This is a genomic window from Shewanella sp. NFH-SH190041, assembly GCF_024363255.1.
Classification (GTDB): domain Bacteria; phylum Pseudomonadota; class Gammaproteobacteria; order Enterobacterales; family Shewanellaceae; genus Shewanella.
In genome coordinates, this window is the sequence record NZ_AP026070.1 from 1,843,533 (window position 1) to 2,304,905 (window position 461,373).

The following is a 461,373-nucleotide window of genomic DNA, read 5'->3' on the forward strand; positions in this document are numbered from 1 at the left end:
TTGCAGGCTTCTTCTTGGCTGATTAAAACGCCATTATCTGATGAGTCACACTTACCTGATTTTTCAGCCATTAAAGATGTGAAGCAAAAAAAACAGGCATTCTTCGATTATCTTCGTCCTGCGGTTCAGGCCCAAAATGCCATTATTGCCAAAGAGCGAGATTTTTTGGAATCGGTTTACCATAACTTGCAGGCTGAGCATGTATTAACTGCAGCTGAGAAATATCGGGTCATGCAGTTGGCTGAAAAATATGAGTTAACGATACCTGAGGTTAATGAACAGACCTTGCGGCAATTATTAACTAGGGTGGACTTGGTACCCGAAAATATGGTGCTGATCCAAGCGGCGAATGAAACCGGGTGGGGTAGTTCTAGGTTTGCTCAGGAAGGGCTGAACTTTTTTGGCCAATGGTGTTTTAAATCCGGCTGTGGGTTAGTGCCATTATCTCGTAATGATGGTATGCATCACGAAGTCGCTAAGTTTGATTCTGTCGATGATTCTGTCGCATCTTATCTGCGTAACCTTAACTCTAATAATGCTTATCGACTATTTCGCCAATTGCGGGCAAAAGCTCGTGAGCAGGGGCATTTACCTTCGGCTGAGGAGTTAATCCCAGGGCTAAAACATTATTCCGAGCGCAAAGGGGATTATGTAACAGAGTTGCTGCAGATGCTGAAACATAATCAGGTTTATTTAACCGATGATAGCGGGCAAAAAGCGCGGCCGCTGGAAACCTTGATTGCACCTCTGCCATCAGAGACATCTCTGACTAACACGCCGAATAAAATAGCATCGCCTGAACTTGATATCATCGAGTCTGAGTCGACCCCTGATAAGGCATCACCTAGCTCAGCACTGCCAGAGGTCAAGTCGCCGCAAGCTAAGATGAAAGAGACAGATGGTATCGGCATTACTGAGGCGGGTGAGATAGATAATCCTGTTAACACTCGTCAAGGTAACACTGGATTGCAGGAGAATAAACTAAGTACAAAACCGGCACCGGTAACATCAAACATTGAGTCTCAGCGTCAATCTAAGCCTCAACCTCAATTTGAACAGCAAAGTGGCACGCCACCGGCCTCTTATGCCGTGCCAGCATCCCCCCCATCTAGCCTTAAACATGGTGAGCGTTCTGGGAAAACTGAGCGGCCATCAAAGCCTCAAAGTCAGCCAGTAACAGATATTGCCCCAGCTGCGAGTTTAGCTAACACCAGCCAGTTTAAGGTTGGTTGAATATCTGTGCCGTGGTTGACATCACTCCGGTATGCTAGGCATTTAACTCCTGCTTAGCATTTTAGTTTGCTGCTATGTCGTTTAATGAAAACAAAAGGATAAATTATGGCCCGGATACTAGGTCGTCGCAGTATTAGCCTGTTGTTATTGTGTGGTACCAGTATGTCAGTGATGGGCACAGAAATATCTCTGCGGTATGAAGATTTTTATGCTCGGCTAAAAGTATTTCATCAGGCAGACAGCCAATTACTGGCGTTGACATTCTCTGTGCCAGATAGAGCGGGTTGCCAGTTGCAGCGTGCTGAAATTGTCACAGAGCAGGCGAGTTTTCCTTTGAATTACACGGTCAAGCAGCGATTATTTCTACCTTATGATGAAAATCTTAAACAACAGCGGGCACAGGTGAGGTTAAGGGTTGACGGTAATGCTGAGCAATGCGGCTTAGCGGTGCAGCTCAGAGCCAAAGAGGTTAAGTCGAGCTATCAACAAGGAGAGTTACAGCAGTTATACCGGGAGATGAATCAGGTTCAGGCCGATTTGAAAGGATTTCCGATGAAATATTTTCACCATGATATCGGCGGTATACAATTTTATTTTCCTCAGCAGGTGACGGTGACTGAAACCGGCGCGCAATTCCAACGTCATTTTGATATTAGTGGTTATTGGCCCTTGGGCTATAAAGAGCTTAATCAATTGCAACAGCTGGATTTTTCCCAGCGTCCAGAAGTGCTCAGTCCCTGGATGGCACCTTAATTAAGCTAATAACAAAAAAAGCCTGCAATCTGCAGGCTTTTTTTGTTGTTAAGAGGAGCTTTAGCAATAAGAAGGTTATGGCTGGTAGGTATTAACGACATCAATGCGGGTCGCCGCATCCAAATCGATATGGCCTGAGTTGGCGACATCCATAAAATCAAATGCTGGCAATTCCGCTTCTGCCACTTCACCGGATGGCTTGGCATTGGGGTCGCGTTGCAGATTGATAAAATCGTACTGGCTGCGATCAACGCCCTGAGATGGCGCGGTATTTTGCATTGCTGTAAAAATGGTTTCAATCCGGCCTGGGAATTGTTTATCCCAGCTAACCAGCATCTCTTTTACCGCTTTACGCTTAAGGTTTTCCTGAGAGCCACACAGGTTACACGGGATAATCGGGAACTGCTTCAATGCGGCGTATTCAGCAATATCTTTTTCCCGACTATAAGCCAGCGGGCGGATCACCAAGTTAGCACCGTCATCGGACAGCAGTTTAGGTGGCATGGCTTTCATCTTGCCGCCAAAGAACATATTCAGGAACAGGGTTTCGATAATATCGTCTCTGTGATGTCCTAAAGCGATTTTAGTTGCCCCGATTTTTTGAGCAAAGCCATACAGGGTGCCCCGACGCAGACGAGAGCACAGTGAGCAGGTGGTTTTGCCTTCCGGAATTTTATCCTTCACGATGGAATAGGTATCTTTTTCCAGAATATGATAAGCCACCCCGAGAGAGTCCAGGTAAGCTGGCAAAATATCAGCCGGAAAACCAGGCTGTTTCTGATCCAGATTGACAGCAACCAGCTCAAAGTTTACCGGTGCCCGCTGCTGAAGATTCAGCAGAATATCCAGCATGGCATAACTGTCTTTACCGCCAGACAGACAGCACATCACTCGATCGCCTTCTTCGATCATATTGTAGTCGGCGATAGCACTGCCCACTTCACGACGTAGCCGCTTTTGCAGCTTGTTCATGCGGGTGATTTGTTTTTTGGTGAGGCCGTTTTCTAACGGCTCCTGAGTAGCTTGTTGCAGCTGTTCAACTGACATAAATAAACGCGCCCGGTCACACTAAGTTACAGGGCGCGTATTATTCCAGCTAAAGCCGGTGGGGTAAAGGGCAAGCGATGGGAATCTAGCTGTTTTGCAGCGGAGAAACATAACCTGTCGGTTTGACCGCCAGCAAATCACAGTTCAGTCGGTCAATCACATGCTCTGCTGTATTACCGATGAGTGCAGCTGATAGCGCAGTACGACCAATTGTGCCTAAAATAACCAACTCAGCATCAATTTGTTCTGCCAACTCTGGAATAACATCTTCCGGCAACCCTTCTTTGACATGACAATGCTCTGGATCGATGCCATAGGTCTCTGCCAAATAATCAACCCGCTGCTCATGCTGCATTCGTACAGATGCGGTAAAGTTATTGGCGTCAAAGTCTGGCAGTTCAATGGCTAAATTTACCGGTGTGCCGGGATAGCCATTGACTAGATGGATTTCTGCATTGAACTTTTTCGCCAGATCGAGCCCATGTTTGATGATTTTTTCATTTAGGGAATCATGCTCAGGATCTTCGGTGGCGACATTGACAGCACAAAGAATTTTGCCTTGGCGAGACCAGTCATGCTCTTTGACCAGTAGCACTGGCATAGGGGCTTTACGCAATAAATGCCAGTCGGTCGGGGTAAAAATCACCGCTTTAAGTTTGTCATGCTCATGGGTTGCTTTCACGATCAAATGGTAATCGCCGGCAATAGCAGCATTGATAATGCTTTCAAAAGGCCGGTTATGCCATATCACCTGGGTATCCATGGTCAGCCCTCGACTACGGTATGGTGCAATCATATCGTTGAGCCAAGCTGTCCGTTGATCGATCACGCCTTGACGCATTGCTTCTCGTTCATGGCTGGAGAGAATGGAGGTCATTTCATAGGAGAGATCAAAAATGGAGAGAAAAACCGTGATGGCGGCATTACTGTGGCTGGCCAATTCGACTGCCCGTGCCAGCGCGGCCTGATTTTCTGAGGTTGGATCGACAACAACGAGAAGCTTTTGGTATTCCCTCATAGTGTTTTCCTTCTTTCAAAGTACTCATGTCTATCATGGACGCACAATAGACACGAGCATATTGCTTTGGATCAAGTATGGCGCCGATTTTCAGCGGGCGATACGGGTATTTCCGGCCAGTTGATTTAATTGATCAAAATCCAGAATGGTAATGTACTTGCCTTTAACCTCGATCAGTTCGGCTTTTTGGAAGCGGCCCAGCAAACGGCTAATGGTTTCTACCGTCAGGCCGAGATAATTGCCAATATCGCCCCGGGTCATGGTCAGACGGAATTCCTTTGCTGAAAAACCGCGATTAGCATAACGATTAGCCAAGTTACTGATAAAAGCCGCCAGTCGCTCCTCAGCATTTTTCTTGCTTAGCAGCAGGATCATTTCCTGATCACTGATAATCTCAGTACTCATCAATCGCATAATCTGCTGGCGCAGTTTTGGCATAGTACCGGATAATTCATCCAAGGTATGGAAGGGGATCTCACAGATCATTGCTGTTTCCAAGGCTTGAGCAAAACTTTGGTGTGCTTGATTGTGAATGCCGTCAAAGCCAATCACATCGCCGGCTAAATGGAAACCGGTTATCTGTTCATCACCTTGCTCAGTAATGGTATAGCTTTTGATTGTCCCTGAGCGGATAGCAAACAGGGATTTGAGGGGATCACCGGATTTGAAAATCTGTTCACCTTTTTGAATGGGTTTTTTACGCTCGATAATATCATCAAGCAAATCTAACTCACTGTTATTTAGCGTAAACGGGATACACAAAGCCCCCATGCTGCAGTCATGGCAATGAATGGCACAGCCACCGGTTGCGAGGCGGCGATTCTTGCTTTGTTCTACTGTCATACTGTGTCTCAAACTAATCCGGTCGGCATATGTTAAACCAAATAGCAAAAGTGGACTAGATAAGCTGATGCAGACCCACATATAAAGTCTGGCCACCTAGGGCAATCAGCACTAATCCACTGATAATTCTTACGGCTTTTTTCTGCAGCCATAGTGCCAAATTCTTTGCGGCAACGCCAGCAATCAGCAGCGCTGGCAGCGTGCCTGCGCCAAAAAACAGCATGATCAGCGCGCCATTGAGCGCACTGCCGCTAGCCATGGCCCAACTGAGCATACTGTAAACCAATCCGCAGGGCAGCCAACCCCAGAGAAAACCAGCAGTAATTGCTTGTCGGCGACGGGTGACAGGTAAGACGCGTTTGGCCAGCGGAGCAATAGGTCGCCAAATAATATTACCTAGCTGTTCAAGCCGGGCGAGTAAGCCCCAAATCTGGGCGATATACAGCCCGGTGAGGATCATCAGTGTGCCAGCTAACAGGCGCAGAACAATCAGATAACTGTCGAGGGAGAATAACAGTCCCAGTCCACCACTGATGCCACCGCACAGTGCGCCAGCTAAGGTGTAACCGCCAATGCGCCCGGCACTGTAACATAGTTGAAATTGTAAAATTTGCCCCAGTGCATGTTGATCTGGCTTCAGGGGAATTTGACCGGATAATGCGCCAACTAATGCGCCGCACATGGCAAAGCAGTGTCCGGCGCCTAATAGCCCCACTAATGCTGCGCCAGCCAATGAATAATCCAATCTGGGCTCCTTGGTTAATATTGCTGCTGTGAGTGATGAGGCGCTTGTCTGGGTCTGTTTATCGATATTTGCACAGGCCAAAAGAGCATTAAGTCAATACAGACATAACGAATTAGCGCGATTTATCTAGCTGTGTCTGTGTCTGTGTCTGTATCTGAGAGTCTCTATCTGGTGACACACTTAAGGCTAGGTCCGGGTTGGATATTGACTCCGGGCGTGATGTTAGGCTTGAGTCTGACTCATCCGTCACATCCCTGTGATGAGTGCCCGTCTCCCGGTTCGTCACTGGCGTGACAGGCTGCTCATCAAAGAGAATCGACATGCCATGGCGCTCCAGATCATCGAACTGATCATGTTTCACCGCCCAGAAAAAAATGCCAAAAGCAATCAGTACAAATAGCATGGCGATAGGGATAAGCACATAGATAATACTCATGGCTGTTGCCTCAATAATCGTAAACTGTTGCACACCACAATCAGGGAACTGGCAGACATGCCCAGCGCGGCAATATAGGGATACACATGGCCGGTGACCGCTAAGGGTAAAATAAGCAGGTTATAGGCAACTGCCCAGTAAAAGTTCTGTTTGATGATGCTTTGAGTGCGCTTGGCAATACGGATTGCCCGGGTAAAGCGGCTGAGATGATCCCCCAGTAAAATGGCATCGGCGCTGCTGTGTGCCAAAGAGGTGCCACTGCCCATGGCAATGGAAATATCCGCGCCGGCCAGTACTGGACTATCGTTGATGCCATCGCCAAACATGGCAACCCGTTTGCCCTCGTGTTGTAGCTGGCGTACCAGTGCTAATTTATCTTCTGGCAGCAGGGCACTGTAATATTGCTGCACCCCTAACTCTTCAGCTAATGCTGACACTTGCTCAGAGTGATCCCCACTGGCAATTAATACGTTGATGCCCATCTGTTGCAAACGGGTGACCGTCTGTGCTGCATCCGGGCGCAGAGTATCACTCAAGCACAGTTGGCACAGCGCTTCACCATCGCGGGACAGCCAAATATCTTGCTGCATGGCTGTCAGTGGCTGACGCCATGCGGGTAGCTGCTGGGTCGGACAAGCAAAGCTGAAATGCCCCACCCGGTAGTGATGCTGATCCAAGCTTGCTGCTAAGCCTTGGCCGATATACTGAGTGAGCCCCTCAAAGGGCACATGATGGGTGAAATAGCCTTCACAGGCTTTAGCGATCGGGTGCAGTGAGCCGGCCTCTAAATTGGCAATCAGGTTTAGCAGGGCAATATGCGCTTTATGCTGCGGGTTCAGTTGTCCGGCACTGCGAATATGGCTATCGGGCGTGGCCAGTGAATCTATCTCCAATTGGCCGCAGGTCAAGGTCCCGGTTTTATCCAATACCACGTGGGTCAGCTTCGGCAGTTGTTCAAATACACTGGCATTGCGGATCAGCAGTCCCATTCGGGTGAACTGGGCAGTGGCGCAGGTAATGGCCGTCGGTGTGGCCAAGGCCAATGCGCAGGGACAGGTGGCGACCAGTACTGACAGGCTGATCCAAAAGGCATCGCTTGGTGAGAGAAAAAACCAGATAAGATAAGTTAGCCCTGCCAACAGGATAATCGCACCTGACAGTAGTCCTGACAAACGATTTGCCCTGTCTGCCAGTTTGGGACGGGTATGAGAAGCACTTTCCTGCAAGCGGATAATCCCGGCGACTAACTGGGCTTGTCCCAGTGCCGTGACTTCAACCTCTAGGCGCTGATCCAGATTGATGGTACCAGCATACACAGTATCACCGGTTTGCTTGGTTACCGGTTGCTGCTCACCGGTCAACATGGCTTCATTGACACTGGAATGGCCACGAATAATCACCCCGTCTGCCGCTAATGCTTCACCTGGCCGGGTATGAATAATATCGCCCAGTTGCAGTTGGCCGGCAGGAATTTCACTGAGTTTGCCTTTACGCATCACTCTGGCTGTGAGGGGCACCAGTTTGTGCAAATTACTGGCACTGACTGATGCGGTTTGCAGGGCTTGTTGTTCAAAATAACGTCCCAGCAGCAAAAAGAAGGTAAACATGGTGACGGATTCAAAATAGACCTCTCCTGTGCCTTGTATTGTGGCAAACACACTGGCCAGATAGGCACCACAGATAGCCAGTGATACGGCCAGATCCATATTCACCCGCCCCAGCAGCAAAGCCCGCAACGCACTGAAATAAAAAGGCACTGCGGAGTAAAACACCACAGGAGCGGCGAAGATCAGACTGACCCAGCGAAAGTAGTCCCGGTACTCCTGCTCCAAATCGCTGAAGTAACCCGAATAGAGCGCCAAAGCAAACATCATCACTTGCATGGTGGCAAAACCGGCCAGAGCTAACCGGATCAGAAAACGGCGACTTTGCCGTTTGCTGAGTAGCTCTTCTTGGTTGGCTTGGTAAGGCGCGGCTTGATAGCCAATTTGGCTCAGTTGCTGGAGTATGGCGCTTAAAGGGAGGGTTTCTGCGTGATAATGCACTAGCGCCCGGCGGGTGGCGGTGTTAACGGAAATACGTTCAATTCCGGCAAGGCCACTGAGATGATGTTCAATCAGCCAAGCACAGGCGGCGCAGGTAATCCCCTCAATGGTCAGGGAGACACTGCTAAAGGCCTGCTCTTGGTGGACAAAATCCTGCTGAATTTCGCTAAGATCATAGGCGCTGAAGCGGTTAAGCTCCGCGGGGATCAGCGCCGCTTGTTTCTGACCCGGTTGGGTGCGAAAACGGTAATAATGGCTTAGCCCTGCTGCAATAATCGCTGCTGATACCGCCTGACAGCCGGGACAGCACATGACTTCATCTCGGCCATCTATTTTGGTGGTGAATCTGTCTTGACATAACACGGGCTCATTGCAGTGATAACAGACCTGACCCATAACTTCTCACTCTACATGTGTCTCATGGTGCCACTGTAACGGCAAGGACGATAAGGAATTAATTAACCCAGCGTAGGGTGGACTGACTAAAATCAATCCGTTGCTGCAGACGCCAACTATCATCAAAGCTTTGCAGCCGAAGTTCCCACTCGCCAGTTAACGGTTGCTCAAGGTGAATGCTAAAGCGACCGGATGGATCACTGGTGGCCATAAACTCTTGGTCCTGTTGTGCCAGCGTTGGGTGATAAAGCTCAACACTGAGCCCGGCGCGATATGCAGGACCGCCGTGCTGGGTGAGGATCAACTGGTAGGGCATTTGGGTTGTTTGCGAGACGGAAAATTGCATACCCAATTGACGGGCATAAGTGATTTTACTTAAGTCCATATTGATGGCTTTACCCCGTTTGTAATAATCCTCTGCGACGAGGGCATCGGCATTATCCAGGGCAATTTTCATGGTGATCAGACTGGCAATGACCACGCAGGTAGGCAGGATAATCAAAAACCAGGGCCAGAACTGTTTGTACCAAGGCAGAGTAGGGGTCATGGTAGTAAACCTTGTATATTCAGCGTGTTAATATTTTTCTTTAAATTTAACCAGAGTTTATCACTGAAAGAAAAGGCCCCGGTAGTGAACGGGGCCTGTTTATGGCGAGTTGTGATTATTTGTTACTTTTTTCCTGTGACAAGCTGTACACGTAGGCCGTGATCACATGCACCTTATCTTCGCCGAGAATATCCTTCCAGGCCGGCATCATGCCGGTGCGGCCCTGTTGAATACTTTCTGCAATGGCTCCGCGGCTTCCACCGTACAGCCAAGCGGTATCGGTCAGATTAGGCGCACCCATTAGCTTGTTACCTGTGCCATCCATACCATGACAGGCAAAGCAGCCTTTCATAAAGGACGCCTGTCCCTGAGCTGCGAGTGCTTCATCATGCTTACGGCCGGACAGCTTAACCACATATTCGGTTAAGCCCGGAATTTCAGCATCGTCAATGGGCAGGCCGCCTTTGGGCATCATCATGCCATTCCTACCGTTGAGCAGGGTGGTTTTGATGGTGGCTAAATCGCCGCCATACAGCCAAGCATTGTCGGCCAGATTGGGAAAGCCGGTACTACCACGGGCATCAGAGCCATGACACTGGGCGCAGTTTTGTAAAAACAGTCTGCCACCCACTTTTAGGGCTTCTTCATTATGTACCAGCTGCTCCAGCGGGGTGTCAGCAAAGGCTTTAAAGATGGGCCCGTACTGTTTTTCCGCTTGCGCCATTTCCCGGTCATATTGCACCCGAACATGGTTGTTGGCCGCATCAGCGACGGCCTGCTTGCTTTGCTCAAGACTGGTAATGCCTTGGTGCGAGCTGGTCCAGCTCATTAGCCCCTTGAAATTACCAAGCCCTGGGTAGAGCAGCAGATACACGACACCAAAGACAATGGTGATATAGAACATATAACTCCACCATTTGGGCAATGGGTTATTTAGCTCTTCAATTCCATCAAAGCTGTGGCCCATGGACTCGCCTTCGCTGACATCTGTGTTGTTCTTATTGCAAGCCCACAACAGGTAGATACAGCCCAGAATCACCGCGATAGTGAGCACGGTGATCCAGATACTCCAGAAACTACTCATGACGTCTGTTCCCCCGCGCGCTTGAGTGCCTGTTTTTCCTCTTCAGTGAAAATAAGGTGGGCAGCTTCATCAAATTGCTTGTGGCGCCGGGCACTGTATGCCCAGGCAAAGATGCCGACAAAGCTGACCATTACCAGCAGGGTCATTACGCCCTGAAATGTGCCATAGTCCATTATTCTGCCTCCTTATTTCAATGCATGACCCAGTGACTGCAGATAGGCAATCATGGCCTGCATTTCGGTCTTGCCCGCGACAGCTTGCTGAGCGCCATCTATGTCTTCTTGGGTGTAGGGAACACCGAAATCACGGAAAATTTCCATTTTTGCAGCGGTCTCTTTGCCATCCAGAACATTGTCCATCAACCAGGGGAACCCAGGCATATTGGACTGGGGCACCACGGCGCGAGGATCGATCAGATGCACCTCATGCCATTTATCACTGTAACGGCCTCCGACGCGGGCTAAATCCGGCCCGGTACGCTTGGAGCCCCACTGGAAGGGATGATCCCACACAGACTCACCGGCGACAGAATAGTGGCCGTAGCGCTCAGTTTCCGCTCTGAGTGGCCGGATCATCTGGCTATGACAGTTGTAACAACCTTCACGGATATAAATATCCCGGCCTTCCAGCTCTAACGCGGTATAGGGTCTGAGTCCTGCTACCGGCTCAGTGGTTTCTTTTTGAAACAGCAGCGGGGTGATTTGCACTAATCCGCCGATACTGATCACCAATACGATTAAAATCCCCAGTAGGCCGATGTTTTTTTCGACGATTTCATGATTGAACTTCATCGTAACTCTCCTTAGGCCGGGGTGGCGTCGTTAATGGCGGCTAACGAGGCTTTCGGTGCCCGCACAGTGCGCAGCACGTTGTAAGCCATCACCAGCATGCCTGTGACAAAGAAACAGCCGCCGATAAAGCGCACAAAGTAGAAGGGGTAAGAGGCTTCTAAGCTTTCAACAAAGCTGTAGGTCAAGGTGCCATCAGCATTGACTGCGCGCCACATCATTCCCTGCATCACGCCGGATATCCACATGGAGACGATATAGAGTACGGTGCCAACCGTTGCCAGCCAGAAATGGACGTTAACCAGGGCGGTGGAGTACATCCGGCCTTGATTGAACAGTACTGGGATCAAATGGTAGAGCGAGCCAATAGAAACCATGGCGACCCAGCCCAGTGCGCCGGAGTGAACATGGCCCACGGTCCAGTCGGTGTAGTGTGATAAGGCGTTAACTGTCTTAATCGCCATCATGGGGCCTTCAAAGGTGGACATGCCGTAGAAAGACAGTGAGACCACCAAAAAGCGCAATACAGGATCGGTTCTCAGCTTATGCCAAGCACCTGACAGGGTCATAATACCGTTGATCATTCCCCCCCAAGATGGGGCGAATAAAATCAGTGACATCACCATTCCCAGCGACTGGGTCCAGTCAGGCAGGGCGGTATAGTGCAAATGGTGTGGGCCAGCCCAGATATACAGCGCGATAAGTGCCCAGAAATGCACAATGGAGAGTCGGTAGGAATAGACAGGTCTGCCCGCTTGTTTGGGCACAAAGTAGTACATCATGCCAAGGAAGCCTGCCGTCAACAAAAAGCCCACCGCATTATGGCCATACCACCACTGCACCATGGCATCAACGGCACCGGCATAGACGGAGTAAGATTTCCACATGCTAACCGGCATCGCCAGTGAGTTCACGATATGCAGTACCGCAACCGTGATAATAAAAGCGCCGAAGAACCAGTTAGCAACATAAATATGCGAGGTGCGCCGTTTGACGATAGTGCCAAAGAACACCACGGCGTAGGCAACCCACACAAGGGTAATGGCGATATCTATCGGCCATTCTAACTCGGCATATTCTTTACCACTGGTGATGCCTAACGGCAGGGTAATCGCGGCTGAGAGGATAATGGCTTGCCAGCCCCAAAAGGTAAATGCAGCCAATTTGGGGGCAAATAACCGGGTTTGACAGGTACGCTGTACCACATAATAGGAGGTGGCAAACAGCGCCGACGTGCCGAACGCAAAAATGACCGCATTAGTATGCAGGGGGCGTAAACGGCTATAGGTTAACCAAGGGGTATCGAAGTTCAGCTGGGGCCAGATTAACTGGGCTGCAATCAATACACCGACACTCATACCAACAATACCCCAAAGCACAGTAGTCAGGGCAAATTGGCGAACGACAGTGTAATTGTAATCAGCGCCGACTGGCTGGGAATGGTTCATCATAATGCTTCCACTGCTTATTACTTTTACTTATTGATGGCAAAGGCGGACCTTTACATGTGTAGGGACAAAATCCACATCTCCGGCAGAAGATGTTGCTTTACTGTCAATACGCCTGTCTAAAAAATACTGATTAATCAACAGGCAGCGCAATGATACTTGAGCTATGTCAAAAAAGATACTCAATATAATCTGGTATGTTTGATCTCGATCAATATTGAATGGAAAATGTTAATAAAATGATTTTGCGGGTTAATGTTGTGGGTTGGTTTAAATCTATCTATATGATTTATATTGTGTTGTTTTTAGTAGGGTGGGGAGTGGTTTCTGGCTGTGATAATAACAGCATACCCCAAACGGGGCATGACAATGCCAGCCAAACTTTGTGTCAATTTGCTACGGGGCAATGTCAGGCTCAAAGGGCTGAATTTACCGCTTTACTTGGTGTATCACCTGTATCTGCCCCTAGTGGTGAACCACTCACCTTTACACTGACCCTGCCTGCTATGGCAAAAGAGGTAAAGCTACAACTACAGGGGCGGGATATGTTTATGGGGCGCATTCCTGTGCCGCTTACATTATCAGGAACGGGGCAGTACCAGGGGCAAGCTATCTATGGTGCCTGTGCTTCTGGTTATATGGTCTGGCGCGCGATGGTGACCTTTTCCCTTGATGGTAAACCCCGTACCGTTTGGTTCGATTTTCTGGCTGATGCGCCTTTGTCTGATAAGTCAGTATCATAAGGCAAGTGTTGATGTTTTATGGGCGACTCGTCGCGAGTATAAAAGCCCTATCTTGCAATAGGGCTTTAATCTCGGCAGCCAATAAGTACACTGGCTGCCAGATGCTCAATAACCGGCGTGCGTTACCAGCCGCACTGGCGTCCGGCTTGGCTATTTTGCTTATCCAGCCAGACCTTGAGTGGGGCAAAGTAATCAAGTACTGCTGAGGCATCCATGGTGCGGGTGCCGGTCACTTCCTCTAGCGCATCCGGCCAAGGGCGACTCATGCCCATTTCTAATAGGCGGTTAAGCTTGTCTCCGGCCGCTTTACTGTTGTAAATACTGCATCTGTGCACCGGGCCGGTATTCCCGGCCAGTTCACATAGCGCTTGATGGAACTGGAATTGCAAAATATGCGCGAGGAAATAACGGGTATAGGGCACATTACCGGGCACATGATATTTGGCACCGGGGTCAAAGTCCGTTTCATCCCGGGCTACAGGGGCTTTTACCCCCTGATATTGCTCCCGCAGTTGCCACCAAGCTTGGTTATAGTGTTCCGGTGAGATTTCCCCGGAGAAAACCTGCCAGCGCCATTGATCTATCATCAGACCAAAGGGCAGAAATGCCACTTTATCCAGCGCTTGTTTTAGCAGTAAGCCAATATCTTTACTTTCATCTGGAATGGTATCAAGCAGACCAATCTGCTGAAGATAAGCCGGGGTAATGGAGAGGGCAACAGTATCTCCGATAGCTTCGTGGAAGCCGTCATTGGCACTGTTTTTAAATAGATGGGGCTGGTGGCGATATGCGCGCTGATAAATGTTGTGGCCTAATTCATGGTGGATCACCACAAACTCTTCGCCAGTTTTCTGGATACACATTTTGATACGGATATCATCTTCATTATCCAGATCCCAGGCTGAAGCGTGGCAGACGACATCGCGATCTTCTGGTTGGGTGAATAAAGAGCGTTGCCAGAAGGTGTCCGGCAGCGGGGCAAATCCCAGAGAGGTAAAAAACTGCTCAGCCTGTTTGACCATTTGTTTTTCATCATACTTGGCGTTATGTAGCAGCTCTGTCACATCATAACCCGGATCAGCATTATCCGGCGCGACAAGATCGTAAATATTGCCCCATTGCTGGGCCCACATATTACCGAGTAAATGGGCCGGAATTGGCCCGTGTTGCGACACGACATCATCACCATAAGTTTGATTTAACTCACCGCGTACATAGCAATGTAATGATTCATACAGGGGTTTTACCTGCAGCCACAGTCGGTCCAGTTCCTGACTGAATGCTTGGGGGGACATATCGTACTGACTGCGCCACAGCTGCGACAGATCGTTAAAGCCCAGATCCCGCGCCCCTTCATTGGTCAGGGCGACTTCTTGTGCAAACAGCGGTCGCATTGGTTTAGCAATCTCCCGCCAGCCCGTCCAGATGGCTTCTAGCTGTTTTGGGTCCCGTGAACTGGCCATGGTGGCAGACAGTTCAGGCAATGTCTGGCACGGCTGCCCCTCTGGACAGTATTTCCCTTTGCCATAAAGGCCATTGAGCTCGGCGGCGATGTCGGCTAAGGCTTTATTTTTTGCCGGATCCAACGGGGCAGGTAAGACTAACATGCTACGGAGTAAATGCAGTTTACGGTGGTTTTCTGCATCCAGTTTTACCTGGCTGTATTGCGCCGCTTCGGTGGCAAATTTTACTTGGGCGGCAGTGACTTTTTCCGCCACTGATGCTGCTAAAGCCGCGGTATCTTCAGTGATAAAGTTGCTGTAAATCCACTCAGCGCGGTTTTGCTCCAGCGACAGGTGTGCCAGTTCAGCTTCCGCCCGGGCGATAAATGCCTTGGCCTGTGCCGCTGTGGCCTGAACTTGAGGTGTTTGGACTGTGTTTGCTTGCGCTGATAACTGTGTCGGTTGCTGCGTTTGGCTGCAGCTGGGCAGCAGTAATGCCGCCGTAATAGCTATTGTCAAAGGTAAGCGGGTAGGGGAGGCCTGTGTCATAGTATCTTCCATGTTGTTTTTATGTTTCGCAGTTTATCCAACTCATTTGCATCTGTGTAGCATCTCGGTTGACTTTGTTTGCAACTTAGTTGGGTTTATACGTAATTACCGCAAGTTAGCGAATGGTTGTGCGTTGCACTTGTTTGACATTTCATTAACCAATGTTTAATTTAAACAGGCGTTTAAAATGTACGGGGGAGCAGTTATGGCCAATCGAAGCGATACCAAAATCCGGATTTTGGATGCAGCAGAGAAGCTGTTTGCCGAGCGGGGATTTTCAGATACCTCACTGCGCTTGATCACCGGGCGGGCGGAGGTGAATCTGGCCTCGGTCAATTACCATTTCGGCTCAAAAAAGGAACTTATCCGCGCCGTACTGGCCCGCTATCTGGATGTGTTTATGCCCGCTGCAGCAGGACAAATTCAGCAATTGCAGCAACGCCAACAGCAGGTACCACTGGAGCAGGTATTTGCCGCGCTGGTGGAACCATTACTGCAACTTAATCAGGTGCGCCATGGTGGTACTACGGTATTTTTGCAGTTATTGGGGCGGGGTTATATCGAAAGTCAGGGACACTTGCGCTGGTTTATCACCACCCATTACCGTGATGCATTGCAACAGTTTGTCTCGGCGGTATCAGATAGTGCGCCACAGGTGCCTGCTGCTGAAATGTTTTGGCGATTGCACTTTACCTTAGGCACCATTGTTTTCACCATGGCCAGTGCTGATGCACTGATGGAAATCGCTGCCGCCGATTTTGACGAACATAATGATATTGAAGCGGTGATCCGCAAAGTGATCCCCTATATGGCCGCAGGGGTGACTGCACCCTGGCATACTGCTGAAATCAGTGCCGCGGGCTAATATGAACCCTTGTGTTTAGCCAGTTAAAGCTAATTAGCTGGTCGTTGAACAAGAGTATTGAGGCATAAAAAACCGCCGGTAAATCGGCGGTTTTGGCTTTTTGCTAATGTGGGTTCCAGTTATAGCCTGCTCCCCATTGCGATATTGGCTATCGCGGTGTGAGAGAGTAATAAAGTTTCATGCTAACAATCTAACCACCCGTGAATTTAAGCCCCATAAACCATCCTGCCTATTTATCAATATCAGCACGCGGCTAAATAAACTAGTGACTTCTTCAGCAGTTGAACTTCCAGTTGATCGCACTAAGATGTTTCGGACAAAAAGCAGTTAGATTTTTTGCTCTATTTGAGTCTTTAGTCATTAGAAAAAATAATGGTAACGCCGCGCTCAGTCGCAGACAAAATGGCACTTGTTTTGCTGGGGTTATGGCAAAAAAGTGACAGTTTTAGCTGTCGGTTGCAGTGCCTTGTTATGAGTTTTACCATTCACTTTTGATATCTGCCGACAATTTATCAAAATTTTCTATATTTAAATCTGCTAACAACAACTTTACAGCGGAAATTGTTTCTTCTAAATATAAGAGACTTAATTAACTAGTTCCATGTATATCGGCTTGATGCATCACCAAAAGAATAAATAAAAAGAAGGTCTCATTTATAGTGGATGCTTCACTTCCCGATTTGGAAAGTACAGACTTAGCCGCAAGGTCGCGATTTAATTTTTCTTATCTAAACGAGTTACAAGATGGAGCTCAATCCATAGCCGAATGGAATCAAGATGGCAAAAAAGATGCATCCTTGGAAAAGTTGCTATTAAATCTTAAGGTTTATAGTACTTATCCTCTTTCTCATTGGATTAATGAGAGACGCTTAACTATTTATGGTCGATTTCCTAAAGAAAAATCAGAATTTAAGCATCCTGTGAACGTTCCTCACGAAGTTTTTTGGGGGAGATTTCGGTTGGCTGGTAAAGTACACCTAGCGGGATTTGTAATCCCGTCAGAATTTGAAGATACGGAATTTACTACTAAAGAGTTGCACACCCAAAGTAAATGCTTAAGGGAAAATCAAGCTTTCCATCTATTATATCGATAAAAAATTTAGAACCTCCAATCTCTCGGTAGTCCTCCCTTTTTTAACCGCAGTTTAAAGTAGAGGCTAAGCAGCCATCAGTGGTGGCCTGCCATTGTTTGCTTTGTGTGGTCGTTCATGATTGTAAAACCAAAGCCACTTTGTTGCGTAGTCTTGTACCTCGTCTATTGAGTCGAAAAGATGCTTGCTGACCCAACTGTATCGAATTGTTTTGTTGTGCCTTTCTATGTAAGCGTTCTGCTGGGGCTTACCTGGCTGAATATATTCAATCCGAATGTTGTGTCGCTTAGCCCAATTGACAAACTCACCGCTAATGAACTCAGGCCCATTATCACAACGGATAATTGAAGGCTTTGGCCGCTGCTCCAAGAGTTGATTTAGCGTCCTAATAACTCGTAATGCTGGCAATGACAATCCCGCTTCAATCGCCAAACCTTCACGATGATAATCATCGATAACGTTGAATAAGCGGTAGCGTCGGCCATCGGCTAATTGATCATGCATGAAATCTACAGACCAAACTTGATTCGGCCGCACGGGTTCTTTTAGAGGCTCTGGGGCATGGCGTTTTAGCCGTCGTTTGGGGCGAATACGCAGGTTTAACGCCAACTCGCAATAAATACGATATACGCGTTTGTGGTTCCAGAGTTTGCCTTTCACATTGCGCAGGTAATCAAAGCACAGACCAAAGCCCCAGTCATTTTCATCTGTCGTCAGCTGGATAAGCCAATCGGCAATATCCGCATTTTCATCTCGAAGGACTGATTGGTAGCGGTAGCAACTTTCACTGACACTGAAAATGCGACACGCCATTCGAATACTGATGTCTGAAGCCGCCACAGACTGCTGAGCAAGCACTCGCCGCTCACTGGGCTTCACCACTTTTTTGCCATGGCTTCCTGAATGATTTCGGCTTTGAGGCGTTCTTCTGCATACATTTTCTTGAGCCGCCGGTTTTCGTCCTCAAGCTCTTTCATGCGTGCCATGAGTGACGCATCCATGCCACCATATTTTGCACGCCATTTGTAAAAGGTCGCACTGCTCATGCCATGCTCACGACAAAGCTCTGGAACGGGCGTTCCTGCTTCAGCTTGCTTGAGGATGTTAATTATCTGACTGTCTGTGTATCGCGATGTTTTCATGTCGAATCTCCTACGTTTTACCTTACGAGAAAATTCTACTTTTGGCTGCTGTTATTTTTCGGGGGGACTACCGCCTGTCGTTGGAAGCAACACTGGTACATCGAATTTGATTCTGGTCACAGAGCTGTTTTGCGAGTTATTAGTTGAATCCGGTGATACAGAAATTGAGCCAACTTGGCCACCACCATCAGATGATGTTTGCTCTTGAGTGACTGTTACAGCGACATCGAAAGAAACATGTTGAAGGGGAACTCCTGTCTCTTGGCAAAAGGCTTGACCCTCAGTTGAGCTATGAAACCTTGCTGATATGGGGTTCACCTTGGCATTTTTTGTAGCTCCGTATTCTTGAGCAACAGATACACCGTTGATTATTTGCTTTAGAGTTTCAGAAACAAAATCGTCTAGTTTCATTGTCTATACCAAAAGAGATAGAATAAAAGAACCTATAGAGGCAATACTGCCCGCATATGGCAAGCTATTCAGAAGTGTTTTTACAACAACTTTGCTTGGTGACTCTGAAAGAACTTGTGATTCTATTGCATCAATAACTTCAAATGATTCTTTCTCTTGCTCTGGGCTTAAATCAAGCTTTGTAATTTCAGCTTTCAAGGCTTCTAGATGTTCCTGAAGGTCTTGATTCTGAACATTTATATTGACTGAATTGTCTGTGGAGTTTTGATTTACTCTATTGTTTGTTCCAGAAATATTATATGTAATGCTCTGTACCGCTTTCTCAGCCTCAGGAAGACCTAAATTTTTAACATTCATTTGGTATCCAGCTGGAATGCCATGAAATTGCTCGTGAAAACCGGGATCAATTACCTCATAGGTTTCAGTCGCACCATTAGACATGGTCCGCCTTATTAGGTCGCCACTCTCAATAAGAATGTCTGAACGCTGAATGAAGATTTTCCCTTTTTGAACGCTGGCCTTTATAGACTCAATATTCTCGCCAGTTTTCTTCAAGACACTAATAGTGTCAGTTAATAAACTATCGAATGACACGATTCTCTCCTTGGTGATTTAATAGTGTATTACCCGGACTTCTCGTTAAACCCTGAACAAAATCAAGGCGTACAATCATAGAGTGGGTGAGTTAATTCAATTGATACAGTAACTTACTAACAAGCATTACCACAAGTTATGGGAATATCTTCAAAACAAAGCAAAACTTGTATTACCTGAGCCACCCAATGACGCGGTACGTAAATCAGTGAATCTTGGATATGCCATTTATTCAATAAGTTATAGAAATGATAAATAACAAACTGAGAATGAATTCACAATTTTAGCGCTCGTTTTTTGACTTTTTTCAAACACCTTATAATTACTGTGTATAAGTACAGTATTTGATCTTTCTTATGCAACCATCCCCATTTATCGATTCAATCCGAACAGAATTAAGGGGTTGGCGTTGTAACTTACAAATGGAACAGGTTTACCTTTATTGGAGCTGACAATTTATTTCCATCACAAAAGCATCTCGCAGACATGGGTAATCAAGACATTGAGCAATTTCTTTCCAGTCTTTCCAACATCAGACGCGTGAGTAGTGTCACTCAAAACTAAGCTTTATGTGCTTTGGTTTCTCACATTAGTTCGTGTATGGCAAATATAAATTGAAGAGTAAGCATGACGCTCAGTTTGTAACTGGCTCAGGAACATGTGACATAAACGGTTTAGAAAAGGCAGCGTCAAGATGAGAACACTGCCTTTAAGTTTGATACTTTAATACTCAGTATGAAGCTTTATTACTATCTCACATGCACTAGGTTTGATGACCATTTAGCCAAAGTTACCGCTAGGGTTACTCATCTTGATATGGCTTGCCGTAGAAGCTTGCCAGTAGCAGAGTTTTTAGCTCACTGATCAGTGGGTAGCGAGGGTTTGCCCCTGTGCACTGATCATCAAAGGCATCTTCTGCCAGTTCATCCAGTTTGGCGATAAAGTCAGCTTCATTGACCCCAGCTTCCTGAATAGAGGCTGGAATGCCCAGTGAAGCTTTCAGCGCTTCAATTTTAGCAATTAGCGCTTCGACTTTATCGGTATCGGTTTTACCTGGCAGGCGCAAGAAGTCAGCAATTTCAGCATAGCGGCATTTTGCTTTCGGTCTGTCGTATTGGCTAAATGCGGTTTGCTTAGTGGGCAAGTCAGTGGCATTAAAGCGGATCACATTACTGATCAGCAGGGCATTGGCCAGACCGTGAGCGAGGTGGAACTCGGCCCCCAGTTTATGGGCCAGAGAGTGACAGACCCCTAAGAAGGCATTAGCAAAGGCAATACCGGCAATGGTGGCACCATTGTGCACTTTTTCCCGCGCAACCGGCGCTGCCGCGCCTTTGTGATAAGCATCTTCTAGGTTATCAAACAGCAGTTTAAGTGACTGCAGTGCTTGACCATCACTGTACTCATTAGCCATTACACTGACATAGGCTTCCAAGGCGTGAGTGACCGCATCCACGCCGCCAAAGGCAGTGAGGGATTTAGGCAAATTCATCACCAGATTAGGGTCAACAATGGCCATATCTGGGGTGAGCTCATAATCGGCGATAGGATATTTCATGCCGCTGGTTTCATCTGTGACCACTGCAAATGGTGTCACTTCTGAGCCGGTACCTGAGGTGGTTGGAATGGCCACCATCATGGCTTTTTGCCCCATTTTCGGGAAAGTGTAAATCCGTTTGCGGATATCCATAAAACGCAGAGCTAAATCGGCAAAATCGACCTGAGGGTGTTCATACATTACCCAGATAATTTTCGCCGCATCCATCGGGCTACCACCACCAAGTGCCAGGATCACATCCGGCTGGAATACCTGCGCCAGTTTTGCCCCTTCGCGTACCACACTCAGGGTTGGGTCGGCTTCTACTTGATAAAAGACTTCGGTTTCCAGTCCCTGAGCCTTGAGGATGCGCAGTGTTTCATCACAGTAGCCATTGTTGAACAGGAATCTGTCGGTCACAATCAGTGCCCGTTTTTTATCTTTCAATTCTTCCAGTGCCACCGGCAGACTGCCACGGCGGAAATAGATGGAGTTTGGCAGTTTATGCCACAGCATATTTTCAGCCCTCTTGGCCACGGTTTTCTTGTTTAGCAGATGGCTGGGGCCGACGTTTTCAGAAATAGAGTTACCGCCCCAAGAGCCGCAGCCTAGAGTGAGGGATGGCGCCAGTTTGAAGTTATACAAATCACCGATACCACCTTGAGAGGCTGGGGTGTTGATCAGAATTCGAGCGGTTTTCATTCGCTGTCCAAACAACTTGATGCGCGCTTCTTGGGAGTCTTGATCAGTATAAAGGGCTGAGGTGTGCCCAATGCCACCCAGAGCCACTAGGGCTTCAGCTTTATCAATTGCCTGCTCAAAATTGTCCGCCCGGTACATGCCCAGTAACGGTGACAGTTTTTCATGGGCAAAGGCTTCGGCATCATTGATATCTTTGGCTTCGCCGATTAACACTTTGGTGCCCTTAGGTACCTTAATATCAGCCATGGCGGCGATGGTTGCCGCACTTTGTCCCACGATATCAGCATTCAGCGCGCCATTTTTCAGGATCACTTTCTGCATGGCTTTGTTTTCTTTCGCTGACAGCACATAGGCGCCATAGCTGGCAAACCGCTCTTTTACCTGTTTGTAGATGCTGTCAACCACCACCACGGCTTGCTCAGAGGCGCAGACTACGCCGTTATCGAAGGTTTTTGACATCAAAATAGAGCTGACCGCCCGCTTGATATCAGCCGTTTCATCAATCACAACCGGGGTATTACCTGCACCCACCCCAATGGCTGGTTTTCCAGATGAATAGGCTGCTTTCACCATGCCAGGGCCACCGGTAGCAAGGATAAGGTTGATATTATTGTGGGTCATTAACTGGTTGGACAGCGCCACGCTGGGCTCATCAATCCAGCCGATAATATGCTCTGGCGCGCCCGCGGCAACTGCGGCATCCAATACCAGTTTGGCTGCAAAGGTGGTTGATGCTTTAGCACGAGGGTGGGGCGAGAAAATAATGCCGTTACGGGTTTTAAGGCTGATTAAGGCTTTAAAAATCGCGGTGGATGTTGGGTTGGTTGTGGGCACGATGCCACAGATGATGCCAACCGGCTCAGCAATAGTGATAGTGCCGAAAGTGGCGTCTTCACTTAAAATGCCGCAAGTTTTTTCATCCTTGTATTTGTTGTAGATGTACTCAGAGGCAAAGTGGTTTTTAATCACTTTATCTTCAATTACACCCATGCCTGTTTCAGCCGCCGCCATTTTGGCCAGCGAAATACGGGCATCGGCAGCGGCTAAGGCGGCTGCTCGGAAAATCCGGTCTACCTGTTGCTGGGAAAAAGTTGCAAACTGCGCTTGTGCGGCAGCGACTTTTTCGACCAGCAGATCCAGTTCCTGTTGGTTGGTGACTTTCATATTAATTCTCCAAAAAAAGACTTGGCCAAGTTAACCTTGGCGAAACCTTTTCCTGAATTATGTCATCAAATTACATGGAAACCGCGGGGGCTTCCGTGAGCTTAGCCACAATCTGCGCTGCAAACTGTAATTTTGTTACACTTGCCCAGTACAATAGGTAACAGGTGTTTGTTTTCACTCGACACTATTACCAAAACTTGTGAGTGGCGGTAAAAAAACTCATGCTGCCATTATTGCGCAGTTGCGGTAGAGTTGCTTTCCGGCCGCCTTGTGTGCGTTTTTGTCTGCGGCCCTGTTATGGTTTTTACAAGGATACCCATCTTGGATTTCACCCTGTATATAAAGTTTTTCCTTGGTCTGATGGCCATTATTAACCCGGTGGGGTTGTTGCCAGTATTTGTCAGCCTGACCAGTCATCAGACGGAAGAGGAACGTAATCAAACCGCTAAGGTTGCCAACTTTGCTGTGATTATTATTTTGCTGGTGACGATTTTTGCCGGTCAATATATTCTGGATATGTTCAGTATCAGTATTTCGGCATTTAGGATCGCCGGGGGTAGCCTGATTGCGATTATTGCCATGTCGATGCTCCAGGGTAAACTGGGTGAGGTGAAGCGCAATAAGGAAGAAGGATTAGAAGCCTCGGCCATGGAGTCTGTTGCTGTTGTTCCTTTGGCGTTGCCATTGATGGCGGGGCCCGGCGCAATCAGCTCGGTGATCGTCACCGCCGCAGAGCACCATACCTTGGTGAATTTGCTTGGGATGTCTGTTGCTGTGGTGCTGTTTGGCCTGATCAGCTTTTTACTCCTCCGGATGGCGTCGGTAATTTATCGCTTGCTGGGGAAAACCGGTATTAACGTTATCACCCGTTTGATGGGCTTGATCATGATGTCTATCGGGATTGAAATTGTGGCTGCCGGCATTAAAGGTATGTTCCCGTCATTGATGGGATAACTGCCTGATTAGCTTTTATTGTTATGCAGTTATGCAGTTATGCAGTAAAGCGAACAGATAATATAAAACGCGCCAACTGGCGCGTTTTTTTGTCTAATGATGATACTTAAAAGGGCAACAGACCCTAGCCTTAATCGTGGGCGCGTAGATCCATCACTGTGCCAATTGCTGGGGTAAAGAGCTGCTGATAGGTTCGGGTGGCAAAATCATCTGTCATCCCCGCCAGATAATCAGCAATCACTCGTTGGGCATTGCGGCCATTGGCTAATGCCTCTTGGTAGCGAGTTTGGGTATTGCGTGGCAACAGGCGCAATGGATCGGAGGCAAACGCTTCAAATAGCTGCATCAGCATTTGTTGCCCCTTATATTCCAGCATTTGCACTTCTGGTTTACGGATCACTTGGCGAAAGACAAATGCTTTTAAAATCGCGAGCGCCTGGGCAAACGCAGGTTGCAAGCGAGCTTGATAAGCCAACAATGCTGAGTCAAATTCCGCTTGTTTCTCTACCCCGATGGCGGTGACAAACCCATTGACCATGGTGCCAATGGCATCTTTGCGTAAATAATGCGCCGGTGAAAACAGGGCTGAGCCGATATTACACAGTTCAAGCTGGATCCATGGGTCATCAATATCCGCGAGGGGGGCAGCGACTTCTTCCTGCCACTGAGCTTGAGTCACAATGCCCATAACGATGGCATCCTCCAGATCGTGTACCGCATAGGCGATATCATCCGCCAGCTCCATAATGGTAGCGTCAAATGATTTACAGCAGCTACGACCGGGCAGCTTACCCTTGGCCGGTGTAAATGCACAGAATCGAGTTTTGTCATTATCACTCAGGGGCGATAGCACCCATTGCAGAATGTCGCTGTCATCCGGGTAAATGGCTTTAACGGGGGGCCAGTCTGCGGGACGAATACTGTGTTGCGTCGCGTGATCATCATCCGTGGGATAAGTGGGTGAGATCATCGAGTTTAACAGTGGATATTTCAGTACCCCTAACAGGGTGCGACGGCACAGATTCATGCCATGCTGTTCGGTATAGGGTTCCAGCCGGGTAAGAATGCGGAAGGTTTGGCCATTGCCTTCGAAACCACAGTGGTGGCGCATCATATAGTTCAGGGCGATTTCCCCGCCGTGGCCAAAGGGGGGATGGCCAATATCATGGGCAAGGCAGAGGGATTCAATCAAACTTGAGGGGCCGATAATATCAGCCACCTGTGGGCATTTTGCTTTTAATTGGGCGCGGATCCCAGTGCCAATTTGGGCTGTTTCCAGTGAGTGGGTCAGTCGGGTGCGGTAAAAATCATTCAGTCCAACACCTAATACTTGGGTTTTTGCTTGCAGTCGGCGAAAAGCGGCACTGTGGAGAATACGGGCCCGGTCGCGCTGAAAGGGACTGCGCTGATCATCCCGCCGATGCTTATCTTCGAGCAGTCGCCGGGCAGCCCAAGGGGAATTTTGCATATAAAACACCTGACTGGGTTAAATTCATTCGGTTTATGAGCATAACCCAAGCCGGTGATCGCTTCATGGTAAATTTACTGCTCAACTCGCAAGGACAATCTCTGCTGCGATGTTGAGGGGCTCTATAGGCATATTCCTGACGGTTAACCTAACCCGCGCTGAGTTTATCCACAGAGACAAAACAGTGCTCGCTAAAGGTGTCGAGAAAGTAATTTACCTCTGGCATAGTGGCGCGGTAGTGTTCCAGCATCTCCCCGAGCCGTTCTTTGACATTATCAAATTCATTATTACCGAAACGGATTTCATCCATGGCTTTAAAGTAGGCGGAGATTAAGTCTGCCGCTTTGACGAGATCTTTATATTCCGGATCCACCTGGGATTGAATAATCAAATTTTCAAAGGTGGCTTGCAGGGGTTCGGGCAGGCTGCGGACACAGTCAATTTCTGCCAGTTTTTCCAGTTTTTTGAATTCTTTGGTTAGCTCAGGGTTATGGTATTTGGTGACATGGTTAATGTCTTGCAGCTTGGTTTCTGAGCATTCGTGGTATAGCGCCAGCGTTGCCGCTTTTTCCGGGTTCAGCTGCCCTTGAAAGAAGGTGTTGCGGATCACCGCCAGCATATGGGCAATTACGGCCACCTGATGAGAATGCTCTGCAATATTTTCTTTTTTAACGCAATGCATCAATGCCCAACGCTTGATTAGCGGCATGCGTAGTATCCAGGCCAGAAAGGTACTTTTCATAATAATTCCTGCTGTACGGGAGATAATGGCTTACACCACAGATTTGCTCAGGTTAGCGCGTCTGCCAATCTGATACCAGCGCAATGCTATACAGCCGGGCAAGCCCAACCTGTGTCAGCTAAAGCGCGCGGTTGAATAAGCGCGTGATGCATTAATGCTGCGAGAATTTTTGGGGAAAAGTAGATTTCGGCAAGGTGATAATCAGGTGGCGATTGAGGGTATTACGAATTACCGGATACCGCTGAGTGACAGCGTGGGTATCCGGTAATGTATCCGGTAATGTAAGGAGCGGTGGCTTACTGGTGATAAGTGTCCAAGAAGGAACCAAATTCTGTCAGTGCCTTTTGCAAATCTTCTTTCCACGGCAGGAATACAACCCGTAGGTGATCCGGCTCTGGCCAGTTAAATGCAGTACCCTGTACCAGCAAAATTTTGCGATCGCGTAATAAATCCAAAACCAGCTTTTCATCATCGCGGAGGTTGAATTTCTTCGCATCCAGTTTGGGGAAGGCATACATAGCGCCTTTCGGCTTTTTACAGCTGACACCGGGAATGCTGTTGAGCAGTTCATAACAGGTATCGCGCTGTTGAGCGAGGCGGCCTGTTGGCAGGATCAGCTCATTAATGCTCTGGTATCCCCCCAATGCGGTCTGAATTGCATGTTGGTTGGGCACATTGGCACATAGACGCATTGAGGCCAGCATATCCAAGCCTTCGATATAGCTTTTGGCCCCTTTTAGGTTGCCGGTTAGCATCATCCACCCCACCCGGAATCCAGCTGCGCGGTAGGCTTTTGACAGGCCATTAAAGGTAACGGTGAGAATATCATCAGACAGCCCGGCCGCTGGCACGTGTTTGGCATCGTCGTAAAGGATTTTGTCATAGATCTCATCGGCAAACAGGATCAGATCATGCTGGCGACAGATTTCAATTAATTCCAGTATTAATGCTTCACTGTATACCGCACCTGTGGGGTTATTGGGGTTGATCATCACCAATGCCCGGGTGCGAGGGGTGATTTTACTGCGGATATCATCCAGATCAGGGAACCAATCAGACTCCTCATCACAGCGATAATGGATAGCTTTACCGCCAGCTAAATGTGCCGCAGCGGTCCACAGCGGATAATCCGGCGAGGGGATCAGCACTTCATCGTCGGCATTGAGCAGTCCTTGCAGCGCCATCACAATCAGCTCAGAAACACCATTGCCGATATAAATATCATCAATGTCCGCCCCCATAATGCCTTGGGACTGGTAGTGTTGCACAATGGCTTTGCGGGCAGAAAACAGCCCTTTGGATTCACAATATCCCTGAGCGCTAGGCAGGTTAAGGATAACATCGCGCACGATTTCTTCAGGCGCTTCAAAACCGAACGGCGCAGGGTTGCCGATATTCAGCTTCATGATCCTGTGGCCTTCGTCTTCTAAACGGCGGGCTTCCTTATGTACTGGACCGCGGATATCGTAACAAACACTGTCCAGCTTATGGGATTTTATAATAGGGCGCATCAATACCTCTAAAGACGCAAAAAAACCGGATAACACAGCGCAAGATATCTGAAAAACCGGCACTTAGAAAGAGGGGAAATCAAGCAAATTTCAACTTAGCTGATTTTATTTGTGCAGCATAATGTTTTGCCGCAACGTGATATTTATACCTATGTCAGTATGCTGTTTTTGTTGAAAGGGGAATGTCAGCATAATGTCATGGTAATGATATTTATGGCCGCAGATATCAATGGTGGCTTAGTTCGTTTTGCTGAGCATGAGGAAAAATCGATGTCATTAATATGTGGTTTAAGTAACTTTTTGTGATTATTTATAATGATGATTTACTGGTTTTTAATGATTTTTTGTTGACTCATTATTGCTGGCGTTTTACTTTCTGCGCGATGTTTGACTGCGACATTGTTGGTTAGCAGTAAAGGTAGAATTGCCCATTGCTGGCCGACGAGTTAAATGCCGTTATTTTTTAATGCAGATAATTATCCGGTTGGAGTCAAACAGCTGTATTAGTGCAGTGATGTATCTATGTAACTGTGCTGTGTTGTTTTTGTCATTGATGACCTGAAACTAGAAGGACCTAAGTGCATGTCAGAGCCGACAGCGTTAAGTCTTATTCCTCCTGCAGTGGTATTGACGTTAGCCATCTGGTTACGTCGTCCTATTTTATCCCTGATTATTGGTGCTTTGGTGGGCCTGTTACTGTATCGGCCTGGCGAGGTGTTACCACAATTTGCCGCTATTTCTCTTAATGTGATGGCTGATGACACGATTGGCTGGCTGATTTTAGTGTGTGGCAGTTTCGGTGCGCTGATCGCTTTATTAGTCCGCACCGGTGGGGCGATGGCCTTTGGGCGCAATGCCTTGAAATTGGCTAAGGGCCCCAGATCCTCTCTGTTAATGACTTTTTTGCTGGGGATTGTCATTTTTGTAGATGACTACTTAAATGCCTTGACCGTTGGCTCGACCATGAAACGGGTGACGGATAAGTTCAATGTATCCAGAGAAATGCTTGCCTATGTTGTGGATTCCACCGCAGCACCCGTGTGTGTGTTGGTGCCGTTATCGACGTGGGCGGTCTTTTTTGGTGGTTTGCTGGTGGATAATGGTGTCGCGCCCCCTGGCCAAGCCATTGCTGTTTATATGCAGGCGATTCCTTATATGTTGTATGCCTGGTTGGCAATTGTGGTGGTGGTTCTGGTGATTGCTGGGGTGATCCCCACAGTCGGGCCGATGAAAAAAGCTCAGCAAATGGCCGCGAAAGGGGCGCCGGCACTGAAACAGGTTGATTTGGATGAGGTGCAGACATCGGATGAATATGCGGTAAAGGCGATGGAAGAAGAGTTTGCCAATGCTGATAGACAGGGAAAATTGCATAATTTTCTGGTTCCTATCATTTTGCTGGTGGCCTTTACTGTTTATTTTGATATTGATGTCTGGCTGGGATTATTGGCCACTCTTGCTGTCACCCTGCCTTACTACGCAGTGCAACGTTTGATGCCATTAGCGGAAATGATGGAGCAGATGATTGATGGTTTTAAAAGTATGCTGCCAGCCATCGGCACTGTTATTGCCGCATTTGTCTTTAAAGATGTGTGCGATAAATTGATGTTGCCGCAGTATGTGATTGAAAGCTTGAGTCCGTTTATGACAGCTAATTTACTGCCGGCAGTTGTTTTTATCGCGATGGCATTACTGGCATTTGCCACTGGCTCCAGTTGGGGCATTTTTGCGGTATCTATTCCGATTGTCATGCCATTGGCACAATCTGTTGGCGCGGATATCCCCTTGGTTATCGGTGCGTTATTGTCAGCATCCTCCTTTGGCAGTCAAGCCTGCTTTTATTCTGACTCCACCGTTTTAGCGGCACAGGGTTCAGGTTGTAATTTGGTGAGCCATGGTTTAACTCAGTTACCTTATGCTCTGTTTGCTGCGGTATTGGCTGTGATTGGCTTTCTATTATTGGCATAGGTATGAGATGGATATCGGCATGAAAAAGCGTGTGTTCTATTGAGTATCAATTACCAACATTCATCATGCTGATCTTTTTCAATTGTGATCAATGTCAATAAAAAAGCTGCCGTTAGGCGGCTTTTTACTTTATCGGTAAATGGTTTTTACATTATTTCCATATTGTTGTGGCCGGTTTAACCTTATATTCCAGGGTGGGATGGTCAATATGGTTATCATTTTGCCAGACAACACAGGCGCTGAAGTGCTGGAATACGGTTTTCGCATTGGGAATATGCGCTAAAGTCCGTTATTGAATTGAATAATGTGATCCAGGTCTCAATAGGATCTTTGTGGATTCATTTTTGATATTTTTTATTTACATTAAATTGATGTTTACATATGATTTAACGCGTTAGCATCTATATTAACTTTTTGTATTTAATAAAAGAAAATCCAATTAATTCAGTAGCATAAACTCTATTTTCTCATTTTATTGCAATAATCTGATACTTTAATTTCATTTTTGTGGTGAGTGTTGCTAGAATCGCCAGCCTAATTTAGAGCCGCCTTATCAATGTTGTCGTTAACCTGACTGTAATAATTATAATCCATACAGCGGTGGCACATTTCCCGGGGTGGACCACTTAAATGAGACGCAATGAAACTATTTGACCGAGCAAAGCAAATCCTTATCGCAGGATTCTGCATCAACCTGTGTATTGGTATTCTGTTTACCTGGAGCGTATTTAAAAAAGCGCTGGTAACGGATCTGGGCTGGAGTAACGCTGAAGCCTCCATGCCATACACTATCGCCATTATTACTTTTTCTATCTCCCTGTTACTTGCCGGAATTATCCAAGATAAATTTGGTCCTCGCCGGGTGTTAATCACGGGCACTATCATTTCTGGATTGGGCCTGATCGCTTCAGGTTATGCAACGACCCCAACCCAATTGCTGATTAGCTTTGGTGTGTTAGCTGGTGCGGGTATCGGTTTTGCCTATGCTTGTTTGGCTCCAGCGGCAATGAAATGGTTCCACCCATCTCACCGTGGTGTGGTAAATGGACTGATTGCAGCCGGTTTTGGCTTAGCCGGTGTGTATCTGGCACCGCTGATCACCCGCTTGATTTCTGCTTACGGTATTGGTTACTCATTTGTACTGCTGGGCGCAGCATTATTAGCGATTGCCGTCCCACTGGCATTCACCATTAATAACCCTCCGGTAGATTATCAGCCGGAAGGTGATGACAGTAAAACCGTGAAGCAGGTTACGGTTGCTAACGAAATTAACTGGCGCGGAATGCTGCGTACCCCACAGTTTTATGCCATTTGGTTTATGTACCTGTGTGCATCTTCAACAGGTTTGATGATCATCGGTAATATCACCTCGATCGCCTCTGTGCAGACAGATATGAACGGTGCGGCACATTTGGTGGTGATTCTGGCATTGTTTAACACCTTTGGTCGTGTTGGTGCCGGTATGCTGAATGATAAAATCGGTGGTATGCGCACATTGGCACTGTCCTTTGTTTTGCAAATTGCCAATATGGTGATGTTCCCGCACTATCATGGTGAAATGGGGATGATGGTAGGTGCGGCATTAGCCGGGGTAAGTTACGGTACCCTCCCTGCGGTATTCCCATCACTGACCGCTAATTTCTATGGCCTGAAAAACTACGGCACTAACTATGGTGTGGTTTATACCTCTTGGGGTGTGAGTGGCTTTATCGGCCCTGTGATTGCTGCTTTTGCAGTTGACTCCACCGGAACTTATGAGCTGGCTTATATTGCATCTGTCGTGATCATGTCTGCGGCATTAATCGTCTCTTTCCTGACGAAGCCGATTTCAGGTGTTGAAGACAAAGATGAAGATAAGGATGACGATATTGACACTGATATGCAGTGGCAAGCGGCTAACTGATTAAGTTAATCGTGCTGGCATAATATTACACGGCAGGTGACAACGGACTTGCAATGAATCAATACCGGCAAGATAACTAACCGGCGCTTAAAGCGCCGGTTTTTTTATGCCTGAAATAAGGTCGAACATATGCAAGATACTGATTGCGCCTTGTTGATAATGTTCTTATCAGAGTGACTCACAATCTTGTAGGGATAAAGCTGAGGATATTGGCCATTTAGGTTAGGGCTTCCAACAAATATATCTATTAGGCGGGTAAGGATTTTATTCGGTACTACAGATAGACTTGGGGCAAGGCATGATGTTTGTCATCACCTTCATTAGGGCTTGCAGTAACGATTTTTAAAGCCGCCGCATAAGAGGGTGAGGGTGAGTGTTACCGAGGGCTTAGCTTTCCACACCATAACACATGGAGCTAAATTTGGCGTTATGATGAGAGCCTATTCAGAGATTGAATGGGTGGATTGAATAGTACTGAAGGTTAGAAAGTATTCATCGCCAAAGATGCGATCTCTCAGCAGAAAAGATTTAGCCGAGACATATTCAGATGAGTGTGATTAATGTTAATACAGAAGGCAATTATAGGCCTATTCGCGCTCATATGATTTTTACCCATGGGGTTAATTGTCGATATATTACTTATAACAATTTAATGGGATTCAATTGACTGTTGCTATGGGCTTTAAAATAAACTGTCAGAAATTAGACACTCAAATTGAGTTAACCATTAATGATATAGCGCGAGTTGATAAAGACGTTTTAGTAAATAATAGCTACAAAAAAACCAGCCCGTAGGCTGGCTTTGTATCGGATACCGAAATTACACGCGCTTTTTGAATTCGCCGGTACGGGTATCGATTTCGATTTTGTCGCCTTCTTTAACGAAGTCAGCAACCATAACTTCCAGATCAGAACCTACGATCTTAGCAGGCTTCATCACTTTACCAGAAGTATCGCCACGGGCAGCAGGTTCAGTGTAACCTACTTCACGAACGATAGTGGTTGGCAGTTCAACAGAGATAGCTTTGCCTTCGTAGAAGGTAACCTGGCACTGCTCTTCCATGCCATCAACGATGTACTTGGCAGCATCGCCCATATTGTCAGCTTCAACGTCATACTGGTTGTATTCTGCATCCATGAATACATACATAGGATCAGCAAAATAAGAATAGGTACAATCCAGACGCTCTAATACGATAACGTCCATCTTGTCTTCACCTTTGAAGGTGGTTTCAGTACTGGAATCGATCAGTACGTGCTTCAGCTTCATCTTAACGATAGCTGCGTTACGGCCAGAACGGGTAGTTTCAGTCTTCTGTACAACCCATGGGCTGCCATTGAACATGATCATGTTACCTGGACGGATTTCATGAGCAGTTTTCATTGCTAAATTTCCTATATTTTTGACTTTGCACTTCAGCGCAGTATTTTAGCTATTTTCTGACGAATTGCACTAGGCGACTTGCCAGATCTGCGGGATTAATTGCATCGATTGGCCATTGTTTGGCATGTTGCTGCAGTGCAGTTGTTGTTTTTTCCAACTGTTGCCAGTTTAAGGCCACTTCAACCGGATGCCCCTGGTTAAATGCCATATTCAATGCTTGCCAGTAACGACCAATCTCTGGAGCGAGATTATGGCAGTAAAGTGCCATAAAAGCTTGTAATTTTATCAGGTGGTAATCTTCATCCTGCGGATAAATATGCCAGATAAACGGCTTTGCTGCCCATTGTGCTCGAAGGAATGAATCCTCTCCGCGCACAATATTCATATCACAGCTCCACAGTAATCTGTCATACCCCTCTTGGTCTGTCATTGGCAGAATATGCAAACTGACATTGCCTTGGGTAAAGGTTTGGCCGGGTTTAACCGTTTCAGGTGGGCAGGGTAGCCAATCGGTAAGCGAGTTTAAACTGCGGCCTTTGGGCAATAATACATGGACTGGCCGGTCAGTTTGCTGCCATTGTTGGCACAGTGCCGGTAAAGCCGGGGTTTCATAACTGAATACGCTAATCACGCGATCATCGTCTGCGATGCCGGTTAAGCCCAATTGTTGAAACAACGCGCGGCGATTGCTGATATCCGCCTGCCAGCGGTCACGCTCGGCAAACAGGTTTTTCTCACAAATAAGGCCACCGGTTTTGGGGGTAAAGCCAGGGAAAAAGAAATACTTGTCTATGCCGCTGGCCTGCATTGATGGCAGACCGTGACAGCCATCAACCCAAGTTTCCGCGCAGAGATATTCAAGATTAAGCCAGCAGGGAAGGGCACCATTTTGTTGTTTTCGCTGCTGCAGAGTGTGCTTAACACTATTTGGCAGTTCACAGGCAAATGCTTCAATCAGCACTGCACCGGGTTGCCAGGCCTGAGGCAGCGGCTCTCGCCAAGGCAAAATGGTAACACCGGAAAAGCATTGCTCTGTCAGTGCTGGATTGAGTTGCGGCAAAATATGGGCAAAGCTGTGCAGATCATCAACCCAGAGACGAATATCTAATTGATACTCTTTGGCTAATTGGCGCGCCAGACGCCAGGTGACACCAATATCGCCATAGTTATCAACCACAGCGCAGAAAATATCCCAATGGGGAGAAACAGTATGGGTAGACATGGGATCCCTCGGTCATATTAAGACCATCTGTCAGTAAGGCTCGGGTCTGTTGACGTTTCATGGTTAAATTTTGTTCGAGATAAAAGCGTGTTTATCGTGGCGAGGGGTTTGCTGCCTAGTTATTCTAAGCAAGAACCGCTCAACAAAGAGTAAAACGCTTTTAGCCGAACCATTCGGGTAGCGTTTGAGGTTCCTTTCTACTGCGTTATCGGCTTATTATCAGGTAGCGCAACTACATATCAAAGCCTCTGCCTTGTATAAAAGGTCAACAGACACGCACTTTTGAAACATTAATAAAAAAAGCGGCCATCGGCCGCTTTTTGCTGTCAGAAGGAAGATTAGTCTTCCAGCTCTGCCAGACACATTTCTTCATAAATCTGCTTAACCCAAGCATCAACACGCTGATCGGTCAATTCTGGTTGACGGTCTTCGTCAATGCCCAGACCGATAAAGTGCTTATCATCAATTTGTGCTTTAGATGCTTCGAATTCATAGCCTTCAGTTGGCCAATTACCGATAATGATGCCACCGCGGGACTGAACAATATCACCCACCATACCCATGGCATCGAGGAAGTACTCTGCGTAATCTTCCTGATCGCCACAACCGAAGATGGCGACTAATTTATCGTTAAAGTCAATTTGTTCCAGCTCTGGGAAAAAGTCATCCCAGTCGCACTGGGCTTCACCGTAATACCAGGTTGGAATACCGAAAATCAGCAGATCAAAATCAGCGATTTCTTCTTTGGTGCTCTTGGCGATGTCTTTAACGTCAACCATTTGCTTACCCAGTTTTTTCTGGATCATTTTGGCTACAGCTTCGGTGTTACCTGTGTCACTACCGAAAAAAAGACCTACAGTTGCCATTGTCTTTCCTTTATGTTGAGTTCGCGATGTCACTTATCGTGGTACAAAAACTGTCAGCAGTCGATTTGCTTGAGCAGGATTAATTCGATTAATTGGCTGCGGCTGATGTTACTGGCCAGAGCTTCGCGGTTCAAGGCGTCATATAACTCTTGTGACACTTTTAATTCAATCCGCTTTAATCCTTTCGCTTTATCCCGCTGGATCTGATTGCGCTTATTGACCTTGAGTTGCTGCTCGCGTGACAGTGGATTGGTTCTCGGCCGTCCGCGACGTTTCTCGTTGGCAAACAGGTCAATAGTGGTTCTGTCTGTTGTTTCTTTAGCCATCTTGCTGTCGTTTAACCAATACCTGAGGATTCCCAGGAAAACTGGATAATACCTTTTGCCACAAACCCGGCGCAGCCGAGAAAGAGCACTAACCAAACAATATATTGACCGAATTTCGGGACCTTACCCTGTCTGAGCACATCCCTGATCGCCATGCCGATAAAAAAAAATATCGCGGCAAAAAACAGGTTGAGGCCAAGGGTTTCAATCTGCTCCATATATTGATCCAGCATTGTCTTGTTATCCTTTTCATGCTGCCCGGGTCAAAAGAGGCGGGAATATACCATATCAACCCGCCTGCGGCTATACACAGTGATAACAGAAGCCAGTTAAAGGGCATTGTCATCAATAAAGCGGCCAACAATCCGGTTAAATTGTGCAGGCTTTTCCGCATGTAACCAGTGGCCTGTTCCCACGATGGTTTTCACTCTGGCGTGGGGAAATTGCTTTAATACCGCTTCTCTACTGTCAGCGGTGAGATAATCAGATCGATCACCACGGACAAACAGCACAGCTCCGGTAAAGGGCGTTTGCTGTTGACCAGCATAAGGCCAATCAATTAAGCGAGCATAATTGCGCTTTAACGCCGCCAGATCCATTTTCCAGCGAAAGCCCTGCTCAGACTTGGTTAAATTTTTTAACAAAAATTGTACTGTTGCACTGTCAATACCGGCGCTGAGCAATTGTGTCAGGGCTGACTGGCGGGTGTCCAGCATTGTTAGGTTAATCTTCTCTAATGCGGCAAAAACAGCGAGGTGACGTGGTGGATAACTGACGGGCGCAATATCGGCCACCGTAAGGCTCAAAACGCGATCTGGGTATGATAGTGCAAATGCCATCGCCAGTTTGCCACCCAGCGAGTGGCCGACCAAATGGGTTTTAGGAATTTGTAACGTATCCAGTAGCTTGGCCAACTGGGCTGCCATACTCGGATAATCCATTTCTTCAGTGTGTGAGCTTTGCCCGTGGCTGGGTAAATCGATCCTGATTGTACGGTAACGATCGCAAAGGGTTTTACTTAGCCCTTTGAGGTTATCCAAACTGCCAAAAAGGCCATGGATAAAGACAATAGCCTGTCCTTCTCCGGTGGATTCAAAATGCATGGTCGGCTCCTTAATTCTGCTGGAATTTTGCCGCGTTTTGATCGCAAATAATAGTCAAGGCCGGATTAACGTTATTTATTGATGATTAATTAAACGATTTAATCCCGCCTGTAATTAATAAGAATGATCCTGGTAAGAGTATTGTGATGCTTAGGCGATGGAATATTGCTCGAAGGATCGCAAATAGGATATTTTTCATGGCACTGATGCTTATCAATCATCTTAATCTGGCATAAACTGGGATTTTTTGTGGCACGGGATCTTTAGGGATCTGAGATTGTCATTGCAATTTAACGTAACAAAGGAAAACTGCTCATGAAATATATCGAGGTTGATGAAGAGCTTTATCGCTATATTGCCGGTAAGACGGAACGGATTGGTGAAAGTGCCTCGGATATTCTGCGTCGTTTATTAGGGCTGAGTGTTGAGGAAGTGTCCCATGAGACACCAGAGGCTATCAGTCAGCCTAGCATGGAAGTCAGCAATGCCCCTAAAGCCGAGCCGGTGGCGGTAGATGCACCACTGTGTTTTGATACTTTGATCAATGAAGAGGAACTGGAGCAGCAAAAAGGTGCTGTTGGCCGTTTTCTGTTGATTTTGGAAAGTCTTTATCGCGCCTGTGGCCGTGATTTTGATCAAGTGCTGCAGATCCAGGGGCGCGATCGCCTCTATTTTGCGACCTCTAAAGATGCACTGCTTAACGCCAGTCAGTCTGCCAACCCAAAAGAAATTGGTAACAGCGGTTTTTGGGTAACCACCAATAATAACACTGCGAAAAAGCGCACTATTTTGTCTGAAGTGCTGGTGCAGTTTGGTTGTGACAGCCATCAGGCAGCTCTTATCGCTGAACGTGTTTAATTTGTTGTTTTAGGAGTTACAGGTGGCATTGCACCCTCGCGCCGGTAAACCGGCCACACAAGATGATCTGGTTAATATTCCCAAACTGATGAGCCATTATTACCGGCGAGTACCGGATCAGAATAATCCGGCACAAAAAGTCACGTTTGGCACATCTGGGCACCGTGGCTGTGCCTTTGATGCCAGTTTCAATGAACAGCATATTCTGGCGATTACACAAGCGGTAGTTGATTACCGTAAGCAGCAAGGCATTGGCGGTGCGCTGGTGCTGGGCATGGATACCCATGCTTTATCACAAGCGGCATATATTACAGCCATTGAAGTGCTGGTCGCCAATGGCGTAGAGGTTATCGCTCAGCTTGATGATGCTTTTACACCGACGCCTGTGGTTAGTCAGTATTTGGTGGCGGCGAACCGGAATAAGGCCAAAGGCGATCCTATGATGATCGATGGCCTGATTATTACCCCATCCCATAATCCACCAAAAGATGGTGGCATTAAATATAATCCGCCCCATGGTGGGCCGGCTGAAGCTGAGATCACCGCTTGGATTGAACAGCGGGCGAATGATTATCTGGCGGCCCAATTAGAGGGTATTCGCCGGGTTAATATTGAGATTGCCTTAACGACTGGCCGGGTGAAATATACCGATCTGTATCTGCCTTATATTGCAGCATTAGACCAAGTAGTGGATATGCAGGCTATCCGTGAGGCTAATATCCGTATCGGTGTGGATCCTTTAGGTGGCTCCGGCATTTATTACTGGCAACGTATTGCGGCACATTATGGGCTGGATATTACTGTGGTTAATAACACAGTCGATCCAGCTTTTGCTTTTATGCCGCTTGATAAAGACGGCAAGATCCGCATGGATTGCTCCTCTCCTTATGCGATGGCAGGCTTGCTGACCCGTCAGCAGGAATTTGATCTGTGCCTAGGGAATGATCCTGACTATGACCGTCATGGTATTGTTTGTCCTGAGCGTGGTCAGGGTGGTGGCGGGTTGATGAATCCCAACCACTATCTGGCGGTCGCCATTGATTATCTGCTTACCCATCGGCCTCAGTGGCAAGAGAGCTTAGCGGTTGGTAAGACGCTAGTGTCCAGTGCCATGATTGATCGTATCTGTCAGCATCGGGCGCGGCAGTTATTAGAAGTGCCAGTCGGGTTTAAATGGTTTGTTGATGGTTTAGCTAATCAGACGATTGCCTTTGGTGGTGAAGAGAGTGCTGGCGCGGCATTTTTGCAGCGAGATGGTCAAACCTGGTGTACAGATAAAGATGGTTTTATCTTAGGTTTGCTCGCGGCAGAGATCCTGGCCGTTACCGGCATGACCCCCGGAGAATATTATCAGCAACTGACAGCTCAGTTTGGTACCAGTTATTATGGCCGAATTGATAGCCCTATCAGCGCCAAGAAAAAAGCCAAGTTTGCAGCCTTAAGCGCAGAGAGCTTAGGTGCCGATCTGCTGGCTGGCGATAAAGTGACAGCTGTGCTGACGAAGGCGCCGGGTAATGGCGCGGCAATTGGTGGGATTAAAGTGTGCACCGATAATGGTTGGTTTGCTGCTCGCCCGTCCGGTACCGAGGCGCTGTTTAAGTTGTACGCTGAAAGCTTTGTCAGTGAACAACATCTGAAACAGATTTTTGCTGATGCGCGCATATTGATCGATACGGCACTAAAAGCCCTGTAATCGGGTTTAGATTGGGTTAATGTATCCTGCGAATCGCAACTTTGTTATTGAGCGCCTGTAAGGCCAGTTAAGCTCAATCAAAACAAGTTAGATCAAACCAGATTGTAATTAAAAAGCCGCTGTTATCAGCGGCTTTTTCTGTTTTTGGGCTAAACGGAACTAGACGGACGGTGCTTGCCAAATATTGTCCAGTAAATGGTTGGGAAAATCTGCCGGCGTTTCGCAGCAGCATTGCTCCATCACTTGTTGCAGCTCTTTTTTCAGCATATTGATAGTGTGATAGCCACCGTGATGACCTAACGCGCCAACCCCGTACATAAAGGTGCGGCCAAGGAAGGTAAAGTCCACGCCAACTGACAGGGTGCGGGCAATGTCAGGGCCATTACGGATACCGCTATCCATCATAATGGTTATATTTTGCTTATGTTTAGCAATAATTTCCGGCGCGACACTGATGGTGGAGGGGCCGGCATCCAATTGTCGGCCACCGTGGTTGGAAATAATAATGCCATCCAGTCCTAAGGCCACTGCTTTGTCACTGTCTTCCACGGTAGACAGTCCTTTCATCACTAAGTTGCCATCCCACTTATCCCGTAATCGCTGCACTTTCTCCATACTCAGACGACCATTAAAGGTTTTGTCCATAAACAGCGCTAAATGGTGCATGTTCATATTACCGGACATGTATTTCTTCAAGGTCGCAAATTGTGGTTTGCCTTTGAGTAAGGTTGTCAGCGCCCATTGTGGCGATTTAAAGATTTCATAAATATTGTGGGCTGTCATTTTCGGTGGCATTGCCAGCCCGTTTTTGATTTCTTTTGGACGGTAGGCAAATGTGGGAACATCGGATAACAATACCAAGGTTTTGATGCCTGCACGCTTGCAGCGCGCCAGCAAATCATCTGTGATGTTGTCGTCCACTGGATGATATAACTGGAACCAAGCTTTGCCTTCAGTAATTTCCGCAATTTTTTCAATTGGGGAGGTGGTTACCGTACTCAATACAAAAGGAATATTATGATCAAATGCCGCCTTAGCGAGAATTTCCGGCGCTTCAGGCCAGATTAATCCTTGCAGTCCTACCGGACTGATACCAAAAGGGGCGTCGTAGGTTTCACCAAATAGCGTCGTTTTCATCGAAATATGATCATATTGACGCAGGTAGTAGGGCAGTAATTCCAGCTTGCGGATATCGTCAGTATTTTTGTGTAACCCCTGCTCGACGTTACAGCCACCATCGACATATTCAAAGGCAAATTGGGGTAGGCGCTGCTGGGCGCGTAACCGCAGTAAATCCACTGAAGGATAATTGGTATTGAAGTAATCAATCATAATAAGCGACCCCTAAAGTATTTGTTTCCAACATACTCACTTTAGATGAAGCCAATACTCGTCGTTACATGAAACAAAATTAACCAAATGACTTGTTTATGTCAGCGTAATATTTTTATGTAATTAAAGGGAAAATTACCCAATATAACCTACTAATTTACTTGGTTATTAGCAATTATTGTAGCAAAAGATTAACCCGTATAAATATTGTGGGTTAGCGGTTCGTCGCAGCAAAATTATTTTTATGCATTTCTCCTAAAGAGCGTAGATGGTCATTAGCTAGGGGTTAGCTTTGCCATTTGATTGGCAAAACTGTTATGACAAAGGCATGTCGATTTGTCAGTTGATTGGGTGTTGGTTGGGGCTAGCGTTATATGTGATTTTCGCGGTTGGTTGTTGTGCAAGTTGTGCCAATAGCATACTTAGTGGGGAGCGCTTAGGAGAGTGAGTTAAGCAGGCTGTATGCGACATACGGATTGCGACCAGTACATCGCATAGGCTGCATAACGCATATCTGAAAAAGAACACAGAGCACCAATACCAGATTGATATCGGTGCTCTCCAGCGGTTGATAGTCGTTATTTAGCTTCGTTATATGTCTGTTATATGCAAGATTAAGCCTGCATAGGGACCAGCAATACAGTCCCGATAATCACGGTCACCAGACCACATAATACGGGAACGAGCGCACGTTTAACCACATCAAAAGGACTGATCCCCGCCATACCTGAGGTTGCCACAATCACGCCGGAAACCGGTGAAATCGTGCGCCCAAGGTTGGATGCCTGCAGCATAGGGATAATTAAGAATGCTGGATTGAGCCCCAGCTTAATGGCCAGTTTGGGCGCTAACTCGACAAAAGCATAAAATGGCGCATTGCCTGAGCCCGTTGCAATCGCAGCAGCGACAGTTAATACAGTGAGCAGCAGCATTAATGCCATACCACCGGCTCCGGCTTCATCAGCCAGATGCAGCAGGTTATCAATGGCGCCGATAGACATCAGGCCTTGGGCAAATACCCCAGCTGCGACCAATAACATCACGACGCCTTTAAACGCATCGCCCATACCCGCGAAACAGGCTTCTAAATTATCCAAGGTCAATTTACCGTTAAAGCGGTTAGTGAATAAATCGACCACAGCGCTCAGAGCAATAGAGAGAACCACTATGGTATAGATGTCGAGCTGCATACCGGGAATGGCTTCTCCATTGAACAGAAATACGCCAATGATAGGTAGAAAAGGCAAAATTGAATAATAAGCCGGGGACTTTACTTCAATATGAGCAATATCCAATTTCTCCATCGGCGCATTATCTTTTTTATCGAGATAGCGGTTCCAGAAAAAGGTTGCAATGGCCATGACGACAATGGCGCTGATAGAGACGGGTAGCACGGTTTCTACGGAAAACACATGCAGGGGTAAGCCAGATTTTTCTGCCGCGATAATCACATCCCCTGAAGTGGGTGACAGAATAATCGCCGCAGGTGACGCACACACAGCCGCCGCCGCAGGACGGGAAATGCCCATAGCAGTCATCATGGGGAATAAGGTGGCCATCAGCAGTACGCCCAATCCGGTGGCCGAGCTCACCGCCAGTGACATTAGGCAACTGACAATATAGGCTGCGACTAATAACACGTAAGGGGATTTAATGAATGACAGTGGTTTAGAAAATTGTTTAACCACCACATTATTCGCACCAATATGGGTCATATAAGTTGCAAATCCGCACAGCAGCATAATTTGTAAGCCGAGCCCTGCATTGCGGTTTTGTAGCATATATTTAATATACTCAAATGCATCGGTGAGAATATTACCAGTAGAGGTGACATTAGCAGGCAGAACTTTATGGCCTAATATACCTGCCAGCAGTAATAGAATAACGCCGGCTGTCAGTAATATTCCGGCAGCTTTATAACCTTTGATAATATAATAACCAACGGCAATAGTGACGACTAAGCCGATCAACAACTCTGTCATTTAAGACCTCTTATTTTAATGACATGGATAGGGATGAGTTATTACTGTACATAGAAAAATGTAAATAAACGATAATTCACTCTAAAAATGACTATCTCATTATTGAAATCATAAAATATTGTCATATTTGCGAGTTAAATATCATTTTTATCAATTATTGGCGTAGCGCTGTAGAATTAATGCTGCGAAGTTTTTACTGAAATAAAATATAAAAATTGCAAGTTTGTGTATACAACATTGGTTGTTGATAAAGTGAATGCTGTATATTCTGCTAATTCATTATGGATGCATGCTGATAAATTAATCCCTATGCTATGCTATTTTGTGGGAATGATTACTATTCACAACTCTCTATTTAGTTGTTACATGATAGGCAATGACAACATCAAACACTCTCTTACTTATCTATTCTATGCTTGCGATTAAAATATTGTGATAAAGCAGCTTATCTTTCATAAAACAAATAGGGAATTTTGTCAGAGGATAATATTGTTATTTAGTGTTTAGGGCGTAAATATTTAGCTATTGATAGCTCGGGCTTAAGTACAGCTAAAATATTTTTATCTTGATGGTGGAACTATATCACTGTTACGGTCACTTCAAAACTACTTAAATCCATGTTGGCGCTATTTGCTCTGCTTACTCGCCCTCTCTTTGCGACTGCACGAAATGATACATTTCAGCGATATTTTTTTGAGATAAGGTATTGAGTTAATGTAAAAAATACTGTGCTATGATGGCGCAATCCGTTTTACCACCAGATTGAGCACCGCGGGCATTGGTCAGCATTTATGTGTGTAACAAGTTGGTGTAACAAGGAGTTTTACATGCTCAAGACCTTGATGGCGTCAAAAGACTTTCTGGCCCTGACGCTGGCCTGTCCCGATGGCTTTGAACAGCCAGAATCGATGATCTTAGCGGGACATACCCGCATCAGTATTGAGGCAACCGGTATCTTACGTATCGAACCATTAGCTGAGGATAATGGTAAAGATATTATTTTATCATCCGGGGTTCACGGGAATGAAACCGCTCCCATCGAATTATGCAATAGTCTTATCCGCCGCATTCTTAATGAAGACATCCGGGTCAAACACCGGGTACTGTTTTTATTTGGCAACCCGCCCGCCATATTTAATGGCACCCGGATTGTGGATGAAAACCTCAATCGGCTATTTAGTGGCGAACACTCTCAGGCACCGGGGCTGATAAATCCAGAGCGTCATCGGGCTAAATTATTAGAGCAGCATGTCGAGGCATTTTATCTCTCCGCGCCCGGTGGGGATGCTACCGATAGTCCAATAGCGCGCCAGCGGTTGCATTATGACTTGCATACAGCCATTCGCGGCGCAACCTATGATAAGTTTGCGATTTACCCTTTCCGTCACGGTCGCCCTTACCGTCGTGACCAGTTGTGCTTCTTACATTCTGCCGGTGTGAATTGTGTGCTGTTCCATCACGAGCCGACCACCACCTTCAGTTACTTCTCGGCCAATGAATTTGGAGCTGATGCTTTTACCATTGAATTAGGCAAGGTTTTCCCGATGGGGCAGAATGATATGAGTCGTTTTGCTGCAATGGACAGGCAGTTAACCCGGTTGATCACGGATGACGCTCTGCATCTGCCTGAGTATGACCCCTCTCAATTTCATCTGTTCCGTGTCAGCCGCTCGGTGGTGAAACAACATGATGAATTCAGCTTTACTTTTGCCAATGATGTGAAGAACTTTACCGCCTTTGCTCGAGGCAGTGTGCTGGGGTATGACGGTGAGAATCCGATTGTGGTGGAAGCGGAACAGGAGGCGATTGTATTCCCCAACGCTAAAGTGCCGATAGGTCAGCGCACCTTGTTATGTCTGGTACCTGAGCCAGCCCCTGAGGTGATGTAAAGCAATATATACATTCAGAAAAGCGCCAACATTTGTGACGTGAAAGTAGAATTGTTGCCAGTAAGTTTACGTTAACGTAATGTTCCCGGTGCGGAGTAAACCGACCATAGCAGTGAATGGCATAGCGCATAGTGTGTGCCTGCCGCTGCAAGATAAAAAGAGCATAATATGACTGACGCAACACGGAGTAAGCAGAGTCAACGGGTTGAGCATCGAGTCAATTTTATTGATGGCAATGCATTAGATATCCCGATTCTTAAGATATTGCAGGCAGATGGAACCACGTATGATGGCGCAGTAGAGCCGATTATCGATAAAACGCTTGCTTTGAAAATTTATGATACCTGTGTATTTACTCGGGTATTGGATGACAGGATGCTGGGTGCCCAGCGCCAAGGCCGGATCAGCTTTTATATGACCTGTACCGGCGAAGAAGCCTCGGTGATCGGCAGTGCTGCGGCGCTGGACGATGGCGATGTGATTCTGGCGCAATACCGAGAACATGCTGCACTGCGTTATCGTGGTTTTACCACAGAGCAGTTTATGAACCAGATGTTCAGCAATGAGCTGGACTTGGGTAAAGGGCGGCAGATGCCGATCCACTATGGCTGCAACGCCCTTAATTACCAGACAATATCCTCCCCACTGGCAACCCAGATCCCCCAGGCAACCGGTGTCGGTTACGCGCTAAAAATGCAAGGTAAACGCAATCTGGCCATCTGTTATTTCGGTGAAGGTGCCGCGTCGGAAGGGGACTTTCACGCCGGGTTGAATATGGCTGCTGTCAGCGGCGCGCCGGTGATCTTTTTCTGTCGTAACAATGGTTATGCCATTTCAACCCCAACAGAAGAGCAATATGCCGGTGATGGTATTGCCAGTCGAGGGGTCGGGTATGGCATGCATACCATACGGATTGATGGCAACGATATGCTGGCGGTGCTGGCCGCAACACAGCAGGCTCGTGCTTATGCCATTGAACATCATGCGCCGGTACTGATTGAGGCCATGACCTATCGACTGGGGGCGCATTCATCTTCCGATGATCCATCCGGTTATCGTTCCCGTGAGGAAGAAGGCCAATGGCGTGAACATGATCCTGTGCAGCGCTTTAAGCTTTGGCTAGTGAATAAAGGCTGGCTGACTGAAGCGGAAGATACGCAATTGTATCAAGACTATCGAGAAGAGATCCTGGCACAGGTGAAGGTGGCGGAAAAAATTCCTGCCCCGGCTCTGGAGCAATTGATTGAAGATGTGTTGGATACACCAACCCCGGCGCTCAAGCAGCAACTGGCGCAATTGAAACAGCATATCAGCCAGTATCCCAAGTCGTATCCAAAGCTGTCAGGGAGGGGATAAGCGATGGCAAAAATGAATATGTTGCAGGCCATTAATGATGCACTGCGAATTGCCATGCAGGCCGATCCGAATATGCTGGTGTTTGGTGAAGATGTTGGCCATTTTGGCGGGGTATTTCGGGCAACCTCTGGGCTGCAGGAAACCTTTGGCCGGGAACGCTGCTTTAATACGCCTTTGACAGAGCAGGGTATTGCTGGCTTTGCCAATGGTTTAGCATCTGCGGGGATGACGCCGGTCGCGGAAATCCAGTTTGCCGATTACATCTTTCCCGCGTTTGATCAGATAGTGAATGAGTCGGCCAAATTTCGTTATCGCAGTGGTAACGAGTTTAATGTCGGCGGGCTGACATTCCGTACCCCTTATGGTGGCGGCATTGCCGGTGGCCATTACCATTCTCAGTCGCCGGAAGCCTATTTTACCGGTACGCCTGGGCTGAAAGTGGTTGTTCCCCGCAATCCTGAGCAAGCCAAAGGATTGCTGCTAGCGGCTATTCGCGATCCTAACCCGGTGATTTTCTTTGAGCCGAAAAAGCTCTATCGCGCCTCTGTTGGTGAGGTTCCAGAAGGGGATTATCAAACCCCCTTAAGCCGTGCTGAAATCGTTAAGTCTGGTGAGCACATTACGGTGCTGGCGTGGGGCGCTCAGGTCGATGTGCTGATGGATGCTGCCAAAATGGCGGAAAAAGAGGGTATTAGCTGCGAAGTGATTGATTTGCGTACCCTAGCACCTTGGGATGTGGAAACTGTGGCTGAGTCAGTGCGTAAAACCGGTCGGTTGCTTATCAACCATGAAGCACCGCTCACCGGTGGTTTTGCCGGGGAGGTCGCAGCCACCATTCAGCAAGAGTGTTTCCTTTATCTGGAGTCACCCATTAGCCGGGTTTGTGGACTGGATACGCCGTACCCTCTGTGCCATGAGAAGGAATATATGCCAGATGCGCTGAAAACCTTCGAAGCCATTAAAGCCAGTATCAATTATTAGGAGAGCCTTCCATGATAAAGGATTTTATTCTGCCGGATATCGGTGAAGGTGTAGTGGAATGCGAGCTGGTTGAGTGGCTGGTGGCCGAAGGCGACAGTGTCAGTGAAGATCAGCCTATTGCTGATGTGATGACTGATAAAGCCTTGGTGCAGATCCCGGCGCCTTATAATGGCGTGATCACCAAATTGCACTATGCCAAGGGGGATATTGCCAAAGTGCATGCGCCGCTCTATTCCATTGAAATTGAAGAAGCTGCTGAGGCTGGACATGATACTCCCTCTGCGCCTGAGGACGATTCAGCGTCAGTTACCCAACAGCATAAACCGGGCTCCGCGCCTGCGACGGGTGGATTTGTGGTAGAAGATTTTCTGCTGCCCGATATCGGCGAGGGCATTGTTGAATGCGAGCTGGTGGAGTGGCTGGTGGAAGAAGGCGAGTTTGTGGTTGAAGATCAGCCGATTGCCGATGTCATGACAGATAAGGCGCTAGTGCAAATTCCGGCCATCAAACCGGGGAAAATTGCCAAACTGCATTACCGTAAAGGGCAGTTAGCGATTGTGCATCAGCCGCTGTATGCCATTGAGGTTGCGGCCTCTGGTGCAACGGCGGATAACAGCGTGGCCACGCCATCGGTCAGCTCTGACAATCAAAAGATCGGCAACCAAGGCAGCCATAGTTATGGGGCCGATAACCACAATATTACATTGGGGGCAGGGCAGACGGTGGCTTCGCCATTGGCGCCCAGTCGCCAGCCGGGTAAGGCGTTGGCCAGCCCCGCAGTGCGGCGTATGGCTCGCAGCCATGATGTGGACTTGAGTCAGGTCCCGGGCTCAGGCAAAAATGGTCGGGTCTATAAAGACGATCTTCGTCGTTATCTGTCCCAGTCTAGTGCCACCCCGGAGTCGGGTGCTGATCTAAATCACGCCAGCACTCAGCCCCCAATGCCGGCAATTGCCGCCTTGTCAGCCGAAACGGGCGATCGCACCGAGCCGATTCGTGGCATAAAAGCGGTGATGGCAAAAGCGATGCAGGAGTCCGTCTCAACTATTCCTCACTTTACCTATTGTGAAGAACTGGATGTGACCGAGCTGATGGTGCTGCGCGCTGAGATGAAAGCCAAATATGCCAGCGATGAGCTGAGTATTTCATTGATGCCTTTTATGATGAAGGCGATGTCCTTGGCACTGAAGGAATTCCCGGTACTAAATAGCCAGGTAAACGCCGATTGTACCGAATTGACCTATAAGGCCGATCATAATATTGGCATGGCGGTGGATGCCAAAGTCGGCTTGCTGGTACCCAATATTAAACAGGTGCAGCATAAGTCGATTTTAGATATTGCCGCTGAGATCACCCGCTTAACTCGTGATGCCCGGGCCGGACGCGTTGCCCCGGCAGATTTAAAGGGGGGGACAATCTCCATCTCTAATATTGGTGCACTGGGTGGTACTGTCGCCACGCCGATTATCAATAAGCCCGAAGTGGCGATTGTCGCGCTGGGTAAAGTTCAGTTACTGCCACGTTTTGATGACAATGGTGAGGTTACCGCCCGGCGCTTGATGCAGATCAGTTGGTCCGGCGATCATCGGGTGATTGACGGCGGCACCATTGCCCGTTTCTGTAATCTGTGGAAGCAGTATATTGAAGCGCCAGAGCAGATGCTGATGCAATTGCGCTGATAGTGATTTTAAGTTTATTGATATGCTGTCCAGCTATCGCCAGTTAGTGCTGTGGCATTAACTGGCGGCGGTTGCTGTATTGCTATCTGATATTAGATATCTGTTATTTGATCTGGATGACAGTATTAGCGACTTGGAATTAGCGACTTGGAGCAGGCTTTAATCACGGGTTTTATTTATGCCACAGGCTTAATTGCGCATGGCTGGGATAATATCGGCAGGGGCACTAGTTATTTACTCAAGCCATATACCTAAGTCGTGTACTGCGCAATGTGATGAGGCGCAAGAGACAGAGATGTTTTAATACTTCGCGCAGAATGTAACAGTCTTCACAGATGTAGCGGAATTTACCCGGTGACGCATTGCAGCAATTGTTCCTGTTAGGACTATTTCGTATAATTCGCAAACATTTTGATCCATTTGACATAATCATGGAAACTCAGGTTCCGGGCTATATCCCCGTAGAATACCCTTTTCCACCAAAGCCAGCGGTGCTGAGCGAGGTGGAAAAGGCAGAATATAAGTCCCGCATCAAGGCGTTGCTCAAGCAACGTGATGCTGTGTTGGTGGCCCACTATTACACTGATCCAGAAATTCAGGCGCTGGCAGAAGAAACCGGCGGTTGTGTGGCTGACTCTTTGGAAATGGCCCGTTTTGGCCGTGATCATCCAGCCAAAACCCTGATTGTGGCTGGTGTGCGCTTTATGGGTGAAACTGCAAAAATTCTCAGCCCAGAAAAGACAGTATTGATGCCGACACTGGATGCGACCTGTTCATTAGATGTGGGCTGCCCGGTTGACACCTTCAGCCAGTTCTGTGATGCCCATCCGGATCATACTGTTGTGGTATATGCCAATACCTCCGCAGCGGTCAAAGCCCGTGCCGATTGGGTAGTGACCTCCAGTATTGCGTTGGAAATTGTTGAGCATCTGGACAGCGAAGGTAAAAAAATCATCTGGGGGCCGGATCGTCATTTGGGCAGCTATATTGCTAAACAAACTGGCGCTGAAATGCTGTTGTGGCAAGGTGAGTGCATTGTTCACGATGAATTTAAAGCCAAGGCGCTGCGTGAGCTGAAAGCTCAATACCCTGATGCGGCGATTTTGGTGCATCCTGAATCGCCTGCCAGCGTGGTGGAAATGGCCGATGCAGTAGGGTCAACCTCGCAACTGATTAAAGCGGCGCAGACCATGGACAATCAGACTTTTATCGTGGCTACCGATCGCGGCATTTTCTATAAAATGCAGCAAGCGGCACCGGGTAAAACCTTGATTGAAGCCCCTACCGGCGGTAATGGTGCGACTTGTCGTAGTTGTGCGCACTGTCCTTGGATGGCGATGAATGGATTAAAGGCCATTGAATCTGCATTGTCTGATAGTGATGGCGAGCAGCATGAGATTTTTGTCGATGAATCATTACGCCAAGGCGCGCTAATCCCATTGGATCGCATGCTAAGCTTTGCTGCCAACCTCAATATGCAGGTAAAAGGTAACGCTTAAGCTGTTTTCCGCTTTAAAGCAGAAGCAGTTTGCAAATATAAAGTCCGCAGTTCGCTGCGGACTTTTTGGTTTTATCTGGTTATTGTTTTCTGGGCATTATTTATGGCGTAGAACGAAGGTTGGTTGGCCTTTGGTGGTTGAATTTTAGTCGAGGTGAAAGCGTTTTAATCGCGGCGAATGGTTTGCCGCCCAGTCCTAGTTATGCTTAGCAAGAACCGATCAACAAAGCGTAAAATGCTTTTAACCCTTCGGGCATCGTGTGAGACTCTGCGTTATCGGCTTATCAGGTAGCATAACTATCTATCAACGCCTCTGCCTTGTATAAAGCCCCCTCAAATTGCTGTAGAAACAAGCTTGAAAGGCCAACACGCCCTAGAATTGTTCGGTTTTTATTAGCCGATTAGCTACTTTTTTTGCATTTTGTTCAAACTCCGCGCATACGCATCAGGTTGTTGTTTTTTCCCTTGATTACCCTGACGCTTTTGCGTAAAGTAGCGCTCCGTTGACGGGCAGCAGACGCTGACTGTACAGCAAAAAATTGGTGAGGTGTCCGAGTGGCCGAAGGAGCACGCCTGGAAAGTGTGTATACGGAAACGTATCGAGGGTTCGACTCCCTCCCTCACCGCCAATTTCTACCAGTGGTACTGATAACATTGATTAATAATGATATTAGGTACGATTGGCAATCTGATTGCATTGCTTAGGTAATTAGTCAGCGACTGAAAACAATAGGCGTTATACACGCTGCGTTTGGGTCGTAAAACACAATTTGGTGAGGTGTCCGAGTGGCCGAAGGAGCACGCCTGGAAAGTGTGTATACGGAAACGTATCGAGGGTTCGACTCCCTCCCTCACCGCCAATTTCTACCAGTGGTACTGATAGCATTGATTAATAATGGTATTAGGTACGATTGGCAATCTGATTGCATTGCTTAAGCAGTGAGTCAGCGACTGAAAACAATAGGCGTTATACACGCTGCGTTTGGGTCGTAAAACACAATTTGGTGAGGTGTCCGAGTGGCCGAAGGAGCACGCCTGGAAAGTGTGTATACGGAAACGTATCGAGGGTTCGACTCCCTCCCTCACCGCCAATTTCTACCAGTGGTACTGATAGCATTGATTAATAATGGTATTAGGTACGATTGGCAATCTGATTGCATTGCTTAAGCAGTGAGTCAGCGACTGAAAACAATAGGCGTTATACACGCTGCGTTTGGGTCGTAAAACACAATTTGGTGAGGTGTCCGAGTGGCCGAAGGAGCACGCCTGGAAAGTGTGTATACGGAAACGTATCGAGGGTTCGACTCCCTCCCTCACCGCCATATTGCAAAGCCCGCTCAACAGAGCGGGCTTTTTGCTGTCTACGAATCGGTAGTTTATATCGTGATGCTAAATAAGAAAAAAGATTAAGCGGCCTGTTTAAGTTTGAACCAGTATAACTTGCTGAATTTTACTCATCTGCTACTGAGAATGAGTGATGACTGTGTTGCTATTCTGAGTTTTCAATAGAATAAATTCAATCTACATCTCATTAAGCTTGTGACTAATCGCTAAGTAATCTCTGTCTTCGGTTTCAAATAACAAATGGACTCGATAGTTCTTCGAATTATTATTGACACCTGAAAGGATAATCCCTAAGACGGAGAATATTTTCTCATGTTTTAGAGCTGAGTTATAAATTTAGTGCAGGAGAGATTAGATTACTGGGAGGGCTTACGAATGGAATTATAATCGTACCAAAGGTTGATATTTGCGCAATTATATTGGCTATTTATGAATAAGCTTAACTCCGGATATATCGTAGTTTTATCGTGTTCAATGGGAAATTATATATAGCTAAAAGCTCGAAATAGAAAGCCGTACCGGATCTCATCAAATAGGCGTACAAGCCTTAATTTACCGCGCTAAACCAACAATTTCTTGGTGCATTATTATTGTCGATAAACAATAAATAACTTTGAAAACAAGTGAAAAAATGCGGTACAGCTTGTGGCATTAATGAGAGCCTTGAAAGCTCTTTATAAGTGAATTTTAAGTAATAGTTTGATAGAAACATTACTTGATTATTATTTTCCCCCCTGTTACTCCTTATTTGTTGTTGCAAAAATGTTAAATTAAATAATGGCTTCAGGTAGAGATCTGTTTTGGATGAATAACAGATGAAGTACTGCCTCATAAGGAGAACAATATGCAGTTTAGTGTTAAACCTGTTGCATTGGCTATCGCATTGGGGACGTGTTTTGGAGCTTATGCAGGCGACTCAGAACGCTATATTATTAAATTCAAGGATGGCAAAGAAAAGGCTGTTAAAGCACAAATGATATCAAGCGGAGCAAAGCTTGAGTTGGATCTTCGACGACATGGCGCTGCGGCATTCAGCGTGCCTGTTCAAGCTTTAACTGGGCTGGCGAACAATCCAAATATTGAATACATTGAACCAGATGTAAAACGATTTCCGTTATCACAAACTGTTCCATATGGTATTTCAATGGTACAGGCCAATCTGGTTAGTGATGCGACAACTTCCAATATGACCGTTTGTATTATTGATTCTGGTTACGAGTTGAACCATGAAGATTTATCTGGAAATATAGTTTCTGGTACTAATGATGAGGGGACGGGGGATTGGCACACTGATGAAAATGGTCATGGAACGCATGTTGCTGGCACTATTGCGGCATTAAATAATGATGTAGGGGTCGTAGGTGTTAATCCTAATGGTAATTTGAATCTACATATTATTAAGGTATTTAATGCCGATGGCTGGGGGTATTCCTCATCTTTGGTCTCAGCACTGGATCGTTGTGAAGATGCCGGAGCAAAGGTTATTAATATGAGTTTGGGCGGTAGTGTGAAGAGTCGCACTGAAGATCGCGCGTTTGCGGCGGCCGAAGACCGAGGGATATTAAGCATTGCTGCTGCTGGAAATGACGGTAATACCCGTCACTCTTATCCTGCATCGTACAACTCAGTTGTCTCTGTTGCCGCGATAGACAACAATAAACTTCATGCTGACTTTTCTCAGCAAACCAATCAGGTTGAATTAGCCGCCCCAGGAGTGGGTGTGTTGTCTTCAGTTCCAATGGAGACGGCGCTGGTTGCTAATGCAACAGTTGCTAATATGGAATACCAAGCGATAGGGATGGATGGTTCTCCTACAGGAGATACATCGGGTATTTTGATGGACTGTGGTATGGGTGAAAATCCGTGTGATGCGAATGGCAAGGTATGCCTTATTCAGCGAGGAAATATTGCTTTCTCTGATAAAGTTCTAGCCTGTGAAACTGGCGGTGGTGTTGCAGCAATTATTTATAATAATGAAGCTGGCGCATTGAATGGAACCTTAGGAGATATTGTCACTACGATACCTTCTGTAGGAGTCACTGACCAAGATGGGGTTGCCATGCTTGCTGCCGTAGGCGCCAATGCGAATGTTAGTATTGCTACTGGAAATTATGCTTATTTTGATGGTACATCAATGGCTTCTCCTCATGTAGCCGGGGTCGCTGCTTTGGTATGGAGTCATCATCCCCAATGCAGCAATACTGAAATCCGTAATATTCTGAGAGTAACGGCAGAAGATCTAGGCGCTGTTGGGCGGGATGATCTGTACGGTTATGGATTAGTAAAGGCCAAAGACGCTGTTGATTATATTGCGGCCAATGGTTGTACCGGTGGCGATGGAGGGGGGGGCAATAGTGACAAACCCTGTAAAGGCCGCAATTGTCGCTAAATTACTGGTATTAGTTCCGACTAGAGCTGACACTGTTTCTTGAAAAGTAGAGAGTTACCCGTTTTGATAAAGGTGCTGAATCTTTGTTCAAAACCAAAGGTAACTCTCTATGTTCGATACTAACAATCCAATCATCAAACACAAAACTGGATTACTCAATCTTGCGCAAGCGTTTGGTAATATGTCTAAAGCCTATAAGGTCATGGGCGTATCCCGAGATACGTTTTATCGTTATCAGGAACTCGTTGAACAAGGGGGGACTACCCCCGACCAGTACTGTGTCATGGCTATGTTGCGCGATATGTTGTCACTGTTTGTTAATTGATTCTCTGCGCTCTGATTATATATCTTTATCCATTTTGTCCCGCTAGGTGTAATTAACACTAAGCTGGACCCAATTGGTTAGACAGATTTTTCATCTTTTAAGAGAAATAATCTGTTTGGTTAAGCGGCAAACTTCTTTTTAGCGAAATAGACTTGATCAGGTGTGTGATTATTCAGTCCCTGATGAAATCTCTGTTCGTTATAGAACACGAAATATTCACCAATAGCAAGTTCTGCCTCTGTAATAGTGCCATAAGCTTTGATATACACCTCCTCATATTTCAAGCTCCGCCAGAGTCGCTCAATAAACACATTATCTACCCAACGCCCCTTGCCATCCATGCTAATCCTGATATCCATTTCTTTCAGCCTGCCGGTAAACGCATCACTGGTAAACTGACTACCCTGATCGGTATTGAAAATCTCAGGCTTACCGTATTTGGCCAATGCCTCATCGAGTGCATCAAGACAAAACTGTGTATCCATGGTATTGGACATGCGCCATGCCAGCACTTTTCGGCTATGCCAGTCGATGATGGCGATCAGATAAGCAAACCCTTTTTCCATCGGAATATAGGTGATATCCGTGGCCCAGACCTGATCTGCCCGCTCAATACTCAGCTCACGCAGTAAGTACGGATAAATGGTATGAGCCTGATTGGGCCGAGATGTTTGCTTCTTTGGGTACAGAGGCACAATGTCCATTAAACGCATCAGTCTCTGCACCCGTTTACGGTTGACATGAAAGCCACTGGCACAAAGTTCCAGCGTGATTTTACGGCTGCCATAAAACGGGTGTTTCAGATGAATTTGATCTATCCGGCGCATGATTTCAAGCTGCTCTGCTGAAAACGGAGCAGGCTCGTAATAGGCGCTAGAGCGGCTAATACCCAACAAACGACACTGGTGTAAAACGGGCAATTTATCCTTACGGTCGACTTTATTTTTCCGTTGTGCTCTCGTTAACGACCGAGCACTTTGGCTAAAAAATCATTTTCCATGGTCAGTTGACCGATTTTTGCATGGAGTTTTTCACAGTCGACTTCGTTCTTTTTAGCCTTGTCAGCCTTGCTTTCAAACAGGGTCGAGGCATTATCTAGAAGCTCCTGCTTCCATTTGCCAATCTGGGATTGATGGATACCAAATTCAGAAGAAAGTTGAGCCAGCGTCTTGTTTCCCTTGGCCGCAGCGAGTGCAACTTTAGCCTTGAATGTCGGCGAGTGATTTTTCCTTTTTTTGCTCATGCTCTGCTCCTTTTGTTGTTTACAATTAAAGCAGATTATTTGCTCTTAATCACTGTCTTAAAAATTGGAGCCATTTCTCACCGAGTTCTCTGCATTCAAAATTAGCATCTTCGTTGATATGGCTCTTTAACGCAGGGTTACTTCTGTTGATAAAATGACGCTCCTCACTGGCTAAATACTTTACATATATATATGCTAGGCAGGTACGATAAAATTGAAATATCTAACATCCTGCAACCGTCAGGTGCCCGTGCTACTAGTTAGCAAATGTTGCCTAGCAGCGCCATAGGGCTGGTGCAGTCATAAGGTAAAATACAACACAAAAATAAGGCTAGGTTGTGGTAGAGATACGAAATGCCACACGTTATTAGGAGCTGTTGACTTGTTGTGGTTAAATTTTGTTTGAGACAAAAGCGTTTTAATCACGGCGAGAAGTTTGCCATTTAGCATGCTAAACAAGATGCTAGGGGTGAAGCGTAACATGCTTTTAGCCGAGCTCTTAGGGCTGTGTTTGAGACGCCTTCCTACAGCGTTATTGACGTATCAGCTAGCCTAACGACATGTTAAACCCTCTAGCTTGTATAACCTCCCCAAGTCGCCACAAAAACAATCTTGAAAGGTTAACAGACCCTAAGGTTCGATAATAAAAATACCGGTTATGGCCATAACCGGTATCAATAAAGTCAGTTAACCGTTAGCACGGAGGGGGAATGATTAAAGCAGTGGGCTGAACCAATAAAAAAATTGCTCGATAAAGCGTTGATGGAATTTTCGCTTCATCCAGACATTCACATCAATTGCGCTGGAGTCAGCCAGATACTGTTGCTGCAGTTGGTTGAGCTGTTGGGTAAATTGTTGATCATCTACTGCGAGTGTGACTTCAAAATTCAGCCATAGGCTGCGCATATCCAGATTCACGGTACCGATAAGACAATGTCGCTCATCAATGACCACGGATTTAGTATGCAATAACCCGCCTTTAAAACGGTGAATATTGACACCGGCTCGCAGCAGCTCACCAAAAAATGAGCGACTGGCCCATTCCACCATCATGGAATCATTTTTATCCGGAATAATAATGTCCACTTCAACCCCGCGCTGCGCTGCGGACACCAAGGCAAACATCAGATTTTCACTGGGAACAAAATAAGGCGTGGTAATAACAATGCGCTGTCTGGCTTGGTAAATACTTTGTAGTAATACTTGCTGGATCATTGCTTCCGGCATTCCCGGGCCGGATGGAATAACCTGAACAATATCCTTAATATCAATTTGGGTATGGGGATCAAGCACAGGCGGCGAGGGTAGTTGCCGTTCACTGGTTTCAGCTTCCCAATCCCACGCATGGATACAGTTTAATACCGGTACATTAGCGCCAGTGAGCCGGATCATCACATCAATCCATTGCCCCACTCCGGCATCTTGTTTGAAATAGCTTGGGTCTACCAAATTCATTGAGCCGGTATAGGCGACTTCATTATCAACGACAACAATTTTGCGATGCAAGCGTAAATCAATCCGTTGGAACAGGATCCGAAAAGGAGAAACTGGCAGGGCTTTAGCAACTTGAATACCACTATGGCGTAAGGTTTCCGGCCAGTGACTATTAAAGAACGTCCGGCTACCAGCAGTGTCTAATAAAATCCGTACTGTAACCCCACGCTTGGCCGCTTGAATCAAGGCATTGGCAACATCATCAGCCATGCCGCCCGGATACCAGATATAAAACTCCATATGAATTTGATGCTGTGCTGCATGAATATCACGGATAAGGGCATCCATAATGCTTTGAGGAGTATCGAGCAGTTGCAGCATATTGTCTGCGAGTGCCGGGATCCCCATGCGCTGCTCACATAATGAGGTAATGGTTTCACTGTAGCGACTTAGTAATTGTGGATGGTATTGACGCCAATGATGAAGGCGTTTAAACCATTGTGAATAGGGTTCAAACATCTGTCTGGCTCTGGCTGCACGTTGGCGACCTAAGTTCAGTTCCCCGAACATCAGATAGGCGACCACACCGACAAAGGGCAGGACAAATATCAACATCATCCAAGCAAGAGAGACACCGATAGCCCGGCGTTTAGTAATAATCCGGATGGTAATGGCAGCTGTTGTCGTCCAGTAAATGATCAGCGTCAGCAGCGTCAGAAATTGATATATTTTTTCCATTATTGAAACAGCTAGAACAATTCAGCCTTAAATTCTGCGCTTTTTTAGCGGTAAAAAATAGATATGTGAGCTAATACAGTATAAATGTAACATCAAGCGGATACCCTCTGGGCAGTTTATTGTATACTGAAAGCCATTTTGTATCGCTGGTCCGTTATCCGTGTTACGCAAATCCCGCATTTTTATTCTGGCAGCAATGGCTTCGGTAGCATCTGCTGTTTCATTAAGTGTTATTTTTGACCGTTATCCCGCTGGCGTCACCGACAATGTCATTACCCCTGATTTCAACCATCAATGTTCCCGGCACACATCCCGACAGTTTCTCGATCATGATGGTCAGCTAAATCTGGCGGTATGGAATATTTACAAGCAGCAAAAGACGCAATGGGATGCCCAATTGCAGCAATTGCTGGACAACAATCAGCTGGTGTTATTGCAAGAGGCAAGCCTGACCAAGGGGCTGCAACATTTTTTGCATGATCAGCAGCGGCATATCAGTATGGCCAGAGCTTTCAGTGGCTTTGATACTGTGAATGGGGTGATGAACTTGGCTGGGGTGCCGTCTATTGAAGTGTGCGCCGAATTAGCGATGGAGCCTATCATCCGTTTGGCAAAATCTGCTTTGGTTGCCACTTATCCATTATCTAATGGCCAGGAGTTGATGGTCGTCAATGTGCACAGCATCAATTTTTCTTGGGAGTTGACCGCCTACCACCAGCAATTACATGTGTTGGCTAAAGCCATTGCTGCCCACAAGGGCCCAGTGATCTTAGCGGGTGATTTCAATACCTGGCGTAAGCGGCGGTTGGACTTACTGACGGCGGTGACGCAAAAATTAGGGTTGCGTGAAGCTGCCATTACTCCCGACGATCGCACCCGTTTCTTTGGTCATCCACTGGATCATATCTATTACCGTGGGCTTACCTTGGAATGGGCTAAATCTCCAGCGACTAAGGCATCAGATCACAGCCCTATGTTGGCACAATTCAGTCTTAAGACTCAGCACTGATCTCCCCTGCATGGATATTTATTTGGTAGTTTCATTGGGTAATGAAACTACCAATTTAGCCATTGCCAATGCATTCGCGCTATGTTCACAGTGTGGCGATCATTAAGGCTTAAGCCGCCTCTTGCTATTATTTAGTGCCATTATTTAGCGCCTTCCTTGCTGTTTTTATGACAGCGATATTTCGGCATTCCAGTCTTTTTATAACAGCACACTGCAACGGTTATCACGGCTTCCTTATTAAGCAACTTTTCGCTAGTTCAGTAAACTCATTAGCAAATCAGTATTACAGGCATTATCACAGACATTAATACAGACAGAGTTTTCGTATCCCTGATGCGTTGTACATTGCGCAGATGTTGAATAAACCGGAGATTTTATAAATACACTGTTGTTTTTCCAGCCTTTTCGGTATCTTCAGCAATGATAAATCTTCTCGTAGCATGGGAAGATGAGGATATCAGAATAATAATAAGGATGGATGACATGCTGAAAAAAGCGCCGTTGGCTGGATTACTGTCGCTGATGATGGGGTCGCTTGCATTAAGCGGCTGTCACAGCTCGAATACGTCAATTGAGAAAACTACTGGTCACGGGCAAAACTCGCAGGCGCAGGGCGGGGAGGCCGTTGGAATGCTATCGGTCAATCAGCATAACCGAAGTATTCATGCCGACACCCGCGCAACCGCAGATATTGCCGAGCAATTTGCAGCTTTCAGTGACAGTTTTGTACTTGCCCTGTGGCAGGTTGCTCCTACGTGGGCCTTGTATTCCGGTTTTCATCAGTATGATGGCGTATTACAAATTCCCGATGCCATCAGTCGCCAGCAGACGTTAGATTTTGTCCACCAGCAGCGCCAGCTGTTGGCTGATTTTGCACCTGAAAGTTTATCAGCATCTGCGCAGACAGATCAGCGCCTGATAACTAATCTGCTGGATAAACTGGAGTGGCAGATCAAGGTATTTAAATCCTGGCAGTGGGACCCATCGCAATACAATGTGGCCGGGGGTTTTGCTCGGATTATTAATGAAGATTTTGCGCCGCTTGATACCCGGCTGCGCAGTGTATTGGCAAGGCTTGCCCATGTTCCAGCTTATTATCAGGCTGCCCGCATGAATATTACCGATCCCACCTTGCCCCATACCCAGTTAGCCATTGCTCAAAATCAGGGGGCATTTAGCGTCTTGTCTGATGAACTGGCCGACAAAGTGCAGGCATCTGGGCTCAGTGATGATGAAAAAGCACTGTTTCAGCGCCGTTTAACGGCGGCCCGTGAGGCAATTACCACCCATATTGACTGGTTATCAGCACGCTACCAAGCATTACAACTCACCGGTGCGCGGGATTTTCGTATTGGTGCAGCGCTGTATGAGCAAAAGTTTGCCTTAGATATTCAGGCGGGTATGACTGCCGAGCAGTTATATCAGCGGGCGATGGCTGAAAAAACACAAGTACAGCAGTCAATGGCTGAGCTGACAGCCAAGCTGTGGCCGAAATATTTTACCGAGCCGATGCCCAAGGATAGCAAGCTTGCTATTCGGCAGATGATTGATCACCTGTCTGAACGGCATGTTGCCCCGCAAAATTTTGTGAGCGAAGTGCGCGCCCAAATTCCGCAGCTAGAGCAATTTGTGCAGCAACATCAGCTACTGACACTGGATAAAGACAAGCCGTTAGTGGTGCGGGAAACGCCGGCCTATATGCGCGGCTTTGCAGGCGCTTCCATCAGTGCTCCCGGCCCCTACGAAGCTGGGGGCAATACCTATTACAATGTCACCCCCTTGGATAATATGACCCCGGCTCAAGCTGAAAGCTATTTGCGGGAATATAACCATTGGGTGCTGCAAATTCTCAATATCCATGAAGCCATCCCCGGCCATTATGCCCAACTTGTTTACTCCAATCAGGCGCCTAGCCGGATAAAAAGCCTGTTTGGTAATGGCGCTATGGTGGAGGGCTGGGCGGTGTATACCGAGCGCATGATGCTGGAGCAGGGCTATGGTGATTTTGAGCCTGAACTTTGGCTGATGTATTACAAATGGAATTTGCGGGTGATTTGTAACACCATTTTAGATTATTCAGTGCAGGTACTGGGTATGGAGGAGGCGGAAGCCATGGCATTGCTGACTCAAGAAGCCTTTCAGCAACAGGCCGAAGCCAGCGGAAAGTGGCGCCGGGCTAAGCTTAGCCAAGTTCAGTTGACCAGTTATTATGCCGGATACCGAGCTATTTATGATTTCCGCGAAGAGTACCGTCACCTGATCGGCGCTGCGTTTCAGCTGAAGGATTTCCACGAAACCTTCTTAAGTTTCGGCAGTGCGCCGGTCAATGCCGTGCGCGGACTAATGCTGGAGAAACTGCCTGCTAATGCGACGAGCCAGAGCATCACTCAGGGGATAAGTGCTAAATAGAGTAGGGACAATGGGGACTGGGCGTTAAGCGGTAGCGCCCAAGTGAAGAAAAGATTGCCAGACAGCGCAAACCGTTGCCACTTGGTGAATATAACCAAGAGTTAATATACCCCGTGGTTTTCTGGGGCAGATATTTTGGTTTATGCTAGGCCAACTTATCGCGATTTTATTTATACAAGAATCACATAACGATTTTTCACGCCAAGGATTTTATTTATGCGTATCAGTGCTAATTTTGATGCCGGTAATATTCAGGTCATCAGCCTGGATGATAAAGACAATATTCAGCTGGCCATCCGTCCTGATGAGGGCGGTGAGTTCTTCCAGTGGTTTAATTTCCGCTTTGAAGGTCAAGCCGGTTCAATCTATCGGTTAAATATCACCAACGCCGGAGAGTCCTCCTACACCAAAGGCTGGGAAAATTATCAAGCCGTTGCCAGTTATGACCGCCAAAGCTGGTTCCGCCTGCCAACCCGTTATGAAAATGGCCAACTCTTGATTGAAGTGGCGCTGGATTGTGAAGCGATTCAAATCGCCTATTTTGCCCCATACAGTTATGAGCGGCATTTGGACCTGCTCAGTGCCGTACAGTTACACCCAGAAGTGAGCTTAGAGCATCTGGGGTTGACACTGGATGGCCGTGATATGACCTTGGTTAAGGTGGGAGATGGTAATCCGGATAAGAAAAATATCTGGATCACGGCGCGTCAACACCCAGGGGAAACCATGGCTGAGTGGCTGATAGAAGGGCTACTGAACCGCCTGCTGGACAGTGAATGTGCTACCGCTAAGGCGCTGTTGGATAAAGCAAACTTCTATATCGTCCCGAATATGAACCCAGATGGCAGCGCCCGTGGTCATCTGCGTACCAACGCAATCGGGGTTAACCTGAACCGTGAGTGGCAAACCCCAAGCTTAGAAAAAAGCCCCGAGGTGTATTACGTTACCCAAAAAATGCAGCAAACCGGCGTGGATCTTTTTTATGACGTGCACGGTGATGAAGGGCTGCCTTATGTCTTTTTGGCCGGTTGTGAAGGCATTCCAGCATGGGGTGAGCGTTTGGCCTCACTGCAGCAGGACTTTATCAGTGCATTAACCTTGGCCAGCGCTGACTTCCAGTCCCAATATGGTTATGACAAAGATGCACCGGGACAAGCCAATATGACAGTGGCGTCCCACTGGGTCGGTGAGACCTTTAACTGTCTGTCCAACACGCTGGAAATGCCATTTAAGGATAATGACAATCTGCCTGATCCATTTGTTGGTTGGTCACCTGAGCGCTGCGTTTACCTTGGCGAAGCGTCCCTGATCGCCATGTTGGCGGTAGTGGATAAACTGAGATAAGGCGAGATTATGGCGTTGATAACCTGCCCGGTTTGCGGGAAACGGATTTCCAGTCTGGCGACCAGTTGTAGTCACTGCCAGGCTAGGCTGGATGGCGATTTAACGTCTACACGGCGTATTAACCATATCAAGCAGTCCAATCGTTTGATGAACCAGAGCTTTGTCGCCATGACCTTGTTTATTGCCGGCATGGTACTCTGGTTCTGGGGTGGCGAACCCGCCACCGGTAATCGGGCGCTGCTGGCACTGATTTGCTTTGTTACCGGCTTTGTTGGCTACCTGTTCTGCCGCGTCAGAATGGTATTACATAAAAGGAAAGATGTATGAAGGATATCGAGCAGGCGATTGCCCAGATGACCGAGGAGGTTTACCTCCGCTTGGTTTCGGCAGTGGAGTTAGGCCGTTGGCAAGATGGTCAGCCACTGACGCAAGAGCAAAAAGCATCAACCTTGCAGTTGGTTATGCTGTATCAGGCCAAACGGCAAAATTTGGATGAGCATCTCACCGTCGGGGCCGATGGCCGCATCAATGAGTGGTCGAAAGCCAAATTTAAGCAGGCATTTAAAGGTGACACCATCGCCAGTTTTGATGAAAAATCCCTTTAACGAGGGCGCTTTTTCGTGCGATATCGCTCTTATCTATAGCCGCAGCGGTAATTAAAACAATCGTAGCAGGCCGGTAATATGCTTTTGCGTATTACCGGCCTGTTTTTTATTTGCGAGAAGAGATTGGAGAAGAGAGTGATTAGCGTGTGATTTTTACGACATAAAGCAGGGAAATCACCCTCTGTACAAGCGCAGATAACAAGAACTACATAGATACACAGTATGACAATGTCATCGGTCGCTTCGGGTACGCGCTTATGGCTTTGCTGTCGTGACATACTTAGCTGGCTATTGCGCCATCTACTGCTGAACTCACACTAAAACTCGCACTAAGCGCGACACCACTTATCTTCGGTGGATTTGCTATTGGCTGAAGCCCACTTATTGGCTGAAGCCCGCTTATTCGCTAAGTTCCCCGGCTAAATCCACTTGCATTAGGCGCTTAATTTCCACAGGTGGCAATTCTTTCCCCAGCAAATAATGCAGTTTGGCCAGCGCCGCTTCAATGGTCATATCACCGCCGCTGATCACACCATTGCGGGCTAAACCACAGCCGGTGGCGTAGCCAGACATATTCACTTTACCCTGAAAACACTGGGTTAAATTAACCAGTACAATTCCCCGTTCATTGGCGGCGCGTAAGGTATTGAGTAAATCCGGTGACTCAGGGGCATTACCGACGCCAAAGGTAAGAATAATCAGTGCCTTGACCGGTTGCTGCAGCAGGTTTTTAAAAATATCGGTCGAAATACCTGGGTAAAGGGTCACGACACCAATGGGTTGAGGTTTAACACTAGCAACCACTAATGGCGCATTGGTTGGTGTGGCGATTTTGCCTTTTTTCAGTGAGATTTTAATTCCAGCCTCAGCCAGTAACGGAAAATTTGGCGAAGCAAAAGCATTAAAACCATCGGCATGGGCTTTGGTCGAGCGGTTACCGCGGAACAACTTATTATTGAAATACAGTCCTACCTCGGCAATAGGGTAGTTGGCAGCCAGATACAGGGAATTGAGTAGATTGGTCTGGCCATCGGAGCGTAATTCACTTAATGGGATTTGCGAGCCAGTCACAATCACAGGCTTGGAAAGCCCTTGCAACATAAAGGACAGGGCTGAAGCAGTATAGGCCATGGTATCTGTGCCGTGCAGGATCACAAAGCCATCGTATTTGTCATAGTTGGCGTGAATATCATCGGCAATCATCTGCCAGTCTGTGGGCGCCATATTGGACGAGTCAATCAGCGGGCAGTACTCATGTATAACGAAATCCGGCATCTCCTCATGAAAAAATTCCGGCATGGCCTGGATACAATCAGTCAGAAACCCGGCCGCAGGGGCAAAGCCGTCCGCCGTTTTTTTCATCCCGATGGTGCCGCCGGTATAGGCAATATAAATGGAGCGTTTTGTCATGGAACTTCCGGTTTTTCTAGTTGCAGCAACATGATGCCACTGCATGTAAGGTTTTGGAGTGCAAGTATAGCGAATTCGACCGACAGGATAAATGTGTCAATCTGTTGAAGTGGCAAAACAAAAGTGGGTCAAGCACAGCGGTGCTGTATTGAAAAGTAGATTACAGCGTATGCGCGATATCCATGTTCGATACGAATAGGTAATGGCGTGAGTTGTACCGGCTCATACCCGCGCTTACACATTAACTTGCTAAGTTACGATTAGAACGTACTAACAAATTGCTGGTTATGGAAATCTCAATTGGACAGGAGTAAATTAGATTATTTGCTCTAATGTTATCGTTTGACATTAGAGAAATGAACGCCCAATTAAGGTGTGAAGCACGTGACCACGAAACTTAATTGACCACTGTAAACACTGACCCCAAATTAACTCCCGAATGCCAAGCGTGCTGAATCACTCTTAAATTGTTTGTTATAAAGCTATTTATTAAGGTTATATTTTGGTTTGATAGCTTCTATGACAAAAGCTTCTATTAAATTTATCGATACATCCCAATTATCAGAATGCAACACCCTTAACCTATAACTTGATAAATACCTAAACCACTCTTCTTTACTATTGAAAAAAATCCTATCAATACTCTGAATATTTTTACAAATAGTTCCACCATTATCGCCTTTTTCCGTTTTTTTATACAGTCGCAGTTCTTGGAGTATTCTGGCGTTTAACGACGTAGATTTTTTCTACCTCCTTGTCCGACATAAACAAGCTCTCCTAAAGGGGACTCTAGAACATATATACCTGTTGAACACAAAGATATTCCTAAAGACAACGTCCCAGTTTTGGGACTACTATCTTCTTTGAGAAGAACCAATGACAAATCAATAATACTGATACGACTACCTATTTGTAATAATACTTCCTCTAAAGCTAGACCACATGAATTATTTAACTTTTTTGCAATTTCCACTAAATCTCCTTTGCTTTATAACGCCCTGTTAAGGTGTGAGTAACGCAATACAAAAGTCATCTCACACCACCTTAATCACTAAAATCAACGCATAGCAAAAAAGCCACGTGTTGCTAATTCCTCTTAAAAAGTTTGTTATAGACCGGAGCCGAGATTGTCGATGGTATCATCAATTTCGTTTGCTAGGTCTGTGACGTTTCCCAAAAGCTCTAAAATTGATTCAACAGAGATATCTATCATTTGCCCATCTTTGTCATACCCCGCTCGATGTACACAATGGTGACGCAGCTCTACGGCTTTGAACAACCAAGACAGGTTTTCAAACTTGTGACCTAGAACATCCTTATACATTGGCTTGATCTTTTTGATATCATGAAATATTAAATCTTTCAAGTAAGTTGCTACTGTCACTTTAAGCGCATCTTGTTCTTGATAGATCTCTTTGAGAGTAAACTTACGTTTAGCAAATTCAGGATCTGTTTCTACCAACTTTCGAGTCAGTTCATCTGAATTACAAACATGATGAATGAACACCCCCGCTAAATACCCTTCAAAGGAAGAAACAACATGGGCATGAACCATAACTAAGAAGCTAAATTTTGCTTTTTCTGGTACTTCCAAATCGAGCATAATATCGACACTTTCGAGTTGATCCATTAACAATTGATAGTGTGGCTTATTTTCATTTTCTAAGTACCATTCACGCTCTTCATATTCATCATATGGATAGACATTCTCTTCTAACCATCTATCCATAAACTCTGGATCACCAGCACTTCCACCATAACTTTCGCAAAAATCTGCGTAATCACCCATTAATTTGTTTCTCTAATCTAATTGTTATGCGTAGCTTATAACGCCTTGTTAAGACGCTAAAATGTGTAGCGAAGCGGAACTGAGCCAAACTTTAGCTGTCTCGCTTGAACAGCTAGTTATGTGACTAACGCTCAAATAATTGCTGGGGACTTATTGTTGACCAGTTTATGGATTTTAATGATTTTAACGGCTTTAACGATTTTAGTCTTTTGAGTGGTTTTAAAGACTTTAACCCTTTTAAAGGTTTTAATGCTTGTAAAGGTTTTAATGCTTGTAAAGGTTTCACTGGGCCTGCGGAAGAGCTTGGAGTAAATAATATGACATTACCATGATGATCCCAAATATTACCATCTTCGAAAAAACCAAGGTGCGCTCCAGAAAAAGAATAAATAGAATCGCCGTCGATATAGGCTATAGGGGAACCACTAAAAGTAAATATTGTATCTCCATCATCACAATACGCATATGGCTGACCTGATGAATCAAAGAAATCTAATGACATGACTTAACTCCATGTTGAATTGGCACATAACAACTTATTACTCGGACTTCTCGTTAAACTCCAAGCAAGAACAGGGTGCAAAACCATAGGTTTAGTAAATTAAATCAATAAATATATAATCTGACAAGTAACTATTACCACAATCTATGGGGGTATCTTTAAAACAAAGCGAGACTTGTATTACCTGCAGGGCGAGAGCATACTTCGATGACTTTTTATCCAAAGAAGACCTTTGAACGATAATCATCATTCCAGCCCGCCTTTTTTATCTTATTTCGTTGGCTTGGTGCATCACAATGGCACTGCTGCAACAGGTTCATCACAAACCGGCGAAATAGCGCCATATTTTCAACGGCATCACCCATTGCAATGCGCGAAGCATCCTCTTTAAAAACAACATCAAGGATGTAATGTTGACTATTTTCAATACGCCAGTGTTGACGAATATAGTGTCCTAAAAGCTTATGTTTTGGTGATAAAGAGCTGACGTAGAAGCTGGTATCGATTGAGGTTTTACCATCTTGAGTACGATGGCGCTCCACCGCAATGAAACTGCGGATGGTCGGCCATTTCTCTATTAACTCCGGGGTGAGCTTAGCCTTTAACTGAAAGACGTAACGTGCTTCTGTACGCCCATGAGCTTGCTGAATAACTTCAGTAATGACCTTTTCCTTATTGGCATCACACAGAGTTTGGAATTGAGAACGAATAAATTTATGCAGTAGAGGTTGATTTTTCTTAACTTGAACAACGACATGAGCTTTCTTACTGCTGATTAACTCAAGCGTTTCACGCTGGCAATGGAGTGCATCCATAGTGATGACGGCACCTTTGATATCAAGGACTTTGAGCATCTGTCGTACAACTTTGATTTCACCGTTTTTATTGGCTGTCGGCCGCTGGCTGAGAACGAGTCCGTTCTCACAGTCGTATGCAGTAACAAGCTGCAATGCTTGCTTGGGGTTATTACGATAAGCCCCTCGAAGTACCTTGCCATCCAGTGCAATCAGTGGCTTACCAGAATGGTAACGATGCTCATTGGCCCAGCTTAATAGGGCTAACAGCAGTGATTCGACTTCAATAGCGCGCAAGATGCGCGCAATCGTGTGCCGGCGGGGAACACCTGATTCATACAAACGGTACTGCTTTAACCAATCAATTTTATTGTCCCCAAACTCTTGAATATCGCGCCAACCCTCAGCTCCTGAGGCAATGGCACTAATAACAAGAAAGATGACATCAATAAGATCGTGCCGACGATTAATGTCAGAGCGTGTTTCGGTAACGACGGAGAGGTGTTCAAACAAGTCCATAGCAATGACCAATAATAAAAGACGCCGCTATTTGATCATATTTTTTAATAAAGTGCGATCCCGCCCTGGTATTACCTGAGCCATGAGATAGCACCGTAAGTAAATCAGTAAATTTTTAATATATATGTTATTCAACATGTTATAGGGTTTTTAAAAACAAACCGAGAATGAGTTCACAATTTTGTGGTTCGCTTTTTGGCATTTATACGTACACTCAATTATGGCTGCATATTAATACAGTGTTTAATTGTTTTTATGCACTATCTCCATTTATATGGTCAATCCGAACATAATTAAAGGATTGGCGTTATAGCTTACAAGCGGGAAGATTTCACCTTTAATGAAACCGATAATTTAGTGATTAAAATCATAAAAAATTAATTTTTATGTACTTTGGTTTTTCCATGAGTTTATCTACGGTGAATATTAGTTAAAAATCAAAAGAGGGATTTGACTGTAACTGATAATAGGGCAGATGTGTTTTAGTAAGCTGTCAGTTCAGATGAACCCTTGAATTGACAATATGACAGAAGGCTTCTAGACGAATTCACGTTAGTGTTAGTGACTATCCCTGATAGAGCTTCTTTCTTTGCAGGCACTAAAGTTAAAAATTTTACTGGTGAACAACATTTCAATGTTTGTTTTTCTCACTAGATTTACTCAGCGGCTAGCAATAATAAAGCACCAAGATAATCATATTATCGGGACGCTTTATTATTGGGGGCGTGCGCTTATTGTATCGAGCTTCGCAAAGCGGCCGGTAATGCTGCTCAATATGAATTTTAACCATTTGCCAGACTGCTTTAGTAATTAAAAGCAGTCTGACTTTTTATGATAAATAACAGGTGGCAGGTTAGAACTGGCAGCTGTCGCAGTAGAGGTAGACGCCGTTTGGATCGTTAAAGCTAGCTAGGGTTTGTGCTTCGCTGCGCACTTTGCCCAGTAGCTGATCCAGTTGGGTTGCTGTTACTGCTGATGGCGGCAGATAGCTGACCATGGTGGAGAACATCTGTTGGATAATCTCCTGCTCCGGGGATAACTGCTGCTCAATCACCCGGGTGTCATACTGTTTCAGTTTTGCCAGCGCTGCGGCTTTAGCAACCGCTTGCGGCATATCTCCTAGGGCATCAACCAAGCCTAGCTCTAATGCCTTTTTCCCTGTCCAGATCCGCCCTTGGGCAATACTGTCGACTTTGGCTGTTGTCATATGGCGGGCATTGGCCACCAGCGAGATAAATTGTTGATAACCACGGTCAATATACCGCTGAATGACTTGACCTACCTCGGGTGACAGGGGACGGGTAACAGACAGCCCCGCCCAGTCTGTAGTGGCGACACCGTCGGTATGAATCCCCAGTTTGGCCAAGGTTTTCTCAAAGGTGGTGAACATGCCAAAGATCCCGATAGAGCCGGTGATGGTGGTCGGGGTGGCATAAATATAATCGGCGCTGGCAGAAATCCAGTAGCCGCCAGAGGCCGCTAAACTGCCCATGCTGACAACAACCGGTTTACCCGCAGCTTTCAGTGCCAGTACTTCTTGGCGGATCTGTTCCGAGGCAAATGCACTGCCACCAGGACTGTCAACCCGCAAGACGACGGCTTTAATGTCATCATCAAATCTGGCTTTGCGCAGCAGGGCAGAGGTGCTTTCTCCCCCAATTTCACCGGCAGGCTGTTTACCATTTAAAATTTTGCCTTTCGCAACAACAATGGCGATGTTTTCTTTCGCCAGTGGCAAGTCAGTGCTGGGCAACTGGGACAGATATTGCTCAAAGTTAACCTGATTAAATACCGGCTTACCTTTTGCTTTGCCAACTTTATCTTGCATCAGGGTATTGAAGGCATCCTCTGTCAGCAGGCCGTCGACCCATTTCATCTGCATTGCCAGCTCAGCTGGGCTGCCGTTGGCTTTATCCAAGGCGGTTAAGTAATGGCTGGCACTCAGGGCTAAATTGGTGGGGGCAATATTACGATTGGCCGCCACTTGCTCGGAGTAGGATTGCCATAACCCCTGCATCAGTTCTCTGTTTGCCTGTTTAGCGGCTTCAGACATAGAGTCGCGCATATAAGGCTCAACGGCTGATTTAAATGTGCCGACCCGGAAGATATGGGTGCTGACATCTAACTTATCCAGCGCACTTTTGAAGTACAGCCGGTAGCGCGCCAGTCCATCTATGACCACAGCGCCTTCTGGGTTGAGGTAAATCTGATTTGCAAAGCTGGCAAGATAATATTGCTGCTGGGTGAAAAAGTTACCGTCGGCAATGACCTGCTTACCGGCCAGTTTAAAGCGGTTGAGGGCATCACCCACAGCCTGCAGCTTACTGATCCCGGCTTGTCCCATATTGCCGACATCCAGCACGATCAGTTTAATGCGGCTGTCATCGGCAGCATTGTCGATAACCCGGATCACGTCACTGAGCAGAATTTCCTGCCCCTGTTTTTCCGGGCCACTTTGTGACAACGCGGCGGAGAGGGGATCAACATAACGTTTTTGATCGACGATATTGCCGTTTAAATTCAGCACCAGAGCAGAGTGATCGGCAATCTGCACCGGCTCTTCATCGCTCAGCGCTACCACGATACCAACCAGTAGCGCTAAGAACAGCAGGTTGAGAAAGAGTTTTCGGGTGCCATTAATGGTGTGCCACAGCACCTGCAAGATACGCTTGAAAAAAGAAAGCGTTTTCGACATAAAAGTCGCTCCTTTACAAAAGTTTACCCTTAATGCTAACCCAGAATGTGCCATGAGTACGCCACAATGTTACCTAGATTTGTAACTGAGGGTGTTTCGCCACGTTTTATGCCCGCTTACGTTAGCCCTGTGTTGGCGCTTTGCTGCGGTTAAAGGGGCTGGATGAACGGGACAGATGAAATGTGTTACGGATATAACTCTTGGTTATCAATGTGATCAGTTGCTTGGTTGAGCTAAGCGATAGCACAGGGTATGCTCAATTCAATTACTTGTTTAAAAAGGATGTTTACATGTCGGCATTTCCCCATTTACTTGCGCCATTGGATTTGGGCTTTACCCGGCTGAAAAATCGGGTGTTGATGGGTTCCATGCATACTGGGCTGGAGGAGGAAAAAGGCGGGTTTGAGAAATTGGCAGCATTTTACCGCGAGCGGGCAGCAGGCGGGGTTGGCCTGATTGTGACGGGCGGTATCGCGCCCAATTTTCGCGGGCGTTTGGCTCCCCATGCAGCTCAGCTGAGCTTTCCTTGGCAGGTTAAACGCCACCGTATCGTGACAGATGCAGTGCATCAGGCTGACGGGAAAATCTGTATGCAGATCCTGCATGCCGGCCGCTATGGTTATCATCCTTTCAGTCAGGCACCCAGTGCCATTAAAGCGCCGATCAGTCCTTTTAAACCCAGTGCCATGTCCGATGGTCAGGTGCGCCGGACTATCTCTGCTTATTGCCGCAGTGCCCGCTTAGCGCGGCGAGCCGGTTATGACGGGGTAGAGATTATGGGCTCAGAAGGCTATCTGATTAATCAGTTTATTTGCCGCCGGACCAATGAACGCACCGACAGTTGGGGCGGCAGCTTTGAAAACCGCTGCCGTTTTGCCTTAGACATAGTGAAAGGGATCCGTGAAACGGTCGGTGAAGACTTTATTATTATTTTCCGCTTGTCGATGCTGGATCTGGTGGATAACGGTTCTAGCTGGGATGAAGTGGTGACGTTAGCCAAATGGTTGGAGCAGGCTGGCGTTACGATTATCAATACCGGCATTGGCTGGCATGAAGCCAGAATTCCCACCATTGTCACTTCTGTACCACGGGGCGCTTTTACCTGGGTGACGCAAAAGCTGAAACAACAGGTTTCTGTGCCGCTGGTGGCCACCAACCGCATTAATACCCCGGAGCTTGCTGAGCAGATCTTGGCATCCGGGCAGGCCGATATGGTGTCGATGGCGCGGCCGTTTCTGGCTGATCCTGAACTCGTCAATAAAGCTGCGGCCGGGCAGAGTGACCTTATCAATACCTGTATCGGCTGTAATCAGGCCTGTTTAGACCATACCTTTGCTATGAAGCGCGCCAGTTGCCTGGTCAACCCCCGCGCTTGTTATGAAACTGAAATGCCGATTACCGCGACGGAGCAACCAAAACGGATAGCGGTGATGGGCGCAGGCCCGGCCGGAATGTCATTTGCCCTGTATGCCGCCCAGCGTGGTCACAAAGTGGTACTGTTTGAAGCCAGTAGCGAAGTGGGGGGGCAGTTTAATCTGGCCCGTAAAATTCCCGGCAAAGAAGAGTTTAATGAAACTATTCGTTACTTTATCAATCAGCTAGCGCGCCATGGGGTGACAATGCGGCTTAAGACCCGGTTAACGCCAGCGCTATTACAGCAAGAAACCTTTGATGAGCTGGTGGTCGCCAGTGGGGTGGTGCCGCGCCATCTGGCGTTGCCGGGCTTTGATCATCCCGCAGTGGTGACTTACCAGCAGGTATTGCGTGGAGAAGTGAGTGTCGGGGATAAGGTTGCCCTGATTGGCGCTGGCGGGATCGGGTTTGATATGGCTCATTATCTGTGTGAGCGGCAATCCAGTACTCTTAATCCGGAAATTTGGTACCAGCAATGGGGCATTGATACTCAATATCGTCAGGCGGGTGGGTTAGCGGTCGCCGGAGAAGTGCACCAAAATCCGGCGCGGCAAGTGTATTTGCTACAACGTAAAACCACTAAAGCCGGTAAAGGATTGGGGAAAACCAGTGGCTGGGTACACCGCAGTGTGATTAAACAACATGGGGTGAAGGTACTCACAGGTGTCCGATATGACAAATTTGATGAGCAGGGGCTGCATATTATTATTGATGACCGGGAAGAAGTGTTGCCGGTAGATAACGTAGTGCTGTGTGCCGGGCAGGAGTCAAATCTAGCGATGGTTGATGAGTTGCAAGCCCTTGGCTTGCCGGTGCATGTGATTGGCGGCGCTGATGTGGCAGCAGAAGTGGATGCCAAGCGGGCTATTCGTCAGGGCGTCGAATTGGCACTGCAGTTGTAAGCCGTAATAAGCGCGGTACGTTTTTTTCTCTACTCACTATCAACAATATCACGCCCGGCAGCATTGCTGTTCGGGCGTGATATGTTAATGCTATCGCTGTGATGAAATATGCTGGGCGGGCGCAAAATGGTGGCAAACAACATTTGGTTAAACATGTAGAGGAATGCGGTTAAACAGGTAGTGGGATGCGTTTGCGTGGGTTCAGCTGGTTTCCAGTGCCTGTTTAACCGGATTGTAAGCTTGGCGTTTGGCGATTTCGGCGCCTTCACAGCTAAGATCTAAGCTGATATCAGTGACAGGAACGCAGCAGCAGGGCAGACATTCATTCTCCCCCAACGCAGCCAGCGGCGGCGTAAGATAACGCACTTCTCCTTGCAGTAGCCGGGTTTTGCAAGCGCCGCAAAATCCACTGCGGCATTCAGAAAAGATACGGACTTTTTTGGCTTCTAGAGCACTGAGTAGTGTGCGGTGCGGCTCTTGGAACAGTAACACAGGTTGGTTACCGCAACTGACGATAGGCGCTTTTTTAAATACCATCTTACTTACCCAAAATAACGCAAAATTATCTTAAAACTCTTGCCTTAAAGCGATGACGTTAACCTTGTATCCCAGCCCCAAGGGTTCGCCATATTTTGCTCTTTATGTGTGTTGGCTTTCTGTGCTTGCTTGAGCAGCCGGATTGTGACTGACAATACCGGGGGAAATTACGCCCCAGCTGAGTTGAAGTCAGTGGGGCGAATATCAGCGAATTGCGCGCTGGCGTCAAGCTTAGAGATCGAAATCCAAAAATTCGTTTTCATCAATGGCCGAATCAATCTGGCCTACTAAATAAGAGGAGACTTCCACTTCCTGTGGTGCCACCTGTACTGAATCACTCTCCAGCCAGTTTTTCATCCAAGGCAGTGGATTGTTGATTTCGGCATAGGGCAGTGGCAGATGAACCGCCTTCATGCGCTGGTTAGTAATGTATTCCACATACTGACACAGGATCTGCTCATTAAGACCGATCATGGAGCCATCTTTAAACAGGTAGTGAGCCCAAGCTTTTTCCTGCTCGGCTGCCCGCACAAACAGCTCATAGGCTTCTTGGTGACATTCCCGGGCAATTTCAGCCATTTCAGGATCATCTTTACCCGCTTGCATCAGGTTGATCATATGCTGGGTGCCATTAAGGTGCAGTGCTTCATCCCGAGCGATCAGACGGATAATTTTGGCGTTACCTTCCATGACTTTGCGCTCAGCAAAGGCAAAAGAGCAGGCAAAGCTGACATAAAAGCGAATGGCTTCCAAGGCATTCACAGACATCATGCACAGGTAAAGCCGCTTTTTCAGCTCACGCAGTGAAACAGTGACTTCACCTGTGGTTGTGGTGTGGGTGCCTTCGCCGTGCAGTTCATATACCTGGGTGAGGCGGATCAGCTCGTCATAGTAAACGGAAATATCTTCTGCCCGCTTCAGGATCTCTTTGTTAACCACGATATCGTCGAACACTTTACCCGGGTCATTGACGATATTACGGATGATATGGGTATAAGAGCGGGAGTGAATGGTTTCTGAAAATGACCAGGTCTCAATCCAGGTTTCTAATTCCGGCAACGAGACCAGTGGCAAAAATGCTACATTGGGGCTGCGGCCCTGAATGGAGTCCAGCAGAGTCTGGTACTTCAGGTTGGAGATAAAGATATGCTGTTCGTGATCCGGCAGTTTGCCGTAATCAATTTTGTCACGGCTGACATCCACCTCTTCTGGCCGCCAGAAAAAAGACAGCTGCTTTTCAATCAGCTTTTCAAAAACTTCGTATTTTTGTTGATCATAGCGGGCAACGTTGACCGGCTGACCGAAAAACATCGGCTCTTTAGTCGGGTCATTAGGGGTGTGACAAAAGGTTGAATAAGCCATATTGCTCTGTTCCTGACAAAGGGGCCTGTTCGGCCCCAGGGTATAACACTAAAACGGTTTAGATCTTACAGGCCCCGCCTGCGCAGCCATCGTCTTCCTGCTCTATGGCCGTCAGTTCATCATAGTGATCTGATGCGCCATCCCGGGTGTTATGGTAGTAAAGGGTCTTAACCCCTAATTTATACGCCGTCAGCAGATCTTTAAGCAACTGCTGCATAGGCACTTTATGTCCGGGGAAGCGGGCTGGATCATAATTGGTATTTGCTGAAATCGCCTGATCGATAAATTTCTGCATAATTCCCACCAGCTGCAGATAGCCTTCATTATTCGGCATCTGCCACAGCAGCTCATAATTGTGTTTCAGCTCGTCAAAATCCGGTACCACCTGTTTCAGTTGGCCATCTTTACTGGCTTTCACACTGATAAGCCCGCGTGGTGGCTCAATACCATTGGTGGCATTGGAGATCTGCGATGAGGTCTCTGATGGCATCAGTGCTGACAGAGTTGAATTACGCAGGCCGTGACGCACGATATCCTGGCGTAGCCCTTCCCAATCCAGATGCAGCGGCTCATTGGTGATCTTGTCCAGTTCACGCTTATAGGTATCAATGGGCAAGATCCCTTTGGCATAGTTGGTATCAGCAAAGGATGGGCAGGCACCTTGCTCCCGGGCCAGCTTCATTGACGCTTGCAGCAGGTAATACTGCATGGCTTCAAAGGTTTTATGGGTCAGGTTGTTAGCGCTGCCATCTGAGTACTTCACGCCGTGTTTGGCCAGATAATTGGCAAAGTTGATCACGCCAATACCTAAGGTGCGACGATTCATCGATGCATTTTGCGCCGCTTTAATCGGGTAGTCCTGATAATCCAGCAGGCTATCTAATGCCCGTACGGCGAGGTCGGCTAAATGCTCAAGCTCAGCTAAGTTATCAATTGCGCCCAGGTTCAGCGCCGACAGTGTACAAAGGGCAATTTCCCCTTCAGCGTCATCCACGGCATTGAGTGGTTTGGTTGGCAATGCAATTTCCAAGCACAGGTTAGACTGGCGGATTGGCGCAACCTTGGCATCAAACGGGCTATGGGTATTACAGTGATCCACATTCTGGATATAAATACGACCGGTGGAGGCGCGCTCCTGCATCAGCAGTGAAAAGAGCTCTGATGCTCTCACTGCCTTTTTACGGATACTGTCATCTTGCTCGTACTGTAGGTACAGGCGTTCAAATTCATCCTGATCTTCAAAGAAGGCATCATAGAGACCGGGTACATCCGATGGGCTGAACAGGGTAATATTGCCACCTTTGATCAGTCGGGTGTACATCAGCTTGTTGAGCTGTACGCCGTAATCCAAATGGCGGATACGGTTATCTTCCACCCCGCGGTTATTTTTCAGTACCAGCAGGGATTCCACTTCTAAATGCCAAATAGGGTAGAACAGTGTAGCGGCCCCACCGCGCACGCCACCTTGGGAGCATGACTTCACTGCGGTCTGGAAATATTTATAAAACGGCAAGCAACCAGTATGGAAGGCTTCACCGCCACGGATTGGGCTGCCCAGCGCGCGAATACGGCCAGCATTGATACCAATGCCTGCACGCTGGCTGACATATTTAACGATGGAGGAGGCGGTCGCATTGATGGAGTCTAAGCTGTCACCGCACTCGATCAGCACGCAGGAGCTGAACTGACGGGTAGGCGTCCGCACACCCGACATAATGGGAGTGGGCAGCGAAATCTTAAAGGTAGACACCGCATCATAGAAATCTTTGATGTATTGCAGCCGGGTTTCACGTGGGTAACGGGCAAATAGGCAAGCTGCAACCAGAATGTAGAGGAACTGCGCGCTCTCATACACTTCTCCGCTCACCCGGTTCTGCACCAAGTATTTGCCTTCCAGCTGTTTTACCGCCGCATATGAGAACGTCATATCGCGCCAGTGATCCACATAGCTGTCGAGAATATCTAACTCTTCTTTGCTGTAATCTTCCAGCAGGTGGCGGTCATATTTGCCCAGATCCACCAGGCGAGTGATATGGTCATACAGTGCTGGTGGCTCAAAACGGCCATAGGCTTTTTTACGCAGGTGGAATACTGCCAGTCGGGCGGCCAAGAACTGATAGTCCGGTGACTCTGGCGAGATCAGATCTGCGGCGGCTTTGATAATGGTTTCATGAATCGCTTCAGTGGGAATGCCATCATAGAATTGCAGGTGAGAGCGCAGCTCCACTTCCGAGACGGAAACCTTGTCCAACCCCTCGGCTGCCCAAGTAATGACACGGTGGATTTTGTCCAGGTCAATGTTTTCCCGTTCACCACTACGTTTGGTCACTGTCATATTGCTATTCATTGAAGATTGGCCTTGAAAATATCTGTAAAAATGGCGGTTTACCCTATATTTTTCTGTTTTAGCCCGGCGCTGTTGTAAAATCTGCTGCAACAGGGGTATTTCAGATCACTTTTAGCTGATTTTTATCTGTTGTCCGTGAGGCTGAAATTTGTGCTTATTTAGGCTGAAACACAATATATGGTGTGTTTTTGGATTTCAGATACAAGATAGTGAGGTATTGGCTGATTTGCAAGATGCGTTTGTGGGGATAATCTGTGAGTATCATGAGGATAATCAGCGCAGTTAGCGGCAGCTAACCCCCAGAGCTGAATTTGCAAAGCACTTCAGCCATTAGGCTGATTTTTCAGCTGCCGCATTTTGTCAGTTCGATTGCAAAAATAACAACCAACCGGATTAATCGGACGATTTACTGCTTTACATTTGCTTTAAAGCAGTAAAGTCAGTTGCGCTGGATTAGCCAACATGATGGTTGATGGCCAGTTTTCGGGGTGATCCTGCGGGCCGATATAGCCCCAGTGTGCCACGCCGCCTTGCATGCCCACCGCCTGAGCGGCCAGCAGATCACGCTCGGCATCCCCCAGATACAGCACTGACTGCGGGGCCATATTACACTGCTGCGCCGCCAATAACATCGGGGCGCGGTCCGGTTTATTGCGGGTGCAGCTATCACCACTTATTACGCACTGCATCAATGGCAATAGCCCCATCCGTTGTAAGAGGGGGCGGGTAAAGCGGGCCGGCTTATTGGTAATCACCCCAATAGGGATCTGACGAGAGCGCAAAAACGTCAGTAATGTCTCCATGCCTGCAAACAACTGCGCATGTTGGCCATTGACCGTGTTATACCAGTGCAGCATCCGTTGTTGTAACGCCTGTTGAGTCGCCGCTGGCATATCCGGGCAGGCAGCTTGCACCATGGCCAAGCTGCCATGGGAGGCTGCTGGTCGCATGAGCTTGGCATTACAGCAAGGGAGTCCCGCTTCTTGCAGGGCACAATCAAGCGCGGCAATTAAATCCGGCGCGGTGTCTACTAAAGTGCCGTCTAAATCAAAGAGGACGGCCTGAATCGGCAGCGTTAAGGATGACGGTGAGGGCTGGGGCGCTGACGCTGTTTTAGATGTCTGGTGTTGGGTCACTGATTTATCCCGCTTGGTATATGACAGATATGCCTGTAGTCACAGTATTAGCAACAATCACTTTGTGCCTCGATGCTCTTACACATGCACTGCATGAATGACGCGCAATGAATGGTGAGCATTCGTGTGTCAACAGGCATATCCAATTCCAATATCTAGGCTTTGTTAAGCTTACTCGGCTCTTTGGGTGGCAATCATATAATTGACATCCACGCAGGCGGTATATTTAAACAAACCCGTGAGGGGGTTGTAGGTGATCCCCGCCGCATCTCGATTTAACAGTTCAGTATTGTCCACCATCGCCATCAGCTCAGAGGGCCTGATAAATTTACCGTGATCATGGGTCCCGATCGGGAGCATCTTTAATAGATATTCAGCTCCGATAATGGTTTCCACATAAGAGCGCAGATTACGGTTGATGGTAGAGAAAAATACCCAACCGCCGGGCTTGACCATCTCACAGCAGGCTTGGATGACTGATTGAGGATCTGGGACATGCTCAAGCATTTCCATACAGGTGACAACGTCATAGTGCGCCTGATGGTCATGGCTATGCTGCTCTGCGGTATCGCGGCAGTAATCAATCAATACGCCGGTTTCCAGTGCATGGAGCTTGGCCACTTCCAAGGGCTCTTGTCCCATATCTAAACCGGTTACCCTGGCCCCAAGACGCGCCATACTCTCAGATAAAATACCGCCGCCGCAGCCGACATCCAACACGGCTTTACCGAAGATGCCACCGGCATGATCGTCAATATAATTGAGCCGCAGCGGGTTGAGTTGATGCAGGGGCTTGAATTCACCGTTGGGATCCCACCAGCTGGCAGCCATTTTTTCAAATTTGGCGATTTCACTGGGGTCGACATTTTGATGCTGTTCCATGGATTAACCTGTTATTGATTTTAATTTAGCTAAACCCGGACATTATGCGGCAGAGGCGAAATATAAAACAATAAAGGGATCACTGGAAAACAGATTGGCATCAGATTTTTATTTATCGATAACGCTTAAATAGTAAACAGGGAAAATAGCCATTATCCGGTTTTGTGTTTATTTCAGTGATCTATTCCGGACTTTTTACACACTAATGCTGGCTTTTTATGCTGGTATGCCGAGCTTGCTTATTTGATTCAGGGTAAGGTCTGGCGACAATAAATAACTGTGTTAGAATGCCAAATCACGTTTGTTAGCTGAGTATTGATCGCCTTTACAGGTCGTCAGCTAAATTTTCAGGGGATCGAGCAGTTTATGACTGATCTGGCTTCATCAATTTCGCCAATTAATATTGAAGACGAACTCAAGAATTCGTACCTCGATTACGCCATGAGTGTGATTGTAGGGCGGGCATTGCCTGACGTGCGGGACGGTTTGAAACCGGTTCACCGTCGTGTGCTGTTCGCAATGAATGAACTAAAAAATGACTGGAATAAGCCCTACAAAAAATCAGCCCGTGTTGTCGGTGATGTAATCGGTAAATATCACCCTCACGGTGACAGTGCAGTTTATGACACGATTGTGCGTATGGCACAGCCTTTCTCCCTGCGCTACACACTGGTAGACGGTCAGGGTAACTTTGGTTCCATCGACGGTGACGCTGCTGCGGCAATGCGTTATACCGAGATCCGGATGCAAAAGCTGGCGCATCAGCTGCTGGCTGATCTGGATAAGGAAACTGTTGATTTCGTACCAAACTATGACGGTACCGAGCAGATCCCCGCTGTTCTGCCAACTAAGATCCCGAACCTGCTGGTAAACGGTGCATCCGGTATCGCCGTTGGTATGGCAACTAATATTCCGCCACACAACCTCAATGAAGTGATTCAGGGCTGTCTGGCATTGATTGATGCTCCTGAGCTGTCCATTGAACAGCTGATGGATTACATTCCTGGCCCAGATTTCCCAACGGCTGCCTTTATTAATGGTCGCAAAGGGATTATCGACGCCTACCATACCGGTCGGGGTAAAGCCATTATGCGCGCCCGAGCCGAAGTGGAAACGGAACACAATGGCCGCGAGCGTATTATCGTCACCGAAATTCCTTATCAGGTTAACAAGGCTCGTTTGATCGAAAAGATTGCTGAGCTGGTTAAAGATAAGAAGATTGAAGGTATCAGTGGCCTGCGCGACGAGTCTGATAAAGACGGTATGCGTATCGTGATTGAGATCAAGCGCGGTGAAGTGGGTGAGGTGGTACTGAATAACCTGTACTCCCAGACTCAGATGCAGACCTCGTTTGGTATCAACATGGTGGCTCTGGCTAATGGTCAGCCTAAACTGTTCAACCTTAAGGAGATGCTGGAAGCCTTTATTCTGCACCGCCGTGAGGTTGTGACCCGCCGTACCGTATTTGAACTGCGTAAAGCCCGTGACCGTGCCCATATTCTGGAAGCATTGGCGGTGGCGCTGGCCAATATTGACCCGATTATTGCACTGATCAAAGCCTCGCCAAGTCCTAGCGACGCCAAAGTTAAGCTGGTGGAACAAGGCTGGGCACTGGGCAATGTTCAGGGCATGCTGGAAAAAGCCGGTGATGATGCTGCCCGCCCTGAATGGCTGGAGCCTCAATTCGGTATCCGCGATGGTCTGTATTTCCTCACTGAGCAACAAGCTCAGGCGATTTTGGACCTGCGTCTGCACAAGCTGACCGGTCTGGAACATGAAAAGATCCTGGCTGAGTATGAAGAGCTGCTGGAAGTTATCGCCGCGCTGCTGTTTATTCTGCGCAGTCCAGAGCGTCTGATGGAAGTGATCAAAGAAGAGCTGGAAGAAGTGTTGGCGCAATTCGGTGATGCCCGCCGCACTGAAATCAATGCCAATGAAATTGATATCAGCTTGGAAGATCTGATCAATGAAGAAGACGTGGTAGTTACCCTGTCTCATACCGGTTATGCCAAATATCAGCCGCTGACTGATTATCAGGCACAACGCCGTGGTGGTAAGGGTAAAGCTGCAACCAAGGTGAAAGACGAAGATTTCGTTGAAAAACTGCTGGTAGCCAATACCCACGATACCATTTTGTGTTTCTCTGACTTCGGTAAGATGTACTGGCTGAAGGTTTACCAGCTGCCGCTGGCCAGCCGTCAAGCAAGAGGTAAGCCGATTGTTAACCTGCTGCCATTGTCTGACGGTGAGCGTATCACCGCGATTCTGCCAGTACGGGAATACGAAGCGGATAAGTATATTGTGATGGCAACCTCTCACGGTACCGTGAAGAAGACTGCACTGACAGAATACAGCCGTCCACGTGCTAACGGCATTATTGCTGTGAACCTGAAAGATGGCGATCAGCTGATCGGTGTAGATATCACCAATGGTGATGATGACATCATGCTGTTCTCCAACGAAGGTAAAGTGGTTCGCTTTAAAGAAGGTGAAGAAATTGCCCAGTTGGATGACAACGGCAATCCTGTACTGGATGAAAATGGCCAGCCAGTAATCCAGTTTAAAGGGGTACGCCCAATGGGCCGTACAGCCACAGGTGTTCGTGGTATCAAACTGGAAGACGGTCAGGAAGTCGTTTCTTTGATTGTACCTAAAGGTGATGGCGCTATTTTGACTGTGACTGAAAACGGTTACGGTAAGCGTACTGAATTGCATGAATACCCAGCGAAGAGCCGTGGCACTAAAGGTGTGGTATCCATCAAGGTCAGTGAGCGTAATGGCGCGGTTGTGGGTGCAGTCCAAGTCGGTGAAAATGATGAAATGATGCTGATCAGCAATAAGGGTACCTTGGTGCGTACTCCGGCTGACGGCGTGTCCATTATTGGCCGTAACACTCAGGGTGTTCGTATTATCCGGGTGGCAGACGATGAAACTGTCGTAGGTCTGCAGCGTATCGATGAAATCGAAGCCGACGAGTTGCCAGAGGCACTGGAAGGTGAGGTTGCCGCAGCTCAGGATGATACCCGTCCAGCAGATGATCCGGTGCAACCGGCTGACGAGTAATTGTGACATTAACGGGCATCTTTTGATGCCCGTTTTTTATATCGCCAACATGCAGTGAAGGAGTAAGGAGTTGAGCGCGATTTATAATTTTTGTGCCGGACCGGCCATGTTGCCAACGGCAGTGATGCATAAAGCGCAAAAGGAATTTGTAGATTGGCAAGGACATGGCGTGTCCGTAATGGAAATCAGCCACCGCAGTAAAGACTATATGGCTGTGGCGGCAAAAGCGGAACAGCGACTGCGTGAGTTAATGGCTATTCCGGATAATTACCATGTGCTGTTTATGCATGGTGGCGGTCGCGGACAGTTTTCTGCGGTCGCAAGCAACCTGCTTGGTAGCCATGGTCGGGCCTTGTATCTGGTGAGTGGCCAATGGTCGAAAGCCGCGGCAGAAGAAGCCCAAAAAATTGCCGGGCATGCGCAAATTGATGTGGTCGATATTTGTGTTGAAGATGACGGTATCCGTCATGTTGAACTTTCACCACTGTCCGGGGCGGCCGAGGATTACCGTTATCTGCATTATTGCCCTAATGAAACAGTTGATGGCATTGAGATTTTTGAAAATATCGACTGCCCATGGCCGGTTGTGGCCGATATGTCCTCTAATATTCTTTCCCGTGAAATCGATGTGAGTCGCTTTGGTTTGATTTATGCTGGCGCACAGAAAAATATCGGGCCAAGTGGGCTGGCTATTGTGATTGTGCGGCAGGACTTGCTATCACTTCCTAGTCTGACTCAAGCATCTATTTTAGATTACCGCCTGGCGCGGGATAATGACTCCATGTTTAACACGCCGCCAACTTTTGCCTGGTATCTGGCCGGGGAAGTGTTTGCTTGGTTGCAGGAACATGGCGGCGTCAGTGCCATGGATTTGAATAATATCCATAAGGCTAAACTCCTTTATCATTGTATCGACTCTCATCCTTTCTATCGCAATAATGTGGCCAAAGAAAATCGCTCCCGGATGAATGTGACCTTCCATCTGGCTGATGAATCCTTAAATGGCGAATTTCTGGCTCAGGCGGAAGCTCGAGGTCTGTTAGCATTGAAGGGGCACCGTATTGTCGGTGGCATGCGCGCCAGTATTTATAATGCTATGCCCTATGAAGGGGTGCAGGCGCTGGTTAACTTTATGACCGAATTTGCCGAGCAGCATGCCTAAGTGGAGTAACCATTTGGTTAGTCACTCAGTTCATGGTTTAGGTGATAGCAGCATTAAGCGCTAATTGGGTTATTGGAGCCAGTCTTTCCACCAGTACTTTTCCCTACAGTGAGGTGGCATAGGCAGTTGTATTTGTTATCTTAGGGCAATAACCAGATTGTTGAAAAGTGCTCGCAGTGTGAACAAATATTGCGTTATAAAAAAGCGGATGCCATAACATCCGCTTTTTATTTATATCGTTGTTTATTTTTATGAAAGGCTACAATATGGCAGCAATAGCACGTGCCAGATAATCCACATTCTGATGGCTGATCCCCGCGATACTGATCCGGCTGGAGTCAACCATATAGATGCCATATTGCTGTTTTAACTGTTGCACTTGTTGCTCGTTAATCCCCAAAAAGCTAAACATGCCTTTTTCTTTAGCAATAAAACTAAAATCCTTGGCAACCTTTTGCTCATGTAAATGCGTAACCAACATAGTACGGTTGTGGTTTATCCGCTCACGCATCAGGGCTAATTCCTCTAGCCACAGATTTTTCAGTTCAGCGTTGGCAAGAATCGTGGCAACAATAGCGGCACCATGGGCCGGTGGCATTGAATAATTACAGCGGATGGCATACAGCATAACGGATAATGCCGTGTCAGCTTGTTGTGGATCACTGGCCACTAGGCTGCAAGCCCCAATACGTTCACGATAAAGCCCGAAATTTTTTGAGCAGGAACTGCACAGCAGCATATTGTTGACGCTGGCTGCCATCACCCTGACTCCATAGGCATCTTCATCAACACCATGGCCAAATCCCTGATAGGCCATATCAATCAATGGCAGACTGCCGGTTTGACTAATAAGCGTGGCTAATTTGTCCCATTGCGTTGGGGATAAATCCGCGCCACAGGGGTTATGACAGCAAGCATGCAGTAAAATTACATCCTTCTCTGTCGCCTGCGCCAGCGTTTGGCACATGGCATCAAACTTGATGCACTGGTTGTCATAGTCGTAATAAGGGTAGGTTTTGACCGTGAGGCCAGCTGTTTTAAATAAGCCGCTGTGGTTGGCCCAAGTCGGATCGCTGACCCAGATAACAGCGCCAGGCTGACAGCGCTGAATAAAATCGGCTGCAACTTTGAGTGCCCCGGTTCCCCCCGGAGTGGAGACAGTTCTGATCCTATCGGCCAGTAATGCGGGATGATTATGGCCAAATGCGAGCTCAGTCATCAATTTATTAAATGGCATCGCGCCGGCCGGGCCGATATAAACCTTGGACGTTTCTTCTGTTAATCGTTGCTGCTCGGCTTGCTTGACGCAAGATAGGATTGGGGTATGTCCGGTTTCATCCTTATAGACGCCTACGCCTAAATCCACTTTCGCGGGGTTGGTGTCATCTCGGTATTGGTTCAGTAGGCCCAGAATGGGGTCCGTGGGTAGTCGGGTCAGGATTTCAAACATGGTGCTGTTTACCTTTATTATTTTTGCGGCCACATACTGTCAGACAGCTTAACGGTAAATCTTCTGTTGCGGCAAAAAATTACCGGCCGGGTAGAGCGATCTCATGTTTGTATTGCTGTTATGTCTGATTGCCACTTTGCGCTTAATAAGCAATTGGGCTCAGGTATGATGGTATGGGGATGGAAACAGAGCGTGTCAATAAAGGTGGCAAGTCAGTGCTTAGACTGAAAAAAAGCTTGTATCCCGCGTGATGTTCAGTAACGTAGGGCGCAAATAAATATAACTCTGTGTCCATCTTTGTCAGTTGCACTCGTCAGTGAAAAGTGTCAGTACAGATGGCTGCGATGATTTTTTGACTGAGGATAGGCTTTTTAATGAAGCAGTTAACTCTTAACCATATTGAACATGTTAATGGTACGGTCAATATTCCCGGCTCTAAAAGTATTTCTAACCGGGCACTGTTGTTGGCGGCGATGGCCAGTGGCACCACAAGGCTGACTAACTTATTGGACTCAGATGATATCAGGCATATGCTTGATGCCCTGAAACAGCTCGGAGTGAACTATCAACTGTCAGCGGATAAATCTATCTGTACTGTCACCGGGCTCGGTGGTCCATTGTGTAGTATGCAGCCCCTTAGTCTGTTTCTTGGCAATGCTGGTACGGCGATGCGGCCGTTATGTGCAGCACTGACATTGGGGCAGGGGGAGTTTACTCTGACCGGTGAACCGCGAATGGAGCAGCGCCCCATTGGTGATCTGGTCGATGCTTTACATCAACTAGGCGCGCAAATTGATTATCTTAAGCAAGCTGGTTTCCCACCGGTTAAGGTCAATGCTACAGGTCTGCAGGGTGGCGATGTCTCAATTGCAGGCAGTTTATCCAGTCAATATTTAACGGCATTACTGATGGTGGCACCATTAGCCCAAGGCGCTGTGACGATCCACATTGATGGCGAGCTGGTGTCTAAACCTTATATTGAATTGACGCTGCAGATGATGGCGCGTTTTGGCGTTACCGTAACCCATGATAATTACCGCCTCTTTGAGATTGCTGCTGGGCAGCATTACCGCTCTCCAGGACAATTTTTAGTTGAAGGGGATGCCTCATCGGCATCGTACTTTTTGGCTGCAGGGGCAATTGCTGGCGGACAGGTCACCGTAACCGGGGTCGGACGGCAATCAATTCAAGGAGATATCCGTTTTGCTGATGCCTTAGCGCAAATGGGGGCAAAAATTGATTGGCAAGATGATGCGATAACTGTGTCACCCGGTGCGTTATCCGGCATTGATATGGATATGAACCATATTCCGGATGCCGCCATGACATTGGCAGTCGTTGCGTTATTTGCTAAAGGAGAAACCTGTTTACGCAATATTTATAACTGGCGCATCAAAGAGACTGATCGCTTAGCCGCCATGGCCACTGAATTGCGCAAAGTCGGGGCTCAGGTTGAGGAAGGTCAGGATTATATTCGCATTGTGCCACCACAGATACCGCATCACGCCGATATCGATACTTACAATGATCACCGCATGGCGATGTGTTTTTCACTGCTGGCATTAGCCGATTGCGGTGTGACCATCAATGATCCCGATTGTACCTCAAAAACTTTCCCCGGATATTTTGCGGCATTTACGCAATTGGCGGAGAAAAGTCGCTGATGTAATTATCAGCAAAATCGGATATTTATCGTCCAGACCGGAAAAATCCACGGATCTTTCCGGTTTCTTGTTATATAATGCCGCGCGCTCAATCCGGTGATATCACGGACGGGAGTTATTTTTTGCGGAGGAATTTATGTCAGAACTGGCTCCAGTAGTCACGATTGATGGCCCAAGTGGCGCCGGTAAAGGCACCATCAGCCAATTACTGGCTCAGCGTTTTGGCTGGCAATTACTGGACAGCGGCGCAATTTATCGGGTGTTAGCCTTGGCGGCGATTCACCACAATGTGGCGTTGGACAATGAAGAAGCTATCACCCTGTTGGCGGCGCACCTTGATGTGCAGTTCACCACAGAAGCAGGACGTGATGGTGTTAAAGTGGTATTGGAAGGGGAAGATGTCTCTTCTGCTATCCGAACCCAAGAATGCTCAAATGCAGCCTCTAAGATCGCTGCATTTCCCCGGGTGCGTGAAGCCTTGCTGCGCCGTCAGCGTGCATTTCGCGCCGCGCCCGGATTGATTGCCGATGGTCGTGATATGGGTACCGTGGTGTTCCCTGAAGCGCCGGCCAAACTGTTTTTAACGGCCAGTGCCGAAGAAAGAGCGCAACGGCGTTATAATCAGTTGCAGGACAAGGGCTTCGATGTTAATATCGAGCGCCTTTTAGCCGAGATCAAAGAGCGAGATGACCGGGATATGAACCGGGCAGTAGCGCCATTGGTACCGGCAAGTGATGCCAAAGTGATCGACACAACCGGCATCGGCATTGAACAAGTGCTTGATCAAGCGATTAAGTACATCATTGACAAATTATCCGACACTGGCCTGTAAGGGCGGGTGCGATAGGTATCTGTATCAAGGATGATGCGGATAAGTTGACTGACTCCACGTTCAGGAACGACGCGTGGTTTAATTAAATAAGTTAATTAACATGACTGAATCTTTTGCTGATCTGTTTGAACAATCCCTTCAACAACTGGAATTCCGTCCAGGTTCTATCGTTCGCGGTACTGTAGTAGCTATCGAAAACGGTGTAGTACTGGTTGACGCCGGTCTGAAATCTGAGAGCCCAATCCCAGCTGACCAATTCAAAAACGCTCAAGGTGAACTGGAAATCGCTGTAGGCGACGAAGTTGACGTAGCTCTGGACAGCGTTGAAGACGGTTTCGGTGAGACTCAACTGTCTCGCGAAAAAGCTAAGCGCCACGAAGCTTGGATCGTTCTGGAAAAAGCTTACGAAGACGCTGAAACTGTTATCGGTGTTATCAACGGTAAAGTTAAAGGCGGTTTCACTGTTGAGCTGAATGGTATCCGCGCATTCCTGCCAGGTTCTCTGGTTGACGTTCGTCCAGTACGTGACACTGCTCACCTGGAAAACAAAGAACTGGAATTCAAAGTTATCAAGCTGGACCAGAAGCGCAACAACGTTGTTGTTTCACGTCGTGCTGTTATTGAATCTGAAAGCAGCGCTGAGCGTGATGCTCTGCTGGAAAACCTGCAAGAAGGTCAAGCAGTTAAGGGTATCGTTAAGAACCTGACCGACTACGGTGCATTCGTAGATCTGGGCGGTGTTGACGGTCTGCTGCACATCACCGATATGGCTTGGAAGCGTGTTAAGCACCCATCTGAGATCGTAAACGTTGGTGATGAAATCACTGTTAAAGTATTGAAGTACGATCGTGAGCGTACTCGTGTATCTCTGGGTCTGAAGCAACTGGGTGAAGACCCATGGCTGGAAATCAGCAAGCGCTACCCAGAAAACACTCGTCTGACTGGCCGCGTAACTAACCTGACTGACTACGGTTGCTTCGTTGAAATCGAAGAAGGCGTTGAAGGTCTGGTACACGTTTCTGAAATGGATTGGACCAACAAGAACATCCACCCATCTAAGGTTGTTAACCTGGGTGACGAAGTAGAAGTTCTGGTTCTGGACATCGATGAAGAGCGTCGTCGTATTTCTCTGGGTCTGAAGCAATGTAAGACCAACCCATGGGATGATTTCGCTACTCGTTACGCTAAAGGCGACAAAGTTTCCGGTAAGATCAAGTCTATCACTGACTTCGGTATCTTCATCGGTCTGGACGGCGGCATCGACGGTCTGGTTCACCTGTCTGACATCTCTTGGAACGGTACCGGCGAAGAAGCTGTATCTGAGTACAAGAAAGGCGACGAAATCAGTGCAGTTGTTCTGTCTGTAGATCCTGAGCGTGAGCGTATCAGCCTGGGCGTTAAGCAGACTGAAGACGATCCATTCAGCGCATACCTGGCTGACAAGAAGAAAGGTGCTATTGTTGTAGGTACTGTTTCTGCTGTTGATGCTAAAGGTGTTACCGTTGAACTGGCTGACACTGTTGAAGGTTACATCCGTGTAGCTGACATCAGCCGTGACCGCGTTGAAGATGCATCTACTGTATTCGCAGTAGGTGAAAGCGTTGAAGCTAAGTTCATGGGCGTGGATCGTAAGAACCGCACCATCAGCCTGTCTATCCGTGCGAAAGACGAAGCTGAAGAGAAAGAAGTAATGGCTAACCTGAACAAGCAAGAAGACGCTGTGATCAGTAACGCTATGGCTGAAGCATTCAAAGCAGCTCGCAAGTAATCGCCTTGTAGTATAGGAGCATGGCAACATGCACCTGTTTAGGCGACTGTTATTGGCTTGATAATAGGGGATAAGTAGGATGACAAAATCCGAACTGATCGAAAAACTCGCCACCAGGCAGTCGCAACTGTCGGCGAAAGAGGTGGAAAGCGCTATCAAGGAAATGTTGGAGCAAATGGCAACAACCCTTGAAACTGGAGACCGTATTGAGATACGTGGCTTTGGTAGCTTCTCCCTGCACTATCGTGCGCCTCGCACGGGTCGTAACCCGAAAACAGGCTCCTCTGTTGAGCTGGACGGCAAGTACGTTCCGCACTTTAAGCCTGGCAAGGAACTTCGCGAACGCGTTGATATGCTAAACCATTAAAGAATTAATGGTTAAAAAGCCTCCGAAAGGAGGCTTTTTTGTATCTGAATGCAGCCAATACTGGTCAGTCAGTAGGAATTCTTGGATAATCAGCTTATTGAATCGCGTTTATGGAGCATAACGTGAAGTCGTTTATTGCAACCTTAGTGGTGGCAGCTCTCTTTTTTCTGGCATTGTTATTCGGTGCCCGTAATGATCAGATGGTGACCATCAGTTATTTCATTGCCCAAGGTGAGTTCCGTTTGCCTGTGGTTTTGGCCATCGTATTTTTGGCCGGCTTTATCATCAGTTGGCTGATGGCGTTTTATCATTTAACCCGGATGCGGATACAACTGCGGCGTAAGACTCGTCAGTTGGAGCAATTGCAGGGACAGTTAAAACAGCAGTCAGCACCACAACCGGAAGTTAACGCCTGATATGCTTGAACTGCTTTTTCTGTTGTTACCGATAGCGGCAGGCTATGGCTGGTATATGGGACGTCGCAGTGTCAGACAGAACCAGTCCAACCAACGCAAAAAAATGAGCCGGGATTATTTCACCGGTCTGAATTTCTTACTGTCCAATGAATCTGATAAAGCAGTGGATCTGTTTATCAGTTTGTTGGATGTCGATGATGAAACCATAGACACTCACTTATCTCTGGGGTCATTATTTCGTAAACGTGGTGAAGTCGACCGCGCCATCCGTATCCATCAGAATTTAATCGCCCGGCCAAGTCTGCCTGATGAGCAGCGGGATATGGCGATGATGGAATTAGGAAAAGATTATCTTGCCGCCGGCTTTTATGATCGCGCGGAAGAGATTTTTGTCACCCTAGTCCGCCAAGATGATCACAGTGAAGAAGCCGAAACCCTGCTGATCGATATTTACCAAGTGACCAAAGAGTGGCAAAAAGCACTGGATATTATCCGCAAAATCAGCCGTAAACGGCAACAGACCCTGAAGCCTGTGAGCGCTCATTTTTACTGCCAGCTTGCTGATGAAGCGACAGAGAATAGCGATAAGATTAAATTATTACTCCAAGCACTTAAGCAAGACCCTCTCTGTGGCCGAGCATTGTTGACCTTGGCACAAATTTACCTGTTAACCGGCGAATTACGTCAGTGTTTGAAACAACTCAGTGCGCTACTGGATGCTGATATTCAATTGGTGCCAGATGCATTAGCCACAGCGCGTCAGGCATACCTGACATTACCAGATGAAGCAGGCTACCAAAGCTATTTAAGTCGCGCCATTGAAAAAGGGGCCGGGGCCTCAGTGATTAATGCACTGGCTGAGCGTCTAGAGCAACAAGGGGAGCAGCAGCAGGCTGAAACCATGGTGCTTGATGCGTTGTACCGACATCCAACCATGAAGGGATTCCAGCACCTGATGCAGTTACATATCGCACAGGCTGAAGATGGTCAGGCAAAAAAGAGTCTGTCTATGCTGGAGCATTTGGTTGAACAGCAGATTAAATATCGTCCCGCCTTTCGCTGTAATGAGTGTGGTTTTCCGTCCCATGCGCTTTACTGGCACTGTCCATCATGTAAAAACTGGGGCAGTATCAAGCGGATTCGGGGCTTAGACGGAGAATAATAATTCGATACCCTGGAGAAGTAATGACAGATAAACTCATAGTTGTAGCCCTGGATTTTGACAGCCGGAATGCGGCTTTGAATCTAATTGATAAGCTTGATCCGACCATGTGTCGACTCAAAGTGGGTAAAGAGATGTTTACCCTGTTTGGTCCTCAGTTGGTTCGGGAAATTCATGCCCGGGGATTTGATCTGTTTTTGGACTTAAAATTTCATGATATCCCTAATACGGTTGCGAAAGCAGTAGCTGCAGCTGCTGAGCTTGGGGTGTGGATGACCAATGTGCATGCATCTGGTGGCCTGGCCATGATGCAGGCTGCTCGTAAGGCATTATTGCCGTATGGGGAAAATGCGCCAATATTGATCGCTGTGACTGTACTGACATCCATGAGTGATGAAGAATTGCGACTGATTGGCATTGAGGCGACCGCAGAGCAGCAGGTGAAACGTCTCGCCGCATTAACTCAACAAGCGGGTTTGGATGGTGTGGTGTGTTCAGCGCGTGAAGCTCAGATGCTGAAAGCTGAATTTGGCCGAGATTTTAACTTGGTTACCCCGGGGATCCGTCCGCTAGGCAGTGAACAGGGTGATCAGCACCGGGTGATGACGCCAGCAATGGCTATCGAGGCAGGCTCAGACTATCTGGTTATTGGTCGGCCAATCACTCAAGCGGCCGATCCATTAGCAGCCTTGCAGGCGATTCATCAGTCACTATTGTCGTGAGATTATGTTGTAAATAAAAGGGGCGCTCAGCGCTCCTTTTTGCTATCAGGGGCAAGAGTATAATATCTTGGTTTATGAGCACTAAGTTATCGCTACGATAGCTTTATCTTTTTAGATAGCGGCATAGTTTTGCCGGAGAGATAGCAACCTAGACTGTGATCAGAGCGGAGCGCTGTAATATTGTGCACACGCAGCCACAGGATTGCGATGTTAACGTTTCTCCCTTGATGCACTGGGCAAGACTTCTTATTATGCCAGCTATAGATAATGGGTCGTTAAATGACGACTGAGGGTGATTGTCATCGGATGATTACCTAAAATAGTGATAACACCGCCGCCGGCATGGGTCGGGGAGAAAAGGTAGGGAAAAGCATGGCTAATGCATTACAGGAGCAGTTGCTCAAAGCGGGTTTAACCAGTAAGCAGAAAGTACGGGATGTTAAAACCCAAAAACGTCGCAACCGTAAAGCCAATGTTGATGACGGTAGCAGCGATTTTATACAGCAGATTGCTGAGCAGAAAAAAGCCCAAGCAGAAAAAGATAAGGCGCTAAATGAAGAGCGTTTTGCTCAGGCGCAAGAGAAAGGTCAGGTGCGCTCGCTGATCACCGAAGTGAAAAAGCTGGCCGTGAGCCTGCCAACTGACGCTGATGTGAAGTTTAACTACACACTGGAGAATAAAATCTTCTCTGTATACCTGAATGATCGCTTACAACAGCAACTCCTTAAGGGGCAGTTGGGTATTGTTCGTTTAGATGATAGTAGTTACCTGGTACCCCATAAGCTTGCTGAGCGGGTGAATCTGCTGGTGCCACAATGGTGTGGTTATCTCTGGTCTCAGGAAGATAACGCGCCGGCAGTGGAAGAAGATGATCCGTATGCAGATTATGTTATCCCTGATGATTTGATGTGGTAATCAGAGACTATATCGCTCAGCATTTATTGCTGTGATTGCATATGACGAAAGTGCCTGATATTTATCAGGCACTTTTTGTTTTTTATCGCGCTTGTTGTATTTGAACCTGTGCTTTTCACAGGTACTGTCTATTGCATTATCGGCTTATCAGATAGCGCAAGGACATGGTAACTACTGTCTTGCTTAATCTTTATATAAAGTAAAGCCCCCCTAAGTCGCTTTAAAATAAGCTTGAAAGGGTTAAGCATTCCTAATGCAAAGCTGCTAATGGTTTTGTCTCAAGCCTATGAAATTTCCGCTAAACGATAAAATGCACTGAGTATGACGGCGTGATGGTTAGCGCGTATTAATCGACTAATCGGCCTTGTTCAAAATGAAAATGCAGATCGGCCAGTTTTTTACTTTGCGCCACACTGTGGGACACCATCACTATGGTATAGCGGCGGCGCAGGGACAGGAGTAAATCTTCAATGATCGCTGTGGTGTCAGGATCAAGTGACGCAGTTGGTTCATCCAGTAGCAAAATTTCGGGGGATAGTGCTAACGCCCGAGCCAGGCATAAGCGCTGTTGCTGCCCACCAGAAAGCATTTGAGCCGGTTTATCCAGCCGCTGGCACACTTCCTGCCACAGTGCAGCTTGCTCTAAGGCCGATTGTAGCTGTATTAGCGCTTGGGCTTTACCCATACCCGCCACCACTTTTAACGGCAGCATAATATTATCAGCGATACTGCCAGGTAGTAGCTGTGGATGTTGAAATACCATCCCGACTTTTTGTCTCAGATAGGCTAGCTGATGATGACTGAGCTGATTGACCGCCACATTTTCCCCGGCCAATGTTAGCTGAATATCTCCCCGGGTTTGGCAATAAGGGTAACAATCATTGAGTCGGTTAAGACAGCGCAACAGACTGGTTTTGCCTGAGCCAGAGCTGCCACTTAACACATGGATTTGATGGCGTTGCAAACTGAGATTGATGTCCGTTAATGCAGCTTCCCCGTGGTAGCTTAGATGTAGGTGTGAAATTTGGCCTATTTCGCCAGCAATCATAGTGTGTTTCCTGTTGTGCGGTGTAGCAGGGCACTGGCAAGACTAAAGAGCCCGGCGGTGATAAATAGCAGTGTCAGAGCCGCGCCAAATGCCAATTGCAGCTCATCTTCGCTTTGATATTGGGCACTGTAATAAAAAATAGTGAATGGCAACGCTTCATAGCGCTCAAATAACCCGCCAGGTAACCCCGCGTTGGCGACGGCTCCGGTCAGCATAATCACTGCAGTGTCTTCTGCCGCGCGGCCAAAAGCCAGCATAATACCCCCGCTGATACCCCGTATAGCTTGAGGCAGTAGGACATAACCTAATGTTTGACTACGGCTCATCCCTAATGCTTGTGCGGTGATCATCAGTGATGGGGGCAGTGCCAGTAGTGCGGTGCGAGTGGTTACTGCCAGATAAGGCAAGATCAGCAATGCAAGGCAGGTGGCAGATAACAACAGGCTGGTGTTGGCATTGGGGAGGAGATATTGGCGCAGCAGCAGGATCAGGGTAAATCCGAACAGCCCCATTAATATTGAGGGAAATCCGGCAAGAATATCGACAGCTAGCGTTAACAATTCGCGGCATCTGGAAGGGGCGCTTTGAGCCAGCCAGATCCCACAGCCGATACCGGGAAATAGCGCCAGCAATAATGCCAGACTGACAACACTGAGTGTACCGACACAAGCAGGCCAGATCCCGTCCCAGATTGGCGCTAAACCCAATAAGCCATCAAGTGGCGCTGTTTGGCCAAAATAGAGTGTGACCCCCATGGCTGGATAGCCTTTAACCACAATAAAGCCAAGCAGTAGGCCTACAACACTGAGCAGTAATAACGCGCTAAACAGGCACCAGAGATGGAATAGCCGGGAACTTATCACGATTGCGGGCTCCTGGCACCTGACCTTGTGGTAATGGTTCGGATCAGAATTGTAGTGACAGTACTGACACTTAATAACAATAAACCGGCCGCAAATAGTGAGTTATATTCGGCGCTATGGCTGTCGGTGGCCAGTACCAGGGCAATATGTGCTGTGAGCGTCCGCATACTGTCCAATAGATTGGCACTCAGCTGTGGGGCATTACCTGCCAACATCAGAGGCAGCAAGGTATCGCCAATTGCTCGGCTTAGCCCCAGTAGAGTACTGGCAGCCAACACAGGTCGACTGCTGGGCAGGATCAGGTGCAAAATAATCTGACTTGAGGTCATTCCTAGCGCAGAGGCTGTTGGATAGAGCTGCTGCATCAATACACGGCAGTGGCTATCGAGTAACATGATCATCACCGGCAAGATAAGGATCACCACCATCAGGATGGCAGCGAGCAGACAAAAACCGCTGCCGTAATGCAAAGTATCGCGTAACCATGGCACTAATAAAAATACGGCAGCGATACCGTATACCACGGTGGGAACCCCGGCCATTAACCGCATTAGCGCCCGAAGTAAGGCTGCGATGCGGCGGTATTGGGGAAAGAGGCATAAACCACAGATCCCCACAGCCAGCGGCAGCGCAATCAAACTGGCAAGGATGGCCAGCATAACGGAGGCCATAACCATTGCCATAATGCCGTATTGGCCCTGTTCGGGTCGCCAAATAGGGCTAAAAAGCGTGATATTGCCATCAAATAGCACTGGCAGGGCGAAATAACCGAGTAGCAGAAATACGGCGACAATAGTGCCAAATACGCCGCCAGCGAGCCAAGGCAGCAGGGCGGCAAGCCTGTCTGAACCGGTTACATTGCCTCTGTTAAGGGGGGGCCGTTTATCAGCAATCACATTAATGCCGATTTATTGCTGAGCGAGGGGAATATAGCCACTGCTGCGGATATACCCAGCGCCTTGTGGACTGTAGATAAAGTCGATAAAAGCGCGAGTTAGCCCCTGTGGCTCACCTTTGGTATTCATATAGAGTTTACGGACCACAGGGTAGTGCCCATTGGCACAAGCTTCATTACTGGGGTGAATACCGTCAAGTGTCGGCGCGACGACGGTATTGTCAATATATCCCACACTGCTATAGCCGATAGCTGCCGGATCCCGCGCCACCGCTGTTTTCATTGCACCATTGGAGGGAACCACATTGGCTTTTGTCACCACACTGCCATTGTGTAGCAGCTTTTTCACAAATACTGCCCGGGTGCCACTGGCCTCATCCCGTGTAAAGAGATTGATTGTTTTATCTGCCCCGCCCAGTGTTTGCCAGTTAGTGATTTTCCCGGCATAAATATCCGCTACCTGTTGGCTGCTCAGTGCTTTTACTGGGTTTGTCGGATTAAGGATCACCGCGACACCATCAATGGCAAATGGAAAACTCACCAACCCCTGCGCCGCTTCGGCAGGCTTCAATGCTCGGCCGGTATTGCCGATCTCTGCCAATCCCTTTGCTGCTTGCTGGGCACCAACGCCAGAGCCGCCTCCAGCAATAGTAATTCGAATGTCTGGGTTAGCTGTCATAATGGCTCTAGCCGCTTGTTTCATCACCGGAATATGCGCAGTGCCTCCGGCGATATTCAATTGTCCATGTAGATGGGCAAAGCGGTCAGTATCCGTGGCCGATGCAGAGATACTCAATAATGCGGCCGGGATAAATAACATTGAGCACAGTAAGTTGCGCAAAAAAGTAGGGGACAGCATGGTATTTCCTTTGTTATAGGGTGTTGTTGTGAGGCGATAAGCAGAATAAAAAAAGCCAACTAACTGAGTATTATATCCAGTGTTCGTTACATAACTGATTGATGATGTTCACATTTAATGCTTTTTCTGCGGTGTTTGTTGTAAGAGTACTATCGTGAATAGTCCGCCGGTCTTGGGATCGGTGAGTTTTTGCATCAGGGCGGCGTGTTACAGCAGGCGATTGTCAGCGTGCTGTTAGTTTTTATTATGGAAACAGGTCAATTTCCGACACAAAATAATCCATAACGAATAGTAAAACGGCAGTACAGAGGGAAGTAGGGCAATAAGGATATAAGGAGAAAACGCGATAGGGTTATTGGTTGATGGTAAATGGCATGAGACTTGGTATGAAACCGGCAAAAATCATAGCCACTTCCAACGTGAGGCGGCAAAATTGCGCCATTTTATCACCCAAGATGGTCGTGCCGGTCCAAGCGGCGAGAGTGGCTTTTGACCATATCAAAACCCATTACTATGTTAGCCACCCCATGATCAATCCTACCCAGATAGTGCCAATCGGGCCGGATATTGACTATCAGCAACCGCATAATCGTCCTAACGTGGAGCTACCCGCTAAATAGCTTAAATTACAGATTCACAGGTTAGGGGAGTGTGGTTGAAAATAAAAAAGTGCACTATATCAATATGGCAAGCTGTGCTCAGCATAAAAAACGGACAAGGTGATGATGCCTGTCCGTTTGAAAGCCGTTATGTTACTTACAGTTTATTTCTGTATGGTGTATTTAAAGCTGGTTTATTTAAGCGCTATTTATTCAATATTGGCTCATTTTAGTACACATGTAAGAGTGCAGTCTGAGGTTCCATTCAGTGACGCTAGACCAGTGTGATGCCTGATAAGTGTTACGTTAGCTCAGCATTATTCCAAATCAGCGTTGTTACTGCGCACTGTAGTAAGTTTTGAGATTACAAAATAAATACCAGAAAACGTAGCTTGATTAATTTTGTATCTATTTGAGGATTTAAAGCCGCATTATCTAATTAGGCTGATACCCTGTGTCTTCTGCTTCTGGGTGAGCTTCTGCCGCAGTTCTGGCTAATTCATCACAACGCTCATTTTCGGGATGACCGGCATGGCCTTTAACCCATTGCCAATCCATTTGGTGCATTTCTCTGGCTTTATCCAATCGTTGCCATAAATCGACGTTTTTCACCGGCGTTTTACTGGCGGTTTTCCAGCCTTTTGCTTTCCAGCCATGTATCCATTGGGTAATGCCTTGCCGCATATATTGGCTGTCCGAAGTGAGCGTCACCCGACAAGGCTCTTTTAAGGCTTCCAACGCTAGGATTGGTGCCAGCAACTCCATACGGTTATTTGTGGTCAGGGCAAACCCGCCGGATAGTTCTTTGACATGGGACTTGTATTTCATCACCACGCCATAGCCGCCAGGGCCGGGATTACCTAGGCAGGAGCCATCAGTAAAAATAGAGATGTGTTTCAGTTCGGTCATCCGCTTGCTACTATTAGCTTTTGATTGACCACGAGTATAACCAAATCCTTGGGCAGAGGCTGCAAGTTATTATGAACATCATTTCCAGTGCCAGCCGGCAGATTATTCTAGATACCGAAACCACGGGTATGAATCAGGGTGCAGGCCCGGTCTATCAGGGACATAGGATCATTGAAATTGGCTGTGTTGAAGTTATCAACCGTAAGCTGACAGGCCGGCATTACCATGAGTACATCAATCCAGACCAACTGATTGATGAAGAAGCCATCCAAGTACACGGCATCACCAATGAATATGTGGCCGATAAGCCCAGATTCCATCAGATAGCCCAAAGTTTTTTAGAGTTTGTCGACGGCGCAGAAATTGTCGCACACAACGCATCGTTTGACGTTAGCTTCCTTGATTATGAGTTGTCACGGCTACAGCCTAAAGGGCCTAAACTGGCAGATATCTGTCAGCTGCTTGACTCCTTAGCGATTGCTAAGTTTTTGCATCCAGGTCAGAAAAATAATCTGGATGCGTTATGTAAGCGTTATCACATCGATAACTCCCGACGAGAGCTGCACGGCGCATTGCTCGATGCCGAGATCTTAGCGGATGTGTATTTAATTATGACCGGGGGGCAGACCAAATTTAATTTGAGTCTTGGTGCCCAAGGGGGTCAGGAGGCAGGCGGTATTATCCGTTTGCCTGCGGATCGTCCTGCCCTTAAAGTTATTACCGCTTCAGCCGATGAACTTTCTACACATGAACAGCGGTTGGATTTGGTTGCCAAATCCGGGAAATGTCTCTGGCGAGGATAAGTTATCAGTATGAGCCCACAGCATCAGGCCGGCAGATTTTATTTACTTCTGATAATGATGCTGCTGATACCGCTGCAATTGGGTGCTGTTGGGCACAGCACCACCCCTTCTATGACTGCCGACCGGGCAGAGATACTGCAAAACCGTTTCCGTATTGACCATTTTACCGAGCAAGTTACCTTGCTGATCGCGCGGGAGTATGGCTCAGCGCCTGTGATTGTGATTACCCCGGATGGCAGTAAATGGTATTCCGACCGCTACCCTGACAATGTGAAATGGGAAGATGGCATGCCGGGGGATATGATCACCATCGTCAAGCCGACTCCCGGCCCTTATCAACTGATTGGCACAGTTGCACCTGGTTCTAAGGTCCAGAAAGTCTCAAAGTTGCAGTTACAAATGGCGGCATTGCCTCAGCCTTTGTATCAGGGTGAACGCTTAAAAGTAACGGCTGGGTTCGAGGATGAAGGCCAATTGGTGCGGATGCCGGGACTGAATTTTATGGTCAAATGGCGGGCTAAATTAGAGCCAGTCATTACCGCTGAAGATGAAATTTCCGTGTCAGCCGTGCTGCCGGTGGGTAAATTTGCCGATAATGGCCAAATGCAGGATGAACGGCCCGATGACGGTATTTTTACGGCAACATTGAATTTTCGTCATAAGTTAGGGCCTTACACTTTTACCGTTACTGCCAGTAATAAAATTTTTACTCGAGAACTGACATTACCCCTCACGTTATCAGCATCTCCTATCCAGATCAGCCTGATTGAGCCGGATAACCATGAAATTGGCCGGTGGAAACTATTGATTGATGTAGACGGCAGTAAGATCACCCCGGCGGATACCATATTGGATATTGAGATGTTTGGGCCGGGCAGTTTAGGGGCGCCGATACAGATTAAGGAGCTGACCAGTGGCAGTAATGAATATATTTTGCCGGAAATGACAGAATATGGTGGTTACCGTTTAACCGGGCTAATTGTGTCCACGACGGTCTCTGGTCGGGAAATTCTATTAGATATGCCGGAGCAGTTTTTCCAGCGTGTCGAGCCACCACCACCACCGCCTGATCCTCGTATCCTTGCCGCAGAGCAGGCCAGACAAGAAGCCCTACGGGAACAGGCCCGTCGTAAAGGGATTATCACCAATATTATTGTTGCGAATGTGACTTTGTTCTTGCTGGGTATCGGCGGCATGTTTTTCTGGCGCTGGCGGCAAAAGGCGAAACAGCAGGCAGAAAATAATGAGGATGTCGATGCCTTGCTGACGGAAGGGCCAACGGCTGATGAGCCAACAGATGAAGGCGATACAGCGGCTTTGGATGAGATTGATTTAAATGAGCCGGATGATGCAAGCGCGCAAGAAGCTAAAAGTTAACTTATCTGCGAAAGGGTGAGGGCTATGTGCCATTTAGGTCTGATTTTGTTGATTAATTGCGCAGGTAATCATTTTTTGTCATAAAGCACTTGACCACATAAATGGCTGACAGTATTATGCGCCCATCTCAACGGAGCGGTAGTTCAGTTGGTTAGAATACCGGCCTGTCACGCCGGGGGTCGCGGGTTCGAGTCCCGTCCGCTCCGCCAATGAGATATCACTTTAAAAGTCAGCTTATGCTGGCTTTTTTTGTATCTCCTGTCCGCACTTTTCTTTTACTTTATTACCTATCCACTTACCTATCTATATTATTTAGGCGAATTTAACGCATGGTTTTATTTGTCGCTCACGATCTGAGCTTTTGATTTTAGCCAAGTGCGCTGGCCGAGCGATTGATACTGTGAAAATCACACCTATTGCTATTTACTCCTTTAACCATATTTTCTAAGACCTGCTGACCTTTCAAGTTTATTTTTGCGGTAATTTGGGGGGGCTTTATACAAAGCAGAGGCTTTGATATGTCGTTGCGCTATCTGATAAGCCGATAACGTGGAGCAAGGTGCCGCAAATGCCGCCTAAAGGTTTAACTAAAAGGGCTTTATACGTTGTTGCGCAATTCTTGCTTAGCATGACGAAACCACAAACTGCTCATCGCGCTCAAAACAGTTTTGTCTTGAACGAAATTTAATCATTAAAAGTTAATAGCCTTAGAGCCTTGTTATGGCAATGGCAAAACTATCAGATTGATAGGGTATGTTTTTGGCTTGTTAGGCATTTTTTGCTCATTTGCGCATAAAATCTATCTGTATGAATTTAAACAAGATTTATCTGTTAAATAGGGGGCGTAAAAAATTTTTTGGATTTTACGTTTTTTATTACTTGTCAAGGGGATAGTGTGGGTGCACAATTCGCCGCCGCTGCAATGAATAGAAAGGTTTTGCGGCAAAACTTTCACCAAAACAAGAGGCCGGATTACCCCCGGAAATGATAGCGAGATTGGCAGCAATCTCATGACAACCAGTTTAATGAGGAACACAATGAAGCATGTTCGTGCTTTAGTGCCGGCTCTATCCGGCGTGCGCCAGCTAGGCGTAATTTGTTCACAGGGTGTTCACCCAATTTTCCCTATTGCCATGGTATCTCCGGCGTTACTACAGGAGATCGCTTAATGTCTGCGCAACCTGTTGGTTTGAAACGTAGCCTGAAATTATGGCAAGTGGTGGTAATGGGTCTGGCATATCTTACGCCCATGGCGGTATTTGATACGTTCGGCATTGTCACGGACATTACTGATGGACATGTTCCCACGGCCTATTTGTTTGCCCTGCTGGGGATGCTATTTACGGCATTCAGCTATGGTCATTTAGTCCGTAAGTTTCCGGTAGCCGGTTCGGCATATACCTATGCGCAGAAGGTTTTTCATCCCTATATCGGTTTTATGGTCGGCTGGACATCGCTGCTCGACTATATGTTTATGCCGATGATTAACCTGTTGCTGGCAAAAATTTATTTAAGTGCCATGTTCCCGGAGCTGGCACCATGGACTTATATCCTTGGCCTTGCTGTGGTGATGACGGTGCTGAATTTGAAAGGCATTAATCTGGTCGCGAACTTTAATGGCCTGATTGTGGGTATTCAGTTCAGTATTATCCTAGTGTTTATCGCGCTGATCGCATGGGGCGTATACCATGGTGAAGGTCTGGGGACCGTCGCTAGCAGCCGGCCGTTGTTCTCCGAGCATATGCATATGGGGGCACTATTTACCGGGGCTTCGATTTTATGTCTGTCGTTCCTTGGTTTTGATGCCATCAGTACGCTGAGCGAAGAAACCAAGGACGCCCAGCGAGTGATCCCTCGCGCCATTGTGCTGACAGCATTAATCGGTGGTATTTTGTTTATCACCGTATCTTATTTCCTGCAGCTGTATTTCCCTGATGCATCACGGTTCCAGCATCCTGATGCGGTACTACCGGAAATAGCCCTGTATGTGGGAGGTAAATTCTTCCAAGCTGTTGTACTGGTATGTACTACTGTGGCGGTATTAGCGTCAGGTCTGGCATCCCATGCAGGGGTATCACGTTTGTTGTATGTGATGGGACGGGATAAGGCTCTGCCAAAGCGCTTTTTCTCCTATGTACATCCTAAGTGGCAGACGCCAGCACTGAATGTGCTGCTGATTGGCCTGTTGGCATTGTCGGCGATTTTCTTTGATTTGGAGATGGCATTGGCACTGATTAACTTTGGTGCGCTGGTGGCCTTTACTTTCGTCAACTTGGCTGTGATTGCACATTTCTACCTGAAATTAGGACATCATAAGACACTGAAGGATCACCTAGTGTATTTGATCCTGCCAATGTGTGGTGCTGCTTGTATCGGGGTGCTATGGATTAATCTGGAGCCATCGTCTTTTGAATTGGGTCTGATTTGGATGGCGCTGGGTGGCTTGTATTTACTACTGCGTAAGACCGTCTTTAAGACTTCATTCGGTAATAAAGAAGAAACAGTGATTGCTTCTTAATCTTGGATCTTAATGATAAAAAATCCGGCCTAGCGCCGGATTTTTTATGTCTGTGATTTGTCGCTGATGGCAACGGCCAAGGCCATATTAAGCTGTTACAGCACATGCCATAGCATTGCTAGCCGGTATGTACACTGTTGCAATTTAGCCACGGAATTTTGCTTGTCTATCTGCTAATGGTTTAACTTGTTAAAAAAGCAATAAGCTTGCGGTTTTTCTTAATTTATTTTCATGGGTGTTTACTTTGTTTAATGTTTAAGATCAATGGATTAAAAACATTTGTCGGTTATTTTTCACGCGTTGATTAAAAATAACTCAGATCGTAAACAAGGATTTATTTCATGGTAGAGCAGTTAACTGCGATGCTGGCCCTGGTGGGGGTGTTGTCAATATTCTGTCAATGGTTGGGGTGGAAAACGCACCTACCAGCCATTTTGCCCTTATTAGTCTGCGGCTTGGCTGTAGGGCCTGGACTTGGGTTATTAAACCCGGATGCGTTGTTTGGGGAATTATTATTTCCCATTATTTCGCTTGGGGTTGCCATCATCTTATTTGAAGGGGCTTTAACCCTGAATTTCAAAGAGATCCGCGATCATGGCCAGATGGTGGTGCACCTAGTCACCATCGGAATGTTGGTCACTTGGGTCACCATATCATTGGCATGTTATCTGTTAATGGGGTTTGCGCCGGGGCTCGCAATGCTATTTGGTGCCTTGGTCGTGGTCACCGGTCCGACGGTTATTGTGCCCATGGTGCGCAGTATCCGCCCTGCGGCCAATCTTGGCAGTATTTTACGTTGGGAAGGGATAGTGATTGATCCCATTGGGGCGCTGCTGGCGGTACTGGTATATGAGTATTGGGTGGCAGTGAATGATCCCGCTACCCATGTGTTGCAAGCATTGGGGTTAACCCTATTAGTTGGATTAGGGCTGGGATGTTTAGCCGGGTGGCTGATGGGGCAGGTATTGCATCGCCGGCTGATCCCCCATTATTTGCGCAATACCGCAGTGCTGACATTGATGCTGGGCGTATTTGTCTTTTCTAATGCCGTAGAGGAAGAGTCAGGTTTGCTGACTGTGACAGTGATGGGTATTTGGTTGGCGAATATGCGCGGACTGGATATTTCCGACATTATTGAATTTAAAGAAACGCTGACAGTGCTGATGATTTCGGCTCTGTTTATTTTGCTGGCGGCCCGTCTGGATTCCCATGCCTTGCTAAGTTTGGGGTGGGGCGGTATCGGGGTACTGCTGGTGGTACTATTTATTGCCCGGCCTCTGAGTGTTTGGATAAGCGGTATTGGTACCCGGTTAAGTTGTAAAGAAAAATGGTTTCTCAGTTGGATGTCACCAAGGGGGATTGTTGCCGCCGCCGTGTCATCACTGTTTGCCATTAAATTGCAGGATAAAGGCGTGCCGGGTGCCGATCTTATTGTACCTTTGGTGTTTGCCGTGATTATCGGCACAGTGGTTATTCAGAGCTTAACGGCATCACGCTGGGCTAAATTTTTGGGGGTGCAGATGAACTCACCCCAAGGGTTATTAATTTTTGGCGCATCAGCTTTTCCCCGGGCGTTAGCAAAATTGCTTAATCAGCGTGGTATTCGGGTGCTATTGGCCGATACTAACTGGAATAATATCCGTTTAGCACGCATGGAAAATATTCCTGTCTATTTCGGTAATCCGGCTTCCGAGCATGCGGAAAACCATTTGGATTTAACTGATATTGGTCGAGTATTGGTGATGTCTCCTTACCGTAAACTTAACCCACTGGTAAATTTCTATTATCAGGAAGTGTTTGGTGATGACAAAGTTTATGGTTTAAATAATATTGATGTACGTAGTGCAAGATTACAGCTGTCAGAGGCGTATTTGCGGAGTTTGTGCCTATTTGCGCCGGGTATTTCTTATGCAAAACTGGCCAGTTTAATGGCTAAGGGCGCCGCGGTAAAAAGTACCCAGATCACCACAAGCTTTAGCATGCAAGACTTTAGACAACGCTATGGTGATGATGCCTTAATACTGGCGGTGATACAGGAAGGCAAGTTAAGCGTGATGACGTCTGGAGCTTCATTACCTGCAGGTGAATATGACTTGATTAGCTTGATCCCGGCCACAGATGCCGACAGGGAAGCGAGTGTATCAGACGAACCCTTAGGTTCAGTAATATCCGATGACATAGCTAATTAATAGCACAGTTAATCGATAGCATAGTTAATGAATAACCAGCCTCTGGCCTGTGACAGCGCTCGCGTTGATACTATTTCAAGCTGAGTATCTCGATGTTATCCGTTAGCTTTAAAACCGGGGAATTTAATGTCTCCGGTTTTTTGTTGCTGCGACGACACTATTTCTATGTGGTGGTGATTTCCTCGTCTTTTGATAGACTGCCCTTGAGCATGATGGTGATAGCTCAAGGGCTGCGACATTCAGTGCTTAAATACTGCCTTACCTGATGGGAGAGAAATTAATTTGCGCTTTTAGCGAGTTATTCGTTAACACATGTAAAAAGGATTTTTATGAAAATAATCCATCACGGTGCTGTCCAAGGGGTTACGGGCTCCTGTCATCAGTTATTTATCAATGCCAATAACAGTATTTTGGTTGATTGCGGGCTGTTTCAAGGCGATGAAGCGGGTAATAACGACAATAATCCACTGCCAATAAAATTTGAAATTGACACGGTTCAGGCGCTCATTATTACTCACTGCTATATTGATCATGTTGGTCGCCTCCCTTATCTACTTGCCGCGGGATTTAACAAGCCAATTTATGCGACAACGGCTACAGTCGCGCTGTTGCCAATGGTGATCGAAGATGCACTTAAAGTTGGTGTTACTCGCAATAAAAGCCTTATTGCTGGCGTGATGACCAAGTTAAAACAGCTTTTGATACCGATAGCATATGGGCAATGGTTTTCGTTATCTTTAGTCAACGAGAGAAATGGAGAATATCCTGAATTGTCTGCAGATGAATATGCTCAAGCGCGGGTAAAATTCAAACCTGCAGGGCATATTCTAGGTTCAGCTTATGTTGAAATAGATTTAGGTAAACGCCCCAATAACCATAGGGTTGTATTTTCAGGAGATCTTGGAGCCAGTTATACTCCCTTGCTGGCATCTCCTAAGAGTCCCTATAGCGCAGATACGTTAGTTATTGAGTCCACTTATGGGGATAAAATTCATCAAGGGCGTCGGCAAAGAAGTAAACAGCTTCAACAGGTAATTGAAAAGGCTGTCAGTGATAATGGGGTTGTATTGATCCCAGCATTTAGCATTGGGCGAACACAGGAATTACTCTATGAGCTAGAAAATATTATCTATAAAAATCAGTATGATAATATATGGAAACAGATTGAAATTATTGTTGACTCTCCGATGGCCGCTAACTTTACTAAGTACTATCAACAGTTTAAAAAACTGTGGGATAGTGAGGCACGCCAAAAGATAACCCAACAACGTCATCCTCTGGATTTTGATCAGCTTTTTACCATAGACACCCATCAACAGCACTTGTCTGTGGTTAATTATTTGTCTAATAGAAATAAACCCGCCATAGTGATAGCAGCCAGTGGAATGTGTGCCGGTGGTCGCATTGTTAATTATTTAAAACAATTTTTATCTGATAAATCAGCTGATGTTATTTTTGTTGGTTATCAGGCACAAGGGACACTTGGCCGTGACATACAATTTTATGGCCCTCAAGGTGGGTATGTGTATCTGGATGATAAAAGAATTGATATTAAAGCTGGGATACATAGTATTAGTGGATATTCAGCCCATGCTGATCAGAAGGATTTATTAAGTTTTGTTAAAGGGATACGTCATAAGCCAAGTAGTATTATTATTGTTCATGGCGATAGTGAGGCGAAACAAGCACTCAAAAATAAATTTCGCCAATTATTACCCGAGACAAATGTGACAATAGGTAATAATGAGTAATGTTTGAACTGACTTATTTAAAATATACATCTTAGAATAGATTGTTATGATTAAAATAAGAATTAATAATGAATTTAAAATTTAGGGTTTTTATTGTTAAAGATAGAGCGCATGAAAGAAGTATTTAAGTTATTTGGTAGAGTAAAAGTAATAATAAGATGGGTAATCATATATTGAAAAAATATACTTGTGTCTAAAATGGTATACAACCCAATCGATTTTTTAAGGTATGTTCCTTAGCACGACATAAAAATCATGGGAGAGCGCATGACAACAAAAGTAAAGTATTTTACGAATACTATTATTTTTCTACTCTATTTAGCCGGAATGTCTTCTTCAAATGTGATGGCCGTTGAATTACCTTTGCTTGCGGATGAAGCCAGAGAGCAAGGTTATATTGTCCCTAAACCTTTTGGTATCAGTATTGGCAGTATGCGGATTGAGCAAGATATCATAATAGATAAAGTGGGTTTTTCTAATTTGGCACTGGGGCCGCAACCACTTGAAAATGATGCCTTTAAAATACATGCCGCACCGGGTAGCCAGAAAAATTGGCTCAATACGTTTCGGGCTGATGTGTGGTTACTGCCTTTTTTAAATTTGTATGCCTTAGGGGGCAAAGTGACCGGAGATTCTGACACGCTAGTTACTATCCAAAAGATTCATATTCCTCCTATGCCACCAATTGAATCACCTATGGCACCGTTTGATTTCAAACTTGATTTGGATGGTTATCTCTATGGTGGTGGATTGGTATTGGTTGGCAGTCGAGGTAATTGGTTTGCCATGATTGATGCCAGTATTACCCGTACCAATTTGACCGTGCTCGACGGTAATATTGATGCGTTTGTAGTGTCTCCTAAGTTAGGGTATGACTTTGCTGATCAAGGTTTACCTCTTAAGATTTGGCTAGGGGGAATGTACCAACACGTGGATCAGAATTTAACTGGCTATATCCATAAATTAGCTTTACCGCCGCAATTGGATGCGATATTAAAAATGGTTGATGGTGAAGGAGAGGGACGTTTTAATGTTGAGCAGCAACTATCTAGCCCCTGGAATACACTTGTCGGGCTCCAATATCAAATGTTTGATAGTTTTTCTATCATTGGCGAGATGGGGTTTAGCGGGCGGAAAAACGCCATGTTGTCATTAGAATACCGTTTTTGAGGGATTTATTTAGCTTGTTGTATATAGGGAGAGTGTGAAGCTGAGTAATTTGATACTGACCGTTGAGTTTCAGATGATGAAAGCTAATCTCCTAGATAAGAGCTAATCAATTGAAATACAGCAAATAATTTTTAAGTATCAAGGGAAAGCTGTTTTCTTGTTGCGAAAAGTGATTATTTGTTTTACCTTTGTCGTTATTAAGTGTAAATATGGTGTTATTTATGAGAATAGCATATAGCTGCAGCTGATCATAACAGCTGCTTTTCTATTCTCAATAGAGCAAGTGTGAATAATGATAAAGTTTACCCATCTATTGAGTATTGCCATTTTAGCTGGGAATATGCATCTTGCTCTGGCAATTGAACCCCCTACTGGGATAAGACCTTGTTGCGCATTCGGGGTCGATCTGACAGTTGCAATCGGGCGGTTGCCGGTTCCTTTCTTCTCTTTGAATAATGTGTTGTCTATCGATGAGCTCGGGCATCATCGATATAATAACGGCGACTTAGGTGTGATTGGCCATTTATTGGGTATGTCAGATGAAAATAATGGTTTGCTCTATACCCGACTCGGTGGCTTTATTGATTCAGCCCATGTTAGAGATACCGCGGATTATACCTATTACCTTTATCAGAAACTTTGGCCTTATATTGGAGAAGATCACAGCCTGATGCTGTCAGATGAATTGAGGCAGCGCCAAGTCGTCCTGTATGGCACTAACAAAGTTTTAGATGACGTTAGCAAACAACAGCAAGGTATTAAAATTGCTGGATTGATAGCGTTTAAACTGGCGCAGTGGCATGAAATTGCACAGTGGTTTGGTTTGATATCCGTAGCCGGTTGGTCTGAATTTTCCTCAGCTTTTTCACCAGAAGATCTTTACTCCAATATGTTAGGCGCTAGATTAGCGATGCAGGTGTTGGCATTGGAACCATCTTTGGATGTACAGGCGTTTAGCCAAGTTTTTGAGCAGCATTTTGCTCAAACCTTGATATTGTTGGAAGTACAAAGTAAAGCGATAACAAGACAGTACATTAAATCTCTAGATGGACACTGGTGGGACAGTAAAAAACGCCTGCCGGATAAATGGATATTACATAAGCGAGATTATGATTTATCTTTGAGCTTGTCTCCCCATAGTGCAGCGATCCCTTTACAGATGCGGTTAGATAACAGTCAACAGGCTGAATTACGATTATTACCTGCTGATAATGAAAAGGCATTTAACCTGTTACCTGATAGTTTGAAAAAACGTCCCTATTGGCGCGATAAAGATTTTCAGGACTTGGCTGATTTTGCTCGTGATCAAGATACTTTTCAGCGAGTTAATATAGACAGTAAGTGATAATAATTGATCCTGTAAGGTTTAATTAAGATGCGATGGACACTGACGAATTAGACCATGAGTGTTTCACTTTTTATCTGAATTATCGCTTAGGTAATTATCTATATTTTCTAATAAATTATTAGGACTAATGCGATCCCATAAAAGCATGATATTCAATTTTATCAACGGGCAGTCATGCAGTGATACTCGCTAGTATGAGAAATCTAGATAAAATATAGCAATATTTTGTGACGTTTGCGCAATGTTTTGTCTAGTGTCTTATTGAATATATAAAAGTCAATATCCTTGTAATTTATTGTAAATTATCAATAAAATAGATTCTATTGCTGTGTTAATTTGACTCAATAAATGTTTTTTAGCTTTATCTTTGCAAAATATGCAAAAGTAATGTGATAAATAACGTCTTCTCATTAAATCATCAGTGATTAAACTTCTAGTACTGTTTTTAACTAGGACAATAGAATGGAAGTTGCATTTTTAGGTTATATTGCTTCTGGGCTAATTATAATTTCATTAATAATGAAAGATATAAAAACTCTTAGATACGTTAATTTACTTGGTTGTTCGTTATATGCAATCTATGGTTTGATTATTATTTCATGGCCAGTATTTGTAATGAATTTTATCTGTATAGGTATCAATATCTATAGAATTATCACGTTAAATAAATCAATTAAATTATAAATTTAGGAATTAATATGATTTTTGTTACTGGTGCAAGTGGAGATGTTGGGCAAAAGATTATCAAAATTTTATCAAATGAAAATAAACTATTTGCTGCGGGTGTTCGTTATCCTGATAAGTATCAAGGGATACCTTGTGAGAATATAAAATACTTTGATTATAATAATATTCAAGTTATGGTCAAAGCACTTGTAGATGTGGATACATTGATTTTTATTTCAGGGAACTGTGATACAACAGAACGTATTCTGCAACATCGAAATATCATTGATGCTGCCAACATTGCCGGTGTATCTCATATCATTTATTTAAGTTTTGTCACTGTCCTTGCACTCGAATCTCGTTTTTCCTTTACAAGACAACACATTGATACTGAATCATATTTGCTGCAATCAGGTATCAGTCATACGATTGCTAGATGTAATTGGTATTTAGATAATTTATCAAGTGCTTTAATCAATAGTCTACAGACAGGGATTTATATTGATGCGGCAAAGAAAGGGAAGATCAGTTTCATTACTAAAGATGATGTTGCCGCTGGCCTTGCCAAGATTGCACTTAACCCTCAATGGCAGCAGAGGTCTTATTTGTTTTCATCTGATAAGAGTTATTCATTGCAAGATATTGTAAATTGTATTTCTCATAAATCAGGAAAAGTTATCATTTATAGACCAATTACTGAACAAGATTATGAGGTGGCACTATCTCAATCTGGAATGCCAAATTACTTATCTAATGCCATAGCCGCGAATACCTTTGATATCGAAAATGATAATTATGACATTAATAGCAATGATTTAAAAAATATACTCGGAAGAGACTTGAACACGATTGAGAATTATATAGAAAATTTGTGCAACAGTAACTTAGTATATTAAGGATGTTTTATGGAAACATTAGATTTATACACATTTGGCTCGCCAAATGGTATTAAAATAACAGTGGCATTAGCAGAAATGGATGTTGCATATAATCTTAATACAGTGGATATTACTATTGGAGAACAATATGATGATAAGTTTTCTAAGTTAAATGAGAGACATAAAATACCGCTATTAGCGGATTATTCAGTTAAACCAGAAATTGTATTAAGTGAGTCTTGCGCTATCTTATTATATCTTGCCGATAAATATCACAGCCTAATCTCCAGTGATTATCATCTAAGGCAAAAAACAATTGAATGGTTATTTTATCAAGCCGCTACCATCGGTCCTATGTTTGGTGCTTATGGTCATTTTTCCACATATGCGAAACATAAAGTGCAGGACCCATATCCTGTAAATCGGTATCTTAATGAAATAACAACAATATTAAATTATATAGAGCAGCAATTGAACGGGAAAACATTCCTTATTGATGAACAATATTCTATTGCGGATATTGCAATCTTTCCCTGGGTCATTTGGATAATTAACTTTTATCATGTAGATAAAGTGATTGATATGAATAATTATCCAGCTATTAATGGTTGGGTTGACCGTTGTTGTAATAGACCTAAGACCCGTGTTGGACTAGATGTATATAATTATCTTAATATAAAAAATCATAGTTAAGGCGTTTATGTCGAGTGCTGGAGAGGCAAGATGAAAATATCATTATGTTTACATACAGAAAAAAATCAGCATAACACGTCTTATGAACAGGCTTATCATCAATTTATTGAGTTATGTGTTATGGCTGATCGAGCCGGATTTCATCAAATATGGACTGGTGAGCATCATGCTATGAACTTTGCAATCACCCCCAATCCGCTGTTGAGTTTGATGGATATTGCCCATCGAACGACATCGATACGGTTGGGCACTGCAACGTTGATAGCACCTCTGTGGCATCCGCTCAGATTAGCGGAAGAAATTGCTTATGTTGATTTAGCCTGTAATGGTAGGTTGGATATCGGATTATCGAAAGGTGCTTTTACCTATGAATACCAGAGGCTAATGTCTGGATTAACGAGTGATATTGCTGGCGAAATGTTGCGTGAGAGTGTGGAGGTGATAAAAGGTTTATGGCGAGGGAACTATGCTCATCAAGGCAAGTATTGGCAATTTCCTGAAACCTCGGCGATTCCTCACCGTCAATTAAATCATCCGCCGCTATGGATAGCTGCACAGAGTCCTGCAACAGTAGATTTTGCCATTGCAAATGATTGTCATGTGCAAATGACTCCTTTGTGGTTTGGAGAAGAAAAGGTAAATGAGTGTATTGATATATTTCATAAAGCAAAGCATCAATATAGAAAACCAGCTAAATTATTACTCTTACGACATGTATTTATCACTCGGGATAGACGACATAAAGAAACCGTTTTAAAGCAATTTAGTCAATTTTATCATGAGTTTTTCGCATGGTTTAATCAAAGTAATCCGGTTTCTTATGGTAATTTGCAAGGGGAAATTATAAAAAATGAAATGTTTTCACCTGAGCAATTAGAAAAAAACTTATTGATAGGCAGTGCTACTGAAGTTGTTGAACAGTTACAACAATATAATGATCAAGGTGTTAGTGAGTTTGCTTTATGGTTAGCCAATGGTATGTCATATCAAGATAATTATCAGTGTTTAAAACAATTTAGCGAAGAGGTATTACCTCATTTTAAATGACGATTATGATAAGTTAGCTACTCATGAAATAATGAATTAAGAGCAGATAAGAAAATAAATTTGGCTGATGCAAGATTGTATAAAAATGATCTGACAGAAACCATGCTAAAGTGATAACTGTCAGATCAGATTTTAACTATTGAATTTATTTATTATGATCTAGCCAAGTGTGATAAAAAGCTTGCGCCTGATCTTGGTTTTTCAATAATAATGATGGCAAGTTTTCAGTTACGCTTTTAATAACGTAGAATTCAGGGGTAGATTGCATAATTTGATAATCAATACCGCCTATGTTAATCATACCTGTATTTTCATTAACAACAGTGACAGCCACATTCTGTAATTTTGGTGTACTTTTCCATTTCGAAACCTGATCTTTTCGATTAGTATCCACTAGCTGATAAAAGGGTTTTCCAGCAAACACATTTGTCTTTAGCTGAATGACTGGGAACCATTTAGATTAGCATCTATTTTATATTTGGAATATGGATGAATATCGCCATCAACTGACTATGCAAACCCTAAACCTTCTGACATATAAAATAAATCATCATGCGGTATACCACCATTTTTTAATCGTGATTAAAAGCAACTTAGTAGCGCCAAACTGAGTATATATGACATGACGTCACCGGCGCACTAACTGACGTAAAAGTATTAAATAAAGTCATCAAACTTGGTGTGACTGTTTGCGAGATAATCTTATAAAGTAGCTGAAGTCCTTGTTACAACTAAGTTTCATAGCGTGATTTGTTCTACAACGCAATATAGAAATAAAAACACAATTGTAGTATTTTTAATTGATAAATATGCAGCAGTAAAATGGCAAGATAAAGATGAGATTATTAAAAAAAATAATGTTTTTTCAAAAAATTTTCATACTGGCATTAATCTCAAGCTACGCTAATGCGGGTAATGTTGATAATAATGAAGGGCTTATTAACTCCTATGCCATCAGTGCGCAACAAGGCGATGTTAAGGCGCAAAGTAAATTAGCATTTTTATATTATAAAAACTCTAATTATGAAAAGGCAAAAAAATGGGCTTTGATTGCATCCAACAATAATGACTCTCATAGTCAATTTCTTTTAGGCATGATGTACAATCATGCACAAGGGGTAACATTAAATCACGAAAAGGGAGTTGAGTTATATCAAAAAGCAGCTGATAACGGTAGTGATGATGCTCAGAATATTATAGCGAACTTTTATTTATATGGATCTGAAGAATATGGCTACCATAAAAATTTTACTAAAGGTATTTCTTATCTAAAGAAATCAGCAAAACAAGACAATAGTGATTCTCAGTATTTACTTTACAAAATATATATAACAGGGGATTATGGTCAAAAAATCAATGAAAAAAAAGCATTGAAATGGCAAATTTTAGCTGCTAAAAACGGCAATTCTGATGCTCAAAATAATATGGGAGATATGTATTTTTCTGGAATAAATGTACCTGTAAATTATAGTTTAGCCGCAAAATGGTACTACAAATCAGCTATACAAGAAAATAATTACGCCATTAGAAAACTTGCTTACTTATATCGAGAAGGTAAAGGAGTAAAACAAAGTTATATATACTCATATATGTGGTATAAAATTGGTGGTTATATTGTAGAGGATATCAAGAATAAATTATCATCTGAACAGATAAAGAGAGCGGATAATTTAGTTCAACAGTGTTATGACACTGATTACAAAAATTGTTGTGAAAATCTTCTTAATGATGAAAAATAAATTACAGTAGTTCAGATCTGACAGTTACCCGATTTTTAATCGTGACTGTAAGATTGCTTTTTGGGTAAAATTTTAGTCTAAATCAATCTTCCATTATGCATACTTTCACCAACGTTATTATTAATACTACTGCACTAAACGATTTCAAAAGGCTGATGTTCATACTATAACGGTGAAAACAAAACATTGGGACATTGGCGTGATGCTATTATTTTGGGGTGTAAACATCGAAATATAATTGAATGCAGCTATTTTCGTCATTTGGTAGTGAATTTCAATTTTATTAATTACCCTATATTTAGTGAATGATTTTATCCATAAAGTAGATAGCCAATTTTATCATGAGTTTTTCGCATGGTTTAATCAAAGTAATCCGGTTTCTTATGGCAATTTGCAAGGGGAAATTATAAAAAATGAAATGTTTTCACCTGAGCAATTAGAAAAAAACTTATTGATAGGCAGCGCCACTGAAGTTATTGAACAGTTACAACAATATAATGATCAAGGTGTTAGTGAGTTTGCTTTATGGTTAGCCAATGGTATGTCATATCAAGATAATTATCAGTGTTTAAAAAAATTAGCGAAGAAGTATTACCTCATTTTAAATGACGATTATGATAAGTTAGCTATTTATGCAATAATGAATTAAGAGCGGATAAGAAAATAAATTTGACTGATGCAAGATTGTATAAAAATGATCTGACAGAAACCACGTTAAAGTGATAACTGTCAGATCAGATTTTAACTATTGAATTTATTTATTATGATCTAGCCAAGTGTGATAAAAATCTTGCGCCTGATCTTGGTTTTTCAATAATAATGATGGCAAGTTTTCAGTTACGCTTTTAATAACGTAGAGTTCAGGGGTAGATTGCATAATTTGATAATCAATACCGCCTATGTTGATCATACCTATATGTTCATTAACTACAGTGACAGCCACATTTTGTAGTTTAGGGGCACTTTGGGGAATAATCGCTATCGAGGTAAAATCAGTTTAACCCCGTCCTCCCCTGCCGTTTAACCGGCAGGGGAGGGTAAATACCCAATCAAAATTGATGTTAATGTCCCGCTTGGCCTGAGGTATTCGCCGTTGATATAGTCGGTGCTGTTGACTCAGCGGCATTTGTTGCCGGTGGGCTGAGTTTGACTGCGCCTGCGCCTAGTAAGCAGGCTAATGCAGGTAGCAAGAAGATGGCACCAAGCACATTGACCAAGAACATAAAGGCCAACAAAATGCCCATATCGGCCTGAAACTTCAGCGCAGAAAAGGCCCAGGTCCCGACACCAATGGACATAGTCACTGCCGTAAATACCGCAGCAGTGCCCCGGCTACGCATGGCATCATAGAAGGCTTCACGTAGGGGCGTGTGTCGGTTAAGCGCATGCTGCATCCGTTCATAGATATAAATACCATAATCCACCCCGACGCCAACTCCCAGAGCGATAACCGGCAGGGTAGCTACTTTCAAGCCAATGCCGAGCAATGCCATTAAGGCATTACATAAAATACAAACTAACATCAGAGGTAAAATCACGCACAGCACTGCTTTCATCGAGCGGAAAGTAAGCCAGCATAATAAACTGATGGCGCCAAAAATAGAGATCAACATCTGGGCTTCGGCTTTTTCTACGGCCTGATTTGTGGCCGCGGCGACGCCAGCATTGCCACCCAGCAAACGGAACTGGGCATCAGGCAGAGATTCATTATCGATAAAGCGGCGGATTTGCTGCTCCACATGCTTGAGGGTGGCATCTTGATGATCCTCTAAGTACACCATCATATTAATGGTCTGGCAGCCATTGTCATTCAGCCCCAATGATGGCTGCGCCGCATGGGAACCCGCCAGCAGGGCACTTTCACTGCGCTGCAGGGTGCGCCAGTTAGGGTTGCCTTCATTATTGCCAGAGACATACAGCTTGGCGGTGCCCGCTGTGGTAGTGATGGAACGCACACCGTCCACGCCGCGCATATAAAAATCAAACCTATCCACAGCGTTCATTATTTGCCAATCAAGGCAGGCTTCCTCCCGGTTACGGGTTTCCAGATAGACCGCCAGCACATCCATACCGATGGAGTAATTAGCCACAATCGTGTCATTATCGCGGTTATAACGCGAATCATCCCTGAGCTCAGGCACCCCGGTTCCCACATCTCCGGTCAGCAATGAACGGGACTGCCAAGTGCCCAGTCCCAGTAGCACTATCATCACCAGTACACTGATCTTGGCCGGTTTGGGTGTTGCCAGCGCCGACACGGCCCACCAGAGTGAATGACGTTTCTCACGGCCGCCGCCTTCATCCTCGCTATGCTCATCCCGCCGCAGCGCCATTTTTTCCAGCTTCAGGTGAGAGAGAATAATGGGCATAAACATCTTATTGGTGATGATCATCAAAGCGACCCCAAGACAGGCCGTCACCCCCAATTCATGCACAATGGGAATATCGATCACCATAATCACCATAAAGCCCAGCGCATTGGCCAGCAGGGCGACTGTACCGGGGATCGCCAGGCGACGAAAGGCGTTGGCCGCAGCCAGCTCAGGGCCGTTACCTGCCAGGACATCAAGCTTCCAAGCATTGGTCATCTGCACCGCATGGGATACGCCAATGGAGAAAATCAAAAAGGGTACCAGCACCGACATAGGGTCAATGCCATAGCCTATCAGGGGCAATATACCCAGCAGCCAAATAACGGGCAGCAACGCAACCGTAATGGCTAACAATGTCAGTTTAATCGACAGGCTGTAATGCCACAGCAGTAGCAGAGTGATGACAAATGCCACCACAAAAAACAGCAGCACTGTCATCAGGCCATCCATCACATCGCCCATTACTTTGGCAAAGCCGATAATCTGGATCTCAATCCCGGCGCCAGATAGCTCTGCGCGGATTTTTTCTAGGTGGGCTGCAACCTTGGCATAATCCGTTTTTTCGCCGGTGCGAGGGTCAGTATCAAGCAGCTCTGCCTGCACCATGGCGGATTTCAGATCATTGGCCACCAGATTTCCCACCTGACCAGATTTGGCCACATTACTGCGGACTTTATCCAGCCCAGCTTTATCGGCGGTAAAGCGTGATGGGATCACCACATCACCCATAAAGCCAAATTCGGTCACTTCCAGATAGCGCACTTCAGGGGAGAATAGGGAGCGCACTGTGGTGCGGTTAACTCCGGGGGTAAAAAACACTTCATCGGTGGCACTGCGCAGTCTGGCGAGAAATTCCGGATTATAAATATCGCCTTCGCCGTTCCATTGCAGGCTGACCATAATGCGGTTTGCACCGGTAAATTTGGCACTGTGCTCCATAAATGCCTGCATATATTCATGCTTCATGGGGATAAGCTTGGTAAACCCCGGATCAAAGCGGGTTTGCAATGCGGTATAGCTAAATAACAGTGTCAGTAGAAAAAACAGGGCGCCAAGGGGGCGACGCCATTGGATCAATAGCCGGGCAATATGGTCAACCAAGACTTGGGTACGGCTGGGATGAAATTGTGACATAAGAACTCCGGGCGCGTTATTCAGTGGTGGCATTGGCCATTGAGGTTGCTGGTGTTGTTGTTATCTTTGTGGCGGTTTGCGCCCTGGTTGCTGAGCTTGGCAGTGTGGCCTGTAATAGGCCGCGATCACTGGCTAGCAGCAAGGTGCCATCCGGGTTCACCAGCATATCTGTCACTGCCAGTCGTCCCCCGCGGCGTACTATGGTAAAACTGTCGCCATTGTCATGACTTTGCAGCACAAATCCCCCTTGTCCGGCCAGCAGCAAACTGCCATCAGCCAGTTGCTGGTGGGTAAAGAGCGATACCGGAATATGAAAATCCAGTTTCTGCCAGCTCAATCCATCATCCTGGCTGCGGAAAATATTGCCGCGCATCCCATAGATCAACCATTGGCTGCCGCCTAGATGCAGCCCGCCATAAAATGAGCCGTCATAAAAAGGGGCGATTTCCAGCCAGCTGGTGGCACTGTCATCGGAGCGAAACAGGGTGCCGGCTTCACCGGCAATCAGCCAACGCTGCCGATCAGCTGAGGGGATCACCGCATTAAGGTGCCAGTCAGTTTGGCCCGGTGGGGTGAGATCTTGCCATTGTTGGCCATTGTCATTGGAGTGTTTCGTCATCCCAAATGCGCCGGTCGCCAGCCAGTGACCGGGAGAGATTTGTGCCAACGCCAGCAGAGGGGTACTGCCTTGACTGCCAAAACTGACCTCTTGCCAGTGCCGGCCGCCATCTTGAGTGGTTAGGAGCCAACCTTCATGGCCGATAGCCAGTCCGCGCTCGGCATCGCTAAAGTGAATATCCGTGATTAAGGCATAGCGCTGTTTATCTATTTTCGCCGGTTGCCAACTTTGCCCTTGATCTTGCGATAGCAGAATATGGCCCAGCTCTCCGCCGGCAACCAGCCCTTGGCTACTTTCTGCCAAGCTGGTGATATTCATGTTATCGACAGGAATTCGGTTAGGTGCCAGCGGCGCGCTGTGGCGGGGCGAAAAAGCATATATGCCGGCCAATGCCACAAGCAGTGAAATTCCGACAGCCAGTATAGTGCGCATAACACCTCCCCTGTGTTGTCCGGCAGTACCGGAGCGTGGCAGTCAATGACAAATAGGCCGAGCAATCAGCTGAAGCGGTTACGTGCTTGAGCCCATTACCCTGCGTAATCGATCTGGTTGTTAGCCACGGAAATGGTGTTTGTCCATGGCAGCCTTGTTGCTGATAATCGCCGAGGATATCGGCAATTTATTGTTATTTTTTATCCGCATAGCGGACTTTCGCCATTATTCCGCCCTCACTTTGACTCACATCGTCCAAATGGACAGGTCGACCAAAGTCTAAGGCAATAATCTCGCGTCAAATCAAGCTATCACAGCACTTAACAACATCAGGGTTTAGTCCATATTAACGATGAGTGGCGCTGGGGGCTGTGAAATTCTCGGGACAGCAAACCACATCGGCCGTTGGCCTAAGGTGCAAGGAGATTTCACATGGCAATACAGTTGGATAATGTCGCCCTGTCGGCAACAGAAGATTACCTGACCGAAGAGGCGCTGGGGCTGATCGCTGCCGCTCAGGCCTTGATCCCAGCGTTGAAAGCCCGGGCGGAACAGACTGAGCGTGATGGTCGCGTACCTGATATCTCGGTACAGGAAATTGCCGCTGCTGGCCTGTTTCGTGTGCTGCAACCCAAGCGTTGGGGCGGGTATGAGTTAGATCCTAGAGTGTTTTATCGTATCCAGATGACCTTGGCGCGGGGCTGTATGTCGACGGCTTGGATCTATGGGGTGATCGGGGTGCATAACTGGCAATTGCCCCTGTTTCCGGAGCAGGCTCAACAGGATGTCTGGAGCGATGATAACGCCACCTTGATTGCGTCCACTTATATGCCGGTGGGCCGGGCAGAAAAAGTGGATGGTGGTTATCGTTTTTCGGGGCGCTGGGGATTTTCCAGTGGTTGTGAGCATTGCCAATGGGTCTTTTTAGGCGGCATGTTGCCGAAAGAGGCTGATGGCGATGAGCTGGAGCATGTCACTTTCTTGCTGCCAAAATCGGATTTTACCATTGAACATAACTGGGATGTTCATGGCCTGCGGGGGACCGGCAGTCACGATATTGTGGTGAATAATGCATTTGTACCGGAACATCGCACCCAGCGTACCAATAATCATTCAGATATCGGCTGTCCTGGGCGAGCGACTAATCCAGGTTGGTTGTACCGCATTCCTTTTACTCAGGTATTCCAGCGGGCGGTATCATCGGCCTGTATTGGCGCGTTGGACGGTGCCATTGATGCTTTTCGAGAACGAGCCGGCGCCCATGTGGGAAAACATGGCAGTAAAACGGCTGAGGATGTGAATGCCCAGATGGCGGTGACAGAAGCCATGATGGCTGCCGATCAGCTGAAATTGGTGTTGATCCGCAATTATGCCCGCATTGTTGATTCGATCCGCAATAACGACCCAATGACAGTGGAAGAGCGCTTACTGCAGCGTGCCCAGTCGGCTCAGGTGCCGAAGGTCTGTGCCCAGCGTATGGATGATCTACTGCGGGCTTGCGCAGCATCCGGGCTGTATCGGGGGAACCCCATTGAGCGGATTTTCCGTGATATTAATCAGGCTCGCGGTCATATTGCCAATAATACCGATGCTTATCTGCGCGCCCATGGTGCGGTGATGTTGGGGCTACCCAATATGGATCCATTTGTTTAATCACTGAAAAGGAGATGGCATGTCATCCAGATATCATGCCCTGGTTGTCAGTCAGGTGATCCCGGAGACCCATGATGCCACGTCATTGGTCTTGACCGTGCCCCCTGAACTTGCAGAGCGGTATCAATATAAAAGCGGGCAGTTTTTAACCTTTAAACTGCCTGGCCAAGATGGTGAATTGCTGCGCTGTTACTCTATGTCCTCTAGCCCTGCGCTTGAGCAGGGGCTAAGGGTAACCATCAAACGGGTCGCTGGTGGTCGGGCATCTAATTATCTGTGTGATCATATCGGCCCCGGCGATCGCTTGCAGGTAATGCAACCTGCGGGGTTATTTGTGGTGCGTGATAGCAGTGAACATCTGTTGCTCTGCGCCGGTGGCAGTGGTATTACGCCGGTGTTTTCCATTTTGCAAACGGTACTACATACAGGCACGGGCAAGATCCGCTTGTTATATGCTAACCGGGATGAAAGTTCCGTCATTTTTGCCGCGGAGCTTAAAGCTTTGGTGCAAGCATTCCCCGAGCGGTTGGAAGTGATCCACCTGTTAGACAGTTTGAGCGGCGTCCCCAGTGCTGCATTATTAAGTTCACTGTCTGACTGGCAACAGCAAAGGGCCTATATCTGTGGTCCAGGCGCCTTTATGGATGCAATGGAGACTGTGCTGTACCAACTCGGGATGGATAAAAGCCACATCTATATTGAGCGCTTTATCTCCCCGGCAGCACCAACAGCTAAAAACAGTATTGATGCTTGTGATATCGAGTCTCGCGCTGACCCCGCCGTTGCGCCGGCGAGTGAACTTGCACCTGATAAACAAGTGAATACTGAGATTACCCAGGCCATTGCTGAGGTGGAGTTGGATGGCACTGTCCATCATATTGTCTGGCGCGGTGATGAAACCTTACTGGATGCGGCTGAAAAAGCCGGGGTTGAGTTACCCTATTCTTGCCGCAGTGGCATGTGCGCATCTTGCATGTGTGAGGTAACAGAAGGGCAGGTAGCATTACAGTATAATGATGTGCTGGATGAGCGGGACTTGCAGCAAAATCTGACTTTAAGCTGCCAAGCATTGCCACGCACTGAAAAAGTAAAATTGCGTTATACCTGAAGCTTATGCCTTGATACGGCATGATGGCTGTGGTTATAAGGATAAAAAGCCGGAGATGACTTGTATGGGTCATCTCCGGCTTTGTTTTTACAGCAGATGTCAGTAATCGCCCGCTGCTATCTGGTAACCGGTGGGATTAACGGAAATCTTCGGTCCAGTTACTGCGTACCGGGCTACCCTCTTGTGGCAGCCAGGTGACTGCAAAACTGTGCATTCTTGGGGACATGACATTTTGACAATGACCGGCATGCCCGGTCCAGCTGTTGGCTCCGGCATTATTGATATGACCATCGGCACGGGGATGGGTGTAACCAAAGATCGGGTCAATGGCGTTATTTAACCGAATGCGGAAGGCATTTTGCGCCCAGTTTTCTACGACAAAATGCCCTTGTTTATGTCGGTCTTCCATCGCCTGAGAGTTACGCTGCGCGCCAACGGTGAGTGCATCATTCCAAGCCAGAGTATGGGTAGCGGGGGAGATCCCGGCAGCAAACATATCGCCAGCCGCATCACACCAACGAGGGGTGGAGCGGGCACAGTTCATGGCGATCACGGCCTGATATTTTTGCGAGTCCGCAGTATCGTGGGGAATATTCACAATGCGGCACCAGTTAGTTGATGCAATGCCGCTATCAGTAGAACCATCAAATGCTTGACCTGCCAGTAGAGTGTCCTTATTTAGACAGCTATAAGGGATCACGGCATCTGTTGTGGTAGTGGCTTTTACTGTGACCACATTAGTTGCAGGATTAAAATCAAATAGATCTGCATCATCGTGCATCGCTTGGGCCAGATATGGCGCTTGCAACTCTGCCCAAGCTGGGCCAAAGAGGGCAGTATTTTGATTGTTAAATCGACTCTGCAATAAGGCCTGTTGTAGTAACAGGTGGCTGCGACCTTGCTCGGAAACACTGATTGTGCCACTTGCAATCTGCAGTTGATCATTGATTAATGCATTATCAAACGTGTATTTAGCCAGTTGTGGACCACCACAATCACTGTGACTGAAACGGTAAGCATATTCCTGCACCTCACCATTTACGGTCATGCCGTTGACATCCCGAGTGATTTGGGTCTCATGGGTTACCGCGTAACAATGCCAGTTATTGGCTAGACGGGTATCGTTCAGCCATACAGTAACCGGGCCACGGCGAGGTATAGTTTGCTCACTGTAATCGCCGGAAAGTGGATAAAGTTGCTCCGGATGTAATGGAATCGCATTTTGGTTTCCACGATTAAAATTGGCGCCATTTGCCACCCCTTTGAATGCCATCAATAGATGTTCTAGATGATTCTGAGTTGGCTTAACAGTTTCTATTTTAGTTTGATGGTTTTCTGTTGTAGATGATTGATCACAACCTGCGAGAGAAATACAGCACAATATTAAAGCAATTTTTTTCATAAATTCTCAAGGAATAATTATTTTGTTAAATTTTATCTGAATATTCAGAATGTTTTGCTCTATCTAAATACGACATAATTATTGCGATATTTAACTTTTTGCCTATAAAAAAATAGCTTGAAGAATAAAACACCAAGTAAATCGTGAGAGGCATTTATTCCCTTGCAATTATTGTGTGATTTTTATGCTGAAAAGTGTTGATCAAAATTGCATAAATCCATGAAGGTTTTTTCAATATATTGTTTTTACGTTGTTTTTTTATAGTGTTTTATTGTGTTGTTGTTGATTTATATGGTGAAAGTGTAGTTTTTTCTTAATGTTGCTAATGGGTTACTTTGCTAACAAATTAACAAGGTATCAATTTATCCCAATATTGCTGGAAAATATTTATTCCTATGATGTCTTTTTAGTATATTCGCTATGGTTGATTTATTAACTGGTCTAATATGCAAAATCATATTGTTAAAGTTTTAAAGTTAAGACGTTGGGTGATGCTTCATCATCACATTCCGGGTCGAATACGTTTGAAATATAAGTTAGGTATTTTGACCCAATTAGTATCATTTAATACTGATAAAATTGAGCAAGCCATTGCGGCAATTCCAGCGTTTAAAAATTACAAAATCAATAATACTACACACAGTATTTTAATTGAGTATGACATCGGCGTTATTCGTCCAGAATGGATTGATAGTTTATTTTCTGGTTCGGAAAAAGATGCAGAATTGGCATGTTATGCCATTGCTCAACAATTAAATTTAGATGGAGAGAAGAATGTATAATCATCCACCTCATGGCTATTATGCCCCCTACACACAAGATGACAGCATGCAGCAGGAATCCGGTCAACAAGTGCCGAATTATCCGCCTCAGTATGCGCATTGTGGTTCATACCCTTACGCGCCACAGTCATATCCGCCTGGTATGGGAACCCCTGCATGGAGCCATCCGGCAGCGATGCCAGATCCTCGGGCGATTCACCATATGCATCATCATGGCGCTTACCCTCATATGCCGGTGTATCCCGCGATTGCGATGCCGCCATATTATTATCCTCAGATGCCACATCCTGCGGGATATCCACAGGGTATCCCACCTATGGGCCAATCTGCGCAGACAGAGGGTTGCCAGCCATCTGACACTATGATGCAGCAGGCTCAAAGCCTCTTTGACGGTGTATTAGGTGAAGATGCTGGCGCATTTAAAGCAATGCTAGGGAAATTTGGCATCAATGATAAAGAGTTCTGGAAAGGCGCCATGGTTGGCGCAGCGGCAGCCATGCTACTTAATAATGATACCGTTCGTAGCAAGTTAATGGGGTTGATTACTGGTGCCAGTGATTTGTTGAAAACGGGGGAGCAGGCAGGTGCGGAACAGGTGGCTGAAAACGCCCAACAGATGATGCATAGCGCCCAGCCTCAGAGTGAAATATTCCGAGAGCACCATACTGAAGGTGTTGCTGAAACAGTATCAGAATCAGACCATGGTCAGCCCTATGGCAACTAATTCGAACTCTGGTCGATTGGTCAGTCGAGCACTATTGGTAGGTGCGATGGCAGGGGCTGGTGCGGCATTAGTTAATCAGAAAAAAGCCCTGCAGCAAGGGCAAGTTGCTAATCAGACGATGGTGTTGGATATGGCTAAAATGGCAGTAAAAACTGCCGCTATCAGCGGGGCCTCGACCTATGCCGCTGAGAAAATGGCCGATAAACCCGGATTATCCCTACTGACCATTTTATCTGTCGGCGCTGCCGGTATTTATTTACTCGATCATTATTTGGACACTAAAAATGAAAAATAAACCTGTATATCCAAATTCTTACTATGTTCCTTATGCATGTCCAGTACCCCACCCAGGACATTACCATGGGCATAGTCATGTTCATCCTTATTACCCAACCGCGACACCACAACAAACATTGACCACAGAAAAGTCGCACAAAAGTAAAACCCATTTTGCGATGGGGATTGCTGCTGGTGCTGCGGTGATGTTTTTATTGGGGAATAACAAAGTGCGTCAGGGCGTGACAGCTACCGGTGGTCAGGCAATTCATGCTGTTAATAGTCAAATAGAAGAACTGAAAGAAAAACTGGAAGATACCCAGGCAGAACTTGAGTATTACCGTAATCTGCACAGGGATGAAGCATGATAGGGCTGCAGGTTAAGCACCATTTCCCCGGGCGAATTCGCTTCAAGGTTGTGGCGCTAAAACAGTATCGGGATATCGGTGACTGGATCAAGCAAAGTTTAATGGCGATTCAGGGGATCCGAGATGTGCGGGTCAATGATGGGGCCTACTCGATTGTCATTGAATATGATAAAAATTTGCTAAACAGCAAAACGGTGGAAGCGCGTTTAGCACAGTTAGATCTGACCTTGTCCCAAGCGACTGATAAGGACGAACACCAATTTACCCGTGGTGATATTGCCATGAATATTATTGGTACTTTGTCAGCAGCAATGTTGCCGCAAAAATGGGGGGCATTGAGTACCGCGACGTTAATTGCTCCTACTTTGCTTGACGGTCTTAATGAACTGAAACACAAAAAAGTATCCGTTGAAGTACTCGATGCCATCGCGATTGGTCTGTCTGCCTGGCGGGGTGATTATCAGACAGCCATGATGACCCAGAGCTTGATCAGTCTTGGCGAATATCTGGAGCAGCAAACCTGTCGCAATAGTGATCAATTGCTGGCTGATTTGATGCATCCGACGGACTGTATGGTATGGCAGATACTGCCAGAGGGAGAGAAACGCCAGGTTAGCTCAACTCAACTCCAAGAAGGTGATGTGATTGAGTTGACTCCGGGGAGCGCCATTCCTGTTGATGGTATTGTGATTGATGGTACTGCACTGGTAAATCAATCCTCTCTGACGGGGGAGAATTTACCTGTACGTAGAGAGTTGGATGCCCTCGTATACGCCGGAACCTCTATTCATGAAGGCAGTATTAAAGTGCGGGTGGAAAAAGTCGGGAGTGAGGCCACGACAGCCCAGATCGCGAAGTTGATTTATGATTCGCTGGGAGAAAAAAGCGAGATCCAACAAGTTACTCAAGATATGGCCAATCGACGGGTAAAAATTACCTTAGGGATTGGGGCGGCAGTGTTTGCATTAACGCAGGATATTAACCGAGTTGCTTCAGTGTTTTTGGTTGATTATTCCTGTGCGCTTAAGCTCAGTACGCCAGTAACTTTTAAATCAATAATGTACCGTGCAGCACAACAGGGAATTCTCATTAAAGGTGGGAGTGCCATTGAAAAGCTGGCAGCAATTGACACCTGTGTATTTGATAAGACAGGTACCCTGACTTACGGTGATATGGAAGTGACGGATGTGGTGCCTTTGTGTCACAGCAATAGTGCTCGGGATTTGCTCGCTATTACTGCATCAGTAGAAGAGCATAGTAATCATCCATTATCTCAATCCATTGTTAATGCCGCGAAACATCATGAATTGCCGCACATTGAACATGGCGAAGTGGAATATGTGATTGCTCATGGTCTAAAAAGCACGCTTAACGGCCACTGCTTGGTGATGGGCAGTCGTCATTTCCTTGAGCGACATGAGGCCGTTGATTTTACAGAATTTGAAGCTGAAATTGATGCGTATGAGCAAAAAGGTCGCCATCTTATTTTTATCTCCCATCAAGGACGGCTTATTGGCATGATTGGTCTGCGCGATCATCTGCGTGAAGATGTTGTCCAAACATTAACCAGTTTGCGTGAGCAGGGGATTAAACAATTGGTAATGATCTCCGGGGATAGGGCATATAAAGCCAATATGTTGGGGGATGAGCTTAAGTTAGACCGCGTTTACGCAGAAGCAACACCAAAAAGTAAATCCAGTATTATTGCTTCATTGCAACAACAGGGCCATAAGGTCATGTTTGTTGGTGATGGTCTAAATGATGCGCCTGCATTGACTAAAGCTGATGTCGGTATTGCCATGTGTCGAGGAACTGAGCTGGCCAGACAGGCTGCGGATGTTGTGCTACTGAAAGATAAACTCTATGGTGTGGCACAGACTCACCAACTTGCTCAGATTGCTATGAATATGATTCACAGCAATATTAAAATTACTGAGTATGTTAATAGCGGGATTATGCTGGCTGCCGCGTTGGGCTGGCTCAGCCCTTCGGTCAGTGCTCTGCTACACAATGGGACGACTCTTGCTATCTTAGGGCGCTCTGTTGCCATTAAAAATCCAGCCTAACAGGTGCAACTTACTGTTGTTATCGGGCTTTCCCATACAATAGCGAGTGTTGACTAAATTGAACGCCCTGAGGTGAAAATCACAGGGCGTTTTTATAATGAAATGCTTTGCTCTTGCCTTACCACCGCACTTATTTTCAAATATATATTTTCGAAATGGCGCCGCATAATACTTATAGCGATGCTGACCATCCCTCGTTAGTCTCAATGGACGATGGCGCTGTCCAGCGGCTTTTTTACTCTCAATGTACATAAAAATCAGTGGATTTTTCTACCTATATCTTAGTGCCTTTGATCCCATTCCTAATAGGGCATGTTCAGATAGAACATAAGTGACACTAATCTGTGGAGTAGCACTTTAGTCATAGTGGGGTATCTACTGATAATCAAAATGGGTCACACAGTGGAGAGTAATGATGGATAAGCACATAGCACAGCGTCTAACAGGGAAAACCGCTTTTGTGACCGGAGGCGGGACAGGTATTGGTGAAGCAACTGCCCGCCGCTTAGCGATGGAAGGCGCTTGTGTGGTGATTTGTGGTCGCCGTCAGCAAGTGTTGGATGAGGCGGTGGCAAATATTCGCACGCTGGGCGGAAATGCCCACGCTGTCGTGGCTGATGTCAGTGATGAAGCAGCATTGGTGCAAGCTATGCTGGGGGCATCTGAGCAATATGGTGGGTTAGATATTGTCGTTAATAACGCCATGGCCTTTACCTGGGGTGCCATTACTGAAATGAGTACTGAAGACTGGCATGCCAATTTCGCCACATCAGTGGATGGCACCTTTTGGGGAACCCGCACGGCGATGAAGCTGATGCAGGGACGCGGTGGCAGTATTATCAATGTCTCGTCGATTTGCGGCGAGCTTGGTACGGCTTGGATGGCGGGGTACTCTGCGGCAAAGGCGGCAGTGAATAACTTTTCCCGCGCGGCTGCAGCAGAAGGCGCTGCGGAGAATATTCGTGTGAATGTTGTGGTTCCAGCTGTGGTGGAAACCCCAGCCACAGCGGGCATGCTTGCCGATGAAGCTGCCCGCCATAATACGGAGAAATTGATCCCGATGGGCCGAGTCGGGCAGCCCGATGAGCTGGCGGCAGCGATTGCGTTTCTAGCCAGCGATGATGCCGCTTATATTACCGGTGTCAGTTTACCGGTTGATGGTGGTCGCTCGGCCGTGTTGGTTACCGCATTAGATTAAGGATGCCATGATGACCACTAATACCCCATCGCCTCACGACGTTAACAGTCATGTGCATGAAAAGTGCAACCCATTACTCACGCCGGTTACCTTAGGCACATTGGCTTTGTCTAATCGGGTCATTATGGCTCCCATGACCCGGAACCGGGCATCAGCCGATGGCGTACCAACGCCAGAGATGGTGACACATTACCAGGATCGCGCCAGTGCCGGGCTGATTGTGGCTGAAGGAACTTGGCCGGTCAAAGCCGGTCAGGCATATAATCGTCAGCCGGGTATTGAAACCCCGGCGCAAATTGCAGCCTGGCGCGATGTTACCGATGCGGTGCACAATCAGGGCGGTAAAATTGTATTGCAAATTATGCATGCCGGTCGTATTGGTAGCCACCATATTAAAGGGGAGACCACCGACCATATTGCCCCCAGTGCTGTGCAGGCTCGGGGTGAAGTGTATACAGATGCTGCCGGTATGCAGCCGTTTGATAGCCCTCGGGCGTTAACGCTGGATGAGATTAGTGAGGTTGTCGAGCAGCACCGTCAGGCTGCGGTGAATGCCAGTGCTGCCGGGTTTGATGGGGTAGAGCTGCATTGCACCAGTGGTTATCTGCCGATGCAGTTTTTGTGTCACAGCACTAATCAGCGTGAGGATGAATATGGCGGTAGTCCGCAGCAGCGTTGTCGCTTTGCCTTAGAATGTCTCGCCGCCATGGTTGAGGTGTTTGGCCCGGGGAGGGTCGGACTGAGGGTCAATCCTGGTAATCGTTTTAATGATACGGACGATCCTTGCCCCAAAACCTTGCATGACACCTTGCTGCGTCAGGCACTTAAACTGGATTTAGCTTATCTGCATATTATGCGCTCGCCCCTTGAAGAGATAGACGCCTTTGCGCTCGCGAAAGCGGCCTGTCTTGATACGGGACGGGATTGCGCCCTGATCCTTAACGACAGTTTTTCCCCCACCAGTGGTGCTGACGCCATTGCTGCTGGCCGTGGCGCTGCGGTGTCCTTTGCCCGCCACTTTATTGCTAACCCGGATTTAGTTGCCCGCATTGCTGCAGGTCAGCCGTTAGCAAAATTTGACCGCCGTACCCTGTATACCCCTGGGGCACAGGGCTATAACGATTATCCCACCATGGATTTGGCAGTTGAGGCCTGAGTAGTCGGGCCGAAAGTAAGAGGAACAGACGATGAAAGTATTGGTCCCGGTTAAGCGGGTTGTGGATTATAACGTAAAAGTCAGGGTGAAATCCGATGGCTCAGGGGTGGATCTGGACAATGTCAAAATGTCTATGAATCCTTTTGATGAGATTGCCGTGGAGGAGGCGGTACGACTCAAAGAAGCGGGTACTGCCTCAGAGGTAATCGTGGTCAGCATCGGCAGTAAAGGTTGTCAGGAAACCTTGCGCACAGCATTGGCGGTCGGCGCTGATCGGGCCATTCATATTGAGGCGCCGGACGGACTGGAGCCACTGGCTGTTGCCAAGTGCCTGAAAAAAATCGTGCAGCAGCAGTCGCCAGAACTGGTGATCCTAGGCAAGCAGGCCATTGATGACGACTGTAATCAGACTGGGCAGATGCTGGCTGCTCTGTTGGGTTGGTCTCAGGGGACATTCGCCTCAGCATTGGTTCCGGGTGAGGGCATAGCGACAGTTACCCGTGAAGTTGATGGGGGCTTAGAGACCCTGCAACTGAATTTGCCTGCCATCGTTACCTGTGATCTGCGCTTGAATGAACCCAGATATGCCTCTTTGCTCAATATTATGAAAGCCAAGCGTAAACCAATGGATACAGTGCCGGTAGATGAGCTGGGGGTGGATATCTCACCTCGTCTGACGGCGGTGAATTATGCCGCGCCAAAAGGGCGTAGCGGTGGGGTAAAAGTTTCGGATGTTGCTGAACTGCTTGAAAAATTACGCAGTGAAGCCCGGGTACTTTAATTCGCCAGAGTGCAGATTGTAAGGAGAAACGAAATGAGAATTCTGGTGATAGCCGAGCAGGAAAATGGCCAACTGGTTGATGCCACCCTCAGTGCGGTGGCGGCAGCACAAAAACTGGCCGAAGGGCAGGATGGCGCCACAATAGACTTACTGGCAGCAGGGTTTAATTGCAGTGAATTTGCCACACAATGCACCATGGTGTCGCAGGTGGCTCAAGTGATCCATGTGGATGCTCCACAGTTTGAAGCCAATCTGGCAGAAAATATGTCTGCGCTGGTGGTATCACTGGTACAACAACAGGGGTATCAGGCAGTCATTTGTGCCAATACCAGCTTTGGTAAGAATGTGTCCCCCCGGGTTGCGGCACTGCTGGATGTTGCGCAGGTTTCTGATGTTATTGCAATTAATGGGGTTGGCAGCTATGTCAGACCCATATATGCTGGTAACGTCATGTTAACCTGTTCGTCACAGGAACCGATTCAGGTGCTGACAGTCCGCCCCACGGCTTTTGATAAAGTCGCATTGGAAGGCAGTGCTGCCAGTATCGGGGGAGAAGCCCCGGCCGATCTGGCGTTGTCCCGCCTTGTCAGCCGGGAAATAACTGAATCAGATCGTCCTGTGTTGAACTCGGCAGCTATCGTGGTATCCGGTGGTCGCGGTATGGGCAGTGGTGAAAATTATCATCAACTGCTTGAGCCGTTGGCGGATAAACTGGGTGCTGCGCTGGGGGCATCTCGCGCTGCGGTGGATGCCGGTTATGTACCCAATGATTATCAGGTTGGGCAAACGGGTAAGATCGTTGCGCCTGAACTGTATATTGCTGTGGGTATTTCCGGTGCCATTCAGCATCTGGCGGGTATGAGTGACGCCAAAGTCATTGTGGCCATTAATAAAGATCCGGATGCGCCGATTTTTCAAGTGGCGGATTACGGCTTAGAAGGTGACCTTAATGAGCTGGTACCTGAACTGACCGGGAGCCTTGCCTAACATGATGATCCCCGCAGCAGCTGGATGGCTGTTGCGGTTGCCTATCCTTGATGAAAATAAAAACAGGAGGATGCTTTGGCGGACATCAACATGGATTTAGAACGTTACAACGGTCTGGTTGAAACCATTTATGACGCAGCCCAAAATAAAACCTGCTGGGCTGCTCCCTTAGAGCAGTTACGCCAACTGTTTAATGCCAATTTTGTTACTCTGATACTAAAACTACCCTCCCACGAAGATGAAGATGATCTGGGCTTGATGATTGCCGTTGGCGGCAATTTGAATGGCAAAGGGCAGGTGCAATATCTGCCTTACCGGCACAATCTGACTCCGTTTGCTAATCAACGCCCGGATAGGGTGTTTACCGTTGATGATCTGATGGATGACGACGATTGGCGCAATAGCTCTTACCGCAAGCACTGGTGTGAAGAAAATGATGTCTACCATGTGATGGCGGTGGATATTACTGCTGCGGAGGTAGGCAGTCTGCGTTTTCGTATTACCCGGCCTCAGGCGGCGGAAAACTTTAATGCCGAGGAAAAAGCGCTGTGTCAGTTTTTGGTACCCCATTTGCGCCGGGCGCTGAGCATCAACCTAGAGTTAGATCGTAGTCAGTCCATCGGGTCAATGTTCTCGCAGGCGATTGGCCGTTTATCGATTGCGACCATTCAAATCGATGAGAGCGGGCGCATTTTAGAGCAGAATGTGTTTGCCAAGGAGATCTTAGACAGTGCTGATGGGCTTAAGGTGGTGGCGGGTAAACTCACCGCGATTTATCCCAGTGATAACCGTGAGCTCAAGTACCTGATCAAAGGGGCATTTGAGCGGGCCCGTAACCATGAAAAGCCTTCATTGCCTGAGGCGATGTCAGTTAACCGTCCCTCCGGTGAGGTGAACCTTGGGGTGGTGATTGAAGTGGTGCCGACCCCCAGCTGGGCAGAAAATCGCGGCCACAATAAAGCCGTGGTATATATCCGTGATTCAGTGGCTAAGTCACAGGCGTCCAGTGAAATTGCTAAAAAACTGTTTGGGCTGACCCCGGCAGAAACGGCATTGTCACTACAATTGGCCAATGGCTTGTCATTGGAAGAGGCGGCTGAAGCGCTTAATATCCGCCGCAATACGGCCAGAGCACACTTAAGGGCAATTTTTTCTAAAACCGGCGTTAGACGTCAAACAGAGCTTGTTCGTATCTTCCTTAACAGTGTTGCCCCTTTGGGATATACCGAAAGCTAAGTGTTACGATCAGGTCGTGGCGATTTTTACTATGTGCGCTTGTTGTGAGTGGCAATCATGCTGGCAGAGGTACTAAAACTGGGGGTAACAGAGGATAACAGGAATAAATCCGCGTAAGCGATAGATAGAATAAGCCGTGACACACTGGCTGGCGATCATTGGATGGAGATAATCATCCATCCAGCCCCTCGCGGCTTATTCCGTTTACTCACTTAACGAATGCGTTGATACTGCAACTATTTCACTGTCGCAATCACACTGCCCAGTGGAATTGGGTGAGCATCAGTACGATGATTGATGGCATTGACGGCCCAATCTTCCAGTACGGCTTTGTCTTTTTGGAAAATCATCATGTGGGTTGAACCACCGAATTCAAAGTGTCCGATTTCGGTGCCCCGAGTGATTTCAACCGCTTCAGCGCCTTCATTCACAATAAAGTAGCTTGGCTCAATCATACAGGTGGAAACTTCTACCATGCCGATACAAATCAGTGCCACATAACCAAATTGTGGGTGTTCAAAAATGAAAATAGCCCGAGTGGCAACCTGACCTAAATAGGGCTGTGACTCAGTTCCTTCCCAAGTACCGATATTTTCACCTTGACCTGGACGTTGGGCAAAATAGGTGCCCGCTTGTACCCAAGAACGGACAATTTTACCGCTCATTGGTGCATTCCAGCGGTGGTAATGGGTGGCAGACAAGAAGCCTTGATAAATTTGACCACCTTCAAACAGTTTTGCCCACTGCTGTTTACCACCGAACAGATCCAGCAGGGAATAGTTGACGTCTTTTACCCAGAAATCGCTTTCCAGTGCGACATCAGTGGCATATTGCCAAGGCGTTGTTTCACAGCCAATATTGATTTGAGTTTGCTCATCACCCTGAAATGGTCTTGCGCCAGCTACAAATGGACGCAGGAAGAAATCATTCCAAGAGGCATAACCGTATCCGGGTTTGGTTTTATCATGCACCATTTGATCCCATACCCCAGCATTCCATGCGGCTTTTGAAATCCATGAACCGGTTTTTTCTGGATCACTGATATCCAGTTTATCCAGTGATTTACCACTTTTTAGGAAAGTATTCCAAGCATTTAAAATCCGTTTAAAGTGCTTATTAAAGGTTGCGTCATGGAACAGTGCCAGACCTGATTCAGTGGCCATGGCGACGGCTAGAAAGCCGTTCATCGGTGTGCCAACCATGGCAGAGGTATTGAAGCTTGGTGATGTGCAAATAATTTCATTCAAAATCTCGAAAAAGCTATCGAAACTATCAATCCAAATAGCATCACCATCATGTTTAATTTGCTCTTTGGTTTGACGGTCAAGGCTTTGAATAAAATTATTGGATTCTTCAATCATGGCTGCAATGCGCATTCTATAAATGCTATGACCAATAACCCATGATTTAAAATGTTGGATTTCAGGATGCAATGGCTCTAATGCGCCAGACAGTTTTTTTTGTTCAATATGGTGACGTAGTGGAACCAAGAAGTTTGCTGTTGCCCACACCCGGTTAGGCAACCAGAATCCCATTTGTACCGGACCTGAACTCTCAATATCAAGGATATTGAGGTTCTCACCTTCAATGGCAGGTAAATTGGTATCAGAACGGGAATCACTATTATGTAAAGCCATATCACTCTCCAATGATGAGTACAGTAAAAACGACTTAAAAATTAGAATAATGTGACTTGATAATAAAGGGGTTTTCGGTTTGATGGCGTCGAATTCATTATTGGTTCACTGTGCTTCATTAAGTGTAAAATGGGTTTCGTTAATAATAGTGTCACAATGACACAGGGCTAATTTAAATCAAACAGGTTGTGCTGATATTTTGACTGATGAATAATTATTTAAATCAGATGTAAGAGAGTGCTTAAATAAAACTATATATAAGTTTGTAATAAACAGTAGAGATGAAACTGCTGACTAAAATGTAACTTGTCGATATATGTTAATTGCTTATTGACCTAGTCAATTAAGTCATGCTATGTGATATCATCCAATCATATTAATAAGGCTAATAGTAGAAAATAATCAATATGCAATCATTATCTGTTTGGGCATTTCATGGTCAGGGCGGCCGTTTTTCCTCAGGTATATTTATGGACAAGCGTGAAGCCATTTCCTGGATAGCGCAGCATAAGCTAACTGGCGTATTAACCCAGTATCCTTTAAATCAAGGGGTATATGATTGGGCAATTGAAAATACATTGTTTGAAGTTACTAAAGCCCATGAAAGTAGAGCAGAGTTTATTCAGCAATTCACTTGTGCAGGGCAGCAACATTACCATTTTGAAAATGGTGTTTTGGACTAAAACAAGCGAAGCGTTAATTTATCAAAGCGCTTTAAGTTCTCATCACCGTACTGTTGTTTGGCATGCTTAATCTCGTATGGGCAATCAAGTGTGATAAAATCCCGTAACCAAGTTTGATGCTATATCAACATTGTTTTAGATGGATTAAAAGATCGATGCAAATTATCTGTGAAACAGAGCGCCTGGTTGTACGCCATTTTGAGTTGAAAGATGCGCCATTTATTATTGAGTTGCTTAATCAGGATGCCTTTATTCGTTATATCGCAGACAAACAGGTACGTACCTTAAATGATGCGCTGCGTTATTTAACTCAGGGGCCGATGCTAAGTTATCGTGAACAGGGATTTGGCCTAAATTTGCTATTAACGCAGGGCAGTATGACACCTATCGGCATGTGTGGGTTACTAAAACGCCCTGAGTTAACGTGTCCTGACATAGGTTATGCCTTACTCAGTGACTACTGGGGACAAGGATACGGAGAAGAAGCGGCTCGAGCTGTGTTGGCCCATGGCTTTAGTTCACTGGGTTTACCCGCCATTCAAGGGGTGACATTGCCGGAAAATCAACGTTCTAATCAGCTATTGCAAAAACTGGGGTTTAATTTGGTAGAGCAGATTTCCCTGTACGGTAAAATGAACAATCTGTATCAGTTAGAGCGCAAGCCATAAAATAATGTGCTGACGATACAGTCGGGGAGAAGCATCAGACTTCTCCCCCCGCAAAAAGTATATATCACCGTTATACATTGCAGCAAAAGAGCGCCATAAAACCACGGCGCTAATCCCCTGCGATTATGTCTTGGGTAAGATAACCCTGTTGAGAAAGTGCACTGTTGAGACTCACTTGTTGTTAATCTCTGGCTATAAAGTTCTTGCCGTAACTTTTCCCGAAGAACGTCGCCTGCAACAGACCCTAGCTCTAATGGCCGAGCAAGCATATAAGAGACTATGGCGAGAACAACGTTAGTCTCCGGTGAAATCAGGATAGCGCTTTTGTAAAAACGCACTCATGCCTTCGGTTTTATCCCGGGTCGCAAACAGCAGGGCATTGGCCTTGCGCTCCAGCGCCATGGCCGCATCCAGTGGCGCTTCCATGCCAGCTAAAATCACTTCTTTAATCTGCTCTACCGCCAATGGTGGCATACGGGCAATACGTCGCGCCATCGTTAAAGCGGTGTGTTGTACCTGATCATCGGCGCAAAGTTCACTGACCAAACCCGCGACCCAAGCATCATGGGCGCTAATTGGACGGCCTGTCAGCGCCATCTGCATGGCTTTAACTTTACCCAACGCCCGTACTAGGCGTTGGGTGCCACCAATTCCCGGCATAATGCCGATAGCGATTTCCGGTTGGCAGAAACTGGCATGTTCCCCGGCAATAATAATGTCGCAGTGCATCATTAACTCACAGCCGCCCCCGAAGGCATAGCCACATACCGCGGCAATCACAGGCTTAGGGCATTGCTCAATGGGGGCCCAAACCCGCTCGGTATGGCGCTTATAAATTTCGATAGGATCGGCATCCACCAGACCTGTGATATCGCCGCCCGCCGCAAAGACCTCATCTCCGCCGGTCAGAATAATACAACGTACTGATTCATCATGGCTTAACTGCTGAAAGTGCGCCGATAAACACTGTTGCAGTTCCAGACTCAATGCATTGGTGGCATCGGGTCGGTTCAGCACCAGTTTCGCGACTCCAGGCTCGGGCCATTGCAGGAGCACGGTATCACTGTTAAGGGCATCGGCAGAAAAAGGCAGCTGTGTGGTCATTGTGATTGCTCATCCCATCGGCAGTTATCGGGTGCGGTAGGGTGATATACCGCGCTATGTCAGCCATTGTCTGTTAGCTGCAAAAACCATCATCGTCCATTCAGACGAAGATGCCCCGGGGGACGGGGATGAGAATGTTAGCCAACAAATTGATATCCGGCATATTTGTCCGGCATGGAGAGGACAGGTTGCGATTTCCTATCAATGGCAACCACAGCGACAGGGAAGCATGTCATGTACTCAGAGATAAAAGATAAGCGGGTGCTGATCACAGGTGGCACCAAGGGCATAGGTGCTGGCATTGCTACCGGTTTTCTTGCTGCTGGCGCCAAGGTGATTGTCTGTGGCCGTAAAGCGCCGGATGTGTTGCCCGAGGCAGCAGGGCAACAAGCCGTATTTATGCCCTGTGATGTGCGTGATATTGACAGTGTGCAGACACTGTTTCACTCCATTGCTGAGCAATTTGGTCAGCTAGATGTGCTTATCAACAATGCTGGTGGTAGCCCCTTTGCTTTGGCTGATACGGCGTCACCCCGTTTTCATGAAAGCATTCTTCGCCTTAATTTGATTGCCCCGCTGAATATGGCCCAGCAGGCCAATACCATGATGCAGCAACAGCAAAATGGCGGGGTCATTTTATTTATCAGTAGCATCAGTGCAATGCGGGCATCCCCCGGCACGGCGGCCTATGGTGCGGCGAAAGCGGGCATCTTGTCTTTGGTGCAATCGCTGGCAGTGGAGTGGGCACCGAAAGTACGGGTTGCCGCGGTCAGCCCCGGCTTGGTGAAAACTGAGCAGTCGTATCTGCATTACGGTGATGATGACGGCATTGCTGCAGTGAGCGCCACCATCCCCGCCGGGCGCATGGCGTTGCCCCAGGATATCGCCAATGCCTGTTTATTTCTGGCGTCATCACAAGCCGCCTATGCCAGTGGCAGCAATTTGTTACTCAATGGCGGCGGCGAAATGCCGGCATTTTTGGCCGCGGCGAAGGCTCAGGAACAGGAACAGGAATAGAAACAGGTGTAATCAGCGGCTAAATAGCCCAGATCAAATGGTGATTAACACAGTTTGTACTTCAACCAACATCATGGGCAAACAGCATAGTGCGCATAACACAGTGCGAACATCAGTACATTAACTCGAGGGAGAAGGACCTTGGCAGAATATGAATGGTTAAAGCCGATACGGGAGATGGTGGGTCGGGAATACGGCCGCATCTATGCCTGGGATGAGGTGAACCCCGCCATGGTGCGGCAGTGGTGTGAGGTAATGGGCATTGAAAATCCACTTTATACCGATGCCGATTATGCCGCGGGCAGTGAATTTGAATCCATGGTTGCGCCGCCGTCCATGTTGCAAAGCTGGTGTGAGGCCGGTTTTTTCCGCGACAGTTACGCGCCGGGCTCGACGGAAGAAAATCCCTATACCGTGCTGAAATTAATTGAAGCTCAGGGGTATCCCTCTGTGGTTGCAGTGAACTCTGAGCTGAGTTTTGCCCGCTACGTCAAAATGGGCGAAAAGCTCTATTACACCACACGTTTTGATGCCATCAGCGAAGAGAAGGTCACCGCGCTTGGCACTGGCTTTTTTGTCACTCTGATCATGAGTTATTTCGCTCAATCTGCGCTGGGCGAAGATGAAAAAGTCGGGGAATTGCTGTTTCGGGTATTTAAGTTCAAACCGGCCAATCCGGTCAGTCAAAAAACCGCAAACGAAGCAGGCATACCCAAAATCAGTCGTCCTAAGCCGGGGATCAGTGATGATACCGCCTTTTTCTGGCAGGGGTGCGAGCAAGGCGAGCTAAGAATTCAGCACTGTCAGACCTGCGACAAACTCCAGCATCCACCTGGGCCTGTCTGTATGCATTGTCAGAGCTTTGCGCTGGATTACCAAGTCGTCAGTGGCCGCGGCAAGCTGTATAGCTTTGTGGTGATGCATTATCCCGAAGTGCCGCCTTTTGAACACCCCAATCCCATTGGGCTGATCGCCTTAGATGAAGGCGTGCGCATCCCGGCTGGGCTGGTGGATGTCGCCCCTGATGAGCTGCAGATTGGTATGCCAGTGACAGTGAAATTTACCCAGGTAGAAACGGATTTAATTCTGCCATTGTTTGCCCCGGTCACCCCGGAAGAAGCTGGTGGTGAGACACACAGCGAGCAGATGAGCTAGGAGGCCAGATGGACTTTTCATTAACCGAAGAGCAGCGGGCCATTGCCGATATGGCGGGATCTCTGTTTCGGGACAGTTGCAGCGATGATGTGCTGCGGGAATTGAGTGACAGCGGCCAGACCCGAATGGAAGGGTTATGGCAGGCCAGCATTGAAACCGGGCTACATTCGCTTTATATCCCAGAGGCTGCTGGGGGTAGTGGGCTGGGGATCACCGAATTGATGCTGGTGTTGATGGCTCAGGGAAGCGCGCTGGCTCAGGTGCCCTTGTGGCGGCATCAGTTGGCTGCTGCGGCGATTTGGCAATCAGGCGTGGCGGCTGAATCTAACGCCTTACACGCTGTGGTACTGGCTGCGGCAGAAGGAGCTAATGTCCTCACGCTGGCCGATACCCTGCAATCTGGGCCGACATTAACCCGCTCGGATAAGCAACTGACATTAAATGGCACATGTCATGCCGTGGCTGAAGCGCCGGATGCGACCTTGGCGCTGATCCCAGTCAGTGATGGCGACAAGCTTAAGCTGGTGGCATTACCTTTGGATACCCCGGGGGTGAGCTGTGTATCCGGGGTGATGACGCACGGTGAAGCGGTTGCCGATATTCATTGTCAGCAAGTGACATTGGATAGCGATTATTTGCTAGATGACAGCACAGTGGCTTGGTTACAGCCTAGGATCACCGCAGCCCTGAGTGCGCTGCAGCTGGGATTATCGTCCCAACAGTTGACCCGCACGGTGGAGTATATCTCCCAGCGGCGACAGTTTGACCGGCAAATCGGTACTTTTCAAGCGGTCCAAATGACCATGGCAGATTGTCAGGTGGCGCTGGAAGCGTTGCAGTCCTGTCTGTGGCAGCTGTGTTATCGCATTGATAATGCGCTGGCCTGTGAGCCGGAAATGCTGGCCACCGCCTGGCATGCCTGTGAAGCTGGCCACCTGATAGGCCATAAAGCCCAACATGTCCACGGCGGCTTTGGCGTCGATATCAGTTATCCCATTCACCGCTTTTTATATTGGAGCCGGGCAATTCGTCTGGCACTGGGGGGCAGTGGTGCCACCTTAACGGCACTGGGTGACTGGCTCAATAACAACAATAGCTTGGGATGGAAGTATGACCTCGATGAAAACGCTTGATTTTGCTGATATCAGTCAGGGGGATAATCTGCCTGAGTTGGTGATCCCCGTGACCGTTGCCCTGATCACTGGCGGCGCGATTGCCACCCGGGATTATTTCCCCGGCCACCATGATAAAGATGCCGCCCAAGCACTGGGCTCTCCCCATGTGTTTATGAATATTCTGACCACCAATGCCTTGGTGCAGCGTTTTGTTGAACGCTGGGCGGGGCCGCAAGCCAGATTTTTGGATTTGAAAATCAAACTCGGCGTGCCCAATTATCCCGGCGATACCATGACATTGAAAGGCGCTGTGAGCGAAACCGATCCGGCCAATGGTCGGGTGACGGTAACGCTGGCGGGTAAGAACAGCATGGGCACCCATGTCAGCGGCAGTGTTTCGCTGATCCTGCCCCAGCGGGCCGCGTAAGGAGAGCAACATGACAGAAATGGATAACAATATCAGCGGCAAAGCGGCCATTATCGGACTGGGTGCCACCGAGTTTTCCAAAAACTCCGGCCGCACCGAACTGCGCCTGGCAATGGAAGCGACCTTGGCGGCGCTGGAAGATGCCGGTATCGATCCCGCTGAGGTAGATGGTTTTTGTAGCTACTCGGTGGACAAGGTACCTGAGTATGAAATTGCCCGGCTGCTGGGTTGCCGTGAAGTGAATTTTTTCTCGCAAATTCCCCATGGCGGCGGCGCGGCTTGTGCCCCGGTGATGCATGCGGCGATGGCGGTGGCAACTGGCGTGGCCAATACCGTGGTGGTGTATCGGGCCATGAATGAGCGTTCTTGGTATCGCTTTGGCGCGGGCAGTTATGGCTTTGCCTCTACGCCGATTTTTGAAAACGTGAATTACGGCTGGTATATGCCCCATGGTTTTCATACCCCAGCGGCGTGGGTGGGCATGTTTGCCCAGCGCTATATGCATGAATTTGGCGCAACATCCGCCGATTTTGGCCGCGTGGCGGTGGCTGCGCGGGATTTTGCCGCCACTAACCCCAATGCCTTTTTCTACCAGCGCCCCATTACGCTCGAAGAGCATCAGGCATCACGCTGGATTTGTGAGCCGCTGCATTTGCTGGACTGCTGTCAGGAGTCCGATGGCGCTGTGGCCATGGTGATCACCCGGGCTGATCGGGCAAAGGATCTCAGTGATCATCCTGTGGTGATCAAAGCCGGTGCCCAGGGGATTGCATCAGGGCAACAGATCATGACCTCTTACTATCGGGATGAGATTACCGGCTTACCGGAGATGGGGGTGGTGGCTAAAACACTCTATCGCCAGTCCGGTTTGGCCCCGGAGGATTTTCAGACCGCGGTGATTTATGACCACTTTACCCCCTTTGTGTTGCCGCAACTGGAAGAGTTCGGTTTTGCCAAGCGGGGGCAGGCGGCCGAGTTTATTCGCGCCGGGGAACATGCTCGCGGCGGCCGCTTACCGATCAATACCCACGGAGGCCAGCTGGGTGAAGCCTATATCCACGGTATGAATGGCGTGGCTGAAGCGGTGCGTCAGGTGCGCGGCAGCGCAGTGAATCAGGTGGATGATGTACACAATGTACTGGTGACAGCCGGTACCGGGGTGCCGACCAGCGGCTTAATCCTCGGGCGCTGATAGACAGGGAGAAATGTCATGTTTGTTGATTTAACCCCTGAGCAGCATAAGCTCAGGCTGACAGTGCGGGATTACTTTACCGCACTGATGACCCCGGAGCTGAAAAGTCGTTTGCGTGGTAAAGAGGGGGGCGATGAGTTTCGCGCCGTGATCCGCCAGATGGGGCGCGATGGTTGGCTGGCAGTAGGCTGGCCTAAAGAATTTGGCGGTCAGGGCTATAGGGCCACGGAGCAGCTGATCTTTTTTGAAGAGGCCAATATAGCAGGCGCGCCGCTGCCGTTTGTCACCATCAGTACCGTAGGCCCTTCGTTGATGAGTTTTGGGACCGAGCTGCAAAAAGAGCAGTTTCTGCCTGGGATTGCCCGGGGAGAGATCAATTTTGCCATCGGCTATTCCGAGCCAGATGCCGGCTCTGATTTGGCCACGCTGAAAACCCAAGCCCGGGATGCCGGCGATCATTTTGTGGTTAACGGCAACAAACTGTGGACCTCGGGCGCGGAAAGCGCAGATTACATCTGGCTGGCCGCGAGAACCTCACAGGATCTGCCCCGTCATAAAGGGGTTTCCATTATGATTTTGGATACCCAAAGTCCTGGCTTTTCCCATACGGTGATCCCCACCTGTTCAAACCCGACGTCTGCAACCTATTACGATGACGTGAAAGTGCCGAAAACCATGCTGGTGGGTGAGTTACATGGTGGCTGGAAGCTGATCACCGCCCAGCTTAACCATGAGCGACTGGGGCTGGGGTCTTGGTCCGATAAAGTGGCCGGGCTGTACCGTAAAGTCTTGCTGTGGGCCAAAGCCGCCGATGAGCATGGCAATCGGGCAATGGATAAGCCTTGGGTGCAAAGTGCCATGGCGGAATGTTACGCCCGCCTTGAAGCCATGCGGCTGATTAACTTTCGTATTGCGGCGGATTTAGAGCAGGGGCAGATGGATGTGGCGCTGGCCTCAATTACCAAGGTCTATGGCTCAGAATCGGCAATTGAAATTTTGCGCAAGCTGCAGGATGTTACCGGAGCGAACGGCATGATCCATGAAGGCAGCGCTGCTTCACTGCTGGCTGGTGAGTTGGAATACGAAGTGCGGGCCTCTGTCACGTTAACCTTTGGTGGCGGCACCAATGAAATTCAGCGTGAGTTGATCGCCCAGTTCGGGTTGGGATTGCCCCGGGCCAGATAAACGGCCGGAATATCATGTAAGGAGAGCAGGATGTCAGCAATGGATGCCTTCCGGCAGGAAGTGCGACAGTGGCTAGAGCAGAACTGTCCGCCCTCACTGCGTACCCCGATGCGGGACGATGAAATGGTGTGGGGCGGCAGTCAAGTCAGTTTCAGCAGTGAAGATCAGCGTCTTTGGTTTGAGTGTATGCGAGAGCGGGGCTGGTTTGCGCCCAGTTGGCCGAAGGCGGTTGGCGGTGGCGGGCTTAGCGCGGCTGAAGAAGCTGTGCTGGAAAAAGAGATGATGCGTATTGGTGCGCGTCCGCCACAGATTAATTTGGGGATCTGGATGTTAGGCCCCGTGGTGCTGGAATATGGCACGCCGGAGCAACAGCTGCGATTGCTCGGCCCTATGTGCCGGGGTGAAATTCGCTGGTGTCAGGGCTTTAGTGAGCCCAATGCCGGTTCCGATCTGGCCTCCATTCGCACATCAGCTGTGGATATGGGGGATCACTTTTTGGTTAATGGTGCCAAAATCTGGACCTCTTACGGGGATAAATCTGACTGGATGTATGCCCTGGTGCGAACCGCCCCTGATGCGCCTAAGCATGAGGGGATCTCCTTACTGGTGCTGGATATGCGCAGTGACGGGGTGACAGTGGCACCGATAGATCTTATCAGTGGTAAATCCACCTTTTGTGAAGTGTTTTTCGATAACGTTAACGTGCCGAAAGAGAATCTTATCGGGGAGCGTAACGCAGGCTGGGCGCAGGCGAAAAAGCTGCTGCAACATGAGCGCAGCGCCATGTCTAAATTCGGCCAGTTTTGTCTGCCGACCCATTTTGATCTGATGGCGCATATTCGTGATTATCTGCCACTTGATGGTGGCGCATCGACCAATGCAGATATTGCCCTGCATCAACGGGCGATAGCCGCGCAGATGGAAGAGGATGCTTATAGCCTGACGGTGCAACGGATGGGTGAGGAAGCCCGCGCCGGGCAAAATGTGAGTGGTACCATGGCCATAATGAAGCTGGTGCATACCGAGCAGGAAAAAAACAAGTTTGAACTGCTGCTTGATGCTATGGGGTTCCGGGCTTTGGGTATGGATATGGATGGGTTTCCTGAGCGGGAGCGGGCATTAACGAAAGCCTGGCTGAACAGTTTTACCCAGACCATTGCCGGTGGTTCATCGGAAGTGCAGCTTAATGTAATTGCCAAACGTATTTTGGGGCTACCGGAGCTAAAACCGGCTGCGCCAAAACCCAAACAAACACCGACAGCGGCGGATATTAACGCAGGAGGTCAGCAATGAGCCTGATTTATTCCCAAGATGAACAGATGCTGGCAGATACTGCGCGGGAGTTTCTTGCCGAGCACAGTCCTGTGTCAGCCCAGCGGGAATTGCGTGATGCTGCGGCTAAGGTGACGGCTCAAGAGAGTGACACAGCAGATAATCCTTTGGCCTTGCGATATTCGCCTCAATTGTGGCAAAACATGATGGAGCTTGGTTGGGGCGCGGTGGCATTTGCCGAAGAGCAGGGCGGGCTGGCATTTGGCTATAAAGGCATGGGCGCTGTATTTCAGGAGTTAGGCCGCCATTTATCGCCATCGCCCATGCTGTCTTCCATTGTGCTGTGTGGCAGTGTACTTGAAGCCTTGGGCAGCCCATCGCAACAGGTTAAGTGGCTGCCAGCATTGATGCAGGGAGAGCAGCGTTTAGTCTTGGCCGTGGAAGAACACCACAGGCACAATCCAAGCAATATTGCTGCGACGGCCAACCGTTGTGAACAGGGTTATCGCTTAAGTGGTGCAAAAGTCTTAGTGTTTGATGGTATTGGCGCTGATGGGTATTTGGTGTCGGCAAAATTAGATGGCAATTTGGCATTGTTTATTGTCCCTGCCAATAGTGCCGGGCTGACAGTCTCGCCCCAAACGCTGGTGGATGCCCGTAACTGCGCCGCCCTCGTGCTGCGCGATGTCACTGTTACACCAGATGCGCTGCTGGGGGATAGCCAGGCGCAAAGTGGCGAGATAGACCCAACCTGTGCGCAGCGGGCATTAGACCGGGCGCTGGATCATGGTCGGGTATGTTTGGCGGCAGAGGTTTTCGGGGCTTGTGAGGCGCTATTTGCACTCACCTGTGATTACCTAAAAACCCGGGTGCAGTTTGATGTGCCTATTGGCGCATTTCAGGCATTACAGCACAGAGCAGCGTGGTGCTTTGTTGAGTTAGAGCTGGCAAAAAGCACCTTGATGGCGGCCTTGGCTTCACTGGATGATGCGACGCAAACGGATTGTCCTGTATCGTCGTCATTGTCTGATTCTCAGGCCGCAGCCATTGCCTTGGCAAAGTGGAAAGTCGGGCAGATGGCCGATCGTATCACCGCAGAAGCGGTACAGATGCATGGCGGTATCGGTGTTACCGATGAGCTGGATGTCGGACTATACCTTAAACGCATCCGCGTTGCCCAGATGGCCCTTGGCGACAGTGATTTTCTGGCGCAGCGATATCAGGAACTGGGGTGTTAGTTTGAAAACAGTTTGCAGCACTTGAGTGAGCTGCAAACTAAGGAAGATACGAATAAGTCCGAGATGTGAGATCCTGGTTTCATGATCTCAACCATGGATGAGTAACCGTATGAGCCAGCAGCTGATTTTTGTCGATAGTGAGTTTTCTAATAAAGGCTGTAAAACTCGTAAGGAAGTCTTCCTTGGCAGATATGGATGACTTGCTCCCTTGGGGTAAATTACTTAGCGTTATCGAGCCTGTTTATCCCAAGGCTGGCAATGGTCGCAGGCCTTATCTACTGACACAATGTTGCGTATTCACTGTATGCCGCAATGATATAACCTGAGTGATGAAGCCGCGGAAGAGATGCACTCTCTGAAATTGCCTCCATGCTGCCAGCCTATCACTGGATAGAGCCATTCTAAACCGCACTACCATCACGAATTTCAGTCATTTGCTGGATCAGCATCAGTGGCACGTAAAATCTTCAGTACCGTTAAGCAATTTCGCAAACTGATAAAAACCAAGGGTGGTTTCGCCAACAAGAATAAACGAGAACAGTTTGCTCAAACTGTTCAACGTCGGGATATTAAAAGCTCAAGCACGGTGGTCACACCCGATACAAAACGGGAATTTGACGCTGTCTCAGTTATCAATCCATTTTGAGGGCAGACTCGAAGCCTACATCGATCTGTGAGTGAGCGTGACACAGAAATTTGAATATCCTCACAAATTTCGACGTGAAGATCGCGTTATCACATCCTCAACATTCACTCTCTGGGAGAGTGAACTAGCGAGAAAAGAGTTTTGGATGTCCTACAGTCAGTTTAATTGGGAGCAATGACTAAGGCTAAGCGAATTGGAAGCTCTCTAGCTTCGTTCTTGTGCTGTATCATTAGTCTTGCGTTGTTTATATTCCATAAAGCTAGCCAATTTGCATCTTGATCTTCTGGAAACCCAACAGCGAAAGCCTCGCCATTAAATAATGGTTTGCCAAGAAGTTCTCCAATCAAAAGTGTATCATTTTCAAATTTATCATAATATTCATCTATTTTTTCTGCATATTCATCATTAGAAAGATTTTCAGTATCGTAAAATACTGCATAATTAATTTCTAAAAAATTGATATTTTCCTCACTAAAATACACATTTATCTCTTGTTTATCCGAAAACATGTAAGTTTTTCTATTTATATATGTATATATGTTTTTTTCTTGCAATTGCAATAATTGTGAAATTTTAGAAAAATAGGCATAATCCCATGACCATTCTATTTTCGATAACAATTTCACATGATCAAGTAGACTTTTTTTTCATAATTTAAATCTTCTATTTCATTCCATTTCCTGGAATGTGATACACCGCTAAGATACCTTCTTTCATTTCTTTTGGGAAATGATCTTGATATAGTTTATCAAAATGTTTTTGCCCTGCCACGCAAGATATCGCGAATCTAACGCCTTTACCTTTTATTGCTGAATTTAAAGCTAATTGCCTTTTGGCTTGATCCACTATTTTTGCTTCATCATAAAATTGATGTTCTGGATTATACGGCGATGATTTCCATGCAGCATCGTTTTTTCCTGTTCATTTAGCTTCAACAATGTATTTAGCTTTACGTCCATCTAATGCAATTGATTTGTTATTTAATTTCCATACTTCTTCGTAATTTCTACCCGTATCAAGTTTCTGATACATAACCCAAAGGTTCTTTATTTTCGGCAATGTTCTTTTTTTTCCTCTAATTGCTGAAGACTGTTTTTTGGGGGACCCCCCCTCAGTCTCTAACCCCAGCGGATCAATCCAGTTCACCGGATTGGGCGTATAGCGGTAGCTGTTTAATCCGCCAGCTAATCCGATTGGGTCGGCGGTGATTAACCGGCCTGTATCTGGGCTGTAGTCGCGGTGGCGGTTGTAATGCAGCCCAGTTTCACTGTCAAAATACTGCCCCTGAAACCGCAACGGGTTATGGATATCCTCAACATGCCGCCGGGCGATATTGCCCCAGAGTGGGCTGCCTGCTCACCAGTGAGGTCGGCGGGGTGCCTAGGTTGTTCGGATGGTAGTGGAGTACCACGTAGCTGCTGCCTTTTTGCCAGTGTTTTGAAGCTACCAGGCCGGTACGGGTAGGCTTGATAATTCTTGTTTTCAGTAGGATAAGCAGCATGGCGGCAAGCTCTATAAAGCATTGAGACACGGTCACCGTAAGTATCGTAAAGGCTGCCATGCGAAACGGGTTATCATTCCAAATCGCATAGGCATTGAGCATCGTCCGGCAGTTGTCGACGAAAAAGCACGATTAGGTGATTGAGAAGCTGATACGATGTTAAGAAAACAAGGCACTGGCGCCATAATCAGTTTGGTTGAACGCAAAAGTAAACTCTACCTAATCCGTAAAGTGCCCGCCAAAAACGCAGCCGATGTGAGCCGGACGATGATAGGTATGCTGTGGCAGTATCGTTGTTATGTTCAGACAATGGCAGCGAGTTCTGTGACCATTAAAAGGTTGCACAAGTACTGAAGGCTGACATCTATTTCGCCAACCCATTCTCGCGGGTTGAATGAGAATTTCAACGGTCTGTGGCGGCAGTATATTCGTAAGGAAACTGATTTACGCACAGTAACGGATAAGCAAATTGCTGACATTGAATGAGCACTTAACTTACGCCCGAGGAAGTGTCTTGGTTTCAAACAGCCTGCTGTAGTATTCGATGAATTACGAAAAGCAGCTTAATGAAGCGAGTGGTGCACTTCTGGGGTGAATTCGCTATTGGCTGGCGTTAAAGCATTAACAAGGTCATAAGGCTTGGGGTGCCTGTTCGCCTGACAATCTCATAAAGCAGTTGACAACCCTAGCACAGTTGCGTTCAAGTGAATGATTTGATTAACAACATCGTATTTACCTGCAAATTTTGACTGAAAATTGCGTTATCACCGATAGGGCATTCACTCTCCAGAGAGAGTGAATTAACAAGACAAAAGTTTTGGTGGTCCTATCTAACTTGTTATATTAAAAGTAGGTTTGGTCATCTGAATATCCTTTTGGATTAATTTTGAACAGATGACACAGGTTTATGAACACTATCGATTCTTCAGTTAATGTAGTTCCCTGTATTTACCGCCCCCATATACCTTTAATTATTTAATCACAATTCAATTTATAATAAGCATCGTTGAATTTATTAGAATTCACAGTTACTTTTTCGATATTATTTTTTGAATGTGCAGTAATTACTAAAACTTTTCCATTTTTTAGCTCACCTATTAATTTCTCGAAATTTTTGGCAAAATATTTATCATATATTGTATAATAACGCCAGTAACCACCACCATATGTGGTGTACTGACCTTGAAAATTTAAGTTTGAATCATCTGATATAATTGAAAATTCAGCTGGAACAGAAATATTTTCCATAGTTTTATAACGTTTTGCCAAAGATAAAGTGTGGCAAGTTACAATTACATTATCATTTAGCATTACATATTCATAATAAATTTGTTCATCATCTATAGGATCTATAGTATAAATTAAAAATGGTTTATCTTTGCCATTAGGATATTCAGAATATCCTTTAACCGCAAAAGGATATTCTTCAGGTTCATTTATGGAAGCCAACACTAAAAATGGAGTGAAAAAATAAATAATTAAAGCTATTTTAATTGAATTTTTAATATATGAAGTATTCATCTTTTATCCATTAATATGATTGGAATGATTAATTTGATTAATTTGATTGATATTATCATTGATTGTTTGAAGAACATCTTTATGTTTAATATTATAAACTTTTTCTTCTGGTTCATAACTAAATAGCTGTTCCTAAATGTAGATCACTGAGTTTCGAAAATAGAAGGGAACTCGGCTCAATTTGAGCGATCTGATCAATCGCCAAACCAACCAACTCACACAAGCCGAGCCGAGACCATGATTCTAACATTACCAAACCGTTCTGAGAGACGTCGAATCCAAAAAAAGATGCATAAAACCAGAGACAAAGATGAGTATCGCCCTTTGAATGCTATTCTCTTGCTGTCATCTGGGCGCTCTGTGACAGAGGTATCCGGTTTGATTGTAGCGGCTCGTTCTTCAATTAACCAATGGGTAGGTTGGTACACTGAATGTGGTATTGAAGGTTTAGAGTCATCAACCCGGGGCTGTTCCCGGGTACTGCCTTTCTACCAAATAGGCCGCATGCTCAAACTCATGCTTCAATTGCCACCGCAAGCACTGGGGTATCAGCGCTCCCGTTGGAGAACAGAACTGATGGCGATTGAAATTAACCGCATGTTTTCATTGCAGGTTCACTCTTCAACGATTCGGCGATGGTTGCCAAAACTCGGTATTGTTTGGCGTCGGGCGGCTCCGACATTGCATATTAGAGATCCCCTCAGAGACGACAAACTTAAAGCAATTAGGGATGCCCTACAGCACTGCGATATCGACCATCCAGTGTTTTATGAAGATGAAGTTGATATCCATCTTAATCCGAAAATCGGTGCAGATTGGATGGATAAAGGTCACCAAAAACGCGTGCCTACACCAGGCCAAAATGCCAAGCGATACCTTGCAGGTGCGCTTCACTCAGGAACCGGGAAAGTAAGCTATGTCGCCAGTGCCAGCAAAGATTCAACGCTGTTCATTTCGATGTTGAAGTTACTGAAAAGACAATACAGACGCGCCAAAACAATTACGCTCATTGTTGATAACTACATCATTCACAAGAGCAAAAAGATTCAGGTATGGCTCAAGCAAAACCCGAAGTTCATTTTACTGTTTCAACCAGTTTACTCCCCCTGGGTTAACAAGATAGAGAAGCTATGGCATGCACTTCACGAAACGGTCACTCGGAACCATCAATGCCGGAATATTTCGAAACTGATAGAGCGGGTTAAGTATTTTATGGATCATACCTCACCATTTCCTGGTGGTGGGCATGGGCTCATGAAAGTGGAGCACAATTAGGATCACTTATTTAGACCGCACTATCATCATGAATATCTGTCATTTGCTGGATCAGCATCAGTTGGCACGCAAAATCTTCAGTACCGTTAAGCAATTTCGCAAACTGATAAAAACCAAGGGTGGTTTCGCCAACAAGAATAAACGAGAACAGTTTGCTCAAACTGTTCAACGTCGGGATATTAAAAGCTCAAGCACGGTGGTCACACCCGATACAAAACGGGAATTTGATGCTATCTCAGCTATCAATCCATTGAGAGGGCAGACTGTGAAGCCTACATCTATCCGTGAGTGAGCGTGATACTGAAATTTGAATACCTTTGGCAGAGGTGGTATTTATTGAAAATTTGACTGAAAATTGCGTTCTCACCGATAGGGCACTCACTCTCCGGGGAGAGTGAATTAGCAAGACAACAGTGTTAGCTGTCTTGTCTAATGGCTGTGCAATCTAATTTAGTCCGATCTTATTGTTCTGTCTGAATAATAGTGCAACTAAGTCATATTAATTGTGGGATGAATAATTTTCAGGTAGTTCATACTGAATTAAGCGTGAAATATCGAGAGGTTTTCCAGCGGCAAGACATTCATTATTAACATCGTCAAAATTTTTCACATCGATGAATAAAAGTTGTTGAACAAAATCAGTGAACGAATTGCTTAATTTTGTGAAGTAATAGGGGATGTTGTTATTAATAGGGTCAAATAAATCACAAGCGGTATCAGGCTCGTAATTACTTATTATTTCCGTTTCATTTTCAGATATATAATCATAATTAGTTTGAAAGTGATATACTTGTCCTTCGGCACCAGGCCATAGGGTGACAAAAATATCTCCTCCATCAGCAAAAAAAATTGGTAGCGAATAATTAGGTAGCCCTAAGAAAGGGTCGTCATAATTTTTAAACATACATCTACTTGTGAGAGTACAGTTAAAATCTTCATAATCATATCCGAATTTACCGTTAGGCAGAGGCAATACTAAACGACTATTACAATTTGGCCCGAACGTGGTTACCTCGTTAAAGCCATCCCAGTTAAGTAAAATTTCTTTTAAATCTTTTGGTAATATAACGCCATGAGTTGTTTCAAATGTTTTTATTTCAACTTCTGTTGGAAGATTGTTTTCTATTCCATTGCATAAAGGTGTTGCTACCTTACTCAGGATGCTAAGTATATTTTTTTCGGTCATAATCTGGTATCTCATTTTTGTGTTAATAACACTGCCATCATGCTTAAAGTAACGATGAATTTTAAAATCAAGCATCAACATGCTATGTATGTCTTCATGGTGGTGCTAAACGTGGCGCTGTTGATCAAATCATTCGCTTAAATGCAAATGCCCCGGGGGGCAGCTGCTTTGCGAGATTAGCTGGCGAATAGGTATTCCAAGTCTTATGACTTTGTTTAATATCTTAACACCAGCTAATGCTTTCCCCATTTGTCCGTTGTAGTCACGTAAACTCAATTTGGCTCTGATAAGTTGTTTGTAGCGGTACATGGCGGTCTCGGCCAAGGAACGTTGATGGTTTATTTGTTAACTTCAATTGCTCCAACTCTCCAGCTTTAAGCGCATCTACGACTTCATTTCTAGGGTATCCAGTCTCCCGGTATCCGGCATTTGAATGGGGCGGAATGGTTGGCTTTGCCTGCTTTTGTCGCAATAGTTTGTGACAAGCTTTGGTATTGTAAGCCCCATCAGCAGAGATTTGTCTACCCCTTCGTCTGAGTGGATTTAGCAACGCTGGAAGCACTTTATTATCTGCCTCATTTTCGAGACTTACTTGAGCACCTATGATTTCATGTGTAATACCAAGCGTTAATCGCCGTCTCGTCCAACCAGAAGGTGACGGAGCTACGGTTGACCAATGCCTTATCATATATTGCTTCCAATTGGTGATAGTGCGTTTTGACTTACCGATGACACAGTCCGTAAACCTACACTGCATGATCAGATCATGGAGGACAAAAAGGTTCCACAGTATTAGACAATAACGCCGAAGAGGGATTATCGCCCTCCCAGATAAACGCGGTGGTGAAGCGTACGCCGACTTTATCGGTAATTTGTTTGTGTACTTGCTTGGTGCGCCACTGCTTACTACCTAGCAGGCGAGTGTGCATCTGGCTAATTCGTTTCCCCTCATACACCAGCCATAACCCGGTACTCATCGGTGTAACGATGGGTTCAGGCCGATTGTCACGGCGATAGCGGACTATCAGCTGGGCTCGTAGTCCGGTGCGGGGGAAGTGATATACCACCTTTCGTTACCGATCCGCAGGTATTCTTCGATATTCTTACCAAGAAAATGGCACTTTCGCTAGCGGATTGATGACCGCTGCATACTTTTGCTCGGCAGGGGAAACGGGTCAAGCGATATTTATATAATGCAGAGAACTTAGTCGTCTTTAAAGCTCTGTGTTGGGATCTTTTGGGGGAATGAAAGTGGTATTAATGGTTGATATCGATTAAAACTAAAGTTAGAAAAACCACCTGTTGACAGCCTTAGTTACTGTCAGAGACGGTTTTAATCTGCAAATTCTGACTGAAAATGGCTTTATCGGCAACATGACATTCACTCTCCGAGGAGAGTGAATTAGCAAGACAAAAGTGTTGGCTGTCTTGTCTAATGGTCCTGTCTTAATAATAGTGCAACTAAGCCACATTAATTGTGGGATGAATAATTTTCAGGCAGTTCATGCTGAATTAAGCGTGAAATATCGAGTGATTTGCCTGCATCAAAACATTCATTATAAACATCTTCGAAATTTTCACCATCGATAAACAAGAGTTGTAGAATAAAATCGGTAAATGAATCCCCTAGTTTGGTAAAATAATAGGGGATGACATTATTGGCAGGGTCAAATAAATCGCAGGCCTCACTAGGTTCACAATTACCAACTAATACTGCTTCTTCTTGGCTGACACCATCAAAGCAGTTTTGTATATAATAAATTCCGCCATTTGCATTTGGTTTTAAATAAATGAAAATCGTACCTACATCAATTTCAATAAATGGTAAACAAAAATCTGGTAAGTTATATTGATTATAATCTTCAACCATCCCTTTAAATGTAATAGTGCAATCAATAACACAACAAATTTCTGCAAACTTTTTGCACGTATATGAATAAATTAAACTACTATCTCCATTCTTTCCATATTTATCTACCGTAAGCAAACCTCCCCAGCGTAATAGAAACTCTCTAAAATCTTTAGGTAGTGAAACCTGATTTTTTTGTTCAAAATCCAGTAAGTCTTGTTCTGACGGTTTTGGACGTGGGCTTGGGATGGCAATTTTAGCTAACTTTTTAAACAATAGGTCATTATTCACTTTACATTTCTCTTATTAGTTTAATTTATTTGTGGTGTATGATACACCGCCTTTATGGCCAAAGACATTATGTATTTTAAAAGCTAATGTAATCATATTTATGATGTCTATACGGATATATAACTCATCTTAGAGGGTTACAGAGAAAGTAAATTAGTCAGATAAAATATTTACATTTCGAACAATAATTTATGCGTATTATTTTTATCAATTCGTCATCCCAATTATCATAAATTCATTTAATTCAGGCCAAAATTCAGCTGCATCTGGTTCTTCATCATTATACCATACGAGAGTTTTTCCCTCTTTGTTGCACACCATATAAACTCCGCCAGCATTGCTTAATATTATTTTATAATCACATAAATTAATTCCAAATGGATAATTTTCAAAGTTCTCTTCTAAGTATTCCCATTCATAAGAGTTCAAGCTTAAACATTGTTCAGAGCTTAAAGGCCCACAGGAGAATCCTGGGAAAAAGAAAAAACCATCATGTAACAATGTTTGGATTTTGTCACATTGAGGAGATATGTGATCTTCTGAAATATGTTTTGGAGCAAAACCTATATAAATGTACTCTTCATTCTTTATATTGACTAAATAAACTATAGCATGCTTATTAAATATATTTATAGGGCAAGCATCTACGAGGTTATTAGATAGAATATCTATAAAATCAGATAGCTCGGGAACTGTTTCTCTCCATAATTTGATGATAGAGTTTATATAATTTTCACTTGTGAAACATACTTTCCAGGCATCAAAAATTTCATTTTGGTTTAGTATCTTATACTTACAACCATATTCATCTAACTTTAATTGTATCTTATTACTAATATTAAACATTTATCTTACTCTTCATTGGTAGTCCTTCCTTTTTTAATTGCAGTTAAAAATAGAGGTTAAGCAGCCATCAGTGGTATCCTGCATTATTTTGCTTTGTGTGGTCGTTCATGATTGTAAAATTAAAGTCACTGCTGAGCATAGCCTTTTACCTCCTCTGCCTGCTGTTTTTTTTGGGGGGGGGGCTATCGTGGATCTCGCATACTTGTATTAGAACGGTTAATATTGGCTAGAGGAAGTCAGAGCTTCTAGGGTAATGGCATTTAAACTATTCCCTGTAAACTGTCAAGGATCGTATGTAAGGTATTAATCTTAAAATACTGCACCTAGAAATGATCGTTAATTATGTGGTTTAGTTGTTGTTTTGTGTGAATAAAATAGCAATAATCCTAGGGTGTAACCTTTGACTATTGCTATTTGTGAACTCATATCGCATTGTTTATTTATCTAGTATAAATTCGTTAGTTATTTGCTGTAATAACGCTTCAAAATTTTGCCAGACTAAATCTCCTTTATAATCATTGTCTTTATAAAACTTTGTATGATCGAACAAAACTATTGGATAGTCATAGTGGTTTTCATTTGAGATATCAAAGCAAATACAACCTGCATCATTACTATCATAGCCAAATGGCAATAAATCTATTCCATTGGGAAGAGTTTCTCTCAAGTTTGCATAACTTAAAAAATCTTTTAAAGGAGCATTGCAAGGTGTTTGAGGTAACCTCACCACGAACTCTGTCATCAACAGTGATTTATATGTTAAATAACCACAGAATAAGGGTGGAAGTTTACACCCAAGAATTTGTTCTACATGAACTATATCATCATCAGTTACGGGGCTATCAACGGCTTGCCAATCAGACCAACCATTGTCGTAAGGTTTTCCTATAGCCATATCTTTGGGGACTATTGGAGCGAACATATAATCAGTTGAAGATAAGTACGCATCTACAAAATTTTTTAACTTTGCAAATTGATGATGGGTTATTCTTTTAGTTATCATTTTGTATATCTCGTTTAACCTGAATGTATAACATCTTCCCATTTATAATGAGTTATCACTACTGATATAAGATGGTGTAATCAATATTACAAAATTCTGTCTTTAAGATTCAAATGGTACATGCCAAGTATTCTCTATCCCATAAATCCTTGGAGCGTTTAGAGCTTTATCTCATCTATTAATTGGACAAACGCTTTGGCGGCATCACCGACATTTTGATTAGCATGGTTTACAAGTGGAATAATCTCTTTATCTAAATCCAATGCCTCAATATCGCTTGCCCACCAACAGCATCTGTACCTGACTGCATCACTGCCAGTTTTAAGACCTAAGCGTAGATATTTTTTCACATACTCATTATCTTGAAACATTAACACATCACTAATACTTTCATACATGCCTAATCCCGTAATATCACTAACACTGAATATAAAAAGAGGAATACACTTATTTGACTTATGGCTTTTGAAATAATTGATTGCCTCAATGAATGTATTGCATTCCTCTTTAGTGATTAGCTTATCACTTGGCATTGGCTGCCTAGCGTCTAAAAATGTTAATAATTCGCTACTTTTCATTGAACATAACGCCTACTAAGCCCCCCCGCTGAAGTCGATTTTAGCTGTTTTTAGTCATTTATACTATGTGCCATTTTTTGAACGACGAGATTTCGATTTTTCGCAAAAAGAATGTATGACGGTGTGTACTTTAGCTATATGACATCGTAATGAACTGGCAGTTTATTTAACATAAATTAGAATTATTTTCGCATGTTTTTTATCCCATTATGATAATAATTTGTTTCGTATTTTCCATTGCTAATAGGCATCATTATGCCAATTAAACTTAAGCTTTCTATTTGCATGGCAGTGAGAGCATCGAACCAAATCATTTGAAGTAAAGGATAACCTTCAATTCTCAAATGACCTCTACTTCGTAGATATTGGCTAGATTCAGAGGGGCTTTCCAATTTACCTGGGAATGAAATTGGAAAGCACTGTCCAACTACTTCACTGATGAGTTGGTTTTGTTTCGCCAAGGGAACTTTATTTTTCGATAAGAATTTAAATAGACCTTCGAATTTTGCTAAGTATTCACAATCTGGACGCTTTATGTCAATTGGTTCGTATTTCATTTGGAAAACTTACATTTTATTTATGTACTTTTTGTCACATTGGATTAGTGAAAAGTATACAGATTAACTATTTGTGTCGTATTTAGTGAAGCTATATGGCTAGTAGAGCAACTCTCCGAAAACTATTCATTGGAACTAGCCTTTGCGTTTGAAAATGATTACACAATAATAAAGGGAATTAGTCGTACATACGAATATAAAAATTTAGGTTGTGCAGTGATTTAGCTAGGTGGAGTTATAGTTTTTGCTAGTTATGAGTTATAATGCCGTATAATTGTTTATTTTCAACATGGTTGTAATATACTCCGAGTATCAAATTTACTTGGTCATCAGAATCCATACAGCTTTAGTAAGATCTCAACTTACTACTGACAAAAGCGATTCAAAGGGACTTAAAATATAAGAATGCTTGGTAAAAATTTGGTTTTTCGGATTTTGGTGCTTAAGGTGGCTATTTTGAGTTAACAATGTGTTTTTAGCCCCTTAAGCTGACATTATGTACTTTTGGGAGTTTCCTATATTGAATGAAAATTATAAGTATGCAACCCATATTATTTCTTGGGTAGAAAAGCTTGGTGTACCTGAGATTTCATTAGCACAAAATATTTTCTCACAACTAAAAGAATATTGGATTGAACATAAAAGTCTTAACCTTGAGCAGTTGAAAGATGATTTGTGGTCTTGGGTTGATTGTAATGATGGTTATAATATATATGCACCGGAAGTTGCAAAAATGAGAATTATTTTATGCTTAGCTTATGAGGATAATCGAGAGTTAGAAGATGTTGGCTATTTTGAGGATTTATTGGTAAGTCTTGGTATCTCTCGTGAAGAGGCATACAAGCGCACATAATAAATGTATTAAAAATCACGTAAAATGCTTGGCTGGCGATCATTTTCGCTAATATTTTAGTTTAGCTTCGGAGTAATCTTGGAGCATGGTGGAAACTGAATATTTTTGCTGAGATCTTGAATAGTCTGTAGTCAAGGTGGGTTCTGTGGTAACGAGAAACAATTATGAATAAATTAATCGAAGAATTCAGAAGAGAAATAAAACGTAAGGCTATCGTTCTTGATATTGGTGGATTTAGGCCTCCAGAAGATCCTTTTTATTCTTGGTTTGGAAAAGTGTCTTTCTGTAAGTTTGGTGAAGATTGGCCAATGCAAGATGGTGAGCCGATGCATGCTTTGGCTCAGATAAATCTGACTGATTTTCCATTTAAACCTGAAGGGCTAGAACGAATTGCATTTATTACAGTTTTTATCGGGCCAAAAGAATTACCTATTGATACTCCCAATGGAAATAACTGGGAAATCCGCACTTATGAAAATATATCTGAACTGATACCGTTAAACCAAATGGAAACGGGCAGTTTGATTAAAGCATTTCCAATGAAGTCACATGTCATAGAGGAAGACTATCCATGTTGGAATGATTTTCCTATCGAGTGTCCTGAAGAGATCGATGATGATTATTATGATCTATTCGATAATGTAAGTGGCTTTAAATTTGGGGGCTGGCCTACATTGATTCAATCAGAGATATTTTGGGCTCCATGGAATAAACATAAAGCCTGCCCTGAATATGTATTTCAAATTGACACCACCGAAAAAGGAAACTGGATGTGGGGCGATAATGGAGTAGGGTATTTTGCTAAAGGTACAGCAGATGGTAAAGAAAATGAATGGGCTTTATCATGGCAGTGTTACTAGCGGCTGTTGTTCTGTACTATGTATTGCTTGTTCAGTAATGTATAGGTAGCCACATAGGCACGAATGCCAGCGATACCATGTTGGCATCATTTCTTTTCAACTTATAATGACGGCTTGAAACCGCTTAATAATGTTTGATTCTTACGAAAATATTTTTCACAAAGTGACGATGCTTATAGGCACTAATCCATCGTATCCTTGTTAATATTTTGTCTATAATTGCGCTTTGCGATGCCGGGTGTACCTCCTTTGTGCTGGATAAAAACGTGGAAAGATGAGCCATTATAACCTTTGTTGCATACAAAGGTGTTTATCTCTCCTGGTTGTTCTACGAGACGTTCTGCATGAACATTTCTTTGTACTTTCACCTCTACTCTTACCTATTTGCTCAGAAGATTTAATTATCTGGATTAACAGTTCCTATCTTATGTGAGTTAATATTGTTCTCTATGCACTTTAGAAGATAGGTTTATTTTTTTGGCGAAAGAGATTGCAACCCATTTGCATGTTGCTTAAAAATCATCCTCTAAAGAACGGAAGTCCTAGAAGCTTTATGCTGATGCCGTTGTAAATATAAATAAAGTAATAATGTAATGATGGCATCCAAAGTGATCCCGATACCAAACATCACTGCGATACCGTTAAGGCTTGGGATAAATATCCCGTGTTGATAGAGGATATAGACTACCCCATAAAAGCCGATATTAACGAGCAGGGATTGATACAGCATCATATCAGTGCGTCCAACACCATAAAAATAGCTATCAATGATCTGATTAAATGCAAACACAATGTAAAAGCCCAGCATGATGAGTAGCAGGCGCATTACAGCAACGGCTTGTTGCTGGCCAACTAGAGCATTTAGTGCCGTTGGCCAACTAGGAATGGAGACAAGCCAGAGCAATACTATGCCCGCCATGATATAGGCATAGTGGATAATGCGTTGAGGTGATAGACCAGCATGGCAGGCGGCATCACGCTGAATGACTTTACCTAAAGCTAATACCGGCAGTAGTAACCAACTCCAGATAAATTGATTCGTCAACCAAAAAGTGCCAGCTTCATTCACTCGGTTAACCATTTGTAGGATCATGATGATAAAGGCGGTATTTCGGACGAAAGATTCCAAGCCAGAGCGACAGCCGATACTCAACCACTGTTTAAGCCAAGTTCGCTGTTTTGTGATATTTGATGCTAAGTGCTTAAAGCCGGGATTTAATTCTGTAAAGACCATTAATGCCAATGTCAGGCTCAGTATCAGATTGACGCAGATATTAGCCCAAGCAACCCAATTTACACCTAATTGTAATGAGCATGAATAGTGACTGACGAGTAATGTGTCGGCCAAAATAAGGGCCAAGCACCGAATAATCGCTAATCCAATAATTGCTTTGTGTCTGTTCGCCAGTAGCAGCAACGTATTACCATAGGTTGCTATTGCGCCAATAGTAATCCCGATAGCTTCGAGCCGAATATAGGCTGAGGTCTGTACCAGATGCTCTGGGTTGACTGTCATCGCCAGTACAATTTGTGGTGTTGCGGCTAACACGATAATGGAGAGCAGTGTGTAACAACTTAAAACGATTAATAACGCATACAATTTTCGTTGCGCTGTGATTTCTGGCGAATTGCTCGTTTAACCGAGCATATAGAGTAAAGGGAGCATTAATGCTTCAGAGATGACTTCATAGCCGATATTCAGCCATGCAGCCTGTGCAGCCAGACTATAAGCCCAAGGGTTTGGTAACTCACCGATAAAATAAATTCTGACGCTAGTATAAAGCGCTGGCAGTAAACCGCTGATTATTAAAATAGCAAATAGCTTGTAATTAATGGGCCTATGCTCAGGCGATATTGGAGAAATAGATTGCATTAGAAAGCGCTTTAGTGATGACAAGGCGGCAAGGTGTGCAGCTGCTTTGCATGAGGTTGAAAATAGTGGCCTTGCTCAATTAACTCCGCTTGAGTTAGACGACAATAAAGTTGCTGTAGATATTGGTAGACATCTTGATATTGCTTTCTGTCTATTTGACGATAATTGATGGTAAAGATTTCCCATGGAAAATTGGGTAACTGGTTCTTTGCCTGTTTGGGGAGATAATTATGCGCAAGATTTCCTAGCAGCAGGTGCTCAAGTTGTACGGCATAATGCAACATGATATTCGTATGAAATCCATATTTATAACAGTCTTCGGCTTCTATCAAGTGGGGAAGGGAGCAAAATAAAAAGAACAGTTCTGCTGCAATGGGAAGTGCTTTATCTTTCGCTAAAATCGGTTGTTGTAAATATGCTGTTAATTGTGTAATCAATTCAGGACGATTCTTTAGCACAGTGCTATAAACATTATCAATACATGATTCCCGGTAATATATCGCGATATTGTCGATATTATTACCACATATCACTTCCAGTAAAAGGCTATCACGGGTACGAAACGTTAGCTTATTATTTAGCCTGTCACAATGAATGACTTCTTTATTAAGTTGTGCCTGTAATAAGTGCTGCACTAACTGGATTGAAAACGTTGTTTCTATAAAACAATCAATATCGGAATTTTTTGAAAGTTGATTGGCGCCTGTTGACCCGTATAGCACCATTGCTGAAATTTCATCATGTTGAGAAGCCATGTTAAAGAGAGTTTCGATGAGTCTGTGATGCTGATAATGGATCTGATTGAGCCAATCATTGTCAGAAAAAGCGTATTTAAGCTTATATTCTTGCCAGATAAGCGGTTTTATTAGTGTTCTTAGTGCAGTAGATAAAGTGCAATCATGCTGTAATTGAGGCCGGTTCTCATTATCCGTCAATTGCACTAAAATGCCGCAGGTGGTGTTAAGGTATTGATTTAATTTACCGAATAACGATGTTAGCCATGTTTCGTTAGTATCTTCTAGTACCACGATTGCATTGGAGTGATCGCGAATAAGTCGTGCAAGATGATGAGGATTGTACTCCCGCATGCCGGACGTGTTTGTTGGCATAAGAGTCATATCTGGCTGTTGCAAGTAATCGTAGCCAGGTAGTTGCTTGAGGAGCATGTTAATCGCCGAATGATGTTGACCATTTGACGAGGTAATAATAAAAATCCGCATGGGTGTATCTGATGGAGTCGCTATTGTCGGGTGATTCTAATCTTAGAAGCAGGTAGATAAAATAATATGGCTATCAAATAACCACTAAATACCCACTATTTGTAGTGGTTCAGACCTGATCTGACAGTTACCCGTTTTTTAGTGGTGCCGGTCAGATTAAATTTGGGCTAATTTCTTCTCTGCCCAAATCGATTTCCCATCGATTAATGTATCCATAGGGGGCGACCGCAGCACATTTTTCCTTGATGAGTTCGCTCATTGTTGTAATACATGAGCCATTCGTCCAGATCTTTCTGAAGCGTCTCAAGTGAGTCGTAGAGGTTTTTACGGAATGTGACCTGTTAAAACTCATTCAGTATCGTCTTGAGGAAGCGCTCGCAGATGCCATTTGTTTGTAGATGGCGCGCTTTTGTTTTTGTATGATCGATATCGTTGATTGCAAGGCAGTGCCTCTATCGGTCAGGATGCGGAGCATAGGTAACGATTGCTCTACGAAGAAAGGCAGTACCCTATCATTCAGTAAATCAGCTGAAGTAATTGGCGTTTTGGTGCTATATAACTTGGCAAAAGCGACTTTACTGTAGGTATCAACAAACGTCTGCTGTTATTTTTAGGGGGGACTACCACCTCATGGCAAACTGAGCACGATGGAACGTTTGAAAACACATAAGTCGAATCCCCTTGTTCGAAATTTGCGATATGTTTTTTAGTTAACATGTGAGCGTTGTTGATTTTACTTTGTGTTTATATGTGTCTATTTTCATTCACTAATCTGACGAATATCATTACCAAAATATCTGAGAACTTTAGTTGTTCTCCCATTGATAACAGGTAGCTCTTCTTTGTTAATCCATCCAATAAGCTCTTGAACGTTGGATTTACCGAACTCATTAAGTTTGTATTCGTCATCATAGATACAATCAGCCATTCGTCCAACGGCGTCGCCTGTGCCGTAGAGTAGATAAGTTAGAGTATTCTTTGCTCTTTGTTCTTCATTATGCTCAATGAAAGAGGCTTTCAAGGTCTCTAGTCCCCCTTTGTAAAAGCGGAATCGATCATGGAATGAATGTAGCACGCAAAGAGCATCAACTATTTCTTTCATTGTCGCTGCTTTGATTGATTCCTTCGAGCCTAAGACGCGTTTGATTAGTGGATAGTTTATCGGCACGATGCGATCTTCAAAGTGTTCCCACTTGGTCGTTAGCCATTCATCAATAAGAGCTTTGGCTCTGGACTTTTGATGTTCATCCCATCCAAGAGTCTGGTGTTTCCATGTATCTTGTATCGCATAGAAGTCACGAACGAAGCTGAAGAAGGAATCAATTTCTAGTCGTTGTGGGATTAACTCAGCATCGACTTTTCTATCGAATGTTTTGTAGATCTCCTCAATACGTCTAAACGCTGTAATAGCTTCTTGATAAGATTTACGGTAGGAGTCCAAAAAGATAGACTTTTTGCTGGCTGTCTTCTTGCCTCGGTTAATATTCGAGAAGTTCACATCGCCCATTGTCTCAGTGACAGTGTCGTCCAAGTCCTTGATCATCTTGTTTACTTGCGAGAACTTGTTATAAATACTGCGATATTGCTTGATCGCTTCTTTGGTAAGGACTTCAGCCTCATTCCAATAATCACCAAACAATTCTTGAAGCTCAGCAAATCGGTTATCAACTGAATCAATTCCTACCATAATCTCTTGGTTAGACAAAATGGCTGAGCGAGTAAGGTTGGCTGAACCCAATAGAATCGTTTTATCACCAAAAATGTAGAGCTTCGGATGGAAAGAACTACTTGTGAAGAATCTGGCTTCGACGTTTTTGTTATTCAGAAGCTTCTCAAGAGCTGCTGGGGAGGTGGGAAAACCAAGACGAACAACGATTCTTACATGACATTTTTTGGCAATCAAATCATCAATCACATCTGATTCAGTGAAGAATGCAGATGCGATAAAGATGTCCATATCATTTTCAACATGCTCGATGATACCGTGTTGAATGAAATCATTTTTTGAGATTCGATTTGTGTACAGATCCATCATTTTTATCCTACATAATAATCTAAGACCATCATGCCATTAAACGAAGCTAGATTATCTATTCAGTATCAAACACTTGGAAAATAACTTCATATCGATATGTATTGCAAACTCTTAACCTCTGCTGATATCTCTTTGATTTACAACCTAGTAATGGTGCAGGCTAGTAAATGTAGCCACTATAGATATGGGTCTCATGATGCCGAATGCAATCCATTAAATGCTAATGTAGCAAAGACGCTGGCACGCTTATATCCAGAGACGTGCCCGACCTCTACGGCGATAGTACCCATTGGGGCATAAAGCGACTTAGTTATTTGGTCACACAATGCATTCAAACCGCTATGATTTGTGACGAAAAAGCTTCATTATTGAGCTGTGTAATCAATACAATAAGATAGACCGTGAAACATCCAGAAGTTACATCTCTTTATAAATATTGCCCTATCGGAAAGAATCAATTAAACGCCCTCTCGCAAAAGAAAATGTGGTATTCCAAACCAGCAGGTTTTAATGACCCATTTGATACACGTTTTCATGTAACAGGCAGGCTACATTCATATGAACAAGAAACTGATCCATCAAAGTTACAACAAATTTTTGGTGAAGATATGTCAGATGCAATTGTGCATAAAAGAGTTTCTTTAGAAGGAGAGCTAGGCCAGTTTAAACGGGGTATTGAAGAGCTTGGAATTCTGTCGTTAGCAGATAGCAATAAGAACCTTTTAATGTGGTCCCATTATGCCGAAGACCATAAGGGTATGTGTTTAGAGTTTGAGCGTAAAGATGGGGACCTACTTGCTGACGTTGATTCTACACAGCCTATATTTTACACGGATAACCACCCAACATTGAGTCCAAAGTCTCTGATGGATAGCGCAGCAACCTTATCAAACAAGAAGCGGATACTATATTCAAAGTCAAAGCATTGGGAATATGAACAAGAATGGCGTCATATCGTTGAAAATGGGAATAAATTGCACCCATGGCCTGCACCTTTGAAAGCCGTATATTTTGGATGCAAAGTTGATGAATCGGATATTAACTTAGTCAAGAACGTGATAGCAGACCATCAGATACATTTCTACATCGCAAAGCAGTATAGCGGTAAGTTTGGTATCTACTTTGATAAATGCTGAGTTTGTGCGGTATATATTCATTTGATGACTCACGTCTCACAACTCTCTGAAATCCTTAGTACATCTTCAATCTCGACGCCAAGGTATTCAATCGTGCTTTCGAGCTTAGCATGGCCCAGAAGTAGCTGAATAGCGCGTAAGTTCTTGGTTTTGGCATAGATCAAAGAAGCCTTGGTTCGGCGCAGTGAATGTGTGCCATATTGGGTTTTGTCCAGGCCAATATCGGTCACCCAACGGTTCACTAGCGTGGTGTAGTAATGGTATGAAATCGGCTGTCCCACTCTGCGTGGACAGGGGAATAGGAAGTCTGTAGGTGCATGGGCATTTTGTATGATCCACTGGGACAGCGTTTGCTGTGTCTTTGGGGTTATCTCAAAGTGAACTTCTTGCTGGGTCTTTTGTTGTTTAACAATGGCTCTCGACATCACACAGCCGCTGCGACTGACGTCTTGCACCTTTAGATTGCGCACTCAGTTTGCTATCAATAGCAAGGTTAAACAGCGCCAACTCAAACAGCCGTTCCTCAAGTTCCAAGCGAATACGGATACGCCAGATATCCTCTAGTTTGAACGCCTTCTTCTGACCAACTCGTTTACCTTTGTTCCAAGCAACCATGATGTGCTCCTTAGCTCATAAAATCACTTTTAAGTTAGGCCGGTATCAATGCAAACCCAATGTTGGCTGGTAGAATGGGCGCAATTTTTAACTGAAGAGCTGGACGATGGCATTCCATTCGGTGAGAAGATGGCTACACCAACGGCTAAGTTGAGCGATCAGTTTGCTGAGTCTGCGACGCTAGAAGCTGAGATCAAAAAGAACCTAGCGGGGTTGGGTTATGAGCTTTGATTTAATCTCATTGCCTCTAAGCGAAATTGCTACGTTTAAATACGGCAAGACCATAAGAAAACAAGATATTGAAGATTCAGGGCTGTACCCAGTACATAGTGGCTATACGACGGTTGGCTATCTGCCTAGCTATATGTATGAAGAACCACAGTTAATGATCGTGTGCCGAGGTGCGGGAGGCACTGGTGATATAAAGATGTCGCCACCTAAAGTGTCAATCACTAATCTGGCTATTGTGATTACCTGTGATGAGTCAAAAGTATGCAAAGAAGCATTGCTGACTTCTTAGATAAACAGGACTTGAAGATTGGTGTAAATTCCCAAACCAACCAAACTCTAGAAGAAATGGCGCAAGCCGTCTTCAAGTCATGGTTTGTCGATTTCGAACCAATAAAAGCCAAGATGAATGGCGAGCAACCTGAGGGTATGGATGCTGCCACTGCCTCGCTATTCCCAGAAAGCTCGTTGAGTCTGAACTGGGTTTGATTCCTGAGGGGTGGGATATCAAAACCATTAAGGACTTCGGTAAGGTCATTACAGGTAAAACACCACCAAAAAAAGTTGAGGATGCATACTCCGAACAAGGTGTCCCATTCGTCACTCCATCAGATATCGATAGCGATGTATTCGTCAATGAAACTAAGCGCTTCTTATCTGAATCTGGTGTCGAGACGGTAAAGAAGAATTTACTTCCTGAAGACAGTATTTGCGTGACCTGCATTGGTAGCCAAATGGGAAAGGCTGTAATCTCACCATCATTAGCCATTTCAAATCAACAAATTAATAGTGTTGTAGTGGCAAAAGAGTATGAAAGGAATATCCTTTTCGTGAATCTACGCAGAAGACACGAAGAGATATTTCTTGTTGGTAGTAGTGGAAGTACGATGCCGATTATTAACAAGAGCATGTTTGAGAAACTGGCAGTATTGACGCCATCAGAAGCACTTATTCAATCCTTTGATAAAGCAGTTTCTGCTCTTCTCAATAAGATTCATCAAAACGCCCAAGAAAATCAAACGCTATCGTCACTGCGTGATACCTTACTTCCAAAATTACTTTCGGGCGAAATCGAGTTAGACGTCTCAGAGATTACTGACAATGACTAAACAACTGTTGATAGCTATTGAGTCAGGCCACCGCGCGCTGTTGGCAGGTGTACTTGAACAACAACCTGAGCTGGTGAACACGGTTTTTGAAGAGCACGAAGCAACACCATTTGAGCTTGCTTTAAAAAATGGTTTTTCAAAATTAGCCGACGAGATTATGAATTGTGATGGTTTCGATTTAAACCATCACGGTCATAACCCCTTAAGGCTTGCGATTGACCTGGGATTCTTGGATATTGCTCAAGCCCTGTTACACAAAGGTGCCAACCCTAACTACCGACCACAACAAATGAGCAGCGCATTGTTACTTTGTTTAGACAATGAATATTTTGAGCTCGCTGAGTTAATGGTCGAAAAAGGCGCTGAAGTTAACATCCGCAATGACAAGGGCTGGACGCCTTTGATTTGGGCATCAATGAAAGGTCGAGTCAAAGCAGTTGAGTTTTTGCTGAAGCACGGAGCTGCTGTCGATGTGTGTAACAATGATGGTTGGAATGCGGTTACAGGCGCTTACTTCAAACAACGTTTGGAAGTAGTCGACAAGCTCCTGGCTCAAGGTGCGGTATTCAGCGCCAAGTATTCAGAAGCAGCCATGCTCTCAGCATTCAAAAATGGACATATGAAGCTGGCAGCTGAATTGTTAGAAAATGGAGTTAACCCTGATGTAGTAGACGAAGATGGTCAATCGCTGTTAATTCTTGCAATAGAAAAAGGCGATGAAAACTTCATCAAATCGGTCATCAGTGCAGGCGCAAATACAAACGTTAGTAATAGCTCTTCAATGACCGCCCTTAGTTTGTTGGTCAAAAATTCGCAAGATGAACTAATAAGTCAGCTCATCGTTAATGGTGTTGACGTAAATATGGGAAATAAATCTTTCAGAAGCATACATTTGGCTGCTGAGTATGATCATTTATCTACAGCAAAATTACTTATCGAAAATGGTGCAGACATAAATGCTCTTACTGATGGAAACCTTTCTCCACTTATGGTTTGTGCTGTAAATGGCAGTCCAAATGTCGCAAGAATATTACTCGAAAAGGGAGCGAATAAGAAATTGAAAGCACCATATCCATTTAGTGGTGATGCACGGCATATTGCAAATGAGAGAAAACATGTACTTGTTCGCAATGTCATCGATGAAATGAGTCGTTAAGATAATGCTCTCTAACTCTTCTGTATTTGATGCCGTCCGACGAGGTTATAACGAGCTTAAACTCGCAAGTAACGACGACATTCTTGATTACTTTGCTAATGTTAACCCCGACGCGATGTCGGGGCATATCAGCAACATCAAGGGGATTGTGTTTGAGCAAGAGGTGGTTAACGCACTCAATTCGCAAGGTATGGATGCCATGCTCTTTGAAGCCACTAACCATCCTGTATCTGATATTGCATTGATGAGTGATGGTGATATTGCAGCAGATATGCAGCTGAAAGCAACCGATAGCGTTTCTTATATCAACGAGACATTGGCAACAAACCCGGATATTCCCATTATTGTCACAAGCGAAGCCGCCAATAGCTTAGATAGCGCCATGGTGATTGATTCCGGGATCGACAATGCTGTTTTAAATGATGCGGTGTCCGAAGCATTATCGGGTGAAATGGCCAATCATGTTGGTGAATCTGTAGCTAGTGATGTTGCTAGCGAAGGACTTGCAGAACTCGTAGCAGATGTGGCTTTGCCCATCAGCCCAATTGGAATTATTGGTGCTTTGTTTGGATTTCCATTTTTGTAAAATAATATAAATGGCTAAATTTTTTCCATCATTAGAGAATATATCACGCTTAAAAGTAAAGCCGACCTAGCCTTTAACGAATGTTGAATCCATATTTTTGGCTGAGTAATTGTACAAGCATTAAGAGATCAGCAAGTTTAACGTCGATGTTTTTACTCTTAATTACGACCGAGTATTACGACTGAGTTGGCTCAAAGTAAGGCTATATAGCGGTAAAATACAAATACTGTATACAAATACTGTATACAAATACAGTATTTGTTGATTCATGGTGATTAGCAGGCCATATTGCAGCTATTTCAGGTTAAGTGTTGGGTGAAATTTATGCTGATTGGGCGTATTTGTATAAAATTGCGGCATATTAGGCACTCTAATGAGTCTAAAAGCGAAATTAACACAACTGTATAAATATACAGGCATGTTGTTATGCTTGAGTTTTTCTAGGTGTTGACGCTGAACTTCACCCATTGAATTTCACCCATTGAACTTTACTGCACTGAGTATTGTTTTTTAGCTCTTACCTATTAGCTTAAAAATGATTCTGACCGAATCAGACCTTGTTGAAATCGTTTTGACTTACCGGTTTTTTGCTAAAACAAGCTTTGCCTCAATTGGGCTGATGGGACGTTAGGTGGGACGTTAAGTTTCATTATGTGAGATTGCATTGGATGTAATTGAGAAAGAGATGATTTAAGACTCTAATCCAGCTCTTCTAATAATGGGAGCGTAATGTAAGAGGGAAGAAGTAATCAGTAAGTGGCCGGGCACGTTAACCCTATCTCTATCAATATCGGCAGAGATATCTCACTAGGTTGGATGAGTGTGCTAGTAATTTTACGAGTAACTTGTGGCTAGTGGTTCAAGCGGCTAGTACTTAGCTCCGTCAGTACTAAGTGAAAGTTAAGTCAGAGCTAAGTGAAACTTTATCGCTTGCTGGTGGAGGACGGGATAAACCTATTTATGCCAAAGCTACTATGTCAAAGTCACTGGCGAGTCATATGGTGCTAGTAAAAGGCATGCTAGCCAGTGTTCGTTTCAATGGCGGTTTTAATCAATCATAAATTGATACGTGATAAACCCAAAACTGACAATCACCAGTACATTATGAATATATTCACGGGTGAAGCGGTTAACGGATGCCAATACCCGGGTTTTATAAATGAGTAGGGTAATTGAAAGGTAGGCCAATGTAACACTGCCAATGTAAGGAACAAGCATGGTTTGAAGTACATCAAAGGGGGAAAATCCGTCCATATCCAGCATCCTTATGTGTCATTAATCGTGTCATTAACAATACTGATTATCCTTGGGACTGATTAATGGCTTTTGGGTGATTGGTTAGCGTTACTAGAACAACAATATATTGCGGTTAAAGCTGCATTAGCCAAGCGCCATTTATTAAGCCTACGTCAGACATATCCTTGTCTTACTTATCTGTTTTATCTTATTCCGTGGTTAAAGTGAAGTGGTAGTGATAGACCAATGTGAGCAAATCTTATTGGTCTATCACTGCGGCTTTCAGATGACGCCAGATCTTGTGCTGAAGGCCTTATGTAATAGGGCTTATGTTACAGGTTGCCGATGTGATTCTGCTAAGCGGCTACTTTTACTACTCTTGTGCGATACCTAATTTGATGTCCACGCAACACTTATGGGTCTCAATGCAGCGCCCTTACTACAGATAAGCGCTTGGCTCACTCAGGATAGGTACGATGAGTGAGCCATAAATCAATTGCTTTCAATCAATAAAGCTCAGTTTAGTCAATCGATTGCGCAATTTGAGTGGCTGATTGAATCGCGCCTTCAATATAGCCAAGTTGTTGACAATCTCCCACGGTATGTACTGTCCAACCCTGTGTGGATAAACTGGTGGCCAGTTGGGTATCCGTTTCAGCGCCGCTGGCCAGAATTATGCTATCAGCTTGCAGTTGCTGGGGCGCATTATGGTCAGTCTTGTCTGTCATGTCGGCCGTCTGCTGGTGGTTTGAATCAATTTTATTCATGGCATAATGCACAGCATCATTGGTTATCTCGGTAATATTGGCATTTTTGATGATATTAACATCAAGTTTTTTCAACTCATGCAATACCCGCCAGCGCCGAACAATCGCTAGCTCTGCACCCAGATCAGGGCCTGGCTCTAATACACTGACTTTGCGGCCGCGGTGAGCAAGAAACTCTGCCAGCTCCAAACCAACCAATCCGCCACCAATAATGCAGACATTGTCTCCCAGCGGCATCCACACGTTAGACAGTTTGCGCGTGGCTTCAATTGAGCCGGTAATGCCGGTTAATTGGCCGGAGCTAAGCATGGCTCGCTGCACTAAAGAGAGCTTCTGCTTAGCGATATCTTTACCTTCGCCCGTCATAATACGCCGCAGTTCATCACCGGACCAGACATGCTTGGCATCCGCGCCAGGAATATCAAGGCGACCCCGAAGTGCGCCGGTGGCAACAATAACCTCATCAATATTCAAGTCTTGCAATAATTCTGGCGTGGCTTCGGTATTGAGCTTAACGGTGATATTGGGGTGATCTAACCGCTGCACTTGATAATCCAGCAGTCGGCCATTTTCCGGGTAGGCCATAGCGGCAAAGAAAAGGGTGCCACCGGGGCGGGCACTTTTTTCCAGCAAGGTAATTCTGTGGCCACGCCGTGCCAGTAATGCTGCCGCTTCCATGCCGCCAGGGCCTGCGCCGATGATGGCGATATGTTTCGGGTGTTGGCTGAGCGTCAGCTGCATTTCACTTTCATGGCCGGTGGCCGGGTTAACGGCACACTTAACCCGTTGATTGATAAATATTTGACTGACGCAGACATAACAGTAAATACAGGGGCGGATTTGCTCCAGTGTGCCAGCCGCAATTTTATTGGGTAACTCGGCATCGGCCAGCAGTTTTCGCCCCATGGCGAGGAAACTGATTTTCCCTTCGGCAATGGCTTTGTCAGCCACGTCGAGCTCGATGCGACCAACGGCGGTTACCGGAATATCCACTGTATCACTGACTTGGGCAGCCCAATCGAGGAATCCTGCCGGACGGTTGACCAACGGAGCCTCAGTAAAGGCTGCGCCACTGCTGGGGTTGGCATAGGCTGAGACACTGATAGCATCCATCTGACATTGCTCGGCTAATTGCGCTGTTTGCAAACATTCCTCTAAGCTGATGCCAGCATCAACTCGCAACTCTTTGGCATCAAGCCGTAACCAAACCGGATAATCTCGCCCCACCCGTTGGCGCACCGCCGCCATAACTTCACGCAATAGCCGGGTACGGTTGTGATAACTGCCACCATATTCATCTTTTCGGCGGTTGTAATAAGGGGATAAAAAGCCAGCGATGATATAGCTGTGGGCCGCATGCAGCTCTACGCCATCAAAGCCGGCGCGTTGTGCCCGCTCGGCTGCATCGGCAAACCAGCTGACCATCTGCTTGATATCGTCATGATCCATCACACGAATTTTGACATTGCCGCCTTTGGGGCGAATAAAGGCCCCCAGTTCCGCCCGGGTGAGGGAGGTAAACATATCGCTTTGGCTCTGGGGCGGCATGGAGGGCACCCACAACTCACGGCCTTCGGCCATATCCCGGGCGGCGGTTTTACCGGCATGCTGTAATTGAATGGCAATCTTGGCGCCGTGTTGATGTACCCGTTCTGTGAGTTGCTTTAATCCGGGGATAAATTTATCGTCGGAAATACCCACTTGAAAGGGCTCTGCCGTGCCTGCAGGATAAGCAATGGCACCCACCCCCATGGTGAGCAGGGCGGCACCGCCTTTGGCTCTGGCTTCGTAAAATGCTTGGATGCGCTCAGTACAGGTGCCATCGGCTTCTGCAAAATTATCCCCCATCGGTGCCATGACCATGCGGTTTTTCAGCGCCATGGTGCCAATGCGACCGGGAGATAACAGGTGACGGTATTGTGCGTTGTGTTGTGTCGGTGGCATATGATTTTCCTTATCGCTTCAATTGCTACGTTGCCAGAACGGTTATGTGCCTATTGCATCGACTCAGGCGGTTTGACGGAGAAAATCAATACAGCTTTGGTTAAACATCTGCTGATGTTCCACCTGTACCCAATGGCCGCAACGGTTAAGCAGAATAAATCTGGCATCCGGGGCGTTATCCAGAAATTTAAATACCCCTGCTGGCGGGTTGAATAGATCATTGCTGCCCCAGAACCCCAGCATCGGCACTTTGATTTCATCAAGGCGACGGGTCATATTGGGCACCATCATGGTTGAAAACAAATTAGCTGGCTGGGTGACGGCGACAGCCGCACGCTCCTGTAAGATGTCATCACTGAGTTGGGAAGAATCAAAGAGTTGCAGGCTCATGACTTCGCGCATTTCATGCACGCCCATTGGCCCTTGGCCGTAAACCTCTACCATGCGGCGGATCCCTTCCATGGCAAAATAGGTTTCTCGCTCTTCCACGCCGCCTGGCGCCATCAGGATTAATTTACTGACCGTTTCTGGGTGAGCCAGTGCTTGCCCAAGGGCGATGGCCCCGCCCAGCGAGTTCCCCAGCAGTACGCAAGGGCCAAGCTTCAGCGCCTGAATAAAACCATTGAGACAGGTAACGAAAAAGTCCAAGTCATAACGCACATCTTCGGGTTTATCTGAGCGGCCAAAGCCGGGTAAATCCAATACGAGATTGCGCATGCCTGCTTGAGAAAAAGCCGGATAGTTGCCTTTAAAATTACTAAAGCCTGATGCGCCGGGGCCACTGCCATGCAGCCAGATCACTGTTTGGCTGTGATCTGCTGTTGCATTATCAGTCAGTGGACCTTCATCTAGGTAGTGCAGGGTAATGCCGTTGTCGAGGGTAACAAAGTATTGGCAGGGCAGGGGAAGATCCGTCTGGTTCATGACGCGCTCCTTGATCCATGGCGTTAATAACAGAATAAAGCGCTAAAACAGCAGCTTGTATATAGCGTTATCCTGAAAATCCCCGCGCGTTAAGGCATCGTCCATTCAGACCAGCAGAAAGGTCCCCCATCTTGGCGTTATCGTTGTAATCAATATGGAAAGTGTGCAGACATAAAAGTAAAAAGCAGCTGAGATACCAGCTGCTTCAATGGTTACGGATTTAATATGGCCTTGATTTGTTTATTTCCATTTACGCATTTTATGGCCTTTCAAGGCGTAGAAGAGAATGAACAAATAACATGGTAATGCTACCCAATATCCTAGCCCTGTATTGCCAGTTGCTTCCGCTACTTTGCCGAATACCAGAGGAAGAATTGCACCACCCGAGATCCCCATAATTAGCAGTGCTGAACCTTGGGCTGTAAAGTTACCTAAGCCACGTAGAGCCAATGGCCATACTGAAGGCCATACTAATGCGTGTGCCAGTCCCATCATGGCAACAAAGGTTACTGTATCTGGAATAGTTGGAATATTAGTCCAGCCCCAAAGAATATCAGCGATCATTGTGCTGTCTGCACTGCTAAAGATAATACCAAGAATACAACATGCACCGGCAATGCTTGAGCCAAGCAGGGCTTTTTCTTGGCTTAAATATTTAGGAATGCAAGTGACGCCAATGATATAACCCAGCACCATAAACACCATGGTATAGGAGGTTAATGAAGCAAAATTTTGCACCCCTAAACTCTGGCCATATAAACCAATTGTGTCTCCAGCAATTACTTCTACGCCGACATAGCAGAACAGAGCTATAGAACCTAATACCACTTGAGGGAATTGGCTAATACTGCCTTTCTCTTGATTTTCTTCATCGGATTCAAACTCCAGTTCCGGCAGAGAGGAGAATTTCACCAGCGCTACCAAAAATAGCAGAGCAACTGCCATGTAAATATATGGCATTATCAAACGTGAAGAGAGCGCTTCAATTTGCACATTGCGCTCTGCAGCAGACAATGCGGCTAGGTGCTCACTGCTGAAGTTGTCCAAACCAGACAGTACCAGCGCGGTGAATAGAATAGGTACAATCACGCCAGCACCTTTGTTAATCAGCCCCATAATACTGATGCGCATCGCAGCACTTTCAGCTGGGCCAATATGGACAACATAAGGGTTGGATGCCGTTTGCAAAATTGTCAGACCTGTACCGAGTACAAACAGGGCGACTAGGAAGAAGACAAAATTAGCCGTTTGTGCGGCTGGAATAAATAGCAGCGAGCCAACAACCATAATCAGCAAGCCCAGTGCCATACCATTTTTATAGCCAGTCCGCTTTAAAATGTAAGACATAGGCAAGGCCATTACGGTATAGGCAATATAAAAAGCAAATGTAACAAATAAAGCTTGAAACTCATTTAATTGACAAATAATTTTTAAAAATGGGATCAGTGATCCATTTAGCCAAGTAACAAAACCAAAGATAAAAAATAATACGCCTATGATAGTCATTGGCAGCAAGCTGCTTTTTGGCTTTGACCCTACGTTATTCGCAACAGTTGTCGTCATAGCTTAATCTCTATAGTTTATAGAACCCGATGGTTAATGAGTTAATTAACTTAATCTTGGGCGGTATTGACCTAAGCTGGTAATCTAGGTTTTTGTGTCGGCCAGTATTTTTTCATACATAAATACTGGTATTCTTTAGTCATAAAAATATTGGCTGCACGAAAATCGACACTGCGGAAATGCTAAGGGATAAAATTAAAAAAAACAACGAGGCGAAATTATCAAAATCAAGAGTAAAATTGGACTTAATCACAAATAAATATAAAACACAGTTAATCCTTAGATACAAATTGAAAAGTGTTTTAACTATACTCGATATTTCGTTCTTATAGCGTTATAGATTTTTATTATACTCAGCGCTACAGCAACTTGTACTGAGACAAGTTGTTGATTTATATGATTATTTTGTGGTGCAGATTTTTTGCCATTTATTGTGTGTAGAGAGTAATTTAGGTTGGATAGCAGTTATAACTCTTGGGATACTCGCAGTGATTAGTGGTGATAAGGTAGTTGATAATAATATCTACTGATATGTTATCTGTATAAAAGTTAAGATGAATAATTTTATATCAGCATAAGAGATTAGAAATAATGAAAAACTAAACCAACATCACACTTTATATTTCCTCATACATACAAAAATATAGAGTTACCAAAAGCTTGTACCAACTAATAATCATTGGCTAATAAACTCGCTTTTAAGGTTGAGTTAATTTTTTATTTAAGCGTAGGTTGTCCTTGCCTATGCCACATATGTTAAATGTATGGGGTAAACATAAAATAAACTAATACTGCTTGCTCTTAGTGATGATGATCGAGAAAATTATATATTTAGGAACTGCTTCTCTATTTAATTAAATTAGGGATTTATTTTAATGACAAGCTTAGGTTTTCTACATTAGCATCAAGCCAACAAATTTATAGCCAGATGTTCTATTACTCTGGATATCCCGCAGTAACAAAACGTAAGAGGGTTGCTTAATGTGGAATGACCATAATATTCATGCACAGAATAATGCACCGCTTTATGTCGGTATTGATGGTGGTGGAACCAAATGTCGAGCCAGTATTTATACCCACAGGTTGGAAGTGCTGGGTACAGGTGTAGCTGGCCGGGCTAATCCGCTCCATGGGCTGGAGCAAACTTTTCATTCAATTATAGAGTCTGCTGGCTTGGCTTTAGCTGATGCTGGGTTACCTCAACGTCTGATGTCAGATTTGATTGCCGGGATGGGGCTGGCTGGTGTCAATGTCCCGCATTTATATAACAAGATGATGCGATGGCAGCATCCTTTTAAAAAGATTTATTTGACTACTGACTTGCATGCGGCTTGTCTTGGGGCGCATCAATCTAGCGATGGTGCCTTAATCATCACCGGGACTGGGTCCTGCGGTTTTGCTCAGGTTGGTGATAAGACTCTGTGTTTGGGGGGGCATGGTTTTGCGCTGGGAGATAAAGGAAGTGGTGCCTGGATTGGGTTAAAAGCAGCAGAACATGTATTGCTATATCTGGATGGTTTTGCCTGTAAAACTAGCCTTACGCCAGCAATTTTATCCCACTGTAATGCCAATGATGCCGTTGGCATTGTAGAAGCGTTAGCAGGTAAATCCTCAAGTTACTATGCCGCTATGGCTCGCGCTGTAATTAGTTGTGCTGAGCAGGGCGATCTGGTTGCCATTGATATTATGAAAGAGGGTGCGGCCTATATAAGCCGGTTAGCGCGGAAATTATTCAGCCTGAGTCCTGCCCGATTCTCCATGGTAGGTGGATTGTCTGAACCGCTACAAAAATGGTTGGATGCTGATGTGATAGCACAGATTTCTCCAATCTTAGCGCCTCCTGAGGCTGGTGCTGTCTATTTTGCCTTACAGCAGCAATGTCGGGATAAGGATGATTCGACTTCAGGTCATAATCACTATGCGGCATAACAAACGCGAAAAAATTAACTGATTAATTATTGATATTTGAATGAGAGAGAGACCATGACTGATACCATTATGGAACTGGAAGCCCGTTCAACCCCGCGTAAAGTTGCTGAGCAACTGTTGAATAATGATGTGCTTGTGGCGCAATTAGGAGAGACTCTGCGCCAGCTAGATCCGAAATTTGTGATGATGATTGGGCGTGGTAGTTCAGATCATGCGGGGGTATTTGCCAAATATTTGTTTGAAGTGGAATTGGGGGTGCCAACGTTTGCTGCCGCGCCGTCAGTGGCCAGTGTTTATGGCAGAACACTGAAATTGGATCAGTCACTGGTGATAGTCATTTCTCAGTCAGGGCGTAGCCCAGATATTCTTGCCCAAGCAGAAATGGCAAAAAAAGCAGGTGCTTATTGCATTGCCTTGGTGAATGATGAAACCGCTCCAATAAAGAATATCGTTGATTTAGTTTTACCACTGAAAGCCGGAGAAGAAAAAGCGGTAGCAGCAACTAAGAGTTATTTGGCTACCCTGTCAGCGCTATTACATATTGCCAGCGCCTGGAGTAACAGTCCTAGTTTGAAACAGGCAATTACGTCATTGCCTACAGCATTACAACAGGCCGTGGACAGTCAACCTCAATTATTGCCAGATAGTATGGCCCAAGTACGTAATCTAGTGGTGTTAGGACGAGGACTGGGTTATGCAGTATCTAAAGAGATTGCTCTGAAAATGAAAGAAGTCTGTGGCATTCATGCAGAAGCATTTTCCAGTGCAGAGTTTCTTCACGGGCCAGTAACTCTGGTGGAAAACCAGCTCAACATGATTGATGTAACTGTGCAGGATGAGTCTTTGAACAGCCATTTGGAACAGGTGGAAAATGTCAAAGCCCGTGGTGCGGATCTGGTTCATTTACATCAGACTGGCGCCAATATTCATCCTAGGGTCGCACCATTGGCACTGCTGCAACGCTTTTATATAGATGTCGCGGCTGTGGCGATTGCGCGGGGTATAGATCCTGATGCGCCCAAAGGCCTGAAAAAAGTCACCCATACCTTGTAACCCCTTTTCTGCGTAAATTCAGTTCTCAGGCCATTATCTGTTGGTTGAGGGTAATGGCATGAGCTGCCTTTTTATCCATTGTTAAGGCTAACTATGAAATACACTCTGATCCCGGAACGTTTGTTTGATGGCGAAACCTTTTATGACCACTGTCCTGTCACAATTGAAGATGGTCATATTTTGCAGTTAGATACTTGTGCTAACTGTCGGGAAACTAGGCTATCAGGCACATTGGTGCCAGGCTTTATTGATGTGCAGGTTAATGGTGGCGGTGGAGTATTGTTTAATGCCAATCCTTCAGTTGAAGGGCTATCGGCGATCAGTCAAGCCCACGCTGCTTTTGGTACTGTGGGAATGTTGCCGACTTTGATCACGGATGATATCAGGGTTATGGCTAAGGCTGCTGACGCGGTTGCTCTAGGGATAAAGGAGCAGTTGCTCGGTATTTTGGGAATTCATTTTGAAGGCCCTCATTTATCAGTGCCGAAAAAAGGTGTGCATCCGCAACAACATATTAGAGCTATTACCGAGACAGAGTTGGCGATTTTTAGCCGCCGAGATTTAGGGATAAAAGCGGTCACCTTAGCGCCAGAAAATGTTCCGCCTCAAACGATTGCCCAGCTGGTGACTAATGGGGCTAAAGTGTTTATCGGTCATAGTAATGCGGATTATGACACAGTGATCCAAGCAATTGATGCTGGCGCTTGCGGCTTTACTCATTTGTATAATGCCATGTCTCAGTTAGATTCTAGGGCGCCAGGTGTCGTTGGGGCTGCTTTTGAAACAGACCATACATGGTGCGGTTTGATCGTTGATGGTCATCATGTGCATCCAGCCGCCGCCAGATTGGCTTTAAAAGCTAAGCCAAGGGGGAAAATGATGTTAGTGACCGATGCTATGCCCCCGGTAGGGATGCCTGATGGTAGCAGTTTCAGGTTGTTTGACACCGAAATTATTCGTCATGGCGATCGAATTAATGCGGTGACTGGTGAGCTAGCCGGCTGTGTGTTGGATATGGCTGGCGCGGTGCGTAATACGGTTAATACCCTAGGTCAATCTTTGGCAGAAGCTTTGCGGATGGCGAGTTTGTACCCGGCACAATGTTTACAGCTAGATAATGAATTAGGCCGTATCGCCCCGCAATACCGCGCCAGCTTTGTATTGCTGAATGATGAATTACAGGTTAGTCATACTTATATTGATGGTCATCGGGTTTTTTAATTCAGAACGCGGTTGCAGCCTAAAGGGCTGCATAAGAAAATACCCCCCCTGAATTTTATCCTAATTGACTCGATAAATAGAGATAGTGATATAAAAGCGATCAAGCACTGTATTTATATGCAGTATTCAATACCGTATTTATATAAATATCAAAAAGTGCGTGATAAAATCGGGAATCAAATCTCGTTTTTTTAACACATGCGCATAGATTGATAGTGATAATGCTTACTGTTAATATGCTGTGTCGATTAAATTATTGGCTAATAATACATTTAACAAAGCAATTTAACGGGACAAAAAATCAGCTGTACTTCGAACCTTAATATGTATAGCCAACTATTTTTGTCCACTTTTTGCGGCGTTACACTTCTATCGAGATCTAAATGAATACAGAGGAATATCTAAATAAACTATTTGGTGATGCTGGCTGGTACGAAGGGAGAGATATCGAATTAGATAACCTATTAGATATCACTATAGCATCACATCTAGCCGCAGTGAAAATCCTCAAAGAGTATGGAGGATTATCTGTTGGAAAAACGGGGCCTGGTAGAGACTGTGCAGCGAGTGATATTAAATTCTATACAAGGCCACATTACGAAGCGAATGGCCTATGTAAAGAATGGGAAGCTAAAGTTGGAAATCTCGTGGTGATTGCTAATGCTCACCATCAACATATTATAGTTTTGGTAGATTCTCAGAGTAATTTATACATATTTACAGCTTCAGATGAGCAACTTTACTATGGAGGTTCATTTTCCGAGACTACGGCAAAATTGTTACTTGGCTTAGATTATGGTCCCACAATAGAAAAGGCTTCATAACTTGTTCTAACAGAACATAAAACCGTCACGTTTTACCATTAACCAACGAAGTAATGCCATTTTATATGGTGGCTAAGCCAAGCTTTATATAGACATACAAAGTGGTTGCACGAGTTTAGTTTAGGGGAGGGTGAGCTTTATCCTATGAATACTGATGAATATTGAACGTATTAATTTAGCCATTTTAGGGATAACAACAGTAGAGGTTTTAGTTGAAAAAGTTTTGATCTGGTTAATCTGCTAATACAAGAAAAATGACCATCTGTTTAAATGAAAAAACATTTAGTTATTACATTTTACCCACAATTTCAGTTCGTTTAAAACGACGTTATATGAGAAAAAATTAGATGAACCCGTTCAATATTCTAGGAAAGCGTTTTAATGATGTTCAGCATCTTTTGAATCATGCTGGTATAAAAAATGTACATGATGAACTTGACGATGAAGAAGCACCGCAGTTTTATGTGTCTGCTAAAGATGGAACTTGGGAACTATCATTAGGAAATAATCAGCACATTGAGACAATCTTCATTAATAAACCAGATAAGTTTTCTACTTACTTAGGTTTCAGTTCGGTAACGGAGATAAGTAAACTCGAAAAAATATATGGCACGTCAAGCGTTCGCAGAGACCAAGCTAATATTCCATTTTTAGGCCTAAAAGGTGCTTTTACTCGTTTTGATAATGAAAAATATCTATTACATGTTGAGTATGAAATAGATTCAACAAAAATTAAAATGGTTACTTTGATGTTGCCAGAAGTTATGAAGTTTTCTTGCTAATTAGCAACATCTCACTGGCGGCTGATTATCCAAGGGATATTGCCACCTATAAAATATATAACCAGTGTTTTTTGATTTTTCCCTTCTGTGACGCCATCCTCCGGAAAGCTTTATTTCAGATATTAGTGTGTATTTCTCTTAATAGCCTTATTTAACAGGTTTTTTTGTTAGTCCCGTTGGACGATGTTTGCAGGCAGGCAAGTTTACAAGATGGTGTCAGCAAAGTGTCCGCAGCAGTGCGCCGGGCAGATGACACATTTCCACTTAGCGGTGCTTAGGCTGAAACAGTCGGGAGCAGGCAGGGTGGGAATAAGCCTATTCAGGGAGCATAACGAGATGAAACATCAAGATAAAGTAGTGCTGGTAACCGGTGCAGGTCAAGGTATGGGGCAGGCGATGGTTGCCCGCTTTGCCGCCGAAGGCGCCAAGGTGATCGCGGTGGATATCAATCAGGCCAGTGCCGATACGACAGCTGCAAAAGAAGGTAATGCCAATGTGATTGGTCTTGGGTGTGATATTTCCGATCCTGCGGCCGTGCGCGATGCCATGGTTAAAGCGGTAGACACCTTTGGGCGACTAGATGTATTGGTGAACAATGCTGGCGTCGGCTCGGTAGATGCTTTTCTTGATACCCCGGATGAGCATTGGCACAAGGTCATTGGCGTTAACCTGACCGGAACCTTTCTGTGTTGCCGCGAGGCAGGGCGGATTATGCAACAGCAAGGCAGTGGCGCCATTATCAATGTTTCCAGCACCGCTGCGGTATCTGGCGAAGGCCCTAGCCACTATGTGGCCTCCAAAGCCGGCGTGATGGGGCTGACCCGTAGTATTGCCAGAGAACTTGCTCCCATGGGGATCCGCGTCAATACCCTAGTGCCAGGACCTACCAATACTCCGATGATGGCAGATATCCCCGAAGAGTGGACTGCGCAAATGGTTGCGGCCATTCCCCTTGGGCGTATGGGCGAGCCTGCGGACATTGCTGCGGCAGCATCCTTTTTAGCATCGGACGATGCTGCCTTTATTACCGGGCAAAATATTGCTGTGAATGGCGGGATGGCGTTTTTGTAATCTTTGTTTTTCCCATTGCAGCTGGTGGCCTGTGAGCCAGTCATCAATCGATGTGGCTCATAGCTATCTAGCGCTTAACCGTTCACCCGAAAAGGCCATTCAATCAGAGGGGGAGCGGATCGGCAGGAGGCTGGTACATGAGTGATTATTCCGCAAATACAACCACAGCAGAGCCGGGCGTAGAAGCATTAACACTGGCTCAACGCATTGACCGGCTGGAGTCTACTGAGGCGATTCGTCAACTGGCAGGCCAATATGCCTTGTCATTGGATATGCGTGATTTAGATGCCCATGTTGGCTTGTTTGCGGCTGATATCCGGGTTGGACGGGAGAAAACCGGTCGCGCGCATCTGAAAGCTTGGGTAGATGACACCCTACGGCATCAGTTCACCGGCACGTCTCACCATATTGGCCAACACATTATCGAATTTATTGATGTCGACCATGCCATCGGCGTGGTCTATTCCAAAAATGAGCATGAGACCGGCGCTGAGTGGGTGATTATGCAGATGCTGTACTGGGACGATTATGAACGCATTGATGGCCGTTGGTATTTCCGTCGCCGTCTGCCTTGTTATTGGTATGCCAGTGATCTGAACCGCCCTCCTATCGGGGAAATGAAAATGCGTTGGCCCGGCCGCGCCCCCTATTACGGCACATTTCATGATTTGTTCCCCAGTTGGCAGGATTTCTGGCGTCAGTCGCCGGAAGACGAGCGGGATGCCGTGTTGCCCCAAGTGGCCGCGCCAGCGGAGTTAGACAAGTTTTTGCTGACTATGCGTCGTGATGCCCCGGCCCCAAAAATTCGGGTGCGTTAGTGCATGCTAATTGTCGGAGAGCGTAGGCTTTTGCCACTTGCTCGGCCTCAATAGCACAGCGTTACGTCAGTTAACAGTAATAAGACACAGGATGGATTCGTGACAACACATAACAGTCTGCAGCCGGACAGACCGGCTGATCCCCAGGCGTTGGTCAGTCGAGAGCAGACCCAAGCGAAAATGGATTTGCGTGCTCAGGCCGCCGCACTGATTAAACTCTATGCGCACTATACCTTAGCTGACCGGCTTGAAGCGCAAAGCGCCGAGTTAGGTGAGCGCACCTTGCTGATATATGAGGGGCGTCGCTTTAGTTATGCCGAGGTTAACCGTCAGGCCGATCGGGTAGCGCATGCAGCCGCTGCATTGGGGCTTAAGTGTGGTGATGTCTGCGCCATTGCGCTGGAAAACCGCCCAGCCTTTTTCTTTACCTGGTTTGGCCTGACCAAGTTGGGCGTCACCGTGGCGTTTATTAACTCCCAAATTCAGGGGGTGCCATTGGTGCACGCCATTAAGACCACGGATGCTAAGGCCGTGATTGTGGGGGAAGAGTGCAGCGAATTGTTTGCTCGCACCCTGAGTAGTCACCCTGAGTTAGCCCAGACCCCACTATATCTGCTGCCGGATGCGGAGTTACCCACCGAGCGCAGTAACACCTTAGGCCAGCTGTCGGCGGGGATTTTCAGCGATGGTTTTATCCAAGCCTTTGAAAATGCGGCAACAACATCATTTCCAACCGCGTTACGTGAGAGCTTAAAAGCAGAAGATCCCACTCTGCTGATATTTACCTCGGGAACCACTGGGCTGCCTAAAGCGGCAATTTACAGCCATATGCGTTGGTTAACCTCTGGTGATGTTATGCAGGTGACGGTTAATGCCGGGCCAGATGATGTGTTTTATTGCTGTTTGCCTTTGTATCACGGGGCGGCGGCTACCTCGGTAACATCGACCGCCTTAGCCGGTGGCAGCGCCATTGTGCTGCGGCGTAAGTTCAGTGTGCGGCGATTTTGGTCTGATGTCATCGAATATGGCGTGACTGTGGTGCAGTATATCGGCGAGATCTGCCGTTACCTGCTCAATTACGATGATGCAGTGAATGACGCTAAGGGAAACCATCAGCATCAGGTTCGTGCTATGTTAGGGGCGGGGCTCACGGCGGCCTCTTGGCAGCGCTGGCTGGAGAAGTTCAGTCCTGAGTCTGGAACCATGGATATTTTTGAAGGTTGGGGCTCAACAGAGGCCAATACCAACTTGATTAATCTGGACAATTATATTGGCAGTTGTGGTCGGGTACCGGACTGGAACAAAACCAATTTTCGCTTAGTGCGCTTTGATACCGAAACCCAGCAGCATGTGCGGGATAATGCAGGTAACTATTTGGCCTGTCAGCCCGGCGAAGTGGGCGAAGGGCTCGGGATGATTATCCAACATCCTGAATTCGGCGGTGGCAGATTTGAAGGGTATACCTCCGCGGCTGCAACGGAGCAGAAGATCCTGCGTGATGTATTTGTCAACGGTGATGCGTACTGGCGCTCCGGCGATTTGCTGCGTTTTGATGCCGACGGCTATTTCTATTTTGTTGATCGTATTGGTGACACCTTCCGTTGGAAAAGTGAGAACGTCTCCACCCAAGAAGTCGCCGCAGAGTTGGCTGATTTTAGCGGTATTGAAACCATCAATATTTATGGGGTGCAGGTGCCAGAGCATGAAGGGCGCGCGGGGATGGCGGCCATTGTGATGCAGCCGGGGCAAGCGTTTGATGCTCAAGGCTTTTACGATTTCTCTGCCGCTTGCTTGCCCGGCTATGCCTGCCCGCAGTTTGTGCGGGTTAGCGACAATGCCGATATGACCTCCACCTTTAAACTGCGCAAAGTGGATTTACAAAAACAGGGATACGATCCTGTGGCCTGTAATGAACCTCTGTTTGTCAGGGATGATAAGACTGGCACCTATCAGCCATTGTCTGATGCGGCGCTGGCGGCTGTGGGCTTTTTGCCCTTTGACAGTCACACCGAGTAAGGAGAAGTAACATATGGGGTTAACAGGAAACGCGGCCATTGTTGGCGCGGCGCAGTATAAACCGGAAAAATACCAGAGCGCACCACAGATGTTCCATCTGCAACAGGTGGCTGATCTGGCGCGGCTGGCACTGCGTGATGCCGGAATGGGAATAGATGAGCTTGATGGGTTAGTGATCCACGGACCTCAGTTCCACGAAGCCTCGATTTTTGTGCCGGCGATGGCGGCCGAATATTTGGGTATTGAACTGAATTTTGCTGAGGTGGTGGATTTAGGCGGTTGTACATCTGTTGGCATGATTTGGCGTGCGGCGGCGGCCATTGAAATGGGACTGTGTGAAGCCGTGCTCTGTGTGATCCCGGCGCGAATGGCCCCGTTTGGCCCGGATGAAGACCCAGCCTGGATGGCGCAGGCGATGCGTTATGGTGGTCACTCCACCGCATTTGGTGCGCCAGAAGCGGAGTTTGATTTGCCCTATGGCCATTTAGGACAGAATACCGGTTACGCCATGATAGCCCAGCGTTATGCCGCCAAGTACGGATATGATCCGCTGTCGATGGCTAAGATTGCGGTGGATCAACGCTTTAATGCCCAGGGACACCCGGATGCGATTTTCCGCGGTACGGAATTGACAGCCGAGCAGGTGTTGGCCTCTAAGATGGTGGCCGACCCGCTGCATGTGCTGGAGATTGTGATGCCAGTGGCCGGTGGCGCGGCGGTGATTGTGACCTCCAAAGAAAAGGCGGCTAAAGCGAAACAACGGCCAGCCTTTATCACCGGGTTTGGTGAGCGTTTGTCCTATAAGTCGCCTTCCTATGCAAATGAAATGACGGTAACGCCATTGGCTCAGGCGGCGGCTAAGGCCTTTAGTATGGCCGGGCTGACACCGGGACAGATGGATGCTGCTCAGTTGTATGACTGTTACACCATTACGGTTTTGCTGTCGCTGGAAGATGCGGGTTTTTGTCCCAAAGGGGAAGGCATGCGTTTTATTCGTGAACATAACCTGACTTATAAAGGGGATTTTCCTTTAAATACCCACGGCGGGCAGTTGAGTTTTGGCCAAAGTGCGTCTGCCGGGGGCATGTCACAGGTGATCGAAGCTTTTGATCAGATAAGTGGCCGCGCCGGGGAGCGGCAACTGGGTCGGGCAGATAATATTTTTGTCAGTGGCACCGGGGGTGTCATGAGTGAGCAGGGCGCCTTGATCCTGCAGGGAGGTTAACGGATGAGTGTAAAACCTATGCCGGTTGCCACGGCGATATCAGCGCCTTTTTGGCAGGCGCTGAATGATGGTCAGCTGAAAATCCAACAATGTCAGGATTGTCGCAATTGGGTCTTTTATCCTCGCGCTCATTGTACCCATTGTATGAGTGAGCGGCTGAGCTGGCAGGCGGTGAGCGGCGAAGCCAGTCTTTATACCTATACACTGACCCGTGTGCCAACCTTGCCGGAATTGGCCGATGAATTGCCCCAAGCGCTGGCGGTTGTGGAGCTAAAAGAAGGGGTAAGGATTAACACGACGCTGACTGGCATTGATGAAGCTGATATCTATGTGGGCATGAAGCTTAAGCCGGTATTTGATCGGCGTGATGCTAAAGGTAATACCCTGCTGCGTTTTACTGCAAAGGATAATACTACCTCTGAGCTCAGTTATGATAATCCGCTGGAAGCGTTACCCCGCAATGCAAAAGGGCAGATCCAGGTGCCAGTCTCTAATCTGCCGGCAATGGCAGCGTTGGCGGACAATACCTTTACGCCCTGGAGTGATGCGGTGCTGGTGGATCAGCCTTTGATTGATGCTTTTGCCGCGCTGTCAGGGGATGACTATTGGATCCATACCGATGCGGATAAGGCGGCTACGGATAGCCCGTTTGGTACCACGATAGCCCATGGCGCATTAGTGCAGGTTCTGCAATCAAAAATGCAGTTTGCGTTGCCATTTGACATTGTCGGTTTTAAGACCATGGTCAACTATGGCTCTAATCGGCTACGTTTCCCGGCACCAGTGCCTGTAAATTCATTAATCCATGCGCGGGCGAAAGTGAAAGCGGTGCAGCCGACGCCCAAAGGGATGCAGCTGACTTTAGAGGTGAATATTCACGTGGTGGATCAGGACCGGCCATCCGTGATTAATGATTTAGTGATCCTGTATCGCTAATAGGAGCACCGGCGTAGTGGTTTGGACTGCCATTATGCCAGCGCAGTTACCGGTGTTTCATCGTTGACCCATCACCCCAAATGCGGTCATTGATGACGGTAAAACAAGGCCACAAGGCGTTAATCCGCGGTATTTTAATTTGGGTTAACACTTAATGTTGCGCCTTCATGTCTCCAACCTTGCTTTGCCGGGTGCCAGCTTCACCCGGCCTTTTTATACCAGGCTATCAGCGTTAGTTTTATATCTATTGTAATATTCTTGCCTCTCAGAGTACGTTCTCTGCCAGTCGTTGGAAAAACCAGCAAAATCGCTAAAGGCCATTAAGTTTGTATCAATAGCGTGATACAGGGATATCGTTTTTTCTCACTATGCCTTCTATGGTGTAGGGGCTATAAGAGCTCGCTATCATCAATGTCTTAATGGTGGCGCTGCCGTTATGTCATCTAATCCTTCTTCTGCATTGGAATTCGAAATGTTTCGGGAATTCTGATTAGAACATTATAAGGATATGGCTGGTGGCAAATGTGGTACTGACTTAGGTGATTTAGCCTGTGTAATGATGCACTTTTATCCGGAAACGAAATAATGAAGAAAATCCTCTTTTTTGACGCCATGGTGACCCCAAGAATTATCACACTGGTGTATTGGCTGTTACTGCTGGCGGCATTGATCACCGGGCTGAATACCATCTTTAATGGACATGGGCGGCTAGATTTAGCCCATGTGATTAGCGGTGTGCTGGTGGCTCTGGCTGCTGGATTAGGCGCGCGGATCTGGTGTGAGTTGATGATTGTGCTGTTTAAGATTAACGATAATCTGCAGAAGATGGCTGATAACATTGCTCCTGCGACAGATAAGGCACAGCGTAATGATGAGGTTTAGCCCTTTTGCTTGGCCTTGTGTATTAGGGACGTCAATTGTTTAACTCAGAGACTAAAACAAATATTGCTAAGGCAGCCACAGTGACTGGGATTGACCGTACATATCCCACCGCTGTGGTGGCATCAGATAATACAAGGCCTTATATGTCGCATAAAAATAACCAGGTTCACCAGAATCTTGATAAAGCTAAATTGAGAGATTTGGCATTGGCACAATTGCGCCAACAATTACAGCGTTATGCTGAGGCCGAAGAGGTTGAAATAACAACAAGTGAAGCAAACGAGTATGAGCCTGTTTTTATGCCTAACATTGCGCCTGAATCATAGGCAACATGTGCAAATAGTTTGGCTTACGCTATCTTGGCGGCTCACCATTCAGTGGGTGAAGCAGGTATCGCTGCTCAAGTAGCATATTATCGCACCTTGTCTGATATTGTGGTGTTATGGCATGGGGCAAAACAAGATACCCAGTTAACTGACACTGAATTAACGGACTTTTCTGCCAAGATTATTGCCTTATTATGTCAATATTGTGGTTGTGCTGATGATTTCGCATGGCTTAACAGTATTCCTGAGGCATTACTCTCTACAACTGATTATGAAAAAATTGTTTCAGGCTCAGCGTTGAACCGTTGGTTTTAGTCGCCAGGCACTTAATGAACATTGGGCTTAATTGAATATTTTATTGGCAAGCGCTTAATCGGCCGCTAAATAGACAAGCTCTGAGAGTGAGCTTGATCATGATCATAGGTATTATCCTGCTGGTGGAGATTACCTCACTGTTGCGACGATAACATCTTGTGATTAAGGTCTATCAACATTACCAACTTTACCCATTGCAGCTTTACCGAATGCCGGCTTACTTTCCTATTAACCATTCTATGAGCGCACGATAGCTGAGATTTAATGTACGCCTATATTCATTGCTCAACGTGATTATCTGTTTACTCCTGCTCTATGTATTTTATGTTGCATAGCTTCAATAGCTTCAATAGCTTCAATAGCTTCAATAGCTTCAATAGCTTCAATAGCTTCAATAGCTTCAATAGCTTCAATAGCTTCAATAGCTTCAATAGCTTCAATAGCTTCAATAGCTTCAATAGCTTCAATAGCTTCAATAGCTTCAATAGCTTTATCTTTTGCGTCGTTTCCAGCTATTGAGTTGACAGCCTTATTGGCTGCCTTTGCATCTTAATGTTGATGTCGGGCTTATTTCTTGTGTTATTCCGTTTTCTATTGCGCTTAAGTTGAGACATATTTTGAGGCGCGGCGTAAGCGTTAAACTAAGGCACTGTCTTTGTCTGTTGCTGGTGGCCATACTCTTGCACCTGCTTGCGTTAGTCTTATTGGACGATGAGGCTATTGCGGGCGATTTTCATAATCGATTCAATGAGAAAAACCAGAGGATCGGATTATGGATATTCGTGCACTGGGCTATTACGTAGCTCAGACAGATGAGATGTCTCAATGGCGTGATTATGCCGAAAATGTATTGGGCATGATGACGGCGCCTGCGGCAGATGGCGGCTTGTATATCAAAATGGATGATCGTCCTTTTCGTATGCTGGTGGTTGAAGGCGCGGATAAACGCTATTTGGCATCCGGTTGGGAATTGGCGTCTAAAGCGGCTTACGATGCTGCTAAGCAGACGCTGGAAGCCCGTGGCATTGCCTATCAAGAGGGCGATGCGGCATTTTGTCAGTTACGGGGAGCCCAGGAAGTGGCTATTTTCCATGATCCGGCCGGTAACTGTCATGAATTGTATTGGGGTTATCAATCAGCTTGTGAGCCTTTTATTTCTCCTCAAGGCGTACCTGCCTTTATTTCCGGCGACATGGGACTGGGACATACCGTTCTGCCTGCGCCGGATTTCGATAAGACCTATGCCTTTTTAACCGAGGTAATGGGTTTTGGTCTGTCAGATATTTATCACTTTAAACCCGCCCCAGATGCGCCAGCTGTACGCATTCACTTTATGCACTGCGCAAATGCCCGGCATCACAGTCTGGCGATCTGCGAGTTTCCTGTGCCCAGCGGCTGTGTTCACGTGATGGTAGAAGTGGAAAATATGACCGAGGTGGGGCGTGCCCACGACCGACGTATTGCCCATCAAGTGCCACTGTCTGCCACTTTAGGGCAGCATCTTAACGACAAGATGACCTCCTTTTATATGAAGACCCCGTCCGGATTTGATTTGGAATACGGTTGCGGCGGGTTGCAGATTGATTGGGATAAACACACCGCTTTTGAATTTACCCGGGTCAGTATTTGGGGCCATGACTTCAGTGTTGGTCAGCAAGCGCAGTAAGGGACGACAAATGAATAAGTTAATGACGACACGTGAGATGGTTGCCGGGTTGCGTGATGGCATGACAATCGGCATTGGTGGTTGGGGGCCGCGGCGTAAGCCGATGGCACTGATCCGGGAAATTCTGAAATCAGATCTACAGGATCTGACCATTGTTGCTTATGGCGGCGCTGATGTAGGCATGCTCTGCGCGGCCGGTAAAGTGAAAAAAGTCATTTTCGCCTTTGTATCACTGGATTTTATTCCGTTGGAGCCTTTTTTCCGGCAGACCCGTCAAAGCGGCAGCATTGAGGTGATGGAAATTGATGAAGGCATGATGCTGCTGGGTTTGCGAGCTGCTGCTTGGGGCTGCCCATTTATTCCCACCCAGATTGGCCTGGGCACAGATGTGGTGACCGTTAATCCGGGGCTTAAGCTGGTGGACAGTCCTTATGATGACAAAGCCTGGCTGGCGATGCCGGCTTTGAAACTGGATGCGGCGTTGGTGCATGTGGATCAGGCTGACAGCCGCGGCGTGTGCCGTATCAGCGGGCCTGATCACTATATGGATGATTGGTTTGTGCGGGCGGCAGATAAAGCCTATGTCACCTGTGAAGCCTTGGTGGACAGTTCAGCGTTTCAAGACGATACCGCGGCGCGGCAAGTCTTTTGGGAGCGCAGCTTAACCACAGGCGTGGCTTGTGTTCCCGGTGGCGCTCATCCAACGTCCTGCGCGCCACTATATGGTTTTGATATCAAACATTTCAAAGAGTACAACGCCTGCGCGAAAGAAGGGGGCTTTGATGCTTACCTGCAACGTTATATCCAGCACACGGATGAAGATAGCTACCGGGAAAAAGTCGGTGGCATTGCGGCAATCAGGGCGCTGTCCCTGCCGGTGTATTAACAGGGAGTAGTCAGCATGCAAGCAACAGAGCAATACACACTGGCGGAGCTGATGATCTGCGCCGCCTCCCGCGCCTTTGCCGATGATGGTGAAGTGCTGGCAACCGGCATTGGGGTGATCCCTCGTCTGGCCGCCAGTTTGGCGATGAAAACCGTGAATCCGGATCTGATGATGACAGACTCAGAAGCCTATCTGTTATCTGAGCCAAACCCACTGGGCCCGCGTGAAGATGACTTTGTGCAGGCCAATGAAACCTGGATGGGGTTTTCGCGCATTTTTGACAATGTCTGGAGTGGCCGACGTCATGCCATGGTAGGGCCGACCCAGATAGACAGATTCGGGCAGGCGAATATCTCAGCCTTGGGCAGTGATTACCAGCGCCCCAAGGTACAGATGCTTGGTGTGCGCGGATTCCCCGGTAACTCCATCAGCCATGCCAATTCCTTTTTTGTGCCCAGTCATAACCCCAGAGTGTTCGTCAGTGGCGAATGTGACATGGTGGCATCGGTTGGTTTCAATCCCGCTCGCTTACCCAAGGGGTACAGCACCGATGATATTGATATTCGGTTGGTGATAACGGATCTGTGCGTGATGGACTGGCAGGGGCCGGAACATCAGCTGCGACTGGTGAGTTTGCACCCGGGCGTCAGTGTTGACACTGTGATCGCGCAAACCGGTTTTGCCCTGCATATTCCCGATGATGTGCCATTAACCCCAGCGCCTACGGCAGCGCAACTGGCCATTATCCGCCAGCTTGACCCGCACAATTTGCGCGGCGCACAGCTTAAAGACAATCCCCCCGGGGATCGCCGAACGTCAGCTGCGGAGAGCGTCCAATGAGCCAGCATAATGAAGTGATCGATGAAGTCGTCGGCTATGAAAGCGCCAATGGTATTGCCATTGTCACCATGCAACGGCCTGAGTATCACAATGCCCAGAATTCCCGCATGACTTATGCACTGGATAAGGCGTTTGCATTGGCCTGTGATGATGACGAGGTCAAGGTGATTATTCTGGCCGGGGAGGGCAGACATTTTTCTGCCGGTCATGATATTGGCACACCGGGGCGGGATGTGGATCAGTCTTTTGAGCGCACCAGTTTATGGTATGACCATAGCAATAAGCCTGGTGGTGAGTTTCTTTATGCCAGAGAGCAGGAAGTGTATCTGGGAATGTGCCGTCGCTGGCGGGAGATCCCCAAACCCACCATTGCCATGGTGCAGGGGGCTTGTATCGCAGGTGGCCTGATGTTGGCTTGGGTGTGCGATCTGATTATTTGCAGTGAAGACAGTTTCTTTCAAGATCCCGTGGTGCGTATGGGCATTCCCGGCGTGGAGTATTTTGCCCACGTTCATGAGTTAAACCCAAGAATTGCCAAAGAGTTTTTATTTCTTGGTGAGCGGATGTCCGCGGCCCGTGCCTATGAAATGGGCATGGTTAACCGGGTCGTTCCCCGTGACAGCTTGCGCCAAAGCACCTTGGATATCGCCGCCAAAGTGGCGCAGATGCCGCGCTTGGGACTGCAGCTGACCAAACAGGCCATCAATAATGCGGAAGATTTAATGGGTAAGCGCAGCACCATGGATATGGTGTTTGGGCTGCACCATTTTGCCCATGTCCACAACGAATCTGTCTCTGGTGACCGCTTGGGGGGATTTGATGGTAAAGCCATGGCAAAAGCCAATAAATCCCAAGCCGCAGAGGCTAAGCGCGATACTCAAGCTGATACCGAGCGTAGCCAAGACAATCGCGCGAGCGCGCCATCTCAGGAGGCCGCCTCATGACCGCGCCATTTGCTTTCCCGACCCGGGTGACCGAGCAACTGGGCTGTCGGGTACCCATTATTCAAACCGCGATGGGCTGGGTTTCCGATGCCAATTTGGTGACCGCCACTACCCTGGCCGGGGGCTTTGGCTTTCTGGCCGGTGCTACGATTGCAGCTGAACGGCTGGAAGAGGAGATCCAAAAGGTGATTGCGGCTACTGGCGGTAGTCAGTTTGGGCTCAACTTTCATATGTTTCAGGAAAACGCCATGCAGTGTGTTGAGTTGGCGATTCGTTACCAGCTCCGGGCCGTCAGTTATGGTCGCGGCCCGGATAAAGCCACCATTGCGCGGCTGAAAAAAGCGGGAGTGCTCTGTATTCCCACTGTTGGCGCAGTTAAACATGCCATTAAAGCGGTGGAATTAGGGGCGGATATGATCACCATTCAAGGGGCAGAGGGGGGCGGTCATACCGGCAGTGTGCCGTCTTCAATTTTGCTGCCCCAGGTGTTAGAGGCCGTGGATGTGCCTGTGATTGCCGCCGGTGGTTTTTCGACCGGGCGGGGGCTGGCCGCCGCACTGGCTGCGGGCGCAGATGGCATTGCCATGGGCACAGCCTTTTTGATGACAAAAGAATCCCCTACGCCGGAGACGACCTTATCCCGTTATCTTGCGGTAAATGACCCTGCGGCAGTGCGAGTCACACGGGCAGTGGATGGTATGCGTCATCGCATGATTGATAACCCCTTTATTCAACGTCTGGAACGGGCATCGCCCTTGGGCCGTTTGCGGATCGCGCTGGGCAGCGCTTGGCGTTGGAAACAGGAAACCGGCATGACTTTAGGGCATATGTTGCGGGTGTTTTTGTCTGCGGTGAAGGATGACCCGGCCACCTTATCCCAAGTGGTGATGTCCGCCAATCAACCTGTGCTGTTGCAGCGGGCCATGGTTGATGGGCAACCTGATGGTGGCATTTTGCCCAGTGGGCAGGTGGCAGCGGCCATTGATCAACTGGACAGTGTCGCCGGCCTGATTGAACGCATCAGTACCCAAGCGCAGCAATGCTTGTTACGCCTTTACAGTCGCAGCGATCTTAGCGCGCAAGCATCGCCATCTTTGGTTGCCGACGCACGAGTAAAATCGGCTGCAGTCAAGCCGCGCTCAGAGACGGAAACGGTGACACCATCAAGCGCAAAGCAACAACCAGAACAACAGGAGGCAGGCTAATGGAACAGCAAACACAGACGGCCAATGCCGTAGCAACAAATAAGCCGTCAAACTGTGGGTTTACCACCGCGGTTGATAACGGTATTGCAGAGGTCGTGATTGCCAATGCACCGGTCAATGCCCTGAACAGTGAACAGTGGGTTGCCTTGGCGGATGAAATTACCCGGTTAGGCCAAAGCGATGCTGTCCGTGTCGTCATTATCCGCGCAGAAGGGCGCGGGTTTTGCGCCGGGGTAGATATCAAAGAGTTAGATCAGTATCCGGAGCGGATTGTCGCAGTGAATGCTGGCAATTATGCCACGTTCAAAGCGGTACACCGTTGCCCTGTGCCTGTGATTGTCGCGGTGCACGGTTATGTGCTCGGCGGCGGTATCGGCATTACCGGAGCGGCGGATATTGTGTTGGCATCAGAGTGTGCCAGCTTTGCGCTACCTGAGGTAGATCGCGGTGCCATGGGCGGCGGCGCACATTTGCAGCGGTTATTTCCGGTGCAGAAGGTGCGTTATCTGTTTTTCACCGGCGAGGCAATCTCTGCCCGTGAAGCTGAGCCCTATGGCTTTATTGAAAAGATTGTTGCCAAAGCGGCACTGCGGGATGAAGCATTGGCCATTGCGGCCAAAATTGCGGCGAAATCCCCGGCCATGATTCGCATTGCTAAAGAAGCACTTAACGGCATTGAGGATGGCAACTTAGAGGATAAATATCGGTGGGAACAGGGCTTTACTCTGCAGGCGTATACCTCGCCGGATTCAGCCGAAACCCGCCGCGCGTTTGTGGAAAAACGCGACGCAAGCTTTTAGTCGGGAGGACTTAAGCCAATATGGAGTTGATTTACACCCCAAAGCAGCAGGCATTCAGGACTGAAGTGCGCCAGTGGTTAGCACAGCATCTGCCCGCCGAGCCGCTGCAAAGTTATGACACCCGGGAAGGGTTTGAGCAGCACAGAGCGTGGGAGCGTCAACTGTTTGATGCCAGACTATCCATGGTGATGTGGCCCACTGAGTTGGGCGGACGTGGCTGCGATCTGATTGAGTGGCTGATTTTTGAAGAAGAATATTACGCTGCCGGTGCGCCGATGCGGGTTAACCAAAATGGTCAGCTCTTGCTCGGGCCAACCCTGATGGAGTTTGGCACTGAGGCGCAGAAAAACCGCTTTTTACCCGCAATGGCATCCAGTGAGCAAATGTGGGCGCAGGCATGGTCTGAGCCGAATGCGGGTTCAGATATGGCGGCTATCAGTTCAAAAGCCGTGCGCGATGGTGATGACTATGTGATTAACGGCCAGAAAACATGGTCGACAAGAGCCATTTTTGCTGACTGGTGTTTTGGGCTGTTTCGCAGCGATCCCCAGTCCAGTCGCCATCATGGGCTGTCTTATTTGATGGTGCCACTGGATGCCCCCGGGGTGACAATCCGGCCGATTAAAGCCCTGAATGGCAAAGAGGCTTTTGCTGAGATCTTTTTTGACAATGTGCGCGTGCCGCAAGAGAACTGTATCGGTGAGGAAGGGCAGGGCTGGAAAGTGGCCATGGCGACAGCCGGATTTGAGCGCGGCTTGTTATTGCGCTCGCCCGCTAGGTTCCAGAAAACCGCCCGGGATCTGGTGCAGCTCTATCTGGCCAATCAAGCCAGTGCCGATCGCGATCCTGCCATCGCTAGTCGTGTCGCTAAGGTGTGGTCTGATGCGCAAGCCTATGCGTTGTCAGCCTATTACACGGTTGGGCGTTTATCCCGCGGCGAGAAGATTGGCGCTGAATCCAGCATCAATAAAATCATCTGGTCTGAGCTGGATTTGGCGATGCATCAGTTGGCCATGGAGATCCTCGGGCCGCAAGGCGAGCTGACCCAGACGCAAAATAGTCACTGGCTGGAAGGCTTTTTGTTTGCTCAGGCAGGGCCAATTTATGCCGGGGCCAATGAGATCCAACGCAATATTATCGCCGAGCGGATGCTGGGCCTGCCAAAAAGTTAAGGGGCTGTGATATGGACTTTACTTTCACCGATGACGAACTGGCATTTAAAGAGGCCATCAGTCGCTTTCTGATGACAGAGGCCGCTCCTGAGGCGCTGCGGGAAATCTGGGAAACCGATTCTGGCCGTAGCCCTGAGTTGCGGGCAAAAATGGCCGAGCAAGGACTGACTGCACTGTCGGTTCCTGAGCATGCCGGTGGCTTGGGACTCAATGATGTTGCCTGGTCACTGATGACCCAAGAATTGGGATATTACGGCATACCGGATTCTATGGCCGATACCGCTTATGTGGCAGCGGGATTGTTGGCTGCACTGTCTAGCGCAGCCCAGAACGGTACAGCTCAAAACAGTACAGCTCAAAACAGCATTGCGCAGACCGACGAACTGCTTGGTGGAATTGCCGGTGGTGAGTTGCGCTTGGCGCTACAGCATCCGGTTAACCCTTTGGTTGCCGATGCCCATTTGGCTGATTTCATTTTGCTGATGGAGGGGGTTAACCCGGCTGGCAACACTGATATCAGTCAGGCAGCGCTGCATTGTGTGCCCCGCCGGGATGTGGATATCAGTCTACACCCCAGTATTGATTCATCACGACGTCTATCCCAGGTGAGCTGGCAGCCTAAGCCAGAAACGCTATTGTGCCGCGGTGATGAAGCGGCAGCATTAATGGAAGAGACATTGCAGCGCGGCGCCTTATCTGTGGCCGGGCAATTACTGGGGCTGGCACAGCGGATGCTGGATTTATCTGTGGATTATGTGGCCCAGCGCAAACAGTTCGGGCGCGCCATCGGTAGTTTTCAGGCCGTCAAACATCACCTGGCCGATGTGGCCGCCAAGATAGAATTTGCCCGGCCGGTGCTCTACCGCGCTGCGTGGGCATTGGCCCATCAGCAGCCTGAGTCTGGTTTGTATGTTTCTCAGGCGCGACTGGCCTGCGATGATGCCGCTCAGCTAGCTGCCCACCATGGCATTCAGGTGCATGGGGCGATGGGCTACACCTGGGAAGTGGATTTGCAAATGTTTATGAAGCGCAGTTGGTCACTGGCCTCAAGCTGGGGAGATCGCGCGTTTCATCAGCAGCGCATCAATACTGCGTTATTTGCTCATGATGCTTCTTTGGATTACGGCCCGGCCGATACCTTCGGCAGTGCCCCTGAGCGGGAGGTAAATAATGCCTGAAGCCTATATTGTTGATGCCCTGCGTACGCCAACCGGGCGGCGAAAGGGCAGTTATGCTGGGGTTCATGCCATGGATCTCGGTGGCCATGTGCTCAAGTCCTTGGTTGAGCGTAATGCAATTCCAGCCGAGGATTACGGTGATGTGATTTTCGGCTGTGTTGATACCATTGGCGCGCAGGCGGGCAATATCGCTCGCACCAGTTGGTTGGCGGCAGGATTGCCCTTATGTGTGCCGGGTACTACGGTGGATCGTCAGTGCGGCTCATCCCAGCAAGCGGTGCATTTTGCTGCGCAAGCTGTGATGAGTGGCACCCAGGATGTGATTGCCGTGGGCGGGGTGCAGACCATGACCTCGATTCCGATCGCTTCGGCCATGCTAGCCGGTCAGCCGCTGGGGTTTACCACCCCCTTTGCTCAGAGTGAAGGCTGGCAAGCCAGATTTGGCGATGCACCGGTAGATCAGTTCTATGCCGCTCAGCGCATCGCCCGTCACTGGCAGTTAAGTCGTAGTGATATGGAAGTCTTTGCATTAGAAAGCCACCGGCGGGCATTGTCGGCGATTGAGGCCGGGTATTTTGACCGGGAAATCGTGCCGTTTGGGGGCATAGATAAAGATGAAACGCCGCGTAATACCTCATTGGCGAAAATGGCAGAGTTAGAGCCGATTGGCGCGGATTATCCCGATATTACCGCCGCAGTCTCCAGTCAGACTTGTGATGCAGCCGCGGCGTTACTTGTGGTCTCCAAATCAGCGCTGACCCGGTATGGCCTCACTCCTAGGGCGCGTATACACCATTTGTCTGTGCTGGGGGATGACCCTATCTGGCATTTAACCGCACCTATCCCCGCAACCCAGGCTGCGCTGAAAAAAGCTGGGTTGACGATGGCGGATATTGATCTTGCAGAGGTGAATGAAGCCTTTGCTTCAGTGGCCATGGCTTGGATGCAGGAGACAGCTTGCCCCCATAACAAGCTCAATGTGAACGGCGGGGCAATTGCCTTGGGGCATCCGCTTGGCGCCACCGGTGTGCGCTTGATGACAGGTTTATTGCATGAGTTGGAGCGGCGCGGCGGCAGATATGGGTTGCAGACCATGTGCGAAGGCGGCGGTCTGGCCAATGTCACCATTATTGAACGGCTGTAAAGGAATAACGCTATGACACTGTGTAAAGGACGTACCGTGATTATTACCGGCGCAGGTGGCGGCTTGGGCCGGGCATATGCGCTGGCATTTGCTGAGCAGGGCGCCTGTGTGCTGGTCAATGATATCCGTCCAGCTGCTGCAGCGGCTGTGGTGGATGAGATTGTCACTGCCGGCGGACAAGCGCTGGCTAACAGTGATGATATTACTTCAATGGCCGGCGCTCAGCATATTGTCGATGCCGCCTTAGCAGCCTTTGGCGAGGTGCATGTATTGGTCAACAATGCCGGCGTACTGGCAGATCGCATGTTTACCAGTTTGACCGAGACGGATTGGGATCGGGTTATGCAAGTGCACCTAAAGGGGCATTTTTGCCTTGCCAATCTCTTGGGGCGTCGTTGGCGAGATCTGGCAAAAGCCGGTACGCCGGTGGATGCTCGCATTATTAATACCAGCTCAGGGGCGGGGTTGCAGGGCTCGATTGGTCAGTCAAATTACAGTGCTGCGAAAGGTGGCGTTGCCGCTCTGACCTTGGTGCAGGCCGCAGAAATGCAGCGCTATGGCGTGACCGTAAATGCGTTAGCCCCGGCAGCAAGAACCGCCATGACAGAGGGGGCTATGCCAGATGTGGTGAAAAAGCCACAGGATGGCAGCTTTGATCTTTGGGCTGCTGATAACGTTGCTCCCTTGGTGGTATGGCTTGGCAGCAGTGCATCGGCACATATTACCGGGCAGGTGATTGAAAGCCAGGGCGGACGTTTGTCTCTGTGTGATGGTTGGCGTACCGGCGAAACCCGGGATAAAGGGGCGAAGTGGGATGTAGCTGAAATTGGCGCGGTATTGGATGACTTGATCGCAGCATCGCCCGCGGCGCAAAAAGTATGGGGGAGCTGAGATGAGCCAGGATAAAATCAATGAGTTTCAGCCGACCCGTCGCCGATTACTGCAGGGGACTGGCGCATTAGGCGCATTAAGCGCCGTTTCACTCACTGCGCCCGTGAGTATGAACGCCGTGGCTAAAGGGAACGATGCCTCCCAGTCACAAACATTGCCATTGCGCGAGTATGAGTTTTGGGATATGACCCAAATGGCTGAGCTGTTGCACCAAGGGGAAGTGACGCCACTGGAGTTATTTGATGCCGCGGCTGCCAGATTTGAAGCGCGCAGTCATCTCAATCTCTTGGCCGTTAGCCATTTAGAGCAAGCCCGCAGTTATGCCACTGAATTGAGTCAGGCGGGCAAAACCGCCCGAGAGCAGGCATTTCGTTCTATGCCGTTGCGGGGCGTCCCCTTTGCGCTGAAAGATCTCAATATCAAGATGAAAGGCACGGTGACCACCAATGGTTGCCTGTTCTTTAAAGATGATGTGGCAGATTATGATTCGACCCTGACCCAGCGCTATCAGGCTGCCGGGCTGAATATTATGGCGAAGCTGACCAGTCCGGAGTTTGGTCAAACGGCAACCACGGAATCTGCGTTGCATGGTGATACATTAAATCCTTGGGATACCAGTTGCTCGGCCGGTGGCTCCAGTGGCGGCTCAGCTGCCGCAGTCGCCGCCCGTATTTTACCTGCGGTCCATGCCAGTGATGGCGGAGGCTCTATCCGTATTCCGGCTTCACATTGTGGGATTTTTGGCCTTAAACCGAGTCGGGGGCGCATTGCCACCGGGCCGGATGCCATGGAAGGGTGGATGGGACTATCGGTACATAATGTGGTCAGCCGTTCGGTACGGGACTCGGCAATGCTGCTGGAGCTGACCCAAGGGCCGGAACCCGGCACCCGGGTGCAGCATCCCAATGGCGCGTTTTTACACGCGATTACGACAGTGCCAAAGGGGCTGAAAATCGCAGTGATGAAACACCATCCATTTGGTTTGCCAGTACATAAAGACTGTATTGTCGGGGTTGATCGTACTATAGCGCTGCTAGAATCCTTGGGGCATCATGTGGAAACAGCCTCACCTCAGTTACCGATTGAAGCTATGTATAAAGGCATGGGCGTCACCACCTCTAATGGCGTGTTATCCACTGTACAGGCGCGGGAGCGTAAATTGGGGCGTAAGGCGAGGGAAGATGAATTTGCGCCCATTGTCTGGGGCTTTATGGAAAATGCTAAAAAGCACACGGCGCAGGACGTGTTTGCAGCCCGAACGGCTTATGATCAGGCCGGGCAGTCTTTTGACCGTTTTTTCCAGCATTATGATCTGATCTTGGCGCCGGTAACCGCTGCGCCGCCTCCGAAGATAGGAGAGCTGAGCCTGTATCAACCGTTTGATGATTTTGTCAGCGGCGTTATCAAGGCATCGCCCATCACCAGTATGTTCAATATGACCGGGCTGCCAGCCATGTCAGTGCCTTTGCACTGGAATGCTGATGGATTACCTATCGGCATTCAGTTTGGTGCCGCCTATGGTAATGAGGCGCTGTTGTTGGCGCTTGCGGCACAATTAGAATCTGCTGCGCCGTGGCAAAATCGCCGCCCAACAATGCTGGGCTGAATCATTAAAAAGTGATAATATTCTCCCAGTAATGAAAAGGGCCTGTCTTTACAGGCCCTTTTGCTGTTTACGCGCCGGGAAAATCTGCCGGAAGTGAAACAGTTGGCAGGTGAGGGGCGGATAAGCCGTTTCTTCCTCTCCTCCGTGGTGTTACTTTGTTATTTGCCTGCCGTCATTGCAAGTTATCCCTGTCGATACGCCCGGTGTAAGCATTTCAACCACATATCTTTTGCCGGTATCGCCTGTCAGGGACATATTTGTACGTTACTGGAAAAGGAAATATGTTATGAACCTTCCTGGACAAACAAACCAGCCGACCCCACCTAAGGGGCCGACCGGTGCTGCGCCAGGTCCGGCACCTAAAGGGCTGCTGGAACGTCTGTTTAAACTCTCTGCCCACCAAACCACCGCCGGTACAGAAATGACCGCCGGTATCACCACCTTTATGACCATGGTGTATATCGTGTTCGTTAACCCGCAGATCCTGTCTGCCGCGGGCATGGATACCAGTGGTGTTTTTGTGGTGACTTGTCTTATCAGTGCCATCGGTTGTGTGGTGATGGGTCTGGTGGCCAATCTGCCTATCGCATTGGCGCCTGCTATGGGGCTGAATGCCTTTTTTGCCTTCTCCGTTGTGGTTGGCATGGGCGTTAGTTGGCAAGTGGGCATGGGTACCATTTTCTGGGGTGCCGTTGGCTTTGCGCTGATGTCTTTATTTGGTTTCCGCTCTTGGATTTTAACCAATATTCCTACCTGTTTACGTATCGGTATTCCCAGCGGCATTGGTCTGTTGATTGCCTTAGTGGGGCTGAATAAAGCCGGGATTGTCATCGCGAATCCTGCCACTATGGTTGCCGTTGGTGATTTAACATCACTGCATTGTCTGCTTGGCGCGCTGAGTTTCTTTATTGTGGTGATTTTGGCAACCCGTGGCGTTCATTCTGCTGTGTTGCTATCTGTGGTTATCGTTACGGCTATTGGTGCGTTGCTGGGTGATGTGAAATTTACCGGCGTTGTTTCTATGCCGCCTAGTATTGCCGATACCTTTGGTCAGTTGGATTTGGCGGGTTCTTTTAATCTGGGCTTGTCTGGCATTATTTTCTCTTTTGCGTTGGTAAGTCTGTTTGACAGCTCTGGCACCATGATTGCGGTCACCGAGAAATGCGGTATTACCGATGACCGTGGTCGTTTCCCACGCATGAAGCAGGCATTGCTGACGGACTCATTCTCATCGGTTGCAGGGGCTTATATGGGCACCTCAACAGTAACAGCCTTTATTGAAAGTTCTTCCGGTGTGGCGGTAGGTGGTCGTACTGGTTTAACCGCGGTGGTAACGGGCATTTTGTTCCTGCTGGTGATGTTCTTCTCGCCATTGGCTGCGATGGTACCGGGTTATGCTGTTGCTGGCGCACTGATTTATGTGGGTATTTTAATGTGCTCCGGTCTGTCTAAGATCAATTGGAGTGATATGACTGAGGCTGTACCGGCCTTTATTACCTGTATTATGATGCCATTCAGTTTTTCTATCACGGAAGGGATTGCAACTGGCTTTATCACTTTTTGTGTGATGAAAATCGGCACTGGCAAATGGCGTGACATTCACCCAGGTGTCGCACTGGTTGCCTTGCTGTTTATTGTTAAGTTTGTATTTGTAGACAGTCATTAATCACCTAGGTGAACCACAAAAAAGCAGCGTTTAACGCTGCTTTTTTTGTATTTGGCTAGGGCGTGTTGATGTTTCGTGATTAAATTTTGTTTGAGATAAAAGCGTTTTAATCGCGGCGAGTGGTTTGTCGCCTAGTTATTCTAAGCAAGAACCGCTCAACAAAGAATAAAACGCTTTTAGCCGAACCCTGAGGGCAGCGTTTGAGGCTCCTTTCTACTGCGTTATCGGCTTATCAGGTAGCGCAACTACCAATCAAAGCCTCTGCCTTGTATAAAGCATCCTCAAATCGCTGCAAAAACAAACTCGAAACATCAACACGCCCTAGTGAATATTGAATCGTTTTAGCAAGACTGCACTGCCTTGAGTCGGTTGATAAAATATTCAGCCGCCAAGCATGTGAGTGCCCCTGCGGCGTATGCGAGGATATCCATCCAATCAAATGTGGCCCCGAAAATAATGCGTAATATTTTATAGTGAGACAGACCAAGGAGGGTTAATAACTGACAGTATTGCGCGATTTCAATTAAGCTTGCGAACATAAATACGCCGATACAGCCAGTTTTAGGTGGCAGTTTAATAAAAGTGGTTAACCCGGCGTAGACCCATATTACTGCCAGCATATCACCAAAAAATGGCCGGATAATGTTGTCATGTAAATAAAGGGCAATAACGATAAGTAACCCGAGCAGGATAAGACTGACGAGCAGCCGGTTTAGATTGAACTGAAGCATTAACACATAAGCATAGGGAGTTGTGATGGCTATAGACGACCTGATACGCGTTGGGCTGAAGCTCTAATCGGAAAACTTGCTATTTAAGGGCCGATTAAGCTGTATTGGGCGGTAACCTTGAGCTTGCTGAGATGATTAAAAAGCGTAGTAAAGCAGCCGATGATGGCTGCTTTATCATTATTGCTTAATCTTCTCTGGCACAGGTTGTGACACCCATATAATCATCAAAGTAATCACTCTTTTTATTTTGGTAAGAGACATACATCCAGTGATAATTAAGTTTGTGGTCGTTATAATTATGAGTGCGACTCCAGTAAAGCTCTTCTGGCCATCCAGCCGCTTTGAAGTCGAAATATTCCCCATATTTATTCATTAACATATCAATGGAAGGAACATTGGTACCAAATTGGCTACACAGTTGTTGAGCATTATTGACCGTAGTAAAGTTGCTCTCCATTCGTTCCTGGTGTTTGTTGTCATAGTTCATTTCAGGATAGAGTCTATCTTTGTTATATATGACAGCCATATTCAGTTTCACCCCCATTTGATACAGTTCTTGCGGGGTTAAAGGTCGGAATAATTTAAATGTACCCCAGCGGGTTTTGCCGCTGAAATAGGGCTCTGGGCCGATTGTGCGAACCGGAATATCATTAATTTGTTCGCCACCGACTAAGCGGTTATTACTCTCTTCCCGGCTATTAAGCAGATCATCAAATCCTTCAATGTTTCCAGCTTCTGCACCGACATTAAAGCATTGCCGTTGCCAGCCATGCCCTTTATCGGTAATACAAAAATACAGATAATCATGGATAACACTGTGGGGCGTGTCTGAATTGCCAATCAGATTAATTGTGAGTGGATTATCTGTATTGGATACTGGATGTTCCCACCCGAAAAAGGCATTGATTTCGCTGTGATAATCGATATACCACGCCGTTTCAATATCATTGGAAAACCCAGTCAAATGTGCGGTGACTTGATTTTTATAATTCAGTTCACCTGTAAAGCTGACACTGGCGGGTTGAAAGTGCGCGCATTGTCCATTTTCCAAACAAAAATTAATCGGTTGTTTTATATTTATATAGAGGTTGGGATCTGCTAAATCCAGCTCGCAGCGACTACGATTACCACTGAGGGAACATTTGTTTCCTAACTGATACCCATTTTGTTGCCAACTGGCTTCATAGACTTTATCTCCCGCTTGCATCAATTGGCCAGTTAATTTAGCACGTTTATCTGGCATCTGTGTTTTATCATCAACCACAATAACCGGCTGGTTAGTGTTTGGCTCTGGATGATGAATTTTTCTTTCGCTGAACTCAGGTGGTGTGTGTGGCTGAGGTGCGCGAGTTGGCAATTCCGCCTGTATATCAGGATGACTCTCTGGCGATTCTACTGGTAAATCAGGCTGACGCTTCGGTGCTGCAACTGTGACGTCAGAAGAAATTGCCTGCGAAGTCGGTTTCTGTGCGTTATTTTCAATTTTACTGCCAGAAACATCTTCATTGTGACTTGTCATCGGATTAGGCTCAACCAATATAGGTTGTTGAATTGATGCCTTCAGATTTTGTGCATTATTGGTATAAGCGTTGGTATCAGATTTTATCTTTGCATGCTGAGTTTGGCTTATATTCGAAATAGCCGTTTTGCGAGATTGCGTTTCTGCATGTATTGCTACTTTTGGTGTTTTATCGGCTTGTGGCTGTGATTCACTATCCCCACCGCAGCCTGATAAAACTAAGAGTGGCGATAAGTAAAATAAAGGGGTTAAAAGTTTAGTCATATAGGTATTACATATAATTTATGTTATTTGAAGCGCTCCTGGTAAATAATAAGGAGCACATGAAAATCTAACGCTCAGTGAATGCTCAGTAAGCTTGACAAGCAATAAAAGAGTTAGGGTATTTTTTATCAGCAGATCCTAATTTACCATTTTGGCTATTCATGACTTGCAGCCAATTGCGGATATCAGCGCTAGAGCTACTCCAGTAGTCACCAGTAGGCCAGCCTGAATCACGTAGTTCACTTAGACTAAGTTGTCGTAATGTTTCGATACTTGGTAATTTATCAGCCATGTGTTCACCAGCACAGAGAGACTGGGCATCACCAAATTGCCAATAGGAAAAATACTGTTCCGCTGGATAACGCTCTTCTTTGTAGGGGAGTTGTGGATAGCGTCGGTCTTGTCGATAAGATACATATTTGGCATTTAATTGAATTTTAATGGCTTGCAGTTCTGCCCGGGTCAATGGCCGATAAACTCGCTCATTGCGTGATGTAAATAGTACGGGCACTGGTGCGATACGGCGGATCCCTGCTTTATCGCTTATCTCGCTTAGTGCACCACCAACTAAAGAGATGTCCTTATGTATAGTATCGAGTAAATCTTCCATATTATAAAAATTGTTGGCCTGACTGCCGACATTCATACATTGCCGTGACCAGTGATTACCATTATCTGTTACACAAAAAAACAGATATTCATGGATATAAAAATTAGCGCTATGAAGCTCGTTTTTTAGGTTGATGGATAGTTGATCATCTGCTTCTGATAATAAGTAATAATTATCATTGGTATAGCGTAAGTCATCTTCGCTGCCGAGATACCACTGTGTCGTCAGGTTATCTGAAAAACCTGATAGTTCTGCTGTCACTGTGCCTTTGTAATTTAACTGGCCAATAAATTTGACTTTAGGTAATTCTAGACTGGCACAATTGCCATTGTTTAAACATAACTTAATAGGATTATTGTTTAAGTTGAGGGGGGTAAGTTCCAGATGACAAGTATTTTTTGCACCGGCTAACTCACATTTTCCTAATGGTTCTGGCTTGTCATCTTGTTGCCATAATGCAGTGATCGGCTGATCGTATTGCTGAGACAGCATGCCATCAAGCACACTGTGAGAAGTTGGGTAATCATTGCCTCTAACCTGAATGATAGGTTTAATGTCGGTTGGCACTAACTCAATTACCGGTTTTGCCGGTTCTGGCGGCAAAACGACAGGACCAGGCTCTGGATGCCATAAATCTACGGCATGCTCTGTAACCGGGTCTAGAACCAGAGGATCAGCTTCAGTAGGTAAAGCGGCTGTCGTTTTTTCGATGCTTGGTTCAATGTCAGATTCTGTCTTTATGGCAGTGATATTGTTGTGCTTAGCAGAAACTATCGTTGCAGCTTGTTTGTCAGCTGACATTGATTGAGGGTTTGGCTGTGCTGTCGATGATAAGCTAAGGTGATCCACGCTAGTGTGAGGTAGTGTTGCGGTAATCATTTTCCCATGTGCAGTCTGTTGTGGTGGCACTTGAATAGGCTGTTGTGGTGCAATGGGCTGTGCAGTTTGCTGCTGAGAGGCAGATATTGCTGTTTTTTGCGGCTGTTGTGCTACAACTTTTTTTGTTGTTTGTTCGGATTTTTCCTGCGCCAGAGGCGCAATGATATCAGAACTTACGATGTTGCCATTTGTTGTAGATGAAGGGTCTTTACCTTCACCACAGCCATTTAGTACTAGCAAAGTAAATATGCTTAACATGAATGATTTATACAACTGAGATTCTCCCCAAAAGAATGATGAGCATGAAACGAGTAAAACCTGTAAGCGAGTAAATTAAATTTTTATTAATACTCGTTTCAAGTTGAAACCATGTTTTTGTGGATTTTATCGACGAAATCTAGTGATTAGCAACAGTTTTATCTTTTTGAAAGCTGAATAAAGTAAGTTGTTTGACTTAATGTTTTATTTTTTTGCGAAAACGCACATCTATCGTTGCCAGATTGTAATTGCGACAAGGTGAAAAGGTTGGAAAAATAAGTTGATTGAAAAAAGAGGAAATACGGGGGGTGTATTTCCTCTATAAATTAAATTTCTGGACTATTCTATCTTACAGGCAGTTAACGCTGTTTTAGGGGTTGTTAATGCATAAGATGCAATATTGTAGGCTTTTCCATCAGCAACCTTCCGGCTCCAATAAGCCCCTTTTGGCCAACCAGACTCTAACCAAGCTGCTTTATCAATTTTTGTAAGATCTTTTGTTTCTGGCATAGATAAGCTATATCCAGTGATATGATTACATAAAAGAAATGCGTTATTATAAACGTAGTAATCACCATATTCTTCATATCCAAAATCATTGTTGTATTCAAGCAATGGATAACCCTGTGTTTTAGGTTTGTTTATTTCTGTTTTTATTAGATACAACTCAGACAAAGTTAGTGGCCGATAGATATTGATATTTAAGTGACTTTTTAAAAATGGCACAGGTGCAATACTTCTGGTTATATTGCTGGTAGGCTCGGATATATCATATACACCTCCTCCCACAAGTTCTTTTTGTTTGTCATCAGCATCATATATTACTAAATCTTTAAATTGTCTTATCTTATTTGCCTGCTCACCAACACTAAAACAGTACTGTTGCCAGCCTTTGCCATGATCTGTGATACAAAAAAATAAATACTGGTGAATATAGGCATCAATTCCCCAATCATTACTTTGAAGTTTTACCGTAAGCGCTTGTGGGGAAACATTGAGTGCCTGATGCTCTTGTTGTGCTATTGCGTTATCTGGCGCTGAACTGAGTAGCCAGGCTGTTGATATATCATCTGAGAATTCTTTGCTTAGATGAGCAGTGACTTTACCTTGATAGTTGAGCTCGCCAGTAAATTTTACGTTAGGAAAAACTAATGATGTACAATGACCGTTAGGTAAGCACAAAGAAACGGGCTGTTTAGTATCAATATCAACTCTATCTAATTCCAAATGGCAAGTATTTTTCGCTCCGGCTAATTCACACTCTCCCAGTATCTTATCCTTTCCTTGTCGCCAGAATGCGGTAACAGGTTCCTCTGAGTGCCGGCTTAAACTCCCATCAAGAATACTCTGGCCAGTTGGAAACTCATTTCCTTGCACTGTGATCACCGGATAGAACGTGGCAGGTGCGGGAGTTTCTCCAGCTTGCGGCTCTTTGGAAGGGGCGGGCGGTACTTGTGGTGCACTCGGCTCTGGCGCTGGCTCGGGTTCTGGATGATTGACGCTACCAGTGCCTGGTGCGGATACATTTTCGCCAGATTGTACTGGTGGCACTGATTGTGGAGGCGTTTCTTCTGGCGCAATTGGCGTTGCGGAATGTGTCTGTGTCGCACCGGTGGAGTGCGGTGCAACTTGGTGGTGACTCCCTTGCTGCATAGCACCTGTTGAGTGGCTGGAACCGGGATTTACAGCTGATGTAGGTGGTGTCACATTAGGTTTCGTGGCCACATTACCAGATTGATTTCCAGCTGCGCCTGTTTGATTGTCATTGCTGCTTCCACCGCAACCGGTTAACATTAATGCAGTTAAGGTGAGCATTAAAAGTGATTTTTGCAACAGATATCTCCAATGTGAGTTATAGCGATACAAGTAAACTTGGCTAGATAAATTGCAGTTAATGCAAAATTTATTTACAAGTTAATTTTTTGCGGATTTTATCGGCACTGATACCGCAGTTGCAATATTTATATCAATATCTGACGTTTATCCAGCGTAATTATCTTATTTTTCATTGGTGATGTTTGTTTTTATGCTTCATTGTTGTTCAATATTTATAGTGGGTTTTTTTGTTTGGCTTGTTGTTGATTTTTATGTCTGTATTTGTATTTTATTGATCGTTTTTGTTGCTGCTAAGCAATTATATCCGGTGTTGGACTAAGGCTCGAATTATAAACTCATCACCTGAACATCATTGTTAAAATAAGATCAGTAAGATGACGATGAAGTGTATGCCGTACGCTATTAAATTTGAGTTGGCTTTGAGTGTGATTAGATTGCTTATTTTACTTTTTATAAGCTTTAGCGAGGCAATAGCGGTTTTTGTCCACTGAGCTGCATGAGTATGCGACAGATTGATCTAAAAATTCATTTAACGTTTAGCAATGTGCAGCATAATTACCACAAGGATTTAGCAAAAATTAATTCGGATAGACATTTGTAACTCTATGTTGTTGTAGAAAATTTTATTCAATAGAATCGCCAGCCCTGTTAACCCGTTTCTTTTTATTAATGAATACTTTTTTAGTTAAAACGGTTAAAAAATCGCTGGTCGTTTCTTGTTTTGCATTTTCTTCCCAATATGCGCTGGCGCAGAATGACTGCAGCCCCCAGGCGTTGGGCGCTCAAGCCAGTATTATCAACGCAGTTGCGCAGGCCAGTGGGCAATGTACTGCTCAGTGGTACAGTACTCCAGCTAAGTTGTTTGAACATAATATGGGTGAGCAGCAATTGCTGGCGCTAAATACTGAATTGAGCCAACTTATTGCTGATTACCGGGCTGAGCCGGAGCAAATTGCCAAAATCAGCAATATGGTGACTTATCTCAGTGCGGCTTACTATGTTCGTTATGGTATGAAAAGTTCACTGGGTAATTATCCTGTCAGTTTAAGTCATGCTATTGCCGCTAACATCAATGCTTTTTTAGCTAAGCCCGAGGCATTTACTGCTAACCATGCTGCTGAGTCTCTGTTGGGGCAGGTGATTTTATTAGCTGATAGTATTAAAGCCTTACCTTTAACGCTCACGGCTAGCATGCCTGTATTTAGTCATTTGAGTCGTAATAATGCTAATGATGGCAGCTTTATTGAAAGTGCTAATAACGTTTTTCGTGCCATGTTTGGGCATGTTGGTAATAATGCGTTTTATGCTGCGGTGGCCGCTCATCCAGAAGTGATTGACCAGTTACAAGCTTTGGTACTGGATAATGACTGGGCGTTAGATACCCAAGCTGGCATCATATTGAGTAATGCCGCCCGGGAAATCGGTCGCCTGTTGATCAGTCCACATCAGACAACTCGAAAACAGGCATTAGCAGCACTGAAACAGATCCTCGTCCATTATCCACTCAATGAACGTAATGCCCCTGTGTGGTTGGGTGCCGCTGAGATGATCCATTATTATGCCCGCTCCGAGGAACAGGCGCTGGGCCTGACAGATGCCAAAGCCAGATTGGAGCAGTTGATCCTGCCACTCACCTATGCCTGTGATGGTGCAGCTACTGTGCGGGCACAAAAGCTGACTCAAGCACAGTTGGTACAAACCTGTGATCGGCTTAATGCCAAAGAAAATGATTTCCATCAAACCATGAATGATGGCTATCAACCGGTAGCAGATGATCACAATAGTGCTGTGGAAGTGGTGGTGTTTGATACCACACAAGATTACACCAGTTATTCTGCTTTTCTGTTTGGTAATCCGACCAACAATGGTGGCATTTATTTAGAAGGAAATCCTAGTCGCCAGGATAATGTGGCCCGTTTTGTGGCTCATCGTAATGATTATGACCGTGATTTTTCCATCCTGAATTTGGAGCATGAATATACCCATTATCTGGATGGCCGGTATGATCTTTATGGCGGCTTTAACGATAACCTGAAATACGGTCATATCGTGTGGTGGTTGGAAGGTTTTGCCGAATATATGCATTACAAGGACAACAATCCGGTAGCCAGCCAGGTGGTCAGCCAAGCCCAACCGCTGACATTATCTCAGGTATTTAGCACCAGCTATAACGATGGGCAGGATCGGATTTACCGTTGGGGTTATTTTGCAGTCCGCTTTATGATGACGCAGCACCGCGATGATGTGGATGCGTTGCTGGCATTATCCCGTGCGGGTCAATATCAGCAATGGGCTGCAAAAGTGCAGGCGCTTGGTCAGCAATACGATGACGAATTTGCGACTTGGTTGAAAAGTGCATTAGCTAAATCGACCTCACAGAGTGCACCTGCGGCGCAACCCGCAGCCCCTCAGCCTCAAGCAGTGATTAATGCGCTTCAGGTAGGCAAAACAATTGAACTTGATGGGCAATATGGCTCCCAGCAATTTTTCTATGTTGATGTTAAACCTAAGACCCGCAAGTTTACGCTGACCATGTCCGGTAGCGGCGATGCAGATCTGTATATCAAGTTTCAGAGCAAGGCGACCTATTACGATTTCGATAGATCGCTGACCCATTATATCGCCGGCACCAGTAATGAACAGACTGAACTGCCCGTTGGGGATGATGGATTTGTTAAAGCGGGTCGGTATTATCTCAGTGTACTAGGCCGTGATAATTTTGAGCATGTCAGCTTGAACGCAAATGAAGTGGTTGAGCAGGATAAAGTGGTGGAAGATGATAGAACACCGCTGCTATTAACCGTGCACGATTATACTTCGTTGACAGTACAACAAGCCCGTTATCTGGTCGTGCCTTTGGCAGCTGGGCAGCAGAAACTCAAGCTATGGGTAAAACCAGAGCATGTGAAGGGGAAACTGACCTTGTCGGTTGCCCAGGGGCGCTGGCCGACAGCCACGGATGCTGATACCCGCGTCGAGTCTCGTGATGGGATCATTTATCTGGAAATGAAAGCGGCGAAAGCAGGAGGTTATCTCTATATGTTGCTAAGTGCTGATCAGCCCGGTAATGATGTGGCCGTCTATCCTTATACTGAATAACAATAGATAACGGTTTTTAGCCGATTAGATATCAATAAAAATCCCGCTCAGTGTTGGCTGAGCGGGATTTTTGATTTTTTATGCCCCTTCAAAATGATATGTCATATCTGTGGCATGGGTCATTTGTGTGAAGATGTCATTAGTTAATTTTTCAGTTAAGACCAAAGCTTTATCGGATGTCTGTTGCTCGAAGCTATTAATAATCTGCTCGGCAGTGAGCGGATGTTGCTGATAGGTGGCCAGATATTGTTTTTCCATTTTTTGCTGAGCAACAGCTGTTTGCTGTTCAAATTCGCGGTAAGCTTTTTGCACAACTGGGGCATACTTATTCCAATCTGTCATGGCCAAGGTCTGCAATTTACGGAATTTCCAGTTAGCAGACTGATTGTCAGCATGATCAGTGCCGATATCGTAACCTGCGGGTACCTTAGTCATCCCCTGATAGAAGGGCAGATAAACCCCGAGGGCGGACATCCCCCAACTGACATACTCGACTTCGCCGATAGCGCGGGGAAGGTGAGGGCGAACTTGCAGAATATGAGACTCTTGGGTACGGAACACAGAAATAGGGCGGTAAGCCTCTTGTGGATTCTGGTTGGTATAAGGGTCATGCTTGGTGCCCTGGTAGTGGTTCTGCAGGGCAGTTTCAATATCGGTGAGAGTCAGCTTAGTTGTCGGTTTCAGGAACAGAGGAAAATCCTTACCTTGGGTAATGTTGGTATCTAACCCTTTGGTAAATAGATGCTGCACTGTCCACACTCTTGGGTAGTTATAGGTCAGGTCATTTTTGACATCTTGAGAATAAGCAAGATGGAAATCAAAACTGCCGTCTTTATTCGCACGGCCTAAATGATGTTGCTCGGCAAAGCTGATTAAGGTTGGTGATGCCAAATAATCAGCATTGTCGGGAATATAGCGTTGTAGTCGTCCTTGGTTGGCGGAGACAAAATATTTATTGTTAGGGATTTTCTGGGCCATCCACTGGTGACCTGAACCTGTCTCGAGATACCAGATACCATGGTTATCAACAAAGGCGACGCCAAACCCTTCTGCCGCACCTTGGGTTTCTATGATTTTCCCCAGTAGTTCAACCCCTTCTTTGGCAGTGTGGATGCGAGGTAAGATCACATTTTCAATGGAATCTTCATTAATGCTAGTTTTAGTGACATAAGGGTCGGCTTTTAATGCTTTGGCGCCATTATAAATCGTTTCTGTGGATGACATGCCAACCCCAGCTGAGTTAAAGCCGGCTTCACCCATACTTTGATTATTGGTGTTGAAATCAGAAAGTGATGTGTACTGCAAACCATTTTTCGGATTGGGATAACTGAAGTCATTACCATGGGAGCGGAATGTACTGGTATCTCCCTTAGTTGCCGGGTGCAGTACAAAATGTTTGGCATTAGTAGCCTGATAATCTTCATTGCGCGCAACAATATAAGAGCCATCTGCCATTGCCCGGTCTCCCACCAAAATCGTGGTGCAGGCCATGGCGGAGTAACTGCACAGGGCAGAGGTGACGGCAGCGGCGATCAGTGACACTTTTTTCATGATAGATTCCGATAATCAGTTGAATTTTCAATCTACTGCGCTGTGATTTCTCAGGCCAGAAAAATGCCGATTTATGGAAAGAGTTTCATGTCACCATTAGGCAGATATCATGTTGATTAATGGGTTTGCTATCGAATCATGGCATCTCTTGGGGGGCGGATGTATCTACACCTGATACGGGTTAGACTTTATTTTGAACTGTGTAATTCTTTTTTTTCAATATGTTACGCTGCTATATTTCGTTTTTATTTTTATCAGATCCCTGTCCCATTACCAGTGTTTATTCCGTGCGTCCTGTCTGACGTTGATTACACTCTCGTTCGTTCACTCCTAGATGCATTTGTGGCGCATTAACATACGACGCGCAGCAGATTGACATAGATGTTTTTATTTTCAATTAGATGGAACATGGTATGACACTGATCAAAACCGCAGCAGCTGCAGCAATTTCCTTGGCATTATTGAGTGGTTGTAATGATGAAACCACGAATCATTATTATCCCGTAGACCCAGCCCCAGAAACTCAGGCCGATCATGTCAGGATTGGTGCCTATAACCTGTCTTTCGACCGCCAGACATTTGCTCAGTTGGCGGCAGAAATGGCCTTGCCCAAATCAGAGCAGGATAGATTAGTTAAAGGCTATGTGAATGGCGATCTCAGTGACGCTGATAAAGCTGTGGCATTGAAGGTGATTCAGATCCGCAATGTTGCCGCGATTATTCAGCATCAGCGTCCAGCCATTTTGATGATGAGTGAATTCAATAATGATGGCACCGGGCAGGACTTAACTGCACTGACTGATTTTAAGGCTAACTATCTGGCAATTGCCCAGAGCCTGAATAGTATTGATGGCGGTGAATTGCAAAAGCCAATTCATTTCCCACATATGGCCAGTTTTGCCACCAATACAGGCTTAGCCAGTGGTATGGATCTGGATAATGACGGCAAAACTGATGGGCCGGGTGATGCCTGGGGCTTTGGTCAATACCATGGGCAATATGCATTTGGCCTGTTATCACGTTATCCGATTAATCATGAAAAAATTCGTACCTTCCAGCAGTTTAAGTGGAAGGATATGCCGGGTGCGACCAATGTTGCGGTGAATTGTAAGGAAGGCAACACAGCGGCATGGTGCGCTGAGCCATTTTGGTACAGCGATGCTGAATGGGCAGCTTTGCCTTTATCGTCAAAAAATCATGTTGATGTCCCCGTGACAGTGTCTTTGCAGGATAAAGAGCAGACCATACATCTGTTGATGTCTCATCCGACTCCGCCAGTATTTGATAAAGGTGATGAGGCGCCCTATAACGTGGCAAAGAATGCCGCAGAGATTGGTTTTTGGGTTGATTATATTGCCGGTAAAGATTACATGACAGATGACGCCGGCGGTAAAGGTGGATTGGCACCGGACAGCCAGTTTGTAGTGATGGGGGATTTGAACGCAGACCCTGAAAATGGTGATGGCGATCTTACAACGATTAATGCATTACTACGCCATAACAATGTCAATCATCTAGTGACGACAGGATCATTTGCGCCAAGTAGCAATGGCGCTGAGGAATGCCTGGCGAATGGTGACTGCAAACAAAGTCTTGCTGATACACCTTATCCGCGATTAATTACCAGTACTTTCGGCTTACGGGTTGATCATGTGGTGCCATCTGCAGGATTACATACGATTGATGCAGGGGTTTTCTGGCCTGCTAGTAATGAAGCAGGTTATTTATTGATGAATGATAAGCGAGTGGGGAAATATGGTAATGGCAAAGATATTTCATCTGATCATCGGATGGTGTGGATAGATATCGAATTATAATGTTCGCTTTCGCTTAATCGCATTTGACGTGAATATGCTACTGGTATAGCGATAGCAAAACTTATGCGAGGGGTATCATTCACAGCATATTACTGTGGTAAGTGATCCTTTGTAATAAAAACCCGGCTAATGCCGGGTTTTTTGTATCTGGCTTTCAGCGTTTTTTTGCGCACAGGATGTGGGTAACGAGTTCCCGCAGGGGTTCGCCAATTGTTACCGGAGAGGAACCTTGTTTAAAAATACCAAGCAAATATATATGTTAGGCAAGTTCGTTTGATATGATTTTATAAACAGCCACCGAGCATTATGCCGGGTCTTGATGTTTACGCGCTTACGATAACCATTTATAGCAAGCTATACAGTCACCTTTGGTATCATCAATAACTGTATATATATACAGTTGTCATTCGGTTTCTTGTTGGCAGAGAACATAACAGTCGATATCTGCCCGTATTTTCAACTAAATGGGCGAAATTAGCACAACCACATCTTTGGAAGTATAAAAAATGGGCTAGATCATCTTGGGTAGTCAGGCTAAGATATATGTATAAATATACAGTATTGTAGGCATGTGCTAAGAAGAGGGTGGTCGCTAATGATGTTCAAGCAAATAATAAATCCACATGGTTTAGGCGATAGGTGAAGAGATGCAGGTCATTCCTTTAGCGGCTAGCGCGGGCATTTCTGGGTTTGCCTCTCCAGCGGCAGAGTATTTACAGTCACCATTAAGCTTGGATGCATTGCTAATTTTGCACCCCAGTGCAACCTTTATTGGCCGAGCGGCTGGAGACTCTATGCAAGGGGTCGGTATTTTCAGTGGCGATATTTTGATTGTGGATCGGCATGTTGTCGTGCAGTCACAGGATGTCATTGTTGCCAATCTTAACGGCGAGTTTATCTGTAAAATTCTCGATAAGCCCCGCCGGCAATTGTGCTCGGCCAATACGGAGTTTCACACTGTCACGATTAATGAATGGGATGATTTTAGTATTGAGGGGGTTGTGGTTCATTCTATCCGCTTACATCGTCCCTGCGGGTTATTGCCATAATGTTTGCCCTGGTGGATGCCAATGCTTTTTATGCCGCTTGCGAAGTGGTGTTTCGGCCAGAGTGGCGTCATCGACCAGTGGTGGTGTTGTCTAATAATGATGGCTGTGTGGTGGCATTAAACCGAGTGGCAAAAGCTGCCGGTATCGAAAAATTCAAACCCTTTTTTATGGTACAGGCGCAATGCCGTCGGGTGGGGGCGATTGTTTGTTCCAGTAACTATGAACTGTACGGTGACTTGTCAGCCAAAATGATGACCGTGATTGGTCGGTTCGCCCCGCAGCAATATATCTATTCAATTGATGAAACCTTTTTGGCGCTGCAGCACTGTTTGGAGGCGGCAGCGGATTGGTCGGCGTATGCCCAAAATATTCGGAAGGCCGTATGGAAAGAGTGCCGATTACCGGTATGCGTAGGGCTAGGGCCTACCTTGACACTGGCAAAGTTAGCCAATCATGCAGCAAAAAATCTACCCGGTTACGCAGGTGTTTGTGTTCTGGATACGGTTGCCGCGAGGCAGAAGGTATTACTAGCAAGCGCCGTGGGTGATGTTTGGGGGATAGGCCGGCGATTGACCGTTAAATTACAACAAATGGGGATAGAAAATGCCGCCCAATTAGCGGCGATGCCAGCGAAACTGGCGCGGCAACAATTCAGTATTGAGTTAGAGCGTATCGTATTGGATTTAAATGGTATTGTGGCAAAAAACTGGTCAGCAATTCCAACGGTGCAACAACAAATTTTCTCTACCCGCTCTATGGGCGAGCGTATTACCGATGTGGTGTCATTGCAACAGGCATTAAGTAAGCATGCTGCGATTGCAGCGCAAAAGGCAAGGGGGCAGGAGATGATGTGTAAAACGCTGCAATGTTTTGTGGCGAATTCGCCCCATGATCCCCAGTTTTTCCACGCCCGACGTTTTTATCATTTTCCGGTGGCGTGCAATGATACCAGAGTGATTTCATCTATTGTGAGTCATTTGGCGCAGGAGATGTTTCGCCCGGATATTGGCTTTTACAAAATAGGGGTTGGCTTAGTGGACCTGGTTCCTGAAACACCCTTACAAACGTCTTTGTTTGAACCTATCCCTGGGGATCCGGCATTGATGCAAATGTTTGATGGGATAAATACTAAGTATGGTCGGGATACTTTGTTTTTAGCGGCTCAAGGGATATCCCCTCAGTGGAGGATGCGTCGGCAACTATTATCTCCTCGCTATACCACCAGTTGGCAGGACATCCCCAGAATACGCTGTTGATTTACCAATAAATATTTGAATTATAGATGGAAAGCTTTATTGGTAAATTATAGTGGGGTCTTCATTTATTAAAATAAAGTCTATTGCGCTTAATCGATTTAAAAATTGACCGTTTTTGAAAACCAGTTGTAAACCATGCTCCGGGTCCCAGTCACAATCACCCCCAAGACAGATGTAAATTTGATTGTCTTCTTCACTCCTATTTACCATCAAGTTAGGGCAGAAATTAACATGCTTCCAAATACTTTGCTCGCTATCAATATGAATAAAGCCGTCATGTGGATTTAATTGTTCAGTAATATCTCGATAATACTGAAAGGCATAGCTACTTACTTCTAATAAGTAATCTTTATTTATATGCAATATGTTATTGATTGCATGGTAATAATCATATTTGTCCTCATCGTGTATGAACCCGTCATCAAATATAAATCGACAAGTTAAATTGTTCAAAAAAGGAACATGTACTAATTCCGTTGCCCACTCGCCATTTTGCTCTTCAAGCTTAAATTTTCCTGATGCGATTTCAAATGAATGCATTATTGTGACTCATCGTTAAGAAGATAGGTATAAGTGTCGGAGTATATGACAAATGGTCTGGAGGCTAAAGTTAGATACCTAAAACATATATATGTTAGGCAAGTACGTTATTTTTTATATTCTAAACCACCAACAACACATACAAATCAATAAGCACAACGCCATCCTAAAAATCAATAGCTTATTAGGACAATGTGCGCAGTGAGGCTGAATATTATCGAAATGAAATCCCGCAGCAGATAAGTGGAGAACACTCATAACCGCTATACTTCAATGGGTCGTCTTAAGATAGCAATTTTTAAAATTATTTTATTGAAAAATATAGATATTTAGTTTGAAGGTGGCGGTGTGGCTAGGTAAAATTAATATGTATGTTAAGCAGAAATCTATGATTGAATACCCCCTGTGAGCACTATGGAACTGAATGATCTGAAGCAAACTTTGAAAACAGCCTATCTGCAATTGGCTGATGATATGTATGCCATTGGCCGCGATGCCAGCGGGGCTGCAATCCTGCCGGATGATGGCACGGTAACGGACTTAATGCGTTCCGCAGCAGGGAAGGTTGGCGCCAAAGTCTCTGCATCGGTTAAACGAGAAAAACGCCGGTGTGTATTTGAAGCCTTGCAGCAGGCGAAACAGCAGCAGATGGATCTCACACCGACCATAGTTCAGCATATGGCGGTGCGTTTAATTGGCCGACATTTTGATAATAAACAAGTGATCGTAACATTCGGTACTCCTGGGCGCACAGCGGCGGATAAATCCAAACTCAGCCCGCGGGATACCATTGTGCTAGAGGCTTCAATTAAATCCCAGTTGCGCGACTTGGAGATGGTTGCCGAGCAGATGAAGGATAAAGCCAAAGTAGATTGGGTTAAATCCGCTCGGCGTAATGATATTTTGGATGATTGGCGTCGTCAGCGGGGATAAATAAAATCGGTGAATTTTAGTATCAGGCTAAAACAATCTCATCAGATACCGCGCGGTGATAAAAAAGAAAAGCTCCTATAGTAGGAGCTTTTTTACTGCCTGATGTTCAGCATTTGCTGACTACATCACCGCATCGCGGGCGCCAAATTAAAACGCATACTTAGCCGTGAAGGCGAGGTTATCGCGGTCACTTAAAGAACGTTCTTTATAAGGCTCGGTGACATCAGGATCACCCATATAGCGAACATATTGGATACCTAACTGAATACCGGTTCTGTGATGGGTAAAGTCTGCACCAACTCGAGCACGAATATCCCCTTCACCGCCAGCGCCGCCAGTAATTGTTCGGCCGCTGATCTGATGGCTATAGCCAACCGGAATACTCATATCCCAGTTTTCTGTCAGCCCCGGATAAGAGAGGATCAGTGATGCCCCCAGTGCTAAACCGTGACCTGTGTAATACAGATCATCAGAGGCAGGCAGCTGCGGCAAGCCGGTAGGAGAGCGAGCCTCCACATCCATAATATCGACATAAGCGACTTCTGCGGTCAGGTTCACCGACTCAGCAAACGAGGTCCGTCCGAAATTAACCACAGCATTCAGATTCGACTGCAGGATCTCTCCCGGGGTAGCCAATGGCCCGACCATGGAGCTGACCAATACTGGCGCGCCATCTTTATAGGTGATTTCTGCTGCTACCGATGCCATACCGGTATTGGTTGAGAGGGTGGCCACAATCAAATCGATATCATCAAAGTAGACTACTCGGTATTCACCCAGTGCAAAGTTAATCGCCGGAATGTAATTCTTGGTCGGGTCGATATCCACCATAGGGATACGATCAGCATAGTTAAGATAGTAAAGCCCCAATTCAGTGACATCGGTTACCCGATACCGGGCGCCAACACCCCATTGGCCGGAGCTATCCGGTTCAACATCGGCGGCTCTTGGGCCATAGCCACAGCCACCGGTTGGCAAAGGCACCAGACAAAATGCGCCATTACCCACAGCTTCACTGGTACTGAAGAAAGATCCTGGCTCCGGCACAATGGTTTCTTGCCAGTTAAATTGCCAGTGGGCCATGACAGACCAATCCGCATTGAGCTCCACCTGCACGGAGACCTGATCTTCCGGGAGCAGAATATCTTTCACTTCCGTGCCGGGCACGGAACTCTTGATCCCATCCGATGGCCCTTGTGCCAGTGACATGCTAGGGAAGAATAATCCTTCCCCCCAAGCAACCACATGGCGGCCGGCACGAATATCGGCATAACCCATTTCCCCGAAAGCAAATGTGGTATAGGCATAAAGGTCTAGCAGGCGGGTATAGCCGCCGTGATATTTCTGCACTGCATCACTGAACTTACCGTCCTTGTACACATCGTCATAGAAAGTACTGCCGGAGAAAACCAGTCCGCTGCCGCCCCAACGCAGATGCCCCTCTAATAGCAGGTAAATCCCGTTGCCGATCAGATCATGCTTATCAAAATTACGGTCACCACTGCTGCCTTTACTTAATACCGGGTCGGGATCTTCCAGACGGATACCGGCGGAATAAGTTAGCGTGCCTTTCCAATCCAGCGTGACATCATCACCCAGCTCAATGGTTTCTCCGGCGAAGGCCTGGCCGGATGCCAGCGCGGTTAATACCGCAGCGCTGAGTAAACTGTTTTTAAATTTTTTCACTGTTCCGCTCCCTGGATTAGTGACTCATGCGGCGCAGTGCTGCCGGGGTGAATTGGTTAGCACGGAAATCACCTTTGTTCAGTACTGGCCCTTTTTTGCGTTCCTGGAACAGGTTGTAGCCGATATAGCTGCCAGTTTTTAGATCATGATAAAAACTGGTGCCGGCTTCATAGCTATCAGCATCATAGGCGTAGTAGTAATTGATCAGTGCATGCTGTACCAGTTCATCACGGGTATCGTAAAAATCACCGATCACCGCATGCCAGTTGTCCTCATCCAAATACATGGTGCGGCGGCCATATTTATGGCGGTACTCATCTTTGAGTTTGCCTTCCAATACCCATACCCGGCGCAGTTCATAACGCATAAACTCCGGGTTGGCATGGTTCACTGTCAGCAAGGCATCATAGCTAACATCCTGCAGATGGATTTTGTAAGCATTGGCCGGAATGAAGATTTCGCGGCGATCTTGAACTGTCCAGTCATATCGCTCAGGTGAACCGTTCATCAGACGATCTGAATCAATGGTCAGCTTACCGGACGTCCCAGCCATCGGTGTATCAAAACCATATTCAGGTAACTGACGTACTCGACGTGTGCCCGGGTTGTAGTTCCAAGCCAGACGCTTATCACGGGCAAAGTTCATCGGCTCAGTAGAGACTGTGGCACTGCCCTTATTGCGGGTAGGCAATAACGTTGCTGTCAGGCCGTAAGCCATTACGCCACCAGCAGGTTTGCCAATATGCTCCGGGTGATTTGGCACGTTCAAGCCCGTGTTGTTAGCCCGGCCCCAAGAAATTTTGCCGCTGGAGCTGACATCAGCAATGTCCCGTAATGTGGCATAGGTATAAGGGCGGTACGGAAAGTTGTGGTTTGCCAGTACCTGCATTGGCTGATTAAGATCCGGAATGGGAAAAGGCACAGTGCCTTTGTAACCGGTAAAGCCAAAGCCCTCATCGATCAACTCCGCTTCCAGCGCATTGCGCTTGGTGGTATCACAAATAACATCGGGGTAGCGGAAATCACGGCGACCTTCATAGACCGGCATGGTAAAGGTGGCGGGGTAACGCTCAAACATGGCAATCTGACCAGGTGTCAGTTTGTCTTTGTATTGCTGATAATTTTTCCCGCTAATAGTGTACAGCGGCTTATCGTCAGGATATGGGTCGACCGGATGTTGGCCAACATGCTTTTCATATTTGATATGCTCAGGGGTGCCCAACCATTTGCCACTAAATGGCGGAATGGTGCCTGCTTTGTTGCCGGCGGCAATCGCGCCGACACAGGTTAACTCATTGCCCAATTTATCCGCTTGTTCCTGTGAAACTTTTGCAAAAGCTGCGCCGCTGACACTGACTAGCATTGCAGTAAGCAGGGGAGTTAACAGATGTCTGTTCCTCATGTTTTCCTCCTGGTTGCCTTCAACTTAAGACTGCTAAACATCCCTAAGCACTTCGAAGATATGTGTATTTTTATTGTTCAAGCCGATTATTTTGGAAATGAAATACCCCGGAATCGTCTGTAGGGACTAGGATTTTCTGAGCCGTTTTACCCGCAAAAAGATTGAGTAAATGCTCAGTTTTGCTCCTCAAGAGTGATCAACACCAATTGCTGGAGCCATAAAACAACCGCAAAAAAGTATTTTCAACGAGAGAGGCATTCCCCATAACAGGTCGCATCATGGATAAGCAGGCAAAGCATTCACGGTGGCTGATATAGGTGCAGGAATATGGGGGGGCGGGGATATGGGTTAAACATTACTTGCCAATCCGCTCCACCAGCAGACAAGTCTTTAATGTTGCATAAATCAGAGTCAATAAATCATCGAGATAGGTTAAGAGAAAAACCTGAAAACTTGTACGGCGTGTAAAGCTAAGCACATTCGGCATTGATTCTCAGGCTTTAGTCCGGTTTGACGATGTGTGCCTAACCCGCTCATGACGAAATACTCCAATTAATAACTGCCTGTTGTCATTAAGCTTTTAACGCCAAAGTACGCAATAGAAGTGGCATTAACCGGCAGTGCTGCCCTAAAAAGTACCAGCATAAAGAGAGGATGTATGAGTCAGCTTCCTGAATATGTCGCCGGCCACGGTCTGTTAACCGGGCGCTCAGTTTTGATCACCGCTGCGGCAGGAGCCGGCATCGGCTTTTCTGCTGCAAAAAGAGCGGCGGAAGAAGGATGTCGCGCGCTGATGATCTCTGATATTCATCCTGCTAGGCTTGAGGCGGCGGTGGAAACGTTAAAAAGTGAAACCGGGCTGGGGCGCATTTATGGTCAGCTGTGTGATGTCAGTGATGAGGCGCAGGTTCAAGCCTTGATTGAGGCAGCTGAACATCAACTCGGTGGGGTTGATGTGCTGATCAATAATGCCGGATTGGGCGGACAAAAAAGTGTGGTTGAGATGACCGATGCGGAATGGAGTCGGGTGTTAGATATTACGCTGACCGGTACTTTTCGTATGACCCGAGCCATGTTACCCCATATGCAACGTCGACGCCGGGGAGTGATTGTAAACAATGCCTCGGTATTAGGTTGGCGGGCACAAAAAGAACAAGCACATTATGCCGCGGCCAAAGCTGGGGTGATGGCGCTCACCCGTTGTAGCGCGTTGGAAGCTGCGGAATATGGCATCCGCATTAATGCGGTGTCGCCATCTTTGGCACTGCATGATTTTCTGAAAAAAGCTTCTTCGGCAGAATTGCTGGAGCAGCTGGCCGCTAAAGAAGCATTTGGCCGCGGCGCCGAAGTCTGGGAGGTGGCAAATGTGATGATGTTCCTGGCCAGTGATTATGCCTCATATATGACGGGGGAAATTGTCCCGGTCAGCTCCCAGCGCGCCTAACCACTGCATCTTTTATGTAGGCACATTTCAGACAGGAGTACATCCCATGGCCAATGTTGTTATTTCATCTGCCGCGCAGTTATTGCAGTCCGCCGGGTTATCCCTCGGTGAAACACAGTGGCTGACGATTACCCAAGAAAGGGTGAACTTATTTGCCGAAGCCACAGGCGATCATCAGTGGATCCATGTCGACCCGGTTAAAGCTGCCGATGGGCCATTTGGCACTTGTATCGCCCACGGCTATTTGACTCTGTCACTGGTGAATCAGTTTTTACCCTCGCTACTGGATGTAGAAAATTTAGCGATGGGGGTTAATTATGGCTGTGACAAGGTGCGCTTTCCTGCTGCGGTGCCCGTTGGTAGTCGTCTGCGCGGGCGAGGTGAAATTATTGCCGTTGAAGCAAATGGCAACACGGTGCAAGCGGTGATCCGGGTGAGCGTGGAAATAGAAGGTAGCGAACGCCCGGCTTGTGTGGTCGATACCATCAGTCGCTACAGTTTTAATGCCGCAGGGCTTTAAGCTGCAAATGGGCGCGAAGCGTAAAGTCCTTGCCAGCGCTGAATCACACTGAACAACAACCGCAGCCTGTGACTAACGCAAATTTCAAAATTTCAAAGAAAAACAAGTTTTAATTACCATCTCCCCGATTAGCAGCAAAGGATCATTTTACGCTACTGATCGCGCGGCTTAAGGAAAGGAAACCATTATGACTCAGGCAGTTATTGTCAGCGCCGCCCGTACCGCCCTGACAAAATCATTTCGTGGCAGCTTTAATGATACTGAAGCGCCTGTTTTAGGTGGCGCGGTGATCCGCGCCGTTGTTGCGCAAGCTGGCATCGCTCCCGAGAGTGTTGATGATGTGATTATGGGCGCGGCAGTGCAGCAGGGAACCCAGGGTTACAATATCGGGCGTTTATGTGCTTATACCGCAGGGCTACCAAATAGTGTTGCTGGTATGGCACTGGATCGCATGTGCGCTTCCGGTCTGATGAGTATTGTCGCCGCCGCCAATGGCATAATCAGTGGCGATGTGAATATTGCCGTAGCTGGCGGGGTCGAGTCTTTGTCACTGACCCAGACTAAACATAAAAATGCCTATCGGGCTCGCTCTGAGGCAGTACAGGCGATTGCCCCGGATGCGTATATCCAGATGATTGAAACGGCGGAGATTGTTGCACAGCGTTATGGTATTTCCCGTGAAGCCCAAGACAGATATGCATTGCAAAGCCAACAGCGCACTGCCGCTGCGCAGCAGCAAGGGGTATTTAATGATGAAATTATTCCCCTGACGGTAGAGCAATTACTGTTTGATGCCGAGAAAAAGCCTGCAGGACACCGACGTGTCGTCGCCGATAAAGATGAATGTAATCGGCCGACGACCAGCTATGAATCCCTCGCGGCGTTAAAACCTGTATGGCAGGGCGGGACGCATATTGCGCAAGGAGCGCATATTACCGCGGGTAATGCGTCGCAGTTTTCTGATGGTGCAGCCGCCACCTTACTGATGAGCGACCACCAAGCCGCCTCACTCGGTCTGGCGCCTTTGGGCATTTATAAAGGCATGGCATTGGTAGGATGCGATCCCAGTGAAATGGGCATTGGCCCAGTATTAGCCGTGCCCAAACTGCTCAAGCGTTTTGGCTTGACGGTTGATGATATTGGCCTGTGGGAAATCAATGAAGCCTTTGCCAGCCAAGTCGTATATTGCCGGGATAAGCTGGAGATCGACAATAACAAACTCAATGTTAACGGCGGCGCAATTGCAATCGGCCATCCATTTGGCATGTCGGGTAATCGCATGGTGGGGCATGGGTTACGTGAAGCCAAACGCCGCGGCGTAAAGTATTTGGTGGTGTCTATGTGCATCGGGGGCGGCATGGGGGCGGCAGCACTCTTTGAAGTACCGAACTGATTTAGCGCGTAAATGCCAATAACAAAACTTGAATAATAATAGGCTGCCCTGACATTATGGGATGACAGCGCTGGCTGAGATGGGAAAGTCAGTCAGGCAGTGAGTTAGTTACTAGCAATATCAGTAAAGTCAGAGCAGTCACATAGAACAATTTAACCGGGCGGCCTTAGCGGGTCAGCCTGCAGGGAGCAAGGTTATGTCAGCAGTCGAGCATGAAACTGTTACCGAGCAGTTTGAAACTATTAAATTTTCCGTTCAGGGCAAAATCTGCACCATTGAGTTAAACCGGCCCAGTACGTTGAATGCATTTAATCAGCAAATGCGGCGGGATCTCCACAGTGCGATTGATATGGCTGACACCAATCCATCTGTCAGGGTGGTGATTGTGAAAGGTGCCGGCCCGTGTTTTTCTGCTGGTGCCGATTTAAAAGAGCTGACTGCGGCTAAACATGGCATCGAAGCGCAGATCATGAATGAGTACAAACCTTTTTTGTCGCGCATTATTCAGTCAGATAAAATTTATTTGGCTGCGGTGCAGGGCGCTGCCGCCGGAATTGGCGGGGCATTAGCCTTGACTTGTGATCTGGTGGTGATGAGTGAAGAAGCTTGCCTGTTCCAGGCTTTTGCAGCGATAGCGCTGGTGCCGGATGGTGGCGCCAGTTGGCACTTGGTAAATAACCTTGGCTATAAAAAAGCATTTGAGCTCTGTGTCGAAGCTGACAAACTCAGTGCTGAAGAATGTATTCAAACCGGTTTGGCCAACCACAGTGTTGCCGCTGGTGATTTAGATGAATACACCTGTGCCTGGGCTGAACGCCTCGCAGCGGGGGCACCACTGTCACAAAAATATTTGAAACGTTTACTGCAACAAGCGCAGCGCGCCGGACTGCACGATACCATTCGTCAGGAGGCTCAGTATCAACAGTTCTGTTTTAACAGTGAAGATTTTCAGGAAGGGGTTAGCGCCTTTTTTGCTAAGCGCCAGCCGGTGTTCTCGGGAAAGTAACGAGAAATAGCCCGGAGTATTATTCAGCCAATGCCGTTAATGCCAAGCATTGGCTTATAACAGTGGCAAATAACCGCGAAAAAAAGCGGCAGAGAATTATCTCTGCCGCTTTTTTCATTCATTCCGCCCGCCTTACGACACTTGCGCGTATCAATACCCGTAACTCAATATTATTGTGCTAACTATTTATTATGATGCCCGGTTATAAAAACATGCTGTCGGCGAGGTGAAGTGAGTGATAGCGACCAATAGCGGCTAAATGCATTTAGCTGGTTTTGGCAGCCCGGCAATTTTAGTGGCTTGTTTGGCCGGGCCTGCTGGGAACAGAGTATAAAGATACTTGGAGTTTCCCATCTCTGGTCCCATTGCTTGGCCAATGGCTTTTACCAGAATACGGATCGCCGGGCTGGTTTTGTATTCCAGATAAAAGTTACGCACAAAATTCACCACATCCCAATGGGCATCGGTCAAGGTGATGGACTCCTTGGCGGCAATCACAGGTGCTAGCTCAGGGGTCCAGTCATTCACATTCAGCAGATAACCTTGGGCATCGGTGGCAATTTGGCTGTTATTGAATTCAATAAAGTTCATGTTTTATCTCAATATGTTAACGCTGACACAGGATTACCAGCTGATCACCTTGTCGTGGGACAAGGTGAGGGCAACAAATTCGGCATAGTCTACCAAGGCATAACCGTCGGCCTGCAGCGTTAACCCGCGGGCAATCACATCATCACGCAGCAGATAGACTTTAAACGGGGACAGGGCCATCGACCACTGACGTTTTAAAATGGCATTAACACCATTGCCGGACAGCAGTACGCTGTCATGTTTGCCGGCATAGCGCAGGCAGGTTTGCAGCGCATTATCATTGCCGGCGGATGTTTGAATATGATGTAGAATCATCAGAATACCAACACCTCATCCGCTTCACGTAGCCGCGCAGTAATGGTTTCTGCACTCACCACTTGGGCATCAATGTTCAGAACAGAGCGCTTGAGGCCAAATTCAGTTAATGAATCATTGCACACCAGCACATCTTCAATATCGTACAGGGGCAGTGCCTTAAAGGTGGCAATATAATCCCGAGCACCAACTAATTCAGGTTGCTGCTCACTGATCAGGTTTAAAACCCCTTCATCAGCAAAAATCAGCGTGATCTGCTGTTCAAAGCTGGCACTGAGCATGGCCAGATCCAATGCTTCCCGGCCATGTGCCGTTCCGTGTGGCGCACGGCGAAATATAATACACAGGTGTTTCACTCAGAATCCTTAAAAACAGATCAGCCGATCGGCTTGTTCAATACCGGTGACTAATTCACCCAGCCCACCCATAGTAAAGGGGGCCGTCACGTTCCAATGAGCTTGTTGGTTCTCGCTCGCTTCCTGCGCCGATAGCATGCCACGGCGCAAGGCGGCAGAGACGCAGTTCACCAGTTCAATACTGTATTGTTCCGCAAGCTGGCACCATTGGTCGTATTGATTAAATTCATCACTGGCGGGTGCCAGCAGACTATTGGAATGGGTCACGCCATCCTGGTAAAAGAATACCCGGATCACCTGATGGCCACTTTCCAGTGCCGCGCGGGCAAAACGACAAGCATGATAACCGGCACTATTGCCATAGACGCTGCCGTTGACTTGAATAATAAATTTGCTCATAAAAACAAAAATGGCCCTAAAGAGGGCCATTTTACCTTAAATCCAACAAATGTGGGATTAGTCGTCGTTATTCATCCCCAGCAGGTTAAGCAGGGCGATAAACAGGTTCAGAAAATCCAGATACAGGGAGACGGTTGCGCGGATATAGTTGGTTTCGCCGCCGTTCACAATCCGGCTGGTATCAAACAGGATAAAACCTGTCATTAACAGAGCAATACCAGCGTTCAGAGCCATAAACAGTGGGCCGCTACCAATAAAGATGTTAGCGATACCGGCAACAATCACCACAATCAGTCCAGCAAACAGGAAACCACGCATAAAAGAGAAATCTTTCTTAGTGGTCAGGGCATAGAAAGACAGGGCGGCAAAGATCACCGCAGTCAGACCCAACGCCTGCATAATCAACTGAGGGCCATTGGCCATGCCCAGATAGTGGTTAAGAATGTAGCCTAATGATGCGCCTTCCATACCGGTAAAGGCAAAAACCCAAAACAAACCTGATTGGGTATCAGCCTTGCGCAGGGTAACAAACAACAGCACCAGACCACCGATGGAAAGTGCCAGAGAGCCCAGACGACCGACGCCCATAGCCATACCTACTGCAGCACACACGGCAGAGAATGCCAGTGTCATCGCCAGTAGCATATACGTGTTTTTCAGCAGTTTGTTGACTTCCAAGGTCGACAACTGACTGCCATAGATGGATTGGTTCATAGTTAACTCCGTTTCCTCTCTCTATTAAATCTACGACCCTACAAGCAGTGTAGATTAGTCTTCTTAGGTTTTTACACCCAGTTAGTTTGATATTACCTTATGTGCGTCAAACGGTGAAAGTGAATCGTCACCAAGATTTACATTCTTTTGATATCAGTATCTTAATAAGTGTTTTTTGACGCTTATCTTAAGTGTTTTATGCTATTTGCCGCCTGATTATGCTAGCCATTCTCTGTGTAGCTTGTCGCTATCCCCGAGGTAGTTCAGTACCCATTCTAACGCTGGGGACATTTTTGCCGGGTTCCAAGCTAGGCAACAATTACTGGGGCGCAAGCTATTTTGCAGCTGTTTTTCCACCAGCATCCCCGCAGAGACAAAAGGTGAAGCAAGATGCCTCGGCATATAGCCCACTCCCAGACCCTCACGAAAACAGTTAATTGCTCTGATCCAGTCCGGCACCACCAAACGTCGCTGATTATCCAGCAGCCATGTCATTCGTTTAGGAATTTCCCGTGATGTATCTTCCAAGCAGATAGAGGGGTAGGGGCGAATATCATCATCAGTTAATGGCTCGGTAGTTGCCGCAAGCGGATGATGCTTACTGACTAAAAAAGCCCATTCAATTTCACCCATTTCTCTATATTGGTAAAAGCCCCCCACCGGCACGGCGGTTGTGGCGCCGACAGCCACATCGCTGCGGCCGCTGGCTAAGGCTTCCCACACACCGTTATAGACTTCAATACGGATAATGAGTTCCACATCAGTAAACTGTCGGTAAAAATCAGCAATCAACACACTGATGCGATCGGCCCGAACAATATTGTCTAACGCGATGGAAAGCGTCGGCTGCCAGCCATTAGCGATGCGCTGCGTATCACGTTTCAGACCATCCATTTGTCCTAATAAAGCCCGGGCTTGACGGACAAAATGTTGCCCCGCCGGGGTCAGGGACACACTACGGTGGTGTCGTTCAAACAAGGCAACACCTAATTCTTCTTCTATTTGTTTGACCGCGTAGCTGACGGCAGATGGGACTTTGTGCAGCCGATGAGCCGCCGCGGTGAAACTGCCATCCCGGGCTACAATATCAATCAATTCGAACGCTTGTTCAGAAAGCATACAGAGCTATCCTTTGCTGTGATTTTTTTTGAAAGCATGGTTCAAAAATAATTGCTTCACCGCTACAAATCAAGATCGTAGAATGCGACGCCTTTTTTAAGAGAATGCTGAACTTATTATGAACAACTCCTCTCCGAGCAGATATTTCCTGTTTTTATTCTATCTTTCGATGCTCAGCATGCTGGGTTTTATCGCTACTGATATGTACCTTCCTGCTTTCAAAGCAATTGAAAGCTCTTTGCAAACGACCCCAGAACAAGTGGCCATGTCATTGACCACCTTTTTGGCCGGTTTAGCCTGTGGTCAGTTGCTTTATGGCCCGCTGGTTAACCGTATTGGACATCGCAATGCTTTGTTTGCCGGATTAATTCTATTTGGTGCTGCCAGTGTCTTTATCGGTAACAGTGACTCTATGCTGATGATGAACATTGCCCGTTTCTTCCAAGCATTGGGCGCATGTTCTGCCGCTGTGATTTGGCAAGCTCTGGTTATTGAACAATATAATGCTGAAGAAGCCCAAGGGATCTTTGGCAATATCATGCCTTTGGTTGCTTTATCACCCGCCATTGCTCCCTTGGTTGGGGCTTATGTGCAGTCTCATCTGGGCTGGCGCGCCATTTTTATCACCTTAGCGCTGCTGGGGGTGATGCTCATCGTATTGACCATGGTACTGGTGCCAGGTCGCAAGCATGTGACGGCGGTGAAATCTGAGCCTGTTGCCCGCAGTGGTTTTTTGGATATTGTCAAAAACCGTCGCTTCTTGGGCAATGTGATTGTATTTGGTGCCTGTTCCGGCGCGTTTTTTTCCTACCTGACCCTATGGCCGATTGTGATGGAGCAACACGGTTATGATGCGGCCGCTATTGGCTTAAGTTTCTTGCCACAAACAGCCATGTTCGTGATTGGTGGGTTTGCCGGTAAGATCTTAATTAAAAAAGCGGGTGCGGACAGAGCGTTGGCGGTACTTTTGAGTCTGTTTGGCCTATGTGTTGCGGCAATTGTACTGTTTACTGTGATTTTACAGCTTAACAGTATCTTCCCGCTGCTGATTGCTTTCTCTGTGCTGGCTGCCGCTAACGGGGCAATTTATCCGATTGTGGTAAATAATGCTTTGCAGCAGTTTAGCCGTGATGCCGCTAAGGCTGCCGGCGTGCAGAACTTCCTGCAAACCGGATTGGCATTTGGCGCATCATACATTGTGGCAAAATTTGCAACCAGTGGTGCGCTAGCCATTGGCTGTGGCATTTTGATCTGTGCCATTGTGGTGTTCTTTGGCTACAAGATGCAGCTTAAAGCACAACAGCAAAGTCAACTTGACCAAGCTGGCAGCCACAGCAAGGCGTAATTTGCTAGTTAATGCAACAAATTGCTGTAAAGGGCGGCAGTTAAACGCCTTAGAATAAAATAACACTTTACAGCAATCAGGCAGGGCGATAATATTCGCCGCGTTCGGAGGGGTGGCAGAGTGGTCGAATGCACCGGTCTTGAAAACCGGCATGGGTTAATAGCCCATCCAGGGTTCAAATCCCTGCTCCTCCGCCATATTTAGAAAAGGCCGCTGTTTTTACAGCGGCCTTTTTGCATCTGGTGTTTTATCTCCCGTACATTCATCTGGCTACTGCCAATCTGGATGTTATTTCAAAGCAAAGCCGGCCATTCTTCCCTTTGCCGGCTATCTGAAGAAAAGCGGCTTAGCCGTGAATAATGTTCTCGAGCAGCTCATTCTCATGCAGCTTTCTGATGAATCTGGCCGGGCTACCACCATACAGACAGTCTGGTGGGACATCCTTATTTACCACAGAATTGGCGGCGATCACTGAGCGAGCCCCTATGGTCACACCTTGATTGATCACCGTACTGCCACCAATCCACACATCATCTTCTATAGTTATTGGCGCCCAACTTGTTTGCCATTGCCGGCGTTGTAAGTAATTGAATTCATGGCTCGCACAATAAAATTGGCAATTGGGTCCAATCAGCACATGGTTGCTAATGGTGATCGGCGCACCATCAAGCATGGTGACATTCATATTGATAAAGCTGTGCTCACCAATAGAAATGGTTTTGCCAAATTCACAGAAAAAAGGGGAGCGGATAATACTGGAGGTCGGAATATTAGCCAGCAGCTGCTGTAACATCTCATGTCGTTGGTCGTTATCTGTATGGCGGTTGATATCCTGTAATAACTTCGCTGCTGAATCGCGCAGGCAATTCACACTCTCATCCGCACCATTAAAGTTGTTACCGGCCAGCATTTTTTCTAATTCAGTCATATTTTTATCAGCTTATTCTGTTTAGGGTTTTACCGCCGCATCTTACCACCAGCACGCAAACAGACTGGGGTGGCATGATGATTTTTGTGCGCAGTACCAGCAAACTTGTACCAACCCATTTTCTGGCAACTCCCTAGCCGCGTCTCAATCGCCTTTAAGATGCCATCAAAGGCGGTCCATTAACTAAGCACTTTACCAAGCACGTTAAACCTGCAGGTCAAATCGGCTCTAAGTTAGTGCTAGAGGCTATTTCCCAATTAGGGATTCATTTTTAATAATCAGTTTCTTAATGCTCATTTTTACGATTGTGTGAACACATTGACTGAAAAGATGACTGATCTTCCTGAAAAAGATGAACGGGTCAAAAGCGCAACACGCGACGGCATAATTGAGCAGAGAATTGTTGACCAGATAATTGATAAGAGATTAGGGATAAGAAACGAGAGGGGATGCTATTGCCACAAAAACACAAACTCATTCAACCACCGACACAGCGCATAAGTCCAGAAAACTCACCAGTACCTATTAGCTTAGGGATTAAGACGGTGCTACTGGTCGTAGCGGTTGTGGTTGGCTCAATAGTGACAACAGGAGTGTGGCGCGCATTGATTGAAGCGGGAGGGTTTGCCGCGCTGTGCTTGTTACACTGGCACAGAGCGGCATCTTAGAGCAGAATTTAGCGCCTACTTTCAATAAGCTTACTTGATGATAAGCATGTACTGCGTATTGCGTTATACATTATTGAATTACACATGGTGCAAAATGTAGTACAGCGAGCCACAGGCTATGCTGACCCAAAGCAATACCGCCAAGATCATCGGCTTTGGCCCGGTTTCACGCATTTTTTTAATGGTAATGCCGGCACCAATTAAGAACAGACACACCACTAACGTCCGCTTCGCCACCATAAAGATCATCTGATACACCTCATGCCCTTGGGGGAGGAAGTGGGCAATCAAAATAGCCACGCAGTACAGCAGAATAAACGCCGGCACTTTAATTGCTTTGCGGTTACCACCAAACAAAATAGCCGACACCAGCGCCACCGGGACGATCCACAATGCCCGGGCCAGTTTAGTGGTTGTGGCAATCAGTAGTGCTTCATTGCCGTAGCTGGATGCTGCGCCCACTACAGATGACGTGTCATGGATGGCAATAGCACTCCAGAGGCCAAATTGATGTTGACTCAGCCCCAGTACATGACCCAGTATCGGAAACAAAAATAGCGCAATGGAATTAAGCACAAATACACAGGCTAGCGCCACCGCCATCTGATCATTTTTCGCATTAATGGCCGGAGACACAGCCGCAATAGCGCTACCGCCACAGATTGAGGTGCCCGCACCGATCAAATAACCTGTTTTACGGTCTATTTTCATGACCTTAGTCAGCACGACCGCCATCACTAACGTGAAAATAATCGAGCCGGCCACCAATGGCAGACTCTGGCGGCTAATGCTAATCGCCTGCTCTAAATTAATGCCAAACCCCAAACCGATAATGGACCAGGACAGCATTTTTTTGGTGACCGCCCCCAGATTAATACCCTGAGGTAACAGACCTAATGTTGCCAATGAGAAGCCTAAGATCAGAGCGATGGGAGATGAAATTACCGGAGTCAGACACAGCAGAGCTAACGCCACAAACAGCCACAGGCGCCAGTCGCGCAGGTTGATATTTGTAAACATGAAGATGAGTTATTGGATAGAAAAAGGCGGCCAGTATACCCCCGTTAACCGCCGATGAATATTCACGAATATGTTTAGCTGCCGCATCATGGTTATGATGTCATTAAGCTAATGATATTAATGGGGTTTATACTTGCTTAGGTTGCAATGGTTTAAATTAATTAAGATGTAATGGTATTAGCGTCTGTAAGATTAGCTGTATCGGTTACCAGCTAGCTACAGGCATTAATGACACCCTCGATATTGCAAAATGGCCAAGCAATGACGAAAGGTGATGGAACAAAGCACCGTAAACGATGCAAGGGGCAAGGTGCTATTCCATCAGTCTTTCAGTCTTTTGTGATTAACGATATTTGGGATTTACGACAAAGGCTAGCGATAATGCCGCTGTCGTTTTGTCGTCACCGTTGCTAAATATCCATGCCAGGTAGCAAAGGCAATTAAGGGCATAGTGATAATCAAACCAACCCCGGCAGTCGCAAAACCAAGCACCACTGCGCCTAAAATTAACATTGCCCAGACCAGCATGGCCTTAGGGTTATGCCACACAGCATAAACAGAAGTGAAAATAGCGGACATCAGATCGACCCGGCGTTCAATCAATAAGGGTAATGAAAATGCAGATATGGCAAACACCACTAAGGTGAAAACTCCGCCTAGCAAACTACCCAATGTCAGGAAGGGCAGAAACACTTCCCAATCCGCTGTCACCTGCGCCGGATATAATGCGTGGACCAATGCCGCAATGCGGGTCCAGAAAATCATTAATAGTGCCAATAGTAGGGCAAATCCCCAACTGGCAGTACTGTTACGCCCCATTGCCTGCAGCGCGTGATCTAGCCGGGGACGGTGATGTTTACCTAGCTCCCAACTGATGTCATACAGGCCTGTGGCTAGAAACGGACCAGCCAACATAAAACAGATAAAGCAGGGCAGGATCACCAGGTGACTGCCGGACAGGGCAACGGCCGTCATTAACCCCCATGCCAATATCGCAAAGAGTAAACCGTACCCCATGGCTAATTTGGGGGCGTGGATAAAATCTTGCCATGCTAACGCCAGCCAGGTAAATGGGGCAGAAGGCGATAATGTATTACAAGGCAGCACTCTGGCATACGGCTTGTTGGTCTGTGCTTTCATCACCTGGGTCATATTGCTCTCCTTTGTACTCGTCTTTAATCATCAGGGTGCTAATCATCCGGATGGTGCACCAGTTTCCAGCCCTCAAACGGATTCATTCCTGAGTGGTGACTGTGCTGATGATGAATGTCGACATCAAAGCTACGCATAGTGCGACGGATGATCTTTTCTTGGGACAGCGGCGCATCAATCACCAAGATAGATTCCCCATCCATCAACTCCTGGTGGAAAGAAGACAATTTGTAATTTTCATTATTAAAACCGATCAACCCGCCAAGCCAGATGCCAAATAGCGTCAAAAACAGGGTGAGCATGATGGTTTGCGTCGGACCAAATGCTGGCAAAGCACCATTGACGACGACGGCTAACAGCACCGCGCCTAATAAGCCGAAGACGGCCCCGCGTAACATCAGATGAGGGATATCCCGCTCTTCTAAAAAACTGGCGGCGTTAATATTCAGTTTCGCCATTCGCCGCTTATCGCGGGAGTAAAAGCGTATATGTTGCTGTGCAACCCCGTTGTCCATCAGTTGCCGTTGAATCGCTTCACCATGGTCAAGATTTTTCAGTACATATTGTAGTTGCGTCATTGTCAGATCCTCTGCTGTCTGCAACAAACCCACAGGATGCTACGCCGGACAAAGCAAAACTGTTCACTTTAATTGCATTCATCTGCCCATCAGTGCAGGCAAGCGCAACTTCACAACTGTACTCAATGCTAAAGGCGGTTACCTTAGGCAGAACATAAGCCGAATAAGCGGTATCAAGCGTTAATGGCAACAGCGTAAAAGAAACAACGAAGGAGAGTGTTGATGTTGAGTGGCGATGGAGAGTCGGTTGTTATTACGTTTTTATGCTTGGCAGTTAAGGACCGTTATAAAAATAGAGCAGGGTGGTTAACCACCCAGCATCACTGAAAAGCGCCAAACACCCAAGCTGCATGGGTTAGTTCAAATTAATATCACCATTAAAGTGCACACTGGAGCGAACCCAACAGCCGGTCAAATACATGGCATGTTTGCCACTGGCCGTGATTAAACAGTTAGACAGGGTGCAGCCGGTTAGATAGAACTCATCTAATAAATTCTCGGCACTGAAATCCGTATACCACATACTGTTACCGGTAAAGGTGACGGGGAGAACGGAATCAAACACCACGCCTTGAAATGCCCGGGTGCCATTACCAAATTTCAGTGGCGTGGCAGGCCAGGGCGAATCATTACTGTGGTTCATGGTGTTACCCGTAATGGTTCCATGGGCAAAGTTACCTCCGGTACTAAAAGCAATTTCATTTGGCTTAGGAGTTGATATATAAGCCGCCCGGCAGTCTACTGCGACATTGCCACTCACCAGCCAATTACCACTGCAATTCCACATGCCCACCCGGCAGTTGGTGAAGTGGTTATCACTTAAAATACCGTATTCACAGTTATACCAGGCAATCCAGCCATATTGGCAGCGGGAGAAACGGCACCCAGATACCCGTAAATCTACTGCTAATTTGTTGCCATTGTAATTAAACATGGAGATCCCAGCACCCAAGAAGTCTTCAAAACCACAGTTTTCAATGGTGACATAGGAAGCTTTGTAAACCTCAATGCCGATATGGGTTTTCACCACATCCCGGCCATAGGGCGTCCCCTTGAGGTTGCCGTCAAAATTGATCCCCTGAATATAAATTTGATGCACATTTTGCGAGATGCGAAACACCGGAGCATCAGCCGTTGCTGCTCTCACTGTGCTGCCATTACCAATAATGGTTACGCCGGATGGAATAACAATGTTTGAAAATTCATACACCTGGTTAGGATCAAGAATAAAAAATCGGTTGCCGTCATCCAACAGGGTCTGCAAGTCATCACAGCTATTAAGGAAGAAATCCGGGGTGCAGGACTGCGGGTCCATCTGGGCATTGGCCTGATTAGCTATCAAGCTGGTTCCCAGCGCAGAGGTTACGGCGCCAAGTAAAAAGTGTCGTCTGTTTTTCATCATCAATCCTCTGGGTTAACACCAAGGTTTAGTCTTTTAGTGTAGATTGTGACGGAGAAACAGCGAGATCTGTTGCGTTGTCGAGTTATTTCGGCCTTTATGATGCAGCGGCATGGTGTGCCTGCAAAGCATTGGGACGAGGCGAGGGCAGATAAGAAGCAAATCTTCTCAACTCGTTCAATGGGAGAATGCATTACCGACCTGGAGTCACTTCAGCAGGCATTGAGTAAACATGCGAGTATCGCGGCCCAAAAAGCGAGAGCCCAAGGTTCAGCCTGCAAAACGCTTATTTGCTTCGCAGGTAACTCACCATTTGATGGTCAACCATATTATCGAAAAACACTGCATCAGTTTCCCGTTGCCACCGCAGATAGCACCATACTCAGTCAAACCGTCACCAGGCTAGCTAAAGATTTGTTTCGGCCAGGCATCCGGTTCTACAAAATCGGTGTCGGCCTAATTGAATTGCACAATAGTCGCCATAGTCAAGATGACCTTTTCAGCCCTGATCCTAGTAAGTATCAATTGATGAATGCACTAGACGGCCTGAACAGGAAGTACGGTACAGACACGCTGTTCATCGCAGCGCAAGGCATTGAGCAGAAATGGGGCATGAAGCGGGATATGCTTAGTCCGCAGTACATTACCAGGTGGAAAGACCTGCCTAAGGTGAAGTGTTGAGAAATTCTTGTACTCCCCCCCTACAACTCACCCAAGTATGCCTAAAACCCTGGCCGTGACTCTACCATCATGGCCACTCAACTCCCCGATATGAACTCTGCCCTTAACCCGCACAGAAAAACACCAAACACACATTTAAACAACAACTTATGGCAAATGTCTTACATACTAGCACCCCATTTAATTGCTATAGTGCTGCCAACAAATTGACCACAGGGATTGTGCGCCCATTAAGCAAGGTGCGGTAGCGTGTCTCAACAAGGCTGCGAACAACTTTTGCCCCAAAGTTACATATTCGAGCCGGTTAACCCGTTAAATCGGAGATAACAGGAAACGCCTCCTGTTATCGCACACGGTACATTCACATTTATCTGCCGGACTGCTAGAAAGTGTCAATTTTTCAGCATATTGCTGATAGCGTTGATCCAATAAGCGTGACTGGTGCGCGAGATAACGAGACGTCTCGATTTGTCCGTAAAGTTATCTATCCATAGAGACGTTAAGTAGCAGATTTTTTTGACTAAAACGGACGAATAGCGAGGTCGCGCAACAATGGATAAACTGGCCGTCCGGTTATTCAGATAAACAGGTGTTCTCGTTATTAAAATGTTATATTTTGAAGGGTGTTAGATCAAATGCAAGACGAAAACAGTAGTTCTAATGTTAAAGATGTAATAGAAGCAACAACGGGGTTGGTTCAAGCTGTGCCAATATATGAAGATTTAATTCAACCAGCAGCACGTGAAGTTGGAACTGCTTTAGGTACAGTTGCTAAGGCTGTTAATGTCGTTCTTGCTCCAATATCAATGATGGTTTGGAGTTACGATAGTATTAAAAGTTATATTTCAACAAGCGTTTCTAAAAAGTTGGAGAATGTTCCAACTGAGAATATAGTGCCGCCAAATCCCGTAGTAGCTGTGCCAGCAATAGAAGCTCTTCGCTATACAGGACATGATGAAACACTTCGGGAAATGTATGCGAATTTACTAGCTAATGCCATTGATATCAGTACCCAAGAAAACGCGCATCCTTCGTTTGTTGAGATAATCAAGCAACTTTCACCTAAAGAGGCTCTTTTGCTCAAGTGGCTGAGTGAAAAAGAAGACTATCCAGAAGTTTGTACTGCTTATTCTCGACAGACTATTCGAAGTGGTTGGGGGCATGTTAATGGTTGGCAAAGTAGTGGTTCGGAAGGGCTTATAAAAAGTCGCTTTGTCGAGTGTTGTGAGGACTTCACAACAGATCTGGATATTGACGCGGCTCTAGACAATTTTAGACGTTTATTAATACTTGATGTTGGTAAGAATAGTGTGCAGGAACTACGAGACAGTTTTGTAGATTTAGACTCAATGAGCGTTAGCGAAAGTCTTGAATTAGAAGTAAGGAAAGATGAAAGACTATTTTTCACATCTTTCGGGGTGAAATTCGTAAATACCTGTGTTACCAACAAAATATAACAAAGCATTTAAGAGTGATTCCCAACGCTTGGCATTTTTCATTCCATCGTTGGGAGTTTTTAGTTTTAATTGAAGGTGGGGTTGTACGGGGGTCATTGATACCGTCAGGTAAATTCTGGACTAGAAGGAGATAACAACGTTCACCTTTTGGGTCTGGCAGAGTTGGCCCGAAAGATTCCAGTGATAGCAACAAGCACTCGCCGATTCTAAGTCCGTACTGAAACATCAACCTATGAATGACGTAGTTGCGAAATTGCTCGAACTGGGTTTTAAAAGGGTTTAGCGGGTTTACCACTGCTGAATGAAGTTTACCGGTGTCTAGGTCTACAAACTCTTCAGTCGATGGCAAAAGCATGTTGTCTAACAACAGCACTTGCTGGTCTGTTAGACTCCTGTACCGTGTTGTTGAAGAATTTGAGTCCACCTCCAGCGCTGAATACTCCTTGGTTATTTGTCTGATTTTATGATCTATTCGTCGTTGCATTACCGCAGCATCAACTGGAGCATAGTCTTGATAATCTGTAGTTGTATATCGGTCATTCAGGAACTTGAAGAAACGAGTAACAACATGGACATAAGCTACATACGCTTGTTTGACTTTGATAGATGGAGACAGAAGGCTAATGGAAATGTATGCAGAAGAATCACTAATGTGTTGTTTTGATAAGAGATAGTCAAAAAATTGATTAACTTCTTGGAGGAATGGTTCGATATTGTACTTGGCATCGATAAAGGCACCGTCAAACGTATAACCGTGCTTTCTCTCATAGAACTCGTAGAAGAAACGAAGTGCTTTAAGTGAGTTGGTTTGAGTGCCCAGCGATCGCTTTGTGAGTTTACTTATCGTATAGATTGTCAAGAACATTGATGGCAACGTAGTGACATCGTCTATAACCAGCTTTAGGTGCTGTCCATTACGTTTAGTATGAGCAATGCTATAACTCATCTTTGATCGAAATCCTTTTCGTTTGATTCTGTGACCATATCCATAGAACTGCCAGAATGCGTGGATCAACCAGGCTTAAATCATCTGAACGCAGCTAAAGACAGAGACGTGTGAACTCTAGAGTAGACGTACAACACTGGTCCACGAACTCACCGTAAACTCAAAACATTTAATTGTAAAGTATGAAAGATAGGGCTTAACTTATTGATTGTTCGTGAGTCATTAACCTGTCGTGAGAACCAAGACATTTAACATAATATACATTGTGCGCATAGATGGATGTGACCATATATCGACCCGGAGAGCTAAGATTCGCGACTGTCCCAAACACATAGCTTGCTTATCAATTGCGTACCAATATATCTCTATGTTCAGCTTCAGCTATTGCTTGGTGATGGCAATAACATCAAATCCATAAGCTTTAGTCGTAAACCTCACATTCATCATCAATGACTGGCGCTTACCAAAGAACGCTATGTATTATTTATGAGATTATCAAGCCGATTGAACTGACTTCAATATTCAATACGGTTCAGATCAGAACAACACCAGACTCAATAGCTAACGCTTCGCGCTAAGAATCAAGTTACCAAAACCCAAATCATTGATATCCAAGTACACATGCCATTACGGATGGTGAGTTTTGCATGTAGCGGCAATACTAAGCTTCAAAAGCTATATCAAATATCAATACAGATGGCTTTGGGATTTATTACTTCAGTTATCAGTTCAAATTGCTAACGCTGTAGCTGGATTTTGGGTATCGTTCCGAATGCATTGTTGAAATGCGTGCCTAGCTAGTTAAATTTCGTGGCTTGTTTTTATCAAGTCGAAAACCACCAGCGACAATTAGTACATAAATCCATATATAACGATTGGGCTAAAAACGCTTAATTTCACGTTGGCTTATCAATAATATCTATACACAGGCATAAAGCTACATTCAGAGTCATGTTGCTAAGACTTGCAATGCGCCACATTATCAGTAGATATATTACAGATGGTTAAAGTAAAAGGCCGCAAGTGACAGTGCTTAGGCCTTTTATTCGGCAAATGCCGATAAATAGCATTATCGGCATTAAAGCCAATGTCATTTCTGACGGTATTTTACTTTAGCGGCTAGATGGTTAAACCAAGGCTACTGATAGCGCCCGGAAGAGATAAATTGATTAAATGACTCACACCAAATGATGGCGGTGTTATATCGGCTAATATCCAAGGATTCTGATACCGGCAGCATAAAGTCATTGAACGAATTGACGGCACCAACGGCAACCATTTGCGCTTTATGAGCCAGAAATTGCTGTTCATCTTCCACAAAGACTGGTGACAGATACAGGCGATAATCTGGCCCTGGTGCTAATTCCCCGCGAAATGCAATTGTCTTTGGTGTTAGGTATAAGCTGCCCTGCCCCCAATGCAGCCAGTCACTGCCGCTGCGCTGGCGATCAAATTGAGCCTGATAGTCAGCACTGCCCTGCACTTTTGCCAATGCTTCAGCTGATGGCGATGGCTCAGCCGTGAATATCGGCAGCAAGTACATCCCTAGGGCGATGCCTAAAACGAATACGACACTGTGGCTGATCACTGCTGCTATCCATTTCATTTGCTGTTGTCCTTTAGTCAATTCCGGCTAAATTATCCATGGCTTTGCGATAAGCGGACTCATGTCGCTCCACTTGGCTGGTATGCAGGTATTTTGACGTAGTATCAATACTGTCATGTCCGGCATCGGCCTGTACATGGGACAATGGTCGCTGATTAATATTGATATCATGGGTAATACCGGTATGGCGAATATTATGGGCACTCATCTGTACCATTGCCGCTGCATCGGTATCAAAACCATCGGCCAATGCCATCGCCGCCGCGGTATTAATGACCTGTTGCACTTCTTCCCGCAGTTGGCGTATGCCCAAATTAGCATTGAGTTCTCCCACTTCCCTGCCCCGACCCGCCGCCCGGTGGCGGATAAACAGTGGTGTGTTTTCTCCCGCTTCAGGCAGCGGCGTTAATCCAAGAAAACTGCGGTATTGGGTTAACCCGGCCAGCAGCGCTTTCGATACCGCTACGCTGCGACGTTTGCCGCCTTTAGATTGGGGCACATAAAAACTCCATACTCCGGTTTGTGGGTGACGGCGAAATTGACTCATTACTGGGCTAAACCCTGCTCGGGCAGCCACTTCCGAGATCCGAAGATAACAGGCATATAAAAGGCGGATTAAAAACAGACTGCGCTGGCCTTGCTGGGGATGTTCTTTTGCCAGCCGCTCCGCATAGGCCACTACATAGGACCATTGCAGCTCAGTAAATGCCGGCAGATCATCATCTGGGTTAAGACGAAATTGCTGCTGGTGGGCAAAGCGGCTGTGGTTCATCCAAATTTGTGCGGGATTACGCTCGCAATATTCTTCGCCGATAAGATAGCTGTAAAAAGATGACAAAATTGCCATTTTGGTTTTCAGCGCATTATCTGATAATTGATATGGCTGCTCTTGCCCCATAACGCGCCTACCGGTAAATGGCCGCCAGGCTGGGTTAGGAAATCGCTGGCCACAGCTTTTATCCAGTTTAAATTGGGCAACATTAAACCAGCCGATAAGCTCGCTTGGTGGCTGCTGACAATAACTGACATAACGGGCGATATCCCGTCGTGATAATGCCGCAGGAGATAAGCTTGCCACATCAAAGCACCAATGCAGAAAAGTCGTTAGCTCACTGCGATAGGCTTTGTAGTTATTTTCATGGTGCAGCTGCTCCATTAACCAGTCTGTGGCATATTCAAATACCAACCCCGCATCTTCTACCCGCTCAAGGCTGATTCGAGTCAAATGCTGGTTAACACAGGCATTCCCTTCTGGCAGATATTGCGCAGAATCAAATAGTGGCATCACGGGTGGCGGGTTCATGTTGCTTCCTTAACGTGTTGGATTAACTGGCGTTACCCTAAGTGAAAAAGCATGACGGCCCAATGAGATGCAAGCGATTGTGCGTGTCACCTCAGACTATTTAGTTTTATATGTTTGATAATTCAACATATTGGCACATTGCAAACGGCAATGACCACAGCCAAGCCGCTGGCTACAACTGTGCAGACAGGTTTGCCACACCTGCTGTTTAGTATCACTGTCCAGACACTTAATTTCAGCAGCGCACAAGTGTCCACCGGCCATTAACTGAGCCAATTTTTCTGCGCTAATCGCAATCCTTACCTGTCTTGGGTCTAATTCTGTGGTTGTAATCTGCATCATGAAGTCCTGATGATGGCGCTGAAATCATATTTAACCACAAATGATAATAATTATCATTTGTTAATCAAGAGGTCATTACGTCTGGACAGGATCTCCTTGATAAAAGTGCGATACAGATCATCAGATCCCTTGAATACACTACACTTTACCCATGTTGAGTATGGCAATAAGGAACGACTCTATGCTGTCAGCGGCGCATAAATCAGTGACTAACCACCCCGCTCCGGCTTTGCTGCCCGGGTATTGGTCTGTATTAGTGGTAGATGATGAACAGGATATGCATACCCAAACTAAATTAGCTGTTTCTGGCGCCAGTGCATTTGAGCGACCAATTCGGCTGCAACATGCCCATGATCCCGTTCGGGCGAAAGAACTGTTAAGCCAAACCCGGTTTGCGGTGGTGGTGATAAACATTGGAGCTGATGGTCAGGGGATGGAACTGGCTTGGTGGTTAAGGCGCCAAAAACGCAACCATACCACCCGCATTATTTTGCGGTTGGCTCAGGCTGGAATGATGCCTGAACTCAATACCTTAACGGAAGCGGATATTGATGATGGCAAGGCAATGATGGAGCTTAACCCCCGCTGCTTATTGGCATTATTGGTTAAGGCTATCCGCCATTACCGCCATATTGTTGCGGCCGATGAAGCACAGCAACAAAGTCAAAGCCTACAAAATGGGATGCGCAATGTGTTATCGGCCAGTGCCAGACTGTTTGAATTAAGCCATTTTTCACAATTTCTACCTGAAATTCATAAAGAGATCAGTGCCATTGCTGATGTCGGCCAAGATGCCCTGCTATTGCGACAGTGTCATGATGCTCACGCCGATGACAAATCAGGGAGCAATACACCCCAGGGAAATCCTCGCTTCGAAGCGATTATGGGGCTGGGCACCTTGCAGCAAAAATTAGCGGAACCATTGGGACCGGAGTTATTGGATCTTTTGCAGCGCAGTCAACATAGTCATGATATTCGTTATCGCCATGGCGCATTACTCTGCCCTTTGCCCGTTCCCCACGGCGACAGCCATTATCTTTATTTGCCTCGGGCTGAAGCTATCTCGGATGTGCAACAACAATTGATTGCCGTGTTTACCATTAATGCTGGTATGGCGCTGGCCCATTTTGCTCAAGAGCAGCACGTGAATGAAACTCAGGCTGAACTCTTGTTGCGACTTGGTCATGTGGCAGCCAATCAAGCTCATCATAGTATCAACCATATCAAGCGCATGGCGGATTATTGCTATGAATTAGGCTTGTTAGCAGGAATGGCTGAACCACAGGCGGATATTCTCAGCCGGGCAGCACCCATGCATGATATCGGCAATATTGGTATTTCCGATGCTATTTTACAGCAGCCAGACAGCCTAAGCCCTGAAGCTCGGGCCATAATGGCGCGGCATACTGAGATTGGCTGGCAATTATTGTCTGGCTCCGAGCAACCAGTATTGCAATGCGCGGCAAAAATTTGTCTGCAACACCATGAAAAATACGATGGTTCTGGTTACCCCAATGGTTTAAAAGGCGATGCTATCTGCTTGCCGGCGCGCATTGTTGCTATTGCGGATGCCTTTGATGCCCTATGCCATAAACGCAGCTATAAAGATGCCTGGGCACTGGAAGATGTGCAGGCTGAAATGCAAAGCTGCACCGGCAGTTATTTTGATCCTGAATTAATGGCATTGTTTATTGAGCATATAGATCAGTTTATTGCCATTAAACAGCGCTGGCCTGAAGCAACTGACACAGAAGGGGTGCAACAACAGTAAGCAGAATACAAGTCAGGCACACCTTTGAAAGGCCTGCAGTCTTAACGAAGAAAAATACGACAACTCTCTGGCGGTAGACGCAGATGTTGTACTTCATCCGTATAAAGGCAAGAATCTGTAAGATAGCGCAAGTGGTATGGCGACATTGCCCAATAAAAAAGCAGCCACCTTGGCTGCTTTTTTGCTATTTATCGACCCTAGTCATAAGAAGCGTCAGTGTCAATTACTGGCGACAAGGTGCAAACATATCTTGCTGTTTACGGTAGAGGCCGGTTGATACATTCATCAAGCCTAAAATACTGTCGAATAAATTGTCCTGGGAATATCCGCCCTTTTTCGCTTCATCACGAACGCATTGCATATTGAGCTTATTTGCCGACACAAAGCCTGGTGAGAACCATGTTAATAAAGGAATATGAGTCTGCTCACTGGGGGCGATGGCATAAGGTGCGCCGTGCAGGTACATGCCCTTCTCTCCCAGTGATTCGCCGTGATCAGACAGATACAACAGGCCGGTATTAAACTTATCGGCTTGCTGTTTTAGTAAACCGACCACTTCACTGAGAATAAAGTCCGTATAAGCAATCGTATTATCATAGGTATTGACTAAGGCTTCATGGCTACAGTTTTGAATATCACTGTGCCGGCAGTCTGGTGTAAATAGCCGTTTATCATCCGGGTAGCGTAAGTAATAGGTTGGTCCATGACTACCAATAATGTGTAGTACGACTAGGCTGGTGCGGGGATCTTTGATATCAGCTAACTGCTGCTTAAGGCGATCCACCAGCACCTGGTCATAACAAAATTGCCCATTACACAACTTATGGTCACTGTCGACGGGCACGGTGATATGCTTAATCCGCTTACAAACCCCTTTGCAGCCGCTGTCATTATCCAGCCAATTCACCGCCACACCAGCATGAGCCAGTACATCGACTAAAGTATCTTGCGCTTTAGCGTGGCGAGCATCGTAATTGCTGCGATTCATGCGTGAGAACATGCATGGTAGCGAAACAGCTGTGGCGGTGCCGCAAGAATGAACATCATTAAAGGCAACCATATCGAGGCGTTGGGTAAAGGGATTGGTGTCTTTGTGATAACCATAGTAGTGGTAGTTTTTGGCGCGCGCTGTTTCCCCAACCACCAGCACCATCAGATTAGGTTTGGTATCTTTAGCTGTATGCAGTTTGGCATCTAACCCCAATTGCTTGTATTTCAACGGGGTTTGCAGATATTGCACATTGATGTATTTCGCCAAAGACCCAATATAGTAAGTAGGAATAATGTAGCGTTTCATTTGATCATTATTACGACCAAAAGCGACATAGTTTTGGAAAAAGAACACCGCTATCAGGGCAATAACCACGAGGTTTACAGCTATAAATAGTAGCTTTTTCAACAACTCTCGAGTAAATGGGCGGTAATGAATATTTGCTTTATAAATCAGTAGCGCTGGTAAAATACCAGTGAGCAAAAAATTACCGATAGAGGCCAAATTGACATAGGTCATAGCTTCGGCCTGATTAGTTTGGAAGGTATTTTCTATCATGCCGTAATCAAACACGACTTGATATTTGAATGCAGCATAGAAAACGAACGAACTGAACAGCGTAACCAGCATAAAAAAAGGCTTGGCAATATATTTGACGCTGAACAGTGAAAAAACCACATTCAATGCACTAAGCAGAAACAGCGGAATAGTGGCAACAAACAGCCAGTTAACATCAGTCTGTTTGGTTAACCCTTCCCTCACGATACTGAAAAAAGGGATATTAAACACACTGACATAGTATGTAGCCAAAATAAAAGAAAATTGGTTGACCGTTATCGGTCTAGTGAGCCATTTCAAAAGATACTCCGATTCAATATGTCCAAACCACAAACGCTAGTACACTCTTAAGTATTAACTATTTAGAAACATATGATACTTAGAGTAATACAAGTCTATCGGTATTTACATATTTTGTGAACCGACTCACAGCTCAACTTGCTATTATTGCTTTTATTTTTGGTTTTTATGTATTACCTATTCGGTCATCATCAGTTTATGGGGCTGTTAAGAGCCGAACTCACAGCAATTTCGGCCGTGGTTTTTAGCGATATACATTAATCTGTCTACCTCATTCAACAGTTGGCCGCTAAGCCGATTGCCCGGTAAGCTAAACAACACTCCCATACTGATACTGACGGCTATCTGATAGTGCTCAGTAGTAAACTTTTCTTCGCCCACAACATGCAAAATATCTAATGCCAAATTATGGGTATCGTGATATGTCGTCTCCGGGATCAGCACACAAAACTCTTCACCGCCGATGCGCGCTAGCACCATTTTGTCCGACAAGACGGGTAAAATCCGTTTCACCAGAATTTGTAATACCTCATCACCAGTACTGTGACCAAAGTTATCATTAATCCCCTTAAACCGGTCAATATCAAATAGCATCAACCCCAGAGGCAGGTTTGACTGACAATAACTCTCCAGTTTGGTTAAAAAAGAGCGGCGATTACAAATACCGGTCAGACTATCGGTTTCGGCCAAATGCTGCAGGAGTTGATTGGCTTTTTTGAGCTGTGCGGTTTTTTTAGCAACAGTGCGTCTGAGCAGTAAGGAGTACAGCAACAAACTGAGCAGTAATACCCCTATCGCTCCTGGCAAAAGATATTCAGGATAAACGGTTTCAACCTGGGTCCACTTGCGATAAACCCGCTCAATGTCATCTTCGGGGATGGCGTTAAATCCAGCCTGAATTTGTTCTAGTAATAACTCGTTATCGGCATATACAGCAGGCCTTAGTGCAGAATGGTATAAGTGTTTGACCGGTAGAAATGCATTAGGGTTATCGCCTTTATAAAGATAAAAATTGGCCACATGCCAGTCGGCAACAAAACCGGCAATATCACCATCCTCAGCTGCGGCCATCATCCCGGAATAGGTTGAATATGACTTTAGCATGGCCCAAGGCATATTTTCGGCAACGTAGGATTGCTCATAGCCGCCTTTAACAACACCAAGCCACTGGCGGCGAAATAGTTGGCTAGGACGACAAGAAATATACTGCTTTTCAATATAAAGTTGGGTGTCGATTTTGACCAACCCAGGACCAAACTCCATAAATTTAGCCTGAGGCTTTGACCAGAGTACTCCACCTTGAACATCGGCCTGCCCATGTTTCACCAAATCTACTGAATGACTGAGCGTAGTGAGTTTGAAGGTGATGTTGACATGATTGACTCGACCATAAAGCTTCCAAAGGTCAATCAGCATACCTCTGGCCTGGCCCTCATCGTCCACATAGGAAAAAGGTTTCCAAGAGGCAGCATTGGTGACGATTAATTGTTTTGGCGGATGCGAGGCTAACTCTGCCGGATAGGCATTACCTGCAATAAATGTGAGTAAAATAGTTGATAACAGATATTTCTTGGTCGATTTAAGTGTGGTGTTGCTCAATCTGGCCACCATTTACCCTGCATAAAACTGGGCAGCCCAAAATCCCAGTTATGATCCAGAATAATAAAGAGTTTAACTATCAAGGCATGGAAGATTGCCAGCATTTGCGCCAGATAAAAAATTAAATGTGATTAACACTGGTTAACCTCAGGGGTATAATCTGGTTTTTCGATTCAAAATAATTATCTATGTCCCTCTCATTTATTCTTGTTGAACCCGCAAGAGCCGCCAATGTGGGCGCGGCTGCAAGGGCAATTAAAACCATGGGGTTTGATGAACTGATCCTAGTCAATTCAGAACAACATTTAGCTGATGAGGCTGCTTGGGTTGCTCATGGTGCAGGTGATATTTTGGCAAATATCCGAGTCGTCTCCACTCTGGCCGATTTGCGTTCTGAATTTGATTTGATCATTGGTAGTACCGCACGGGAGCGCGGCAGACCACGTACTTATTTGTCACCTGATGAGTTGAAACAGCATTTACTGGGCTATCAGGGGGGCAAGATTGCCCTGGTGTTTGGTCGAGAGTCTAGCGGGCTCAGTAATGATGAACTTGAACTTTGTGATTTATATACTTATGTGCCGTTAGCCCAAGACTATCCTTCCTTGAATCTAGCGCAGGCGGTGATGGTATACAGTTACGCTTTGAGTGACGTGAAACATCAGATAGGACTTCAGCAAGATGCTGCTCCAGATGCACAATTACAGGCACTTAAACATAAGGCGGAGCAGTTGCTGTCACGACTGGAAATTCAGCAGGGAGATAAGTTGGGTCCTTGGCTATTAGACGGCGTTTCTCAACTGCAGGAACGTGACTGTAAACTGGCGCATCAACTGCTCAGTGACCTTTTAAAAAAATTGAGCTGATCTATCAGCAACGCCGAAGCCGGATCACTTTCATGACTTCAACTTCAAATCCGGCTACCTTTTCGGTATCAGCATAATAAGTAAGATTGACACTCTGCCCGACCAAGGATTTGTATTTTTTTACGCGACGGTACTTGAATGGCGTGTCATACCCTTCCAACATCAACGTATTAATAAACATCTCACCATCTACTCTTTGGGTGTGAGAACTGACCCGTTTATCTTCCGAATGGATCAGTACATCATGTTTTTCTAGTAGTAATTCAGCTTCCGATTTCATCTTTTCTCCATATTCAAATGCCACTCTTACGATAATACGCTCAAATTGTAGTCTGGATATAAAATTAACCTTTTTAATCGCTTAAGCTTGAGTCATTATCATGCAAAAGTCCTCACTCGCCGGTAATCATTGAGCCGTATTGTGACAAGGTAATGACTATTATTGCATTCGTATCCGGATGGTCTGCGCCGTCATGTCTTAACAGTTGACTTGGATCCCTTAGGATAACTGACTGTGAGTTGACTTGGTAAAACAGGTGAGCGGACTGTTTATTGTCCTTGGTATTTACAGGAGATGGTAGTTACAGGAGAGGTTGATAAATATGCTAACGCGGGTATAAAAAACAACCCGCTAAAAGAGCGGGTTGTTGTCAGCGTCATTTGCTCGCATTGCTGTTAGTAGAGTGCAATCAATTGCAAGCCGGAGTAATCATAGTAACCGCGAATCATAATATAGACTGTTTGATCCGTATCTGAATTAATCGTACATGTCTCATGATTTCCCCAGCGATAAGGTCGACAATCCCACTGTTTAAGCGTTGGCTTTTCGCCTGCTCTAACATACAGGTCAGCATCACCTTGCCCACCACTAATTTCAACTCTCAACTTGCGACCCGCTGGTACATCAATCTTATAGATGGTCTCAGAGTTACTAGCGCCACTGATGTCATTAACTGGGATATCATTCTCTAAGCAATTGCCACCATCACACTCTGGAACTTCTGGGCGTTCCGGTGCTAACGTAACGGTTCCTGTTAGATTCACATTACTATAGTCATAGTAACCGCGAACCATGACATACCACTCACCGGCTGCTGGATGGTCAAAGTAACAGGTTTCATAGTTACCCCAGCGATATGGACGACAATCCCAATTAGTTTGTGTGGCTTTGCTACCATGCTTGACATAGAGATCCGCATCGCCAGTGCCACCAGCTATCTGTAAGTTTAATCCTTGGGCACCTTCAGGGACTTTAATGACATATTGAGTTTCAGAGTTCTGTCGGCCTTTTATCTCTACCGATTTACCACTGGTCAATTCTGGGATGCCTGGTTTCTGCGGCTCTTCTCCGCCCCCCCCATCCCCATCATCGTCTCCATCATCACCACCGCAATCTGTACAATCATCATTGATGGTGTATAAGAATTTATTCGGAGAGCCTAATACATCAGAGATTTTGTTGCTGCTTGACCGTGCTAATAATGTCGATTCGATATCAGCGGGGGTCATGGATTCATCTTCATCAAGAAGTAATGCCACGGCTCCGGCAACATGAGGTGCTGCCATTGATGTACCACTAATAGTATTAGTCGATGAATTGGAGGTTACCCAAGTGGATGTAATATCAGAGCCGGGGGCAAAGATATCTAAGCAATTACCAAAGTTAGAAAAAATAGAACGTGAATCGGTATTATCTGTCGCACCAACAGAGATCACCTTCTCAGCCCCAGCAGGTGACACATTACAAGCATTCTGAATCTCATTACCGGCGGCAACAACAAATGTGACTCCCGAATCAACTGCTGCGTTAACTGCATCATCTAATGCTTGGGATTTACTGCCGCCCAAACTCATATTGGCCACCGACGGACCAGAGGCATTATCTTTAACCCAGTTAATCCCAGCGATAACACCCGAAGTTGTGCCGCCACCAAAGCAACTCAGCACGCGAACCCCGACGATATTCACATTTTTTGCAACCCCCCAAGTGCTACTGCCTATGGTTCCTGCCACGTGAGTACCGTGTCCATTACAGTCTGTAGCATCATTATCATCATCTACAAAATCATAGCCACTCGATGCTCGGCCCCCAAAATCAACATGGGAGTTCAATACACCGGTGTCGATGACATAAGCAGTGACTCCTGAGCCATCAACATCATAGTGATAATTGTTATTAAGTGGCAAATCACGCTGGTCGACTCTATCCAAGCCCCAAGTCGCCCCCGCTTGATCGCCACTTTGACTAACAGAGGAATTAGCTGATGAAATAGGGTTAACTGTAAGCCATTGCTCTTGCTCTACATACTTTACACTGGGACTTTGTTGCAGTGCTTGGATCTGTGATTTTGTCGCTTTAACTAACACGCCGTTAAGCACATCACCAAAATGTTTTTGCACTTGCACATTAAACTGATTTTCTAACTGTGCTCCCTGTAACGTTGCAAAATCCTCAATAGCTTGGTCTGCACTGGTATTCAGTACCTCTGGTGTATTAAAAACCACAATATAACTGTTAGGAACCAGACTAGACTGACTGCTGGGTTCTAATACCTGTATTTCATTGGCTGAAACCCCCATGGCAAATAGAGCACCGATGGCGGTGGGAATTAGTTTTTTTGTTAGCATATCAATCTCCTGATTTGCACCTAACAGCAATGCTTATCTATTGCCGTTATGAGTGTTGTCCGGGGAATATAGTGACAGCTCGCCTCAACATACGATTAATCACTATCAAAAATGTAACACTACTGTTACAGAGTCGGCGGAGTGATACAAGGAGTAATTTGACTTATACAGACATTTCGACTTCAAAATCGATTTAGATAAGTGCTTTGTTTTGTGGTTTTAAGCGCTAAATGTATCTAAAAACCTTTTTATTACATCAGCTTTGAATAACATCCTTTGTTGTAACTGAAATTGATTCATCAAACTGATTAAATTTTTATATTTTATAACCAAAATTTCTGTTATTTTTTCAGACAGGCAGCTTTGTACGATAAGTAACATATGCATTACAAAGGGGTTCAAAAAAACAGTCTATTATTTGTTTATCCTCAAAAAACGATCACCGTTTAGTCTGCTGCACATCCACGCAATAAAAAGCCCACCTTGAGGCGGGCTTTAAATTACTTTCTATAAAATTAGAAGCTTGCCTGTAATTGCAAGCCAGAATAGGCGCTATATCCACGCAACATTATATGGTAGGTCTGCGCTGTATCTGCCGCAATCGTACAGGTTTCATTGTTACCATATTTATAGGGGCGACAATCCCAATCGCTGGTGGTTGGGGCTGTACCCGCTTTTACATACAAATCCGCATCACCAGTCCCACCACTACTACTGACCGTCAGCGTCGAACCAGCGGGAACATCAATGGTATAAAACTCTTCGGAGCGACGAGCACCGCTAAGATCTGCTACAGGGACACCATTTTCAAGGCAATTAGTGGTTGTACAACTCCCGCCACCTTCCCCGGGTAATGTTATTGTGGCCGTTAATCCCGCCCCGCTGTAGTTGGTATAGCCATGTACCATGACGTACCAGGTTCCGGCCATTGGCGCATCAAATTGGCACATTTCATTATTGCCACTCTTGTACGGACGACAATCCCACGTTGAAGTGGTTGCTTTACTACCTTGACGGACATACAGATCACCATCGCCTGAGCCGCCAGCCAATGCAACCGAGAGTTTGCTTGCATCTGCCGGGACATTAATCACAAAGTGTGATTCAGACCCCGAGGTTCCCTCAACAGCAAGTGTTTCACCACTGATTAATTCAGGATCATTGCCGCCTCCACCGCAGTCGGTGGTACAGCCCCCGCCATCACCAGCCAGGGAATAGAGTAATTTATTTGGCGAGCCAGATTTAGCATCAGCTACCTTGCCATCGGAGGCGCGACTAGCCAGCGCACTAGTGACTTGTGCTGGAGATAACGTGGGTGTTTCTTCCAACAACAATGCTGCGACGCCCGCTACATGGGGCGCGGCCATTGATGTACCACTAATCGTATTGGTGGCATTATCCCCAGTGTGCCATGCAGAGGTGATACTTGAACCTGGAGCGTAGATATCAAGACAGTTGCCATAGTTTGAAAAACTGGAACGAGCATCACTGCTGGTGGTAGAACCTACCGTGATGGCATCTGCTGCCCGGGCGGGCGAGTAATTACAGGCATTACCGTTATCATTGCCTGCAGCGACAACAAATGATACCCCAGCTGCCACGGCTGCATTCACTGCATCATCAACAGCTTGAGATGCACCGCCACCAAGACTCATATTGGCAACCGATGGCCCAGAGGCATTGTTTTTGACCCAATTAATACCATCAATTACACCGGAATAGGTTCCAGAGCCATTACAATTCAATACCCTTACCCCGACAATACTGACATTTTTAGCGACCCCCCAGCTACTTCCGCCAATAGTGCCGGCAACATGCGTCCCATGACCATTACAATCTGTTGCATCAGCATCGTTATCGACAAAATCATAACCACTACTCGCTCGACCACCAAAATCCGTGTGGCTATTTAAAACACCAGTATCGATCACATACGCGGTGACACCTGTACCATCGAAATCATAGTGATAATTATTGTTTAAAGGTAAGTCCCGTTGGTCAAGTCTATCGAGCCCCCAGGTTGCCCCGCTCTGATCACCTGCGGCCATGGGCGTGATATTGACTCGTTGATCCTGCTCCACATACTTGACTGATGGATGCATTCTTAAGGCTTTTATTTGTTTCTTATTGGCCTTAATCAAAACACCATTAAGGACATCGCCAAAATGTTTGCTGACACTAATATTAAATTCATTCTCTAACATTATGCCTTGGCTAATAGCAAAGTCCTGTATTGCCATAGCAGATTGCGTATTTAAAACACTGGGAGTGTCGAAAACAACAATATATTTATCCGGAATTAAGTTTGATTGTAACTGCTCAATCTGAAAGTTATCCGCCACAACTGGCGAAGAAAATAAAGCAGCAATAGCTGCCGAAATTAACTTCTTATTATGCATGTCAATCTCCGTATTGATTGCCGGAATAGGCAATCAATACCATAGACTAAACACAGGGAAATAATTTATGACAATAAAGATTTCAGACTTATTAACTAGTCTAAATGAAGGTGTGGCAGGATGACTAAAACTCCAAATTTAAAAATCATTGTTTCACGGTTAAGCACCCACAACACTTGAAAATAAATACTTATAAATTAATGTATTAGCGCTGGCTGTATAATGTCGAGTCAAACTATTAACCAACCTTAGCATGGTAAATATGCTAAAGACTGACATTGATACAGCAAATAGAGTAAATCATAATTACAGGCATTGATAAAAATAGTTGACACTCTAATTGTGTGGCGCATATCTACTCAGGCTTGCTTATGACCAGATATGCTTAGTGGTAAAGCAATTTATAAATAGAATAAATTAATGTTTTACTACCATAGATAAATTCATTTATTCATTCTTCAGTACTATTTCTGACTCAGTATGTGCCATTAATAGACTATCTAATGCTTGATCAAAACTATCAAAGCAATGCTGTTCCATATAACGCTTTAGTTGATCAATAATATCGCGACTTACCTCAATATGAGCTTTCTTTTGCCTTTTTTTTAATTGTGATATCTCTTTGCGTACCTCTCGCCAGCCTAAATCACTGAAGAATTGATTTAATAGCAAATTAACCTGTTTAAGATTATCCACTAATTGTTCATTATAATCTGAGCGAGCGATTTTCCTGATTGCAACTAACTCCCTTAGCGCGTCAACAAGCTCATGATAAATTGTTAAGTCGGTTAATCTTTGGCTGTGAACAACCTCAACGGAAAACCAGTCCGGCTTACGCTTTATCACATCACTATCTAGCATTCGATAAAGCATAGGCACTGCTAATCTGATTTCATCCACCTGTAGCAGCAGTAGCTTACGTCCAGCCCGAGGCGCTTCTCCATGGTATTGCCAAGTCATTACTTACCCTTTTTATGGTTACACCATTTTATTGTAGTTCAGTATACTCAGCATTATAGCTATTAACAACAATGAGTTAGCTAAAGGTATAATATATTGTATGGTTACACCATTTATTTAGCGGCATCATTATTTAACCTCAACACCAGATTTTACTGGCGAGCTGGTTCTAAATTTGAACATCGGGTATTAACTCAACCTCATTGCTTAAGCACTACGCAGTGCAAACTAACCTTCTCAATTTCCTTTAACTAAATCACTGTATCAGCGAGCAGCATACCAATGTATTGAAAGGTGATTAGCACCATCAGTTATCAAGTCAATATCCAACCATTAAATGGTGCAACCATACTTTTATATATAAGTTTGTCACCTATAATCCTGCGGTAGAATTCAAAGTAAAGCGTTATGAGTTATTCAAAATATCAGCTATAACCGTGAATTAAGACCTAAGGTTGATGAGATCTTATTGGTTTTCCTATTACCTATCGTGTTCAATAGCCTACAAACATATAAATGGCTACATTGCAGCATAGAAAGGCGGCCATTCAAAAATAGTGGCAGCACGAAGAGAGTGTATTTCATCTTTCCGTTAGCATTTATGCTTTGTCCAACAATGCCCAAAATCCAAGAACAACCGAGCTGTAAACTTCTTTGCGTGGTTTGTCTTGCTTATTGTCTCATCACCTTCTTAGAGCAGAGCAACGCAAAAGGATATATATTAATCATAAAATGGTGTAACCACACTTTTATAAACACATTAAGCCACCTGTAATTGCCCGTATTTAGCACGTAAATTCGCGACCAAATAGCTTAGAAAACAACCAAAAATAACATCACCCCAGGTCTATGCAATCCTACTTAATAACCGGCAATAGCCATTTTTATTAGGGTAACACTGAATACCCCAAGGGCTTGAGTCGAGACCTCGCAATTTATGGCGGTGACATGATGAATGTATACTGAATAATGAGTCCATATCTAACGCCGGTAGAGTCAATTACCGTCATTTATGTGATTAATTATCAGCCGCTTGTCGCTGCGAATGGACATTATTCAACCCTATCGCTAGCCACCTAGTTAAAACAGGTTAACTTCAAAATAAGGCAATAAAAACAATGCTATACGCTAATCATCACCATCTCTACCAGTGATAATGACGATTATCACTGGTAGAGATAGACATCTTTATCTTTCTTTAAGTACAATGATTGTCTATCAGGAACCCTTATTTTCAATACGATCCTGACACACTGTTTTTTGCATAACTAAGACATATTTATGAGTCAATCACGTTACCTGGCTAAACAGGCACCACAGCCTCAAGTGCCTGATCAGTACTATAGTGAACAAAATCTGCCCGCCAGTATTTTAAGCGATTTTCAACAGGCGGCCGCAGAAACCGAATTTGAAGTGACGGCCAATACCCGGCGTAGCTATCAAACCAGCTTTGCGATTTTTCAGGGTTATTGCGAACATCATGGCATCAACGCTCTGCCTGCAGATCCCCGCGCTGTCATTTCATTTATTGGTCAACAAAAAGAGTTATTTCAAGAGAATGGCTGTCAACTCTCACGTCAGACGCTAACAACCCGTCTAGCGGCAATTCGGCATTATCACATTGAGGCCGGGTTTAAATCTCCGACAGATCATCCCATGTTACTGCGGATTATGCGGGGTCTAAGCCGTAACCATTACCGTGTGCAAGCTGATTATGATCAGCAACCCATTATGTATCATGAACTCGCAATGCTACTGGAATGTGTTGATAAACAAAAACATCCGTTACTTGCTTGTCGGGATCGCGCATTACTTACCTTAGGGTTTCAAGGCGGATTTCGCCGTTCAGAACTAGCGGGGATGCAGGTTCAACACGTGAGTTTTTTGCGCGATAAATTGAGAGTGCGTCTACCCTACTCCAAAAGTAACCAAGCCGGACAGAAAGAGTGGAAAGATTTGCCCTTTGCTGAGCCCATGGCTTGCGGTGAATTTATCAAAGCTTGGTTGGATATCTCCCAAATTACCTCGGGGCATCTATTTCGCTCTATCAGCCGTGATGGGCAACAGTTACGGCCTTACCAATTAAAAGATGCGACTGATCCTGCCAGTCGAAATTCAGGTTTTCTTAATGGCGATGATGTTTATCGCACAGTGCGTAAATACTGTAAACAGGCAGGATTAGGGGAACAGTGGTTTGGTGCCCATAGCCTACGCAGTGGCTGTGTTACGCAACTACATGAAAATGATAAAGATACTCTATATATTATGGGCAGAACGGGTCATACTGATCCCCGCTCTTTACGTCATTACCTTAAGCCAAAATAATCACCTAATTCCGTTCGTTATGACCAAATGGCAAGCTGCGTTATACCTTTTTCAGTAGCTAGAACCTAGTCACAAGAAGCATCATTGTATTTGTATGATGATGCTGTAGCCATTCACAGACAGTGTCATCCTTTGCTATGTTATCAATATTGTGATTGATCATTCGGTCTGCCGTCTCACAATCTAACTTACTAAATCACTGCGTGATTTCGGAGCGTAAGATATGACGGTATACAATGTTCTGTGTTTCTTTGCCGCAGCGGCTGTTTTCATTGCATTGATTAACCATAAGATTAATGGTCCACAAACCAGCATCGCTATCACAGCAGGCGCAGTGATACTGTCGCTATTACTGGTCTTGGCCGGTCAATTGGCTTGGCTGCCACTGGAAGCCGTGGCGATCAAAGTCGTTAATGAAATTGATTTTGAAAGCTTTTTATTGCAAGGCATTTTAGGCTTTCTATTATTTGCCGGTGGACTCGGCATAAAGCTTAGCAATATGCAGGATCAAAAGTGGGAGATCACCCTGCTCGCACTCGTGGCGACACTGAGTTCCACCTTTATTATTGGAAGCGGACTTTACCTTGTTTGTCAGTTAGTTAACTTTCCATTGCAGTACATTTATTGCCTGTTATTCGGCGCACTGATCTCCCCCACCGATCCCATTGCCGTATTAGCCATTGTTAAAAAGCTTCAAGCTCCCCAACGTATCTCGACTCAAATTGAAGGTGAGTCCTTATTTAATGATGGTTTTGGCTTAGTCATTTTCGTCACTATTTTCAGCATTGCCTTCGGGCAGCAACAACCTGATGTTGGCAGCGTACTCGGGTTATTTCTGCGAGAAGCGATAGGCGGCATGCTTTATGGGTTGCTACTTTCGATGCTGTTTCATTGGTTGATTGCCCACACAGATGATGCCGCCATGGAGCAATTATTAACACTGCTTATTCCCTCTGCCGGTTATGTGCTCGCTGAATTGTTAACCGTATCCGGGCCACTGGCCATGGTTGTTGCTGGCATTTTCATTGGCAATATCACCTACCCTCGTCATTTTACCCAAGAATCGCAACAGCATTTGCGTCACTTCTGGGAGCTCGTTGATGAGTTGCTCAATGGCATTTTATTTCTGCTAATTGGACTAGCGATGCTGACTTTTGCTTTTCATTGGCAAGATTGGGTATTGATGGTACTGGCGATACCCTTAGTCCTGGCTGGACGTTATCTCAGCGTGAAGCTCTGTTATCTCGGCTTTCAACAGGTACGCAGATACAATGCCATGTCAGTGACAATCCTTACCTGGGGCGGTTTACGTGGCGGATTAGCCATCGCGATGGCCATGTCAGTCCCGGCCGGAGTAATGATTGTGCCGGATAAACATATTGATGTGAAAGAAATCCTATTGGTGATGACATACTCTGTTGTGCTCTTCTCTATTCTTATTCAGGGTAGCACTATTACGCCTTTAATTGAGAAGGCAAAAAGGTTAGATTCTTCAGGATAACCATCAATCATCCAAGTCTCTGTAAAATTGAAAAAATCCCATATTAATGCCATCGACGTCATGTATAAAAAAAACTTAGATACTGTCAACTTTAACCAGAGCTGGCAGTATCTCCACCGTGAGTATGACGTCGGTGAAGTACTCCCCTGTGGCAAAAAACTGCATTTGTCCCGTGATGAGCGTAACTATCTATTTGAGATGGCAAACAAACAGGGGATTGATTTCACCGCTGATGATTACCGACAAGCATATCATCGCAGCCGTACTGAGGCCGCCGCGACCAGTAATGATGAAAAACCATTGGCTCACTCCCCCAGAGCACAGCATCTTGAAGTGCGCAGTTTGCAATATAATGTGGGGCAATACCGTCATGCGCCGGATGGCTATTTAGGCATCCGCATCGATGAGCTATTACAACTGGCAGCACAATCGGCATTTCACCGGGTCATCACAGTGGAAAACTTCGATACTTTTCTATCGCTCCAAGCCGATGATCTGTCCATACTCAGCCCAGCCATCTCCCTTCAAGAGAATAGTCTGTTGATTTACCGCGGTGATAATATCGCGTCGCCGTCAGCCGTACTGGCATTACTGCCCCAGCTTTCACAGCCTATTATTCACTTTGGGGATTTTGATGCCTACGGTATTAATATTGGGCTCAAACTCCCGGGAGTTCAGCAACTTGTCTTACCTGATCTACAAAAGGTGCCAATAGAAATACTGGCGGGTTTAAGTAAGAAAGAGATATTTATTAAGCATGAATCACACTTAAAAAATTTGATGCAATCGACTCAATGCCCCTCAGTGATAGTACCTTTGCTTGAAATCATGTTGACTCACCGTTTAGCCGTAACACAAGAATCTATGATGGCTCATCATATTCCGCTAAAAATATACCCATTAATGACTTGTGTAGACACCAATATCATTTGAGTCCATTGCCCTGTCATTAGCGATATCTCCAGCGGCGCATATATAGCGATAACCTGTCAGTGAGTTGTCTGTCAGGTGAGGCGAATGAACATCACAAGCATAACTTACAACGAGAATAAAAAACCGCTCAGGAGAGAGCGGTTTTTTTATGGTTATAGGCCTACAGTCATCAACCAGCAACTTGTTTTAAATCGGGTTGTGGGGTGATGAGGTTCAGGTCGAAATCAAATTCATCTACCCGAATTGCCCGCTCACGTTTGACATTATATTCATGAAGTTTTTTCGCTTCAGTAGCGGTAACCACACCGGCAGTTAAAGCATTATCAATGGTTTCACCAAAACGCACCCCAGGTTGAACTTCCTGCTTGCGTAAGGCTTTTTTCACTTTTGCCAACAATGGCAAACAGGTCATTTTCGCTAGATAGGCCTGCTCATTAATATCATGGCCATCACCGGCTATCGGTTTAATTAAATGCGTCAGCTGACGTTTAATATCTGTATTCATTTGAGCCGCTTCAGCTAATTCTCTTACCAAATCATCACTGATCTTTGCCATGCTGCGGCCATAAGTGACCGTCAATAATCGCATTGCCTGGCGGGTCGGCGCTGAGGGGAAGTTATCCAGAAAATCATGGATAGCATCCTCAGCCTGAAGCAGTGCCCAACGGGTAGCGTAATGAAAATACGGTGCGGCATCGTCTCTGGCATCTGCTGCAACCTTAGTTTCAAAATAACGGATGGATGCCATCGCGGCATAAAGATAACTCATTACATCACCAAGTCGAGCCGATAGCATTTCGGCCTGTTTGAGTTTTCCACCTAAAACCAGCAGTGAAAAATCGGCATAAACCGCTAACTTAGCAGCTAATTGACGAACTGATTTTTCATAGGGTTTAACCTCTGCAAGGTTAGATTCTGTCAGTGCGGTAAATGGTAATAAGCCCAGTTTCAGTGCTCGTAAACTGTTACCAACACTGTAACCAACCGTTTTTGTCAGGATCCGATTAAACTTGCCGTCAGCGTCAGGTGCTTCACTGTGGATCGCAGCAACCATAGACTGGAGATGTGGGTGACAGCGCATCACACCTTGCCCGAATATCATGAGGTTGCGGGTAAGAATATTGGCTCCCTCAACCGTAATCGCAATCGGCTGAGCAACATAACCGGATGCCAGCGTATTTTGTGGCCCACACTGAATCGCTTTACCCGCCTGAATATCCATGGCTGAATCCAGCACATCGCGCCCTAATTCGGTCATATGATACTTGGCAATTGCTGTCACCACAGATGGTTTCAGCCCCAAGCCTAACCCTTCTGTAGTCAGTACCCGCATGGCTTCCTGCAGATAGGTTTTACCGGCAATATCGGCCAATTTTTGCTGGATACCTTCAAACTTACCAATGCTCAGGCCAAATTGCTCACGAACGGCGGCATACTCGGCAGAGGATTTTAACGATGCTTGAGAAACACTTACGCCCAGTGCTGGCAGGGAAATACCTCGCCCTGCGCCAAGGCAGCTCACCAGCATTTGCCAACCACGACCAATGTTTTCCTGACCGCCGATCACAAACTCCATCGGAATAAAGACATCCTGCCCTCTGGTGGTACCGTTATAGAAACGCACCCCCATAGGATCGTGCCGGTTGCCCAACTCTACACCTGGGTGAGATTTAGGGATCAGCGCACAGGTAATGCCAAGCTCTCGCTTATCCCCTAATAATCCGTCAGGATCTTGCACCTTAAATGCCAATCCAAGGACGGTTGCGATAGGTGCAAGGGTAATATAACGCTTATCCCAAGTTACCCGCATACCTAAGACTTGTTTCCCTTGATATTCTCCCTGACAGACAATCCCTGTATCTGGTATGCCACCTGCATCAGAGCCGGCTTCTGGGCTAGTTAAAGCAAAACAGGGAATGTCCTTGCCTACCGCCAGACGCGGTAACCAAAAATCCTGTTGCTCCCGGGTACCATAGTGCATCAGCAATTCGCCGGGACCTAATGAGTTAGGCACCATAACCGTCACAGCGATAGCGCAACTTTTGGCAGCAATGGTGGCGACAATGGTGGAGTTAGCATAAGGCGTGAATTGTAAGCCGCCGTGGGCTTTAGGGATGATCAAGGCAAAAAATTTATTCACCTTAAGAAAATCCAAGACGGGTTCAGGGATATGTTTGCCTTGCTGTATGGCAAAGTCATCAATCATCTGTAGCAGTTGCTGCACAGGACCATCCATAAACGCCTGCTCTTCTGCGTTCAGTTTGGCATCAGGCACTGCCCGTAACGAATAAAAATCTGGCTTGCCCTGATAGATGGAGCCTTCTAGCCAAATATCTCCGGCATCCAGTGCCTCCTGCTCTGTTGTGGAGATACTGGGCAAAATTTTCCTTAATTGGGTCCGTAAACTCATATCCATTACTCATCCGATCAGTACTTAGGTGAGTACATTACGGCATAAATTTAACTTAAGTTCAAATTTTTCAAACAAACGTTTAATTTAATTTTATCATTACTACAATTCCTATTCCTGTCTCAGCCGTAGCTTGGCTCCGCTGCATTAGCCTGATAACTGTACCTCCACCATCGCTACAATTTATCGATATCACAATATGAAGAGAAAAACGCGAGACTAAAACAGAGAACAGATACGGGGCTGGCATCACTGCAGTCGTTCAGATCAAAAATTCGGAGTAAACCAATCCAGCAATGAGAACATAGAGGACATATTCTGAAGAGGCATATTCACGAAGTAGCGATACTAGTGATACAACACTATGAATATACCCAAAGGGAATTTCACGCTTCACTCAAACCACCAGCCACCAGCAAAAACATAGGCAAGCTATCATCTGGCAATCGCTAAACGTGTGGCAATGCACTTAGTTATCTGCTTTATAACCTTGCTTAAGTCCTACCAAGTTACCAGTCATCTTGCTTGGCAAGTTTTGCTTAGTTATTTAAGAATATGCAAGTTTATCGGGTATTTCCCCGGGAAATTTCTAACTGATATGCAAAGTAAAGCATTTTTAAGCATTAGCTACATTGGTAATTCGACTTAAAATTCTGGCTATATTGCTCCATTATCAAGCAAGTATTTCCCTATCACAGCCCTAAAACTAAAACTTGACTAAATTATCAACCAATTGCCTTTCCCCAGTATGGATTTTGTACTCAATGACAGAATAAATCTGGCTCTATTAAAATGTGTTATGCATTGTTATTTAATTTTATGCACTTACTGGAGACTAACACTGGGGATATCAGGTAAAACCATTCAATTAAAAGCATAAATAGGCACAGTAATGACAAATGCTGATGCGATGGTAACAACCTTTTATAAGCTCACGTATTTCAATAGGGGTATTTGATTAAAGTAGCGGTTAAAGCACCTGTCAGGTTGATAATTTAGCTTGGGGCCTGTGCTCATTAATAAGTCATAAATCATAAGTAGTCAGTCATTAACTTACGCTACAGCGCCCCTCCCCTAAACGCCCCTAGAAAAGCTGATGGTCAGAAAACCACATTAACCTGTTATACAACTGAACACGTGAAGCACGAGAAATAAGAAAGCAGTGATTGGGTTTTGCCAGTGGCCACATTACTGACAACATTTAAAAATTAACCATACCGACAAGCCGCCCCTAAGCCTAGACATAAACAACTAACAATCTGCAAAGTTATACATCTAAGCTCAGGCCCAGAATCAGCGCAATACGACAGTAGTACCGTTGCGTTATTGCTTTGGCTTGTCTGTGGTAGGAGTTGTTGGCATCGTCAGGTTGCTGGGATTACAACGATAGGCATTGCCCATCATGGTCACCGAGCCTAGGAATCCTAACGGCTGGTACAGATAAAGCGTATCTGCGCCCATGTCTGCAGTTTTAATACGCATCTCATTTAGTGTGCCCCACACCATATCTCGGTCAGCATGGAGCCAGTAGTCATAAAAATGTCCCTGGGAACCGATGACCGTCCCCTTATGCTCGCAATGTTGCAGGGCATTGATGTCATCCCATAACACTTTAACCTGGTTAGACTCATGGGTTGGGAAGGTCACACAACCGGACAGCACCCCAGTACTTAGCAGGGCTGTTATCAGCATTTTTTTCATTATCATCACCGCATTGGAAAAAGTTGGCGGAGTTTAACGATTAATGCCGACCCCGGCTAACATAGCACTATGATTGTGGGAGATAAGCCACGTTGAGATAGGGTTGTGTTTAGCGGATCACAGCAGACGCATTGGGTCAGTAGCTCGTCACCTAAGCACATGACAGAACATAACAGAGGGACAATAAAAAGCCCGACGTCTGCCGGGCTTGGGGAGTCATATTGGATGACGAAGTAGATGGTTAAGGTAAATTGCTACGATAATGAGCCGATTATTCAATACCAACAATTAACCAAGGTGCATTAGGCGCACGCAGATCACGCTCTAGGTGCCAAATATCACGGATATCTTCTTCGGCAGACTGAGGCGTTTCACGGTAACGACCAGAAAATGCCAAACTCAACTCGGCTTTTTGCTGATTGAAGTCAGCGCGAACCAATTCAGCATTGATAAACAAAATCTCATTGTGCAGTTGCCCCGGTGTGGCCGCGCGCTCATCCACCAATTGCTGATAGATGTCAGCGGAGACATATTCACGGATTTTTGCCAAATCATTATTATTCCAAGCCCGTTGGATCTGCATGTAATGATCCCGAGCGCGGTTAATAAAGCCATTGGCATCAAAGCCGGCTGGCAAGTTAAATGGCACATCTGATGCCTGCGGGGAAAAACCGCCACCGAAAGATTGTGGCTGCTGAGGGGCTTGATGTTGCTGACGTCCCATCTGTCCGGCGTAAGCTGGCTGTCGCTGACTTTGCGCTTTTTGTCCCATCAGCATTCTGATCAGTTTAAAGGCAATGAAAGCAATAATGGCAATGATGATAATATCCATCAATTGAATACCATCAAAAGCCCCACCGGCAAATAAGGCTGCTAACAGGCCGCCGGCCAACAAACCACCGAGCAGACCGCCCATCATCCCTTTTTTACCCGCAGCCTTTTGCCCTGCCACAGGTTGTTTTTGAATTGAATCAGTACGCTGTGCTTGCTGTTTTGGTGCTGGGGCAGTTTTATAACTTTTACCGAAGGATTTCCCGCCACCAAAACGTTTTGCGTCTGCCTGGGGTACCATCACCAGACTCACCGTCAGGATCAGGGTAAATAAGGTCAGAAATTTCTTCATGCTTAGTCCTGTTAAATAAAGATAAAATGATGGTATTGCCTTGCGCTTACCGGAGCAAGCCAGATACGGGTTTTATCGTAAGAGTTTGTAAAACATATCATAGCGCTAAACACCGTAGGCCTCTAATGACTGACTTTGCATATATACGTTATTACCGGCATAAGCGTTCAGATATCAGTAAGATGAAAAGGTGCGCGGATAAGAGAAAGCACCACCAGGTAAAAATCGGGCAATAAAAAAGGAGCATATGCCTTATGCCCCTTTATATAGGTACTTTTTGCGACGTAAATTGATTATGAGCAAATCAATAAGGACAGCTTATGATTATGATACCGGTTCATCGCTATCACTGCCGGCACCGCAAGTTTGCGCATGCTGCCAAGCTTGTTGAAAATGATTAATTAACGTATTGCGCGGTGTTAAATCAGAGCTTGGGCGGCGATTACGTCCAAGCAGAGACGATTCAACAAATAATTCAAACCAAGCATTCAGCACAGCGGCATTATTTGTCTCTCCCATGGCCGCTAACACCATGACGGCCACTTCCGCGGTACCGAACTGAAAATCACGTTGGCCTTTACGCAGGGCATAACGGGCCACTTCACCCGCATCAAAGGACAACAGTGGGAAGCCGTGCAGATAAGGACTTTTTCTGAACATTTTGACCGCTTCACGCCAGCGACCATCCAACATAATAAAAAGTGGACGTTTCCCAGGCGCAAGAGCTTGGGGCGGAACCTGATTGACCACTTGCTGGCCTTCAAAGGCATATTCACCGGGAAAGACCACATACGGTTGATAATCAGGGTGTTGCAGCAAAGCCAATAACGCGGGATCCACACTGGTTCTAGACCAAAGAAACGCATGGGTATCCGGAACCATATCGGCAATCAATCGACCAGAGTTTGTCGGTTTCAATACTTCATCGTCATACATCACTAATGCAAAAGCAGCCTGACTATTGAGAGGACGAACATAGTCACAGGTGCAATAGTTCACCCCCAATAAACAGCGGGGACAACGGCGAAGACTTTTACCTCTGGCAGTAAAAGGTTTAGTAGAAAGCGATTTTCGATATTCATACAGCTTGTGGACTGCATGCTCGGCTGGCTGAGAGGTCATATTAAAGCTTCACACATAAATCAAGTAGCGCACCGCGGGCGCAAAGATCACCCGAGGGTACTGAAAACCCGCAAGTGTACTGCTTGAACAGACAAAGGACAATTAAAGGGATAAATGTTGCTTAAAACCGCCAATACCCCTCATAGCACGCAACAGTTAAATCACAAGTCGTAAGTAGGGCTTTACAGTGATTTTGACTTAAATTTTCTTATGAAAACAATTATAAAAAATGCTGTTCCAGATGGCCTCAGACCCATTGAAATATCATTTATACCCTCTACAATCCGCATCCGTTATCAACCACTGTTTTTTTGCATTTTTGGAGTTATCATGCCCGCTCATATCCAGGGGCCAGCACCTTCCCATCGCGCCGAATCTTCCGCGCCGCTGGCCACTACACTTCTCCATCTGGTTTTTATGGTTGCCTGCGGCCAAATGGCCCAAACCATTTTTGTACCAGCACTGCCGCTGATCGCCAGTGGCTTGCATGCTGATGCCGGGCAACTGCAGGGTATTATGGCCGCCTACCTGCTGGCATACGGTTTATTGCAATTTGTTTATGGCCCTATCTCAGACAAAATAGGCCGGCGCAAACCACTACTGTTTGGTATTGGCTTATCTGTGGTAGGCGCGCTATTTGCGGCCAATGCCAGCAGCGTCAATATGCTTATTCTTGCCAGCTGTCTGCAAGGGTGTGGTACTGCTGCGGCTGGGGCTTTGAGTCGCTCCATTCCACGGGATCACTATTTTGGTGACCGGTTAATGAAGTTCAACAGTTATGTCTCTATGGCCGTGGTGTTCCTGCCTCTGGTGGCGCCTTTTATCGGGTCATTTACCTCCGGGCATTTTGGTTGGCAATCGGTTTACTACACCCTGGCCGTATTCAGCGCCGGCGTGTTTGTGATGTTGCTATTGGGCTTTAAAGAATCATTGCCCGTTGAAAAGCGTGAACCAACCTCCTTTATTCAGGCATATCGTAAGGTAATGCGACATAAGGCATTTCGCGGTTATATGCTGGGGCTGGTGGCCACCTTTGCCGGTATTGCTGCATTTGAAGCCATCGGCGGGGTGCTGTACGGCCAATCACTCAAAATGTCACCCATGATGGTCAGTATCTGGTTTGTCGCCCCTATCCCGGGCTATTTACTGGGCGCCATGATGGCATCTCGCAGTGACAATATGCGTAAACTGATGAACCGGGGTATCGCCTTGCTGGGCTCAGGTGCATTAGTGATGTTGATCCCTGGGCTGTTTGGGCTGGTGGTCGGCTGGACCCTATTGTTAGGCTCCATCCTGTTCTTTTGTGGCGCAGGCGTGATGTTCCCGGCGCTCACTTCTGCGGCGCTGGAACCCTTCCCACGTCAGGCGGGGATTGCTGGCGCCCTGCTAGGCGGCCTGCAAAACTTTGGCGCAGGTTTGGCCGCGACCGTCATGGCACTGCTGCCGATGCATGGTCAACTGTCTATAGGTGCGATTTGCGCCGTGATGGTTATGGTTGTGGTGTTTGCGCTCAATTATGCCAAAACCCATGCCGGCCATGCTGGTAGCCATGATATGCAGGCGCAGATATAACCGGTATTGGCACGTTTTACTGAGACAAAAAAGCCGCCCCTGATGGGCGGCTTTTTTTATGCGGTGATCCTGCAAACAGTATTAGAGGATCCGACGTAACAGAATATCGGCTTTAATACGGTTAATGCGGGACATCAACTTTTTCACTGGCGCGGGATAACTCTGCAGCGTTTCAACCTGACTGAAATGGAATAGTCGATTGGTATGAGTCAGAATAAATGCCTGCTCTTCGGCAAACTGCTCAGCGTAAACACCCTCTTCATCAGTGATCAACAGACCATTTTCCAAATCCAGTGCCCAAGCGCGAGGATTAAGGTTAGAGCCGGTAATCAAATGACGCTTACCATCGGCACTGATGCCCTTCAGGTGGTAACTGTTATCTTCGTGCTTCCAAATATGGATATTCAGTAAGCCTTTATCAATTGCCCACTGCTGCCGTTTTGCAAACTTACGTAAAGATTGCTCATACAGATAAGGCACCGCACCAATCGGGGAGAAATCTTTTTCCTCTGGAATAAAGAAATCATTAGCCGTTTTATCCCCCACCACAATATCAATACGCTTACCTTGGCGCAGATGACGGGTTAATGCCCGGATCAGTGCCAAAGGTGGATTGAAATACGGCGTGCAGATAAACAGAGATTCTTGAGACTGCTCCACCAAGGCTAAAATTGCGCGGTTTAGTTGGTTACGTTTGCGACCCAGCCCCATAAATGGGGTGATACGCAGGCCAGTTTTAACCCGGTCAAACTCATACTTGGCACTGGCCAGACGTTTTTTAAAGCTGCGTATATCAGCTTTATCCGGCAACACTTCTGTCTCAGCAGGCTGGCACAATGATGAAACTGCGGGATCGTCAACCAACACCTGACTGATCATATTACGCATTGTTTGCGCCAATTCAGCAGATTCAATCACATGGTAACGATCAAACCGATATCGACCCTGTTGTTGCAGATAGATATTGTTCAGACTTGCACCGCTATAAAGTACGGTGTCATCGATGATAAAGCCTTTAAGATGTAATACACCCATCAGCTCACGGGATTTAACCGGTACACCAAGAATGGCAAAAGGATGCTCAGCATTGAGCATGACATCCCGGTACATCAGATAATTACCACTATCACCTTTATGGCCAATCAATCCACGGCGGGCACGATGGAAATCAACCAACACCGTGATATCCAGTTGAGGATTCTTCGCTTTCGCCGCCAATAATGCAGACATGATTTCCCGTCCGGCATCATCATCTTCCAGGTAAAGTGCGGTCAGGGTTATGCTCCGCTGAGCGTGTTCAATTCTGGAAAGTAGTTCAGCCTTAAAGCGGCTCGGGGTCAGCAGCCAAGAAATGGCCTCTGGCTGCAATGAAATTCCACCTAGCTTGTTCAGCAAGGCATCCTCCTTAGACAGGCTCCGTCAAACTTATACCTGTTCAGAGCCAGTTAATCACTATTCAACAGTGTGGCACACCCAAGGGGCCAAAACTGCTGCCCCATAATGCAAACAGCAATCAATATCAGCCATTTGTCACAGGGGTAATGCATTTAAGAGGGTAGAAATTACCGGCTAACGCGGTCTTGGGCAAGATTTTTCTGCCGCGCGGGGCTTTTTCTCACTCCATACTGATTAAATATTCTCCCATCAGCACTAAAACCGGCTATCGCCATATTGAATTCAGCTATACTGGCCGCTTAAATAGCCGGAGGAATCATGAAGTTTAAAGCGCTCCTGACCATAGTTGCAGCATTACTGGCATCAGCCTGTTTGTTTCATTTTAAAGCAAGTCTCGGCTTGCTGGTGCTACCCCTGTTTATGTTGCTGGTGGTGTTTGTCACTCTGCGGCTTTACATGTTGATGGCTCAGGATGATATATCTGGCAACTAGCTAATACAAAGACATGCTTAACAGGCGCAGGATATGGACCCACGGATGAGTAGTAAAGTTACCCCCTCAGCCACAGTATTAGTCACAGCATTTACTCTGCTGAGCATCACTCCCCTCGCCCAAGCTTTTACTCCCGCGCCTGTTACGTTACCGCCATCCCCCACGGCGACGATTGAATCACAAATCCATCAACTGACCCCACCAACATCATCATTAGCGCTAGTACTACAGCGAATAGAACCCGCTAACATTGTTGGGGATACGCACACTGACATCCCACAACTCAGTATCAATGCCGATACTTTAATGCTGCCGGCCAGCACCCAAAAATTATTGGTTGCAGCAGCGGCCCTCAAAGGATTGGGCAGTGATTATCGTTTTACGACTAGCCTGTATCGCAGGGGCAAGGTTACACAAGGGGTATTGCATGGCGATCTATTATTCGCTTTCGATGGTGATCCGACGCTAAGTCGGACACAACTGGCGAGTCTGCTTGAGCAGGCTAAACAGAGCGGCATAAATAAGGTACAGGGAGATGTGTTGCTACTCGGTCAACCTCAGCGTCTGAGCAGAGCCTCAGGCTGGGCTTGGGATGATTTAGGGATCTGCTACTCTGCACCAGTTTCCAGTTATATAATTGATGGCAACTGTGTCAGGGGAAAACTGTTACCAGCAAAACAAATGCCTTCTACGCTGCTTTCCCCAAAAACACCTGCAAACATACCTGCAATAGTTGACCTACCCGCTAATGCCCACTTAACGGTAAATAGCTCAGCCTATTTTGTGCCTAATGTTGCCGAGAATACGGCTAAAGCAGCCCAGACGGCAAAGGCGAATGAAGCGGATGGACGTCATCACTCAGTAGCTAAGTCCAGACTGGCGCCTTGGTCGTCATTTTGCCAACTGTCATTACAATCTAGCGGTAGCAACCAATATCAGCTTAGTGGTTGTTTCTCCCCAGTCAGGCCTTTGCCGTTAGCGATTGCGGTTAATGACGCAAATGCTTATGCACAATCTGTTGTCTCACAACTACTCTCTGACACCGGCATCACGCTGCGTGGTAAAATCAAACTGCAGCCATTATCAAACAACCCACCCAATAAGTTAATCCCCATGAGTACTGTGACTTCATTGCCGACTGTTGATTTAGTGCATACTATGCTGCTGCGCTCAGATAATCTCATCGCCGATGCCTTGCTGTTTAAATTGGCAGAGCAATATTACGGACCACAAGCAGGATTTCCCCAAGGCGTTGCTGCTATGACAGCCGTATTAACTGAGCTTGGCGTTAATTTATCCGCCGCCAAGTTATTTGATGGCTCAGGGCTGTCGCGCTATAACCTGCTTAATGCCAGACAGTTGATGGACCTCCTATCACATATTCAAGCCGATCCCGAGTTGCGCCCATTGTTATCCATGCTGCCGTTAGCCGGTAAGTCGGGCACATTAAAATATGCTCAAGGTTTTACCCATGCGCCGCTCGCCGGGTTGGTTTATGCCAAAACCGGCACCCTTAATGGTGTCAGTAATCTGGCTGGCACTGTCATATTGCAAGGCACGCCTTATCTGTTTGTGATGATGGAAAACGGTATTGCACCAGCTCCTAATAGTACAGAGATGGATGATAAGAGTAAGGCCCCACAGCAGTCACTCAGTGCAAGGGTATTGCAATATTTGATGCAACAGGCAAAGGCAATAAATCAACTGCCTTAACACCACAACATTTCCAGAGCTAATAAAATAGCCCTGTCGTTGCATACGGCAGGGCTATTTTTCGCGTGTATTTGTTATTTTGAATAATGCCTAAAACAATGCCTCGGGCATGGCCATAATGCTGCGTTCACCGGCTTTTACTTGAGCTAATAAACTATCCACTCGGGGGAGCAGCTTATCCAAATAGAACTGGCATAAATGGGTTTTGCGTTGGCGCAATTCAGTAGATATCTGACTATCACCCTTGGCAATATCAGCCATAACCACACTGTAATAGCCACATAATGCATAACCAAAGGCATCGAGGAAATCTACCGCACAGGCGTTAATCAATGCGGGTGACGTTAATTTTTCTCGATTGAGATCATGGGCCACGGCGAGAATATCACTAAAGCAATGGTGTACTAATTCAGCCTGCTCTTGATCCGCACAAGCGGCTAAGCGGTTATTCAGCTCAGTGATAAATGCCCCTAGGGTTTCAACATTATCACCAACCACTTTACGGCCTAGAAAATCAATCGCCTGAATGCCATTAGTACCTTCATAAATTTGTGCAATTCGCGTATCCCGCACTAATTGCTCTATCCCGGTTTCACGGATATAGCCATGCCCGCCAAATACCTGTTGGGCCATTACCGTCATATCCAGCCCGCGGTCAGATAAAAATGCTTTGGCGACCGGGGTCAGTAATCCGGCAAAGTTTGCCGCCATGGCTTGTTGTTCACTGTCTTGGCTGTATTTCGCCACATCCAGTTGCAACGCAGTGTGAACTGCTAATGCCCGGCCACTATCAGTTAAGGCATTAATGGTAAGCAACATTCGCCGCACATCGCCATGTACCACAATGGCATCTGCACCCGACGACTTGTGTCCAGCCGCCTGCCCTTGTTGACGCTCTTTAGCGTAACTGCCAGCCATCTGCCTTGCAGCTTCTGCACTGCCAAGTCCCTGTAGCCCAATCGCTAAGCGCTCGTAATTCATCATGGTGAACATACAGACTAAGCCACGATTAGGTTTGCCCAGCAAATAACCTGTCGCCCCATCAAAATTCATCACACAGGTGGCTGACCCTTTCAGCCCCATCTTATGTTCAACTGCCCCTGGGGTGACACCATTGGCTTGTGTTGGCATACCCGTATCATCCAGGGTCAATTTCGGCACCACAAACAAAGACAAGCCACTTGCCTGTGGCAACTTTGCCAATACCAGATGGATAATATTTTCTGCCAGATCGTGATCGCCACCCGTAATGAAAATTTTCGTGCCGGTAATGCGATAGCTACCATCAGCTTGAGGTTCTGCGCGAGTGCGGATATGGCGTAGATCAGAGCCAGCCTGAGCTTCGGTCATATCCATCGCCCCTGCCCATTGGCCGGAATACAACATTGGCAGATAACGGGCTTTTAGCTCATCACTGCCGTGGGCATTGATGCAGAGCGCCGCCCCAGCGGTAAGCGAGTTATACAGGGTAAAAGCATTACAAGCGCCATACCCCATTTCATCCACCAAAACGCCGAGCATCTTAGGCATGCCCATGCCCCCAAAATCGGAATCGCCACACAGCCCTACCCAGCCACCATCAACAAATGCTTGATAGGCATCCCGGTAACCATCGGGGGTGAATACTTTGCCCTGCTCAAACCGTACCCCCTGCTCATCCCCCGGCCTGTTGAGTGGGTAAACCACCTCTTCATTAAGGCGCGCAGCTTCCGCCAAAATGGCCGCCGCGGTCTCTTCATCAATATTGCCAGCCAGCTCAGGCAATTGTTGCCAAATTGCTGGGGCATCAAACAGACCATTGAGTACAAACTGCATTTCATCCAAGGGGGCGCGGTATGGGTACATAATGACTCTCAAACAAGAATTTAAACATTTGTTTAATTTACCCAGATTTACCAGGTAGGCAAAGCCTTTTATCCCTTTCATTGATGGGGAAGCTGTAAACTGTGCAGCGAGGCACGCAGCGGGTAAATGCAATTTTGCCTTAACAGGGAAAGTGCCACTAAAGGACTTAGCACGAAGCGAATTGATTAGATGAAAAGCAGGTTACAGAGTCATTGTGGTATAACGCTGTAACCATTTATGCCACACCGTAAGCAGATTTAGCTTATCGGCTGGTGGCCATTACCAAAAGAAACTCAGTGCGGCAGTTGTTTAACTTGCTTAAGTTATGAGAGCTTCAATGGGATAAAGCGAAATGTATTAACATCCACTAATCCTTTCGCCGTCAGTTTAAGAGATGGGATCACCGGCAATGCAATAAAGCTCATCTGCACGAACGGCTCGGGCAAGTTTACCCCTAAACCCGCTGCGGCCTGTTTCAATGCGGCAATGTCCTGACTGATTTGTTCCCCCGTTGCCAGACTCATCAAACCTCCTAACGGTAATTCCAGTTCGGCAGTTACTTTCCCACCTCGCACTACGCAGTAGCCCCCGCCTAAGGTAATAATATGGTTTACCGCTATCGCCATGCTGGTGGGGTCTGCACCAATAACGATTAAATTATGGGAATCGTGACCGACACTCCCTGCGATAGCGCCCTCACGCACAGAAAAACCCCGAATAAGCCCAAGTGATGCCGGTAATTGATGACCATAACGTTCTAACACGGCCACATGATTAATCCCTGCATGGTTGAATGATTGCCCATCATAATCACAGACAAGATCGGCAGTGAGTAACTCATTTTCTATAATATCAATAACATGATATTGCCCGGGCTGAAGTTCAGGTGTCAGTTCTCTCGCGGTAACTGGATGTCGGATTAACGTCGGTTGTAGCGGCGGCTGAGATGCCGCAAGCTTGTTAGCCAGATTTTGTCGCAGCGGTAATTCATCAACAAACTGTCCCGCACACACCACCCGCTGAATATTCACCGCATCTAAGTTGCCGACTAAGTTAATATCCGCCCGATAACCGGGTGCCAGTAACCCCAAACGTTGCAGCCCGAAATGTTTCGCCGCCGACCAAGACGCAGCCCGGTAGGCCAAATAAGGCGCGATACCATGTCGGTTGATCAAACGCCGCACCATAAAATCCAGATGACCCTCATGTATGATTTCATGAGGGTTTCTATCATCGGTACACAGCAAACATTGAGAAACTGTCGTTTCACTGATCAGTGGCGCGAGCGCATCAAGATTTTTCGCGACAGAGCCTTCACGAATAATCACACTCATACCTTTGCGTAGTTTTTCCTGCCCTTCTGTCAGGGTGCTGGTTTCATGGCAATTACGGATCCCGCTACTGATATAGGCAGATAACGGCAGTCCCGTAAGCAGTGGACAATGACCATCCAGATTCAGGTTGCTGAAAGCTGATAACTTATCCAGCATGGCTGGCGCGGCACCAATCACCCCGGGATAATCCATGACTTCAGCTAAGCCCAACACATTAGGGTGTTCCCGATACATCTGCATCTGTTCCAACGCCAGTGATGCACCATTGATATCCAAGTCAGCGACTGCTGGCACACAAGAACTGACTTGGACAAACATATTCTGGTGTAGTGATTGGCTGCAGCGTAAAAACCAATCGATGGCTTCAGTACCGATAACGTTTGTTAACTCATGGGGATCGCATACCACAGAAGTGGTTCCCAACGGCAGAGTCGTACACTCAAATTCAAAGGGAGTCATGGTGCTGCTTTCAATATGCATATGGGCATCAATAAACCCAGGCACGGCAATCGCGCCCTGACAATCCACGGTGCGGTGAGCCTTGATTGATTCAGCTTCAGCCCCTAACGCTGCAATATGTTGTCCGCAAATCACCACCGGCCCGGGGCAGATGTCACCGAACACTAAATCAAGATAGTGGAGGTTTTCCAGCCGCAGATCTGCAGCAAGCTCTCCTCGCTGTACCGCCAAGAGCTTCTCCAGCGCTTGACGGCTCAATTGCTGGGTATGTTTGTGCATTAAGTCAGCCATACCGCCTCCAAGCTTAGTGACCATCCACAAAGATAAATTTTATGGTAAACAGCAGTGCGACCAGTGCAACGCCGGGGTGAATTTTACGCCATTGCCCGGTACCGGCTTTCATCACACAATAGGTGATAAATCCGGTGGCAATACCTTCGGTGATTGAAAAAGTAAACGGCATCATAACGCAAGTAATAAACGCCGGAGCGGCTTCGGTCATATCCTGCCAATCGACTTTAGCTAAGCCTGAACACATTAAAATGCCCACGTACATCAAAGCCCCGGCAATAGCATAGCCCGGTACCATGGCCGCTAACGGAGAGAAAAAGATCACCAAAATGAATAGCAGCCCAGTTACCACCGCCGTTAAGCCTGTACGCCCTCCCACGGCAACCCCGGAGGAGCTTTCGATATAAGCTGTCACGGTTGATGTTCCCATATAGGCACCGGTAACCGAGGTAAATGAATCGGTCAGTAAAGCCTGTTTCATTCTTGGGAAACGCCCGCGTTCATCGGTAATGCCGCATTTTTCAGTAACCCCTATCATGGTACCGGAGCTATCAAACAGACTCACCAGTGCAAAAGAAAAAATGACACCTGCTAACCCCAGATCCAAGGCCCCGGCAATATCGAGCTGACCAAAAGTGGATTCAATACTGGGCGGCATCGCCATAATTCCGGTGTAATTCACCTCCCCCATTAATGCGGCAATCAAAGTCACCACCACAATAGAGATAAGTACTGCTGCATGAACACCTTTAGATACCAAGATTAAAATAATAAAGAAACTTAGCGCCCCTAACACACAGGGTAATGAACTGAGATCGCCCACGGTTACCATGGTTGCGGGGCTGGCAACAACAATACCGGCATTATTCAAGCCAATAAGTGCAATTAACAGCCCAATCCCACTGGGAATACCAATCCGCAAACAAGCGGGAATATTACTCAAGATCCATGAACGAATACCCAAAACAGACATTAAGGCAAAACAGATAGCTCCCCAGAATATGGTTCCCATCCCGGTTTGCCAGCTAATGCCCATTCCGACCACCACAGAAAAAGCAAAAAACGCATTCAACCCCATCGCAGGAGCTAAAGCGATGGGCAGATTAGCGATAAGCCCCATAGCCAAGCAACCAATGGCACTTACCATACAGGTCACCACAAATACGCCGCTGGCGTCCATCCCCGCAGCAGAAAGAATTTGAGGGTTCACAAAGACGATGTAAACCATGGTCATAAAGGTGGTGATCCCAGCGATGATTTCTGTCGAAACCTTGGTGTGCTGAGCTGATAATCGAAAATAACGTTCCAACCAGCCGTCTTTTACAGCAGGATTGGGTTGAGCGTTATTTGAGGGAGTCTGAGGTGACGCTGGTGCAGAGCCAGCAGGCTTAGGGGTGTGTCCTGGCAATTCCATGGCCAAAATCCTTCTTCAGGGGAAATCCTTTCCTGAAATAGCAACAGGCACTGATTGATATCTGCGGTAAAGATCAACACATATCATCCAGCCATTTGCGGACCTTCAGGGGATGTCTAGCTGTCTTATCGAGTAAACCGGCAGGCTGATGCCTGCTAAAATTGTGCGCAAAATAGACATGAAAGACCTTGATACAGGTCACAGAGGCAGGAGTCTTTAATGCAGCAAAACCACTGTTGCCGCTGAATTTATCCTTTTATCTTAATGAGATAACCATCATACACACATTGCCGAAGTAATGTTTTTCAACTTTAGCTATTGAACCGTGACATCAGGTTTTGTGCTTGATGGTAAATATTTGAGATGGATACCAAAGGAGTGGCGACATCATACTGCTGCCCCCGTGATTAAACGTCGTGGCCGCCCTACATATGACCGCCAAGCCCTGACTGTCTGCAGGTAATATTGGCCGCTGCCAGACAAGTATTTATAACTCAGCCTTATCACTGGGTAATAACTGAAGAGATTATCCAGTCAACTGGTGTTGATAGGGCATTAATCAATAACTCATCGACAGCAAAGCGGTGCTGTACCAAGCCGTATCTAATAATATTCACGCATCATTTTTCTTAAAAGAAAACCAGTTACAGCTTGAGTCGCTAGCCGCAATAGCATTGATGACCTGTTTATGACTTTCTTCGACACGGATATCACTTATCCAAGATTATTGGGTCTTATCTACCGAACCTTAGTGCTCAATGATGGGCCAACACACAACCTTATTAACCATGCCATTTTGCGTTATACCGACTCATCACATATTCTAATTCTTACCCTATTACAGTGAAAAGGTTTTATTGAGTCAGGGTTAAATGTCACTTTGTTAAAAGACAGCGTTAATGCACTGGTGATGGTGCCTTTTTACCCCATGTTCCGGGGTGAACATAGCTAATGCCAAATAAATACCTCTTAAAACATCTTTTCAGCATAAGACCACACCCTTTCTACTCGGAAACTCGAGAAATCTGGAGAGTTCTCGACATCAATATTCAGGTTAAACCTCAAATGTCCTTCAACTTGCTAGGCTGTTTTAATTTAAATGTTGGTGATTAGTTGAATGTGGGTTCAGTTGGTGGGGATATTTATCAGCAAAAATTGTACTTGCCTAACATATATATTTGTTAAGTATTTATATGCCCAATAATCATGATGATTTCGGCTTAAGCCGATGAGCATTTCTGATGGAATTTCGCTAATACCTTGTTATTTTAGATTTTTCCATAGGTTTCCTTCTCTACGAAAGCCAAGGAAACCTATGTTGAGTGGAAAAGTTTTAATGAAGAGATGTATCGTCAACTAGATATCACTAATACGATAAAACTAATACGATAAAACTTTATTTTTGACCAAATTTCAGAAAGTTATGTTAATCGTCGTTTTTAGTGATAGCAGTAAGCAGATGTCAGAGATGAAAGATTTATGCCTAACTCAATACCGTTTATGCTCAAGATTAGTGAGTTGGCTGATGGAGCGCTTTCTATGATGCCATTGAAACATTCCGCCCACCTATCTACGCCTTTTACCAGAGCCATCCCCATCGTCAGCTACCATCAACAACTACAACCCCATAATAATATCCAACAACAGATTACATTAATCTTCTGGCAAACAGCTCTACCTGTTAATAAATACCTCTTGACCTATTTCTTCCAACCGGTAACCTGCTGGAGCAAACGTTATATAGTCACTTACTCGGATAATAATTTGGTACAAGCACCGACTAAACCCCGTATGTCTAAGCTCTCAATAACAAGCTTAGATATAACTGCATGAAATATTAGGACTATCTCACTTATACGAATTTTCCGGGAATAATATTTATTTTAAACTACGAAAATCTTTATATTACTTTTTTAGAATTAACCAACAACACCTTAAATTATCTTGAGTTAACATTGAACATTCGGCCGTTTCTGCCCATTTTCAGTCAGATTAACTATGGGTGTCATTGTTCTTGTTTAGGCTATTTACGGATGAAGATGTGCGGTAGGCTGAGAAGAGGTTAAATCTAAGACCGTGTAAATGCCTCAATTTAGTCAGACCGGAATGGTGTCGCAAGAATACCTTCAAGCTACATAGACGAATGTCACACTTCAGTGTTAAATTCGTGGTTAGCCAGTTACTGTTAACGATGGATACGCACTACAAACTAATGAAATAATGAAATAATGATTTTCCTTTTATATTTTAGACTTGCGAGCAAAGTAATGTTTTTTGTACACTAATTATTGATAGAATCGACATAAGTAATGTATTAGATAATTCATAAGAATTGACTACCTATGCTGTGTCCTAAGTTTATTTCACAGCCTATAAAGCTAACAGGGCGAGAGCATACTTCGATGACTTTTTATCCAAAGAAGACCTTTGAACGATAATCATCATTCCAGCCCGCCTTTTTTATCTTATTTCGTTGGCTTGGTGCATCACAATGGCACTGCTGCAACAGGTTCATCACAAACCGGCGAAATAGCGCCATATTTTCAACGGCATCACCCATTGCAATGCGCGAAGCATCCTCTTTAAAAACAACATCAAGGATGTAATGTTGACTATTTTCAATACGCCAGTGTTGACGAATATAGTGTCCTAAAAGCTTATGTTTTGGTGATAAAGAGCTGACGTAGAAGCTGGTATCGATTGAGGTTTTACCATCTTGAGTACGATGGCGCTCCACCGCAATGAAACTGCGGATGGTCGGCCATTTCTCTATTAACTCCGGGGTGAGCTTAGCCTTTAACTGAAAGACGTAACGTGCTTCTGTACGCCCATGAGCTTGCTGAATAACTTCAGTAATGACCTTTTCCTTATTGGCATCACACAGAGTTTGGAATTGAGAACGAATAAATTTATGCAGTAGAGGTTGATTTTTCTTAACTTGAACAACGACATGAGCTTTCTTACTGCTGATTAACTCAAGCGTTTCACGCTGGCAATGGAGTGCATCCATAGTGATGACGGCACCTTTGATATCAAGGACTTTGAGCATCTGTCGTACAACTTTGATTTCACCGTTTTTATTGGCTGTCGGCCGCTGGCTGAGAACGAGTCCGTTCTCACAGTCGTATGCAGTAACAAGCTGCAATGCTTGCTTGGGGTTATTACGATAAGCCCCTCGAAGTACCTTGCCATCCAGTGCAATCAGTGGCTTACCAGAATGGTAACGATGCTCATTGGCCCAGCTTAATAGGGCTAACAGCAGTGATTCGACTTCAATAGCGCGCAAGATGCGCGCAATCGTGTGCCGGCGGGGAACACCTGATTCATACAAACGGTACTGCTTTAACCAATCAATTTTATTGTCCCCAAACTCTTGAATATCGCGCCAACCCTCAGCTCCTGAGGTAGTCCTCCCTTTTTTAACCGCAGTTTAAAGTAGAGGCTAAGCAGCCATCAGTGGTGGCCTGCCATTGTTTGCTTTGTGTGGTCGTTCATGATTGTAAAACCAAAGCCACTTTGTTGCGTAGTCTTGTACCTCGTCTATTGAGTCGAAAAGATGCTTGCTGACCCAACTGTATCGAATTGTTTTGTTGTGCCTTTCTATGTAAGCGTTCTGCTGGGGCTTACCTGGCTGAATATATTCAATCCGAATGTTGTGTCGCTTAGCCCAATTGACAAACTCACCGCTAATGAACTCAGGCCCATTATCACAACGGATAATTGAAGGCTTTGGCCGCTGCTCCAAGAGTTGATTTAGCGTCCTAATAACTCGTAATGCTGGCAATGACAATCCCGCTTCAATCGCCAAACCTTCACGATGATAATCATCGATAACGTTGAATAAGCGGTAGCGTCGGCCATCGGCTAATTGATCATGCATGAAATCTACAGACCAAACTTGATTCGGCCGCACGGGTTCTTTTAGAGGCTCTGGGGCATGGCGTTTTAGCCGTCGTTTGGGGCGAATACGCAGGTTTAACGCCAACTCGCAATAAATACGATATACGCGTTTGTGGTTCCAGAGTTTGCCTTTCACATTGCGCAGGTAATCAAAGCACAGACCAAAGCCCCAGTCATTTTCATCTGTCGTCAGCTGGATAAGCCAATCGGCAATATCCGCATTTTCATCTCGAAGGACTGATTGGTAGCGGTAGCAACTTTCACTGACACTGAAAATGCGACACGCCATTCGAATACTGATGTCTGAAGCCGCCACAGACTGCTGAGCAAGCACTCGCCGCTCACTGGGCTTCACCACTTTTTTGCCATGGCTTCCTGAATGATTTCGGCTTTGAGGCGTTCTTCTGCATACATTTTCTTGAGCCGCCGGTTTTCGTCCTCAAGCTCTTTCATGCGTGCCATGAGTGACGCATCCATGCCACCATATTTTGCACGCCATTTGTAAAAGGTCGCACTGCTCATGCCATGCTCACGACAAAGCTCTGGAACGGGCGTTCCTGCTTCAGCTTGCTTGAGGATGTTAATTATCTGACTGTCTGTGTATCGCGATGTTTTCATGTCGAATCTCCTACGTTTTACCTTACGAGAAAATTCTACTTTTGGCTGCTGTTATTTTTCGGGGGGACTACCACCACTATTTTTGATCATGATAATCAAAGATATCACTGGACTTAATTGGTATACGCACCAGTTTAACTCTGCCATGCTGGGGCTTCACAAGATTACATTCCCCATTGGCTTTTCGATGACAAACTCAAGTGTAGTTTGGGGATTAGTCATAGTTTCAGTGATTAGCTTGTTGATGCTGTGGTATGTCCTGAAGAATATCACTTCTAACCCGTTTGATATCACCATTACAAAAGCGAAAAGTCGCTCTAGTGAAGTGGTGAATTACACTATCCCCTATATGATTTCCTTCGTCGCCTTTGACTTAAGCAAATGGCAAGACTTGCTATCGCTCATCATATTCTTGGGTATCCTCTGCTTACTCTCCATTCGCAGTCAGAGTATTTTCATCAATCCAATTTTGGCAGCACTTGGTTATGGTCTTTATGACTGTAGCTATACCGAAAATGGTAGGGCTAAAGAATGTGTGATGCTATCACCGAAAGATCTAACAACTAATGATTTAGTAGAATATAAAAAACTGAATAATTACATGGGCATAATAAAAGACTAAGGGACTAACCATGCAAGATAAATTACAGTTACTTGAACAATTAAAAGCATTAAATTTTAATGAATTAACATGTCGTTTGTGGGTTATCAAGAAGAATACCCGTAATGCTCAAAATAGTTATAGGGCTTTATTTGCTGCTATTGATGGTTTAGACGCCGACTTAAAGAACACTCTTAAGGCTTTCTTTTGCGGAAATCAAAGTGCAGCCATAGAGCCAATTAATGTGTTAAATGAGTATCAGGCATTAACCGCGGCTATAGATGAAGATCGAGCTTTAGTCGATGATAAAAATAATACAGATTTAGCAACGATTATTGAAAAAATTGAAGATGGTGCTGACAACGATCCAATTGTAGACATAAAGCAGTTTAATAATGCTTGGGCTTTAGTTTTTGAGTTTACACAGCTGGATAGTAAAATTTATGCGTTTTCTAAAGTTAAAGGCGGCTGGAATTTAAGATCTGCTCGGACTGCAAAAAACTGGATATTTAAGGAAGGGCAGTTCAAAAAGGTAGAAGTGGATAATATATTTTCATTTAGAAATGCGATTGATTTTGTAGCCTATGGTAATGATGTATTTATCCGAGATAAGGCTAATTATGAGCTTGGCTTGAATATACGAGAAGGATTAGAGGCCAAGCGTGACCTTCTGGCTGATGCTTTTGCTGAGCATGGCATTGTGGCAAGTGTGAATGACCTAAAAGTCGCTATCGGTACTAATAAAACCCTACTCCGTCGTTTAGTCGCTATTGAACAAACCCGTTACTTCGAAGATCAAGAGTTCATCGAAGATATGAAAAAAATCATTGATGATCATGAGTTCAACTTACCTTCAAATGAAAATGGTCAGTTTGTTATTGATGAAAACAACATCGATTTATTCTTGAAACTAGTTAATGATAAGCGTTTTATATCGTTAATTAAAAAGCAAATGGTTGATGCAGATGTTGTCGAAGTTGTAGAGCAACCCGCTATATGAAAATAAAATATACGCCCAATCGAAGTTGGAGATTAAATCCTCCGGAGTTAGTAGGAGAGGATAGTTACCTCTCGCTCAGCGGTAACAATTGGGATGACTTTGGTACACAGTCAACATTGAATAGTACCCTTGTTATTGCAGGAGCTGTACAGCCTGTCGATTTCAGTTTAAAGCTCCTAATTACGGATTGTGATTATACGGCTAATAAATTAGATGAATTATGTGCTGCAGGCTGGAATGGTGAATTTCCTATACCGGACGTAGATTATGTCTCTGTGCCAACAGATGTTGATTTATATAAGGTTTTGCATTCAAAGCTTGATGAACAAGTAGCCCTAAAAGTACTGTTAAATTTAAGAGATGCTGGATACTTGGTAAATGTTATTGGGGATACTGAAGCTAAGGTTCTAGTTAAAACTTCAGAATTTTCTAACTCATTACTTCGAGACAGTGGAAGCAGCAAGTCATACCAAGATGGTTGGCGTTTGTTTGTTGGTGAAGAAAGTCAGATACGCGACTTTAAGTTAAATATTCTAACACCAGAGTGGGAGTCAAAATCAATCCCCTTTAGATTCGAATCAGGTCTCCTTCCTTACGATGTTAACGTTCTAATCGGTCCTAATGGTATTGGGAAGTCTTATTGCTTAAAAGCTCTGGTTGAATACTGGTTGAAAACAGGAATGGGCGATAAAAAAACGCTTGATGGCCTAGAGCATGAGCCATTTGACGTGAGGCCAAATATTAACCGTTTGATTTTGGTTTCATATAGCCCATTTGAAGAGTTTAGCTTGGGTCTAACTGCTGAAGATGAGGTGGCTGATAGAAGTTCGTATCGATATTTTGGTTTTAGACAGAAACGTGAAGATGACACCATACGTATTAATCGTAATTTACCAAAGTTTGAGGCAAGTCACTCACTGATTGATGCTATTTTTGAAGACGAAAAGTATAAAGGTGAAAGTTGGTGGGTTAACAAGTTTGAAGCCGTAGAGTCAGCATTAAAAGTAGCGCTGGATTTTGACCATTTGGCGATTAAAGTGGATTTGAGTAAAGCTGGTGGGATTTTGGATAGCTTTCCCAGTATTATCAATGGCGAAGATTATTTAGAGTTAAATGGATTGGTTGGTGCTAAATATGAAAAGGAAGTATTTAAGAGTATATGCAATTTTACTGATGGCATTCAGTTTATTAAAGATAACAAAGTAAAAGGGCTTAGTTCAGGGCAGCAACTATTTAGTTATATTGTAATCAACGTGGTTGGGGCGATTAGGGAGCATAGCCTCATAGTGATAGATGAACCTGAGTTGTTTCTACATCCAACACTTGAGATAGAGTTTATTTCTTTACTTAAGGTAATCTTAAAACCATTTAAATCAAAAGCTATCTTGGCCACACATTCGCTGGCAGTTGTTCGAGAAGTACCCTCTAAGTGTATTCATATATTTCGCCATGAAGGCAATGGACTCGAAATCGTCCCTCCTCCTTTTGAAACTTTTGGTGGCAGTGTCCAAAGGATTTCGTCCTATGTTTTCGGGGATAAATCCGTTTCAAAACCATTTGATGATTGGCTAGAGGAGAAGATGCAAGAAGCTCCTGATGCGGAGCAGCTAATCAGAGAACTTGGTGATGAAATTAACGAAGAATTAATCATGAAAATTCTGAGTTTAGGGAGAAAGTATAGTGGTAGCTAAGCTTAACCTTCCTGTTAATGATTCTGTTCAAGTGATTCGTAATATTTTTGCGGAGCGAGAGCATTACAAAGAGTTTTACGAGGCTTTACTGCCAGATTTAGAGGAGAAGATCCTTACATATATTGAACTTGGTGCAGATCCTAGTCGGATGACACCTTTTGACTTGTCTCCTTATATAACCCGACAGAGGATAGCATCTGAGGCTTTGCTAGTGGTTAAGCCTAATGATCACCCAGATCCATTAATGAGGCTCATAGGTAAGCGAAAAAAGTCGTTAATTGGTCTGTATTCACCTGAAAAAGATAAGCAGCCTTACAATATTCTTGAAGATATGAGAAGAAAGCACGGGCTACTGTTTTGTCCTAGCTGTGGTGAACCGGGTAAACCGGGAACTCTGGATCATTATTTCCCTAAAGATGCTTACCCAGAGTTAGCCGCTGTTTTAACTAATCTTACGCCTATGTGTAGTGAGTGCCAAGGTAGAAAAGGAACTGACTTTCAAGACGAACATGGAAACAAAATATTTATTCACCCTTACTTTGATCCTGTTGACCAAGTATTGATTTCATTGGAGATTTGTGAGCCTTATTCTAGTCCGTCTGCATTTAATATTTCCGTTCCAGATGATATAGAACAATCGCTAAGGATTTTAGTTTGCACTCATATAGACGGTGTGGACTTTATCGAGCGGTTTGAAGAATTCTGTCGTTCACAGTATATGACTTTATTAAGCAATTTTTCTGATGAGAGGCTTGATCCTGATCCAGATACTGCAAGTCGAATAATAAGAAGGTTTTTGAGAAATACAGAAGGCCAATCAGTCAATCGGTGGGAGGCTATTTTTTATCGTGGTGTATTAAACAACCCTGATCTACTATATTATTTGGATAATGGCGAGTTGCCACAGTTTTTATAAACTTAAGTGATTTAGGAGAACGAGTTGCAAATCGAGCTATGGGAAGATAATCCTCCCTTTTTAGCTGCTGTTAAAAGTAGAAGTTAAGCAGCCATCAATGGTGGCCTGCCATTGTTTGCTTTATGTGGTCGTTCATGATTGGAAAAACAAAGCCATTGAGCAGCATAGTCTTGTACTTCCTCGATTTAGGCAAACAGATGTTTGCTAACCCAGCTGTATCGAATTGTTTTGTTGTGTCGCTCGATATAAGCCTTCTGATAAGGGGTGCCAGGTTGAATATATTCAATCTGGATCTCATGTCGCTTGACCCAACTTACAAACTCACTGCTATTGAATGCTTTGGTCGCTGCACAAGAGTTGATTTAGTGTTCTAGTCACTCTTAATGTTGGTTATAACAATCCCGCTTCAATCGTCAAACCCCACGATGATAGTCATCAATAACGTTGAATAAACAGTAGCTTATGAGATCAAAAACAACCCATAGGAAAGTAATTAACAATGGATAATTCTGCATGTTTTTGCGAGCACCTGTATCTCCAATGCCACCAACTTGATTTGCTCACCCAGAACTGTTTGAAATTCATAAATACACCGAATAAAGCGACGTTCTATGACGGCCTGAGCGCATTTTCAGCCTTGTGGTTCTGTGCCAAATGGGCAAAAAAATACCGGCCATAAGACCGGTATTTATATTTCTCAACCGCAGGAGAAATTAACCTCCCCTGCGATAAGAAAGGCTTATTGATTAAGCGAAAGCTTCTTGCAGTTGCGGAACAACCTGCTTTTTGCGGCTCAGTACACCATCTAGCCATACACGGCCATTTTCAGATGCTTTGCCATATGCACGATGGGTCAGATCATCAGCATCAGAGACCACCAGCACTTCAGAGCCTTCCTTCATAATGTCGGTCAGCAACAGCAGTACAGAGTGACGGTTACCTTCTGCTTTCAGCGCAGCGATATCTGCTTCCAGCTCATGTTTGATGGCATCAAACACAGCCAAGTCAACCACTTCCAGCTGACCGATACCTACCAGGTTGCCGTTCATATTGAAGTCTTTAAAGTCACGCATCACCAGTTCACGCACTGGAGTACCGTCAACAGCTGATTTCACCTTGAACATTTCCATGCCCAGCGCTTTGAAATCTTCCACACCAGCAATTGCAGCCAGCGCTTCAACACAACGGATATCAGCAGTGGTGCAGGTTGGTGACTTGAAGATCACTGTGTCAGACAGAATCGCACACATCATGATGCCAGCGATTTGCTGAGGAATTTCTACACCGTAGAAATCGTACATCATCTTGATTACTGTGTTAGAACAGCCCACTGGACGGATCCAGCACTCCAGCGGCGTTGCAGTAGTCAGGTCACCCAGTTTGTGGTGATCAACAATACCCACAATAGTGGCTTGGGCAATATCGTCTGGCGCTTGAGTCACTTCAGAGTGGTCAACAATATAAACCTGCTCGCCAGCATAGCTGGTCTTGTACTCAGGAGCTTCAACACCAAAGGTGTCCAGAATAAATTGAGTCTCAGGAGAAATATCGCCCAGACGAGTAGCTACAGCGGCTTCGCCGATCTGGTTTTTCAGATAAGCCAGCGCAATGGCACCACAGATAGAATCGGAATCAGGGATCTTGTGTCCCACAACATAGATAGGCATAGTTCAATCTCACATTAAATTTGGCGGCATTTTAGCAAAATCCTGCAACAAAAACAGCGCCTCAGGACTGCTGTACGGCGCCGTTGTCGTTAAAATGCCCACTTACATTAGCAGCATACAGGATTTACTCCCGCCAATGAAAGCCACCAAAGGCAACAAGTGACATTAAGGTTTGTTTTTGTCCACCAGCTCCAGTCCGCCGCGCAGTGAGCCTCCCTTTTGCCGTGGCGGGAATTGGTGCAAGGTCGTCACATGCGCTGTAATTAAATCCCGCAACACTCCCCCGATCCAAGCCTTACGCAATGCCAGCTGCTCAGCATAGCGTCCATCGTTACGCTCAAAGGGGTCCATCTTCAGATTAAACAGCAGCGCACTTTGGCGGAAATAGTCAAAAAAGCCTTCCCGTACTTTTGAATGCACCTTCCATTGCTTCCAGCGCACGGCGGTCAGCTGGCTTTCATTGTAATAAATAAAGTGCTCCCGACTTGAGTCCGCTTCCCCGCGCCAATGGGCCAGATTATCAACCCCATCAATATGCACCTTATCCCGCTCCCGCAGCTGCTGAGCAACATTTTTAATGCCCGCGGCAGAAGCCAAAGTAGTAAAGAGATCCAAGTGACTTTGTATACCGTTTGATTTACTCCCCGCGGCAATGGCATTAGGCCAGCGCACCATCATAGGTACACGTACCCCACCCTCCCAGGTTGTCGCCTTTTCGCCCCGAAATGGGCTGGCTCCGGCATCGGGATAAACAAACAGTTGCGGCCCATTATCAGAGGTAAAGATCACTATGGTGTTATCGGCAATATTCAGATCTTCCAGTTTATCCAATAGCATACCGACATGTTCATCCAGCTCTAGTACGCCAGCACCGGCAATATCTTCTTCTGACGACACCTCTGCAATCCGAGCGATATATTGTGGCAAGGAACGGGTATAAACATGAATACGGGTAGGGTTATGCCAAATAAAAAATGGCTTGCCTTGCTCATGGGCTTCATCAATAAACGCCAGGGATCTATCAACAAATTCTCGATCAATGGTTTCCATGCGTTTTCGGGTCAACGGCCCTGTGTCGCGGATATAGCCGCCCGGCTCCGCCTTGGCATCAATCACCCCACGGGGACGATAGTTTTGCAGTAATTCATGGGGATAATCTCGCTGCTCCGGCTCCTCTTCCGCATTCAAGTGATAGAGATTACCAAAGAAAATATCAAAGCCGTGGTTAGTGGGCAGATGATGGTCCCGATCGCCCAAATGATTTTTCCCTACCTGAGCCGTTTTGTAGCCTAATGGCTTAAGTAGTTCTGCTAGCGTGGGATCTTTTTCATTAATACCCAGTGGCGAGCCCGGTAGCCCCACCGTAGTCAACCCGGTGCGAATCGGCATCTGCCCTGTGATAAATGAGGCTCGCCCAGCGGTACAGGTCGGCTCGGCATAGTGATCGGTAAACATCATGCCTTCATTGGCAATCCGGTCAAGATTGGGAGTCTGGGTCATTAGACCATGACTGTAAGCACTGATATTGGTATGCCCCACATCATCGGCCATAATCACCAAAATATTGGGTAAATCCGTGCTTTTATTGCTATCGAGCAGATGCTCTGCGCTGGCAATAGGCACACTCGCAAGCAGCGCCAATATCCCGGTAAACTGTCTCACCCGCTTGCTACGCGTCTTTTCAACCAAACCACTAACCAATAAGGAACGGCGCTGACGACCATGATAAATCTGCGCCGTTTGCCCGCAATGATTCCGCAGTTGCTGCAGATAACGCTTAACGCCTTTGTTAGGCACCAACTTGTCAGCTAACTCCTGCCAGTGTTGTCTTGCTATCATCTGCAGCCCTCTCCCTTATGCTGTGATTATCGTGCTTGTATGTTATTGCTCGAATATCGTTATCGAGCTTTTATTATCTATATCGCTACCTAATAAATAATTATTTCCGCGTTTACTACTTTTGCCGTGCGCTCGACACTGTTAATGAGATGCCTTATCGCTATGCTGTTTTGCGGTCTTAGCATCCAGACTCGTGCATACCCCATACATGATTCATACAGAGTCTCTGGCAGCAAAATCCTTATCAAAAAAATTCAAAACAAAAACACAAAATAAATCTATAGCATTGTTATTAAATAATTATTTTATTGATTAACCGTTTAAAAATTCAAATCATCTAAACTCACTAAACACCCATTAGCGTCCCTGCCAGCAAGGTGAGCGTTTCTGGGCAAAAGCGGTAATTCCCTCAAGTATGTCGTGACTGTTGCGCATCACTTCCAGCTCGGTATAACCGCCCTGCTCCTGAGCTAAAATCGCCTCTGGCAACGGATGATTCAGCCCTTGCTGCACACAGGCCTTAGTTGCCTGTAATGCCAGCGGTGCGGCGCGCAGCAGTTTACCAATCCATTGTTGTACGGCATTATCCAGCTCTGCAGCCGGCACAACCTGATTGATCAAGCCCCATTCCAGTGCCTGCGGCGCACTTAAGGTGTCACAGGCCAGTAGTAACTGCATCGCCCGTTTCATGCCCAATTGACGCGGTAATCTGTGCATCCCGCCGGCATAGGCCACAACGCCGATATGTGGCTCAGGTAAGCCGAAACTGGCATGTTCTGCGGCAATAACCAAATCCGCCGCCAAGGCAATTTCAAATCCCCCGCCCATAGCCAGCCCATTAACCGCGGCAATCACAGGTTTATTGAGGTTAAATCGGGAAGTCAGTCCGGCGTAACCGGTTTCTGGCACGCGATACGCCTCTCCCCCCGCGGCAGCTTCATTCATGGCACGAATATCACCACCGGCGGAAAATGCCCGTTCACCAGTACCGCGGATCACCGCCAGCCACAGCGCCTCTTCTGTTGCGAAAAAATCCATTACGGCTGCCAGAAACCCATTTGTTTGACTGTCGATGGCATTCATCCGCTCCGGTCGATTAATGGTGATATGTAGCGCCCGCCCTTGAATACTGCACAATACCGGACTATCCGGCAGCTCAGAGGCGCTCAAACCATAGGGATAAAATATCTCCTGCAGTGCAGATGGAATTGCCACCGCAGCGAGTTCGAATTCCTGTGGTTGATTGAGCGAGGGGCTGTTTGCAGCTTGATCACCAGAAACGACATCTGCATTCATGTTTTGAGTCTTGTTCTGCATCCTTGTCTCCCACTGGCGCTAACCTGATATTGGTCTAATCAAAATTGATTTGTTTGCCCTGCCATAATGAGGCTTATCCCACCCTATCTAGCCTGACGCGGCCTGGGTACTTTTTTGCATGAATGGCCAGCTATTCACCTTAGTGATTACAGCGGCGCTGTGATGGCATAAGTCGTATAACAAATGATGCCAAGCACCTAAGCTCAGCTAATTCAGGGATAAAAGTGACAAAACGACGGCAGTAAGTCGGTTACCGCGCCAAGACAAAGAGTTGAGCGCTAAGTTGAAATAGCTAACTGGTTTTTGCCAACACGCCTGCATCAATCTCATCAGTTGCTGTCTCATTGCCATCGGTATGAGGATAATGACGAGAGTGCTTGCCCGAGTTAACAGCAAATGATTGATTGTCTGGCTTTAATTTCAGTCTCCCTAGCAGCAAATCCGCCGCACGCTCAGCAATCATCATTGCTGGCGCATTGGTATTGCCTGAGGTGATCTGCGGCATGACGGATACATCCGCCACCCGCAGGCCGCGCACCCCAATCACTTTCAGCTCACAGTCCACCACTGCATCATCCCCCTGCCCCATGCGGCAAGTGCCCACCGGGTGATGTACTGTCGTGCCATGAGCCGCGGCATAATCAGCTAACGCCTGATGACTAGCATACTGGCCCCCGGGAAGTACTTCATAATCAATAAGCCCGGCCAATGCCGGCTGCGCCGCAACTTGCCGTGCCAGTTGCATCGCGGCTACCGTGTCATCAATATCTTTTTTATCACCCAGATAATTGAAGAAAAACTCAGGCTCAGACACAGGATTATTATCCTTAAGTCTCACCCGCCCTTCAGCCCTTGGGCGCAAAACACAGGGGGCAAGTGTCAAACCGGGAAAAGGATGGGGCTTTTTACTGACGGTATCGCCGGTCACCGGCAAGCAATGAAACTGCACCTGAGGCCGGCGCTCTGCAGCTATGGTGCTATTGCCACCAGCTTTATCGTTATTAACTCGATCAGTGCTGGCCCCATTGTCATCCGTCTGCTCAGGTAGAGGGACAAAAGCGCCCACTTCAGCCCCCGGTAGTGTCAACGCCCCACGGCGGGTAAACAGGTATTGTAGCAACTCACGCACAGCACCAAACCCACCTAAGCGACTGTTTAAACTGGGCACATAGGATTTAAGTCGCCACATCATCGGCACGATATAATGATCTTTAAGGTGTAATCCCACATGTACGCGACAAGCGACAGGAGCTATTCCCAAGCGAGATAATTCAGCCGCGGGGCCTATCCCTGAGCGCATCAGTATCCCCGGGCTATCCAGTGCACCAGCGCATAATATCACCTCCTGTGATACCTCCACCCGACAGGGCTGACCATCTTTGCGATAATGCACCGCAATGGCTCGCCCGGCAATAAACTCCACTCGGTCGGCAATCGCCGCAGTGATCACAGTAAGATTGGGGCGGGACAACACAGGTTGCAAAAAGGCGCGAAAACTGGAGCAGCGCTCCCCTTGCTGCATGGTGGTATGAAAATATCCGGCGCCAATTTGGTTCGGGCCGTTAAAGTCCGGGTTATAAGGAAAGCCCTGTTGGGTAAAGGCGCGGATCATGGCATCACTGACCGGATGCTTTTCCACCAATTCCTGCACCGGTAAGGGGCCAGTATCGCCATGATAATCTGGCGATAAACTACTGCAGTCCTGACGCTGTTGAGAGCGCATAAAATAGGGTTTGACCTCCTGCCAGCTCCAGCCACTCGCCCCAGCGGCCGCCCAGTCGTCATAATCCTGATGTTGCCCTCGCACATACAGCATGCCATTAATGGCAGAGCAGCCCCCAAGCATCCTTCCCCTGGGAACAGTATGCTGCCGACCATCATTATGTGGCTCTGCCGAAGTCTGATACAGGGCAGAATACCGACTATCCCGGGTGATCTGCCCCCACCCGGCAGGCATCTTGGTAAGAAAATCCTCTTTCTTATTACCAGCTTCCAACAGCAATACTTGTTTATTTTGCTGCGCACTCAAACGGTTAGCCAGTACGCACCCGGCTGAACCGCCGCCAATAATAATAAAGTCATATTGCATCAGACTGCTCTCCTTTTCCGAGTAGCGCCGCAGCACCACTGGCTCTGACAGGGTGGTAAACAGAAATGCGGTAAACAGGATGGCTCCTGTCCCCATCTCCTTAACGACTGCTTCGTTATCTTATGCTTGTTTTATGCAAACTTGCTCAACACTCTTGTAATGGGTAAATAGCGTGCCAATCCCCCGTTACCCCATCAGCTAATTAACCGGTTTATCTGTGCTCTTGGCAGCGCTATTCCCTGATATTTTTATAACTACATTAACCAGTTAAACATTTTGAACCGAATCAGTTTTCATCTTAGGGTCTGACGCTAGCCGACTTGTATGGCCTAAGCGCCGAAAAGCAATGGCTTGCAACGTCCAATAGCCCATCATGCAACTCACCATGCCCCCAAGCACCGCAGCAAACAGCGCCTTAATGAGAATAAAATGAGCCGTCTCTAACCCCGTAGTGCCGGTTAACAACAAGATCCACAGCACGAGTAACGCCAATAAGATCCCAATGACGCTGCCACATAGGCCGATACGCAGCGCCAGTAACATTCGCCGAATACGATTGAATCCCGCGCTACGGTTGTCAGCTCCAGACGTAGACTTTGACTGGGATTGGGATGTTGACTGAGATAACGAAGAAATCCCGCTAATCACCCGGCCATAACCTGTGGCTAATTGATGTAAGGGAAACTTATCAAAACCGCCCTGCCGCGCCCGGGACAATAGCAATGGCGTGGTGATCAGTGCAGTAAGCAGGGGCAGCAGCAAGGCCGTGGCCAGGGTGTCAACAGCAATACTGCTACTGCCCCAAAAAGGAATAAAATCTTGCTGCCGGGTCAACCACCAGGCCGCAGCGGCATTAATGACAAAATTAAACACCGCGGGGATCAGCATTTGTTCCAACAGTAAAAATCGTTTTAGCATGGTGTTTCTCCACAATCCACACCCGATAAGCCTTACAGTGCCTGTAGCTTGCATTCGCGTCATGTGTAAGCGTCCTACGCCTAAACATCAACACAGTAAGGCATGGTTATTCACCAGAGCTATCGCCTGCCCCTATGGCTAGCGCCTCGCTCAAGTAAAATAGTGCTAAGGGTATGGTCCATTATCCGTTTGCGGCTTTCGGGGAGCACATCCGCCATGCGATCTCGCAAGAAAACCCGTTATGGGTAAAGGAGTATGTTGCCCGCTTTTCCCCTCTCACATCGTCTAAAGCAAGTAAACCAAACTGTGGAGACGAAAACACAAACACACCTGAAAGCAGACGTTAACGAGAAGCCTAGCGCTAGAAGCCAAGGATAATAAAATGGCCAGTTCCCCCGAATTAGTTAACTGACATGCCAGCTAGGCGCTAACTTTTACCATTCACCATTTTCCACCAGCCAGTTACGCTCACAGCCACACCGCCTAAGAAAAATCCCCGCCAGTACCACCGAACAATCAATGGAAAATCACCACTGTGAATACAGGGCAATAGAAATAATAAAGTTCAACCTGTATCGCGACAGATTTAGCTTGTCACTCATAACAGTAACAACAGTAACTTAGCGCTATTCGCTGCTCGTTCGGCACGCTAGGTAGACCAAGCGTAAAGATACCAAGAATGAATACAGCAAGAGCACATACATCAGCCTTGTCACAAGCCCACAACGCTTGAGCGCCAAGAGCAGAGCACCAATAACAGTAAGTAATCGCAAGTAGCAGTACATACAACGCAAAGCATGGAAAGGATCGCCCTATGACACACGCCTATCTCTACCAACACCTGCGCACCCCAAGAGGGAAAGGCCGCGCAGACGGTGCACTACATGAAATCACCCCCGTGCAATTAGCCGGTCAGGTGTTGTCTGCATTGAGCCAAAACATCACAGCAGATCTGATTGAAGATGTGCTGCTTGGCTGCGTAATGCCGGTGGGTGAACAAGGCGGCAACATAGGGCGCATCGCGGCGCTGAATGCCGGGCTGCCGCAACAGGTACCGGGCATGCAACTTAACCGCTACTGTGGCTCAGGGCTGGAAGCCATTAATCTGGCGGCCGCCAAAGTCGCATCTGGCTTTAATGAATTAGTGATTGCAGGTGGTGTAGAGAGTATGTCCCGTATCCCCATGGGCGCTGATGGGGGCGCTTGGGCCACCGACCCCAGTGTTGCGGCCAATACCGGCTTTGTGATGCAGGGAATAAGCGCCGATCTGCTGGCCAGTCTTAACGGACTGAACCGCCGCGACTGTGATGACTATGCGCTGGCCAGTCAACGGCGGGCGCACCATGCCTGGCAGCAGGGCTACTTTGACCAAGCGGTATTGCCCATCACCGATCTGCTGGGACAAACATTACTGACTCAAGATGAAATTTTACGCCCACAAACTACAGCTGAGGATTTAGCCGCCTTGCAACCTGCCTTTGCCAAATTGGGTAAGCAACTGGGGTTTGATGCCATCGCACAGCAGAAATACCCCCAACTTGCGCAAATTAATCATGTCCACCATGCCGGAAACTCATCCGGTGTGGTCGATGGTGCCGCCGCCGTGCTGGTCGGGTCAGCGCAAATGGCCGACCGGCTTGGGCAGCAACCTCAGGGACGCATTCTCAGCACCGCCACCATAGGCTGTGAGCCGACCTTAATGCTAGCGGGCACCGCAGATGCCGCCAACATGGCCTTACAAAAAGCCGGGATGACCGCCGCCGATATTCAGCTCTGGGAGGTTAACGAAGCCTTTGCCGCCGTGGTCTTAGCTTTTATGCAGCAAATGGATATCGACCACAGTGATATCAATGTCAATGGCGGCGCAATTGCGATGGGGCACCCCCTCGGAGCCACAGGCGCCATGTTAGTTGGCACAGTGCTAGCTGAAATGGCTCGCCGGGATCAATCTCTGGCCATGGTTTGCTTATGTGAAGCGGCAGGGATGGCCAGTGCCACCATTATTGAACGCCTGTAATGGCGCCCCTTTCGAACAGGATTTCATTATGATTGATTATTTTACCCTTAGCCTGGATGACAGCGGCATCGCAACCCTGACCATAGATCAGCCTGATTCCCAGGTGAATGTGATGGATCAGCATTTTATCGACAGTCTGGAGCATCACCTGCTGCGTATTTTTGCCGATGATGCCATTCGCGCGGTGATCCTCACTTCAGCTAAAAGCAGTTTTATTGCCGGGGCGGATCTCAATACCTTAGAAAAGACCCTCAATGAACCGGTCGATGCAACAACCTTGTATCAAAAATGTCTGGCATTTTCCATGTTGTTGCGGCGCATCGAAACCTGCGGCAAACCCTTTGTTGCCGCGCTTAATGGCCCGGCACTGGGCGGGGGATTTGAACTGGCACTGGCTTGTCACGGTCGCATTGCCGCTGATACGCCCGTGCTGAAAGTCGGGTTGCCGGAAGTCGGTGTGGGCCTGTTACCGGGCGCAGGCGGTACTCAGCGTTATCTTCGTATGCTCGGTGTGCAAGCTGCGCTGCCGTTATTACTGCAAGGCAAGCAATTAACCGCCACATCAGCACTCAAGCAAGGGCTGGTTGATAAGGTTTGTCCGCCAGAGCAATTATTGTCTCACGCCAGAGCTTGGCTGAATGATAACCCGCAAGCACTGCAGCCCTGGGATATGCCCGGTTTTACCATCCCGGGGGGACAAGACCCATCCGCCCCAGCATTAGCACAATTATTTATGGCTACCAGCGCCAATCTCAGTGCCACCACATTTGGCAATATGCCCGCCCCATTTGCCATCACATCCTGCCTCTATGAAGGGATGCAACTGCCGATAGATAAAGCACTCGCCGTTGAGTGTAAGCAATTTGTCCGGCTTAATATTGATCCCGTCGCGGGCAATATGGTGCGCACAGGTTTTATCAATAAAACCCGCGCTGACAGCCTGATGCACCGTCCTAAACACATTGCCGTTACCCAACATACCGATATTGCCGTATTGGGCGCGGGGCTGATGGGTGCAGGGATTGCACTGTGCGCCGCCCAAGCGGGGATCCGGGTGCGCTTGTTGGACTGCGATCTCACTAAAGCGCAAAAGGGCAAAGCATACAGTGAAAAGAAACTAGCTAAATTGTGTGAAAAAGGTCGGCTCTCCCCCACCGAGATGGACACCATTTTGGCGCGGATTGAGCCCAGTGAGCAGTGGGAGTCTCTGGCAGAGGTCACTCTGGCAGTAGAAGCGGTTTTTGAAGATCGGGAGGTAAAAGCCCAGGTTTATGCCCGCGCCGAGGCCCATCTGCCCGCAACTGCAGTTCTGGCTAGCAACACTTCCGCACTGCCCATCACAGGTTTGGCTGAAACCCTCTCCTGCCCGCAACGTATGATTGGCCTGCACTTTTTCTCTCCGGTGGAACGTATGCCACTGGTTGAAGTGATCAAGGCACAGCAAACCGATGATGCCACACTGGCAAACGCGTTAGATCTCGTCGCGCAACTGACTAAAACCCCCATATTGGTCAATGACAGCCGGGGCTTTTTTACCAGTCGGTTTTTCGGTGCCTTCCTGAATGAAGGTGTCACCATGGTACAAGAAGGCATCAACCCCGCACTGATTGAAAATGCTGCCCGTCATTTTGGCTATCCGGTGGGGCCACTCTCCATTTCCGATGAGGTAGGTCTGGATCTGGCCAGCCACGGCGCCGATCAGGCCAAAGCGGATCTGGGGGATGAATTTACCCCGGGCTCTTCTGTCAGTGTGATCCAAACACTGGTTAAACAGCATGGTCGCTTTGGCCGTAAAAATGCGATGGGCTTTTACCAGTATCAGGCCGATGGCAGTAAATCCCTTTGGGCTGGCCTTAACGATATCTGGCCTCAGTTGCCAGCCAGTGAGCAGCCCGATCAGCGCAGCGTGCAAACCCGCATGCTCTATGCCCAATTGGCCGATGCTGCGCGGGCGATGGCTGCGGGGGTATTAGCCTCAGTGGCTGACGGTGATATCGGTGCCTGTTTCGGGGTAGGTTTCCCGTTTTATCTCGGCGGCCCCTTTGCCACCATGGATACTATCGGGCTTGAACAGGTGATCACTACCTGTGATGCCTTAGCAGCGCAGCATTGTGCCCAGCGCTTTGCCTTGCCTGCAATGTTGCGGCAAATGGCGGCAAATGGGCAGCAATTTTATGGCAACAATGCCATTACCTTCCCCATGCCCAAGCATGCCAATGCAGATTCTGACACAAGTGCTAAGTCATGAGTCATGCTCAGCCAAGCAACCCAGCGGATAACACGCCTTCTTTGCTGGCACACAGGCCAAATCTGGCGCTTCCGGTGATTGGTGCGCCCATGTTTTTGGCCAGTAATATCGACTTGGTACTGGCTCAATGCTGCGCTGGCATTATCGGTTGCTTTCCTGCGCTTAATGCACGACCTCAAGCGAGCTTAGGGCAATGGATTGATACTCTAAGGCAAGGTATCGCCGAGCATAACCTAAGGGTAAAACGGGGAGATAGCCAAACTCTGGCCGCGCCATTTGGGGTCAATCTTATCCTACATCCCAGCAATGACCGGCAAAGTGCCGATCTGGCCACCCTGTGTGATAAGCAGGTTCCGCTGGTGATCACCTCTGTTGGCCGACCGGCTCAAGTCGTTGCGGCGGTACACAACTACGGCGGCGAGGTTTGGCATGATGTCACAACCGTAAGACACGCTCGGCGGGCTATTGATGATGGTGTAGATGGCCTGATATTAGTCTGCGCCGGAGCCGGCGGGCATGGCGGCAACTTATCGCCTTTTGCCTTTATCGCCGAAGTACGCCGCTTCTGGTCTGGCCCCATCGCCCTGGCGGGTGCCATCAGTACCGGCGAAGCCATTGCAGCCGCCACACTGTTAGGGGCAGATTTTGCTTATATGGGCAGTCGCTTTCTTGCCACGGCAGAATCCGGCGCTGTTGATGCGCACAAACAGATGATGGTGGCCGATGGCAGCGATCTTATCTGTAATACCGCCCAATTTTCTGGCATGCCGGCCAATTATCTTGCTCGCTCTGCCCGCCCCTATCTTAAACAACCCAGTGTTGAACAATCCAGTGTTGAACAATCCAGACTTGAACAACCGCAAGCCACGCACACACAGGCGGATTCAGTAAACAACGCAAAAGACACCCTGTTTCAGAATCTAGATACCAAACTGTCTGCCAAGCAAGGGCAAAACCCTAAGGCGTGGAAGGATATCTGGTCAGCTGGCCAAGGTATTGGCGCAATCGACCAAGTACTGCCAGTCAGTGCCTTAGTCGAGCAGCTAAAACAGCAATATCACCAAGCGTTATCGCGCCATCACAGGTAAGCGCCAGCGCTGCCGCGGTTTATTAAACCGGCATTAGATGGCAGCAAGCAATAGATGGCAAGCACTAAATGGCACGACAGCCAAAAGTGGTAGCAGGATGACAAAAAGAAGTAAAAAGGAACAAGCATGAGCCAAAACCGTAAACCCCTTGATGGCATTCGGGTCATCGATTTTACCCAGTTACTGCCCGGACCACTGTGTAGCCAATACCTTGCTGATATGGGTGCGGAAGTGATTAAGATTGAGCCCCCCGGTCGAGGCGACCCTGTAAGAGGTGGGCCAGATAATTACGCCATGCTGTTTATGATGATTAACCGCAACAAACGCTCATTTGCGGTGGATTTGCGCAGTGATACCGGCCAAGCACAGATCCGAGAATTACTGAAAAGCGCCGATGTGTTGATTGAAGGTTTTCGCCCCGGGGTAATGGCGAAATTTGGGTTAGACTACCAACAGCTAAGCAAGCTGAATCCCGCATTAGTCTATTGCTCTATCACCGGATATGGCCAAGCAGGGCCACTGGCACAACAGGCGGGACATGATATTAACTATCAAGCACTTGCTGGGGTGCTAGAACAAAACGGCCATGCCGATGCGGCGCCTGCCACAGGCAACCTGCCCATTGCAGATCTAGCAGGCGGCACACTTTCTGCGGCCACCGGCATTTTGGCAGCGCTATTTGATGCCAGTCGCAGTGGTCAAGGCCGCCATGTGGATATCGCCATGAGTGACTGCCTTATGGCATTAAATGTAATGGCGACCACCTCTTATCAGCAGCAAAACAATACCCCGGTGCCACGTGGATGTGATTACCTTTCCGGCGCACTGGCCTGTTATCAGGTGTACCAAACCGCAGATGAGCGCTATCTGGCAGTGGGCGCCATTGAACAAAAATTTTGGCAAGCCTTTTGTGAGGCGATCAAACGCCCGGACTTACAGGCCAAAGGCCACCTACCCGGTGATGCCGGGCGCGCGGTTATCGCTGATGTTGCCGCCGTCATCGCCGCCAACCCCATGTCCTACTGGCAACCAATTTTCGCCCAAATTGATGCCTGCACCACGCCGGTGCTGAATGTCGCGCAAGCCATTGACCACCCCCATGCAAACGCCAGAGCGCTGAGCCAAACGGCTCAGCACCCCAGTGGGCAAACCTATCGCTATTATCCCTGCCCGATCCGCATGACAGATTTCACCCCGACACTCACCCAGCATGCCCCGGCACTGGGACAGGATAATGACAGCATTTTACAGGGACTGAATCAGTCACGCAGCGCCACTGACACGGGCAACAGCATCCGTAGTGAATCGCAGTAAGGGAGCCTGAGATGAATTTTGACTTTACCGCCGAGCAATATGAACTGAAACAATCACTGCGCCGCTTTATGCAGCAGCAATCCCCCCTTACAGTGGCAAGACAGGTATTAGAGCAACAATCCAGCCACAGTAGCGAGCTCTGGCAAGGGCTGACTGAGCTTGGCGTCACCGGCATTATGCTGCCATCCTCCGCCGGGGGGTATGGACTGGGCGCGGCTGAATTGTGTATTGCAGCAGAGGAAGCGGGCAGACAACTGGCCCCTGCGCCACTGTTCTCCACCTGTTATTTAGCCACACAGGCATTATTGCTGGGCAGCGATGCCCAGCAACAGCAACATTGGCTGGGAAAAATCAATGCTGGCAGTATCGCCACCCTCGCCGCGCCGCTGGACTGCACGCTGGATCATCATCCAACACAATGTGAAGATGCGCTCACAAACTTGCCGGTCTTTGACGGCCACAGTCTCAGTGGCACTTGTTCACTGGTCACTGATGCTGCTGCGGCGGAGTTTGTCTTGGTTCTGGCCCAAAAAGCACAGGGGCTGCACGACAGTCAGGGCAATAGCCAAAACGATAAGCAACCACTGATTTGGCTGCTGGTGCCCAATATTGCGGCTAATCACGTCAGTATCAGCACACAAGAGACCCTCAATCCGGTTAAGCCCTGTGGCCAGTTAACCTTTAATGCCAGCCATGCCGAGCCCCTCAATGGCAGTTTGGCGCAAGCCCCGCTGACATTACTGCAAAGATTACGCTACCGGGCGGCGATATTAACCGCCTTTGAGCAGCTTGGCAGTGCCGATGCCGTGACCGAGATGGCCGTAGAGTATGCCAAAACCCGCCGCACCTTTGGCCGGGCCATTGGCTCTTACCAAGGGATCAAACACAAGCTCACCGATATGTATACCCTGAACCAAATGGCGCGCGTGCACTGTTATTTTGGTGCGTGGGCGCTGGAGCTTGATAGCCGCAGCGGTGAGCAAAGTGCAGCGGAACTGGCCATTGCTGCAGCCAGTGCCAGGGTTGCCACTACTCGGGCACTGAATTTTGCCGCGCAAGAGGCCATTCAAGTGCATGGCGGCATGGGGTACACCTGGGAGCTCGATTGCCAACTGTTTTACCGCACCGCCCGTCATCAAGCACTGATCTTAGGCACAGAAGATGACTGGTCGGCCATCATTGCTGATCAGCTTGAATTGCAGATGGCACCAACCAGCGCCGCCTAATGATGGCCTCAGTAAAAGATCACAGGCATAAGTGCCTGACGATAAAAGACAAGGATTAAGTATATGGACTTTAATGATTCAGCGGCAGAAGCAGCATTTCGCCACCAGTGTCGGCAATGGCTGACAGAAAATGCCACCACCAAACAGCGCCCGGATGATGTATTCGGCAGTGATCTCAGCCAAACAGCACTTCTCAGCCAAGCGCGGGCTTGGCAACGCAAAAAAGCCGCGGCAGGATTTGGTGCCATCACCTGGCCAACAGCATTTGGTGGTATGGGCGGCACACCGGTACAAGAGGTGATTTACCGCCAAGAAGAAGCCGCCTTTAACGTGCCCACAGGTATTTTTAATGTCAGCCTTGGCATGGTGATCCCCTCACTGTTTGTCCACGGCAGTGAAGCCATTATTCGCCAACATGTTGAGCCCGCCTTGCACGGCGATAGCCTCTGGTGCCAGTTACTGTCGGAGCCGGGTGCGGGCTCTGATCTGGGCATGGTACGAACCCGGGCAGAAAGAGTCACCGACGGGCGGGATGGCTGGCTGCTCAATGGTCAGAAGGTCTGGACGACCCTAGCCCAGTTTGCTGATTACGGCTTGGTACTGGCGCGAACCGATCCCCAACAAGGTAAATTTGCGGGGATGACCAGCTTTTATATTGATATGCGCAGCCCGGGCGTCCAGGTGCGCCCTATCCGGCAAGCCAATGGTGAGGCGGAATTTAATGAGGTGTTTTTCAATAATGTCTTTATTCCCGACAGCCAACGTATCGGCGCAGAAGGTGGCGGCTGGAAAGTCACGCTCACCGGGTTGATGAATGAACGCCTCAGTATTGGCGGGGTGATGCCACCCAAGCTTTGGCAAAGCGCCGCAGATTTGATGCTACGCAGTCCCGGTAAACATGGTCATCACACAGCCATGCAGGACAGTCGCAACCGACAAAAATTAAGCGATCTTTACCTTAATGCTCAAGGGCTGTGGTTATTGCAATGCCGCGGGCTCACAGCCCTAGGCCAAGGCAAAGAGCCGGGCGCTGAGTTATCGATTGCCAAAATTGTCGCGGCCCGCACCCTACAAGACTTTGCCTACTTTGCCATGGATTTACAGGGCGCGCGGGGACTGCTGGATGCCAAAGCACAAGCACCGGGCTGGGAACTGGTGCAACGCTTATGGTTCGGCAGCGCGGGGATGCGAATCGCTGGCGGCACAGATGAGATCGTGAAAAATAATGTCGGCGAGCGGATTTTAGGGCTGCCACCTGAGCCCAGAACCGATAAAGGAAAAAGCTTCCGTGAGTTATTGGATGAGGGGCACAGCAGCTAGGTTAGCCGCTTGCCAATCATCATTCATATATCAGGCATAAAAAAGGCCGCCAAGCATTAGCTCGGCGGCCTTTTACCACATCATGCATTCACAACATCATATGTGCAACGTAGGGCATAAACGCCTATTTATAGCACCAGACTAAGAGAAGCGACGATGATAAAAGCAATTACCCCTAGTAAGGTTTCCATTACTGTCCATGTTTTCAATGTGGTCTTCTCATCCATCTCCAGTAAGCGGCCAACCAGCCAGAAACCAGAGTCATTGAAGTGGGACAACACAGTCGCCCCGGAAGCGATGGCGATAACGATAAAGCAGAGATCAAACTGACTCAGCCCCTGAGTAGCAGCAACCGTTGGTGCAATCAATGCCGCAGCCGTGGTCAAGGATACGGTGGCAGAGCCCTGGGCAACCCGCAGTGCCGTGGCTATCAAAAAGGCCGCCAGAATAACCGGCATGCCGGTATCCGCCAGTAATGCAGCCAACGCATCACCGATACCACTGGAGCGCAGCACACCACCAAACATACCACCGGCCCCGGTAACCAGAATCACCGCACAGATAGGTGCCAATGAATCACCGCAGAGTTTTTCCAGCTTTTCCCGACCATAATCCCGGGCAAAAATCATCAAGCACACCAACAGGGTGATCAGCAGTGCTACCGGGGTTTTGCCCAGCATTTTCAGCACATCAACCCAAGGTTGGTTCGGGTCCACCAGCCCCATCACAGATAAGGTTGAAAGCCCGGTATCCATAAAGATCAGCACCAACGGCAGCAGCAAAATACCCATCACAGTCCAGAAGCCGGGCCGTTTGTCATTATCAATAATCTGTTGGGTCGATAAGAAGGCCTCTGGCAGTGGCAGAACAAATTTTTTGCCCGCCCATTGCCCGTACAGATACGCCCCTAAGTACCAGGTAGGAATCGCCACCAGCAAACCAATAATGGTCAATAACCCGATATTAGCGCCCAGCAATTCACTGGCCGCCACAGGGCCTGGATGAGGTGGCACAAACGCGTGCATCACCGCAAAGGCACCAGCTACCGGCAGCGCATATTTGATAGTGGAGCCGCCCAGTTGCTTGGCCACACTGAACAGGATCGGCATCATCACAATTAAGCCGGCATCAAAGAAAATCGGGAAACCAAATAGTAACGAGGCCACCCCAAGGGCAAACGGCGCTCTATCCCGACCAAATTTATCAATCAGGGTATCGGCCAATACCCGGGCACCGCCGGTCACCGCCGGTCACCTCTAAAATTCGGCCAATCATACTGCCCATCCCCACTAACAGGGCCACTGACGCTAAGGTACCACCAAAGCCACCCATCATCGCAGGCACCACATCCGCCGGACGGATCCCCGCCGCCAGCGCGGTGACAATACTGACCAGCGTCAGCGCGGCAAAGGCATGTACCTTAAAACGCATAATTAAAACAAGAAGCAGGGCTATTGAAGCTGCTGCAACCATAAGCAGATAGCCTGCATCAGGTGTTACTGCGACACTCTCCATAAAACTTCCTTTTCGTCATTTGTTCAGGGAACAATTTTGATTGAGAAATCTTCACATGCATCAATGTTACCGGTATCATGTTATCGGTAACATTAGGGATTTCAAGTGAAGAATCATTAAGTTCCCCAAAATGAGATAGAGGTAAAGATATGAGCGGAAAATGCATTATCGTCATGGGTGTCTGCGCCAGCGGCAAAACCACTATCGGTGAGCGGCTTGCCCAGCGGCTGCACGCCAAATTTATTGATGGCGATGATTTACACCCGAAAGCGAATATCCTGAAAATGGCTCGGGGGGAGCCACTCAATGATGTGGACCGGCAGCCTTGGCTGGAGCGGATCCGAGATGCTGCGTTTAGCATTGAATATAAAGGTGAAATCGGGGTAATTGTCTGCTCTGCGCTGAAAAAACAGTATCGGGATAAAATCCGTGAGGGTAACCAGCATGTGCAGTTTCTTTATCTCGATGGCAGCTATGAACTGATCCTGTCGCGGATGCGTGACCGCCAAGGTCATTTTATGAAAGAAGCCATGGTAAACAGCCAGTTTGCCACGCTGGAAGTGCCTAACAATGAAGATAATGTGGCGAGCGTCTCCATTGATGCGCCCATTGATACCGTGGTCGACAATGCCTTTGAAGCACTGATGCAATTAGACAAGCCGCAAGCATAAACAATGACCTAGCCCTATATCGACTAAGCGGAAACAATACTGGTTAGTTATCCCCTTGATATCGGGCTTATAACGGATAACGCTTGGCATCACAGTCACAACGCCATTAGCAATGCGTAATAGGTGAATACGTAATAGATGAACCCCATCATGGCATGGATAAATCGTTATTCTGTATAATTATTTTTTAATGTGTCCCACCGACCTAATCCATAACAGAAAGAGCCCGTGACAAAAAAGATGACAGGAAAAAAACGGCGCCCAACGCTGGATGATATTGCCGCCAGAGTCAATGTAACCAAAATGACGGTCAGCCGTTATTTGCGCCAACCTGAGTCGGTGGCGGAATCCACTCGGGTTAAAATTGAAGCCGTGATCCGGGAACTGGGCTATATCCCCAGCCGGGTGCCAAATATGCTCTCCAAGGCCAAAAGCCGCGCTATCGGGGTTGTGCTGCCTTCCCTGTCAAATCAGGTATTTGCAGCTTTGGTGCAAGGAATTGAATCTGTCACGCAGGCGGCAGGCTATGAAGTATTGCTGGTGCATTATGGTTACAATCCAGCGGAGGAAGAGCGCAAGATTGCGACCTTGCTGTCTTACCATGTTGATGGGCTTATCCTGACGGAAACCAGCCATACAGCACAATGCCTGAAAATGATTAAATCTGCCGGGGTTCCTGTAGTCGAAACCATGGATTTGCCCCAACAGCCGATTGATTTTGTCGTTGGGTTAGATCACCAACAGGCTGCATTTACCCTGGTAAACCAAATGATTGCCAGCGGCAAAAAGCACATTGTCTATCTGGGGGCAAGGCTAGATAAACGCACCCAACTTCGGATGGACGGTTATCAACAGGCCATGATGGCTGCTGGGCTGACTCCCCATGCCATTATGACAGATGCCCACTCCGGCTTTGCCAATGGGGCCGAGTTATTTGATCAGGCAATGGATGCCATACCGCAGCTAGATGGTATTTTTTGTACCAATGATGATATTGCCGCCGGGGCATTTATCCGCTGTCAGTCCCGAGGGCTCGCGATCCCACAGCAAATTGCCATTGCCGGCTACAATGCGCTGGATATCGGTAAAGCACTGCGACCACAGTTAACCAGTGTTCAAACACCCAGATTTGCTATCGGCCAAACCGCCGCAAGGCTATTAATAGATAAACTTAATGGGGTGCCGGTTTCCCACCAGCCCGTTGACCTTGGCTTTAGCATCTTCAATGGCGGTAGTATTTGAAAGCCCGCCTAGGTGAGTGCATTCATGCCCTCACCTAGCACTAACTTATTTCTGGACAAAAATCAGTTAGATTTTTTGCTTTATTTGAGTCTTTAGGCATTAAAAAAATAATGGTAATGCCGCGCTCAGCCGCAGACAAAAATGGCGCTTGTTTTGCCGGGGTTATGGCAACACAAATGACAGTTTTGGCTGTCTGTTGTAGCGCCTTGTTATGAGTTTTCCCATTCACTTTTGATATCTGCCGACAATTTATCAAAGTTTTCTATGTTTAAATCTGCTAACAACAACTTTACAGCGGAAATTGTTTCTTCTAGATTTTCATGATCATCATATTCATGCTCTATTAGAGTATCTATAACAGACTTAATTAACTCGTCCCATGTATATCGGCTTGATGCATCACCATCCTCGATATCAAAGCAGATATAATCTTTCTTATCGATGTCATATGCATATTGCATATAGCCACCAGCATCTTCCCAAAGGGGTAATATATTGCCTAAATTATATGCTTTCTGCTCTTCATCATTAAGGTAATAAAGAGTTGGACACCCAAAGTAAATGCTTAAGGGAGAATCAAGCTTTTCATCTATTACATCGATAAAAAATTTAGAAAACCCAAGCTCTCCAATTAGCTCCTTTGCTTTTTCACGTGGAAGATAAATCATCGTTTCACTTACTAGTAACTCCGCGTTAGGGTGAGAGTAACGCAATGCCGGGGCCTCTGCAAACTACCTTAACCACAAATACTAAAACATGGTTAAAATGCCACGCGTTACGAATCGCTCTTAAACACTTTGTTATCTTTAAATCATATAGTTACGCATTAAATCTTTACATATCACGCTCAAATGTTCTGCACTCATGTTGATGTGAGCTCTTGAAGCTTTATATACATCATCAGCATTTACGATTTTACGTGCTAGCTCACCAGAGTTAGCAGCCCATATAAGTGGCATCTTGGTGATTGCATAATCTTCGCTATTAAAGTCGATTCGTTGAAAGTACAACCCATGAAGCATTTCCATTTTTGAAATGGACTGTTCAAATAGTGCGTATGCGGCAGGATCATTTCTATAATAACCAGTTTCACACCGATAAGTCATACGTTGAATATCAGTAATCAACTTGTCACAAGCATTTGTATAGGCAATCGAAGCTTCATAAAACTCTTCAATTTTTTGGCATATTAATTTTTTACGCTCTCGGCGGTTTGCATAGATCTGATTTACACTAAGTACGAACAGAGCTACTGCTACAGAAACAAGAATAGATATTGTTGTTACTATGTTTCCTTCCGAAAATAATAAATCTACTATTTTAGACAAAGCTGAATTTTCCTCTTTAAACATAACGCCGCATTAAGGTGTGAGCAACGCAATACCGAAGCCCCTGCATACCACCTTAAACACTAAACGCAACGCATAGCAAAATTCCACACATTGCGAATCACTCTTAAACAGTTTGTTATATTTTTTCATCCAACTCGACTGGCCCGCATCCCAAATCGCCATCTTCTAACCTGGTAATTATGAGATTTATTTTCGACAAAAACATGCTCTCTTTTGTCATCCATTTGACTAGCTTAATCTTAGACTCATTACCTTTATAATCCTTCTTTTTTACATGGGACTGCAAAATATCTTGTATCGTCCCAGCAGCAAAATCTGTAACACTTAACAAGTCACTCGTTAATGGTTCGTTATCAAACGGTTTGGCAAAACCTAGAATATCAAACTCATAATCACAGTACATTTTTAGGACATTACTATATATTTTTTGCGTGTCTTCAAATGACCGTTCATTGCCATCTTCATTAATTGTATCATTGTCACAAAGCCACAAGGTTTTCTGTCCATGATGTCCAAGCGCGCTTAAAAACATGCAAAGCGGATGTAACACTCTAAAGAGTTTTTCTGCGTCCTTTCCTTTCCAGCCTGAAAAACCATGCTTGGATAAAAAAGCCACTAATTCTTTATGAGATGCTTGTGCATTCAAGCCAAAAACAGTTTCAATATTTCGGTCAATTGAAACAGTAACTAGAGCACCATGTATATATTTATCTACTAATTCTAGATATTCTGATAGTGCTCTCTTGATTGGACCGTACCTCAAGTCCTTATAGTTAAGCTCTTTGAATGGTTCATTCAAAAAATGCTTTTTCCTGAGTTCTTTTACGCGTTCTTCAAATACAAAACGCTTATCTGCTGACAATATAAGAAATGCGTAAGTTGAGAAGTCAGCACCTTTGTGCTCGCCTCCAAAATCTGACATTATAAACAGCCCATCATCGGAGCTAAAATCTGGTAGTTCTGGAATTTTGACGATATCTCTAGCAAGTAACCTTGCGTACAGAGGATAACTATCGTTCATACGCTTAAATTTGTATTTGTTTGGTTTTCTAACTCTCAAGCAAGCTCTCCGTTGCCAAAAAAATATAACAGTGTATTACCCAATACTTCTCGTTAACCCCTGAACAAAATCAAGGCCTAAAATCATAGCATGGGTAAATTAATTAAATTGATACAGGATCTTACCAACAAGTATTACCACGACCTATGGGAATATCTTCAAAACAAAATGAGCCCCTTATTACCTGAGCCAGCAAATGGTGCGGTATGTAAATCAGTGATTCTTAACATGCCATTTACTCAATAAGTTATAGAAATACCAAATACAAACCGAGAATAAACTCACAATTTTATGGCTCGTTTTTTGGCGTGTTTTCAAACACTTTATCAGAACTGTATATACATACAGCACTCAATCACTTTTATCCCACCATCTCCATTTATAAGAAGCATCCCGCTGAGTATGAGAAATCAAGAAATTTAGCTAAGTTCTTTACAAGCTTGCTCACATCAGATGCGTGGGTAGTGCCACTCAAAACCAAGCTTTATGAGCTTTGGTTTTTCACATTAGTCATATATGGCAAATATAAATTGAAGAGTAAGAATGAAGCTCCGGCCGTGACTGATTCAGGGGCAAAAACACTTTAGTAATGGCTATTCAGCAATATGTTCCCCGACATTTAGCACGATACTTTCCCCCCTATCACAAGAGTTTACAACTATCCCAAACAGGGGGAATCCTCTTGCATTACAACTGGTCGGCAACCAGATTGTTTGATAATTTAGCCACTAGTTGAGTTTGAAAAGCCAGTACGTTGTTTACGCTGGCATGTTCACAGGGGAAGTGATGATATGAGACTGGAACGGATAGATTTAAATCTTTTTATTGTTTTTGAAGTGATCTACCGCGAGGCAAACCTGACTAAAGCGGCCAAGGTGCTGAATATCACTCAGCCTGCCGTCAGTAATGCCCTTGCCAGATTACGCAGCACATTTGACGATCCCCTATTCCAGCGTAAAACTGACCGTAGCATTGGCGCATAGAGCATCAGCTGCACAGGATTCTTAATGTGACACTCACGGATAGTCTACTGAGACAATGCTTTAAAAACTGGCCTTGTTTCGACGTCTCATTCTCGGTCTCTTAAGCCAACATCCACTAAAAGCGAGCATGCCCAGCAAGATTAAAGCCTTGTGGAGTGCATTGACTCGCTATGTGTGGTTCTAAAATACTTCATGATGCTCGAATACGAAAGCTCGAAAGTCTTGTGTTTTTTTGACTTTGTCTAGAATGCCAGAAGAGATTATTTTATTAAAAGCCTCTCTTCCTGCTGCCTCAAAATCACTAGAAAAGTCCTCTTGTGCTTTTTCCCACTCTTGATCGCCTAACGTTCGTATGTATTTCTTATACGCATCAATTTTAGTTAGCGTAGGATTCCACAAGTTTTCCCAAATATCGCTATCGTAATTTAGATTAAAATATTCCCACTCTTGATTGTTCCACTTGATCTCTTCACCCATGATCGATTCCATTGATTCTCCAGATTGAGAATATGAATCAATTGTTAGTTGAAATGATTCAAGTGAGTTAGCCCCTATATGAAAGTACCCCTCTTCAGCAAGTATCTCAACTGCAAAGCCAAAAAAGCACTCACCTTCATGTTCTTTAAAGAAGCTTTCTAAGCAGGGAATTGCAGATTCGTATAGTGAGTTAACTAATTCATTCTTATCTATGAGTTTCATACGATGCTCACTTTCATTTCCGCATAACGACGGCAGCACCGGCCGGAGGCGATTGGCGCTTTATTTGCGTTTTTTTCGCAAACAAAGTAACAAATGCCGGTGGTCGGTTGCAGTGCCTTATTAAATGCATTTTGAAAAAATACTTTCATGATTACTATGGTACACTAATGAGTTTGGTAAGCCCTCTAGAAATTGATACATATCTACAATTATATGATCAAAATCCAAATTCTCATCTTTTGCGAAAAAGGTGCGAACTTCACATTGAAGTGAAAGTGAAGTCACGATCTCTTGTTTAGTAGTTTTCTCGATATACTCAATACTTTCTTTGATCGATTCATCCTCGATTACACTTACGAGAATCCAATAGTCGCCAAAGCTAATTCTTAACTTTGAACTTAAACCAAAAGGCTATTCTTCTTCAGTGAATATGGCAGATTTATCCCTAGCAAAATAATTCCTCACTAGACCAAAAATACCACTTTGAGAATAACCGCCTTCATTTCCATATAAGAATGTATTGATTGTATGCATGATCTATCTCGATCATTTAACGCCCGCGTCAACCGCCGGTGGCTACTGGCCGCTTTTTGCGGGTTTATGCAAAAAAAGTGACTGTGGCGGAGGTCAGATTGCACGCGCTTGTTATGTTTGTGACTTAAAAAACTGGTCATTTGTTGTCGTAAATACTAACGATTTTCCATTTGGAGATGAATCCCAGCCCATTGATATTGCTTTTTGGATAATCTCTGCAATATTCGCAAGTTTTATTACGGGGTATTTTTCCACTTCATATCCACTGCCATCTGAAAAATCGAGCCAGAAATCTCTAGTAACAAGCCCTTTTACTTGTAGTGACTTACCATGAGATATATCTCTGACAACAGTCAAATTCAGAGAAAAGTTAAAATCTTCATCCAATTTAGATGTAGAAACCTGAAACCTAAACGGGTATCCATTTACGGTAATAGGCCGACTTTTCTTCTTTGATAAACTCACCTAACTACCTCGGGAACATAACGCCCAGCACAGCCGCCGGCTAAAGTGGCACATAATTGCGCAGCAATTTGAGTGACACTTTTGCCGGCCGGTTGCTGCAGATGGTTAAATGCTGACATGCCCATTACCTAAATTTATGGTTTTGAACGTGATGTATCTATTGCCTGCATTTGTTTCGAGTTTGACAGACTTATACCCGCCTTCTTCTTTAATAAGCAGTGCTGAGAGAATTGTAGGATTTCCCTCAAAAGGCATTTCTTCTATTGTATAGGAGTGTAACCCACCAAAAATAATGGACTTGGCGCTAAATAGGTTATTTTCCCAGTCCTCTGGATACTGAATGTTATAGATAAGTTCATCCTTATTGGGGATTTCAATGACTGATTCGATTTCAGAATCATGCCAATGGATCTCATTAATATTCATGAAGCCTTCCTAATCATTTAACGCTGTTTTAAGCGGCTTGCTATAGTGTGAAACGAAGTGGAACCGAGCAAGCTGTTTCGAGTCCGACTTGAAAACCTTGTTAGCAATGCCCTGTGCTATAGCTTATCCGCTTTTTTATCCGAACGCTTTTTACCCCATTTACCAAGCTCTTCTTGGAAAAATGAACCCGATCTCATGGCGAAAAACATACCTGCTGAAGAAATTATTAAAATGCACCCTGCAATAATGTCGAAAATAGATCTTTCAATAATACCTGTGTAAAGAAGCCATATATCTAAAAGAGCCAATCTGAGCTTGAATTCGCGAGCTGCCTATCATCATTTCTGTTAACAGAATCATCGGTATCAATAGCAATACCTTGAATACAATCAGCAACAGATTTCGCCGTTGTGGTTTTTCCTGATCCAGAAAAGCCATCAAACACAATTGGTTGCAGGTCTTCATGACCTATTACTTCACTTATAATAGAACTAATCATTTAGCACTCTGAGTTTTCCTCCAATTGGCATATAACGCCGCCAGCACCGGCCGGTGCACGCAGTGCGGAAGTCCAGCCCCGAAGGGGTGATTGCGCCTAGCCTTGTTATGTTTTTTCTCAACATCATAGTTAATATCATTCGTTTCTAGCTCAGCTAGGACATCACTTAAATACGGTTTAATAACTCCATTTATTCGGTGAACACCACTTTCTTTCAGTCTTTGCTTAAGAGTACTTACCGAAACCTCAGTCATTTCACTATCAAATTTACGAATCACCATTAACTCTTTAGCGGAGGGCAACTGTTCCTTAATTTTGATTACGACAGTGAACTCTGGGTGACTCATATATTCTGCTCTTTCAGAAAAATAATGCCGCATTAAGGGGTGAGCAACGCTACCACGAAACTTAACCATACCACTGTAAACACAAAACCCAACGATGAAATGAAAAATGCCAAGCGTTGAGAATCACTCTTAAATTTATTGTTAGCTTTAAAACGGGAAGCCGATTTCACTCATTTTCTTGAGAGCGAAATCTTCACTAACTTTTTTGACCGTATCATAAGCTGTACCTGACTCTTGAGCTTTTTGAATACCATATTTACTAGTTTGAGCTCCCATGATCCATAGACTAACTTTCACGGTCCATTTCCAGCCTGAACCGCCTGCAATACTTTCATCAATTGCTAGTTCGCTGACGGCTTTACCATAGCCAATAAACTGATGTTGGTACTTGAGAATCAGTATATCTCCAGCTTTAATCTCTGAGATCGCACCTTTATATTTGTTATCTTCGTGTAATACGAAGCTTGCATTAACAATGCACCTTCTCAAGTTTTCATCATCGTAGCCTTTATCTGGCTGACCAATGCTACACACAAAATAGTTTTTACTCATATATTTCTCTTGATTGATACCTAAAGAGGTTGCAAAGGAAGTTAACGCCTGGCACTGTAGCCGACAAACATGGCGCGTAATTGCGCAAGCAATTTAAGTGACACTTTTGACGGTCGGTTGCTGCCACTTGTTAAATTTTTACTCTCTACTCTCAACATACTCTTCATATTCTTGGTCGATCATTCCTTTGCCAACAAACTTATCAGGGCTCCCACCTAATTCGGATTCTAACCAAGCAAGGCAATTATCTAGCGACCCGATATATTCCTTTATTTCCTCCGGATCGATTTCTCCGATAGTTGAAAACAAGGTGACATCACAATAATAGTCATCTCCTTCATCTACCGAGCGGATCAATTCGATCTTTGCATTTTGTTCTGATCCTGTCATGCGAACCCAATCGAATGTTACAGAATCAAAATACTGTCCAATACTAATGAATTGAGATAGCTCCCTTCCCATCTTCAGATATAACTTAAGCTTTTCGCGCGGTATATATTTCATAACAAAATTTAACGCCCGCATAAAATACGGATAATGCTTGAATAAAATTAGCTAAGAATGAACGTCAGCCAAGCTTAAGACGTCCATTCATTAATGCGTTTGTGATGTGTTTTCTTTGTCCTAAATGTTTTTACCTGTTTTGACTTTGTATATCAGGTGAATACCAGAAAGTACCATAACTAGACCAGCGAAAGCCCAGAGGTAATCCCCCCTCAATCAAACCCATGACTAAACCGAACACCCCAATAATAAAAACAAAAACTTGTCAAAACATACTAATTTACTTATTTATATTTACTCATCAATATTTCTATTTTGTTGTATTATGCACCTGATTCACAAAACACATAACGTCGCAATAACGGGCGCTTACCAAACCACTCAAAACTGCTTTAATCTTTGTACTCACAAGACTTTGAAAAGCTGCAACAGCGACTAAAGCGCCCTCGTCTATTGCTTTGTTAGCAAAATTTAGTCAGTACAATTGGTAAGCCATCGCCAAACTCGTCATGTACCCACACTTTAACTGGAATTGGATACTCCCATCCACCGGCTTTCCACCAACACTCAGCCAACCACCTTTTAGTGATATCAGCGATTAAATTTACGCCACCGAAGTCTTCATTAAAGTAATACTCTTCATCAAATGGAGGTACATCATATGTGCCATCAAGTATCTCGCTTGATTTACCAGGAAAGATTGAAGGATCTGAGTTGCTTACTTTATTATTTTTACCTTGAAAGTATAACCAAGCGGAAGGCGTCCCTATCCCATCATCTCCAAGAAATATTTGCACTTCAGCTTCACACACGGTATCTGGAACAGGTAATAAAAATAGTAATTTCATCTCTTCAATGAATTTTGATGATACTTTTTCTAATGAGCTCAGAAACCGTTTTGAAAATTGCTCTGTACTTAAGCCAAAAGGCACCATTCCGACTCTCCCGCTAACAGTGTATTACCCGGACTTCTCGGTAAACCCTATACAAAATCAAGGTTTAAAATCATAGAATGGGTAAATTAATTTAATTGATACATGATCTTACCAACAAGCATTATCACGATCTATGGGAATATGTTCAAAACAAAATGAGCCCCTTATTACTTGAGCCAGCAAATGGCGCGGTATGTAAATCAGTGATTCTTAACATGCCATTTATTTAATAAGTTACAGAAACACAAAAAACAAACCGATAACAAACACACAATTTTATGGCTCGTTTTTTGGCATTTTCCAAACTTTAATCTTTATTATCGCACCATCTCCATTTATAGAGTCAATCCGATCAAAATTAAGGGGTCGACGTTATAGCTTACTAATAGGAAAAGTTTACCTTTATTGGATACGACAATTTATTTAGTTCCATCACAAAAGCATCCCGCAGATATGAGAAATCAAGAAATTTAGCTATGTTCTTTCCAACCTTGCCCACATCAGATGCGTGAGTAGTGCCACTCAAAACCAAGCTTTATGAGCTTTGATTTTTCACATTAGTCATATGTGGCAAATATAAATTGAAGAGTAAGACTGACGCTCCGTCCGTAACTGATTCAGGGGCAAAAACACGTTAGTAATGGCTATTCAGCAATATGTTCCTCGCCATGTTCCCCGACATTTAGGCACGATACTTTTCCCTCTATCACAAGAGGTTACAACTATCCCAAACAGCGAGAATCCTCTTGCATTACAACTGGTCGGCAACCAGATTGTTTGATAATTTAGCCGCTAGTTGAGTTTGAAAAGCCAGTGCGTTGTTTACGGTGGCATGTTCACAGGGGAAGTGATGATATGAGACTGGAACGGATAGATTTAAATCTTTTTATTGTTTTTGAAGTGATCTACCGCGAGGCAAACCTGACTAAAGCGGCCAAAGTGCTAAATATCACTCAGCCTGCCGTCAGTAATGCCCTTGCCAGATTACGCAGCACATTTGACGATCCCCTATTCCAGCGTAAAGCTGACCGCATGGTGCCAACCCCTTTTGCGGAAAACTTAATTGGCCCGGTGCGTGAAGCGTTATGGCTACTGAATAACGGCGTAGCGAAACAAGACAGCTTTGACCCGGCCAAGACCAAAAAGGTGATCCGTTTAGGACTGACAGAAATCGCTGCCGCCAGGGTGTTACCGCGGCTGTTACCTGCCCTGCAACAAACTGCACCGGGGATCTTGCTTGATATCCGCCCACTGGATTCTGGCACCTTGGTTGAAGCGTTAACCGCCGCCAAACTTGATCTTTGTATCGATACACCGATGACGCCAGATCAACGTATTAGCCACGCCCTATTAGGGCAAGAAACCTATGTTTGCGCCGTACGTTCTGGACACAGCAGCATCACTGCCGCACCGGATTTACAGCAATATTTAGCCTGTGATCATCTGCATTGTGATTATCCCGCTGCACCGGATGCGGTCGATCACGCGCTTAATCAACTGGGATTGAAACGTCGCATTAAAACTCGGCTGCAATACAGCTTACTGACCCCGGCGTTATTACAACAATCCGATTTAGTGCTTTCGCTGCCCAATGCGCTGGCCCGCAATTATCAGCTCGACACCTATCCCCTGCCCTTTACCGTAATGCCGTTATCACTGCATTTGTACTGGCACAAGAGTGTTGAAAATGATGCGGCAAACCATTGGTTGCGGCAGCTCATTTTGAGTCAAAGCCCGGACACCCCTGCCAGCCCCCCAACCGCTAAAATATCGCAGGCCGAGACTGAGCCTGCATAAACAGGCACAGCATCAACACGTCGCCTTTACTATCTACGCTGGGCGGGCACTAGACATGAGCGTTACGCCCAATAAGGGGCTTTTAAGCGGCGCTTGTAGAGTTTGCCATTGGGGTCCCGTGGCAGTTTCACGCTGAAATCAATCGATTTTGGCCATTTCATCTTTGCCAGCTTACCGGCGATAAAGGTCATCAACTCGTCGGTCAGCGCCCCATCGGCCACGACGCCATCAATGGGCTGAATAACGGCTTTCACTTCCTCCCCCCAGTCAGCATTGGGGATGCCAAAGACGGCACAATCAGCCACTTTAGGGTGCAAAATCAGTACATTTTCAATTTCGGCGGGATAAATATTAGCGCCACCACTGATGATCATGTCCGTTTTGCGATCACAGAGAAACAGAAAGCCATCTTCATTCAGGTAACCCACATCACCGGCAGTAAAATAATCGCCAACACGGTTACCTGCGGTTTTCTTACTATCGCCACGGTATTCAAACCGGCTGACATCCGTCATCAACATATATATGGTGCCCTGCTCGCCAACCGGTAGCTCATCGCCTTTATCATCAAAAATTTTGATATCAGCACCACACCAAGCTTTCCCTACTGTGCCGGGGTTTGCCAACCATTGCTCCGTATTACAAATCGCCCCGCCACCTTCAGTGCATGCATAATATTCATAGATACAAGGGCCAAACCAATCAATGATCTCCCGCTTAACCTGTGGCGCACAGGGGGCAGCAGTGTGCAGCATATGCTGCATGGAGCTGACATCATAACGGCTGCGCACTTCTGCGGGCAGTTTCAACAGCCGCACCAGCTGGGTCGGTACCACATGGGTAGTGGTTACGCCAAAACGATCAATCGCTGCCAGCATGCCTTCAGCATCCCACTTATCATGCAGCACCACACTGTGACCCAGATGCAACGAATTTGTCACCCAGGTCATGGCGGCGGTGTGATACAGCGGCGAGCCACTGTAATGGACATTGCCCTGTTGCGGCATAATGCCAAACAACTGGGGGAACATGGCCATATTGGTCGCCATGGTATCGGGATCTATCCCAGGGACGGGGCGGCGCACTCCCTTAGGTTTGCCTGTGGTGCCGGAGGTATAAAACATTACCATGCCAGTAGCGCGATCAACGGGTAAGGCATCAGCCTGCCCCGCCACCAGCTGATGGTAAGTCTTTACGCCATCAACAGGCTTGCCCAACTTAAAGCAATGCTGCGGATTAAAACCGCTCGCCTTAACCGCCGTTGCCGAGGCCTCTGCGGCCGCATCATCGTAAATCAGTACCGCTGCACCACTGTCCTTGAGGATATAGGCAATTTCAGGCCCGGCCAGATGCCAATTAAGGGGAACCAGAAACATGCCAGATTGGGTTACTGCCAGATAGAGGGCGATAAACTCTGCGCTATTGGTCAGCACAGCGGCAACGGTATCCCCTTGTTTAAGGCCCAGATCCCGCAGCCCATGCACCAAACGGTTGCTTTCGGCCACCAGCTCCGCGCGGCTCCAATGTTTACCATCCGGCGCCACCAGTGCTAATGCCTGCGGCTGCTGTTTTGCCATCTGCCAAATACCCATAGTTTCCATAACATCCCCTGTCTTATCTTTTGCTGCAGTTTTATTACACTTTTACTGCGCTATTACAGTTACTGCACTTACAGCCACTGCATTTGCGCCCTAGCATTCATATCCCATGCATTCCCTATGGCATGATTGCCGCATTGCAATAGCACTTGGCCGCCCTATCCTATGTGACACGTATTGTGATTGCTTGCTGTGTTCTCGCCCCGCGACTAATTTATCTCGTCTTCACTTACCTAGCTTTGACTACCTAGCTTTGGCTACCGAGCGTTGACTTACCCAGCCTTAACTTGTGGTAGTCACTGGCACATCATCTTCGGATTTAACACCGCTATTTCAATAAATTACGACTTAATTTGGCAATTTTGTCGCCATAGGGCGGCAAGGTGCCCCCCAATTTGGCCAGATTCAACCAACCCTGGCGAAAAACCGCCCGCTGATGGCTGAAACTGATAAAGCCTTCCCGGCCATGATAACGCCCCATACCACTGTGCCCCGCGCCACCAAAAGGCAAATCATCACAGGCGTAATGCACTGCGATATCATTGATCCCCAAGGCCCCGGAAGGTAACTGCGAAGTGATGGCATGCCACTGCCGCGTATCCCGGCCAAAGCAATACAGTGCCAATGGTGCGGGCCTTACCGCTATCGCCTTAATGACTTCATCACTGTGCTGATAAGTGCGCACGCACAATATGGGGCCAAAAATTTCATCGGCCAGTACCGCAGCATGTGCAGGCGGGTTAATCACTAGATGGAGCGGAATATTTCGCCCCCCCGCCGAATTAGCCTCACCGCTGCGCCAGTCATTGCCAGTTGGGTCAAGATTAATCACCTCAGCACCCAGTTGCGCAGCATTATCCAGCAGAGCCGTGATCCGGTCGCTATGTCGCATTCCCATCACCGGCACCACATCGGCATTTGCAACCACAGTGGGATAAAGACTTGCCGCAACATGACGACAGTGCTCAATAAATTGCGCTAACTTATCTGCCGGCAACCAGCACTCATCAGGGCTAAGGCAGATTTGCCCCGAATTAAGCCCTTTAGCTGCAATGATTTTTTCCGCGCTATCCCGCAAATTAGCATCCGGCGCGATTATCACCGGATTCTTGCCACCCAGCTCTAACGTCACCGGCGTCAGTTGGCTTGCTGCGGCGGCCATCACTTGCTTACCCACTGCCATTGAGCCGGTAAAAATCAAATGATCCAACGCCAATGTGGAAAATACCCGCCCGGTTTGACTACCGCCCATCACAAGCTGCACTTCGCCCGCAGGAAAGTAGCGGGCAAACAGCTGTTGTAGCAACGCAGCGGTATGCGAGGTGAATTCTGAGGGTTTGATCAGCGCCAAATTACCGGCCCCAAGCACATCAGCCAGTGGGCCAAAAATGGCATTCACCGGGACATTCCAAGGCGACATAATGCCCACTATCCCTTTAGGCAGATATTCCACCTGTGCCCGGGCACCGAATAAAGACATAGGAAACAGCGCCCGGCGCGGTTGCGGTTTCATCCACTGACGTATATGACGACGCACAAACTTCAGTGATTGCAGGGAAATATACAACTCTGAGATGCGGGTGACACAGTCAGGGCGATGGCCAAAATCCGCCGCCACCGCATCGCACAAGGCTTGTTGATTGTCTTTCAGTAACCGGATGCAGGTATCGAGTCGCTGCTGACGTAATGCCACTGATGGCACAGGCTGCTGGGCGTGCAGCGCTTTTATTTGCGTTAATTGCGTATTGAGCTGCTGAGCCAAGAGAATATCTGACGCCTGCTCGCTAAAGGTCTGTTGCAAGTGACTGGCATCAGACACCATATTCGCCAAAGTATCTGCCGCATTTCCAGCTTGCCCTTGCGTCGCATTATGATGAGCCCCATGGGCTGAAATTGTGCGAGCAGTGTTATCCGCCTGAGCAGTTTGTTCTGTCACTGGCATAAGCTATTCCCTAATCTGGCCTGAACCAATCTGAGCAATAGCCCTAACCTACCCAGCGGATGAAAGCGGTTAACACTTTATTTGCTGAATAATGGATCATTCAGCAAATTAATGATCTTTTGCACTTTTTAAATAGCGCCTGGCTCAAACCTTACCCCTAAGTCCTTATCTTCAGACGCCATAAATGCCTGTTCGCCAAATAGACGCCTGCTCTCGGAATAAAAGAGTTAAGTACTATCGTTTCATCACAGCACGCCGGTTTTAAAGGGGTAAGGTTCACACTTTGACGCATTACCGTCTATTCAGACGATGCTAGCGGCAATAAGCAAAGGCTAAATCAGCAGATGGTATACAAGTGAAAACACCGCCATCAAGATTAAGCCCATGAGCTTAACGAACTGCAACACACTTAGCTTGCTTAGATAACTTTGATGACGATGACTTTGATGACTTAAGTGAGTCAGTTTAAGCGGTTAATGTAAGTAGTTTGTTTTATGTGATGGAATATAAGAGCGTTAACATGAAGGTTGAATCGTTCAGGGAGAACACATGACTGCAGGGATGCCACAACAGCCACACCATAACCATGATCCTAAGCGGGATTGTGCCCAGTCAGATAACCACACCAACAATTCGCAAATACACAAAGCCCCCCCGGGTAACGATATCCCTCGCGACTATGGCGTATCGGCTGCCATGGCAATGCGCCGCTCAGTGCGGGCATTCAGTGACAAGCCAGTAGATGAGAGCACGATTCGAGAAATATTAGAGCTGGCGGGGCTTTCCCCTTCCGGTGGCAATATTCAGCCTTGGCAAATTGATGTGATCCGTGGCGAGACGTTAACAGCATTACAGCGGGAAACCACAAGCTATATTCAGCGCTTTGGTCAATCACCCAAACCGGAATTTGCCACCTACCCCTCGCCACTGGCGCCACCTTATCATCAACGCCGTGCAGATTGCGGCGAGCTGATGTATCAGGCATTAGGTATCGCCCGGGAAGATAAACCGGCCCGCATCGCCCAAACCATGGCAAATTATGCCTTTTTCGGTGCGCCGGTAGGCATTTTACTGAGTATGGATCGGGCGATGGGCATGCCCCAAGCCATCGATATCGGCATCTATCTACACGCCTTAATGTTACTGGCACAAGAGCGGGGACTAGCAACCTGCCCCCAAGTCAGCTGGACTGTTTTCCCTCAGCCGGTTAAAACTCTGCTGGGAATGGACGATCGCCGCATGCTAATGGCAGGCCTGTGTCTTGGCTACCCCGCCCCCGACGCGGATGTCAATCAAATCCACCAGCCCAGAGCCGCACTTGAAAACTATGTGACCTTTCACCGTTAACAAGTACAGAGTCATATTGGAACTGACACATAAGTGTCAGCTCTGATATGAGAGTCAAATAATGTACGCATTCCGAAATAGAGAATAGAGAATGTGGAGACATAAAATTGTGAATTCATTCTCAGTTTGTTTTTTACAGATCTATAACTTATTGAATCAAATAGACATTAAAGGTTTGCTGATTTACTTTCCAAGCCATCACTGGCTCAAGTAATACAAGTCACACTTTGTTTTAGCGTGATACACATAGATTGCTGCAATGATTGATTTTAACCCTCTATATCAATTATATTATTTACCCAATCTATAACTTTAGACCTTGATTTTAATCATTTTTACAGAATAGGAATGGGACAACCTTCAATTCATTGTTCAAGAATGCTTTTTATTGTGTATTACTATTTTCCTCAAATATGAACGCTTTGAGGTTGTTGAACACCTACTTACCCAGCGCTACTTTGAAGAAAAAAGCCCAAGAACTGGTCAAAGTAAAATGCGGTCTTATGGTATTTTCAGGCGTAACCTTGAATCACTAATTCATAGGAACTCGCGATTGAGTTTGAGATGCCTCTCCTTACACGCCGACATATTAAAAGAACGATGTACGGATTCGGGGATTTCATTTGAGCAAATAATGCAAGCTGATTTTGTATTGTATGGCACAGAAGCAATGCACGGCCTTAAAGAAGAGATAAGGCAAGAGTGGTTGCCAGAAACGCTTGTATTTAAAGCGTTCCGAGGTAGCACTTTTGAGCTGTTTTTAAGAGCAGAATCTAAAGAATATTTCGACAGAATAACTGGCATCCTTGGTGTAAAGTCAAAAGCTAATTTAGTAACTTTTACGCAGGCCATCAGAGATGAGAAGATTTATGTCCCTAAGTGGAATTTCGATAGGATATCTCCTTTGGAGTTAATGAACTTTGAACAATTGTGTAGTCGTACATAACAAGCCAATTCAAAGGACAAAAACAGCTGATTTTGCTCCTTCGTCGCTTATTTTAACCAGCTGTTTTATTGCCTCTGATTGGGGCGTTATGCAGCACCATTAGATAGAGGTATAAGTTTGAGCTCAGAAGTAAATTGGTATTTGGAAGGTCTTAAGATCGTCGCGCAACTTGCAGTAGGTGCTTTTGGCGCTATGTACGGCTATAAATCAGCAGTAAGAAAATTTTCAGAGACTACAAAAGATACAGATAAAACTGTTTTTACCTCTTCAGTTACTAATGAACGAGCCGTTTGGCGTAGTGAGCTACGTGGGGGTATTGGTAAATACATAGAATGCTCATTAAAATTTATCGAGAATACGGGTAAACTCTCGGAACTGAGTAGCTTGAAATCTCTAATTATTATGCGCCTTAACCCTAAAGCTTGGTCTTATAGCTTTGAGCACAGGCTTGATCATGCCGTTCTAAAGTCTGTTAATTCAATTTATGCGACCTGTGAGAAAAAGCGATTAAACGCAGAAAAGCTCAAGAGTGAAATAGCAAATCTAGAAAAGTGTGCTCAAGAATTGTTAAAGAGCGAATGGCAGAAATCTAAAAAAGAAGCGGTCGAAGGTCGAGAGCGTGATACATAACAAAACGTTTAAGACAGGTTCCCAACGCTTGGAATTTTTCATTCCATCGTTAGGTTTTGAGTTTACGGTGCAATGGTTAGGTTTTGAGTTTACGGTGCAATGGTTAGGTGGTAGCGTTGCTCACTACTTAACGCGGTGTTGAATCGGATTCGAATATGTTTCAATTAAAAGAACCATGGGATGCGCCTATAAATGCCAAGGCTTTTGAAATTGAATTGGATCGAGAATTACATCCTTCAAGATTTCTTTACCAGTTTAAAGGTCAATTTCGGGCTATTGCTAAGAATGAAAGCAATGATGATGTTATTTTTGAGATTAAAGATAGGGGCTTTGTGTTAGTTCATCTAACATGGTCAAATAACGAGCCAAATGAAGATTATCCTAAATATAAAATGCTAGCCCAAGTATCAGATATTCAGGATATTATAGACAATGATAATCTGGGCTATTAGCGAGTGCAAACTTAACAAGTTGCAGCAACGTACTCGTCAAAGTGTCACTTTTTACCCAAACCCCAGTAAAAAAGCGCCCATTTCACTCACTACTAAGCAAGGCGTTAGTTACTTAGTCGCCTCATATGAAGTGAACAATGAAAATTAATCGAATTTTAGATGAACTTAGATTTGTCGATCGATCCACTCAAATAAAGTGCTGTGTACCGAAGGATGAAATTGATTCAAAAATATATGTTACTGGACAAGTTCAACCTGATATCCCTGGAGTGGTTCTCGGAGAAAGAGAGCCATATCTAAGAGAAAAAACCATTGGTGATTTTATAGACGAGTTAAGAACTTTTGGCGAAGAATTTCAACATAATGATTTCTTAATCGAAGCATCACGCGATATTGATGATACGAAATATGAGCTTCGCTATTACGGGTGCCAAACGCTAAACCCCCAGCCGGAAACGGCCATCCCCAGCAATAAGGCGATATCGCCACTCATCGCCCAAGGCCCGAGCCCCAGACAGGCGAGCATGGAGCCGACCGCCATTAACACCACACCACTAAGTGCTAACACTCGATATTTGTCAATCTGCTGCATCATACACTCCCTGTGTTATGACTCATTTGACTTAATACATCTTATTTAAGGCTGCGCTGTAGGCTGCTGTGGAGTAAACACCTGATAGCCTGACAACTTCATCAGTAAGGTGTACACCACAAAGGCCACCAGCAAAGCATTTACGGCCTGAATACCCCAGGGGATGAACCAGGCGGTGGCCGATGCACACAACCATGCAATGAGGGCGTTATGGTTAAAGCCGACAAATTGGTATTTATCCAGTGCTGGATAATTGCTTTTATTAATGAGGTAGAAATCACTGATAATCACTCCTGCCAAAGGCGGGACTACAATCCCTGCTGTGATTAAAATGCCGAAAATGGCATCAAGCTCATAGGGGCGGAACAATGTCAGCCCGGAGGTTATGGCAACAACCGCCACCATAATTTTGCGCCGACTGACACTAAACACATTGGATAATGTCAGCCCGACGGAATAGATATTGGCCCCGTTGGTGGTCCACAAATTGGTGGTTAGCAGCACAAATGCAGGAACCACTAGGCCTATACCCATCAGCACCTTCACCATATCGTGCTCACCGGCCGCCGCGCCAACCACTGCGCCGCACAGCACCACAAAGCTATTAACTAACAACAATCCCAGCACAGCCCCCTTGACCGCATCCCCTTTACTGCGGGCAAAGCGGTTAAAGTCCGCCACCGTTGTGGCTGCGCCAAAAACCCAAGTACCAATCACTATGGATACCGCAGCAAAAAATGACATGTCACCCTGTGGCTGAGCGGCAAATAATGTTGCCCATCCACCAGCATCTCCGGCAGAACGCATCACAGTACCAATACAGATAAACACCATGGCGGGAATGGAGACAAAACTGAGGATCTCCAACGCTTTAATTCCGGCGATACCAAATAGCCCCATCACTACACCACTGCCCACCATGGCAAGGGATTCCCCCAACGGCCCTAATTCAAAGGCAACCGCAATCAAATGGCCATAAATGGACGCCTGGATGGTGTACCAGCCCATTTGGATAACCGCATACAAAATACTGGGGAGTTTGGAGCCATGTAGCCCGAAGCTAAACCGGGTCATCACCGCAAAGGTGTAACCGGTTTTAAAAGAGATCATCGACATCACTGACGCTAATGCCGCCAGCAAGAGATTTGCCAGCACAGTCACAAGGATCACAGTAGACAGGGGCATCTGCGCCGCAAGACCGGCGCCCGCCATCATGGAGGCCAGCAAAAATACATACCCAACCCAGACTGAGGTTACCGCCCACAGGCTACGGCGTTCACTTTGGGGCACACTGGTAAGCTCATAGTCAGACATACAACATCCTTATTGTCATTCAGCGACTCTGATACCACTATGTGATTTATTTTTGTACAAGGCTATGGCTTTATAAACAGGATCTGATCTGTGCCACAAAAATTTTTAACATAATAAAAACATGAATAAGCGCAATATATGACACCTATATGACGGCTTCACAAAACTGTATCGAATTGCGAGTTATGTCTATATGGGCACGGTTTCATCGCCTGAATATGGATTCAAAAGAAATAATTCGCTAACACGCTATCTGAATGGTACGGATTTGCATCATCACCTTTAAAAACAAAATCATTCCATTGAACATCTAATAAAAAATGTTCAATGCCGATCTACTTAGAAACTTATGTCATCGCATTTTCAACCAATGAATTAGCAACATTTTAGTGATCCCACTATTTTGGGCATCTCCTATAGCGAATATTTAAAACCACTTTTAATTCTGTGTGTTATGGAAAAAACAATAAAAACATATTATCGCTATTACATCGTTAACTGAGAAAGGTGGATACATCAGTTAATAATAATTTACCGTTTAACCTTATAGTGAATCAGTCGTTGCTGGTGTATATTGCCCCCCCTGAATCAGAAGGCAGAAGTTTATGCTATGAGTAATACATTGAGGCATCTTTCCCTCAAATCAAAAATTATCATCACATCCACCGTCGCCGTTCTGGCCATGTCATGTGCCCTGACTCTATTTTCGACCCATGTTCTGGAAAAAGAAATTGATACCACCATCAGTGAAAGGATCAATGAGGTGTCAGTGGCGGCAACGGAAGGGATCAGCAATTGGATGGATGCAAAATATGCTGTGATAGATTCAATTGCCAAAGACATTAACCGTGTGAGCGATCCGAAAATGCTACTAAAGCTGGGCAACCGCGCCGGTCTGTTCAGTGATATGTATTATGGTCATCCCGATGGCACCATTATCAGCTCCAGTTACGCCAGTTATGGTGTGGGATATGATCCTAGAGTGCAGCCGTGGTATCAAGATGCTGTGCAAAAACAAGGCATTATCGCAACCAAACCTTATATCGGTGCCGGCATTGGCAAATACCTGGTCGCTATTGCTAAACCTGTCATGCAAGACGGTAAGCTGACCGGCGTATTAGGAGCCAGTCTGAACGTTGGTGATAAATTCAGTCAAATCACCCAAATGACCGTGGGTAAAAATTCTAATGTCTTTCTGGTCAGCCGCGCCGGAAATTTTGTCGCTAACAAAGAGACTAGATTACTCGGGCAACCAATCAACACGGTATATCAGCAAGTCAGTCAAAGTGATATCAGCCGTTATGCCGAGACCAAAACGCTTCACCTAATAGAAGTAGACGGCATACCTAAGATAATCAGCTTCCATAAAGTAAAAGGCACTGATTGGTATTTCGGCGTGGTAATTGATTATCAGGCAGAAAAAGCCCGCTTCCATGAAATGCTGGAACAGCAAGCATTGATTGTTGTCGTGCTGTCATTGTTGGTGATCTTCTGTACCGGTCTGATGATGAATTATCTGTTTAAAGATCTCTATAAGGTCTCTAAAGCATTAGAAAATATCGCTGTTGGTGAAGGGGATTTGACCGTACGGATTGATACCCAAAGTAAGGATGAAATTGGCCAGCTAGCGCACAACTTCAACCGCTTTGTGGCGTCCATGCAGCATATTGTCACCAATCTGCGTACTGTGGCGGAAGGGGTAACGGAGCAAGCCAGTTTGGCGGCAGAAAAAGCGGAGGAAAACCTGAAGCAGGCTAACCACCAGCTAGATGAAATCAATATGATTGCCGCAGCATCTGAAGAGATGAACTGCACCACGCTAGATATTGCCAGTAACGCTGAGCAAACAGCTGATGGCGTGAACACCACAATCGAGCTAAGTGAAGATGGCCTGCAACAGGTCAGCAAGAGTCAGCAGTCCATCACCCACTTGGCGGATGAAGTCAGTGAAGTCTGCACCGTGATTGAACAGCTCAATCACCATGCGGGAAAAATCAATGGCATTATCGGCAGCATTCAGGATATTGCCGAGCAGACTAACTTATTGTCACTCAATGCCACCATTGAAGCGGCTCGCTCCGGTGACGCGGGCAAAGGGTTCTCCGTGGTCGCCAATGAAGTGCGCATTTTGTCACTGCGCACCCGGGAAGCAACCGAAGAAATCCACAGCATGGTCAGCACCCTGCTCGGGGTGATTGATAATACCGTCAAAGTGATGGAGCGCAGTGGCAAAACCGCCGTCAGCAGTGTGGAAGAGGCCAATAAAGCCTGCGACAGCTTTAAACAGATAGCCGAAGCCATTCACAATATCGGTGATATGGCGACTCAAATTGCCAGTGCAACAGAGCAGCAAAGCGCAGTAACCCGGGAGGTCAGTGTCAACGCTGATACCATCCGCAATGTAGCCGAGCAATTTTCCGTTGAGGCCAATGCCGGTACTGAGCGGGCGGCAAGCCTAAATCAGCTGTCTCTTGAGTTGCAGCAAGAAATTGGTAAATTCAAAATCTGATCCCATCTGTTTGACCCACAAAAAAGCCGCCTAACACAAGGCGGCTTTTTTATATTTAGTGATTCCAAGCACTACTATGGCTGAAACAGCGCGGCGAGCTGAGACTTAACCACCTTATTCGAGGCATTCACCGGCATGGCCTCAAGTAGACGCACAAATCTGGGGACCTTGTAGTTGGCCATTCGCTCCCTACACCAGAGAATAAGATCCGCACTATCAAGCATCATACCGGGTTTGAGTACCACAAAGGCGCATCCCACCTCCCCCATACGCTCATCTGGCACACCGATCACCGCACTCTGGGCGATGGCAGGATGCTCTGCTAACTGCGCTTCAATTTCGGCGGGATAACAGTTAAAGCCCCCGACAATAAACATATCCTTGAGGCGGCCACTGATGGTCAAATTCCCCTCTGCACTCAACGCGCCCAAGTCCCCGGTGTGCAGCCAGCCAGCATGATCAATTGCTTCTGCCGTCGCCTCGGGGTTATCAAAATACCCCTGCATAATATGAAAACCCCGGATACAGATTTCCCCGGTTTCCCCAGCTGGCAACCAGCTACCGTCACTGGCTTTAATGGCAATTTCAGTGCCGTTTATGGCCTGGCCACTGGTTAACGCAATGACCTCATCACTGGCGGCCGGATCGCAGATACTGGCAAGGCCACCACACTCGGTTAACCCATAAGCTGTGGTCACTGTGCTAAAGCCAAGCTCAGTTCGCATCCGCTCGATCAGTATCGGTGGAATACTTGCCGCCCCGGTTGATGCTGCGCGCAGGCTAGAGAGATCCGCCCGAGGCAGATCAGGATGAGCCAGCAAAGAAAGGTACAAGGTCGGTGGCCCGGGCAACACACTGATCTTATCCTGTTCGATTCGGGTCAGTACTTCAGCGGCATCAAACACCTGCTGCGGCACAATCGTGGCACCGGACAGCAAGCAACTGAGCCAGCCGGCCTTATAACCAAAGGCGTGGAAAAACGGATTCACAACCAGATAGCGATCACCGGTTACCAGCCCCAATACCGCGACAAACTGCCGAAATGCCTGCATGCACGCGCCATGGCTGCCCATCACCCCCTTGGGTTTTCCTGTGGTGCCTGAGGTAAACATCAGATCAGCCAAATCTTCCGGCTTAACTTGCTCACAACGCAACATAGCCGCTTCCGGGCTGACTCGCGCCGCCCGGGCGAGCCAGGTTTCCCACGCCAGCACGGGCACAACAGCTGGATGGCTATCATTCACGCCCTGTCCTAACTGAGTTAACCTTGCCGATGCGATTTGGCTATCACGACCGATGACCACCAGCTGCTCAACACAATCTGGGGCATAATCCAGCAAAGCTGCCGGATAGTCTGTATTAAGAAAATCCCCAATGCTGAATAACAGCCGCGTCCCACTGCGGCGCAAAATATCAGCCGCCTCTGTCGGTTTCATGCGGGTATTAAGCGGCACTAAAACGGCGCCGGCCATTTGTAACCCCAACGCCGCCAGTACCCAATGAAGATTATTCGGTGCCCATATCGCCACCCGATCACCCGGGTTAATGCCGCTGGCCATCACAGCGCGACAAACCGTTAATGCGCGTTGGGGCAGATCCCGATACAGGATCTGCCAGCCGTTATCTTCAATGGCGACTCTGTCAGCAAAACGGGTGGCCGCATCAAATACCTGTGCTGGGATGGTCATCGGCAAGGCACTACTGTCAGCCGCAAGCGTTTCAGCTGTCTGCGATGTATTCAAAGGGGGACAATTGCGCTGGGTCATAGGGTCTCTCCATCGGTTTGCAGCTGCTTGGAAGCCGTTTTATCTTGAGCTTGATTGGCTTGGGCTTGATTGGCACGGACATGATTTGCGTGACTGGCTGGGGCAAACGGTTGATTTACCTTGGCGTTAGTAGTCGCAGCGTTATCGCTAGCAGTAACAGCAAGCTGAGACACCAATGCTTCATCGGAGAATGCTTCATCGGAAAATGCCTCAGTGGAGGATAGCGTTTGCTCAGATGCCGTTTGCGGCGTCGATGCTACCTCGTCAGTATGGTTATGGGCAGATGCCAAGGCGCGCCCGGCTCTGCGACCGGAGTAAACACAATCTGCCAAGGATAAGCCACTGATATATAAATTCGATGGGATCCCCACTGCGCTGCGCCCGGCAGCATACAAGCCGGCAATAGCGCCTCCGCCCTCATCTAATACTGCGCCACTGCTTTCATCGACCTTTAACCCACCCAAGGTTAATGCGCCTAAGGGGAAAACCGGGCTGGATACGGAAATATCCAACGCATAATAGGGCCCGGCCGTTAATGGGGTACAGCAGGCTCGGGATTTTCCCATCGGTTCGTCAGTTTCTGCAGCAATCGCCTGATTATATTGCCGAATACTGTCACCTAACTGCTGGCTGTTCATGCCGGTTTTAGCGGCTAACTGAGTCAATGTGTCCGCTTTTTTAGCCCCTAAGGTCATCAAGGCCAGTGCTGGCAGAGACTGAAACCACCAATAACCGCCCAATAGCGCCTGACGTATTGCCTTACGTCTGAGCGCCGCATCCAAAATCAACCAAGCTTTGCCGCCCTGCTCTTCACAGATAGCGTGTCCCAGGGTTGCGCCGTAAACCTCTTCATTACAAAAGCGCGCGCCATCTGCATTGACGGCGATGCCATTAGGCCAGCACAGCGGCGGATTAATAAAACGCCAAGCTGAAACTCGATTAAGATGCGCCGCTTGCGCCCCGACAGATTGTCCCAGTCGCAGGCCGCTGCCATCACAGCCGGTCGCACCAATCTTAAAATTGCGCCGATAACCGGGGGCCAGCTCTTTGACCAATTGCCGATTAAAAATATAACCACCGGTACTGAGCACCACGCCGACAGTGGCACGCACATTCACCGGCTCACTGTACCTTAGTTCCAGGGCCGCCAGTTGATGACGCAGCCGATCGCACAGGGCTGGAGAAAAGTTTTGCCACTTTTCCGCCCACCTTGCCAGCCGTTGATGTTTCTTTGCGGCGGCACTCCCCGGCGGCAGATGCCAAATCTCGGCGCCAATCACTCTCCCCGTGGGGTTACGCAATAATCGGCGAATACGGCTTTGTGTCATAGGCACGACGCCTCGTTCAAGGCAAGCTGACTGCAGGTGGTGATATAACACCTTGCCACCATGGCCGCGCCCCTTGGTGCGATGCCCCCTCGGCGCAGGATTGTGTTGTCCGGCGAAACGAGGCACTAGCTCATTGCCTGAGTAATACAGGTAATATCCATCAGCTGGATAGGAAGTCTTCCCTCCGGGTGGCATGGTGGCGGCAAAAGGAACCCCGAGGGATTCAAGCCAGCGCAGATTCTCCCGACTGCTGCGGCAAAAATCCCACAAGGTGTCATCACTGATCACCCCACAGGTTTCATGTCGCAGATATTCATACATGGCTTCAGGGCTGTCATTTACCCCAGCATCTGCTTGTTGCGCTGTGCCGCCTCCGGCATACACCACGCCGCCACTCTTGGCACTGGCACCGCCGCCCATAAAACGATCGGCAACAATCACATCCAGCCCATGGGATTTCGCTTCTAGTGCAGTGCAGGCACCCGCGGCCCCCCACCCGGCAACCAGCACTTGGGTAGTCATATGCCAATGAATGCTATGCTCAGTCACAGTCTTGGGGGGTAATATTTCGGTTGTGTGAGCACTTTTCTGAGCCGTTATATGAGTACTTGTGTCAGTTGCCGTCATATCAACCTGCCTTGGCCACATGAGGGGCTTGGCTGTTATCAGACTCAGCAACTATCTGCTCGGCTTGGGGATGTTCTGCCTCACGTCCATCTGTATTCGGTGAATCTGGTTCAATTGCGGCCTGAGACTGCAAATGGTTGGCAGCAATAAAGCCGAAAGTCATCGCTGGGCCTAAGGTAGAACCTGCTCCGGGGTAACTTTCTCCCATTACCGATGCCGAGCAGTTACCTATGGCATATAAACCGGGGATCACGGCGCCATCCTCTTTCACCACCCGGGCTAATTCATCCGTTAACAAGCCCCCCTTAGTGCCGATATCTCCCGCCTGCATCGGCATTGCATAAAATGGCCCCTTACTGATAGGTGCCAAACAGGGGTTAGGTTTGACATTGGTATCACCGTAATAACAGTCAAAGACATTGCCGCCGCGACCAAAGTCTTCATCCACCCCGGTTTGTGCAAAGCCGTTTACGCGCTCAACCGTCTCTGCAAGCCCGGCGGCATCGATGCCAATTTTATCCGCCAGCGCTGCAAGGGAATCTGCTTTAAAAAACAGCTGATCCTGCCAATCTTTGGGTAAACGGCTGTCGGGCATAATCTGCCCCGGCATCAACGGTCCCATAGCGTAATTAAACCGAAATGAGGCATCAAAAATGACCCAAGATGGCAGTGACTTACCACCAGTGGCACTGTGGTTGTCATACATGGCCTGACCAAATTCCAGATAGGGCGCCGCCTCATTGAAAAACCGCTGACCATTGCCATCAACCACTATCGCGCCGGGGAAAGCCCGCTCGGCAAACACGGCTCTTGCCTTATCTTCACGGGGAACATTAATGGTGGGAGCCCACCACCCCCATTGCATTAGCTCAGTAGCGGCACCCACTTTCAGCCCGGCTTCCAAAGCTGCGCCAGTATTGGCACCGGGTGGAGTAGCACTCCAATGACACTGGCTGCCGCGCCCCAAATATTTATCCCGCAGGGCTTGATTCTGCTCAAACCCACCACTGGCCAAGATGACCCCTTTACGAGCGTGAACGCACAGTGTTTTGCCATCCCGCTTTAATTTCACCCCACTTATGCGGCCGTTATGTTCAATCAAATCGGTAAAATCAGTTTCTAGCCACAGAGGGATGCCACGATCCAACAGTGATTTACGCAGTGATGCAATTAAACCTGATCCCAGCGCCGCTCGGCGATCACGGCGAGTTTTACGCCGCTGGGAAAAATCCAGTTTGTATCTGAGCATGAGTTTTATCAGCAACCAACGCCATCCTCGCTCGCGCGCCATGGCTTTATGTGCATCCCTTGCCGTCCAAGCAATTTTGCCCATCAACAGGGTTGATGCTGAGGCGCGGCGTTGGTTGTCAATTTCATCGCCCAGCACACTGGTATCAAACAGTTCCGGATCAAGTGTGCGACCACCTGCCAGTGCGCCATCTAAATGGGGGTAATAGTCAGGGTATTTTTCTGCCACCGCATATTTGACCCGGCTGTATTTTTCCAAATATCGAATCATTTTCGGTGCATTATCCAGATAGGCATGTAATCTGCGGTCACTCACCAAGCCTGCAGTAGCGGCCTGTAAATAGGCTAATGATTTTTGATAATTATCATCCCCGCCTTTGGCGCGGAAATGATCATTATTGGGGATCCAAATTCCACCACCGGAGAGCGCGGATGTGCCACCGTATTTATCGGTTTTTTCCACCACCAGCACCTGCATACCATGGTCGGCAGCAAATACCGCCGCAGCTAGCGCCCCGGCACCGGAGCCGATAATTACCACATCGGCGCTATTGTGTTTCTCTGCGCTGTTATGCTCTGCTGTCATTATGCTCTCCTGCAATTGCGCCACCCAAGTGGCATCCCATCCATTTGTGTTTAATGCTTTTTTCGCCCATGTAGGTATTCAAGCTCTACAAACAAGGGCAATATCCGAGTACAACATCCAAGTGCTAGATCTCATCTCGATATCTATGCGCGATATCTCAGTGCTATATCTAAGTCAGCCAAGCGTGAAATCTGAATACGGTTCAAAAACTTCTGCCATGCACCAACGAAATAAGCTGCTAAGTAACCTGCTGGATAACCAGCTAAATAAAGAGTGAAACAAAAAATGTGGCTAAAGCGAAGTTCAACAGATGACCCAAAACCAGTTCTCGACTGCCACTAAACATACCAAGCACATGGGCATCCAACTTATCCCGCCCTAATTCCTGCTCCCTAATTCCTGCTTAAGCGCGAATATCAACTAAAAAAACGACTGCTCAGCAAAACACCACTCCTCACTAAAGCACCAATAGCCACTAAAGCACCCATGCCAGCTAATTAATAACTAAGCCCACCCTCAGAGATGCCCTTAACGCTATGCCATGCCAAGCATTTAGGCATGCCGAGCATTTAGGCATGCCGAGAACATCAAGGTTAATCTTGTTCAACTAGGCATACAGTGAGCACCGATGCCTTATAAATACAAAATTGCGTACTTGCCTAACATATATATATGTAATGCATCTGGCATTAACAAAGCGACTTAGTTTTTATCACGCTTGCCGAAGCCTCACCTTAGCGACATCGCTCGATGCACATCTAACGACAGAGTTAACTAGCAGCACGCTTAGCTAAAAACACGGTAACTAAGGCGCAGTTGAATAGATGCGGTTAAGACATAAGAAGCCATGAAAATAATTCATCCACTAATCACTGCATCCCTTACCGACATTCCATTTTCAACATGTAATCAAGCTTTGATGGCACACTCGTGATGCACCAGATAAGCCCGCATTAAAACGCCATCTTGCTAGATCGCTACCAGCGAGCTGACCACAATAATTTCGCTGCAATAATTTTCATCGTAATTGTTTAACTCGCTGACGCACATCACTGTCCACCAGCAATTACGATGCCATACACACGCTATAACTCTAGCATTTCGACCTGCAAATCATTTATATAACAAATACTTATTCAACAACCCTTTATTGCATAATCTATGAGCATTTGTTGCACAGCTTACTGATAACCATTTTCATGATACGAGTTGGTTGTTGCCATCAGAATTATTCACACATGACATTCAACACGCCCCCTGGCTCATACCAGTATCTGTGCCTGTGCAAGTTAAAAGTGGCGCTTCAATATTGCTAATAGCCACTGCCACGACATAGGCACTGAATAATCGCACTGGCCGCCTTAGCATTAAGCAGTCGCAGTATCAGTGCTATAGGTTTGTTTCAACTGACTGCGTAATAACTTACCGGCCGGATTACGTGGCAGGTTCTGCGCCAAAATATGGATCCGCGACGGCACTTTATACGCAGCGAGTATCCCAGCGACATGGTCTCGCAGCTGTTGCTCATCAACTGCGCTACTCACGACAGAGACCACGGCCACCACCGCCTCACCCGTCTCTTCATCCGGGACCCCAAATACCGCCGCCTCGCGCACTGCGGTATGACGCAATAAACAGGACTCAACTTCTGCCGCGGCAATATTCTCGCCAGCGCGATTAATCACATCCTTTAACCGGTCAACAATAAACAGAAATCTGTTATCATCCAGATACCCTAAATCGCCGGTATGCAGCCAACCGTTGCGTATAGTGTCAGCCGTGGCCGCCGGGTTCCCCACATACTCATCCATCACAGTGATACCTTTTAGGCACACTTCCCCCGTCTGCCCCACCGGCATCACCTCGCCGATAGGATTGGTAATTTGCACCTCGATCAATGGCGAAATCACCCCAGAGCTTTTGGGGGCACCGCGAAAAAGATCGCCAGATACCGCCGAGCCAACCCCGTTGGTTTCCGTCATGCCAAACCCGATACCCACCATCTGCTGCGGCAACTTATCCAGTACCAGTTCCACCAAGGTTTCCGGCAACCCTGCACCACCAAAGCCAAGGCCAGAGAAGTTATCCAAAATATCCGGGGCAAAAAAAGCAGGTTCACGCAGCAACTGCATCACCATTGAAGGCGCACCATTAAACTGGGTTACCCGCTCCTGACGCATCGTTTCCAGCGCCTGAACCGGCTCCCATTTGTGCATAAAGACCAGCCGCCGCCCGGTGCGTAGCGCCGTGAGGAGTTGAGCATGCAAACCACTGACATGAAATAGCGGTACCGCCGTCAGGATCACTGGCTCACACGCCCTTGCCATGATGTTTTTGACAATATCAGGGGATGTCATGGCAGACAGAGCCGAAATGTAATCGATATTAAACAAGGCTTGGCACACCGCCTGTTGACTGGACAATACCGCTTTCGCGCGACTGGTCGCCCCGGAGGTGAACAAAATCAGTGCTGGATCATCGGTATGACACACAGGCAATGGCAATGGCGGCTGATCAAGATAACTGGAGATCACTTGCCCATACTCTGTGATATGCCCCGTTACCCCGCCATTTTTGACACTGGGTATACTGGCGTCTGGGCTTATACAGGCTTGCTCTGTCTGGCTTTGATTGCCAATTAACAGTAGCGGCGGCAATTTGATCACCGCCCCATTCGCGTCAGCTTGAGGATTTGGCTGACTCAATCGCCGTAGCCGGTCTTTATCACAAATCAGCAGTTCAGGTTGAATGTCATTGATAGCCGCGAGCAATTCTTCTTGCTTACCAAAACTATTTAGTGGTGCAGGCACAGCGCCAATGCGAGCCAAGGCACAAAAGGCCACCACCCACTCCGGCCGGTTACGACAGGCTATCGCCACCGCACTCCCCGGCCCGACACCCGCTTCATGCAGCCAATGGCACAGCGCATCCAGCTCAGCAAAAAAACGCTTAAAACTCCATCTGTCTTGGCGGTAAACCATAAAACAAACGTCATCGTCTCGACGGGCTTGCTCGACCACGGCGGCCAGACTCTGCGGGGCATGGCGGTAAACCGGCAATGCCTGACCCCTTTTCTCCCTGACAGTCAGTTCAAAAGGGGCTCCGGGTGCGGTCAGCTGGGCACTGACCTCCATTGCGCGGGCAACTGCATCCATGACGTAATACTCCTGATAAATAGCTAATATCTTGTTGATTATTATGTTTTTAAATCGTTTTATTCAGTCTAAGCCGCTCTGACGCCAGCTCAGCGAACAGAAACTCATCCTGTATGACTAGCTAAGCTGAGTGACTAAGCTATGTAACTAAGCTCAGTGGCTATCTTGTCAACCGAGCTTATTAATCGAGCCTGTTCATCACCTCAGCAATAGCTTGAGCCAGCAACTCAAACTTGGCTGTTGAACTTGCAGCTCTGGCAAGCCAAGCCAAAGGCTAAAGCAATCCCTTGCGCGGCAAGCTAATTAGCGCCTTCTTAACTTTGCTGCATCGCTGGCTTTATGCTGTGTCATCTTCGCTCGGCTCATAGACAAAATCGAACTCATCACTTAAGGGGCAATAACTGTCGGCCGCATTGTCCGCGCCAGACTGAATAAAAATTTTCTCCTGCCACAACAGATAATTAAGATGCGCAAGGGTTTCCCCCAAGGCCAACATGGTTTCAACCGGCCCTAATTTACGGGGAAAGAGTATCGATAATCCTTGATACACACTGATACTGCCTTGCTCAACAATGGCTTGCTGCAACAGTTGTAATTGCTGCTGATGATGCTGACTAATCTGCGCAGCACGAAGACGATGACCATAAAATACCGGCCCATGGGCTGGCAGAACTAAGGGATCGCCAGGGAGCGATGCCAAACGTTGTAATGAGTCAAGCCAATCTGACAGTGGATTCGCCTCAGGCTCAATTTCATTAACTAACACGTTGGAGCTAATTTTGGGCAGCAGTTGATCGCCACTGAGCAGTAACGCATCGTCAGCACACCAAAGGCAGGCATGCTCCGGCGAGTGGCCAGCGCCAATAACCACCTGCCATTGACGGTTACCAATTTCCAGCGTATCCCCATCACTAAGGCGACGAAAACTGGGAGGATAACTGCCCATAAAAGGATCTTTACTGACCGTATCAAATATCTGTTGTTGCACCGTTTGTGGCACACCTAAACGGCGATAAAATCCCGTTAAAGATTGCGACAAGGCCGGGCCATGACTGGTGGCCACTGCGCGCAAGAAATAATACTCACCGCCAGTCATGTACAAAGGCACATCAAATGCCTGCATCAACCAAGGGGCTAACCCGGCATGATCGTAATGAAAATGGGTACAAATCACCCCTTTGAGCGGTTTGCCATTGCCGTAACGGCTCAATAACTGCTGCCAAGCAAGCTTGGTGGTATCCAGCGCTAACCCGGTATCCAGCGCATACCAACCGTCGTCATCTTCCAATAAATAAACATTGATATGATCCAGCGCCATCGGCATGGCCATTCTGGCCCAGAGTATCCCCGGCGCGACGCTTACCGCATGACCACCAGGCGCCGGCGGCGCTAATGGAAAACGCAGTTCACCATCAAGATTGCCTTTCGCATCAACACAGGCATTAGTACTGGCATCAGCATCACCCATATCGGGGAAAGCAGCAGAAGCTTCTGGCAGCCGATACGCCGCCGCATCTTGTGTATTGCTAAGTGATTCAGCGGCGAAGTGCTGGTCTGATCCAGACGGCAACAAGGGAAATGCGTGCGGCTGCGTGATCGATGGGCAGCCGGAACCCCGCTTTTCGTCATGGGGTGATCTTGTCACTTTAGATGCTGTTGCCTTGGGTATAGTCAAATGTCCTCCAGCGGATTTCCCGCCAAACTGATGGCTCCATGAAAATCCATTCCATGGCTGGCAAATACGTCCAAAAGGACGATGTTGCATTTTTTGTGGCCGCTACCTTTTGGCTATCACAAACAGAAAATCCATAACAAATTCACGGACATTGAATCTTAAACAATCGTTTTTGACATAAAGGCTCAGTACAGAAGCAGGCATCACTCACCATCGTGGTTATATCAGCCATAAATGATGAATATTGCTAATCGCGGTGGCTGGGACGACAAAGCAGGAACGCCACAAGATGTCCACCTATGTCCATTAAGGGATATCCAAGATATCTGCCCCGGGCCCAGACAAGGAGCAAGTCATGCAGTCATCCCCCAATCCGGTCAATTGGCGTACCCACACCACCCTAGTGTTACTGGCCCTGGTTTACGTGTTTTCATTTATTGATCGCAATGTGATTGCCATTGTGCTTGAGCCTATCAAGCAAGAATTTGGTGTGTCCGATACCCTGATGGGCCTGTTAACCGGCCTGGCTTTTGCCATCTTGTATGCCGGATTAAGCCTGCCATTGGGACGCATGGCTGATAACGGGGCTAACCGGCGTAATATTGTGGCAATTTGTTGCGGGCTGTGGAGTTTTGCCACCATGGCTTGTGGTATGGCGCAACAATTCTGGCAAATGATGCTGGCGCGGATGACGGTCGCGGTAGGGGAAGCTGGCGGCATGGCGCCGTCGATCTCCATGGTGTCAGATCTGTATCCGCCTCACCGGCGTTCACTTGCCATCAGCGCCTTGATGCTTGGCCCCCATATAGGGTTATTGGCTGCCATGGTATTAGGTGGCTGGATTGCGCAGGAGTATGGCTGGCGGGCCGTCTTTCTCTGGTTCGGAGCCCCGGGTATTTTGCTGGCAGCGCTGCTGTTTATCCTCTGTAAAGATCCCGGTCACGGGGTGTATGACCAGCCCACAGCAGGAAAGAAACAAGCAAAAGACAACCGCCCCTTTATGGCGCAGTTAAGCGGCATAATCAAAGTCAAAGGGTTTGTCTGGGTCGCTATGGGCTGTGCACTGGCAGGGATGGCTGGTTACGGCTACGGCATTTGGGCACCAACCTTTATGGTGCGTAACTATGATATGTCACTGGCCCATGCCGGGATAAGCTTTGGTATTGCGGGCGGTATCTTTGCTGCTGCTGGCTCAATATTCTCCGGCCTTTACTGTGATAGATTAGCCAGTCGCGATCCGCGCTGGCAGGTAAAAATGCCCATGATTGGGATATTGATAAGCCTGCCTCTTGGCGTTGCCTTTATGCTCTGGCCAGCGGATGCCTTTTGGATGTTGGGCGAACTCAAAGTGCCCCACGCTATTATCTTTGCCGCGCTATTTAGCTTTTTCGCCTCTTGGTGGCCCAGCCTGTCTTATGCCGCCGTCAGCCACCTGATGACCAGCCGTCAACGGGCCACAGGTGCTGCGGCACTGAATCTGTTTTTAACCCTGTTTGGCGCCGGATTTGGCCCACTGCTTACCGGTACCCTGAGCGATCTGTTTGGCGTATCACTGGGGCAAGATGGTCTCAAATATGCCTTAATTGCCACCTTATCACTGCTGCTGCTATCGGCTTGGTTTTATTACAAAGCCGCTGCGCCATACAGCGAGCGTATCAAAGCACTTAGCGACCAACGCATTGCGACTGATGACTTTGATGATGTCACGACCACAGATGAGCGTGACTCCGCAGAACTCAATGACACAGATAATGCGCTACCGGTGAAATAGTCACACCGGAATAACGCCCGATTATATAAGCACAAAAAACTGGCAGCCCATGGCACCACAGGCCGGTAAATAAGATCACGTTACAAGGAGAGAACTATGGCTACATCACAGGATTATCGCCTGGGTGATTTCACCTTCCCACGGGGCTGGTTTATGATTGCCACCGCTGATGAAATCAATACCCACAAGCCGCTGGCAATTCGTTTTTTTGGCCGCGACTTTGCGCTATACCGCGGCCGCGCAACGGGGCGGGTAGTATTACTTGATGCCTATTGCCCCCATATGAAGACCCATTTGGCGGCGGAAAATGATACCTCCTATGTGATCATTGACGGTGGCGGCACCAATATTGATGGTGATGGGATCCGTTGCCCATATCATGCCTGGCGTTTCGGTCCTGATGGGCAATGTGATGATATTCCGTACCATGAAGGCCCTATTCCCAAAACGGCCTGTGTTAAATCCTGGCCGGTGGTGGAAAGCTTAGGGGCGATTTGGGTCTGGCATGATCCGGAAAATGGTGAACCTGAGTGGGATCACCCCTCCTTGCCCCAATGGGACCAAGCTGACTGGGTACAATGGCAATTTGATGATTTAGGTATGCTGGAGCAACATCCACAGGAAGTGATCGACAATATCTGTGATTATGGCCATCTCAGTCCAATCCACGGCTCAACCGTGCAACGCTATGAGAATGAGTTCACTGGCCATTATGCTATCCAGCGTCAGTGTGGCCCGCACCGGACCTTAGTCGGGGATGATGGTGTCAGCCCAATTTTGCACACAGATACCCGCTACCATGGACCAGGAGTGCTGATTTCACACCTAACCGGTTATTACGAGTCTATTTTGATGATCACCCATACGCCGGTGGAAGATGGTTCAGTGCGGGTATGGCATGCGCTGTTGGTGAAATCGCCCAATGGCAATGCCACCGCAACGGTGGAGGATGCTATCGCTGCCCGTCAGTTCCAACACGCCAGTAAGTTAGCATTTGAGCAAGATTTTCAGGTCTGGACCAATAAAGGCCCCTGCCTTAATGGCCTGTTCTTGCCCAGTGACGGCCCCTTTATGAAAGCCAGAATTTGGTACAAGCAGTTTTATAATTCCAGAGCCCGCAAAGCCGAGTTTCTGGATAAATGCGAAGGCACCTACGTCCCTAGGGGAACAGAGCCTTACACTATCAAGCCTGAGTAATCTTCAGCTTGTATCAGCCATAACCCACAGGCAAGGTTAACTAGTCTCCTCTAACAAAAAGCACAGTGCGCGGTATACGCACTGTGCTTTTTTACATAAGTCCCGTTATATTTGCCGATAAGCAAAAACGTTCATTGCCCGATTAATATTCATCGTAAACATGTCATAAACAAATCCTAAAATCACTTTAGGCTGTATTTATATACAGCCTAAGGTGAATCTTAGAAAAGCACTACCGATAAGGTACTCAATCAGGTACAACTTGTGACGCCATCATTGCATCAAACCCATCATAAAATGGCGGTAACATGCCCCACTCTGCCCGAGGATCATGCGCAGGAACGGTAAAGACTGTTTTTGCATGACTGAACTGTAAAAAACCTTCTCGACCATGATAATGTCCCATTCCTGATGCGCCCGTACCGCCAAAGGGCGCATCATGCATCGCCGCATGCATTAAAGCATCATTGATGGTCACCCCACCACTGCGGGTTTGATTCAAGACCTGCTGTTGCTCTGCCACATCGGTCCCCAAATAATACAATGCCAACGGGTTCGATCTGCGGTTGATATCGGCAATCACGGCATCTATCTGCTGATAAGTGCGGATAATCAATACCGGCCCGAATATTTCTTCCTGCATAATGGCCGCATCATCATCAGGGCATATCACCAATTGCAGCGGCAGACGGCGATCTGGTATCGCTAAAACATCATGGCTACTAATCACTGTTACGCCACGTTTTTTTGCATCATCCACTAAGCCACAAATACGCTCATAGTGATGTTGATTGATAATCGGGACATAATCAGTATTACCGGTGACAGTAGGATAATATTGCCGGAAATAGTGGCAAAGGCTATCGATAACCGTCGCGAGGTTATCCTCAGGAACATAAAGAATGTCTGGGCTGATACATAATTGCCCGCCATTGGTCGCCTTGGCCAAAACCAAACGGCGACAATACTCATCCAGATCCCCTTGGCTACCAATAATTGCCGGCGACTTGCCGCCCAGTTCCAGCGTGACGGGGGTAAGATTCGCTGAAGCCGCAGCCATCACTTTGCGCCCAACCGCTGTAGAGCCGGTAAACACTAAATGGTCAAATGGTTGGGCGGCAAATTGCGCGCCGACTCGGGCATCACCATTTATCACAGCAACCAGAGCTGGGTCAACAAAACGCGCGAATAGCTCAGCCAATGTTTCAGCGGTACGAGGGGCCAATTCAGAAGGTTTAAGGATGGCTCGATTTCCCGCTCCTAACACACAAGCCAGCGGGCTAAGCAGTGTAAATACTGGAGCGTTCCAGGTTCCCATAATGCCAACAACGCCTTTAGGCTGATAGATTACCTTAGCATCAGCACCCAGTTGGTCATACGGGGCAAAAGGCGTTCGACTCTGTTCCGGTACCCAATGAATAAGGTTATCTCGCACATGCTTTAAACTGGCCATCGAGCCAAGCACGTCATTCATCAGCGAAAAGCCTTTACTACGGCCATCAAAATCAGCCTCCATGGCCGCGGCCAATGATTGGTGTCCTTCCACCAGCAATGCAATCACTTGCTGCAAACGCTCCCGACGCTCATTCACGCTAATTTGCATATGCGCTAAATGCGCTTGTTGCTGTCGATGCAATAACGCCGACAGTGCACTATTCGCATCAACAGATGAAGTAGCAGATGGCTCCGTAAGTGATGGTGAGACTGATGCTGACATAGTATGACTTCCTTATTCTTTAATATGTACATGTGCCGTCACTTAACTCCCAATAATAAAGTGATATCTGAAACCTTCACTGATAGGGTAAGCAGCGCATTTATCAGCCTTTTTAATACATCAGCAGGCCACTACAGGCATGGTCCAAACAGACCACTCTTACTGCCCAAACTATATACGGGACATTACAGCCTATCTCGTTGGAGATTGTTTCATATATGAATATTGTAATATGCGATAACTAAAAATATTAAATAATGAATTAATCACCCCTTTATCAATGATTTTTTGATCAGATTTTTAGGTTAATAATTTCAACACGTTATATATCACCACACCTATTAATGAGTAATAGGGATTATTTTTAAGCAGTAAAGTGAGCAAAATAGATTATTAGCAACGGACAGTAAACAAGATTTATCATATATTAATCAATAACTAACCACACTCTAACAATAGCATAATCACTGTATTGCATTTTGCAATTAACCAAGGTAATTTATATCGGAAGATGTCAATATTTTCAGGTTGGTTTTATCGTTTACATTGACGCAAATGACAGACGTTATATTACATATAGCTACAACTATTACGAGGCAGGAGATATCTAAATATAGACATTAAGAGATAGACACTAAGATATAGACGTTAAGGTATAGACGTTAAGTATTAACTATTTAATTGAATTGCTAACCCTATTTCTGCATGGATGCCAAATTAGTTAGGTGGCCATTATATGCAGATAAAAGTAAGACTGTTTTATTGTTTACTGTCCATTTTATTAATAGGGGGATGGAGTAAAGCCACGACTCACGACAAACTGCCAGATACTCAATCCTTAATTAAACACAATCATCCTGTCCCAGTTAACACCATAAGTACTTCTGACATAGAACCATTATCAGTTCACAACCCCACCAACGTTAAACGCGTTGAAAGCATTTTATCTTATTCTGATTGGGATTATTTATTCCCGAAACGAAATAAAAAATACACCTACACATTATTTCTCCAAGCAATCGGTAGATTTCCTAATATTTGCCAAAATTATCATGATGGTCGAGATGCCGATGCCATTTGCCGCCGGATTTTAGCAACGTTATTTTCCCACCTTGTCATAGATACAGGTGTTAAAAGCAAACAATGGCACATTACAGAGTGGCGGTTAGGGTTAGCGAAACTAAGAGAAATCAAATGGACAAAACATATTAATTACCTTAATGAATATATAAAGAGAAGCATTAGCGTAAACACAGTTAACATCAACACTAATATCGACAATAGCAACATTCCATATTTGCATTTTTTTCAAACTGTATTTCACCCTATTGGAAATGAGTTTTTTTCATCAGCAATGATTAATGGTGCATGGTTAGAACTCACTTATGCCATGTATTTAATAAGCAATAACAAAGCAAATAACACATCAATAATTGAAATAATTGATGGCAGTTGGAAGCCAACAGAAATTGATAGAAAAAGAGGGTTAACATCAGGATTTGGCATAACAACACAAATTATTAACGGCGATAAAGAGTGTAACCGTAATATTGAAACATCTGCTTCGCTACGGAGAATATATAACTTTAGATCCTTCTCAAGTTATTTAAATGTACCGATTGATAAACATGAAAATTTAGGTTGCAAAATTCTACTGAACAGTCACAACAGTCATAATGAATTTACTGAAGCAAACTGGTGATAAACAATCCAATATTCACATCCAAACATATATCAGTATAAATCACACAGGTAACAATATTCTATTGTTCATATCCACTATTTCACTCACCAAATTATTCACTATGATACTGATACTGATACTGATAATGATATTTATAATTTCACAACAGACTTGTCTCGCTATTCCAAGCATTATCCAATAAACAATATATAATACTTCTAACTATATAATTATTAAGTTGTACCACTTTATCTATATCTCTAAATAACATCCTCGGCCATATTCACCCTGATGGAAACACCATGATTTTTATTCGATATCTGAATTGAATTTTAATCTTTACCAGTGTAGGTTTATATAATATTTTGAATCTTAAACAATGGTATTTGTCTTACACTGGCATTATATCCAACTGTAAACATTAATAATTAATACCAGTTTTGTGATTCTTAACTAAACCATATGACTTTTTACTTATAATTTTTATTCACCTCAATCATAGCAACTTCATAAACGGTAAAAGAGAAAACAAAATTTTCTGGCGACGAGATGACGATGAATAACATGAGAATGACATGATGAAATTTAACTATTTAGCCATATCGTTACTCACCATATCATTTGCAGCTACTGCAGCCCCCCTTTATGATCCAACTAAAAGCTATCCAGGAGGAGAGCAAGTCTCTTTCAATGGCGATATTTATCAAACACAATGGTGGGCAAACCCGAATCAGTCTCCTGCAGATATTACTGATGTACCCTGGGAATCCCCCTGGATATTACTCTCTGAAGGCAAAGGTGAAATTTCTCCAGACACACCACCTGTCACCGCCCCAATTGGTACAACCCCTGAAACGCCACCGACAAATGAAGATATCCCGACATACAGTACAAACCAACACTATCAGGGCGGCGATATCGTTCAACATCAGGGGAAACGCTATCGCTGTATTCCCGGCGTCACTGTGCCTTGGTGTTCAGGTGCAGCTTGGGCTTACGCCCCGGGAACCGGAACCGCATGGACTCAGGCTTGGGAGCTCATCTCTCACTCTGATGTTCCCCAGCCAGTATCGCCCCCTGTCGCGGTAATCCCCACCCCACAACCGCCCATTACGCCCCCAGCGCCAGCCCCTGTTCAGCCAGTAATGCCTACACCAGAAGCTCCCGCACCTGTAGCGCCGGGGACAGGTTATACCATCACCCGGGCGGCACTGATGGCCAAAGAAGCCGAACTAACAGATTTTCCAGCAATGACAGCGGTGAAACAGGCTATCCGTACCAGAAATAACGATGTTGTGGAACACATTCTCCCTAGCGGGCAAGCCAACCCTGACAACGTCAAACGGGTAGAGGAAATTTTATCTCAGACAGATTGGGACTATTTGTTCCCCAAACGGGATGAGGCTTACAGTTACCGAAAATTTTTACAAGCTATCGGCAAGTTCCCTGCGATCTGCCAGGATTACCCTGACGGCCGCAATGCCGATGCCATATGTCGCAGAACATTGGCTACCATGTTTGCGCATTTTGCCCAAGAAACCGGTGGTCATACCGCCCATTGGGATGTCCCAGAATGGCGTCAAGCATTGGTTCATGTCAGAGAAATGGGCTGGAATGAAACCATGCGAGGCGGATATAACGGTGAATGTAACCCCAATGTCTGGCAAGGACAAACTTGGCCATGTGGTACTTTTGCAAATGGCGAATTTAAGTCCTATTTTGGTAGGGGTGCCAAGCAGTTAAGTTATAACTATAACTACGGACCTTTCTCTGAAGCCATGTTTGGCACAGTCAGAACCTTATTAGATAATCCTGAGTTAGTTGCTGATACATGGCTCAATTTGGCCTCTGCGGTATTCTTTTTCAGCTATCCCCAACCACCCAAGCCATCAATGCTGCATGTCATTGATGGTACTTGGCAACCCAATAACCGCGATCTGGCCAATGGACTGACCCCAGGGTTTGGGGTCACCACCCAAATTATCAATGGCGGCGTTGAATGTGGCGGGAGTGTCGAAGTGGCACAATCGCGTAACCGTATTAGCTATTTCACCTCATTTGCTAATTACCTCGATGTGCCAATTGATGAGAATGAAGTGTTAGGTTGTAAAGGCATGCAACAATTTGATGCTGATGGTGCCGGAGCAATCAATATTTATTGGGAAAAAGATTGGGGGTGGTCAGCTGACACCCCTGATGGTGCAGCCTACGCTTGCCAGTTGGTCGGCTATCAAACTCCCTATTCTGCTTTTAAGGCTGGGGATTACGAGAAATGCGTTAAAGCTAATTTTCCCAATGTGACTGTCGTGGATTAAACCTGATACGTCATACTGCTAGCACTTAATTAAGCCTCCGATTAGTTCATCGTTTACTGTGAATGAATTAATCGGAGTAAATATAAACAATACAGGATGTCTATAAGTACAACTCATTTATTCATATCACATTTATTTTATCAATGAATAAGAAGTCCCCTGTCATGTCTGAATAGCGATATTACACCTCACCAATAATACTAGGGTATTTATATATCCTTTACTTAAAATAACCGGCTATACAAATTTCATAATTTATACTTTAAATTTATTTCTATAAATAATTACTATAACGTATAAATATACCCACTAACTATCCAATAATCTTTACTCCTCTTTATAAATCAATACCTAATAGATAGATTTAAATAGATACAGATTAGACTCACTAAAGCAATAAATAACAATAATAGGACGGAACATGTATCATCTACCCAAATGCATAAAATTACACAGTTTCCTACCCACACTGATAATGTGCTTCCTATTATCGTCCGCTAAGGCTGCCACCCCAGAAAAGACCGACCCGGCGCTTGACACCAATTTTGAAGTCAGCATCAGAAATGGCTATAGCTATTGTGTTGCACCATCACTGTCATCCAAAGACAACACATATTATGCCTATGAGCTAGCGAGAGACAGCGCCCTTGATTGTATCGGCCATGACTGGCGCTATGATGTCCATGGCCATATCTCTACCCTCATTACCGATGATGAAAATAACGAACGTTATCTGTGTATGACAGATACCGCGACGAGCAATCGTGACACCTATTATTATATAGAATTACATCCCTGCTCGGTAAATAATGTCCGGCAAATATGGAAATATAATGCCGATACAGAACAAATGATTAATCAACATACAGGTAATAGGCTACAGGAAATCAATTGGTATCTTGCCACTGCAGCAAACAGCGCAAAATTATATGATTTAAAAGTGACGGGGAGAAAAATCCTCTTTGCTTTAGTTCCTGCCCCTTTTACCCTCGCCTATGATTTTAATTTTCATTATTCATTTAACGGACAATCCTTTACCCGTATTTTAGGTAAAGATGGCAAAATCAGTAGCGGGAAACTCAGATATCACCCTGATACCAAGCAAATCACCACAGTGTTGAGTGATGGCAACCAATACTGTCTGCGCTCAAATATGATTGGTTCGAGTAAAGACAGTGAGTTTATCTCTTTTCAACAATGCCCAGATAGATACGCCGATGGCATTGTTCCCCAGCCATTAAAATGGAATATAACGACTAGCACCTCAGGTAAAAATAATAACCGTATCCATAACCTAATTATCACAGATATTAAAGGTAACTTTTTTGGTGTCGAGCGCGCTGGAGGCATTTTAATTGGCACCGGCTATACCATCAAACCTAATGCAGTGAGTAAGATCCCTGATCTGTTTAAACCTTTATACCTGTTTCAAGATGGCGGTGAAACAGCCAGCAGAAAGCGCTATTTCTGGGGAAATTACCTTGGCTCCTTGAGGCCAGGAATATGTCCTAGCCCTGGGGTATTTACCAACCCACCTGATAATCCTTTGCAAGCCAATCATACTCAGCTTCGCCTACCGCATAACTTTAATCTTTCTCTTTGGATATCTCGGCTATTTAGTATTACTACCCATAATGGTGGCTCTCAATTTGCCGGGATCTGTGGGGCTTGCTTGGTCCATGCGGTAGAAATGATTTTAGAAATGCACCGGCACGGCAATAATCCACCAACAGCATCAGTTGGGCCACAACTGTTTACACTCGATGCGGCAGTAACCACGATGGCCAGTTTTCAACAACGCTTCCCCGCACTATTTAATCAATTCAGCCAGCGTTTCACTGCCCAATCAACCCAAATTTATGATCAACAAAATACCGCACGAGATGCCATTTTATTTCTACAGGATGTCACTGGCGATGCGATAGCCAATATGATTGGTGGCAGTGGTTTAAGCCTCTCGTCTTCTATTTACTTCAACCAAACCGAACGCTTAGGTGCTACCGAACTGCAGCAAATGCTGACAGAAATGCGCAACAGTCCCACAGGCACGCTATTTATTACTGTGGGTACCGTTATGGATGCCGTCACGCAAGAAGTAGAATCTCATTCGACGGTCTTTATTCGTACTCGCAATGGCTTACATGGTATCCCAACACGAGATAGAACTTTTGCCTCTCAACAAGCGTTTCAAGACTTGGTGATGGCAGACATAAACGACTATCAAAGCTTAGAAAATGCCCTGCGATATTTTAACCCTCAGCGATTCAGTCATGTGCTAGACAGTGTTATTTTTACCTTAGCTCCTACCGTCACAGTTGCTACAACAGTAGAAGCATTTGACCAACGTATGTTGTCGGTTGGTAATTGCACCATAGGTGGCGCAGTCGGTGGTCTGCCAGGCGTTGAACACGGTGCTGGTAGTGGTCTGCCATTTGCTTCAACATCAGAGGTCTTCCAATGTGCACCGGGGCGATGTGATACCAGCCTTCCCCAATCTGCGGCAAATTCTGCTGAAAATTTCTCTCCTAACTGGCCGGGACAATGCCAATGGTTGCGCCATGCTAATGGCAGATGGATTTGGGATGGGAATTCACGGTGGGCGAAACGTTATACCACAGCCGCCAGTTGCCAAGCGGCCAACCGCTGTCAATATGGCGGAGCTTGTTACCGCTGGAAAGTATCTACTCGGGATATCGGTGTGTGTCAGCATCTGTGGCGAGATAAACATAACAGATGGCGCTGGTTTGATTATCCATTCCACACCAGTATGAAAGCCTGCCAACAGGCTAACCGCTGTCACTCTGGTGGCGCATGTTTTCGCTGGAATGAACAGCGTACGCCACTTTAGCGGCAGCGCGAATTATCGTCTGTGTTTATCAATAAACATAGGCAACCAAGTAAAGAAACTGAGCCGGCTAGTACAAATCAGTAACCTAGTCGGCTTTATCTTATAAGGCCGACACGTTAGCTTCCCGGACAGCCCCCCTTTTAGCATGGATCTGCCACCATTATTGCCTCAGTTAAGCTATTCACTCTCAGCCATCAAATGGCGCCAAATATATCCTGAGCACCATCATAGTAAATAACATTGTCCCTCATCGCTTTAGTCCAAATCGACGATGGCGCTGTCTCAACCCATAAAGATACTGAGTGCATGATTCTAGGGTCTGTTGACGTTTCAAGTTTGTTTTTGCAGCGATTTGAGGATGCTTTATACAAGGCAGAGGCTTTGATAGGTAGTTGCGCTACCTGATAAGCCGATAACGCAGTAGAAAGGCGCCCCAAACGCTGCCCGAAGGGTTCGTCTAAAAGCGTTTTACTCTTTGTTGAGTGGCTTTTGCTTAGAATAACTAGGCCGCAACCCACTCGCCGCGATTAAAACGCTTTTATCTCGAACAAAATTTAATCACGGAACATCAACAGACCCTAGCCAATGGCTTGAAAGAAAAGCATTAAATAAGGGATGGACAATGTCAGCGCCAAACTCAAGCAACCACACTCCAAAAATTGATCCTAAAGCCCTGCGCAGCGCCCTAGGCACCTTCACGACCGGCGTCACCATTATCACAACTCAAGCTGATAATGGTGAGCCGGTTGGTTTAACGGCCAATAGCTTTAACTCGGTTTCCCTCGAGCCCCCCTTGGTACTGTGGAGTCTGGCAAAAACTGCCCTCAGTTTGCCGATATTCAATACTGCAGAGCATTGGAATGTACATGTGCTATCGATGGATCAACAAGCACTCTCCAACCGCTTTGCCGCCCGAGGAGAGGATAAATTCAAAGACTTGCAATTAGATCAAGGCATCACTAACGCACCACTTCTAAGTCAGTGCAGTGCCCGCTTTCAGTGTAAAACCGCCTTTATCCATGATGGCGGCGATCATGTCATTTTTATTGGTGAAGTACTGGATTTTGACCAAAGTAATCTGCCGCCCTTGGTATTTCAAAGTGGCCAATATGCACTTACGGCCCGTAAGCCATGGCAAGATGTCAGCCTCAGCCAGGCAGATGCCCCATTAGAATGCAGCTATACCGAAGACTTACTCGGTTATCTGCTGGGCCGCGCGCACTTTCAGATGCTTAAAGGCATGCAACAGGAGCTCGCTAAATATGATTTAACCAGCAGCCATTTCTTTGCCTTGTCGGTATTGGCGATCCGCGACGGCCTTACGCTAGCACAGATTAACGCTCACATTGACTATACCGGGCAAGCGCTGACACAAGGGCAACTGGATCAACTTATCCACGCCAACCTGTTAGCTTACCGTGAGAGTAAAACCACAGATGCAGAGGTATTTCTCACCGAGCAAGGCCGCCAAGCATCATTAGGCCAAATAGCCCAAGCCAAAGCCATTGAGGATGAGTTAATCGACGAGTTAGGCCGGGGGGATGTCACGGCACTTAAACTGTTGCTCAAGCGCATCATTCATCAAACTGATCCTGGCTTGCCGGATCTGTGGTCAACGGATAGCAACTAACCCAACAGCAAAGAGTAAGACACCCCTTGAGGCGGTTAACCGCCCCAGAATACAAAACAAAGCTAACCCAGACTCACAGGGCATACTGTTATCCCGGCTAACCCGCCGAGATAACAGTCCATCCCACTGGCATTGCAGCCATTAGCCATGCCGGGCTATACCAGTTTGGTTTAATCGTTATTTACTTTTTATGTTACTGACATTATCGGGGAACACCTTATGACATCAGCTGCCAGCAATATACTCCGTTGCACTACCGAAGATAACCCGCCCCTCTCCAGTCAAGTGCATCAAACCTTTGCTAAGGCGCTATATCAAGCGATGAAACAGCGTCAAACGCTGGCGCCACTGATTACTCAACCCTTTGGCGAACAGTTAACACTGGATGATGCCTATCAAATATCACTGGCCACTTTAGCGCTGAAACTAGATGACGGCGAGCAAGTCGTGGGGAAAAAAATCGGCGTTACCAGCGCGGCTGTGCAGCAGATGCTTAATGTCCACCAGCCAGATTTTGGTTTTCTGACCGATACCATGCAATACCCCAATCAATCCTGTATCAGTCTGGCGGATGCCAACCTCATCCAACCCAGAGCAGAAGGTGAAATTGCTTTTTGTCTGGCAGAGGATTTATCCGGCCCCGGCATTACCGCCATGGATGTTCTCGATGCCACGCAATGGGTTGCCCCCTGTGTTGAAGTGGTTGATTCACGCATTGATGACTGGCAAATCTCCATTATCGATACTGTCGCTGACAATGCCTCCTGCGGCGTATTTGTGCTGGGCGAGCAACGCGTTGATCCCCGCAGTATCGATTTAGCTCAAGTGCGCATGACCATGTGCCAGAACGATCTGCCGGTAGCGGAAGGCTTTGGCAGTGCCGTTCAGGGGCACCCGGCTCAGGCTGTCGCTTGGCTCGCCAACACCTTGGGACGCTATGGCATTCCCTTTAAAAAAGGGGAAATTATTCTCTCCGGCGCATTGGCTCCTTTAGTGGATGTGCATGCCGGTGACAGATTTTCAGTGGAGATCAGTGGCCTTGGGAATTGCAGCCTGAGTTTCTGCCCCTAAGCCAACCCGCTTTAACAGATAAGGAAACCTGAATGAGCAAAATTAAATGTGCCCTGATCGGCTCAGGCAATATCGGCACGGATCTTATGTATAAATTGCAGCGCAGTGAACTGCTTGAGCCCGTGTGGATGGTGGGCATTGACCCCGAGTCAGACGGCTTGGCGCGCGCGCGGGAAGCTGGGCTCCACACCACCGCAGAGGGTGTCGATGGCCTGTTACCCCATATTGAACGAGATAATATCCGCATCGCTTTTGATGCCACTTCCGCGTATGTTCACGCTGAAAATTCAAAAAAGCTCAATGAACTTGGGGTGTTAATGATTGATTTAACCCCCGCTGCCATTGGCCCCTATTGTGTGCCGCCGGTCAATTTAGACAACCTTAAGCCCGGCGTGATGAACATTAATATGGTCACCTGTGGCGGCCAGGCAACAATTCCCATGGTCGCAGCCGTATCCCGCGTTCAAGCTGTGGAGTATGGTGAAATTGTTGCCACAGTCTCATCCCGCTCCGTCGGCCCGGGAACCCGACAAAATATTGATGAATTTACCCGCACCACAGCCGGTGCTGTAGAGAAAATCGGCGGCGCAGACAAAGGCAAAGCCATCATTATTATCAACCCGGCAGAGCCACCACTACTGATGCGCGATACGATTCACTGTTTAACAAAAGAGCAGCCGGATCACGCCGCGATTACGGCATCGGTGAAGGCGATGATCAGCGAAGTACAACGTTATGTTCCCGGCTACCGGCTAAAAAACGGCCCGGTATTCGATGGCCGAAAAGTGTCCGTGTTTCTGGAAGTCGAAGGCTTGGGAGATTACCTGCCCAAATATGCCGGCAATCTCGACATTATGACTGCGTCAGCTACCCGCAGTGCCGAAATGCTAGCTCAAACAATGCTCGCCACCGACAGCCCTGCTTGATCTAAGGAGAACACCATGAATTTACAAGGAAAGCAGGTCAAGCTGCATGATATGTCGCTACGTGACGGTATGCATGCCAAACGCCATCAAATTAGTCTGGATGAAATGGTTGCCATCGCCTGTGGCCTTGATGATGCAGGCGTGCCATTAATAGAAGTGACCCATGGAGATGGGCTCGGTGGCGCATCGCTCAATTATGGTTTCCCCGCCCACAGTGATGAAGAATATCTGCAACAGGTTATTCCCCGGATGAAACAGGCAAAAATTTCCGCCTTGCTACTGCCTGGGATAGGAACAGTGGATCATTTAAAAATGGCCCACAGATTAGGAGTCCATACCATTCGGGTTGCCACCCACTGCACTGAGGCTGATGTGTCCGGCCAACATATTCGTCTTGCCCGTGAGTTAGACATGGATACCGTTGGCTTTTTAATGATGGCGCATATGATTTCGCCGGAGCAACTCACTGAGCAGGCACTGCTGATGGAGTCTTATGGTGCCAACTGCATTTACTGCACTGACTCAGCAGGTTATATGCTGCCTGATGATGTGACAGAGCGAATTACGCTGCTGCGAAGCAGTCTCAAAGTCGAGACAGAAATTGGCTTCCATGGTCATCATAATCTTGGGATGAGTATTCCTAACTCGTTAGCTGCTCTTGCCGCAGGCGCTGTGCGCATTGACGGCTCAGTTGCCGGACTTGGCGCCGGTGCGGGCAATACACCGCTAGAAGTGTTTGTTGCCGTACTGGAACGCATGCAGGTTAATCATGGCATTGATCTCTACCGCATTATGGATGTCGCGGAAGATTTAGTTACCCCGATGATGGAGCAACCCATTCGTATCGACCGAGATGCCCTGACCTTAGGATATGCCGGAGTTTACTCATCATTTTTACTGTTTGCCCAGCGAGCAGAGCAGACATATGGCGTACCCGCCCGGGATATTTTGCTCGAGCTTGGTCGGCGCGGCACTGTCGGTGGGCAGGAAGATATGATTGATGATACGGCCATGACCATGGCCAAAAGTCGGGGACTACCATTAATCCAAGCTGACAACGTGGAATAATCCAGATGGCATCCTTGCCCTCTCAGCAACGCGCTGGTTGGTTGTTGCTGTTACTCACGCTCTTTTATGGGCAGACTTTTGTCGGCCGGCAGATCCTCGCAGTCATGATTGAGCCGGTAAAACAAGAATTTGCCGCCACTGATGCCCAAATGGGGCTGGTGTCCGGCCTCGCCTTTGCCGGGGTATTTGCCCTGCTAGCCTTACCGGCCGGACGACTTGCCGATCGCAGTCACCGGCCCAGACTACTCGCCGCCAGTGCTCTGCTTTGGTCCTTATCTACCCTGCTTTGTGGGATGGCGGAAGGTTTTATCGCTCTGGTACTGTTTCGAATGTTGGTGGCAGTAGCCGAAGTGCCGGTAGCATCAGCCTCTATTTCTCTGATCTCTGATGCCTACCCGGCCAGTAAGCGGGCCTTTGCCATTAGCCGCTTTTCCTCCGCGGCAACCTTCTCAGCGGTGATCGCCTTAAGTCTTGGCGCAATGCTGATTGACACCTTGGGCTGGCGCTACAGTTTTATGCTTATCGCAGTACTGACCTTGCCCTTGGTGATATTGATCCTGACGCTAAAAGAATCCCGCCCGGCACCAACTGTGGCTACAGAGATAACAGAGACAACACATGGGGCGGCAAATCCGTCGCAAGCCACGACTTGGCAAAGCAGTCTGTTGTTACTGTGGCAACTGCCTAGCGTTAAAGCCATTATTCTCGCCAGTGCGCTGGCAACCATGGGCTCAAATGCCTATGCCATGTGGAATGCCGCCTTTTTAATCCGCTCTCACGGTTTAACTTTGCAACAAGCCGGACTCTTGGCCGGAGTCATTGCCGGGGGCGCATCGGCAGCAGGCATGCTGATGGGGGGCTATTTGGCTGATCGCCGCCATGGCATGGGCAATCCCCTCAGCTTAGCCATTTGGGGACATCTGCTTGGGTTAAGCTGCCTGATCTTATACCTGCTTTGGCCCAGTGAAATGAAAATTGAGCTGTTGGGTATGCCAATTCCTGCTGCCATGCTGGCCTGTGCACTAGCGGGATTTTTCTCTGTCTTCTGGGTTGGCCCCAGCTTTGCCCAATTAACCCAGCGGGTGCCGGCTAATCTCCGCGCAACCGCCGTTGCGCTGCAAACCATGCTGGTGACTTTACTCGGGATCGGTGCAGGTCCATTTCTTGCTGGAATGCTGAGTGACTGGCTCACGCCTTCATTTGGTATTGATGCCCTGCGTTATGCGCTGATCCTTACCAACAGCTGCATTCTTATCTCGGTATTACTACTTTGGCGGGTTAATCAACTCTCCGCCGCCGAAATGGCAGACAGTGCTCAGCAGGCGGTAATACAGCAACCATCGGCGCACTAACAAGTTAACCAAGTGGGTCATGACAAGATGGCCATAAAGTAGTCGGTGACTAAAAAATAACTCAGTGACAAATGAATATGCAACTCACAATTCGCGTTAACATGACCACAATAAACTCAGGTTTTACGGACAATCAGGGAGAATTATTATGTCCATTATTGCAGTAACCGGCAGTGCTTCTGGTATTGGTGCCGCGGTATGTCAGCAACTCATCGATAAGGGGCACACAGTGATCGGTATTGATTTACGCACCGATCAACAATTTACCCAGGTGGCTGCTGATCTGTCACAACCCCAAGGACGACAAGCGGCCATTGAACATGTGCAATCACTGTGCAACGGACAATTAGATGGATTGGTCTGTTGTGCCGGTCTTGGTGTCACCGCCCCCAGCAGCAGTTTAATTATCGGCGTCAATTATTTCGGCGCGGCTGCATTGGTTAAGGGGTTATTGCCCCAACTGCAAAACAGCAAGCAATCAAGTGTGGTGATTATTGGCTCGGTTGCAGCCAATCAACAACTTGCCGCGCCCCATGAAATGGCCAGCGCCATGCTTGATAATGATGAAACCCAAGCTCGCGCACTAGCAGATACCGCCCAAGCGCCACATATTGCCTATGCAGCATCAAAATATGCTATTACTGCGTGGGCCAGAGCGGAAGCGGTAAAACAGGGCGCCGGTGGTGTGCGGATCAATATCGTTGCACCAGGCGCGGTAGAAACACCGCTGCATAAGGCATCAAAGGAAGACCCCCGCTTTGGTGAAGCGGTACGTAATTTTGTCGCGCCGATAGGACGTGCTGGTCAACCGGCTGAGATTGCGGCTACAGTCTCCTTTTTACTGTCCACTGAGGCCAGCTTTATTACCGGCAGCGTACTATTCGTCGATGGCGGTATGGATGCCATGATGCGCAGTAAACACTTCTAGCGGCTGTTGAACTTGCAAGTTTATGTTCGCAGCGATTTGATACAAAGCAGCAACTTTGAGATGTCGTTGCGCGACTTGCATCGCTGAATACAAAAATCCCCCGCATTGTGTCTTGCGAGGGATTTTTTCGTTACTTGCCTACACTCAGCAGGCTAACTCCCAACCGTTATCAGTACGCGACTGATTAACCCAGCTGAGCCAGACCGCCCATATAAGGACGCAGTGCTTCTGGTACTGTGATAGTACCGTCTGCATTTTGGTAGTTTTCCAAAATAGCAACCAGAGTACGACCCACAGCCAGACCAGAACCGTTCAGAGTATGCAACAGTGCAGGCTTGTTATCGCTACCACGGAAACGGGCTTGCATACGGCGAGCCTGGAAGTCCTTCATATTGCTGCATGAAGAAATTTCACGGTAGGTATTCTGCGCTGGCAGCCATACTTCCAGATCGTAAGTTTTGCTTGAGCCAAAGCCCATATCGCCAGTACACAACACAACCACACGGTAAGGCAGACCCAGCTTCTTCAGAATATTCTCAGCATGACCGGTCAGTTCTTCCAGAGCATTCATGGAATCTTCTGGCTTAACCAGTTGTACCATTTCAACTTTATCAAACTGGTGCTGACGGATAAGACCACGGGTATCTTTACCATAAGAGCCTGCTTCACTACGGAAACAAGGGGTATGGGCAGTCAGTTTGATTGGCAGTGCGGCTTCATCAACGATGGTATCACGTACCAAGTTAGTCAGTGGTACTTCAGCCGTTGGGATCAAGCTCAGACCTTGACCTTCTTCAGTCGCAGGTTTGGTGTGGAACAGATCTTCCCCAAACTTAGGCAGCTGACCGGTACCCAGCAGACTGTCAGCATTCACCAGATAAGGTACGTAAGCTTCAGTGTAGCCATGCTCTAAGGTATGGGTATCAAGCATAAACTGCGCCAGTGCACGGTGCATACGGGCAATCTTACCTTTCATCACGATAAAGCGTGAGCCGGTGATTTTCACGGCGCTCTTGAAATCCAGTCCTTGCAGACCTTCACCCAGATCAACGTGATCTTTTACTTCAAAATCAAAATGACGTGGCTCGCCCCATTTACGGACTTCCACGTTTTCATTCTCATCAGCACCCACTGGTACGGACTCATCCGGCAGGTTTGGTGTGCTCATGGCAATGGCGGAGATATCATTCAACAGATCCGACAGCTCTTGCTTCTTGGCATCCAACTGGGAACCCAGATCCCCAACTTGTGCCATAATCGGGGCGATATCTTCACCCTTGGCTTTCGCCTGACCGATGGACTTGGAGATAGCATTGCGCTTAGCCTGCAGTTCTTCAGTTTCAACCTGCAGAGATTTGCGCTGTTCTTCCAGCTTTTGGATACGATCAACATCCAGGATAAAGCCACGGGTTGCCAGACGTTCGGCAGTGACTTCCAGTTCTGTACGCAAAAATTTAGGATCTAACATGTTTTATTTTCTTAATAGTTAAACGCGAGAAAAGACCAATTGCTGCCCCAGATAAACCACAAAAAAGCAGATCATCAGGTTCAGCACCACGTTGAGGCCGGCTTTGAGCCATTCACCATCCTGTAGCAACAGCATGGTCTCGTTGGAGAAAGTTGAAAACGTCGTTAAGGCGCCCAAGAACCCAACACCAATCATCGCTTTGAGCTCAGGACTGAGGTGACTGACTTGTCCTAGTGCATAGACGACTCCCATAATAAAGGAGCCCAACACATTGACCAACAGTGTACCAAAAGGAAAACCGGTGCCAAGCACTTGTATCATAAATATTGAGATCAGATAACGGCAAACGGCACCCGCGGCGCCGCCCATTGCAACAAATAAGATATCACTCATAGCGTTTGTTCCCGCTGAGCATATCGAGCTCAGCTAATTGGGCCAGCTTATCTTTGATCCTTTTTTCAAATCCCCGTTCAGTGGGGAAATAGAAGCGACTGTCCTTGAGTGGCGCAGGAAAATAATTTTCACCTATCGCATAAGCGTTAGGCTCATCATGGGCATAGCGATAACCTTCACCATAACCCAAATTTTGCATCAGCCCAGTCGGGGCATTACGCAGATGATTGGGCACAGGTTGATTACCACTTTCTCGAGCAAGTAGCCGAGCAGCCTTGAAAGCTGTGTATACCGCATTACTCTTAGGGGCACTGGCCAAATAAAGAATCGCTTGAGCAATCGCCCGCTCCCCTTCTGCAGGCCCCACCCGATGAAAGCACTCCCAAGCATTCAGAGCAACTGTCATCGCCTGAGGATCGGCATTACCAATATCCTCTGAAGCCACCGCCAACAAACGACGAGCAACATAAAGTGGATCGCCGCCCCCTTCTAAAATACGACAATACCAATACAAGGCCGCATCCGGTGCCGAGCCACGAATGGATTTATGCACCGCAGAAATCAAATCATAATACTGATCACCGTTTTTATCGTACCCGGCCATCTGTTGGCCTGCGACCTGTGTCAGCATCTTTGCGGTAAAACTGCCACCATCGGGCACCATGTCACTCATCAGCTCAAGCAGGTTCAGCGATTTGCGGCCATCACCATCACAAATATCTGCCAGTTGGGATAACACATCATCGCTGATCTGCAACTGACGCTGCCCCAGCCCTCGCTCTGAGTCAGTCAGTGCCTGACGGACAATCTGACAGATCTCATGCTTCTCCAGTTTATGGATAAGATACACCCGGGCACGGGACAGTAACGCATTATTGATTTCAAATGAGGGATTTTCTGTGGTGGCTCCAATAAAAATCACAGTGCCATCTTCAATAAATGGCAGAAAAGCATCCTGCTGACTCTTATTGAATCGGTGCACTTCATCAACAAACAGCAAAGTACGTTGACCACGGGCCTGAGCGACCGCTTTGGCCTGCTCAATGGCAGCGCGGATTTCCTTCACCCCGGAGGTCACAGCCGAAATCCGCTCCACATGAGCATTAGTACAATTGGCCACTAACTCAGCTAAGGTTGTTTTACCTGTGCCAGGAGGCCCCCATAGCAACATGGAATGAGCCCGACCGGCCTCAAGTGCTTGACGCAAGGGCTGACCTTCGCCAAGCAAATGCGCCTGACCGATATACTCCGACAAATCACGTGGCCGCATACGCGCGGCCAGTGGCCGAAAATCAGGCGCAAAATCAAAACTCAAACTGCTCACACATTATTCCCCGGTGCGCTGATCATCCACATCCACATTCTCAGGCACGGTAAATTTAAACAGGGCGTCATCCTTGGCATCCAACGCCCGCTGTCCTTTGAGTTTGAAACGACTGTCATTTCCCTGACTGTCACGAATACTAAACGTGCTCAGGGTTTGCCCCTTAAAACAAACATCAACGCCAACCACCTGACTGTCCAGCTGCTTGGGTTTGATATGATAACACTCACCGTCACGGGTCACGTTATAGTTTTGCCAAGTCTTAGCATCCCGGTGAACCAGCAAAGCAATGGGCGATGCCGCAATCACATCCTTCATATCCATTACCGTCACTTCTTCAGCAAACGGATTGTATACCCAGACATCTTTACCATCAGCCACAATTAAGGATTCATCTGGCTCAGTTAAATGCCAATACAAGCGATTGGGATAGGCCAGTGCAATCACCCCACTCCCCTGTTGAATCTCCTTATGGTTGACATCGGTCACCTGCTGCTGAAAGTCTGCTGTCATTCCATTTAAATGAATCAATTGTTGTTTCAGCTGATCGGCATCATTGGCCATGGCCGCTGTACTGAGCAAGGCTGACAGCCCCAATACCGACAACCTAATAATTTGTTTCATACAATACACCCTGTTAATGCTTAGGTGGCGGAGGTGCCAGCACTTCGCGGTTACCGTTATGTCCTTGACTACTGACCACGCCCTGCAATTCCATTTGTTCGATAATGCGAGCAGCACGGTTATAGCCGATTTTAAATTTACGTTGCACACTGGAAATGGAACCACGGCGGGTTTCAGTCACAAATGCCACCGCCTCATCATACAGTGCATCCAACTCTTCCTCCGCGTCTGCGGTTTCGCCCGGCAGCAACACCTGCTCACCATCGCTGGCTCCTTGCAGGATTTCATCTATGTATTGAGGTTTACCACGGGCATGCCAGTCAGCTACCACTTTGTGAACTTCATGATCATCAATAAAGGCGCCGTGAACTCGAATAGGAATACTTGTACCAGGCGGCAGATATAACATATCCCCCATCCCAAGCAACGTTTCTGCGCCCATCTGATCCAAAATGGTTCTGGAATCAATTTTGGACGATACCTGAAAAGCAATCCGCGTTGGAATGTTGGCCTTGATAAGGCCGGTAATCACATCCACAGAGGGGCGCTGAGTCGCCAGAATTAAATGGATGCCTGCGGCGCGGGCTTTCTGCGCAATACGCGATATCAGCTCTTCAACTTTCTTACCGACAATCATAATCATGTCAGCGAACTCATCCACAACCACCACAATAGATGGCAATTTATCCAATTCAGGAGCTTCAGGTGCCATGCTGTCGCTAGACTTCCACAATGGATCCAGAATCGGTTGGCCCGCGGCTTTCGCATCGGCAATTTTAGCGTTATAACCTTTAAGGTTACGCACACCAAGGGCTGACATCAGTTTATAGCGACGCTCCATTTCGCCGACACACCAGCGCAGCGCATTGGCAGCCTCTTTCATGTCAGTCACCACCTCACATAGCAGATGGGGAATGCCTTCATACACTGACAATTCCAGCATTTTCGGGTCAATCATGATAAACCGCACATCTGCTGGGGTAGATTTATACAGCAAACTGGTGATCATCACATTCACCCCAACAGACTTACCCGAGCCTGTAGTACCGGCAACCAACAGATGCGGCATTTTCCCTAAGTCCACCACCACAGGTTCACCGGCAATATTGGCACCGAGCACCATGGCTAGGTTGGATGGGTTATCGGTAAATGCTTGGCAGTCCAGCACATCACGCATATAAACTGTTTCGCGGTACTTATTGGGGATCTCTAACCCGACATAAGCCTTACCAGGGATAACCTCGACAACACGCACATTTTCAGCCAATAGTGAACGAGCTAAGTCTTTGGCAAGGTTTGTAATTTTTGACGCTTTTACCCCTGGCGCTAATTCCAGCTCAAAGCGCGTCACAACGGGGCCCGGAAACACCCCCATCACCTTGGCAATCACATTAAAATCAGCCAATTTAGCCTCAACCAGCCGAGCAATATGATCTAACTCTGCTTGGGTAATGGGGTTTTTAGTCCGATGTGGAACATCCAATAAACTGATATCAGGCAACGGCGTTAATGGCTGAGTCATCACAGGTGTGCCGTCATCTAAAGTAATAATGCCATCGACTACCTTAGCCTTACTGGCATCCATACGTTTAACAGCATTCACAGCGCCTGTTGAGGCTTTAACACTAAAATCAATCTCATCCATAACCTGTTGAGATTGCACGCTGTGCTCCACTTCACTATCAGACTGTGGCTGTTGCACGTCATGCTGACTACTATTTCCTGCTGCAAATATTGCATCAGGAATATCGCTACTAGCCGCAACCGGAGCCAATGATATGCTTGGTTCAGCTCGGGATGTATCTTCAGGGGAAGACAATGGTAAATCAGCATGATGCGCCCCGTGATGCTTTTCCCGACTGGCTTTAAATTTATCAACCAAGGACATAAAGCCCCGAGTATCATCTGACTCCCTAGTATGGTTACGTAATTTAGCCGGCAATTGATATAACCAACGCGCAGCAGTAATCGTGCCCCACCCCAGCATATCAACCACAGTGACCCAACTAATACCGGTCAACAGCGTAAATCCGGCGCAAACAAAGCACAGCAGCAACAAGGTTGTGCCCAGCACATTAAAATAAGGCAGCATGGCAGCTGAAATCACATCACCAGCGACACCACCGGCCGAAAAACCATAAATATCATTGGCATTCATACTGGCCAGTGCCGCCAAGCTCAGCACCATCAATAAAAATCCCACCAAGCGCAATCCAACTGAGAAATAATCAACCTCAGCCAGCTTATGCAAGCGTTTAAATAACACCCAACCGGCCAGTGCTGTAACAAAAGGGATGAAATAGGCGGTATAACCAAAAAAATAAAACAGCACATCTGCCAGCCAAGCGCCGACCGCACCGGTAAGATTATGAATGTCGCCCTGATAACTGGTTTGGCTCCAACCCGGATCAGCCGGATTAAAACTACTCAGTGCCAATAAAATAAACGTGGCCAGCATACAGCAGCACAATAAGCCGCCTTCCTGCAGACGCTGCAATCCGGTAAGGGGCGTAACATGTTTTCCCTGAGACAAGCTAAACATTCCATAACTGGCATTGAAAGATTGAATAAAGATACCAGAAACTATCTGAATATGCAGCGAATAGTCGGTCTAACGGGTGAAAATTGAGACAATGTGTAACTTGGCTGAAAAGTGGATGAAAACTGGATTAATTTAGGGCAGGAATAGATGAAATTAAGGGCCACTAATGGCCCTTAATCAAACAACTCAGGCTTCAGTTTTTGGTAAAGGCTGAATCGCTACGCGGTTGGTCTGTTTAACTTCTTCCATCACTACATAAGTGCGGGTATCAGAAACAGCCGGCAGTTTAAGCAAGGTTTCGCCAAGCAGTTTACGGTATGCCGACATATCGGATACGCGGGTTTTCAGCAGGTAATCGAAGTCACCGGAAACCAGATGACATTCTTGAATATCATCAAGTAACTGAACTGCGCGGTTAAACTTATCAAACACTTCTGGAGTGTCACGGTTAAGTGTTATCTCAACAAAGACCAGCAGAGATGCGCCAAGGAAATGAGGGTTAACCAATGCAGTATAGCCGTTGATATATCCCTGTTTCTCCAGCCGTTTCACCCTTTCCAAACACGGGGTTGGACTCAGCCCCACCCGTTTTGATAGTTCGACGTTCGAGATGCGACCATCAATTTGTAGTTCGTTAAGAATGTTACGATCTATCCGATCCAAGTCTTTTACAGGACTCTTTTTATTATATGGCATATTTATTAACCTTGTTTTATCACTAAAACAACATTTTATTTCGTGCGTGTCGAATGTTCAGCAGCATTAACTGCCTGCTGAATACTATACTAGATATCCCTGAAAGAATCACCTTCAGGAAGCATAAAATAACAATTATGCCCATGATAAATGGGTTTTTTCTTGATTAGAGGCTGAAAGATGATCATAGGTGTACCCAAGGAAATAAAGAACCACGAATACCGTGTTGGCATGGTGCCAGCGAGCGTTCGCGAGCTCTCTTTACAGGGGCATAACGTCTTTGTAGAAACCCATGCAGGCATGGGCATCGGATTCAGTGATCAGGATTATATTGATGCTGGTGCTCAGATTTTACCCTCGGCACAAGCCGTATTTGATGCTGCAGAAATGATTATTAAGGTAAAAGAACCTCAAGCTTGTGAAAGGGCAATGTTACGTCCAGAGCAAATTCTATTTACTTATCTGCATTTGGCACCAGACCTGCCCCAAACGCGAGAATTAATTGACAGTGGTGCTGTCTGTATTGCCTATGAAACGGTCACAGATGATAACAATGGCCTGCCATTGTTAGCACCTATGTCTGAAGTTGCCGGACGCATGTCCATCCAAGCTGGCGCGATGGCACTGGAAAAGTCTCGAGGCGGTCGCGGCGTGTTACTTGGCGGGGTTCCCGGTGTTGAGCCTGCCAAGGTAGTGATTATCGGCGGCGGCACCGTAGGCACAAATGCGGCACAGATGGCGGTCGGTATGGGAGCAGATGTCACGGTACTGGATCGCAGTCTCGATGCTTTACGTCGGCTCAATGTACAATTTGGTTCTCGCGTAAAAGCAGTTTATTCAACTGCAGATGCGATTGAGCGCCATGTGCTGGATGCTGACTTGGTGATTGGTGGAGTACTGATCCCAGGCGCGGCCGCCCCCAAATTAGTCACCCGCCAGATGATAAGCCAGATGAAACCGGGCAGCGCCGTGGTTGATGTGGCAATTGATCAGGGTGGATGTGTGGCCACCTCTAAAGCAACCACCCATGAAGAGCCCACGTATTTGGTCGATAATGTTGTACATTATTGTGTCGCTAATATGCCCGGCGCAGTAGCGCGCACTTCCACTTTTGCACTCAACAATGTCACCCTGCCCTATATTTTAAAACTGGCAAATGAAGGGTATCGAGAAGCATTGCTATCAGATCCACACCTGCTTAATGGCTTAAATGTCATGGCAGGTAAATTGACTTGTAAAGAGGTCGCTATCGCCCATCAGCTCCTCTATGCAGACCCATCTGCACTACTCGCAAGTTAAGTGGTAACAGATTAATCTGTACCAAGGCATATGGCCTTAGAAAAGGGAGCAGCGCTCCCTTTTTCGATTGGTGCAATCGGTGCAAGTCCTTTACCCTGTTAGACAAATTACCTACAATCGGCCAAATCATTCAGGCATGGAGTTTAAAATGAGCCAGAAGAAACACTGTAAGTTATTGATTTTAGGTTCTGGTCCTGCGGGGTATACCGCCGCAGTTTATGCCGCCCGAGCCAACCTTGACCCTGTTATTATCACAGGAATGCAGCAAGGTGGCCAATTGACGACAACCACAGAAGTGGAAAACTGGCCAGGTGATCCCGATGACCTGACAGGTCCTGTGCTAATGGAGCGCATGCAAAAGCACGCAGAAAAATTTAATACTGAAATCGTCTTTGACCATATCAACCGAGTTGATTTCAGTCAGCGTCCCTTCCAGCTATTTGGCGACAATATGCATTACACCTGTGATGCACTAATTATCGCTACTGGTGCATCCGCTAAATATCTTGGTTTACCTTCTGAAGAAGCCTTTAAAGGTCGAGGCGTATCAGCCTGTGCTACTTGTGATGGTTTTTTCTACCGCAATCAAAAAGTCGCTGTAGTCGGTGGTGGCAATACCGCAGTTGAAGAAGCGCTATACCTCAGTAATATTGCCGCTGAAGTCCACGTAATCCACCGTCGTGACAGCTTCCGTAGTGAAAAAATTCTGGCTGACCGCCTCCTGGAAAAAGCCCGTAGTGGCAATGTGGTATTACATCTTGATCGCACACTCGATGAAGTATTAGGAGATCAGATGGGCGTAACGGGCCTAACGATGCGTTCAACCAAAGATAACAGTAACGAGCAGCTTGATGTTGCAGGTGTCTTTATCGCCATCGGCCACAGCCCTAATACTGAGATTTTTGCCGACCAACTGGCGATGAATAATGGCTATCTAAAAGTACAAAGCGGTTTAGAAGGTAATGCAACCCAAACCAGTATCCCCGGTATTTTTGCCGCAGGCGATGTAATGGATCATGTATACCGCCAAGCAATTACCTCTGCCGGTACCGGCTGTATGGCCGCACTGGATGCAGAACGTTATCTAGATAGCCTCAAGTAACGATTTTTACTGCATAAACCATTGTCTTTAAAAGCCTGTTCAGCGAACAGGCTTTTTTTATTCACTTGCTACTTTATCAGTCGGTAGCAGAGGCATAGCACTTTCCTCAAACAAAATTCAGCATTCATTTGTTAGGAACACATAGATTGCCTGCCGTGGGTAATAATCTGACAGTCAATATAACCCAGACTTTTTAGCCAAACAGCTAACCTTAATACCAAGCCAAACTAAATCAACACACAGTAAAATTTAATCGATCACTATCGTATATTTATTGAACTGATATATTTTATCTATCCACTTAAGAATATCGAGGTTAAGGCTCAAGATCTAAATTACAGGATATAACAAGCAAGAAAGAGGGAAAGAAAAAAGAAAGGGAGAGAAAAATAAGACGATTAACTTGAACAAGTGTGAAACAGTATAATAAACCCAATAACGAAAAAAGGGACCAAATGGTCCCTTTTTAAAGAAAAAGCCGTTGCTAATTACTTAGCCAGAGCTTCTTTTGCCTTTTCAACCAGAGTAGCAAATACTACTTTGTCGAATACAGCGATGTCTGCCAAAATCTTACGATCGATTTCGATAGAAGCCTTCTTCAGACCGTTGATAAAACGGCTGTAAGACAGACCATTTTGACGAGAAGCCGCATTGATACGAGCAATCCACAGTTGACGGAATTGACGTTTCTTCTGACGACGGTCACGGTAAGCATATTGACCAGCTTTGGTTACAGCTTGTACTGCAACACGGTAAGTACGGCTACGAGCGCCATAATAACCTTTAGCCAGTTTCAGAACTTTCTTGTGACGAGCACGAGCGGTTACACCACGCTTAACTCTAGGCATTTGTTATCTCTCCTTTAATTAAGCGTATGGTAGTTGACGTGCAATTGCAGGCATGTCAGCTTTAGCTACTAAACATTTAGCACGCAGGTGACGCTTACGCTTGGTGCTTTTCTTGGTCAAAATGTGACGCAGGTGAGCTTGCTTACGCTTGAAACCATTAGCGGTTTTCTTGAAGCGCTTTGCAACACCGCGATCTGTTTTCATCTTAGGCATTGAAAATACTCCGCATTGGAATAGTTAATAAAACGCAAGGCGAAAAGGGCGTTGATAAAATCAACCCCCTTTTACTTTGAAGGTTGCCTTACTATTTCTTCTTCGGCGCGAGAACCATAACAGCTTGTCGGCCTTCCATTTTCGGGAAGGATTCTACAACTGCCAGCTCTTCCAGGTCGCCTTTGATACGGTTCAGAAGATCCATACCCAGGTTCTGGTGAGCCATTTCCCGGCCACGGAAACGCAGCGTAATTTTAGCTTTGTCACCGTCTTCCAGAAAACGAATCAGGTTGCGTAGTTTTACCTGATAGTCGTTCTCATCAGTTCCAGGACGGAATTTAACTTCCTTAACCTGAACCTGTTTTTGCTTTTTCTTCTGTTCTTTAGCAGCTTTAGCTTTATCGAACAGATATTTACCGTAGTCCATTATGCGACAGACTGGCGGTTCGGCATTCGGACTGATCTCTACCAGATCTACACCTGCTTCATCAGCCAGGTTCTGTGCTTCACGAATACTGACGATACCGATTTGCTCGCCATCAACGCCGTTTAAACGTACCTCTGGTACACCAGTGATTTCATCATTGATACGATTTGGGGCAGCCTGACGCCCTGCTTTCTTGATCTTTATGACCTATTCCTCCAACAGATTGAGACTACGGAGCGAAATTTGTTTTTTGACCATTTCTGCAAAGGCTTCAACTTTCATCTTGCCTAGGTCAACACCATCTCTGGTTCGCACCGCTATTTCCTTATTTTCCATCTCCTGATCACCAACGACCAGCAAATAAGGAACACGCCTTAAGGTGTGTTCGCGTATTTTAAAGCCTATCTTCTCGTTCCTCAAGTCCGAAGATGCTCTAATTCCCTGTTGTTTGAAGAATTTGACTAATTCTTCAACATAATCGGCTTGTTTGTCGGTGATATTCATGACAACTGCCTGCATTGGCGCCAGCCATACAGGGAATTTACCTGCATATTCTTCGATCAGGATACCCAAGAAGCGTTCCAGAGAGCCTAAAATAGCGCGGTGGATCATCACTGGGGTCTGGCGGCTGTTATCTTCGGCAACATAAGTTGCACCTAAACGGCCAGGCAGTGCGTAATCGAGCTGCACAGTACCACACTGCCAAGCACGATCCAAGCAGTCATGCAAAGTAAATTCAATTTTAGGACCATAGAAAGCGCCTTCGCCTGGCAGAATCTCAAATTCAATACCATTACTGCGCAGTGCTTCTTTCAGTGCTTCTTCAGCACGATCCCACATCGCATCGTCACCGATACGCTTTTCAGGGCGAGTAGACAGCTTAACCACGATATTATTGAAACCGAAAGTCGCATAGGTTTCATATACCATCTTGATACAGCCACTCACTTCCTGCTGCACTTGCTCTTCAGTACAGAAAATGTGTGCGTCGTCCTGAGTAAAGCCACGTACCCGCATCAAACCATGCAAAGAACCGGATGGCTCATTGCGGTGACAACAACCAAACTCAGCCATACGCAGAGGCAGATCGCGGTAAGACTTCAACCCTTGGTTGAAGATCTGTACGTGACCTGGGCAGTTCATTGGCTTAATGGCATATTCGCGGTTTTCACTGCTAGTGGTAAACATGGCATCAGCATATTTATCCCAGTGACCGGAACGTTCCCACAGCACACGGTCCATCATCAACGGACCTTTCACTTCTTGATAGTCGTAGAATCCCAGACGCTGACGCACAAAACGTTCCAGCTCCAAGAACAGACTCCAACCATCGTTGTGCCAGAACACCATACCTGGCGCTTCTTCTTGCATATGGTACAGATCTAACTGCTTACCGATTTTACGGTGATCGCGCTTAGATGCTTCTTCCAGACGAACCAAGTGTGCTTTCAGTGCTTTCTTGTCGCCCCACGCAGTACCATAGATACGTTGCAACATCTTATTATCTGAGTTACCACGCCAGTAAGCACCAGCGACATTCATCAGTTTAAAATGTTCACAAAAACGCATATTGGGTACATGCGGACCACGACACATATCGGTGTATTCTTCGTGATGATACAGAGCAGGCGTTTCTTCCCGACCGATATTCTCATCCAGAATTGCCATTTTGTAAGTTTCGCCGCGGGCATCAAATGCATCGCGGGCTTCCTGCCAGCTCACTACGCGCTTAACCACATCGTAATGGGTCTTGGCCAGTTCCTGCATGCGCTTTTCCAGCTTTTCCAGATCTTCCTGGGTCAGCTTGTGGTCAAGATCGATGTCATAGTAGAAGCCATTATCAATCACTGGACCAATTGCCATTTTGGTTTCAGGCCACAGTTGCTTGACGGCATGACCCAACAGGTGAGCACATGAGTGACGCAGGATCTCAAGACCCTCTGCGTCTTTGGCGGTAATAATAGACAGCTCAGCATCCTGCTCAATCAGATCGCAGGCATCTTTCAGCTCACCATTGACGCGGCCAGCGATACAAGCTTTCGCCAGACCAGGACCGATATCAGCGGCAACATCTAAAGTGGAAACAGGGCGATCAAACTCGCGTTTGCTGCCGTCAGGAAGAGTAATTACAGGCATGTAAAATCCTTATCCAGTGGTGACCCATACGCAGGGCCACTTGGTCAGTAGTAAAAAAAGAAAAACGCGTTGAGGGAGTCAAGACAGTACGGAGTCCTACGGGCCCGAAACGCGAGGGACTGAGTCTACGCCAAAGCCTCAGTCCGGGCAAGGCGTTAACCGTGTTTATGCTACAGAGACAAAGTTTTACCCTATTAAATAAAATCATTACTCAATCGGTATAATGATGTGAGCGGCCTTGATGCTACCGCCCTTAATAACTGATAAGAGATTACAAGCAAGATGACACTTACCAAACATACCTACCGATTATTCACCAACTTCACCTTATCTATACTTATCTACATGCATGATGCCGCAACATTTAAAGCATGATTCGAGATACAATATCCACGATAAAAGTATTAACAGATAAAGATGTACATACTTAGAGTGGGTTTAAAGGAGTCAAACTGTTTGGGGAAAGTAATAGAAGCACCAAATAGCACTAACAATGTCGCATCAGGTCTGAACTAATACATCTGAACTACTACAATTAATCCCTCCGCTGAGCACCTGTCGACTCGTCCTTATTTATCAAATATGGGGCTATCCGTCCCCTTTTCCGCATTGCCAATCTACCGCATAACGCTTTTGAGTACTTAGCCTTGAATCCCTGCAACGTTCAGCATTAAATAACCAGCGATAACGAATTCATTTCAATAAACACAATAATAAGGATAAAGAATGGCTCACTGGGCATTAATTACTGGCGGCAGCCAACGTATCGGCGCACATATTGCCCGCATCCTGCATCAGCATGGCTGGCATATCGCGATTCATTGCCACCAAGGGTTAGCGCAAGCGAAGCAATTAGCCTCTGAGCTAAATCAACATCGCGTCGATTCCGCCTGCGTATTTCAGGCCGATCTGTCTGATGATGCAGCCAGAATGACATTTGCCGCGGAGATGATGGCGGCCTTGCCCCACCTCAATGTGCTTATTAATAATGCTGCGGTTTTTTTCCCCACCCCGCTTGACAGTATTACGCCACAACAAGCCAGAGAGATACTTAATACCAATTTACTGGCACCATATTTTTTGGCAAAAGATCTCATGCCGCTTTTACAGCAGGATCAAGGCAGTATCATCAATATGCTGGATATCCATGGCCAACGTCCATTATTCAACCATGGACTCTATTCCATCAGTAAGGCAGGATTGGAGATGGCAACCCGCTCTTTGGCTCAGGAGTTGGCTCCAACAGTCAGAGTGAACGGGATTGCTCCGGGAGCAATTATCTGGCCCGACGGCAGCCAAACGGCATCACAACAGCAGGTTATGCAGCAAATCCCTTTAGGTCGCTGCGGACAAGCTGAGGATATTGCCCAATTGGTGCTATTTCTCACTCGGGCACCCTATATCACAGGTCAGATCATTGCTGTAGATGGCGGCCGCAGTGCCACCGGCTATATAGGAGCCGAGTGATGAAACTGAAAAATACCACTATCGCTTGCCCCCATTGCGGGCACCACCAATATATCCCTGTCGATGCCAGTAATGGTGATCAGGATTATTTTGAAGATTGCCGTATCTGCTGCAATCCAATCCATCTTCGCCTGCATCTTGATGATGCCCAGCGCAGTATTGAACTTTATATCGATGCTGATGATGAGCAATTTTACTAGGGCTTGCCTTGTATAAAGCATCCTCAAATCGCTGCAAAAACAAACTTGAAAGGTCAACAGCCCCTAGGGGACGTTAACTTTTTACGGTTAAATGTTATTCAAGGTAAAAGCGCTTTATCACTGCAAAGGGCTTGCCAGCGAGTATGTTAAGCAAGAGTAGCTTAATATGAAGGTAAAACGCTGTTCACTGCCGCCTTCGTCTAGCTTTTTTAGGGGGCCATACTGCTGCGTTATCGACATATCAAGGTTGCAGCCCTGTATACCCCCCTCGAATCCCTGCAAAACAAACTTGAAAAGCCAACAGCGCCTCACAACCACTAACCTCGTTATAGCACCAAATACTGCTGACTTAAGAGTTGGTATAGTCACTAGAGCATTAGCTAGGTTGAAGACGGATAATATCCCCTTAAACACCCAAGCGATGACAACAAGATAGAAATGCCAAGTTTGCAATAAAGGTTTAGTTTTGTTGTGCCGCTCGCTGAGCTAATACCCGCTCAACAGTATCAACAATCGCTTGAGTTTGGCTGTCGATTTCAATATTAAGCAAACTGCCTGGGACGACCTGTCCCAAATTGGTCAATTTCAACGTTTCAGGGATCAAATGCAGCATAAAGGTATTTCCCTCCACGCGACCAATAGTCAAGCTGCACCCATTGACCCCGATAAATCCTTTGTAAAGGATATAAGGCATCCACTTTGCCGCGACAGATAAAGTCAAGTCATAGTGTTCATCGGTGTGGGAAACCGCATCAACCTTTGCAGTAGTATGAATATGACCAGATAGAATATGGCCGCCAATTTCGCTACCAAAGGTTAATGAACGTTCAATATTAACCTGGCTACCAACTTGTAAATCTGAGAGATTGGTCAAGCTCAGGGTCTCTTCCATCACATCAAAAAACACTCTATCATTCGCCAGCCGGGTGACTGTCAAACATACACCATTATTCGCCACACTGGCACCTGTCGTCAGTCCATCCTGCAATCTCGCAGGCAGAGCCACTTCTAGGGTATGTAATCCAGCTCTTTTTTGTATTGCCACCACGTCACATGCGGCTTGCACGATACCAGTAAACATTTTCCATTACTCGCTTTGTTATATAAGGTTTTTCATGAATCATACGGGTTTTCAGGCCAAGCGGCTTATTCAATTAGCACTGCCCGTGCTCATTGCCCAGGTTACCCAGACCATGATGGGATTTATCGATACTGTCATGGCCGGCAGGGTCAGTGAAGTTGATTTGGCTGCCGTGGCTATCGGCACCAGTCTTTGGTTACCGGCAATTTTGTTTGTTCAAGGGTTATTAATGGCATTCACCCCAATGTATGCCCACCACCATGGTGCCGATCATCCCAAGGCCATCGCACCGCTGGCACAACAGGCTGCTTATATTGCCATAATCGGTTGTGCTGGCGTCATGCTGTTTTTAAGTTCTGCGCCCTTCATCCTGAAATTAATGGATTTGGAACCACATCTACAAACGCTGACCACCGGCTACATCAATGGCATCATGTGGGGCGCTCCGGCATTTGTACTGTATCAAGTACTACGCGGCTGTGCTGAGGGGATCTCATATACCCTGCCAACCATGGTGATTGGTTTTGTCGGCTTGGCCGTTAACATTCCAGCTAACTATATTCTGATATACGGTCACTTTGGTATGCCTGCCATGGGTGGTGCTGGCTGCGGCGTTGCTACAGCACTGGTATTTTGGGCCATGTTTATCGCCATGACGCTCTATGTCATTTGGCATAAGCGTTTCGCCCAACTTGAGTTATTCCACCATTTTCATCGGCCACACCGCGCGACTATGTGGGATATGACTAAGCTTGGCATGCCGGTCGCCATGTCGATGTTTTTCGAAGTCAGCCTATTTGCTGTTATCGCGCTATTACTCGCGCCATTGGGCTCTGTGGTGGTTGCGGGGCATCAAATCGCGCTGAACTTCTCTTCTATCGTGTTTATGTTGCCATTATCGATCGGTATCGCGGTGTCTATTCGGGTCGGCTATTACCTTGGCCGTAATCAATGGGATATTGCCGCCAAGGCCGCAAAAGTGGGGCTCGGATTGTCATTTTCATTGGCCGCCGTCACCGCAATCCTGACTATTGCACTGCGCCACCAAATTGCCATGTTGTATAACACCAACCCAGAGGTTGTTTCTCTGGCCGGGAGCTTGATGCTGCTAGCAGCGTTATACCAATTATCAGATTCCATTCAAGTGGTCGCAGCAGGCGCACTTCGAGGATATAAAGATACCCGCAGTGCATTTTATATTACTTTGCTGTCATATTGGCCTATCGGATTAGGACTAGGGTACACATTGGCATATACCGACTGGATTGTTGCCCCTATGGGAGCATACGGATTCTGGACGGGCTTTATTATTGGCCTAACGTCTGCCGCCATTATGTTTGCCATCCGATTAAGATATATACAAAAAAATCATATTGTTCTCGACGTTATCGAAGACAGACTGCCGCAATAAGCAACATATCGTGCATCGACCGGCCAACCTGCTCAGCAATCAGCCAGTTGATGCACAATAATCGAATTTTTCCTTGCAACATCAAGGCTAACGCCTTTAATATAGCCCCCGTTCCAACGGCACAGCAGTTTCGCCAACGTGAACACGTTAAGCAATTAACGTTATACACCCGTAGCTCAGCTGGTTAGAGCACTACCTTGACATGGTAGGGGTCGGTGGTTCGAGTCCACTCGGGTGTACCAATTTTCCTTTCACGAAATAAAACTGATAATCATCATCCAGGCGCGGGATGGAGCAGCATGGTAGCTCGTCGGGCTCATAACCCGAAGGTCGTCGGTTCAAATCCGGCTCCCGCAACCAATTCAACTAAAATATCCCAATATAATCAGCTGTTTAAGTTTATTCCTTCGAACTAACATTTTTGCTAACTGTTTTATCACTCTCACCTCCTCTTACCATAGAAAATCTCTAATCAAAACGCCTAAAAACTGCTTTTTTAAACCACCGTTTTAAACGGACCTGGATAACGAGGTAGTACAAATAAATCAGAAAAAACTCACTACGGGTCCTCAATGTGACCAAAGTGTGACCGCACACAAAAATAACTCACCAGCAAGCTAAAAAAACTTAGATTACGTAAAATACGATTTCAAACGTCGCAAACTCTCGCCCGCAAGTAAATGTTCGCAGGAATCATAAAACACTGCTCTTGCCTTCGTTATACAAATACGTGACCAAACAAGCCATTCTTCCTGATACAAAACTGTGCCCAAAGTGTTTCAGTTGCATTAGCATAGATAATGTAAAGCTTTATAAAACCAACAGAAATGACCTTAACCCTGCTTGAGATGGTCACAATGGTCACAGCCTGAACATAATGATCACGGGCTGCGCATTATACCGCCGTTTGTGGGAGGAGCGGCCATCACATACATCCGAAAGAATGATGCCTTCAGCTTCTACCATGGCTCCCAGAGCCCGTAGATGCGATTTTAAGTTCTTGAGTCCATGTCGTCTTAACCAGATTGAGCTCACCCCACTGGCAGAGACAAATATACCCTTTTTACGAACTTCATTGCTGGTTCGTGTTTAACTGTGGGTCGGATACTCAATCGTACAATCAGTGACAGCATTTTCGATCTGTTCATCGACACGAGTTTTGTAATTGGGGGTCTGCAGAAAGCGATTGATTAGGACATCACATCCCTTCTTCAACGAGCCTCTGATAGCGGTAAAACGTATCTCGTGACCTTACAGGCTTTAGACACATTCCGAGCGCTTGAGCAAGATTAAGTAATCCGGTTTTGTGTTTGATTATTGAATTATTACTATCAAACATAGAAAGTTACCTTTAGTTTTAAACAAAGATTAAGCACCTTTATCAAAACGGGTAACTCTCTATCTTTCAAGAGGCTGTGTCAGTTCTAGTCGAAACTAATACATTTTTTAACAGCAGTTAAAAAGGGAGGGCTACCGAATATCTCGTCAATTTAATCATAATTTAACCAATATTAACCGTGCCGGCACCAATCAATGTCCCTCCACAACTGACCCCATCTCCACTTCTAGCTGCTGGTTTCCCATCAATAAAGACTGATGTCGAGCCATCTTTAATACTACGGGGGTGAGGTGGAGCTGGCGGTAATGTGTGTGGTAATAACATGTCACCTTTTCGAGCCATCGGCCGACCTTCACAGATGACAGTAGATGATGCAGTAATAACCGGAGTTGGAGGGAACCCTTCATGCCCAGTATCTATATCCCCTAATTTAATTGCTTTTGCCATATTAATATATCATTCCACTAAAATATTATTCAATGATGTAACAAACAACTTAGTCTACCGTAATTTAGATAAAATTTAATACATTAAAATCAGTTATAAATTACCTTAGCTAGTAACCAATCACACTAAAATTGATAATAACTACTGATGCTGTAAAATAATATTTTCAAGCCGAGACTTCTCTAATAATAGTGAGATAAGTTGCATATCTAACTTAGTTAGTTCCTGTTTCGCTAATATGTTATTTTTCTTTTTTATCAGAGACTCGATATAAAGCATTCGACTTAACAGTGGAGAAAGACTCTCAGCATATTGATCTAAATATTTTGCCTGAGAAATGGCTTTTGTGATATCACCCTTTTCCAAAAATAACTCTAAGTTCGCAATATGTGTTCTGGCATCAGTAAATCGTTCAGAAAGTCTGATAAATTCATTAGAGTATTTATTGTTCCATTTCTCTACAGTTTTAGCTAATAATTTCACCTGACTATCATTAGGGTAAAATTTAGTTAAAGTTGTTGACAATGCCAGTACACGAGAGGGGGACTGATAAGGCTCTATCACTAGCCTTTTAATTGTTGATGTATAAAACTCAATTAACTCTGGTCGATATTTCTCTAATAATTCTATTGAAGGTTTCTCATGTAGAGATAAACCTGTAGATGAATAAAAAACATTTGGACTATATGATTTAGTAATAATAGATTCTAAAGGTTGATGATAATAATGCTGAAAAAGTTGAATTAATACAGAAAATCCTATTCCAAGTATAACGCCTAGTAATATTGCAATTCCTAGCCACTTTACAATCGGTGATTTTTCTACTTTTGTTACCATCGAGATTGATTGTGTTGTTTCTAATTTATCAATATGCTCAAATAGAGTAAATCCAAGCGAATCTAATGCTGGAATATTACCAGAGCTCAATAAGGTTAATTGTGAATCAATTAATTGTAGAGCTCTTTCACAACGATACAATTCTCTAAGCTGACTATGTCCTGGCCGCAACGATTTTATTTCATGCCCAATCCGCTCCAACATCCACTGATATAACTCAGTTATCCGACTAGATGGTAAAGTCGAAGTAGAATCACAACTTAGCACAGCACTTTGCAACTCTAATCCATTAGCTAAACCTTGTAAGCCTTGGGTCTTCACGCTCGCCACTGTAAAATAGATCGAAACAAGCAGATCGACACCATGGTTACAAGCTAATTTTTCACATAATAATTTTACCCGTTCCCAATCTGTCACCCCAGCTAATGGATTAAAGCGGCGATTGATCTCGCTACGGATTTGTTGATACTCATCACTATCACGTAATTGTGCTTCATCAGAGTTTATTTGAAAATTTTTCATTTCATAAATAAATAATTGTGTCACTATCTGCTTCCATTAAAAGGGACGCAACAGCGTCCCTACATCATTAATAAAGTGAACGTGGTAAATTAAATGACCTAAACAAAGAAGATGTAAATGGATTGATATCTGAATCAGTGTGTAAACGATATAAAATCCTTCCATTATCTACATCAAATCTATAATCTACGCTACTGCTAGTAGATCCCACAACTTGACCTTTATCCAATAATCTGAAAAAAGCCCACGGACCTTGAATATCAATACTTCTTGGAGATTGATTGCGTGCATTTGGCACTAATGTTAATTTACTACTACAGCCTTCTCGTAAAGTATTTGGCCAAACTAAACCGGCATTTCTTCTTGGCCCATGATTATATTCAATCGTTTGTCCATCAATATTAATGATGCTACGGCGTTTATTAGCACTCATTTCTAAAGGCTCCAGACTGAACTCCACATTCAAGATTCCTTTACGATTAAAAAATGCCTGTTGTAACTCTTGCTCTAATTTTAACTGATGCAATACTTCTGGTCTTATTAATGCTTGATTCTCAGAAGATCCAGCAAAATCTCCCGTGTCTTGTATAAAAATTTTAAGATTATCCCGATAAAAAGTATTAAGTATTCCATCAGGTGCAAAAAAAGTCTCAAAATCTTCTAATGACACATCTTGAGTCGCCTTAGGAGAAAATGGATAACGTGAGGCTAATTTTTCATGGTAAAAAGCATAAACATCTTTTTCCCAACGAACCTCTAGATAGCGAATTGCCTCCTGTCGAACAACATACCAACTTTCAGTAGCCAATTTTTTTAGCATTCCCTGAAAAGGTGCAGGCATTCCTTCTGCAACCCGTTCTAGAACATATATAGGATCAGCGTTCTTTAAATTAACTCTGGCCTTAGTCGCCTCCAATGCAGCCCGACCAACATCTGGAGCATCATTGATAGCTTTCATATAAGACTGTAACTGTGCAATCGCATCATTGACTTCATTAAGGTACACGGGTTTACCACTATCATCACGCACGAGACGGTTTAATGCCGGAAATTGATTATCTACCATAGCTGCAACTTTATACCGAGGAGATGTCATTAACGCTTCTCTTGCAGCATCATCCTTAGGTAATGGCGGGAATAGTAATGTATTATCAGTAACTTCCGTTAATAACCGTGTAAGAGGCTGCATATTCCCTGTTATATTATCAAGCACCATAACAGCACTGTTGATATCAGGAAAATATTTAATATCAAAGCTATTCATAGCCTTACGCCAAGTATCTGCATAATCGGCCACATAGAGACTTCGAATTTTATCTCGCAGAGCCTGCTTATCTTCCGCTGAAAAATTTACAGAATCAGATTGTCCTAATACCCAACTATCCAATAATGCTAATTCGGCAACTGAATCTGATTTCGGCATAAAATATGTTTCAAAGCCACGACGTGTTAGCATTCTTGGCACTAAAATATCATTACTGTGCCCTGAACGTTGCTTAAATATCAGGTTAAACATCGGCCCAATATTAGTTTTTAAATTTAATGGTGCACCAAGAGTCTCTGATGATGATTGCTTTAAATTACGGTATACTCTTTCTTCAATTGGCATTTCATTCAGACTAGCTTGAGCTTTTTTTATCAATGCGTCAAAAGGACTCATAACAGCTTTAGCTTCACGGTTTCCTGAGGCTCTCTCTTTCTGTAAATCTGTATGCTGCAAGGCATAATCCAAATGTTGCATCAATCTATTTTGGGTTTCTTTATCTCCTGTATAATTAATCTGCCATTTTTGAGCAAAATACTGCTTTACCAATCCTGCACTACGGCCATTTTTATCCGTAAGCATACGGTAAACTCTTAATGCTTCTAACCGAGCCTCATCACTCTTTGCATTAACCAAATCTGCGACAACAGTTTTTATTAATGCAGGTAAAAATCGAAATTCCAATAAATTAAGATAAGTTCTCTCCACATCTGGACCGATTCTGTGTCCTTGGTAAAGCCCTAAATCGGAAATATATCTGGATTTTTCATGGAAAAAACCAAACTCTAAAGTAGCGTCACGAATAGTATTTAATGGCTTAAGGATATCACTACCTTTATCTAGATATATGCCAGCACTATAATGATCTCGATAATCATTTACTTTAGTGAGCACTGCATCTTCTTGATGAGAATTTTTTAAATAAAAACGATGCCAGCTGACAATTAATAATGTCGTAGCAATACTACAAGCAACCGCTGATAACAGCATAACTCGTCTTTTATTACGAGCAACTCTGAAATTATCAGAAGCCAACCCTGCCTCAGGATATATCACCTTGGTAAACAGTTTTTCAGTAAAAAAGGTCGTGGAATTTTCTGCATTTTGGGCATTGTTGAGTGATTGTGACAAACCATAACGTCTTGCTGCTGAATCCACAAATGCATCTGTAGGTACCCCCTGTTGAAAAACCGAAGAAAAATATACACCCCGAACCAAAGGCGAAGTCGAAAACTGATCACTGCTAAATGCTTCAAACAAGAACTGTTTCAAAACATCATGTAATCCAGCTATTTGTCGACTGAAACTATAAATGGCGGTTCGTTCAACAGCACTGTACCCCTGCATCATCACTTCTGGCAGCATACTATTTATTTGGGTGATGAACTGTACAAAATCTTGGTCAAATTCTTTTAACCAATGATCCAGCTCATTCAGTGTTCCCAACGAAAAAGTAAATCCGAGAACATCATCTCGCTCTGCTTTGCTATAGTGTCGGAAAAATGGCTCAAATCCTTGTAATAAATCTAATTTTGTCAGTGTAATATAAACTGGTAACCGTGTAGATAACATTTCCATCAGTTCCCGCAATCGGGCACGCATTAAACTTGCATAAGCTTTACGTTCACTGGTACTTGCTGTTGCCAAATGCGCGATATCTAACGCGATAACAACACCATTTAACGGACGACGACTACGTGTCTTTTCTAGCCAGTGAATAAAATGCAACCATAACCGACGTTCAGTTTCACCATTGCTATCTTGATTCGTTGCCTGTTGAGTCAACAGTTCCCCATCAGGATCAATTAAAACTGAATCATTCCCAATCCACCAATCAAAAGAATAAGGATTTTCGCTCTTTTGCCCGGTTGCTCGCATAACTGAAGAAAAAACAAAATTATGTCCAGAACGATTAATCAAGCTAGTTTTACCAGCATTTTCAAGTCCTAGAACTAAATACCAAGGTAAAGCATATAAATAATTATGCTTATTAATACTCTTCTTTAGCCCTTGCATAACTTGATTCAACTCAACTTCTTGACGCTCTTCAAGTCGTTGGATTGGATCATTTTCTAGTTGTTTTTCGTGTTGTTTTTCCTCTATAAAACCATGCAATTTTCTCCACTGTAATACCCCCCAAACTGCAATACTACTAAGAGAGAAAATGACACTCGTTATCGCCCGAGCGCTTAGAGATGTCAAAGGTTGTTGATCATCAATCTTCAACCAAGGACCGGCCCACCAAATAGCCACATTCAATAATATAAATATTACCAGTAATAATACTGGAATAACGTTTTTAAACCCTGTATATGCCTTAGATGCTTGTGGCAGAATATCTTTGAAATAATCAAATAACTTACTAAACATGCATTGTTATTCCTGCACTTAATCGTTTTGGGAAAATGTGAGTAACTGCTGCATTAAAGCAGGTTCCCAATCTCTGAGTTCGGTATTTTCAGCTTGCTGTAATAAACAACGATATTGTTCCTGAGAAAACGCAGTTAACTTATGGTGACGCAAAACGTCAGCTGATAATAAACGCCAATAGAATTGATCTCTGGGTTCGCTGGCATGTTTCAGTCCATCATTTAACATGGCCATTGCCACAGATAATCCTCCAGTCTCCGCTAATTCAAATGCGTCCTGACGGCGACTATCCCAGTCACCACTAGATTGTACTGTTGATTGTGTATCAGTGTTGTTACACAGCCAATGTTTTGTCTGCTCAGAAGCAAACGGGATCCCTCCCTGAAAACTCAAATCAAGCAATTGCGGAAGTCGAGAAATAAATGATCGAGCTTCTTCAGTAATTGCTGTAGCCCATAGAGTATTACCTAAGTTTTCTGCAATCTTAAAACTCAAAAAGTGACCATCCAACCAATAAGGCGCAACAGATAAACTTTGTTCAACGCGCCGCCAAAGTGCATAATCAGCTCCACGCCGAAATTGCTCTTCATATTCAGCAATACGATCAGCAGAGACAGGCATTAATGGGGTTTCACCTTTTTCATTAGCATCTGGGGCTGCAGAAATCCCATACCAAATAGCATATCGTCTTAGCCTTAATGACAAACTGATTCCATCATTCAGTTCTGACAAAATATCAGCCACTTTTAATAAAGATTGCTTAATTGTTCTGTCATTAGAACCATCAATTGCAGGAATAGTTAATGAAGCAGATACAGCCTGAGGCACAACAGAGCCACTAGACTGACGATTTCCTGCTGGGTGGCTAGGTTGAGCAACCGCTGGTTGAGGCTGAACTTGAACCCGAGATAATATTGGTCGCAGCGCAGATTTAACCTCTGCAATACCCTCTTGGGAAAGTCCATTTTCATCCGCAATATCACTAAGTCTCTGCAAAGCAATTTCTAACTCAGAACGCCATTCACTGCTCATTTGGTCTGGTTCAAGCTTTCCTGCCGCAGAGGCTGTTCGTTGCATGATTTGAGTATAAAATCGACGTCGAGGCAGGACTCCTCTTGGCCCTGGTGCGGGATAACAAATATCCCAATATTCCTGAATAAAATCGGCCAACACCGATATCGATAAAATGAAATGTTCCGGATAGGGGGTATGCTGGATACATTGCAGCAAATTAGCCAGCAGTTTTACATCCTTGGTTTTAGTCTCGAGCAATGTTAAAGCTGCATGTTCAGTTTCTTGCCATTGAACATCCCCATGAGCTAACGACCCCACCTTCATCATTTGACTATCGACAAAATCAAGTAAATTGTCTTCTATTAGACGTTGACCTGCCGGGTTATCACCAATAATTGGTCGACAAACTTTAGCGCGATAAGTTTTAGTATCCATTAAGCAGTTCTACCACCGACATGCTTTTCGCAAAGGAGTAATATCCCTGCGTAAATTACTAGTATCAAACTTTAGCTTATCAATAAGCTGAAGATCAGATCTCAATGTGACTGACGGCGACGACATCAATACCCGGATGATATCAATTGCTGGTAACCCCCGAGCGCTCTGAAAAACCATGCCTTGATCATCACTAAGCCAGTCTCGAGTAATACCACGCGCACCATTAATTGTAATTTGCGCTTTGCCTGCATCCGAGGCATTTGGTAAAGCCAATTCAACTCGACTAATACCATCAATGCAGCTCAACATCAGAATAACAGCCGCTTTACTGTTAGATTGATGAGCTTTCGCAGTCATCCAAATATCTGCGCCAAGATCATTCCGGTTAGCATAATGTAGAGAGAATCCAGACTGTTCAGAACCTCTAGATTCACTATTCACCGCCCGCTGCCAGGTAGGAGAGTGAAGTAAACTATGTCCATCTGATAACCCAGGCGCAACAGGGGTATGAAATAAAGCATCAAAACAAGCTAATCGCTCAAGTCGTGCCGGTATAGAGGTGCAGTGCTGTATTTTTGCCGACTCATAATCAGCGTTCGCAGAAACTGGTAGAATGCAAAATAGTAAAGAAAATGCACTCATCTTAGCCAGTATTGAGCGTAATACACCTGTCTTACCTACAAAATAAAAGTAGGAAAACATAACGTTATTTCACCTCTGCACAAAATGTATTTGCTTTTACACTTAACCGGATAAAACTAACATCCTCTTGCAAGGCCATTTTGTTAAGTAATGCCAGAGATACCGGTGGTAACATTTGTCCTTCAATAATAGCCTCTAACATTCTGGCGCCATTTTCAGAACGCGTTGCCCGTCGCAGAATTTCATCTACTAAAGTAGGTTCAATATCGACTTCAGTACGATAACGCTGTGATAATAATTGCTCTAATCGAGACAATTTCCCAACAATAATCTCCATCAATATGGTTTCAGTTAGGGGTAAATAAGGAATAATCTCCATCCGGGCCAGTAATGCCGGTTTAAAGAAAGCGGCTAACTCTGGATATAGTTTCTCCTCCAAAACATTCGGAGTTGCAGCATAGTCAACTATAGTTTGATAGCCTAAATTAGAGGTTAAGAAAAACACCACATTCTGACAATCAATTAACCTGCCTTCACCATCAGCTAGCTCCCCTTTATCAAAAGCCTGATAGAATAAATTCAATACTTCAGGATGCGCTTTTTCTACTTCATCAAGCAATACGACTGAATAAGGCATTTTACGAATAGCTTCTGTCAATATTCCGCCTTCGCCATAGCCAACATATCCTGGAGGTGAACCAATCAAACGAGATACCGTATGCTTTTCTTGGTATTCAGACATATTGATCGTTGTCAGAAACTGTTTGCCACCATAAAGTAACTCCGCAATCTGTACTACAGTTTCGGTCTTTCCAACGCCGCTTGGGCCTACCAACAAAAATGCCCCTTTAGGACGTCCTGGGCGACGAAGATCGGCTCTAGCTGTCAACAAATGTTGATGGATACGTGATAACGCTGGCTCCTGTCCTTTTATTTGTACTGCTAATAACTCAGGTAAATGAGTAATTCGGTGTAACTCATCAGAGTTCATCTGATCCACCGGTACTCCAGTCCAATCTCCAATAACTTCAGCAATTTGTTGAGCATCCACTTCTGGATAAATAAGCCTCTGGTCATAGGGGATAGCGGCTAACTCTTCATAAAGAGCCGCTAAACGTAGTTTATGCGTTGCAATAACATCTTCATCAATAGTGTCATCTGCTAATAGTGGCTGCCGCGCAGCAATAATTTGCGTCACAATACTTTTTTGCTGTTGCCAAGCATTATTCAAATAAGCTTGCTCTTGCTCACAATCCAATTCTGCCTGTTTAAGGTTAGTCAGATGTTCATCATCAACCTCTAAACCAAGATTAATTTGACGTTGTAATAACGCAATTTCCTGTTGACGTTGAATAGAAGCTGAAGTTAACGCAGTTAAACACCTAGGCGGAGCACTAAGATTAATCGCAACCCGCGCGCAGGCCGTATCGAGTACATCAATCGCTTTATCCGGTAATTGCCTACCGGATATATACCTAGCAGATAATTGGGCTGCCGCCTTAAGAGCCTGATCATTGATTAATACCTGATGAGCCGCTTCATAAACACGATGCAACCCACGCAGAATATTTTCAGCTTGTTCAGGCGTTGGCTCATTCAATTTAACTAACTGAAAACGCCGACTCAGAGCAGGATCTTTTTCAAAGTACTTTTTGTATTCTTTCCAAGTAGTTGCTGCTATGGTACGCAATTCCCCCCTGGCCAATGCAGGTTTCAATAAATTAGCAGCATCCCCGCCCCCCTCTTGGTTGCCAGCACCAATCAATGTATGGGCTTCATCAATAAACAAAATAATCGGGATGGGAGAAGACTTAACCTCATCTATAATTGCTTTCAGTCGTTTTTCAAATTCTCCTTTAACTGATGCACCTGCTTGCAACAAACCTAAATCTAGCGACCACAAATCCACATTCTGTAATGCATCAGGTACTTGACCAGTTACAATTCGCTGCGCCAATCCTTCAACAATGGCACTTTTCCCTACCCCCGCTTCCCCTACTGCAATAGGATTGTTTTTTCGACGACGACTAAGAATATCGATCATCAAATTAATTTCTTCATCCCGACACAGTACAGGATCTAATTCACCTTGTTTTGCCAAAGCTGTAAAGTTGGTACAAAAACGTCCTAATGCTGTGTCAGCGATATATTGCTCTGCAATGTTATCTTGCTTATTTTCTAACAACGGACTTTCCGCTGATTCAGCGGTTAAACCATCAAAATTTCTGCGCAACGTCTCTCGATTGAATACTTCAAATAATTGCACAAGATTCATTGGTAAATAGCGATCAGCGCGCATTAACGCTGCAATAAATATTACCCCAGAGCGTAACTCCGTTTGGCTAAACTCCGTCGAACTTAATAGCCAAGCATCCTGAAGTAATTCAACCAATAGCGGGGAAAAAACCGGAGTCGTACTATGATGACTTTCCTGGCTGAGCGCCTTATGGGTTTGTAACCGAACCGTTTCAAACTCAAGGTCTGTTTGTTTAATTAAAGTCCGAACATCTGACAAAGGATTATCTAACAGCGCACATAAGAGATGTTCAAACGTCACCTCTGAATTTTGTCGGCTAATACTCAGAGCCCCGGCTTGTTCCAACGCTAATCGGGTCTGACTATTTAACTTGTTGATAAGTGCTGAAAGTTCTATGTGAATCACAATATCACCTATTGTTGTAAAATTTGGTTTAGTTGCTCTATTACACTGGCAGATTTAGTGCTGAGTAAGATGGAATAGGTAATAAACACCCCGACTAATACACTAAAAAAGAAAACAAAAATAGTCCAAACAGGCAGTTGTTTTCCAAGTCTATATTTGGTCGCAATAACATGTTTAGTTGCTGAGGTTAATGCTGTTGCCCGATTATCATCCAACCTGCGTAATGTTTGGTGTAACTGGCTAACTACTCGCTCATATTCTTCCCGTCCATTGTCCATCACTCGATAACGACCTTCAAAACCCAAGCACAGGCATAAGAAAATAAATTCCAGCAGTTGTCGGTAGCGTTCAGGATCGCCCAATAAGCGAGACAAGATAGTAAATACTTTTTCTCCGCCCCAAGTTTCATTATGAAAACGGGTCAATAATGAATGTTCAGCCCAAATACAATCCGCACCCCATGAGGTATTCATTACAGCCTCATCAACAAAAGAACACAGCACATAGCGATAAGCTAAAATCACAGCATGCTCATAGCCATTTTCACCCAGTTCAAGTTCAATCGCTTTAACCTCTTCAACCGCCTGTTTATAGACCAGTTCTACATTGTCACAATGAGATAAAGAACGAATTCTTAGCGCCATTCCAATCAAAGGCGAAGCAGCATCAATTAATAAATTGATACTGCCTCCACGCAATTTGAACCAATAATCCTGATCCGCATCAATATTGCGTACCTCATCAAATAACAAGTCATCAAAGTGACGCCGTTCAGGAACATCATCTTGCATTTCAGCCATCAATTAATTCCTTATTGCCCAAAACTGCACATCAAGATCCGGAAACTCACCAGCAACATGAAAAGCAAATCCACTTGCATTGGCCAACATACTCCACGCCGCACTGTTTTTATCCAACTGGTAGTAGGTATAACCCGCATGGTAAGGCAATTGTCGTGGAGCAACCGGTAAAGGTGAAAGCGGTACACCTGGCAATTGTAAAGAGATCAGCTCACGGATTTTCTCAGCTGAAGCCACTTTAGTTTGTTGTACGAATAGACGGCGTAAATCCTCCATTGGCATTCTGGCTCGTACCGCTAAAATAAAATCGGCATCCCGTAATAGAGATTTATCCTGTAGTGGAGCCACCATAAGTCCATAGCGACGTCTATCCAATTGAATTGATACTGCGCGAGGCTCCAATACAATGCTAAGAAACTGACGCAACATATTCATAAGGGTAAGAAATACATCACCTGGCATATCATGTTGATAACCATTAAATTCAGGTGCCATACGACTTTCATCTGTAAAAGTCGCCAACTCTCCACACATGGCACTCAATGCTTCATATAATCGCTCAGGATGTAAGCTGCGTAATAGTGCTAAATGCTGCAACTGAGGTTGCATTCGATTTAATGATTGCAGCAACATAAAATCAGCAACGTCGGCAACGCCGCCCTGACTTGGCGAACCAATACGTTGAGCAATATTACGGGCTCGTTCCCGCATTAACCCCGCCATTTCACCAACAAAACGATGTAAAAATGCAACTCCACGCACATTTAAATGGCAGGGAATAAAATGAGGATCCAATAACACACTACCATCAGGTCTTTTTTCTAAAATACGGGCAATAGGGATAGCGGCGTATGCACTACGGTCCTCTTTGTCCAGCATTAACTTTAATTTCACGGGGCTGACTTGAATATCTGTCGTATTACCCTGCGGTGAATGAATATCACGAACTTCTTGTGAAGCCATATTATAACGGCCAGAACCAGGTGCATCCGGCCAGTCAACTTCCGTCATGGCATCACTGCGCAATGCTACTGCTAAATAAACAATTTGGTTTGCCAATGAACTGTCTGAGATTTCAAGTGCATCCGGTAGCGTATCTTCCTGAGGTAAACGAAATACCGTACCATCTGGCATAATCCCAGCGGCGCTTTCCAGTGCAATACGTCCAAAACTCAAATATTCAGGGTTTAGGGTGATCTCAGTTATGCCATAAAGGTAACGACTAACAGCTGTAATCCGTTCATCCAGAAAATATTCCAAATTGCGTTGTTGCTGTTGAAAATGTTGAGGCTTAATAAATAAACCTTCATTCCAAACAACTCGATTTCTAGTTACCATCACTCTACCTTTTTTAACTCAACTTGATTGCCATCTAAATACAGAAATAAATGGTATCGATGATCAACAGGTAATACCTTAATCACCTTTTTCCAATCACTGATATCAGGGTTAGCGTATCTAGCCATTACTCCGATATAAAACGTTTCACTGTCTAATTTAAATGGCTCAATAAATTTGAATTGGCCTGGAGATAACACATAATCTCGATGATCCACATAATTACTTTTTAATGCCGCTTTTGCATCATCAACCAATTGGTCAAATCCTGCAGAAAGAAACATTGAGTCATCTGATAGCTCAAATACTTGAAACTCCACCGGAGTTGCATTACCACTCATATTGGGATTAATACTATCTGTCGCATACATACTGTAAGTCACAACAGTAGGTAATGACGATGAATTACTCCATAAGTTATTACCCCAAGTACTACAGCCAGAAAGGGAAGATAATAGTAAGATGCTAATCAAAAATTTAAACACCTTACTACTCCTGCTGCTGTTTCGCCCGTAATGTTCGATCATATGCCTGATCAAATATTTCCCAGAACAATTTTTCAAATCCTTTTTGACGACCAGATGTTAATTCAGAGAAATAACTTTTATACATATTCCAAGCCCAAGCATCTGTTGACTCAGGCAATAACTGACCAGGCCGCCGATAAGCAGAGAAACGTCGCATGAGTAAATCAGGAGAAAATGCGTGCAAAATTTGCCCTAACGCCTCTGTTGTCGCAACCAAAACCGCTTCATTGTGATGCCGAACATTATTCAGACTTTCGCTAATAGCTGAAGGTGCTGACAGATGAACCGCACTACGTTGGCTATCAAACATCGTTTGTACAGTATCGTCGTAAGGCAAGCCCAAACGTAAAGGATTGTCTTCAATAGGCTGCAGATTTTTATTCATCATGCCATAGCGGCTATCTTTCACTTGCTGATGTAATGCCAATAGCCCTTTAATAGCCGATTGAAGAGACGCACCTATTTCCTCAGCCAGCGCTTGCATTTCAACCATATTTTCTGAATGACCAACTTGAGTACCTAACCCTCGTAATAATGGTGTCGTCAGTAAATGGTTTCCCTCTGTTGGTTGACCAGTTAAGCTTATTTCATCATAGTCATATTTGGGGTATTGACTTTTTAACTCTGCTTCAAGATGTGCCAGCGTGTTATCATCCATTGGGTTTCTTTCCTCAATCAACGTCTTTTTCATTGCGATAGCAGAATTCATGTCGTGTTCACTGTCCGCATGGACTGTTTTACATTGCCCTTGCCAGTTTTGATCTTTTGCCAATAAATAGTCTGTCTGCTGCATGAGTTCTTGCTGTCCCAATGGTGAGTTATTTTTGTCAAGATCCGCCGATTGCATCTCAGACTTAATGGCATCCAAAGCAATTAAAGGATCATCAACAGCCATTTCTGGAGCTGTTTTTTTCCAGCTATCATTAAGCTCTGTACCAATATTATTAAACTCATTGTCACTAGGAAAAACCTGTTCCAGACCAGATTGATTCCAGCTAAAACTTTCTCCCAATGTACTGAAATGTACCCGTAACAGGTAAGGACCGATTAAAATTACATCTTTATCATTTAATCTAACTAGGCGTTGATATCCCACCGGAATTGTCGCGCCATTGAGATAACAAGCACCACTGCTATCATTGAGACAAAAATAACCATCAGCCATAACTATACGGGCATGAGACTGATTAATTTTTCCTGCATTATCCCGCAGTTCCCAAGTGTCCCCCACTGCCGCACCGATAGTCCCACCACTTTCATCAAAGCGATGAGTAGCTGATAATCCCGGCTCCAATAACTGGGTATTAGTAACCACTAAAGTCAAATATTGTGTTTCTGCTTCAGCAGCTGAATGTTGATTGAAATAATTCATGTGACGAACTTTTATTGTCTGATTTGAATACGTACGCAGCGATTATGTTGACTCTCACCAGTAAAAGATGACCAGCCTAAAGAAACAGGTTGAGAAGAATTAAGCTGCATGGGTTTAGCCTCATCTGGATTAAGCTCCAGCTCTAAATCAAAAGCCATTTGTTCCCGAAGAATAAATTGCACCAGCGTTAATAGTGGTTGATGCTCTCGCCCTGTAGGCAAAAAATCACCAAACCGGGTCAGTGAAAGTCCCCTTAGGCAAATCACAAACTTACCCATCCGATCAGCCACCTGAGAACCAATCACCGTATCCTCCCCAAGACAAGCATTAGCTTTCCCTAGGCATAATTGTTGCGAAGCCGGAATAGGCACTTGTCGTAACTCCCATTGTCGAATGCTGACATCCTGTAAATCAAAACAATGGGCAATAATCCCTGAAACAACCTGAGGAGACCGGCTTCTTCCTGCCAACATCCCTGCATAAGACAACATTTTGCACCAGTTTATCGGGGTCTCTCCCCGCAAGTTTTCGTCAGCCAGTCCAACCAAAGCAAATAACTGAGCAGAAAAACCATCTTGCGCATCAGCTCTAAAACGTAAGTAATAACGATATTTTCGCCAAATGCTATAAAGCAGCGACAGTAGCCTGTGATTAAAAAAATCGAGAAAATGACGTCTAAGCCCTTGCTCACCTTCATTGGCAATTTGCTCAAGCATAAAACCAGGTAAAGGAGAATGGGCACCATTTAACCCTAAAAAACTCGCTTCTAATTTTAACCGACCATCATTGAGTTCAGATAAAACCGACACATCACTGCTCGCAAATCCAAGGCTAGGATCCGAGCTAAATATCAATCGGCTATTCAAATCCCCATCAGCATCCTCGGGGTCCTGCCCAAGTAATTGCTGCAATAACTCAACTAACTGAAAAAAATGATATTCAGTCACATTGTTAGGCAATCTGACATTAGATTGGTCAACAGTCATAAGGACAACTCCAGTATTACTTATATCTGGCAAGATTAAATCAGAGGCTGCTGACCAGTCTGAATGCCCCATGTATAGCGCTCTTGGTTATCCGCATTTATCACAACCAACTCATGAAATGAGTTAATGCTGGCATACAATGAGAAAAATCGGCTCAATACACTACCAAATAAATACAGTTCTCCCTCTGAGCCCAACGCAGATTGTGACAACGTAATAACAGAGCTTAATCCTCTGACAGGTAACCCTTTTATCAGACGTTGTACCGGCTCTGACTTGATATCCAAAATCCCCTGTAACCTATGACGAGAAATTTTTTCTGCCTGACGATCAACCAACGCGCGAAAATCATAAGCTCGCAATACCGCACTTAAGGCATCTTTTGATAGTAACGACAGATAATTCAATGAAAGATTTGAAATTAACATCCATAGCAAAGAACCATCTAAAACAGGTCGAAGCGGTGCCGTTGGTTCAGTGATATTACTGAACTCGGCATACGCTGGAGAACCATCAGTTGGTACCGCAATATCCCCTTTGCCTAATAACAAAGGCACTGCTCGATTTGTGCAAGTCAGTTGCAGAGATACCGCTTCACTGAAACCAATACACTGTGTTTCATCACCTCGCACAAAAGAAATAAAGTGCTCAAAACCATCATTTTGGAGGCTGTCTTTGACCCGTACCCGAAAATAAAGTGATTGCCGGTGGCGTGTACGTTCGATTTCATGTTGGAAACTTTCAAATGGCGTATAATTTCTAACTTGTCCTCGAATACGCCCAATATGGTTTTCTTGCCAACCTTGAACCTGATTTACACTAAACACTTCATAATGTGCTGGCTGTCGACAAGATGGAGTAATTTTATACTCCGCATGCAAGCCATTTAGATCAATAGGATCTGCATCATGCTCAAATAGATTAATTGCAGGGCTACAATACAACTCAAAACTATTGTCTCTAACCCGTACATCTGCCGGTAAATTTTTAGTAAAACGAAACCTCAGGCTAAAGCTACCTTGAGTATCAACGGCAACGTATTGTCCCAAATTGCGAAGGTCAAAAAATAAAAATGCATCAGGAAACGAAAGATACTCTTGAATAATGCGATATCCTTCATACACATTTCTGGGATAAGGCAAGATAGCATCACCCGTATCAAAACCCACAGCCCTAAAACTATTAGGTGGTAATGTTACAACTCTGTGCGCAGTTACCACTTCAATTCGCTCGAGGTAATGATTTAGCCACAAGTACAGCATTCTGGCACTGTGAGGGTCACCGCCAAGAAAAAAACGCAGAGATTTTAAATCAATCTGCCCGACCTGTTGTTCTCCAAATAACAGCAACTTAACATCGATTTGCGATGATTCTCTCGTATGCGTGGTACTGACTTTGTCACGAACAAGTGGATATATATCGATATCCCGACAAGTTCTAAAATGACAAACAGTATCGGATACAGGCAGTGAATCTAATTGTGTTCCTTGAGCAATAGTTTGCCGACTACTAATTGCTTTTATATAAGGCGAAAATTGCACCATACACATACTGGGAACTGGCCGTAAATAATTAGGCCATAGCATATTGATAATAGAATGGGTTAGTTCAGGAAATTCATCTTCCACTTTTTCTCGTAATCGCCCAGTTAAAAAGGCAAAACCTTCCAATAACCGCTCCACATCTGGATCAGTATTACGACTATTAAGAAAGCGGCTAAGTTGCGGATAAATATTTGCAAACTCAACACCTTGCTCTCTAAGAAAGGCTAATTCATCACGAAAATAATGATTATTGGACACCTAAACCACTCTATATTTTTTATTACTGTCTAGCAGTAAATCAATTTCCACTGGTTGCACTAATGCTGCAATATTTATCATTGCTAAAAGTTGGAACCTCATCCCCAATAATGTACTGCTATCAGAGACAATATTAATCTCAACATCACTTATTCTAGGTTCATAAGTTAACAAACAATGTCTAATTGCCCGACGGATAGTCAGTGCCATATCACGGGCAGTTAACGCAGCATCATTAAAATCAATCAATCCTAGCTGCGGTGCACTTTGTGCTTCCCCCTGGCGAGTATTGAGTAAATGGGTAATATTGCGTTTAATGGAATTCAGCACCGCATCCCAGTCAGGTTCTAAACTAGGATGTAAAATCGGTGCGTCAGCCTCGAGTCTCTCGAACAGACTGACGCTAAATGTGCTGTCACCAATTGATGAGCAGCTCATAAATTAAGCTTGATCCAAACGGCCGACTAGAGACAATTCAAAGTTAGCGCCCATATATTTAAAATGGGGTCTGACAGATAAAGATACCTGATACCAACCAGGATTGCCGTCAACATCCCTGACTTCCACACGAGCAGCCCTCAAAGGTCGACGACTACGTACATCTGCAGGAGGGTTCTCCTGATCAGCGACATACTGACGGATCCAAGTATTTAGTTCACGTTCCAGATCCTGACGTTCTTTCCAAGCACCAATTTGCTCACGTTGTAACACCTTGATGTAATGAGCCAAACGGTTAACAATCATCAGATATGGTAGTTGTGTCCCCAACCGATAATTAGTTTCTGCTTCTTTACCCTCTTTAGTGTTAGGGAAAATCTTTGGCTTCTGGATAGAATTAGCTGAGAAGAAGGCTGCATTATCGCTACCTTTGCGCATTGTCAGAGAAATAAACCCTTCTTCGGCCAGTTCAAACTCCTTACGGTCTGTTACCAACACTTCGGTCGGAATCTTAGCCTGCAACGCGCCCATTGACTCAAACAAGTGCACGGGTAAATCATCAACTGCACCACCACTTTGTGGGCCAATAATATTTGGACACCAGCGGAATTTAGCAAAACTATCAGTTAGACGAGAACCCATAGCAAATGCGGTATTTCCCCACAAATAACTGTCATGAGAATCACTAACATTCTCCTGATAGTTAAAAGTACGCACCGGATTTTCTATTGGGTCATAAGGTACCCGTAATAAGAAACGGGGCGCAGTCAAACCAATATAACGGGCATCTTCAGATTCACGAAGAGCTCGCCATTTAGTATAACGAGGGCTTTCAAATGTTGCAGACAAATCCTTCAAATTCGGTAACTCTTCAAAAGAGTCAATACCAAAAAATTCCGGCGCTACCGCAGAAATAAAAGGAGCGTGAGCCATTGCCCCAACGGCCCCAGCATATTGCAACAGTTTCATATCTGGCGTAGATGGAGAAAAAGCATAATTAGCAATCATGGCTGCAACAGGCTCACCACCAAACTGCCCATAGCCGGAAGAATATACATGCTTATAGAGACCAGACTGTGAGGTTTCTGGAGCAAACTCAAAATCATCCAACAATTCCTGCTTAGTCGCATGGAGCACTTCAATTTTGATGTTTTCCCGAAAATCAGTGCGATCAACTAATAATTTCAAGCCGCGCCAAGCCGATTCCATTTGCTGCACTGCATCGCAATGTAAAATAGAATCCATCTGAGCACTGATTTTTTTATCTAGCTCAACCAACATTTGGTCAACCAGAAATTTATTAACCTGCTCTGCAGTTTTGTTGCTACCAAGTAAGTTTTCAATAAAGGCGGCTACACCTTTTTTCGCAACGTCGTAACCTTCTTCATTAGGCGCCATACGGGTCTGCGCCATAATTTCATCCAATAAACTCCCCTGAGCAACGGTGGATGAATCAAGAGCCTGTAACTGTTCTGACATTTCGTAAACCTTCTATTGATAGCAGCTTATTCTGCAGCGGGTGAATTACCTTCACCGAGTAACTGCAATTCACTGAGTAATTTTTCGCGGGATGCCTCACTGGATAGCAGTTCTTGCAACCGTGACCGAAATGCCGGGATATTGCCTAGAGGCCCTTTCAATGCCACCAGAGCCTCACGCAGTTCAATCAATTTGCTCAATTCTGGAACTTGACAAGCAATCGATTCAGGCGAAAAATCATCCAAAGATTGAAATGATAAATTTACGGCAAGAGTTTGATCCGCTTCATCAGTTAAAACATTAGGAACAGAAGTTGATAACGAAAGCTCACTTTCCTTCATGACAGACGAGAAATTGTTTTTATCAACAGAAACAGCTGAACGTTCTTCAATAGGCGTCTCTTCTGCATGACCTTTAAAGTCACCTAGTACCATCAATTTAAGTGGCAGCTCAATTTCAGCTTGAACACCATCTGTAGCCGGAACATATTTAATATTTATCCGTTCTTTTGGGGCAACACTACCCTCTTTCGCCATCTGCTGATTCCTTAACACGGTTAAAATACATGCAAAACATGGGGAGAGTTGAGAGAAATAAAGCGCTATTTTAGCGAAAAAATTTATTTCAATCTCAAACAAAATACCAACAATTGAATATCTCAACTGTCTCCTAGAGGCAAGACGACAGAATTATCCAAAAAATAAAATAATTCAAAATAAAATATATAATTCAATAATATCAAACACTTAATACAAAATACCACCAAAGCAAATTACAAGCCACTAATTTAGCACCAACATTAACTATTACCAAAGTGATAGATAGATCTCATTTTCATCATCCACACCACATCTCTGTTTTAGTCATTGATTTTCTGTGTCGCCTACCTCTTGTCAGATAAATTGAATCTAGCCAGGTTGGTCCCTTAAAACAGAGATTAACCTGCCATCTCAATTTAGCTATTACGCCTAAAAGATGGGTATATCTCTTAACCGGTATCATTTTTTAGTTTGTATTATCACCACTTACATTAAGGTTTTTTATGCCAACTCCTTGTTATATCTCTATCGAAGGCAAAACTCAGGGAAACATCACTGCGGGCGCTTTTACAGGTGACTCTGTCGGTAATATTTTTGTGGAAGGCCACGAAGATGAAATGCTGGTACAGGAATTTGGACATGTTGTGACTGTGCCAACTGATCCTCAAAGTGGGCAGCCTTCTGGTCAACGCATGCACAAGCCTTTTACCTTTACCGTAGCGTTGAATAAAGCTGTACCACTGATGTATAACGCGTTGGCTGCCGGCGAAGTGCTACCAAATGTGACGCTGAAATGGTACCGCACTTCACAGGAAGGCAAGCAGGAACACTTCTTCTCTACCGTGCTAACCGATGCCACCATTGTAGACATTGACTGCACCATGCCTCATTGCCAAGACAGTGATAAAAAGGAATTTACTCAGCTGATTAAAGTGGCTATGTCATACCGTAAAATCGAATGGGAACACACTGTTGCAGGCACATCAGGTGCTGATGACTGGCGTACGCCTGTTGTTGCTTAATACCCCCTTGCACTGACACAGCGGGGCGTGTCAACGCCCGCTGTTTTCACCTGCGTTTCTTCCCAACCCGGACAGTGTAAGGACTTATCAGCGTGGCCAACCGGTTGCAATTTACCTTAAGTGTCAGCGGTCTCGCTGACAATACGTTCGGTGTGACGGCATTTGAGCATACCGAGTCCCTTTCCGCTCCTTTTGCCTGTGACCTCACCCTTGTCAGCCGCCATGAACAACTTAAACCCGATAATATTATCGACCAACAAGCTACATTAACCCTCTGGCAAGCTGGTGAAGCGGTTCGCCACATCAATGGCATTATCAATGCGTTTACTCAAGGGGACTGTGGTTTTCATCTGGCACAATATCGGATGACCCTTGTACCTGCACTGGCCAGATTGTCATTACGTCACAACAGCCGGATTTTTCAAGCCTTGTCCGTCCCCGAGATCATGACGGTCCTGTTACAGGAAATGGGGATCGATAATTATGCTTTTTCGCTCGCTCACCAACCGGCAAAACGTGAGTTCTGTGTACAATACCGCGAAACCGACTTAGCATTTCTATCTCGCATCGCCGCTGAAGAAGGGATCAGTTACACCTTTTGCCATGATGCAGATAAACATACTGTGCTGTTTTTTGATGAAAGCCAACTGACGCCAACCCTGCCGCGGGGACTGCCTTATAACGCATTGGTCGGGCAAAGGGCACCTGAATCATATATCCGTAGCTTTGCACTGACCTCTCGGAGTAAACACTCAGCAGTGCAATTAAAGGATTACAGCTTTAAAAAGCCCGCCTACAGTTTTCTTAATACGGCCTACGCTGGAGAAAATCATGCCCAGCAAGCTAATTATGAGTATTTTGACTATCCCGGCCGTTACAAAAATGATGTTACCGGCAAAGCCTTTACCCGTTATCGCTTAGAACAATTACGAGCAGATGCGATTGAAGCCACTGGAGATAGCAATATCGCCGAGCTGGTTCCAGGGCACCGTTTTACTTTACTTGATCATCCGGATGACGGTATCAGCCGTCATTGGTTACCCATACACGTCCGGCACATCGGTACTCAACCCCAAGCTCGGGAAGAAACCGCAGCTGATGGCATCACCACCTACAATAACCACTTTCAAGTTATTCCGGCCGACCGACAGTGGCGCCCTACTGTTATGACAAAACCCTTGGTTGACGGCCCGATGATTGCCACGGTGACAGGCCCCAAAGGCGAAGAGATTTTTTGTGATGAATTTGGCCGGGTCAAGGTGAAGTTTCCTTGGGATCGCTATAGCGTCGGGGATGACAATAGCTCCTGTTGGGTGCGGGTCTCTCAGGGCTGGGCCGGCGCACAATACGGCATGGTGGCATTGCCCCGGGTCGGTCATGAAGTCATTGTGTCCTTTCTTAACGGTGATCCCGATCAGCCGATTATCACCGGACGCACCTTCAACGCCGTTAATCCATTGCCTTACCCGCTGCCGGAGCATAAAACCCGTACAGTGATGCGCACCGAAACCCACCAGGGCGATGGCTATAACGAGTTGCGGTTTGAAGACCAAGCGGGACAAGAGGAAATTTACGTCCATGCGCAACGCGATATGAACAACTTAGTTGAACATGATCTGCGCAATACCGTGACACATAACTTGCATCTGTCGGTAGGCAAGCAGCGTTTAACCCATATCAAGGGCCCTGATCACTGCACAGTTGAGGGTGAAACCCGACTATTGAGTAAGGGGGATCACACTCTGGCCACCCAGGCCTCCCTGAATATGAAACAGCGGCAAAATTTCGCCGCCGAGGCCGGTCAAGCCATACACCTCAAGGCGGGGACCCAGTTGGTACTGGAGGCCGGAGCCGGATTGACCCTGAAAGTGGGTGGTAGCTTTATCAAAATCGATGCCAGTGGGGTGTCACTGGTGGGGCCAGCCATTAACCTCAACTCCGGTGGTAGTGCCACATCCGGTGCCGGTTACCAAGGTAAACCGCCTAAATTGCCAGAAAAAGTCACTAAACAGGGACCCGCTGCACAACCTGAAGAGATAGAAGTGGAAGAAGAGTCTTACCTCACAAGCGACTCACCACAAATTAAAACAGCTGAGAGTTCAGATGGGGACATTTTTCAGGCCCATCAACAACAAAGCCAAACGACATCAAAACAAAAAAACAGCAAAAGAGTACAACCATCTTTGTCAATGCTGCGATTTATGCCGTCACGATAAATATCCATCAATCACACATTAAGGCTGTAACCATACTATGAAAATCGTATTTCCGATGAAGCTCCACGATGGCAGCGAAATCACAAGTGTTGAACGGTTTTGGGACAAACTCAAAAGAGAAAGTGCGGGCACCTTCCTTATGGGCAGTAACAATGTCTGGCATGGTGGGATCCACCTAACCAACGAGAACAATATCTGGGATCCCACGGGGGCCGTGAGAGCTATCGCTGACGGTGAACTGGTCGCCTACCGTCATGCAAGCACGCCATTTAACCATACATTAGAGCCTGATCATGACACTGCAGCTACCGATAATGCAAACAATGCAAACAATGCAAACAATGCAAACAATGCAAACAATGCACATACATCTTCAACAGCGCCAGTCCAAATGGACTTAAATACCGCCCCTGGCTTTTGTTTGGTGAAGCATAAATATGAAGCTAAGGAAGGTGAACTAAAAAATGAGATGACCTTTTATAGTCTTTATATGCACCTTGCGGGAGAAAATCGTTATACATCGACATATCGTATAAAAAGCGATGGTATTCATACTTATAATTCTACAGTCGGTGATGACCAACGGTTAAGACGATTAAATCATTTAGCTCGCCAAGGCGCTGAAGTACAGATATATAATATTCCCGAGCCTCTCGTCCCCATAACCGGACCTGCCCAAACGCCTGTAACAATAACACCGCCACTCATTTATAATGGAAATAATACATTTAGGCTGGTCAGTTACGTATCCAAGCAAACTGGAGAGCCAGATCAATTTTACATCGCTTCACAATTTGTTGAAGAAAAAGCACCAACAAGACCTAAATGGATGACTCAGCCTAAATGTACGGTAAAAAGCAACGCAAACCTGCGTGACAACGAGGTCTCGGCTACCGACGGTTCGTCGGAAATTGGTGACCCCGTAGCCGGAATATTAAAAGGTAGCGAAGTATTATGTGTTACGCCAGGTAAAGTGTTCAATCGTGGAACAATTCATTATATCAAAGTGCGGGTACTAACCTCTAAAGAGGTGGACGCGAATAACCAACCTTACAACATGTATCATAACGGGTCCCCCCTGAATAGAGCGATCGTCGGTGAAGTCCATTGGATTGCGACAAGTCTTTTGATGCCCCCAACAGAACAATTCACGGCAACGATAGATCAGATAGTGGTGTGCGATCCACCTAAACCGATAAAAGCCGGTAGCTTGCTGGGATTCTGGGGCGAAAATGAATCGGCAACAATGGATGATATGCATGATCGCGATACATTAGGGGTTCACATAGAAACGTTTATCGCCGCTGCCGATGAAGATGAAACGGCAATGAAAAACTGTATCAAAAACCAAGGTGGATTAACCAAAGGTCTGCAATATCTGATGATTCACCATCCGGTTGCAACGTATAATCAATCTGCATCTGATGCCGCTTTTATTTCAACCGGTGCGACTCAGGCCGCGTTCACCTCCCCCAAATTTATCTCACCTAACGATATTGTTGAACATACAGCCCTTAAATATATCAAAGTTGCTGATAATGCGTATGTCATGGAAAGCGACCCGCATGTGACACTCTTCAGTCAACACGATTGGGGGAAATTGGGGATCACTACTGTAGATGCAAGTAGCGATAGAAACGGTTTTCTAGAACGAGGAGATTTAACCAGTATTACAAGTGAGGGAACAGAAAACTTTCAAACCATTTATAACCTGATTGTTAATCATAATGATGAACTTATACCTGGAAAGATAAGAGATGATAATATTGCGACCAAAATTCATAACTTAATAATTAAATATCAATCAGAATGGTCTAGAGATACTTGGAGTGCATTAGAGAGTAAATTACAAAATAAGCCAAATTTATTACAATTCTGCCAACAATTTTTCCGAGCCATGGCATGGATAACCCCTGAAATAATTAATAATGGCCTAAGTCAGCATCTTTGGCATATGCACCCTGTTCAGTGTTTAAACGTCATATCAAAGACACCATTTAAGTTCACACTACAAATACTGAAAAATGTTTTTACCATTTCATTAAAAAATAACAAACACAATACTAAGCTACAGGGTATTGCTGATGAGCTCAATCGACACCTTGAATTTTATCAATTAGATACTGCATTAAAGAGAACCCATTTTTTTGCCCAAGTTTTGCAAGAAGTAGGTCATAATATAAGTATTGAGGAAAGTGCAATTTATCGTGCAGCGTATTTAAAAAGTATTAGTTCGGGTGCAAGGCAAAGAAGATACCCAGAGCCTGATGGAAGACTGTATGTCGATGTGCATGCATACTCTTATAAAATAGGAAAGACTCCCTATAAAAGTGATGGTAATCCTTTAAATCATAATGATAAAATCATTATATTAAATACAATGTATGGAAATAGACATGATCTAGGAAATAGAGGTTGGAATACTAATGATGGTTGGGATTATCGAGGAAGAGGATTGAAACAACTCACAGGAAGGTTTAATTACATAAATTTCAATAATTGGCATGCAACAAATCAATTACAATGGCCAAATGATATTATTGACGCTGTTAATACCCCTGATATTATATTAAATTTGAAGTATGCTACTCGGTCAGCAGCCTATTTTTGGCTTAATGCTAGCAGTGAAAGTAATCCTGACTCAAATGCTCATTGCTATGATTATGCAAATGAAGCAAGTGATATAGCTGTTGAGAGAATTACAAATATTGTCAATTACCAAACTAACAGCCGGCAAGCACGTATCAATAATTTTTGGCATTTATGGAATAGTAAGGTTTTATTTTGAAAAAAATTTTTTTATATTGTTTATTATTTATACCAACCATAAGCTATGGTAAAAATATCTCACAATCTTACCAAAAGGATACTTTATGCCACCCTGAAGAAAAAGTGTATGCATCATGCGTTTTGACAAATAAAAAAATAGTCTCATTTTGTGGTGATAAATCAATACACGCTTCTCCAGACTCTGGTTATGCTCAATATCGATATGGAACTACAAAAAAAATTGAAATGTTTTATCCAAAAAAATTAATCCCACCTAAAAATCATATTTTTTATGTTGATGCTTCTATGGGGTCTGTGACTACCTCTGATGTTTTAATCTTTAATTCAGGTAACTATCAGTATTCTTTTTCTAATATTGGATTAATTAGCAGTCTTAGTGTGATAAAAATATCAAATAATTATTTGAAGAGAAAAGTAGTATTTTTAGATATGTGTGATAAAAGAACAACTTCAATTCCCACAAGACCTAATAGATTTGAAGAAAAATCTAATTTAGACTACTCCATTTGAATTAACTAATCCAAATTTAGCGTTATCAAAAAGTATAATTTTAACTTTTTATAGCTCACTCTCTTCGGAGAGTGAGTTTAAAATTTAATATATAAATAACATTTCCCTAAATTACTACTAGTACTGTCTGAGGCCGCTTGGTATTGGAGACATGGTTCATGTCGTGACCATAGGACATCCATAACTCTTTTCTTGCTAATTCACTCTCCCCGGAGAGTGAATGCCCTATCGGTGATAACGCAATTTTCAATTAAATTTTGCAGGTAAATACCGCCTCTGACAGTAACTAAGGCTGTCAACAGGCGGTTTGTTGCAAGTCGGGCACGGCAAGCCCCAGATGAGTTGAGTCTGAAATGGTCTCGACAATGTGAAGCGTACTATGTGCGGATATTATTTAATCGGGATGCAGCGCCATACTGGACTGTTTTCCCCGGCACCACTTGCCGCCAACTTTAGCTTTCATGGCGCACATGGCATCCCATTGACCACTGATACCACTATACTGGCGACGAAACTCCTTGGCTGAGGTCAACCAGGCATCGTCCCGGATACCTAGTTCAGTTAGCAGTTTGGGTCTGCTTGAGTTAATAAAACCTTTTTTGTCTTCCCGCACCGCCCTGCCGGTCCAGTCAATCAGTTCCAGATAATCGGCAAAATGAAACGGAATACCGCTTTGTCTGGCTGCTGTTGCCGCGCCATCAAAAGGCAGTAACGGCTTGATTGAAAGGGGACTGGGCGTTGGAGAAGGTTTATCTTCTGTGGGGAGTCCTTTCATCTGAATTTGCCCCTGAAGCCGCTCCTGAATCGAGGTGTAGTCTGAAGTTTGCAGCGAGTCGGCTATCCCTGCCCGTATGGGGTTTAAGTCCACATACATCATGCAGGCCAACACTGCCTGTTCATCCAGCAGAGCCTGAGATTTAAAACGCCCTTCCCAAAACACGCCTTTACAGCCATCTTCCCGGTTGGCTTTGCGGGCAATTTCTTCATTCAGGCAGCGCATAAACCAGCTGATACTGCCAAGACGCTCTTGCCACTTGGCTATCAAACTATCCAGTAACATGCGCTCGCCGTCACACAGCGTCTCACCGGTTAAAAACTTGGCGGCAACAGCATGACCACTGAAAAGCTGAGTCCAGCGCTCAATCACCTCAAAGGGGGACAAGTGTTTTTGCGTTTCAAGGTCGATGTTCAGCACCAGATGATAGTGATTGGACATCACGGCATAGGCACAAACATCAATGCAGAACACCGATGACAACAGCCTAATTTTATCCACTATCCAGCCCCGTCTGTGTTCGTAACTGCATCCGGAAACCTTATCCTCGCCACACAAAAATGCCCGTCGGACACAGCGGTTAATCACATGGTAATAAGGCGTGGCCTCAGCATCAATTAACTGACGGCGGGCAGTGGTCATAACAGACCTCAATGGGCGAATTAAGTAGGTACTTCAAAGCTTAGTCAAGAGGCTTTGGAGCTTCAAAAAAGATTTGGGTGTCCTAACTTTTCGACCGCAGTTATGGCAATATCGCCCGGCAGCATGTTGAGGACATCCCTAACCCGCTGCGGTTTCAGGGGCAGTATTTTGACAGTGAAACCGGGCTGCATTACAACCGCCACCGTTACTACAGCCCAGATACCGGCCGCTTTATTACAGCCGACCCCATCGGCTTAGCCGGGGGACTGAACAGCTACCGCTACGCGCCCAATCCGGTGAACTGGATTGATCCGCTGGGGTTAGCGACAGAGCTAGGAAATGGATGTAATGATGCGACTAAATTTACTCCTATTAAATTTGAAAATGGTAAAGTTTATGCACTCCTAGAAGGCCCAAGTAAAAACGGACGGCGCTGGTTACTAAAAGGTACCTCTGGTAAAGAGGCTCATCCAAACTTGCAACGAGGCTCTTTAAAGATTAATGCACCTGAAGGTTGAGCGAAACATCATCTAATACCCGTTAGTGTAGGTGAAAATTCAAGTTCTCTGAAACGACTAGCAGAATCAGATATGTATAATATAAATAGAGCTAGCAATGGGATATCCCTACCTACAGATGTAGATGAGTCCTTAAGATTACAAATACCTGTGCACCATGACGGTCACTTAGCGAGCTATTATGATAATGTAGCAACTCGGCTAGCTGAACTTGATAGCATCCAAAACGAACTTACTAATTCTGAATTATTGGAACAAGTTAGTTTGATTGAAGATGGAATTAGATCAGATTTATTAAATTCAAAAATAAGATTGCATATTAAAGGTTATTAATTATGTATTATGTTCTTAAATGTGACCCTGATTTTTCATTAGTAAAATATTTAGATTGGTTGAATATAGGGGAGTGTGATTTTTCTCCAAAGCAATCTGAGCCTTGGCTTAAAAATAAAAACTTCAAACTCATACTATCTTTGCAAGAATATCAAGAAAAAAAATTATCTGACTGTTTTTTCTGTAGTATACTAACTTTAATTTCCCAAGATTTTAAAAATGTGCTCAAAAAACATTCATCACAAATTGAATTTGTGCCTGCATCAATTTGGTGTGGAGAATATGAATTTAATTTTTATGCAATGCATATGCTAAATCATTTAGATGCTCTAGATATTGAAAAATCAATATTTGCAGAGGTAAAGTTTAAAAGAATAGCTGGCATAACTAGTTTAGTTTTAAAAGAAGATAAAATTAACAATTCCAAAGTTTTCATGTTAAAAAACACTTACACGTCTATTTTTATTGTTAGCGATGAATTTGTCAGAGATGTCGAAAAAGCGAATCTTAAAGGGATGAAATTTATTCCAGTAAATGAGTACCGAGAAAATGTTCAAGGTGTGTCAATAACATAGTCACCCATAACGATATCGGATTAGACAAACCTCTACTAGCTGAATATATCGGTATTTTAGTAGGAGTTAAATAGGACCACCAACACTTTTATCTGGCTAATTCACCCTCCCCGTAGAGTGAATGTCCTGTCGCTGATAACGCTATTTTCAGTCAAAATTTGCAGGTAAATACCTGCCTCTGACAGCAACTAAAGCTGTCAACAGGTGGTTTTGTTAGTCTTAGTGCTCAGCGCCATCAACCACTGATACCGCTTTTATTTTCTTCCCCCAAAAATCCCAACACATGACATAAATACCGCTTGACCGATTTCTCCCAGTCTGGGGGAACCACCCGGTATCTCTGGGACGATACCGACCGCTTGGTGCAGATTACTCAGCCCAGCGGCCAGCACCAATCCTTCAGTTATAACGCTTACGGCAAAATTTCAATTGATGGATTCATTCCTGATCTTCCAGTAAATAGCGAATATGGCGTTACAGATATTAAAAATGTTCAACACCTAGCAAACTCTGATCAGCTTAGAGCTTTTTATAAGCATGCCGTATCTAACAAAATGGAGTTCAGCATTATAATATCACCGAGAACAAAATATGTTTCAGGTCCACTTTTGGATCAAATTAGAAATACAAATGGCAAGTTGTATGAATATAATCAAGATACAAAAACCTTAACGCCTATTGATATAGGAAGTGATGGGTTATGGAAGAGGTAATTATGAGCTATACGTTACACGCTTTTTTTTTGACAGATAATGAGCAAAATGAAGGCTTAGTCTTTGACAGTATCAAGGGTTTATTTGCTAACTCTAAAGATGCAGTGTTTAGTGAAGATAGAAATCCATTCACTAAGCAGAATATTTTAAGATTAACAGTTGATAATTTTTATACAATTACTTTTTTATTTGAAAAAAGTAACCATGTTCTTGAAGATTTTAAGGAAATTAAAAAGGAAAAAAAAGCTAAATCAAGAATTAGAATATTGTTTGGAACTGATCCAGATAATAACTTCGATCACATTGCTGTGATGATTTACGACTTTTTAACTAAACTTGATAATGTTTTAATATACAATGTTACCAATAGAAAGATCTTATACGAGACACCTTGTTAATTGATGTATCAACAAAATGAAAGGTAGGTTTACCAGAAAGAAGGAGAATACGGTTAGTTCGGGCAGCCAAAATTTTTTTCTTGCCAATTCATTCACCTCGAAGAGTGAATATTAAGTAGGCGATAGCGCGTCTTCAGCCACAATTTACAGATAAATACCGCCTCTGACAGTACTACGGCTGTCAGCTGGCGGTTTTTGCAAGCCTTAGCTTTCATCGTCATCAACCATTAATACCTCTTTTATTTCCTTTCCCCAAAAATCCCAACACATGACATAAATACCGCTTGACCGATTTCGCCCTGCCAGGGGGAATCACACAATATCCCCTGATTCACACCTCTTCGCAGTAGGCTTCATCCAGTCAACCTACCGGCCAGCGCCAATCCTTCAGTTACAATGCTTACGGCAAAGTAACGGAAATCATTGACGAAAATGGTGACAAGACCCGTTACCTGTATGAGCCAAACAGCCATCTGGTCAGCCAGGTTATCAACCCAGATGGCACCAGTCTGGCCTACCGTTACGACAATATCCGCCGCTTTGTCAGTTGCATCACCAATGAGCGTGGTGAGCAGTACCTGATTGATTATCACAATAACGGTCTGGTCAAACAGGAGACCACCTTTGATGGTCGCCGCCTACGCTATGAATATGACCTCAATGGCAACCTGACTGCCAAAACCGAAATCGGCCTGAAAGGCACTGAGCTGACTACCGCCTAGAGCCGTGATGCCATGGGGCGGCTACTGAGCAAAACCCTGCCTGACGGCAGTGATGTGCAGTACGAGTATGACCAGTACGGCCAGCTAACCGCGGTAGAAGATGGCGTCACGCCACTGGCTTGGGATTATGACCCGCTGGGCAGGTTGACGGCTGAGCACCAAGGCTGGGCTTCCCAGTATTATCGCTATGATGCCCAAGGGCAGTTAACGCACTGGCAGTTACCCGACCATAACCAACTGCAGTATGACTATCACCCCGGTGGCAGCCTGGACCGTATCCACCTCAATGGCCAACAACTGACCCGGCACCATTTTCAGCACGGGCTGGAGCGTGAGCGCCAGCAGGGGGGGGTAAGCAGTCAGTTTGATTACGATGACCAAGGTCGCCTGCAGGCCCATCGTCTGCAGCAGCAACATTCCGTTCGAGTTGAGCGCCGCTATCACTACCATGCCACCGGCAATCTGGCGCAGACAGATGACAGCCGCTATGGCAGCACTTATTACGATTATGACCCGCTGGACCGCTTAACATCGGATGCCAATGGCCATCCCATTGACCATAACAATATGACCAAGCGTATCTGGAATCCCCGGCTCCAGCGACTGGGGTTAAGAAACCGCCAGCCTTATTAAACGCGACATACCGTCGCGACGTTATGGCTGGCTGCAGACGAGTATTCTGAAGGAGCACCACGCACATGGGGCATAACACCAGCAAAGGGGTATTTCGTGCATCACTGCTTTAAACCTGCTTTTGCATCAATGTTGTCTGCCAGCTTAAGCATTTGTGCCAATGGGGTTTGTGGGGCTTTTCCCCATTTAGCGCTGGCACTTTGGCAAGTGAGGCAATGACGAAGCTCCAAAGCCCACTGCGGCTCAATGTTATCAAGATACTCAAACGCCCTCGCGCACAACTCCAGTGTCAGACTGTCGTGATCTACACGCTTGCCCATTTGGGTGACTTCCAATTGTGGGCTTAAGGTTCTCACTTTGCCGATATCATGAACCAACCCGAGCACCATCCCCAGTTGACATTGAATACTATCGCCATCACCAAGTAACGCAGGAATACGTTGCGCCACATTCACGCTATGCTCAAATAATCCGCCACGGTAGGCATGATGATGAGCGGCGCTAGCTGGTACATTCATAAAGTTGGTGCAGGTTGTAGCATCTATCAACACCAGATTAAGAAATACTCGGAGCGGCACTGACAGTCGTTCGAAAATATCCACACAACGCCTAAATACCTGTGGTTGCGTTTGTAACCCTTGGGGCAACATCAATTCCTGCGCGAGTGTCTGTTCGCCAGGAGGTTTGCTCACCACCAGTTCGCTCACATGCAGCAAGATTGTCCAGTCGCCCCGTTGTCGCGCAAGACTGACCCAAGCTAACTGACCTGGGAAGACGTCATGATGGGAAAACGAATAGTTAAAATCGAAAGCCCAGCAAGTACCTGCGTGGTTACTCAACTGTAGTCGTTTGAATGGCTGATCGCAGCAATCAAGCTCTTCGCGACATTGCAATACTCGACAATAACCAACAGTCTGTGGTGGCAATAAAGAACTGCGATGCAGTAACGTAGCAGGGTCAACCACACAGGTTGGCGGCTCATTATTTAGGCTCATGCCTGCTTCCCTCCATCATTGGGCTAATCAATTTTTCAAATGCACTGCCATCCTTGCGCGTGAGATTCGGCACAAAACGACTATAGGTCTCAAACAGCATTTTTGTCGTTGTATGCCCCATTTGCCGGGCGATCCACTCTGGCGCTTCCCCAGCAGCTAACCAAATTGTTGCGGCCGTATGCCTGGTTTCATACGGGCGACGATATTGCATGCCAAGTTTCTTAAGAGTTGGCTTCCAAATTCGCTCTCGAATATTGGTTTTATCCAGCGGCTTACCCTTTGCATTGCAAAACACAAACTCTTGTTGACCAGAAACCTCATGCTGAGAAAGCAATGCCTCATAAATAATGGTTGACATCTGTATTTCACGATGAGAACCAGCCGTTTTAGTTGTATCCATTCGGCCGTGTACATAAGTCTCGCGTATAGAGATCGTACAACGCTCAAAATCAACATACTTCCATTTCAGACCATCAATTTCTGACGTTCTCATACCTGTGAAAAAGCGAGTTTTAAAATAATTTTTGAACTCTGGACGAACAGTGCCAAGAAATGCCCACACTTGTTCTAAACTAAATGGATTCACATCCCGTCGCTCTACCCTTAGCTGCTTGATATTTTCAAAAGGTGTTTTAAATGCGTAACGTTCGGCTGCTTCGTTCAAGATCATGCGCAGCGGTGTCATGATGTGATTAATATAATCTGCAGAGAGAGTTTTACCATTTGTACGAGCTTTTACCAGCGCCGCACGGTACTTTAGAATGTCAGGACGAGTAATTTTATCAACATACATATCACCAAACTGGGGAGTAAGATAACTACCCAAATAGATGCGCATACTGTCTTTATAACTCTCTTTCCAACGAGCTTCATTCTCCTCAAACCATTCCGCAACAAACTCATCGAATCGAACTGTCGAGATACCCTGTAGCTGATTTGCCCCCACGGTATATTCCCCCAGCAACTCAGCTTTTTGTCTTTTGGCAATCGCATCAGCTTGCACGAACAATTTCGACCGCTGGGACGCTGGAAAATATTCAGAGTAGACAAAACAGCCTAGCCTGACATCTGCATCCATTTGATTGATGACTTTTTGTAATTTACGACGATTAGCTTGAGTATCCGTCAGCGTGGTTTGTTCTCGGCAGCGAACCCCCTCATATCGAAAATCAATATACAGATGCCCCCCTCTTTGGTTAATACTAGCCACGGCACACCCTCCTCCCCGCTAAAGGGATGTAATAAATGTTTCTCGCCGCTGATTGATATAAATCAGACTCAATCTCTTCCCATACGTAGAGAATTTTTCTACCATTGAATGGTCGGATATAGTGTTTTCCTTCGATAAATACCGAGTCTCGCAACGTCGAATTAATGTAGTTGGCGCTATATTTAATGCGACATGCAAGTTCTTTAGCTGTTAAGAGCGTCTGTTCCATAAGACCTCCTTTTCGTCTTCATAAGACAAATGTAGAAGTCAAAATCCGTCTTCTCAAGACGAATTTAATAACATTTAGTAATAACAAATTGATTAGATATAAAATACATGAGCTAATTGCAGCGCAGCCTATCCGTAATGGGCGCAAAGTGACATTAAGCTTTCTTGCCGAACAGGTAGGAGTGCAGAGTTCGGCGATGTCAAAAATCGCTAACAACAAGGGTTACAACACTAGCATGACGACAATAGACGCACTTTGTCGGTTCTTCGATTGCAAAATTGACGATGTAGTGGAATACATTCCCGACTAAGCTAATGTGACTCTGATGACACTAGATTAACTTATGCCCTCGAAACTAAGTTTGTGTGTAAAGCACGCAGAAAAGGATGCTACTTGGAGTTATAAACTAGCTAATGGACTCTCATTTTCATCTCAATGGATAATCCCTGAGACTTCAACTTCTCAGCTTTTTCTTGAACTCAATGCCGTTGTTATTAAGCCTATCGGTATTGTCAGTCAAAGACCAATAAACCAGTAATAAACGTAAAAAGCTCAAAAATACTTTCGTTCGACGAGGTCTACTGGGTAAAACATGGGGCTCTTTTCGGCGATCACTTAAAAACCGGGTTTGACGGACATGAATAGAAACTACGCCTGGAGAATGATAGGCAATAAATTTGCCGTCATCACTACAGGTCGTTGCCGCATATTGCTCAAATACCCTTTTAAACTGGCCAAGTTGCTTAGGGATAATGACCTCGAAGCATGTTGCTGGCAACTCAACATGCTCAACTATTGCACCTTTCCAGAACGCAATATGGTTCAAAAATGGGGCTAGCTGCGCCTGCGAAAGCTGCGGTAAATTTGCCATATACCATTTCACTTTCACTTCGAAGCGATCCAACGACATAAGTTTTAAAAATCGCAACATCGTTAGAGCCATATCCTTATTCGCGGTGCGGATTAAGCCGTCTTTAGCCCCAACAAAGCTATCGACCATGTCTTCTAAAAGTGAAAGCTTCAGCTCTTTTACTAATTGATGCTCAATCGCAACATAGCGTGTAATGAAAAGACTCATGACTGATATGTGAGGCTTAGTCATGGCATCATAATTAAGCAATGACCTCGCCTTATGCTTGGACTGGCTATAAACTTTTTGTGTTACTTCTTTCTCTGTATCAAGGATGCTCAGAACATCTTGTTGTGTCAAATTAAGCCCATCAGCAATTTGTTTTAAAGACTGGTTTTCGGCGCGGCGTCTTATCACTCGCCAACACAATTTAAGATCGAGTTTTACGGTAAGCTGCCGGTCATTGGCCTTTTTTAAAATATGAATATCGAACGTTTCATCGTTAAGAATCACGGGCGGCGAATTTGGACTGGTACGCTCATACTGGCTAATAAAATTATCTTCCAGCACCACACGTCCAAACAGGTCAAATGAAATCCCCTGTCCCCACACCTTTCGTAATGCTGTCAACTCTGCAGTATGGTCAGCAAATAGGTTTCGACGCATAAAGTCGACAAGGTGAAAATATGACGATGCCGTTGTTGCCGGTGTAGCATGCCCTAATAAAGTCGCCGCTGCCCAGTATTTTTTCCGGCTATATGTTGTCAGGCCTAAGCGTTGAGCCAGATATTTTCTTCTTTGTTCACCAAATTCTGGATGATTTAAAAATCGCCAACATTTTTGATGATGAAGTTCACGGTCATAAAGTTTCAGCACCACCCAATTGCAAAATGCATGACGGCAATGGTGGAACCTTAGCGAATAGTCACCGGTTACACCTTTTAGAACTGTTGTTAGAAATCGAAAGCACGCTTCTATTTCGCCGTTAGAAAGCTGATTAAAAATAGCGGTGTCTTTACCAATAAATTTTCCTTTCGCTAACTGAAGATACTGTAATAAATCATCAAGTAAATCGGACGGGATCAAAGCATCCAATGGTAAGTTACGTGAGCTGTCTGTCGATTTGAGTAAACGATAGCGATTAGGTCTGACATGCAAGGTGTAATGCTGATGTTTATAGTGATGAAAATCCTTAAACTGCAGCCCAGTGATTTCGTTACGCCGTAATCCAGTATAAAAGGCTAAAACAAAGATAATTTTAGCCACAGCTGCACAAGGATGGTTTGATTGCTCAAGAGCCTGAATAATCCTGTCCGCCTCATGATGAGAAATAAGGTTAGCATCAACACTGAACTTCGCTACGGGTAAATCAATATCTGACAGACAAAGATTCGCCACTAATTCACTGTCAATTAGGTATTTAGCAAAATATACGACGTATGCCTTCTTGGTGACTGAGGTAATTCGGGCAATGACATCGTTAAGTTTTTCTGCCCAATCGAGGCTATCCATCTGACTTGGATCACACCCGGCAAATTCTGCGATAAAAGGTGCTGAAACATAATCAACATAAGCCCTTATGGTATCAAGCCTCAGAGTGTCTTTGTGTTTACCCCCATGTTTCAGCAGGTGGTAAAGCCAAGATAAGATGAGCCAAGCCCATGGCATTTTTTTGGTACTCTGGGGGTTTTCAAGCTTGGGATGAATATGGCTTATCAGTTCTTGCCTGATCCGAATACTGTCTTTCCGGTTCGCCTTAGTCAAACGCTTAGTGAGTCGTGAAATAACAGCAACTTGCTCCGCCGTTGTCTGCTGCATAATATCGACACCACCGACAGTCGAGCGTAACGTCACACAGCTTGTAGAAAAAGCGCCTGACCAACTACGTGACTGCCTTACTGTAGTCGATAATGACTGGTCTGATGGTGGCTGATGATCAACTCGGACATCAGTTAAAAGACGAACCCACACGTGCAGTGGAAGTACTGTTGAGTCAATCTTCCCAGTGGAGAGGCCATACTCCATTGAACTACATGTCATGATATATTCAAGCTTTAACATCTGCCGCAATTCTATAAATCCCAGTTCGACTCCAAGCGGTAACAAGTTTGCTGTCGATAAATAACTGTTGACCACCCGAATGATAGATAACTTATTGCGAACACTAGCCGAATACCAGCAATGCAAAATCAGCTCAGCTTTGGTCGATAACCAATACCGTTTTTTTTCGTAAGCGAATAACCAATGTCCTTCTATAGCAACCCTTGAATCAGGCTGAAGTAAGAGTGTTGTAATTGCTTGTTGTTTATCTATCCCTTCTTTCAAGCATAACCACAGTACGATAAAACCCTGATTGCTGAGCGGATCTTCAATATAGTCATACAAGGCTTGGGGGGTATCAATGTGGGTATAAATACGATTTGCCAATTGCGAGTTTAAAAATGAATCTGGAGTAAGCTGTGGAACCTCCTGATTTATATAGGTACTTTGTCCGAGCTCTGGGGCTCGTATGCCCAGCTCCTGTTCGATGACAACTAACAATAGTCGTAACAGATTTCGGAACAGTAATTCTCTCTCAACATCTTTCGGAAACTTCGATTGCACCGTATTCAATGATGCTGTGGTGATGTTGTTATCCACATGTCTTGCAAACGTCATCGTGAACACAAATACCTTCTCGATACAGTTATCACGCAACTCAGGGGTATCAGCCTCAATAGGGTTGGCTCTTATGTAGTATTCGATTTCCTCTAGCGCAGTCTTATGAAAACGTAACTTTAGCCCAGTATTTGGAATTCGTTCTCCAACACTCATACACGCTTTCTCGTCAGGAGGGACGGGATGTCTTGCCAGCCAAGTTCATCCATCATTTGTTGAAGCACAGAATTCAAACTCATGATGGCTTCTTTAAAATTAAGTGTTGAAAACAACTCGAGCGGATTTTCTCCAACCACCCAATGACCCATTTGAAATTTGACTAATTCCTGATGTACATCTTTTAGTTGTAAATATCGCCGCAAGTAATGCCGCCCAAAATTGATTGGCAATTCAGGTAAACCTTTGGAATGCTCGCTCACAGACTTGGGATAGGCATTAACCACATTGACTTTACCGCTCGATATCAAATCAAAAAAGAGAAATAAACCATCATTTCCTTTAGAGTTTTTTGCATTAATAAACCAATCAAGTCTGGCATTTTTTGATTTTAAATCAGTAAATTGTACTGGGGAAGAATGCCGTTTATATTGCTCCGCATAGTTTGGTAACACGATGCTCATCAGGCGAGCCATAGCTTTGATGTGGTCTAAATAGTGATTTAACTGCCTACCCAATACAGGCACACATGCTACAACTCGCATGTGTGCGAAGGTGGTCATATTATCTTTGTCGGAAATACACAAAGCATGGTAACGATTGAGGAATAAATTAAAGCTTGGTAATGGATTACCTACAGCACGATATCCTGTCGCATTAATTATCATGTATAAGGTATAGAGCGTATAGTTATTGTGGTATTCAAATAAGCTTGATAGGGTTTTAGATGCCTCAAACGCTCGGTATTGAGTCAATTTTCCTTGAAGCTCAGTTATCATTTTTTGCAATATCTTAAAGCGAGGAGTGAACTGTGAACCCACTCCAACGACATCCTCGTCACAACTGTCCGTCAGGTTTAAATCAAATTGGTTAGTACCCACAGCCTCGACCTGAAACAGATCATCAAACAATGCATTAAGTTGCGCGTTCATGTCAGATTTTGAATACCACGCATAATGTCTCGCTGCCCGGGTGTAGTAACTTGGGCTCCCAGTCAAAGGCTCCAAAAGAACAGGATCATACCGTTCATGCGCAATCACCACGTTTATTAAGTGGTTAGATATTTTTTTCAAGCTTATCTGGCAGTTATATTTTTTGTTTATACTGTCCAACAGTTGATCAACAGATTTTCGCCCAGTCCCACTGTTAATTGATCGGTAGATGTACTCACCTAACTCTAAACCAAGCTTATCCAGTGGTGAGGTTAGCCAATTGGGAAGTTGAATCTCAATGTTAGTACTTGCAGCAAGTAAATGTGTGTTACAAGTTTGAAGACCACGCTCAGTTGTTGAACGATGAAACGCTTTTAAATACCATCCCTCAGGTTTACGGCATAACCCCAGAGGATCGGTACTGCCTTGGTCAATCCGCTTTAACCCAGCAACCTCTTCCACAGGACGTCCCAACAACAAACACAATAGGGTAAGTACTCTGACTCGCTGCCGGTCAACCCCCGATAAACTCCCATTTCGTTCAGATAATAGTTCATCCAACAAATAGTTCACTTCATACCGCTGCAGAATTGTGCGGCTCGTGAGCGATAAGTTGTGAGCTTTTTTTGATTCTCGCTGGATGGCAATTTGAGCTAACCTATCCTTATGTATATCTCGGATAACAGCTTTGTCGGGTAGTTCAAAAATGGGTCGGTTCTGGTTCGAGACTTCTGTTTTAATAAACAATAAAGGTGGGTAATCTTCTTCGGCTGCAATGCCTGAAGCCCTATATTCAGATGACTGCGTAAGCTTGTTGAACTTGTATGTGAAAATATTTTCAGCGCCCAAAACGCGTTCATATTTTGTTCGCGAGTAATAGCCCCGCATACGCTTTGTAGATCTCCGGTCAGTTACCTTTGACGATGACCAATCGAGGCGGAGAAAATGGATGAGTTCCCTAGTATAATTTGCGAACGTTGGATTCTTTGATGGCTCAGCGTTTGAAGACAAGTTCTCTTTATATGCCTCTAAGTTATTAGCCATTCGATTAATATCACCAGACAGTAAGATTTGATGTTCAAAAGACTGATCTGTATATAACAATCTAAATGCTCTACTGATATCCTCTAACTTTCCTCTCCGTTTTATGACGAGCTCATTTTCAAAGTAATGCTTCAGAAGGATCAATAACGTTCTGATAAATTTATGGTCAAAATTCTCATAGAACATAAATATCATTGAATAAATTGGCCGGTTGGACTTTGATCCCTTGGGCAAGACTGGTTTGTCGTAATAGGGATACCTATCAAAATTCACAACAGAAAAGCAATTGAAGTAAGTCTTATTAAACGCGGTAGACAGCGAAAATGTCTCAATAAACAATGCAGGATAATTTATATACATTGACTCCAAAATATCGGCCACAAATTGAAGTGACTGAAAATCGTCAGGACATTCGATAGCAGCCAGTATATCCGCCCATACTTCAGCTACAACTAATCCCGCATTTGGAAGTAAATTTTTGATGCTTTCGATTGATATTGATTCCATAGAATTATGGTCTAAATGTCCTTTTTAGACGCCGACAGATATGAAGCGAACGCACTAATTGAAGTAATATCAGGGTATAGAGATAGCCATTCTCTAGACTGAAATATACTTCTTTTTCCCGCATCTTTGGTGAACCAACTCTCAAGTAAAAAACGGATTTTCTTGGTATCCCCAACAAAGCACTTATCCAACAGATTCTCGATCAATTCGAACTGTAAAATCCGCAGTCTAATACTCTCGCTTGGTTTCTTTTTTAAAACGAAAACAGGAAATTTATGTTCAAAAGGCATCTGTTTTTGAGCTACCGCTGAGTGCAACCGCTCAATAGTAAATGCCCCTACAATATAACGATAATGATGCCGGTATTTATAGGCAATGATAGGTGCCTGTAGTACCAAAAGATTATAGAGGTAATCAGCATTCAACATGCGCTCAGGTTTAACCCGGAGTAATGAAAATGGATTTGCAGAGTGATGCAGTCTTTGCAAAACCTCATCTGCGTTCAACTTGTCGAGTTGCACGTATAAGAGCTCTGATTCGTTAAACAGTATCTTGTTGAACTTTTGGATCTCGTTCATCGCGCCAAATCCCAACTAATTACTAACCTCATAATAGGAACTTTAACATAGTGACCATAATGTGACCAATTGATACAGTCCAACGTCAAAATCGCTTTACAAGTAGATGCAACATGCCTTATAAATTGCTGTATTACATCGAAGTGGCTAAAACCACAGAGTTTTCCGATCTGCAATAACTGTCTTGACATGGTAGGGGTCGGTGGTTCGAGTCCACTCGGGTGTACCACTCTTTGTAAGAGTTTAAATATACAATTTCGGTCGCGGGGTGGAGCAGCATGGTAGCTCGTCGGGCTCATAACCCGAAGGTCGTCAGTTCAAATCTGGCCCCCGCAACCAATACACCCGTAGCTCAGCTGGTTAGAGCACTACCTTGACATGGTAGGGGTCGGTGGTTCGAGTCCACTCGGGTGTACCAATTTTCCTTTCACGAAATAAAACTGATAATCATCATCCAGGCGCGGGATGGAGCAGCATGGTAGCTCGTCGGGCTCATAACCCGAAGGTCGTCGGTTCAAATCCGGCTCCCGCAACCAATTCAACTAAAATATCCCAATATAATCAGCTGTTTAAGTTTATTCCTTCGAACTAACATTTTTGCTAACTGTTTTATCACTCTCACCTCCTCTTACCATAGAAAATCTCTAATCAAAACGCCTAAAAACTGCTTTTTTAAACCACCGTTTTAAACGGACCTGGATAACGAGGTAGTACAAATAAATCAGAAAAAACTCACTACGGGTCCTCAATGTGACCAAAGTGTGACCGCACACAAAAATAACTCACCAGCAAGCTAAAAAAACTTAGATTACGTAAAATACGATTTCAAACGTCGCAAACTCTCGCCCGCAAGTAAATGTTCGCAGGAATCATAAAACACTGCTCTTGCCTTCGTTATACAAATACGTGACCAAACAAGCCATTCTTCCTGATACAAAACTGTGCCCAAAGTGTTTCAGTTGCATTAGCATAGATAATGTAAAGCTTTATAAAACCAACAGAAATGACCTTAACCCTGCTTGAGATGGTCACAATGGTCACAGCCTGAACATAATGATCACGGGCTGCGCATTATACCGCCGTTTGTGGGAGGAGCGGCCATCACATACATCCGAAAGAATGATGCCTTCAGCTTCTACCATGGCTCCCAGAGCCCGTAGATGCGATTTTAAGTTCTTGAGTCCATGTCGTCTTAACCAGATTGAGCTCACCCCACTGGCAGAGACAAATATACCCTTTTTACGAACTTCATTGCTGGTTCGTGTTTAACTGTGGGTCGGATACTCAATCGTACAATCAGTGACAGCATTTTCGATCTGTTCATCGACACGAGTTTTGTAATTGGGGGTCTGCAGAAAGCGATTGATTAGGACATCACATCCCTTCTTCAACGGGCCTCTATTACGATGACCAAGGTCGCCTGCAGGCCCATCGCTTGCAGCAGCACAATACCGTTCGGTTTGAGCGCCGGTACCACTACCATGCCACCGGCAATCTGGCCCAGACAGATGATAACCGCTACGGCAGCACTTATTACGATTATGACCCACTGGACCGCTTAACATCGGTACTCGGCGCGCTGACCGAGCGCTTTGTTCACGACCCGGCCGGTAACCTGCTGGAGCAGACGCTAGGCAGTCACACTGGCCGAACTGTTACTCTGGTCAGTGGTAACCAGCTGCTCATGCAGGGTGACCGCTTTTTTGAGTATGACGAATTTGGCCGCTTAAGCACTGAGCGGCGGGGTAAACACCAGTCCTTAGTCACCCACTATGAGTATGACTGCCAGCACCGGCTGGTCAGTGCCACCCTGCCTGACGGCAGCCAAGCCGCTTACCGCTATGATGCCTTTGGTCGGGGGTCCACAAACAGGTTACCGATAAAGTCGGCGTACGCTCCGCCACCGAATTTATCTGGCAGGGTGATAATCCCTCTTCTGTAAATAAAAAGTGCTGAAAACAAGGATTATCAGGCCTACCAAACCTACCTGTACCAGCCCGGCAGCTTCAAACCACTGGCGCTGCAGAAAGGAAAAGGCAGTAGCTGCGAGGTGTTCCACTACCATCTGGACCACCTGGGCACCCCCACCGACCTCACCGATGAGCAAGGCGTGCAGTATCGCAGTTATGGTAATATCGCTCGGCAGCATGTTGAGGACATCCCTAACCCGCTGCGGTTTCAGGGGCAGTATTTTGACAGTGAAACTGGGCTGCATTACAACCGCCACCGTTACTACAGCCCAGATACCGGCCGCTTTATTACCGCCGACCCCATCGGCTTAGCCGGGGGACTGAACAGCTACCGCTACGCGCCCAACCCGGTGAACTGGGTCGATCCGCTGGGGTTGTGTTGTGAGACCGTATTACAAAGCAAAAGAAATGAATTTATAACAAATTTAAATTCTTTGGTTAAATTGGATGCCGAACGATTTATCAATGAAAGAAGGATGGGAAAGATTTCTAAAAGTGATTTAAATGATCGCTTAGTTGCAACATCTAGAGCTGGAGTGGAAGAATTTGGATATATTAGTAAAAATTATGAAAACCTTGGTGGGAAAGGGCAATTTAAAAGTGGCAAAATAATTCCTGGAGTAACAAGGATTAATGATGCGGAGTTTATCATTTCTGATAAGGACTCATATTTCAACCATGTTATAGAGTTATATGATGATAGTAATAACAAACTTAATAAACTTACCCATAGACTGATTGATGAACACATAATAAACCAAGGGGGTAAACCATTATCAACGATGAATGGTTTACCTGGTTTACATGCAGAGGTTCAAGCTATGAATGATGTTTTTAATCATCTTGAACAAAAACATGGAGTAAATCTTGAGTTTTACGGTTTACATAAAATAGATGTTTCAACATATAAACTTAAGGGTGAGGATGGTGGTGAGTTTGTAGCATGTTATAATAAAACATCCAATAAATGTAACTACAGGACAAAAAGATTCTATATGAGAGTAAAATCAGAAAAAATTAACTTTATTAAAGATAAAGCCTATCTTGACAACAAATTGTTTAATGGAATTAGCTACTCTGTAAGTAATGGTATAATAAAAAAAATTTCTCAGTATAAGAATGGTATAGAATATGAAAGCTATAATGGCATTATAAATATAATACCAAATAGTAAATTAGTGGAAATGGCGTACCTTAAAATAGAGAATGATCTAGAACCTATATATTATAATGGCGATAGATTTTCTGGTATAGCATTTGATTTTGATAACGATTATTGTGTAGGTGAAACATTAATTAAAGATGGGCTCATAAAAGAAGAGGTGTCGTTTTTTGATAATGGTAAAATTAACTCTTATGATAGGGCTGATGAATGTTTAAATCAATTTAATAGTTGGTATTTTGATGGTGAAGTTAATGAAATTAAAATAGTCACGCCAGATAGTTTATATTTTTCTTTAAAGTTAAACGAACATAAAAAACTAAACTATTTAAATATTAGCGACTCCTTCTTTGATAAAGTTAAATCTATATCAAATTTTTTAAAATTTAACTATGTAAATGACATTACTTTTTTTGCAAATATAAAAGTGGCAGAGTATTTATCTTTATCTGGGAAAGGAATTAATGACATGTTATTTGATTACCTATCAAAAAGTGAAGGACTAAAAAAACTAAAAAAAATAAATATTAGAGGAACATCTATTTCAGACAGCATTATTAATGCATTCGACAGAGCAGAAAATCTATCTGAAATTATTATCTTTCACAACGATGAAAGCATGCGGTATACACTACAAAATTTCAAAATAAATCATAAAAATTGTACTATATATTTTAACGAAGAAAAAATAGTCTATTCGCGCATTCAACCCCGAAGTGCACCACTCGCTTCATTAAGCTGCTTTTCGTAATTCATCGAATACTACAGCAGGCTGTTTGAAACCAAGGCACTTTCTCGGACGTGAGTTAAGTGCTCGTTCGATGTCAGCAATTTGCTTATCCGTTACCGTGCGTAAATCAGTTCCCTTGCGGATATACTGCCGCAACAGACCATTGAAATTCTCATTCAACCCACGTTCCCATGATGAGTATGGGTTGGCGAAATAGATATCTACCTTCAGTGCTTGTGCAACCTTTTGATGGTCACAGAACTCGCTGCCATTGTCCGCTGTGATAGTGTGAACGTGACTGCGATACCGCCAAAGCATGCCTATCATGGCTCGGCTCACATCGGCTGCGCTTTTGGCGGGCACTTTACGGATTAGATACAGTTTGCTTTTGCGTTCAACCAAACTGACTATAGCGCCAGTGCCTTGTTTTCCCAACACCGTATCGGCTTCCCAATCACCTAATCGTGCTTTTTCGTCGACAACTGCCGGCCGGTGTTCAATACCTATGCGATTTGGAATGATAACCCGTTTCGCACGACAGCCTTTGCGGTATTTACGATGACCGCGTCTCAGCGCTTTATAGAGCTTTCCGCCACGCTGCTTGTCCTGCTGAACAAAGCCATAAATCCATGCATGACTGACAGGGTAACCGATAAGTTGACCTACGCCCGCGATTTGTTCTGGACTCCACTTTTGCTTCAGTCCGAACTCAACGAAAGTGACGGTCGTTACAGACACTCGATTTTTGGCAGCCTGGCAGCGGCGCTTAACTGTCTTGGCCTGTGCAACTTCAGGCAAATAATGATTGTCACGAATACGGTTACGACGAACCTCTCTACTCACCGTGCTGTGGCTCACTTTTAAGCGTTTGCCGATTGCTCGATAGCTGAAGCCCTCGCGTAGGTAGGCTTCGATCTGGTATCGTTGCCCTTCGATCAACTGCTTGTAACTCATGGTAATGACTTCTATTTGTTTGGCGACGATAGAGTACCACCTACAGGCAGTTGATCTCTTCTTACCGTTTAACCATGAGTGGTGCACTTATTATCTGAATTCAAGGTAAGTAGTGCAGTAGAAAATATGTAGTATTTTTATTCCAGCTCATTTAATGATTAACCCATTGATTTATAATAGGTAAATTTCTTTTTTGTAGTTGCTGAAAATGCTGCATAACTTAAGTTTAGGTACTTAGTTATACAGGACAGCCCAAACTCTTTTATTGCTAATTCACTCTCCTCGGAGAGTGAATATCCTGTCAATGACAACGCAATTTTCAATCAAAATTTGCAGATAAATACCGCCTCTGACAGTACTACGGCTGTCAGCTAGCGGTTTTTGCAAGCCTTAGCTTTCATCGTCATCAACCATTAATACCTCTTTTATTTCCTTTCCCCAAAAATCCCAACACATGACATAAATACCGCTTGACCGATTTCGCCCTGCCAGGGGGAATCACACAATATCCCCTGATTCACACCTCTTCGCAGTAGGCTTCATCCAGTCAACCTACCGGCCAGCGCCAATCCTTCAGTTACAACGCTTACGGCAAAGTAACTGAAATTATTGACGAGAATGGTGACAAGACCCGTTACCTGTATGAGCCCAACAGCCATCTGGTCAGCCAGGTTATCAACCCAGATGGCACCAGTCTGGCCTACCGTTACGACAATATCCGCCGCTTTGTCAGTTGCATCACCAATGAGCGTGGTGAGCAGTACCTGATTGACTATCACAATAACGGTCTGGTCAAACAGGAGACTACCTTTGATGGTCGCCGGCTGCGCTATGAATATGACCTTAATGGCAACCTGACCGCCAAAACCGAAATCGGCCTGAAAGGCACTGAGCTGACTACCGCCTACAGCCGTGATGCCATGGGGCGGCTACTGAGCAAAACCCTGCCGGACGGCAGCCAAGCCGCTTACCGCTATGATGCCTTTGGCCGGCGGGTACACAAACAGGTTACCGATAAAGTCGGCGTACGCTCCGCCACCGAGTTTATTTGGCAGGGCGATAATCTGATTGCCGAAAACAAGGATTATCAGGCCTACCAAACCTACCTGTACCAGCCCGGCAGCTTCAAACCACTGGCGCTGCTGAAAGGAAAAGGCAGCACCTGCGAGGTGTTCCACTACCATCTGGACCATCTGGGCACCCCCACCGACCTCACTGATGAGCAGGGCAACACCGTCTGGCAGGCCCAGTATCGCAGTTATGGCAATATCGCCCGGCAGCATGTAGAGGATATCCCTAACCCGCTGCGGTTTCAGGGGCAGTATTTTGACAGTGAAACAGGGCTGCACTACAACCGCCACCGTTACTACAGCCCAGATACCGGCCGCTTTATTACCGCCGACCCCATCGGCTTGGCTGGCGGATTAAACAGCTACCGCTATGCGCCCAATCCAGTGAACTGGATTGATCCGTTGGGGTTACGCAATGCGCCAAGCTTTGGCTGTCCCCATAAAAAAGTAATCGACCATTTTCAAGAGAAATACCCAGATGCGGAGCCATTATTACCAGGAAAAAATGGTAAAATACACGGCAAAACTAATGCCGAATCAGGCTCTTTAGCACCTAACTTTAGGGATTTTCATAATGATGGTGGGGTTGTCTTTTATAACAAAAATACTCACGAGTATATTTATGCCATTGAAATGGAAACTGCGTTATACGGTAAAAAGATGGTAGATGTATCCTATAAAATAGGAGCCGATGGTAAATACTACCCTGATTTTTCAGAGTACGTCATCGACAAAGTTAAAATTGATGGTTTTGATAAAAAAGAAAGGCGCAATATTGATTATGCTAAGGCGTTTGACGCATTAAATAATGATAAAGGCTTGGAGTACATTGAGGAAACCTATGGCAATAAACCAACCAGAACGGGGGCGTTTGGCACGAGCGGCTCCGCTCCTAGTAAAAGAGGGGCAAACCGTAAAAAACTATATGTATGGCACCACCATGAAGATATGAGAACCATGGTTACGTTGGATTATAAAATACACAAAAGGTTTGGGCATAATGGCGGTGTAAAAAACACCATAAACAATTTAAATCAATAAAGGAAAGATAAAATGAATAATGATCTATTGTTTAAAAAGTTAGCTAAAATTGCTATCCCAAGTCCCCTTTTTAAACCGTCAGAACAAGACTTACTGGATTTTGAACAAACAAATCAGGTTTCACTACCTAATGATTTTAGAGAATTTCTATTACGCTGGGGAGGTCTTGAATCAGTAGAAGACTATGGTAACAATGAAGAAAGCTACTTAATTTACCCATTGAAGCATAAAAAATTTTCAGAAATCAGTCATATAATTGATTGCACAATCACATTTGAAGGAATGGTTGAGGATTATAATCAATATGGATTACCAAAATTTTGTTTGCCATTTTATATAAATGATATAGGTGAAATTTTTATTTACTTAAAGCCAGATGTAAATGGCGAGATTTATTTTGTACAAAATAACTTTGGCTATATTAGATCTTCAGAAACAGATTTTATTAAAAATTGTGAATTCGATGATGCTTGTAAGTTATTTGACCCACAAAATAATGTTATTCCTTATTATTTTACTAAACTAGCCAATTCATTTACCGATTTTATTCAGCAACTCGTATTTATCGATGGTGAGAATTTCGAAGAGGTTTACAACGAATGTTTTCTTGCCAATAAACCTCTCGATATTTCACGCTTAATTCAGTATGAATTGCCTGAAAATTATTCATCCCACAATTAATGTGACTTAGTTGCACTATTATTAAGACAGGACCATTAGACAAGAGAGCCAACATTTTTATCTGGCTAATTCACTCTCCCCGGAGAGTGAATGTCCTGTCGCTGATAACGCGATTTTCAGTCAAAATTTGCAGATAAATACCGCCTCTGACAGTAACTAAGGCTGTCAACAGGCGGTTTGTTGCAAGTCGGGCACGGCAAGCCCCAGATGAGTTGAGTCTGAAATGGTCTCGACAATGTGAAGCGTACTATGTGCGGATATTATTTAATCGGGATGCAGCGCCATACTGGACTGTTTTCCCCGGCACCACTTGCCGCCAACTTTAGCTTTCATGGCGCACATGGCATCCCATTGACCACTGATACCACTATACTGGCGACGAAACTCCTTGGCTGAGGTCAACCAGGCATCGTCCCGGATACCTAGTTCAGTTAGCAGTTTGGGTCTGCTTGAGTTAATAAAACCTTTTTTGTCTTCCCGCACCGCCCTGCCGGTCCAGTCAATCAGTTCCAGATAATCGGCAAAATGAAACGGAATACCGCTTTGTCTGGCTGCTGTTGCCGCGCCATCAAAAGGCAGTAACGGCTTGATTGAAAGGGGACTGGGCGTTGGAGAAGGTTTATCTTCTGTGGGGAGTCCTTTCATCTGAATTTGCCCCTGAAGCCGCTCCTGAATCGAGGTGTAGTCTGAAGTTTGCAGCGAGTCGGCTATCCCTGCCCGTATGGGGTTTAAGTCCACATACATCATGCAGGCCAACACTGCCTGTTCATCCAGCAGAGCCTGAGATTTAAAACGCCCTTCCCAAAACACGCCTTTACAGCCATCTTCCCGGTTGGCTTTGCGGGCAATTTCTTCATTCAGGCAGCGCATAAACCAGCTGATACTGCCAAGACGCTCTTGCCACTTGGCTATCAAACTATCCAGTAACATGCGCTCGCCGTCACACAGCGTCTCACCGGTTAAAAACTTGGCGGCAACAGCATGACCACTGAAAAGCTGAGTCCAGCGCTCAATCACCTCAAAGGGGGACAAGTGTTTTTGCGTTTCAAGGTCGATGTTCAGCACCAGATGATAGTGATTGGACATCACGGCATAGGCACAAACATCAATGCAGAACACCGATGACAACAGCCTAATTTTATCCACTATCCAGCCCCGTCTGTGTTCGTAACTGCATCCGGAAACCTTATCCTCGCCACACAAAAATGCCCGTCGGACACAGCGGTTAATCACATGGTAATAAGGCGTGGCCTCAGCATCAATTAACTGACGGCGGGCAGTGGTCATAACAGACCTCAATGGGCGAATTAAGTAGGTACTTCAAAGCTTAGTCAAGAGGCTTTGGAGCTTCAAAAAAGATTTGGGTGTCCTAACTTTTGATCCTGGGTGTCCTAACTTTTGATCCTGGGTGTCCTAACTTTTGATCCGAACACTTAATCAACTCTTGGAACAACGCCCTAAACCTTCAATTATCCGTTGTGATAAAGGGCCTGAATTCATTAGTGGTGAGTTTGTCAATTGGGCCAAGCAACATAACATTCGGATTGAATATATTCAGCCAGGTAAACCCCAGCAGAACGCCTATATTGATCGACACAACAAAACGATGCGATACAGCTGGGTGAGCAAGCATTTATTCGATTCAATCGAGGAGGTACAAGACTATGCGACAAAGTGGCTTTGGTTTTACAATCATGAACGACCACACAAAGCCAATAACGGCAGGCCACCACTGATGGCTGCTTAATCTCTACTTTAATGGCGGTTAAAAAAGGGAGGACTACCGTGTCAGTGTAGAATACGCTGACAAGCTATTTAAAACTACACTAAAGAAGATAGAAGAACTGAGGAATAAGTGAGTGAGTAAAATTAAGGTTGGAGATATTTTTGAAATAACACTTGAGTCACATAAAGCAATATGTTGGGTTTTCTGGGTTTCAAAAATTCAAAAAGGTGCTTTTGGTTTTGTTATTCAAGATATTGTAAAAAATAATGATGAATATAATTTAAAAGATTTATGTCAAAAAAAACCTATTTCCATTGAAGTTCCAAAAGGAATTTACAGAGAAATATATAGTGATACGGTATATTTCAAAAGGCATAGGCATTGGAATATTGTTGGTCACAAAGATGGGATAAATATCGATTTAATGCATGTTATAGGATGTTCTTTATACAATGGGGATGAGTATATAAAGAATTTAGATTCATCGGAATCAAATCAATGTAGGACATTTATGTCATGTGGATACAAAGCCGTTGAAAATATTGTTTCTTACTATATAAACAACAGTATGTAAAAAGTTGCCCTTATAATTATGGCAAGCAATTATGTGTAAAATATGTAGCACTCTCCCTGTTTAAATAGATAGCCTATTTAAACAACTGCATAATTTATCATCAAAAATGATATAACCACTACATAAAAGTGCTACGTAATTTTTTCACAGGCACTGAGACCGCTTCAGACCTTGCACCCTTCTTATCACTGTGTATTCCGCTGTGCAAGAAGGGTGTTGGGTGAATTTACATAATTGACTATCCACACAGAATTGACATTTAAAAAATGACATTCCACGGTTTTTTAAATGAATAAAATCATACGAATGACCTATATTCTACACGTACTTATTCATCGAAATGCACAAGCCAAAAAGTCAAGATCATGTGGGTGAACAGTTACCAAACTTACTGGCAAATCTTATAAGCAAGTAGGGTTAAATTGTGGCAGAAACTTACCAGAATCTTTATTGCGTGGTGGCATGGAGGATTTTCCTCCAGCACTCAGCCCTGATGTCTTTATTTTACATCAGGGCGGTATAACACAACTTGTCCTCAGCCAATATTAACCGTGCTGACACCAATAAGTGTGCCCCCACAACTGACACCGTCATTACTTCTGGCCGCCGGTTTGCCATCAATAAATACCGAGCTTGAACCCTCTTTTATACTGCGAGGATGCGGCGGTGCAGGCGGTAAGGTGTGGGGCATCAGCATATCGCCTTTTCTGGCCATGGGCCGCCCTTCACAAAAAACACTTGTCGAACCACTGATAACCGGGGTTGGTGGAAATCCTTCATGCCCTGTATCAATATCCCCCAGTTTTACTGCCTTGCCCATTTAAAAAACCTGTTACGGCTTGATTGAGAAGGCTGGATAATTGACTATAGGACATCCATAACTCTTTTCTTGCTAATTCACTCTCCCCGGAGAGTGAATGTCCTGTCGCTGATAACGCCATTTTCAGTCAAAATTTGCAGATAAATACCACCTCTGACAGCAACTAAAGCTGCCAACAGGCGGTTTTTGCAAGTCTTAGTGCTCAGCGCCATCAACCACTGATACCGCTTTTATTTCCTTCCCCAAAATCCCAATACATGACATAAATACCGCTTGACCGATTTCGCCCTGCTTGGGGGTACCACCCGGTATCTCTGGGACGATGCCGACCGCTTGGTACAGATTACTCAGCCCAGCGGCCAGCGACAATCCTTCAGTTACAACGCTTACGGCAAAGTGACTGAAATTATTGACGAGAATGGTGACAAGACCCGTTATCAATGTGAACCCAACAGCCATCTGGTCAGCCAGGTTATCCACCCAAATGGCGTCAGCTCTGTATTCTCGCATCAGTGAATATTCATAACAGTGACAAATATTGACCTCAATGCTCAAGTACAGCGCGGATGTAAGCTAATGAGGTAAGCCTGAGAAAGGGGTTAGGAAAATACTGGAAAGAATGAACAAGATCACTTTGGAACACAGTGAAGATTTGTCGTTACCCTATCTTCCACTGTGCTCCAAATAAAATAGATTAAGCAGTTTCTGCCTGAGCGGCTTTTTGCGCCTCTGCAGCTTTTTGTTTTGCTAATGTACGTTGCAACAACTGGCTGTAAATTGGCTTGCCACCGAGGGCCTGAGCAGCCATGGTCGCGCCCAAGGTTGTGATTAGCAGCGGCAAAATCAAATCATAGTTATGGGTTAATTCAATAACCAATAAAATCCCAGTAATCGGTGCCCGAACCGTTGCCGCAAATAATGCCCCCATGCCTGCAATCGCAAACATACCTGGATTAAGATGCATTTCCGGGAACAAGTGAGTACAAATCACGCCAAAGCAGGTGCCGAACAGTGTCCCCAACGCCAACATAGGGGCAAATACCCCACCAGGTGCGCCAGAGCCAAAACAAGCCAGCGTAGTCACCAAGCGAGCTATAAATAACAGTAGCAATACGGTAAGACTGTAATCCCCATTAGTCGCATGGGGGATCAGTGCGACACCTTCGCCTGTCAAAGTCGGCGCCACCATCAGCATTAAGCCAAAAAAAGCCCCCAGCAAAGCACCCATCGTCAAGAAGCGCTTCTGCTCATTACGGTGATACAGCACAAATGCATCCATGGTAGTGATCACCATACGGTTAAACATCACCCCAAACAGACCAAAGATTAACCCCAGCAGCAAAAACAGCAGCAAGGACGTCAGCGGCGCCGCACCATATACAGGCATGGTGATCATCGCCGCTTGCCCGCGCAGTAAACGGTAAGTAATGGTTGCCATAATGGCTGCAATGATCACCGCTTTGACACTCACCAGGTTATAGCGAAACTGCGGGCGCATCTCCTCCACGACAAACATAATCCCGGCTAACGGCGCATTAAATGCCGCGGCCAAACCGGCTGCAGCCCCAGATGCCACTAGAGTATGCTGCCCCTCTTCATCTCGCAGGCGGAACATGTCATAGATCATGCGACCAACGCTGCCGCCCATTTGTACCGATGGCCCTTCTCGTCCCAGCACCATACCAGCACCAATGGTGCCAATACCGCCAAAAAACTTCACCGGGATCACCCGCCACCAACGTACTCTACGAACGCCATCTAGCGCGCCTTCAATCTCCGGAATACCTGAACCTGCCGCTTCAGGCGCTAATCGGTGCACCAGATAAAAACCAAAGCAAGCCAGTGCGGCACTGGTGACAATCACTGACACTATGGTGATGAAATCCACCCCGCCTTCATCGGCCAGCCAGCGGGCGCGCTCATCCACGACATAGTTAATGGCAATATCAAAGGCCGTACATAATAAGCCAGCTAATATACCGACCATGGCCGATAGGACAAGAATGATGAGGGGACTTTTGTGACTGGAAATAAACCGGCGCACAACCCGGGTTGGTTGTTGCCTGAATGAAATTTGGGGGTCAGAACCCGAGGCTTCACTGTTCATATATAAGTGCAATTACCGAGTTAAAACACTGCAGGCAGACACCTGCGAGCAAAGAGCAAAAAATGAGGGCAAATCATACCACCAAATTTACAAATTTTGTGGATCTGTATCACTGTGAAAGCTAAATAATTAAACTGTGTAGCTGCTTTTTTATATCGCTCCACCATTTAACGCCTTGCGACAATATGGGCAACAAATCATCCCTCTGATACAGTGTCACCATAGCTCCCGGGACGGACAAGTTTATGAGTTTGCGCACCTTATCTCCGCTCTTCAATCCCAGCTCTGTCGCTGTGATTGGTGCATCAATCAAGCCTCAGCGGGCTGGTAATGCCGTGATCCGCAATTTAATCACCAATGGGTTTAGTGGCCCCATTATGCCGGTAACAGCAAAATATCAGGCGGTATTGGGGATACTAAGCTACCCCAGCGTTGAGGCTTTACCCATTAAACCGGATGTTGCCATCATTTGTATTCGTGCTGACAATGTGCCGGCGGTGGTGGAAACCTTGGCTCAATACGGTTGTAAGGCCGCCATTATTATGGCTTCCGGTATGGAGCAAGTGACCTCTAATGGTCAGACATTGTTGCAGCAAGCCATGCTCGCGGCCAAACGCTTTGGTATGCGTTTGCTGGGGCCAAATAGTCTGGGCATGATTATCCCTGCGATTGGCCTCAACGCCAGCCTCACCCACAGCGCCGCCCTGCCCGGTAAAATTGCCTTTATCTCTCAATCTGCCGCTGTCTGTACCACTGTCTTAGACTGGGCGAACCATAAAGGCATCGGATTTTCCGCCTTTATCTCTATGGGCGAGTCGGCTGATATTGATGTAGAAGAGCTACTGGATTTTCTTGGCCGGGATCCCCGAACCCAAGCTATTTTGCTGTATTTGGACGGCATTAAACACAGCAGGCGGTTTGTCTCCGCGGCCCGGACAGCCTCGCGCCATAAAGCCATCATAGTGCTTAAAGCTGGCCGGCAGATGCGGCAAGTCCCCCTTCAAGCGCAAGCAACCATAGGTCATGATACCGTCTATGACGCAGCATTTAGGCGCGCGGGGATGTTGCGGGTACAAAATTTAACTGAGTTATTTGCCGCAGTTGAAACATTAGCGCACTCCGCCCCCATCAAAGGGGAAAAATTAGCAGTGCTGAGTAATGGCAATGGTCCAGCACAACTGGCCATGGATGAACTCCTCTCCCGGGGCGGTAAAATGGCAACCCTGTCCCCAAAAACCATTGAAAAACTCAATCAACTATTACCTGTTACCTGGTCTGGTGGTAATCCGGTGGATATTATCGGTGACGCAGATGCCAAGCGTTATGGCGCAGCACTGGATATTTTACTCGATGCCCCTGAACTAGATGCAGTCTTAGTGCTACATGCTCCATCCGTATTAGGCAACAGTAGCGATATCGCCCACACTGTCATTGATACGGCCAAACGCCATCAAGCAGGCCGCATACTCAATATTCTGACCACCTGGAGTGGTGAGGAAAGTGCCTACCCAGCCAGAAAAGCACTCAGTCGCGCTGGCATTCCCACTTATCGCACTCCTGAAGGCGCCATTGGCGCGTTTATGCATATGGTGGAATTTAGACGTAACCAAAAACTGCTACAACAGGTCCCTCAGTCTATCCCTGAGCTTTCCCCAGCGCTGAACCAGACGGCGCCGCAGCAAGCCAGAGCCTTACTGGATCAGGCAATCAAACTAGATAAACTCCAGCTTGAAACCCATGATGCCGCACCAATCTTAGCCGCCTATGGGCTACACACTATCGCCACTCGGTTTGCGGCAAACAGTGATGAGGCTGTGCATATTGCCCAACAGCTGGGTTATCCCGTAGCACTGAAAATTCAATCACCGGATCTACTGCATAAATCCGATGTCCATGGCGTAGTGCTAAACCTTAATAGTGCCGAAGAAGTACAGCAAGCCGCTCAAGCGATGGCCAGTCGGGTCAGAGGGGCAGATAACAATGCCCAAATTCAAGGCATCTTAGTGCAAAAAATGGCGCTGACCGCTGGCGCGCAAGAGATCCGCGTCGCGGTGCTAAATGATCCTGTATTTGGCCCTGCAATCTGCCTTGGGGAAGGCGGTTCTGAGTGGCACCCAACCCGGGATGGCGCAGTCGCCTTGCCACCACTGAATATGGCTCTCGCCCGTTATTTGGTGATCCAAGCACTAAAAAGCCACAAACTGCATGATCGGCATCTGCCTAGAGGGCTGGATATGCAGGCCTTATGTCTGATGTTGACTCGCCTGTCCCACTTGATTATTGACTGTCCGCAAATTGCCAGTCTGGATCTCAACCCGGTTCTCGCCGCTGGCCCGCAAATCACTCTGCTGGATATCAATCTGACCTTGCATGCCAAACCTAGCGATAATGCGCAGCGCTTAGCAATTATGCCCTACCCTAAGGAGCTGGAAGAAACTGCCCAACTGAAAGATGGCCGGGCGATCACCTTAAGACCCATTTTGCCTGAAGATGAACCACAGCATCATATATTTGACTCGGCGTTATCGGCCGAAGACAGGTATAAACGCTATTTCGGTGTGCGCGCCCCCATGACCCATGAGGAGATGGCAGTATTAACCCAGATAGATTACGCCCGGGAAATGGCTTTTATTGCCATCGCCCATCAGCATAATGGTGAAGAACTCACCTTGGGAGCCGTGCGGGCAGCCATTGATCCAGATAATACCGAGGCAGAATTTGCCATGGCCGTTCGCAGCGATCAGCAAGGATTAGGAATTGGCCGTCTGTTACTGGAAAAATTAATCCGCTATTACCGTAATAACCACACCCGAGTATTAACTGGCTTTACCATGTTTGAAAACCGAAATATGGCCAGTTTGGCTAAATCACTGGGGTTTAGCGTCAGTTTTGATATGGAAGAGCAGCTGATTAAAATGGTGTTGCCGCTTGAAAATAAAGATAAGGGATAAGGAAGCATAAGCAGGATAAGAATAAGACAAAGGATGATCCATCGCCCACGCCTTTATTTACTGCGACTTATTATTTGCAGCCAGCCCACTAACTGCATGGGTCACCATGCATTCAAGCTATACACGCTGGGGCTGGCACGAATAACTGAATCATAACGACTGAATCTTCAGCAAAAAAATCCGCCGTCAAAGTTTAACTCTGACGGCGGAGATACACCCTAAGACAGTGTCACAATAATTACAGTTAAGGTATTAACCCTTTATGCCGTCAATCGCTTCGCGACATAATTGGGTAATACGTTGCCAATCACCTGCATCCATCGCATCTGTTGGTGCAATCCAGCTACCACCGATACAATCAACATTTTTCAATGCCAAATAATCCAGATAGTTTGCAGGGCTGATGCCTCCGGTTGGACAGAAATGGATATCTGCCAATGGGCCAGCAAATGCTTTTAACGCGTTCACGCCACCGGATGCTTCCGCAGGGAAAAATTTAAAGTGGGTATAGCCCAGCGCCATCCCAGCCATCACTTCTGAAATACTGGCAACGCCTGGGATCAGTGGTACAGTTCCCGCCTTAGCGGCTTTTAGCAATTCCAGGGTTGCACCTGGAGTGATGGCAAACTGAGCACCTGCATCAACAGCCTGCTGCAACTGGGCTTCACTTAAAATGGTGCCAGCACCCACAATCGCTTCCGGTACTTCTTTGGCAATACGGCTGATAGCTGCCAAAGCGCAAGGAGTACGCAGTGTCACTTCCAATACACTGATCCCACCGGCAACCAGCGCGCGAGCCAGCGGCACAGCGTGCTCAATATCATTAATTACCATTACAGGCACAATTGGCCCACGGGCAAAAACATCCTGGGGCTGTAATGACCAGTTCGTTGTTTGCATCTTGTCTACTTCCTTCAGATCAATAGTGTTCATCAATTGCCGTGGTGCAGCGGGCGCCGGTTTCCGGGCTGCTCAAATGGGCACGCATCACAGCAAACAGTTCCCGTCCCATGCCATAGCTGACTGGGTGCAGGTCAATTTTTTCCGCTACTCGCTCGGCCAATATCGCATCATCCACCAACAGGCAGATTTCACCGCTGTCAGCATTGACTCTGATCAGATCGCCATCTTGAATTTTGGCAATCAATCCGCCATCAATCGCTTCTGGTGTCAAATGAATCGCCGCAGGCACTTTGCCAGAGGCTCCGGACATCCGGCCATCGGTCAACAGCGCCACTTTAAATCCTTTATCCTGTTGGGTACCCAACAGTGGGATCAGTTTATGTAGCTCTGGCATACCATTAGCTTTTGGTCCTTGACCTTTCACTACCACGACACAGTCTTTATCCAGCTCACCGGCTTTAAATAACGCGTCGAGTTTATTCTGATCGTCAATCACCACAGCTTGTGCTTCGATCACGCGATGCTCAGGTGCCACCGCAGATGCTTTGATCACAGCGCGGCCCAGGTTTCCCTGTAACAATTTCAGGCCGCCATTAGCCTGAAACGGCGTAGCACAGCCAGTCAGCACGTCTTTATCCAAACTTTCCTTAGGCCCATCCACCCAAATCAGCTCGCCATCGATCAATCGTGGCTCTTTGGTATAGCGCGATAAGCCAAACCCGGCCACAGTGCTGACATCTTCATGCAACAGTCCGGCATCCAGCAGCTCGCGGATCAAAAATGCCATACCACCGGCTGCGTGGAAATGGTTGATATCGGCATGACCATTGGGATACACCCGCGCCAATAATGGCACTGCATCTGATAATTCAGAGAAGTCATCCCAGTTAACTAAAATTCCGGCCGCACGAGCTGCAGCCACAATGTGCATCGTCAGGTTAGTGGAGCCACCGGTAGCCAGCAGCGCAACAATGCCGTTTACTACGGATTTTTCACTGACAATTTCACCAATAGGTGTGTATTGGCCACTGTGCTCAGTCAAACGACATACCTGTTTAGCAGCCATTTGCGTCAAGGCATTACGCAGCGGATCATCTGGATTAACAAAGGATGAGCCAGGCAACTGCAGCCCCATGACTTCCAGCATCAGCTGGTTAGAGTTTGCTGTCCCGTAAAAAGTGCAGGTACCCGCACTGTGATAACTTTGTGATTCCGCTTCCAACAGCGCACTGCGATCCAACTTACCTTGGGCAAATTGTTGACGAATTTTGGCTTTTTCTTTATTTGGAATGCCGGACTTCATTGGCCCTGCAGGCACAAACATCATAGGTAGGTGGCCAAAACTTAATGCGCCGATCAGCAAACCCGGCACGATTTTGTCACATATCCCCAGCAGAAGCGCACCGTCAAACATATTGTGAGACAAGCCCACTGCGGTGGCCATAGCGATCACTTCACGGCTGAGCAGGCTTAACTCCATCCCCGGCTGGCCTTGAGTGACACCGTCACACATGGCTGGCACACCACCGGCAACCTGAGCAACACTGCCAATTTCATGGCAAGCCGCTTTAATAATGTCAGGATAACTGCCATAAGGTTCATGGGCTGACAGCATATCGTTATAGGCGGTAATAATGCCGATGTTCGCCTTATTAAGCTGACGCAGCGTTGTCTTGTCTGCCTGATTACAAGCGGCAAAACCATGAGCCAGATTACCACAGCTCAGCGAACTACGATGAACACCCCGGGTTTTGGCGTCATTCAGCGCCGCCAGATATTTTGCCCGGCTGGTCTTACTGCGGGCGATAATTCTGTCTGTGACAGCCTGTACGACTGAGTGCATTTTGCCTCCTTAAGCACTCCAGTAGACATCTACCGGAGTCTTGTGTTGTGCCAATACCGCTCTTATCGGCATGGCATAGATATCGTCATCAGCCAGAGCCTGACGATATACCGCTAATTTTTGCTCCCCAACCAGATGCAAATAGATCTGACGACTGCCCAATATGGCGTTGCGGGTTAAGGTGATCCGCGCATGAGGAGCGCTTTGTGGCTGCACTGCGGCCAGCAGTGCATCACTGTTTAAGGCATGATTAAGTTCATCGGCAGGGGCGCAGGGAAACCAAGAGCAAGTATGGCCATCATTGCCCATGCCTAATACCACCACATCAAAAGGCCTTGGCAGATTGGCTAATGATTCACAAGCCATTTGTAATCCTGCCTCGGGGGTGGCAAACATGTTTTTCAACCCACGGAATTTGGCACACGCCGCATGCCCTTGCAGCAAATTAGCCCGAACTAAGGATTCATTGGAGTCCTTATCATAAGGCTCCACCCAGCGCTCATCTGCCAGCGTGATATACACATCACGCCAGTCAATGGCGATATCACTGAGTGCCCGAAACAGCTTCAGCGGCGTAGAGCCACCAGATACCACTAATGACGCCTCTCCTCGGCTATCAACCGCTTGCTGCAGTTGCTGCGCGATCCGCTCCGCCAACTGCTGCTCTAATGCTGCAGTAGTATCAAATGATTTAAATACCGTTTCCTTAATCATACCTGTCTCCTTATTCGTCCCAAGACCGGCCATCTTTGGTGATCAGCGCAACAGAAGCCACAGGGCCCCAGGTGCCAGCAGGATAAGATTTAGGTTTTTCGTTCGACATTTCCCATGCGGAAATAATACCGTCGACCCAAGTCCATGCCTGTTCCACTTCATCTCGGCGAACAAACAAAGCTTGGTTGCCCAACATGGCTTCTAATAACAGCCGCTCATAGGCATCGGCGATACGTTCATTTTTAAAGGTATCGGAGAAACTCAAATCCAGCTTGGTGGTTTGCAGGCGGGTAGTCTGCTCCAGACCTGGTACCTTATTCATCATCTGGATTTCCACCCCTTCATGGGGCTGCAGACGGATAGTCAGCTTATTGGGTGGCAGATTACGGTAGCTTGAGCGATACAGGTTATGGGGTGGGTTTTTGAAGTACACCACAATTTCTGAACTTTTAAACGGCATACGTTTACCGCTGCGCAGATAAAATGGCACACCGGCCCAACGCCAGTTATCGATATCCACCCGCAAAGCGACAAAGGTTTCGGCGGAAGAGTCTTGATTAGCCCCCTCCTCTTCCAAATAACCCGGTACAGGGCTGCCTTTAAGGAAACCGGATGAGTATTGGCCACGAACTGTGTTCTCATACACATTGTCCATATTAATTGGACGCAGTGATTTGAGTACTTTCACTTTTTCATCACGAATGCTGTCAGCATTCAAATTCACCGGAGGATCCATCGCCACTAAGGTCAACACCTGCAATAGGTGGTTTTGGATCATATCGCGCATCTGACCGGCTTTATCAAAGTAGCCCCAGCGCCCTTCAATCCCTACTTCTTCAGCAACAGTGATCTGCACATGGTCAATGGTGCGGTTATCCCACTTAGAGGCGAACAATGAGTTAGCAAAACGCAGGGCAATCAGGTTCTGTACCGTTTCTTTACCCAGATAATGGTCAATACGGTAAACCTGAGATTCCTGGAAATACGCTGATACCTGATCATTAATCACCTTGGATGATGCCAGATCAGAACCAATCGGTTTTTCCAGCACCACCCGGGTATCGGGCTTGATTAAATCCTGTTCGTGTAAACAGCGGCAGATATCACCAAAAATGGCGGGCGGCGTGGCGAAATAATTCACCATAACATGGGAAGGATTGAGCAGCTCGTTGAAGGCTGCATAACCGGCAGATTCGGTAAAGTTAGTGCCAACATAGTGGCAGCGGGAGAGGAAACGGGTAACTGTGTCTTCGCAAAGCTCTTCTTTAACGAAAGTATCCAGTGCCTTACGCACTAATACTATAAATTCATCCCGGGAAAAACTATCTTTGGCGACCCCGACAATTTGGGTCTCTTCATGCAGCAGCTGCGCTTTATCCAATTGGTACAGGGATGGCAGCAGCTTCCGACGAGCTAGGTCACCTTTGGTACCAAAGAGAACAAAATCACAGGCTTTGGCGGCTGAGGTTGTAATGCTCATGGCTTCAAGCTCTCCTTTTTTATCACTGGGCTATCTTGCTAAAAACCCACCGTTTTGTCGTAATATAACAACAGATATTGGTAATTGCACTCAGAATTTACACCTGCGCGACCAAGGTCAAACTAGTCAGTTTATAACGAGTTCTGATATGCTTTTTGTGCTTAAATTACTGTCAGCAGTGATATCTTTCATGGTATGACATTTCTGCCGAATGTCAGTTGCGGTGCTTGATAGAAAAGACGTTTTTCTGTACATCTAACACCGTTGATTAAAAAATAAAATTACACAATCGAAATTTAGCGGACGTACGCGTATGAATACCCTAGAAAAGGTTCAGAAAAGCCTCACTCATTTCAGCAAGTCTGAACGTAAAGTGGCGGAAGTCATCCTGGCATCTCCTCAAACCGCCATTCATTCCAGTATTGCCACCCTGGCCAAGATGGCCGATGTTAGCGAGCCAACCGTTAACCGTTTCTGCCGCCGCCTCGATACTAAAGGCTTTCCTGATTTTAAACTGCATTTAGCACAAAGTCTCGCAAACGGCACGCCATACGTTAGCCGGCACGTGGAAGAAGACGACTCGCCAGAATCTTACACTACCAAGATTTTTGAATCGTCCATGGCATCATTGGATACTGCGCGGCAAAGCCTCGACACCACGGCTATCAACAAGGCGGTAGATGTGCTGACTCAAGCCAAGAAAATTTCTTTCTTTGGTCTTGGTGCTTCAGCCTCGGTGGCCCACGATGCCCAGAATAAATTTTTCCGATTTAATGTGCCGGTCATCTGTTTTGATGATGTGTTAATGCAACGCATGAGCTGCATCAACAGCAACGAAGGCGATGTCGTGGTTCTCATCTCCCACACAGGCCGCACCAAGTCGTTGATCGATATTGCTCGGTTAGCGCGGGAAAATGGCGCAGCAGTGATCGGCATTACCGCTAGGAACTCACCGTTATCAGCGGAATGTACCCTGCCGGTGACCATGGAGGTCCCTGAAGATACCGATATGTATCTACCAATGGCATCACGTTTAGCACAATTGGTGATCATTGACGTATTGGCCACAGGTTTCACCCTGCGCCGGGGACCACGCTTCCGTGATAGCCTAAAACGGGTAAAAGAAGTGCTGAAAGAGTCACGGATCACAGTCGACACCAGCCACGTGTGATAGGCCGACATTAATTCCACATTAGAAACGGCAGATGTGCTTGCATCTGCCGTTTTTGCATCTTAAATAGGTTGAGTTATCACAAAAAATAAAAAGCTTGAGCTGTGTCATTTTGTTCGTAATTTTCCTACAAAAATAGGATTAAGCTGATAGTATAACTGCAGATTAGTTAAATTAACGGAGTGTCATATGTTCCGCAGAACCAAAATCGTGACCACACTCGGCCCCGCCACTGATCGTGACGATAACCTGCGTAAAATCATCGCTGCAGGTGCCAATGTTGTACGTTTGAACTTCTCCCACGGCTCACCAGAGGATCATCTCGCCCGCGCGACCAAAGTTCGTGAGTTAGCCAAAGAGCTCGGTACCCATGTCGCCATCCTCGGCGATCTGCAAGGCCCCAAAATCCGCATCTCTACTTTCAAAGACAATCAAAAAATCCAACTCTCTCTCGGTGATACTTTTACCCTTGATGCTGATATGGCGAAAGGTGAAGGTAACCAACAGGCAGTGGGTATTGACTATAAGGCACTGCCTGATGACGTCACTGTCGGCGATATCCTGATGTTGGATGATGGCCGTGTGCAACTGAAAGTTGAAAAAGTCGAAGGCCGCAAAGTGGTCACCTCTGTCGTTGTGGCCGGCCCGCTGTCCAACAACAAAGGGATCAACAAGCAAGGTGGTGGTTTATCCGCTGCTGCACTGACTGACAAAGATAAAGCTGACATTATTACTGCGGCCAATATCAAGGTTGATTACTTAGCCGTTTCTTTCCCTCGCAGCGGTGCCGATCTCAATTATGCCCGTGACCTCGCTCGCAAAGCTGGCAGCAATGCATTGATCGTCGCTAAAGTAGAGCGCGCAGAAGCGGTTGCCACTGATGAAGCGATGGATGATGTGATTCTGGCATCAGATGCGGTGATGGTGGCTCGTGGTGATCTCGGTGTAGAAATTGGTGATGCCGCACTGGTTGCTGTTCAGAAGAAACTGATCGCCCGTTCTCGTCAGCTAAATAAAGTGGTCATTACTGCTACCCAGATGATGGAGTCGATGATTTCCAGCCCTATGCCTACTCGGGCAGAAGTGATGGATGTCGCCAACGCCGTCTTGGATGGTACTGATGCGGTTATGTTGTCAGCCGAAACAGCTGCCGGCGACTTCCCAGAAGAAACCGTCAAAGCCATGGCGAATGTGTGCCTCGGCGCAGAAGCTCATCCAAGTGCCAGAGTCTCTAAGCACCGTTTGGATGAACACTTTACCTCTATTGAAGAGACCATTGCCCTGTCTACCATGTATGCGGCAAACCATCTAAATGGGGTAAAAGCCATTATTGCATTGACTGAATCTGGTGCGACCCCACAGCTGATGTCCCGTATCACTTCTGCACTGCCAATTCTGGGCTTGTCTCGTCATGAAACAACGCTAGCAAAAATGGCGCTGTACCGCGGTGTACAGCCTATCTTCTTTGACAGCACAGTACATGCCGCTGAAAAAGTTGCCAGCAATGCCATGAAGATGCTTAAAGAAGCGGGATACCTGCAATCCGGTGATTTGGTGCTGATGACCAAAGGTGATGCAATGGAAACCGTTGGTGGAACCAATACCTGTAAGGTACTGATTGTTGCTTAATGTTTAAGACATAATCACCACTAAAAATCCGGGGCTATCCCCGGATTTTTTTATTGCTCGAAATTAAATAACAAAAACAACCAACAGATAGGTATATGTATCATGGTAAAGTCAGTTTCGTTACTTATGCACAAATAAGTTTCAGAATTGAAACTGATATCCATTTCATCATTAAATGAGGAACACCGCTCGTGTTTTCCCTGTAACTTGCCACCAGCAACTTGTTTCTATGGCTTTTTTTGCTGCGATCCCTCACAGCATGAACCAAGCTATTTGTTGACTTAAAGCGAGCTCCTATCGTATTTCATTTCATACTGTTGGGCGCTGCTCACGCCACTCACGGGCCAACATGGCATACTGATATTCACTGCACCAGTCGCCTTTAAACAAAATATTTTCCACTAAATGCGCTTCGCGACGAAAATGCAACCGCTCCAATAATCGAACCGCATTACTATTGCGACAATCGGTAATCGAAATCACTCTGTGCTGTTTCAGTTCATCAAATAAATACGCCAGCATTAATTGGAGTGCTTCTTGAGCCAATCCCCGCCCCTGCCAGCCAGGCGCTAAGGTAAAACCAATCTCAGTTTGCTGTGCATCCAAAAAATGCAGTGCCAAATCACCCGCCAATGCCCCCGTATCTCGGACAATAATGGCTAATTGAAACCAATGCCCCGGCGCGCCAAAGGCCCTTAGCCCCATGGTACGGAAAAGTTCATTAGCATCGTCAAGGGTATAACCATCCCAATGGTGATAACGGGCAATCTCTTCCCGATTTCGATATTGGGCAAATGCTGGCAGGTCCTGCTGCTCCAGCAGGCGTAAATTAATCGCTGTTCCACAAAGCTGCATCATTGCGCTCCTTAACACGATAAGTAATCAGCACATACTGCTTATTCAGTGTAACAGTAAGGTGGAAAATAACTTTGCCACAGCTGCAAAAAACGACTGATTTTTAAGTTAAAACTGATATTTTTCGCGGAGTATGACCTCTTAATCGTTCGCACTCAGACCTAGTCATAACCTTAAACTTAATTTGATCCCCAAAGCCATTAACCAAACAAATAACGTCAACGAGTCAGTTGAAGCGGGATTTTCCCAAGGCGAGAATAACAAAGGCGGCAAATGCCGCCTTGTGTATCATCAGCTATTTAGCCGCTAGCCCTGTCCAGCGTTCCAGCCAACCCAGAACATTGGCATACCACTGCTCTAAGTTATCACCGGTTAAGATCCAGTGATTTTCCATCGGATACATCAATAACTTACTGGGGATATTATTGCGCTGCATATAGGTAAAAGCGGCTAATCCCTGCCCATAAGGTACCCGGAAGTCTTTCTCTCCATGGATCACCAACATAGGCGTCTGCCAATTTTCCACGTAATTAACCGGATTGAATTTTTCATAAAGCGCTTTGTTGTCTTTATACTGGCCACCAAATTCAAACTCGGGGAACCACAGCTCTTCCGTTACATAATACATAGAACGCATATCAAACAGACCGGCATGATTAACCAGACACTTAAAGCCATCGGGCCAATTGCCCTGGATCCAGTTCATCATATAGCCGCCATAGGAGCCGCCTAAGGCACAGGCATTATTCACATCTATCCATTTTTGCTGCTCACCGATAGCCGCTAGCCCTTTTTGCAGATCTTCCAGTGGTTTACCGCCCCAGTCCTGAGTAATCGAATCGGTAAATGCTTGGCCGTAACCGGTCGAGCCATGGAAATCCACCATCACCACACCATAACCGGCACCGGCCCACAATTGTGGGTTCCAGCGATGGCTAAAACCATTACCAAATGATCCCTGAGGCCCGCCATGAACTAAATAAGCCAAAGGATATTTTTTACCCGCTTCAAAGTTCGCAGGCTTAAGCCAGTAGCCATAGACAGTCTCGTTATTCCAGCCTTTAAAGCTGAATTGCTCAAATTCACCGAACTTAATGGCAGCTAGCTTTTCTTTGTTGGTATTGGTCAAACGTTTTAGGTTATGGCCATCTTTATCAATGGCATATACATCACCTGGCTCGACTAACGATTTATGGCTGAACAGAATATTGTCATCTGTTACCGCAATGACGCTATTACTACCATCGTTATAGATGGGTTTTACATCACCAAACTGGGTATTAATGGCAAAAATGCTGACCTGACCCACATCCTGCGCCGTGACATATAAGGTGCGATTATCGCTGCCAAACTGGAGCGAATGGGCACTGCGATCCCACAGTGGTGCCACTTCCTTTTCTTGTCCTGTCACAGTATCACGCAAAATAATGCCAAATCTGTCGGCTTCAAACCCTGGGCATTTCATGGCTAGATAAGCCATATATCGGCCATCGGCTGAAAAAGTGGCGTGGGCATCCCACGCTAAATTATCCGCTGTCAGGTTGACCGCCTTGCCCCCAGTCACGGGCACTTGCCACAGATCATAATTAGTGATCCAGGCCTGATCCGGCCCCGGCTCTTTCGCGGTATACACCAGATGTTTACTATCGGGCGTAAACGTCACCTCTTCCATACCAGAAAATGGTTTAGGTGGCGTTTCAGTGTCCAGTCCTGCCGTCACATCTACAGCTTTGCCTAACTTTGTGCCATTAATGGGTGCAACAAACAGATGATTGCGCGCATGATCATGCCAAGTGTCCCAATGACGCACCATCAACTTGTCATATTCCCGACCACGGTTAGGCTGTTCCGCTTGCTGGGTAAATTTATCCGCAGAGCAAGTCAAGGTGTCACATTCAGGAAATACCCTAAGTTGCAACGCGACCTGCTGGCCATCTTTTGACAGTTTATAGCCATCAATATCCAGTGGCAGATCACTGATTTGCAATGCTTCACCGCCAGTTAATGGCATGCGGTACAACTGAGTTGAACCTTGCCGCGCGGCGAGAAAGTAGATAGCGCTATCATCCGGTGCAAAACTAACAGCGTGCTCAGTACCGGCAATCCCCGTCAAACGTACAGGCTGCGCATCTGGTCGAGAAAGGTCCAGTCGGTATAATTCCGACTCCGAACTACCATCGGCCTGTTTCACCGTTAATCCGTATACCAAGGTATTCCCACTGTGGGATACTGCCATGGAATGCTGTTTATTAAGTGCTAATAGATCCTGCACAGTGAAAGGCTTTGGCTCAGAAGCTTGGGCAGAAGTCGCAGCTAGCCCCATGGCCAGCAATAATGTCTGTTTTTTCATTGTTATTATTTGTCTTTCCATAGTCTTGATTTGCATGATATTTATATGGCCTAAGCAAACATGCCTAGGCCGAATCCATGTCACAACAAATCATCATCACAAAAAAGTGCCCTCTCTTTAAGGAAGGCTTATTGATTGGAGTCAGCTTTTTCAAGCTATCTGCTAATCAGTCATGGAGCTTAACTACAGCCATCTCGCTGGAGATGGCTTAAAGTAGTCAGTTTAAGAAAGGCTCAGTCAGCTGCGGTAAGTTTGATTTTCCACTCCGCAGGGCCAGTTTCATGGGCGTTAACCCCCTTGCTGTCTACCGCAACAGTGACTGGCATATCTTTTACGTCAAACTCGTAAATGGCTTCCATACCTAAATCATCAAAGGCGACCACTCGCGCCTGTTTAATGGCCTTCGATACTAGGTAAGCCGCTCCACCCACCGCCATCAAGTACACCGCTTTATGCTGCTTGATAGAAGCAACCGTTGCCGGGCCACGCTCAGCTTTACCAATCATGCCCATCAGCCCGGTTTGCTCCAGCATCAGATCGGTGAACTTATCCATTCGGGTTGCTGTAGTCGGCCCTGCCGGCCCAACCACTTCATCACCAACCGGATCAACCGGCCCAACGTAATAGATAAACTTACCGGAAAAATCCACCCCATCAGGCAGCCCTTCGCCACTTTCAATCAAGGACTGAATGCGTTTATGGGCAGCATCTCGCCCGGTAAGCATCTTGCCTGACAACAGCAGTGTGTCACCACTTTGCCAGCTTTGTACTTCATCCCGGCTCACGGTATCTAAATTGACCCGCTTAACGTTATCGCCCAGCTCCCAAGTGATTTCCGGCCAATCCTCTAATGATGGCGGCACCAACTTAGCCGGCCCGCTACCATCTAAATGAAAGTGCACATGCCGGGTAGCAGCACAATTGGGGATCATCACCACGGGCTTTGAGGCCGCATGGGTTGGTGCTGACTTAATTTTAATATCCAATACAGTGGTTAGACCGCCTAACCCCTGAGCACCAATGCCCAACTTATTACAACGCTGAAATATATCCAGCCGCAGCTGATCTTCAGTACTTTGGGCACCTTTAGCCTTTAATTTATGGATATCGATAGGATCCATCAGGGATTCTTTCGCCATCACTGCCGCTTTTTCAGCTGTGCCACCAATACCAATCCCTAACATACCAGGCGGACACCAGCCCGCACCCATGGTCGGCAAGGTTTTCTCCACCCAAGCAGCAATATCATCAGAAGGGTTAAGCATAGCCATCTTGCTCTTATTTTCTGAGCCACCACCTTTAGCTGCTATCGCCACGTCAATTTGCGCGCCAGGAACCATTTCCACATGCACAACGGCGGGCGTATTGTCCTTGGTATTTTTTCTGCCACCAGCTGGGTCGGCAACAATGGAGGCGCGAAGTGGATTATCGACATTGGTATAAGCCCGGCGCACACCTTCGTCCACTAACTGCTGCACCGTCAGCGCTGAAGTATCCCAACGAACATCCATTCCCAATTTGACAAAACAGGTGACAATACCTGTGTCCTGACACAAAGGGCGACGCCCTTCAGCAGATAAGCGGGAATTTATCAATATCTGCGCCATCGCATCTTTGGCGGCAGGATTAAGCTCTTTGTCATAGGCCTCAGTCATGGCCTCGATAAAATCTTTTGGGTGGTAATAAGAGATGTACTGCAGTGCATCGGCAACGCTGTCAATAAAATCAGCCTGCTTGATCACCGGATAAGGGGAAGGTTCAGACATGGTAAGGCACTCCGTTAAGCCAATTGAATATTTTTATAATTGTTCTTCCATTGTTGCCGGATATGATACTCTGTTGCTGATTTTTGCACTAGATCATAAGTTAAAATAGGGTTACCTGATGAATTCAAAGGCGTCTTATACGCCCGCCAGCTGCCGTCTAGCCTGGCCTCTTTCCACCGAAGCTGTATTTCACTGTTTTGCTGCAACCCCTTGGTCTATCTTGCTTGACAGCGCAAACGCTGATCATCCAGATGCCCGTTTTGATATTATTTGCGCCGAACCAATTGCCACCCTGACACATCAACATGGGTGTAACATACTGAATTATTGCCAGCCTACAAACGATCCCGCTACAGCGACAATAAAACACCGAGCAACACTGCCAGCAGACCCTTTTTGTGCCATCGAGCAAGTGATGCAGCAGCTTTATCCCAATCCCACCACCAGTTCACTGCCCTTCTCTGGCGGTGCCATGGGGGCTTGGGGGTATGATTTAGGCCGAGCGATCGAGTCCCTGCCCACCACAGCGGTCGCGGACTTAACTCTGCCGGATTTAAATCTGGGATTTTATGACTGGGCACTTATCTTTGATAATAAGGAAAATGCTTGGCAACTGGTTCATGCCAGAGGCGAGCAGGCACTCAAGTCCCAACGGTGTAAATTAGAGCAACAACTTGCGCATCTATTGTCTAAGACGGATTCAACAAGCCAAGCTACAGACAGCCACAAGAGAAATAACAAACCGACTGAGATTCCGGCAGAAACCGAATCAAACGACTTTCGTCTTAACGGCCCTTGGCAACCTCAATTGACCCAAGCGCAATACACAGCAAAATTTGATACGATTCAGGCTTATCTGCACAGTGGCGATTGTTATCAAATCAATCTGACCCAAAGATTTACCGCCCCGTACCATGGCGATGAGTGGCAGGCTTATTGTCAATTACGCAATAGCAATAAAGCCCCTTTCTCCGCTTTTATGCGTCTACCACAGCAAAGTATTTTATCCATTTCACCTGAGCGCTTTATCCGCTTAGCTGACGGTGAAATTGAAACCAAGCCCATCAAGGGCACCTTGCCACGCTATAGTGATCTGCAATTAGACCAACAGGCAGCCCAGAGACTGGCTAATTCAGAAAAAGATCAGGCCGAAAACTTAATGATTGTGGATCTGCTGCGCAATGATCTGGGCAAAGTAGCAACCCCAGGCAGTGTGCGGGTACCCAAATTATTCGCCATTGAAAGCTTTCCGGCAGTGCACCATTTGGTCAGCACGGTCACCGCTACCCTGCGACCTGATTGTCACGCCACCGATCTACTTCGCGGCGCATTTCCTGGCGGTTCGATCACCGGCGCACCGAAAATCCGTGCCATGGAAATTATTGAGGAGCTAGAGCCATCAAGGCGCAACCTGTACTGTGGTACTATGGGCTATATCAGTCAGGATGGCAAAATGGATACCAGCATAACAATCCGCACCTTAGTTGCCGAGCAAGGGCAGTTATTTTGTTGGGCGGGCGGTGGTATTGTTGCTGACTCTACCGCAGAGGCAGAATATCAGGAGACCTTTGATAAAATCAGTCGCATCCTGCCAGTGCTGGGATAAGCCGCGCTTTGTAATTCCCCTTGAGCAATGATGGCCGTACTGCGGATAAAAGTTATTCAGTACTGACGTACAAATCATATACCTGACATAAAGCTCATAGCTAAGTCCGGCAAGGGTGCACAGCGCTTTGCCGGATAAATGCGATAACACGCTAATACGTAACAGCCCATTGGTAATAGGAGCCTAAGGCGCGATGCAAGCCGAGGAATTCAAAACCCGCTTTATGCTGCAACAAATTCAGCAACCCCACCGTTTCCCGGCCAATGGCCGTGAGCGGCAAGCCGGCGTATTACTGGCGCTGCAGCCAACCGATGCGGGCCTCTCTGTGCTATTAACCCAACGTACCGCGCATTTGGCCGCACATCCAAACCAAATCAGCTTTCCCGGTGGTAAATTTGACCAAACCGATGCCAACTTAACCGTCACCGCATTACGCGAAGCTTGGGAGGAGATCTGTCTGCCCAAACAGCAAGTCGATGTGCTAGGACAACTGCCCGCCATCAATACACTGACAGGCTTTATTATCACTCCGGTAGTGGGACTTATCCCCGCAACATTTCGGCCCCAAGCAGCACCTGGGGAAGTTGCCCAATGTCTGCATGTGCCATTTAATTTTCTATTGCAGCCCCAACACAGATTATTCCAGTCATTCAGCCGGCGGGGACACCAACGCAATATCTGCTTTATTCCTTGGCAAGACCGACTTATCTGGGGTGCTACAGCAGCGATTATCGATTCTCTCTGTCGGCAATTAAGCTAAACACGTTTATTACACAGTTAGACGCCTTTCCTCGCCCACTTTATCATCAGCTATCGTGCCTTAGCGCTATCACCAAACCATAAACAGCATTGTGCATTAAGCAGACCAATACTCAGATAAAATTGCCAAACTTGCAGCCCAACACCGAGATTTAGAGAAAAAACCTCGGATAAGGAGCCATTATTACGGTTACACGGGGTTTTAGCGCTTGAGAAAAGCCCGCAGCAAGGTAATATTAACCTCCAAAATTTTTACGCTAAGACATTTTGTTGGAGAACTGAGCAACAATGAGCATTGCATCTGTCGCTTCTGTATTTAAAGGTGATTTTGCGGTTGGTTCGCAAATTACCGTTCGCGGTTGGGTCCGTACCCGCCGTGATTCCAAGGCCGGAATTTCTTTCCTGGCCATCTATGACGGTTCCTGTTTTGATGCCATTCAGGGTGTAGTACCCAATAACCTGGAAAATTATCAGAACGAAGTGCTCAAGCTGACTGCCGGCTGCTCCGTTGAAATGACAGGTGAAGTGGTGGAATCACCTGGTGCCGGTCAGGCTTTTGAACTCCAGGTTACCGACGTGAAAGTCACAGGTTGGGTTGATGATCCAGATACCTATCCAATGGCCGCTAAGCGCCATTCCATCGAGCACCTGCGTGAACTGGCTCACCTGCGTCCACGTACCAATATTATCGGTGCTGTTGCCCGTGTACGTAACTGTCTGGCACAAGCCATCCATCGTTTCTATCACGAGCAGGGATTTATCTGGGTATCTACCCCACTGATCACTGCGTCTGACTGTGAAGGTGCCGGTGAGATGTTCCGCGTATCCACTCTGGATATGGAAAACCTGCCACGCACTGAAGCCGGTAAAGTTGACTATGACAAAGACTTTTTCGGTAAAGAAGCCTTCCTGACAGTTTCTGGCCAGTTAAACGCTGAAACCTATGCCTGTGCGCTGTCTAAGGTTTATACCTTTGGCCCGACTTTCCGCGCTGAAAACTCCAATACCAGCCGTCACCTGGCTGAATTCTGGATGGTTGAGCCAGAAGTGGCTTTCGCCCAGTTGGATGATGTTGCTGAACTGGCTGAAAAAATGCTGAAATACGCATTCAATGCCGTACTGGAAGAACGCCGTGATGATATGGAATTCTTCGCCCAACGCGTTGATAAAACCGTTATCGAGCGGATGGAAAACTTCGTCAGCAGCGATTTTGCCCAAGTGGATTACACTGATGCCGTTGAAATTCTGCAAAACTGTGGCAAAACCTTCGAGTTCCCAGTTGAATGGGGTATCGATCTGCAGTCTGAACATGAACGCTATCTGGCCGAAGAACACTTCAAAGCCCCTGTGGTTGTGAAGAACTATCCTAAAGATATTAAAGCCTTCTACATGCGTCTAAACGAAGACGGTAAGACTGTTGCCGCAATGGATGTATTGGCACCTGGTATTGGTGAAATCATCGGTGGCAGCCAGCGTGAAGAGCGCCTGGATGTACTGGATGCCCGTCTGGAAGAAATGAATCTGTCCAAAGAAGATTACTGGTGGTACCGTGACCTGCGCCGTTATGGCACCGTACCTCACTCAGGTTTCGGTCTGGGCTTCGAGCGTCTGGTATCTTACGTGACTGGTGTAAACAACATCCGTGATGTTATCGCCTTCCCACGTGCACCACGCAGCGCCAGTTTCTAATCATCAGCTAATTGATGATAAATAGAACATAAAGCTAAGCCGCCTATCATAAGGCGGCTTTTTTTATGAAGGTTATAGCGTGAAATAGCCGCTATCCAACACTTAACCAGCTTAAAGCGGATAAATAATCCGCAAAATGTTTTGCTAATTTGCTTTCGATGGGTAGCGCAATCTAGCTAAAGGTAATGGTTGATAACATGACTAATCTTTAACTACCGCACCCTTCGTTAAACAGCATTAGCAATATTAAGTGCCATTAAAATCAACAATCAAATGCCTTTTGATTATGATATTGCAGATCCACCAGCAATTGACCCGCCATGGTGACATCACCACTCAAAGCACACAAAACAGCAATTGATTCCAGAGTACATAAGCCTTCACTCTGTTGGTTACGACGACGTGTAAAGCCAGACACATAGTCTCCGGTAAAACGGTAACTTGGCAATGATTGCAGATAAGGGCTTTGTCGGTACATCTTTCCCGCTTCCTGCCAAGTTGCATCCAAGAGAATAAAATACTTAGGAAGTGGCTTGGCCAAGTGTTGCGTGAGGTGTTGCGTGAAATTTTCCTGCTGTAAAGTCCCATTTGAGACATCACCAAGCTCTCCTGACAAATTAAGCTCAGCTAAATCAACAACAGGTAACGCTGTGCTGTTTTCTGCGGGAAATAACAGGCCAACTTGCTGCTGCGCAATCAAGGCTAGTAATGCTGGATCGGGCGCCTTACGCTGCCACACAACCTGCTGACAATGCTGACCCAGTCGCGTTTTAGCAATTCTGCCGCTATTGCTTTCCCGAGTCAGCTCCCGTTCATGGGTTAATAAGATAAACGTTGGCAAAATATGTCCTCAAAAATGCTAGAGTAATACGTTACATGCCACTGACAGCATTACACTGATTGCAGTTAACTTTCTGCAGATAAATCGCAAATAAGTCGCAGATATTGCTATACCGCAATTAAGCCCACACTCAAACCTGCCAAGATAAAACAATCCGCCACACATATAATCTGACGGTTTTCGGCAAAACCTTTAAACACTAGGGCATCTGTATGTTTTCCGGATTAAGGTATAAAAATGCAATAAAAAACCGGGCCAAGCCCGGTTAATCAATGATACAGATGTGTAGCTTTACAATGGCGCTAACCCACGGCCAAATGCCGCCCAAAAAAGGCTATCAATCCTTGAGCTTGCGTACTTTTTTCAATGCCATCTGCTGCTTCATTGACGACAAGTGTTCAATGAAGATTTTACCCTTAAGGTGGTCAATCTCATGCTGCAAGACAATCGCCAGAAATTCATCAGTATCAAAAATCTGCTCATTCCCTTCCCGATCAAGAGATACAACTTTAACCCGGCTGTAGCGCTTCACCTTGGCATAATAGCCAGGTACAGATAAACAGCCTTCTTCGCCTTCATATTCACCGTCTTGCTCAACAATTTGTGGATTAATCACCACAGTTGGTGAGTTGCGCTCTTCAGACAGATCGATCACTATCACAGCGTGGGTACTGCCCACCTGGGTGGCAGCCAAACCGATACCATCACTGGTCTGGTACATGGTTTCCAGCATGTCATCAATAAATCCCTGAATCGCAGCAACATCTTCAACCGGCTGAGCCTGACGCTTCAGGCGTTCATCAGGAATACGTAAAATATCTAACACGGCCATGTTTTATAACCCCCGGAAATCAAAAACCCGAGCATTATCGCGGAAAAGCCGCCATCATCCAAGGGCTTTGGTGCGATAGCGTTAATCGAAACGCTAATATGACGAATTTTTGGTGCGCAAACAAAGATGAATACAATTAATTCTTTAACAAACTCGTCACAAGCAGCTAAAATCTGGCAAATTGTGACAATGATCCCAACAGGTCATGTCTGCAGCTATGGCAAAGTCGCGGATCTCGCCGGTTTACCCGGCCGAGCCAGATATGTATCTAGAGCATTGAAATTAGCGCCTGAGTCGTTGACGCTACCTTGGCACCGAGTGGTAAACAGCCAAGGCAAAATTTCCTTACCCTTTGGTTCACCAGTATATCAGCAGCAGATAAGCCGACTAAGAGAGGAAGGGGTCACAGTACATCATGGCAGAGTCAATATGACACTGTATCAATGGCGGCCGGATATCGCGGCGCTAGTGTTAGATATTCCTTTTTAGTCATCACAAGGAGTCACATTTGCCCAATCTCTATCGCCCACTACTCTTGCTAACATCCTTTTTTTCCCCACTGGCACATGCACAATCACCTCTTACGCCGCAAACAGCCGAGTATCAGGTATTTTACGGTGATATTGATTTGGGCAAGGCTCGCTATCGGCTTGAGCCGCCGTCAGACAGTGGCGTATACAGTTACTACCTCGACAGTGCCCTGAGCTTGTTAGTCTTGTCCGACATTCGTCATATCCGCAGTGAATTTACCCGGGATCCGCAGCATCCTGATACTCTACTACCTATACGTTATATGCAGGAGCGTGAAGGTACTGGCCCCAATTTTCGCGAACAAACAGCCTTCGCCCGGCAGCAGGGTAATGTCTATACCCGTTATAAAGATAAAAAGGGCACGTTCCCCTATCACCCAGGGCTGTATGATCCCTTAATGGTGCAACTGCAATTTCGGCTCGATATCAGTCGAGGCAAGACCCCACTGGATTATGAGATGGTGAAAAGTAATGAAATTGATGATTATCAATTTAAAATTGTTGGGAAAGAGCGGGTTAATCTACCCAGTGGCAGTTATAACACAGTCAAAATAGCGGTCGTTCGTAGCAGTAAAAAGCGTCAAACATTTTTTTGGATGTCACCGGAGTTAAGCTATTTACCTGTCAGACTAACCCACTTTGAAAAGGGCGATAAGCAGTTAGATATCCAACTGCTCAATTACCATTACATGCCAGATAGAACCACGCCCTCTGCTAACTCAGCTGCCAGCACACACCTCTCCGAGGCGAAATAAGCGCCAGTTGCCTGGCTGCAAAATATGCCACTGTTCATTATCTGTCAGTGGCCGGGTGGCAATGACAGTAACGATATCATCGGGTGTGGTTTCCTGATTGAAATCAATCACGACATCAGTATCAATTAACTTAGCTTTGCCAAAGGGTGCCCGGCGGGTGATGTAGCATAAATTATTGCTACAAAACGTCATCAGATACTCTCCATCTGTTAGTAACATATTAAAGACACCTAACTGACGAATTTGCTCCGCTAAACTGGCAATATACTCAAATACTGGCGTCATTGTCTCTGGACGACCTTCACCAAACTTTTCTGTGAGTTGCTGCAAAATCCAACAAAATGCCATTTCACTGTCAGTGTCACCAACAGGTTGATAACGGCTTGAATTCAATTTTTCTTGATAACCACTAAGCTGGCCATTGTGAGCATAAGTCCAATACCTGCCCCAAAGTTCCCGCACAAACGGATGGGTATTTTCCAAACTCACAGCACCACGATTAGCCTGACGGATATGACTGACGACCACTTCACTCTTAATGGGGTAGGCCTTGATCAACTTAGCAATCTCGGAATCACTGCTAGGTTTGGCATCCTTAAAGGTTCGACAACCGCGTCCTTCATAAAAGGTAATCCCCCAGCCATCAACATGAGGGCCGGTGCGTCCTCCTCGCTCAGCCAATCCGGTAAAGCTAAATACGATATCCGTTGGCACATTGGCACTCATCGCCAATAACTCACACATACTCTTTTTGTCCTGCCTTTCATCCCGGCAGAGCACTATCTCTACCGGCTGACTTAATCCATAAAAAACCGACAGATACCTTAACAACATTAAGATAATGACGGCGTAATACCTGAGTGTAACCGGCAATATCAGGCCGGGGAATCAGAAAAAATTAAAACAATTGTTTGAAAAAGACTTGTATAAAATTTAGCGAAAGATTAACGTTTCAGTCATACAGGTCTGACCAGAAACTACACTTATCATTACATCTATAACCCATCATTTAAGTATCCACCTGCCGGACACACATCAGCATTAAGGAGAATCACTGTGACCACCCTCATTTGGATTATTGCGATGCTTGTGGTACTAGGCGCAGCTGCCTACCTCAGGGTATCGCTGCTCAGTGCCACCCTCGCTGCCACAATTATGATGATTATCGGCACCAGCGCCGGTACCACCGGATTTACAGCTTGGTTAATCTTCCTCATTATCGCCTTACCACTCAATCTCAGCCAATTCCGGCAAACGGTGATCACCCGACCACTGTTAAAACTCTATAAAGGCATTATGCCGGAAATGTCCCGCACGGAAAAAGAAGCCCTAGAAGCAGGCACGACCTGGTGGGAGTCTGAGCTATTTGCCGGTAATCCTAACTGGAAAAAATTGCATAATTACCCTGTCCCACGCCTGAGTAGTGAAGAACAAGCCTTTCTTGATGGTCCGGTTGAAACCGTCTGTAAAATGCTTAACCAGCATCAAGTGTCCCACCAACTGGCCGATTTGCCACCAGAAATTTGGCAATATCTAAGAGACAATGGCTTCTTTGCCATGATCATTAAAAAGAAATATGGCGGCCTAGCCTTCTCCGCCTATGCCCAATCCCGCGTATTGCAGAAACTGGCCGGTATGTCCAGCGAGTTAGCTTCCACCGTCGGCGTACCCAATTCGTTAGGACCAGGTGAACTGCTGCAGCACTATGGCACCCCAGAGCAACGTGATTATTATCTGCCCCGGCTGGCAAAAGGGCTAGAAGTCCCCTGCTTTGCCCTGACAAGTCCAGAAGCAGGAAGTGATGCGGGTGCGATTCCGGATCTCGGCACGGTCTGCTACGGCCAATGGGAAGGCGAACAAGTATTAGGCATGCAACTGACTTGGAATAAGCGCTATATCACATTGGCTCCTATCGCAACGGTACTGGGATTGGCCTTTAAACTGCGCGACCCTGATCATCTTATCGGTGATACCGAGGATCTCGGCATCACCTGCGCCCTTATCCCAACCCATCTTCCCGGCATTGCTATCGGTCGACGCCATTTCCCACTTAACTGTATGTTCCAAAATGGCCCAACCCAAGGTAAAGATGTCTTCGTACCGTTAAGTTTTATTATTGGCGGTCAGCAGATGGCAGGGCAAGGCTGGCGTATGCTGGTTGAATGCCTGTCGGTTGGCCGGGGGATCACCCTCCCTTCCAATGCAGCCGGTGGCATTAAAACCCTCGCGTTAGCTAGCGGAGCTTACTCACGCATTCGACGACAATTCAAACTGCCCATCGGCAAGCTCGAAGGAATCGAAGAGCCACTAGCCAGACTAGGCGGCAATGCCTATCTCATGGATGCTGTAACCTCTCTCACGACAACAGGGATTGATCTGGGGGAAAAACCTTCAGTGATCTCAGCCATCGTCAAATGCCATCTGACGGATAGGATGCAAAAGTGCGTGATTGATGCCATGGATATCCATGGCGGCAAAGGTATCTGTCTTGGCCCGAATAATTACCTTGGAAGAGGTTATCAAGCCGCCCCTATTGCGATTACCGTTGAGGGCGCCAATATTCTTACCCGCTCAATGATTATCTATGGTCAGGGGGCGATACGTTGCCATCCTTATGTGTTAGCAGAAATGGAAGCAGCATTTAACCCGGATAAACATCAGGGGCTGGCTGATTTTGATGCCGCATTGTTTGGCCATATTGGTTTTACCTTGTCTAACCTGCTACGCAGCTTCTGGCTCGGCTTAACTGGCGCACGCTTCTCTAAAGCGCCATATCAAGATAAAACCCGTATCTATTACCAGCAAATGAACCGTTTCAGTGCCAACCTCGCACTGCTGAGTGATCTGGCCATGGCTATTCTCGGTGGTAACCTCAAACGCCGAGAACGCATCTCAGCTCGGTTAGGGGATATGCTCAGTCAACTGTATCTGGCTTCCGCAACACTTAAGCGTTATCAGGATGAAGGCCGTCAGCATAAAGATCTGCCTCTACTGCAATGGGCCGTGGAAGATTCCTTATATAAACTACAAACATCATTAGATGAATTGCTGGATAATTTCCCAGCCAAACTTGGCCTGCTACTACGGGGACTGATTATGCCGCTCGGAAGACCGGTCCGCCGTCCCAACGACAAACTCGATCACAAGGTAGCTAAACTACTGCAAAAGCCCAGTGACTCACGAGCACGTCTGGGTAAAGGGCAGTTCCTCACCGCTTGCGATAACAATGCCGTCGGCCTGCAAGAAGCAACTCTGCGGGATATCCTCAAATGTGAGCCGCTGTATGACAAAGTCTGCCGCGCCAGCGACACCAAGCCACCTTTTATGTGGCTGGATAAAATCGCTGATCTTGGGCTGGAACTGGATGTACTGGATGAGGAGGAAGCGCAGTTACTACGCCGGGCCGAAAAAGGCCGCCTTAACGCCATCAATGTCGATGATTTTGACCCACAGGCACTGCAAGCAGCCAAAGCTGATACAGGCGGAAATAAACGTCACCATGCCGCCTGAATAAGTATTTAACCGAAGAAACCCGATGGTATTAATATCATCGGTTTTTTATATCCATTGGTGTAGAATAGTCCGCGTAAGATACAAAAAAACCAGCACTAGGCTGGTTATTTTGTTCTCTCATGCGCTTAGCAAGGAGATGGTACCCGAGGCCAGACTTGAACTGGCACGCTGTTACCAGCGAGGGATTTTAAATCCCTTGTGTCTACCGATTCCACCACTCGGGCATTTCATGCTCTGCCGCCATACAAGCCACAGATTAGAAAGTGGAGGCGCGACCCGGAGTCGAACCGAGATCGACGGATTTGCAATCCGCAGCATAGCCATTCTGCCATCGCGCCACTTTGTTACTCAACCTCTATTTGAGGTTGGAGCGACATATCGGGTTCGAACCGATGACCTATACCTTGGCAAGGTATCGCTCTACCAACTGAGCTAATGTCGCTTCGCGTTAACCCGCCTTATCGCCGGGAACGGGGCATACTTTAACGGATTTCCCGGCAGGGTCAACAACTAATTTTATTGTTTTGATTCATTCGATTAAAGAAGTGCCAATTCGATCAAAAACCACACCAAGAGTGTCGATATCATCACCAATCGTACTCTCCTGCCACTAATTTAATGGCATACAAAAGATCATTTCAATAAAAGCAGCACTCCACCTCGACTCATTAAAATAGATATTGCCGCACAATATTTGCACGCCATGACCTATACGCCCAACACCAAGTTCATCAATAAATGCATCCATAGAGAATGAAGCATAAACGTCAATACACATTATCAATGTATCCGCGTATTGAGCTGCCTATAAATACACCACCATCCTTTAATCAATTACAAGTAATATAAATATAGTGAGCGATTTGATTAAATGTCATCACAGCGAACCGGTGTCATTAATACAAATAATGTCGAGTAAGAGATGAGAGAAAGCATGTCGATGGTAAGACTGCAGAGGCTGAAGTCAAAATAAATACCAGCCTAGGCTATCATCAACAGCCCAGACCAAGAATAAACTCAACTTAATTTCCAAAATTAGTTAACCACAACCGCTTTTCACGGTTGAATTTTATTCAAGATAATAACTCTTGGTTGTGACGAATGATTTATCGCCCAGTCAGACTCAATAAGAACAATTCAACAAAGAGGATGCAAAGCTGCCCGATAGGAATTGAACCTGTGCTACACAGCGTTATCGACTTATCAGGTAATGTAACGACATGGCAAATACAGCAAAGCCGCTATCGTGAAGCCCCCTTCAAACTGCCACAAAGCAAACCGAAAAGATCAACCCCATAATAACGGGCTAATGGAACATACAAAGAATTGATCGGCTGTATTGAGAACTACCACGGCATTGATTTAACGTATGGAGAAAAGCAATAGAAAAGATAATTAAATAGGAAATTTAGATAAGGTAATAAGAAGTGGAGGCGCGACCCGGAGTCGAACCGAGATCGACGGATTTGCAATCCGCAGCATAGCCATTCTGCCATCGCGCCACTTTTTGTATCATCAAAGAAATTGATGATTGGAGCGACATATCGGGTTCGAACCGATGACCTATACCTTGGCAAGGTATCGCTCTACCAACTGAGCTAATGTCGCATTACTTGCATTAATGAAAACTGATAAAACGCTTTGAATATCAAGCAGATAAGTTTTCATTAAGTCAGGAGTACCGCCCCGACTGCGAGACGCATTCTCGCTGTTTTATGTCGGGGAGTCAATCAGGATTTATTCGCTTATGGTTTAACTGCGCACTAAAACAACGAAACGTTGAAATTATCTGCTACTCAGCCGTTAAATCCTTCCAAGCGCTCATAATATAACTCAACATGGACCAGAAAGTTAAAATGGCCGCGATATATAACAGACCATAAGATAACTGCACCATCCAGTCAGACTGCCGCCATAATAAACCGATAATCGCCAACATTTGGGCCGCGGTTTTATATTTGCCAATCCAAGAGACGGCAACCACCCCACGTTTACCCAATTCTGCCATCCACTCCCGCAGGGCTGAAATCACAATTTCCCGGCCAATCATAAACAGCGCGGGGATCGTCAACCATACAGAAGCATAATCTTCCACCAGCAGCACTAATGCCGCCGCGACCATAATTTTATCTGCAACCGGATCTAAAAATGCACCAAATCGCGTCGACTGATGCAATTTACGGGCAAGATAGCCATCCAGCGCGTCGGTAATGGCCGCCAGCCAGAAAACAAACGCAGAGGCGAAAGGTGCCCAGCTGTATGGCAGATAGAAAAAAACAATAAAAACTGGAAGTAAGATGACTCTGAACAGGGTCAGAGCAATGGGTAAATTAAAAGGCATGATCAAACCAAATTATCAAGAGCAGCGCCAATCTTGCCTCAATTTTGCTACCCCCGCAATGCGTCATGTATTGTTTGTGCCATTTCTATGCTGATCCCCGGCACTTTTGCCAATTCAGCTACACTGGCATTTTTCACTTGTTGTAAACCGCCCATAAACTGTAACAGTGCGCGGCGCCGTTTCGGCCCGACCCCAGGAATGGACTCTAACGTCGATGTATTACGGGTTTTCTGACGCCGGTTACGATGGCCTGTTATCGCAAAGCGGTGGGATTCATCCCGAATATGCTGGATCAGATGCAATGCTTCAGAATCATCCTCCAATGCAAAACTGGCTTCAGTTTCACCATAGATCAAGGTTTCCAACCCTGGCTTACGGCTCTCACCTTTTGCCACCCCTATCAAGATGGGGGCCTTATCCAATGTCACAAACTTTTCATCGACAATGTTTTGAGCCATACGCAACTGACCCAACCCACCATCAATAAATAAAATATCCGGAATTTTGGCCTCATTAGTCACTTTATCGAACCGACGACTAATGGCCTGCGCCATCGCCGCATAATCATCCCCAGGGGTAATACCACTGATATTAAAGCGGCGATATTCAGCTTTATCCGGCCCTTCTCGGTTAAATACCACACAGGAAGCAACCGTACTCTCACCCATGGTGTGACTGATATCAAAGCATTCCATGCGACTGATTGGTTGGCTGAGCTCCAACACCTCTTCCAAGGCGACAAAACGTTGTTCTACCGTATTCTTATGGGACAAATGACTTGAAACAGCATTCACCGCATTCGTCACCGCCAAACGTAAAAATTGCGCCCGCTGACCCCGCACCCGAGTTTTAATACTGACTTTTTTGTCCAATGCTTGGCTGATAGCGGCCTGCAGCGCGGGCAATTCATCAAACTCATGGCTGATTAAAATCTCTTTTGGCAAACTGCGTTGCGCTGTAGTATTTAAATAAAACTGCAGCATAAAGGCACGTAGCACTTCATCAAGCTCTGTTTGGGCCGGAATTTTGGGATAATAACTGCGACTTCCAAAAATTTTACCATCTCGGATAAATAGCAGATGAAAACAGGCCAACCCAGAGGCATAATCCACCCCGATAACATCCATATCTTCCGTATCTGAAGTGACCTCATTTTGCTCTGCAACCCGTCTTAATGCCTGTATTTGATCTCGAAATGCCGCGGCCTGTTCATATTCCATATCATCTGCAGCCCGGGTCATTTTATCCACCAGCGCCGCAATCACTTGCTGATCCTTGCCGCGCAAAAACATAGCGGCTAGCCGCACCTGCTGTTGATAATCAGCATCAGAAATTTTGCCAACACAAGGGGCGCTGCAGCGACCAATTTGGTACTGCAAACAGGGACGAGAACGAGATTTATAGTACAGATCGGTACATTGACGGATAGGGAACAACTTCTGCATCAGGTGCAAACTTTCACGCACAGCCCCACCATTCGGGTAAGGGCCAAAATATTGGCCTTTTTCCCGCTTAGGGCCCCGGTGATAGGCCAACCTGGGATGACGATGATCACTGAGCAGAATAAAAGGGTAAGATTTATCATCACGCAACAGCACATTATATTTAGGCATGTAGCGTTTGATGTAGTCATTTTCCAAAATTAACGCGTCAGTTTCACTGTGAGTCAGTGTCACATCAATCTGGGCGATATGTGAAACCAAGGCTTGGGTTTTCACATTGGGCAGATTTTTGCGAAAATAAGAACTAAGACGTTTTTTGAGATCTTTCGCTTTACCGACATAAATCACCACAGCGTCAGCATCATACATACGATAGACGCCGGGTGAAGCGGGTACGGTTTTTAAAAAAGCACTGGCATTAAATGCGGTCGGCATTACCACGGTTCCACTCCGACACAAAAATTAAAACTGGCCAGCATCCAACATTTTATAGCGGATAGCCAACCGGGTCAGCTCAACATCACCACTGATCCCCAGTTTACTAAATAAGCGATAGCGATAACTGTTCACGGTTTTGGGGCTAAGATTGAGCTGCTCAGAAATTTCATTCACCTTATCACCATTAGTGATCATCATCATGATCTGCAATTCCCGCTCAGACAAAGCCTTAAACGGATTATCATCTGCCTGATTAAACTGGCTCAATGCCATCTGTTGGGCGATTTCAGGTGATAAATAACGCTGACCATGAGCGACTTGGCGTATCGCCTGTAACACCTCAGGCGGTTTGGCCCCTTTAGTCAAATAACCAGAGGCGCCAGCTTGCATCACCTTAGTGGGGAAAGGGTCTTCAGAATGCACCGTTAACACAATAATTTTGGCATGGAGTTGATGGCGTAAAATTTTACGGGTTGCTTCCAACCCCCCAATTCCCGGCATATTCATATCCATTAAAATAACATCGGCTTCATTTTGCCGGCACCACTGCACCGCAGTTTCACCATCACCCGCTTCACCGACCACACGGATACCGCGCTCATCTTCCAGGATCCGTCGGATCCCGGTCCTGACCAACTCATGGTCATCAACCAGATATACTGAAATCACCCTCTGCCCATCCTGTATTCTTTTTAGCCGGAAACTAAATCCCGTTTCTACTTATTAAACTAGATCATAAACCAGTCTGGTTAAAGGGGAAATAGCACTTGCTTAACCTAATGAATTAAAAAGAGAACTTTCACCTACTATTCATAGATGTAATCGGTCATCGACTCACTTAAATCACTGCACGTTTATGCATCTGAGCGAACTACTCCAATGCCAATAGGCCTTTTATCTATCACCTATCTATGCATGGCTGCAAACCAATATTCTATCCAACGCACAGCATAAGCAAACTCGGCGGGGACACTCTCTAAAGAGTTATAATATCGATATAAGCATAGGATTAACGCTGCGCTATCAGCACTTAAGTAGCAGAGGGTGCTGGCTGATTAAAACGCTTACGTCACCGTTATATATGCATAAATTAACCGATAAGTCAGATATTAACTAATTAGTTCGCGGCTATTTGCGCTCAATTAACAAGCAACCCGTTGTAAGCAAGATTAATTCACTCTCGCCGCTAATCAGCAGTAAAGACCTACCGCCATAGTGAAATGTCGCATTGTGGCGAAGCCAACACGCAATGAAGATACACCCTAGAGAATGATAACACTGAGATTAAAACAAGTTTCAATTGACCCTTGAGTAGCTTAGTCGCAGTTCACCACATTTGGCCCTCGCTTAGCTATCCCTTGATGACTTACTTAGCTATTCGCTTGACTTCTACTTAGCTACTTACTGGTCTATTCGCGTGACCCTCGCATGACTATTTCGCTTGCGGCCAAGAGCTTTAAATCTTAGTCACAACTGCGCAGCACTGGACTGATTACCCTATTGCGTTGGAGTGACGTTAATATGATTGCGTTAATGGTATTTGCGGCAGCATTAACTTCTCGCGGCCAACGACTCACGCTTATCCACACTTGATGTCTTGCTGGAATCAAAATGCTTCAACGCAACAGTTAAGTCCGCTAATCCAATGATTTAATGGCAATAAAAGTATAAATAGCACAATTGAAATAACACATAACGGCTGAATCAAATTGCAAGAATGAAATAAATTGATTAGCAGATATCGACCTTTCAAGCTTGTGTTTGTCGCAAGCAGAGAGTGATTGATACGAATAAGCAGATTTGATATGACGTTGCGCGGGCTGATAAATCGAAAACGCAGTCGCAATGAGCCCAACACACAGGCACAAAAAAGCCTGCTTAAATAAGCAGGCTTTCTCATAAAATATGGCGGAGGAGCAGGGATTTGAACCCTGGATGGGCTATTAACCCATGCCGGTTTTCAAGACCGGTGCATTCAACCACTCTGCCACCCCTCCGGAACGGGGGCGATAATACTGAGAACAATATAGGCTGTAAACTGTTTTTTCAGCCAAACCAGTTTAACTGCATAAATATAAAGCAAAACAGCCCGATTCTTACCGGGCTGTTTATTATAACGTTCATCAATATCAGCTGTTGGATATCAATATCATCCAATGCAGACTGAATTATCCACCTTAAATTGCCCAGCCTCCGGCATAGAATACGGCCAATACAATGGCAATAATCACAGTGCCGACATTCAGCTTACGCCATTCGCCGCAAACAACACGGCCAATCACCAAAGCATTAAAGGCAATCATAATACCAGTCACGATATTACCGGTCAGAACAATAAATACCGCACACAGCAGACCACTGAGTGACCCAACAGTATCATCCAGATCCAGTTTTGACACATTGCTCAGCATCAACAGACCCACATACATCAGCGCAGGTGCTGTCGCATAAGCAGGAACCAGATAGCTCAGTGGTGCTAAGAAGATCAACAGCAGGAACAAACTCCCCACCACTGTGGCAGTCAGACCAGTTTTACCACCCGCAGCAGTACCTGCAGCCGACTCAATATATACCGCAGCAGGGGCGCCACCGATAAAGCCGGAGAAAATACTGGATACAGAGTCAGAAGTCAGCGCTTTACCACCACTGATGATTTGGCCATCTTTATCCAACAGGTTTGCTTGCCCGGCAACCGCGCGGATAGTTCCTGTTGCGTCAAAGATTGCTGTCATCACCAACGCCAGCACAGTTGGGATCACCACAGGGTTCATCGCCCCCATAATATCCATTGTGCCGATAAGAGAGCCTTCTGCTGTCAGGTTCGGCATAGCGAACAATCCCTGATATTTCACATTCGGGTCAAAAATCAAACCGAAAATAGAAATGCCGATGATCACCAACAAGATGCCGCCGGGGACACGTAACCGCTCAATACCAAAAATAATCGCCAAACCGATCAATGAAGCCAAAACAGGCAAAGAGGTAAACTCCCCTAACGCAACCGGTAAACCGTCAAAGGGGTTTTTCACCACTAAGCCCACACCGTTGGCGGCAATCAACAACAGGAACAGACCAATACCGATACCGGTACCATGGGCAATGCCGGATGGTAAGTTAGTCAAAATCCACTGACGGACACCGGTTACCGTAATGGCGGTAAACACAATACCCATCAAGAAGACCGCCCCCAGCGCCACTGGAATCGACAGCCCCTGCCCTAATACCATACTGAATGCCGTAAATGCCGTCAGCGAGATAGCACAACCAATGGCCATCGGCAAATTAGCCCATAGCCCCATCATTAACGAACCAAACGCTGCCACCAAACAGGTTGCAATAAATACCGCACCGGGATCAAAACCTGCCGCCCCTAGCATATTGGGCACCACAATGACCGAATACACCATGGCCAGAAAAGTTGTTAACCCAGCAATTAACTCCTGTCTTACGGTTGAACCACGCTCCTTAATTCTGAAGTATTTTTCCAGTGAGGTTCCCTGCGATGCACTTGGCACCTCGCCCATGGCTGCAGGATCGAGATTGATTTTATTAGTATCTGACATAATGCTACTTCCCAATAGTTGTCTTAAGGTTTGGGTCTCCACACCCCCGGCCACATGGCCGCCCTGCGACATTCCTTGACAGATCACCGGCCGAAACCGGCGATCCTCCCAACCACCTTTTACATTGTTGTCTTACTTCACTCTCGTGCTCAGTTATGCCCGTACCGGTTAACCAGATTAGTTACGGGTATAGACTAAACGACCGTCCACATAAGTACGGTAAATACTGCGATCATCCCCCAGGGTGATCAGTACAAACAGCTCATCGGCTAAATCCTTGGAATTATCGAATCTCAGCTGCTGCAGTGCAGTGGCACAGGGGTCTACCACTACAAAGTCGGCTTCTTTGCCCACCTCAAAGTTACCTACCAGATGATCCAGCGACAGCGACTTAGCACCACCCAATGTGGCATGGTAGAAAGCTTCAAATGCGGACAATTTGTAATTCTGT

The 461,373-nt window shown here is 46.0% G+C and carries 377 protein-coding genes, 17 tRNA genes and 14 pseudogenes (2 of these 408 running past the window's edge); 202 read left to right on the forward strand and 206 right to left on the reverse strand.

Going from position 1 to position 461,373, the window contains the following annotated elements:
- Window positions 1-1,233, forward strand: partial view of a glucosaminidase domain-containing protein gene (locus NFHSH190041_RS19655; protein WP_315972978.1) — the 3' portion only. Its footprint begins 102 nt before the window's first position; 1,233 of the gene's 1,335 nt are visible here — the last part of the coding sequence; its start codon lies beyond the left edge, outside the window; it ends in the stop codon at window positions 1,231-1,233.
- Window positions 1,234-1,338: 105 nt separating this feature from the next.
- Window positions 1,339-1,986, forward strand: coding sequence for a DUF2987 domain-containing protein (locus NFHSH190041_RS08120; protein WP_261924729.1), 648 nt, complete (start codon window positions 1,339-1,341; stop codon window positions 1,984-1,986).
- Between the two features lie 75 nt (window positions 1,987-2,061).
- Here the strand turns inward: NFHSH190041_RS08120 and ttcA are convergent, their stop codons facing one another.
- The 11 genes from ttcA to ccoN all read right to left on the reverse strand — a co-directional run bounded on the left by ttcA (window position 2,062) and on the right by ccoN (window position 12,386).
- Window positions 2,062-3,033, reverse strand: a complete 972-nt coding sequence (gene ttcA / locus NFHSH190041_RS08125; RefSeq protein WP_261924730.1) for a tRNA 2-thiocytidine(32) synthetase TtcA — start codon at window positions 3,031-3,033, stop codon at window positions 2,062-2,064.
- A gap of 85 nt (window positions 3,034-3,118) precedes the next feature.
- On the reverse strand, window positions 3,119-4,051 hold the full coding sequence (gene uspE / locus NFHSH190041_RS08130; protein ID WP_261924731.1) for a universal stress protein UspE: 933 nt from the start codon (window positions 4,049-4,051) through the stop codon (window positions 3,119-3,121).
- 90 nt (window positions 4,052-4,141) lie between these two features.
- Window positions 4,142-4,894: an electron transport transcriptional regulator EtrA gene (etrA, locus tag NFHSH190041_RS08135; RefSeq protein ID WP_261924732.1), complete on the reverse strand. Its 753-nt coding sequence runs from the start codon at window positions 4,892-4,894 to the stop codon at window positions 4,142-4,144.
- Window positions 4,895-4,949: 55 nt separating this feature from the next.
- Window positions 4,950-5,639, reverse strand: coding sequence for a sulfite exporter TauE/SafE family protein (locus tag NFHSH190041_RS08140; protein ID WP_261924733.1), 690 nt, complete (start codon window positions 5,637-5,639; stop codon window positions 4,950-4,952).
- Between the two features lie 112 nt (window positions 5,640-5,751).
- A complete protein-coding gene (gene ccoS / locus NFHSH190041_RS08145) occupies window positions 5,752-6,075 on the reverse strand; it encodes a cbb3-type cytochrome oxidase assembly protein CcoS (protein WP_261924734.1) in 324 nt (107 codons plus the stop codon).
- Window positions 6,072-8,516 (reverse strand): heavy metal translocating P-type ATPase, encoded by a 2,445-nt coding sequence (locus NFHSH190041_RS08150; protein WP_261924735.1) that lies wholly within the window; start codon window positions 8,514-8,516, stop codon window positions 6,072-6,074. Before NFHSH190041_RS08150 ends, ccoS begins: the two co-directional genes overlap by 4 nt.
- Before the next feature lie 58 nt (window positions 8,517-8,574).
- On the reverse strand, window positions 8,575-9,063 hold the full coding sequence (locus NFHSH190041_RS08155) for a FixH family protein (RefSeq protein ID WP_261924736.1): 489 nt from the start codon (window positions 9,061-9,063) through the stop codon (window positions 8,575-8,577).
- A 115-nt stretch (window positions 9,064-9,178) separates the two neighbouring features.
- The gene (gene ccoP / locus NFHSH190041_RS08160) at window positions 9,179-10,147 is read right to left on the reverse strand and encodes a cytochrome-c oxidase, cbb3-type subunit III (RefSeq protein WP_261924737.1); all 969 of its coding nucleotides are present in this window, start codon (window positions 10,145-10,147) and stop codon (window positions 9,179-9,181) included.
- On the reverse strand, window positions 10,144-10,320 hold the full coding sequence (locus NFHSH190041_RS08165) for a cbb3-type cytochrome oxidase subunit 3 (protein ID WP_261924738.1): 177 nt from the start codon (window positions 10,318-10,320) through the stop codon (window positions 10,144-10,146). Before NFHSH190041_RS08165 ends, ccoP begins: the two co-directional genes overlap by 4 nt.
- Window positions 10,321-10,332: 12 nt before the next feature.
- On the reverse strand, window positions 10,333-10,938 hold the full coding sequence (gene ccoO / locus NFHSH190041_RS08170; RefSeq protein ID WP_261924739.1) for a cytochrome-c oxidase, cbb3-type subunit II: 606 nt from the start codon (window positions 10,936-10,938) through the stop codon (window positions 10,333-10,335).
- A gap of 11 nt (window positions 10,939-10,949) precedes the next feature.
- Window positions 10,950-12,386 (reverse strand): cytochrome-c oxidase, cbb3-type subunit I, encoded by a 1,437-nt coding sequence (ccoN, locus tag NFHSH190041_RS08175; RefSeq protein WP_261924740.1) that lies wholly within the window; start codon window positions 12,384-12,386, stop codon window positions 10,950-10,952.
- Between the two features lie 218 nt (window positions 12,387-12,604).
- Between ccoN and NFHSH190041_RS08180 the strand changes: the two genes are divergently transcribed.
- Window positions 12,605-13,126 (forward strand): hypothetical protein, encoded by a 522-nt coding sequence (locus tag NFHSH190041_RS08180; RefSeq protein ID WP_261924741.1) that lies wholly within the window; start codon window positions 12,605-12,607, stop codon window positions 13,124-13,126.
- Window positions 13,127-13,248: 122 nt separating this feature from the next.
- On the opposite strand, the gene NFHSH190041_RS08185 is transcribed toward NFHSH190041_RS08180, so the two are convergent.
- Window positions 13,249-15,117 (reverse strand): M2 family metallopeptidase, encoded by a 1,869-nt coding sequence (locus NFHSH190041_RS08185; RefSeq protein ID WP_261924742.1) that lies wholly within the window; start codon window positions 15,115-15,117, stop codon window positions 13,249-13,251.
- 205 nt (window positions 15,118-15,322) lie between these two features.
- On the opposite strand from NFHSH190041_RS08185, the gene NFHSH190041_RS08190 reads away from it, so the two are divergent.
- Together NFHSH190041_RS08190 and NFHSH190041_RS08195 are read left to right on the forward strand one after the other, a co-directional pair.
- A complete protein-coding gene (locus NFHSH190041_RS08190; protein WP_261924743.1) occupies window positions 15,323-15,982 on the forward strand; it encodes a TetR/AcrR family transcriptional regulator in 660 nt (219 codons plus the stop codon).
- A gap of 659 nt (window positions 15,983-16,641) precedes the next feature.
- Window positions 16,642-17,076, forward strand: coding sequence for a hypothetical protein (locus tag NFHSH190041_RS08195; RefSeq protein WP_261924744.1), 435 nt, complete (start codon window positions 16,642-16,644; stop codon window positions 17,074-17,076).
- A gap of 63 nt (window positions 17,077-17,139) precedes the next feature.
- Here the strand turns inward: NFHSH190041_RS08195 and NFHSH190041_RS08200 are convergent.
- The 3 genes from NFHSH190041_RS08200 to NFHSH190041_RS08210 form a co-directional block, all read right to left on the reverse strand.
- Window positions 17,140-18,215 (reverse strand): IS3 family transposase gene (locus NFHSH190041_RS08200; RefSeq protein ID WP_261921927.1). Its coding sequence is split into 2 segments (ribosomal slippage): window positions 17,140-17,963 and window positions 17,963-18,215, totalling 1,077 coding nucleotides; the frame shifts between segments, so codons are not numbered across the junction.
- A gap of 51 nt (window positions 18,216-18,266) precedes the next feature.
- Window positions 18,267-18,626 (reverse strand): hypothetical protein, encoded by a 360-nt coding sequence (locus tag NFHSH190041_RS08205; RefSeq protein WP_261924745.1) that lies wholly within the window; start codon window positions 18,624-18,626, stop codon window positions 18,267-18,269.
- A 3-nt stretch (window positions 18,627-18,629) separates the two neighbouring features.
- Window positions 18,630-19,220: a hypothetical protein gene (locus NFHSH190041_RS08210; protein ID WP_261924746.1), complete on the reverse strand. Its 591-nt coding sequence runs from the start codon at window positions 19,218-19,220 to the stop codon at window positions 18,630-18,632.
- Between the two features lie 441 nt (window positions 19,221-19,661).
- On the opposite strand from NFHSH190041_RS08210, the gene NFHSH190041_RS19730 reads away from it, so the two are divergent.
- Window positions 19,662-19,784, forward strand: a complete 123-nt coding sequence (locus NFHSH190041_RS19730) for a phage integrase N-terminal SAM-like domain-containing protein (RefSeq protein WP_410010869.1) — start codon at window positions 19,662-19,664, stop codon at window positions 19,782-19,784.
- Between the two features lie 238 nt (window positions 19,785-20,022).
- On the opposite strand, the gene adhE is transcribed toward NFHSH190041_RS19730, so the two are convergent.
- Window positions 20,023-22,623, reverse strand: a complete 2,601-nt coding sequence (gene adhE, locus NFHSH190041_RS08215; protein WP_261924747.1) for a bifunctional acetaldehyde-CoA/alcohol dehydrogenase — start codon at window positions 22,621-22,623, stop codon at window positions 20,023-20,025.
- Between the two features lie 321 nt (window positions 22,624-22,944).
- Here adhE and NFHSH190041_RS08220 point away from each other — a divergent pair, with 321 nt between their 5' ends.
- Complete coding sequence (locus tag NFHSH190041_RS08220) at window positions 22,945-23,577, forward strand: YchE family NAAT transporter (protein ID WP_261924748.1); 633 nt, start codon at window positions 22,945-22,947, stop codon at window positions 23,575-23,577.
- A gap of 130 nt (window positions 23,578-23,707) precedes the next feature.
- Here the strand turns inward: NFHSH190041_RS08220 and NFHSH190041_RS08225 are convergent, their stop codons facing one another.
- From NFHSH190041_RS08225 to NFHSH190041_RS08235, 3 genes are all read right to left on the reverse strand, one after another.
- On the reverse strand, window positions 23,708-25,045 hold the full coding sequence (locus tag NFHSH190041_RS08225; RefSeq protein WP_261924749.1) for an anti-phage deoxyguanosine triphosphatase: 1,338 nt from the start codon (window positions 25,043-25,045) through the stop codon (window positions 23,708-23,710).
- A gap of 148 nt (window positions 25,046-25,193) precedes the next feature.
- A complete protein-coding gene (gene yfbR / locus NFHSH190041_RS08230) occupies window positions 25,194-25,787 on the reverse strand; it encodes a 5'-deoxynucleotidase (protein ID WP_261924750.1) in 594 nt (197 codons plus the stop codon).
- A gap of 296 nt (window positions 25,788-26,083) precedes the next feature.
- Window positions 26,084-27,298 (reverse strand): pyridoxal phosphate-dependent aminotransferase, encoded by a 1,215-nt coding sequence (locus tag NFHSH190041_RS08235; protein WP_261924751.1) that lies wholly within the window; start codon window positions 27,296-27,298, stop codon window positions 26,084-26,086.
- Between the two features lie 111 nt (window positions 27,299-27,409).
- Between NFHSH190041_RS08235 and NFHSH190041_RS08240 the strand changes: the two genes are divergently transcribed.
- The 3 genes from NFHSH190041_RS08240 to NFHSH190041_RS08250 all read left to right on the forward strand — a co-directional run bounded on the left by NFHSH190041_RS08240 (window position 27,410) and on the right by NFHSH190041_RS08250 (window position 31,166).
- The gene (locus NFHSH190041_RS08240) at window positions 27,410-27,604 is read left to right on the forward strand and encodes a hypothetical protein (protein WP_261924752.1); all 195 of its coding nucleotides are present in this window, start codon (window positions 27,410-27,412) and stop codon (window positions 27,602-27,604) included.
- A 276-nt stretch (window positions 27,605-27,880) separates the two neighbouring features.
- Window positions 27,881-29,263, forward strand: a complete 1,383-nt coding sequence (locus tag NFHSH190041_RS08245; RefSeq protein WP_261924753.1) for a Na+/H+ antiporter NhaC family protein — start codon at window positions 27,881-27,883, stop codon at window positions 29,261-29,263.
- 640 nt (window positions 29,264-29,903) lie between these two features.
- Window positions 29,904-31,166 (forward strand): OFA family MFS transporter, encoded by a 1,263-nt coding sequence (locus NFHSH190041_RS08250; protein ID WP_261924754.1) that lies wholly within the window; start codon window positions 29,904-29,906, stop codon window positions 31,164-31,166.
- A gap of 820 nt (window positions 31,167-31,986) precedes the next feature.
- Here NFHSH190041_RS08250 and efp read toward each other — a convergent pair.
- The 6 genes from efp to NFHSH190041_RS08280 form a co-directional block, all read right to left on the reverse strand.
- The gene (gene efp / locus NFHSH190041_RS08255) at window positions 31,987-32,550 is read right to left on the reverse strand and encodes an elongation factor P (protein WP_261924755.1); all 564 of its coding nucleotides are present in this window, start codon (window positions 32,548-32,550) and stop codon (window positions 31,987-31,989) included.
- 49 nt (window positions 32,551-32,599) lie between these two features.
- A complete protein-coding gene (earP, locus tag NFHSH190041_RS08260; RefSeq protein ID WP_261924756.1) occupies window positions 32,600-33,772 on the reverse strand; it encodes an elongation factor P maturation arginine rhamnosyltransferase EarP in 1,173 nt (390 codons plus the stop codon).
- Between the two features lie 338 nt (window positions 33,773-34,110).
- Window positions 34,111-34,638: a flavodoxin FldA gene (gene fldA, locus NFHSH190041_RS08265; protein ID WP_261924757.1), complete on the reverse strand. Its 528-nt coding sequence runs from the start codon at window positions 34,636-34,638 to the stop codon at window positions 34,111-34,113.
- 53 nt (window positions 34,639-34,691) lie between these two features.
- Complete coding sequence (gene ybfE, locus NFHSH190041_RS08270; RefSeq protein WP_261924758.1) at window positions 34,692-34,964, reverse strand: LexA regulated protein; 273 nt, start codon at window positions 34,962-34,964, stop codon at window positions 34,692-34,694.
- A gap of 11 nt (window positions 34,965-34,975) precedes the next feature.
- Complete coding sequence (locus tag NFHSH190041_RS08275; protein ID WP_261924759.1) at window positions 34,976-35,197, reverse strand: DUF2788 domain-containing protein; 222 nt, start codon at window positions 35,195-35,197, stop codon at window positions 34,976-34,978.
- A 96-nt stretch (window positions 35,198-35,293) separates the two neighbouring features.
- The gene (locus NFHSH190041_RS08280) at window positions 35,294-36,067 is read right to left on the reverse strand and encodes an alpha/beta fold hydrolase (RefSeq protein WP_261924760.1); all 774 of its coding nucleotides are present in this window, start codon (window positions 36,065-36,067) and stop codon (window positions 35,294-35,296) included.
- A 315-nt stretch (window positions 36,068-36,382) separates the two neighbouring features.
- Between NFHSH190041_RS08280 and seqA the strand changes: the two genes are divergently transcribed.
- Window positions 36,383-36,925, forward strand: coding sequence for a replication initiation negative regulator SeqA (seqA, locus tag NFHSH190041_RS08285; RefSeq protein ID WP_261924761.1), 543 nt, complete (start codon window positions 36,383-36,385; stop codon window positions 36,923-36,925).
- Between the two features lie 22 nt (window positions 36,926-36,947).
- Window positions 36,948-38,618 carry a phosphoglucomutase (alpha-D-glucose-1,6-bisphosphate-dependent) gene (gene pgm / locus NFHSH190041_RS08290; RefSeq protein WP_261924762.1) on the forward strand — a complete coding sequence of 557 codons (1,671 nt, stop codon included), beginning with the start codon at window positions 36,948-36,950 and terminating at the stop codon, window positions 38,616-38,618.
- Window positions 38,619-38,777: 159 nt separating this feature from the next.
- Here the strand turns inward: pgm and NFHSH190041_RS08295 are convergent, their stop codons facing one another.
- Window positions 38,778-39,950 (reverse strand): alpha-hydroxy acid oxidase, encoded by a 1,173-nt coding sequence (locus NFHSH190041_RS08295; RefSeq protein WP_261924763.1) that lies wholly within the window; start codon window positions 39,948-39,950, stop codon window positions 38,778-38,780.
- Window positions 39,951-40,564: 614 nt separating this feature from the next.
- A complete protein-coding gene (gene dcuC / locus NFHSH190041_RS08300; RefSeq protein ID WP_261924764.1) occupies window positions 40,565-41,932 on the reverse strand; it encodes an anaerobic C4-dicarboxylate transporter DcuC in 1,368 nt (455 codons plus the stop codon).
- An 827-nt stretch (window positions 41,933-42,759) separates the two neighbouring features.
- On the opposite strand from dcuC, the gene astE reads away from it, so the two are divergent.
- The 11 genes and pseudogenes from astE to NFHSH190041_RS08355 all read left to right on the forward strand — a co-directional run.
- On the forward strand, window positions 42,760-43,821 hold the full coding sequence (gene astE, locus NFHSH190041_RS08305) for a succinylglutamate desuccinylase (RefSeq protein ID WP_261924765.1): 1,062 nt from the start codon (window positions 42,760-42,762) through the stop codon (window positions 43,819-43,821).
- A gap of 168 nt (window positions 43,822-43,989) precedes the next feature.
- Window positions 43,990-45,177 carry a thiamine pyrophosphate-dependent dehydrogenase E1 component subunit alpha gene (locus NFHSH190041_RS08310; protein WP_261924766.1) on the forward strand — a complete coding sequence of 396 codons (1,188 nt, stop codon included), beginning with the start codon at window positions 43,990-43,992 and terminating at the stop codon, window positions 45,175-45,177.
- 3 nt (window positions 45,178-45,180) lie between these two features.
- Window positions 45,181-46,158 (forward strand): alpha-ketoacid dehydrogenase subunit beta, encoded by a 978-nt coding sequence (locus NFHSH190041_RS08315; protein ID WP_261924767.1) that lies wholly within the window; start codon window positions 45,181-45,183, stop codon window positions 46,156-46,158.
- A gap of 11 nt (window positions 46,159-46,169) precedes the next feature.
- Window positions 46,170-47,837 carry a dihydrolipoyllysine-residue acetyltransferase gene (locus NFHSH190041_RS08320; RefSeq protein WP_261924768.1) on the forward strand — a complete coding sequence of 556 codons (1,668 nt, stop codon included), beginning with the start codon at window positions 46,170-46,172 and terminating at the stop codon, window positions 47,835-47,837.
- Window positions 47,838-48,268: 431 nt separating this feature from the next.
- Window positions 48,269-49,336, forward strand: a complete 1,068-nt coding sequence (gene nadA, locus NFHSH190041_RS08325; RefSeq protein WP_261924769.1) for a quinolinate synthase NadA — start codon at window positions 48,269-48,271, stop codon at window positions 49,334-49,336.
- Between the two features lie 540 nt (window positions 49,337-49,876).
- Window positions 49,877-49,964: transfer RNA gene (locus NFHSH190041_RS08330), tRNA-Ser, on the forward strand.
- A gap of 143 nt (window positions 49,965-50,107) precedes the next feature.
- Window positions 50,108-50,195: transfer RNA gene (locus tag NFHSH190041_RS08335), tRNA-Ser, on the forward strand.
- 143 nt (window positions 50,196-50,338) lie between these two features.
- A tRNA-Ser gene (locus NFHSH190041_RS08340) sits at window positions 50,339-50,426 on the forward strand.
- Window positions 50,427-50,569: 143 nt separating this feature from the next.
- Window positions 50,570-50,657 (forward strand) — tRNA-Ser (locus NFHSH190041_RS08345).
- 866 nt (window positions 50,658-51,523) lie between these two features.
- Window positions 51,524-53,068 carry a S8 family serine peptidase gene (locus NFHSH190041_RS08350; protein ID WP_261924770.1) on the forward strand — a complete coding sequence of 515 codons (1,545 nt, stop codon included), beginning with the start codon at window positions 51,524-51,526 and terminating at the stop codon, window positions 53,066-53,068.
- Between the two features lie 109 nt (window positions 53,069-53,177).
- Window positions 53,178-53,327 (forward strand): annotated as a pseudogene (locus tag NFHSH190041_RS08355) (helix-turn-helix domain-containing protein); the annotation flags it as partial.
- A gap of 185 nt (window positions 53,328-53,512) precedes the next feature.
- On the opposite strand, the gene NFHSH190041_RS08360 reads toward NFHSH190041_RS08355, so the two are convergent.
- Window positions 53,513-54,636 (reverse strand): IS3 family transposase gene (locus NFHSH190041_RS08360; RefSeq protein ID WP_261921917.1). Its coding sequence is split into 2 segments (ribosomal slippage): window positions 53,513-54,384 and window positions 54,384-54,636, totalling 1,125 coding nucleotides; the frame shifts between segments, so codons are not numbered across the junction.
- A 714-nt stretch (window positions 54,637-55,350) separates the two neighbouring features.
- Complete coding sequence (gene cls, locus NFHSH190041_RS08365) at window positions 55,351-56,808, reverse strand: cardiolipin synthase (RefSeq protein WP_261924771.1); 1,458 nt, start codon at window positions 56,806-56,808, stop codon at window positions 55,351-55,353.
- Between the two features lie 160 nt (window positions 56,809-56,968).
- Between cls and NFHSH190041_RS08370 the strand changes: the two genes are divergently transcribed.
- The 5 genes from NFHSH190041_RS08370 to NFHSH190041_RS08390 all read left to right on the forward strand — a co-directional run bounded on the left by NFHSH190041_RS08370 (window position 56,969) and on the right by NFHSH190041_RS08390 (window position 62,175).
- Window positions 56,969-57,817, forward strand: coding sequence for an endonuclease/exonuclease/phosphatase family protein (locus tag NFHSH190041_RS08370; RefSeq protein ID WP_261924772.1), 849 nt, complete (start codon window positions 56,969-56,971; stop codon window positions 57,815-57,817).
- A gap of 486 nt (window positions 57,818-58,303) precedes the next feature.
- Window positions 58,304-60,226 (forward strand): DUF885 domain-containing protein, encoded by a 1,923-nt coding sequence (locus NFHSH190041_RS08375; RefSeq protein WP_410010870.1) that lies wholly within the window; start codon window positions 58,304-58,306, stop codon window positions 60,224-60,226.
- A gap of 216 nt (window positions 60,227-60,442) precedes the next feature.
- Window positions 60,443-61,570 carry a M14-type cytosolic carboxypeptidase gene (locus tag NFHSH190041_RS08380; RefSeq protein WP_261924774.1) on the forward strand — a complete coding sequence of 376 codons (1,128 nt, stop codon included), beginning with the start codon at window positions 60,443-60,445 and terminating at the stop codon, window positions 61,568-61,570.
- A 9-nt stretch (window positions 61,571-61,579) separates the two neighbouring features.
- Window positions 61,580-61,897, forward strand: a complete 318-nt coding sequence (locus NFHSH190041_RS08385; protein ID WP_261924775.1) for a zinc ribbon domain-containing protein — start codon at window positions 61,580-61,582, stop codon at window positions 61,895-61,897.
- Entirely contained in the window at window positions 61,894-62,175 is a 282-nt protein-coding gene (locus NFHSH190041_RS08390; protein ID WP_261924776.1) for a YeaC family protein, read from the forward strand. The genes NFHSH190041_RS08385 and NFHSH190041_RS08390 overlap by 4 nt, the downstream gene beginning before the upstream one ends.
- Window positions 62,176-62,574: 399 nt before the next feature.
- On the opposite strand, the gene ansA is transcribed toward NFHSH190041_RS08390, so the two are convergent.
- From ansA to sppA, 6 genes are all read right to left on the reverse strand, one after another.
- On the reverse strand, window positions 62,575-63,585 hold the full coding sequence (ansA, locus tag NFHSH190041_RS08395) for an asparaginase (protein WP_261924777.1): 1,011 nt from the start codon (window positions 63,583-63,585) through the stop codon (window positions 62,575-62,577).
- Window positions 63,586-64,312: 727 nt separating this feature from the next.
- Window positions 64,313-64,558, reverse strand: coding sequence for a hypothetical protein (locus NFHSH190041_RS08400; protein ID WP_261924778.1), 246 nt, complete (start codon window positions 64,556-64,558; stop codon window positions 64,313-64,315).
- A gap of 135 nt (window positions 64,559-64,693) precedes the next feature.
- The gene (locus NFHSH190041_RS08405; RefSeq protein WP_261924779.1) at window positions 64,694-65,374 is read right to left on the reverse strand and encodes a hypothetical protein; all 681 of its coding nucleotides are present in this window, start codon (window positions 65,372-65,374) and stop codon (window positions 64,694-64,696) included.
- A 124-nt stretch (window positions 65,375-65,498) separates the two neighbouring features.
- Window positions 65,499-65,876: a 4-fold beta flower protein gene (locus tag NFHSH190041_RS08410; RefSeq protein ID WP_261924780.1), complete on the reverse strand. Its 378-nt coding sequence runs from the start codon at window positions 65,874-65,876 to the stop codon at window positions 65,499-65,501.
- A gap of 215 nt (window positions 65,877-66,091) precedes the next feature.
- Window positions 66,092-67,189, reverse strand: a complete 1,098-nt coding sequence (locus NFHSH190041_RS08415) for an ISAs1 family transposase (protein WP_261923720.1) — start codon at window positions 67,187-67,189, stop codon at window positions 66,092-66,094.
- An 853-nt stretch (window positions 67,190-68,042) separates the two neighbouring features.
- Window positions 68,043-69,884, reverse strand: a complete 1,842-nt coding sequence (gene sppA, locus NFHSH190041_RS08420; protein WP_261924781.1) for a signal peptide peptidase SppA — start codon at window positions 69,882-69,884, stop codon at window positions 68,043-68,045.
- Window positions 69,885-70,174: 290 nt separating this feature from the next.
- Here sppA and NFHSH190041_RS08425 point away from each other — a divergent pair, with 290 nt between their 5' ends.
- Window positions 70,175-72,199: an NADPH-dependent 2,4-dienoyl-CoA reductase gene (locus tag NFHSH190041_RS08425; protein WP_261924782.1), complete on the forward strand. Its 2,025-nt coding sequence runs from the start codon at window positions 70,175-70,177 to the stop codon at window positions 72,197-72,199.
- Between the two features lie 201 nt (window positions 72,200-72,400).
- Here NFHSH190041_RS08425 and yfaE read toward each other — a convergent pair whose 3' ends face one another.
- The 5 genes from yfaE to ubiG all read right to left on the reverse strand — a co-directional run bounded on the left by yfaE (window position 72,401) and on the right by ubiG (window position 78,463).
- Window positions 72,401-72,736, reverse strand: a complete 336-nt coding sequence (yfaE, locus tag NFHSH190041_RS08430; RefSeq protein WP_261924783.1) for a class I ribonucleotide reductase maintenance protein YfaE — start codon at window positions 72,734-72,736, stop codon at window positions 72,401-72,403.
- Between the two features lie 231 nt (window positions 72,737-72,967).
- On the reverse strand, window positions 72,968-74,098 hold the full coding sequence (nrdB, locus tag NFHSH190041_RS08435) for a class Ia ribonucleoside-diphosphate reductase subunit beta (RefSeq protein ID WP_261924784.1): 1,131 nt from the start codon (window positions 74,096-74,098) through the stop codon (window positions 72,968-72,970).
- A gap of 58 nt (window positions 74,099-74,156) precedes the next feature.
- Window positions 74,157-76,445 (reverse strand): class 1a ribonucleoside-diphosphate reductase subunit alpha, encoded by a 2,289-nt coding sequence (gene nrdA, locus NFHSH190041_RS08440; RefSeq protein WP_261924785.1) that lies wholly within the window; start codon window positions 76,443-76,445, stop codon window positions 74,157-74,159.
- A gap of 425 nt (window positions 76,446-76,870) precedes the next feature.
- Entirely contained in the window at window positions 76,871-77,518 is a 648-nt protein-coding gene (locus NFHSH190041_RS08445; RefSeq protein WP_410010871.1) for an HAD family hydrolase, read from the reverse strand.
- Window positions 77,519-77,752: 234 nt separating this feature from the next.
- Window positions 77,753-78,463, reverse strand: a complete 711-nt coding sequence (gene ubiG / locus NFHSH190041_RS08450) for a bifunctional 2-polyprenyl-6-hydroxyphenol methylase/3-demethylubiquinol 3-O-methyltransferase UbiG (protein ID WP_261924787.1) — start codon at window positions 78,461-78,463, stop codon at window positions 77,753-77,755.
- Window positions 78,464-78,829: 366 nt separating this feature from the next.
- On the opposite strand from ubiG, the gene gyrA reads away from it, so the two are divergent.
- Window positions 78,830-81,526: a DNA topoisomerase (ATP-hydrolyzing) subunit A gene (gene gyrA, locus NFHSH190041_RS08455; protein WP_261924788.1), complete on the forward strand. Its 2,697-nt coding sequence runs from the start codon at window positions 78,830-78,832 to the stop codon at window positions 81,524-81,526.
- Between the two features lie 70 nt (window positions 81,527-81,596).
- Complete coding sequence (gene serC / locus NFHSH190041_RS08460) at window positions 81,597-82,688, forward strand: 3-phosphoserine/phosphohydroxythreonine transaminase (protein WP_261924789.1); 1,092 nt, start codon at window positions 81,597-81,599, stop codon at window positions 82,686-82,688.
- Between the two features lie 259 nt (window positions 82,689-82,947).
- Here the strand turns inward: serC and NFHSH190041_RS08465 are convergent, their stop codons facing one another.
- Window positions 82,948-84,138, reverse strand: coding sequence for an amino acid aminotransferase (locus NFHSH190041_RS08465; protein ID WP_261924790.1), 1,191 nt, complete (start codon window positions 84,136-84,138; stop codon window positions 82,948-82,950).
- 374 nt (window positions 84,139-84,512) lie between these two features.
- On the opposite strand from NFHSH190041_RS08465, the gene aroA reads away from it, so the two are divergent.
- The 8 genes from aroA to NFHSH190041_RS08505 all read left to right on the forward strand — a co-directional run bounded on the left by aroA (window position 84,513) and on the right by NFHSH190041_RS08505 (window position 91,984).
- Window positions 84,513-85,802 (forward strand): 3-phosphoshikimate 1-carboxyvinyltransferase, encoded by a 1,290-nt coding sequence (gene aroA / locus NFHSH190041_RS08470; protein ID WP_261924791.1) that lies wholly within the window; start codon window positions 84,513-84,515, stop codon window positions 85,800-85,802.
- 136 nt (window positions 85,803-85,938) lie between these two features.
- The gene (gene cmk, locus NFHSH190041_RS08475) at window positions 85,939-86,634 is read left to right on the forward strand and encodes a (d)CMP kinase (protein ID WP_261924792.1); all 696 of its coding nucleotides are present in this window, start codon (window positions 85,939-85,941) and stop codon (window positions 86,632-86,634) included.
- Between the two features lie 100 nt (window positions 86,635-86,734).
- Window positions 86,735-88,402, forward strand: a complete 1,668-nt coding sequence (gene rpsA, locus NFHSH190041_RS08480) for a 30S ribosomal protein S1 (RefSeq protein WP_261924793.1) — start codon at window positions 86,735-86,737, stop codon at window positions 88,400-88,402.
- A 79-nt stretch (window positions 88,403-88,481) separates the two neighbouring features.
- A complete protein-coding gene (ihfB, locus tag NFHSH190041_RS08485; protein ID WP_261924794.1) occupies window positions 88,482-88,769 on the forward strand; it encodes an integration host factor subunit beta in 288 nt (95 codons plus the stop codon).
- A gap of 122 nt (window positions 88,770-88,891) precedes the next feature.
- A complete protein-coding gene (locus tag NFHSH190041_RS08490; protein ID WP_261924795.1) occupies window positions 88,892-89,185 on the forward strand; it encodes a LapA family protein in 294 nt (97 codons plus the stop codon).
- A gap of 1 nt (window position 89,186) precedes the next feature.
- A complete protein-coding gene (gene lapB, locus NFHSH190041_RS08495) occupies window positions 89,187-90,347 on the forward strand; it encodes a lipopolysaccharide assembly protein LapB (protein ID WP_261924796.1) in 1,161 nt (386 codons plus the stop codon).
- Window positions 90,348-90,370: 23 nt separating this feature from the next.
- Window positions 90,371-91,069, forward strand: coding sequence for an orotidine-5'-phosphate decarboxylase (pyrF, locus tag NFHSH190041_RS08500; protein WP_261924797.1), 699 nt, complete (start codon window positions 90,371-90,373; stop codon window positions 91,067-91,069).
- Between the two features lie 372 nt (window positions 91,070-91,441).
- Window positions 91,442-91,984: a DUF2058 domain-containing protein gene (locus tag NFHSH190041_RS08505; protein WP_261924798.1), complete on the forward strand. Its 543-nt coding sequence runs from the start codon at window positions 91,442-91,444 to the stop codon at window positions 91,982-91,984.
- A gap of 346 nt (window positions 91,985-92,330) precedes the next feature.
- Here the strand turns inward: NFHSH190041_RS08505 and NFHSH190041_RS08510 are convergent, their stop codons facing one another.
- The 4 genes from NFHSH190041_RS08510 to NFHSH190041_RS08525 are packed head-to-tail and all read right to left on the reverse strand — an operon-like array spanning window position 92,331 to window position 95,649.
- On the reverse strand, window positions 92,331-93,032 hold the full coding sequence (locus NFHSH190041_RS08510) for a phosphate ABC transporter ATP-binding protein (RefSeq protein WP_261924799.1): 702 nt from the start codon (window positions 93,030-93,032) through the stop codon (window positions 92,331-92,333).
- Window positions 93,029-93,895 carry a PstA family ABC transporter permease gene (locus NFHSH190041_RS08515; RefSeq protein ID WP_261924800.1) on the reverse strand — a complete coding sequence of 289 codons (867 nt, stop codon included), beginning with the start codon at window positions 93,893-93,895 and terminating at the stop codon, window positions 93,029-93,031. Before NFHSH190041_RS08515 ends, NFHSH190041_RS08510 begins: the two co-directional genes overlap by 4 nt.
- Window positions 93,892-94,791 (reverse strand): PstC family ABC transporter permease, encoded by a 900-nt coding sequence (locus tag NFHSH190041_RS08520; RefSeq protein ID WP_261924801.1) that lies wholly within the window; start codon window positions 94,789-94,791, stop codon window positions 93,892-93,894. Before NFHSH190041_RS08520 ends, NFHSH190041_RS08515 begins: the two co-directional genes overlap by 4 nt.
- 12 nt (window positions 94,792-94,803) lie before the next feature.
- Complete coding sequence (locus NFHSH190041_RS08525) at window positions 94,804-95,649, reverse strand: phosphate ABC transporter substrate-binding protein (RefSeq protein ID WP_261924802.1); 846 nt, start codon at window positions 95,647-95,649, stop codon at window positions 94,804-94,806.
- A 386-nt stretch (window positions 95,650-96,035) separates the two neighbouring features.
- Between NFHSH190041_RS08525 and NFHSH190041_RS19735 the strand changes: the two genes are divergently transcribed.
- A complete protein-coding gene (locus NFHSH190041_RS19735) occupies window positions 96,036-96,269 on the forward strand; it encodes a hypothetical protein (RefSeq protein ID WP_410010857.1) in 234 nt (77 codons plus the stop codon).
- Between the two features lie 414 nt (window positions 96,270-96,683).
- Here the strand turns inward: NFHSH190041_RS19735 and rnhA are convergent, their stop codons facing one another.
- Window positions 96,684-97,157 (reverse strand): ribonuclease HI, encoded by a 474-nt coding sequence (gene rnhA / locus NFHSH190041_RS08535; protein WP_261924803.1) that lies wholly within the window; start codon window positions 97,155-97,157, stop codon window positions 96,684-96,686.
- Between the two features lie 71 nt (window positions 97,158-97,228).
- On the opposite strand from rnhA, the gene dnaQ reads away from it, so the two are divergent.
- From dnaQ to NFHSH190041_RS08595, 12 genes are all read left to right on the forward strand, one after another.
- Entirely contained in the window at window positions 97,229-97,960 is a 732-nt protein-coding gene (gene dnaQ, locus NFHSH190041_RS08540) for a DNA polymerase III subunit epsilon (RefSeq protein WP_261924804.1), read from the forward strand.
- 9 nt (window positions 97,961-97,969) lie between these two features.
- On the forward strand, window positions 97,970-99,337 hold the full coding sequence (locus tag NFHSH190041_RS08545; RefSeq protein ID WP_261924805.1) for a TIGR03503 family protein: 1,368 nt from the start codon (window positions 97,970-97,972) through the stop codon (window positions 99,335-99,337).
- 132 nt (window positions 99,338-99,469) lie between these two features.
- Window positions 99,470-99,546 (forward strand) — tRNA-Asp (locus tag NFHSH190041_RS08550).
- 828 nt (window positions 99,547-100,374) lie between these two features.
- On the forward strand, window positions 100,375-100,506 hold the full coding sequence (locus NFHSH190041_RS08555; RefSeq protein ID WP_261924806.1) for a hypothetical protein: 132 nt from the start codon (window positions 100,375-100,377) through the stop codon (window positions 100,504-100,506).
- Window positions 100,506-101,855 carry an APC family permease gene (locus NFHSH190041_RS08560; RefSeq protein ID WP_261924807.1) on the forward strand — a complete coding sequence of 450 codons (1,350 nt, stop codon included), beginning with the start codon at window positions 100,506-100,508 and terminating at the stop codon, window positions 101,853-101,855. Before NFHSH190041_RS08555 ends, NFHSH190041_RS08560 begins: the two co-directional genes overlap by 1 nt.
- 341 nt (window positions 101,856-102,196) lie before the next feature.
- The gene (locus tag NFHSH190041_RS08565; RefSeq protein WP_261924808.1) at window positions 102,197-104,044 is read left to right on the forward strand and encodes a cation:proton antiporter; all 1,848 of its coding nucleotides are present in this window, start codon (window positions 102,197-102,199) and stop codon (window positions 104,042-104,044) included.
- A 329-nt stretch (window positions 104,045-104,373) separates the two neighbouring features.
- Window positions 104,374-105,795, forward strand: coding sequence for an MBL fold metallo-hydrolase RNA specificity domain-containing protein (locus NFHSH190041_RS08570; protein WP_261924809.1), 1,422 nt, complete (start codon window positions 104,374-104,376; stop codon window positions 105,793-105,795).
- Window positions 105,796-106,050: 255 nt separating this feature from the next.
- Window positions 106,051-106,965, forward strand: coding sequence for a hypothetical protein (locus tag NFHSH190041_RS08575; RefSeq protein WP_261924810.1), 915 nt, complete (start codon window positions 106,051-106,053; stop codon window positions 106,963-106,965).
- Window positions 106,966-107,257: 292 nt separating this feature from the next.
- The gene (locus NFHSH190041_RS08580) at window positions 107,258-108,310 is read left to right on the forward strand and encodes a DUF4056 domain-containing protein (RefSeq protein ID WP_261924811.1); all 1,053 of its coding nucleotides are present in this window, start codon (window positions 107,258-107,260) and stop codon (window positions 108,308-108,310) included.
- Between the two features lie 701 nt (window positions 108,311-109,011).
- On the forward strand, window positions 109,012-109,875 hold the full coding sequence (locus tag NFHSH190041_RS08585; protein ID WP_261924812.1) for an NmrA family NAD(P)-binding protein: 864 nt from the start codon (window positions 109,012-109,014) through the stop codon (window positions 109,873-109,875).
- A 9-nt stretch (window positions 109,876-109,884) separates the two neighbouring features.
- A complete protein-coding gene (locus NFHSH190041_RS08590; RefSeq protein WP_261924813.1) occupies window positions 109,885-110,550 on the forward strand; it encodes a glutathione S-transferase family protein in 666 nt (221 codons plus the stop codon).
- Window positions 110,551-110,580: 30 nt separating this feature from the next.
- Window positions 110,581-111,597 carry an LLM class flavin-dependent oxidoreductase gene (locus tag NFHSH190041_RS08595; protein ID WP_261924814.1) on the forward strand — a complete coding sequence of 339 codons (1,017 nt, stop codon included), beginning with the start codon at window positions 110,581-110,583 and terminating at the stop codon, window positions 111,595-111,597.
- Window positions 111,598-111,742: 145 nt separating this feature from the next.
- Here NFHSH190041_RS08595 and NFHSH190041_RS08600 read toward each other — a convergent pair whose 3' ends face one another.
- Window positions 111,743-112,021: a hypothetical protein gene (locus NFHSH190041_RS08600; protein ID WP_261924815.1), complete on the reverse strand. Its 279-nt coding sequence runs from the start codon at window positions 112,019-112,021 to the stop codon at window positions 111,743-111,745.
- 412 nt (window positions 112,022-112,433) lie between these two features.
- Between NFHSH190041_RS08600 and NFHSH190041_RS08605 the strand changes: the two genes are divergently transcribed.
- Window positions 112,434-113,336 (forward strand): tetratricopeptide repeat protein, encoded by a 903-nt coding sequence (locus NFHSH190041_RS08605; RefSeq protein ID WP_261924816.1) that lies wholly within the window; start codon window positions 112,434-112,436, stop codon window positions 113,334-113,336.
- A gap of 301 nt (window positions 113,337-113,637) precedes the next feature.
- Window positions 113,638-113,985, forward strand: coding sequence for a hypothetical protein (locus NFHSH190041_RS08610; RefSeq protein ID WP_261924817.1), 348 nt, complete (start codon window positions 113,638-113,640; stop codon window positions 113,983-113,985).
- Between the two features lie 412 nt (window positions 113,986-114,397).
- Here the strand turns inward: NFHSH190041_RS08610 and NFHSH190041_RS08615 are convergent, their stop codons facing one another.
- Entirely contained in the window at window positions 114,398-116,842 is a 2,445-nt protein-coding gene (locus tag NFHSH190041_RS08615) for an efflux RND transporter permease subunit (RefSeq protein ID WP_261924818.1), read from the reverse strand.
- Between the two features lie 16 nt (window positions 116,843-116,858).
- Window positions 116,859-117,893 (reverse strand): WD40/YVTN/BNR-like repeat-containing protein, encoded by a 1,035-nt coding sequence (locus NFHSH190041_RS08620; RefSeq protein WP_261924819.1) that lies wholly within the window; start codon window positions 117,891-117,893, stop codon window positions 116,859-116,861.
- A gap of 432 nt (window positions 117,894-118,325) precedes the next feature.
- On the opposite strand from NFHSH190041_RS08620, the gene NFHSH190041_RS08625 reads away from it, so the two are divergent.
- Entirely contained in the window at window positions 118,326-119,546 is a 1,221-nt protein-coding gene (locus tag NFHSH190041_RS08625; protein ID WP_261924820.1) for an acyl-CoA dehydrogenase family protein, read from the forward strand.
- A gap of 19 nt (window positions 119,547-119,565) precedes the next feature.
- Window positions 119,566-120,654: a ferredoxin--NADP reductase gene (locus tag NFHSH190041_RS08630; RefSeq protein WP_261924821.1), complete on the forward strand. Its 1,089-nt coding sequence runs from the start codon at window positions 119,566-119,568 to the stop codon at window positions 120,652-120,654.
- A 136-nt stretch (window positions 120,655-120,790) separates the two neighbouring features.
- Here the strand turns inward: NFHSH190041_RS08630 and NFHSH190041_RS08635 are convergent, their stop codons facing one another.
- A complete protein-coding gene (locus NFHSH190041_RS08635; protein WP_261924822.1) occupies window positions 120,791-122,056 on the reverse strand; it encodes a CAP domain-containing protein in 1,266 nt (421 codons plus the stop codon).
- Window positions 122,057-122,502: 446 nt separating this feature from the next.
- Between NFHSH190041_RS08635 and NFHSH190041_RS08640 the strand changes: the two genes are divergently transcribed.
- The 10 genes from NFHSH190041_RS08640 to NFHSH190041_RS08685 all read left to right on the forward strand — a co-directional run bounded on the left by NFHSH190041_RS08640 (window position 122,503) and on the right by NFHSH190041_RS08685 (window position 131,630).
- The gene (locus NFHSH190041_RS08640) at window positions 122,503-122,838 is read left to right on the forward strand and encodes an HMA2 domain-containing protein (RefSeq protein WP_261924823.1); all 336 of its coding nucleotides are present in this window, start codon (window positions 122,503-122,505) and stop codon (window positions 122,836-122,838) included.
- Complete coding sequence (locus NFHSH190041_RS08645) at window positions 122,831-123,562, forward strand: hypothetical protein (RefSeq protein ID WP_261924824.1); 732 nt, start codon at window positions 122,831-122,833, stop codon at window positions 123,560-123,562. The genes NFHSH190041_RS08640 and NFHSH190041_RS08645 overlap by 8 nt, the downstream gene beginning before the upstream one ends.
- A complete protein-coding gene (locus tag NFHSH190041_RS08650; RefSeq protein WP_261924825.1) occupies window positions 123,552-123,857 on the forward strand; it encodes a hypothetical protein in 306 nt (101 codons plus the stop codon). The genes NFHSH190041_RS08645 and NFHSH190041_RS08650 overlap by 11 nt, the downstream gene beginning before the upstream one ends.
- Window positions 123,847-124,206 (forward strand): YtxH domain-containing protein, encoded by a 360-nt coding sequence (locus tag NFHSH190041_RS08655; RefSeq protein WP_261924826.1) that lies wholly within the window; start codon window positions 123,847-123,849, stop codon window positions 124,204-124,206. Before NFHSH190041_RS08650 ends, NFHSH190041_RS08655 begins: the two co-directional genes overlap by 11 nt.
- Window positions 124,203-126,272 carry a heavy metal translocating P-type ATPase gene (locus tag NFHSH190041_RS08660; protein WP_261924827.1) on the forward strand — a complete coding sequence of 690 codons (2,070 nt, stop codon included), beginning with the start codon at window positions 124,203-124,205 and terminating at the stop codon, window positions 126,270-126,272. Before NFHSH190041_RS08655 ends, NFHSH190041_RS08660 begins: the two co-directional genes overlap by 4 nt.
- 412 nt (window positions 126,273-126,684) lie before the next feature.
- The gene (locus tag NFHSH190041_RS08665) at window positions 126,685-127,470 is read left to right on the forward strand and encodes an SDR family NAD(P)-dependent oxidoreductase (protein WP_261924828.1); all 786 of its coding nucleotides are present in this window, start codon (window positions 126,685-126,687) and stop codon (window positions 127,468-127,470) included.
- A gap of 7 nt (window positions 127,471-127,477) precedes the next feature.
- Complete coding sequence (locus tag NFHSH190041_RS08670) at window positions 127,478-128,626, forward strand: alkene reductase (RefSeq protein WP_261924829.1); 1,149 nt, start codon at window positions 127,478-127,480, stop codon at window positions 128,624-128,626.
- A 31-nt stretch (window positions 128,627-128,657) separates the two neighbouring features.
- Window positions 128,658-129,407 carry an electron transfer flavoprotein subunit beta/FixA family protein gene (locus NFHSH190041_RS08675; RefSeq protein ID WP_261924830.1) on the forward strand — a complete coding sequence of 250 codons (750 nt, stop codon included), beginning with the start codon at window positions 128,658-128,660 and terminating at the stop codon, window positions 129,405-129,407.
- A 33-nt stretch (window positions 129,408-129,440) separates the two neighbouring features.
- A complete protein-coding gene (locus tag NFHSH190041_RS08680) occupies window positions 129,441-130,394 on the forward strand; it encodes an electron transfer flavoprotein subunit alpha/FixB family protein (protein WP_261924831.1) in 954 nt (317 codons plus the stop codon).
- Window positions 130,395-130,469: 75 nt separating this feature from the next.
- Window positions 130,470-131,630, forward strand: a complete 1,161-nt coding sequence (locus tag NFHSH190041_RS08685) for a helix-turn-helix transcriptional regulator (protein WP_261924832.1) — start codon at window positions 130,470-130,472, stop codon at window positions 131,628-131,630.
- Between the two features lie 236 nt (window positions 131,631-131,866).
- Here the strand turns inward: NFHSH190041_RS08685 and NFHSH190041_RS08690 are convergent, their stop codons facing one another.
- Entirely contained in the window at window positions 131,867-133,267 is a 1,401-nt protein-coding gene (locus tag NFHSH190041_RS08690) for a phosphatidylserine decarboxylase family protein (protein WP_261924833.1), read from the reverse strand.
- A 407-nt stretch (window positions 133,268-133,674) separates the two neighbouring features.
- Here NFHSH190041_RS08690 and NFHSH190041_RS08695 point away from each other — a divergent pair, with 407 nt between their 5' ends.
- Together NFHSH190041_RS08695 and NFHSH190041_RS08700 are read left to right on the forward strand one after the other, a co-directional pair.
- Entirely contained in the window at window positions 133,675-133,950 is a 276-nt protein-coding gene (locus tag NFHSH190041_RS08695) for a hypothetical protein (RefSeq protein ID WP_261924834.1), read from the forward strand.
- A gap of 155 nt (window positions 133,951-134,105) precedes the next feature.
- Window positions 134,106-134,618, forward strand: coding sequence for a GNAT family N-acetyltransferase (locus tag NFHSH190041_RS08700; protein WP_261924835.1), 513 nt, complete (start codon window positions 134,106-134,108; stop codon window positions 134,616-134,618).
- Window positions 134,619-134,912: 294 nt separating this feature from the next.
- Here NFHSH190041_RS08700 and NFHSH190041_RS08705 read toward each other — a convergent pair whose 3' ends face one another.
- Complete coding sequence (locus NFHSH190041_RS08705; protein WP_261924836.1) at window positions 134,913-135,722, reverse strand: enoyl-CoA hydratase; 810 nt, start codon at window positions 135,720-135,722, stop codon at window positions 134,913-134,915.
- A gap of 234 nt (window positions 135,723-135,956) precedes the next feature.
- On the opposite strand from NFHSH190041_RS08705, the gene NFHSH190041_RS08710 reads away from it, so the two are divergent.
- The 10 genes and pseudogenes from NFHSH190041_RS08710 to NFHSH190041_RS08755 all read left to right on the forward strand — a co-directional run.
- The gene (locus NFHSH190041_RS08710; RefSeq protein ID WP_261924837.1) at window positions 135,957-136,739 is read left to right on the forward strand and encodes an SDR family oxidoreductase; all 783 of its coding nucleotides are present in this window, start codon (window positions 135,957-135,959) and stop codon (window positions 136,737-136,739) included.
- Window positions 136,740-136,880: 141 nt separating this feature from the next.
- Complete coding sequence (locus tag NFHSH190041_RS08715; RefSeq protein WP_261924838.1) at window positions 136,881-137,894, forward strand: OB-fold domain-containing protein; 1,014 nt, start codon at window positions 136,881-136,883, stop codon at window positions 137,892-137,894.
- An 8-nt stretch (window positions 137,895-137,902) separates the two neighbouring features.
- Window positions 137,903-139,027 carry an acyl-CoA dehydrogenase family protein gene (locus NFHSH190041_RS08720; protein WP_261924839.1) on the forward strand — a complete coding sequence of 375 codons (1,125 nt, stop codon included), beginning with the start codon at window positions 137,903-137,905 and terminating at the stop codon, window positions 139,025-139,027.
- On the forward strand, window positions 139,005-139,436 hold the full coding sequence (locus NFHSH190041_RS08725; protein WP_261924840.1) for a MaoC family dehydratase: 432 nt from the start codon (window positions 139,005-139,007) through the stop codon (window positions 139,434-139,436). The genes NFHSH190041_RS08720 and NFHSH190041_RS08725 overlap by 23 nt, the downstream gene beginning before the upstream one ends.
- Window positions 139,437-139,446: 10 nt before the next feature.
- Window positions 139,447-140,628, forward strand: a complete 1,182-nt coding sequence (locus tag NFHSH190041_RS08730; RefSeq protein WP_261924841.1) for a lipid-transfer protein — start codon at window positions 139,447-139,449, stop codon at window positions 140,626-140,628.
- A gap of 18 nt (window positions 140,629-140,646) precedes the next feature.
- A complete protein-coding gene (locus NFHSH190041_RS08735; RefSeq protein ID WP_261924842.1) occupies window positions 140,647-141,813 on the forward strand; it encodes an acyl-CoA dehydrogenase family protein in 1,167 nt (388 codons plus the stop codon).
- Window positions 141,814-141,843: 30 nt separating this feature from the next.
- Window positions 141,844-143,106 carry an acyl-CoA dehydrogenase family protein gene (locus NFHSH190041_RS08740; RefSeq protein WP_261924843.1) on the forward strand — a complete coding sequence of 421 codons (1,263 nt, stop codon included), beginning with the start codon at window positions 141,844-141,846 and terminating at the stop codon, window positions 143,104-143,106.
- Window positions 143,103-144,323 (forward strand): acyl-CoA dehydrogenase family protein, encoded by a 1,221-nt coding sequence (locus NFHSH190041_RS08745; protein ID WP_261924844.1) that lies wholly within the window; start codon window positions 143,103-143,105, stop codon window positions 144,321-144,323. Before NFHSH190041_RS08740 ends, NFHSH190041_RS08745 begins: the two co-directional genes overlap by 4 nt.
- A 109-nt stretch (window positions 144,324-144,432) precedes the next feature.
- A pseudogene (locus NFHSH190041_RS08750) lies at window positions 144,433-144,810 on the forward strand (transposase); the annotation flags it as partial.
- A pseudogene (locus NFHSH190041_RS08755) lies at window positions 144,802-145,000 on the forward strand (IS256 family transposase); the annotation flags it as partial. The pseudogenes NFHSH190041_RS08750 and NFHSH190041_RS08755, both read left to right, overlap by 9 nt.
- A gap of 130 nt (window positions 145,001-145,130) precedes the next feature.
- Here NFHSH190041_RS08755 and NFHSH190041_RS08760 read toward each other — a convergent pair.
- From NFHSH190041_RS08760 to NFHSH190041_RS08775, 4 genes are all read right to left on the reverse strand, one after another.
- Window positions 145,131-145,595 (reverse strand): hypothetical protein, encoded by a 465-nt coding sequence (locus NFHSH190041_RS08760; protein WP_261924845.1) that lies wholly within the window; start codon window positions 145,593-145,595, stop codon window positions 145,131-145,133.
- A 37-nt stretch (window positions 145,596-145,632) separates the two neighbouring features.
- The gene (locus NFHSH190041_RS08765) at window positions 145,633-145,815 is read right to left on the reverse strand and encodes a hypothetical protein (protein ID WP_261924846.1); all 183 of its coding nucleotides are present in this window, start codon (window positions 145,813-145,815) and stop codon (window positions 145,633-145,635) included.
- Between the two features lie 75 nt (window positions 145,816-145,890).
- Window positions 145,891-146,301, reverse strand: coding sequence for an RHS repeat-associated core domain-containing protein (locus NFHSH190041_RS08770; RefSeq protein WP_261925079.1), 411 nt, complete (start codon window positions 146,299-146,301; stop codon window positions 145,891-145,893).
- 1,144 nt (window positions 146,302-147,445) lie between these two features.
- Window positions 147,446-147,991, reverse strand: coding sequence for a hypothetical protein (locus tag NFHSH190041_RS08775; RefSeq protein ID WP_261924847.1), 546 nt, complete (start codon window positions 147,989-147,991; stop codon window positions 147,446-147,448).
- A 237-nt stretch (window positions 147,992-148,228) separates the two neighbouring features.
- Here NFHSH190041_RS08775 and NFHSH190041_RS08780 point away from each other — a divergent pair, with 237 nt between their 5' ends.
- Window positions 148,229-149,266 (forward strand): IS630 family transposase, encoded by a 1,038-nt coding sequence (locus tag NFHSH190041_RS08780; protein WP_261924848.1) that lies wholly within the window; start codon window positions 148,229-148,231, stop codon window positions 149,264-149,266.
- 88 nt (window positions 149,267-149,354) lie between these two features.
- Window positions 149,355-149,520, forward strand: a pseudogene (locus NFHSH190041_RS08785) (IS256 family transposase); the annotation flags it as partial.
- A 245-nt stretch (window positions 149,521-149,765) separates the two neighbouring features.
- Here the strand turns inward: NFHSH190041_RS08785 and NFHSH190041_RS08790 are convergent.
- The 8 genes and pseudogenes from NFHSH190041_RS08790 to NFHSH190041_RS08825 form a co-directional block, all read right to left on the reverse strand.
- The gene (locus NFHSH190041_RS08790) at window positions 149,766-150,533 is read right to left on the reverse strand and encodes an SMI1/KNR4 family protein (RefSeq protein WP_261924849.1); all 768 of its coding nucleotides are present in this window, start codon (window positions 150,531-150,533) and stop codon (window positions 149,766-149,768) included.
- A 48-nt stretch (window positions 150,534-150,581) separates the two neighbouring features.
- Window positions 150,582-151,095: pseudogene (locus NFHSH190041_RS08795) on the reverse strand (transposase); the annotation flags it as partial.
- Window positions 151,096-151,216: 121 nt separating this feature from the next.
- On the reverse strand, window positions 151,217-151,519 hold the full coding sequence (locus NFHSH190041_RS08800; protein ID WP_261924850.1) for a hypothetical protein: 303 nt from the start codon (window positions 151,517-151,519) through the stop codon (window positions 151,217-151,219).
- Between the two features lie 404 nt (window positions 151,520-151,923).
- Window positions 151,924-152,592 (reverse strand): SMI1/KNR4 family protein, encoded by a 669-nt coding sequence (locus NFHSH190041_RS08805; RefSeq protein WP_261924851.1) that lies wholly within the window; start codon window positions 152,590-152,592, stop codon window positions 151,924-151,926.
- Between the two features lie 207 nt (window positions 152,593-152,799).
- Entirely contained in the window at window positions 152,800-153,438 is a 639-nt protein-coding gene (locus NFHSH190041_RS08810) for a hypothetical protein (RefSeq protein WP_261924852.1), read from the reverse strand.
- Between the two features lie 436 nt (window positions 153,439-153,874).
- Window positions 153,875-154,441, reverse strand: a complete 567-nt coding sequence (locus tag NFHSH190041_RS08815; RefSeq protein WP_261924853.1) for an SMI1/KNR4 family protein — start codon at window positions 154,439-154,441, stop codon at window positions 153,875-153,877.
- Window positions 154,442-154,599: 158 nt separating this feature from the next.
- The gene (locus NFHSH190041_RS08820) at window positions 154,600-155,019 is read right to left on the reverse strand and encodes a hypothetical protein (protein ID WP_261924854.1); all 420 of its coding nucleotides are present in this window, start codon (window positions 155,017-155,019) and stop codon (window positions 154,600-154,602) included.
- Between the two features lie 182 nt (window positions 155,020-155,201).
- A complete protein-coding gene (locus NFHSH190041_RS08825; protein ID WP_261924855.1) occupies window positions 155,202-155,576 on the reverse strand; it encodes a hypothetical protein in 375 nt (124 codons plus the stop codon).
- Window positions 155,577-156,096: 520 nt separating this feature from the next.
- Between NFHSH190041_RS08825 and NFHSH190041_RS08830 the strand changes: the two genes are divergently transcribed.
- Together NFHSH190041_RS08830 and NFHSH190041_RS08835 are read left to right on the forward strand one after the other, a co-directional pair.
- Window positions 156,097-156,429 (forward strand): hypothetical protein, encoded by a 333-nt coding sequence (locus NFHSH190041_RS08830; RefSeq protein ID WP_261924856.1) that lies wholly within the window; start codon window positions 156,097-156,099, stop codon window positions 156,427-156,429.
- Between the two features lie 164 nt (window positions 156,430-156,593).
- Complete coding sequence (locus NFHSH190041_RS08835; protein WP_261924857.1) at window positions 156,594-157,289, forward strand: YwqG family protein; 696 nt, start codon at window positions 156,594-156,596, stop codon at window positions 157,287-157,289.
- Between the two features lie 526 nt (window positions 157,290-157,815).
- Here the strand turns inward: NFHSH190041_RS08835 and NFHSH190041_RS08840 are convergent.
- The 4 genes and pseudogenes from NFHSH190041_RS08840 to NFHSH190041_RS08855 all read right to left on the reverse strand — a co-directional run bounded on the left by NFHSH190041_RS08840 (window position 157,816) and on the right by NFHSH190041_RS08855 (window position 162,417).
- On the reverse strand, window positions 157,816-158,907 hold the full coding sequence (locus tag NFHSH190041_RS08840; protein ID WP_410010872.1) for an MATE family Na+-driven efflux transporter: 1,092 nt from the start codon (window positions 158,905-158,907) through the stop codon (window positions 157,816-157,818).
- Between the two features lie 266 nt (window positions 158,908-159,173).
- On the reverse strand, window positions 159,174-160,382 hold the full coding sequence (locus NFHSH190041_RS08845) for a hypothetical protein (RefSeq protein ID WP_261924859.1): 1,209 nt from the start codon (window positions 160,380-160,382) through the stop codon (window positions 159,174-159,176).
- Between the two features lie 156 nt (window positions 160,383-160,538).
- Window positions 160,539-160,986: pseudogene (locus tag NFHSH190041_RS08850) on the reverse strand (integrase core domain-containing protein); the annotation flags it as partial.
- A gap of 156 nt (window positions 160,987-161,142) precedes the next feature.
- Window positions 161,143-162,417, reverse strand: coding sequence for a phospholipase D-like domain-containing protein (locus tag NFHSH190041_RS08855; protein ID WP_261924860.1), 1,275 nt, complete (start codon window positions 162,415-162,417; stop codon window positions 161,143-161,145).
- Between the two features lie 401 nt (window positions 162,418-162,818).
- Between NFHSH190041_RS08855 and NFHSH190041_RS08860 the strand changes: the two genes are divergently transcribed.
- Complete coding sequence (locus NFHSH190041_RS08860) at window positions 162,819-163,553, forward strand: DUF2971 domain-containing protein (RefSeq protein ID WP_261924861.1); 735 nt, start codon at window positions 162,819-162,821, stop codon at window positions 163,551-163,553.
- Between the two features lie 29 nt (window positions 163,554-163,582).
- Here NFHSH190041_RS08860 and NFHSH190041_RS08865 read toward each other — a convergent pair.
- Window positions 163,583-164,168 (reverse strand): annotated as a pseudogene (locus NFHSH190041_RS08865) (tyrosine-type recombinase/integrase).
- Between the two features lie 48 nt (window positions 164,169-164,216).
- On the opposite strand from NFHSH190041_RS08865, the gene NFHSH190041_RS08870 reads away from it, so the two are divergent.
- Genes NFHSH190041_RS08870 through NFHSH190041_RS08895 form a run of 6 tightly spaced genes read left to right on the forward strand, consistent with a single transcriptional unit; the run spans window position 164,217 to window position 167,247 of the window.
- The gene (locus NFHSH190041_RS08870) at window positions 164,217-164,399 is read left to right on the forward strand and encodes a hypothetical protein (RefSeq protein ID WP_261924862.1); all 183 of its coding nucleotides are present in this window, start codon (window positions 164,217-164,219) and stop codon (window positions 164,397-164,399) included.
- Entirely contained in the window at window positions 164,389-164,688 is a 300-nt protein-coding gene (locus NFHSH190041_RS08875) for a hypothetical protein (protein WP_261924863.1), read from the forward strand. The genes NFHSH190041_RS08870 and NFHSH190041_RS08875 overlap by 11 nt, the downstream gene beginning before the upstream one ends.
- Entirely contained in the window at window positions 164,661-164,885 is a 225-nt protein-coding gene (locus NFHSH190041_RS08880) for a hypothetical protein (RefSeq protein WP_261924864.1), read from the forward strand. Before NFHSH190041_RS08875 ends, NFHSH190041_RS08880 begins: the two co-directional genes overlap by 28 nt.
- Complete coding sequence (locus tag NFHSH190041_RS08885) at window positions 164,882-165,505, forward strand: restriction endonuclease subunit S (protein ID WP_261924865.1); 624 nt, start codon at window positions 164,882-164,884, stop codon at window positions 165,503-165,505. Before NFHSH190041_RS08880 ends, NFHSH190041_RS08885 begins: the two co-directional genes overlap by 4 nt.
- Window positions 165,498-166,661: an ankyrin repeat domain-containing protein gene (locus tag NFHSH190041_RS08890; RefSeq protein ID WP_261924866.1), complete on the forward strand. Its 1,164-nt coding sequence runs from the start codon at window positions 165,498-165,500 to the stop codon at window positions 166,659-166,661. The genes NFHSH190041_RS08885 and NFHSH190041_RS08890 overlap by 8 nt, the downstream gene beginning before the upstream one ends.
- A gap of 4 nt (window positions 166,662-166,665) precedes the next feature.
- On the forward strand, window positions 166,666-167,247 hold the full coding sequence (locus NFHSH190041_RS08895) for a cytochrome P450 (RefSeq protein ID WP_261924867.1): 582 nt from the start codon (window positions 166,666-166,668) through the stop codon (window positions 167,245-167,247).
- 1,047 nt (window positions 167,248-168,294) lie between these two features.
- On the opposite strand, the gene NFHSH190041_RS08900 is transcribed toward NFHSH190041_RS08895, so the two are convergent.
- The 4 genes from NFHSH190041_RS08900 to NFHSH190041_RS08915 all read right to left on the reverse strand — a co-directional run bounded on the left by NFHSH190041_RS08900 (window position 168,295) and on the right by NFHSH190041_RS08915 (window position 173,681).
- Window positions 168,295-168,501 (reverse strand): hypothetical protein, encoded by a 207-nt coding sequence (locus NFHSH190041_RS08900; RefSeq protein ID WP_261924868.1) that lies wholly within the window; start codon window positions 168,499-168,501, stop codon window positions 168,295-168,297.
- 503 nt (window positions 168,502-169,004) lie between these two features.
- Entirely contained in the window at window positions 169,005-171,194 is a 2,190-nt protein-coding gene (locus NFHSH190041_RS08905; protein ID WP_261924869.1) for an NAD(P)/FAD-dependent oxidoreductase, read from the reverse strand.
- A 63-nt stretch (window positions 171,195-171,257) separates the two neighbouring features.
- Complete coding sequence (locus NFHSH190041_RS08910; RefSeq protein WP_261924870.1) at window positions 171,258-172,118, reverse strand: alpha/beta fold hydrolase; 861 nt, start codon at window positions 172,116-172,118, stop codon at window positions 171,258-171,260.
- Window positions 172,119-172,358: 240 nt separating this feature from the next.
- Entirely contained in the window at window positions 172,359-173,681 is a 1,323-nt protein-coding gene (locus NFHSH190041_RS08915) for a sugar MFS transporter (protein ID WP_261924871.1), read from the reverse strand.
- A gap of 981 nt (window positions 173,682-174,662) precedes the next feature.
- Here NFHSH190041_RS08915 and nagK point away from each other — a divergent pair.
- The 25 genes from nagK (at window position 174,663) to NFHSH190041_RS09040 (ending at window position 201,077) form a co-directional block, all read left to right on the forward strand.
- Complete coding sequence (gene nagK, locus NFHSH190041_RS08920) at window positions 174,663-175,610, forward strand: N-acetylglucosamine kinase (RefSeq protein ID WP_261924872.1); 948 nt, start codon at window positions 174,663-174,665, stop codon at window positions 175,608-175,610.
- Between the two features lie 54 nt (window positions 175,611-175,664).
- Entirely contained in the window at window positions 175,665-176,663 is a 999-nt protein-coding gene (gene nagB-II, locus NFHSH190041_RS08925) for a glucosamine-6-phosphate deaminase NagB-II (protein WP_261924873.1), read from the forward strand.
- Window positions 176,664-176,756: 93 nt separating this feature from the next.
- Window positions 176,757-177,884 (forward strand): N-acetylglucosamine-6-phosphate deacetylase, encoded by a 1,128-nt coding sequence (gene nagA, locus NFHSH190041_RS08930; RefSeq protein WP_261924874.1) that lies wholly within the window; start codon window positions 176,757-176,759, stop codon window positions 177,882-177,884.
- Between the two features lie 383 nt (window positions 177,885-178,267).
- A complete protein-coding gene (locus NFHSH190041_RS08935) occupies window positions 178,268-178,708 on the forward strand; it encodes an SUKH-3 domain-containing protein (RefSeq protein WP_261924875.1) in 441 nt (146 codons plus the stop codon).
- Between the two features lie 347 nt (window positions 178,709-179,055).
- Complete coding sequence (locus tag NFHSH190041_RS08940) at window positions 179,056-179,490, forward strand: hypothetical protein (RefSeq protein ID WP_261924876.1); 435 nt, start codon at window positions 179,056-179,058, stop codon at window positions 179,488-179,490.
- Between the two features lie 336 nt (window positions 179,491-179,826).
- Window positions 179,827-180,561 (forward strand): SDR family NAD(P)-dependent oxidoreductase, encoded by a 735-nt coding sequence (locus tag NFHSH190041_RS08945; protein WP_261924877.1) that lies wholly within the window; start codon window positions 179,827-179,829, stop codon window positions 180,559-180,561.
- Window positions 180,562-180,698: 137 nt separating this feature from the next.
- The gene (locus NFHSH190041_RS08950; RefSeq protein ID WP_261924878.1) at window positions 180,699-181,379 is read left to right on the forward strand and encodes a nuclear transport factor 2 family protein; all 681 of its coding nucleotides are present in this window, start codon (window positions 180,699-180,701) and stop codon (window positions 181,377-181,379) included.
- 99 nt (window positions 181,380-181,478) lie between these two features.
- Window positions 181,479-183,395 carry a long-chain-acyl-CoA synthetase gene (locus NFHSH190041_RS08955; RefSeq protein ID WP_261924879.1) on the forward strand — a complete coding sequence of 639 codons (1,917 nt, stop codon included), beginning with the start codon at window positions 181,479-181,481 and terminating at the stop codon, window positions 183,393-183,395.
- A gap of 13 nt (window positions 183,396-183,408) precedes the next feature.
- Window positions 183,409-184,620, forward strand: coding sequence for a thiolase family protein (locus NFHSH190041_RS08960; protein WP_261924880.1), 1,212 nt, complete (start codon window positions 183,409-183,411; stop codon window positions 184,618-184,620).
- Between the two features lie 3 nt (window positions 184,621-184,623).
- On the forward strand, window positions 184,624-185,556 hold the full coding sequence (locus NFHSH190041_RS08965; RefSeq protein ID WP_261924881.1) for an OB-fold domain-containing protein: 933 nt from the start codon (window positions 184,624-184,626) through the stop codon (window positions 185,554-185,556).
- A 585-nt stretch (window positions 185,557-186,141) separates the two neighbouring features.
- Window positions 186,142-186,438, forward strand: a complete 297-nt coding sequence (locus tag NFHSH190041_RS08970; protein WP_261924882.1) for a DUF4282 domain-containing protein — start codon at window positions 186,142-186,144, stop codon at window positions 186,436-186,438.
- Between the two features lie 35 nt (window positions 186,439-186,473).
- A complete protein-coding gene (locus NFHSH190041_RS08975) occupies window positions 186,474-186,764 on the forward strand; it encodes a hypothetical protein (protein ID WP_261924883.1) in 291 nt (96 codons plus the stop codon).
- 18 nt (window positions 186,765-186,782) lie between these two features.
- Complete coding sequence (locus NFHSH190041_RS08980; RefSeq protein ID WP_261924884.1) at window positions 186,783-187,079, forward strand: hypothetical protein; 297 nt, start codon at window positions 186,783-186,785, stop codon at window positions 187,077-187,079.
- Between the two features lie 772 nt (window positions 187,080-187,851).
- A complete protein-coding gene (locus tag NFHSH190041_RS08985; RefSeq protein WP_261924885.1) occupies window positions 187,852-188,745 on the forward strand; it encodes a VOC family protein in 894 nt (297 codons plus the stop codon).
- Between the two features lie 10 nt (window positions 188,746-188,755).
- Window positions 188,756-189,631 carry a CoA transferase subunit A gene (locus NFHSH190041_RS08990; RefSeq protein ID WP_261924886.1) on the forward strand — a complete coding sequence of 292 codons (876 nt, stop codon included), beginning with the start codon at window positions 188,756-188,758 and terminating at the stop codon, window positions 189,629-189,631.
- A gap of 15 nt (window positions 189,632-189,646) precedes the next feature.
- A complete protein-coding gene (locus NFHSH190041_RS08995; protein ID WP_261924887.1) occupies window positions 189,647-190,471 on the forward strand; it encodes a CoA-transferase subunit beta in 825 nt (274 codons plus the stop codon).
- Window positions 190,468-191,415, forward strand: a complete 948-nt coding sequence (locus tag NFHSH190041_RS09000) for an enoyl-CoA hydratase (RefSeq protein ID WP_261924888.1) — start codon at window positions 190,468-190,470, stop codon at window positions 191,413-191,415. The genes NFHSH190041_RS08995 and NFHSH190041_RS09000 overlap by 4 nt, the downstream gene beginning before the upstream one ends.
- A complete protein-coding gene (locus NFHSH190041_RS09005) occupies window positions 191,412-192,620 on the forward strand; it encodes an NAD(P)H-dependent flavin oxidoreductase (protein ID WP_261924889.1) in 1,209 nt (402 codons plus the stop codon). Before NFHSH190041_RS09000 ends, NFHSH190041_RS09005 begins: the two co-directional genes overlap by 4 nt.
- A complete protein-coding gene (locus NFHSH190041_RS09010; protein ID WP_261924890.1) occupies window positions 192,620-193,420 on the forward strand; it encodes an enoyl-CoA hydratase family protein in 801 nt (266 codons plus the stop codon). Before NFHSH190041_RS09005 ends, NFHSH190041_RS09010 begins: the two co-directional genes overlap by 1 nt.
- Before the next feature lie 20 nt (window positions 193,421-193,440).
- Window positions 193,441-194,592 (forward strand): acyl-CoA dehydrogenase family protein, encoded by a 1,152-nt coding sequence (locus NFHSH190041_RS09015; protein WP_261924891.1) that lies wholly within the window; start codon window positions 193,441-193,443, stop codon window positions 194,590-194,592.
- 11 nt (window positions 194,593-194,603) lie between these two features.
- Complete coding sequence (locus tag NFHSH190041_RS09020; RefSeq protein WP_261924892.1) at window positions 194,604-195,770, forward strand: acyl-CoA dehydrogenase family protein; 1,167 nt, start codon at window positions 194,604-194,606, stop codon at window positions 195,768-195,770.
- Complete coding sequence (locus tag NFHSH190041_RS09025; protein ID WP_261924893.1) at window positions 195,763-196,914, forward strand: acetyl-CoA C-acetyltransferase; 1,152 nt, start codon at window positions 195,763-195,765, stop codon at window positions 196,912-196,914. Before NFHSH190041_RS09020 ends, NFHSH190041_RS09025 begins: the two co-directional genes overlap by 8 nt.
- Before the next feature lie 12 nt (window positions 196,915-196,926).
- Window positions 196,927-197,805, forward strand: a complete 879-nt coding sequence (locus NFHSH190041_RS09030) for an SDR family oxidoreductase (RefSeq protein ID WP_261924894.1) — start codon at window positions 196,927-196,929, stop codon at window positions 197,803-197,805.
- Window position 197,806: 1 nt separating this feature from the next.
- Complete coding sequence (locus NFHSH190041_RS09035; protein ID WP_261924895.1) at window positions 197,807-199,411, forward strand: amidase; 1,605 nt, start codon at window positions 197,807-197,809, stop codon at window positions 199,409-199,411.
- A gap of 367 nt (window positions 199,412-199,778) precedes the next feature.
- On the forward strand, window positions 199,779-201,077 hold the full coding sequence (locus tag NFHSH190041_RS09040) for an NCS2 family permease (protein WP_315972987.1): 1,299 nt from the start codon (window positions 199,779-199,781) through the stop codon (window positions 201,075-201,077).
- Window positions 201,078-201,418: 341 nt separating this feature from the next.
- Here the strand turns inward: NFHSH190041_RS09040 and NFHSH190041_RS09050 are convergent, their stop codons facing one another.
- The 4 genes from NFHSH190041_RS09050 to NFHSH190041_RS09065 form a co-directional block, all read right to left on the reverse strand.
- Window positions 201,419-201,808, reverse strand: a complete 390-nt coding sequence (locus NFHSH190041_RS09050; RefSeq protein ID WP_261924896.1) for a DUF2809 domain-containing protein — start codon at window positions 201,806-201,808, stop codon at window positions 201,419-201,421.
- 184 nt (window positions 201,809-201,992) lie between these two features.
- Entirely contained in the window at window positions 201,993-203,327 is a 1,335-nt protein-coding gene (locus tag NFHSH190041_RS09055) for a hypothetical protein (RefSeq protein ID WP_261924897.1), read from the reverse strand.
- Window positions 203,328-203,676: 349 nt separating this feature from the next.
- Window positions 203,677-205,353: a hypothetical protein gene (locus tag NFHSH190041_RS09060; protein WP_261924898.1), complete on the reverse strand. Its 1,677-nt coding sequence runs from the start codon at window positions 205,351-205,353 to the stop codon at window positions 203,677-203,679.
- Between the two features lie 324 nt (window positions 205,354-205,677).
- Entirely contained in the window at window positions 205,678-207,171 is a 1,494-nt protein-coding gene (locus tag NFHSH190041_RS09065) for a hypothetical protein (protein WP_261924899.1), read from the reverse strand.
- A 672-nt stretch (window positions 207,172-207,843) separates the two neighbouring features.
- On the opposite strand from NFHSH190041_RS09065, the gene NFHSH190041_RS09070 reads away from it, so the two are divergent.
- Window positions 207,844-210,273 carry a collagenase gene (locus NFHSH190041_RS09070; protein WP_261924900.1) on the forward strand — a complete coding sequence of 810 codons (2,430 nt, stop codon included), beginning with the start codon at window positions 207,844-207,846 and terminating at the stop codon, window positions 210,271-210,273.
- Between the two features lie 78 nt (window positions 210,274-210,351).
- On the opposite strand, the gene NFHSH190041_RS09075 is transcribed toward NFHSH190041_RS09070, so the two are convergent.
- Window positions 210,352-211,824, reverse strand: coding sequence for a C69 family dipeptidase (locus NFHSH190041_RS09075; RefSeq protein ID WP_261924901.1), 1,473 nt, complete (start codon window positions 211,822-211,824; stop codon window positions 210,352-210,354).
- Window positions 211,825-212,237: 413 nt separating this feature from the next.
- Here NFHSH190041_RS09075 and NFHSH190041_RS09080 point away from each other — a divergent pair, with 413 nt between their 5' ends.
- The 3 genes from NFHSH190041_RS09080 to NFHSH190041_RS09090 all read left to right on the forward strand — a co-directional run bounded on the left by NFHSH190041_RS09080 (window position 212,238) and on the right by NFHSH190041_RS09090 (window position 215,946).
- Window positions 212,238-213,641 carry an endonuclease/exonuclease/phosphatase family protein gene (locus tag NFHSH190041_RS09080; RefSeq protein ID WP_261924902.1) on the forward strand — a complete coding sequence of 468 codons (1,404 nt, stop codon included), beginning with the start codon at window positions 212,238-212,240 and terminating at the stop codon, window positions 213,639-213,641.
- A gap of 647 nt (window positions 213,642-214,288) precedes the next feature.
- Window positions 214,289-214,690 (forward strand): LexA family protein, encoded by a 402-nt coding sequence (locus NFHSH190041_RS09085; protein WP_261924903.1) that lies wholly within the window; start codon window positions 214,289-214,291, stop codon window positions 214,688-214,690.
- Window positions 214,690-215,946 (forward strand): Y-family DNA polymerase, encoded by a 1,257-nt coding sequence (locus NFHSH190041_RS09090; RefSeq protein WP_261924904.1) that lies wholly within the window; start codon window positions 214,690-214,692, stop codon window positions 215,944-215,946. Before NFHSH190041_RS09085 ends, NFHSH190041_RS09090 begins: the two co-directional genes overlap by 1 nt.
- A gap of 36 nt (window positions 215,947-215,982) precedes the next feature.
- On the opposite strand, the gene NFHSH190041_RS09095 is transcribed toward NFHSH190041_RS09090, so the two are convergent.
- On the reverse strand, window positions 215,983-216,486 hold the full coding sequence (locus tag NFHSH190041_RS09095) for a DUF6985 domain-containing protein (protein WP_261924905.1): 504 nt from the start codon (window positions 216,484-216,486) through the stop codon (window positions 215,983-215,985).
- A gap of 414 nt (window positions 216,487-216,900) precedes the next feature.
- Between NFHSH190041_RS09095 and NFHSH190041_RS09100 the strand changes: the two genes are divergently transcribed.
- A complete protein-coding gene (locus NFHSH190041_RS09100) occupies window positions 216,901-217,419 on the forward strand; it encodes a hypothetical protein (RefSeq protein WP_261924906.1) in 519 nt (172 codons plus the stop codon).
- A 147-nt stretch (window positions 217,420-217,566) separates the two neighbouring features.
- On the opposite strand, the gene NFHSH190041_RS09105 is transcribed toward NFHSH190041_RS09100, so the two are convergent.
- On the reverse strand, window positions 217,567-219,105 hold the full coding sequence (locus NFHSH190041_RS09105) for a DUF1302 domain-containing protein (RefSeq protein ID WP_261924907.1): 1,539 nt from the start codon (window positions 219,103-219,105) through the stop codon (window positions 217,567-217,569).
- Window positions 219,106-219,121: 16 nt separating this feature from the next.
- Window positions 219,122-220,507 (reverse strand): DUF1329 domain-containing protein, encoded by a 1,386-nt coding sequence (locus NFHSH190041_RS09110; RefSeq protein ID WP_261924908.1) that lies wholly within the window; start codon window positions 220,505-220,507, stop codon window positions 219,122-219,124.
- Window positions 220,508-221,165: 658 nt separating this feature from the next.
- Between NFHSH190041_RS09110 and NFHSH190041_RS09115 the strand changes: the two genes are divergently transcribed.
- From NFHSH190041_RS09115 to NFHSH190041_RS09130, 4 genes are all read left to right on the forward strand, one after another.
- A complete protein-coding gene (locus NFHSH190041_RS09115) occupies window positions 221,166-221,951 on the forward strand; it encodes an SDR family oxidoreductase (RefSeq protein ID WP_261924909.1) in 786 nt (261 codons plus the stop codon).
- A 46-nt stretch (window positions 221,952-221,997) separates the two neighbouring features.
- Entirely contained in the window at window positions 221,998-222,471 is a 474-nt protein-coding gene (locus tag NFHSH190041_RS09120; protein ID WP_261924910.1) for a MaoC family dehydratase, read from the forward strand.
- 187 nt (window positions 222,472-222,658) lie between these two features.
- Window positions 222,659-223,864 (forward strand): acetyl-CoA C-acyltransferase, encoded by a 1,206-nt coding sequence (locus NFHSH190041_RS09125; RefSeq protein WP_261924911.1) that lies wholly within the window; start codon window positions 222,659-222,661, stop codon window positions 223,862-223,864.
- Between the two features lie 196 nt (window positions 223,865-224,060).
- Window positions 224,061-224,870 (forward strand): enoyl-CoA hydratase/isomerase family protein, encoded by an 810-nt coding sequence (locus tag NFHSH190041_RS09130; protein ID WP_261924912.1) that lies wholly within the window; start codon window positions 224,061-224,063, stop codon window positions 224,868-224,870.
- 255 nt (window positions 224,871-225,125) lie between these two features.
- Here NFHSH190041_RS09130 and NFHSH190041_RS09135 read toward each other — a convergent pair whose 3' ends face one another.
- The 6 genes from NFHSH190041_RS09135 to punR form a co-directional block, all read right to left on the reverse strand.
- On the reverse strand, window positions 225,126-225,461 hold the full coding sequence (locus NFHSH190041_RS09135; protein WP_261924913.1) for a TusE/DsrC/DsvC family sulfur relay protein: 336 nt from the start codon (window positions 225,459-225,461) through the stop codon (window positions 225,126-225,128).
- A 33-nt stretch (window positions 225,462-225,494) separates the two neighbouring features.
- Complete coding sequence (gene tusB / locus NFHSH190041_RS09140) at window positions 225,495-225,776, reverse strand: sulfurtransferase complex subunit TusB (RefSeq protein WP_261924914.1); 282 nt, start codon at window positions 225,774-225,776, stop codon at window positions 225,495-225,497.
- Window positions 225,776-226,132: a sulfurtransferase complex subunit TusC gene (tusC, locus tag NFHSH190041_RS09145; protein WP_261924915.1), complete on the reverse strand. Its 357-nt coding sequence runs from the start codon at window positions 226,130-226,132 to the stop codon at window positions 225,776-225,778. Before tusC ends, tusB begins: the two co-directional genes overlap by 1 nt.
- A 9-nt stretch (window positions 226,133-226,141) precedes the next feature.
- Complete coding sequence (tusD, locus tag NFHSH190041_RS09150) at window positions 226,142-226,531, reverse strand: sulfurtransferase complex subunit TusD (protein WP_261924916.1); 390 nt, start codon at window positions 226,529-226,531, stop codon at window positions 226,142-226,144.
- Window positions 226,532-226,588: 57 nt separating this feature from the next.
- On the reverse strand, window positions 226,589-227,245 hold the full coding sequence (locus NFHSH190041_RS09155) for a Bax inhibitor-1/YccA family protein (protein WP_261924917.1): 657 nt from the start codon (window positions 227,243-227,245) through the stop codon (window positions 226,589-226,591).
- A gap of 216 nt (window positions 227,246-227,461) precedes the next feature.
- Entirely contained in the window at window positions 227,462-228,364 is a 903-nt protein-coding gene (punR, locus tag NFHSH190041_RS09160) for a DNA-binding transcriptional activator PunR (protein WP_261924918.1), read from the reverse strand.
- A 118-nt stretch (window positions 228,365-228,482) separates the two neighbouring features.
- Here punR and punC point away from each other — a divergent pair, with 118 nt between their 5' ends.
- Together punC and NFHSH190041_RS09170 are read left to right on the forward strand one after the other, a co-directional pair.
- Complete coding sequence (punC, locus tag NFHSH190041_RS09165) at window positions 228,483-229,709, forward strand: purine nucleoside transporter PunC (protein WP_261924919.1); 1,227 nt, start codon at window positions 228,483-228,485, stop codon at window positions 229,707-229,709.
- A gap of 106 nt (window positions 229,710-229,815) precedes the next feature.
- A tRNA-Ser gene (locus NFHSH190041_RS09170) sits at window positions 229,816-229,906 on the forward strand.
- Between the two features lie 149 nt (window positions 229,907-230,055).
- Here NFHSH190041_RS09170 and NFHSH190041_RS09175 read toward each other — a convergent pair.
- The 5 genes from NFHSH190041_RS09175 to NFHSH190041_RS09195 form a co-directional block, all read right to left on the reverse strand.
- Window positions 230,056-230,637 (reverse strand): sugar O-acetyltransferase, encoded by a 582-nt coding sequence (locus NFHSH190041_RS09175; protein ID WP_261924920.1) that lies wholly within the window; start codon window positions 230,635-230,637, stop codon window positions 230,056-230,058.
- 746 nt (window positions 230,638-231,383) lie between these two features.
- Window positions 231,384-232,325 (reverse strand): YeiH family protein, encoded by a 942-nt coding sequence (locus NFHSH190041_RS09180; protein ID WP_261924921.1) that lies wholly within the window; start codon window positions 232,323-232,325, stop codon window positions 231,384-231,386.
- A gap of 372 nt (window positions 232,326-232,697) precedes the next feature.
- The gene (locus NFHSH190041_RS09185; RefSeq protein ID WP_261924922.1) at window positions 232,698-233,477 is read right to left on the reverse strand and encodes a DUF2189 domain-containing protein; all 780 of its coding nucleotides are present in this window, start codon (window positions 233,475-233,477) and stop codon (window positions 232,698-232,700) included.
- Window positions 233,478-233,515: 38 nt separating this feature from the next.
- A complete protein-coding gene (locus NFHSH190041_RS09190; RefSeq protein WP_261924923.1) occupies window positions 233,516-234,055 on the reverse strand; it encodes a phage holin in 540 nt (179 codons plus the stop codon).
- 355 nt (window positions 234,056-234,410) lie between these two features.
- Entirely contained in the window at window positions 234,411-235,457 is a 1,047-nt protein-coding gene (locus NFHSH190041_RS09195) for a right-handed parallel beta-helix repeat-containing protein (RefSeq protein WP_261924924.1), read from the reverse strand.
- A 45-nt stretch (window positions 235,458-235,502) separates the two neighbouring features.
- Here NFHSH190041_RS09195 and NFHSH190041_RS09200 point away from each other — a divergent pair, with 45 nt between their 5' ends.
- A complete protein-coding gene (locus tag NFHSH190041_RS09200) occupies window positions 235,503-236,135 on the forward strand; it encodes a DUF4113 domain-containing protein (RefSeq protein WP_261924925.1) in 633 nt (210 codons plus the stop codon).
- Between the two features lie 635 nt (window positions 236,136-236,770).
- Window positions 236,771-237,592, forward strand: a complete 822-nt coding sequence (locus NFHSH190041_RS09205) for a DUF4393 domain-containing protein (RefSeq protein ID WP_261924926.1) — start codon at window positions 236,771-236,773, stop codon at window positions 237,590-237,592.
- Here the strand turns inward: NFHSH190041_RS09205 and NFHSH190041_RS09210 are convergent.
- The 4 genes from NFHSH190041_RS09210 to NFHSH190041_RS09225 all read right to left on the reverse strand — a co-directional run bounded on the left by NFHSH190041_RS09210 (window position 237,576) and on the right by NFHSH190041_RS09225 (window position 241,789).
- A complete protein-coding gene (locus NFHSH190041_RS09210; RefSeq protein ID WP_261924927.1) occupies window positions 237,576-238,538 on the reverse strand; it encodes a hypothetical protein in 963 nt (320 codons plus the stop codon). The genes NFHSH190041_RS09205 and NFHSH190041_RS09210 overlap by 17 nt on opposite strands.
- Before the next feature lie 1,138 nt (window positions 238,539-239,676).
- Entirely contained in the window at window positions 239,677-240,144 is a 468-nt protein-coding gene (locus tag NFHSH190041_RS09215; protein ID WP_261924928.1) for a DM13 domain-containing protein, read from the reverse strand.
- 13 nt (window positions 240,145-240,157) lie between these two features.
- Window positions 240,158-241,447 (reverse strand): tyrosine-type recombinase/integrase, encoded by a 1,290-nt coding sequence (locus NFHSH190041_RS09220; RefSeq protein WP_261924929.1) that lies wholly within the window; start codon window positions 241,445-241,447, stop codon window positions 240,158-240,160.
- A 96-nt stretch (window positions 241,448-241,543) separates the two neighbouring features.
- Window positions 241,544-241,789, reverse strand: coding sequence for a hypothetical protein (locus tag NFHSH190041_RS09225; RefSeq protein WP_261924930.1), 246 nt, complete (start codon window positions 241,787-241,789; stop codon window positions 241,544-241,546).
- A 181-nt stretch (window positions 241,790-241,970) separates the two neighbouring features.
- Here NFHSH190041_RS09225 and NFHSH190041_RS09230 point away from each other — a divergent pair, with 181 nt between their 5' ends.
- Window positions 241,971-243,560, forward strand: a complete 1,590-nt coding sequence (locus NFHSH190041_RS09230; RefSeq protein WP_261924931.1) for an HD domain-containing phosphohydrolase — start codon at window positions 241,971-241,973, stop codon at window positions 243,558-243,560.
- 223 nt (window positions 243,561-243,783) lie between these two features.
- Here the strand turns inward: NFHSH190041_RS09230 and NFHSH190041_RS09235 are convergent, their stop codons facing one another.
- Entirely contained in the window at window positions 243,784-245,409 is a 1,626-nt protein-coding gene (locus NFHSH190041_RS09235; protein ID WP_261924932.1) for a phosphoethanolamine transferase, read from the reverse strand.
- A gap of 207 nt (window positions 245,410-245,616) precedes the next feature.
- The gene (locus tag NFHSH190041_RS09240; RefSeq protein WP_261924933.1) at window positions 245,617-247,020 is read right to left on the reverse strand and encodes a diguanylate cyclase domain-containing protein; all 1,404 of its coding nucleotides are present in this window, start codon (window positions 247,018-247,020) and stop codon (window positions 245,617-245,619) included.
- 176 nt (window positions 247,021-247,196) lie between these two features.
- Between NFHSH190041_RS09240 and NFHSH190041_RS09245 the strand changes: the two genes are divergently transcribed.
- A complete protein-coding gene (locus tag NFHSH190041_RS09245) occupies window positions 247,197-247,874 on the forward strand; it encodes a tRNA/rRNA methyltransferase (RefSeq protein WP_261924934.1) in 678 nt (225 codons plus the stop codon).
- A 4-nt stretch (window positions 247,875-247,878) separates the two neighbouring features.
- Here the strand turns inward: NFHSH190041_RS09245 and NFHSH190041_RS09250 are convergent, their stop codons facing one another.
- From NFHSH190041_RS09250 to NFHSH190041_RS09265, 4 genes are all read right to left on the reverse strand, one after another.
- Entirely contained in the window at window positions 247,879-248,154 is a 276-nt protein-coding gene (locus NFHSH190041_RS09250; protein ID WP_261924935.1) for a hypothetical protein, read from the reverse strand.
- A 395-nt stretch (window positions 248,155-248,549) separates the two neighbouring features.
- A complete protein-coding gene (locus tag NFHSH190041_RS09255; RefSeq protein WP_261924936.1) occupies window positions 248,550-250,502 on the reverse strand; it encodes a S8 family peptidase in 1,953 nt (650 codons plus the stop codon).
- Between the two features lie 515 nt (window positions 250,503-251,017).
- Window positions 251,018-252,901 (reverse strand): S8 family peptidase, encoded by a 1,884-nt coding sequence (locus NFHSH190041_RS09260; RefSeq protein ID WP_261924937.1) that lies wholly within the window; start codon window positions 252,899-252,901, stop codon window positions 251,018-251,020.
- Between the two features lie 447 nt (window positions 252,902-253,348).
- Window positions 253,349-253,861: a hypothetical protein gene (locus tag NFHSH190041_RS09265; RefSeq protein WP_261924938.1), complete on the reverse strand. Its 513-nt coding sequence runs from the start codon at window positions 253,859-253,861 to the stop codon at window positions 253,349-253,351.
- Window positions 253,862-255,142: 1,281 nt separating this feature from the next.
- Here NFHSH190041_RS09265 and NFHSH190041_RS09270 point away from each other — a divergent pair.
- The 3 genes from NFHSH190041_RS09270 (at window position 255,143) to NFHSH190041_RS09280 (ending at window position 258,620) form a co-directional block, all read left to right on the forward strand.
- Entirely contained in the window at window positions 255,143-256,186 is a 1,044-nt protein-coding gene (locus NFHSH190041_RS09270) for a tyrosine-type recombinase/integrase (RefSeq protein WP_261924939.1), read from the forward strand.
- Window positions 256,187-256,409: 223 nt separating this feature from the next.
- Window positions 256,410-257,687 carry a cation:proton antiporter gene (locus NFHSH190041_RS09275; RefSeq protein ID WP_261924940.1) on the forward strand — a complete coding sequence of 426 codons (1,278 nt, stop codon included), beginning with the start codon at window positions 256,410-256,412 and terminating at the stop codon, window positions 257,685-257,687.
- A gap of 27 nt (window positions 257,688-257,714) precedes the next feature.
- A complete protein-coding gene (locus NFHSH190041_RS09280; RefSeq protein ID WP_261924941.1) occupies window positions 257,715-258,620 on the forward strand; it encodes a hypothetical protein in 906 nt (301 codons plus the stop codon).
- 169 nt (window positions 258,621-258,789) lie between these two features.
- On the opposite strand, the gene NFHSH190041_RS09285 is transcribed toward NFHSH190041_RS09280, so the two are convergent.
- From NFHSH190041_RS09285 to NFHSH190041_RS09300, 4 genes are all read right to left on the reverse strand, one after another.
- Window positions 258,790-261,030 (reverse strand): acyl-CoA dehydrogenase, encoded by a 2,241-nt coding sequence (locus NFHSH190041_RS09285; RefSeq protein ID WP_261924942.1) that lies wholly within the window; start codon window positions 261,028-261,030, stop codon window positions 258,790-258,792.
- Window positions 261,031-262,353: 1,323 nt separating this feature from the next.
- Window positions 262,354-262,731 (reverse strand): DUF4156 domain-containing protein, encoded by a 378-nt coding sequence (locus tag NFHSH190041_RS09290; protein WP_261924943.1) that lies wholly within the window; start codon window positions 262,729-262,731, stop codon window positions 262,354-262,356.
- Window positions 262,732-263,002: 271 nt separating this feature from the next.
- The gene (locus NFHSH190041_RS09295) at window positions 263,003-263,854 is read right to left on the reverse strand and encodes a Tim44 domain-containing protein (protein WP_261924944.1); all 852 of its coding nucleotides are present in this window, start codon (window positions 263,852-263,854) and stop codon (window positions 263,003-263,005) included.
- A gap of 324 nt (window positions 263,855-264,178) precedes the next feature.
- A complete protein-coding gene (locus NFHSH190041_RS09300; RefSeq protein WP_261924945.1) occupies window positions 264,179-264,976 on the reverse strand; it encodes a tRNA-uridine aminocarboxypropyltransferase in 798 nt (265 codons plus the stop codon).
- Between the two features lie 330 nt (window positions 264,977-265,306).
- Here NFHSH190041_RS09300 and emrD point away from each other — a divergent pair, with 330 nt between their 5' ends.
- On the forward strand, window positions 265,307-266,548 hold the full coding sequence (emrD, locus tag NFHSH190041_RS09305) for a multidrug efflux MFS transporter EmrD (protein ID WP_261924946.1): 1,242 nt from the start codon (window positions 265,307-265,309) through the stop codon (window positions 266,546-266,548).
- 81 nt (window positions 266,549-266,629) lie between these two features.
- Here emrD and pssA read toward each other — a convergent pair whose 3' ends face one another.
- Window positions 266,630-267,943 (reverse strand): CDP-diacylglycerol--serine O-phosphatidyltransferase, encoded by a 1,314-nt coding sequence (gene pssA, locus NFHSH190041_RS09310; protein WP_261924947.1) that lies wholly within the window; start codon window positions 267,941-267,943, stop codon window positions 266,630-266,632.
- A 318-nt stretch (window positions 267,944-268,261) separates the two neighbouring features.
- Between pssA and NFHSH190041_RS09315 the strand changes: the two genes are divergently transcribed.
- The gene (locus tag NFHSH190041_RS09315) at window positions 268,262-268,435 is read left to right on the forward strand and encodes a hypothetical protein (protein WP_261924948.1); all 174 of its coding nucleotides are present in this window, start codon (window positions 268,262-268,264) and stop codon (window positions 268,433-268,435) included.
- A 45-nt stretch (window positions 268,436-268,480) separates the two neighbouring features.
- Window positions 268,481-270,148, forward strand: a complete 1,668-nt coding sequence (gene dacB, locus NFHSH190041_RS09320; RefSeq protein ID WP_261924949.1) for a D-alanyl-D-alanine carboxypeptidase/D-alanyl-D-alanine-endopeptidase — start codon at window positions 268,481-268,483, stop codon at window positions 270,146-270,148.
- A gap of 90 nt (window positions 270,149-270,238) precedes the next feature.
- On the opposite strand, the gene NFHSH190041_RS09325 is transcribed toward dacB, so the two are convergent.
- The 5 genes and pseudogenes from NFHSH190041_RS09325 to NFHSH190041_RS09345 form a co-directional block, all read right to left on the reverse strand.
- On the reverse strand, window positions 270,239-271,993 hold the full coding sequence (locus NFHSH190041_RS09325) for an acyl-CoA dehydrogenase (RefSeq protein WP_261924950.1): 1,755 nt from the start codon (window positions 271,991-271,993) through the stop codon (window positions 270,239-270,241).
- A 323-nt stretch (window positions 271,994-272,316) separates the two neighbouring features.
- On the reverse strand, window positions 272,317-274,077 hold the full coding sequence (gene adeD, locus NFHSH190041_RS09330; RefSeq protein ID WP_261924951.1) for an adenine deaminase: 1,761 nt from the start codon (window positions 274,075-274,077) through the stop codon (window positions 272,317-272,319).
- A gap of 13 nt (window positions 274,078-274,090) precedes the next feature.
- On the reverse strand, window positions 274,091-275,491 hold the full coding sequence (locus NFHSH190041_RS09335) for an NCS2 family permease (protein ID WP_261924952.1): 1,401 nt from the start codon (window positions 275,489-275,491) through the stop codon (window positions 274,091-274,093).
- Window positions 275,492-277,901: 2,410 nt separating this feature from the next.
- Window positions 277,902-278,894, reverse strand: a pseudogene (locus NFHSH190041_RS09340) (ISAs1 family transposase); the annotation flags it as partial.
- 39 nt (window positions 278,895-278,933) lie between these two features.
- A protein-coding gene (locus NFHSH190041_RS09345) for an IS3 family transposase (protein WP_261921927.1) occupies window positions 278,934-280,009 on the reverse strand; the annotation gives its coding sequence in 2 pieces (ribosomal slippage) (window positions 278,934-279,757 and window positions 279,757-280,009; 1,077 coding nt in all).
- Here NFHSH190041_RS09345 and NFHSH190041_RS09350 point away from each other — a divergent pair.
- Genes NFHSH190041_RS09350 through NFHSH190041_RS09365 form a run of 4 tightly spaced genes read left to right on the forward strand, consistent with a single transcriptional unit; the run spans window position 280,008 to window position 284,217 of the window.
- Window positions 280,008-280,631, forward strand: coding sequence for a hypothetical protein (locus NFHSH190041_RS09350; protein WP_261924953.1), 624 nt, complete (start codon window positions 280,008-280,010; stop codon window positions 280,629-280,631). The genes NFHSH190041_RS09345 and NFHSH190041_RS09350 overlap by 2 nt on opposite strands.
- Before the next feature lie 10 nt (window positions 280,632-280,641).
- Window positions 280,642-281,610, forward strand: a complete 969-nt coding sequence (locus NFHSH190041_RS09355) for a DUF4868 domain-containing protein (RefSeq protein ID WP_261924954.1) — start codon at window positions 280,642-280,644, stop codon at window positions 281,608-281,610.
- A complete protein-coding gene (locus NFHSH190041_RS09360; RefSeq protein WP_261924955.1) occupies window positions 281,607-283,301 on the forward strand; it encodes an ATP-binding protein in 1,695 nt (564 codons plus the stop codon). Before NFHSH190041_RS09355 ends, NFHSH190041_RS09360 begins: the two co-directional genes overlap by 4 nt.
- The gene (locus tag NFHSH190041_RS09365) at window positions 283,291-284,217 is read left to right on the forward strand and encodes an HNH endonuclease (RefSeq protein ID WP_261924956.1); all 927 of its coding nucleotides are present in this window, start codon (window positions 283,291-283,293) and stop codon (window positions 284,215-284,217) included. The genes NFHSH190041_RS09360 and NFHSH190041_RS09365 overlap by 11 nt, the downstream gene beginning before the upstream one ends.
- Window positions 284,218-284,300: 83 nt before the next feature.
- On the opposite strand, the pseudogene NFHSH190041_RS09370 reads toward NFHSH190041_RS09365, so the two are convergent.
- The 6 genes and pseudogenes from NFHSH190041_RS09370 to NFHSH190041_RS09395 all read right to left on the reverse strand — a co-directional run.
- Window positions 284,301-284,678 (reverse strand): annotated as a pseudogene (locus tag NFHSH190041_RS09370) (integrase core domain-containing protein); the annotation flags it as partial.
- 285 nt (window positions 284,679-284,963) lie between these two features.
- A complete protein-coding gene (locus NFHSH190041_RS09375; RefSeq protein WP_261924957.1) occupies window positions 284,964-285,884 on the reverse strand; it encodes a manganese-dependent inorganic pyrophosphatase in 921 nt (306 codons plus the stop codon).
- A gap of 165 nt (window positions 285,885-286,049) precedes the next feature.
- A complete protein-coding gene (locus NFHSH190041_RS09380) occupies window positions 286,050-287,723 on the reverse strand; it encodes an arylsulfatase (protein WP_261924958.1) in 1,674 nt (557 codons plus the stop codon).
- Window positions 287,724-288,080: 357 nt separating this feature from the next.
- Window positions 288,081-289,040: an enoyl-CoA hydratase-related protein gene (locus NFHSH190041_RS09385; protein WP_261924959.1), complete on the reverse strand. Its 960-nt coding sequence runs from the start codon at window positions 289,038-289,040 to the stop codon at window positions 288,081-288,083.
- 292 nt (window positions 289,041-289,332) lie between these two features.
- Window positions 289,333-291,225 (reverse strand): GMC family oxidoreductase, encoded by a 1,893-nt coding sequence (locus NFHSH190041_RS09390; RefSeq protein WP_261924960.1) that lies wholly within the window; start codon window positions 291,223-291,225, stop codon window positions 289,333-289,335.
- 171 nt (window positions 291,226-291,396) lie between these two features.
- Window positions 291,397-292,047 carry a hypothetical protein gene (locus NFHSH190041_RS09395; protein WP_261924961.1) on the reverse strand — a complete coding sequence of 217 codons (651 nt, stop codon included), beginning with the start codon at window positions 292,045-292,047 and terminating at the stop codon, window positions 291,397-291,399.
- Window positions 292,048-292,861: 814 nt separating this feature from the next.
- Here NFHSH190041_RS09395 and NFHSH190041_RS09400 point away from each other — a divergent pair.
- The 6 genes from NFHSH190041_RS09400 to NFHSH190041_RS09425 all read left to right on the forward strand — a co-directional run bounded on the left by NFHSH190041_RS09400 (window position 292,862) and on the right by NFHSH190041_RS09425 (window position 301,260).
- On the forward strand, window positions 292,862-294,064 hold the full coding sequence (locus tag NFHSH190041_RS09400; RefSeq protein WP_261924962.1) for an acetyl-CoA C-acetyltransferase: 1,203 nt from the start codon (window positions 292,862-292,864) through the stop codon (window positions 294,062-294,064).
- Window positions 294,065-294,092: 28 nt separating this feature from the next.
- Window positions 294,093-296,312 carry a 3-hydroxyacyl-CoA dehydrogenase NAD-binding domain-containing protein gene (locus NFHSH190041_RS09405; RefSeq protein ID WP_261924963.1) on the forward strand — a complete coding sequence of 740 codons (2,220 nt, stop codon included), beginning with the start codon at window positions 294,093-294,095 and terminating at the stop codon, window positions 296,310-296,312.
- Window positions 296,309-297,400 (forward strand): NAD(P)H-dependent flavin oxidoreductase, encoded by a 1,092-nt coding sequence (locus NFHSH190041_RS09410; RefSeq protein ID WP_261924964.1) that lies wholly within the window; start codon window positions 296,309-296,311, stop codon window positions 297,398-297,400. The genes NFHSH190041_RS09405 and NFHSH190041_RS09410 overlap by 4 nt, the downstream gene beginning before the upstream one ends.
- Window positions 297,401-297,526: 126 nt before the next feature.
- Window positions 297,527-298,714, forward strand: coding sequence for a CaiB/BaiF CoA transferase family protein (locus tag NFHSH190041_RS09415; RefSeq protein ID WP_261924965.1), 1,188 nt, complete (start codon window positions 297,527-297,529; stop codon window positions 298,712-298,714).
- Window positions 298,715-298,725: 11 nt separating this feature from the next.
- A complete protein-coding gene (locus tag NFHSH190041_RS09420; protein WP_261924966.1) occupies window positions 298,726-299,940 on the forward strand; it encodes an acyl-CoA dehydrogenase family protein in 1,215 nt (404 codons plus the stop codon).
- 63 nt (window positions 299,941-300,003) lie between these two features.
- Window positions 300,004-301,260, forward strand: a complete 1,257-nt coding sequence (locus NFHSH190041_RS09425; protein WP_261924967.1) for an acyl-CoA dehydrogenase family protein — start codon at window positions 300,004-300,006, stop codon at window positions 301,258-301,260.
- A gap of 128 nt (window positions 301,261-301,388) precedes the next feature.
- Here NFHSH190041_RS09425 and NFHSH190041_RS09430 read toward each other — a convergent pair whose 3' ends face one another.
- Both NFHSH190041_RS09430 and NFHSH190041_RS09435 read right to left on the reverse strand, forming a co-directional pair.
- Window positions 301,389-302,504 (reverse strand): GntP family permease, encoded by a 1,116-nt coding sequence (locus NFHSH190041_RS09430; protein ID WP_261924968.1) that lies wholly within the window; start codon window positions 302,502-302,504, stop codon window positions 301,389-301,391.
- Window positions 302,464-302,775 (reverse strand): hypothetical protein, encoded by a 312-nt coding sequence (locus NFHSH190041_RS09435; protein ID WP_261924969.1) that lies wholly within the window; start codon window positions 302,773-302,775, stop codon window positions 302,464-302,466. The genes NFHSH190041_RS09430 and NFHSH190041_RS09435 overlap by 41 nt, the downstream gene beginning before the upstream one ends.
- A 149-nt stretch (window positions 302,776-302,924) precedes the next feature.
- Between NFHSH190041_RS09435 and NFHSH190041_RS09440 the strand changes: the two genes are divergently transcribed.
- On the forward strand, window positions 302,925-303,446 hold the full coding sequence (locus NFHSH190041_RS09440; RefSeq protein ID WP_261924970.1) for a gluconokinase: 522 nt from the start codon (window positions 302,925-302,927) through the stop codon (window positions 303,444-303,446).
- Window positions 303,447-303,686: 240 nt separating this feature from the next.
- Window positions 303,687-304,688, forward strand: a complete 1,002-nt coding sequence (locus tag NFHSH190041_RS09445; RefSeq protein ID WP_261924971.1) for a substrate-binding domain-containing protein — start codon at window positions 303,687-303,689, stop codon at window positions 304,686-304,688.
- A gap of 209 nt (window positions 304,689-304,897) precedes the next feature.
- Here the strand turns inward: NFHSH190041_RS09445 and NFHSH190041_RS09450 are convergent, their stop codons facing one another.
- The 3 genes from NFHSH190041_RS09450 to NFHSH190041_RS09470 form a co-directional block, all read right to left on the reverse strand.
- Window positions 304,898-305,356 carry a hypothetical protein gene (locus NFHSH190041_RS09450; protein WP_261924972.1) on the reverse strand — a complete coding sequence of 153 codons (459 nt, stop codon included), beginning with the start codon at window positions 305,354-305,356 and terminating at the stop codon, window positions 304,898-304,900.
- Window positions 305,357-305,494: 138 nt separating this feature from the next.
- Complete coding sequence (locus tag NFHSH190041_RS09460; protein ID WP_261924973.1) at window positions 305,495-306,040, reverse strand: hypothetical protein; 546 nt, start codon at window positions 306,038-306,040, stop codon at window positions 305,495-305,497.
- Window positions 306,041-306,155: 115 nt separating this feature from the next.
- Window positions 306,156-307,100: a hypothetical protein gene (locus tag NFHSH190041_RS09470; RefSeq protein WP_261924974.1), complete on the reverse strand. Its 945-nt coding sequence runs from the start codon at window positions 307,098-307,100 to the stop codon at window positions 306,156-306,158.
- A 791-nt stretch (window positions 307,101-307,891) separates the two neighbouring features.
- On the opposite strand from NFHSH190041_RS09470, the pseudogene NFHSH190041_RS09475 reads away from it, so the two are divergent.
- Window positions 307,892-308,056, forward strand: a pseudogene (locus NFHSH190041_RS09475) (LysR family transcriptional regulator); the annotation flags it as partial.
- Between the two features lie 207 nt (window positions 308,057-308,263).
- On the opposite strand, the gene NFHSH190041_RS09480 reads toward NFHSH190041_RS09475, so the two are convergent.
- From NFHSH190041_RS09480 to NFHSH190041_RS09520, 9 genes are all read right to left on the reverse strand, one after another.
- A complete protein-coding gene (locus NFHSH190041_RS09480; protein WP_261924975.1) occupies window positions 308,264-308,782 on the reverse strand; it encodes a DUF4303 domain-containing protein in 519 nt (172 codons plus the stop codon).
- 645 nt (window positions 308,783-309,427) lie between these two features.
- A complete protein-coding gene (locus NFHSH190041_RS09485; protein ID WP_261924976.1) occupies window positions 309,428-309,781 on the reverse strand; it encodes a hypothetical protein in 354 nt (117 codons plus the stop codon).
- Window positions 309,778-309,900, reverse strand: a complete 123-nt coding sequence (locus NFHSH190041_RS09490) for a hypothetical protein (protein WP_261924977.1) — start codon at window positions 309,898-309,900, stop codon at window positions 309,778-309,780. Before NFHSH190041_RS09490 ends, NFHSH190041_RS09485 begins: the two co-directional genes overlap by 4 nt.
- Entirely contained in the window at window positions 309,887-310,207 is a 321-nt protein-coding gene (locus NFHSH190041_RS09495; RefSeq protein WP_261924978.1) for a hypothetical protein, read from the reverse strand. Before NFHSH190041_RS09495 ends, NFHSH190041_RS09490 begins: the two co-directional genes overlap by 14 nt.
- A 295-nt stretch (window positions 310,208-310,502) precedes the next feature.
- Window positions 310,503-310,706 (reverse strand): hypothetical protein, encoded by a 204-nt coding sequence (locus tag NFHSH190041_RS09500; RefSeq protein WP_261924979.1) that lies wholly within the window; start codon window positions 310,704-310,706, stop codon window positions 310,503-310,505.
- Window positions 310,703-311,053, reverse strand: coding sequence for a hypothetical protein (locus tag NFHSH190041_RS09505; protein WP_261924980.1), 351 nt, complete (start codon window positions 311,051-311,053; stop codon window positions 310,703-310,705). Before NFHSH190041_RS09505 ends, NFHSH190041_RS09500 begins: the two co-directional genes overlap by 4 nt.
- A gap of 147 nt (window positions 311,054-311,200) precedes the next feature.
- Complete coding sequence (locus NFHSH190041_RS09510; RefSeq protein ID WP_261924981.1) at window positions 311,201-311,605, reverse strand: hypothetical protein; 405 nt, start codon at window positions 311,603-311,605, stop codon at window positions 311,201-311,203.
- A gap of 138 nt (window positions 311,606-311,743) precedes the next feature.
- Complete coding sequence (locus tag NFHSH190041_RS09515) at window positions 311,744-312,109, reverse strand: hypothetical protein (RefSeq protein WP_261924982.1); 366 nt, start codon at window positions 312,107-312,109, stop codon at window positions 311,744-311,746.
- A gap of 461 nt (window positions 312,110-312,570) precedes the next feature.
- Window positions 312,571-313,044 carry a hypothetical protein gene (locus tag NFHSH190041_RS09520; protein WP_261924983.1) on the reverse strand — a complete coding sequence of 158 codons (474 nt, stop codon included), beginning with the start codon at window positions 313,042-313,044 and terminating at the stop codon, window positions 312,571-312,573.
- A gap of 855 nt (window positions 313,045-313,899) precedes the next feature.
- Here NFHSH190041_RS09520 and NFHSH190041_RS09525 point away from each other — a divergent pair.
- Complete coding sequence (locus NFHSH190041_RS09525; protein WP_261921646.1) at window positions 313,900-314,841, forward strand: LysR family transcriptional regulator; 942 nt, start codon at window positions 313,900-313,902, stop codon at window positions 314,839-314,841.
- 62 nt (window positions 314,842-314,903) lie between these two features.
- Here the strand turns inward: NFHSH190041_RS09525 and NFHSH190041_RS09530 are convergent, their stop codons facing one another.
- Window positions 314,904-316,442, reverse strand: coding sequence for an acyl-CoA synthetase (locus NFHSH190041_RS09530; RefSeq protein WP_261921647.1), 1,539 nt, complete (start codon window positions 316,440-316,442; stop codon window positions 314,904-314,906).
- 325 nt (window positions 316,443-316,767) lie between these two features.
- Entirely contained in the window at window positions 316,768-318,381 is a 1,614-nt protein-coding gene (locus tag NFHSH190041_RS09535; RefSeq protein ID WP_261921648.1) for an aldehyde dehydrogenase family protein, read from the reverse strand.
- A 549-nt stretch (window positions 318,382-318,930) separates the two neighbouring features.
- Here NFHSH190041_RS09535 and NFHSH190041_RS09540 point away from each other — a divergent pair.
- The 4 genes from NFHSH190041_RS09540 to NFHSH190041_RS09555 all read left to right on the forward strand — a co-directional run bounded on the left by NFHSH190041_RS09540 (window position 318,931) and on the right by NFHSH190041_RS09555 (window position 321,756).
- Window positions 318,931-319,728: a nitroreductase gene (locus NFHSH190041_RS09540; protein WP_261921649.1), complete on the forward strand. Its 798-nt coding sequence runs from the start codon at window positions 318,931-318,933 to the stop codon at window positions 319,726-319,728.
- A 634-nt stretch (window positions 319,729-320,362) separates the two neighbouring features.
- Complete coding sequence (locus tag NFHSH190041_RS09545) at window positions 320,363-320,674, forward strand: hypothetical protein (protein ID WP_261921650.1); 312 nt, start codon at window positions 320,363-320,365, stop codon at window positions 320,672-320,674.
- Window positions 320,675-320,791: 117 nt separating this feature from the next.
- Complete coding sequence (locus tag NFHSH190041_RS09550) at window positions 320,792-321,304, forward strand: hypothetical protein (RefSeq protein WP_261921651.1); 513 nt, start codon at window positions 320,792-320,794, stop codon at window positions 321,302-321,304.
- A 155-nt stretch (window positions 321,305-321,459) separates the two neighbouring features.
- Window positions 321,460-321,756 (forward strand): hypothetical protein, encoded by a 297-nt coding sequence (locus NFHSH190041_RS09555; RefSeq protein ID WP_261921652.1) that lies wholly within the window; start codon window positions 321,460-321,462, stop codon window positions 321,754-321,756.
- Between the two features lie 421 nt (window positions 321,757-322,177).
- On the opposite strand, the gene NFHSH190041_RS09560 is transcribed toward NFHSH190041_RS09555, so the two are convergent.
- Window positions 322,178-322,351 (reverse strand): hypothetical protein, encoded by a 174-nt coding sequence (locus NFHSH190041_RS09560; protein ID WP_261921653.1) that lies wholly within the window; start codon window positions 322,349-322,351, stop codon window positions 322,178-322,180.
- 42 nt (window positions 322,352-322,393) lie between these two features.
- Complete coding sequence (locus tag NFHSH190041_RS09565) at window positions 322,394-323,662, reverse strand: cytosine permease (RefSeq protein ID WP_261921654.1); 1,269 nt, start codon at window positions 323,660-323,662, stop codon at window positions 322,394-322,396.
- A 610-nt stretch (window positions 323,663-324,272) separates the two neighbouring features.
- Between NFHSH190041_RS09565 and NFHSH190041_RS09570 the strand changes: the two genes are divergently transcribed.
- Entirely contained in the window at window positions 324,273-326,171 is a 1,899-nt protein-coding gene (locus NFHSH190041_RS09570; RefSeq protein ID WP_261921655.1) for a methyl-accepting chemotaxis protein, read from the forward strand.
- Between the two features lie 74 nt (window positions 326,172-326,245).
- Here the strand turns inward: NFHSH190041_RS09570 and NFHSH190041_RS09575 are convergent, their stop codons facing one another.
- The 5 genes from NFHSH190041_RS09575 to NFHSH190041_RS09595 all read right to left on the reverse strand — a co-directional run bounded on the left by NFHSH190041_RS09575 (window position 326,246) and on the right by NFHSH190041_RS09595 (window position 336,454).
- Window positions 326,246-327,937: a FadD3 family acyl-CoA ligase gene (locus NFHSH190041_RS09575; protein WP_261921656.1), complete on the reverse strand. Its 1,692-nt coding sequence runs from the start codon at window positions 327,935-327,937 to the stop codon at window positions 326,246-326,248.
- Window positions 327,934-329,913 carry an FAD-binding protein gene (locus tag NFHSH190041_RS09580; protein ID WP_315972935.1) on the reverse strand — a complete coding sequence of 660 codons (1,980 nt, stop codon included), beginning with the start codon at window positions 329,911-329,913 and terminating at the stop codon, window positions 327,934-327,936. Before NFHSH190041_RS09580 ends, NFHSH190041_RS09575 begins: the two co-directional genes overlap by 4 nt.
- A complete protein-coding gene (locus NFHSH190041_RS09585; RefSeq protein WP_261921658.1) occupies window positions 329,894-331,726 on the reverse strand; it encodes an FAD-dependent oxidoreductase in 1,833 nt (610 codons plus the stop codon). Before NFHSH190041_RS09585 ends, NFHSH190041_RS09580 begins: the two co-directional genes overlap by 20 nt.
- Before the next feature lie 1,367 nt (window positions 331,727-333,093).
- Entirely contained in the window at window positions 333,094-334,881 is a 1,788-nt protein-coding gene (locus NFHSH190041_RS09590; RefSeq protein ID WP_261921659.1) for a class I adenylate-forming enzyme family protein, read from the reverse strand.
- Window positions 334,882-335,218: 337 nt separating this feature from the next.
- A complete protein-coding gene (locus NFHSH190041_RS09595; protein WP_261921660.1) occupies window positions 335,219-336,454 on the reverse strand; it encodes an MBL fold metallo-hydrolase in 1,236 nt (411 codons plus the stop codon).
- 457 nt (window positions 336,455-336,911) lie between these two features.
- On the opposite strand from NFHSH190041_RS09595, the gene NFHSH190041_RS09600 reads away from it, so the two are divergent.
- On the forward strand, window positions 336,912-338,327 hold the full coding sequence (locus tag NFHSH190041_RS09600; RefSeq protein WP_261921661.1) for a spinster family MFS transporter: 1,416 nt from the start codon (window positions 336,912-336,914) through the stop codon (window positions 338,325-338,327).
- A gap of 96 nt (window positions 338,328-338,423) precedes the next feature.
- Window positions 338,424-339,524 (forward strand): Rieske (2Fe-2S) protein, encoded by a 1,101-nt coding sequence (locus NFHSH190041_RS09605; protein ID WP_261921662.1) that lies wholly within the window; start codon window positions 338,424-338,426, stop codon window positions 339,522-339,524.
- Window positions 339,525-339,771: 247 nt separating this feature from the next.
- Here the strand turns inward: NFHSH190041_RS09605 and NFHSH190041_RS09610 are convergent, their stop codons facing one another.
- Entirely contained in the window at window positions 339,772-341,241 is a 1,470-nt protein-coding gene (locus tag NFHSH190041_RS09610) for a coniferyl aldehyde dehydrogenase (RefSeq protein WP_261921663.1), read from the reverse strand.
- Between the two features lie 736 nt (window positions 341,242-341,977).
- Here NFHSH190041_RS09610 and NFHSH190041_RS09615 point away from each other — a divergent pair.
- The 9 genes from NFHSH190041_RS09615 to NFHSH190041_RS09655 all read left to right on the forward strand — a co-directional run bounded on the left by NFHSH190041_RS09615 (window position 341,978) and on the right by NFHSH190041_RS09655 (window position 355,063).
- The gene (locus NFHSH190041_RS09615; protein WP_261921664.1) at window positions 341,978-342,943 is read left to right on the forward strand and encodes a glycoside hydrolase family 19 protein; all 966 of its coding nucleotides are present in this window, start codon (window positions 341,978-341,980) and stop codon (window positions 342,941-342,943) included.
- A gap of 557 nt (window positions 342,944-343,500) precedes the next feature.
- On the forward strand, window positions 343,501-345,240 hold the full coding sequence (locus NFHSH190041_RS09620) for a glycoside hydrolase family 19 protein (RefSeq protein WP_261921665.1): 1,740 nt from the start codon (window positions 343,501-343,503) through the stop codon (window positions 345,238-345,240).
- A gap of 421 nt (window positions 345,241-345,661) precedes the next feature.
- Window positions 345,662-348,088 carry a DUF1561 domain-containing protein gene (locus tag NFHSH190041_RS09625; protein ID WP_261921666.1) on the forward strand — a complete coding sequence of 809 codons (2,427 nt, stop codon included), beginning with the start codon at window positions 345,662-345,664 and terminating at the stop codon, window positions 348,086-348,088.
- Between the two features lie 622 nt (window positions 348,089-348,710).
- Window positions 348,711-349,718, forward strand: a complete 1,008-nt coding sequence (locus NFHSH190041_RS09630; RefSeq protein WP_261921667.1) for a flavin reductase — start codon at window positions 348,711-348,713, stop codon at window positions 349,716-349,718.
- A gap of 219 nt (window positions 349,719-349,937) precedes the next feature.
- Window positions 349,938-350,789 (forward strand): fumarylacetoacetate hydrolase family protein, encoded by an 852-nt coding sequence (locus NFHSH190041_RS09635; RefSeq protein ID WP_410010822.1) that lies wholly within the window; start codon window positions 349,938-349,940, stop codon window positions 350,787-350,789.
- 32 nt (window positions 350,790-350,821) lie between these two features.
- Window positions 350,822-351,715, forward strand: a complete 894-nt coding sequence (locus tag NFHSH190041_RS09640; protein WP_261921668.1) for an acetaldehyde dehydrogenase (acetylating) — start codon at window positions 350,822-350,824, stop codon at window positions 351,713-351,715.
- A gap of 15 nt (window positions 351,716-351,730) precedes the next feature.
- On the forward strand, window positions 351,731-352,783 hold the full coding sequence (dmpG, locus tag NFHSH190041_RS09645) for a 4-hydroxy-2-oxovalerate aldolase (protein WP_261921669.1): 1,053 nt from the start codon (window positions 351,731-351,733) through the stop codon (window positions 352,781-352,783).
- A gap of 5 nt (window positions 352,784-352,788) precedes the next feature.
- Window positions 352,789-354,135 carry an MFS transporter gene (locus NFHSH190041_RS09650; RefSeq protein WP_261921670.1) on the forward strand — a complete coding sequence of 449 codons (1,347 nt, stop codon included), beginning with the start codon at window positions 352,789-352,791 and terminating at the stop codon, window positions 354,133-354,135.
- A 148-nt stretch (window positions 354,136-354,283) separates the two neighbouring features.
- Window positions 354,284-355,063: an SDR family oxidoreductase gene (locus NFHSH190041_RS09655; protein WP_261921671.1), complete on the forward strand. Its 780-nt coding sequence runs from the start codon at window positions 354,284-354,286 to the stop codon at window positions 355,061-355,063.
- 184 nt (window positions 355,064-355,247) lie between these two features.
- Here NFHSH190041_RS09655 and serS read toward each other — a convergent pair whose 3' ends face one another.
- From serS to lrp, 6 genes are all read right to left on the reverse strand, one after another.
- Window positions 355,248-356,531: a serine--tRNA ligase gene (serS, locus tag NFHSH190041_RS09660; protein WP_261921672.1), complete on the reverse strand. Its 1,284-nt coding sequence runs from the start codon at window positions 356,529-356,531 to the stop codon at window positions 355,248-355,250.
- Between the two features lie 18 nt (window positions 356,532-356,549).
- On the reverse strand, window positions 356,550-356,924 hold the full coding sequence (crcB, locus tag NFHSH190041_RS09665) for a fluoride efflux transporter CrcB (protein ID WP_261921673.1): 375 nt from the start codon (window positions 356,922-356,924) through the stop codon (window positions 356,550-356,552).
- Window positions 356,917-358,248 (reverse strand): replication-associated recombination protein A, encoded by a 1,332-nt coding sequence (locus NFHSH190041_RS09670; protein WP_261921674.1) that lies wholly within the window; start codon window positions 358,246-358,248, stop codon window positions 356,917-356,919. The genes crcB and NFHSH190041_RS09670 overlap by 8 nt, the downstream gene beginning before the upstream one ends.
- A gap of 3 nt (window positions 358,249-358,251) precedes the next feature.
- Window positions 358,252-358,872, reverse strand: coding sequence for an outer membrane lipoprotein chaperone LolA (gene lolA / locus NFHSH190041_RS09675; protein ID WP_261921675.1), 621 nt, complete (start codon window positions 358,870-358,872; stop codon window positions 358,252-358,254).
- Between the two features lie 13 nt (window positions 358,873-358,885).
- Window positions 358,886-361,405, reverse strand: a complete 2,520-nt coding sequence (locus NFHSH190041_RS09680; protein WP_261921676.1) for a DNA translocase FtsK — start codon at window positions 361,403-361,405, stop codon at window positions 358,886-358,888.
- 195 nt (window positions 361,406-361,600) lie between these two features.
- The gene (gene lrp / locus NFHSH190041_RS09685; RefSeq protein WP_261921677.1) at window positions 361,601-362,110 is read right to left on the reverse strand and encodes a leucine-responsive transcriptional regulator Lrp; all 510 of its coding nucleotides are present in this window, start codon (window positions 362,108-362,110) and stop codon (window positions 361,601-361,603) included.
- A 180-nt stretch (window positions 362,111-362,290) separates the two neighbouring features.
- Between lrp and ald the strand changes: the two genes are divergently transcribed.
- Window positions 362,291-363,409, forward strand: coding sequence for an alanine dehydrogenase (gene ald / locus NFHSH190041_RS09690; RefSeq protein ID WP_261921678.1), 1,119 nt, complete (start codon window positions 362,291-362,293; stop codon window positions 363,407-363,409).
- A 148-nt stretch (window positions 363,410-363,557) separates the two neighbouring features.
- A complete protein-coding gene (gene trxB / locus NFHSH190041_RS09695) occupies window positions 363,558-364,511 on the forward strand; it encodes a thioredoxin-disulfide reductase (protein WP_261921679.1) in 954 nt (317 codons plus the stop codon).
- Window positions 364,512-364,999: 488 nt separating this feature from the next.
- On the opposite strand, the gene rplT is transcribed toward trxB, so the two are convergent.
- The 4 genes from rplT to thrS form a co-directional block, all read right to left on the reverse strand.
- Window positions 365,000-365,359 (reverse strand): 50S ribosomal protein L20, encoded by a 360-nt coding sequence (rplT, locus tag NFHSH190041_RS09700; protein ID WP_028775125.1) that lies wholly within the window; start codon window positions 365,357-365,359, stop codon window positions 365,000-365,002.
- 18 nt (window positions 365,360-365,377) lie between these two features.
- Window positions 365,378-365,572 (reverse strand): 50S ribosomal protein L35, encoded by a 195-nt coding sequence (gene rpmI, locus NFHSH190041_RS09705; RefSeq protein WP_261921680.1) that lies wholly within the window; start codon window positions 365,570-365,572, stop codon window positions 365,378-365,380.
- Window positions 365,573-365,663: 91 nt separating this feature from the next.
- Entirely contained in the window at window positions 365,664-366,203 is a 540-nt protein-coding gene (gene infC / locus NFHSH190041_RS09710; RefSeq protein ID WP_261925083.1) for a translation initiation factor IF-3, read from the reverse strand.
- Between the two features lie 3 nt (window positions 366,204-366,206).
- The gene (gene thrS, locus NFHSH190041_RS09715) at window positions 366,207-368,135 is read right to left on the reverse strand and encodes a threonine--tRNA ligase (protein ID WP_261921681.1); all 1,929 of its coding nucleotides are present in this window, start codon (window positions 368,133-368,135) and stop codon (window positions 366,207-366,209) included.
- A 726-nt stretch (window positions 368,136-368,861) separates the two neighbouring features.
- Between thrS and NFHSH190041_RS09720 the strand changes: the two genes are divergently transcribed.
- Together NFHSH190041_RS09720 and NFHSH190041_RS09725 are read left to right on the forward strand one after the other, a co-directional pair.
- On the forward strand, window positions 368,862-369,602 hold the full coding sequence (locus tag NFHSH190041_RS09720) for a pteridine reductase (RefSeq protein ID WP_261921682.1): 741 nt from the start codon (window positions 368,862-368,864) through the stop codon (window positions 369,600-369,602).
- A complete protein-coding gene (locus tag NFHSH190041_RS09725; protein ID WP_261921683.1) occupies window positions 369,602-369,802 on the forward strand; it encodes a CPXCG motif-containing cysteine-rich protein in 201 nt (66 codons plus the stop codon). Before NFHSH190041_RS09720 ends, NFHSH190041_RS09725 begins: the two co-directional genes overlap by 1 nt.
- A gap of 460 nt (window positions 369,803-370,262) precedes the next feature.
- Here the strand turns inward: NFHSH190041_RS09725 and NFHSH190041_RS09730 are convergent, their stop codons facing one another.
- Complete coding sequence (locus tag NFHSH190041_RS09730) at window positions 370,263-370,883, reverse strand: riboflavin synthase subunit alpha (RefSeq protein ID WP_261921684.1); 621 nt, start codon at window positions 370,881-370,883, stop codon at window positions 370,263-370,265.
- 34 nt (window positions 370,884-370,917) lie between these two features.
- Here NFHSH190041_RS09730 and NFHSH190041_RS09735 point away from each other — a divergent pair, with 34 nt between their 5' ends.
- From NFHSH190041_RS09735 to NFHSH190041_RS09745, 3 genes are all read left to right on the forward strand, one after another.
- Complete coding sequence (locus NFHSH190041_RS09735; protein WP_261921685.1) at window positions 370,918-372,294, forward strand: MATE family efflux transporter; 1,377 nt, start codon at window positions 370,918-370,920, stop codon at window positions 372,292-372,294.
- Window positions 372,295-372,459: 165 nt separating this feature from the next.
- Window positions 372,460-372,536, forward strand: a tRNA-Val gene (locus NFHSH190041_RS09740).
- A gap of 41 nt (window positions 372,537-372,577) precedes the next feature.
- Window positions 372,578-372,654 (forward strand) — tRNA-Met (locus tag NFHSH190041_RS09745).
- Between the two features lie 573 nt (window positions 372,655-373,227).
- Here the strand turns inward: NFHSH190041_RS09745 and NFHSH190041_RS09750 are convergent.
- The 16 genes and pseudogenes from NFHSH190041_RS09750 to tssB all read right to left on the reverse strand — a co-directional run.
- Window positions 373,228-373,633: pseudogene (locus NFHSH190041_RS09750) on the reverse strand (IS481 family transposase); the annotation flags it as partial.
- Between the two features lie 162 nt (window positions 373,634-373,795).
- The gene (locus NFHSH190041_RS09755; protein WP_261921686.1) at window positions 373,796-374,080 is read right to left on the reverse strand and encodes a type VI secretion system PAAR protein; all 285 of its coding nucleotides are present in this window, start codon (window positions 374,078-374,080) and stop codon (window positions 373,796-373,798) included.
- 141 nt (window positions 374,081-374,221) lie between these two features.
- Window positions 374,222-375,463: a type VI secretion system ImpA family N-terminal domain-containing protein gene (locus tag NFHSH190041_RS09760; protein ID WP_261921687.1), complete on the reverse strand. Its 1,242-nt coding sequence runs from the start codon at window positions 375,461-375,463 to the stop codon at window positions 374,222-374,224.
- 43 nt (window positions 375,464-375,506) lie between these two features.
- On the reverse strand, window positions 375,507-379,073 hold the full coding sequence (gene tssM, locus NFHSH190041_RS09765; RefSeq protein ID WP_261921688.1) for a type VI secretion system membrane subunit TssM: 3,567 nt from the start codon (window positions 379,071-379,073) through the stop codon (window positions 375,507-375,509).
- A gap of 18 nt (window positions 379,074-379,091) precedes the next feature.
- Entirely contained in the window at window positions 379,092-380,522 is a 1,431-nt protein-coding gene (tssA, locus tag NFHSH190041_RS09770; protein WP_261921689.1) for a type VI secretion system protein TssA, read from the reverse strand.
- 9 nt (window positions 380,523-380,531) lie between these two features.
- Window positions 380,532-381,227, reverse strand: a complete 696-nt coding sequence (gene vasI, locus NFHSH190041_RS09775) for a type VI secretion system-associated protein VasI (protein ID WP_261921690.1) — start codon at window positions 381,225-381,227, stop codon at window positions 380,532-380,534.
- Window positions 381,228-381,231: 4 nt separating this feature from the next.
- Window positions 381,232-383,829, reverse strand: coding sequence for a type VI secretion system ATPase TssH (gene tssH / locus NFHSH190041_RS09780; protein WP_261921691.1), 2,598 nt, complete (start codon window positions 383,827-383,829; stop codon window positions 381,232-381,234).
- Window positions 383,830-383,837: 8 nt separating this feature from the next.
- The gene (icmH, locus tag NFHSH190041_RS09785; protein WP_315972936.1) at window positions 383,838-384,629 is read right to left on the reverse strand and encodes a type IVB secretion system protein IcmH/DotU; all 792 of its coding nucleotides are present in this window, start codon (window positions 384,627-384,629) and stop codon (window positions 383,838-383,840) included.
- 3 nt (window positions 384,630-384,632) lie between these two features.
- Window positions 384,633-385,967: a type VI secretion system baseplate subunit TssK gene (gene tssK, locus NFHSH190041_RS09790; RefSeq protein WP_261921692.1), complete on the reverse strand. Its 1,335-nt coding sequence runs from the start codon at window positions 385,965-385,967 to the stop codon at window positions 384,633-384,635.
- Window positions 385,967-386,452 carry a type VI secretion system lipoprotein TssJ gene (gene tssJ / locus NFHSH190041_RS09795; RefSeq protein WP_261921693.1) on the reverse strand — a complete coding sequence of 162 codons (486 nt, stop codon included), beginning with the start codon at window positions 386,450-386,452 and terminating at the stop codon, window positions 385,967-385,969. Before tssJ ends, tssK begins: the two co-directional genes overlap by 1 nt.
- Window positions 386,453-386,456: 4 nt before the next feature.
- Complete coding sequence (gene tagH / locus NFHSH190041_RS09800; protein ID WP_261921694.1) at window positions 386,457-387,866, reverse strand: type VI secretion system-associated FHA domain protein TagH; 1,410 nt, start codon at window positions 387,864-387,866, stop codon at window positions 386,457-386,459.
- 11 nt (window positions 387,867-387,877) lie between these two features.
- Window positions 387,878-388,852 carry a type VI secretion system baseplate subunit TssG gene (tssG, locus tag NFHSH190041_RS09805; protein ID WP_261921695.1) on the reverse strand — a complete coding sequence of 325 codons (975 nt, stop codon included), beginning with the start codon at window positions 388,850-388,852 and terminating at the stop codon, window positions 387,878-387,880.
- A 35-nt stretch (window positions 388,853-388,887) separates the two neighbouring features.
- A complete protein-coding gene (gene tssF, locus NFHSH190041_RS09810) occupies window positions 388,888-390,654 on the reverse strand; it encodes a type VI secretion system baseplate subunit TssF (RefSeq protein WP_261921696.1) in 1,767 nt (588 codons plus the stop codon).
- Window positions 390,655-391,092, reverse strand: a complete 438-nt coding sequence (gene tssE, locus NFHSH190041_RS09815; protein WP_261921697.1) for a type VI secretion system baseplate subunit TssE — start codon at window positions 391,090-391,092, stop codon at window positions 390,655-390,657.
- A 3-nt stretch (window positions 391,093-391,095) separates the two neighbouring features.
- Entirely contained in the window at window positions 391,096-392,571 is a 1,476-nt protein-coding gene (gene tssC / locus NFHSH190041_RS09820) for a type VI secretion system contractile sheath large subunit (protein ID WP_261921698.1), read from the reverse strand.
- A gap of 26 nt (window positions 392,572-392,597) precedes the next feature.
- On the reverse strand, window positions 392,598-393,233 hold the full coding sequence (gene tssB / locus NFHSH190041_RS09825; protein ID WP_261921699.1) for a type VI secretion system contractile sheath small subunit: 636 nt from the start codon (window positions 393,231-393,233) through the stop codon (window positions 392,598-392,600).
- A 380-nt stretch (window positions 393,234-393,613) separates the two neighbouring features.
- Here tssB and NFHSH190041_RS09830 point away from each other — a divergent pair, with 380 nt between their 5' ends.
- The 4 genes from NFHSH190041_RS09830 (at window position 393,614) to NFHSH190041_RS09845 (ending at window position 399,648) form a co-directional block, all read left to right on the forward strand.
- Window positions 393,614-394,132, forward strand: a complete 519-nt coding sequence (locus tag NFHSH190041_RS09830; RefSeq protein WP_261921700.1) for an Hcp family type VI secretion system effector — start codon at window positions 393,614-393,616, stop codon at window positions 394,130-394,132.
- A 92-nt stretch (window positions 394,133-394,224) separates the two neighbouring features.
- Entirely contained in the window at window positions 394,225-396,348 is a 2,124-nt protein-coding gene (locus NFHSH190041_RS09835) for a type VI secretion system Vgr family protein (RefSeq protein WP_261921701.1), read from the forward strand.
- A gap of 37 nt (window positions 396,349-396,385) precedes the next feature.
- Complete coding sequence (locus NFHSH190041_RS09840) at window positions 396,386-399,136, forward strand: glycoside hydrolase family 19 protein (protein WP_261921702.1); 2,751 nt, start codon at window positions 396,386-396,388, stop codon at window positions 399,134-399,136.
- Window positions 399,133-399,648: a hypothetical protein gene (locus NFHSH190041_RS09845; RefSeq protein ID WP_261921703.1), complete on the forward strand. Its 516-nt coding sequence runs from the start codon at window positions 399,133-399,135 to the stop codon at window positions 399,646-399,648. Before NFHSH190041_RS09840 ends, NFHSH190041_RS09845 begins: the two co-directional genes overlap by 4 nt.
- A 394-nt stretch (window positions 399,649-400,042) precedes the next feature.
- On the opposite strand, the gene NFHSH190041_RS09850 is transcribed toward NFHSH190041_RS09845, so the two are convergent.
- On the reverse strand, window positions 400,043-401,065 hold the full coding sequence (locus NFHSH190041_RS09850) for a transposase (protein ID WP_261921704.1): 1,023 nt from the start codon (window positions 401,063-401,065) through the stop codon (window positions 400,043-400,045).
- A gap of 146 nt (window positions 401,066-401,211) precedes the next feature.
- Between NFHSH190041_RS09850 and NFHSH190041_RS19740 the strand changes: the two are divergent.
- From NFHSH190041_RS19740 to NFHSH190041_RS09875, 6 genes and pseudogenes are all read left to right on the forward strand, one after another.
- Window positions 401,212-401,328 (forward strand): annotated as a pseudogene (locus tag NFHSH190041_RS19740) (RHS repeat-associated core domain-containing protein); the annotation flags it as partial.
- A 33-nt stretch (window positions 401,329-401,361) separates the two neighbouring features.
- The gene (locus NFHSH190041_RS19745; protein WP_410010823.1) at window positions 401,362-401,583 is read left to right on the forward strand and encodes a hypothetical protein; all 222 of its coding nucleotides are present in this window, start codon (window positions 401,362-401,364) and stop codon (window positions 401,581-401,583) included.
- 15 nt (window positions 401,584-401,598) lie between these two features.
- The gene (locus NFHSH190041_RS09860; protein WP_261925085.1) at window positions 401,599-401,916 is read left to right on the forward strand and encodes an AHH domain-containing protein; all 318 of its coding nucleotides are present in this window, start codon (window positions 401,599-401,601) and stop codon (window positions 401,914-401,916) included.
- 2 nt (window positions 401,917-401,918) lie between these two features.
- Window positions 401,919-402,491, forward strand: coding sequence for an imm11 family protein (locus NFHSH190041_RS09865; protein WP_261921705.1), 573 nt, complete (start codon window positions 401,919-401,921; stop codon window positions 402,489-402,491).
- A 362-nt stretch (window positions 402,492-402,853) separates the two neighbouring features.
- Window positions 402,854-403,204 (forward strand): putative toxin, encoded by a 351-nt coding sequence (locus NFHSH190041_RS09870; protein WP_410010873.1) that lies wholly within the window; start codon window positions 402,854-402,856, stop codon window positions 403,202-403,204.
- Window positions 403,192-403,602, forward strand: coding sequence for a hypothetical protein (locus NFHSH190041_RS09875; protein WP_261921707.1), 411 nt, complete (start codon window positions 403,192-403,194; stop codon window positions 403,600-403,602). Before NFHSH190041_RS09870 ends, NFHSH190041_RS09875 begins: the two co-directional genes overlap by 13 nt.
- Window positions 403,603-403,955: 353 nt before the next feature.
- Here NFHSH190041_RS09875 and NFHSH190041_RS09880 read toward each other — a convergent pair whose 3' ends face one another.
- A complete protein-coding gene (locus NFHSH190041_RS09880; RefSeq protein WP_261921708.1) occupies window positions 403,956-404,195 on the reverse strand; it encodes a hypothetical protein in 240 nt (79 codons plus the stop codon).
- A gap of 141 nt (window positions 404,196-404,336) precedes the next feature.
- Between NFHSH190041_RS09880 and NFHSH190041_RS09885 the strand changes: the two genes are divergently transcribed.
- Window positions 404,337-404,957 carry a hypothetical protein gene (locus NFHSH190041_RS09885; protein WP_261921709.1) on the forward strand — a complete coding sequence of 207 codons (621 nt, stop codon included), beginning with the start codon at window positions 404,337-404,339 and terminating at the stop codon, window positions 404,955-404,957.
- Window positions 404,958-405,058: 101 nt separating this feature from the next.
- On the opposite strand, the gene NFHSH190041_RS09890 is transcribed toward NFHSH190041_RS09885, so the two are convergent.
- From NFHSH190041_RS09890 to NFHSH190041_RS09900, 3 genes are read right to left on the reverse strand one after another with little or no spacing between them, the layout of a single operon-like run.
- Complete coding sequence (locus NFHSH190041_RS09890; protein ID WP_261921710.1) at window positions 405,059-405,952, reverse strand: HD domain-containing protein; 894 nt, start codon at window positions 405,950-405,952, stop codon at window positions 405,059-405,061.
- Window positions 405,939-407,162 (reverse strand): site-specific integrase, encoded by a 1,224-nt coding sequence (locus NFHSH190041_RS09895; protein WP_261921711.1) that lies wholly within the window; start codon window positions 407,160-407,162, stop codon window positions 405,939-405,941. Before NFHSH190041_RS09895 ends, NFHSH190041_RS09890 begins: the two co-directional genes overlap by 14 nt.
- A complete protein-coding gene (locus tag NFHSH190041_RS09900; RefSeq protein ID WP_261921712.1) occupies window positions 407,155-407,391 on the reverse strand; it encodes a hypothetical protein in 237 nt (78 codons plus the stop codon). Before NFHSH190041_RS09900 ends, NFHSH190041_RS09895 begins: the two co-directional genes overlap by 8 nt.
- Between NFHSH190041_RS09900 and NFHSH190041_RS09905 the strand changes: the two genes are divergently transcribed.
- Window positions 407,348-407,701, forward strand: coding sequence for a helix-turn-helix domain-containing protein (locus NFHSH190041_RS09905; protein WP_261921713.1), 354 nt, complete (start codon window positions 407,348-407,350; stop codon window positions 407,699-407,701). The genes NFHSH190041_RS09900 and NFHSH190041_RS09905 overlap by 44 nt on opposite strands.
- 144 nt (window positions 407,702-407,845) lie before the next feature.
- Here NFHSH190041_RS09905 and NFHSH190041_RS09910 read toward each other — a convergent pair whose 3' ends face one another.
- Genes NFHSH190041_RS09910 through NFHSH190041_RS09920 form a run of 3 tightly spaced genes read right to left on the reverse strand, consistent with a single transcriptional unit; the run spans window position 407,846 to window position 414,116 of the window.
- Window positions 407,846-411,055 carry a tyrosine-type recombinase/integrase gene (locus tag NFHSH190041_RS09910; protein ID WP_261921714.1) on the reverse strand — a complete coding sequence of 1,070 codons (3,210 nt, stop codon included), beginning with the start codon at window positions 411,053-411,055 and terminating at the stop codon, window positions 407,846-407,848.
- A complete protein-coding gene (locus tag NFHSH190041_RS09915) occupies window positions 411,052-413,538 on the reverse strand; it encodes a hypothetical protein (RefSeq protein WP_261921715.1) in 2,487 nt (828 codons plus the stop codon). The genes NFHSH190041_RS09910 and NFHSH190041_RS09915 overlap by 4 nt, the downstream gene beginning before the upstream one ends.
- Before the next feature lie 11 nt (window positions 413,539-413,549).
- Window positions 413,550-414,116, reverse strand: a complete 567-nt coding sequence (locus NFHSH190041_RS09920) for a hypothetical protein (protein ID WP_261921716.1) — start codon at window positions 414,114-414,116, stop codon at window positions 413,550-413,552.
- A gap of 262 nt (window positions 414,117-414,378) precedes the next feature.
- On the opposite strand from NFHSH190041_RS09920, the gene NFHSH190041_RS09925 reads away from it, so the two are divergent.
- The 3 genes from NFHSH190041_RS09925 (at window position 414,379) to NFHSH190041_RS09935 (ending at window position 414,652) form a co-directional block, all read left to right on the forward strand.
- Window positions 414,379-414,455 (forward strand) — tRNA-Met (locus tag NFHSH190041_RS09925).
- Between the two features lie 2 nt (window positions 414,456-414,457).
- A tRNA-Val gene (locus NFHSH190041_RS09930) sits at window positions 414,458-414,534 on the forward strand.
- A 41-nt stretch (window positions 414,535-414,575) separates the two neighbouring features.
- Window positions 414,576-414,652 (forward strand) — tRNA-Met (locus NFHSH190041_RS09935).
- 573 nt (window positions 414,653-415,225) lie between these two features.
- On the opposite strand, the pseudogene NFHSH190041_RS19750 reads toward NFHSH190041_RS09935, so the two are convergent.
- A pseudogene (locus tag NFHSH190041_RS19750) lies at window positions 415,226-415,498 on the reverse strand (IS481 family transposase); the annotation flags it as partial.
- 53 nt (window positions 415,499-415,551) lie between these two features.
- Between NFHSH190041_RS19750 and NFHSH190041_RS09940 the strand changes: the two are divergent.
- The gene (locus NFHSH190041_RS09940) at window positions 415,552-416,058 is read left to right on the forward strand and encodes a hypothetical protein (protein ID WP_410010824.1); all 507 of its coding nucleotides are present in this window, start codon (window positions 415,552-415,554) and stop codon (window positions 416,056-416,058) included.
- A gap of 108 nt (window positions 416,059-416,166) precedes the next feature.
- On the forward strand, window positions 416,167-417,999 hold the full coding sequence (locus tag NFHSH190041_RS09950; protein WP_315972937.1) for an RHS repeat-associated core domain-containing protein: 1,833 nt from the start codon (window positions 416,167-416,169) through the stop codon (window positions 417,997-417,999).
- On the opposite strand, the gene NFHSH190041_RS09955 is transcribed toward NFHSH190041_RS09950, so the two are convergent.
- From NFHSH190041_RS09955 to NFHSH190041_RS09965, 3 genes are all read right to left on the reverse strand, one after another.
- Window positions 417,982-418,932, reverse strand: coding sequence for an IS30 family transposase (locus NFHSH190041_RS09955; protein WP_261921717.1), 951 nt, complete (start codon window positions 418,930-418,932; stop codon window positions 417,982-417,984). The genes NFHSH190041_RS09950 and NFHSH190041_RS09955 overlap by 18 nt on opposite strands.
- Before the next feature lie 539 nt (window positions 418,933-419,471).
- Window positions 419,472-419,711, reverse strand: coding sequence for a hypothetical protein (locus NFHSH190041_RS09960; RefSeq protein WP_261921718.1), 240 nt, complete (start codon window positions 419,709-419,711; stop codon window positions 419,472-419,474).
- Window positions 419,712-419,861: 150 nt separating this feature from the next.
- Window positions 419,862-420,125 carry a hypothetical protein gene (locus tag NFHSH190041_RS09965; RefSeq protein ID WP_261921719.1) on the reverse strand — a complete coding sequence of 88 codons (264 nt, stop codon included), beginning with the start codon at window positions 420,123-420,125 and terminating at the stop codon, window positions 419,862-419,864.
- Here NFHSH190041_RS09965 and NFHSH190041_RS09970 point away from each other — a divergent pair.
- A complete protein-coding gene (locus tag NFHSH190041_RS09970; RefSeq protein ID WP_261921720.1) occupies window positions 420,102-421,043 on the forward strand; it encodes an RHS repeat-associated core domain-containing protein in 942 nt (313 codons plus the stop codon). The genes NFHSH190041_RS09965 and NFHSH190041_RS09970 overlap by 24 nt on opposite strands.
- Window positions 421,044-421,055: 12 nt before the next feature.
- Complete coding sequence (locus NFHSH190041_RS09975) at window positions 421,056-421,724, forward strand: SMI1/KNR4 family protein (RefSeq protein WP_261921721.1); 669 nt, start codon at window positions 421,056-421,058, stop codon at window positions 421,722-421,724.
- A 264-nt stretch (window positions 421,725-421,988) separates the two neighbouring features.
- On the opposite strand, the gene NFHSH190041_RS09980 is transcribed toward NFHSH190041_RS09975, so the two are convergent.
- Window positions 421,989-423,011, reverse strand: a complete 1,023-nt coding sequence (locus NFHSH190041_RS09980) for a transposase (protein WP_261921704.1) — start codon at window positions 423,009-423,011, stop codon at window positions 421,989-421,991.
- A gap of 133 nt (window positions 423,012-423,144) precedes the next feature.
- Here NFHSH190041_RS09980 and NFHSH190041_RS09985 point away from each other — a divergent pair.
- Both NFHSH190041_RS09985 and NFHSH190041_RS09990 read left to right on the forward strand, forming a co-directional pair.
- Window positions 423,145-423,471: pseudogene (locus NFHSH190041_RS09985) on the forward strand (integrase core domain-containing protein); the annotation flags it as partial.
- A 112-nt stretch (window positions 423,472-423,583) separates the two neighbouring features.
- Window positions 423,584-424,024, forward strand: a complete 441-nt coding sequence (locus NFHSH190041_RS09990) for a hypothetical protein (RefSeq protein WP_261921722.1) — start codon at window positions 423,584-423,586, stop codon at window positions 424,022-424,024.
- Between the two features lie 535 nt (window positions 424,025-424,559).
- On the opposite strand, the gene NFHSH190041_RS09995 is transcribed toward NFHSH190041_RS09990, so the two are convergent.
- The 3 genes from NFHSH190041_RS09995 to clcA all read right to left on the reverse strand — a co-directional run bounded on the left by NFHSH190041_RS09995 (window position 424,560) and on the right by clcA (window position 426,951).
- Complete coding sequence (locus NFHSH190041_RS09995) at window positions 424,560-424,844, reverse strand: type VI secretion system PAAR protein (protein ID WP_261921723.1); 285 nt, start codon at window positions 424,842-424,844, stop codon at window positions 424,560-424,562.
- A 195-nt stretch (window positions 424,845-425,039) separates the two neighbouring features.
- A complete protein-coding gene (locus NFHSH190041_RS10000; RefSeq protein WP_261921724.1) occupies window positions 425,040-425,354 on the reverse strand; it encodes a hypothetical protein in 315 nt (104 codons plus the stop codon).
- A gap of 184 nt (window positions 425,355-425,538) precedes the next feature.
- Window positions 425,539-426,951: a H(+)/Cl(-) exchange transporter ClcA gene (gene clcA, locus NFHSH190041_RS10005; RefSeq protein WP_261921725.1), complete on the reverse strand. Its 1,413-nt coding sequence runs from the start codon at window positions 426,949-426,951 to the stop codon at window positions 425,539-425,541.
- Window positions 426,952-427,196: 245 nt separating this feature from the next.
- Between clcA and NFHSH190041_RS10010 the strand changes: the two genes are divergently transcribed.
- Window positions 427,197-429,902: a bifunctional acetate--CoA ligase family protein/GNAT family N-acetyltransferase gene (locus NFHSH190041_RS10010; RefSeq protein WP_261921726.1), complete on the forward strand. Its 2,706-nt coding sequence runs from the start codon at window positions 427,197-427,199 to the stop codon at window positions 429,900-429,902.
- 252 nt (window positions 429,903-430,154) lie between these two features.
- Here the strand turns inward: NFHSH190041_RS10010 and NFHSH190041_RS10015 are convergent, their stop codons facing one another.
- The 4 genes from NFHSH190041_RS10015 to zwf are packed head-to-tail and all read right to left on the reverse strand — an operon-like array spanning window position 430,155 to window position 434,842.
- Window positions 430,155-430,802 carry a bifunctional 4-hydroxy-2-oxoglutarate aldolase/2-dehydro-3-deoxy-phosphogluconate aldolase gene (locus NFHSH190041_RS10015; protein WP_261921727.1) on the reverse strand — a complete coding sequence of 216 codons (648 nt, stop codon included), beginning with the start codon at window positions 430,800-430,802 and terminating at the stop codon, window positions 430,155-430,157.
- Window positions 430,803-430,821: 19 nt separating this feature from the next.
- The gene (gene edd / locus NFHSH190041_RS10020; protein ID WP_261921728.1) at window positions 430,822-432,648 is read right to left on the reverse strand and encodes a phosphogluconate dehydratase; all 1,827 of its coding nucleotides are present in this window, start codon (window positions 432,646-432,648) and stop codon (window positions 430,822-430,824) included.
- A gap of 9 nt (window positions 432,649-432,657) precedes the next feature.
- Window positions 432,658-433,362, reverse strand: a complete 705-nt coding sequence (gene pgl, locus NFHSH190041_RS10025; protein WP_261921729.1) for a 6-phosphogluconolactonase — start codon at window positions 433,360-433,362, stop codon at window positions 432,658-432,660.
- 10 nt (window positions 433,363-433,372) lie between these two features.
- Window positions 433,373-434,842, reverse strand: a complete 1,470-nt coding sequence (gene zwf / locus NFHSH190041_RS10030) for a glucose-6-phosphate dehydrogenase (protein ID WP_261921730.1) — start codon at window positions 434,840-434,842, stop codon at window positions 433,373-433,375.
- Between the two features lie 313 nt (window positions 434,843-435,155).
- On the opposite strand from zwf, the gene NFHSH190041_RS10035 reads away from it, so the two are divergent.
- The gene (locus tag NFHSH190041_RS10035; RefSeq protein ID WP_261921731.1) at window positions 435,156-436,013 is read left to right on the forward strand and encodes a MurR/RpiR family transcriptional regulator; all 858 of its coding nucleotides are present in this window, start codon (window positions 435,156-435,158) and stop codon (window positions 436,011-436,013) included.
- 189 nt (window positions 436,014-436,202) lie between these two features.
- Window positions 436,203-437,642, forward strand: coding sequence for a pyruvate kinase (gene pyk / locus NFHSH190041_RS10040; RefSeq protein WP_261921732.1), 1,440 nt, complete (start codon window positions 436,203-436,205; stop codon window positions 437,640-437,642).
- 309 nt (window positions 437,643-437,951) lie between these two features.
- On the opposite strand, the gene NFHSH190041_RS10045 is transcribed toward pyk, so the two are convergent.
- The 3 genes from NFHSH190041_RS10045 to NFHSH190041_RS10055 form a co-directional block, all read right to left on the reverse strand.
- The gene (locus NFHSH190041_RS10045) at window positions 437,952-438,500 is read right to left on the reverse strand and encodes a GNAT family N-acetyltransferase (protein ID WP_261921733.1); all 549 of its coding nucleotides are present in this window, start codon (window positions 438,498-438,500) and stop codon (window positions 437,952-437,954) included.
- A gap of 292 nt (window positions 438,501-438,792) precedes the next feature.
- Entirely contained in the window at window positions 438,793-440,847 is a 2,055-nt protein-coding gene (locus NFHSH190041_RS10050) for an alpha/beta hydrolase family protein (protein ID WP_261921734.1), read from the reverse strand.
- Between the two features lie 233 nt (window positions 440,848-441,080).
- Window positions 441,081-442,613, reverse strand: a complete 1,533-nt coding sequence (locus tag NFHSH190041_RS10055) for a fumarate hydratase (RefSeq protein WP_261921735.1) — start codon at window positions 442,611-442,613, stop codon at window positions 441,081-441,083.
- Window positions 442,614-442,731: 118 nt separating this feature from the next.
- On the opposite strand from NFHSH190041_RS10055, the gene pabB reads away from it, so the two are divergent.
- The 3 genes from pabB to asnS all read left to right on the forward strand — a co-directional run bounded on the left by pabB (window position 442,732) and on the right by asnS (window position 446,667).
- Window positions 442,732-444,219: an aminodeoxychorismate synthase component I gene (gene pabB, locus NFHSH190041_RS10060; RefSeq protein WP_261921736.1), complete on the forward strand. Its 1,488-nt coding sequence runs from the start codon at window positions 442,732-442,734 to the stop codon at window positions 444,217-444,219.
- 193 nt (window positions 444,220-444,412) lie between these two features.
- On the forward strand, window positions 444,413-444,979 hold the full coding sequence (locus NFHSH190041_RS10065; RefSeq protein ID WP_261921737.1) for a CoA pyrophosphatase: 567 nt from the start codon (window positions 444,413-444,415) through the stop codon (window positions 444,977-444,979).
- Window positions 444,980-445,266: 287 nt separating this feature from the next.
- On the forward strand, window positions 445,267-446,667 hold the full coding sequence (gene asnS, locus NFHSH190041_RS10070; protein ID WP_261921738.1) for an asparagine--tRNA ligase: 1,401 nt from the start codon (window positions 445,267-445,269) through the stop codon (window positions 446,665-446,667).
- A gap of 262 nt (window positions 446,668-446,929) precedes the next feature.
- Here the strand turns inward: asnS and NFHSH190041_RS10075 are convergent, their stop codons facing one another.
- Both NFHSH190041_RS10075 and def read right to left on the reverse strand, forming a co-directional pair.
- Window positions 446,930-447,508 carry a DTW domain-containing protein gene (locus NFHSH190041_RS10075; protein ID WP_261921739.1) on the reverse strand — a complete coding sequence of 193 codons (579 nt, stop codon included), beginning with the start codon at window positions 447,506-447,508 and terminating at the stop codon, window positions 446,930-446,932.
- A gap of 337 nt (window positions 447,509-447,845) precedes the next feature.
- On the reverse strand, window positions 447,846-448,340 hold the full coding sequence (def, locus tag NFHSH190041_RS10080; protein ID WP_261921740.1) for a peptide deformylase: 495 nt from the start codon (window positions 448,338-448,340) through the stop codon (window positions 447,846-447,848).
- A 126-nt stretch (window positions 448,341-448,466) separates the two neighbouring features.
- Here def and NFHSH190041_RS10085 point away from each other — a divergent pair, with 126 nt between their 5' ends.
- Window positions 448,467-448,829: an MGMT family protein gene (locus tag NFHSH190041_RS10085; protein ID WP_261921741.1), complete on the forward strand. Its 363-nt coding sequence runs from the start codon at window positions 448,467-448,469 to the stop codon at window positions 448,827-448,829.
- A 19-nt stretch (window positions 448,830-448,848) separates the two neighbouring features.
- Entirely contained in the window at window positions 448,849-449,625 is a 777-nt protein-coding gene (locus NFHSH190041_RS10090; RefSeq protein ID WP_261921742.1) for a DUF3108 domain-containing protein, read from the forward strand.
- Here the strand turns inward: NFHSH190041_RS10090 and NFHSH190041_RS10095 are convergent.
- Window positions 449,590-450,369 carry a class II glutamine amidotransferase gene (locus tag NFHSH190041_RS10095; protein WP_261921743.1) on the reverse strand — a complete coding sequence of 260 codons (780 nt, stop codon included), beginning with the start codon at window positions 450,367-450,369 and terminating at the stop codon, window positions 449,590-449,592. The genes NFHSH190041_RS10090 and NFHSH190041_RS10095 overlap by 36 nt on opposite strands.
- 312 nt (window positions 450,370-450,681) lie before the next feature.
- On the opposite strand from NFHSH190041_RS10095, the gene fadE reads away from it, so the two are divergent.
- Complete coding sequence (fadE, locus tag NFHSH190041_RS10100) at window positions 450,682-453,135, forward strand: acyl-CoA dehydrogenase FadE (protein ID WP_261921744.1); 2,454 nt, start codon at window positions 450,682-450,684, stop codon at window positions 453,133-453,135.
- Between the two features lie 140 nt (window positions 453,136-453,275).
- On the opposite strand, the gene NFHSH190041_RS10105 is transcribed toward fadE, so the two are convergent.
- The 11 genes from NFHSH190041_RS10105 to guaD form a co-directional block, all read right to left on the reverse strand.
- Window positions 453,276-453,362: transfer RNA gene (locus tag NFHSH190041_RS10105), tRNA-Leu, on the reverse strand.
- A 40-nt stretch (window positions 453,363-453,402) separates the two neighbouring features.
- A tRNA-Cys gene (locus tag NFHSH190041_RS10110) sits at window positions 453,403-453,476 on the reverse strand.
- Between the two features lie 28 nt (window positions 453,477-453,504).
- Window positions 453,505-453,580, reverse strand: a tRNA-Gly gene (locus tag NFHSH190041_RS10115).
- 986 nt (window positions 453,581-454,566) lie between these two features.
- Window positions 454,567-454,640 (reverse strand) — tRNA-Cys (locus tag NFHSH190041_RS10120).
- Between the two features lie 30 nt (window positions 454,641-454,670).
- A tRNA-Gly gene (locus NFHSH190041_RS10125) sits at window positions 454,671-454,746 on the reverse strand.
- Between the two features lie 184 nt (window positions 454,747-454,930).
- Complete coding sequence (gene pgsA, locus NFHSH190041_RS10130) at window positions 454,931-455,479, reverse strand: CDP-diacylglycerol--glycerol-3-phosphate 3-phosphatidyltransferase (protein ID WP_261921745.1); 549 nt, start codon at window positions 455,477-455,479, stop codon at window positions 454,931-454,933.
- A 47-nt stretch (window positions 455,480-455,526) separates the two neighbouring features.
- Window positions 455,527-457,356: an excinuclease ABC subunit UvrC gene (gene uvrC, locus NFHSH190041_RS10135; protein WP_261925088.1), complete on the reverse strand. Its 1,830-nt coding sequence runs from the start codon at window positions 457,354-457,356 to the stop codon at window positions 455,527-455,529.
- 27 nt (window positions 457,357-457,383) lie between these two features.
- Window positions 457,384-458,028, reverse strand: a complete 645-nt coding sequence (gene uvrY / locus NFHSH190041_RS10140) for a UvrY/SirA/GacA family response regulator transcription factor (RefSeq protein ID WP_261921746.1) — start codon at window positions 458,026-458,028, stop codon at window positions 457,384-457,386.
- A gap of 1,237 nt (window positions 458,029-459,265) precedes the next feature.
- Window positions 459,266-459,356, reverse strand: a tRNA-Ser gene (locus NFHSH190041_RS10145).
- 180 nt (window positions 459,357-459,536) lie between these two features.
- On the reverse strand, window positions 459,537-460,883 hold the full coding sequence (locus NFHSH190041_RS10150; protein WP_261925089.1) for an NCS2 family permease: 1,347 nt from the start codon (window positions 460,881-460,883) through the stop codon (window positions 459,537-459,539).
- A 216-nt stretch (window positions 460,884-461,099) separates the two neighbouring features.
- A protein-coding gene (gene guaD / locus NFHSH190041_RS10155; RefSeq protein WP_261921747.1) for a guanine deaminase crosses the window boundary here: on the reverse strand, window positions 461,100-461,373 show its final stretch. It continues 1,043 nt past the right edge of the window; 274 of the gene's 1,317 nt are visible here — the last part of the coding sequence; the start codon falls outside the window, past its right edge; its stop codon occupies window positions 461,100-461,102.

Coding starts and splice junctions, on each gene's coding strand:
- NFHSH190041_RS08120 (WP_261924729.1), top strand. CDS start 1,339: ATGGCCCGGATACTAGGTCGTCGCAGTATTAGCCTGTTGTTATTGTGT.
- ttcA (WP_261924730.1), bottom strand. CDS start 3,033: ATGTCAGTTGAACAGCTGCAACAAGCTACTCAGGAGCCGTTAGAAAAC.
- uspE (WP_261924731.1), bottom strand. CDS start 4,051: ATGAGGGAATACCAAAAGCTTCTCGTTGTTGTCGATCCAACCTCAGAA.
- etrA (WP_261924732.1), bottom strand. CDS start 4,894: ATGACAGTAGAACAAAGCAAGAATCGCCGCCTCGCAACCGGTGGCTGT.
- ccoS (WP_261924734.1), bottom strand. CDS start 6,075: ATGAGTATTATCTATGTGCTTATCCCTATCGCCATGCTATTTGTACTG.
- NFHSH190041_RS08150 (WP_261924735.1), bottom strand. CDS start 8,516: ATGGGTCAGGTCTGTTATCACTGCAATGAGCCCGTGTTATGTCAAGAC.
- NFHSH190041_RS08155 (WP_261924736.1), bottom strand. CDS start 9,063: ATGACCCCTACTCTGCCTTGGTACAAACAGTTCTGGCCCTGGTTTTTG.
- ccoP (WP_261924737.1), bottom strand. CDS start 10,147: ATGAGTAGTTTCTGGAGTATCTGGATCACCGTGCTCACTATCGCGGTG.
- NFHSH190041_RS08165 (WP_261924738.1), bottom strand. CDS start 10,320: ATGGACTATGGCACATTTCAGGGCGTAATGACCCTGCTGGTAATGGTC.
- ccoO (WP_261924739.1), bottom strand. CDS start 10,938: ATGAAGTTCAATCATGAAATCGTCGAAAAAAACATCGGCCTACTGGGG.
- ccoN (WP_261924740.1), bottom strand. CDS start 12,386: ATGATGAACCATTCCCAGCCAGTCGGCGCTGATTACAATTACACTGTC.
- NFHSH190041_RS08180 (WP_261924741.1), top strand. CDS start 12,605: ATGGAAAATGTTAATAAAATGATTTTGCGGGTTAATGTTGTGGGTTGG.
- NFHSH190041_RS08185 (WP_261924742.1), bottom strand. CDS start 15,117: ATGACACAGGCCTCCCCTACCCGCTTACCTTTGACAATAGCTATTACG.
- NFHSH190041_RS08190 (WP_261924743.1), top strand. CDS start 15,323: ATGGCCAATCGAAGCGATACCAAAATCCGGATTTTGGATGCAGCAGAG.
- NFHSH190041_RS08205 (WP_261924745.1), bottom strand. CDS start 18,626: ATGAAACTAGACGATTTTGTTTCTGAAACTCTAAAGCAAATAATCAAC.
- adhE (WP_261924747.1), bottom strand. CDS start 22,623: ATGAAAGTCACCAACCAACAGGAACTGGATCTGCTGGTCGAAAAAGTC.
- NFHSH190041_RS08225 (WP_261924749.1), bottom strand. CDS start 25,045: ATGCAAAATTCCCCTTGGGCTGCCCGGCGACTGCTCGAAGATAAGCAT.
- yfbR (WP_261924750.1), bottom strand. CDS start 25,787: ATGAAAAGTACCTTTCTGGCCTGGATACTACGCATGCCGCTAATCAAG.
- NFHSH190041_RS08235 (WP_261924751.1), bottom strand. CDS start 27,298: ATGCGCCCTATTATAAAATCCCATAAGCTGGACAGTGTTTGTTACGAT.
- NFHSH190041_RS08245 (WP_261924753.1), top strand. CDS start 27,881: ATGTCAGAGCCGACAGCGTTAAGTCTTATTCCTCCTGCAGTGGTATTG.
- NFHSH190041_RS08250 (WP_261924754.1), top strand. CDS start 29,904: ATGAAACTATTTGACCGAGCAAAGCAAATCCTTATCGCAGGATTCTGC.
- efp (WP_261924755.1), bottom strand. CDS start 32,550: ATGAAAACTGCTCATGAAATCCGTCCAGGTAACATGATCATGTTCAAT.
- earP (WP_261924756.1), bottom strand. CDS start 33,772: ATGTCTACCCATACTGTTTCTCCCCATTGGGATATTTTCTGCGCTGTG.
- fldA (WP_261924757.1), bottom strand. CDS start 34,638: ATGGCAACTGTAGGTCTTTTTTTCGGTAGTGACACAGGTAACACCGAA.
- ybfE (WP_261924758.1), bottom strand. CDS start 34,964: ATGGCTAAAGAAACAACAGACAGAACCACTATTGACCTGTTTGCCAAC.
- NFHSH190041_RS08275 (WP_261924759.1), bottom strand. CDS start 35,197: ATGCTGGATCAATATATGGAGCAGATTGAAACCCTTGGCCTCAACCTG.
- NFHSH190041_RS08280 (WP_261924760.1), bottom strand. CDS start 36,067: ATGCATTTTGAATCCACCGGAGAAGGACAGGCTATTGTCTTTATCCAT.
- seqA (WP_261924761.1), top strand. CDS start 36,383: ATGAAATATATCGAGGTTGATGAAGAGCTTTATCGCTATATTGCCGGT.
- NFHSH190041_RS08295 (WP_261924763.1), bottom strand. CDS start 39,950: ATGATTGATTACTTCAATACCAATTATCCTTCAGTGGATTTACTGCGG.
- dcuC (WP_261924764.1), bottom strand. CDS start 41,932: ATGACAGAGTTGTTGATCGGCTTAGTCGTCACTATTGCCGTTGGTTAT.
- astE (WP_261924765.1), top strand. CDS start 42,760: ATGCTCAAGACCTTGATGGCGTCAAAAGACTTTCTGGCCCTGACGCTG.
- NFHSH190041_RS08310 (WP_261924766.1), top strand. CDS start 43,990: ATGACTGACGCAACACGGAGTAAGCAGAGTCAACGGGTTGAGCATCGA.
- NFHSH190041_RS08315 (WP_261924767.1), top strand. CDS start 45,181: ATGGCAAAAATGAATATGTTGCAGGCCATTAATGATGCACTGCGAATT.
- NFHSH190041_RS08320 (WP_261924768.1), top strand. CDS start 46,170: ATGATAAAGGATTTTATTCTGCCGGATATCGGTGAAGGTGTAGTGGAA.
- nadA (WP_261924769.1), top strand. CDS start 48,269: ATGGAAACTCAGGTTCCGGGCTATATCCCCGTAGAATACCCTTTTCCA.
- NFHSH190041_RS08350 (WP_261924770.1), top strand. CDS start 51,524: ATGCAGTTTAGTGTTAAACCTGTTGCATTGGCTATCGCATTGGGGACG.
- cls (WP_261924771.1), bottom strand. CDS start 56,808: ATGGAAAAAATATATCAATTTCTGACGCTGCTGACGCTGATCATTTAC.
- NFHSH190041_RS08380 (WP_261924774.1), top strand. CDS start 60,443: ATGCGTATCAGTGCTAATTTTGATGCCGGTAATATTCAGGTCATCAGC.
- NFHSH190041_RS08385 (WP_261924775.1), top strand. CDS start 61,580: ATGGCGTTGATAACCTGCCCGGTTTGCGGGAAACGGATTTCCAGTCTG.
- NFHSH190041_RS08390 (WP_261924776.1), top strand. CDS start 61,894: ATGAAGGATATCGAGCAGGCGATTGCCCAGATGACCGAGGAGGTTTAC.
- ansA (WP_261924777.1), bottom strand. CDS start 63,585: ATGACAAAACGCTCCATTTATATTGCCTATACCGGCGGCACCATCGGG.
- NFHSH190041_RS08405 (WP_261924779.1), bottom strand. CDS start 65,374: ATGGGTGATTACGCAGATTTTTGCGAAAGTTATGGTGGAAGTGCTGGT.
- NFHSH190041_RS08410 (WP_261924780.1), bottom strand. CDS start 65,876: ATGTCATTAGATTTCTTTGATTCATCAGGTCAGCCATATGCGTATTGT.
- NFHSH190041_RS08415 (WP_261923720.1), bottom strand. CDS start 67,189: ATGGACTTGTTTGAACACCTCTCCGTCGTTACCGAAACACGCTCTGAC.
- sppA (WP_261924781.1), bottom strand. CDS start 69,884: ATGTCGAAAACGCTTTCTTTTTTCAAGCGTATCTTGCAGGTGCTGTGG.
- NFHSH190041_RS08425 (WP_261924782.1), top strand. CDS start 70,175: ATGTCGGCATTTCCCCATTTACTTGCGCCATTGGATTTGGGCTTTACC.
- yfaE (WP_261924783.1), bottom strand. CDS start 72,736: ATGGTATTTAAAAAAGCGCCTATCGTCAGTTGCGGTAACCAACCTGTG.
- nrdB (WP_261924784.1), bottom strand. CDS start 74,098: ATGGCTTATTCAACCTTTTGTCACACCCCTAATGACCCGACTAAAGAG.
- nrdA (WP_261924785.1), bottom strand. CDS start 76,445: ATGAATAGCAATATGACAGTGACCAAACGTAGTGGTGAACGGGAAAAC.
- ubiG (WP_261924787.1), bottom strand. CDS start 78,463: ATGGAACAGCATCAAAATGTCGACCCCAGTGAAATCGCCAAATTTGAA.
- gyrA (WP_261924788.1), top strand. CDS start 78,830: ATGACTGATCTGGCTTCATCAATTTCGCCAATTAATATTGAAGACGAA.
- NFHSH190041_RS08465 (WP_261924790.1), bottom strand. CDS start 84,138: ATGTTTGAAATCCTGACCCGACTACCCACGGACCCCATTCTGGGCCTA.
- aroA (WP_261924791.1), top strand. CDS start 84,513: ATGAAGCAGTTAACTCTTAACCATATTGAACATGTTAATGGTACGGTC.
- cmk (WP_261924792.1), top strand. CDS start 85,939: ATGTCAGAACTGGCTCCAGTAGTCACGATTGATGGCCCAAGTGGCGCC.
- rpsA (WP_261924793.1), top strand. CDS start 86,735: ATGACTGAATCTTTTGCTGATCTGTTTGAACAATCCCTTCAACAACTG.
- ihfB (WP_261924794.1), top strand. CDS start 88,482: ATGACAAAATCCGAACTGATCGAAAAACTCGCCACCAGGCAGTCGCAA.
- lapB (WP_261924796.1), top strand. CDS start 89,187: ATGCTTGAACTGCTTTTTCTGTTGTTACCGATAGCGGCAGGCTATGGC.
- pyrF (WP_261924797.1), top strand. CDS start 90,371: ATGACAGATAAACTCATAGTTGTAGCCCTGGATTTTGACAGCCGGAAT.
- NFHSH190041_RS08505 (WP_261924798.1), top strand. CDS start 91,442: ATGGCTAATGCATTACAGGAGCAGTTGCTCAAAGCGGGTTTAACCAGT.
- NFHSH190041_RS08510 (WP_261924799.1), bottom strand. CDS start 93,032: ATGATTGCTGGCGAAATAGGCCAAATTTCACACCTACATCTAAGCTAC.
- NFHSH190041_RS08525 (WP_261924802.1), bottom strand. CDS start 95,649: ATGCTGTCCCCTACTTTTTTGCGCAACTTACTGTGCTCAATGTTATTT.
- NFHSH190041_RS19735 (WP_410010857.1), top strand. CDS start 96,036: ATGAAACCGGCAAAAATCATAGCCACTTCCAACGTGAGGCGGCAAAAT.
- rnhA (WP_261924803.1), bottom strand. CDS start 97,157: ATGACCGAACTGAAACACATCTCTATTTTTACTGATGGCTCCTGCCTA.
- dnaQ (WP_261924804.1), top strand. CDS start 97,229: ATGAACATCATTTCCAGTGCCAGCCGGCAGATTATTCTAGATACCGAA.
- NFHSH190041_RS08545 (WP_261924805.1), top strand. CDS start 97,970: ATGAGCCCACAGCATCAGGCCGGCAGATTTTATTTACTTCTGATAATG.
- NFHSH190041_RS08555 (WP_261924806.1), top strand. CDS start 100,375: ATGAAGCATGTTCGTGCTTTAGTGCCGGCTCTATCCGGCGTGCGCCAG.
- NFHSH190041_RS08560 (WP_261924807.1), top strand. CDS start 100,506: ATGTCTGCGCAACCTGTTGGTTTGAAACGTAGCCTGAAATTATGGCAA.
- NFHSH190041_RS08565 (WP_261924808.1), top strand. CDS start 102,197: ATGGTAGAGCAGTTAACTGCGATGCTGGCCCTGGTGGGGGTGTTGTCA.
- NFHSH190041_RS08570 (WP_261924809.1), top strand. CDS start 104,374: ATGAAAATAATCCATCACGGTGCTGTCCAAGGGGTTACGGGCTCCTGT.
- NFHSH190041_RS08575 (WP_261924810.1), top strand. CDS start 106,051: ATGGGAGAGCGCATGACAACAAAAGTAAAGTATTTTACGAATACTATT.
- NFHSH190041_RS08580 (WP_261924811.1), top strand. CDS start 107,258: ATGATAAAGTTTACCCATCTATTGAGTATTGCCATTTTAGCTGGGAAT.
- NFHSH190041_RS08585 (WP_261924812.1), top strand. CDS start 109,012: ATGATTTTTGTTACTGGTGCAAGTGGAGATGTTGGGCAAAAGATTATC.
- NFHSH190041_RS08590 (WP_261924813.1), top strand. CDS start 109,885: ATGGAAACATTAGATTTATACACATTTGGCTCGCCAAATGGTATTAAA.
- NFHSH190041_RS08595 (WP_261924814.1), top strand. CDS start 110,581: ATGAAAATATCATTATGTTTACATACAGAAAAAAATCAGCATAACACG.
- NFHSH190041_RS08605 (WP_261924816.1), top strand. CDS start 112,434: ATGAGATTATTAAAAAAAATAATGTTTTTTCAAAAAATTTTCATACTG.
- NFHSH190041_RS08615 (WP_261924818.1), bottom strand. CDS start 116,842: ATGTCACAATTTCATCCCAGCCGTACCCAAGTCTTGGTTGACCATATT.
- NFHSH190041_RS08620 (WP_261924819.1), bottom strand. CDS start 117,893: ATGCGCACTATACTGGCTGTCGGAATTTCACTGCTTGTGGCATTGGCC.
- NFHSH190041_RS08625 (WP_261924820.1), top strand. CDS start 118,326: ATGGCAATACAGTTGGATAATGTCGCCCTGTCGGCAACAGAAGATTAC.
- NFHSH190041_RS08630 (WP_261924821.1), top strand. CDS start 119,566: ATGTCATCCAGATATCATGCCCTGGTTGTCAGTCAGGTGATCCCGGAG.
- NFHSH190041_RS08635 (WP_261924822.1), bottom strand. CDS start 122,056: ATGAAAAAAATTGCTTTAATATTGTGCTGTATTTCTCTCGCAGGTTGT.
- NFHSH190041_RS08640 (WP_261924823.1), top strand. CDS start 122,503: ATGCAAAATCATATTGTTAAAGTTTTAAAGTTAAGACGTTGGGTGATG.
- NFHSH190041_RS08645 (WP_261924824.1), top strand. CDS start 122,831: ATGTATAATCATCCACCTCATGGCTATTATGCCCCCTACACACAAGAT.
- NFHSH190041_RS08650 (WP_261924825.1), top strand. CDS start 123,552: ATGGCAACTAATTCGAACTCTGGTCGATTGGTCAGTCGAGCACTATTG.
- NFHSH190041_RS08655 (WP_261924826.1), top strand. CDS start 123,847: ATGAAAAATAAACCTGTATATCCAAATTCTTACTATGTTCCTTATGCA.
- NFHSH190041_RS08660 (WP_261924827.1), top strand. CDS start 124,203: ATGATAGGGCTGCAGGTTAAGCACCATTTCCCCGGGCGAATTCGCTTC.
- NFHSH190041_RS08665 (WP_261924828.1), top strand. CDS start 126,685: ATGATGGATAAGCACATAGCACAGCGTCTAACAGGGAAAACCGCTTTT.
- NFHSH190041_RS08670 (WP_261924829.1), top strand. CDS start 127,478: ATGATGACCACTAATACCCCATCGCCTCACGACGTTAACAGTCATGTG.
- NFHSH190041_RS08675 (WP_261924830.1), top strand. CDS start 128,658: ATGAAAGTATTGGTCCCGGTTAAGCGGGTTGTGGATTATAACGTAAAA.
- NFHSH190041_RS08680 (WP_261924831.1), top strand. CDS start 129,441: ATGAGAATTCTGGTGATAGCCGAGCAGGAAAATGGCCAACTGGTTGAT.
- NFHSH190041_RS08690 (WP_261924833.1), bottom strand. CDS start 133,267: ATGGCTTTACATAATAGTGATTCCCGTTCTGATACCAATTTACCTGCC.
- NFHSH190041_RS08695 (WP_261924834.1), top strand. CDS start 133,675: ATGCAATCATTATCTGTTTGGGCATTTCATGGTCAGGGCGGCCGTTTT.
- NFHSH190041_RS08700 (WP_261924835.1), top strand. CDS start 134,106: ATGCAAATTATCTGTGAAACAGAGCGCCTGGTTGTACGCCATTTTGAG.
- NFHSH190041_RS08705 (WP_261924836.1), bottom strand. CDS start 135,722: ATGACCACACAGCTGCCTTTTTCTGCCGATGCCCTTAACAGTGATACC.
- NFHSH190041_RS08710 (WP_261924837.1), top strand. CDS start 135,957: ATGTACTCAGAGATAAAAGATAAGCGGGTGCTGATCACAGGTGGCACC.
- NFHSH190041_RS08720 (WP_261924839.1), top strand. CDS start 137,903: ATGGACTTTTCATTAACCGAAGAGCAGCGGGCCATTGCCGATATGGCG.
- NFHSH190041_RS08725 (WP_261924840.1), top strand. CDS start 139,005: ATGACCTCGATGAAAACGCTTGATTTTGCTGATATCAGTCAGGGGGAT.
- NFHSH190041_RS08730 (WP_261924841.1), top strand. CDS start 139,447: ATGACAGAAATGGATAACAATATCAGCGGCAAAGCGGCCATTATCGGA.
- NFHSH190041_RS08735 (WP_261924842.1), top strand. CDS start 140,647: ATGTTTGTTGATTTAACCCCTGAGCAGCATAAGCTCAGGCTGACAGTG.
- NFHSH190041_RS08740 (WP_261924843.1), top strand. CDS start 141,844: ATGTCAGCAATGGATGCCTTCCGGCAGGAAGTGCGACAGTGGCTAGAG.
- NFHSH190041_RS08745 (WP_261924844.1), top strand. CDS start 143,103: ATGAGCCTGATTTATTCCCAAGATGAACAGATGCTGGCAGATACTGCG.
- NFHSH190041_RS08775 (WP_261924847.1), bottom strand. CDS start 147,991: ATGAATACTTCATATATTAAAAATTCAATTAAAATAGCTTTAATTATT.
- NFHSH190041_RS08780 (WP_261924848.1), top strand. CDS start 148,229: ATGATTCTAACATTACCAAACCGTTCTGAGAGACGTCGAATCCAAAAA.
- NFHSH190041_RS08790 (WP_261924849.1), bottom strand. CDS start 150,533: ATGTTGATGCTTGATTTTAAAATTCATCGTTACTTTAAGCATGATGGC.
- NFHSH190041_RS08810 (WP_261924852.1), bottom strand. CDS start 153,438: ATGTTTAATATTAGTAATAAGATACAATTAAAGTTAGATGAATATGGT.
- NFHSH190041_RS08815 (WP_261924853.1), bottom strand. CDS start 154,441: ATGATAACTAAAAGAATAACCCATCATCAATTTGCAAAGTTAAAAAAT.
- NFHSH190041_RS08820 (WP_261924854.1), bottom strand. CDS start 155,019: ATGAAAAGTAGCGAATTATTAACATTTTTAGACGCTAGGCAGCCAATG.
- NFHSH190041_RS08825 (WP_261924855.1), bottom strand. CDS start 155,576: ATGAAATACGAACCAATTGACATAAAGCGTCCAGATTGTGAATACTTA.
- NFHSH190041_RS08835 (WP_261924857.1), top strand. CDS start 156,594: ATGAATAAATTAATCGAAGAATTCAGAAGAGAAATAAAACGTAAGGCT.
- NFHSH190041_RS08845 (WP_261924859.1), bottom strand. CDS start 160,382: ATGCGGATTTTTATTATTACCTCGTCAAATGGTCAACATCATTCGGCG.
- NFHSH190041_RS08855 (WP_261924860.1), bottom strand. CDS start 162,417: ATGATGGATCTGTACACAAATCGAATCTCAAAAAATGATTTCATTCAA.
- NFHSH190041_RS08870 (WP_261924862.1), top strand. CDS start 164,217: ATGCAAACCCAATGTTGGCTGGTAGAATGGGCGCAATTTTTAACTGAA.
- NFHSH190041_RS08875 (WP_261924863.1), top strand. CDS start 164,389: ATGAGCTTTGATTTAATCTCATTGCCTCTAAGCGAAATTGCTACGTTT.
- NFHSH190041_RS08880 (WP_261924864.1), top strand. CDS start 164,661: ATGCAAAGAAGCATTGCTGACTTCTTAGATAAACAGGACTTGAAGATT.
- NFHSH190041_RS08890 (WP_261924866.1), top strand. CDS start 165,498: ATGACTAAACAACTGTTGATAGCTATTGAGTCAGGCCACCGCGCGCTG.
- NFHSH190041_RS08895 (WP_261924867.1), top strand. CDS start 166,666: ATGCTCTCTAACTCTTCTGTATTTGATGCCGTCCGACGAGGTTATAAC.
- NFHSH190041_RS08900 (WP_261924868.1), bottom strand. CDS start 168,501: ATGGACGGATTTTCCCCCTTTGATGTACTTCAAACCATGCTTGTTCCT.
- NFHSH190041_RS08905 (WP_261924869.1), bottom strand. CDS start 171,194: ATGCCACCGACACAACACAACGCACAATACCGTCACCTGTTATCTCCC.
- NFHSH190041_RS08910 (WP_261924870.1), bottom strand. CDS start 172,118: ATGAACCAGACGGATCTTCCCCTGCCCTGCCAATACTTTGTTACCCTC.
- NFHSH190041_RS08915 (WP_261924871.1), bottom strand. CDS start 173,681: ATGACGACAACTGTTGCGAATAACGTAGGGTCAAAGCCAAAAAGCAGC.
- nagK (WP_261924872.1), top strand. CDS start 174,663: ATGTGGAATGACCATAATATTCATGCACAGAATAATGCACCGCTTTAT.
- nagB-II (WP_261924873.1), top strand. CDS start 175,665: ATGACTGATACCATTATGGAACTGGAAGCCCGTTCAACCCCGCGTAAA.
- nagA (WP_261924874.1), top strand. CDS start 176,757: ATGAAATACACTCTGATCCCGGAACGTTTGTTTGATGGCGAAACCTTT.
- NFHSH190041_RS08935 (WP_261924875.1), top strand. CDS start 178,268: ATGAATACAGAGGAATATCTAAATAAACTATTTGGTGATGCTGGCTGG.
- NFHSH190041_RS08940 (WP_261924876.1), top strand. CDS start 179,056: ATGAACCCGTTCAATATTCTAGGAAAGCGTTTTAATGATGTTCAGCAT.
- NFHSH190041_RS08945 (WP_261924877.1), top strand. CDS start 179,827: ATGAAACATCAAGATAAAGTAGTGCTGGTAACCGGTGCAGGTCAAGGT.
- NFHSH190041_RS08950 (WP_261924878.1), top strand. CDS start 180,699: ATGAGTGATTATTCCGCAAATACAACCACAGCAGAGCCGGGCGTAGAA.
- NFHSH190041_RS08960 (WP_261924880.1), top strand. CDS start 183,409: ATGGGGTTAACAGGAAACGCGGCCATTGTTGGCGCGGCGCAGTATAAA.
- NFHSH190041_RS08965 (WP_261924881.1), top strand. CDS start 184,624: ATGAGTGTAAAACCTATGCCGGTTGCCACGGCGATATCAGCGCCTTTT.
- NFHSH190041_RS08970 (WP_261924882.1), top strand. CDS start 186,142: ATGAAGAAAATCCTCTTTTTTGACGCCATGGTGACCCCAAGAATTATC.
- NFHSH190041_RS08985 (WP_261924885.1), top strand. CDS start 187,852: ATGGATATTCGTGCACTGGGCTATTACGTAGCTCAGACAGATGAGATG.
- NFHSH190041_RS08990 (WP_261924886.1), top strand. CDS start 188,756: ATGAATAAGTTAATGACGACACGTGAGATGGTTGCCGGGTTGCGTGAT.
- NFHSH190041_RS08995 (WP_261924887.1), top strand. CDS start 189,647: ATGCAAGCAACAGAGCAATACACACTGGCGGAGCTGATGATCTGCGCC.
- NFHSH190041_RS09000 (WP_261924888.1), top strand. CDS start 190,468: ATGAGCCAGCATAATGAAGTGATCGATGAAGTCGTCGGCTATGAAAGC.
- NFHSH190041_RS09005 (WP_261924889.1), top strand. CDS start 191,412: ATGACCGCGCCATTTGCTTTCCCGACCCGGGTGACCGAGCAACTGGGC.
- NFHSH190041_RS09010 (WP_261924890.1), top strand. CDS start 192,620: ATGGAACAGCAAACACAGACGGCCAATGCCGTAGCAACAAATAAGCCG.
- NFHSH190041_RS09015 (WP_261924891.1), top strand. CDS start 193,441: ATGGAGTTGATTTACACCCCAAAGCAGCAGGCATTCAGGACTGAAGTG.
- NFHSH190041_RS09020 (WP_261924892.1), top strand. CDS start 194,604: ATGGACTTTACTTTCACCGATGACGAACTGGCATTTAAAGAGGCCATC.
- NFHSH190041_RS09025 (WP_261924893.1), top strand. CDS start 195,763: ATGCCTGAAGCCTATATTGTTGATGCCCTGCGTACGCCAACCGGGCGG.
- NFHSH190041_RS09030 (WP_261924894.1), top strand. CDS start 196,927: ATGACACTGTGTAAAGGACGTACCGTGATTATTACCGGCGCAGGTGGC.
- NFHSH190041_RS09035 (WP_261924895.1), top strand. CDS start 197,807: ATGAGCCAGGATAAAATCAATGAGTTTCAGCCGACCCGTCGCCGATTA.
- NFHSH190041_RS09050 (WP_261924896.1), bottom strand. CDS start 201,808: ATGCTTCAGTTCAATCTAAACCGGCTGCTCGTCAGTCTTATCCTGCTC.
- NFHSH190041_RS09055 (WP_261924897.1), bottom strand. CDS start 203,327: ATGACAAGTCACAATGAAGATGTTTCTGGCAGTAAAATTGAAAATAAC.
- NFHSH190041_RS09070 (WP_261924900.1), top strand. CDS start 207,844: ATGAATACTTTTTTAGTTAAAACGGTTAAAAAATCGCTGGTCGTTTCT.
- NFHSH190041_RS09075 (WP_261924901.1), bottom strand. CDS start 211,824: ATGAAAAAAGTGTCACTGATCGCCGCTGCCGTCACCTCTGCCCTGTGC.
- NFHSH190041_RS09080 (WP_261924902.1), top strand. CDS start 212,238: ATGACACTGATCAAAACCGCAGCAGCTGCAGCAATTTCCTTGGCATTA.
- NFHSH190041_RS09085 (WP_261924903.1), top strand. CDS start 214,289: ATGCAGGTCATTCCTTTAGCGGCTAGCGCGGGCATTTCTGGGTTTGCC.
- NFHSH190041_RS09090 (WP_261924904.1), top strand. CDS start 214,690: ATGTTTGCCCTGGTGGATGCCAATGCTTTTTATGCCGCTTGCGAAGTG.
- NFHSH190041_RS09095 (WP_261924905.1), bottom strand. CDS start 216,486: ATGCATTCATTTGAAATCGCATCAGGAAAATTTAAGCTTGAAGAGCAA.
- NFHSH190041_RS09100 (WP_261924906.1), top strand. CDS start 216,901: ATGGAACTGAATGATCTGAAGCAAACTTTGAAAACAGCCTATCTGCAA.
- NFHSH190041_RS09110 (WP_261924908.1), bottom strand. CDS start 220,507: ATGAGGAACAGACATCTGTTAACTCCCCTGCTTACTGCAATGCTAGTC.
- NFHSH190041_RS09115 (WP_261924909.1), top strand. CDS start 221,166: ATGAGTCAGCTTCCTGAATATGTCGCCGGCCACGGTCTGTTAACCGGG.
- NFHSH190041_RS09120 (WP_261924910.1), top strand. CDS start 221,998: ATGGCCAATGTTGTTATTTCATCTGCCGCGCAGTTATTGCAGTCCGCC.
- NFHSH190041_RS09125 (WP_261924911.1), top strand. CDS start 222,659: ATGACTCAGGCAGTTATTGTCAGCGCCGCCCGTACCGCCCTGACAAAA.
- NFHSH190041_RS09130 (WP_261924912.1), top strand. CDS start 224,061: ATGTCAGCAGTCGAGCATGAAACTGTTACCGAGCAGTTTGAAACTATT.
- NFHSH190041_RS09135 (WP_261924913.1), bottom strand. CDS start 225,461: ATGAACTTTATTGAATTCAATAACAGCCAAATTGCCACCGATGCCCAA.
- tusB (WP_261924914.1), bottom strand. CDS start 225,776: ATGATTCTACATCATATTCAAACATCCGCCGGCAATGATAATGCGCTG.
- tusD (WP_261924916.1), bottom strand. CDS start 226,531: ATGAGCAAATTTATTATTCAAGTCAACGGCAGCGTCTATGGCAATAGT.
- NFHSH190041_RS09155 (WP_261924917.1), bottom strand. CDS start 227,245: ATGAACCAATCCATCTATGGCAGTCAGTTGTCGACCTTGGAAGTCAAC.
- punR (WP_261924918.1), bottom strand. CDS start 228,364: ATGCTTTCTGAACAAGCGTTCGAATTGATTGATATTGTAGCCCGGGAT.
- punC (WP_261924919.1), top strand. CDS start 228,483: ATGAACAACTCCTCTCCGAGCAGATATTTCCTGTTTTTATTCTATCTT.
- NFHSH190041_RS09175 (WP_261924920.1), bottom strand. CDS start 230,637: ATGACTGAATTAGAAAAAATGCTGGCCGGTAACAACTTTAATGGTGCG.
- NFHSH190041_RS09180 (WP_261924921.1), bottom strand. CDS start 232,325: ATGTTTACAAATATCAACCTGCGCGACTGGCGCCTGTGGCTGTTTGTG.
- NFHSH190041_RS09185 (WP_261924922.1), bottom strand. CDS start 233,477: ATGACCCAGGTGATGAAAGCACAGACCAACAAGCCGTATGCCAGAGTG.
- NFHSH190041_RS09190 (WP_261924923.1), bottom strand. CDS start 234,055: ATGACGCAACTACAATATGTACTGAAAAATCTTGACCATGGTGAAGCG.
- NFHSH190041_RS09195 (WP_261924924.1), bottom strand. CDS start 235,457: ATGATGAAAAACAGACGACACTTTTTACTTGGCGCCGTAACCTCTGCG.
- NFHSH190041_RS09205 (WP_261924926.1), top strand. CDS start 236,771: ATGCAAGACGAAAACAGTAGTTCTAATGTTAAAGATGTAATAGAAGCA.
- NFHSH190041_RS09210 (WP_261924927.1), bottom strand. CDS start 238,538: ATGAGTTATAGCATTGCTCATACTAAACGTAATGGACAGCACCTAAAG.
- NFHSH190041_RS09215 (WP_261924928.1), bottom strand. CDS start 240,144: ATGAAATGGATAGCAGCAGTGATCAGCCACAGTGTCGTATTCGTTTTA.
- NFHSH190041_RS09220 (WP_261924929.1), bottom strand. CDS start 241,447: ATGAACCCGCCACCCGTGATGCCACTATTTGATTCTGCGCAATATCTG.
- NFHSH190041_RS09225 (WP_261924930.1), bottom strand. CDS start 241,789: ATGATGCAGATTACAACCACAGAATTAGACCCAAGACAGGTAAGGATT.
- NFHSH190041_RS09230 (WP_261924931.1), top strand. CDS start 241,971: ATGCTGTCAGCGGCGCATAAATCAGTGACTAACCACCCCGCTCCGGCT.
- NFHSH190041_RS09240 (WP_261924933.1), bottom strand. CDS start 247,020: ATGGTGGCCAGATTGAGCAACACCACACTTAAATCGACCAAGAAATAT.
- NFHSH190041_RS09245 (WP_261924934.1), top strand. CDS start 247,197: ATGTCCCTCTCATTTATTCTTGTTGAACCCGCAAGAGCCGCCAATGTG.
- NFHSH190041_RS09250 (WP_261924935.1), bottom strand. CDS start 248,154: ATGAAATCGGAAGCTGAATTACTACTAGAAAAACATGATGTACTGATC.
- NFHSH190041_RS09255 (WP_261924936.1), bottom strand. CDS start 250,502: ATGCTAACAAAAAAACTAATTCCCACCGCCATCGGTGCTCTATTTGCC.
- NFHSH190041_RS09260 (WP_261924937.1), bottom strand. CDS start 252,901: ATGCATAATAAGAAGTTAATTTCGGCAGCTATTGCTGCTTTATTTTCT.
- NFHSH190041_RS09265 (WP_261924938.1), bottom strand. CDS start 253,861: ATGACTTGGCAATACCATGGAGAAGCGCCTCGGGCTGGACGTAAGCTA.
- NFHSH190041_RS09270 (WP_261924939.1), top strand. CDS start 255,143: ATGAGTCAATCACGTTACCTGGCTAAACAGGCACCACAGCCTCAAGTG.
- NFHSH190041_RS09275 (WP_261924940.1), top strand. CDS start 256,410: ATGACGGTATACAATGTTCTGTGTTTCTTTGCCGCAGCGGCTGTTTTC.
- NFHSH190041_RS09285 (WP_261924942.1), bottom strand. CDS start 261,030: ATGAGTTTACGGACCCAATTAAGGAAAATTTTGCCCAGTATCTCCACA.
- NFHSH190041_RS09290 (WP_261924943.1), bottom strand. CDS start 262,731: ATGAAAAAAATGCTGATAACAGCCCTGCTAAGTACTGGGGTGCTGTCC.
- NFHSH190041_RS09295 (WP_261924944.1), bottom strand. CDS start 263,854: ATGAAGAAATTTCTGACCTTATTTACCCTGATCCTGACGGTGAGTCTG.
- NFHSH190041_RS09300 (WP_261924945.1), bottom strand. CDS start 264,976: ATGACCTCTCAGCCAGCCGAGCATGCAGTCCACAAGCTGTATGAATAT.
- emrD (WP_261924946.1), top strand. CDS start 265,307: ATGCCCGCTCATATCCAGGGGCCAGCACCTTCCCATCGCGCCGAATCT.
- NFHSH190041_RS09315 (WP_261924948.1), top strand. CDS start 268,262: ATGAAGTTTAAAGCGCTCCTGACCATAGTTGCAGCATTACTGGCATCA.
- dacB (WP_261924949.1), top strand. CDS start 268,481: ATGAGTAGTAAAGTTACCCCCTCAGCCACAGTATTAGTCACAGCATTT.
- NFHSH190041_RS09325 (WP_261924950.1), bottom strand. CDS start 271,993: ATGTACCCATACCGCGCCCCCTTGGATGAAATGCAGTTTGTACTCAAT.
- adeD (WP_261924951.1), bottom strand. CDS start 274,077: ATGGCTGACTTAATGCACAAACATACCCAGCAATTGAGCCGTCAAGCG.
- NFHSH190041_RS09335 (WP_261924952.1), bottom strand. CDS start 275,491: ATGGAATTGCCAGGACACACCCCTAAGCCTGCTGGCTCTGCACCAGCG.
- NFHSH190041_RS09350 (WP_261924953.1), top strand. CDS start 280,008: ATGTCGAATCTCCTACGTTTTACCTTACGAGAAAATTCTACTTTTGGC.
- NFHSH190041_RS09355 (WP_261924954.1), top strand. CDS start 280,642: ATGCAAGATAAATTACAGTTACTTGAACAATTAAAAGCATTAAATTTT.
- NFHSH190041_RS09360 (WP_261924955.1), top strand. CDS start 281,607: ATGAAAATAAAATATACGCCCAATCGAAGTTGGAGATTAAATCCTCCG.
- NFHSH190041_RS09375 (WP_261924957.1), bottom strand. CDS start 285,884: ATGCCTATCTATGTTGTGGGACACAAGATCCCTGATTCCGATTCTATC.
- NFHSH190041_RS09380 (WP_261924958.1), bottom strand. CDS start 287,723: ATGATAGCAAGACAACACTGGCAGGAGTTAGCTGACAAGTTGGTGCCT.
- NFHSH190041_RS09385 (WP_261924959.1), bottom strand. CDS start 289,040: ATGCAGAACAAGACTCAAAACATGAATGCAGATGTCGTTTCTGGTGAT.
- NFHSH190041_RS09390 (WP_261924960.1), bottom strand. CDS start 291,225: ATGGGGACAGGAGCCATCCTGTTTACCGCATTTCTGTTTACCACCCTG.
- NFHSH190041_RS09395 (WP_261924961.1), bottom strand. CDS start 292,047: ATGCTAAAACGATTTTTACTGTTGGAACAAATGCTGATCCCCGCGGTG.
- NFHSH190041_RS09400 (WP_261924962.1), top strand. CDS start 292,862: ATGACACACGCCTATCTCTACCAACACCTGCGCACCCCAAGAGGGAAA.
- NFHSH190041_RS09405 (WP_261924963.1), top strand. CDS start 294,093: ATGATTGATTATTTTACCCTTAGCCTGGATGACAGCGGCATCGCAACC.
- NFHSH190041_RS09410 (WP_261924964.1), top strand. CDS start 296,309: ATGAGTCATGCTCAGCCAAGCAACCCAGCGGATAACACGCCTTCTTTG.
- NFHSH190041_RS09415 (WP_261924965.1), top strand. CDS start 297,527: ATGAGCCAAAACCGTAAACCCCTTGATGGCATTCGGGTCATCGATTTT.
- NFHSH190041_RS09420 (WP_261924966.1), top strand. CDS start 298,726: ATGAATTTTGACTTTACCGCCGAGCAATATGAACTGAAACAATCACTG.
- NFHSH190041_RS09425 (WP_261924967.1), top strand. CDS start 300,004: ATGGACTTTAATGATTCAGCGGCAGAAGCAGCATTTCGCCACCAGTGT.
- NFHSH190041_RS09435 (WP_261924969.1), bottom strand. CDS start 302,775: ATGGAGAGTGTCGCAGTAACACCTGATGCAGGCTATCTGCTTATGGTT.
- NFHSH190041_RS09440 (WP_261924970.1), top strand. CDS start 302,925: ATGAGCGGAAAATGCATTATCGTCATGGGTGTCTGCGCCAGCGGCAAA.
- NFHSH190041_RS09445 (WP_261924971.1), top strand. CDS start 303,687: ATGACAGGAAAAAAACGGCGCCCAACGCTGGATGATATTGCCGCCAGA.
- NFHSH190041_RS09450 (WP_261924972.1), bottom strand. CDS start 305,356: ATGATTTATCTTCCACGTGAAAAAGCAAAGGAGCTAATTGGAGAGCTT.
- NFHSH190041_RS09460 (WP_261924973.1), bottom strand. CDS start 306,040: ATGTTTAAAGAGGAAAATTCAGCTTTGTCTAAAATAGTAGATTTATTA.
- NFHSH190041_RS09480 (WP_261924975.1), bottom strand. CDS start 308,782: ATGAAACTCATAGATAAGAATGAATTAGTTAACTCACTATACGAATCT.
- NFHSH190041_RS09490 (WP_261924977.1), bottom strand. CDS start 309,900: ATGTCAGCATTTAACCATCTGCAGCAACCGGCCGGCAAAAGTGTCACT.
- NFHSH190041_RS09495 (WP_261924978.1), bottom strand. CDS start 310,207: ATGAATATTAATGAGATCCATTGGCATGATTCTGAAATCGAATCAGTC.
- NFHSH190041_RS09500 (WP_261924979.1), bottom strand. CDS start 310,706: ATGATTAGTTCTATTATAAGTGAAGTAATAGGTCATGAAGACCTGCAA.
- NFHSH190041_RS09505 (WP_261924980.1), bottom strand. CDS start 311,053: ATGAGTCACCCAGAGTTCACTGTCGTAATCAAAATTAAGGAACAGTTG.
- NFHSH190041_RS09510 (WP_261924981.1), bottom strand. CDS start 311,605: ATGAGTAAAAACTATTTTGTGTGTAGCATTGGTCAGCCAGATAAAGGC.
- NFHSH190041_RS09515 (WP_261924982.1), bottom strand. CDS start 312,109: ATGAAATATATACCGCGCGAAAAGCTTAAGTTATATCTGAAGATGGGA.
- NFHSH190041_RS09520 (WP_261924983.1), bottom strand. CDS start 313,044: ATGGTGCCTTTTGGCTTAAGTACAGAGCAATTTTCAAAACGGTTTCTG.
- NFHSH190041_RS09525 (WP_261921646.1), top strand. CDS start 313,900: ATGAGACTGGAACGGATAGATTTAAATCTTTTTATTGTTTTTGAAGTG.
- NFHSH190041_RS09530 (WP_261921647.1), bottom strand. CDS start 316,442: ATGGAAACTATGGGTATTTGGCAGATGGCAAAACAGCAGCCGCAGGCA.
- NFHSH190041_RS09535 (WP_261921648.1), bottom strand. CDS start 318,381: ATGCCAGTGACAGAACAAACTGCTCAGGCGGATAACACTGCTCGCACA.
- NFHSH190041_RS09540 (WP_261921649.1), top strand. CDS start 318,931: ATGACTGCAGGGATGCCACAACAGCCACACCATAACCATGATCCTAAG.
- NFHSH190041_RS09545 (WP_261921650.1), top strand. CDS start 320,363: ATGCAAGCTGATTTTGTATTGTATGGCACAGAAGCAATGCACGGCCTT.
- NFHSH190041_RS09555 (WP_261921652.1), top strand. CDS start 321,460: ATGTTTCAATTAAAAGAACCATGGGATGCGCCTATAAATGCCAAGGCT.
- NFHSH190041_RS09560 (WP_261921653.1), bottom strand. CDS start 322,351: ATGATGCAGCAGATTGACAAATATCGAGTGTTAGCACTTAGTGGTGTG.
- NFHSH190041_RS09565 (WP_261921654.1), bottom strand. CDS start 323,662: ATGTCTGACTATGAGCTTACCAGTGTGCCCCAAAGTGAACGCCGTAGC.
- NFHSH190041_RS09570 (WP_261921655.1), top strand. CDS start 324,273: ATGAGTAATACATTGAGGCATCTTTCCCTCAAATCAAAAATTATCATC.
- NFHSH190041_RS09575 (WP_261921656.1), bottom strand. CDS start 327,937: ATGACCCAGCGCAATTGTCCCCCTTTGAATACATCGCAGACAGCTGAA.
- NFHSH190041_RS09580 (WP_315972935.1), bottom strand. CDS start 329,913: ATGTGGCCAAGGCAGGTTGATATGACGGCAACTGACACAAGTACTCAT.
- NFHSH190041_RS09585 (WP_261921658.1), bottom strand. CDS start 331,726: ATGACAGCAGAGCATAACAGCGCAGAGAAACACAATAGCGCCGATGTG.
- NFHSH190041_RS09590 (WP_261921659.1), bottom strand. CDS start 334,881: ATGGATGCAGTTGCCCGCGCAATGGAGGTCAGTGCCCAGCTGACCGCA.
- NFHSH190041_RS09600 (WP_261921661.1), top strand. CDS start 336,912: ATGCAGTCATCCCCCAATCCGGTCAATTGGCGTACCCACACCACCCTA.
- NFHSH190041_RS09605 (WP_261921662.1), top strand. CDS start 338,424: ATGGCTACATCACAGGATTATCGCCTGGGTGATTTCACCTTCCCACGG.
- NFHSH190041_RS09610 (WP_261921663.1), bottom strand. CDS start 341,241: ATGTCAGCATCAGTCTCACCATCACTTACGGAGCCATCTGCTACTTCA.
- NFHSH190041_RS09615 (WP_261921664.1), top strand. CDS start 341,978: ATGCAGATAAAAGTAAGACTGTTTTATTGTTTACTGTCCATTTTATTA.
- NFHSH190041_RS09620 (WP_261921665.1), top strand. CDS start 343,501: ATGATGAAATTTAACTATTTAGCCATATCGTTACTCACCATATCATTT.
- NFHSH190041_RS09625 (WP_261921666.1), top strand. CDS start 345,662: ATGTATCATCTACCCAAATGCATAAAATTACACAGTTTCCTACCCACA.
- NFHSH190041_RS09630 (WP_261921667.1), top strand. CDS start 348,711: ATGTCAGCGCCAAACTCAAGCAACCACACTCCAAAAATTGATCCTAAA.
- NFHSH190041_RS09635 (WP_410010822.1), top strand. CDS start 349,938: ATGACATCAGCTGCCAGCAATATACTCCGTTGCACTACCGAAGATAAC.
- NFHSH190041_RS09640 (WP_261921668.1), top strand. CDS start 350,822: ATGAGCAAAATTAAATGTGCCCTGATCGGCTCAGGCAATATCGGCACG.
- dmpG (WP_261921669.1), top strand. CDS start 351,731: ATGAATTTACAAGGAAAGCAGGTCAAGCTGCATGATATGTCGCTACGT.
- NFHSH190041_RS09650 (WP_261921670.1), top strand. CDS start 352,789: ATGGCATCCTTGCCCTCTCAGCAACGCGCTGGTTGGTTGTTGCTGTTA.
- NFHSH190041_RS09655 (WP_261921671.1), top strand. CDS start 354,284: ATGTCCATTATTGCAGTAACCGGCAGTGCTTCTGGTATTGGTGCCGCG.
- serS (WP_261921672.1), bottom strand. CDS start 356,531: ATGTTAGATCCTAAATTTTTGCGTACAGAACTGGAAGTCACTGCCGAA.
- crcB (WP_261921673.1), bottom strand. CDS start 356,924: ATGAGTGATATCTTATTTGTTGCAATGGGCGGCGCCGCGGGTGCCGTT.
- lolA (WP_261921675.1), bottom strand. CDS start 358,872: ATGAAACAAATTATTAGGTTGTCGGTATTGGGGCTGTCAGCCTTGCTC.
- lrp (WP_261921677.1), bottom strand. CDS start 362,110: ATGCCATATAATAAAAAGAGTCCTGTAAAAGACTTGGATCGGATAGAT.
- ald (WP_261921678.1), top strand. CDS start 362,291: ATGATCATAGGTGTACCCAAGGAAATAAAGAACCACGAATACCGTGTT.
- trxB (WP_261921679.1), top strand. CDS start 363,558: ATGAGCCAGAAGAAACACTGTAAGTTATTGATTTTAGGTTCTGGTCCT.
- rplT (WP_028775125.1), bottom strand. CDS start 365,359: ATGCCTAGAGTTAAGCGTGGTGTAACCGCTCGTGCTCGTCACAAGAAA.
- rpmI (WP_261921680.1), bottom strand. CDS start 365,572: ATGCCTAAGATGAAAACAGATCGCGGTGTTGCAAAGCGCTTCAAGAAA.
- thrS (WP_261921681.1), bottom strand. CDS start 368,135: ATGCCTGTAATTACTCTTCCTGACGGCAGCAAACGCGAGTTTGATCGC.
- NFHSH190041_RS09720 (WP_261921682.1), top strand. CDS start 368,862: ATGGCTCACTGGGCATTAATTACTGGCGGCAGCCAACGTATCGGCGCA.
- NFHSH190041_RS09725 (WP_261921683.1), top strand. CDS start 369,602: ATGAAACTGAAAAATACCACTATCGCTTGCCCCCATTGCGGGCACCAC.
- NFHSH190041_RS09730 (WP_261921684.1), bottom strand. CDS start 370,883: ATGTTTACTGGTATCGTGCAAGCCGCATGTGACGTGGTGGCAATACAA.
- NFHSH190041_RS09735 (WP_261921685.1), top strand. CDS start 370,918: ATGAATCATACGGGTTTTCAGGCCAAGCGGCTTATTCAATTAGCACTG.
- NFHSH190041_RS09755 (WP_261921686.1), bottom strand. CDS start 374,080: ATGGCAAAAGCAATTAAATTAGGGGATATAGATACTGGGCATGAAGGG.
- tssM (WP_261921688.1), bottom strand. CDS start 379,073: ATGTTTAGTAAGTTATTTGATTATTTCAAAGATATTCTGCCACAAGCA.
- tssA (WP_261921689.1), bottom strand. CDS start 380,522: ATGGATACTAAAACTTATCGCGCTAAAGTTTGTCGACCAATTATTGGT.
- vasI (WP_261921690.1), bottom strand. CDS start 381,227: ATGTTTTCCTACTTTTATTTTGTAGGTAAGACAGGTGTATTACGCTCA.
- icmH (WP_315972936.1), bottom strand. CDS start 384,629: ATGGCTGAAATGCAAGATGATGTTCCTGAACGGCGTCACTTTGATGAC.
- tssK (WP_261921692.1), bottom strand. CDS start 385,967: ATGGTAACTAGAAATCGAGTTGTTTGGAATGAAGGTTTATTTATTAAG.
- tagH (WP_261921694.1), bottom strand. CDS start 387,866: ATGAATTATTTCAATCAACATTCAGCTGCTGAAGCAGAAACACAATAT.
- tssG (WP_261921695.1), bottom strand. CDS start 388,852: ATGACTGTTGACCAATCTAATGTCAGATTGCCTAACAATGTGACTGAA.
- tssE (WP_261921697.1), bottom strand. CDS start 391,092: ATGAGCTGCTCATCAATTGGTGACAGCACATTTAGCGTCAGTCTGTTC.
- tssC (WP_261921698.1), bottom strand. CDS start 392,571: ATGTCAGAACAGTTACAGGCTCTTGATTCATCCACCGTTGCTCAGGGG.
- NFHSH190041_RS09830 (WP_261921700.1), top strand. CDS start 393,614: ATGCCAACTCCTTGTTATATCTCTATCGAAGGCAAAACTCAGGGAAAC.
- NFHSH190041_RS09840 (WP_261921702.1), top strand. CDS start 396,386: ATGAAAATCGTATTTCCGATGAAGCTCCACGATGGCAGCGAAATCACA.
- NFHSH190041_RS09850 (WP_261921704.1), bottom strand. CDS start 401,065: ATGACCACTGCCCGCCGTCAGTTAATTGATGCTGAGGCCACGCCTTAT.
- NFHSH190041_RS09865 (WP_261921705.1), top strand. CDS start 401,919: ATGTATTATGTTCTTAAATGTGACCCTGATTTTTCATTAGTAAAATAT.
- NFHSH190041_RS09875 (WP_261921707.1), top strand. CDS start 403,192: ATGGAAGAGGTAATTATGAGCTATACGTTACACGCTTTTTTTTTGACA.
- NFHSH190041_RS09885 (WP_261921709.1), top strand. CDS start 404,337: ATGGGGCGGCTACTGAGCAAAACCCTGCCTGACGGCAGTGATGTGCAG.
- NFHSH190041_RS09890 (WP_261921710.1), bottom strand. CDS start 405,952: ATGAGCCTAAATAATGAGCCGCCAACCTGTGTGGTTGACCCTGCTACG.
- NFHSH190041_RS09905 (WP_261921713.1), top strand. CDS start 407,348: ATGCGACATGCAAGTTCTTTAGCTGTTAAGAGCGTCTGTTCCATAAGA.
- NFHSH190041_RS09900 (WP_261921712.1), bottom strand. CDS start 407,391: ATGGAACAGACGCTCTTAACAGCTAAAGAACTTGCATGTCGCATTAAA.
- NFHSH190041_RS09910 (WP_261921714.1), bottom strand. CDS start 411,055: ATGAGTGTTGGAGAACGAATTCCAAATACTGGGCTAAAGTTACGTTTT.
- NFHSH190041_RS09915 (WP_261921715.1), bottom strand. CDS start 413,538: ATGGAATCAATATCAATCGAAAGCATCAAAAATTTACTTCCAAATGCG.
- NFHSH190041_RS09920 (WP_261921716.1), bottom strand. CDS start 414,116: ATGAACGAGATCCAAAAGTTCAACAAGATACTGTTTAACGAATCAGAG.
- NFHSH190041_RS09955 (WP_261921717.1), bottom strand. CDS start 418,932: ATGAGTTACAAGCAGTTGATCGAAGGGCAACGATACCAGATCGAAGCC.
- NFHSH190041_RS09965 (WP_261921719.1), bottom strand. CDS start 420,125: ATGGTCCAGATGGTAGTGGAACACCTCGCAGGTGCTGCCTTTTCCTTT.
- NFHSH190041_RS09975 (WP_261921721.1), top strand. CDS start 421,056: ATGAATAATGATCTATTGTTTAAAAAGTTAGCTAAAATTGCTATCCCA.
- NFHSH190041_RS09980 (WP_261921704.1), bottom strand. CDS start 423,011: ATGACCACTGCCCGCCGTCAGTTAATTGATGCTGAGGCCACGCCTTAT.
- NFHSH190041_RS09995 (WP_261921723.1), bottom strand. CDS start 424,844: ATGGGCAAGGCAGTAAAACTGGGGGATATTGATACAGGGCATGAAGGA.
- NFHSH190041_RS10000 (WP_261921724.1), bottom strand. CDS start 425,354: ATGCGAGAATACAGAGCTGACGCCATTTGGGTGGATAACCTGGCTGAC.
- clcA (WP_261921725.1), bottom strand. CDS start 426,951: ATGAACAGTGAAGCCTCGGGTTCTGACCCCCAAATTTCATTCAGGCAA.
- NFHSH190041_RS10010 (WP_261921726.1), top strand. CDS start 427,197: ATGAGTTTGCGCACCTTATCTCCGCTCTTCAATCCCAGCTCTGTCGCT.
- NFHSH190041_RS10015 (WP_261921727.1), bottom strand. CDS start 430,802: ATGCAAACAACGAACTGGTCATTACAGCCCCAGGATGTTTTTGCCCGT.
- edd (WP_261921728.1), bottom strand. CDS start 432,648: ATGCACTCAGTCGTACAGGCTGTCACAGACAGAATTATCGCCCGCAGT.
- pgl (WP_261921729.1), bottom strand. CDS start 433,362: ATGATTAAGGAAACGGTATTTAAATCATTTGATACTACTGCAGCATTA.
- zwf (WP_261921730.1), bottom strand. CDS start 434,842: ATGAGCATTACAACCTCAGCCGCCAAAGCCTGTGATTTTGTTCTCTTT.
- NFHSH190041_RS10035 (WP_261921731.1), top strand. CDS start 435,156: ATGAATACCCTAGAAAAGGTTCAGAAAAGCCTCACTCATTTCAGCAAG.
- pyk (WP_261921732.1), top strand. CDS start 436,203: ATGTTCCGCAGAACCAAAATCGTGACCACACTCGGCCCCGCCACTGAT.
- NFHSH190041_RS10045 (WP_261921733.1), bottom strand. CDS start 438,500: ATGATGCAGCTTTGTGGAACAGCGATTAATTTACGCCTGCTGGAGCAG.
- NFHSH190041_RS10050 (WP_261921734.1), bottom strand. CDS start 440,847: ATGAAAAAACAGACATTATTGCTGGCCATGGGGCTAGCTGCGACTTCT.
- NFHSH190041_RS10055 (WP_261921735.1), bottom strand. CDS start 442,613: ATGTCTGAACCTTCCCCTTATCCGGTGATCAAGCAGGCTGATTTTATT.
- pabB (WP_261921736.1), top strand. CDS start 442,732: ATGAATTCAAAGGCGTCTTATACGCCCGCCAGCTGCCGTCTAGCCTGG.
- NFHSH190041_RS10065 (WP_261921737.1), top strand. CDS start 444,413: ATGCAAGCCGAGGAATTCAAAACCCGCTTTATGCTGCAACAAATTCAG.
- asnS (WP_261921738.1), top strand. CDS start 445,267: ATGAGCATTGCATCTGTCGCTTCTGTATTTAAAGGTGATTTTGCGGTT.
- def (WP_261921740.1), bottom strand. CDS start 448,340: ATGGCCGTGTTAGATATTTTACGTATTCCTGATGAACGCCTGAAGCGT.
- NFHSH190041_RS10085 (WP_261921741.1), top strand. CDS start 448,467: ATGAATACAATTAATTCTTTAACAAACTCGTCACAAGCAGCTAAAATC.
- NFHSH190041_RS10095 (WP_261921743.1), bottom strand. CDS start 450,369: ATGTGTGAGTTATTGGCGATGAGTGCCAATGTGCCAACGGATATCGTA.
- pgsA (WP_261921745.1), bottom strand. CDS start 455,479: ATGCCTTTTAATTTACCCATTGCTCTGACCCTGTTCAGAGTCATCTTA.
- uvrC (WP_261925088.1), bottom strand. CDS start 457,356: ATGCCGACCGCATTTAATGCCAGTGCTTTTTTAAAAACCGTACCCGCT.
- NFHSH190041_RS10150 (WP_261925089.1), bottom strand. CDS start 460,883: ATGGGCGAGGTGCCAAGTGCATCGCAGGGAACCTCACTGGAAAAATAC.